This is a genomic window from Pseudomonas grandcourensis (assembly GCF_039909015.1).
Taxonomy (GTDB): Bacteria; Pseudomonadota; Gammaproteobacteria; order Pseudomonadales; family Pseudomonadaceae; genus Aquipseudomonas; species Aquipseudomonas grandcourensis.
On the sequence record NZ_CP150919.1, the window covers coordinates 4113004 to 4574376 of the forward strand.

Sequence of the window (461373 nt, forward strand, 5' to 3'; positions counted from 1 at the left end):
CGTCGGTGACCGTGGTCGATACCCAGGCCAAGGCCGTTGCCACGGAAATCGCCATCCCCGGTTGCGTGCTCAACTACCCGGTCGGCAACCGCCGCTTCGCCTCGCTGTGCGGCGACGGCAGCCTGCAGGTGGTGACCCTTAACGATCAGGGCCAGGAAACCGCGCGCAGCCGCACGCCGTTCTTTGATCCGAACGCGGAAAAACTGGTAGAGCGCGCCGTCAACGTCGGCGATACCTACTACTTCACCACCACGACCGGCACCGTACGCCCGGTGGATTTCGCCGGTGATGCGCCGAAGGTCCTGCCGTCCTGGTCGCTGGTTTCCGACGAGGAAAAGAAAGCCGGTTGGGCGCCGGGTGGCTGGCAGTTGATGGCCGTGGCACCGAAGCTGGACCGCCTGTACGTGCTGATGCACGACGCCCACGAAGCCATGAAGTGGGAAGACCCGAGCCCGCTGATCTGGGCGTTTGACCTCAAGACCCACAAGAAGGTGGCGACCCTGGAAGCCTCGGCTCCGGTGTGGAGCATGCAGGCCACCGGCGACGACAAGCCGCTGTTGCTCGGCGCCGACGTGGAAGGCGGTTTGCAGATTTTCGATCTGAAGACCAACAAGCTCACCGGCAGCATGCCGAAAGTCGCCAAGACCGCGACTCAGGTCCTGAGCTACTAAGAGGTTCGGCCATGCACACAGATCCGATCTTCATCATTGCCAGCGCCGTCGCCATCGCGGTGTTGCTGGCCAGCGCCGCGACCCACAAGTTGCGCGCGCCGGCCCGTTTCGCCCGGCAACTGGCGGACTATCAACTGCTGCCAGAGGCGCTGGTACGCCCGATGGCACGGTTGGTGCCGTTGCTGGAACTGGCCATCGCCTTTGCCTTGCTGGTGCCGGTTTGCCGTGGTTACGCCGCGTTGAGCGCCGCCAGCCTGTTGGCACTGTACGCCGCCGCCATCGGCATCAACCTGTGGCGCGGTCGCGCGGACATCGACTGCGGTTGCGCCGGCCCCGACCAGGCACAGCCGCTGCGCCCGGTGCTGCTGCTGCGCAACAGCGCACTGGTGACTCTGGCGCTGGTGGCCAGCGTGGCGCCGGTTGTCCGCGACCTCAACCTGTTCGATGGCTTCGTGACCCTGGCCGCCGCCGCAGTCGCGCTGCTCATCTACGCCGCGGCCGATGGCTTGCTGGCGAACTCCCCTCTTCTGCTCAAATTGATTGGTAGGTAATCGAAATGGAAGGCTTGATTGTTTCCAACGTTCTGCTCTGGGTGCTGCTGGTAGCCGTGGCGTTTGTCGTCATGGGCCTGGTGCGGCAGATTGGCGTGCTGCACGGTCGCCTGGCGCCGGCCGGCGCGTTGATGGTGGACAAAGGCGTGGCGGTCAATGAACCCGCGCCGCAAGTCACCGCCTCCGACCGTCACGGTCGCCCAGTGAACTTCGGTTATGCCGGCGAGAAATCGCAACTGCTGTTCTTCCTCTCGCCGACCTGCCCGATCTGCAAGTCGCTGCTGCCGGCGATCAAATCCATCGCCAAGGAACAGGCCGGTAACCTCGACGTGGTGTTCGTCAGCGACGGCGACATGGACGCCCAGCAAGCACTGATCCGCGAACACAAACTCGAAGACGCCACCTACGTGGTCGGCCCGGAAGTGGGCATGACCTACCAGATCGGCAAACTGCCCTACGCCGCCCTGATCGACAAGGCCGGTACCCTGCGCGCCAAAGGCCTGGTCAACTCCCGCGAGCACCTGGACAGCCTGTTCGAAGTCGAGCATTTGAAGCACGCCACGCTGCAGCAGTACCTCAATGCCCAACCGCACACCCACGATCACGACCACGACCACAGCCACGGCCATAGCCACTGATAAGGCAGGGAGACCTTTATGAAACTGCTGGATCTGTTGTTTGAGCGTTCGTCCCGCCGTGTCGCCGACACCACTTCGCGCCGTAAATTGCTGTCGCGCATGGGTTCGTTGATGGTGGCCGGTGCCGCCCTGCCCCTGCTGTTGCCGCTGGACCGCACCAGCAAGGCCCTGGCCGCGGAACCTGCGCAGGCTGGCGACCCGGGTGATCCGAACAGCTGCGACTACTGGCGCTACTGCTCCATCGACGGCTTTCTGTGCAGCTGCTGCGGCGGGTCGGTGACGTCCTGCCCTCCGGGCACCGAAGCCTCGCAAGTGACCTGGATCGGCACCTGCCGCAACCCGGCCGATGGCAAGGACTACATCATTTCCTATAACGACTGCTGCGGTAAGCAAAGCTGCGCCCAGTGCGCCTGCACCCGTAACGACAGTGAAGAACCGGCCTACCGCCCGTTCAACAACAACGATGTGAACTGGTGCCTGGCCGCCAAATCGCACATCTACCACTGCACCGTTTCGGTCATCCGCGGCGTCGCCGTTTAAAAAACGCGCTTTCCGCCGGTTGTTCGCACAATCGGCGGCTTTTTTATTTTGTCCCGCTGTTTTTTTAACTTTCGCCCGCAACAAGCAAAAGGTGCTCAGTCATGCGCAAGTTGCTACTCCTCGGTCTCGTTTGCGCCCTTGGCGCCCCGCTCGCCCATGCCCGGGCCATTCCCGACCCGAACCAGCATCACGCGCCGGGCAATGAATCGCTGCAAACCCCGATTGCCCAGGCCGGTTACAGCGTCGGCGTGAACTACCAGCTGCAATGCGCCGGTTGCCACCTGGGCGATGGCACGGGTTCCGCCGCCAACGACACGCCACGGATGAAAGGCTTTGTCGGCAATTTCCTGAAAGTCCCCGGTGGCCGCGAATTCCTCGTGCGGGTGCCGGGCATGTCGCAGTCGGCGTTGAACAACGCGCAACTGGCGGACTTGCTCAACTGGTTGATGCGCAAAGACGGCATGGCGGGCAACAGCCTGCCCGCCGACTATCAGCCCTACACCGCCGAAGAAGTCACGGCGTTGCGCGCCAAGACCATGCTCAACCTGCCCGGCACCCGTAGCGAGTTGATCAAGGCCATGCGTGCCCAGGGCATCGCGATCGATGACGGGATGAATGACTGAGAACAACTTGCCCCGTGCATGACGCCCCGCTTCAACATCAACCGCCCGGACGATGGACGCGTTGACGGCAAATAAGTAACGTAACGGTGCTGTTTTCGAACCTGGAAAATCGAAAAGGGAGTTTGCATCGTGACCGAAGAGACAAAAACCAAAGGACCGGCTTCGTATTTCCCGTCCATTGAAAAAAAGTATGGGCAGCCGATCAGCCATTGGCTGGACCTGCTCAAGACCGTCAGCGACAAGAAACACATGGAACTGGTGGCCTGGCTCAAAACCGAACACGGCATGGGTCATGGTCACGCCAATGCGCTGGTTGCCTATCATCTGGCAGCCACTAAAAGCGCCTAGCCATGCGCAGTCGGCGGAGTCGGGTAAAACCGGCTTCACCGTAAATCTTCCGTTGCCCTATCCTTTCATCCAAACCATTACGCCGGACATCGACCATGTCAGCCCCCGAATCCACCCTCCTCGACAGCTGGCACCACAACGCCCGGGCCTGGATCGACGCCATCCGCAGCGGCTCCATCGAAAGCCGCCAAAAGGTCACCGACCAGGCCATCCTGCTGGCCGTGCTGGGTCGCCAGCCCGAGCGTGTGCTCGACATGGGTTGCGGTGAAGGCTGGTTGTTGCGTGCGCTGGCAGACCGGGGTATCGAGGCGGTCGGCGTAGATGGCGACGTGACGCTGGTGGAGGCGGCGCGGGCGGCGGGCCCCGCGCCGGTGCATTTGGCGAGCTATGAACAACTGGCTGAAGCGAAAGTCGACATCGGCCGCGACTACAACCTGATCTGCGCCAACTTCGCCCTGCTGCACCAGGACATCATCCCCCTGCTCGCCGCCATGAACACCCTGCTCGCCCCTGGCGGCGCGCTGGTGATCCAGACGCTGCACCCCTGGGCGGCTGCGGCGGGCGATTATCAGGATGGCTGGCGGGAAGAGACCTTCGCCGGCTTCAAGGGGCAGTGGCAGCCCATGCCGTGGTATTTGCGCACTCTGTCCAGCTGGTTCAATGCGCTGGACATGGCGGGTTTTATGCTGGCCGGCCTGCAGGAGCCACAGCACCCGCAAAGCCCCGTACCACAGTCATTGCTGTTGGTGGCCGTGCCGCGACGCTGAGTGAGGCAAATCCTTTGGAAGCTTGCTCGCGATAGCCGGCTGTCAGGCACATCAATGTTGAATGTGCCGCCCTCATCGCGAGCAAGCTCGCTCCCACAGGTTCTGCATTTCAACTGAACGCATCACGGCCGTCAGTCATTCCGTCCAGCAACGCTACTGGCCGAGCGCCGCTTTGGCATATGATCCCGAGCCTTCGTGCGAGCAGGAGTCAACATGCAGCTCAAACACAAAATCGTCGCCCTCGGGATCCTGCCGCTGGTGCTGGCCATTGCCGTCATCTGCGCGCTGGTGATTTCCCTCAACCGCCAATTGGGCGATCAACAGGCGCAACTGATCGAAGACAGCATTCTGGCGAGCAAGCGCGCGGAGCTGAAGAACTATGTGGAAATGGCGAAAAGCCTGATCGAGCCCCTGTACGACGACGGCCACGGCGATGCCCACGCCCAGCAACAAGTGCTGGAAGAACTGCGCAAGCTCAGCTTCGGCATCAACGGCTACTTCTTCGTCTACGACCACGAAGGCCGCAGCCTGATGCATGCGCGCCAGTCAGAACTGGTGGGCCAATACCTGTGGGACATGAAAGACCCCCACGGCCTGCCGGTGATCCAGGCGCTGCTCAAAAGCGCGCAATCGGGCGAAGGTTTTCAACGCTACGCCTGGAACAAACCCTCCTCCGGCCAGGTGACCGACAAGCTCGCCTACGTGGTGATGCTCGATCGCTGGGGCTGGATGCTCGGCACCGGTATCTACCTCGAAGACGTCGAACGCGCCACCCAGCAGGCTCGCGCCGAAGTGGCCATGGGCATCCGCAAGACCATGATGGCGATTGCAGTGGTTGCCCTGGTCGCGGTGCTGTTCGTGTTCGCCACCGGCATGACCCTCAACGTCAGCGAACATCGGCTGGCGGACAAGAAACTGCAGCGCCTGACCCAGCGCATCGTCAGCCTGCAGGAAGAGGAACGATCCCGGGTGTCCCGCGAGTTGCACGACGGCATCAGCCAGGTGCTGGTCTCGATCAAGTTCCAGTTCGAACTGGCCTGCCATCTGCTGGAACGCGGACAAGCCCACGACAAGGGCTTGAGCACCCTGAAGGACGCCACCGAACGTCTGGGCGATGCCATCGGCGAAGTCCGCAGCCTCTCCCACGACCTGCGCTCATCCTTGCTCGACACCCTCGGCCTGCCGGCGGCCATCGGCCAACTGGCTGCCGAATTCGAGCAGCGCAGCGGGCTGACCGTGACCTATGACGAAAATGAGTTCGACTGCCAACTGGTCGACGGCGCGGCGGTTTCGCTGTTCCGCATCGTCCAGGAAGGCCTGACCAATATCGAACGCCATGCGCAGGCGAAGAACGTGTCCATTACACTGCGTGGCTGCAACGAGTCCGTGCGGCTGACGGTGGTCGATGACGGAATCGGTTTCAATGTCGCCCAGGTCGAACGTCGTCAGGCCGGAATTGGTTTGCGTAACATCCGCGAACGCGTCGAACATTTTGGCGGGCGCTTCGATCTGATCTCGATGCCGGGCAGAAGTGAGCTGGACGTACGGCTGCCGATGAAACCTGGCGCAAAACTACAAGAGTGAAACCTCCCATGAACCTGCCCTCTCCGATCCGCGTCGCCTTGGTCGACGATCACTCCCTGGTCCGCGACGGCATCAAGGCGCTGCTGGCCGTGATGTCGCCCCTGGAAATGGTCGGCGAAGCGGAAAACGGCGCCGAGGCCATCGAAATGGTCGGACGCTGCCAGCCCGACCTGCTGCTGGTCGACATCAGCCTGCCGGACATGAACGGCCTGGAACTGACCCGCGTGCTGCGCAGCCAGTACCCGTTGCTCAAGGTGCTGGTGCTGAGCATGTACGACAACTACGAATACGTCAGTGAATCGGTGCGCTCCGGCGCCAGCGGCTACGTGCTGAAGAACGCCCCGTCACGGGAAATCATCGCTGCCATCGAAGCCATCAGCAGCGGCGGAACCTTCTACAGCGCGGAAATCGCCCAACGGCTGATCGCCGACAGGAACACCGACAACGAACTGACCCCGAGGGAAAGCCAGGTCTTGTCGAAAATGGCGCAAGGCTTGAACAACAAGGAAATGGCCCGGGAACTGGACATCAGCGTGCGCACGGTGGAGACACACCGCTTGAGCATCCGGCGCAAGCTCAACATCGACAAGCCGGCGGCGTTGGTCAAGTACGCCCTTGATCATGGGCTCATCTCCCGCTAACACCTCACCCTCCCACAAGGGGGCAGCGAATCATCCATTGACTGCGTCGATAGTCACCATTGATTCAATGAAGTTCTCTTAAAAAATCCACGGCGTAACATCTGCTCCATACCAATCCATAAGCACCCCGGAGCACACGATCATGAAACGCCAGACCCTCCTCAGCATCGCTTTCTCGGTTTTCGCAGTTAACGCATTCGCCGCAAACTCCGTTCAACCTGTGGTCGCTGAAGGCGGCTCGGATCGTCTGATTGAAAGCCGTGTGGCCGAGGGTGGTTCCGATCGCCTGATCGAAAACCGCGTTGCCGCCGATGGTTCTGACAAGTTGATGGGGAGCCGCGTTGCTGAAGGTGGTTCAGACAAACTGCTGCAGAACCGCGTCGCTGAAGGCGGTTCCGACAAACTGCTGCAGAACCGCGTCGCTGAAGGCGGTTCGGATCGTCTGATCGAGAATCGCACTGCCTAAATAAGTTGCTCTGCCACCGCCCCACAAAAAAACCGGCCTGATCAGCCGGTTTTTTTGTGTTGGTCAGCCTGACGGTGCCCTGAGATCCTCAGGCCAGGCTCTCGACAGTCTCACCGCTGCTTGCTCGTTGGGCATCCAGCAGCACATCCAGAGTGATGAGGAACAGGTCATGACTCATGATGCCGGTGCACACCGTTGATAGAATCTGATTCCCCGCCTCGTCTTTTAGAGTGACCTTCTCACTCCAGGCATTTAAATCGACTGAAGAAAGGGCCGATACCGGGACTTTACGTCCGTCAACTTCCAGAAACTCGCGTGTCACCATAATTGTTTGTGTGACGACATTCAGGAAGTCCCCCGCGATTCGTTTGCGCCAGACCTGCCCGGTCGGCACATACTTGAAAGTCACTGAGGCGCCAGACTCAAGCTTGTTCATCACAACCGGCAAACGCTCGCGGACGTGCAACTCACGCACCAACTGCTGAAAGTCCTGAAAGCCTTTCAGCGACTCGATAATGCGATGAAATGGCTCACTTTCATTTCGCCGATACGCCAGGTTGGTGATCAGCCCGGTGAATGCCGTCTGCCCCGAGCCGAACAGATACAGGTCTTCCATTTCAGCAAACGCCGTAAATTGTTGCTGCTTTCCGCTGACAGCAACAATGCCGTGTTCGTAAACCTCATAATGGGTTCCGCGCAACTTCTTCTGCCACGTATAAAGTCCGAACAGGACTGCCGAAATGACGACCAGCAAGCCACTAACGGAATAGATCAGCAACTGCGGGCTGGAACCACGGCTGGTGTTCGACCCGGAGCTGGCCACCGGCAGTATGGTACCCAGGTACAGCACAAATCCCGCCAGGCACAACAAGACGATTGCGAACAACAGCATGAAGACCAGAAAGCCTTTGCCGTGGCGGAAGGTGGAGATCAGTTGACCTGTCACCGTTGGAGCGGGTGTGGGTGATTGCTGCATGAGATGGTTACTTCCCTAGTAGTTGATTGTAAAAAACACCGTAATCCAGACGACTATGTCTCATTGAGAGGCGTTGCCTGCGAATACACTGTCGACTCCATTGCAAACCTTCAGATACAGGTTGTAAGGTTCAGCCCGTTGATCACAGAGTCAAAGGACTGCCCAAAAGATTTAGCATCGCGCTCGATGGGATTATTCATTCTCCATATCATTTGTCGTTGCTCATCAGGCTTGTAGCCACCGTTTCTTGCCGTGTTGACGCTCACGCCCTACACCGACAAAACGGTTCAAATCACGGAGTAAGCCACTACCTCTCAGAGCAGGCGTCTGGCCCCTGCTCTTCTTGTCCAAGCCCTCCATAATTTTGGCGATTTTACTCAAGCTGTCTTCAAAAGGTTGGCAGTTTCTTGCGCCTCAAACGACCTTTCAATACAACCTCTTCCCCATACGCACTCAACAACTTTGTGTAACTTCCTTAAAAGCGACCCCTCTTAGGCCCTGCGACTCTACAGCGTCTTTGAATACTTGACTGACATATAGCACTTGCGGATTCTCAGGAATGCGAAAAATCTCACCCTTGTAATTTTCCGGAATTTTTAACACCGCCTTGTAAACTACGTAGCCACCCTCCCCCTTATCATAATCAGATTGATCAACATCAAATGCATCTGATAGAAGCTCGGTAACAAATACTGCGACATCCCCCGCACGCGGCCCGAGCAGCTTAACCCTAGGAAAAACCTGCAAAAAACCAAGCGCATCATATGCTTTTTCAGAGACAACCAAGATAGGCCTGAAAAAGGTAAAAAAATCAGAAAATGCCGATTTATTTTTATCATCACTATTATATATGACACGATAGCTCTGTTTTTCAGACTCCAAAATTGCATCACCATATGCTAGCTTTGTAGCGAATTCCTGCAGACTTTCCACTTGGCCTGCATCGACCAATGTTTTATATTTGTCATTTTGCGTTATTGAATAAATTTTCATAAATCACCCAAATAATCCGGACCACTGAGCATCCCGTGGACTCGTAAGTAATGTATTGCGAATTCTATCGATCGTCTTCAAAACCATCGGCTTGCCACCAGCCTTATCTGCACTAATTATAAGCTGGTTAACACTTTCAAAATAAGAATTTGGATGCTTACCATTATGCAGGATCCCCGGCACGCTCGAGTCAAAGTTATTACGATTAGGCAAAAACACTCCATTGACTGCATCATCCACATGAATATCATGCTTTGCCAGGACCGCTCTCGCAGGAGCTGCAAGCTTGGCAGTATCACCAACGATGTGATGTGCAGCGGAGTTTGCGGGGCGGGGAGTTCCACCTTTTGTCATATTGTTGCTTAGCGCTTTGGAGCAAAGCCCCAATGGATCGATCCAACCAATAGCGCTAGTAGCATATTGGTACAGATTGACTCCGCCGGATAATCCAATCGGATCCTGCGTAACAAACCGCCCCACCTCCGGATCGTAATACCGAAACGTGTTGTAGTGCAGCGCCGTCTCATCGTCAAAATACTGCCCCTGAAACCGCAGGTTCTGCTCGACGTCATTGACCACCAGCTTTTCAACCGAACCCCACGCCTTGTACGTCGCCTGCCAGACAATCTGCCCCTCTCGGTCCGTCATCTCCAGCGGCGTACCAATCTGGTCGGTATGGAAGTAGTAAAGCTGCTGCTCCTCACCTTCCGCCTGGTCAACCCGCGCCAACGGCGCATAACTCCCCGGTTCATACAGGTACAGACTGCTCTGCCCTGGACGCTCCTCACGCAGCATCCGCAAGCCTTGCCAGAGGAAACGCTTCTGCTCGGATCTGCCGTTGACCTCTGAAACCTTGGCAACCCGCCGCCCGAGGCTGTCGTACTGATACGAGCCAGTACTTTCCAGCTTGCCATTGACCAACATCTCGGCCCGCACCAAGCGATTTTCACAGTCATAACGAAACGTCTGCAGCTTGCCCATGCCGCTGCGTTTTTCAATCAGGTTGCCCCACGCGTCGTAGGCATATTCCTGATCCCGCCAGCGCTTGAGGCGGTTGTCTTTGACGTGGTCAAACTGGCTGGTGTTGAAATTCAGCCGGTTCGCCGCGGCGTCGTAGCGGAATTCTTCGCTGTCGAGCAACTGGCCGGTGTCGCGGCTGTGCAACTGGCCGTTGGCTTCGTATTCGTACTTGATCTCGCCGCGCAGTTTGTCGAGGGTGCGGGTCAGTTCGCCAGCGGGGTCGTACTGGTGACGGCGGTGGATCGGGTTGTAGGCGTGCTCCACCAGCAGGTCGGGCTGGATGCCGGGGTTGTGCAGGCGCGAGAGTTTTTCCGCCGGCAGGCGCGAGGCGAACTGCCAGCTCTTGCGGCCCATGGCGTCGTAGCCGAAGCAGCTGGTGAGGGTGCCCTGGGTACGCAGGACTTCGCGGTGCAGGTCGTCGCGCTCGATGTCGCTGATGAGCTGGCCGTCGAGGTTGAGTTGGTGCAGGTGGCCGCTGCCGTAATACAGGTGATTGAGGTGTTGGCCGGTGGGCAACGTCAGGGTGGTGAGGTTGCTCAGCGGGTCGTATTCGTAGGACAAGGCGCCCTGAGCCGTCGTCTCCTGGATCAGCCTGCCGAGCAGGTCGTAGGAGAATTCGAGCGTTTCCTCGCTGACACCGATTTGCTTGCCCTGCGTGGTCGGCAGGCGCTGGATCGACAGCAGGCGATCAGCGTCGTCATACACATAATCCTGACGAGCATCGGCATTGAGTTTGGCCAGTAGTCGGCCAATGCTGTCGCGCTCGAACTCGGTGCGGCGTTGTGGCCGCTCGCCGCGTTCGCCGTAGCCGGTTTCATCGACCTGGGTCAGATGCCCGCCGAGGTTGTAGCTGAAGCGCCGGGTCAGGTTGTCGATGCGTTTTTCTTCGATCAACCGGTCGGACGCATCGTAGGCGAACTGGTACGCAGCGTTGTTTTCGTTGATCAGCGCGGTCAGGCGAATCGCCGGATCGTATTCGTAGCGGATGCGCTGGCCCTTGGCGTCCTGGCGGCTGCTTGGCAATCCCCGGGCGGTACGTAGCAGGCGCGTAGTGTGGCCTTTGCCGTCGGTGTGCGTCAGTACCTGGCCGAGGGCGTTGTAGGTAAACGACTCGGCGCTGCCGTCCGGGTGTTTGATGCGCAGCACTTCGCCGTCGGGTTTGCGTTCCAGCGTGGTGGTCTGGCCCAGCGCGTCGATGACGGCGACCAGGTGCTGGCGCTCGTCGAAGCGGTAGGTGGTGTTTTTACCCGAGCAATCCTGGAAGCGTTCGACCTGGGCCAGGGTGTTCCACCACAGGTATTTGGACTTGCGCGTCGCATCGATGATGGTGTGCGGCAGGCCATCGTCGCCGTTGAGGTATTCGGTGGTGTGGCTGAGGGCATCGACTTCGGCGATGAGGTTGCCCTTGTCGTCGTAGCGGGCTTGCCAGGTGCTTCCGTCGGGGTAGTCCACCTGCGTGACCAGCGGGGTCAGGTGGTGATAGCGGTATTTGATCGCGCGCCCGAGCGGGTCGGTCTCTTCGAGCAGGCGCGAGTACTCGTCGTACTTGAACTGGAGCCTGTTGCCGTCGGGCAATGTCAGGCCGGTCATGTTGCCGGTGTCATCAATGTCGATGACGTAGTGCTCGCCACCGAAGTCGCGGCTGGCGGTGACGCGATGATCGGCGTTGTAATGAAGCTCGGCTTCACGTCCGAGCACGTCGGTGACCCGCGTGGTGCGCGCCTTGATGTCGTAGCGGAACTGGAAACGTTCGCCATCGCTGGTCCAGTGCTCAACTACCCGTTGCTGGCCGTCGATGTGCTCCCAGCGGTAGTTGCAGGTCAGGCCCAGGGCGTTGCTGTGGCTGGCCATCACGCCGTCGATGTAGTTGAAACGGCGCACTGAATCGCCGTTGCGGTTGATGACTTCAGCGAGCTGGCCGTTGTCGTCGTAACGGTACTGCACCAGGGTTTCAACGGCCTCGTTATCGACCACGCGTCTGACGTCGGTCAGGCGGCCCAGCGGGTTGTCGTAATGCAGGTGTACCCGCACGCCACCGGTGGCGCTGATGTCGGTGAGCATGCCTTCGGCGGTGTGGGTGAAATGCAGGAAGTGGCCCAGGGCGTTTTCGATGCGTTGCAGCGGTACCGGGATGTTGTCGTCCGCGACTTCGCCGAAGTAGAAAAACGTATTGTCGAGGGTTTGCAGCAGGTAGTGGCCGCCCTCGGTGCAGACCAGATGCACCTGTTCATGGGGGTTGTAGATGCGCTCCCCCGGCTGCACGTCCACGAACGGAACGCTGCGCCCCTGATTGTCGGTGAGGTAAACGAACGCGCCACTGCGACGCAGGCTTTGCTCCCAGGGCAAGACCCAGCCCTTGCCGAGCACGCTGTCGACGCTCAGGTCGCTGGCATAGAAGCGGGACCATTGAATCGGCATCAGGCCCGGCAGACTGAAGTCGGTTTCGTCGGTAATGAGCTTGCGGCCCGTAGTGGCATCGACCGGGTTGCCGATCAAGCCTCCCACCGCGCGCTCGATGGCCGGCCCCACGACATAACGCGAGGCGACCTCACCGGCGACGAACCCGGCGGTGAATTTCAGTGCGCAGGGCATGACGGCTTTCATGCCGGCCTGGGTCCCGGCCTTGATCAATTGGGCGATACCACCGGCCGCACCGGCGACCGCCATGAGGATGTCGACTGTGGTCCGCAACCAACCGGGGATCTCGTCGTCCACTGGCAGATAGCGGTGGGTCCCGCCACCGATGAAGACATTGTCCGAACCGCTGGAGAGTGTCGCGCCGCAGGTCATCTTGTCGCCCTTGCGGGCGGCCGCCGTGCCGTTGATGAAGACGTTGGTCGAGCCTTCGGCGACCTTTACCGGGCCGGGATGCTTGTCGCAGGCGCCCGTGCTTTTTTCGACATGGGCAGCCTTGCGGCTGTTGATGAAGACGTTGGGCGACGCGGTGACGATGGTCCCCGCGGGTGAAGAAAACATACTGCCTATCTTCTCCCCGGCCGCGGTGAGCAGGCTACCTCCGACGCCTGCGGCCAAGCCCGCCAACAAAGCCACGCCAAACCCACAGGTGAACGTCGCGATCGCCACCGTAGCGATTAACGCTATACCGAGCGCCGCGCCGATGAGAAATCCGCCCAGGGCGCTGGTGTGCGACAGTTCATCGCCAAACCTTGCGGCTTCGAACATGGCCGTTACTCCTGCGCGCTGGAGTCGGTCTTGGTGCCGCCGGGCTGGCGAGGCTGAAAGCTCGCCAGCAGGTCAATCCAGTTCTGATTCTGCTCGCTGCTGAAGTCAGCCTGGGCTGTGGTGGAAAAAATGATCGCGCGTCCAGGCTCGATCAGAAACGCCGCCTGGCGCTGATAGAAAGGTCGGCCATCGGTCATGTAATACGCATCGATCTGCACGCCCTCGATCGGCGCGGTGGTCGACAATGCAACGGCCTTCTTGCCCAGCAGCGTGTAGCCGCGAAGCTTGGACGCGAGCATCTTGATCTGACGCTCGACGTAGGCTTTGAGCACTTCGCCGGGCAGCAATGTGTCCCGGGAAATGGTGATGCTCAACGGCGCTGGAATACTCGCCCCCAACACAAACATGTTCACCGTGCGGTCCTGAAAACCTTGCGGCAACGCGATGCTGCCTTCCTGCAACTCATAATCCATTTTGGGTAACTTCCTTGAATCAAAAAAATTAGGCGTTCAGCGCACGGCAAGGCCGTCGAGCATGCCGTCAAAATCAACCAGCCACAGACTGAGCGCGGGCCGGGCCGGATCAATCTCGCAAGCAATGCTCAGCCATTGCGCATCGTCACGCCCGGCGACAGGCACCAGGGCACCGACAAGGCGCGCGTGACGTTCGGCATGACCGGACTTGAAATGCAGGTCCACGGACTTCGCCGCACTGCCGGCCACACTGACATCGCGCTGGCGGATGATGCGCACGTCCGGGTGGTCCTTGCGAAAGCCCTGCACCGACGTTTCGAAAAGCTGCGCCAGGGTCAGCCCCTGTTGCACATCACGACGCTTGATGGTCAGGTTGACCGGCTCGCCCTGGTGTTCGAGGGTGGTCTGGATCTCACGGAAATTGAACCCCGCCGGGAATGCCAGGCTGAAGCCACCGAAGCTGAAACTGCTGGGCGTGTCTTGCAGCGCCACCACAGGTTCGGGCTCGGGTTCCGGATCGGGTTCAATGACCGGCGCGTTCTGTAGCTCGACGCGAGCAGCTTCCTCCTGCGCGATACGCTTTTCGGAAATCCGATCGTAGAGGCTGGTTCTGATCATGGCGCCACTACCTCAGTCATTGACCCTGACCTCGGAACCGGTGATCTGGGTCGTGCCGGTACTCGTAGTAGTGATCGCCTTGCCCTTGATCTCGATGCCGTCCGGCGTGAGGGTGATGCTGCTGTCCCCCACCTGAAGAATGATGTGCTGTTTGGCACTGACCTGAATGAACTGGTTGTCGACCTGAATCGTCAGCGAGCCTTCCTGGACATTCATCACCGTGTCTTTCTTGATGGTTTCGGTGTGCGCGCCACCGACGGTGATGGTGCGGTTGCTGCCGACACTGTGGGTCTCGTCGACCTCGATCTCGGTGTCCATGTTGCGCTCGGCATGCATGATGATCTGCTCGGCGCCGGACTTGTCTTCGAAGCGGAAGAAGTTCGCCGTACCGCCGTCGCCCTTCATCGACCGCGTCAGGAACCCGCTCTGCGTCTTGTTCGCCGGCAGCGACCACGGTGGGGTGTTCTGGCTGTTGTAGAGGCTGCCCATGACCAGTGGGCGGTCGGGGTTGCCGTCGAGGAACACCACCACGACTTCATCGCCCACACGGGGAATCTGGATGCTGCCGAAACCGCCGCTGGCACCCGCCTGGGCGACGCGGACCCAGCAGGAGCTCTTGTCGTTGTGCTCGCCCTTGCGATCCCAGTGAAACTGCACCTTCACCCGGCCGAGTTCGTCGGTGAAGATTTCCTCCCCCGGCGGGCCGACGATGATCGCGGTTTGCGGGCCGGAGATGGTCGGGCGCGGGGTGGTGAGCTGAGGGCGAAAGACGATCTTTTTGCGCACGCAGGCGAAGGTGTTGTAGTAGCTCGCCTGGTGCCCGCTGAGGTAGTTGTTGTGACCTTCGCTTTCGACGCTCATCAGCAGGAACTGACGATCATCGGCGGGGCCTTGATCGTGATCGTAATGCTGCAGCAGTTCGAAGGTATAACCGGGTTTCATTGCGCGGCAGTTACTGGCGCCATGAAAGTTCTTGCCCTTGAGTTCAAGCGCTTCGACCCGCAACCGCAGCAGCGCTTCACCTTCGTCGTAGGTGCCGTGGGTGTATTGGCCGGGGAAGTCATAGATTTCGAATTCGTCGACATCGCCCTGCTTGTTCAGGCTCTTCATGGCGACCGGCAAGCGGTTGGACGGCTGGCGATAATCGAAGGTCTGGACCGCGATTTTCCCGGACTGCAACTGGCGGTTGCCGCTCCATTGGGTAATGGAGTCGGCAGTCTCGGTGACCGATGCCGTGTGGAAGCGGATCTGCGGTTGTTCAGGCAACGGCACCAACGTGCTGGAGTCGTCGCAGATGATCATGGTGTGGCCTTCGGCGGTGTGCTCGAAGTAGTAGAACATCCCCTCTTCTTCGAGCAGGCGCTGGACAAAGTTGAAGTCCGATTCACGGTACTGGGTGATGTAGGTGTAATGCTTGAGCGGCTTACTCAGGCGGAACTCATGGCGGGAAAACGCGGTGCACAAGGCAAACACCTGGGTGACGACATCTTCCACCGTGCAACCCTGGAAAATGCGCGTGTCGAAGCGGTTTTTCAGCATCGAGAACCAGGGGTTCAGCGTCGCCGTATAACGCGCCATGCCGCCGTCACTGCCGATACTGGCAAACCGCGTGAGGTAGCCTGCCAGGTAACGAGGCGAGGCGTCTGCCAGCTCGATTTCCAGAACCACGTGCTGGCCCATCATCGACTTCAACTCGACGTCGGAGTCCTGGCACACCAGCAACAACTCGAAGTTGTACGCACGAGACAGACCTTCAGTCCCCTTGAAGGACTCAAGCAACAATTGCTGTTCGGGGTTGGCGAGGTTCTTGAACTTGAACAGGCGCCGATTTTGCGGGGAAAGAATTGCGGCAAGGTCCATCAACATGTGTATCTCCTTGAAAACAGTGGAAAGCTACCGCCCTCTCTCAACCACTGTGCATAACGAATCAGATAAGAGGGTTAAACCCTGTTTGCCGCAACATTGAATCAGGCGAACACTTCGCCACCCGATGTTTTCGGTCTGAGGCACGAATCATCTGCAAGTTCTGCCAGAGTCCACCTGCAAGAAATCCTTCATTTTCATCGATTTTTTTAAACACCGAATGAAATCCCTTACACGCGATTGTGCGTCAGGAACTGCGACCACAAGGCAGTATGAAAGTGCCATTACCCGGCAAATATTTGAGAAATTTGTCACACTTCTACAGGTATCACGGGTTCTTGAACGCGGGAAGGAGACACCCATGTCATGCACTGTGTCAACCCGCACGCAGTGCATGCGGGCACTTCCACGCACTTCGAACTCAGCTCGGGATAATCCCTGAAAAATAATTATCGCCACGCTGGCCGCCCAGAAACGCCGATATATCAAGGATGAACGGGAAGTTAGGTGCCACTGATTGGCAACTAATGCCTTATTGCCATCATTGCCGAATGTAACGCGAATAACAAAAAATGGGATCCATGTTGAAATTTTCAACTCGCCCCGCAGTCTGAAGCAGGGCTGATAGCCATCACTTTGGCAATGGTGTGAAGTCGGATATTCGACAGCTCGACCGCAGCAACAAGGAAGCGCCTTTTCCCCAAGGACAGTGACGAGTAAATGGATCTTTTAGCCAACGTGCCCAGCTGGGCCGATGTCGAACGCAACCTCGACCAGAAATTCAACGAGCTGAACCAGGGCGTCAACGACGGCTTGCGCAGCGCTCACGACAACTGGAACGGCTTCACCCGGCGTGTCAGCAATGGCGCAAGCCAGGCCTATGGCTACATGGGCGGTCATCGCATCGATGCGGTGCATCAGGCGATGACCCTCTCCTACCCGATCATCCAGATGGACCTCAAGCGCAAGTGGGCCTCGATTGAAATCGAGCAGATCCTGCCGGTGCTGCTGCAACTGGTCAAAGAAGTCTCGATGATTCTCGGCGGCAGCGTGGCGATCGGCACCGTGGCCGGCGGCGCAGCGGGGGCCTTTGCATTCGGAATCGGCGCTGCCCCCGGAGCCGCTGCCGGGGCCGGTATCGGCCTGCAGGTCGGCAACCTGATTCTCATGGGCCTGGGCCTGTCCGCCATCGCCGAATACTTTTACCAGGGCCTGCCCGCCTGCCTCTCGACCTTGCAGGAAGGCATCGCCACGGCCTGGCACGCCGAAGAAGGCGTCAAACCGTCCGGCCTGGACCCCAGCGGCGGCTCCGCCGCACTGGTACAGGAACGCGTCGAACGCGCGGCACGACAACTGGCCCGCGGCCAGGAGCAGCTCGTATTGCTGCTGCTCACAGCCATCGTCACCTACCTGACACGGGGTCAGATGAAAGCGGGTGTGATGAACAGCATGGAAAGCATCGCGACCCGCAGCGCGAAGCTTCAGGCAGAGATTTCGAACAAGCAGTTGGCGGGTTGGTTGGCAAGGAATGAGCAGAAGTTGCTGGCTCGAGATGAGTTACGGGTGAGGGAACCGGCGCCTCTTCAGAAGGCCGAGCCGGAGACAATGCGTGAGTATTACGCCAAGCAGGACCCTGACTTCGTTTCGGTGGAGGATCAGGTCAAGAAGGTCAAAACCTTCCAGACCAAGGGCTTGTCGAACGAGCAAATCGAAGGCTTCCTGAATACGCCTGACGGGGAAAAACTGCTGGGCAAACTGCAAGCGGCTGCCCCTGACGCTGATGCAACAACCATCTACTCACGGGCGTTCGACCAGGTAGCTTCCGGCTCCACCATCCCCGAAGTAAGGTTAATGGATTCGCCCCTTGTGAAAATCGTACCCGAAGGCCAAGGCGTTTCACCTTACTCGCCGTTCTTTACCACTCATGAGGAGCTACAGGCTGCCGCGAACTCCGGGAGGACACTGGCTGATTCGTTCGGATTGCCGTTGAGCAGCGAATCAACCACCTATTCGATCTACGAGATGGCACCATTGAAGCCAACCGAGGTTTTTGTCAGTAAAGTCGCCCCTACATCAGAATTGAGCGGTGCAATCCAGAGAACCGGTGAATCATTCCAATATCTGACACCTAACCGTGGCGAGTGGGGAACACCAAAATTGATCGGAACCACAGCTAACTAGAGCCTCCTATGGATATCGAAAAACTGAAAGAAAAGACCCTGAAGCTACGAGCAGCCATCGATGCATTAAAGGCAAAAGACCCTGCTGCAGCTAAATTGGATCTAGAACTGGCCCCTCTGATGGATTTGGCCGAGCGTGGTCAAATCCGCACACCTATGGAATGGCGGGATATCCCTGGACGCTATCTGTTCACTGAGGAGGGGTTGCAGCAATATGCAGAGCTTGAGCACGCTTTTGCGGAGTTTAAAATCGAACTGATCGGAGGAGAATCCCCGACGCTACGTCGACTGAAAGCCCAGATGGGAGAAAAGAAGAACAGTAATCCAAAACCTACATAAGCACATAAAATGCTGTAGCTTTTCAATGTCATAGACCTTGAAAAACAAGCCTCTGCAAGCAATGAAACTCACGGCGCTATCGAATGGATTGTCAAAGCTCCGGCTACTCAAAACTCAATATCATTCAAGGAGAATGTAGTTGAAGCCCTACTATTTCAGCTTCCGCCCTTTAGCCCTTGTAACTGCACTTCTTGTTACAACCCCTCTCCATGCACAGGATGCCGACACCGTCCTTGCAGAAGTCGTCAAGCAACAGCAGAAAAGCCTGCCCATCATGCTGGACACAGCAACACGCATTGACGACATAACCTTTGCCGACCGTACGATCCTTTATAAAATTACGCTTGCCGGGTACGAAGGTCGTCCGGGCGAACAAATCTATTATCAGAACTACCTGACCCAGCAAATCAACAACAGCTTATGCAGCCAAACTGCTTATCTATTGGTGTTGGCACTCGGCAACAAAATCACCTATCAGTACGCCAGTTCGAACGCACATCCGATTACTGAAATCACACTAAAGCCGGGTGACTGTAAAAGCTAAAACACCCTATACGCTTCAGAACCGTCAAGCAGGAAACAGCCCTGGCGTTTGCCATGAGGTGTCGCCGCAGAGCGCTGGATGATTTGCTGATTGTGCAGCCGGGGCGCTGATCGCTGGCAACTGGAATGGCGTCAGTTACTCGGTCGATTGGCACAATGGCTCCATCAGCGTTGTGAGCTTTGAAAAGTGACCCACCGAAAACACAACGGCTCAGGGCTGTCACCATGAAAGACATCCACAAGATCTCCTCGAACATCGCCCGAACGGCAGAACTGCTGAGGACATTCGGCCACCCGCAATGGGCAGACAGACTTGAGGAGTGCAGCCTTGCGCTGCCCCAGGATACGGCGTACGCGTTGTCTCGATTGATGTCGCTGTACGGCGGCATGGGCTCGATCAACGACGTTGTTCTGTATGAGAACGCAAAACCCTTGCTGGACGAAAACAACCAACTGCAAGGGCTGCTATCAGATCTTCATCAGCTTTGCGCAGGGAGCCATTGAACCCGGCGCCCCACGCTTGCCAATGCTGAAAGCCTTCAGGCCTGCTCGAATCGCTGCTGCAGCAAGTGCCGCGCAGTGCCTGCATTGAGGTAGGTGCCTATCAGTTCCGCCAATTGCTCATTCTTGAGCTTTTTGTCGTCCCGGCAGAACTGAATCAACTGCAAGCGGACCCAGCGCTTTTTCTTGTCGAGCTTCGCATCAGGCGAAAAGAACGAGCGCGAGGCCAACTCAGGCATGGGGGCATCGTCTTCCAGCAGCAAGTTCAAGTGCAGTCCCTGCCCCATTTGCAGACCAAAATCAGCGACGTGCCGGATCGGCAGTGGGGCCTTGAGGTTGGCGAAAACGAAGTGCTCGGGTGTCAGCAACAACGCAGTCTTGTTCGCCCGCTTGAGCAAGCGCAACGAGAACGGCAGCAGGCATGCCATCAATACGACGAGCCCCCCACCAGCGGCCAGTATCATCGATTTGTTACTCCCTGAAGCCTGTGGAAACAGCCACGGCAAGACCAGCAGGCCCAAGCCCAGCAACATGAAACACGAGAAACAAATCAGGGTAATCCACCCGCGCAATCGTGCGCCTTCATGTAGCCGGACTTCCTCCGTGGCATTGCCGGCATGGCTGCGCAACTCCTGCACAACCGCCGCATCCTGCTCTACATAGTGGCCGAGAAAGTCCTCGGTAATGCGGGCACGCAATGCCTGGGGGTCGGCGAAATAGTGATCCATCGCGGCGCAGGCTTGTGCCGCGATGATCGGGCGGGTGCCGCGACTGACGGCCTCTTCGACCGTGACTTGCAGGGACGCCAGCCGCTCGAGATTGGAGGGATGGGTGTCCGACGGATGAGGCAGGCTGGCTGCCATTTCCTCCTCGGGCAGGGTCAGAGGCTGCGCGGCCAGTTCCTGCACCAAGCTGCCTGGCAAGTCGCCGGTCCGCACGTGTTCGGCACTGGGGTTGGTCGCGCGGGCCACATGGGTCGATACACCCTGCTGCAACAAAGGGTCGATGGCAGAGATGCGCACCAACGCCGAAGCGATGGCGATATTCCCCGTCAGCTTCGCGCCCGCCGCGTCCGCCGCCAGCTCCCGAACGCGGCTCCAATGGTTCACCGCGTGATCGAAACGCTCCATGAAATACTCACCGAGCATGAACGCCGGCCACAGCGTCGTGCGTTGCAGCACATCGCTTTGCAGCATGGTTTCGGCAATCACGCCGAGACTGCGGCCGATACCCTCGTAGATCGGTACGAAGCGCAGGCTGTATTCGGTATCGGCACCGGCGAAGTGCGCCAGTTCGTGACCGATGACCGCGCCGGTTTCTGCCGAATCGAGCAGGCCCAGGTACATCATCGGCACGTGCAGGGTGCGGCCCTTGAGCGCGGTGCCTGACGGGAGCAGGTTGACGTCGCTGGAGGTGACGTAAAAGCCTTCGGTCATGCCCAGTACGATGTGCTCGGGTGCCAGCGCGCCGAGCTGGTCTGCCAGCTCGCGAACATAGGCCCACAACGCCGGCGCCTGCTCCGGTGTGACCACCTGGCCCAGAACGTTCATCGGCGTGGACTGGAACATGCGCAGCATGACCGGCAGCTGCTTGCCCATCTGCCAGATCGAATACAGGAAACCGAGCATCAGCATCAACACGATGAGCATCAGCTTGAATTCACCGGTGGCCATTTTCCCCATGTGCCACAGCCCCAGGCCTTCGAAACCGAGGATGGCCGCCACCGCCGCACCCATGGCGACGATGTGCATTACCAGCAGGTACGGCAACAGGCGGCTCACCCGGTTGAAGGTGTGCAGCAATCGTTCACGGGAATGACTCGCGCGGGCACCGGCCCATCGCAACCCCGACAGACCCAGTACGCCGACCAGCGAGGCCAGCAGGCCGAGGACGATGACGCCTTTGGACAGGTTGCTCATCACGACAGCCACCGGTTGCAGGATGGTCAGTTCGTGCTCTGCCTGGGTAACGCGCGACAAAGCCATGTGAACACCCATGCGCTCACCGTTGATATCGACCGTGGCCGAACGGGAGAACGGTTTGGCAACCATCGCTTCGAGTTCGACATGCATCTCGCTCAGTTCGGCGTTGATATCCGCGAACTCCGTGATGCTCTCGGTACTGCGTTGTAACTCCCAGACACCAAACAAACCAAGGCAAAGCGGCAGGAGAATTAATACGGCAATGAGTTTCATCGTTCTCATGAGACAGGGCCTCAATAGTCGCGTCGCCTAACATCCGTGGCGAGCATAAATTCCATTTAACGAAGGCCTGAAAGCCCTCGAGCTATTGCACGGCCAGACATGAAAGTTATGGGCTGTAGTCGTACGTGGCGCGTTATACAGAAATATCCGCGATATGTAACGCCATATTGCCCGAACACTCGTTCAGCAATGGAAAGGACGCCTTGTATATCCCGGGCATCGTGAGATGCCATCACTTCCTTGCCGGTTATATGACACTTATCCTTCAACCTTTTCCTCAGCGGATCATCAAGCGGGCATTGGGTGAACCGGTTCACCTTTTTTCAATTTTTTTCAATTAAAAATTGGATCCATTACCTGCCTGAAACCATTGAATTGATTGGGTTTCAGACACTTGTGCCATTCAGATCCGGCAAATGATGGCAACAAGACATCATTGCGGCATGTATCAAAAAAAAGAAAAAATCCGCGCCGCGTAGGAACTTTCCTACAGATCTTGTTGCCATACACGACGTTACTGGCAACTCGACATCCATATGCCAGCATCGCACTCCCAATGATTCCTGGCAGTGTGATTTTTTGATGTCAAACATCAGCGATCACAACTCGTGAACAGGTGTTCAATCGAGAAATTAGTCGCTGCGCACGCACTCCCGTGTATATCCGGGTAGTCGTCGCGTAGTGTTCAAGGACGATGTACCGATGACTCAGACGTTTTTTGATGTTGAAGCATTGATCAAGCTGCGAAGCCAGACCCGGGCCATTTCCGATGCGCTCAAGGCGCAGGCTTCGGACTATCTGGCGACCCTGGCTCTGCTGATCCGTCCGCAAGCGTTTTTCGGTGAATACCTGCAGGGCGCGCAACGCAGCAGCGGGCGCGAGACCCAGCACCATTTCAAGGAACTCAAGGAGCTCTACGACCGCATCGGCTCGGGCGCTCCGTTCCAGCTGGTCAACGAACTCGAAGTGCCCCTCAACCTGCTCAGTACGACACCGCAACTGTTTGCGCTGGAGTACGACAAGGTGCTGTCCCAAAGCGGCCAATCCATTCGCATCACCAGCCCCGTGCGCTGGGTGGTGGGCTTCAGTTCGTTCGACCTGGCGCGTTTTCGCACCGTCATCAAAGACCCCAATCGCAGCAGCGCCGAGCTGTACCGCTTCGTGGTGCATTACCTGGTGCTGTTCTACTGCCTGAGCAAGTCGCCCGGCATCAGCCGCCTGCTCGAAGGCCTGCGTTTTCCCGTCAGTTTCGAACGCTTGAAGGACTTCGGCGACCTGCCCTTTTGCGTCATCAGCTCGCCGGTTCGCTCGCAGTTGCCCGACGAGGCCGTGATCCGCAGCAGCACCCAGATTGCCGGCAACACCAGCTTCGAAGAGTTGGTGGGCTTTGAAAACATCATGGAAATGAACGATGAAATCCGTCAGCGCCTGCTGCTGACGATCGAAGGAATGTAACGCGCTCGGCCACCCATTGAACCGACACGCAAACGACTTGCAGCGAATTGTTCGCACAGGAGATCACGATGGCGAAGAAGGAAAGTACCCAGCACAAACTCGACCGCGTTCGCGCGCCTCGGGTCCACATCACCTACGACGTGGATATCGGTGACGCTCAGGAAAAGAAAGAGCTGCCCTTTGTCGTCGGTGTGCTGGGCGATTTCTCCGGCAACCCGCTGGAGCCGCTGCCGAAGCTCAAGGACCGCAAGTTCATTTTCATCGACCGCGACAACTTCAACGGCGTGCTCAAGGGCATCAAGCCGCGCCTGACCTACCGCGTCGACAACACCCTGGCCAAGAACGGCACGCAGCTGGGTGTCGAGCTCAACTTCAACGCCCTCGAAGACTTCGAACCACAGAACGTGGTCAAGCAGGTCGAGCCGCTGCGCAAGCTGCTGGAAGTGCGCAACAAGCTGGCGGACCTGCGCAACAAGATGGGCGGCAACGACAAGCTCGAAGAGCTGCTGATGGACGTGTTGCAGAACACCGAGAAGTTGAAAACCCTGGGCAAGGAATTCGGCCGCGAAGCCGCTGTTCCAGCCACCGACGGCAAAGCGTAGGAGCCTGACGATGAACGACAAGCAAACCGTGACTCAACAGGACAGCACGCTGGTTGAAGTGGACAGCTTCACCGCGCAATCCTCGTTGCTCGACAGCATCATTTCGCAAAGCCGCGTGGCCCGCTCCGAGACCGAGCGCACCCGTACCCGCGACCTGATCGGTGAATTGGTCAACCAGATCCTGGAAGGCGAAATGACGCCGAGCAAGGACCTGATCGCCGTACTCGATGCGCGCATCGCCGAGATCGACGCGATGCTCTCCGAGCAGATGAACGAGATCATGCACGCCAGTGAGTTCCAGCAGCTGGAAGCCTCCTGGCGTGGCCTGAAGTATCAGGTCGACCAGACCGAGACCAGCACCACGCTGAAGATCCACCTGCTCAACGCGTCGAAGAAAGACCTGGTGCGCGACCTCAAGGCCGCTTCCGAATTCGACCAGAGTGCGCTGTTCAAGAAGATCTACGAAGAAGAATACGGCACCTTCGGTGGTGCACCGTTCGGCATGCTGCTGGGTGACTACGAGTTCAACCGCAGCCCGGAAGACATGTACCTGCTCGAAGAGATTTCCCACGTCGCCGCGGCCGCCCACGCGCCGTTCATCTCGGCGGCTTCGCCTGAATTGTTTGGCTGGGATTCGTTCACCGACATGTCCGGCCCACGGGATCTGGCGAAGATTTTCGACACCGTCGAATACGCCAAGTGGAAGTCGTTCCGCGCTTCCGAAGACTCGCGTTATGTCGGCCTGACCCTGCCCCACGTGCTCGGTCGCCTGCCTTACGGCCCGGATACCACGCCGGTCGAGGAATTCAACTTCGTCGAAAGCGTCGATGGCCGCGACCACAACAAGTACCTGTGGATGAACGCCGCCTACGCGCTGGGCACTCGGGTCACCGATGCGTTTTCCCGCTACGGCTGGTGCGTGGCGATCCGTGGTGTCGAGGGTGGTGGCCTGGTGGAAGGTCTGCCGACCCACACGTTCAAGACCGATGACGGCGAAATCGCCCTCAAGTGCCCGACCGAAATCGCCATCACCGACCGTCGTGAAAAAGAGCTGTCGGACCTCGGTTTCATTCCGCTGGTGCACTGCAAAGGCACCGACTACGCCGCGTTCTTCGGCACCCAGTCGGCGCAGAAGCAGAAGCAGTACAACACCGACATCGCCAACGCCAACGCCCGGCTTTCCGCGCAGTTGCAATACATCTTCGCCACCTCGCGCATCGCCCACTACATGAAGGCGATCATGCGCGACAAGATCGGCAGCTTCGCTTCGCGCAAGGACGTCGAGCTGTTTCTCAACAAGTGGCTGTCGAGCTACGTGCTGCTGGACGACACCGCGAGCCAGGAAGCCAAGGCCAAGTTCCCGCTGCGTGAAGCGCGTGCCGAGGTGTTTGAAGTACCGGGCAAACCGGGCGTCTACAAGGCTGTGACGTACCTGCGCCCGCACTACCAACTGGACGAGCTGACCGCTTCGTTGCGCCTGGTCGCTGAATTGCCGCAATCGACCCGCGGCTGATCGAGCACATTGCCAGGGAGGCACCATGACCAGTCAACACAAGCTGTTGCCATCACTGCTGGACCGATTGCTGGACGATCGTCCGCATCAGTCCATCGAAGCGTCTTCGCAACGCTTGTGTTCGCTGGCCGATTACAAGGCCAGCATCGTTCGCGACCTGGAGATCCTGGTCAACACCCGCCAGTCCCTGGTCGCCAACGAGCTGGAGGGTTTCGTCAACCTCAGCGGCAGCATCCTCGACTACGGCATGCCGGACTTCACCAGCCGCAGCGTGCTTGATCCCAAGGATCGCCTGCTGATCCAGCGGCAACTGGAGAAAGCGATCTCGGTCGGCGACCGGCGCTTTCGCAGCGTCAAGGTGCAACTGCTCGCCCAACAGACCGGCCAACGCATGCTGACCTTTCGTGTGGACGCGGTCCTGCGCCTGCAAGACGTCACCCGTCAGGTGTCCTTCGACGCGGTGCTGCAGGTCAACACCCAGGAATACAAAGTGCAGAACCTCAACTGATGCTCGACGATCTGCTGCCCTACTACGAAAAGGAACTGTCGCACCTGCGCTTTTTGGGCCAGGAGTTTGCGAGCCAGTACCCGAAAATCGCTTCGCGGTTGCTCATCGAGGGCGATAACTGCGAAGACCCGCATACCGAGCGCTTGATCGAAGCGTTCTCGTTCCTGTCGGCGCGGGTGCACAAAAAACTCGATGACGAGCTGCCGGAAATCGTCGAGTCGTTTCTCGAGGTCCTGTACCCGCACTACCTGCGCCCTACCCCGTCGATGTCGATCGTCGAGTTCAACCTGGGCAAGCAGGAAAAAGTCACCGAAGCCTTCCGTGTGCCCCGGCATACCGAACTCAGCGCCAACCCGATCGATGGCGTGGTGTGTAAATTCCGCACCTGCTACCCGGTCGAACTGTGGCCGGTGGCGGTGCAGCAGGCGTCGTTCATCGAGATGGAGCGCTCAGCGTTCAACGGCCACAGCGCCGACCTGGTCGCGCGCTTGCGCATCGGCCTGGCGGCGACCTCCGACGTGCTGTTCGGCAAGCTGGAACTCGACCGCCTGCGGTTCTTCCTCGACGGCGAAAGCACCTTGATGCTGCAGCTGTACGAACTGCTGTTCAACAACCTGGCCAAGGCCACGCTGAGCTTCGAAGATCAGGGGCGTACGCGCGAAGTCGTCTTGCCGGCCAACGCCTTGAAAGCCGTCGGCTACGGCCTGGACGAAGGCCTGGTGGACTACTCCGAGCGCTCGTTCCTCGGCTACCGCCTGCTGCACGAGTACTTCACCTTCCCCGACAAGTTCATGTTCTTCGACCTGTCGGGCTTTGCACGGATTCTGGCGGGCAAGGACGTCGAGAAAGTCGAGGTCAATTTCTATTTTTCCGACTACGACCTGAGCGATCGCCTGGCGCGCCTGACGCAAAACATCGGGCGCAATAACTTCAAGCTCAATTGCACGCCGATCATCAACCTGTTCCGCCAGCAGGCCGAACCGATCAAGTTGACCCACGCCCAGCACGAGTACGCGGTGACGCCGGATGTGCGCCTGCAAGGCTCGGCCGAAGTGGTGTCCATCGATCGCGTTCGGCGCGTGCGCAAGGTCGGCGGTATCGATCAGGTCGGCACCTGCCATCCGTTTTTCGAACCCCGAGGCGATCAGGGTCCCGGCCAAAGCTTCTGGATTGCCCGGCGCCGTGCGGTACAGAGCGGCCAGCGCGATGGCTCGAACGTGTTTATCCGGGTGGTGGATCGCGAACTGGGGCTGATGGAGGCCAACAACGATGCGCTGAGCATCCGCCTGACCTGCAGCAACCGTGACCTGCCCCTGATGCTGCCGTTCGGTGGTGAGCGTGGCGATTTCAATATCCCCGGCAACTCGGTGATCAAGGACATCCGCTGCCTGCGCAAGCCCACCGCCACCGCGCGTGTGCCGCTGGGCAACGGCGTGATCTGGCGGCTGATTTCGCACCTGTCGCTGAACCACATGTCGCTGGTGTCCCGTGGTCGCGAAGTGCTGCTGGAGCTGTTGTCGCTCTACAACTACCGCAACGTCTCGGCGATCCGTAAACAGATCAACGGCATCGTCTCGGTCAGCAGCGAACCTGTGGTTGCACGCATCGGCCACCCACGGCCGAACTTCGTGCGCGGCGTCGGCATCACCCTCAATTTCGATGAAAGCCAGTACACCGGCAGCGGTGTGTTTTTGTTCGGCATGGTGCTCGATCACTTCTTCGGTCAGTACTGCTCCATGAACAGCTTTACCCAATTAACCCTTCGCACCTTGCAGCGCGAAAAGAGAGTCGTCCAATGGCCACCGCGAACCGGCGATCAACCCCTGGTCTGATCGACCAGGCACGGGCTGAGCCGCACCGATTCGAGTTTTTCCAGTTGGTGCGCTTGCTTCGCCTGCATTACAGCAGAACCGGGCGCATGGACCTGGAAACCCGACCGCACGAGGACCCTTTGCGTTTTCGCTCGCAGCTGTCGCTCAACTTCCCGGCCAGTGAAGTCAGCGATCTGCAGTTCGAGCGTGAAGGCAAGGTGTCCGTGGCCGGCCTGCCGCTGTCCGAGATGCAAGTCACCTTCATGGGGCTGGTCGGGCCGTCGGGCGTGTTGCCGCGCCCGTACACCGAGCTGTTGATCGAGCGGCACATCCAGTACCGGGATGACGCGGCCCATGCGTTCCTCGACATCTTTTCGCACCGCATGACCACGCTGTTCTACGAGGCTTGGCAGAAGTACAAGTTCTACATCGAGTACGAACGCAACGGCACCTCGGATTTCGACCGCTACCTGCTCAATCTGGTGGGTTTCGGCCCCGAGGCACAGAAGCAGAAATTCGACAGGCAAGGCTCGCCCCTGCGCCGCGAACTGTTCAGCTATTTCTCCGGCCTGTTCGCCCAGAAACCACGCAACGCGTTGAACCTGGAAGTGATGCTCAGCTTTTATTTTTCGCTGCCATTCAAGGTCAAGCCGTTTGCCGGTCGCTGGCTGAAACTCGACGCCAGCCAATGCACGCAGTTGGGGCGCAAGAACGCCGTGCTCGGGCAAAGCGCCGTCGCCGGCAATCGGGTCTGGGACTACCAGTCGTGCGTGCGCATCGAGATGGGCCCGCTGGAACTGGCCGACTATCAACGCTTCCAGACAGGCACCGAGGACTACCAGAAGCTGGTTGAGCTGGTGCGCTTCTACGTCGGCGCGGAACTCGACTTCCAGTTGGCGCCAAAGCTCAAACCGCAGTCCGTACCCGTCGCCCGCCTGGGTCGCCTGGGCAACCTTTCGCTGGGCCGGCTCGGCTGGCTCAAACGACCAGGCGTCGACGTGGAGCCTTCCCGTTGCGCGCTCTTTCACATTCCTTTTGATGGGGTCTCCCTGTGAACCTGAAGTCCCTGTTCGCCAAGCTGAACGACACCAGCCGTACCGCCACCGAAAGCGCCGCGGCGCTGTGCCTGTCGGAACACCACTACGATGTCGAAATCGAGCACCTGCTGTTGCAGTTACTCGACAGCCACGACAACGACCTGCCGGCCATCCTGCGTCATTACGACGTAGTGCCTGAACGCTTGCAGGCGCAATTGGTGACAGCACTGGGGACATTCAAAAAAGGCAATACACGCACCCCGGCGCTGTCGCCGCACCTGACCCGCATGATCGAACAGGCGTGGGTCCTGGCCTCCATCGAGTTCGGCCAGGCACAGATCCGCACCGGCCATCTGTTGCAGGCCTTGCTCGATGACGACGAACTGCGCCGGGTGGTCATCGCTGGCGCCGCCGAGCTGGAGAAAATCAACGCCGACGACTTGCGCGTGAACCTCAACGCCTTGGTGGAAGGCAGCGCCGAATCGGCCCTGACCAAACCGCTGGGCACTGCCGACGTCGCCAGCGCCAGCACGGTCAAAGGCAACGGCAAGACCCCGGCCCTCGATCAATACACCATCAACCTCACGCAAAGCGCGCGCGAAGGCCGGATCGATCCGGTGCTCGGTCGCGAGTTCGAAGTGCGGCAGATGGTCGATATCCTGACCCGCCGCCGCCAGAACAACCCGATCCTCACCGGTGAAGCCGGTGTCGGCAAAACCGCCGTGGTTGAAGGCCTGGCCCTGCGCATCGTTCAAGGTGACGTGCCGTCAGTGCTCAAGGGCGTTGCCATCCACACTCTGGACCTGGGCCTGTTGCAGGCCGGAGCCGGGGTGAAAGGCGAATTCGAAAACCGCCTCAAGTCGGTCATCGAAGAAACCAAACGCAGCCTGCACCCGATCATTCTGTTCATCGACGAAGCGCACACCCTGATCGGTTCCGGCGGCCAGGCCGGGCAGAACGATGCCGCCAACCTGCTCAAGCCAGCCTTGGCTCGCGGCGAACTGCGCACCATCGCGGCGACCACCTGGGCCGAGTACAAGAAGTACTTCGAGAAAGATGCCGCCCTGGCCCGCCGCTTCCAGGTGGTGAAGGTCGAAGAGCCGGACGAAGACAAGGCGATCCACATGCTGCGCGGCCTGCTGGCCAAGATGCAGGAACACCACAAGGTCACCGTGATGGACGAAGCGCTGGTGCAGGCCGTGCGCCTGTCCAATCGCTACATCACCGGACGCCAACTGCCGGACAAGGCCGTCAGTGTGCTGGACACCGCCTGCGCCCGGGTCGCCTTGGGGCAATCGGCACAGCCGGGGCCGCTGGAAGACTGCAAACGCCAGATCGACAACCTGCAGGCGGAGATCTCGGTACTGCAACAGGAAGCCGCCAAAGGCAGCGACCATGCCCGCCGCTTGACCGCCCTCAATACCGAACTCCTGAGCGAACAGCAGACCCGCGATGCCCTCGAACAACAGTGGCAACGCGAGCTGCAACTGGTGGAACAACTCGGCGCCCTCAGCCACCCGGAGAATCAGGTACCGGATACCCAGGAGATTGCCGCGGTGCGCGCCGAACTGGCCAGCGTCCAGGGTGAACAACCGCTGGTGCATGCCCTGGTGGATGGCGGCACCATCGGCGAAGTGATCTCCGGCTGGACCGGCATCCCGCTGGGCAAGATGCTGCGCGACGAAATCGAAACCGTGCAGCGTCTGCCGGCATTGCTGGGCGAGCGAGTGCTCGGCCAGGACCACGCACTGCACGAAATCGGCAAGCGCATCAAGATTTCCCGCGCACGCATGGAAGACCCGAACAAACCGATCGGCGTGTTCCTGTTGCTCGGCCCGAGCGGCGTCGGCAAGACCGAAACCGCACTGGCGCTGGCCGACACCCTGTACGGCGGCGAGCGTAACGTCATCACCATCAACATGTCCGAGTACCAGGAAGCCCACACCGTCTCCAGCCTCAAGGGTTCGCCTCCGGGTTACGTCGGCTATGGCGAGGGCGGTGTGCTGACCGAAGCCGTGCGGCGCAAGCCGTACAGCGTGGTGCTGCTCGATGAGGTGGAAAAAGCCCACCCGGACGTGCTCGAACTGTTCTTCCAGGTGTTCGACAAAGGCGTGCTGGATGACGGCGAAGGTCGCGAGATCAACTTCCGCAACACCGTGATCATCCTCACCTCCAACACCGGCACCGACCGCATCATGCAGTGGTGCCTGAACACCGAGCAGCAACCGACGCCGGAAGACATCGTCGAAGGGCTGCGTGACGAGTTGAACCAGGTGTTCAAGCCGGCCTTCCTCGGCCGCCTGACCATCGTCCCCTACTACCCGGTCAAGGACGCGATCCTTGAGCGCATCGTCGCGCTCAAGCTTGCGCGCATTCGCCAGCGTTTCGAGCGCAATCACCAGGCCGTCCTGAGCTATGACGAGGCACTGGTCAAGGCCATTGCCTCGCGCTGCACGGAAGTCGACAGCGGCGCCCGCAACATCGACAACATTCTGTCCAAGACCCTGATGCCGGAACTGGCCCAGCGGGTCCTGGAGCGCATGGCGCAGGACAAACCGATTCAGAGTTTGAACATCGAGTTGGGCAGCGACGGCGATTTCGCCTATCGCCTGAACTGATCGGGCATTTACAGGTAGTGGTCATGGACAAGAGATATTCAGGGAAGCGTCCCGCGAAAACGGCATTGGCTAAATGCCTGACGGCGGTGGCGATGATGGCGGTACTGAGCGCCTGTGGCGTCACCGACCGGGTCGGCAAGCGAGTCGACGACACGTGGGCCGGCGACATGCTGTTCGACGACAACGAGAAAGTCATCCTGACGTCCGACGGCGGTAACCAGCTCAATCCCGACGCGTCCGGCAAGCCGCTTTCGGTGGTGCTGCGCGTGTACCAGCTGACGTCGCTGGAGCGCTTTGCGTCGGTGGATGCCGACTCGCTGTGGGACGACCCGCAAAAAGCCCTCGGCAATACCCTGATCGAAAACCGCGAAATCACCTTGTTGCCGGGTATGGGGCAAGTCGACAAGTGGCCGCTGAACAAGGCGGCGGGGTACGTCGGCGTCGCGGCTTTTTTCCGCACCGACGAGAACAGCCGCTGGAAGGTCGCATTCGATGCCAACTCCCTGCGCAAGGACGGCATCTGGTTCTCCTCCAACGGCCTGCGGGTGCTGGTGGACAACAACACGGTGTCTGCCGTCAGCGGCGTCGACGTGCTGGACAAACCCAAGACCCAGGAACAACTGGCTAAAGCCGCTGCCCAGCCCGACCCGTCTGCCGAACCGACACTGAACGAACGTGTTCAGGACGCCGTGGTGCAAAAGGTCCAGGACAAAGCCGTTGGTTCTACGCAAAAAGCCGTCGACTCGAAATTGAATTCATTATTGGAAGGCGCTCAATGAGTAAGCACAGCCGGGTGATGTGGTCCGAAGGCATGTTCCTTTTGCCACAGCATTTCCAGTATCAGGATGAGTTCCACCAGCATCAGCTGGCGCAGGCGACCCTGCGCAACACGCCTTTTCACTGGGGCGTGCAGTTGCTGGAAGTGGACGAGGAAGCCCTCGCCACCGGCTCCCTGCTGCTCAAGCGGCTGAAGCTGGTGTTTCCCGACGGCAGCCTGTTCGATGCGCCGCAGCACGATCCGCTGCCGGCAGCCCGGGACTTGAAGGACCTGCTCAAGGGTAACGACCTGAAGGTCTACGCCGCGCTGAAACTGCCAGAGCCCTTCGGCCTGAACTATGTCGAAGACGGCCAGGAGCAGAAGACCGGGCGGCGCTTTCGCAAGCAGTTCGACACCCTGCCGGACCTCAACGAAGGCGACCTGGAAAACGAAATCACCAGCCTGCGCCTGAACGTGGTGATGCTGATCGACGGCGACAACCTCGATGGCTACACCTGGTGCCCGATTGCCCGGCTGTCGCGCAACAACATTGGCGGCTTCAACCTCGACGGGCATTTCGTGCACCCGACGCTGCACCTGGGCACCCACGACACCCTGATCGGCCTGGGCAAGCGTTTGCTCGGCGCCCTGCAATCCAAGAGCAAGGCGCTGTCGGGCCGTCGTCGCGAGCGCGCGGACCAGATTGCCGAGTTCGGCTCCAGTGACGTGACCCTGTTCTGGCTGTTGAACACGGTGAACCGCGCCCACCCGGCCCTGGCGCACCTGCTTGCGCATCCGCGCTTGCACCCCGAGCGCTTGTATCTGTTCCTGGCCGAACTCGCCGGCGGCTTGCTGACGTTTTCGCTGGACACCCAGCTCAACGACATCCCCGAGTACGACCACCACGACCCGGCGGCCTCGCTGGTCAAGCTCGACGAAATGATTCGCGTGCTGCTCGACAACGTGGTGCCGAACCAGTGTGTGGTGATCAACCTGACCCAGACCAAACCCTCCTACTGGCAAGGGCAGTTGCACGACCCACGGCTGGCGGAGGCGGACTTCTACATCTCCGTGCACGCCGACATGCCGGGCGCGAGCCTGCTGGAACTGGTGCCACGGGCGTTCAAGGTCGGCTCGCCGGAAGACATCGAAGTGGTGGTCAACAGCGCCATGCCGGGGGTCACCCTCAATCATTCGACCCGCCTGCCCAATGCGATTCCGGTGCGACTGGACAATCACTACTTCTCCATCGAGCCCCATGGCCGGGTGTATGAGCGAATGATGAGTGCCCAGGCCATCTCTTTCTATGCGCCCAGCGCGTTCACCAACCTCAAGCTTGAACTGATGGCGGTACTCAAATGACCGAAGCCGTACTGCAAGGCGCCGTTGCGGCCGCCCGTGAAAAACCGACCCTCAAAGACCTGGTGCAAGACTTCATCAGCATGGCGCTGATCGTGCGCAAGGGTCGCCAGGTGACTTCGGTCAGCGCCTTCGAGGCGAGTGTCGACACCTTCTTCAAGGCGCTGGAACGCGACGCCCGTGGCGCCAACTACAGCGTTGAACAGGTGAAAGACACCCAGTACGCCCTGTGTGCGTTCCTCGATGAAAGCGTGTTGCGCTCCGGGGACAACGAGTTGCGTCGCCACTTTGAATTGCAGCCGTTGCAGTTCCGCTATTTCGGCGTGCACCTGGCCGGCGAAGGCTTCTTCGAAAAAATCGATGCGCTGCGTGGCGACGTCAAACAGAACCTCGACGTGCTCGAGGTTTACCACCTGTGCCTGGCCCTGGGTTTCGAAGGCAAGTTCAGCCTCGGGCAAAAGGACCAACTGCGTTACCTGGCCAATACCCTGGGCCAGGACATCGCGCGTTTTCGCAAGACACCCAAGGCTCTCTCGCCTGACTGGGCCTTGCCCGACCAGGTCTCGCAGATGCTGCGCCATGAGGTTCCCCTCTGGCTCTACCTGGCGCTGATTGCGCTGGTCTGCGCGGGTGTCTACCTGACACTGGACTGGTTGCTGGCCAAAGACCTGGCCGCATTGTCCGAACAAATCAGCCAGCTGTTCAGTGCCTGAAAACAGGTCAGGTAATCGAGTCAGGAAGACATGAAGACATTATTGCGCTCGTTAAAAAGTTTTTGGTTCCTCGTCCCCGTCCTGTGGCTGGCGAGCCTGGCGGTTTGCTGGTTCGTGGCCCCACACGTGAGTTGGCTGCGCGGTTATGCACTGGAGGCGATGGCGATCGTCAGCGCCTTCTACCTGCTGATCATTGTGCTGCGTCAGTACAAGCGGATCCGCGCCGAGCACAACCTTGAAAACCTGGTGCAGATCGAAGTCGATCGTTCACTCAAATCCACCGGCGAGTTCCGCGATCAGCAAGTGCTGCGCGAACGCCTCAAGCACGCCATCGCGATGCTGCGCGCCGACCGCTCGGCCGGTGGCGGCGGTTCGTCGGCGCTTTACGATTTGCCGTGGTACCTGGTGATCGGCATGTCGGCAGCGGGCAAGACCTCGTTGCTGACCCGCTCGGGCCTGTCCGCGAGCATTGCCAGCAGCGCCAACGACACCGAAAGCGGCACCCAGCATTGCGATTGGTATTTCAGCCCCGAGGCCGTGATGATCGATACGGCCGGCCGTTACCTGCGGGACGACCCGTCGGCCAGCGAATTCGCCGCCTTCCTGCGCATGCTGAAAAAACAGCGCAGCAAGGCCGCGGTCAACGGTCTGGTGTTGGTGGTGAGCCTGCCGGAACTGCTGGCGTGCAGCGCCGCCGAACGTAACGAACTGGCCGCCCAACTGGTGTCGCGCATCGAGGAATACAACGATTGCCTGGACGCCAGCCCGCCGATCTACCTGATGCTGAGCAAGACCGATCAACTGCCGGGCTTCAGCCAGGCGTTTGAAGGCCTGGACCTGAACGAGCGCCAGCAACCGCTGGGCATGACCTTCGGTTTATCCGAGATCCGCAACCAGGGCCTGCGCCCGGTGCTGGATGCCAAGCTGGCCAACCTGCACGGTCATATTCGCCGTCACGTCGACGCCCAGATGATTGCCTTGGGTGCCGATGCCAACAGCGCCCTGTTGAACTTCCCGAACTACTTCGCCGAGCTGTCGGGGGTACTCGAGCAGTTTCTCCAGCACTTCGCCGAGACCGGTCGCAGCGGTGCGCCGCTGTTGCTGCGCGGGCTGTATTTCACCAGCGCCTTGCAGACCGACCAGCAGTTGAGCCAGGTGTATGAAGACGACCTGGCCGAGTCGTTCGCATTGCAACCGGAACAAGAGCAAGCGGAACATGAGCAACCTGAGCCAAGCAGCGGCAGGAAAATCAGCGACCGCAGCTACTTCATCACCGATACGTTCCGTCGGGTGATCTTCCCGGACCGTGACCTGACCCTCTATCAGTCGCGCCTGGGCAAGAACACCTCCGCCAGCCCTGCCCTGCTGGGCCTGGCTGTGCTGGCCGGGGTTGCGTTCATTGGCTGGCAAGCCCTGTCGTTCCAGAACAACCGTCAGTGGCTGGCCACACTGCGCGAGCAACTGACCGAGCTGCAACAGTCCCCGGACCGTGCCGGGTTGCTCGCCTCGGGCCAGGGCCTGGAACTGCTGCGCGACCAACTCTCGGCCATCGAGAAGCACCGTGCCAAGGGTGTGCCGCTGCAACTCGGCGCTGGCCTCTATCGTGGTGACGATATCTACCGCGTCGCGCAGGCCGCTTACTTGCAGCAACTGCGCACCCAGGCGCTGGAACCGGTCACCTTGCAACTGCAATTGCAGATGCGCACCTTCAATGAGTTCGCCAAAACCATGGATGCGCAAAACAGCTTTGCGCCTGCGCCAAACAAAGCCGACTCGGTCAAAGCCCGCGTGCGAGGCCAGAAACTGCCGGTCCGCTTCAACAACCTGCCGCGCAACAGCGGTGATGTCGCCAGCCGCCTGACCGGTGCCGCCAAGGGTGCCGCGAACAAGGCTCGCGGCGAAGCGCTGACGGCACTGCGCAACCCTGCCACCGCAAGCGATGCCGCGGATTTGTCGGCGACCACCGGCGGGCTTTCGTTGTCCGAAGAAATGCTCGGCCGGCTGGATGAGCGGCAAGTCGCGTCCATCATCGAGTCCTATAACGCACTGAAGCTCTACCTGATGCTCACGCAACCCGGCACCCATCCAGACCCGGAGTTCGTCGGCGCCGCATTGCCGATGGCCTGGGCCAATACCGCCAGTGCCGACAATCCTGTCAGCACCGCGGTGATTCAGGACAACTCGCCGGTCTACGTGCAATTGCTCAAGAACGGCCAGGCACCGACTTTGTCGCGTAACGAGCAGCTGATCAGCGATACCCGCAACAGCCTGAAGTCCTTCATGATTTCCAGCTCGCTGGTGGACCGTGAATACCTGCGTCTGCAACTGGAATCCAGCCGACAGTTCCCGGCCGTTGGCTTGAGCGACCTGGTGCCACTGCCAGGCCGTCAGTTGCTGTACGGCACCGAGGCGGTCCCGGCGATTTTCACCCGCCAGGGCTGGGAACAGTTCGTCAAGCCTGAGCTGATCAAGCTGGTGTCGGGCAATCTGCAGAACGAATCGGACTGGGTGCTCGACGGCGAAGGCGGCGACAGCATCGTGCAGAAAGCCAACTTCATCCGCGAGTTCATGACGCGCTACAAGCGCGACTACACACAGGCCTGGTACACCTTCATCGACAGCGTCGGCGTTCGTCATTTCACCGACATGGCCAATGCGACCCAGCAACTGTCGCTGCTCAGCGACGTGCAGAACTCGCCGGTGAAAACCCTCCTGGCGGCGGTCAACGACAACACCCAATGGGACGTCCCTGCCCCTCGCGAAACCCTGCCGGCGGGCATCAAGCCCGATGATGGATTCTGGAGCAGCGTCACCGGGATCTTCGACGGGAAAAACACCTCGCCAAGTGCGCTGATTTCGCCTTTGCCGGCGGTCGACGACGGCAGCCTGGCGAAACGCTTCGAGCCTGTGTCGCGGGTGTTCGCCGTGCAAAACGCCGAAGGCGCCGACAGCACGATCATGGACCGCTACCTCGCGGCCTTGCGCAAACTCAAGGTGCGGATGAACAACATCCAGCGCTCCCAGGATGTTGGCAAAAGCAGCAAGCAGCTGATCAGTGAAACCCTCGAAGGGCTGCCAAGTGAAGTGACCAGCGTGCGCAACTATGTCGAGACCACCGTCGACACCAGCCAGGGAGGCCTGTCCGATTCGTTGCAGGGCCTGTTCAGCCTGCCGATCCAGTTTGCCTGGGAAACCCTGCGCGACCCGGCCGGCCAACAGATTGCCAAGGCCTGGGCGCAACAGATTGCCAAGCCCTGGGAACAGGTCATGGCGCACCGTTACCCGATTGCACCCGGCAGCCGCAATGAAGCGTCGGTCAAGGATCTGCAGCGTTTCGTCGACCCGGAATCCGGGCTGCTGCCGAACTTCAAGCGCAACGAAATCGGCAATCTGTCCGGTGGCGAAGGCCTGGGGATGAGCAGCAACAGCAAGGCTACGCCACTGGTCAACCCGAACATGGTCAACAGCATCGATAAGGCCAGCTCGTTGGGCCAGGTGATCGCCAGCCTGTCGGACCGCGACAACGGCTTCGAGATCATGCTCGAACCTTCCGCCAACCTCACCGACATCATCTTCACCCTCGACGGCCAGGTGCAGCACTACCGCAACGGCAAGACCAGCTGGAGCCGCTTCTCGTGGCCGGGCACGACCACCACGCCGGGCGCACGCCTGGATGTGGTCACCCTGACCGGCGAGCGCATCACAGTGTTCGATTACCCGGGCCGTTGGGGCTTGCTGCGCATGAACGACAGCGCACGGGTCAGCGATCTTGACGGTATCCAGCAACGCTTCAGCTGGAACACCAGCAGTGGCCCGGTCAGCCTCGCCGTGCGCAACTACGGCGGCGTCAAGCTGACGGACCTGGCGAACGTCAAGGCATTGAGCGCGCTCAACAGCAAAGAAGGTCAAGCGCTGTGAGCCGCCGAACCTTGATGCAGGGTTGCGGCCAATGATCGGTTGCTTCGGCAAGGTGCCCGCGAGCCCGGACTTCGTCAGCCTGCAAGGTGCGGGCGACGACGTCTGCGAGTTCGATAGCTGGCTGCAAGGGGCGCTGGCCGCCCTGCAGCATCGCGAAGACTGGCGCGAGTTGTTCGACGGGTTGCCGCTGTGCTTTTTCAGCTACCGCGCACGCAGCGGCAACTGGTTGCTGGGCGGGCTGATAAGCTCGAGGGATTCGAGTGGACGGCGCTATCCGTTTTTCATTTTCCAGACCCTCAAGGCCAGCGAAGCCGAGCCCCTGGTCAATCCGTTCACTCTGGGCGAACTGTTCAGCGGGCAGATCAGGCCCTTGCTGCACATGGCCGTCCAGGGCGAAAGCACTTCAGTGCTGTTCGACCGCATCAAGGCCCTGCGCCCGTTGCAAGGGCAGGACTTCGAGTTGTTCCGGCGCGTGCATGACAAGTTCCTGGTGAACTTCAACTTGCGCGATATCAGCACCGCGCTCGAAGGCGCCTACCCGGAATTCGTCACCAACGCCGTGCTGACCCGGCTTCAGGCCCTCAGAAGGCACCTGGCTCACGCGACGCCGATCGGCATCGCCCTGCCCTTGCCGGCAGAACGGGGCTTGAAAAACCCGACCGCCGATCTGTGGGTCACCTGGCTGACACAAATGACACCGGAACGCACCGTGCCGCAGATCAGCCTGCTGGCGGACGACTTCATGCGACCCCGGCTGATCTGTTTTGCATCGCGTCAGACCAGCGACGCCTACCGCGTGCTGACGGGCATCAGTGACCGCTCGCAAAGCTACGACGTGCTGGCGTCCTTCGATGACTTTGACGAACACCACCGCACACACACCTTTCCCGAAATCGACCGCCCGCTGGGTGACGTTATCGACCGTTTTGTCGATGCCCTGGATTCGAAGCCTGTATGAACAAGATCAAGTATTACTTCTTGCGCTATCAACCCTACATCCTAGGGGTGTGCTTTTTCCTCACGATCTTCGTGGTGTGGGGCATCGGGCGGGCGTTCGGCTTCAGTTCGCTAAACAGCCTGTTGACCGGCATCGCGGTGTTCCTGGTGCTGTCCGCCGGTTATGTGTTGCTGCTCTATCGGGGCGTGTCCCGGCATCACAACCTCGAAGGACTGCTGCGCGAGGATGCCGATCAGGCGGTGTTGAACGCGAGCCCGGCGGATCGCGAGGAAGTCAGCCTTTTGCGCGAGCGTCTGCTGCAGAGCATCGAACGCCTGCACAGCAACAAGCCACGGGGCAGTAATCCCAAGGATGCGCTGTATGCCCTGCCCTGGTATCTGGTGGTCGGTCAGCCCGCGGCAGGCAAGAGCACCATGCTCTACCAGTCGGGTCTCAATTTCCCCTACGCCGAGCGCGAAGGCGTGCGGGTCGCAGGTCTGGGTGGCACGCGCAATTGCGACTGGTTCTTCAGCTCCGAGGCCGTGCTGCTGGACACCGCCGGCCGCTACATGAACAACCAGGAAGAGGCCGGCAAATGGCGCGCGTTCCTGCAACTGCTACGCCAGCATCGCCAGCGCCGGCCGCTCAACGGCCTGATCGTCACCGTCAGCATCCACGACATCCTGCAAGCCTCACTCGAAGATCAGGAACGCATCGCCAAGCGCCTGCGCGAACGCATCCAGGAAACCCATGCCCTGCTGGAAGTGCGCCTGCCGGTCTACCTGGTGTTCACCAAGTGCGACCTGGTACCCGGTTTCGCGCCCTTCTATCGCCAACTCGATGAAACCGCACGCGGCGAAGTCATGGGCAAGACCTTCTCCCACAAAGGCTATGAGCAGGCCGACTGGGGGCAGCGCTTCGGCGTCGCGATGGACGAGCTGGTCAGCTATTGGCAACAAGTGGCGAGCCAGCAACTGGTCACCCAGGACATCCAGATCACCCGGCAGGATTCGGCGGTGTATCGGTTCCCGCTGGAACTGGCAGCCCTCAAGCCACGGCTTCAACTGTTCGTCGATGCCCTGTTGCGCGCCAACCCTTATCAAAGTGCGGAACTGCTGCGCGGCTTCTATTTCACCAGTGCACTGGACGCAGACCAGCCGGAACTGGGTGGACACGCACGGCAAGTGACCGAGCGTTTTTCGCTGGAAGGTGATCGGGAGATCGCCAACGGTCACGCGCAACCGCGCCCGTTGTTCATCAACAGTCTGTTCCGCAAAGTCATCATTCCCGACCAGCACCTGGTGGCGCTGTACACCACCAATCACCGCGAGCGTCGGCGCCGGGCGACCTGGATCGGCGGTGCCGCAGTGATCGCGGTGCTGCTGTGCAGCCTGTTGGGCTGGTCGTATGTGAACAACAGGAACACCTTGCAGAGTCTCTCGGCAGAACTGACCCAGGCTGGCGTCGACGACCGTTCAGTACCCGCTCAGTACACCGATTGGCAAACCCTGGATCGCCTGCGTTTCTGGACTGCGCACTACTACGCGCAGCATCACGACGAAGGCGTGCCGCTGCGCATGCGCCTGGGGCTCTATCAAGGCTACAAGGTAGAACCACTGGTGCGCAGCCACTATTTCGACCGACTGGAAAGCGTGATGCTCAAGCCCACGGCCGACAACCTGACCCGCTCGTTGTATTTGCTGACCACCCTCAAGGTCTATCAGCGCAATGCCAAAGAGTTGATGCCCGTGACCGGCGTGGACAGCGTTGAACCCAAGGCGCTGCCCAATGACAACCGGGCGCAATCCATCGCAGGTTTCGGCAAGGCGACGCTGGACACCTACGTCATGCTGTCCCGTGCCCAGCGTGAAAAGGCCGACCCTGGGTTCCTGAAAGCGAAAATCCCGGATTACTGGTACCCGGCGATTGCCCGTCAGGTCGGCAACGCCAGTGTCGCCGCCTCGGACTATGAATTCGCCAGCCGCCAGATCAATTTTTACAGCGACCAGATTCACGAGCCGGACGTGCCGCGAATCCTCGACAACGCGTTCCTGATCTCCAGCTCGCGCAACTACATCAACAGCCTGCTGACCCAATCGCTGCGCTCGATCGAAACCATCACGCTGGAGTCGGACACCCTGTTCGCTTTCGCCCGTGCCGACTTCCAGAGCCTGAAGACTGAAGGCCAAAGCCAGCTCAGCGCGATTGCCGGCAAGCTGCTCAGCACTCCCAACATCGGAAAAATCATCATCGCCGGGCACGCCGATCAGCTCGGCGATCCCCAAGGCAACCTGCAGGTTTCCAAACAGCGGGCGCAAACCATCAAGACCTACCTGGTGGGCAAAGGCGTACCCGGCGAGCTGGTCGAAGCCGTCGGCGAAGGCAGCAACAAGCCCTTGGTCAAGTGCGATATGCAGCAGCCAAGGGCCCTGCTGATCCGCTGCCTTGAGCCTAACCGGCGGGTAGAAATCGAAGTGCGGGCACTCAACTGAGCATGCGCGCCTTGTGAAGAAATACCGGTACCCGGGTCATCTCGACGAGAGACCCGGGCCGGCATAAGACACCTCTGTTGATCGATTCAAAGAGGTTAAAACGAAGGGTTGCGACCTGCTTGCAGGTGACAGCCCTTTAAATGAAGGTAAGGAGAAAATAGAAATGGCATTTGACGCATACATCCAGATCGACGGCATTCCAGGTGAAGTTCTGGACGACAAACACAAGGATTGGATCGAAGTGCTGGGCTACGAGTACGGCGCAACCCAGGCGACTTCCGCGACGGCCAGCTCTTCGGGCGGTGCTTCGTCGGAGCGTGTTGCGTTGAGCGACTTCAGCATCCGCAAAGCCGTGGACAAGGCTTCTGCCAAGCTGTTCGAAGCCTGCTGCAAAGGCACGCACATCGCCAAGATCCAGCTGAACGTGAACCGTGCCGGTGGCGACAAGGTGACCTACCTGACCATCAACCTGGAAGAAGTCGTGGTGTCGTCCGTGAAAGCGGTCGCCGGCGGCAGCCAGAACGGTGAAGACAAAGCGGTTGGCGATCTGCCGATCGAAGAAATCAGCTTCAACTTCGCCCGCATCAAGACCACCTACACCCAGCAGAGCCGTGCAGATGGCCAGGGCGGCGGCAACGTCACCGGTGGTTGGGATCGCACCGCGAACAAGGTTTTCGCATAACACCGTGGTAATGACGGGCCGCGCACGCGGCTCGTTTTCGGCACCGTGCCTGCCCGGCGGGCGCGGTGTTCTTTTAGTCTGATCAGAGTTTCCCATGTCTGAATTTCTCAACGACCTTTCGCTGGCCGAACTGACCGCGCCCATCAATGAGGGGAGCGGCGAAGACCTGAGCTTTTCCACCTTGTTCGATCAGGTGAAAGAAGCACGGCGAGCAGACCCCGATTACCTGACCCAGGGTGACTGGCAAACCGATCTGAAGTCATCCGACTGGGATCTGACCCTCACCCTGGCTGCCCAGGGCCTTGCTCGACAGAGCAAGGACCTGATGCTCGTCGCCTGGCTCAGCGAAGCCCTGGCGCACAAATATCATTTCACCGGTATCACCTTCGGCCTGACCCTGGCCGAACGCCTGCTGGACAATTTCTGGACCGGCCTCTTCCCTTCCCTCGAAGATGGGGTCGATGAACGCGCTGCCCGCCTGGCGTGGATGAAAACGTCGCTGGCGGATGTGGTGGGCGGACTGCCCATCACCCAAGGCCAACAGTACGGCCTGCTGCGATATGACGAGTCCCGGCACGTCGAAAACCTGGCGTTGCAGAACCCCCAGGCCATGCGCGCCGCCCTCGACGAAGGCAAGATCAACGCCGAGGTGTTCCAGCGCTCGGTGGTGCTGACCGACTCCGATCACCTGCGCCAGAAGGCCGCCGAAATCGCCGCCAGCGTGAACGCCTGCCAGCAACTGCAGAGCACTGCCGACAGGCTGTTCGGCCACGACGCGCCGAGTTTTGCCGGGCTCCATGACGTGTTGTCCCGCGCAGGCCAACTGGCCGAGAAACTGCTCAAGGATCGCGGTATCGAACTGCACCCGGCCCCTGTCGCGCCCACCCCGACCGTCTCCGAAAACGCTGGCGCACAACCTGCAGGTGCCGCAATGACCCAGACCCAGCAAGACATCCCAGTCACACCGCTGCGCACCACACCGCAAACCCGCGACGAGGCATTCACCCTGCTGGCGGGCATCGCGCAGTTCTTCAAGCAGACCGAACCCCAGAGCCCCGTCCCCTACCTGATCGAACGGGCGATCAAATGGGGCAACATGCCGCTCGAGGGTTGGCTGAATGATGTGATCAAGGACAGCAATGTGGTGGACAACATCCGCGATGTGCTGGGGACCAAGGAAGCGAAGTCCTGATTGTTCAAACGCCGAGAAACCTGTGGCGAGGGGGCTTGCCCCCGTTGGGCTGCGCAGCAGCCCCAAAAAAGAGACCGCCGCGCATCACCGTGAGCAACCCACTCTCTCAAGCGAACCGCACCTACTCAGGCGGATCAATCTGATCAAGCACCCGGTTCGCCGTGATCTCCGCCAACATCACACTGTTGGAAATCCCCAGCAGCGCATTGCGCGATCCACCGTCCAAGTGATCCACCAACTGGTGAACCATCACATCCACCGAGGCCAGCGTCTCAACCAGATAAACCACCAAGGTTTCGGTATCAACCTGCGGGTCGACGGTAAACAAGGTACTGACCGTACGCGGCGTGGCTTTGATATCGGCAGTCGAGGGGAAGTGGAAATCGAGGGTGCGCTTGGCGGCTTCGGTGAGTTTGTTTGAATCGGGTTCGTACGGGGATGCCGGATCGGTGTCCGGCGGGTTGGGGGTGACCTTGAACATTGGCTCTATCCTCATAAGAGTGAGGCTACAACCCGTTCGCTGCTAAACGATATGGGAGGCAGCTGTGCGCAGGTTAGCAGACCGATGAGCCAAGAAATCGGCGCGCCGAAGCGCCCTGCGCACAACCACCATCAAGTGCAGGTATGGGATACCTGTTTGATAGAGACATCATGCGTCTTGACATCAACGGGCTGCTAAACCCGATCACTGATGGGCAGTGATGCGAATCAAGTTACCGAGCGGACCCCAGGCGCACAAGCCGGCGGATTCTGGCGTAACCGTAGGCAACGGCGCAAGGTCTTGTAGCTTTCGGGGCGTAACCTACAACGCATTTAAACAAGAGTTCTTTGGCGATTTGATTGATCTGATGTGCACCTCTTATACGAAGTGAAATCCAGGTGCAGGCTAGTCGCGAGTTCACCGACGAAGAGCAGCTCGGTGCACTAATGACCTCAGGCGATGAGCTGTCCAGACGCGCACGGCAACTGGTAAAACTCATCGTGGGCCACATGATTCACATTGAATCCATCTACGCTCAAATTTACATATGTGCCGCCGAGCGATACATTCTGAAAAGCAATTCTCACTACGGCGTCGATTTGAATCAACGCGACGACAAGCAGCAAGTTAAATTTATGCCAGACGCTATATAAAATATACTAGCGTCCATTGAACATTCTCAATGTGCTCTCCAACGGTAGAAAAACAGCTGATAACATCTGAATACTACACGGACTGCAGCACCACAATTTTTATTGGCTCGCATGAATAATGAAGTACTTTGAAGCCTTTCAAGTTCTTTAGAACTCATCCTCTGAAAGCCCGTAAGTCGCAGTGTTGCCATTCGCCACTTTGTAGAGAGTAAGCGTGATAACACTGTACTGGGTCCCTTTGTATGTGGTGGATTCAGTTAGCTCCATAGATTCCGAGCGCGAAAGACCGCCGGAAGTCAGATCGCGATACCGTACATCAAAGTTGCCAGCAGTGAGATTTTTCATGGTAAAGCTACTGTGTGCAGGAATAAAAATCTGCCTTGCCGGCCGGGCTAGCTTACCTTCCAACGCAACGAGTTTCAGCAGAACGTCCGAGTTGTTCTGCCCATTGTCGATCGTCACCTCCGAGTGGCCAGTCTTGTGCGTTTGTGGTTCACCAACCAAGTACCCCGCGGTTTTAGGCCATGGCCGGCCATTTGGGGCCATCTTCGAACGCACATAGGCCGGTTTTTTTGCCACCACCGTCTGTGGGGTGTTGGTAGCCGACGCAGGCTGAACAACCATACCACCCGACACATTTGTGGAAGTTGCTAATGGGGCAGGTTGCGCGGAATACGGCATTGGCCCACGAGGCGGAGAATAGTGTGATTGGGGATAATTAATTATCGCGATGGCGATCACTCCAGCCGCCGCAGCAATCGCACCAAGATGGACAAAAAAACGACCGTGTATGGGGCCCCAGCTGTTTTTCAATCGATTGGCTTTGTTGTTGCTACCCAATTCGGCCATGAATGCTTCAAGGTTGCTGAGCAGACTGTCTCGCTCAGTTTCTTCCGCACTTTTACGGCTAGGTGTATTCGGCACTTTCCTGCAGTACTTTATCGCGTTTTCGGCGAGTGACTGTGCCAGGTCAGGGCGTCCAGTCGCATAGAAATAGTAAGCTTGGTAACCCAGCAATCTAGCATTTTCAAGCGGTGGATGCGTGCCACCGAACATGTTGCTCACCAATGCGTGCGCAGTGTAAAGCGGCCCCCATGGAAAGCCCCACCAACCAAGCAACCAACTGGTTGCTGATGCTTTCAGAGACTGTTTCTGAGCACACTCACTGCAGTACACACCAGCGATAGGTTTGCGAATTGTTGCCACAAGGAAGCTTTTTACAGATCGGAATACCACGACTCTTGGTTGAGCCGAAACTTTTGTGCAGAGAGAACAGACGATAGGGTCTGGCACTTGAGATGTCGCGGGATCAGTGCCAGCAGTTTGAGTACCCACGCTGTCATATTCGGTCCTGGAGACGGGGTTCGATAGCACCGCATAAGCTTCATTTAAGAATTGAAATTGCCGGGTGGTATCGTTTCCAGGGTTGCGATCAGGGTGTAGCTCCATGGCGCGCCTTCGATAGGCGGCCTTGATCTGATCATCCCCGACGGTCGAGGTTAACCCCATGACTAAGTAATATCCCTTAGGATCATCTTTGTCGTGTCGCATTTAACGATCCTTGTCACGCCGGCGAGGTACCAGGCACATTGTTTTTATATTAGGAAAGGGTGTCATCCATCCCTCAGCCTCAACATTAGCCGCTGAAAGTACTCCATCGAACAATCACGAGAGATGGTGATTTCCTAGGGACACATCATAGTAGCCATATGCTACTTTTTTCGTCCATCGTAATTGCTCGTCGGCGGCATATCTTTGGCGGTTTGGGCATCCTTACTACCAGTACTGGTCGGTCGTCGTCCTAACGCCCACCTCCCTAAACTTTGCGCACCATTTCCATAGCAGCACACCTCCCAACCTCGCCGCCCCCAGCAAGTCGACGCCACCTCGCCGAGCAAGTGGCAAAGGACAGCTATAAAAATATTTGCGCCCTACTATCACCTAATCACCGCCAACAACCCGGTACTGGGCGTGTACTACCAGCACCACGTCGGTTTCCTTGACGCACAACCACCCGCAGTGAAAGGTCCGCTCCCCATTGAGTTGGCCAAGGGCGAAGCTGGTGTCATCAGTCCGGCGACTCGGTAAGCGAACTTTTACCTGCCATCCAGCCAGAAACTCCGTTCGGGGACTTGTGCTATCGGTATTATGGTATACCATCAGACGCACAGACACCCAAACCTCTACGGAGCAGCTCATGAGTTTCGAAATCCGCAAGATCGTCAGCTATGTCGAAGAAACCTTTATTGAAGGCGGCAAAGCCACCGATAAGCCCGTGACCATGGTCGGTCTGGCCGTGGTGATGAAGAACCCCTGGCTGGGCAACGGTTTCGTCGAAGACCTGAAACCACAGATCCGCGCCAACTGCTCCGACCTCGGCGCGCTGATGGTCGAGCGTCTGGTGGGCATCATTGGCGGCGCCGAGAAAATCGAAGCTTACGGCAAGGCTGCGGTGGTCGGCGCCGACGGCGAGATCGAGCACGCTTCGGCGGTGATCCACACCCTGCGCTTCGGCAACCATTACCGCGAAGCGGTCAAGGCCAAGAGCTACCTGAGCTTCACCAACAAGCGCGGCGGCCCGGGCACCTCGATCCAGATCCCGATGATGCACAAGGACGACGAAGGCCTGCGTTCGCACTACATCACCCTGGAAATGCAGATCGAAGACGCCCCGCGTGCCGACGAGATCGTCGTGGTCCTGGGTTGCGCCGACGGCGGCCGCCTGCACCCGCGCATCGGCAACCGCTACATCGACCTGGAAGAACTGGCAGCCGAAAAAGCCCAGTAACCGGCCAGCAGAACGACAACAAGAAGGCATTGCAGGAGCGCTCCATGATTCGGCTCACCGCTGAACTCACCCCGGCTGGCACCAGTTACCTGGCGACCGGCCAAGGCCAGCCCGTGGTCTTGATCCACGGCGTGGGCCTGAACAAAGAAATGTGGGGCGGCCAGATCGTTGGCCTGGCCACGAAGTACCGCGTCATCGCCTACGACATGCTCGGCCATGGCGCCAGCCCGCGCCCGGAAAGCGGCACGCCGCTGCTCGGCTATGCCGACCAGTTGCTGGAGCTGCTCGACCACCTGCAATTGCCCAAGGCAACGGTGATCGGTTTTTCCATGGGCGGGCTGGTGGCGCGGGCTTTTGCCCTGCACTACCCGCAACGCCTGGAAGGCCTGGTGGTGCTCAACAGCGTGTTCAACCGCAGCGCCGAACAGCGTGCCGGGGTCATCGCCCGCACCAGCCAGGCCGCCGAACACGGGCCGGACGCCAATGCCGAAGCGGCGCTGTCGCGCTGGTTCAGCCGCGAATACCAGGCCGCGAACCCGGCGCAGATCGCCGCGATTCGCCAGACCCTGGCCGGCAATGACCCCCAGGGTTACCTGACCACTTATGAACTGTTCGCCACCCAGGACATGTACCGCGCCGACGACCTGGCCAGCATCCAGGTGCCGACGCTGATCGCCACCGGCGAGCTGGACCCCGGTTCGACCCCGGAAATGGCCAGGCAACTGGCCGAACGCATTCCCGGTGCGACCGTTGCCGTGCTCGCCGAGCAACGGCATATGATGCCGGTAGAGTCGCCGCGCCTGGTCAACCAGCTGTTGCTGGAGTTTCTGCAGACCGCGCACTCCCAACAAAACCAGATCAAGGGGATCGTTGCATGACACTCGCACGCTTCCAGATGTGCATCGGCGGTGAATGGGTCGATGCCCTGTCCGGCAAGACCTTCGAAAGCCTCAACCCGGCGCTGGCCGAGCCTTGGGCTGAACTGCCCGACGCCGACGAAGCCGATGTCGAGCGCGCCGTACAAGCCGCGCAAACCGCTTTCGACAGCCCGGCATGGCGCGGTTTGACCGCCACCGCTCGCGGCAAACTGCTGCGTCGCCTGGGCGACCTGATCGCCGAGAACAAGGAACAACTGGCGCAGCTGGAAAGCCGCGACAACGGCAAGCTGATCCGTGAAACCCGTGGTCAGGTTGGCTATCTGCCGGAGTTCTTCCACTACACCGCAGGCTTGGCGGACAAGCTCGAAGGCGGCACCCTGCCGCTGGACAAGCCGGACCTGTTTGCCTACACCGTGCACGAAGCCATGGGCGTGGTCGCCGCGATCATTCCGTGGAACAGCCCGCTGTACCTGACCGCGATCAAACTCGCCCCGGCCCTCGCCGCGGGCAACACCATCGTGATCAAGCCGTCGGAACACGCCTCGGCGACCATCCTCGAACTGGCACGCCTGGCGCTGGAAGCCGGGATTCCGCCGGGGGTGGTCAACGTTGTCACCGGTTATGGCCCGAGCACCGGCGCCGCCCTCACCCGCCATCCGCTGATCCGCAAGATCGCCTTCACCGGCGGCGCGGCCACAGCACGGCATGTGGTGCGCAGCAGCGCGGAGAACTTCGCCAAACTGTCGCTGGAACTGGGGGGAAAATCGCCGAACATCATCTTCGCCGACGCCGACCTCGACAGCGCGATCAACGGCGCCATCGCCGGGATCTACGCGGCCTCCGGGCAGAGCTGCGTGTCCGGTTCGCGCTTGCTGGTGCAGGACGAGATCTACGACGAGTTCGTCGGCCGTTTGGTGGAACGCGCCCAGCGCATCCGCATCGGCAACCCCCAGGACGACAGCAGCGAAATGGGCCCGATGGCCACCGCCCAGCAACTGGCCGTGGTCGAAGGCCTGGTGGCCGATGCCATCGCCGAAGGTGCGCGCCTGCGCCTGGGCGGCAAGCGTCCGGAGAATCTGGGCGACGGCTGGTTCTACGAGCCAACGCTGTTCGAGTGCGACCGCAATTCGATGAAGATCATGCAGGAAGAAGTCTTTGGCCCGGTGGCTTCGGTCATCCGTTTCAAGGACGAAGCCGAAGCGCTGGCGATTGCCAACGACTCGCAGTTCGGCCTCGCCGCCGGCATCTGGACCCGCGACCTGGGCCGCGCCCATCGCCTGGCCCGGGACGTGCGTTCGGGGATCATCTGGGTCAACACCTACCGCGCGGTCTCGGCCATGGCGCCGATCGGCGGCTTCAAGAACAGTGGCTATGGACGCGAAAGCGGCATCGATTCGGTGCTGGCCTACACCGAGCTGAAAACGGTGTGGATCAACCTGTCCCAGGCACCGATGCCTGATCCCTTCGTGATGCGCTAGGAGTCCTGGAAAATGATCGAACCCGGCATTTACAAAGACGTGATGAGTTCGTTCCCGTCCGGGGTCACGGTGGTCACCACCCTGGACCCGGACGGCGGCATCGTAGGCATTACCGCCAGCGCGTTCAGTGCGCTGTCGATCGACCCGGCGCTGGTGCTGTTCTGCCCCAACTACGGCTCCGACACCTACCCGGTGCTGCGCGACAGCAAGCAGTTCGCGATTCATTTGCTGTCCGCCGAGCAGACCGCCGAAGCCTACGCCTTCGCCGGTAAAGGCAAGGACAAGGCCAAAGGCATCGAGTGGCACCTGAGCGATCTGGGTAACCCGATCCTGGCCAAGGCCACGGCGATCATCGAGTGCGAACTGTGGCGCGAATACGACGGCGGCGATCACGCGATCATCGTCGGCGCGGTGAAGAACCTGATCCTGCCCGCGCAACCGGTCACGCCGATGATCTACCACAAAGGCAAGCTGGGTCCGCTGCCCACCCTGGCCTGATGGATCAACACAATCCCCCTGTGGGAACGCCGCCCGGAGCAAGCCCGCTCCCACAGGGTCCACCACTTTACTCAGGAGCCGGCATGAGCCCAGCAGCCTCGTTACTGTTCCGCCAACAGGCCTACATCAATGGCCAATGGCTGGACGCGCCGGATGGCGCCTGTCAGGACATCTTCAACCCGGCGACCGGTGAACTCATCGGCCGGGTGCCGAACCTCGGCGCCGAACATGCACGCCTGGCCATCGACGCCGCCAACAAAGCCTGGCCAGCCTGGCGCGTACTGACCGCCAAGGAGCGCAGCAATACGCTCAAGCGCTGGCATGCCTTGATGCTGGAAAACGCCGACGCCCTGGCACACATCCTCACCCTCGAACAAGGCAAGCCACTGGCTGAAGCCAAGGGTGAAATCCTCTACGCCGCGAGCTTCATCGAGTGGTTCGCCGAAGAGGCCAAGCGCATCTACGGCGACACCATTCCCAGCCACAAGGGCGATGCACGCATCGTGGTCAGCAAGGAGCCGATTGGCGTCGTCGCGGCCATTACGCCGTGGAACTTCCCGGCGGCAATGATCACCCGCAAGGCCGGCCCGGCGCTGGCGGCTGGTTGCCCGTGCATCGTCAAGCCTGCACCGGAAACGCCGTTCTCGGCACTGGCCATGGCCGCACTGGCGGAACAGGCCGGCATTCCAGCGGGCATCTTCAACGTGATTACCGGCGACGCCATCGCCATCGGTGGCGAGCTGACTTCAAGCCCACTCGTGCGCAAATTGTCGTTCACCGGCTCCACCGCCATCGGCAAGCTGCTGATGGCCCAGTGCGCGCCGACCCTGAAAAAAGTCTCGCTGGAACTGGGCGGCAACGCGCCGTTCATTGTCTTCGACGACGCCGATCTGGAACGTGCCGTCGATGGCGCGCTGATCGCCAAATTCCGCAACGCCGGGCAGACCTGCGTCTGCGTCAACCGCTTCCTGGTGCAGGACGGCATCCACGACGCCTTTGTCGCGCGCCTGGCCGAGCGGGTTTCGCAACTCAAGGTCGGCAGCGGTTTCGATGATGGTGTCACCCAAGGGCCGCTGATCAACGAGCGTGCCGTGGCCAAGGTCGAAGACCACGTGCAAGACGCGCTGGAACACGGCGCACAACTGCTGTGCGGCGGAGAACGCCATGCATTGGGCAACGGCTTCTTCCAGCCGACCGTGCTCAGCGGCGTCACCACGCAGATGAAAGTCGCCCGGGATGAAACCTTCGGTCCGTTGGCCGCCGTGTTCCGTTTCGACACCGAGGCCCAAGCCGTCGAGATGGCCAACGACACCGAATTCGGCCTGGCCGCCTACTGCTACACCCGCGACCTGGGCCGCGCCTGGCGCATGAGCGAGGCGCTGGAATACGGCATGGTCGGGATCAACGAAGGGCTGATTTCCACCGAAGTCGCGCCGTTCGGCGGCATCAAGTCCTCGGGGCTGGGCCGTGAAGGGTCGAAGTACGGCATCGAGGATTACCTGGAACTCAAATACACCTTGATGGGCGGCCTCTGAGCCCACGGGAGCTACGCAAATGAGCAACGAAAAATACGAAAAAGGCCTGAAGATCCGCACCCAGGTGCTGGGCGAAGCCTACGTCAATCGTTCCATCGAGAACGCCGACGACTTCACCCGACCGTTGCAGGAAATGGTCACCGAGTATTGTTGGGGTCATGTCTGGGGTCGTGAGGGTTTGTCGCTCAAGGAGCGCAGCATGATCAACCTGGCGATGATCTCGGCGCTCAACCGGCCCCATGAACTCAAGCTGCATGTGCGCGGCGCCTTGCGTAACGGCCTGAGTCGTGAGCAAATACGCGAAATACTGCTTCAGGTCGGCATTTATTGCGGTGTCCCCGCTGCCGTAGACAGTTTCCGGCTCGCCCGTGAAGCCTTCGCCGAAGCCGATGCCGAGGCCTCCAGTTAACCCTTGGCTGTTTGATCTGACCGGGCACCCAGATTCCCGTAATCGAAGTGCTCTTTTTGCATGGACAGCCACAATCAGAGCGGACCCCATGAAACGCCTGCCACTCGACGACAGCTTCAAGGTCAATCGCAACCCCGTTACCCTGCGCGAAATCGTGCTGGATAAACTGCGAAGCGCCATCATGAACTTCCAGCTCCTGCCGGGAGACCGTCTGGTCGAACGCGATCTGTGCGATCGCCTGGGCGTCAGCCGTACCTCCGTGCGCGAAGCCTTGCGTCACCTGGAATCCGAAGGCCTGGTGGAATTCGCCGACGCCAAGGGCCCGCGTGTCGCAATCATTACCCTGGCCGACGCCGTGGACATCTACGAGCTGCGCTGCGTACTCGAAGGGCTGATCGTGCAACTGTTCACCCTGCGCGCCAAGGCCAAGGACATCAAGGCCCTGGAAAAAGCCCTCGAAGAAAACCGCAAGGCGCTGAAAGACGGCGAGCTGCAGCAGGTCATCGACTCGGTGCAGGGTTTCTACGATGTGCTGCTCGAAGGCTCGGGCAACCATGTCGCGGCCACTCAACTGCGCCAGTTGCAGGCACGCATCAGCTACCTGCGCGCGACCTCGGTGTCCCAGGAAAACCGTCGCGGCGCCAGCAACCAGGAAATGGAACGCATGGTCGAGGCGATCAAGGGCGGTGACCCGCTGGTCGCCCACCAGGCGTGCGTCGACCACGTGCGTGCGGCCGCTGCCGTGGCCCTGGACTACCTCAAGCGCAAGCAGGAAGAAACCGGCGACATCCCGGCGATCACCCAGCCCATCGCGCTGAAAGAACCGCGCATAGGTCGCTGACATGTTCAGCCCGAGCTTTTGCCCAAAGTGCGGCAGCGCTGACCTAGGTCAGCAGGTGCCGCCGGGCGATACGCACGAGCGCCTGATGTGCCGCGGTTGCGGCTACATCCACTACATCAATCCGAAGATCATTGCCGGCTGCATCATCGAGCAGGACGGCAAGTACCTGTTGTGCCAACGCGCGATTCCGCCGCGTCCGGGCACCTGGACGCTGCCGGCGGGCTTCATGGAAAGCGGCGAGACCACCGAGCAGGCGGCCTTGCGCGAGGTCTGGGAAGAAAGCGGCGTGCGTGCGGAAATCGTCTCGCCCTATTCGATCTTCAGCGTGCCGCAGATCAGCGAGGTGTACATCATCTTCCGCGCCATCGCGCTGGAGATTACCGGGCAGTACGGGCCGGAAACCCTCGACTACAAGTTCTTCGCGCCTGAGGATATTCCTTGGGACAGCATCTACTACCCGGCGATTCGGCAGATCCTTGAGCGCTATATCGAGGAGCGTCAGGCTGGGGTGTATGGCATTTATATGGGCAATGATGACAGCGGGAAGATTCACTTTATTCGGTGATTAGCTGCGGATTTTGATCGACCACCTTCCACCTTCCACCTTCCACCTTCCACCTGCGAGCTTGCTCGCGATGGCTTTGTGTCAGGCGATGAGTGTTTTGTAGGTGTACATATCCGTTGCTGCGGTAACGGCAGCTATTGGTTCCGCTTTTACAGCGGGTCACTTGGAAAAGCCCCAAGTAACCAAGGGCTCTTGCCCCTGACATTCGGTGCCTCGCCGTGGCTCGGCATGCCCTCGCTCCGGTCCTGCTCCGTGGGCCCGTCGCCATCGGCCATCCATGGCCGGGGGCGACTAACCCGGCATCCATGCCGGGTTGCCCACTGCGCAGAACCTGCGCTCGGCCTCACGAGGGGGCGTGTACCGCAACAGCGCCCGAGGCGGCCTACCGGCCGGCCTGGTTGTTGGGGTCGTTCGTCTGTGGGGCACCTGGTGACTGGCAGATCGTCATCGCGAGCAAGCTCGCTCCCACAGGTACTCAGTACATCTGCAAGATTTCGGTCGGCTGGCAGGCCGTCTTCGCGAGCAAGCTCGCTCCCACAGAAAAGCAAAAGCAGAGCAGCCCACACCACCGCGTCGATCCTCACCACTCATCAGGCCGAGCGTTAGCTCGCCTGCAGCTTTTGATCTTGATCCACCCGCCCCCTCGGAAGGCTGAGTGGAGGTGTTCATCCGGGGACTGGCGCGCAGCGCCGTTCGACGCAGTCGAACTCATTGCATGTAGGTCGAAGCGAAGCCGACCGGAGGGCAATGCCCCCGGATGAATACCGGAGCGAAGGAACGCCGAGCCTCAGCGAGGGGCCGTACGTAAGGGGCGAGACTTTTTGGTTCCTTTTGTGTCGTTTGACAAAAGGGACTCGCCGTAAGGGCGAAACCATAAGCCGCCGTTACCGCAGCAACGGATATGTACTCAGTCCCTTTTTAGAGCGGCCCCACACCCTCGACAATAATCACCTCAGCCAAAGCCACCCCTTCACGATACCCCCTAGCCTCCTGATACAACGCCGAGTGATAGCAAGCCACCGCCTGCTCATAGGAATCAAACTCGATCACCACACTGCGCTGCGGCGTAGACCGGCCTTCCATCGCCTCGCTACGCCCACCCCGCGCCAGAATCCGACCGCCATACAGAGCAAACGCCTTGGGCGCCCGCTGAGTGTATTGGCTGTATTGATCAGGGTCGGTGACATCCACATGAGCAATCCAGTACGCCTTCATAGTGACATCTCGGTTTATTTTGTATTATGGTATACCACAGAACCCATCCAACAAACACTGAGACTCCAGCATGGCCTTCAACAGCATCGAAGAAATCATCGAAGATTACCGCCTCGGCAAAATGGTCCTGCTGGTCGACGATGAAGACCGGGAAAACGAAGGCGACCTGTTGCTGGCCGCCGACTGCTGCACACCCGAGGCGATCAGCTTCATGGCCCGTGAAGCCCGGGGCCTGATATGCCTGACCTTGACCGACGAGCACTGCAAACGCCTGGGCCTGGAGCAGATGGTGCCGAGCAACGGCAGCGTGTTCAGCACCGCGTTCACCGTGTCCATCGAGGCCGCCGTCGGCGTGACCACCGGCATCTCCGCAGCGGATCGCGCTTGCACCGTGGCCGCTGCCGTCGCCGCCCATGCCGGCCCCGCCGACATCGTGCAACCCGGCCACATCTTTCCGTTGCGCGCCCGGGAAGGCGGCGTGCTGACCCGCGCCGGCCATACCGAAGCCGGCTGCGACCTGGCACGCCTGGCCGGCCACACGCCCGCATCGGTGATCGTCGAAGTGATGAACGACGACGGCACCATGGCCCGGCGCCCGGACCTGGAAGTATTCGCGCGCAAGCACGGGATCAAGATCGGCACCATCGCCGACCTGATTCACTATCGCCTGAGCACCGAGCACACCATCGTGCGCATCGGTGAACGTGACCTGCCGACCGTGCACGGCACCTTTCGTCTGATCACCTTTGAGGATCGCATCGAAGGCGGTGTCCACATGGCCATGGTCATGGGCGATTTGCGCCGCGAGCAACCGACACTGGTGCGGGTGCATGTGATTGACCCGTTGCGCGACCTGGTCGGCGCCGAATACAGCGGGCCGACCAACTGGACGTTGTGGGCCGCCTTGCAGCGTGTCGCCGCCGAAGGCCACGGCGTGGTGGTGGTGCTGGCCAATCACGAATCCTCCCAGGCGTTGCTCGAGCGGGTGCCGCAATTGACCCAGCCGCCCCGGCAGTTCAGCCGTTCGCAGTCACGGATTTATTCGGAAGTGGGCACCGGTGCGCAGATCCTGCAGAACCTGGGTGTCGGCAAGCTGCGTCATCTCGGCCCGCCGCTGAAGTATGCGGGCTTGACCGGGTATGACCTGGAGGTGGTGGAGAGTATTCCATTCACCGAGTGACTCTTGGCTTAGCACATTTCCCTGTGGGAGCGAGCTTGCTCGCGATAGCGGTATGACAGTCAACACTTGTATCGACTGACACGCCCTCATCGCGAGCAGGCTCGCTCCCACAAGGATTGCGTCGCCGGGCAATCTTCAGAACCATTGAAAAATCCACTCTCGGCTGATAGCCGGTACGGCAAAGTGCTTGCACAAAGCTTGGAATACCATAATATGATATTCCATAGACCGGACAGTCAGCACTGACTCGACGGACCTACTGCTCCCGATAGGCGGGCACTCCAAAGCCCCGCTCATAAACACAACAATGAGGGCGTGAAAATGGTGTTGAACAAACGTGCGACCGCGGTTCTTTTTGCGGGACTGCTGAGCGTGACCAGCCAGGCATTGCTGGCAGCTGAAAGCGTCAACTTCGTGAGTTGGGGTGGCAGCACCCAGGATGCGCAGAAGCAGGCCTGGGCCGACCCGTTCAGCAAGGCCAGCGGCATCACCGTGGTGCAGGATGGTCCGACCGACTACGGCAAGCTCAAGGCCATGGTCGAGAGCGGCAACGTGCAGTGGGACGTGGTCGACGTCGAAGCCGACTTCGCCCTGCGCGCCGCCTCCGAAGGCTTGCTCGAACCCCTCGATTTCAAAGTCATTGACCGCGACAAGATCGACCCGCGCTTCGTCAGCGACCACGGCGTCGGCTCGTTCTTCTTCTCCTTCGTCCTCGGCTACAACGAAGGCAAGCTCGGCGCCAACAAGCCTCAGGACTGGTCCGCGCTGTTCGACACCAAGACCTACCCCGGCAAACGTGCCCTCTACAAATGGCCAAGCCCTGGCGTGCTGGAACTGGCGCTGCTGGCCGACGGTGTAGCGGCGGACAAGCTCTACCCGCTGGATCTGGATCGCGCCTTCAAAAAACTCGACACCATCAAGAAAGACATCGTCTGGTGGGGCGGCGGCGCGCAGTCGCAGCAGTTGCTGGCCTCCGGTGAAGCGAGCATGGGCCAGTTCTGGAACGGCCGGATTCACGCCCTGCAAGAAGACGGCGCCCCGGTCGGCGTAAGCTGGAAGCAGAACCTGGTCATGGCCGACATCCTGGTCATTCCCAAGGGTTCGAAAAACAAGGACGCGGCGATGAAGTTCCTGGCCAACGCCAGCAGTGCCAAGGGCCAGGCGGACTTCTCCAACCTGACCGCCTACGCCCCGGTCAACGTCGACAGCGTGCAGCGCCTGGACTCGGTGCTGGCCCCTAACCTGCCGACCGCTTACGCAAAGGATCAGATCACTCTTGATTTCGCGTACTGGGCCAAGAACGGTCCGGCCATCGCGACACGGTGGAACGAATGGCTGGTCAAATGAAAATGACGGCAACCGCGTCTCGTCCATCCACTGCCACCGGGAGCGCCACTGGCGCTGCCGGTTCGGCGCCCACCAAGGCAGCTGTGATGACGCAATCCCCTTCCCTGGCGCAGCGCTGGCGTGGCGCGAGCAACCTGGTCCCCGCCCTGCTGTTCCTCGGCCTGTTCTTTCTGGCGCCGTTGATTGGCCTGCTGCTGCGCGGCGTGCTGGAACCGGTGCCGGGCCTGGGCAACTACGAACAACTGTTCGCCAACTCGGCCTATGCCCGGGTGTTGCTCAACACCTTCTCGGTGGCCGGTCTTGTGACCCTGTTCAGCCTGTTGCTGGGCTTCCCGCTGGCCTGGGCGATCACCCTGGTGCCCCGTGGCTGGGGTCGCTGGATCCTCAGCATCGTGCTGCTGTCGATGTGGACCAGCCTGCTCGCCCGCACCTACTCCTGGCTGGTGTTGCTGCAAGCCTCCGGGGTGATCAACAAGGCGTTGATGGCCATGGGCATCATCGATCAGCCGCTGGAGATGGTGCATAACCTCACCGGCGTGGTGATCGGCATGAGCTACATCATGATCCCGTTCATCGTGCTGCCGTTGCAGGCGACCATGCAGGCCATCGACCCGATGATCTTGCAGGCCGGTTCCATCTGCGGCGCCAGCCCCTGGACCAACTTCTTCCGGGTGTTCCTGCCGCTGTGCCGGCCGGGGCTGTTTTCCGGCGGCCTGATGGTGTTCGTGATGTCCCTCGGTTACTACGTGACCCCGGCGCTGCTGGGCGGTGCGCAGAACATGATGCTGCCCGAGTTCATCATTCAGCAGGTGCAGTCGTTCCTCAACTGGGGCCTGGCCAGTGCCGGTGCCGCGTTGTTGATCGTGATCACGCTGGTGCTGTTCTACTTCTACCTGAAGCTCCAGCCGGAATCCCCGGTTGGCGCCAGCAACGCGAGGTAAGCCGTCATGCTCCTGACCCCCAATGCCATGAGCCGGCGCATGCGCTTCGGCCTGTATGCCACCACCGGGCTGATCGGTCTGTTCCTGCTGCTGCCGATCGTGTTCATCGTGCTGCTGTCGTTCGGCTCGTCCCAGTGGCTGGTGTTCCCGCCGCCGGGCTGGACGCTGAAATGGTACGGCCAGTTCTTCTCCAATGCCGACTGGATGAACGCGGCGATGGCCAGCCTGAAAGTCGCGGTGCTGACCACGTTCTTCGCCGTCGCTTTGGGCCTGCCCACTGCGTTCGCCCTGGTGCGTGGCCGCTTCCCCGGCCGGGAAATGCTCTACGGCCTGTTCACCCTGCCGATGATCGTGCCCCTGGTGATCATCGCCGTGGCGGTGTACGCGCTGTTCCTGAAACTGGGTTACACCGGGACCATGTTCGCCTTTGTGGTCAGCCATGTGATCGTCGCGTTGCCGTTCACCATCATCTCGATCATCAACTCACTGAAGCTGTTCGATCAGTCGATCGAGGATGCGGCGGTGATCTGCGGCGCCTCGCGCCTGCAAGCGGTGTTCAAGGTGACCTTCCCGGCGATCCGTCCGGGCATGGTGGCCGGCGCCCTCTTCGCCTTCCTCGTTTCGTGGGATGAAGTGGTGCTGAGCGTGATGATGGCCAGCCCGACCCTGCAAACCCTTCCCGTGAAAATGTGGACCACCCTGCGCCAGGACCTGACGCCCGTGATCGCCGTCGCTTCGACGCTGCTGATCGGCCTCTCGGTGTTGGTCATGGTCATCGCCGCTGCCCTGCGCCGGCGCAACGAAATCAGCGCTTGAGCGCCAGGAGTACGACATGAGTGCAGTGATCAAAGATTCCGCGCAGCAAAATGACAAACCCCTGGTCAGCCTGCGTAACCTGAACAAGCACTACGGCGACTTTGCCGCTGTGGACAACATCTCGCTGGACATCAAGGACGGCGAATTCCTCACCTTCCTCGGCTCCAGCGGCTCGGGCAAAAGCACCACGCTGTCGATGCTGGCCGGCTTCGAAACCCCGAGCAGCGGCGAGATCCTGGTCAACGGCCAGTCGCTGGTGAACGTGCCGCCGCACAAGCGCGACATCGGCATGGTGTTCCAGCGCTATTCGTTGTTCCCGCATCTGTCGGTACGCGACAACATCGCCTTCCCGTTGGCCATCCGCAAACTGGCTACCGCCGAGCGCGAGCGCCGGGTCGATGCGATGCTCAAACTGGTGCAGCTCGAGCAATTCGCCCATCGCCGCCCTTCGCAACTCTCCGGTGGCCAGCAGCAACGGGTCGCCATTGCCCGGGCGCTGGTCTATGAGCCGCGCATCCTGCTGATGGACGAACCCCTCGGTGCCCTGGACAAGAAACTGCGTGAAGACTTGCAGGATGAACTGCGTCAGCTGCATCGGCGCCTGGGCATCACCATCGTCTACGTGACCCACGATCAGGAAGAAGCCATGCGTTTGTCCCAGCGCATCGCGATTTTTAGCCACGGCAAGATCGTCGGCCTGGGCAGTGGTTATGACCTGTACCAGAATCCGCCGAACGCCTTTGTCGCCTCGTTCCTCGGCAACTCGAACTTCCTCAAGCTCAAGGCCCAGGGTAATGCGGTGGCGACCTTCGAGGGGCAGCCGCTGTCGATCCGACTCACCGCCGGCCTGCAAACCGATCAGGACGTGCTGTTGATGGTGCGTCCGGAAAAAGCCCTGGCCCTGAGCAATGAACAAGCCCTTGCCGAACCCCTGGCCGCCGGCTGGAACGAAGTCTCGGCCAAAGTCATGGAAGTACTGTTTCTCGGCGAAAGCCAGACCTGCAGCGTGGTCACTGCTGGCGGCACCTCGATGACGGTCAAGGCGCTGTCCGCCGCCGGCATGCCGCTCAAGGCCGGCGACCCGGTGCGGGTGCGCTGGGCCACGGCAGATGCCTGCGTGTACACCGAATGGGCCGAAAGCGACCTGAACAAGGCCGCCGGCGCTCACTGATCCATTGGCCTGCGCGCGCGGGCCACTATAATGAGTCACCCTCGGGCCATCACAACGTCGGGTTGTGGTGGCCTTTTTTCTGTCGCCTGTAAGATAAATTGGACAACGGATTCCTAAAATCCCGGTTTAATGCTAAATAGTGCTCAGTATTTTTAACACCCGACCCTGTCGTGCCACACAGTGCAACGAGAATAACGATATGAAAGTCCATTTCGAGAAAAGTGAAGTGTTTGGGACCCTCCACCTGCAAGCGGCGGTGGCAGCATGATCGAAGTTACCGAAGTTTCCATTGCCGAGTTGCGCGCCGCGCTCGAATCCGGCCAGACCACCTCGGTTGAACTGGTCCAGGCTTATCTCGCGCGGATCGACGCCTATGACGGCCCCGAAACCCCTACTGCGCTGAACGCGGTCGTGGTTCGCAACCCCGAGGCACTCGCCGAAGCCCAGGCGTCCGACGCCCGTCGCGCCAAGGGCCAGACCCTGGGAGCGCTGGACGGTATCCCTTACACCGCCAAGGACAGCTATCTGGTCAAGGGCCTGACCGCCGCTTCCGGCAGCCCGGCCTTCAAGGACCTGGTCGCCTATCGCGATGCGTTCACCATCGAACGCCTGCGCGCCGCCGGGGCGATCTGCCTGGGCAAGACCAACATGCCGCCGATGGCCAACGGCGGGATGCAGCGCGGCGTCTACGGCCGCGCCGAGAGCCCGTACAACGCTGACTACCTCACCGCTCCTTTCGCCTCCGGTTCGTCGAACGGCGCGGGTACTGCCACTGCCGCCAGTTTCGCGGCCTTCGGCCTGGCGGAAGAAACCTGGTCGAGCGGTCGTGGCCCGGCCTCGAACAATGGCTTGTGCGCCTACACCCCTTCGCGCGGGGTGATCTCGGTGCGCGGCAACTGGCCGTTGACGCCGACCATGGACGTGGTCGTGCCGTTTGCCCGGACCATGGCCGACCTGCTGGAAGTGCTCGACGTGGTGGTGGCCGATGACCCGGACACCCGTGGCGACCTGTGGCGCCTGCAACCCTGGGTGCCGATCCCGAGTTCGTCCTTGGTACGCCCCAAATCCTACGCGGCGCTGGCCGCCAACAGCGAGGCGCTCAAAGGCAAGAAGTTCGGCATTCCACGCATGTACATCAACGCCGACCCTGAAGCCGGCACGTCCGAAGCACCGGGCATCGGTGGCCCGACCGGCCAACGCATCAACACCCGTCCTTCGGTGATCGGGCTCTGGGAACAAGCGCGCAAGGCCCTCGAAGACGCGGGTGCGCAAGTACTCGAAGTGGACTTCCCGCTGGTCTCCAATTGCGAAGGTGATCGCCCTGGTGCGCCGACCGTGTTCAATCGCGGCATCGTCTCCAAGGAATTTTTACACCATGAACTGTGGGACCTGACCGCCTGGGCCTTCGATGATTTCCTGCAAGCCAACGGCGATCCGAAACTGAATCGCCTCGTCGATGTCGACGGCCCGCAGATTTTCCCTCACGACCCTGGCACCCTGCCCAACCGCGAGGGCGACCTGGTCGCCGGCATGGACGAATACGTGCGCATGGCCGAGCGCGGCATCACCCCGTGGGACCAGATCAGCACAGTGCCGGACGGCCTGCGCGGGCTGGAAAAGACCCGCAAGATCGATCTGGAAGACTGGATGGATCGCCTGGGCCTCGACGCGGTGCTGTTCCCGACGGTCGCCGATGTAGGCCCGGCGAATGCCGATGTCGATCCACAATCGGCGGACATCGCCTGGAGCAACGGTGTGTGGGTCGCCAACGGCAACCTCGCCATCCGTCACCTGGGCGTGCCAACGGTCACCGTGCCGATGGGCGTGATGCCGGACATCGGCATGCCGGTCGGCCTGACGTTTGCCGGGCGCGCCTATGACGACTCGTCGCTGCTGCACCTGGCGTCGGCGTTCGAGTCGACCGGCAACAAACGCATGATCCCACCGCGTACCCCGCCATTGGTCGCTGACAAGCGCTGACCGGTAAAACCGTGGCGGCTCACTCGAGCCGCCACGGCTGGCGAATCAGGGATCTACCTGGGCCATCAGTTCCGGAATCGATTCCGGTCGATTGGCATAACGCTGCGCCAACATCGCACAGACCATCAGTTGAATCTGGTGGAACAGCATCAGCGGCAGGATCAGCAAGCCAATGGTGCTACCGGCAAACAGCACCTGTGCCATCGGCACGCCGGTCGCCAGGCTTTTCTTCGAACCGCAGAAGAGAATGGTGATGCGGTCTTCCTGGTTGAAACCGAATGCCTTGCCCAGCACGGTCGCGGCCACCAGCACCAGCGCCAGAACGATACCGCAGACCAGCACCAGCCCAACCAGATCCAGCAACGGAATCTGGTGCCAGAGGCCCTCGATCACCGCCTCGCTGAACGCGCCGTAGACCACCAGCAGAATCGAACCCTGGTCGACGAACTTCAACCAGCTCTTGTTGCGCGCCACCCAGTCGCCGATCCAGCGCCGCGCGATCTGCCCGGCAATGAACGGCAGCAGCAACTGCACGCTGATCTTGAGGATGGCGTCGAGGGTCGAGGAGCCTTCGCCGTGCACGTTCAGCAGCAGGGTCACCAGCAACGGCGTGAGAAAAATCCCGAATAGGCTGGACGCCGCCGCGCTGCAAATCGCCGCCGGGATGTTGCCCCGCGCCAGCGAAGTAAAGGCAATCGCCGACTGCACCGTGGCGGGCAACGCGCAGAGGTAGAGCATGCCCATGTACAGGTCGTTGCCGATCAGCGGCGACAGCAGCGGCTTGAGCGCCAGGCCGAGCAGCGGAAACAGTACGAAGGTCAGGCTGAACACCAGCAGATGCAGGCGCCAGTGCCCGGCACCGGCGATGATCGATTCGCGGGACAGCTTGGCGCCATGCAGGAAAAACAGCAGCGCGATGGCGATGTTGGTCAGCCAGCCAAAACCGACCGCGACCTGGCCGCTGGCAGGCAGCAGGCTGGCGAGCGTCACTACGCCGATCAGGGTCAGGGTGAAGTTGTCGGGTAACAGACGGGGGCGAGTCATGGGGTTGATCATCCGGGGGTTGCCAGTACGTGAAAGCGACTCTAACGTGACTGGGAGTTACCGACTAACGCCGATGAGCCAGCTGATGCCGCCTAAAGGACATGACAAGAGTGTTCGACGCAGTATTCCCGGGCTGTCCAGCCTGCCACGACCGCTCTATGGCCGTACCGAATCGCTGCCCAATCGCGCCCTGACCCGGCGCCACAGCCATCCGTGGGTGCAGCTTTCCTACGCGATTGCGGGCGTGCTCGAAATACAGACCGGCGCCGGGCGTTTCGTCGCCCCGCCGGAGCGCGCGGTGTGGATTCCGGCGGGCATGCCGCACCGGGTGTTCAGCTCGCCGCGCACGGAAATGCGCAGCCTGTACATCGATTGCAGCGTCTCGACATGGGCGCCGCCGGGCTGTCATGTGTTGGGGGTCAGCGATTTGTTGCGCGAGTTGATCCGTGCCTTCAGTCAGATTCCGGTGGAATACGATCAGAAGGGCCCCCACGGTCGGTTGGCCCAGGTGATTCTGGATCAGTTGGCGCAAGCACCGCAGATCGACTTGATGCTGCCCCTGCCCCAGGACAGCCGATTGCGGCAAATCGCCCAAAGCCTGGAGTCGCACCCGGAGCAACAGACCACCCTCAGTCACTGGAGCGACCAATTCGGCGTCACCGAGAAAACCCTCAGCCGCCTGTTCCTGCGCGACACCGGCCTGACCTTTCGCGCCTGGCGCCAGCGCTTGCGCCTGCTCGGCGCCCTGACGCCACTGGAACAGGGCGAGCGCGTGACCGACGTCGCGTTGGCCTGTGGCTACGACTCGACGTCGGCGTTTATCGCAGCGTTTCGTCAGCAATTCGGCGAAACACCAGGGGAATTTTTTCGCTGAGCCCCACACCGTACAACCTGCGGAAACGAGCCTATGTGGCGAGGGGGCTTGCCCCCGTTGGGTCGCGGAGCGGCCCCAAAACCAAACAATGAGGCCTGTCTGGAAAAACGCATTGGCAGGTTTTACGACTGCTTCGCAGTCGAACGGGGGCAAGCCCCCTCGCCACAGAGGCTCGCTCCTACAAGGTTTTTTGGTTACTGATCGGACTTGATGCTGGTCCAGACCCGGGTGCGCACCCGCTCGAGCTTTTGCGGCAATGGCTGCACGACGTACAGCGTCTTCAAGGCCTCGCTGGTCGGTGTCAGGTTCGGGTTGCCGGTGATGTCCTTGTCGATCAGCGCCAGCGAGTCCTTGTTGGCATTCGGGTAACCGAGGAAGTCGCTGATCGGCGCGATGACTTTCGGGTCCAGCAGGTTGTTGAGGAATTCGTGGGCCTCGGCGACGTTCTTCGCGCTTTTCGGGATGGCGAAAGTGTCGAACCAGATCGGCGCGCCCTCTTTCGGCAGGCGCCAGTCGACGACCACGCCGTTGCCCGCCTCTTTGGCGCGATTGCCGAATTGATAGAAGCTGCCGGAGTAACCGATGGCCACGCAAATATCGCCGTTGGCGATGTCGGTCATGTACTTGGCGGAGTTGAAGTAGGTGACGTAAGGGCGAACCTTGAGCATCAATGCCTTGGCTTTTTCGTAGTCATCGGGGTTCTGGCTATTCGGGTCCAGCCCCAGGTAATGCAGGGCCAGCGGCAGGATCTCCGACGGCGAGTCGAGCATGGCGACGCCACAGGCCTTGAGCTTCTCCATGTTCTCGGGCTTGAACACCAGGTCCCAGCTGTCCACCGGCGCATTCTCGCCCAGCGCCGCCTTGACCTTGGCCGGGTTGAAGCCGATCAGCACGGTGCCATACATGTAGGGCACGCCGTACTGGTTGCCCGGGTCGTTCTTGTCCAGCAGCTTGAGCAAGGCCGGGTCCTGGTGCGACCAGTTCGGCAGTTTGGACTTGTCGAGTTTCTGGAACACCCCCGCCTTGATCTGGGTTTCGATGAACTGGTTCGACGGCACCACCAGGTCGTAACCCGAGTTGCCGGTCAGCAGCTTGGCTTCCAGGGACTCGTTGGTGTCGAAGGTGTCCCAGGTCACCTTGATCCCGGTGTCCTTGGCGAAATCCTTGGGCACGGACGGCAGGATGTAGTCCGCCCAGTTGTACACCCGCAATTCGCCCTGTTCGGCGTGCACCGCACCGGCCAGCAGCGACAGTCCGCAAACGGTGGCGCCCAGTATGCGTTTCATTGAGTCCATGGATCGTTTCCCCAAGTGTGGCGTGAGTTCGATGGTTTTTATGTTCTGTACACGGCAGCGGTCTTGAAAATAGCCAAGGGCAAGGAAGTGAAGTTTCTGGTTGTGGTTTCAACGCGGGTTGCCGACTCAGCCACCCGCGTCTGATTCTTGCTGACGGCGTGGCCGGTTCACAGCGTGAGGCAGGCCAAAAGGAGATTGAAATGGCCAAAATAGGTGTCCGCATTGATCAGCGGCGCGAGGCCTGTCACCGAGGGTTAGTCCAAACAGCCAGACTTCAAGGCACGCTATGACGCTCTTCGGGAGCGAGGCAAGAGCGCGAAAGTCGCGCTCTTGCCTGCATGCGGGTCTTACTGATTAGGCTGAATGCCATGTTACGCGATGGCACCGGTTTAAAACGTAAAGGATGTCCCCGGTTTCTACCCGAGCAAGCTCGCTCCCACAGGGGTTGTGGCGTGATTACAACAACGACAAGGTGTAATTGATGATGAACCGGTTCTGATCCACATTGCGCCCGGCATCGGTATTGGACTTGGCGTTACGCAGTGTGAAACCCACCCCCTTGAACGTGCCCGACTGCAGCACATAGTCCAGGGTCATGTCGCGCTCCCACTCGGACTGGTCGCTGGCGTTTTGCGCCTTGATGTCCGTGCCCTTCAGATACACGATCGAGGCTTTCAGGCCCGGCACGCCCAAGGGCGCGAAGTCGTAGGTGTATTGGCCGAAATTGGTCTGCTCGCCGGCCCGGGCAAAGTTCTGGATCATCTTGTCGGTGGGCAGGTAGACACTGCCGCCGCCCGCCCCCTTGTCCACCAGGCTGCCCTGGTTGGGCTGGACGAAGTTGCTGCCATCGCCCACCCGTTGATGCCCCACCGACACCGCGTGCCCGCCATGGGTGTAGGTGACCATCGCGGCCCAGGTGCTGTTGTCGATTTCACCGTCGTTGTCGTCGGTGTAGCCCGACACCCGATAACCTTGCGCACGGCCCGAGGCAGAGCTGTTGGCACCGCTCGACGTGGTGCGGAAGTAGCGCAGGTCGGTGGTCAGTGAGCTTGCGCTGTCGATGGACAGGATGTGCGTCAGGCCGAGGAAGTTCTGGTTGTAGAAGTCTTCCAGCTGCGCGAAGTAGTACTGGGTCTTAAGCGTTTTGGTGAGGTTGTAGTCACCGCCGGCGTAGTAAAACTTGTTGCTGTCCTGGGTGCTGCCGGCGACCGACAGGCCTGTGCGGTCCGTCGAGGCGCGCCCCACCGCGTGCTCCAGCACACCGCCGGTCAACGTCAGGCCATCGATGTCGATCGAGGTGACCTGCGCGCCGGTGAACGATTGCGGCAACACACGGGCATCGTTCGCCAGAAGGATCGGCAATTTCGGCAGCAAGGTGCCGTAGCGAAATTCCGTCCGGGCCAGGCGCATCTTCGCCGTAGGGCCAAAGCTGCTCCAGGCGTCGGCCGCGCCGTCACCGTCCGAAGGAATCATGCCACTACCGACGTGACGCCCCGCTCCGCTGTCCAGCGTGATGCCGAGCAACGCCTGGGCATCGAGCCCGAATCCCACCGCGCCTTGGGTAAACCCGGACTCATAACGCAACACGAAACCCTGGGCTGCTTCTTCGGTTTTCGAAGGGGCCGCGCTGCCATCGCGATTGTCGCTGTTGAAGTACAGGGTACGCATCGAGAGGCTGGCCTTGCTGTCTTCGAGAAAACCATGGCCTGCGGTGTCAGCCGCCTGTGCGCACACCGAACTGGTGGCCAGCAAGACTGCGGTGGGAATCGCTCGTTTGAACATAGGGTGCTCCTGGGTGTTTCTTATCGTTATTTGGAGGTATCACCGCCAGACAGGACCCGATTGCCACCCACGCAACAGCGCTCAACACGGGCGCGAAAACAGGCGCGCTCGCTGAGTGACATAAGCGTCGGACGTTCGAGGTAAGGGTTGACTGACTGGTTTGTGAAACTCTTAAAACATTTCGAAAGGCTATTATCAAACGCCGTGAAAGTAGTTTTCGTGGAGGGATAAGGCTTGTCGCGCAGAGGTATGGACGATCACTGTTTTTGAATATCGGTGCGGCGGATTTTCATCATACTGACATCACCGGCGGTGTTCGGTGGCTGCTGGTATCTCCCAACCAGAGCAATGACCCATGAACCATCAAATCGAACTGTACGGCGCGAACACCGGCAACACGCTACGGGCCGCCATTGCGCTTGAAGAGGCCGGTATTGCCTACACGGCACGCTGGTTGGACCTTCATGCGCGCGAGCAACTGGATCCGGCCTTCCTGGCACTCAACCCGGCCGGGAAAGTGCCGACCCTGATCGTTCACGGGTCAACGCCGATGCTGGTCATCAACCAGTCCAACGCCATCATCCAGTACGCCGACTCCATTGCCCCCGGAACGCTGGCACCGGCGCAACCGGGACCTGAGCGTATCCGGGTGATCGACCGCTACTTCTTTTTCGTCACCGATGTCATCGCCCCCAGCCATGCCGCCTTTTTTCTGCACCAGGCAGGGCAGGACAAGGCGGCGGCGATCATCGACCTGCGCGTGATTGAACAGCTCACCTACTCGGAAAGCTTTTTGACGGACGACTTCATGGCCGGACAGCAGTTCTCCATGGCCGACATTTCGGCATTCACCATTGCCACAGCGTTCCGTGATCGACTGGACTGGAAACAGCTACCAGAGCTATCGCACTGGTACGACAGCGTTGAAGCCAGGCCGTCGGTACAGCGTGCCCGGGCAGCTTTCCAGAACCGCTGAACAATCACCGCAGACAAAAATGCCCGGCAAAGCGCCGGGCATTTTCAGACGAACACGAAAGGTTTTTGCCTCAGTCGCTGTAGCCGAGCGCTGCCGAACGGCTTTCCTGCGACTGGCTTCGCGTCGCCAGGCAGTAATACAACGGGCACGTCACCACCAGCCCCACCAGCCACGACAGGTCCGCGCCGTCTACCAGATTGGCGTAGGGCCCGACATACAGCGACGTATTGGCGAACGGCAACTGCACGATGATGCCGATGAAGTAGGCGATGATCGCGTGCAGGTTGAAGAGACCGTAGATGCCGCCGTCAGCCTGGAAAATCGAGGCGATGTCGTAGCGGCCGCGCTTGATCAGGTAGAAGTCGATCAGGTTGATCGAGGCCCACGGCACCAACACCAGCAACAGCGCCAGGATCAGGCCGATGAACTGCGAAATGAAATTCGCCGAGGCACCCAGCGCCACCACGCAGCAACCCGCCAGCACGATGCTCGACAGCACCACGCGCACCTTGATGCTGGGCGTCCACTGGCTGGCGAAGGTCTGGATCGAAGTGATGATCGACAGCACCGCGCCATACAGATTCAAGGCGTTGTGGCTGATGATGTTGAGCAGGAACAACACCATCAGGATCGGCCCCAGCCAACCGGTGGACTGCTTGACCGCCGCCATCGCCTCGGTGCCTTCCGGGGTTGCCAGTACCGCCACGGCGCCGAACGTGAACGACAGGATCGTGCCCAGGGTCGCGCCCAGGTAGGTGGCGAAGAACGGCCGGGTGATGCCGATATCCGCCGGCAGGTAGCGCGAGTAGTCCGACACGTACGGCGAGAAGCTGATCTGCCAGATGATGCCCAGCGACACCGTGGCCAGCCAGCCGGAGAGGTTGAATCCGCCGCGGGTGAAGAAGTCCGCCGGCAGATCATGGGCGAAGATATAGAGAAAGCCGGCGAGCAACGCGCTACCCATCACCCAGGTGCCGATGCGGTTCAGGGTATGGATGAAGCGGTAGCCAATCACGCCGATAGCCGTGGCGCTGAGGGCGCCGATGAGAATGCTGGCCGGCACCGGAACCGACGGCGCAATGCCGACAATCGATCTGCCTGCCAGCACGATGTTGGAAATGAAGAAACCAACGTAGATCAACGCCGCGAAGAACACGATCAGCAGCGCGCCATAGCGGCCGAACTGACCACGGCTCTGCACCATCTGCGGAATGCCCATGCACGGCCCCTGGGCCGACGCCAGCGCGATCACCACGCCACCGACCATGTGCCCGAGGGCAATCGCCAGCAGACCCCAGAACAGATTGAGGTGGAACACCTGGACCACCATGGCGCCGGTGACGATGGGCAGTGGCGCGATGTTGGTGCTGAACCACAGAGTGAAAAGATCGCGGGCCTTCCCGTGGCGCTCTGCGAGTGGAACGTAGTCGACCGTATGGTTCTCGATCAACGGATCTTGCCGGGACATCTGGGACATGTGCATGAACTCGAGTTTGTCTGTTCTTATCTTTGTATGAAGCCAAACCGGGGGGACTCTCTGGCCGCCCCTCAGATGCGAACCATATTATGGTATTCCAAACTTTAAACAAGACTGATCCGGTCTTTGAACAAGCATCTGAGCCGGCATCCTGCCCGATTCACGCCAGCGCTGGCTAGCTGAAAGCCCCGTAATCATTGAGTTCCCGACGGAAGCCATACGTTTATCGGCTCACCTAAAAAGACCTTGCAATCGATGTATTACGGTATACCATCAGACCTACAAATACATAAGAACCGCGTCACACCACCCGAGGACCGTCCAATGATCGATGCCGCCATCTACAAACAAGTCATGGGTTCGTTCCCGTCCGGAGTGACCGTGATCACCACCCTGGATGACGACGGGCAAATCGTCGGCCTGACCGCCAGCGCCTTCAGCTCGCTGTCGATGGACCCGGCCCTGGTGCTGTTCTGCCCCAACTACAGCTCCGATTCCTACCCGGTCCTGATCAAGAACAAACGTTTTGCCATCCACGTGCTGTCCGGCGGCCAGCAGAACGAAGCCTATGCCTTCGCGCGCAAAGGCAAGGACAAGGCCCAGGGGATCGAGTGGACGTTGAGCGAGCTGGGCAACCCGATTCTGGCCAACGCCACGGCGGTCATCGAATGTGAACTGTGGCGCGAATATGAAGGCGGTGACCACGCCATCATGGTCGGCGCGGTGAAAAACCTGATCGTGCCCCGGCAGACCAGCGGGCCGCTGGTGTATTGCCACGGCAAGATGGGCGCCCTGCCCGTTCTGGCCTGAAGCGATCACATGACTGACATAAAACCTGTGGCGCTTGATCTACCTTTTACTGACTGAGATCCGGACTGTTCGTCAGAATATATTTTTCTACAATTTAGTATTATGGTATACCAACAACCAACAGGCCCGTAGTCGACAGGCCAACAACAAAAGATCCGAGGTAAGCGTCATGAAGTTTTCCCTGTTCGTACACATGGAACGTTGGGACGAAAGCGTCAGCCACCGCCAGTTGTTCGAAGACCTGACCGAACTGACGCTGATGGCCGAGGCCGGTGGTTTCAGCACCGTGTGGATCGGCGAACACCACTCCATGGAGTACACCATCTCGCCAAGCCCGATGCCGCTGCTGGCTTATCTGGCGGGCAAGACCACCACCATTCACCTGGGTGCCGGCACCATCATCGCGCCGTTCTGGCATCCGCTGCGGGTGGCCGGTGAATGCGCGTTACTCGACGTGATCAGCAACGGACGCATGGAAGTCGGTCTGGCCCGTGGTGCCTACCAGATCGAGTTCGACCGCATGGCCGGCGGCATGCCGGCGTCCTCCGGCGGCCAGGCGTTGCGGGAAATGGTTCCGGTGGTGCGGGCATTGTGGAACGGCGACTACGCCCATGACGGCGACATCTGGAAATTCCCGACCTCCACCAGCGTGCCCAAGCCGATCCAGCAGCCGAACCCGCCGATGTGGATCGCTGCCCGCGACCCGGACTCGCACAACTTCGCCGTGGCCAACGGCTGCAACGTCATGGTCACGCCGCTGATGAAAGGCGACGAGGAAGTCCTCGACCTGAAGAACAAGTTCCAGGCCGCCCTCGACAACAATCCTGGCGTGCCGCGCCCGCAACTGATGGTGCTGCGTCACACCCACGTGCACACCGCCGACGATCCGCAAGGCTGGGAAGTCGGGGCCAAGGCGATCTCGAAGTTCTACCGCACCTTCGATGCCTGGTTCGGCAACAAGACCACCCCGGTCAACGGCTTCCTCGCGCCGAGCCCGGAAGAGAAATTCGCCGGTCGCCCGGAGTTCGAACTGGAAAGCCTGCACAAGACCGCCATGATCGGCACCCCGGAAGAAATCATTCCGCGCATCAAGTACTACCAGGAACTGGGGGTCGACGAATTCAGCTTCTGGTGCGATAACAGCCTGCCCCACGCGGAGAAGAAAAAATCCCTGGAGCTGTTCATCAAGCATGTAGTGCCAGCGTTCCGCTGAATGCGCCGCCCTGCGACATCAACTGTAGGAGCGAGCCTGATGTGGCGAGGGGGCTTGTCGGATCGCCGCATCGCCCCGTTGGGCTGCGGAGCGGCCCTCCAGCCTGTGACCACGGTGTGTCTGACGTACCGCAAGCAATGGGTTTTACGACTGCTTCGCAGTCGAACGGGGGCAAGCCCCCTCGCCACAGGTTCGCTCCTACAGGGGTCGATTCCAATGATGACTGGTCGTCTCCCATCACTCGCCCTTCCCTCCAGCGCCGCGCGGGCTTACCTGCGCGGCGGATGGACCGCTTCGCACCTGCATTTCAAGCGCCTGCGCGCCAGCGTTTCGGCCAAGCAGAACGGCTTCTGGCAAACAGTTCACTGAGCCCACCCGAACAGCCAATCACGCACCCAGCGTCTCGCCATTGCATGGCGCGTACGGTGCATCGTGTTTCGCCTTGATCAGGTTTGCCCAATGAACAATAACAACGCGCTGTTGATCATCGACATGCAGCAGGAGGACGGCTTCGTCCTGGAAAATTTCGACAGGGTGGTCGCCCATAGCGCCGCCCTGCTCGATACCGCCCGCCATCAGCGGATGCCTGTCATCTATACCCGCCACATCAATCAGGCCGACGGCAGTGACCTGCCCCACGGCGAACCGCTGGCCGCCGACGGTGGCCCCGGCAGTTATCGCGCCGGCACCCGGCAAGTGGAAATCATCGAATCGCTGACGCCGCGGCCCGGTGAATTGATCATCGACAAGGGCCGGTACAGTGCCTTTCACCGCACCGACCTCGATGCCCGACTCAAGGCAATGGAGGTTGACACGCTGATCGTCTGCGGCGTGCTGACTGACGTCTGCGTGCTCACCAGCGTGTTCGATGCCTTCGCCCTGGGTTATCGCGTGCGCCTGGTCAGCGATGCCTGCACCACGACCACCGAGGCCGGGCATTACTCGGCCCTGCTGATCATGGCCAACTGGGTCTACGCGCTGGAAATACTCACAAGTGAACAGTGCCTGCGCGCCCTGCAACAACTCGATTACATCAGCCTGATCCCCGAGCAGCCGGACCTGTTCGCCCACCAGCCCCATGAGCTGCAAAGCACCATCGCCCGTCTGCAATCCCGCCTCGTCCGGACTCAGGAGTGATCGCCATGCAAGTCGAAAAAAGAAGCATCGATTTCATCCCCGAGACCGAACGCCACGGCAAGCCGGGTTCGCTGTTCTATATCTGGTTCGGCGCCAACATGAACATCACCACCATCGCCTCCGGCGTGTTGCCGGTGGTGATGGGGCTCAACCTGTTCTGGAGTGCGCTGGCGATCATCATCGGCTCGTTGCTGGGGGCGATTTTCATGGCCTCCCACTCGGCCCAGGGACCGAAGCTGGGCATTCCGCAAATGATCCAGAGCCGGGCGCAATTCGGCGTGTTGGGGGCGGTGTTGCCGCTGCTGTTCGTGATGCTGATCTACCTGGGTTTCTTCGTCAGCAACACCTTGCTCGCGGCCCAGGCGCTGGAGTCCGTCAGCCCGCTGCCGATGTCCGGCAACATCTACCTGATCGGCGCGTTGTGCTTCGTCGTCGCACTTTATGGCTATCGGTTGATTCACCGCTTGCAGAAGCTGCTGTCGATTCTGTCGCTGGTGGTGTTCGTGGCCGCCACGGTGCTCGCCTTGCAGTTGCCGATCCCGGCCGAACAATGGCTGCCAACCGGCTTCTCGCTGTCGAAGTTCCTGGTGGCGGTGAGCATTGCCGTGACCTGGCAACTGTCCTACGCGCCTTACGTCGCCGACTATTCGCGCTATCTGCCGAGCAACACCCCGACCGCCCAGGTGTTCTGGTACAGCTACGCCGGCACGGTCAGCGGTGGCGCATGGATGATGATTCTCGGGGCGATCCTGAGCGTCGGCATCGGCGATTTTTCCAGCAACGTCGGCGGGCACGTCGCCGGTCTGTTCGGCGCTGGCGCGGTGCTGCTGTTCGCCTTCATCGTCTATGGTCAGGTGTCGATCAACGTGTTCAACCTGTACGGCGCGTTCATGTCGACCATCACCGTGATCGAGCCGTTTGCCCGCCTGAAGGTGACGCCGCGAGTACGCGGTGTGTTCATGCTGCTGATCAGCCTGGTGGCCACGGCCCTGTGCACCATCAGTCAGGACGACTTCATCAACTTCTTCCTGAACTTCATCTTCTTCATGAGCTACTTCCTGATCCCGTGGACGGCGATCAATCTGGTGGACTACTACTGCCTGCGCAAAGGCCAGTACCGGATTGACGACATCTTCGACCTGAACGGGATCTACGGGCGGGTCAACCGGATTGCCTGCGGCAGTTTCCTGCTGGCGATTGCCCTGGAAATTCCGTTCATGAACACCACGCTGTACGTCGGCCCGGTGGCCACGGCGCTGGACGGAGTGGATCTGGCGTGGATCGTCGGGTTGCTGGTGCCGGCGTTGAGTTATTACTGGCTGATGAAGCTCGGCAAGCGTGCGCCGATGCTGGAATCAGCGGCCGATTAAATCTCAGGCAAAAAAAATCCCAGGCAGCTGATGGACGCCTGGGATTTAAAAATGCATAAACCGTGGTGGTGAACGCGGCGCGGATATTACGGAATATTTCGGCCTGTAACAAGATATTTTTATTCACTATCCAGTTACTAATCCTTCTAACTCCTTCAATATCCACATGTTTTCTAGGGGCGACTACAGGAACCAGCGATACTCCCGCGCGCTGATGTCATGTAGAAATGCCAGATGGTCCTGACGCTTATTTTCGCAATAGACGTCCACAAACTCCGCCCCCAAGCCTTCGCGCAGCGATGCATGACTTTGCATGGACTGCACGGCTTCGAGCATTTCCAGCGGAAAATCGATGCCACTGCTGCGGTCTTCGTTGAGCGGTGCAATCGGCTCGCGCTCCCCTTCCAGGCCTTGCTCCAACCCCACCAGAATCGCCGCCAACGCCAGATAAGGGTTGGCATCGGCGCCCGCCAGGCGATGTTCGATGCGCAGGTTCTTGATGTCCGACTCCGGAATACGCAAGCAGGCATCGCGATCCTCGAAGCCCCAACTGGCGCGGGACGCGACGTTCACGGTGCCGCTCAAGCGGCGCATGGCGTTGTGGTTCGGGGCAAAGATCGGCATGCAGTGCGGCAACACCTCCAGGCAACCGGCCACCGCATGGCGCAGCGCCCGCTGGCCGTTCGCCGCCAACAGGTTGTTGCCGGCCTGGTCATACAGGCTGACATGCACGTGCATGCCGCTGCCCGGGTGCTGCAAGTAAGGTTTGGCCATGAAGCTGGCGCGGTAGTTGTGCTTGAGCGCCACGCCCCGGGTACTGCGGCAGAACAGGGCGGCCCAGTCGGCGGCGCGCAGGCCGTCATCGCAATGGCCGAAGTTGATTTCGAACTGGCCCGGGCCGAGTTCGGCGGTGATCACCGTGGCATCGACGCCTTGGGCCCGTGCGGTCTCGACCATTTCATCGAGCACCGGGGCGAAGCGCGACAAGCGTTCGATGTGCATGTTCGGCTGATCGTCGGCATCGCCGGTCAGCTCATCACGGGGGAACTGCGGCAGGCCGTCCTTCAAGCGGCTGTCGAACAGGTAGAACTCCAGTTCGAAGGCCACCACCGGGAAAATGCCTTTACGATGCAGCCGGTTCAACACCTGGGCCAGCACTTCACGAGGTTCGAATTCGATGGGTTTTTCGGTGCCGTCGGAGGTGATCAACATCTGGCCCAAGGGCTGCTTTTCCCAGCTCACCAGCTTCAAGGTGCCTGGCACCAAACGGCGCAGCGCGTCCGGGTCGCCATCGTTGAAGCAGTAATCACCGATCTTGAACAGCCCGCCCTGGGTGCCGAGCAGCACGCAGTTCTGCGGCAGTTTCAGCGCGCTGCCGGCAGCGACTTTTTCCAGCATCTCGATCGGGTAGCGCTTGCCGTAGAAATGCCCGGGAATGTCCAGGGAGATCAGATCGACGTAACGCACTTCGGGGTTGCAGTGGCGGAAGTTGCGAACCTCGGCCAGCAGTTCAGAGCACACAGCATCCATCGTTTTGTTCCTTGTTGTTATCAGGTGTAAACCCAAAGCACACGGGTCAGTTGGTCGGACAGGTTGCCGTAGCGGCAGTGCGCATGGCTGGCCAGTTGAAAGCTGTCGCCGGGATGCAGGATCACCGGTTCGTTATCGTCAAGCCAAAGGGTCAGCTCCCCTTCCAGGACATAACCGCCCTGCTCGGAGCTGTCCTTCATGTGCCGGTCGCCGCTGCTGGCGCCGGGTTCGAGCTGGCTTTCGAGCATCGAAAAGGACGCGCGCATTTTTGGCGACACGAGGATGTCGGTGATGCCGTCGGCGTAGTACAGCGTGCGGCGCTCGTCGGGGCGGGTGACCCAGGACAAGGCCATGGGTTTGGGCAGGCTGTAGAAATAGGTGGTCGGCACGCCCAGGGTTTCGCTGATGGCGGTCAAGTCCGCCACGGTCGGGCGCGACAGGCCGCGCTCAACCTGGGACAGAAAACCCACGGAGCGACCGATTTTGTCCGCCAGTTCCTTGAGGGTGTACTTTTTGTGTTTGCGCAGGTCCTGGATCAGGATCGCCAGCGCCGAGATTTCTTCTTGCATGTCCATCAAGAGGCTTCCAGAAAGTGTCGCTTCAAATGCTGTCGCGCAGTCGATACCAGGCCTTGCCGATGGCTTCCAGCGGCGCGGCCAGGTATTTGCCGCCGGGAAAACTGCCGTTGTTCAGGCCCTGGTACAGGGACAATTCGTCGGGCTGGCCGAGTACCGCGTCGGACACCGCCCGCGCCGCGGCGAGTGTCGGCAGTACGCCATGCCCGGAATACCCCTGCATCCAGTAAAGATCACCACGGCGGCCGATATCCGGCGTGCGCTTGAGGGTCAGGTCGATGTGGCCGCCCCAGGCGAACTCCAGATCGACGCCGGTGAGTTGCGGGAACACGCGTTCCAGGAACGGCCGGGTCGCGGCGGCGATGTCCTTGGGCATGCCGCCCAGGTAAGTGCAACCGCCGCCGAACAGCAGGCGGTTATCCGGGGTGCGACGGAAATAATCGAGTACGAACTGGTTGTCGGTCACGCACACATTGCTCGGCAGCAGCGCAGTGGCCTGCTCCTTCGTCAGCGGCGCAGTCGCGACCTGATAGGTCCCGACCGGCAATACGCAACTGGCCAGTTGCGGGTCGAGTCGATCGAGGTAAGCGTTGCACGCCAGCACCAGCACATCGGCGCGAATACGGCCGCGCTCGGTGGTCACCACAAACCCGTCGCCCTCCTCGCCATAGCTCAGCGCCTTGCTTTGCTCGTGGATGCGCCCACCGGCCCGCTCGATCGCATCGGCAAGGCCCAGGGCCAGTTTCAGCGGATTCAAATGCCCGCCCTCGGGATCGAACAGGCCAGCCTGATAACGCTCGCTGGCAACCCACTGGGGCAAATCGCTGCGCTCGATAAATTGCAGTTTGTCGTGGCCCCACTTGTGGCTGGCCTCGTGTTGCCATTCGGTCAGCAGGCCTACCCGACGGGGCATCACCGAGGTCCAGAGATGGCCGGCGCGGTAGTCGCAATCGAACTCATGGCGGCCGGGCAAGTCACGCAGTTCACGCGCGGCCCAGCGCATGCTGTCCCACAGGCGCCGCGCCCGCTCGTAACCCAGCGCCGCTTCCAGCGGTGGCATGTCGCAGGACCAGCCGAGAATCGCCTGCCCACCATTACGCCCGGACGCGGCCCAGGCCACCCGGCTGGCTTCGAGCAAGGTCACGCGCTTGCCGGCCAGCGCCAGGCGCAAAGCCGTGTGCAGTCCACTGAAACCGGCCCCGATGATCAGCACTTCAGTGTCTTGCTCACCTTCCAGTGCGGCTCGATTGACCAGGCGATCGGCGCAGGTATGGGCGTAGTAACTGTCAACATGCCGGGTGGATTGCTGAAACATACGGCCTCGTGAAATTTTGTATTTTTAATTTCATGAAAAAATACACGGTAAATTTCACGCAGGCAATCAACACGTAAAAAATCCCGCTCAGGCGAACCCGAGCGGGATTTTTTTATTCAGACGTGATGTTCGAATCAATCAGGCCACAGGAATCATCGGATCCGCCGAAGCCAATGCAGCGACACGATCAGCTGCTGGCGGATAGATCCACTGGGTGTTGATCTGAGTCTTCAATGCCTTGGCTTCATGCTTGACTAACTTGACCTGACGGTCCCAACCCTCGGTGTACACCGCGCCCCAGGCCCCCAGGTCCAGGCAGGTCACGTACTTCGGCTGGCTGTAGGGCGTCGGGTCGACACCGAGAAGCTGCGCGGCGACGTTGTTGCCGGCATGGCGGCCCAGCGAAATAGCGTGCTGACAGGTCATCAAGGCGTAGTTGCCGATCTTGTCACTGGCTGCATAGGCGACGTCGCCGGTGGCGAAGATGTCGTCCTGGCCAATGACTTTCAGGTGCGCGTCGACATGCAGACGCCCCAGGTGATCGCGTTCGGCCGGAATCTGTTCGGTCAGGGAGCTGGCGCGAACGCCGGTGGTCCAGACCACGGTGTTGGCGTCGATGCGAGCACCGTCGGACAGGGTCACGCCGTTGGCATCGACCGACACCACCGAGGCTTTCAAGTGCCATTTCACGCCGGTGGCCAGGCTGGCCTCGACGATCGATTCGGCGATTTGCTCACCCATCGAGCCGCCAATCTTGTCGCCGCGGTCGACGATGATCACATTGATGTCGGCACGATCGCCGAGGATGGCCCGCAGGCGGCTCGGCATTTCAGTCGCCGTTTCGATCCCGGTGAAACCGCCACCAGCCACCACCACCGTGTTGCGCGCCTTGCTTTCGGGCTGATTGGCCAGCGCCTTGAGGTGGTTTTCCAGACGCACGGCCTGTTCGATCTGATCGACGTCGAAGGCATGTTCGGCCACACCCGGAGTGTTCGGCGAAGCCAGACGGCTACCGGTGGCCAGAACGAGTTTGTCGTAGCTGCAGACTTGTTGGGCACCCGCCGCATCGACATAGCCGACCTGTTTCTGTTCGACGTTGATGGTCTGCGCCGCGCCCTTGATGAACCTCACCCCTACCGCATCAAGCAGTTCGCCAATCGGTGCGGCCAGTTGGTGGGCGTTCGGCTCGTAGAAGCGCGGACGCACACGCAGCTCGGCCTGTGGAGCCAGCACGGTCACTTCAACGTCGTTGTGGCCGTGAATGTCGAACAGGCGCGTGGCACTCAAAGCGGTCCACATGCCACCGAAACCTGCGCCGATTACCAGAATGTGCTGCTTCATCTTTAACTCCAGGGGGATAGCCAAGTGTTGAAAATCGTTGAGGGGTTCAAGGACCGACGCCGGGTGGTACCCGGATTAGCGCCTGCCACTGCGACCGAACAACTACGACTGTATTGATCCAAGTTAAATCCTGCAACAGGTTTTTATCGAGGGCTGCCATCGAAAACCCCGCCCCATGACCTGAACGCCACGTATTCAGCGCACCACAGGAGCGTTTGCTGCCATGAAAAAAGATTGAATGAGGAGGGATTCGTTGCCTGGCTTGCTTTCGGCTGCTAGAATTTGCGACTAAATAAGTCGGAGATCTGCATGTCTCTTTACAGCGCGGGTGTCGAATACGGCATCCACTGCCTGCTTTTCCTGGTGGGCAACGGCGGCGACTCGCGCGAAGCGAGCGTGCGTGACCTTGCCGATCTGCAAGGTGTTCCCCAGGACTATCTGGCGAAAATCTTCACCAAGCTGGCCAAGGCCAATCTGGTGGTCGCCACCGAAGGCATGCGCGGTGGCTTCAAGCTGGCCCGGCCCGCTGACGAAATCACCTTGCTGGATATCGTCAACGCCATCGACGGCCGCAAGTCGATTTTCGATTGTCGGGAGATCCGTGGCCGTTGCGCAGTGTTTGACGGTGCCCCGCCCGAATGGGCATTGGAAGGTCTGTGCGCGGTCCATGGCGCGATGATGGTTGCGCAAAAACGCATGGAAGAGGCACTCGCCCAACAAACCATCCTCGACATCGCCAGGAAGTTCGGGCGCAAGGCCCCGCCAGAATTCGGCGTCAAAGTGGAAAGCTGGATGACCGAGCGTCGGGAGCGCAAAAGTGCCGCCCAGGCGAACGAGCAAATCATCCCGACGACCAACCTTTCAGACTGATCCACACAAAAAAAAACCGGATGCGCGCCAGGCATCCGGTTTTTTCTCAATTGAGTCGAAAAACGGTCGCTGACCGATTTTCACCCTCCCGCGCTTACAGACAGTCGCGCACGATTTTGCGCAGGTCGCCGGACTTGGCCCAAGGTGGCCCCTGATACAGCGAAACCCGGCTGCCGTCCTTGTACTTCACGATATCCAGCACTTCGTCGGCCGTGATCACGCTGGGCGCGGTAATGCGGTATCCGTTCGATATCGAAACCTGAGTCGTATTCGATACTTCCTTTTGCCAGGCAGGCAACACGCACGCCGCATACTCTTTTGGCGTCTTCTCGCTGTGCTTGCTGACATTCGGCTCACCCGGAACCAGCGACGCCGGCAACGAACAGCCCCCCAGCAATGCCAGCACGACTCCCCCCATCAACATCCGCATGCTGCTTCCTTTAATTTGAAATAAGAAAATGTAGCTCGCCGTCGTCCCTACAGCCATCCCCAACGATTCAGCGACTCTCATTGATATCACTTTGCCCTGTTAGTTCCTTGGTTTCAGTAAAGTAGAACAGCGTACTTTCATGTTCGCATTTATTTTCACGACCAAAGGAAACCCCGCTGATTCAGACAAATACAACATCCGGTGCGGTAAACAGGTCTAAAATTCCTGAGTGAGGCGTTCAGGAGGTCATTATGTGGCTTAACGAATCGGAACAGGAACTTCGGCGTGATCTGCAAGGGCTTGCGTCGGATTTGCGCTGGTCGGCCGTGGAGCTTTTGCGCATCGAGCAGCAATTGCGCCTGCTCGGCAACGAAGCCGACGCGCAAGCCGTTCAGAAACTCTGTGCCTTGTTTCAGGGTGATGAAGCAAAACTGTCCGGCTACGCCGAGGAAGTGAAAGCCAAGGTCATTAGCCGCAACAAGGTTCAATAGCGGGAGCGCTGCCATGAACAGGCCTCTATTCACGCTGGTCGTCGCACTGACCGCGTTGGCAGGCTGCAGCACCAACTCGATCTATCAGGACCAGCCGCTGGTCGCGAAAGTCGACACCGGCATGACCCAGGAGCAAGTCCGGCAAATCGGCGGCCAGCCCCTGGCGATCAGCGACCGGACTGTCGAACCCGGCACCTGCTTTGACTACAAGCTGACTCAGGCCGGCCATCAACAAACGTTCAATGTCAGTTTTGACGGCCGGGGCATGGTCGACCACAAAAGCTTCATGACCTGCGCGGAATGGAGCCACTCGCAACAAAAGGCCCGGGAACCCTCCCGCCCCAGCGGAGGCGGTGGCTATTAGCGTCGCGCCATCATGAAAAAGCCCCGGAGTACCGGGGCTTCTGGCGGGGCTTCATTTTGCTTGATGGCTGCCCGCAGGCCTGCCGGCACGTGCCCTGTAGCCGGGCAGCGAAGCGGCAAATGCCAGTGCTTCTTCCCGACTGGCAAACGAGCCCAGCCGGTCGCCCTGGGTGCACACCCGCCAGGGGCCGTGGTTCACGCTGAGTACGTCGTAACCGTTCATGTGCATTTTGTTCAGCATCGGAACGCTCATAGTCACCTCCTCTTGGGCAGTGATATCAGGTTGACTTGCTTACCTTACACCCACCCTTGTTCAAAATACCGACCAGACATCGCCATGGAAATTCCCCATTCGAGTTGCACTTGGACCCTAGCCCTTGGCCAACGCCGTCGCGGCCCTGTCGATCAAACCCGCCACTTCGGCGGGCATCGACGCCAATGACGCATGGCTGGCGTTCAAGGTCAGAATCTCCCGGGCGTTGAGCCGCGCGGCCATCCATTGCTGGTTCTGTGGCGCGATCATCCGGTCTGCGGTCGAAATCTGATACCACGATGGCTTGTTCTTCCAGGCCACCGTGCCAATGGTGTCACCGAAAGTGCTGGCCAGCGGCGCCTTCTGGGTGAGGCCCATGACCAACCCTTCGGTCGCCGGCAGATCCTGGCAGAAGCTTTCGTGATAGAGCTCTGGCTTGACCCACAGGTAACCGTCGCTGTCGGGAGCCAGGTTGGCCGCCGCCGCTGGCAAATGCCGTTGCGTGATGCCGCCGGGGCTTTCACCGGCGTCCGGGGCGAACGCGGCGATGTACACCAGCCCGACCACATTCGGCAGGTCGCCGGCTTCGGTGATCACCGCGCCGCCATAGGAGTGCCCCACCAGCAGCACCGGGCCGGGCACCTGGGCGACCATCTTGCGCGTGCGCTCGGCATCCTCGGCCAGCGAAGTCAGCGGCAACTCAACGGCACGAATGTGCGTGTCGCCCCGACTGAGCAATTTGACGATGACCTTGTTCCAGTGGGCGGCACCGCCCCAGAAACCATGGACCAGCACGATCGTGGGTTTGTCACTCATCACCATGACTCCGTTTGCCGATGGGGTAGTTCGCCGCTCGCTTCAGCCCTGATCACCACCGCCCACGGGCATGACCATGCCGGTGATATAGGACGCATCGTCGCTGGCCAGAAACAGAATAGCCCCCACCTGCTCATCCAGGGTGCCGTAGCGTTTCATCAGACTGCTGTCGAGGGTCTGGTCGACGATCTGCTGGTACCAGAGTTTTTCCTGCTCACTCTGCTCGGCACCGTTGCGGGGTATGCGTCGCGGCGGTGCTTCGGTGCCACCGGGCGCCGTGGCGTTGACCCGCACGCCGCGACCGGCGGTTTCGAATGCCAGACAAGCGGTCAAGGCATTGACCCCACCCTTTGCCGCACCGTAGGGCACGCGGTTGAGGCTGCGGGTGGCGATGGAGGAGACGTTGACGATCGCACCACTGCCCTGCTCGAGCATGAACGGTAGTGCGGCATGGCAACACCACAAGGTCGGGAACAGCGAACGGCGAACCTCGGCCTCGATCTGCGACGCTTCATAGTGCTCGAACGGCTTGGCCCAGATCGTCCCGCCGACGTTATTGACCAGCACATCGAGGCGACCGAAGCGCTCGACGGCGGTTTGCATCACCCGACTGCATTCCTCGTACTGCTCAAGGTCGGCGGTCAGGGCCAATACCTGGGTGGTTGACGCCAACTGTTGCTGGACTTCGAACACCAGGTCGGAGCGATCCACCAGGATCAGCTTCGCCCCTTCTGCGGCCATACGCTCGGCCACCCGCCGACCGATGCCTTGGGCAGCGCCGGTGATCAGTGCGACTTTTTCTTGAAATCTGTTCATCTGTCTCTCCCACAAAACGCGACTCACGCCGCGCTGGCGGCGAATTTCTCGAAGTAGAAATTGGCCGGTGCGATGCCTTGCTCACGGATGAACTGGCTGACCGCCTCGACCATCGGCGGCGGGCCGCACAGGTAGACGTCGACGTCGCCATCGTTCAAATGCTTCGGCTCGATGTGCTGGGTCACATAGCCCTTGAGCGGGTGCTGGCTCTCGGGGCTGGCGACGCAGGCGCTGAAGGTGAAGTTGGGGATGCGCGCGGCAAAGGCTTCGAGGCGGTCGATTTCCACCAGGTCAAAATCGTGGGTCACGCCGTAGATCAGATGCAGCGGATGATCGCTGCCCTGCTCGGCGATCTTCTCCAGCATCGCGGTGAACGGCGCAAGCCCCGTGCCCCCGGCCAGCAGCAACAGCGGCCGACGAATGTCCCGCAGGTAGAAGCTGCCCAAGGGACCGGCCAGGCTCATGCAATCGCCGGCCTTGGCCATGCCGGTGAGGAAGCTGCTCATCAGGCCGCCAGGCACGTTGCGAATCAGGAAGCTGACCTCGCCATCGCGCTGCAACGAGCTGAAGGAATAGGCACGGGTCTGCTCGCTGCCGGGAATCCCCAGGTTCACGTACTGCCCCGGCAGGAACGCCAGTTTGCTCAGGGCTTCGCCCTTGATCGCCAGCGCGATGGTGCTGTCGGACAACTGGCGCACGGCGCTGATGGTGGCGTCGTAGCTGGCCTGACGGGTACGGCAGACCTCGGAGGACGTCGGTACGCGTACCACGCAATCGCTTTGGGCGCGCATCTGGCAGGTCAGGACAAAGCCTTGCGCGGCCTCTTCAGGGCTGAGGGCGTCTTCGATGTATTCCTCACCCAAATCGTATTGACCGGCTTCGGCGAAACACTTGCAGGTGCCGCAAGCGCCGTCGCGGCAGTCCAGCGGGATGTTGATGCCCTGGCGGTACGCGGCATCGGCCACGGTTTCGCCGGCATTGGCGTCGATGAATCGAGTGACGCCGTCTTCAAAATTGAACGCAATGGAATGGGTCATGACGGCAGTCTCACAAGTGATAAACATCGATGACCTGGCGAACGTAGTCGTTCTTCAGGATCACTTTCTTGGCCTTGATCAACGGGTTTTCACCGCGCACGTCGAGGGTGTAGAAACTGCTGCCGAAATAGCTGTCGACGGTCTTGTAGCGAAAACTCAGGGTGTGCCAGTTGAAGCGCACCTTGCACAGTCCGTCGCTCTGTTCGAGCAGCTCGATGTTGCTGATGTTGTGGGAGGTGCGGGTGTCCGGCACGCTGGCGCTGGAGCGCTCGGTCTTGATACGGAAGATGCGATCTTCCAGGCCCGTGCGGTTGCCATACCAGATCAGCGAGATTTCCCGCTGCGGGTCTTCGGTCAATTCGTCGTTGTCGTCCCAGGACGGCATCCAGTACGTCGCGTCCGGGGCGTACAGTTCCAGCCATTCGTCCCACTGGCGGTCATCGAGGTAGCGTGCTTCGCGATAGAGGAAATCGCGCACCGCTTCATAGGAAATGCTCATTGCACGTCCTCCACGGCGATCAGCTTCGACTGCTCGGCCGCCAGGGCCTTGAGCATGGTCTGCTGCCAGTACTTGTGTTGCAGCACGAACAGGCCCTCGTCTTCGGTGCGCACGCCACTGAGCAGAGGATGCAGGTCGATTTCCTTGGCTGCCTCGTCAGCGCCTTCGATCCAGTGCTCGGCGCCACGGGACATGTCGTTCCAGGTGGTGACGCTGCCCTGGTAGCTGGTCTGGCAGGAGCGGAACTCTTCCAGATCGTCCGGCGTGGCCATGCCGCTGACGTTGAAGAAATCTTCGTACTGACGAATCCGGCTGGAACGGGCGTGGTCGCTTTCGCCTTTGGGGGCGATGCAGTAGATGGTGATTTCCGTGCGGTTGACCGAGATCGGCCGGGCGATACGGATCTGCGAGCTGAACTGGTCCATCAGGTACACGTTCGGGTACAGGCACAGGTTGCGCGAGTTCTCGATCATCCAGTCGGCGCGGGCCTTGCCGAAGTCTTGCGCCAGCTCATCGCGACGCTCGTACAGCGGACGGTCCTCCGGGTTGGCCCAACGGGTCCAGAGCAGCATGTGGCCCTTGTCGAAGGAATAGAAACCTCCGCCCTGCTTGGCCCAGCTGCCGGCACTCATGGTCGGATTGGCGTCACCCGCCTCGCGCTGCTTGCGCTGGTTCTGGGTGGCCGCGTAGTTCCAGTGCACGGAGCTGACGTGGTAGCCGTCGGCGCCGTTCTCGGCGGTGAGCTTCCAGTTGCCTTCGTAGATGTAGCTGGAGGAGCCGCGCAGCACTTCGAGGCCATCGGCGGACTGGTCGACGATCATGTCGATGATCTTCGCCGACTCACCCAGGTGTTCGACCAGCGGCAAAACATCGGCTTTCAGGCTGCCGAACAGGAAGCCGCGATAGGACTCGAAACGCGCAACGCGGGTCAGGTCGTGGGAGCCTTCGCAGTTGAAGCTCGACGGGTAACCGGCGTTGGCCGGATCCTTGACTTTGAGCAGCTTGCCGGAGTTGTTGAAGGTCCAGCCGTGGAACGGGCAGGTGTAGGAGCTCTTGTTGCCGGACTTGTGCCGGCACAGGGTCGCGCCGCGATGGCTGCAGGCATTGATGAAAGCGTTGAGCACACCGTCCTTGTTGCGCGCGATGAAGATCGACTGGCGCCCCATGGTGGTGGTGTAGAAATCGTTGATGTTGGGGATCTGGCTTTCGTGGGCCAGGTAGAGCCAGTTGCCCTCGAAGATGTGTTCCATCTCCAGATCGAACAACCGGGGGTCGGTGAACATCTCGCGTTTGCAGCGATAGAGGCCCTGCTCGGGATCGTCTTCAAGCAGGGAATGCACATACTCGGGTCGCAGGGTCATGGCCGCCGCCTCCATTGTTATTGTTCAGGCAGGGGTCATGCTAGGACGGGGCGTTGGGGCGGACTATCCGCGGGGTGCAGACCTTTATCCGTTTTGTGCAGGGTGATTTCGAGAGGACAACGCTAAACCTGTGGCGAGGGGGCTTGCCCCCGTTCGGCTGCGAAGCAGTCGTTGGTCCTGTGAATTCGGTGTTGACTGACATTCAGTCGGGGGCCGCTTCGCGCCCCAACGGGGGCAAGCCCCCTCGCCACAGGTTACTCAGTGAACTCAATGCCGACGTTTGAGGGTATCGGACGGCAATTCGCCGAACTGCTTGCGGTAGCTGTCGGAGAACCGTCCCAGGTGCAGGAAGCCGTAATCCATCGCCACTTCCGTGACGTTGCGCACGTTGCAGGTCGGGTCGCTGAGGCAGGCGTTGATGCGTTCCAGGCGTTTCTGGCGCTGGTAGTTTTTCGGCGTAAGGCCGGCATTGCGCTCGAACAGGCCATACAACGAACGCAGGCTCATGTGGGCCTGGCGCGCCAGTGCTTCGCTGTCGATGTCCTGCTTGAGGTTATTGGCGATGTAATCGGCAATCGCCTCGAACGTAGCCGTCTGCGAGCCCAGTTCGAGGCGGCTGACGTTGGTCTTCATCAGGCTGAGCATCTTGCTGACGATGATCTGCGTGTAATGCTCCTGCACCCTGGGGATCTGCTCGGTGGATTCGGCCTCCTGGCAGATCATCGCCAGCAGGTTGACGAAACCTTCCAGTTCATTGAGCTGATAACGGTTTTCCAGAAACCGCACGCCCTGCCCCGGATAGCGCCAGCGCTGCTCATCGCAGACCGATTCAAACAAGCGGGTCGGGACTTTGAGGATGAATTTTTCGCAATCGTCGGAGTACGTCAGGTCCACCGGATCGTCGGGATTGATCAACAGCAGTTCGCCGGGGGCGAAGTAATGCTCCTGGCCGTGGCCACGCCAAAGGCAATTGCCGCGCAGCAGCACTTGCAGGTGATAGATGCTGTCCAGCGCACCGGACGTCACGCGCACACTGGCGCCGTAGCTGATGCGGCACAGGTCGAGGCTGGCGAACTTGCGATGGTCGAGACTGGCCAGCGGACTGCCGGCACGGGGCATGAGGATGCAGTGGTTACCGACGTGCTGATTGACGTAGCCCGACACCGCATAAGGGTCGGCATGGTCGAATACTCTGCTGCGCTGACTCAACAGTTGAGCTTGCATCATCGGGTCACTCTCATTGTTGTTATAGGTTGCGTCGGGCCATTCTAGAACAGTGCGTCAGTCCCTTGAGATATTTCCGGCCAGTTGCACAAACACCTTGTAGGAACGAGCCTGCTCGCGATGACGGAGTGCCAAACAACATGGATGTTGAATGTTAAACCGCTATCGCGAGCAGGCTCGCTCCTACAGGATTGTGCGATCAGTCTTCCAGTGCGCGAACCCGCTCGTGGCGCTGCTGTTCTTCTGGCTGGGCCGACGACTGCAGGGTGAAATCGAATTCGATTTCGGCAAAGCGACCGCTCACACCATGGGCCGCCGCGCGCTGCTGATCATCGCTGAAGGTGATCTTGGCGATCAGTTCGTCGCGGGTGGCGTAGGCGAAATCGTCGTGCAGGTACTTTTCGCCATCCAGATTGATCTGGGTAGTCAGGTGACGATGGTCCGGTGCGGAAATGAAGAAGTGCACGTGCGCCGGGCGCTGGCCGTGACGGCCCAGTTGATCGAGCAGTTGCTGGGTCGGACCGTCCGGTGGGCAGCCGTAGCCCGACGGCACGATGCTGCGGAAACGGTAGCGGCCTTCGGCGTCGGTAACGATACGGCGACGCAGGTTGAACTCAGACTGCGTGGTATCGAAGTACGAGTAGGTACCGCCAGTGTTGGCGTGCCAGACGTCCACCACGGCACCCGCCAAAGGTTCGCCAGCGGTGTTGAACACGCGGCCTTGCATGAACAGGGTCACACCCGGATCGATGCCATCGTCGAGGCGCGCTTCGCCTTGCGACAGCGGCGCGCCCGCCACGTACAGTGGGCCTTCGATGGTGCGCGGGGTGCCGCCGGACTTGCCGGCCTGCTCGTCTTCGGCGTCCATCAGCAGGTCGAGGTAGTGTTCCAGACCGAGACCGGCCACCACCAGCCCGGCTTCCTGGCGCGCGCCCAGCACGTTGAGGTAGTTGACGGCTTTCCAGAACTCTTCCGGGGTCACGGCCAGGTCTTCGATGATGTTCACCGAATCACGCAGGATGCGGTACACCAGCGCCTTGGTCCGTGGGTCGCCGGCGTCGTTGAGCAGGCCGCTGGCCTCTTCGAGAAATTTCTGGACTTCGGCAGTGTGGGAAATCTTGACGTTCATTTTGAAGGGTTCCTCATCTTGTAATTATTAGGGTAGCGCGCTGAACAGGCTGGGCTCAGCGGTCATCGTCACGGATGGAAGAAGGATGCCGGCACATCGCGTCGATTTCGATGGCCATGTACGGAAACAGTGGCAATTGCATCAACAGGTCATGCAGTTCCTGAACGCTGTCGACATCGAACACGCTGTAGTTGGCGTAGTGTCCGGCGATGCGCCACAGGTGGCGCCACTTACCCTGCTCTTGCAGACGCTGGGCCAGGGCTTTTTCGTCAGCCTTGAGTTTGGCTGCCGCTTCCGGGTTCATGTCGACCGGCAGGTTCACGGTCATTTTTACGTGGAACAGCATAATGCTCTCCTCAGGCTTGATGAATGGCGGTGGATGTCTTGTCGCGACGGAAGAACGCCAGGCGCTCTTCATCCAGGCTCAGGCCCAGACCCGGGGTGTTCGGCACGTGCAGTTCAAAATCGCGGTACACCAGCGGCTCGCTGAGAACGTCTTCGGTCAGCAGCAACGGGCCGAACAGTTCAGTGTCCCACGCCAGTTTGTTCAGGGTGACGAAGGCATGGGCCGAGGCCATGGTGCCCAGGCCACCTTCAAGCATGGTGCCGCCGTACAGGGCGATACCGGCCGCTTCGGCGATCGAGGCGGTGCGCAATACGGCACGTGGGCCGCCGTTTTTGGCGATCTTCAGGGCGAACACCGAAGCCGCGCCTTCGCGAGCCAGGTTGAACGCATCTTCCACGCACTCGATGGATTCGTCGGCCATGATCGGCGCCGGGCTCATGGCGTTGAGGCGGGCCATGCCGGCGCGGTTGTTGCGCGAGATCGGCTGTTCGATCAGGTCGATGCCATTGGTGCCGAGGATCCGGCAGGCACGTATCGCAACGGCTTCGTCCCATGCCTGGTTGACGTCGACGCGCACGCTGGCGCGGTCACCCAGGGCTTTCTTGATCGCAATCACGTGGGCCAGGTCGCGGTTGACCTCACCGGCACCGATCTTCAGTTTGAAGATGCGGTGACGGCGCAGGTCGAGCATTTTTTCCGCTTCGGCGATGTCCTTCTCGGTGTCGCCGCTGGCCAGGGTCCAGGCCACCGGCAGCGCATCGCGAACACGACCGCCGAGCAATTCACTGACCGGCAGGCCGAGGCGTTTGCCCAAGGCATCGAGCAGTGCGGTTTCGATACCGGATTTGGCGAAGGTGTTGCCGCGAATGCTGCGCTCCAGGCGCAACATGGCAGCGTTGACGTTGTTGCTGTCCTGGCCGATCAACAGCGGTGCGAAGTGCGTGTCGATGTTGGTCTTGATGCTGTCCGGGCTTTCATTGCCGTAGGCCAGGCCACCGATGGTGGTGGATTCGCCGATGCCTTCGATGCCGTCGGCGCAACGCACGCGAATGATCACCAGGGTCTGGTTCTGCATGGTGTGCATCGCCAGCTTGTGCGGGCGGATGGTCGGCAGATCGACGATGATCGTCTCGATCGACTCAATGGCTGTTGCAAGCATTTCGATACCCGTCAGGTTCTTGAAGTTCTGGAATCGATTCTCGTACGGCTTTTTTCCCGAAGCCAATATAGAATTGGTCTGACTTGATACCTTAAAGGTATGCAACTGATTGACTGGAGGCCCCATGGAACTGCGGCACCTGCGTTACTTCCAGGTATTGGCTCAAACCCTCAACTTCACCCGCGCGGCTGAGTTGCTGCACATCGCCCAGCCGCCCTTGAGCCGGCAGATCCAGCAACTGGAGGACGAACTGGGGGTGATGCTGCTCGAACGCGGGCGACCGCTGAAGCTGACCGACGCCGGGCGCTTTTTCCATGAGCACTCCACCGCCCTGCTCGAGCAACTGAACAAGGTTTGCGACAACACTCGGCGTATCGGGTTGGGTGAGAAAACCTGGCTGGGTATCGGTTTTGCGCCGTCGACACTGTATGGCGTGTTGCCGGAACTGATCCGCCGGTTACGCAGTGGCGAGCCACTGGAGTTGGAGCTGGGGCTTTCGGAAATGACCACCCTGCAACAGGTGCAGGCGTTGAAGGCCGGGCGCATCGACATCGGTTTCGGCCGAATCCGTATCGACGACCCGGCCATTATCCAGACCGTGCTCACCGAAGACCGCTTGGTCGCCGCCCTGCCCGCCGGGCACCCGTTGCTTGCAGGTCCCATCAGCCTGCGGGATCTGGCCAAGGAACCCTTTGTGCTGTACCCCGGCAATCCACGGCCGAGTTACGCCGACCATGTGATTGCCCTGTTCGAGTCCTACGGCGTGAGCATCCACGTCGCGCAATGGACCAACGAGCTGCAAACGGCGATCGGTCTGGTGGGGGCAGGAATCGGGATCACCCTGGTACCGGCCTCGGTGCAGTTGCTGCACCGCGACGACATTGGCTTCACCCCGCTGCTGGAAGACAACGCCACCTCGCCGATCATTCTCAGTCGACGGGTGGGCGATGTGTCGCCGGGGTTGAACCATTGTTTGCGGATGATTGATGAGCTGTTGCCGCGAGGCTGACAACGATCAGCCGGCAAACGCCCGGCGCCCTGCTCTCATCTCGGTACGCAACTCGCCGACAAAATCGGAAATGGCGCGCACGTTGGTCAGTTCCGCTGTCGAAACACCGCTGATCAACAACTCCACTCGCTTGGTGACGGAGTCGTAGACTTCGATGCGCAGCAGTCCGAGACTCTCCGTGCACTCGCACGACAGCGGCTCAAAACCGGACTCTACGATGCTGCAAAGAACTGAAATCGGAAGCATGGCCGGTCCCTCGGACGATATTCAGCTGGATTTGATCCGTATCAGCATAGTTACACTTTGCCGATTTTGCGCCAGTAAATTGCCGTCAATTTTGTTATGTCCATCGCATTTCCGGCCATTCAGTGGGAATTACCACCCCAGATCCAGTTCCAGAACCCCGGCAACTCGACCGGCTGCGAATCGTCACGCACGGTTCGCGCCATGGCCGCCCGCTGTAGCGCAGCCTGGTCGTCGTAAAACGGCTTGTCGGCGGTTTTCACCCCGGTCTCCCGGGCGCTGTCGAGCAGAATCTGCAGGTATTCGCGGGCATGCCGGGCGGTATAGCGGTTGAGGTCGTGGAAGGTCACCACCACCGGAATCACGCCATCGACCACCGGCAACTCGCCACGGGCAATGCGTTCGCGAACTTCGGACATCGAGCGCAGCATGTGCGACCGGCGCCGGGGGCTGGCGTTGAAGCCCCAGATCTTGCCGTCATTGGCGCTCAAGTCGGTGAGCAGCACGTGCAGGCCATGCTGCTGATAAGCGGCGAAAGTGCGTTTGTCGTAGTTCCAGAATGGCGGGCGCAGCAGGGTTGGCGGGGCGCCGGTGATCGCGGCGATGTCGGCGCTGCCATCGGTGAGGGCCTGCTCCAACGCTGGCGGATCAAGGGAGCGATGGTTGGTGTGCCAGGGTGTCGCCGTGTGAAAGCCCAGGATATGACCTTCGGCATGTTCACGACGCATGATGTCCCGGCCCAACTCGCTGCCACCGGCTCGCGGAGCGCGGGTTTGCACGAAGAACACGGCCTTGATGTCCGGTTGCAGCGGGTTTTGCGCCAGGCTCTCCAATACCGTGACGGTCGGATTCCACCAGCTCGATGCGCTGGGGCCGTCATCGAACGTCAGCAGAAACCGGATGGGAGGTTGCGCCTGCAAACGCTGTTCGGTCCGCGGAGTCATTTCGATCGGTGCGGCGATACAACCCAGCAGCCCCACTGCCAGGGTGCACACCGTCAAACACTTGAGCAATCGTTTCATCTTTTGCCTTGGGCCAGACCATCACGGTCGGTTGGATAAGGTACACAGGGTTTGGTTCCGGTGCTTGCCAGGCCCGTTTCGCCACGAGCAACTAAACTCAAGGCTTCGGTCGGAGCGTCTTAACCGGAGTGTCAGGCCATGTGCGGACGACTGTCGCAATACCGTGGAATCCACGACTTCGTAGCGGTGCTGAGCATCCCCGACGCGCTGATCAATCACGTCGGCAACGAACCCCTGGGGCACTATAACGCCGCCCCCACCACGCAACTCGCCCTGCTGCATCTGGAGAATGAGCGGCTGCACGCCGACGCCGTGCGCTGGGGTTGGCGACCGCACTGGGCGACGGACCGCACGGAGCCGGTCAATGCCCGGGTCGAGAAAGTCGCCCACGGCCCGTACTTCCGGGCGATTTGGCCCCATCGCGCGATCTGCCCGATTGATAACTGGTTCGAATGGGTCGACGCCGGTGACGGCAACAAACAACCGTGGTTGATCCGGCGACGGAATCGGGCCCCGGCTTTCTGCGCGGCCATCGGCCAGTACCCCATCGGCGGAGCGCCTCACAGGGAGCACGACGGTTTCGTGATCCTGACGGCCGACAGCGCGGGCGGCATGCTTGACGTGCATGACCGCCGACCGGTGGTGTTCTCGCCAGAACTGGCGAGGGAATGGCTAGACCCGACCACGCCCAAGGAGCGAGCCGAAGAAATGGCCTTATCCCAAGGTGAGGTCAGCGATGTATTCGAGTGGTACAAGGTCGACAGGGCCGTCGGCAATGTCAGGAACCAGGGGCCCGCGCTGATCAAGGAAGTTCCATGAACCTGTCGATAACGACAAAGCCCCGCTCAATGGCGGGGCTCTATTGTATTCCCGTGCCGGTCAGAACTTGCGGTCAGGCTCTGACAGTTCCTTACCGTCGTCAGGATGCTTCCAGTCCGGTACCGAACGTTTCTGCTGCTCCATCTCTTCTTCCGTGGGTTCGTCCTCGTCTTCTTCCAGGTCCGGTTGCTTGGGTTCATTGGCCATGTTCACCTCTCTTCCTGAAGGGATCGGTCATCAACTTAAGCTTAGATCAGTTCCCCTGCCCCGCTCAAAGCCACCAGCGCAACAAAAAGAAGAAGCCCATGCTCAACAGCATGCTGAGCAACGTATTGCGCGTGTAGAGCACCAACCCGACCGCCACCAGCGAGCTGATCAGGTAGGGGTTGTCCCAGTGCAGATTCAGCTGTTTTTCCGGCATGAACACAATCGGCCCACAGATGGCGGTCAGCATGCCCGGTACGGCAAACCCCAGGAACTGCCGGGCATTGCTGCTCAAGCGTAGCGGTAGTCGCGGTTCCAGAAAAACATAGCGATTGAGGAACACCAACACACCCATTCCGATAATCACTGCCCAGACCATCATGTGCGGCCACCGTAGAATTTATTGCAGACAAACCCGGCGGTCATGCCCGCCAGCCCCGACAGCACCAGCGCCGAGCCCCATTGCCAGTAGCTGAACAACACCGAGCAGAACAGCGACACCGCCACGCACACCACGGTCGGCACGTTGCGCACCACCGGGGTGATCAGGGCGATGAAGGTCGCCGCGATGGAGAAATCCAGGCCCAGGTGTTCAAGGCCGGGAATGCTGCTGCCAAGCACAATGCCCGCCAGGGTGAACAGGTTCCAGGCGATGTAGAACGTCAGACCCACGCCCAGGGCGTACCAACGGTTGAACTGCTGTTTGTCGTGCTGGCTGGTCAGGGCGAACAGCTCATCGGTGAGCAAAAACCCCAGCCCTGCACGCCAGCGCCCCGGCAAGGGCGAAATCACCGAGCGCATGCTCATCCCGTAGAGCAAATGCTGGGAGGTCAGCAGCAGCGTGGTCAGCAGGATCGAAAAGATCCCGGCACCGCCCTTGAGCATGCCGATGGCCACCAGTTGCGCCGCACCGGCAAACACAATGCTCGACAGGCCCTGGCCTTGCAGGGGCGTGAGGTTGGCTTCGATGGCCATGGAACCGGCCAGCAAGCCCCAGGGCGCGGTGGCCAGGGACAACGGCATGATCGCCGCTGCGCCGCGCAAAAAGGCACTGCGCGGCATGATTGAGTTGGACATAACGTTCTACAGACAGGGAAAGACCCCAGACTGTGCCAGCAGTCGCGACCGAAGGCTTGAACAATCTTGCTCACTGATACAACGGCGTGCCATTCATCGGCTGCCCGCTTGATTCGCCAAAGTGCTAGCAACATGATGGCGCTGCATTTTCATCGAGGCAGGCCCTTCATGAGTTCAGTGGAAACCGACAGCGACGTTTATAAAACCCTGCTTGAGTCGACCCGGGCGATTCCCTGGCGCATCGACTGGAAAACCATGACGTTCAGCTACATCGGGCCACAGATCGAAGAACTGCTGGGCTGGAAGCAGGACAGTTGGGCGTCGGTCAACGACTGGGTCGAGCGCATGCACCCGGATGACCGCGACTATGTGATGGACTTCTGCGTCTCGCAATCGCGCGCCGGTATCGATCACGAAGCCGACTATCGCGCGCTCACCGAAAGCGGCGAGTACGTCTGGATCCGCGATGTGGTGCATGTGGTGCGCAAGGACGGCGAAGTCGAGGCGCTGGTGGGTTTCATGTTCGATATCAGCGAACGCAAGAAAACCGAAGAGCACCTGATCCGCCTGCAAAAGCAGCTCGAAGAGTATTCCTTCCAGGACGGCCTGACCGGCATCGCCAACCGGCGCATGTTCGACACCGTGCTGGAACGGGAGTGGAACAATGCCCAGCGCACCGCCTTGCCGTTGTCGGTGATCGTGCTGGATATCGATTACTTCAAGCAGTACAACGACCATTACGGCCATATCAAGGGCGACGAATGCCTGCGCCGCGTCGCGCAAACCTTGTCCCTGGCGGCCAACCGGCCACGGGATTTCATCGCGCGGATCGGCGGTGAAGAGTTTGTCTGGCTGCTGCCGGAAACCGATGCCGAGTCCGCCCGGCTGGTGGCGCACAAATGCCTGCACCTGATGCGCCAGCAGCAAATCCCCCATGAATTCTCGAACGTGTCGAAGCTGCTGAGTATCAGCCTCGGCGTCGGCACCAGCCTGGCGTCGATGCATGCGACGGCCCTGGAATTCGTCGAGCAGGTCGATCATTTGCTCTACCAGGCCAAGCACAATGGCCGGATGCGTGCCGAGTATGCTGATTTTCGTGATTGACAAAAGGCGCCCCGGCTTTTAAAACTGGGCGCCTCACTCAGGGTGTAAGCAAGTATGTCCGCAACCTTCAATCTCGACTCTTCCGTCATTGGCTTGATTGCCAAGGCGCAAGGTTGCGTTGCGCACGCCCTCAAATCGAAGAAACAGTCGCTCATGTGACCGGGGCGCGCTGTCCCGTCAGATGAGCTGACAGGACATTGAGCGCGACGGACCACCCTCCCCTTGCTTACTCTCCTTCCATGCCCCTGACGGTGACGAATTCGGTCAACCATCAGGAGAAAGTGCATGTCAGCGTTTCAAGGTATCTGGGTTCCACTGGTTACACCCTTCCATAACGGCGCCATCGATTACGTCGGCTTGCGCCGATTGGTCAGCCATCTGCTGGAAAAGGGTGTCGACGGCCTCATCGTTTGCGGCACCACTGGCGAACCGGCGGCGATGGGCAAGCATGAGCAACTGGCGGTGCTCGATGCCGTGCTGGAGTTGGTGCCGGCACATAGGGTGGTCATGGGCCTGGCCGGTAACAACCTGAGCGAGTTGTTGCAGTTCCAGAGTGAGATCCTCAAGCGCCCGGTGGCTGGCCTGCTGGTGCCAGCGCCGTACTACATCCGCCCTTCCCAGGCCGGCCTCGAAGCGTTTTTCCGCACGGTCGCCGATGCCTCCAGCGTTCCGTTGATTCTCTACGACATCCCCTACCGTACCGGCGTGGCCTTCGAACAGGCGACCTTGCTCAACATCGTCGCCCACGAACGGATCGTCGCCATCAAGGATTGCGGCGGCAATTTTTCGAACACCCTTGCCTTGCTCGACAGCGGCCTTGTCGACGTGCTGTGTGGCGAAGACAACCAGATCTTCAATGCCCTGTGCCTGGGCGCCAAAGGCGCGATTGCCGCGTCGGCGCATGTCCATCCCGAACTGTTCGTGCAATTGCATCGGCAGATCCGCGACAACCAATTGGCTGAGGGCCGCGCCACGTTTTTCCGTTTGCTGCCGCTGATCAACAGCCTGTTCCTGGAGCCCAACCCGGCCCCGGTGAAAACCGCGCTGGCCCTGGAAGGCTTGATCGGTGACGAACTGCGCGCGCCCATGCAACGCAGCAGTGAATCGATGACCGAGCGTTTGAAAGGTGTGCTCAGGGCATTGGATCGCGACAATCGATAGAGCACCGGCCTGCGGCCCGAGTACCATGGAGCGATTCGTTCAGCCTTCAGGGGCACCGACATGCTGTACCGAATCGCCGCCGACGGGTTGATGCTGTTTCACTTGCTGTTCATTGTGTTCGTGTTGTTCGGCGGGTTGCTGGTGCTCAAATGGCGTCACCTGATCTGGTGGCATCCGCCCGCTGCGCTGTGGGGTATGGCGGTGGAATTCTTCCACCTGCCCTGCCCGCTGACCGACTGGGAAAACCGCATGCGCCATGAAGCCGGGCAAACCGGTTATGGCGGTGGGTTCATCGAGCACTACATTTGGCCGGTGATTTACCCGGCGGGTCTGACGCCGACCATTCAACTGGGTTTGGGCAGCGTGGTGTTGTTGATCAATCTGGTGGTCTATCTTCGATTGATCAAGCGATGGGCCGCCTGAACCGGCAATCACCCGCTAAGGATTGAACACATGCTGTCGACCGAAGACCTGGCGCTGCTCGAAGCCATCCGCGAAACCGGCAGCCTGTCGCGGGCGGCGGCACACCTGGGCAAGGCGCCGTCGACCGTGTCCTATGCGGCGCGGCAGCTGGAGGAGCGTTTCGATGCGTTGCTGTTCGACCGCCGCCGCTACCGTTTGCAACTGACCCCGGCGGGCGAGTTGCTGGTCAACGAAGCGGCACGGCTGATGCAGGACGTCTCGCGCCTGACCCAACGGGTCCGGCAAGTCGCCAGCGGTTGGGAGAGTCGCTTGTGGATCGTCACCGACGAACTGCTGGAGTTCGAGACCTTGATCCCGGTAATCGACGAATTCGATGCGCTGCAGTCCGGCGTACCGCTGCGTATCACCCAGGAAGTGCTCAAAGGGGTCTGGGAAGCCCTGCGCGAAGGCCGCGCGGACCTGGTCATCGGCGCCACCAATGAACCGCCGGCCATTGCCAACCTGCGCTGGATGCAACTGGGGGAAATGGAATGGGTGTTTGCGGTGTCGCCCAAACACCCGTTGGCCAAGGCCAAAGGGCCGATTACCCGGGCCATGGTCGCGCAGCACCGGGCGATTGTGGTGGCCGATTCGTCCCGAGTCGCCGAGGGCAGCACCTACGGCGTCACCGGGGGGCAACCGGTACTGGCCGTGCCGACCATGCGCGCAAAAATCCTCGCCCAGTGCAATGCGCTGGGGGTGGGCTGGCTGCCAAGGAACCGGGTTGATTCGCTGCTGAAAAACGGCACGCTGGTTGAAAAGCCGATGGCCGACCCGCGCGAGCCGAACATCCTGTACGCCGGCTGGCGTGGCGACCATGACGGTCGCGCCCTGGGCTGGTGGCTGGAGCAGCTGAAGAAATCGTATCTGGCCACCCGACTGGTCCAGGGAACGGACCGGTTTGTCTGACGCCTGCTCCTCAGTTGGCAATTACGCTCATGTTGCGCCCGCTGGCCTTGGCCACGTACAGCGCCTTGTCTGCCGCACCGATCAGGTCGTCGGGGCGCACCTGGGACGCGGCATTGCTGGCACACACACCGACGCTGACCGTCACGGTGCCTTCCGGGCTGTCACTGTGGGCAATGTCGGCCTGCAGTACCGCGCGACGGATTTTCTCCGCCACCAGAAATGCCCCCACGTAGTCGGTGCCGGGCAGCACCACGGCAAACTCTTCGCCACCATAGCGGGCGGCCAAGTCACCGGGGCGCTTGATGTTGTCCGTGATGATCGCACTGACCTTGCGCAAACACTCATCACCGGCCAGGTGGCCGTAGCGGTCGTTGAAGGGTTTGAAATGGTCGACATCAATCATCAGCAGCGCCAATTCGGACTGGCTGCGTCGGGCACGGCCCATTTCGGCATCGATGAAAGCGTCGAGCTGACGCCGGTTGGCCAGCCCCGTCAGTGCGTCCTTGAGGGCCAGGCCTTCGAGGTTGCGATTGACCTCCAGCAGCTTGTCCTGGGTGTCCAGCAACTCGACCTGCACCAGGTTCTGCTGCTTCATCAGCTTGATAAGCCGCCCCCCCAATACCCCGAGAAAACCCAGCAACAGCGTGACGATGCCGGTGCTGAGCAGCGTCTCCTTGCGCCAGCTGCCGAGCACTTCATCCTTGTTCAGCGCGGTAAAAACGATCAGCGGATAACCCTCGACCCGGCGATACCCTATCACCCGCTCGACACCGTCGATGATCGACCTGATCGTGGCCGTACCCGCGTCGCCCTTGGGCAACAACTGGGTGAACAACGGGCTCTTGGCGAGGCTGGTGCCGATGTCGGCCTCCTTGAAGGGCCTGCGAATGACAATGGTGGCATTGTCGGCGATCAGGTTGATCACGCCGTTACTGCCCATGTCGATGCTGTCGTAGAGCTGCAGGAAATGACTGAGGTAAATCGACGCCAGCGCCACCCCGGCAAAGCTGCCGTCGGGATGATTGACCCGGCGCGAAACCGTCATGACCCATTCACCGCTCGAACGGCTCTTGATCGACGGCCCGATGTGCGGCCCACGGCTGGGGTTATCGCGATGGAAGATGAAGTATTCGCGGTCGGAATTGTTGACGCCGGTCTGGCCGGCGCCATTGGAGTTGGCGATCCACTGCCCTTTTTCGTCGAAAACAAATACACCGTGGAGCTGGCTCAACTCACTGCGCTGGGCGTTGAGCAAGAGCGGCAGCCGGGATTTATCCACGCCGTCGTGCTCCAGACGATCGACCAGGGTGAACAGCAGCGTGTCGGCCTGCTTGATCGAGGCCTGCGCTTGCGATGCCAGGGTCTGCGCAAGGTTGGACATCGCCACTTCCTTGTCATGCAAGCGGTACTGGCGTGAGCTCCAGGCTTCCCAGATCACGATAACCACCATCGACAGGCACACCGCCACCAGCAGGATCACCGCCGAGCGGACCTTGAGCCGGGGCACGGCTGGCCGGAGCATTTCAATATGATCGTGGATCGACGGTTGTCCCATGATGCTCCCTGAGGGTCTATGACGGGCGAGCCTTCCTGATCGCCGCGTTTGCTTACTATGCCTGATCCAGGCTCGCAATGATGTTAGCCCCTGGCCTGCTTTACCGCCTCCAGCCACGTCGGATCCAGCCGCGTCTGTTCGATATCGATGCCCAGCGCTTGCATTCGTTCCTTGTGCTGATCCATTTCGCGGAGCAACTGGCCGTGGTCGCTGGAGTTGCCATCGAGCTGATGCATCTGGTTCAACCCCAAATGGTAGAAACGCAACAGCTTCATCGCAACCGGATCGCCTTTGTCCACGGCCGCCGTTACATGATGCATGACATTGGTAACGCGCATCAGGCTGCGCTTGAGTTGCCAACTGTAGACCGCTGGCGCCATCCATTCCTGGCGCCAGAACACCTTGCGCATCAGCGCCGCCATCGCCAGCACCGCAACAAACACGCCACCGACGTTGAAGCGCAGATTGTCGCCCCCCGGCGTGCCGAACAAAGCCACCGCCGCCGTGGACAGCACCATCGCCAGTGCCAGAAAGATCAGGGCAATGATGAGCGTACTGCGCCGTGTCTGTTGCCGGTAGGTGTCGGCGTTCATCGGCTGGATTTCAAACATTGCGTCGGGTTTCCTTGGGTCCGGGACAAAAAGACAGCGGGGCATTATCGCCTCTGCGGGGGATTTAGCTATGCTGGGGCTCCTTTTCATCTTTTCATCGTCAAGCGAGGGACATGGCAAGACCGCGCAGTTCGTGCCATCTTCTTTCATGAATACACATTATTCGGATGCCATTCGTAGTTGCTGTGTGAATGACATCGTTTTAAGGATCATTGAATGACCCAACGCCAAGTTATCAACGCCTCCGTCAGTCCCAAAGGCAGCCTGGAAACGCTCTCGCAACGGGAAGTCCAGCAATTGAGCGAAGCCGGTTCCGGCAGCACCTACACCCTCTTCCGCCAGTGCGCCCTGGCCATCCTCAACACCGGCGCCCATGTCGACAACGCCAAGACCATTCTTGAAGCCTACAAGGATTTTGAAATCCGCATTCACCAGCAGGACCGCGGCGTGCGCCTGGAACTGCTGAACGCCCCGGCCGACGCCTTCGTCGACGGCGAAATGATCGCCAGCACCCGGGAAATGCTGTTCAGCGCCCTGCGCGACATCGTCTACACCGAAAACGAACTCGACAGCCAGCGCATCGACCTGAGCACCTCCCAGGGCATCAGCGACTACGTCTTCCACCTGCTGCGCAATGCCCGCACCCTGCGTCCCGGGGTCGAGCCGAAGATCGTGGTGTGCTGGGGCGGGCACTCGATCAACACCGAAGAATACAAATACACCAAGAAAGTCGGCCACGAACTGGGCCTGCGCAGCCTGGACATCTGCACCGGTTGCGGCCCCGGCGTGATGAAAGGCCCGATGAAAGGCGCGACCATCGCCCACGCCAAGCAACGCATCCACGGCGGCCGTTACCTGGGCCTGACCGAACCCGGGATCATCGCCGCCGAAGCGCCGAACCCGATCGTCAACGAACTGGTGATCCTGCCGGACATCGAAAAACGCCTGGAAGCCTTTGTCCGCGTCGGCCACGGCATCATCATCTTCCCGGGCGGCGCCGGTACGGCCGAAGAGTTCCTGTACCTGCTGGGCATCCTGATGCACCCGGACAACGAAGGCCTGCCCTTCCCGGTCATCCTCACCGGGCCGAAACACGCCGCGCCGTACCTGGAACAACTGGACGCATTCGTCGGCGCCACCCTGGGCGACGCCGCCAAGCAGCACTACCAGATCATCATCGATAACCCGGCCGAAGTGGCGCGGCAGATGACCCAGGGCCTCAAGGCGGTCAAGCAATTCCGCCGCGAGCGCAACGATGCGTTCCACTTCAACTGGCTGCTGAAAATCGATGAAGGCTTCCAGCGCCCGTTCGACCCGACCCACGAAAACATGGCCAACCTGAAGCTGAGCCTCGACCTGCCCGCCCACGAACTGGCGGCCAACCTGCGCCGCGCGTTCTCCGGCATCGTCGCCGGCAATGTCAAGGACAAGGGCATCCGCCTGATCGAAGAACACGGGCCCTACCAGATCCGTGGCGACGCGGCGATCATGCAACCGCTGGACCTGCTGCTCAAAGCCTTCGTCGCCCAGCACCGTATGAAACTGCCGGGTGGCGCGGCGTATGTGCCGTGTTATCGAGTCGTTGCTTAACAAAATCGGTATAAAAACGCCGACATGAGCTTTACCGTCGCGAACCGCAGTGAAAGCTGCGGTTCGCGGCACTCTATGGAAAGAAAAAAATGCGCCAACGTAATTCCGCCAGACTGCTGGTGATCAATCCCTCGCAACAGGTTCTGCTGTTTCACTTCCAGCACAAAAACGATGCCCTCGCTGGCCAAAGCCACTGGGCGACACCCGGTGGAGGTCTTGAGCAAGGTGAATCCTTCGAGGCGGCGGCGGTTCGTGAACTGTTTGAAGAAACCGGACTGAATGTCGCTGCCGTGGGAGCCAGCGTTGCAGAGCGGCGTGTTCCGATGATGTTGCCCAGTGGCGAAACCGTGCTGTCGGTTGAACGGTATTTTGTGGTTCATACCGACAGTGAACGCCTGACCCGCGAGGGGTGGACGGCTAACGAAGTGCGAGTCATGGCGGACCATAAATGGTGGTCCGTCGCCGAGCTGCGAGAGACCCGGGAAACGGTGTGGCCGGAGCAGTTGATCACGATGCTGGAAAACGCCTGACGGGCGTACAGACACACACAAATTCTGACACTCTCCGGATATGTACTCAGTCAACAACACTCAGGTCGGCTGTCAGGCCGCCAAGGTCAAAGCAGATCAATCAACCCCAACAACCCCCTCCCCATGCATCTGCCGCAACAACGCCAACCCACCCTCCAGAAACTCCGAATCCCCCACCATCCTCGCCTCCACCGCCAACCCCTGCAACTGCGCAAGTCCGTTCAACTCCGGAAACTCACCAATTCGCAGCAACAACCGCCACGCCAACGGACTCAGTTCAGAAAACTTCACACTCCAGCCCTCAGTGCGCCGCACCAGCAACAAGGTCGGCTGAGCAGGTAAAACGTCCGGCTGATAATCCGGCCCCACCAGTTGCACCGGCCAGGCATACGCCAACGGCCAGGCCAGCGGCGACACCTGTAACGGCCGATCCAGCAGCAACGCGGCATCACCACCAACCAGAGGCTCGGCGTCAGACTGTTGCAACGCCATCTCCACCCACTCGTAATGCGCCAGCTCCACCATGAACGACGGCCACGACCCATCGCTCAACGCCTGAGGCCCGGCCGCGAGAAACTCGACAAACTCCTGGGCGATCTCACCGAATTTCGGCGTGCGGGCGCGGTAGTCCCGCAGAAAGATCCGCACCAGCGACCGCCAGCGTTCATTGCCCAGAATCTTCACCAGCACAGGAAAAGTGCCACTGAGCAACGAAGACAGGTTGGCAAACACCAGGTCCCGGTAAACCTGTGCCCGCGCCGGGTCCATTTCGGTGGGTGGCACGTTGCGTTCAGGATCGCGCAGGTACAGGCCCATGGCGGTTTGTTGATGCAAAAGACTCGACTTCTCCACGGTTCAAACCTCCTGTTGCAAGCGGCGAATAATCTGCAATTCCGCCACCAGTTCAGCGAATGCCGGAAAGTTGAAATCCCGCTCCAGCAAGGTCGGTTGTGCACCGAACCGGGCATAAGCCTGAGCCAGCAACGACCACACCGCCGGTTTGACCGAAGCACCATGGGTGTCGATTTTCAAGGTATCGGATTCGTCGAAATGCCCGGCAATGTGCATCGCCACCACCCGGCCCGAATCGATGCCCGCCAGAAACGCCTGCGGATCGAAACCGTGGTTGATCGAATTGACGTACACGTTGTTGACGTCCAGCAACAAGTCGCAATCGGCCTCGCGCAGCACGGCATTGGTGAAGGTCACCTCGTCCATGTCCTGTTGAGGCGCGGCGTAGTAAGAGACGTTTTCCACCGCCAGGCGCCGACCGAGAATGTCCTGGGCCTGACGGATTCGCGCCGCGACGTGGTGCACCGTTTCCTCGGTAAACGGCAGCGGCAACAGGTCATACAGGTGGCCGTCATCGCTGCAATAGCTCAGGTGCTCGCTGTACAGCGGCACGTTGTAGTGATCGAGAAAACCCCGGACTTCCTGCAAAAAACCGACGTCCAGCGGCGACGGCCCGCCGAGGGACAGGGACAAGCCGTGACAGGACAACGGATAGCGTTCCGCCAGGGCGCGCAATGCCGCGCCGTGGGCACCGCCGATGCCGATCCAGTTTTCCGGTGCGACTTCCAGAAAGTCGAAATCGCCTGCCGGTGCGGCCTGGAGGTCTTTGAGTAAACCGCGTCGCAGGCCAAGGCCTGCGCTGGCCTTGGCTACGGGGGGAATGGAGGTCTGCATGGTGTCGATCTCACAAGATATTCAACGACGCGAGCCGGCGCCCGCCATGAGACAGAGTTAATCGAAAGGGTGTATCTGGACTGTGTTCGGCTGGGGCCTGAAGTTGCGCGGGACTGTATCGAAAGGCCGGTGAGATACAGTGAGATACATCGCCCCACAGGGTTGTGTAGCAGCAGAAAAAACGTTGCTTTCGTCGCGCCAGGCCGCGCAGTACAAGGCCCGGACTAAACTTACTGCACACAGGACCCGCTTGGTGCCCTGTACATTCCCACGACCACCGCCCAGCGGCGAACGCCTCGCCAGACAAAGCCCCTGGACCGTGATCCTGCCAAAGGAGCACACGTGATGGACGAGGCCAGACTCAACGATTTCATGGGCAAACTGGTGAATGACATGGGCGGCGCGGCGATGCTCGCCAACGTCATCCTCGGCGAAGAGCTCGGCCTGTACCGGGCGATGGCCGACAGTCAGCCCATCACCCCCGAAACCCTTGCCGAGAAAACCGGCTGCAACACCCGCCTGCTGCGCGAATGGCTCAGTGCCCATGCCGCCTCCGGCTACATGGAACACCGCGACGGCCAGTTCCGCCTGCCCGAAGAGCAAGCCATGGCTTTGGCAAACGAAGACTCACCGGTTTATGTGGCGGGCGGAATCAGCGTGGTCGCGTCGTTTTTCCATGACAAGGACAAACTGGTCAACGCCATGCGCGGCAACGGCGCCCTTCCCTGGGGCGATCACCATCCGTGCATGTTCAGCGGGACCGAACGCTTCTTCCGTCCCGGCTACAAAGCCCATCTGGTCGCCGAATGGTTGCCGACCCTCGATGGCGTGGTGGCCAAACTGGAAGCCGGGGCCAAAGTGGCGGACATCGGCTGCGGCCATGGTGCCTCGACGGTGATCATGGCCCAGGCGTTTCCGGATTCGCGCTTCGTCGGTTTCGACTACCACGCGCCGTCCGTTACCGTTGCCACCCAACGGGCCGAAGAAGGAGGTGTATCCAGCCGGGCCAGGTTCTTCCAGGGCAACGCAAAAAGCTACCCCGGCAGCGACTACGACCTGATTTGCTACTTCGACTGCCTGCACGACATGGGCGACCCGGTGGGTGCGGCCAAACATGCCTATGAGTCGTTGAAGGACGACGGCACCGTGTTGCTGGTCGAGCCCTACGCCAACGATTTGCTCGACGACAACATCAACCCGGTCGGACGCCTGTTCTACGCGGCGTCGACCTTCATCTGCACACCCAACTCGCTGTCCCAGGAAGTCGGTCTCGGACTCGGTGCCCAGGCCGGTGAAGCGCGGTTGCGTAAGGTGTTCAGCGAGGCCGGATTCACCCGTTTCCGTCGGGCCACGGAAACGCCGTTCAACCTGATCCTGGAGGCGCGTAAATAATCCCCGCGGCCATCTCTGTAGGAGCGAGCTTGCTCCGGGCGGCGTTCCGACGATGGTGTATCAGCTATATTGATGTCGACTGACACGCCATCGCGAGCAGGCTCGCTCCTACAGGTTTCCCGGCATGCTCGACCGCAAGACCCGTGACCAACTCGATCGCCTCCATCAGCTCATGGCGGTTCAGCCGTTTGCCGTGCTGACCGGTGCCGGTATCAGCACGCCCTCGGGCATCCCGGATTATCGCGACAACCAGGGCGTGCGGCGTGGCCGGCAGCCGATGATGTACCAGGAATTTCTCTCGGCGCCGGAGTCCCGGCGACGCTATTGGGCGCGGGCGATGCTCGGCTGGCCGAGGGTGCGTCTGGCGCAGCCGAACGAGGCCCACGACACCCTGGCCCGTTTGCAAGACACGCGGCAGATCAGCGGCTTGATCACCCAGAACGTCGACACCCTGCACGACCAGGCCGGCAGTCGTGACGTGATCGAACTCCACGGCAGCTTGCACCGGGTGTTGTGCCTGGATTGCGGCCAGCGTAGCGAACGCGATTCGATCCAGCACTTGATGGAAACACAGAACCCGTACCTGGCCGGCATCGATGCGGTGCAGGCGCCGGACGGCGACACCTTGCTCGACCCGGCTTTCGAGGCGCGCTTCCAGGTCCCGCACTGCCCGCATTGCGCAGGGGAACGGATGAAGCCGGACGTGGTGTTTTTTGGCGAGAACGTCGCACAGGCCACGGCGGCCAGGGCGATGGCGACCGTCGAACAGGCTGCCGGGCTGTTGGTGGTCGGCTCGTCGCTGATGGCCTATTCGGCGTTTCGCTTGTGCCGGGCGGTGGTGGATCAGGGCAAGCCGTTGATTGCGATCAATCTGGGCAAGACCCGGGCCGATGAAATGCTGGATTTGAAGATCGAGGGGGCGTGTGAGCGGTTGTTGCCGTTATTGGCGAAGCTACTTGGCAACTGACGAAACCCGATCCATGTGGGAGCGAGCTTGCTCGCGATGAGGCCAGCACATTCAGAAAATTTACTGGCTGATCCACCGCCATCGCGAGCAAGCTCGCTCCCACAGGGTCCAGCATTAATTTAAGAGGAGTTTTTCCCCAAATTTTTCCTCTTTCAGCACATCAAACAACGCCTGCGCCGCCGCCGACAACTCTCCCCCCGGCAACGTCAACACCCCCAGCGCCCGCTCTACAACCGGGTCGCGCAAGGTAATGCAACGCGCACCCAGTTCACGCATCTGCCCGGCGCACAAGGCCGGCACCGCGCTCACCCCCAGGCCACTGGCGACCATGCGCCCGACCGTCGCCAGTTGATGGCTTTCAAACTCCACCGGCAGCTTCATGCCGCGGGCCTGCAAATGTTCTTCCAGCATCACCCGCACCGTCGACGGACGCTGCAAGGTAATGAACGGCTCCTTGAGCAGGGTCTGCCAGTCGATGTCATCGAGTTCGGCCAGCGCCGAATCCAGGGGCACCACCGCAACGAATCGGTCGATGTACAACGGCGTGAATTGCAGCGACGAGCTCTGGGTCGGCTCGAACGCCACCCCCAGTTCCACCTGGCGGTCACGGACCATTTCCAGCACTTGCTCGTTGATCACGTCATTGACCGTCACGTTGACATTCGGATAACGGGCGCGGAAGGTCTTGAGGATCGGCGGCAGCAGGTTGCCGGCGAACGACGGCATCGCCGCCAGGGTCACGCGACCGCGCTGCAGGGTGAAGCGCTGGCGCAACTCATCCTCGGCATTGTCCCAGTCGGCGATCAACCGGCGCGCCAGCGGCACCAGGGATTCGCCTTCGGCCGTGAGCGCCACGTTGCGCGTGGTGCGGGTGAACAAGCGCCCGCCCAGGCCCTCCTCCAGCGCCTTGATGGTCAGGCTCAGGGCCGATTGCGACAGGTGCAGGCGCTCGCAGGCCACGGCAAAGCTCAGGCTCTGGGCCACGGCCAGAAAGGCGCGGATCTGCTTGACTGTCATAGTCATTGTCTCCAAAGCGGTACATTGTTGAGTTTTATCTATCAATCAACATTAAAAATCAACTTAACAAATGAATCTTGCGGCGAGACACTCAACCCATTCGGCTAGCCAGCCGCCCACAAAGAATAAAAGAGGTGCATATGGCAGGTTTCGACAAGCGCGTGAGTTCCTACGAGGAAGCTCTGGCAGGTCTTGAAGACGGCATGACCGTGATCGCCGGCGGCTTCGGCCTGTGCGGGATCCCGGAAAACCTGATCAACGAGATCAAGCGCAAGGGCACCCGCGATCTCACCGTGGTTTCCAACAACTGCGGCGTCGACGGTTTCGGCCTGGGCGTACTGTTGACCGACCGCCAGATCAGCAAAGTGGTGGCGTCCTACGTCGGCGAAAACAAGCTGTTCGAAGAGCAACTGCTCAAGGGCGAAATCGAAGTCACCCTGACCCCGCAAGGCACTCTCGCTGAAAAAATGCGCGCAGGCGGCGCCGGCATCCCGGCCTTCTTCACCGCCACCGGCGTTGGCACTCCAGTCGCCGACGGCAAGGAAGTCCGCGAATTCCATGGCCGCAAGTACCTGATGGAAGAATCCATCACTGGCGACTTCGCCATCGTCAAAGGCTGGAAAGCCGACCATTTCGGTAACGTGATCTATCGCCACACCGCGCAGAACTTCAACCCGCTGGCCGCTACTGCCGGCAAGATCACCGTGGTCGAAGTCGAAGAAATCGTCGAACCCGGCGAGCTGGACCCGGCGCAGATCCACACCCCTGGCATCTACGTCGACCGGATCATCTGCGGCACGTTCGAGAAGCGCATCGAACAGCGCACCGTGCGTAAGTGATCCCCTGCCCCCGGACCGAATGAAGGAATAACGACAATGGCACTTTCCCGCGAACAAATGGCTCAACGCGTCGCCCGCGAAATGCAGGACGGCTTCTATGTGAACCTGGGCATCGGCATTCCGACCCTGGTCGCCAACTACATCCCCGAAGGCATGGAAGTCATGCTGCAGTCGGAAAACGGCCTGCTGGGCATGGGTCCGTTTCCTACCGAAGAAACCATCGATGCCGACATGATCAACGCTGGCAAGCAAACCGTGACCGCACGGACCGGCGCGTCGATTTTCTCCTCCGCCGAGTCCTTCGCGATGATCCGCGGTGGTCATGTCGACCTGACCGTGCTGGGCGCCTTTGAGGTGGACGTGCAAGGCAACATCGCCTCGTGGATGATCCCCGGCAAACTGGTCAAGGGCATGGGCGGCGCGATGGATCTGGTGGCCGGCGCCGACAACATCATCGTCATCATGACCCACGCGTCCAAGGACGGTGAATCCAAGCTGCTGTCCCAATGCAGCCTGCCGCTGACCGGCGCCGGTTGCATCAAGCGCGTGCTGACCGACCTGGCCTACCTGGAAATCGAAAACGGCGCGTTCATTCTCAAAGAACGTGCACCGGGTGTCAGCGTCGAAGAGATCGTCGCCAAGACTGCCGGTAAACTGATCGTGCCGGACCACGTGCCAGAAATGCAGTTCGCTGCCCAGTGAGGAATCATTCCATGCAAGAAGTCGTCATTGTTGCCGCCACGCGCACCGCGATCGGCAGCTTCCAGGGATCCCTGGCCAATGTGTCCGCGGTTGACCTGGGCGCTGCGGTGATCCGCCAGCTGCTGGCACAAACCGGCCTGGACCCTGCGCAAGTCGATGAAGTGATCATGGGCCAGGTACTGACCGCCGGCGCCGGGCAAAACCCTGCGCGCCAGGCTGCGATCAAGGCCGGCCTGCCCTTCGCCGTGCCGGCCATGACCCTGAACAAGGTCTGCGGCTCCGGTCTCAAGGCCCTGCACCTGGGCGCCCAGGCGATTCGCTGCGGCGATGCCGAGGTGATCATCGCCGGTGGTCAGGAAAACATGAGCCTGGCCAACTACGTCATGCCTGGTGCCCGCACCGGTCTGCGCATGGGTCACGCACAAATCGTCGACACCATGATCAGCGATGGCCTGTGGGACGCGTTCAACGATTACCACATGGGCATCACCGCCGAGAACCTGGCCGAGAAGTACAGCCTGACTCGTGAGCAACAGGACGCGTTCGCCGCCGCCTCGCAGCAGAAAGCCGTGGCCGCCATCGAAGCCGGGCGCTTCGTCGATGAAATCACCCCGATCCTGATCCCGCAGCGCAAGGGCGATCCGTTGTCCTTTGCCACCGACGAACAGCCACGGGCCGGCACCACCGCCGAATCCCTGGGCAAACTCAAAGCCGCCTTCAAGAAGGACGGTTCGGTGACCGCCGGCAACGCTTCGTCGCTGAACGACGGTGCCGCCGCCGTGATCCTGATGAGCGCTGAAAAGGCCAAGGCCCTCGGTCTGCCAGTACTGGCGAAAATCGCTGCCTACGCCAACGCAGGCGTCGATCCGGCGATCATGGGCATCGGCCCGGTGTCGGCCACTCGCCGCTGCCTGGACAAGGCCGGCTGGAACATCGACCAGCTTGAGCTGGTTGAAGCCAACGAAGCTTTCGCCGCGCAATCCCTGGCGGTGGCCAAGGACCTGGAATGGGACTTGAACAAGGTCAACGTCAACGGCGGCGCCATTGCCCTGGGTCACCCAATCGGTGCCTCGGGTTGCCGCGTGCTGGTGACCCTGCTGCATGAAATGCTCAAGCGTGACGCCAAGAAAGGCCTCGCCACCCTGTGTATCGGTGGTGGTCAGGGCGTGGCGCTGGCGCTCGAACGGGCGTAAGCCAACAGCGTTCAACAGACGGCGCGGGGACCCACGAAGATCCGTGACCGTCTGGAAAAACACCCGGTGCGATGCAAGTCGCACCGGGTTCTTTTTGCCTGCGTTTTTTCGGGAGAACAGCGTTATCGTTCATCGCGGGCTGCCCAAAAAACGTATGCGCAAAGGCCTTTCGCACAAATCCCAAAGGGCCTGAATTTTGTATACAAGATTCTCATACACATAAAGCAATCCAATCGATGCAATGTTACCGTTGCCACCTCAAACAGGTCGGAGACGTGCGCGTGTTGATCCTCAAACTGCTGGTGATCCCAGGCTTCCTGCTACTGATTTCCCTGGCTGGCAAACGCTGGGGGCCGAGCGTGGCCGGTTGGTTGTCGGGGTTGCCGGTGGTAGTCGGGCCGATCCTGTTGTTCCTCGCCCTCGAACAAGGCCAGGGGTTTGCCGCGCAATCGGCCACCGCCGCGTTGTCGGCCATGTTCGCGATGATTGCCTTCTGCGTGACCTACGCCCAGGTCGCACAACGGGCCGGATGGCCACTGGCGCTGGTGATCTCGCTGTCGGTCTGGGCGCTGGTGGCGGTTGTCCTGTCACTGATCCCGACCTCCCTGGTGTTTTCGGTGTGTGCCGCCGCCACCGCGCTGCTCGCCGCACCGTACCTGTTCCCCACCGTGCAACCGGTGCTCAGCGGCCCGACGCCGAAATCCGACAAGCTCTTGCTGCGCATGGTGGCCGGTGCATTGCTCACCCTGGTCGTCACTTTGCTGGCCAGCACCGTCGGCGACCGTTGGAGCGGCCTGTTGGCAGTGTTCCCGGTATTGGGCAGCGTGATGGCGGTGTTCTCCCAGCAAACCCGTGGCCCGGCTTTTACCGCCGCGCTGCTGCGCGCCACCGCCACCGGCATGTACTCGTTCGCCGCCTTCTGCCTGGTGCTTGCCCTGACCCTGCCGACGCTGGGGATGAACGCATTTGTGCTGGGCGTCGCGGTGTCAGTGGCCATGCTGGGCGTGACCAAACGCTTGCTGGCACGGCCGGTCGGCCCGACGACGGACACTGGAGGAACCGTCAAAGCACCGAAACACGTTCGATAATTTCGCACGACTAGAACAACAACCTCGCACGTCAATCGAACGGGTTTGCTTCAACATCGACCTCAGTTCCAACCCCTACCCGACTGAGGCCTGCACCATGAAATTCTTTTTCCACCCGTCACCGAACCCGATGAAAGTTGCCCTGCTGCTCGAAGAGCTGCAAACACCCTACGAACTGATCGGCGTCGATACCTTCAAGGGTGAGCAGCACCAGCCAGATTTCCTGGCGATCAACCCGAACGCCAAGGTACCCGCGCTGGTGGATGGCGATGCCAGCGTGTTCGACTCCCAGGCGATCCTGCTGCACCTGGCGCAGAAACATCAGCGCTTCCTGCCGACCTCCGTTGCCGGCCAGGCCGAGATGCTGTCGTGGTTGATGTTCATCGGCACCGGCCTGTCGCCGTTCTCCGGCCAGGCGGTGCACTTCCTGCATCACGCACCGGAAGATCTGCCCTACGCGAAAAACCGCTATTTCAAGGAAGTCGAACGTCACTACCGCATTCTCGACGAGCGCCTGGCCCAGCATCAGTACCTGGCGGGCGACACCTACAGCATCGCCGACATCGCGTTGTGGGGCTGGGCCAACTACGCGCCCTACATCCTTGGCGAAAACGGCCTGGCGGCCTACCCGAACGTCAAGCGCCTGTACGATGAGATCAGCGCCCGCCCGGCCGCCCTGCGTGCCCACGGCCTGAAAGAGCAATTGGTGCTCAAGGCCGAATTCGACGAAGAAACCCGTCGCAACCTGTTCCGGCAAAACCAGGCGTAATCCGCCGGTTCCAGCCTTCGAGGGTGATGAAATGAGTGATCAATGTGGCGAGGGGGCTTGCCCCCGTTGGGTTGCGTAGCAACCCCAAAATCTCGGCAACGGTCGAAGACTTTGGGAGCGCTTCGCACTCCAACGGGGGCAAGCCCCCTCGCCACAGGAAAGCGACCTCACCCAAATGACCGCTCGGTAGAGCACACTGGAACGCATCACAACCTCCGTGGGATGATCGCGCCCCACCGCGCGCCCATCCCTGGAGATTCCGATGTCTTTGTTGAGTAAAAAAGCCCTTGTCCTGCTGCTGGCAGCCGCTACCGGCCTTGGGGCTTTGAGTGCGCAGGCCGCCAAGGCCACTTCCAGCGATGCGCCCGCCCAGAAAGTCTCGATGCTCGGCAGCAAGTTCACCTTCAACCTGCCCAAAGGTTTCATCGCCAACCCGCTGCCGGCCAGCCCGGACGGTGCCAGCGGCACCCTGTACAGCAACGAGACCACCAAGACCGTGGTGATCGCCGCTGAAAACACCCTGCCCAACGGTATCAGCGTCAAGGACAACGACGGCGTGTTCCTCGACGGCACCGTGGCCGACTTCGAAGCGGCGCAACACAAATCCCTGCCCGACTACAACAAACTCAGCGAGAAAAACCTGACCCAGAAAGCCGGGCTGGGCCTGCGCCAGGTCGACGGCACTGCCACGCAGGGCGGTGGCATGACTCTCACCACCACGCTGATGGCGGCATCCGGCACCCGCATGGCGGTGATCCAGGTGATTTCCCGTCCCGGCGACATGGCGGCCCACGAAACTCTGATCAAACAGATCGTCAGCGGAAAATGAGTCTCAGGGGTTGAGGCGCTGCAACCAGGCGCTCAAATCCTGTATCTCGTTGGCGCTGATGTTATGACCGACACCGGGGTAGGCGTGAAACTCGGGTTCGAGTGACACGCTCTGCAGCAGGCTGTTGGCTTCGGTGCCGTCGCTCAATGGCAAGCGTTTGTCCTGTTCGCCATGACCGATGAAAATCGCCAGCGACTGGCGTTTTTCATCCGGTTGGAGCTCGGACTTGAGCACCGGCAGAATCCGTCCGCTCAACGCAGCGATCCCACCGAGCGCCTCGGGATGCCGCAGGCCTGTTTCGTAGGACATGATCGCGCCCTGGCTGAAGCCGACCAGGAACACCTTCTCGGGTTCGGTGTGATACTTCTTCGTGGCCTGTGCGACGAATTCCAGCAGCAACTGGCCGCTGGACTTCAGATCATCGGTCTCGCCGTTGTAGGCCCCTTCGCCCTTCTTGCGGAACCACTGATAGCTGCCCGCCTCCATCACCAAGGGTGCCCGCACCGACAGGTAGGTGTAGGACACAGGCAAGTCATCCTTGATGCCGAACAGGTCCTGCTCGTTGCTGCCGTAACCATGCAGGAAAATCACCAGGGGTTGATGGTTCGAATCGGCGTTGGCCTGCTCCAGGTACTTGAGCGGCAAGTCGGATTGCAGCGGGGCTTGGGCGTGGACGGCAGTGGATAGCAGGAGCGTGAGCAGCGCGAGAATCTTCAACATGGGTCTTCCTTCACGGAATGCAGGATTCGCGCACGAGCCTATCACTGTGAAGCAGGCAGGGACATCTCAGGCGTGACCGATGCCGCCTTCGCGAGCAGGCTCGCTCCCACATTTGAAATGCATTCCACTGTGGGAGCGAGCCTGTTCGCGAAGAGGCCAGTACAGACAAAGAAATTCCGGGATCAGTCGTTGATCAACTTGCCCACCCGAATCGGCTCGCGCCCGGCGACCTTCGCCTGCCAGCTGCCTGGCTGTGTGTAGCGCCCACGGTCGATGGCGAAAAGCACGCCACTGGTGCCGGCCTGCACGGTGGTGACCTTGTCGTTCAACGGGTCGACCACCTCGAACAGCGCATCGCCCTTCTCCACCCACTCCCCGGCCTCACGCAGGAAGCTGACCACGCCGTGATGCGGGGCGAACAGGTATTCGGTACCTTCGAGCGGCATGCCTTCACAGCATTCGGCCGGTGCTGCAGGCCAGGTGCCGGAAATGAATCCCTGTTCGGCGAGGAACCCGAGGATGGCTTCGCAATTGGCCTGGGCCTGGTCGACCCGGGTGTCGCCCATGCTGCCCAGCTCCAGGGTGGTCGCCAGGTTGGCCGGTGGAATCGCCGCCGCCGGGAACGCCCTGGCCAGGCGCAGCCATGGCGAAGAACAGGACTCATCGAACGAGCTGCCGCCGGAGTCTTCACACAACAACGCCACGCCGGCCTTCAAGCGCGCCGCCAGGGATTGCCATTGCGGCCAGTGCTGCGGCAATGCGTAGATGTGGATGGCTGCGTCAAAGTCGCAATGCAGGTCGAGGGTGATGTCGGCGTCGCAGGCATGGCGCAGCAACAGGCGGTGCATGGCTTCCAGCTGCGATGGCGCTGCCGGCAAGCCGTCGAGGACCTGGCCCATGGTCTGGCGAATCAGCGCGATGTTGGCCTGGGCATCGCTGCCGAGACGATCACCGATCAACGCGGCCACCGGCGCACTGAGTTCGACGAACGAGCGGTTGAAGTTCTTGCCGCTGCCCAGCTCGAAACGCCCCAAGTGGCTGCCTTGCAAGTGCTGGTCGAGGCCAATGGGATTGGCCACCGGCACCAGCTCGATCACACCCTTCAATTGTCCCTGTTGTTCAAGTTCGGCCAGGCGTTTCTTCAGTTCCCAGGCGGTGCGCATGCCCGGCAATTCGTCGGCGTGCAGGCTGGCCTGGATGTACACCTTGCGCGTACCCGCGCCATAACGAAAAACGCTGAGGGTGCGCTCGCTGCCCAGGTGGCTCCAGGGCAGTTTGTGATCGATGCGTTGCATGGGGGGACTCCTGATGTCTGTACGGTGAGACCTGTGCTGAAAATGATTGCACAAAAAAAATGGCAACCGCGTCTGACGGTTGCCACTTTTCCAAACGGCTGGATTACTCGCCGTAAACGTCAAACTTGAAGTACTTGTCCTGCACTTGCTTGTACTTGCCGTTGGCGCGGATTTCGGTGATAGCGGTGTTGAATTTCTCGGCCAGGGCGGTATCGCCCTTGCGCACGGCAATGCCGGCGCCGCCACCGAAGTATTTCGGATCGTTGTACTCAGGGCCGACGAAGGCAAAACCTTTACCGGCGTCGGTTTTCAGGAAACCGTCATCCAGGTTGACCGAGTCGGCCAGCAGCGCGTCAATGCGGCCGGACACCATGTCCAGGTTGGCTTCCTGCTGGGAGCCGTAGCGCACCAGGACAATCCCTGCCGGTTGCAGCACTTCAGTGGCGAAGCGGTCGTGGGTACTGGCGCGCAACACACCGACTTTCTTGCCCTTGAGTTCGGTCAGCGGGTCCTTGACGTCGCTGCCTTCCTTCATCACGAAGCGCGCCGGGGTGTGGTAGTACTTGATGGTGAAATCGACGTTCTTCTTACGATCGTCAGTGATGGTCATGGACGACAGGATGGCGTCGATTTTCTTGACCTTCAGCGCAGGGATCAGGCCGTCGAACTCTTGCTCGACCCAGGTGCACTTGACTTTCATCTGCTCGCACAGCGCGTCGCCGATATCCACGTCGAAACCGGTGAGTTTGCCGTCAGGGGTTTTCATCGAGAATGGCGGGTAGCCGGCTTCGATACCGATGCGGATCGGCTTGGCGTCTTCGGCCACGGCGGTCAGGGACAACATCGACAGTGCCAGGGCACCGAACATCACTAGCTTCTTCATTTATAACTCCTGTGTGCGGAGGCTTTTATTGGCAGCTTCGATTGGCAGCGTTCGGTCATCGCTTCGTGAGCGGGAACCGAAGTGGCCGGCAGTCTAGAGCGGCTACAGGAGGGTAAATTACGCCGAAGCGACAATTATTTACAGAAAAGTAGCACCTGGAGGGAGGCGTCGAGGTGAGTGCGCCATGACAGTGCAATGTCTGTCAGATATATCGCAATTTCAGACCAGACTTACAGGTTTTACGGCTGCATCCGACAGAACAGGACGACTGGCGATGCCCGGTGTTTTGCGGCACATTGAGCGCCCTTGCGTCCCATCGAGAGTAGCGTGATGCCCACGTTGAACCTGATCCAGCACCACCCCGCCGAAGGTCCGGGCGCCATCGCCATCTGGGCCGAATCCCGAGGGCTGACGCTGAAGGTGTTTCGCGCCGACCTCGGCCAATTGCCGTCCGTCAGCGCCGATCCCGTGATCCTGTTGGGCGGGCCTTATGAATCCAATGCCGGCCCGGCCTGGCTGGAAGCCGAGCGGCAATGGCTCAGAGGCGCTCTCGATCAGGACGCGGCTGTGTTCGCCATTTGCCTGGGGGCACAGTTGCTGGCGTTGAGCCTGGGCGGGAATGTACGGCGGATGGACCAGAGCGAAACCGGATGGACCACCGTGAGCTTTATCGATGGGCAAACGCTGAAGGTGCTGGAGTGGCACGAAGACGCCATCGACCTGCCGCCTGCCGCGCAGCTGTTGGCCGGCAGCGAACACTGCGCGCAGCAGATGTACCGCGCCGGGTCGACGCGGCTGGGGTTGCAGTTTCATCCGGAGTGGAACGCCGAGTCGGTGGCCATGCTCAATGCGCATTTTGGCGATGAGTCGCCGTTGCCACGGGGGCCGCAAGAGACTGAGGCTTACGCAGCAGTGGCCAAGTGGTTAGAGGCGACGCTGGATAAGTGGTGGGCGGCCACTTCCTTTCGCTGAAATACATACCTGTGGCGAGGGGGCTTGCCCCCGTTGGGTTGCGCAGCAACCCCAGAATATCGGTAATAGTCGAGAGTTTTGGGAGCGCTGCGCACTCCAACGGGGGCAAGCCCCCTCGCCACAGGGATCAATGGTGTTTGAAGATCAGCATTCACAACCAAACACTGCACGGGCAGGCCGATGCTCAGTGACACTCAACTCAAACCCTTCATCCAACCACCCGGTCACGCCGCCGATCATCTCCTTGACCGGATACCCCAGGGCCGCCAGTTTCACCGCCGCCTTGTTGGCGCCGTTGCAGTGTGGTCCGGCGCAATACACCACGAACAAGCTGTTCTTCGGATACCCCGCCAAACCTTCGGCGCTCAGCAGGCGCCCGGGAATGTTGATCGCTCCCGGTACGTGCCCGCGTTCGAACGCCAGCGGGCCACGAACATCCACCAGAATGAAATCGACTTCGCCAGCCTGCTGGCTGCCGTGGACGTCGGAACAATCGGTTTCGAAGGTCAGACGGTTGCTGAAATGCATCAGGGCGATGGCCGAGGGGGCGGCGGGAATTTCGCGAACCAGGCTGGTCATGGGCTGTACTCCAAAGAAGCGGTGGGTGTGGGAAGACTTTATCCGCCAGACACAAGCGGCTACAGTGGCGCACAAGACACTCACCGGGAACTTTCCGCCAAATGCAGCCCACCCCAGGAACGGTCGCGATTCTGGCCTACGATGGCCTCTGCACCTTCGAGTTCGGTATTGCCGTGGAGATCTTCGGCCTGCCACGGCCTGAATTCGATTTTCCGTGGTACGAGCATCGTATCGTCGCGGTCGATCAAGGCCCGATGCGTGCCATGGGCGGCATCCAGGTACTGGCCGATGGCGGCATGGAATTGCTCGCCGATGCCCGCACCATCATCATTCCCGGCTGGCGCGACCGCAGCGCCGCAGTGCCGGCGGAACTGATCGCCGCCCTGCGCCAGGCCCATGCCCGGGGGGCGCGGTTGCTGTCGATCTGCTCCGGCGTTTTCGTCCTCGCCGCCACCGGGTTGCTCGACGGCCACGGCGCGACCACGCACTGGCGCTATACCTCGGAACTGGCCGAGCGCTTTCCCGGCATCCTCGTGGACCCGGACGTGCTGTATGTCGATTCCGGCCAATTGATCACCTCCGCTGGCAGCGCGGCAGGTATCGATGCCTGCCTGCATCTGGTGGCGCGGGATTTCGGCACCCAGGTGGCCAATTCAGTGGCGCGACGCCTGGTCATGTCGCCGCAACGCAGCGGTGGCCAGGCGCAATTCATACCGACGCCGGTCAGCCCTACACCGCGCAGCGATCTTTCCCGCGTCATGCAGTGGGCTCGTGAGCGTTTGCACGAACCACTGGAGGTGCGCGACCTGGCCAGCGAAGCCGCCATGAGCGAACGCACCTTCCTGCGTCGCTTCACCGAAGCCAGCGGCCAGTCACCGAAAACCTGGTTGCAGCACGAACGACTGGGCCGCGCCCGCGAACTGCTGGAAAGCAGCGACCAGAACACCGAGCAGATTGCCGAGCGTTGTGGTTATCGCTCGGTGGAAAGCTTTCGGGTGGCCTTTCGAACGGTGGTGGGCGTGCCGCCTTCGGTGTATCGGGAGCGGTTTGGGCGTGGGGGCAATGCTGGTTTTTGAGGTGTTCTCAAGGCTTGCGCAACAAATAAGTATCCATGATCCAGCCATTGGCCAGCCGCGCCGCCTTGCGCACCCGTTCGATTTCATCCGCCACATCCTTGAGTTTGCCGCGGATCAGGATTTCATCCGGCGTCCCCAGATAGGCCCCCCAGTAAATCTCGGTGTCCTGATCCACCACCTGCTGGTAAGCATCCTGGGCATCGAGCATCACCACCAGGCTGTCGGCATCGCTCACCTGCCCTGCCGCAAGGCGCCGGCCGGTGGTGATCTCAACGGAGCGGCCAATCTGGTTGAGCGGCACCTTGTGTCGGGCCGCCAACGCCTGGACGCTGGTAATGCCGGGGATCACCTCGAACTCGAACCCACAGGCGCCCGAGGCCTGGATCGCCTGAAGGATACGGATGGTGCTGTCGTACAACGCAGGGTCGCCCCACACTAGGAAACCACCACACTGGCTGTCGGACAGTTCTTCATTGATCAGCCGTTCGAAGGTCTGTTGTTTGGCCAGGTTCAAGTCGTCGACACTGGTCTTGTAGTCCACCTCACCGCGCTCGCGCTCAGGGCTGTGGGCTTCGACAAAACGGTAATCGCGGCCGGTGATGTAGCGTTCGCAGATTTCACGGCGCAGATCGATGAGTTTGTCTTTGCTCTGGCCCTTGTCCATGAGAAAAAAAACATCGACCTGATTCAGCGCCTTCACCGCTTGCATCGTGATGTAGTCGGGGTTGCCGGCACCAATCCCGATGACCAGGAGTTTTTTCATCACAGCAAGTCCTCGGGGTCGGTGCCCGGCAAGCGCAGCCGCCAGCGGCCATGGAACCGCAACTCGACAGCCGACAGGGGCTCGACGTCGATCAGGCTGGACGATGCCCCCTGCAAAACCTGCGTCAACGCGGCGCGGATGACAAAGGGATGGGTAATGGCCACGATGTGCCCCGGCGTTGACTGCACCGCTGTCAACCACGCACTCACCCGCTCGCCCAGTTGCAGCAACGACTCACCACCGTGGGGCGCCGAAGCCGGGTTCTCCAGCCAATCCTGAAGCACCTGGGCTTGAGTCTTTTGCAAATCGCCGATGCGTTCACCGCCCCAACGCCCGAAGTCGCAGTCCCTCAAGGCGTCGACAATTTCCGGCGCGCTGCCGAACAGTTCAGCGGTTTGCCGGGTGCGCAACTCCGGGCCGCAGACAAGGCGTGGAGCGCCCTTGAACTGGTTGCAACGGGAAAGCCTGAGCGCTTGCCAATCCATCTCCAGAGGTTCATCCAGAGGAAAACGCGCCAATTTCTGTGCGACGGTTCGCGCATGGCACATCAGGGTTAAACGGGTTGCCTGCACCAGCAATGACTCCAGGGATGGAAAGGAACAACGGCGTCAGGTGACCGCCATCGCGCAATTGTGCCGCAAGAAAGCAGGCCCGGGTGTTGTTTAATTTTCCAGCTGGAAACGGATTCCTTCAGTCATTTCCTGCCAGATTTTCTGTCATGGCTGACCGCAACGCAGGCAATCACCTACAAGACTTTACGACATCGGCGTAGCCCCGTGGGGCAGGCACTTTGCCCCTTTTTCGGGCACGAGCAGACCACACGAAAATTCACTAGACAGGCAGTACGCGATAATTAAATACTCCTTTCAACGGACTGTTAAAACACTTGCCACGCTCATCCAGCAGGAGCCCGGATGCCTTTTGTCGAACACCCGATCAACGCGTCTGGCCAGGCATCGCCTGCGGCCGAACCACCCGCTCCTCGTTTAATGCGGTCCATCCCGGGAATCATCCGATAAGAAAAAGAGTGGCGCCTGACAACGTTCAGATGACCACCGATTTAATGTGCGGAAAAACCGACAGTGATAGTCAGATTCGGCTCCAATCGCCGAATCGTTTGATACAGGAGTGTCTCCATGCTGGTCTTGCGTCCAGTCGAGTTGGCCGACCTGCCCCAGTTGCAGAGGCTCGCCCGTGAAAGCCTCGTGGGCGTCACCTCCCTGCCCGACGACAGCGAACGGTTACGCGAAAAAATCCTCGATTCCTGTGCCTCGTTCGAAAAGGACGTGCAGGCTCATGGCCCGGAAAACTATTTCTTTGTGCTCGAAGACCTGACGACACGGCAACTGACCGGCTGCTCGGAAATCCTCGCCACGGCCGGGTACAACGAGCCGTTCTACAGCCTGCGCAACCGGCACTTCACCAGTGCCTCGCGGGAACTGAACATCGAGCACGGCGTACCGGCCTTGTCGTTGTGTCAGGACCTCAGTGGCCACACCTTGTTGCGGGGCTTCCATATCGACGCCGCGCGGGTACGTAGCGCGCATTCCGAACTGCTGTCGCGGGCGCGCCTGTTGTTCATCGCCGCCCACGCCCGGCGTTTTTCCGACACGGTGATCACCGAGATCGTCGGCTACAGCAGTGATGAAGGCCACTCGCCATTTTGGGACGCCGTGGGCAAGCATTTCTTCGACTTGCCCTACGTCGAGGCCGAACGGCTTTGCGGCCTGCAGAGCCGCACCTTTCTCGCCGAACTGATGCCGCAGTATCCGATCTACGTGCCCATGTTGCCCCAGGCGGCACAGGACTGCATCGGCAGCATCCACCCCGATGGCCAGGAAGCCTTCGATATCCTCGAACGGGAAGGCTTCGAAACCAACAGTTACATCGATCTGTTCGATGGCGGCCCGACCCTCTATGCGCGCACCTCGGGCATTCGCTCCATCGCCCACAGCCAGTGCGACGTAGCGCAGCCTGGACCGGTGATCGATGCCCGTGGCAGCTTTCTGGTGAGCAACGAGTCCTTGACGGATTATCGGGCCATCGTCGCTGATCTTGATTACATCCCCGGGCAACCCGTGACGCTGGACGCCGCCATGTGCGAGGCGCTGAAGGTGACCGAGGGCAGCACGATCAGGCTGGTTGCCCTGTGAACGCTCACCAGATTCAACGCCAGAGCACACGCGCACAAGGAACAGCCGCATGATTGTCCGTCCGGTTCAGATCACCGACCTGCCCGCCCTGTTCGCGCTGGTGCGCCAGGCCGTTCCGGGGCTTACCAGCCTGCCGGCCGATGAAGAACGCCTGGCCCACCGGATTCGCTGGGCCCAACGCACCTTCGCCGGGCAGGTCGACCGGGCCGATGCCGATTACCTGTTCGTGCTCGAGGACGACGAGCAGCAAGTGGTGGGCGTCAGCGCCCTGACGGGGGGCGTCGGTCTGCGCGAGCCCTGGTACAACTACCGGGTCGGACTGACAGTCAGCGCTTCGGCGGACCTGGGTATCCAGCGCCAGATCCCGACCCTGTTCCTGAGCAATGAATTGACCGGGCAATCGGAAGTCTGCTCGTTGTACCTGCGCCCCGATCAGCGCCAGGGCAGCAACGGCCGTTTGCTTTCCCTCGCACGCCTGTTGTTCGTGGCCGAGTTTACCCAGCTGTTCGGCAACCGGCTCATCGCCGAATTACGCGGCAGCGCTGACGAACGAGGTGGCTCGCCGTTCTGGGACAGCCTCGGCCGGCACTTTTTCAAGATGGATTTCAGCCACGCCGATCACTTGTCCGGGCTGGGCAACAAATCCTTCATCGCCGAACTGATGCCGCGCCAGCCGCTGTACACCTGCCTGCTCACCGAACAGGCCCAGGCGGTGATCGGCAAGGCCCACCCCAATACCGAACCGGCCCTGAAAATCCTCAGCGCCGAGGGTTTTGCCCACAAGGGCTACATCGATATCTTCGACGGCGGGCCGGTCATTGAAGCCCCGGTTTCCGGGATCCGTACCGTGCGCGACAGCCAACCCTTGTCACTGGCCATCGGCTCGCCGGACGAGAAAGCGCCCCTCTGGCTGATTCACAACCGCCGCCTGGAAAACTGTCGCATCACCTGCGCCCCGGCCCGACAGGTGGGCAACAGCCTGATGGTTGATCGCCTGACCGCCAAGCGCCTGCAGCTGCAACCCGGTGATTCGGTGCGCGCCGTGCCGCTGCTTGATCAGCGGCAACAGGCCGTGGCGGCGTGACCTATCAGTTCCATCGCTGCGACGTCAATCGGCCTAACCCAGCAAATTCGTCATCATTCTCCCCCGGCGCGCGTGATAGCCTTTTATTTCTTCGGCGTTGACACTTTTGCTCAAGCCCTTCCATTCCATTGGTGGAACTCATATGTCCAGGCTTTCCCATCAAGATTTGCGCCGCAATTTTCGCCAACTGTTCGCCTCCAACACCTGCTACCACACGGCCTCGGTGTTCGACCCGATGTCCGCCCGCATCGCCGCCGACCTGGGTTTCGAAGTCGGGATCCTTGGGGGTTCGGTCGCCTCGCTGCAAGTGTTGGGCGCCCCCGACTTTGCGCTGATCACCCTCAGCGAATTCGCTGAGCAGGCCACCCGCATCGGCCGAGTCGCCCAGCTGCCGGTGATCGCCGACGCCGACCACGGCTACGGCAACGCGCTCAATGTCATGCGTACGATTGTCGAACTCGAACGGGCCGGCGTCGCTGCGCTGACCATCGAAGACACCCTGCTGCCCGCGCAGTTCGGCCGCAAATCCACCGACCTGATCACGGTCGCCGAAGGCGTCGGCAAGATCCGCGCGGCGCTCGAAGCCCGCTGCGATTCGGAAATGGCAATCATCGCCCGCACCCACGCCGGGATTCTGCCGGTGCAGGAAATCATCAGCCGCACCCGGCAATACCAGAGCGCCGGGGCCGACGGGATCTGCATGGTGGGCATCAAGGACTTCGACCATCTGGAGCAGATCGCCGAGCACCTGAGCGTGCCGCTGATGTTGGTGACCTATGGCAACCCGCTGCTACGCGATGACAAGCGCCTGGCCGAACTGGGTGTGCGCGTGACCATCGACGGCCATGGCGCGTACTTCGCCGCGATCAAGGCGACCTACGACAGCCTGCGCGAGCAACGCCAGATCCTCACCCAGACCTCGGACCTGAGCGCCACCGAGCTGACGCACACCTACACGCAACCCGAGGAATACATCCGCTTTGCGGAAGAGTTCATGAGCGTGAAGGAGTGACGGTTTAACCGACACACCGCCTTCGCGAGCGCGTTCGCAGTTTAGCGGTGGACAGTCACACCGAGTCGAGCAGTTCGCGATAGGGTTTCCCGTTACCGCAGCAGATCACTCGATTGCGCCCGGTAGTCTTGGCTTCGTACAACGCATGATCGGCGTCATTGAGCCAGAGCGTCGCGTCGGTGTGGGCCGGGTTGAAGGACGCCATTCCAATGCTCAGGCTGACTTTCAGCGCCGGGTTCTGCTCGTAGCCCAAGGTGGCGAAGCGATCGCGCAGGGCATCCATGACGGCGACGGCACGGTTCAGGGGCAGGTCCGGAAGGATCACGCAGAACTCGTCACCGCCGTAGCGCCCTGCTACATCGGTCGCTCGCAGGTTCTGCTTGAGCATTTTGCTCAACTGACGCAAGACGATGTCGCCGGCAACATGGCCGTAGGTGTCGTTGATGGCTTTGAAATGGTCGATGTCGATCAGGGCGATCGCCCCACCTTTTTGCTGGCGTTTGCAGCGCTGGAACTCGATCTCCAACTGGTCCTTCCAGGTGCCATGGTTCAGCAGGCCTGTCAGGCTGTCGGTGCGGCTCAGTGCCAGCAGTTCACGCTTCTGACAGCCGAGGGTATGGGCCTGGCGGAAGCAGATCCAGCCCAGCGCCAGCGGATACAGGCACAGCAACGGCAAACAGGCATAGAGCTGCACCGCGCTGGTGGCAGGAATGAACGCCGGGGCGAAAATCTGCAGGCCAACGCCCACGCCCAGGATTTGCGCGGCTGTCCCGGCCAGCAGGAAGCGCAAGCCGCCTATGGCCACGTTGTTCATGGCCATCATGGAAATGGTGGTTGCGCTGGGCAGTGGATTGAATTGCATCGCGGCAATCCAGAAGCCGCCGAGAAAGGCATCGATCAGCAGATTGCGGTGTTCGGCATGATAGGGTGTCTTGGCCCGACGCGCCCATTGGTAAGCCAGATGCGGCCAGACCAGGCCATTGAACCACATGAAACCCCAGACCCAGGGCGCCGGATCGAGTGGATACATCGCCGCGCTCACGCACACCAACCCCAGGGCCAACCCCAGGGTCCGCGATGTATAGAGCCTCCTGGCCAATGAAAATCCTTTTCCTCCCGTTTTTGTCATAGGGCCTCTGTGCCACTCGACGGAATGCGATTACAGCCTGTGCCTGTGCGCTGGAGTCTATCAGGGTGAGATTAAATAGCCATCACCGGCTGACGGGCTGAATATCGCGACATCACACTCACATAAAAGCAAAAGCCTCGCCCCGGAAACGGCTATACATGAAAGAAGGGGTTGATCGATGACCATAAGAGGAGGCCCATGCAGACCTTTCAAGTATTGATCATCGGCAGCGGGTTTGGCGGCCAATGTGCAGCAATCAATTTGCTCAAGGCCGGCATCGATGATTTTCGCCTGCTGGAGCGGCGGGATTTCTTCGGCGGCACCTGGTGCCAGAACACCTATCCCGGCGCGGCAGTCGACGTGCCCTCGCCACTGTACTCCCTGTCTTTCGCCCCGTATCGCTGGACGCAAATGTTCGCCGAACAGGCCGAACTGCACCGCTACACCCGCCACGTGGTGGAACACTTCGGCCTGCGGGACAAGGTGGAACTGGACGCTAATGTCGAGCGCGTCGAATGGGACGACACCAACAAACGCTGGACGGTGTACACCGCCGATAAAGGCACCTTTTGCGCACAGTTCCTGATCAATGCGACCGGGCCGCTGAGTCAACCGGTGGTCCCTCGCTTCGACGGACAGGAACGCTTCCAGGGCAAGACGTTCCACACCAACAACTGGGATCACCACTACGACTACCGGCAAAAACGCGTGGCCATCGTCGGCAGCGGCGCCAGTGCGGCCCAGGTGATTCCGGCCATCGCCCCGGACGTCGGGCACTTGCATGTGTTCCAGCGCACGCCCCACTGGGTCTTGCCCCGGGCTGACCGCCGCTTTGGCCGTTTCCAGCGCTGGCTGCTGGGGTTCAAGCCGGCCTACAAGCTGCTGCGCTGGGGGATTTACTGGCAGTTCGAAACCCGCGTGATTGCCTTCAAGTATTCGAAACCGGCCGTGCACATGGTCCAGCGCCAGGCCCTGCGCTTTCTCAAACGCCAGGTGCCGGACGCCGAACTGCGGCGCAAGCTGACGCCGGACTACACCATCGGCTGCAAACGGGTAATCCTGTCCAGCACGCTGTACCCGGCACTGGCGCGCAGTAACGTGACCCTGCACAGCCGCGAGCAAGGCATCGCGTCCATCGATGAAACCGGCATCGTTACCCTGGACGGCCAGCACATCGACCTGGACCTGATCGTCTGGTCCACCGGCTACGATGCCACCGACGGGGTGATTTCCTACCCGGTAACGGGCAAGAACGGCACCCGTCTCAAGGAGGTCTGGGCGCAGTACCCACGGGCCTACCTCGGCACCGCCCTGCCCGACTTCCCCAACCTGTTCATCGTCACCGGGCCGAACACCGGCATCGGCCACACCTCGGCCCTGTTCATCATCGAATCCCAGATGAATTACATCCTCGATTGCATTCGCACCTTGAAGACTCAAGGTTTACGCAGCATCGAAGTTCGCCATGAGGCGGAACGTACCTACACTGAAATGATCCACCGGGAAATGGAACGCACCGTGTGGAAGTCCGGTGGTTGCCACAGTTGGTATCAAAGCAAGAGCGGTCATGTGATTGCCATGTTTCCGGGATTCAGCTTCAGCTTTCATCGCTTGACCCGAGCGCTGAAACCCGCCGATCACATTTTGTCCTGAGCAGATAGAAGGGAGACGCGTGATGCTTTTGTTGTTCGTCGTTCTCGCAGTGTTCGTTGCCTGGAGCTGGCTGACCTACCCGGCCATCGGCTACTGGCTCTATGACTTGAGCATGGCGGCCGAGGCCAAGTTGTACCGGCTGCACAAGATCGTCGTGCCCATCCCCGAGATGACCGTCTCGACCTGGCAAGGCGGGCCGTACGAGGCCACCAGCAGTGTGCTGATGCTCCATGGCTTCAGCGCCGACAAGAACCTCTGGCTGCGTTTCGCCCGGCACTTTGTCGGCAGCCATCGGGTGATCATCCCGGACATCGCCGGCCATGGCGAAACCGGCTTCAAGGCGGGCGGCGGCTACGACATCCCGCTGCAGGCCAAGCGCATGATCCAGCTGCTGGACGTGTGCGGGGTCGAGAAAGTCCATGTCATCGGCAACTCCATGGGCGGCTACATGGCGGCCTGGCTCGCGGCCACGTATCCGGAGCGCATTGTGTCCGTGGCCCTGATCGACCCGGCCGGGGTCACCGCGCCCGAACCCAGTGACCTTGAGCGGCATCTGGCCAAGGGCCACAACCCGTTCCTGATTCATTCGCGGGAAGAATTCCAGCGTTTCTACGCCATGACCATGGCTTCGCCGCCCTGGGTACCGAAGCTGATACTCGATGCCGTCGCCCAGCGCTATGAACAGTCCCGGGAGGAGCTGGAAGAAATCTTCCGCGAATTTCGCGCCAGCCCGCCGATGGAACCGCACCTGCCCGACATCACCGCCCCGGCGCTGTTGCTGTGGGGGCGCAAGGACCGGCTGATCGATGTCAGCAGCGTGGCAGTCTGGAGCAAGGGCATCGCCGACCTGCGCGTGTATATCTGGGACGCCATCGGGCACATGCCCATGGTGGAAGCGCCATACGGTTCGGCGCGCCTGTATCGCGAGTTTTTGGCATCGCTGCGCTCGGAGAGCCCACAGGATCAACGACTTCACTAGACATTCAGTCTTTTGCAGAATGAAGTTCGTCAGAAACTTCGTTTGTCGGCGTCGCTGAAGGCTGCGATCTTTTGTCCATCCTTTACGTCACCGCGCCAGGAATCCTGTTCATGAACCACCCGAACTTCGTCAGCCCTGACCTGATCCGCCAACGCTTCTCCAAAGCGATGTCCGACATGTACCGCGAGGAAGTGCCGTTGTACGGCGCATTGATGGAGCTAGTGGAACAGACCAACCGTCACGTGCTGGACAGCGATGGGCAAATCCTGCGGCAGCTCACCAGCACCGGCGAAATCGAACGCCTGGACCTGGAACGCCATGGAGCGATCCGCGTCGGTACGGCCGATGAACTGGCGACCCTCGCCCGCCTGTTCGCGGTGATGGGTATGCAACCGGTGGGTTACTACGACCTGACTCCAGCCGGCGTGCCGGTGCATTCCACGGCGTTTCGCGCGGTGCATGAAGCGTCGCTGCAGGTCAGCCCGTTCCGGGTATTCACCTCACTGTTGCGTCTGGAACTGATCGAAGACCTGGAGCTGCGCGCGTTCGCCCAGTCGATGCTCGACCAGCGTTCGATCTTCACCCCAACGGCCCTGACGCTCATCGAACGTGCCGAATCCCGGGGTGGCCTGACCGAACAGGAAGCCCAGGCGTTCGTCGAACAGGCACTGGAAACGTTCCGCTGGCACCACAGCGCCACCGTCACCGCCGAACAGTATCAACAGCTCAGCGCCCAGCATCGCCTGATCGCCGACGTGGTGGCATTCAAGGGCCCACACATCAACCACCTGACACCGCGGACCCTGGACATCGACATCGTCCAGGCGCAGATGCCGGCCCATGGCATCACCCCCAAAGCGGTGATCGAAGGCCCGCCTCGCCGCCAGTGCCCGATCCTGCTGCGCCAGACCAGCTTCAAGGCCCTGGACGAGCCGATTGCCTTCACCGATCAAAGCGAGGCGCGCGGCAGCCACAGTGCCCGTTTCGGCGAGATCGAACAGCGCGGTGCCGCCCTCACGCCCAAAGGCCGCGCACTCTACGACCGCTTGCTCAATGCCGCACGGGACGAACTCAAGGACTTCCCCAACGAAGCCAACGCCGCGCGCTACAACGCCCTGATGGCGCAGCATTTCAGCGAGTTCCCTGACAACTGGGAAGGCATGCGCCAACAGGGCCTGGCTTACTTCCGCTACTTCGTGACGGAACAAGGCCTGGCGGCGGGCGACCTGAAAAACGCCTCTCTGGAGGAACTGATCAGCAGCGATTGCCTACGGGTTGAACCACTGGTGTACGAAGACTTCCTGCCCGTCAGTGCGGCGGGGATTTTTCAGTCAAACCTGGGGGACGCGGCGCAAACCCGTTACGGCGCCCATGCCAACCAGCAGGCCTTCGAACAAGCTCTGGGGCGTTCGACGATCGATGAGCTGGAACTGTACGCCGAGAGCCAGCGGCGTTCGATCGAACAGTGTTTCGCCGCACTGACCGATTAAAAAGAATGACTGAATGACTTGTTACAACTCAATAAAAAAGGGCGACCTGCAGGTCGCCCTTTTTTATATCCAAAACTTTCAATGCAGCAAACAAAGTGTTCGCCCAGTGCAATGGCCTCGGCAATCCATGCACTGGTAAAGAGCCCTGACACTGGGCGAACGGAAAGTATTTTAGTAGAAGCGGATTAATATGTCCGTGCCGCAAAGATGAAATTTATCGACACAATGTTTAACAAGATGTCGATTTAAATACTATGCAACACGGCAGCTCAAACTCACCAGTTCGACCATTATGGGCTGATTATTCCTATACAAAACTTGCACAAAAACAATCAGCCCATATAGAGCTATTACTCGGTATCAGTGCTTGCTGGTCACCGTCAATATGTCGGTATAAACCACGTTGACGCTTTGTCCGACTTTCAAGTCCTTGAGTTTGGCCTGGACTTCAGGTCGCTTGACGTCGACGGTCTTGGACTTGCCTTCCGGGTTTTCGAAGGTCACCTGGTGTTTCTTCAGGTCGATGTGGGTGATTTTCAGCTGCACTTTCACCTGGCGATAAGCTTCGCCGCCCGGGTTGGCGCTACCTGGCGCTGCGCGCACTTCGCCGGTGGCTTCCGCGGTGCCGGGCAGGCCTTTGTCGACATCAGTGTCGAGGTAGGCTGCAACGGCGCTGGTAACCCTGATGTCGACCGAGTCGCCGGCCTTCAGATTTTTGAGGTTTTTCGCCTTTTCGGTCAGTTGCACAGGGAATTCATTACCCTGCGGGCCTTTCAGGACCACTATATGGTTCGCGGTATCTACCGAAACGACTTTGGTGGCGACCTGATCAACCACCACAACTTCGGACAACGGTAGTTCGGCGGCAACCGCGCCGAAACTGGCGGCAGACAGCAAGGTTGCGAGGGCGATGGCTTTGGTCAGTGCGTGGCGTTTCATAGGCAGAACATTCCCTGTGATAGATGGCAACAGACGGCGTTGAAACCGGGCTCAACGCCATGTGTGCGAGTGAGCATAGACGCTGTTCTGCGAGTGGTCGCGCCGCAGCGGTGATTTTCCTTGCACGAGCGCCTAGTACCCGGTCATTTCCAGATAGCCCTGCCCTGCATGGCTGCCACTGAGGCGCACCGGGCCTTCCCAGTACGGAATGCGCAAGTCCATCCAGGCCTGGGGATTGAGTGCGGTAATGGTTATATCGAGGTGTCTGGCGGGGATCTTGATCGACCAGCGAATGGGCATCGCGCGCCCGGCAACACGGGCGGTGTCTTGCGGTGTGAGGCTGATGTCGCCAGCGTGCAGCAATTGTGTCTGCCCCCCGGCGTCGATCCAGGTGCCGGTGAGATAAGGCTCACCGTCCTTTTGCCGCATGCGATACAGCATCACCTGCTCGCCGCTGTCCAGGTGCAGGGAGAACCAGTCCCATCCGGTCTGGTTGCTCGTCAAAGGCTGGCTGCTCCATTCCCGGTCGAGCCAGGCCGGGCCTCTGACCTGAAAGGTCTTGCCGTCGATTTCCAGGGTGCCGCTGGCCTGGAAAAACGGCTGGCTGTAGTAGTAGGAGGCCTGGCCCTGTTCGGATTTCTGGCTGAAGCCCCGGTCCCCCTGAAGCACCAGCGGCCCTGTCGAGGTCAACCGCAGCCGGTAGCCGAAACGCCGGTCGCGGGCACTGAGTAGTACGTCGGCCAACGGATCGTCGGCAGTCGCCTGGCTGCGCAATTGCCAGTCGTCGATCCATGCATTGAACGGCGCGACGCTGACACCGGCCTGACCGACGCCGCCACGGGCATAACGTTCGGCCGCATGATGCGCCGTCGCCGACGTCACCGCCGCGTGACCGAGCCAGATCGTCTGATTCTGCCAACCCGCCACCTCGGGGCTGGCTTTCAACGCGCTGCGGAACAAGGTCCATTGCGCGCCAAACTCATTGCCCTGATCGTCCTTCAGGTTGGCCGTGACGTACCACCATTCGATGCGAAAGCCGTCGTGAGGGCCATGATCCGCCGGGAAGCTGAACACCCGACCGGGTACCACCGGGGTGAACGCGGCGGCCTGGTTGCCCAGTCCGGCAAAGCCCTTTTGCTCCGGTGCCGGTTGATCGCAACCGCTCGCCAGCAGCGCCAGGAGCAACACGCCGACTTTAATCTTCATGGGCAAATGTCCGCAGCAGGTCCGCCGGTTGCGTGCGGTACAAACGGTACAACGGCCAGGCCGAAGCCAGTAACGTCGCCACCAGCGCCAGCCCCATCAATTGCAACAGTTGCCATGGAAACACCCGCAACGGCAGGCGCCAGCCAAAGGCCTGCACGTTGATCACCGTGTCCAGGCACCACGCCAGGGCGATGCCCAGCGGCAACGCCAGCACCAGGGTCAAGATCGCCAGCAGCCAGGTTTGCCCGAGGTTGAGCAACATCAGGTGCCGACGGGTCACGCCCAGCGCCCACAGCGGCGCCAGTTGCCCCAGACGGCTCTGGCTTTGGGTCAACAGGCTGATGAACAGCGCCACCCCGGCCACGCACAACGTCAGGCTGTTGAGGGCGGCGGTGGCGGCGAAGGTGCGTTCGAAGACTTGCGTGGACCAACCCTTGAGCCGCGCCTGATCGACGATGCGGCTGTCGTCCAGGGCAAAACGCGCCTGCAGCGCCGTGACGAACGCCGGGATCGCCCCCGGCTCGATACGCAGGTTGAAGCGGCTCGGTGCCAGATGCGGCCAACCGCGCAGCAGGTGGTTGATGTTCACCAGAATGTGGCCCTTGGGATTGCCGTAGTCGGCGTAGATGCCGACGATCCGCGGCGACCACGGGCCGGTGGGGGTCGGCAGTGTCAGGTGATCGCCCAGTTGCACGTGCAGGCGCCGGGCCAGTTGTTCGCTGAGCATCACCGCATCGTCCTTGGCCAGTCGCTCCCAAGGGGTATCGCCCAAGGCTTCGAGCAGCGGCCAGTGCTGGCTATAGGTCGGGTGGTCAATGATCCCCGACAGGTCCGTCGGCCAACCCTGCAACTGGATCGAAACCTGCCAGTTGGGCAGTACCGCCGCCAGTTGCGGCTGCTGGTCGAGCCAGCTGTGCAGCTCCCGGGCCTGGGCCGGGTTCTGTGGATTGAGGTAAAGCTCGGCCGTCAGCCGTTGTTCGAGCCAGTCGCTGAAGGTCTGGCGAAAGCCCGCGGTCATGCTGCCGGCACCGATGTTCGCCGCCATGGCCAACAGCAGCGCCATCAACGCCAGGCTGAGGGCCGGCAGTTGCTGGCGACAATCGGCGACAAACCACTGGCCGAGCACCGAGCGACTGCGCAGCGAAACGAGACTGAGCAGCGCACTGAGCAGCACCGGCAAGGCCAGCGCGGCACCGATCAACAGCGCCGCTGTCAACACGAAGCCACTGACCAGGCTGTCGCCGAAGATCAACGCCAGCAGCGCGATTACCCCGGTCAATGCCGCCACCCAACCCTGGCGCCGCAACCAGCGTGCATGGGCCTGATGCCAGGCCTGCGGGTCAGCCAGCGCCAGCAATGGCAGACGCGCCGCCCGCAGCAGGCTGTTGGTCCCGGCCAGCAACGCGCCGATCAGACTCAGGCCGATACCACTGAACCACCACGACAGACTGAGGCTCAACTGCCCCGCCACTTCGGCGCCGTACAAGCCACGCAGGCTGGCGGCGACATCGGGCAACAGCACGCCGGCCAGCAGGTAGCCGCTGACCAACCCTGCCACACCGCCGATCAGGGCCAACCCACCCAATTCGACGGCGAGACAAGCGATCAGCATCCGCGCACTCACTCCGCAGGCACGCAGGGTTCGCAGCAGGCCTCGCCGTTGCTCCAGCGCCAGCCCGATGGCGGCGTGCACGATAAACAGCCCGACCACGAACGACAGCACCCCCAGGGCATCGAGGTTCAGGTGGAAGCTTTCGGTCAGGCGCGTCAGGTTGTTTTCTTCGCTGGCGCGTTTGAGTTGCAGTTGCCCCTTGTACGGCTCCGGCAACGGCGCGGTGAAATCCTTCGGCAACAGCAGCCGCGACAGTTGCTCCGGCAATCCCAGAATCTGCTGGGCAAAACCGATGTCCACCAGCAGCACGCCGGGCGCCATGTCGTCCTGCACCTGCAGCGGCGGCAGTGCCACGCCCGCCAGGTTCTGTGGCCGGTCTCCCTCGTGCAAACTCAGTGCCTGCAAGGTCTGGGGCGATATCCAGGTACTGCCCGGCGGACTGAAGAAGCCGACCACCTGTTCAATCGCCTGGGCCTGCCCGGCCACCGCCGCGCCCGCCGGCAGCGACACCGGCTCGATGCCCATCAACTGCAAGCGCTGCTCTTCGTGCCCCTTGAGCGTGACCCGGCCTTGCAGCACCGGTGACACCGGCCACCCCGCGCGGCGCAGATCGATAAACCACTGCTGGGGGAACGTACCGCCACCGGGCGCACCAAGGCTGGCCTGGGGTTCGCCGCCGATCAACTGACTGGCGCGGGCATAGCTGTCGCGGGCCTGGCTGTTGAGTGCCTGGACGCCGGTCAACAGACCGGTGGCCAGCCATAACCCGGTCAGCACACTGAAAAACTGCACCGGGTGCCGCCGCCAGTGGCTGAGCAGCGCGCGCAGGGTTTCGCCAAAGATGCGCATGTCAGCGGTCGCCCGCACCGGCCAGACGACCGCCGCACAGCATGGCTTTTTCCGCCAGCCGTGCCGCCACGCCGGGACTGTGGGTGACCATCAACAGGCTGGTGGGACTGTCGTCGAGCAATTCCAGCAGCAGCTGCAACACCTCGGCGCCGGTGGTTTCATCGAGGCTGCCGGTGGGCTCGTCGGCCAGCAGCAATTGGGGGCGCGATGCCAGCGCCCGGCCCAGCGCAACCCGTTGCTGCTGGCCGCCGGACAGTTGCTCCGGGTAACGCCGCAGCAACTCCCCCAGGCCCAGGCGTTGCACCAGATGCGCCTGCCAGCGTGGGTCATGGCGCCCCGCCAGGCGTGCCTGAATCGCCAGGTTGTCTTCGATCCGCAGACTGCCGATCAGGTTGAATTGCTGGAACACCAGGCCGATTTCCGTACGGCGCCAGTTCGCCAGTTGCCCTTCATTCATCTGTTCCAGGCGATGCTCGCCACTGCGGATGCTGCCGCGATCGACCTTGTCCAGCCCGGCGATCAGGTGCAGCAAGGTGCTTTTGCCACTGCCCGATTCACCCATCAGCGCCAGGCTGCTACCGGGCCTGAGTGTCAGGTCGACGCCTTGCAACACCGGCAGCGGTCCCTGCGGGGTGGGGTAGCTTTTGAAAACGCCATGGACTTCAAGCATGGGTCAACCTGCTGGATATGCCTGGCCCAAGGATAGCGGCCCTGAATGGTTTTTGTCCGCTGACGATCATGGCCCCGACCGGCCATCGCCCTACCCTCGAAGCTGATCTGACCATAACGATAAAAAGCGGAGACGCCATGCCTCGTTTCACCTTGAGCCCTCGTGGGCTGCTCGCTTGCCTGATCACTGCCTGCCTTGCGCAATCGGTGGTTGCCGCCGATGCACCGGTCGCGGCCAGCCCGCAAACCACGGCCAGTAACGCCGCGGTGCTGCAACAGCTGCCCTTCACCGACCGCACCGACTACGAGTCGGTCACCAAGGGCCTGATCGCGCCGTTCAAGGGCCAGGTCAAGGACGCCTCGGGCAAGGTCATCTGGGATATCCAGGCCTATGACTTCCTCGCCAAGGATAAGGCTCCGGAGTCGGTCAACCCGAGCCTCTGGCGCCTGGCCCAGCTCAACGCCCATGCCGGGTTGTTCGAAGTCAGCCCTCGGTTGTATCAGGTGCGCGGCCTTGACCTGGCGAACATGACCATCATCGAAGGCGACGACGGGCTGATCATCATCGACCCGCTGACCATGGCCGAAACCGCCAAGGCAGCGCTGGACCTGTACTACCAGAACCGTCCGCACAAACCGGTGGTGGCGGTGATCTACAGCCACACCCACGTCGACCACTTCGGTGGCGTGCGCGGGGTCATCGACGAAGCCGACGTCAAGGCCGGCAAGGTCAGGGTGTTCGCCCCCGCCGGGTTCATGGAACACGTGATGAGCGAGAACGTCTATGCCGGCACCGCCATGAGCCGCCGCGCGCAGTTCCAGTTCGGCAGCCTGCTGCCCCGTGGTGATCACGGCCAGGTAGACGCGGGACTGGGCAAAAGCTCGCCAAGCGGCGGCACCGTCACCCTGATCCCGCCCACCGACCTGATCGACAAGGAACTGGAAACCCGCACCATCGCCGGCCTCGACGTGGAATTCCAGTTGACCCCGGGCACCGAGGCGCCGGCGGAGATGAACCTGTACCTGCCGCAGTTGCGCGCCTTGTGCATGGCGGAAAACGCCACGCAAATGATGCACAACATCCTCACCCCCCGCGGCGCCCAAGTGCGTGACGCCAAGGCCTGGGCCGAGTACCTGGACGGCAGCCTGGCGCGTTACGGCGACAAGAGTGACGTGTTATTCGCCCAGCACAACTGGCCGACCTGGGGTGGCGAACGCATCCGCACCTTCCTCGCCGACCAGCGCGACATGTACGCCTTCCTCAATGACCGCACCCTGCACCTGCTGAACCAGGGCCTGACACCGCTGGAAATCGCCGACGAGATCAAGAAACTGCCCGGCAGCCTCGACCAGAAGTGGTACACCCGTGGCTACTACGGCTCACTGAGTTTCAACACCCGGGCGGTGTATCAGCGCTACATGGGGTTCTATGACGGTAACCCGGCCAACCTCAATCCGCTGCCACCCGTGGAAACGGCCAAGCGTTCGGTCGAAGCCATGGGCGGCGAAGCGGCGGTGCTGGGAAAAATGCAGGCGGCAATGGCCAAGGGTGAATACCGCTGGGCCGCGCAACTGGGCAATCAGGTGCTGTTCGCCAACCCGGACAACGGCGACGCCCGCAAAGCCCAGGCCCAGGCGCTGGAGCAAATGGGTTATCAAAGTGAAAACGCCACCTGGCGCAACATGTACCTGACCGGTGCCATGGAACTGCGCAACGGTGTGCCACCCAACGCGGGCACGTCGGTATCCGTGGACATGGTGCGGGCGATGAGCCCGCAGATGTTCTTCGACTTCCTGGCGGTGCGCCTGGACAGTGAAAAGGCCGTAGGCCATGACCTGACCCTGAACTGGACCTTCGATGACCTGAACAAGGACTTCAACCTGACCCTGCGCAATGGCGTGCTGACCCACCGTGCTGGGCTCAACGCTCAGGCAGATGCCAGCGTGACCATGAGCAAGGCCACCCTGGAACAGATCAGCCTCAAGCAACTGGATATCCCGACGGCGATGCAGAAAGGCCTGATCAAGTTGCAGGGCAATGGCAAGAAGCTCGGGGAGTTGATGAGCAGCCTCGATACGTTTGCGCCGCAGTTCAATATCGTCACCCCTTGACCGGATGACGCGGGAAACCGCGTCGCCTTCTTCGCGAGCAGGCTCGCTCCTACACTGGATTTGTGTCGTTCACACATGCTGTGAACAGCCTGGTTCCCTGTGGGAGCGAGCTTGCTCGCGATGGCTTTGTGTCGGGCGATGATTTTTTTGTGGGTGTACATATCCGTTGCTGCGGTAACGGCCGCTATTGGTTCCGCCCTTACGGCCAGCCCTTTCAAGGTCTTCGTTTAAACTCCCCCCAAAACTCCAGTCAGGGTGACGAAAACGATGTGGGCAGAAGTTCTAGCGCGGTTTGAAAAAAAGACACCGGCCAGTGTCATGACTAAATTGATACTGGAGCAGGCTGTTCCTGCCGAATGGGTTGATCAGGTGTTTGAAGAACACCGTCAACGCCAATACCCGCGTGAGCTTTTGTTTTCGACCATCGTTGAGCTGATGTCCCTTGTTTCATTGGGTTTGCGCCCTTCTTTGCATGCCGCTGCCCGGCAAATGGAGGGGCTACCGGTTACCTTGGCGGCGCTCTATGACAAGGTCAGCCGCACAGAGCCCGCGTTGCTGCGGGCGTTGGTTACAGGAAGCGCCGAGCGCTTGGCTCCGACGATAAAAGAGTTGGGCTGTTCAGCCATTTTGCCCGGCTGGCAGCTGCGCATCGTTGACGGCAATCACCTGCCATCTACCGAAAAACGCTTGGGGGCCTTGCGGCGTGAGCGAGGTGCGGCGCGACCAGGGTTTTCAGTAGTGGTCTACGACCCGGACCGGGATCAGATTGTCGACTTGCAGCCATGCGAGGATGCCTACGCGAGTGAGCGCGTCAGCGTGCTGCCGTTGTTGGCCTGCGCCACTAAGGGCCAGCTGTGGATGGCTGATCGGTTGTACTGCACGCTGCCCGTCATGCAAGCCTGCGAGGAAGCGGGCGCTTCTTTCATTATTCGCCAGCAAAGCAAGCATCCACGGTTGATTGAGGAAGGCGGCTGGCAAGAATCTGTGGCCATCGAATCCGGAACGGTGCGCGAGCAAATCATCGAACTCAAAGGTGGTCACCGCTGGCGCCGAGTTGAACTGAACCTACAGGCACCTACTGACTCAGGCGACACTGTGATGTGGTTCTGGAGCAACTTGCCAGACACCGTCAGCGCCGGGCAGATCGCCGAGTTATACCGTCGTCGCTGGAGTATCGAAGGGATGTTCCAGCGCCTGGAATCGGTGCTGGACAGTGAAATCGAAAGCCTTGGCGCTCCGCGGGCGGCGTTGCTGGGTTTTGCTTCAGCGATCTTGGCCTACAACGTCCTGGCAGTGCTCAAACGCAGCGTGGAGCAGGCTCATCGCGAGACATTGCCCGAAGGCTGGGAAGCTTCGATCTTCCATCTGACGGTACAAGTACGCAGCGGTTATGAGGGCATGCAGATCGCGTTGCCCTCGGACTATCTATCACTCCAAACGACCTCGGAAACGCTGGCGGAGCGTCTGTTGGCGCTGGCCAGGAACATCAAGCCCAAACAGGTCGCCAAAAGCATACGTGGTCCCAAAATCGCCAAACCCAAGGAGTGGCTGGACGGCAAAGCTGCGCATGCTCATGTGTCGACCGACCGGGTGCTCAAAGCCCATAAAGGGAAAACACCTTGAAAGGGCTGGCCCTTACGGCGGGTCACTTTGGAAAAGCCCCAAAGTAACCAAAGGGCTCTTGCCCCTGACATTCGGTGCCTCGCCGTGGCTCGGCATGCCCTCGCTCCGGTCCTGCTCCGTGGGCCCGTCGCCATCGGCCATCCATGGCCGGGGGCGACTAACCCGGCATCCATGCCGGGTTGCCCACTGCGCAGAACCTGCGCTCGGCCTCACGAGGGGGCGTGTACCGCAACAGCGCCCGAGGCGGCCTACCGGCCGGCCTGGTTCTCTAGTCCGTACACATTTCAAAACTGTGGGAGCGGGCTTGCTCGCGAAGGGGGCGTCAGACTCGACATCATCATTGACTGACATACCGCTTTCGCGGGCAAGCCCGCTCCCACAGGATCCCGGTCGAGCACAAGTACTTTGACCGATACAAATCCCCTGCTCGCGATGCGGTCAGGCAGACACCAGTTCAACCACCGGCATTTGCCAACGTTGATTAACCACCTGTTGCCCGGGCCCATATAGGCGCAGGACCAGGCTGAACGCCCCGCTCGCCGGTGTCGGCAACCAGTTGCTCTGTTCTGTCGGAGCTATGTTTTGCAGGATCAACGTCAACCCGCCGTCCGAATCTTTTTGCAACTGATCCCGGCTGCTCAGACAGTAGCGATTGATCGGGTTGGCCACCAGTTGCCGGTCTGGCAAGTCATACAAGGTCAGCGACCAGAACTCGCTGGCCGGCGGCCATTGACCCGGTGCGAAATGCAGGCGATAGCTCCGCCCACCCTGCAAGGGTTGCCCCTGATTATCCAGGCGAGTGCCGGTGTAGAACGCCTCCTCCACGCTGTTGCCGTAGATGCCGACATTCGCCGCGACGGCGCGGTTGAGGTAATTGCCGTTCAGCGCTTCGCGAGTGCCGAACAGGCCGAGGGTGGTGCGTACTTGGCTCACCGCGGTTTGCAGTTGCGCCTGGGCGTCTTGAATCCCGGCGAGCAGTGCCTGGTGCGTTGCAGGCGGCAACTTCGCCGGGTCGAAAGCCTGGCCGGGCACGATGCCGATCCGTGCAAAGCGTGCGCGCAAGGCTTGTTCGGACGGTTGCGTGGGGCACAGGCTGAGGATCTGATTCAGCGCCGGGATAAACTCCAGCCCCAACCCGGTCTTGCTGTCCCAGGGTCGCCAGTCAATCGCCGGCGCAGCCACGGGCGGCGCACTGCCGATGAATTCATGCAACGAGCGCAAACCGTATTGCTGCTGCAAGGCCCGCACCGCCGGCAGGTCCTTGGCGTTTTTCAGGCCCGTTCTTCCAAGCACCATGACGATTTCGGTTTCACTGCGCAGCACCGCCTTGACGCCGTCGGGTGTCGGGCCTTGCCAGTCGGGCCCGACGATCAGGTAATTGCCCGCATCGCGACCGGTGCTGAGCACGCCGACATAGGCAAAGTTGTGGGTGTACTGGTCGACCAGTTGAAACACGTAATAGCGCTCGTCATCGACCGCCGGCACGCTCAACACCTGGGGTTCGCTGCGCAGGTCAAGCCAGGCCCAGGAGTACGGCGTGTCGTTGTTCGGCGTGACAATGTCGCGGTTGTTCGGGGTGAACAACTCGCTGTAATGACGAAAGCGGTTGAAGCCGCCGACGTACTCCGGCGCGGCCGGTTTGAGTGCCTGTTTTTCCATGGTCTGGTAATGCATGAGCATGGGGTAGGCGTAAATCCATGCCTCTTTGGCAATCTGCCGCGGGTCATCGGAATCAGCGGCCAGCAACCAGCGTGGAAACATCAGGCTGCCGCCCATTACCCCCATGCTGCCCAGCACCCGGCGGCGACTGAAAATCAGGTTCATGATTCGATCCTCGTTATCGTCGGCAACTGATAACTCCCGTCCAATGCCCCGCCCTTGGGCAGGTACAGGCGCAACAGCAGGTTGAACGGACCCTGCGGCGTCGGCAGCCAGTTGCCCTGCGGTGCAGCCTTGGGCGCATCGGCTTGCAGGATCAGGGTCAAGCCGCCGTCGGCATCGTATTGTAGACCAGGGCTGCGATCGCCCAGGGCGTAACGCTGGATCGGGTTGGCCACCAGCAACTGGGTTTTGCCGTCATACAGGGTCAGCGACCAGAACGCATTCACCGGCGGCAATTGCCCGGCGGGAAAATGCAGGCGATAGGCGTGTTGGCCATCAAGCGCCTGCCCATGGGCGTCGTGCAATGCCATCGGGTACAGCGCTTCCACCGCATCGTTGGCGTAGATGTAGCGCCAGGCGACCGCGGCACGAGTCAGGTCATCGTCGCCAAACTTGCCGACGTTAGACGGCGACGGCAACCAGCCCTGCCGTTCCACCGACAGCTGGCTGGAGGCTGCGCGGACCTGTTCGCGACCGGCTTCGGCACCTTGGGCGACGGCTTCGCTCAAGTCCGCCGGGGCCTGGAATTCGGTCCCCGGTTTCACGCCGATGGCGGCGAAACGGGCCAGCTTCTTTTGTTCGCTGGCGGTCCATTGGTGCAAGGGGGCCAGCGCGTTGAAGGTGTTGAACAGTGCCTGTGCCGGCCCTTGTTTCGTGTCCGTGTAGGCTGGCAGTTGCAGCGGTACCTGCGGTTCAGGCGCCGCGCCGCCATTCACTTTGGACAGCGGTTGCAAGGCGTAGCCCTTCAGCACTTGCGCGGCGTCTTTCTGATCCGCGTCGCCCTTGACCTCGGTCCGTCCCAACAGAAAGACTAGCCGGCTCGGTGAGCGAATCACCGCGTTGAAACCCGATGGCACCTGCCCCTTCCAGTCCGGCCCGACGATCAGGTAGCGCCCCGCTTGATCGCCCGTGGCGCGGGTGCCGATGTAGTCGAGGTTGTCGGTGCGCATGTCGACCAGTTGGAAGCTGTAGTAGCGACCTTGCACGGGCGGCACGTCCAGCACCATCGGTTCACTGCGCAGATCGAGCAACGCGCGGGAATAGAAGGTGTCGTTGTTGGGCGATACCACTTTGTTGTCTTGCGGGCCGAGCAGGCGCGGTTCGCTGTAGAGGCGGTTGAACGGCAGTTTCGCGGCGATGGCGCTGAGCACCTTGTCGTGTTCGACGGTGGCGTAGGCGAACACGTAGGCCTCCTGCGCCAGGGCTTTCGCTTGCTGTTGATCCAGGGTTGCGGCGTGAACAGTGCCCAGGCTCGCGCCCAGGGCCAGAGCGGATATCCAGTAGCGCATGGCAGATCTCCTGTAGCAAAACATCGGCACACATAGATCCCTGTGGGAGCGAGCTTGCTCGCGATGAAGCCGGAACAGCCAACATCAATGTCGTCTGATACGCCGCCATCGCGAGCAAGCTCGCTCCCACAGGGGGATTACGGTACCTCCCGGTTTACTTGGCCCAGCGCCGCAGGTCCGACGGGGTATAGTCGTCGGTCTTGGCGGCGAAGCCCACGCGCATCGGTTCGGTCTCTTCGTTGGCCAGGCCGCCGGCGTAGTAGCGTCCGGAGATCAGGTCATAGGAGGTTTCCAGCACGTTGTAGGTGAAGCCGTGATCGTACTGCTGGATCGCGTGCAGTTCACCGCTGCGCCACAGTTCGCCGCGGCTGTCGTACTGGTCCGACTGGGCGATCTGCCAGCTGTCTTCATCCACATAGAAGCGGCGCTTGGCATAGATATGCCGCGCATCAGGCTTGAGGGTCGCTTCGACCACCCACACGCGGTGCTTCTCGTAACGAGCCAGGTCCTGGTTGACGTGGTTGGGCTTGATCACGGCGTCGTACTTGAGGTCGCGGCTGCCGATCTTGTAGCTGTTGTAAGGGATGAACAGCTCTTGCTTGCCCACCAGTTTCCAGTCGAAACGGTCCGGCGCGCCGTTGTAGCCGTCGATGTTGTCGGCGGTGATCAGGCCGTTGCTGTAACGGGCGCTGTTGTCGTAGGCGATCATCGGCGCACGACGCACGCGACGTTGTCCCGGCAGGTATTGCCAGGCCGAACGCGGTTCGGCGACCTGGTCGATCGGCTCGTGCACCAGCACCGCCTCGCCGGACAGACGCGCCGGTTCCAGCACCCGGCTCTTGAACATGAACAGGATGTTCGAGCCCGGTTCCAGTCCACCCACGGTGTCGGCAAAGTTGATCAACGACTGGTTGCGCACGTAGCTGGTGGCGCCGTTTTCGCGCACCAGCGCCGAGCTGCTGATGCGCTCGTAGCTGCCGCCACGGTAACGGGTCATGTGGTTCCACATCACCTCCAGGCCTTCGGTGGGCAACGGAAACGGAATGCCCCTGGCGTAGTCATGCAGGCCGTTGCCGCCGTCGGCCATGCTGGTTTTGGCGACGTTCTCACGACTGGCCGCCAGCACATCCTTGGGCAGGTTGGCGCTGCGATGGCTCGGGTAGATGTTCATCTTGTAGGTGTCGGGAAACCGCTTGAACAACGCGATTTGCCCAGGGCTGAGAAACTTTTCGTACTGCGCCACGTTCTTTGCCGTGACCGTGAACAAGGGTTTCTCGGCGGCAAACGGATCGCTGTAGCCACCCTTGCTGTCGACGGTACCGGCGTTGGCGGCAAGCCCTCCGGTCCAGGCCGGAATGCTGCCGTCGGCATTGGCTGCCATTTCCGAGCCCATGGGGGTCAGGGTCTTGCCCAGTGCCGCCGAATCGGTGCCTTTGGCCTGAGCCAGGCCGACGGTGCAGGCCAGGGCCAGCACGCACAATTGCATACGCATAACGGTTCTCCTTAGAAGTCTGCCTTGAAGCTGACGGATGCGAAGTCGCGGTCGTCGAGGGTGCTGTAGTCGTTGGAACCGAAGAACGCGTTGTAGGCCAGTTCAACGCTGTAATCGTTCATGTAGACGCCGGTCAGGCTCACGCCGAGGGCTTGCTGGCCTTCCTGGAACGGCCCTTGCGGATCGTAGGAATAGCCCTCGACGTCATGCCGCCAGTTGACGGCCGGAATCAGGTTGATGCCCGGCAACACATCGCTGTATTCGAGGCTGGCGCGCAGGCGATAACCCCACGACCAATCGGTGGCAAAGCCCTTGTCGGTGCAGTACTGGTTGGTCACACCTGAAGCCACGGTGTTGCACAGCGTGCCGTTGCGCGGGGCGCTGCGGCCGAACGCGGCGTTACGGCCCAGGCGCTCATCCCCGAGGTCTTCGATGTGCACGACCCCGGCTTCACCGAACAGGCTCAGGCGCGTGGCACCCAGCACGTTATCGATGGCCTGGGTGGCCGAACCGGTCAGTTGCCAGACACCCTTGCGCTCCCACGCATCGAACTGGCTGCCATTGGTGGTGCTGAAACCAGGCGGCAACTGCACCCAGGAACTGCCCCCGGGCCCGGAAATCACGGCGACGTTGACGTCGGGCGCGTTGATCGCGATCGGCATGTTCGGCCGATAGCTCAATTCACTGGCCAGGGAAATCCCGGTGACCGGCTCGACGCCGTTGAGGCTGATGCCGTACAGGTGAATGTTTTCCGGGAAAGCCGCCGCATAGCTCGGCCCCTGGATGCCACCGGGGAAGGTGCCGGGCAAGGCTGTGTTCCTGGCGTTAATGGTGAAATACGGCAACCGCGAGTGATAGTTGATGTAGTAGATCGCCGCTTCCGCATCGTTAAGTGCGGGGATCATCTGGCGCAGGGCGAAGCCGAACTGGCCATTGTCCGACGGCGACTCGTTGCCCCGGGACGTGGCGAACAATCCAGCGGCCTGCATCTGTTGATCGGTCTGTACCTGGCTCAGAAACAGCGGCCCGCAACCCGGCTGGATCACATCGCTGCTGGCGAAGAAAGTGCCACAACCGTCGAGTACGCTGGGGCGCCAGTTGTACTGGTAGAAACCTTCGAGGTTGGTGGTGTCGCTCAGGCCGAAGCTGAAGGAGACCATCTCCACCGGCAACTGGCCTTCCTTGATTTCCACGCCGGGACGGTTGAACGCCGAGATGTCCAGCGGGTTGATCACGTTGATGCCGTTCTGGATCAGCAGCGCCTCGCCCCAGGACAACACCTGGTTGCCGACCTTCACGCTCAACGGATGCTCGGCCACCTGGAAGTCTTTCCAGACGTAGGCATCGAGCACCTCGAAGCCCTTGAATTTGGCCAGGTCGTCCCAGCCCGAATCATCGAAATCCTTGAAGCGACCATTGCCGGTTTCATAGGCGTGGTCGTACCAGTATTTGAAGCGAATGAACGCGCCCTGGCCCTGGCCATCGAGACTGACATCGGTGAGGCCCTTGAAGAGTTGCGAGATGGGGTCGCCCTTCTCGAAGTTCAGCCGGTTGTCGTCGGCGCTGATGCTGGTGCCATTGGCGTTCACGCCCTGGGCCTGCAAGGCGTTGGCGCGGGTCATCAGGCTTTTGTCAGGGTTTTGCGTCGACCAGCTGCTGCCCAGGCTCAGGCTGGTCTTGGTCGACAGGCTCCAGTCTTCGTTGATGTCAAAAGTGGTGGCATAGGTCGGCCCCGTCAATACGGCAAGAATCGCCAGCGCAAGGGGTTGCGGGCGGGTATGGCCAAGCCGGTGAAGTCGTTGGCGGACTCCGGCTGTGGCCGAGCGTTTTTTTATCATTATTGGGCTCCGGTCAGGTTTGCTCAGCCCGGACACGGTGCCCAACTATCGGGCGCGACACGCAAGCGATGGCCGACAAAAAATAATCATCGGGGTGGCTGCGTGGCAGGCGATGAGTGTTTTGTGGGTGTACATATCCGTTGCTGCGGTAACGGCCACTTAGGGTTCCGCCCTTACGGCGGGTCACTTGGAAAAGCCCCAAGTAACCAAGGGCTCTTGCCCCTGACATTCGGCCTCACGAGGGGGCGTGTACCGCAACAGCATCCGAGGCGGCCTACCGGCCGGCCTGGTTTTTGGGGTCGTTCGTCTGTGAGGTACATGGTGGCTGGCAGGCCGTCATCGCGAGCAGGCTCGCTCCCACAATTGATCCGGGTATGTCTGCAAGAAACTGGTCGGCTGGCAGGTCGCCATCGCGAGCAAGTTCGCTCACACAGAAAAGCAAAGGCAGAGCAGCCCACACCACCGCGTCGCTCCTCACCACTCATCAGGCCGAGCGTTAGCTCGCCTGCAGCTCTTGATCTTGATCCACCCGCCCCCTCGGAAGGCTGAGTGGAGGTGTTCATCCGGGGATGGGCGCGCAGCGCCGTTCGACGCAGTCGAACACATTGCATGTAGGTCGAAGCGAAGCCGACCGGAGGGCAATGCCCCCGGATGAATACCGGAGCGAAGGAACGCCGAGCCTCAGCGAGGGGCCGGACGCAAGGGGCGAGACCTTTGGTTCCTTTGGGGCGTTTGCCAAAGGGACTCGCCGTAAGGGCGAAACCGCCAGCCGCCGTTACCGCAGCAACGGATATGTACACGGTCAACCAAAGACAGGTCAGCTACCAGGCCGCCTTCGCGAGCAGGCTCGCTCCCACAATTGGACCGGGTACATCTGGCGGAAATGTGTTAGCTGTCCAAACCCGCCCCCAAGGTTCAAGGCTGCAATGCCTGGGGCCCGGTGGACTGTTCTTTCGGCGGTCCCCCGGCGCCATCGAAGACGACTTTCTCGGCCACGAACTGCCAATCCTTATAGCTGGCCAGACCCTTGAAGTCCGACCACTGGCTGGGAAAGTTCTCTTGCTTGAGCGGCTTCTGTTCGGACGGGCAGTACACACCGCTGATCCGCCCGTTCAAATCGCGCATCAGTTCCCACTCGCCCCCCGTCATCGGCTCCGGGTACAACTGCCGCAGATGGTGCCTGGCCGTCGGGAAACGCTCGTCCTGCAACAGGTCCGTGAGTTCTTTCGGGTACTGGGCCATACCGGGCGAACTGCGGTAATAGCTGCGCAACGCCTGGGCATATTGCGTACCGGCCCAGAGCAACTGGATTTCGCGATCCCGGCGCGAAGCGGTGGCCCACAACTCGCCGGCACTGGCCAGGCCCATGCCCAGCACGACGATCAGAAACAGCACCCCAAGGTAAGTGAAGCCATCCTGGTTCGAAGGTTTACCACTCGGAATAAAGGCTGCCATCTCGCGCCCTCCCGCTGGCTCCACTCTTGATATCGGCGACCCCGCCCGCCACGCCATCCGGCGGCGCGACCATGACCCAGGTGTCCTTGCGCTCGGCAATCGGGTCCAGCGGCTGGTTGCGCAGGTAACGCAGTTCGACCAGTTGCTCGAGGGAGTCGGGATAACGCCCTGTGTCCCCGTAGTAGTGATCCAGTGCCTCGCGCATGGACGACAGGCTCTGGTGCAAGGTGGTCTCTTTGGAAGCTTCCAGGCTGCTGAAGTAGCGTGGCAAGGCGATCGTCATCAGGGTCGCGATGATCGCCATGACCACCATCAGTTCAATCAGGGTAAAACCCTTTTGCCGACGCATATGCTCACCACTCCCGGTAGGTGATGCCGTTGAGACCCTTGCCCCGGGCCTTGGAGTAGACGTCAAAGACGTCCTGGCCCTCGCGCGGGTTCTCGGCCGAACTGTCATAGGAGCGCAGGCCCCAGCCGCCCTCGTCGTCACGCTTGACGATGGCCAGCGGATCACGGGGGATGCGCCGCAGGAAGTAGAACTTGGCGCCCTTGGGGCTGCGCACGTCACGCACACCCTCGACCAGCACTTTCAGGTTTGGCGGGTAGCCGCTGCTGTCGAGCGTCTTCTCGATGTAGCCGGCGTCGAATGCTTGTTTGTAGGCGTCGATGGCATCGCGGATCTGGTACAGCGCGGTCCTCAGGTCCTGCTCCTTGCCCCGCCGCACCACCGTCTCGGTCAGCGGTGCGGCCATGCCGGCCAGCAGGCCGACCAGGGCCAGCGTCACCACGACTTCGATCAGGGTAAAACCGCGTTGCGGGGCGTTCATGATCAAGGCTTCCCGACAGTAACGGTGGTAGCGATCGGTGCGCTCATGGGATCGCTCACGGGAGCGGCCTGAACCGTCGTGCTCATTGAACGATCCGGTGACTGGATGTGCATGCTGGTTTCGGTGCCGGTCGAGAATTCCATGTCCGACGGGCTCTGGTACGGCAGGTTGCGCACGATCCGCGGGGTGATCGACAGCACCAGTTCGGATTTGCTGACGTCATCCTTGTTGCTGCCGAACAGGCGGCCCAGGCCGGGAATGTCGCCAAGGCCAGGGATCTTGTTACCGCTGGCGCCGTGGTCGTTACGCACCAGACCGGCGAGGATCTGGGTTTCGCCATCATGCAGACGCAATGTGGTCTGGGCGTTGCGGGTATCGACCTGGACCGGAATGGTGCCCTGAGCGGTCGGCGACAGCGGCGTGGCGTTACTGACTTCCAGCGCGATCTTGATCGCCACTTCGTTGTTCAGGTGCACGATGGGCTGCACTTCAAGCTTCAGACCGACGTCGAGGTAGGTCACGCTTTCGGTGATCACCGGGCCCTGAGTCGAAGGCACCGAAGTGGCGCTGATGATCGGCACGCGCTGACCGATGTGGATGCGCGCCTGTTCGCGGTTGCTCACCCGGATCACCGGGCTGGCCAGGGTGTTGATGTCTTTGTCCTGGGCATTGATCTTGGCCTGTGGCGATGGCGTGATGGAAATCCGGCTGGAATCGATGCCTTTGAGCTGGTCAAGAATCGACACCGCCGAGCCATCGCTGTTGATTACACCGAAGGTATTGGGCCATTGCAGGCCAAGGTCGAGAATGCGTTGGCGGGCGACTTCCATCACTTCCACTTCCAGCACCACTTCCGGATTGGACTGGTCCTGCGATTGCAGGAGCTTTTCCGCCATGCGCACTGCGTCACCGGTATCGCGCATGGTCAAGGTGTTGAGGCGTTCATCGACAAACACGTCGCGGGTCTTGAGCATGGTCTTGATCATGTTCAGCGCGGTGTTGGCATCGATGCTGGTCAGGTAGAAGGTGCGCATCACCAGCTCCTGGTAATCCTTGAGCTTCTGCGGCGAGTCGGGGTAGATCAGCACGGTGTTTTCATTCACCACTTTCTGATGCAACTGGTTCTGTTGCAGCAGCAGTTCCACGGCGTCTTCGATACGCACGTCACGCACGAAGATGGTGGCTTTCATGTCCGGACGCAGGTCCTTGTCGAAGATGAAGTTCAGGCCGGCGACCTGGGACAGCACTTCGAAAATGGTTTTGAGGTTGGCATCGCGAAATTCCAGGGTCACCGGCCGGTCCAGGCGTGTGCGCAATTGTGGGTACGGCACCACGTTGCGGCTCTGTACCAGGCGGATGTTGTCCTGCAGCTCCAGCGCCCCCTCGTTCTTCGGGTCCAGTTCGAGGATCTGTTTGACCTGGCGGTCGGCACCGTAGATGTCACCGCGACGCAGGTCGCCACGGGCCAGTTCGAGTTTCTCGTCCATAGTGCGCAGGTAGTCCAGCTGGTGCAGGGAGTCCTGGGCACGACGGTTGTTCGGCTCGATGGTCAAGACCCGGCCGTACGTCATGCGGGCCCCGGCGAAATTACGCTGGGCCCGGTCCATGTCGGCCTGGGCCAGCAGCGCCTTCACGGCAAGGGCCCGTCCGCTGTTGAGAGCCATGTGCAGTTCGGTATCGCGAGGATTTTCCCGCAATCCCTCTTCGATTCGCGCCAGACCGGCTTCGTACTGGCCCGATTCGATCAGGGCCGAAGCTTCATCCCTGGCGACCTGCGCGGTACTGCATGCGGCCAGCCCTGCGCAGAGACAAAGGCTCATCAACAAACGGGATTTGTTCATTCCGTACTCCCCACAGACAAGGTCTGCGCTAAATGCAGAGGCAGGTAGACCAGGCTCAGTTCCTTATCGGAAATCCGCACGATCCGCCAGGTTTCGTCGATGACATCCCCTTTGCGCACGACGTATATTTTTTCGCCGCTCTGCAGGAACACCTGCAGATCGGAACGGTCATCCAGTCTGCCGACAAACTGGAATGGCAACGGTGGTGCAGTGGGGACTTGCACCACAGGAGTAACGACTGCCTGTTGTTCAGCGACGGTGCCAGGGGCCGGCGCCGCTATCCAGCTGCGGGCGGCGAACAGGTCGCCTGCCGGGCTCAGGTCCTTGATCGGCGTTAGCGCCACGGCGCTCGATGCAGCCGTCGATGCGCCTGGGGTCTTGCCCTTGGCTGGCATAGCCACGGTGGCCACCGCAGGGTTGCTGTCGTCGGCCTGATTGAAGAGTTCGGGAAGCCAGGCGAGCGCTGCCGCTACACCGAAGAACGCCACCCAACCCACCACTCGTTTGGTATTCATCATGACCTCGACAGGTAAAGGGTCATGCGGATCCGCCCGGTCAGGTCGGTTTCGGCGATATTCTTGCGCGAAAGCTCCACATCCTCGAGCACCACCGCCGGCAACTGGCCGAGCAAGGCGTGCAGGAAACGCCGCAGTTGCGGGTAGCTGCCACGTACCGGCAGCAGAATCTGATAACGGGCCAGGTGGGTCTTGGGGTCCACACCCAGGGAGTATTCACCCCGGGACAAGGTGATGTGTTCCTGGGCGGCCAGGGCGTAGATCTTGTCGATGGCCACGGTGGCCTGGGGCTGGGACGGCAACTTGCTGCGGAAATCGTCGAGCTGGCGCTGCGGCACCACCGGCGCCGCCACTGTGCCGTCTTCGACCTTGGCCAGGTACTCGGTGGCTTCGCGGGTCTGCTGGCTGAGGCTTTGCAGTGATTCCCAGTCCGGCAGCAACCCCACCAGGCCATAGCTCAGCGCCAGCACCAGCATGGTCATCCCTGCCAGCCCCGGAACGCCCAGGCCTTGCAGGTATTCGTGGACGATCAGTTTATGGATTTGCATCGCCGATCTCCCAGGTAGCCGACAGGTTGAACTGCACCGGGTGTTCCGGCACGTTGGCGACAATTTCGTGGCTCAGCAGCGACACGTCGGACAGCTCGTCGCTGGCCTCGAGGCGGCGGTGGAAATCGAGCATGGCTTCCAGGTCCAGCGCCTCGGCGCTGATCCGCAGCTGGCCCTTGCGGGCGTCCGGGGTCAGGGTCAGCAGGGCGATGTTGTCCCGCGGCATGGCTTCGAGGGTGGCGAACAGACGCTCCCAAGGGCGGCGCAACTGTTGGGAGACCTTGCGCATTTCCGCCAGGTTCTGCGCCTGCTCGCGAATTTGCGCCGGGGTCAGGCTGAGCTTGCTGCCGGTATCGCCGGTGAGCACCCGCTGTGTGGTTTGCAGATGACCTTGCTGTTGGTCGGCCTCATTGCTCAGGTGCTGTTGCACCATGAGGCAAGTCAATGTCAGCACCACGCCACCGGCCAGCAGGCTCCAGCCCAAAGGGCCTGCACGGCGGCGCGGCTGAAAGTCGAGCATCAGGGGGCGCATGTCAGGCCACCGCCCGAGACATGACGTACAGGCTATCGCGTACGGCGGTCCGGTCTTCTTCGAGGGTGCGCAGATGCACACCGGGCACGTCAGGGTGCGAATCGATACGCGCCGGTGCATGCAGGTAGACATTCAACGGCCGTTCGCTGGTGCAAGCCTGCAACTGGTGTTCACGACCGATCAGCGCGGTCAGCGCGGCATCGCTGTCGCTGCTGCCCACCGAACGCACCGAGGTCCAGCGCCCTTCCCGGGCCAGCAGCAACACGCTGCGTACCGGTTCGGCGACCACGAACAGGAAGTCCCCGGCCTCAAAGCTTTTATCAAAATGGTTGAACGCCGCCATCAGGTACGGCTGCACCGAACGCAGGCGCAAACCGCGAGCACTGACCAGGGCGCGCAGGCGTTCGAGCAAGTCCTGTGGCAGCGCGGTGGCGATGCGGTCGTAACCGGCGGGTTCAGCCGAGAGCACCAGGCTCCAGGGCTGCGTCGGGGCACCGTAGAGGTCTTCGAAACACAGTTGGGCAAAGCCCTGCAATTCAGCCGGGCTGCTGATCTGCTCACTCCAGGGCACCAGGCAATAACGGCTGAAGTGCCCGGAGATCACCACGGTCAGTTCCGCCCTGGCAACGCTGTGTTCGGCGAGCAAACGGTCGAGGGTATCGAGGGCCACCGTCCAGGCCTGGAAGCCTTCGTCGATGTAGCCGACGCTGCCCAGCCAACGGGTTGCATTGCCTTGGCGTTGCCCCAGGCCAACACCGCTGGCGCCGAGCACGGCGACAAATTGCTCACGAGATAAAAGTGACACGATTGATCTCCTCGAGAGTCGTCCGGCCCTGTTCCACCATCTCCAGCGCCGACTCGCGCAACAGGCGCAAGCCACGCTTGCAGGCGTGCGCCTTGATTTTCGAAATGGGTTGGCGCTCGACGATCATTTGTCGCAATTCGTCGTCCAGGTGCAACAGCTCGGCAATCGCGCTACGCCCGCGATAACCGGTGCCCCGGCAATGCCCGCAGCCCTTGCCGTGGACGAACTGGTAGTGAGCGACATTTTGCGGATCCAGCCCCGAGACCTCCAGCTCTTCTTGCGTCGGGCTGTAAGGGCTGCTGCAACTGGTACAGACCAGGCGGATCAAACGCTGGGCCAGCACCGCATTGAGTGCCGAGACCAGGCTGTAGGGATCGATTTCCATCTGGGTAAAACGACCGATGACGTCGAACACGTTGTTGGCGTGAATGGTGGTGAACACCAGGTGACCGGTGAGCGCCGATTGCACGGCGATCTGTGCGGTGTCCGGGTCACGGATTTCACCGACCATGATCTTGTCCGGGTCATGGCGCAGGATCGAGCGCAGGCCCCGGGCGAAGGTCAGGCCTTTCTTCTCGTTGACGGGGATCTGCAGCACGCCCGGTAACTGGTACTCCACCGGGTCTTCAATGGTGATGATCTTGTCCACGCCGTGGTTGATCTCGGTGATCATCGCGTACAGGGTGGTGGTCTTGCCGCTACCGGTCGGCCCGGTCACCAGCACCATGCCGTAGGGTTCGGCAGCCAGCCGGCGCAGCTGGCGCAGGGTTTCTTCCTCAAAGCCCAGGGCCTGCAGTTGCACGCCGCAGACCTTGTCGGCCAGGTCCTGTTTGTCGAGGACCCGCAGCACCGCGTCTTCCCCGAAAATGCTCGGCATGATCGACACCCGGAAGTCGATCTGCCGGCCGCTGATACCGATCTTGAAGCGACCATCCTGAGGCACGCGTTTTTCGCCGATATCCAGTTCGGCCATGACCTTGACCCGGGAAATCACTTGCTCGGCGAATTCGTTGCCCTGGATCTTGCTGATGTTGTTGAGCACACCGTCGATCCGGTACTTGATCACCAGGCCGCTGCCGGTGGTGCCGAGGTGGATGTCACTGGCGTGCATTTTCAGCGCGTCGTACAGGGTCGAGTTGACCAGTTTGACCACGACGCTGGAGTCTTCGCTGATGCTGGTCAGGGACAGGCTTTGCAGGTTATCGATTTCGGCACCGGCGTCGCTCTGGGCGTTTAGCGACTCCACTGCATGGAAGCTTTCTTCGTGACGCGCCAGGTAGGCCTTCAGGTCATCGGCATGCACCAGGTACAGCGGCGCGCCTTGCAGGCATTCATCGATCCAGGCCAGGCGCGCACTGTCAAAGGGGTCGGCGAACACACCGATGACCGCATCGTTATGACGCAGCAGGATGAATTCGCGCTTGAGGCATTGGGCCAGGGTCACCCGGTCGAACACCGGGGTGGAATTGAACAGGCTGTCGGTGTCGAGCACCGGGTAGTGCAGGGTTACACCGAGGCATTGAATGAAAGGCATGGGAGCCAGTTCGCACAGCCCCCCGAGGGCGTCCAGCATCCGCTCGCCGGAACTGGTGGCCAGGGCTCGGGCCTGGGCCAGTTGTTCACTGCTGAAACGAGTCGGTGCACGTTCCGGTTGCGCCGGTTCTACGGCAAGGGATAGACGGTCCATGGCTTACTCTCCAACGCCCGGGGCTTTGGGCCCTGTCGGCGCGGCGAGCCATTTCGGCGGAAGCCGAAACGTCTTGTCGCGCCACTACTCCCCGGTAAGCAATTGTTCGTCGTCTGGCGCCTTGGAGGCCGATGTACTTTTTCGGCGATCTGCCAGCACCCAACTACCGTCGTACAACTGCAGCGGGAAACTCTCGGTCCTGCTCTGGCGTCGTTCGACGAAGCCTTCGGAAGTGCTCACTCCCGCTTTGGGTTCGCGTTGCCTGCCCAGAAGATCAAGCACTGCACGGGCCAATTCCGCCAATGGAAACGGTTTGAACAGGATATGGCTGACGCCCAGTTGCCGGGCCCGCTCGCAAACCTCTGCGGTTGGATGCCCTGTGATCAGCACGAAATGACACTTCCTGTTCTGGCGGACGGTATCGAGCAGCTGAAAGCCTTCCATATCGGGCAAGCGGTAATCGAACACCATCACATCGGGCGCGAAATCGTCAGCTTCAGCGATTCCTTGCGCACCGTCGTGGGCAATCCGGACTTCCAGTGCTTGCGCCTGCAGGTACCCCTGGAGGTTCTCCGCCAGCAACTGTTCGTCATCAACAACCAGTACTTTGTTTAACAAGGTGGACTCCTTGAAACCGCAGGTCCGGGTTTTGAACCTGACGGAGTGCGCGCCCTGACAGGGGTAACGCACACTTCATGCCAGGCTGGGCGCCGGTAATTTTAGGTCTTCATGTCCTTGAATTTAAAAAACAATGCCTTTTCGTACCGCAATTCCATCCCCCAAAAACGGGGAAAGCGACCGGATTGACATTGAATTTCTCCCCCCACTGTTGGGGAACCCCTATTGATCGTAAATCCCCTCGACTCGTTGCGCGAGCGCAATGGCGCCGATGCCCTCATTGCGGTTAAGCGTAGCCCCGCGGTTTCGCCAGTGGAAGCGTCTGCACCGGGCGCTACCTTGATCAGGATATGCCGGGTGGCATCGAGTTTCATGATCGACCTCCGGTCAGGGCGTTGCAGCAATGGGTTTATAGGGCGCGACCAGGTAGAAACGCTGGTCCGGCAGATCCACCGTGACGATATGGGCACCGCTCAAGCCCAGGCGCCGGCCCGGACCAAAGCTCATCAGTGGCGTCAGCCCGGTATCGAAGTCATGCAGGCCTTCCAGGGCACTGACCAACTTCTCGCGACTGGCATCGCGCCCGGCCTGCTTCATGCCTTCGCCGAGCAGCATCATCGAACTGAACGCGCCCACTTGCAGCACCGCGTGCTGGCCGCCGAGGCCCTGGTGTTCGCGCAACTGGGTCAAAGCCAGGCGCCCGGCCAGGGTCCAGTCACTGGGCACGAACGGAAAGGCCAGGAACACCCGCCGGGAAAATCCGCTGGGCACCTGCGTCAGATTGCCCGCCACCTGGTTCGAGGCGGCGAACAGGTAAGGCACCTGCCCCGCCGTTTGCAAGCGCTCGGCCAGATGACTGAAGCCGCTGCTGCTGCCCAGGTAGAACACCGAGCGCGACCCCAAGGGAAACTCATCACCGGCCGGGTCGTAGGTTTGCAGGCGCACCTTTTGCCAGGCGTGCCCCTGCAGGTACTTGCCGAGTTCCTGCGCCGCCAGCCGTTGACCGGGTTCGTCCGGGTAGGCGATCAGCGTCGGCCCCTGAAGCACCCGCAGGCTGGCCCTGGCGTAGTCGGCCAGGGCGATCAATTGCTCGCGAAGGCCCGGCAGCGGTTCGAATATCTGCGGGCTGGCGTGGGGCGCCCCCTGCAGGGACAGCGGCCCGATCAGGGGAATTCCGGCCTGTTCCAGACGCTCGGCGAAGCCCACGTCCAATGCCGGCGCCAGCGGTGCGATCAGGGCAAACACCTGCTCTTCATCGATCAACCGGTCCAGCGCCTTTTCGGCACTGGCGCGGTCGGCGCCGGGGTCGAGGATGGTCAGGCGCAACTGCCGGCCATGAATTCCGCCCGCCTCGTTGATGCGCGCCACGCAGCCGTTGAGCACCGCCGCCACCGTGACGCCCTCCTCGCCCAAGGGTCCGGAACCCGGCAACAACGTGCCCAGGTGCAGACTGTCGGGGGCCAGTCCCGGAACGCGGTCTTCGGCCAGGTGCTTGAGGTACGCCATGAGGTTGCGTTGATCGGTCATCGACAACACGAACCGTGGCATCGTCGGATCGAGCCGATTGTTGCCCGGGTCGCGACCCTCCTGTACCGCCCGTGCCAGGCTGCTTTCGCTGTAGGCCGGATAACTTCGCCCGTTGATGTGCTGCTGGCCCTGGCTGCTGGCCAGTCGCGACCAGCGCAGGTCCGGCGGTCGCACCTCGCCTTCGGCGCGCCCGAGGCCACCTTCGCCATGACAACTGGCGCACGGCAGGCGGGTGGCCGGCACCGGCATGCCCGCTGCGCCGACCCGGACCATGACCGGTTCGCCGCTGGCCGACACGCCTTCGTGATACAGCCGTTTACCGGCACTTTCGCTGAAGCTCAGCGGCTGTGCATGGGCGGTGAGCGCGATGCCGCCGAAGAGCAGCAGGCCAAGAACGAGGGCAATATTCATGGCCGTGGCTCAGCGACAGGCCGAGGGCATTGTCAGCAACTGCAAGCGCTGGGCAATGGCGGCGGCCGGGGCGGCGGGACGGATTTTGCTCCAGCACTTGTTCGCCACGTCACTGACTATCAACCGGGTGGAGTGTTGCGCGGGGGTCGGCACGATCTGGTCGATGTGGCCCCATACAAGGTCCATTTGCACCTTGTCGTCGATAAGAAAAAACCAGTGGGGCCCATCGATGCCCTGTTTCAAGGTGCAAGCCTTGAGTACCGCCGGCGTGTTGCGCAGCGGATCACTGGTAAGGGAGATTAAGGTGCTGCCGCTCTGGTCCTGCAAGGGTGTGTTGGTGAAGCAGGTTTTCCCGTCGATGGCGCTCATGGCTGATGCTCCATGGCGATGGCGGTGTGTTTGGCGTGGGCATTGCGTTCGCCCCTGAGCCTCTCGACGGCCCGGGCCAGTTCCGTCGGGTCGGTGAGACCGTAGTAGCGGGTCCAGGAACGGTTGTTGCCGTCCCCCACCAGAATCATCGGCGGGTGGTTCTCGAAGCCACCGCTATAGGCGCCCAGGCCCTTGAGGGTGGCATCGACCGACTGCGGCGAACCGGTCAGCCAGCTCCAGCCCGGCCCCTTCTGGAAGGTGCGGGCGTAGTCGCTCAGGCGTTGGGGATCATCACGCTGCGGGTCGATGCTGATCGACACCAGTTGCACCTCGGTGCCGACCCGCGCGCCCAACTGTTTTTGCACCCTGCCCATTATTGAGGACACCACCGGGCAGACCGTGGTGCAGTTGGTGTAGATGAACCCCATGACCACGATCTTGTTGCTCACCAGGTCTTTTTCCAGGCTGACGACCTTGCCGTCCTGGTCCAGCAGGGCCACGTCGGCAAACCTGATCCGGGCGGTCTCCGGGCTGGCGGTGCTGGCCGTCATGTCATGCCCTGTGTGCTCGTCCGCCGAGTGAGCCAGCGTCTGGTCGATACCGAAGGCCAACAGGCAGAACGTCAGCAGGCCGCGATGCGCGAATCGGTCCATGTCAGTTTCCTCTTGGTGGTGTATCGCCACTTCTCGACAAATCGACCGGAGCAATCCGCGTGCCACAAAAAAATACGTTATTAATCAGTTGGTTATAATCAAGACTTGATAGGTCGGGGGATATTCCCCACCCAATCCCCCCCCTTTCTCGCCGGGGCCACCATTCCCCACTATTGGGGAAAATTTCCCCGGGGGGTTCGATCACAGCGGCGAATCCGCGGGCAACCCCTGTAAACGCCGATACTGGTTCAGCACATTGGGCACATAACGCTGGGTCTCGGCGAACGGCGGGACCACGTTGCCCCGGCTGAGCACCGCTTGCGGGCCGGCGTTATAGGCCGCCACGGCGAGGCGGATATCGTTGTCGAACATCGTCATCAGGCGCTTGAGATAGCGGGCGCCGCCCTGGATGTTGGCCTTGGGGTCGTAGACATTGGTCACACCCATTTCGCGGGCGGTGGCGGGCATCAACTGCATCAGTCCGCGAGCGCCCTTGGGTGAGGTGGCGCGGGCGTTGTATCTCGATTCGGTCTTGATCACTGCGTGAATCAGCGCCGCCGGCAGTTCGTTGGCCATGGCCGCCGCCGCCACCAGATCGGCATAGGGTTGCGCGGCGATCATCTGTGGTTGCTGATCGAGGCTGACCACCGCCGCATCGGGCTCACGAATCACCCGTTCATAGTGGCGTCCGGGCCGGTGGACATTGGACAGGACGTAGCTGCCATTGGCGTCCACGGAAACAAAAACATCGGCCTGCGCGGTGCCGGCCAGCACAAGCAGACCCAGCAACCCGGTGGTGAGTGTTTTCATTGTTATACCTCCCCTTCCGGCCCCGAAAATTGGGGGTATTGCCCCAATGGCCAGTCGTGCAGCAGCCATACGCAAGCACTGTGCCGTAAGCGAGAAGGCCCGTAGTACAGGGGGTGCGCAAGGGTCGGCAATCGTGAGCATGGCAATTGCATGCTGCTACATAGCAACGACATAGCAACTACATGGCAACTCTGCTGCCGACTCTTATGAGGTCATCATGAATCAGCGACTGTGTTATGCCCGGCGACCCCAAAGCGGGTTCACCTTGCTCGAACTGTTGGTGGTGCTGGTGGTACTGGGGCTGCTGGCCGGCATCGTGGCGCCGAAGTATTTCGCCCAACTGGGCCGTTCCGAAGTGAAAGTGGCCAAGGCGCAAATAGAAGGCTTGAGCAAAGCCCTGGACCTTTACCGCCTGGAGGTCGGCCATTACCCGTCCACCGAACAAGGCTTGCAGGCGCTGGTCACCGCCCCTGCCGACGAACCGCGCTGGACCGGCCCGTACTTGCAGAAAAAACTCCCGCAAGACCCCTGGGGCCACAACTACGCCTATCGCTATCCCGGTGAAAACAGCGAGTACGACCTGTTGTCCATGGGCAAGGACGGGCAGCCCGGTGGCGAAGGCGAGAACGCCGAAGTCACCAACTGGAACTGACGGAAATGGCGACCATACGTTTTCATCTCAAGGCCGTTGGCAAGGCCGGTGTCGTCTCGATGACCGTCGAGGCACCGGGGCACAGCGAAGCCAGGCGCATCGCCGAAGACCAGGGCCTGCGGGTAGTCAGCCTGCATGCCGAGCGCCATTGGCGCGCGTTGCGCCTGCACAGGCGCGAGACGTTCAACCTGGTGTTGTTCAGCCAGGAACTGACCACCCTGCTCAACGCCGGCCTGCCGTTGATCGATGCGCTGGAAAGCCTGGCGGAAAAGGAAAGCGCGCCACAGGCCCGCAAAACCTTGAACGAGCTGGTCCGCCTGCTTTACGAGGGCAAATCGTTTTCCCAGGCCTTGAGCCAGCTGTCAGCCGTGTTCCCCCCGCTGTACGTGGCGCTGGTCCAGTCCAGTGAAAAGACCGGCGCCGTGGGCGAAGCCCTGGGCCGCTATGTCAGCTATCGCCAGCGCATGGATGAGGTTCGCCAGAAGATCATCAGCGCGTCGATCTACCCCTTGCTGTTGCTGGTGGTGGGCGGTGGTGTGGTGTTGTTTCTGATGGGGTATGTCGTACCGCGCTTCAGCCTGGTGTTTGAAGGGCTGGGGTCGAACCTGCCGTGGATGTCGCAGATCCTGATGAGCAGCGGCATGTTCCTGCACACCCACCAGGGCGAATTCTTCGGGGGATTGCTGGCCATCATCGTCACCCTCACCCTGCTCCAGCGCCAGCCGGCCTTTCGTCGGGGGCTGGACCGCCTGATCGAAAAACTCCCTGCGGTGCACCAGCGCATCTTCATGTATGAACTGGCGCGCTTCTACCGTTCGCTGGGGATTCTGCTGCAAGGCGGCATCCCCCTGGTCACCGCCATGGGCATGGTCCGTGGCCTGCTCACCGTCGCCTCCCGCACGCGCCTGGACCTGGCCTGCGACCGGGTGCGCGAGGGGCAATCACTCTCTGCCGCGCTGGAACTCAATCATCTGGTGACCCCCGTGTCCCTGCGCCTGCTGCGTGCCGGCGAACAGTCCGGCAACCTCGGGCAGATGATGGAGCGCAGCGCCGACTTCTACGACGAAGAAATCAGCCGCTGGATCGAATGGTTCGTGCGGCTGTTCGAACCCTTGCTCATGACCTTCATCGGCCTGTTGATCGGGGTGATCGTGATCCTGATGTACATCCCGATTTTCGAGTTGGCCTCAAGCATTCACTGACCCTTTGGAGCTGCCCCTTTAGAAGCGAGCCCGACTGTACGTCGCTTTTTCAACGTTCCAGCCGAATAAATCGGTTCGCTGAACTGTTCATCAAGTTCCCACGGGAAAAAAAAGCAGCACATTGCAAAGTTCATCAACGTTCCAATCTGAATAAAAAGACGGAGAACGACATGCTCATCAATAAGCTTTTACTGGCAGTAGCTATTGGCGCGGTTCTGTCGGCGTCTACCGTATTGATTCCGGACAGCCTGTCCGGAGTTTCCAGTGCTCAGGCCAAGGATGGGGGTAGTGGCGGCGGCGGTGGTGGTGGCGGAAGTGGCGGTGGTGGCGGCGGCGGCAGCGGCGGAGGTGGTGGCAGCGGCGGTGGCGGCGGCGGTGGTAGCGGTGGTGGCGGCGGCAGTGGAGGCGGCAGTGGAGGCGGCAGCGGCGGTGGCGGCAGTGGTGGCAACAGCGGCAGCGGCCATAGTGGCGACCATGGCAGCAACAGCGGCCATGGCAGTGCCAACAGCGGCTCGAGTCATTCCGGAACGGCCTCGTCCTCAGGACGCAGCGGCACCCATGATGAACCCGGGGATGATCGTGGCGTCCACGCCAATGGAGAGCCCGGCGATGACCGTGGCGTCCATGCCAATGGCGAACCCGGCGATGACCGTGGCGTCCATGCCAATGGCGAGCCGGGCGATGACCGCGGTGTCCATGCCAATGGCGAGCCCGGGGATGACCGTGGTGTCCATGCCGAGCCCGGTGATGACAAAAGGAGCTGATTTACGCTGATTCCCATACAACACAAAACCCTGTGGGAGCGGGCTTGCTCGCTCCCACAGGTTCGTTTGAGTCGGGCACTCCGCGTTTCTACAAGCCACCTTCAACCCGATCCAGCCGCTCGCGCAAGAACTCAACCAGCGCCTGCACCGGCCGCGAACTTTGCCGGTGTTGCGGATAGACCGCCGACAACGTCAGCGGCTCGGGGCGCAAATCCTCCAGCACCTCCACCAGCCGCCCATCCTTCAACGCCGAGCCGACGATGAACGTCGGTAAATACGTAATCCCCAGCCCGGCGATCGCCGCATCCTTGAGTAACTCACCGTTGTTGACCCGCATCCGCCCGCTGACATTGACGCTCAATGGCTTGCCCTGCCCCGCAAACCGCCATTGCACCTGTCGACCATGGCCGTACGGCAGGCAGTCGTGACCGTGCAAGTCTTCAGGCTTGAGCGGCGTGCCGCGTTCGTTGAGGTACGCGGGGCTTGCGCAGTACACCCGTTCAATGGAGGCAATGCGTCGGGCGATCAGTGTCGAGTCTTCCAGTGTGCCGATGCGCAGCGCCAGGTCGTAGCCCTCACCGAGCAAATCCACGGGCCGATCGCTCAAATCCATCTCCACCGTCACGTCGCGATAGCGCTGCAAAAACACCGGCAACAGGCAACCCAGATGCGCCAGTGCGAACGACAGCGGCGCACTCACACGAATGGTCCCCCGTGGCTCGGTGGTCTGGCCGGCGATGCCCTGCTCCACTTGTTCGACTTCGCTGAGCAGGCGCAAGGCTGACTCGTAATAGCTCTGCCCCAGCGGTGTGACGTCCAGGCGCCGGGTCGAGCGATTGAGCAAGCGCACGCCCAGGCGCTCTTCGAGTTGCATCAAGCGGCGGCTGACAAACTGCTTGGACAGCCCCAGTTGATCGGCGGCCGCCGTGAAGCTGCCGGAGTCCATGACCTGGCAAAAAATACGCATATCTTCGAAGGGGTTCATTGTCACTTCCAGGTTGACAGTTAAACACTTTATAGCCGCTTTTTCCCTTTCAGGCATCCTATTAATCTGTGTTCACGGTGTTGCTCAAGCCTGAATCACAGGGCCGGCAGCGACCTCATCTCAAAAATCTCAATGCCATCGGTTAAAAAGGATTTACCCATGAACCTCGTCCAGAAAACCCTGACTGCATCCCTCCTCGCCCTTTCCGTAGGCAACGCTTTTGCCGCGGGCAGCCCGGGTGTCGAACACAACACCCAGGCCTTCCTCGAAGCCCTTGCCGCCGGTGGTGGCAAACCGCTTGAACAGCTGAGCCCGACAGACGCCCGCGGGGTGCTGACCGGTGCCCAGGCGTCGGTGAAGGTTGACCTGTCCGGCGTGGAAGTCAGCGACAAGGCAATCAAGGTTGACGGTCAGACGATCAACCTCAAAGTGGTGTGCCCGGCCAAGGTCAAAGGCGAGTTGCCGGTGTTCATGTTCTTCCACGGTGGTGGTTGGGTACTGGGCGACTTCCCGACTCACCAACGCCTGATTCGTGACCTGGTGGTGGGTTCCGGCGCGGTCGCGGTGTACGTCGATTACACGCCGTCGCCGGAAGCGCATTACCCGACCGCGATCAACCAGGCCTATGCCGCGACCCGCTGGGTGGCCGAACACGGCCAGCAGATCGGCGTCGATGGTCAGCGCCTGGCCGTGGCCGGCAACAGTGTCGGCGGCAACATGGCGGCGGTCGTGGCCTTGATGGCCAAGGAGCAGAAAGCCCCGGCCCTGCGTTTTCAACTGCTGATGTGGCCGGTGACCAACGCGCAGTTCGATAACGCGTCGTACCAGCAATTTGCCGACGGCCACTTCCTGACGCAAAACATGATGAAGTGGTTCTGGGACAACTACACCACCGACGCCGGCGAGCGTGCGCAGATTCATGCCTCACCGCTCAACGCCAGCACCGAACAGCTCAAAGGCTTGCCGGCCGCTCTGGTGCAGACCGCTGAATTCGACGTGCTGCGTGACGAAGGCGAAGGTTATGCCCGCCACCTCGACGCGGCGGGCGTGCCGGTGACCTCGGTACGCTACAACGGTATGATCCACGACTTCGGCTTGCTCAACCCGCTGAGCCAGATTCCTGAAGTCAAGGCGGCGGTGCGCCAGGCTGCGCTCGAACTCAAGACTCACTTGAAATAAGCCCTGCAGAAAGCCTGCCTCCCCGGCAGGCTTTTTTCTGTCTGCCTTTTTGAAAACGGAGTTTCCCCATGTCCTTTCTCCTCGGTCACCTGCTCTCCCTGAGCACCCTGCTGCTGGCCATCGACGCCCTGCTCTGGCACCTCGCGCCATTCAAGCATCGCGTCAGCCGGGTCGGTGTGCGCCTGGCGCTGTTTGTGCTGTTCAGCGCGGTGCTCATCAACGCCGGCGTCAGCCCGTTGCAGGCGCCGTTGTTTGCCGATGATCCCGTGGCGCAATTGGGGGCCACGGCGCTGGGGATTCTCTGGTGGCTGTACGCCGCGCGGGTGCTCACCGAAGTGATCGGCCTGGCCCTGATGCGGCGCATCGGCCACAGCGGCCGGCTGTTGCAGGATGTCATCGGCGCACTGGTGTTCCTGATTGCCGTGGTGGCCGCCGCCGGCTACGTGCTGGAGCTGCCGGTGAAAGGTTTGCTGGCGACCTCCGGCGTCGTCGCCATCGTGGTGGGCCTGGCATTGCAGAGCACCTTGAGCGACGTGTTCTCCGGCATCGTGCTCAACACCACCAAGCCGTACCAGGTCGATGACCGGGTTTCCATCGACGGCATTGAAGGCAAGGTGCTGGACATCAACTGGCGTGCCACCCACCTGCTGACCAGCGCCGGCAGCACGGCGGTGGTGCCGAACTCGGTGGCGGCCAAGGCAAAGATCGTCAACCTCAGCCGTCCGTTCAACGTGCACGGCGTGTCGATCAGCATTCAGGTGCCCAACCACATCCGCCCGCGTCGGGTACTCGATGCCCTGGACCGCACCCTTCAGGGCAGCAGCAGCCTGCTGCTCGATCCGGCGCCGAAAGCCGTGCTCAAGGAAGCCGGCGAAACCATGTCCGAATACGTGGCCAGCGGCTTCATCGCCGAACTGGGCAAAAAGGGTGAAGTGCGCAATCAACTGTTCGACCTGGCCCATCGGCACCTCGAAGCGGCAGGCATTTCCCGGCAACCCGATGGCGTGATCGAACCGTCGACCCGCGCACGGGCCTTGCTCGATGAAGTGAAAATCTTCCGCTCCCTGAGCGCCGAGGAACGTGATCGCCTGGCCCAGAACATGGTGGCGCAGCAATACGCGGCCGGTGATGTGGTGCTGGATCTGGATGAAGTGCCGGACAGCCTGTTCGTCATCGCAACCGGCGTGGTCAGCGCCACCGTCCCCGACGGCAGCACTCAGATCGAAGCCGGGCGCATGGGGCCGAGCGAAGTCATGGGCGAACAGAGCATCCTCGCCGATACGCCATCCCAGGCACGGTTCACCGCCATGACCTCAAGCATCATCTACCGGCTCGACAAATCCCTGACCCGCAGTTGCATGACGCAACGACGGGAAGTCGACCGGGCCTTGAACAAGCTGCAAGCGGTGCGCCAGCAGAACAGCCGGATGGCGTTGATGGCCAAGCCGGTGGCGGTCAGGAAAGGTGGGTTTTTGAGTTGGTTGCAAAAGCGTTGAAAGAAAAAGATCGCAGCCTTCGGCAGCTCCTACAGGGAAACACATTCCGAAGTAGGAGCTGCCGAAGGCTGCGATCTTTTAAAGGCTGCTGGCCAAAGCCAGCAGCCACAACCATTACTTCGCAGTAAATTTCATGTAGCTGTTGATCAGGTTGCGATAGTTCGGCAGACGCTCGGACAGCAGGTTGGCCAGGCCTTCCATGTCGTTGCGCCAGTCGCCTTGCAGCTCGCAGGCCACGGAGAACCAGTTCAGCAGGTGCGCACCGGCGGCCGACATGCGTGCCCAGGCCGCTTGTTGCACGGTGGTGTTGAAGGTGCCGGAAGCGTCGGTCACCACAAACACCTCAAAGCCTTCGGCAATGGCCGACAGGGTCGGGAATGCCACGCACACGTCGGTCACCACACCGGCGATGATCAGTTGCTTGCGACCGGTAGCCTTGATCGCCTTGACGAAGTCTTCGTTGTCCCAGGCGTTGATCTGGCCCGGGCGTGCAATGAACGGCGCGTCCGGGAACTGCGCCTTGAGTTCCGGCACGATCGGGCCGTTAGGACCGCTGTCGAAACTGGTGGTGAGGATGGTCGGCAGCTTGAAGAACTTGGCGATGTCGCCCAGCGCCAGCACGTTGTTCTTGAACTCGTTGGGCGAGAAATCCTGTACCAGCGAGATCAGACCGGTCTGATGGTCGACCAGCAATACCACGGCATCGTCTTTGTTCAGGCGTTTGTACGGAACGTTGCTCATTGGAAACTCCTTGGTGGATGGTTGTCGCAGTCAACGCCGACCTGATGGGCCGGCGTTTTTTTAAATGGGTCAGAAGGCAAAACACGAGCAGCCAAAGGCGCCCCAGAAACCGGCGAAATCGCTGACCGGCGCGTTCGACAGGCGCGCCCGTTCATGACTGTGGGAATGCACCGCACATGGGCCGCTGCAATGGTGAACCTGGACCTGCATCGGCGACGTCGGGCGCCAGTGGCCCGGCACCTTCACCACCGGCGACCAGTCCGGCAGCACCGGCACGCTGGCCGGCCCGAGCTTCTGGAAGTCACCGGCGCCGTACACCACTTTGCCGCCGACCACGGTCAGCACCGACTCGATCCACTTGATCGCCTCTTCATCGACGCTGAAGAAATCCGCGCTGAGGGCGGCGACGTCGGCCAATTGCCCGACCTTGATCTGGCCCTTCTTGCCTTGCTCCGACGAGAACCAGGCGCTGCCGTGGGTGAACAGTTCCAGCGCCGTCAGGCGTGAAAGGCCTTCGGCGTGCAACTCCATGCCGCCGACGGTGCGGCCGCTGACCATCCAGTACAGCGAGGTCCATGGGTTGTAGCTCGACACCCGCGTCGCGTCGGTACCGGCGCCCACCGGCACACCTTCGGCCAGCATGCGCTTGATCGGCGGCGTGGCTTCGGCCGCTTTCGCGCCGTAACGCTCGACGAAATATTCACCCTGGAACGCCATGCGATCCTGAATCGCAATGCCGCCACCCAGCGCCCTCACCCGCTCGATGTTCTGTGGGGTGATGGTTTCGGCATGGTCGAAGAACCACGGCAAGCCGTTGAACGGAATGTCGCGGTTGACCTTCTCGAACACGTCGAGCATGCGGCTGATGGATTCGTTGTAGGTGGCGTGCAAACGGAACGGCCAGCGTTGCTCGACGAGGTGGCGCACCACCGGCTCCAGTTCGGCTTCCATGGTTTGCGGCAGGTCCGGGCGCGGTTCGAGGAAGTCTTCGAAGTCCGCCGCCGAGAACACCAGCATTTCCCCGGCGCCGTTGTGCCGCAGGTAATCGTCGCCCTGGTGCAGCTTCACGCTGCTGGTCCAGTTCTTGAAGTCGGTCAACTCGTCCTTGGGCTTCTGGGTGAACAGGTTGTAGGCGATGCGCACGGTGAGTTGCCCGTCCTTCGCCAACTGCTCGATCACCTGGTAATCATCCGGGTAATTCTGGAAACCGCCGCCGGCATCGATGGCGCTGGTCAGGCCCAGGCGATTGAGTTCGCGCATGAACTGACGGGTCGAGTTGACCTGATACTCCAGCGGCAGCTTCGGCCCCTTGGCCAGGGTCGAGTACAGAATCATCGCGTTGGGCCGCGCCACCAGCATGCCGGTCGGCTCGCCATTGGCGTCACGCACGATCTCGCCACCCGGCGGGTTCGGCGTGTCGCGGGTGTAACCGGCGACGCGCAACGCGGCGCGGTTGAGCAAGGCGCGGTCGTACAGGTGCAGCACGAACACTGGCGTGTCCGGTGCCGCCTGGTTGAGCTCTGCCAGGGTCGGCATGCGCTTTTCGGCGAACTGGAATTCGTTCCAGCCACCGACCACCCGCACCCACTGTGGCGTCGGCGTGCGGTCGGCCTGATCCTTGAGCATGCGCAAGGCATCGGCCAGGGACGGCACGCCTTCCCAGCGCAGTTCCAGGTTGTAGTTCAAGCCACCACGGATCAGGTGCAGGTGCGAGTCGTTGAGCCCGGGGATCACGCAGCGACCCTTGAGGTCGATCACTTGCGTGCCTGAACCGCGCAGGGCCATGGCCTCGGCATCGCTGCCGACCGCGACAAAACGCCCATCGCTGATCGCCACGGCGCTGGCGTGCGGGTTTTCGCGGTCGACGGTATGGAATTGACCATTGAACAGAATCAGATCGGCGTTCATCACGGTTCCTCGTGCAAAGTAGCGGGAGACAGCCAGGGCGCGAACAGGCGCGTCGCCATGGGCATGAAGATGTAAACCACCGACAGCACGATGGTCAGGGTGATCAGGAACGTGGCCACCACGTAATTGGAGAGCAAGGCGTTGAGCCGTAGCAGTGGCCCCCAGAGCAGCGGCACCAGCAAGGTGTGCGGCAGGATCACCAGCAGCGTCACCACCGCCTGCTTCCAGCGCGGCGGTGGCGTACCAGCCTCGGCCTGGGGCGAGAACCAGAACTCGTTGACCGGATTGACCTCGGTCTGGTCGCCATCGGCCAGCATCGGCGCGGCTTCGTCGACCAATTCCTGGCGTTTCGGAGAATCGAGCCAGCGCTGCATCGCCTCGGTCGAGCAAAAGCGCAGCACACTGGTGTAGGTGTCGAGGCCGGCGCTCTTGCCACGCACCACATCCACGCCTAAATGCCCGACGTTCTGCGAGGCCACCTTGACGATGTTGCGCAGCCAGGCTTCATAAGGCACTTCGAAACCGGCCTTGACCCGGTGCTTGACGATCAGGGTCACCACCTCATCAGGCCCGGGACTTACCGGCTCACGGCGATTGAGATCAGACATAACGCAAGGCTCCGGCAAAACGGACATTGAGCGCCAGCCGTCCCGGCCCGGCGATGAGAATGCTGGTGAACACGATCAACAACAGCCAGCCGAACTGGCCTTCGAAGAGCGTCCACTGCGGGTGCACGATCAACATCGACACCCACAGCAGAAACAGAATAGGCAAACATGCCAGACGCGCCAGCAACCCGGCGACGATCAGCAGCGGACACACCACCTCGGCGAAAATCGCCAGCAGCAGCGTCAGGTTTGCGCCCAGGTGGAATGGGTCTTCGATGTTTTGCAGTTCGGCACTGTAGTGAAGCAGCTTGGGCAAACCGTGCACCCACAACAGGAACAACCCGCCGCTGACCCGCAGGAACAGCAACCCCCAGTCTTGCGCCCGATCATCGCGTCGCAAAGCGTCCATGGCCTACCCGCACAAATGAAAAACCACCGGCGTCGATGCGCCGGGACTGGATTCGATAGTGCCGGGACGGGGGGAGGAAAAATTGAATGTACGTGCTCTGTTTTCGAGTGCGACAAAGACGCGCAACTCGCCTGCAAAGCGCAGTCCCCTGTGGCGAGGGGGCTTGCCCCCGCTCGGCTGCGCAGCAGTCGTAAACCGGTTAACACGGTATGCCTGAAGCATCACGGTTGCTGGTTTTGGGGCCGCTTCGCTGCCCAACGGGGGCAAGCCCCCTCGCCACAGGGATCAGTGGTTAGCCTTGCGGGTCGAGATTATCCAGCGCCCGGTTCACCGCCAGCTCACCAAGCATGATGATCTGCGCAATGCCCAGCAGTGAATTGCGATGAGGACTTTCCAGAAATCCCGCAAGGTCACTGGCCATGATGCTGGCCGAGGCCAGGGATTCGCAGGCGTGGGCCAAAAGCGTTTCAGTGTTGATGCCGGGGGCGATGACAAACATCGTGCTGGGATTGTGCGATGGAGCCGGATCTTTTGCGGGGTTCAGGTAGTGATCCAGTGCGCGGTCGGCGGCCTCGTGGAGCTTTTTGGAGTCGAGCGAATCGTAGGGGGAAACGTCTTCGGATTGCGGGGGATTGGGGGTTGGTTTGAACATGGTCAAGCTCCTTGATCAATGGAGCCGCCACAGGTCGCTGCTAAACGAATCGGGTGGCGGCTGTACGCGGGTTAGCAGACCAGGGATCAAGGAACCCGGCGCACCGAAGTGCCCCACGCACAGCCACCAAATTGCAGACCGAAATGATCTTGAGGTGACACTGGCGAGCCTTGAAATTTACCGAGCTGCTAAACCCGATCGCTGAATGGGCAGCGACGCGGAGAACGTTAGAGATCAGGGTCAAGACGCACAAGCCGGCGGATTCTGGCGTAGTTGTAGGCAACGACGCAAGGCAGTGTGGCTTTCAGGAATAGAGGCTGACGGCTTTTAAACAGGGCTGCCAGAACACTGCATATTCCCTGTGTGCGAGCTTGCTCGCGAAGGCGGCATCACATACGGCACTGGTGTTGACTGATACACCGCTATCGCGAGCAGGCTCGCTCCTACAGTTGGGCTGGGTACATTCGAAAGAAACTGGTCGGCTGGCAGGCCGCCATCGCGAGCAAGCTCGCTCCCACAGAAAAGCAAAAGCACAGCAGAACAGACCACCCCGTCGCTTCTCACCACTCATCAGGCCGAGCGTTAGCTCGCCTGCAGCTCTTGATCTTGATCCACCCGCCCCCTCGGCAGGCTGAGTGGAGGTGTTCATCCGGGGATTGGCGCGCAGCGCCGTTCGACGCAGTCGAACTCATTGCATGTAGGTCGAAGCGAAGCCGACCGGAGGGCAATGCCCCCGGATGAATGCCGCAGCGAAGGAACGCCGAGCCTAAGCGAGGGGCCGTACGTAAGGGGCGAGACCTTTGGTTCCTTTGGGGCGTTTGCCAAAGGGACTCGCCGTAAGGGCCAGCCCTTTCAAGGTGTTTTCCCTTTATGGGCTTTGAGCACCCGGTCGGTCGACACATGAGCATGCGCAGCTTTGCCGTCCAGCCACTCCTTGGGTTTGGCGATTTTGGGACCACGTATGCTTTTGGCGACCTGTTTGGGCTTGATGTTCCTGGCCAGCGCCAACAGACGCTCCGCCAGCGTTTCCGAGGTCGTTTGGAGTGATAGATAGTCCGAGGGCAACGCGATCTGCATGCCCTCATAACCGCTGCGTACTTGTACCGTCAGATGGAAGATCGAAGCTTCCCAGCCTTCGGGCAATGTCTCGCGATGAGCCTGCTCCACGCTGCGTTTGAGCACTGCCAGGACGTTGTAGGCCAAGATCGCTGAAGCAAAACCCAGCAACGCCGCCCGCGGAGCGCCAAGGCTTTCGATTTCACTGTCCAGCACCGATTCCAGGCGCTGGAACATCCCTTCGATACTCCAGCGACGACGGTATAACTCGGCGATCTGCCCGGCGCTGACGGTGTCTGGCAAGTTGCTCCAGAACCACATCACAGTGTCGCCTGAGTCAGTAGGTGTCTGTAGGTTCAGTTCAACTCGGCGCCAGCGGTGACCACCTTTGAGTTCGATGATTTGCTCGCGCACCGTTCCGGATTCGATGGCCACAGATTCTTGCCAGCCGCCTTCCTCAATCAACCGTGGATGCTTGCTTTGCTGGCGAATAATGAAAGAAGCGCCCGCTTCCTCGCAGGCTTGCATGACGGGCAGCGTGCAGTACAACCGATCAGCCATCCACAGCTGGCCCTTAGTGGCGCAGGCCAACAACGGCAGCACGCTGACGCGCTCACTCGCGTAGGCATCCTCGCATGGCTGCAAGTCGACAATCTGATCCCGGTCCGGGTCGTAGACCACTACTGAAAACCCTGGTCGCGCCGCACCTCGCTCACGCCGCAAGGCCCCCAAGCGTTTTTCGGTAGATGGCAGGTGATTGCCGTCAACGATGCGCAGCTGCCAGCCGGGCAAAATGGCTGAACAGCCCAACTCTTTTATCGTCGGAGCCAAGCGCTCGGCGCTTCCTGTAACCAACGCCCGCAGCAACGCGGGCTCTGTGCGGCTGACCTTGTCATAGAGCGCCGCCAAGGTAACCGGTAGCCCCTCCATTTGCCGGGCAGCGGCATGCAAAGAAGGGCGCAAACCTAATGAAACAAGGGACATCAGCTCAACGATGGTCGAAAACAAAAGCTCACGCGGGTATTGGCGTTGACGGTGTTCTTCAAACACCTGATCAACCCATTCGGCAGGAACAGCCTGCTCCAGTATCAATTTAGTCATGACACTGGCCGGTGTCTTTTTTTCAAACCGCGCTAGAACTTCTGCCCACATCGTTTTCGTCACCCTGACTGGAGTTTTGGGGGGAGTTTAAACGAAGACCTTGAAAGGGCTGGCCGTAAGGGCGAAACCATAAGTCGCCGTTACCGAAGAAATGGATATGTACTCAGTCAGGAGGAAACATCCAAAGCCAAAGACATGAACTGACCGATCCGCGACCGCAACCACCGCTCCGCCGGATCATTGTCATGCACCCCGCTCCAGGCCATCGACAACTGCGCCGCCTCAATCTCGAACGGCGGATCCTCAGCCCGCAACCCACACCCCTCGACCAACGCACACGCCGCATAATCCGGCACAGTGGCAATCATCTCGGTACCAGCGAGCAACGCCCGCAACCCACTGAACTGCGGCACCCCCAGCACCACACGACGACAACGCCCGACCTTCGCCAGATCCAGATCGATATTGCCGCTCAAGTCCCCCGAGAACGACACCATCGCATGGGGCCGCTCGCAGTACTCATCCAGGGTCAACGTCCCCGGCCGGGTGTCGCCGCGCAGCACCTTGCAGGGAATATCGCGCAGCTTCTTGCGCTTGGCATTGGCCGGCAGATCCGTGGTGTAACTCACGCCCACCGAGATTTCCCCCGAGGCCAGCAGCGTCGGCATCAACAGGTAATTGGCCCGCCGCACGACCACGACGATGCCCGGCGCTTCCTCTTGCAACTGACGCAGCAACGGCGGAAACAAACCGAACTCGGCATCGTCCGACAGCCCGATACGGAACACATCGCAACTGGTCGCCGGATCGAATTCCTTGGCCCGGCTGACCGCGCCGGAAATGGTGTCCATCGCCGGTTGCAGTTCCTTGAGAATCGCCAGCGCCCGCGCCGTCGGTTCCATGCCGCGACCGTTGCGCAACAGCAACGGGTCGTCGAACAGATCGCGCAGACGCCCCAGCGCGGCGCTCACCGCCGGTTGGCCCATGAACAGTTTTTCCGCGACGCGGGTCAGGTTCTTTTCGAACATCAGGGCTTCGAAAATCACCAGCAGGTTCATGTCGACGCGACGCAGATCGTTACGGTTCATAGGCTCGGGTTCCTTGTGTGGTCGGCCAGGCGCGAGAGCTGCCGACTTTACTCGATCAACGGCACGTTTGCCGCTCGTTTGTACGGCCCGTACTCCACCGGCACCCACTGGAAATGCTTGCCTTCGGCGGTGATGTGACCGATGCCGGGGAATGGCAGGTGCGCCGCCGTCACCCAGGTCTTGCTGGCGGCAGCGGCACTGAACACCTGGTTGCGGCTTTTGATCGCATGCTGGCTGTCGACGTCGAAACCGATCGACACCTCAGGGTGCAAGAACTGCACGGCGAGGTTGTGCACCAGGTCGCCCATGAACAGGATGCTTTGCCCTTGAGACGTGAAACGGTACGTGGTGCTCCCCGGCGTGTGCCCGGCTTCCAGTTGCGCCTCGACCACACCCGGCAACGGTGACTGGCCGGGGGTGAAGGTCTTGAAACGGCCAGCGGCAACGTAAGGCGCGGTGGAGTCCTGGGCCACCTTGAAGAAGCCCTTGGCCGCTTCCGGCGCCTTGGCCAATGCCTGCGGATCGAGCCAGTAGTCGGCCTCGGCCTTGGCGGCATACACCGTGGCGTTGGCGAACAGCGGTTGCTGTTGGCCGTCCACCAGACCGCAGACGTGATCCAGGTGCAGGTGGGTGATCAGGATGGCGTCCACCTGCTCCGGTTTGTAGCCGGCCGCCTGCAGGTTGGCCGGCAACTGGCCGGCGGTAGGACCGATGCACTGCCCTGCCCCGGTGTCGATCAGGATCAGCTGTTTACCGGTGTTGACCAGAAAAGCGTTGAAGGCGGTCTGCACACCTGGGGTTTCAATCGAACGACGGGCCAGCAGAGCGCGGATCTGCCCCTGGTTCATGCCTTGCAGCAGCTTGGGCGACAGATCGTTGTAGCCGTCGAACAGCGCCGTCACTTCGTAATCCCCCAGCGCCAGGCGGAAGTATCCGGGTACTTGCGTGCCCACCTGCGCGGGCGCCTGGGCCTGTGCGCCAGCGGAGATCAGAACCAGGCCGATGGCGCCGAGCGTTCCCTGCAATGTCCATTTCATCTAATTACCTTTCCAGGCCACGCGGCGGTCCGTTATAGCCCGCTCCATTGTGCGCATCTTGTGCCAATCGACGCTGCCCGCACTTGCAGCGATGTGCTGTGTTAACACCCTCGGGCATGGAATTAACAACGTTTAACTCGTCAGCCGCAGCGGGCGCCTCCAACAATGAAGCCCTCAGCGCAGAACTGTTTTTTCCAGAGTAACGGTGCTGATCGCTCGAACCGGGCGCCAGCGCTTTTCCTCCCCGACCGGACAATGGCCATGGCTTACCCACAGCACACCACTGCCAGCGAACCTCGCAAGGCCCACACCGGCGGCCTCAGCCCGCAACGCGAAAAACTGGTTAAACAACTGATCCTCGAGCGTCTGGGCGACAGCCTGGAAGTCACTGAACTGGCACAGGCTTGCGCCCTCTCGCGCAGTCATTTCTCTCGTGCGTTCAAGTGCAGCACCGGCCTCTCGCCACAGGACTGGATTCGCCAGCAGCGCATTGCCCTGGCCAAGCAATTGATCCAGTACACCGGCCTGAGCCTCACGCAGATCAGCCTCGAATGCGGCTTCTGCGATCAGGCGCACTTCTGCCATATCTTCACCCGCAGCGAAGGCATCAATCCGTTTGCCTGGCGCTGCCAAGTGGTGCATGGCCTTAAAAGCAAAAGATCGCAGCCTTCGCCAGCGCCTGCGGGCATGCACGCTAGCGTGTAGGAGCTGGCGAAGCCTGCGATCTTTTGATCCGGCTTTTTAACCTTTCAAGAACGCCAGCAGGTCGGCGTTGAGCTGGTCCTTGTGGGTGTCCGTCAAACCGTGAGGGGCGCCCGGGTAAATCTTCAGCGTCGAACCCTTCACCAGTTTGGCGGAGGAGACGCCCGCCGCTTCGTATGGCACGACCTGATCCGCGTCGCCATGCACCACCAGGGTCGGCACGTCGAACTTCTTCAGGTCTTCGGTGAAGTCGGTTTCCGAGAATGCCTTGATGCAGTCATAGGCGTTCTTGTGACCGGCCATCATGCCCTGCATCCAGAACCAGTCGATCATGCCCTGGGACGGTTTCGCATCGGGTTTGTTGAAGCCGAAGAACTGGCCGCTGGCGAGGTCGATGTACAGCTGCGAACGGTCGGCCAGCGAGGCCTGGCGGATGCCGTCGAACACTTCCAGCGGCAGGCCGCCGGGGTTGGCTTCGGTCTTGAGCATCTGCGGCGGCACTGCGGAAATCAGCCCGGCCTTGGCCACGCGCCCGGTGCCGTGACGACCGATGTAACGCGCCACTTCGCCACCGCCGGTGGAGAAGCCGAACAGCACGGCGTTTTGCAGATCGAGCAGTTCGATCAACTGCGCCAGATCGTCGGCGTAATGGTCCATGTCATTGCCCGACCACGGCTGGCTGGAGCGCCCATGACCGCGACGGTCGTGGGCGATGACCCGGTAGCCCTTGGAGGCCAGGAAGATCATCTGCGATTCCCAGCTGTCGGCGTTCAGCGGCCAGCCGTGGCTGAAGACAACCGGCTGACCGGTGCCCCAGTCCTTGTAGTAGATCTCGACGCCGTCGCGGGTAGTGAAGGTGCTCATGGGTGATGTCTCCTTAACGAGGGTTGGGGGTGAATCAATTCGGTAATGGCTTCAGGCGATCGGCCAGGCGCGCCACCCGCTCGCCCAGGTGGGCGGCGGTGCAGCGATCCTCGGGGGGTGGTGCATCGTCGGGGGATTGCTCGACATTCGACTGGGCCATGGCGCCCAGTGAGCTGCCCAGGCGATTGAGTTGGCCGTTGAACGCGCCGGTGCTGGAGCGTGCCGGCAGCAGATCGAGGCCGACCCAGATCATCGAGTGCTGGGCGGCGAACACCGCGATCTGCAGCAAGGTGTTGAGCTTGTCGCCGCACAGGCAGCCGGAATTGGTGAAGCCCGCCGCGAGTTTGTCGCGCCAGGGTTGGGCCAGGTAGAACGCCGCCGTGGCCTCCATGAACGCCTTGAAGGCCGCCGAGGCACTGCCCATGTAGGTCGGCGCGCCGAAGATGATGGCGTCGGCGTTGTGCAGCCGCTCCCAGTGCTCGTCCACTTCCTCGACCGGGATCAACTGGCAGGTGCTGCCCAGGTGCCGTTCCACGCCCGTAGCCACGGCTTCGGCCATGACCCGGGTGTGCCCGTAGCCACTGTGATAGACCACCACCACGTTGCTCATTGCTCTGTCCTTGCGATGAGTTGAGTCCTCTTGTAGGAGCGAGTTTTGGCGTAGACCGGACGCGCGACGAGTTAAACGTTGTTAATTTTCCCTGGCGCGCAAAAAGCCCCGGCATGTCCTGTCCATCTGTCGCACCCAATGTTTTCGGGACCGACAGCCGCTGGCCGATACGCTAGAGTCAATGCCTGCCCCTTCAGTCACCCAGGCGGCGCATTGCGCTACGTAGAAAACCTGAGGAATATGCTCGGAAACCGCGTACTAGACGGATGCAGCAGGAGCGACTCGTTGACCCTTTCCCCCGAACAGGCTGTGCATTTCGGCCCCTACCGGGTCTACCCCGGACAACGCCTGGTGATGGAGGCCGACCAGCCTTTGCGCTTGGGTCGGCGCGCCATGGACATCCTGTTGATCCTGCTTGAGCACGCCGGCAACGTGGTCAGCAAGCAACAACTGATCGCCCGGGTCTGGCCCGACAGCGTGGTCGAAGACATCAACCTGCGGGTGCACATGGCCGCATTGCGCAAGGCGCTCGGCGACGGCCAGGCCGGCCAGCGCTACATCGTCACCGTGGCCCAGCGCGGGTACAGCTTCGTCGCACCGCACTCACTGGAGCAGGCCGAGCAACCGCCAGCGCCCGTGGCTTGCACGCCGAGCCGGCATAACCTGCCGGTGCGCCATACACGCATGATCGGCCGGCGGACGCTGGTCGACAATCTGGTGGTGCAACTGCCACGCCAGCGCTTCATCACCCTCGTCGGCCCCGGCGGCATCGGCAAGACCACCGTGGCTTTGCGGGTCGCCGAACAAATGATCGGTCTCTACCGGGACGGCATTCGCCTGCTGGACCTGGCCCCGATCAACTGCCCGCTGATGATCGACGGTCACCTGGCGACCTTGCTCGAACTGGCCCTGCACGACGACCAGCCCCTGAGCGGTCTTGCCGACTGTCTGCGCGACAGGCAAATGCTGTTGGTCATCGACAACTGCGAACACCTGGTCGATGCCATCGCCCAGCTCTGCGAAAACATTCTGCGCAGTGCGCCGCACGTGCACATTCTCGCCACCAGCCGCGAGAGCCTGCGGGCCGAAGGGGAATTCGTCCAGCGCCTGGAATCACTCGACTGCCCGCCGCCCATCGCCGTCCTCGACCGCGCCCAGGCCATGACCTTTTCCGCCCTGCAACTGTTCGTCGAACGGGCCATGGCCAGCCATGACAGTTTTGAACTGACGGACGATGAGCTGCCGCTGTTGATCGACATCTGCCACCGACTGGACGGCATTCCACTGGCCATCGAACTGGCGGCGGCGCAAGTGGGCAACTTCGGGTTGCCCGGCTTGCTGGCGCACCTGCAAAGCAGCTTCCGGGTGTTGACCCAGCCCTGCCAGACACCCCTGGCACGCCATCAGACCCTGCGCGCGACACTGGACTGGAGCTTCGAGCTGCTCAACGCCTGCGAAAAGACCTGCCTGCGCCGACTGAGTGTGTTTCGCGGCGGCTTCACCCTGGCGTCGGCAGCGGCGGTGATTGTCGGCGAACACATCGAACCCCGCGGGGTGTTCGGCTCGATCACGCAACTGGTTGCCAAGTCCCTGTTGAACGTGGAGGTGGGCGACGAGGATGTTTACTACCGCCTGCTCGATACCACCCGCAGCTATGCCCTGGAAAAACTCGCGCAAACCACCGACCTGCCCGGCACTCGGGAGCGGCATGCCGAGCGTTGCCTGGCGCTGATGCAACAAGCGCAGGACGACTGGGAGAAAACCCCGACCGGCTTGTGGCTCGAGCGCTATGGCCGGGCCCTGGAGGACATCCGCGCGGCCCTCGATTGGGGGTTGCACGCGCAAGGGCCACAGGCACTGGCGATACGCCTGGCCGCGACGTCCACGCCCCTGTGGCAGGAGCTGTCACTGCTCAAGGAACACGGCGGTTATGTGCGCAAGGCTCTGGCCTTGCTCGAGCAGTCTGCCGAACCTTGCCCGCGCTTGCAGATGGCCCTCAAGCTGGCCCTGGGCAGTGCCTGTTACCACGCTCAAGGCGCCAGCACTGAAACCATTGGCGCTTTTGTCAGCGCCAGAGCCCTGGCCAGCCAACTCAACGATGTGGCCGGTCAGTTGCGGGCGATTTCCGGGCACCTGGCAGTCAATCTCAGCTGCGGCCATTACCAGATGGCCTTGGAACAGAGCCGGCAATTCGATCGACTGGGGCTGCATGACGACGCCCTGATGTCCCTGAGCATGCATCGATTGCGGGTGCTCGCCCTGCATTTCTGCGGCGACCAGCGACAGGCTGGGGAGCATGCCGAACAGGTGCTGCAACGCATGGCCCACAGTGGTCATCTCAACCGTTTCACCCATGGCTTTGGTGTGCAGTACGACCAGAGCGTCGCGGCGCTAACCATCCACGCGCGCATCCTCTGGCTGCAAGGCCAACCGGAACAGGCCTGGCGCGCAGCCCGGCAGGCGCTGGACATCGCGCTGCAAATCAACCACGGCACGTCGATCTGCTACACCCTGGCGCTCGCCGGCTGCCTGATCGCCCACTACAACGGCGACACCCGCAGCGCCCGCGAACTCCTGCGCTTGCTGCTGGAACAGTCGCAGAAACACTCGGTTCCACTGTTCTATCACTGGGCGCAACACTACGCGCAGGTGATCGGCGGCACCGATGTTCGGCCAACCGACCGCCAATGTGTCGGTTTGATCAAGGACATCATGGTCACGCTGGATTCAACCTGTGTCGATGATGAACTGCTCGAGCGTGCGCAAAGCGACGTTTCGGACTGGAGCACGGCTGAGATTCTGCGGGCCAGGGCCGAGACGTTGCTGGCAACCGATTGCCCGTTAAAAGCCGCGACGGCCGAAACGGTATTGCTCAAGGCACTCAACGTGGCAAAGGCCCAGGGTGCCCTGGCCTGGGAACTGCGTAGCGCCACCTCGCTGGCGCAACTGTGGAAGCGTCAGGGCCACAGCCAAAGGGCGTATGACCTGCTGGCCCCGATCTACCAGCGCTACACCGAAGGTTTCGCCACGCCCGACTTGATGACCGTTCGCCGGCTACTCGACGAGTTGCAATGTCACCTGCCCACCTGAAGGCCGGCACGTTTGACTGACGTAACCGGCATAACGGGTTTCAAGGGTGCGCAATTCGCCACTGAGTTCGAGTTTCTCCAGCGCATAGGTGCGGGTGGTGTTGAGGAAGCGGTAACGGGTCACACCACCGCCCTGCTCCTGGGACAGCAGTGATTTGAGTGTGAGGTTGTCCAGCACCTCGATCAGCTCGGCGACCGGCAACGCGTCGCAACTGATCACGCCTATCGCGGCGTCTTGGGTGAAGGCCATCTTGAACACCGCCAGTTGCTGCAACACGGATTGTTCCAGCGGATTCAACCGTTCGTAGCTCCAGTCCAGCGCAGCCTTGAGCGTCTGGTGCCGGGGCACGGCCGTGCGGCGGCCCTGGGACAGCAACTGAAAACAGTTATCGAGTTGCGCTTGCAACCCCACCAGCGCCAGCGCATCGATTTGCGCCGCCGCCAATTCAATCGCCAGGGGCAGGCCGTCGAGGCGCCGGCAGATTTCCCGTACGGTCTTGAGGTCTTGCTCGCGCAGGGTGAACCCTTGTTGACGAGTTCGGGCACGGCTGACGAACAATTGCACAGCGGAATAGCCCATGACCTCGGCAACACTGCGCAGCGCTGACGCCGGCGGCACCGCCAGCGGTGGCAGACGCAATACGGTTTCGCCCGATGCCTTGAGCGGCTCGCGGCTGGTGGCGAGGATCGACAGCCGCGGCAGCGAAGCCAGCAGCGTTTCGATCAACGTCCGGCAGCGTTCGAGCAGGTGTTCGCAGTTGTCCAGGACCACCAAGGCATGCCGCTGCGCCAGCGTCTCCAGCGTGGTGCCGACCTCCAGCCCAAGGGTTCGTGTGAGGTGATCGGTCACTTGCGCCGGGTCATCGATCGCCGCCAGGTCCACCAGCCACACGCCATGCCGATAGTGCTGCAACAACAGCTCGGCCACGCGCAGCGCCACGGTGGTCTTGCCGATACCGCAAGGCCCGACCAGGGTCATGAATCGGCGCACCGGCAACTGCCGCACCAGGCTGCCGACAATTGCATCGCGCCCGGTGATCGGCGTGAGCCGCGCCGGCAGGTTGTGCAGAGGCTTTTTTACGGTCTCGCCCGGGAACGCTACGGGTTGCGGCGAATGCTGTACCGGGGCGACAAAACTGTAGCCGCGCTGGGGAATGTTGACGATGTAGCACTGGCCGTTCTGCCCGTCGCCCAAGGCTCGGCGCAAGGCGGCAATGTGCACGCGCAGGTTGATCTCTTCGACCACGGAGCGCGGCCAGACCTGCGCAATCAACTCTTCCTTGCTGACCACCGAGCCTGCGTGCTCGACCAGCACCTGCAACACGTCAAGAGCGCGGCCGCCCAGGCGCAGCGGGCGATCGCCCTCCAGCACCAGTCGCTGACTGAGGTGGAAAGCGTAGGGTCCGAATTGCAGCACCGCTTCGCTGTTCAAATCTCTGAGGCTGTTCATGCGCTGTCACCCTCTGGAAACCTGATCTGGCACGTGAGTCCATCCAGGCTCCGCACCTTCCTTGCAATGCGTTCAGCGGTATCTTGGCAGGCCTCGGTGACGGTACAACTGCCACGGGGGGAGCGTCACGGCCATTGCGGTGCGCATGACGGACATGCGCGCTAGCTGAACTGCTCGCGGTATTGGGTCGGGGTCAGGCCAAGCTTTTCACCGAACAGAAAACGCATGTGTCGCACACTGCCAAAGCCGCTTTTGAAGGCCACGGTCTTGAGTGGCAACTCGGTGGTTTCCAGCAGATTCCTGGCGCAATCGATGCGTGCGCTTTGCAGAAACTCCATCGGCGTCATGTTCACCTCCCGGGCGAACACCCTGGCGAAATGCCGCGGGCTCATGTTGGCCAGGCCGGCCATGCGCTCGATGCTGTAGGTTTCATCGAGGTGATCAAGCACATGGTTCTGCACCCGGGTAATCGCCGTTTCGTGGGGGGCCACCGCCGCCATCAACGGGCTGAACTGCGCCTGCCCGCCCTGGCGCTTCATGACCACCAGCAACACCTTGGCCACGTCCTGGGCGACTTTCTTGCCATGGTCCTGGGCCACCACCGACAAAGCCAGGTCGATCCCGGCGGTGACGCCACCAGACGTGATCAGGTTGCGGTCCTGGACGAAGATCTGATCGGTCTCGACGGTCGCCTTCGGAAAGCCCTTGATCAGCCGCTCGGTGTAGTGCCAGTGGGTGGTGACGCGATAGCCGTCGAGCAAACCCGCATGGCCCAACACGAACGCCCCGGTGCAGATCGAGCCATAAGCGGCGGACCGGCCGACGTTGTGCCTGAGCCAGTCGAGCAATGGCGGATGCCTTTCGTTGTAGGCGCCGGGGCCGCCGGGCACCAATAGCAAGTCAAAACCTTCGCAGGCCTGGTCGATGTGCCGGTCAGCGTGCACGCTCACCCCGTTGGACGCCCGCAGTGCGCCGGGCTCGGTGCCGATGGTCGACAGCACATAGTGATCGACGGGTTTCAGATATCGATTGGCGATGGAAAACACTTCCATAGGGCCGGCCATGTCGAGCAGGAGAAAGTCGGGAAACAGCACCATTGCCACGGTTTTCATGGATTGGAATTCACTGGGATCAATAGGGTCGGCACACCAATCCCTGTGGGAGCGGGCTTGCTCGCGAAGGCAGTGTGTCATTCACCATTATGTGGCCTGACACGACGCCTTCACGCTCCCACAGGATTCTTGCTATGCATTATGGCCAAGTACGACGCAAAGGTCGGAAAAGAATAGTTGAATCGCCCCTGCAAACTGTCAACCTGATAGAGACAGTATTTCAATTTTCATCTACTTATTGAACCATTCAGTAACCATTAACCTTCTCCTCACTCGGACGAATTCACGTCCCCACAGGAGATTTCATCATGCTGACTCTTCGCAAAGCCTCGGATCGTGGCCTGGCCAATCACGGCTGGTTGAAGTCGTTCCATACCTTTTCCTTCGCCAACTATCGCAACCCGAAAGAGCAGGGTTTTTCCGACCTGTTGGTGATCAACGACGACCGCGTCGCCGCTGGCAAGGGCTTCGGCCAACACCCGCACCGCGACATGGAGATTTTCTCCTATGTGCTTGAAGGTGCCCTGGAACACAAGGACACCCTGGGCACCGGTTCGGTGATCCGCCCCGGCGACGTGCAACTGATGAGCGCAGGCAGCGGCGTGGCCCACAGTGAGTTCAACCACTCCAGCACGCGGGCGGTGCACTTCCTGCAAATCTGGATCGTGCCCGACGTCAGCGGCGCCAAACCGCGTTATCAGCAAGAGCATTTCAGCACCCAGAAGAAACGCGGGCGCCTGCAACTGATCATCTCGCCGGACGGCGCCAAGGGTTCGCTGAAGGTGCGTCAGGATGCACGGGTATATGCCGGCTTGATCGACGGCAAGGAAAGCGCCACGCTGGAGCTGGCCGCCAACCGCTACGCCTATGTGCACGTGGCCCGGGGCAGCGTCGAACTCAACGGTGTGTTGTTGCAGGAAGGCGACGGTGTACGGGTTCGTGATGAACAGGCGCTGACCTTGAGCAACGGCGTGGATGCTGAAGTATTGGTCTTTGACCTGCGCCCACAGGAACTACCGGAAATGCCATGACAAAACCCTGTAGGAGCGAGCTTGCTCGCGATGTGTTGTGTCATTCAACAGTGATGTCGTCTGACACTCCGCCATCGCGAGCAAGCTCGCTCCCACAGGATTTGTGCCACCTGGGATTACTCGCCAGTCCCGGCGAACCCCGCGACAATTTCATCGATCACCGCCCGGACCCTGGCCGTATGCCGCAGGTCCGCGTGGGTCACCAGCCAGATGTCATAGGGCAGCGGCCGCGAGCGTTCCGGCCACAGCCTGACCAGCCCCTCTTTCTCCCCGATGTACACCGGAATCTCCCCGACCCCGATCCCCGCCGCAATCGAGCGACGCACCAGCAGGCTGGAACTGAGGCTCGCGACAATCCGCCCGCGCGCCACCGGTTCCGAGACCAGCGTCATGTCCTTGTTGCCCTGCAAGTACGGTTGATACACCACCAGGTCATGCCCGGAGAACGCCGAGCCCGGCTCCGGCACGCCGTGGGCATCGACATAGGCATGCGAGGCAAACAGCCCCACCGGCCAGCGGGCGATGCGCCGGGCGATCAGGTCAGGGTTTTCCGGCCGGGTGTTGCGTACGGCGATGTCCGCTTCGCGTTTTGCCAGGCTGAGGATCTGCGTGGTGGCGTCCAGTTGCACCCGTACATCCGGGTGTTGCCGATGCAGACGGGCAATCGCCGGGATCAGGAAATCAATCGCCAGGGAGTCGGTGGTGCTGACGCGAACCGTGCCGGTCAAGCGATCGTCCAGGCCCTGGATCTGGCGTTCCAGTTCCAGCGCCGAATGCTCCATTTTCTCCACCGCCTTGAGTGCCGCTTCGCCGACAGCCGTCAGCGCATAACCTTCGGAGGTGCGCAGGAACAAGGTTGCACTCAATGACTTTTCCAGTGCCGTGATGCGCCGACCGACCGTGGCCTGGTCGACTCCCAACACCCGCGCCGCCCCGCGCAACGTGGATTCCCGGCAAACCGCGAGAAATACCCGGGCGTCATCCCAATTCATCACGCTCTCCTGGCGATGCATTTACGCATCAGCATAGCGCGTAATCGCTGCATTAATGCTTCGTAAAACCTCGATATGCTGAAGGCCTGAGTGACTTTACAGGACAATGCACATGCACAGTTCATCGCCTCACCCTACCCCGGCGCCCGGTGCGATCTGGCTGCCGATCTTCGCCGGCCTCTGCGCCAGCCTGGTCAGCATCGGCCTGGCGCGCTTCGCCTACACGCCGTTGATTCCCTCGCTGATCCAGGCCCACTGGTTTTCCGCAAGCGACGTGGTGTACCTCGGCGCCGCCAATCTGGTTGGGTACCTGATCGGTGCACTGATCGGCCATCCGCTGGCACGCCGGACCTCGAACAAGACCGCCCTGCGCCTGATGATGCTGGCGGTGACCCTGGCGTTCTTCGCCTGCGGCTTTCCGTTGTCGGTGAGCTGGTTCTTCGGCTGGCGCCTGCTGTCGGGGATTGCCGGTGGCGCGATCATGGTGCTGGTGGCGGCCACCGTATTGCCCCAGGTTCCGGCGGCCCGCAAAGGCCTGGCCAGCGGCGCGATATTCCTGGGTATCGGCCTCGGTATTGCCGGGTCGGGGACGATCGTGCCGCCGCTGCTGAGTCTCGGCTTGCAGCAAACCTGGTTCGGCCTGGGCTTGCTGGCCCTGATCCTCACCGCTGCCAGTTGGTTTGGCTGGCCAACCACTGCGCACCCGGCCGCCGCAGCGCCGTCGAATGCATCGTCGCCCACCCCCACCGACCCGAACGTTTACCTGTTGTTCGCCCAATACGCGTTCATGGCGGCCGGGCTGGTGCCGGCCATGGTGTTCCTGGTGGATTACGTCGCCCGCGGGCTCAATGCCGGGGGACATGTCGGCGCACTGATCTGGGTGATGTATGGCCTGGGCGCGATTGTCGGGCCGGTGAGCTACGGCTTCCTGGCCGACCGGCTGGGCGCGAAAACGGGGATCCGCATCGTGCTGGTGCTGCAAGCGCTGGCGGTCGGCCTTCTATCGATCAGCAGTTCGTTCGCGGCGCTGGCTTTACTGGCGGTGATCCTCGGCTCCTTCCCGCCAGGCATCGTGCCGCTTGCCTTGGCGCGGGTGCATGAGCTGATCCCCGGGCATCATCAGCAACAGGTTGCCTGGAGCCGCGCCACGGTGTCGTTCGCTACTTTCCAGGCGCTCTCGGGGTTCGCTTATTCGGCGCTGTTCAACGCCAATGGCGGCCATCATGCCTTGATGTTCGTGATTGCCACCGGCGCCATCGTTGTAGCGCTGTTGCTGGAACTGGGCAGTCGACTGCTCAGTCGTTCGACCGAATCCTTAACACTCAATACAGGTAACTGAAATGACACTCCCGCAGACCATGACCCTGATCGAAATCACCGAACCCGGTGGTCCTGAAGTCCTGCAACCGCGCCAAGTGCCCGTGCCCGTTGCAGGGGCCGGCGAGATTCTGATCCGCGTGCACGCCGCCGGGGTCAATCGCCCGGACGCGCTGCAACGGGCCGGCCAGTACCCGATGAAGCCCGGCATGAACCCGAACCCGGGGCTGGAAGTGGCCGGGGAAGTGGTGGCGATTGGCGCGGGCGTCAGCGAGTTTGCACCGGGCGACAAGGTCTGCGCCCTGACCAATGGCGGCGGGTACGCGCAATACTGCGTGGTCCCGGCCAGTCAGGCCCTGCCGATCCCCGAAGGCATGGACTGGGTGCAGGCGGCGGCCCTCCCGGAAACCTTCTTCACGGTGTGGGCCAACCTGTTCGGCCTTGGCGCTGCCCGACAGGGTCAGCGCGCCTTGATCCACGGCGGCACCAGCGGCATCGGCACCACTGCGCTGATGTTATGCCGCGAACTTGGCATCGAAGCGTTCGCCACCGCCGGCAGCGAAGAAAAATGCGCGGCGATCCGCGAATTGGGCGCCGAGGCGATCAACTATCGCGACCAGGATTTTGTGCAGGTCATCGCGGAAAAAACCGCGGGCCAGGGCGTCAACGTGATTCTCGACATCATGGGCGGCTCGTACCTCAACAACAATGTGGCCGCCCTGGCCATGGAAGGTCGCCTGGTGATGCTCGGTTTCCTCGGTGGCGCCCATGCCAGGGATGTCGACTTGCTGACGATCATGGCCAAACGCGCCGTCATCACCGGCTCCCTGTTGCGTTCGAGGACCCGGGAAGAAAAAGCCGCCATCGCCCGACAATTGCACGAGCACGTATGGCCAGTGCTGAGCGCCGGACGCTGCCTGCCGATGATCGACCGGGTTTATTCGCTCACGGAAGCGGCACAGGCCCATGCCCGGATGGAAGCGGGGGATCACATCGGCAAGATTGTTCTGCGGGTGGATAGTTGATGGCTCAGGGCTCGCACGATGCCTCAAGGTTGGCGACCTCTGCGCCCTGCTCTCCCTGATAACGGGCCCGATAACGCCCGGGGCTTTCCCCGGTCCACTTCTTGAATGCCCGGTGGAAGGCGCTGGGCTCCTGGAATCCCAGTTGCTCGGCGATATCGCTGATGCTCGCGTCGCTCTGACGCAGTTGCTCAAAGGCCACGCCACGGCGTACTTCGTCCTTGATCTCCTGATAGGAACAGCCTTCACGCTCCAGTTTGCGGCGGAAGGTGCTGGGGCTCAGGTGCTGTTCCAGGGCGAAGGCCTGCAACGTCGGCCACTCGCTGTAATGACTGCCGCGCAAGCGCTGGTGAACCTGGGATGCCAAACCGTGCTGGTTACGGAAGCGAATCACCAGCCATTGCGGCGCGGTACGCAGAAACACTTTCAGCGACGCCAGGTCCTGAGCCACGGGCAGGCGCAAGTAGTGACTGGCAAATTCGATTTCGGTGCGCTCGGCACCAAAGGTCAGGTTGGGGCCCCAAAGCAGGCGGTCGTCACCCAGCGACAGGCGCGAATGGCGGAAGTCCGCGCGGTCGATGGGAATGCGCCGCCCGCCCAGCCAGCACAGCAGACTGATCATCAACACCAGAAAGGTTTCTTCACCGAACCGACTGGCATCGTTGTCCGTCGAACGGGTTTCCAGGCTGATCACCGCACGCTTGCCACGCACCGCCAGCGAGCCGCGAAAGTCGCGCAGGAACAAGCCGAAGTTGGCCAGGCACTGACGCATGGCCTTGTGCAGATCGGGCTCCTGAATCAGGGCGCGGCAAATCAGGGCGAAACTGCCCGGCGGCATGCCGTGGGAGTCGAGCCCGAAAAATTCATCATCGAGCTCGCGGATCTGGATCAGCCACAACGCCGCAAACGCGTTGGCCGGCACCCGCGCCGTGGGTTGGTGGATGACCGCCGGATCAATGCCCGCCTGTTCGAGCACAGCCATCACACGCTGCGGATCATCCCTCAGCCCATGGATCATTGCCTGCACGAAATAGGCGGCAACCGAGTCCTTTTCCCGCATTGGTTCGTTTCTCTCTCATCACCCGAATGGCAAAAAACATCAGTGCCGTTGAACAGTTTTGGCATAGGACAACCGCCCTGCCGGCTCTAGACTCGCGGCAATAGTACGCCTTCGGCCGCCGTCGCGGCCAAGGTATCGCAGGGTTTGATCGAAGGATGGGAAGATGAATCTGCAAAACATCGGGGTGATCGGTGCGGGCACCATGGGCAACGGCATCGCACAAGTCTGTGCCATGGCCGGTTTCAACGTGACCTTGCTCGACATTTCCGAAAGCGCTTTGCAAAAAGCCGTCGCAACGGTCGGCAAGAACCTGGACCGGCAGATCGCCAAGCAAACCCTGACGGTGGAGCAGAAACAGGCCACCCTCGACAAAATTCGCATCAGCACCGATTACAGCGTCCTGGGTGACGCGCAACTGGTCATCGAAGCGGCCACAGAAAATCTCGACCTGAAACTGCGTGTGCTGCAACAGATCGCCGCGCAGGTCAGCAACGAATGCGTGATTGCCTCCAATACCTCGTCGCTGTCGATCACCCAACTCGCCGCCAGTGTCAGCCAGCCTGAGCGCTTCATCGGCCTGCATTTCTTCAACCCGGTGCCGGTGATGGGCCTGATCGAAGTGATCCGTGGCCTGCAAACCAGTGACGCGACCCACCAACTGGCGCTGGACATGGCAACCACCCTCGGCAAAACCGCGATTACCGCGGGTAACCGTCCGGGGTTCGTGGTCAACCGGATCCTGGTGCCGATGATCAACGAAGCGATCCTGGTGTTCCAGGAAGGCCTGGCCAGCGCACAAGACATCGACGCGGGCATGCGCCTGGGCTGCAATCAGCCTATCGGCCCGTTGGCCCTGGCGGACCTGATTGGCCTGGACACCCTGTTGTCGATTCTCGAAGCCTTCTATGACGGTTTCAACGACAGCAAATATCGCCCGGCGCCGTTGCTCAAGGAAATGGTTGCCGCCGGTTACCTGGGACGCAAAACGGGGCGCGGCTTCCATGCCTATGCCTGAGCGTTGCTCGCGCTTTGCCGAGTACCGGGACAAGGTTCTGGAGCTGTTTGCCTGCAAGGGGTTCGGCCAGGTCGGCATGCGTGAGCTCGCGACGTGCCTGGGGCTCTCCCCAGGCTCGCTGTATCACCATTACCCCAGCAAACAGCATTTGCTGCTCGATCTGATCGAGGAGTTCTACGAGGAGTTGCTGGCCACGCTGGGGCGTATCCAGCAAAAAGCTCCGGGCAAGCGCGACAAGCTCAACAGCCTGATCCGCGCCCATCTGAACCTGCATCGGGAGATGCCCTGGCATTTCCGCCTGGTGGAGCGCGACAGCGGTTGCCTGAACGAAGAGCAACAGGCTCGGGTCAGGCAATTGCGCGAGCAGTACGAGCGCACGTTGCTGAGGATGCTGGGCGCAAAGTCGCGTTTCAGCGAACAAGGCCTGCTGGCGGCCGGGCATGCCATTGGCGCCCTGCTCAACAGCGCTCCCAGCTGGTTGACGCCACATGTGTTGGACGAGCAGGAACGTGATGAGCTTCTCGAGAGCATGGTCAGCGGCGCCATCGAACGGGTGCTGGCACCACGGCGTGTGCCGGAGGCGATAAGCCTCGCGCGTCCTATCGAAAAAACATCTAAAGAAACACAAGCACCAACAAAGATTTAGCGCTTTGCTTGTCGGCTCGACACAATCGGAATTCGCCGAAAAAACCGGCGTCCAAACCGATGTATGTACTCGAGCACCTGGAGCCGACCATGAAAATCAATCCCTACCTTATCTTCAACGGCGACTGCAAAGACGCCTTCACGTTCTATGCGCAGTGCCTGCAAGGCAAGATCGAAGCCATGTTGACCTTCGGCGAAACCCCTGCAGGTGAGCATGTCCCCAAGGATCTGCACAACCTGATCATTCATACCCGCCTGATCGTGGGCGATCAGGCGATCATGGGGTCGGACACCACACCGGATCGCGTCGTGGATAAAATGAGTGCCTGTTCGATTTCACTCAACGTCGACAGCATTGCCGAGGCCGAGCGGGTCTTCAATGCACTGGCGGACGGTGGCTCTGTGCAGATGCCACTGGAGACCACGTTCTGGGCGGCGCGATTTGGCATGCTGGTGGACCGTTTTGGTGTGTCGTGGATGGTCAACTGCGAAAAGGATCAGTGAAAACCCTTGGTTGATCGACAGTATTGAAGGCACAAAAAAGCCCAACCTGAAAAGGTTGGGCTTTCTGGCAACTCCCGGCCTGTCTGCTACCGTCAACTAGCCACATGGGTAGCAGCGAACCAGAGGAGCAAACCCCCTATGCCGGCCCACGACCTGTCCTGGCCCTCCCGTTTCAAATGCTTGCTACTGGCCGGTGGTCTGATCACCAGCCTGCTGACCCTCAATGGCTGCGCCACTGTCGATGCGCAGACCACCGCCTATGTCGGCGTAGAACATCCGGCACCGACATCGCCGGACCAGGTTGTCGTGCTGCGTTCGGAGCCTGCGCGTCCGCATGTTCGCCTGGGTGAAGTGCTGATCGACGCCAGCGTCGACCCTGCCCCGCCGATTACCGAAGTCGAACAGAAGCTGCGGGAAGAATCCGCCAAACTCGGTGGCGACGCCGTGGTGGTCGTCTATGACCACATTCAGGCGGTGGGTGCCTATGCCAGCGGGCCGCTGTGGGCTCGCGACGTGACGACCATCGAGGGACGCAAACTCAAGGGCATCGTGATCAAGTACCAGTAGATTTCTCCCCCCACGGAAGACAGCGTCAACGGAGGTTGAATTTGAATGACGTGGTGATCGCCCTCATCGTTTTCGCCTGCCTGTCCGCCAGCGCACTACTGGGCTCGTACGTAAGGGAGCGATTACCGAGCCATCACCTGAGCGACGACTCCGTGACCGTGGTGAAACTGGCCACCGGCCTCATCGCAACGATGTCGGCGCTGGTCCTCGGCCTGCTGGTTTCCTCTGCCAAAGGCACATTCGATACGGCCAATGCCGAACTGGAGGGCGCGGCAGCGAAAGTGGTTCAATTCGACCGCTTGCTGGCCCGCTACGGCACCGACACCCAGGGTATCCGCACCGAACTCAAGCACAACTACGCCGAAGTCACGAAAGTACTCGCCTCTCGCGATCGCCGTCAGATTGCAACGCTCGATAGCCCCGAAGTCATCCATCGTTCTGAAGGCCTGCAACGCCAGGTCGAGTCACTGACGCCCGGCAATGATGATCAACGCTCGCTCAAAGCCAAGGCATTGCAAGACATGGACACCGTGTTTGCCGCCCGCTGGCTGACCCTGCTGCAGGCCAATCAATCGATTCCACCGGTGATGCTGGTGATCCTGGTTACGTGGCTGGGGATTATCTTCGGTTCGTTCGGCCTGTTTGCACCCTGCAACGGCACCATTGTCGCCGTATTGCTGATGTGTGCCCTGTCGACGGGGGCAACCATCCTGCTGGTAGAGGAGCTCAATCGACCGCTTGATGGTTTTATCTGTGTGTCGCTGGAACCCCTGGAGCACACGCTGGAGCGGTTGGGGCTGTAATTTCGCGTTCCTGCGGACAAAAACAAAACCCCTACCTGCATACGCAGATAGGGGTTTCGGAATTTAATCTTGACGATGACCTACTCTCACATGGGGAAACCCCACACTACCATCGGCGATGCATCGTTTCACTGCTGAGTTCGGGATGGGATCAGGTGGTTCCAACGCTCTATGGTCGTCAAGAAATTCGGGTACTGAGTCGTGACCGGCTGGCCTCGCTTCAGCAAATTGGGGATGTGATAGCTTTCGGTGTTTTGTGCTGCTTTTGTGAGTACAGCCGAACTTTCGGTTCGTTTCGTCTTCACACACCGCAATCTGGCCTTTCGACGCAAATTGCTTGGGTGTTATATGGTCAAGCCTCACGGGCAATTAGTATTGGTTAGCTCAACGCCTCACAGCGCTTACACACCCAACCTATCAACGTCGTAGTCTTCGACGGCCCTTCAGGGGACTCAAGGTCCCAGTGAGATCTCATCTTGAGGCAAGTTTCCCGCTTAGATGCTTTCAGCGGTTATCTTTTCCGAACATAGCTACCCGGCAATGCCACTGGCGTGACAACCGGAACACCAGAGGTTCGTCCACTCCGGTCCTCTCGTACTAGGAGCAGCCCCTCTCAAATCTCAAACGTCCACGGCAGATAGGGACCGAACTGTCTCACGACGTTCTAAACCCAGCTCGCGTACCACTTTAAATGGCGAACAGCCATACCCTTGGGACCGGCTTCAGCCCCAGGATGTGATGAGCCGACATCGAGGTGCCAAACACCGCCGTCGATATGAACTCTTGGGCGGTATCAGCCTGTTATCCCCGGAGTACCTTTTATCCGTTGAGCGATGGCCCTTCCATACAGAACCACCGGATCACTAAGACCTACTTTCGTACCTGCTCGACGTGTCTGTCTCGCAGTCAAGCGCGCTTTTGCCTTTATACTCTACGACCGATTTCCGACCGGTCTGAGCGCACCTTCGTACTCCTCCGTTACTCTTTAGGAGGAGACCGCCCCAGTCAAACTACCCACCATACACTGTCCTCGATCCGGATAACGGACCTGAGTTAGAACCTCAAAGTTGCCAGGGTGGTATTTCAAGGTTGGCTCCACGCGAACTGGCGTCCACGCTTCAAAGCCTCCCACCTATCCTACACAAGCAAATTCAAAGTCCAGTGCAAAGCTATAGTAAAGGTTCACGGGGTCTTTCCGTCTAGCCGCGGATACACTGCATCTTCACAGCGATTTCAATTTCACTGAGTCTCGGGTGGAGACAGCGCCGCCATCGTTACGCCATTCGTGCAGGTCGGAACTTACCCGACAAGGAATTTCGCTACCTTAGGACCGTTATAGTTACGGCCGCCGTTTACCGGGGCTTCGATCAAGAGCTTCGCGTTAGCTAACCCCATCAATTAACCTTCCGGCACCGGGCAGGCGTCACACCCTATACGTCCACTTTCGTGTTTGCAGAGTGCTGTGTTTTTAATAAACAGTCGCAGCGGCCTGGTATCTTCGACCGGCGTGGGCTTACGGAGCAAGTCCTTCACCCTCACCGGCGCACCTTCTCCCGAAGTTACGGTGCCATTTTGCCTAGTTCCTTCACCCGAGTTCTCTCAAGCGCCTTGGTATTCTCTACCCAACCACCTGTGTCGGTTTGGGGTACGGTTTCTGGTTACCTGAAGCTTAGAAGCTTTTCTTGGAAGCATGGCATCAACCACTTCGTGTTCTAAAAGAACACTCGTCATCAGCTCTCGGCCTTAGAATCCCGGATTTACCTAAGATTCCAGCCTACCACCTTAAACTTGGACAACCAACGCCAAGCTGGCCTAGCCTTCTCCGTCCCTCCATCGCAATAACCAGAAGTACAGGAATATTAACCTGTTTTCCATCGACTACGCTTTTCAGCCTCGCCTTAGGGACCGACTAACCCTGCGTCGATTAACGTTGCGCAGGAAACCTTGGTCTTTCGGCGTGGGTGTTTTTCACACCCATTGTCGTTACTCATGTCAGCATTCGCACTTCTGATACCTCCAGCAAGCTTCTCAACTCACCTTCACAGGCTTACAGAACGCTCCTCTACCGCATCATCCGAAGATGATACCCGTAGCTTCGGTGTATGGTTTGAGCCCCGTTACATCTTCCGCGCAGGCCGACTCGACTAGTGAGCTATTACGCTTTCTTTAAAGGGTGGCTGCTTCTAAGCCAACCTCCTAGCTGTCTAAGCCTTCCCACATCGTTTCCCACTTAACCATAACTTTGGGACCTTAGCTGACGGTCTGGGTTGTTTCCCTTTTCACGACGGACGTTAGCACCCGCCGTGTGTCTCCCATGCTCGGCACTTGTAGGTATTCGGAGTTTGCATCGGTTTGGTAAGTCGGGATGACCCCCTAGCCGAAACAGTGCTCTACCCCCTACAGTGATACATGAGGCGCTACCTAAATAGCTTTCGAGGAGAACCAGCTATCTCCGAGCTTGATTAGCCTTTCACTCCGATCCACAGGTCATCCGCTAACTTTTCAACGGTAGTCGGTTCGGTCCTCCAGTTAGTGTTACCCAACCTTCAACCTGCCCATGGATAGATCGCCCGGTTTCGGGTCTATTCCCAGCGACTAGACGCCCTATTAAGACTCGCTTTCGCTACGCCTCCCCTATTCGGTTAAGCTCGCCACTGAAAATAAGTCGCTGACCCATTATACAAAAGGTACGCAGTCACCCAACAAAGTGGGCTCCCACTGCTTGTACGCATACGGTTTCAGGATCTATTTCACTCCCCTCTCCGGGGTTCTTTTCGCCTTTCCCTCACGGTACTAGTTCACTATCGGTCAGTCAGTAGTATTTAGCCTTGGAGGATGGTCCCCCCATATTCAGACAAAGTTTCTCGTGCTCCGTCCTACTCGATTTCATGACTAAGAGATTTTCGCGTACAGGGCTATCACCCACTATGGCCGCACTTTCCAGAGCGTTCCGCTAATCTCAAAGCCACTTAAGGGCTGGTCCCCGTTCGCTCGCCACTACTAAGGGAATCTCGGTTGATTTCTTTTCCTCAGGGTACTTAGATGTTTCAGTTCCCCTGGTTCGCCTCTTGCACCTATGTATTCAGTACAAGATAACCATCTTATGATGGCTGGGTTCCCCCATTCAGACATCTCCGGATCAAAGTCTGTTTGCCGACTCCCCGAAGCTTTTCGCAGGCTACCACGTCTTTCATCGCCTCTGACTGCCAAGGCATCCACCGTATGCGCTTCTTCACTTGACCATATAACCCCAAGCAATCTGGTTATACTGTGAAGACGACATTCGCCGAAAATTCGATTGAGCTCCTAAGAGCAACTCACAAATTTTACCTTAGCCTGATCCGTCACCAGTGAAAGTAACGTTCAGTCTATCTTTCTATCACATACCCAAATTTTTAAAGAACGAACTAGTCAAAGACTAGAAATCAACATTCACCATCGTCTCGATGGAATGCTCATTTCTAAGCTTTATACAATCAGAAGCAGTTAGTGGTGGAGCCAAACGGGATCGAACCGTTGACCTCCTGCGTGCAAGGCAGGCGCTCTCCCAGCTGAGCTATGGCCCCGTATTTCTACAGGCGTTTCCCACACAAAATTGGTGGGTCTGGGCAGATTCGAACTGCCGACCTCACCCTTATCAGGGGTGCGCTCTAACCAACTGAGCTACAGACCCAATTTCGGGCTGCTTCTATATCGTCTTCTTCAATGAATCAAGCAATTCGTGTGGGAACTTATGGAGCAGCTGAGTCGTCGATTAAGGAGGTGATCCAGCCGCAGGTTCCCCTACGGCTACCTTGTTACGACTTCACCCCAGTCATGAATCACACCGTGGTAACCGTCCTCCCGAAGGTTAGACTAGCTACTTCTGGTGCAACCCACTCCCATGGTGTGACGGGCGGTGTGTACAAGGCCCGGGAACGTATTCACCGCGACATTCTGATTCGCGATTACTAGCGATTCCGACTTCACGCAGTCGAGTTGCAGACTGCGATCCGGACTACGATCGGTTTTGTGGGATTAGCTCCACCTCGCGGCTTGGCAACCCTCTGTACCGACCATTGTAGCACGTGTGTAGCCCAGGCCGTAAGGGCCATGATGACTTGACGTCATCCCCACCTTCCTCCGGTTTGTCACCGGCAGTCTCCTTAGAGTGCCCACCATTACGTGCTGGTAACTAAGGACAAGGGTTGCGCTCGTTACGGGACTTAACCCAACATCTCACGACACGAGCTGACGACAGCCATGCAGCACCTGTCTCAATGTTCCCGAAGGCACCAATCCATCTCTGGAAAGTTCATTGGATGTCAAGGCCTGGTAAGGTTCTTCGCGTTGCTTCGAATTAAACCACATGCTCCACCGCTTGTGCGGGCCCCCGTCAATTCATTTGAGTTTTAACCTTGCGGCCGTACTCCCCAGGCGGTCAACTTAATGCGTTAGCTGCGCCACTAAGAGCTCAAGGCTCCCAACGGCTAGTTGACATCGTTTACGGCGTGGACTACCAGGGTATCTAATCCTGTTTGCTCCCCACGCTTTCGCACCTCAGTGTCAGTATCAGTCCAGGTGGTCGCCTTCGCCACTGGTGTTCCTTCCTATATCTACGCATTTCACCGCTACACAGGAAATTCCACCACCCTCTACCATACTCTAGCTCGTCAGTTTTGAATGCAGTTCCCAGGTTGAGCCCGGGGCTTTCACATCCAACTTAACGAACCACCTACGCGCGCTTTACGCCCAGTAATTCCGATTAACGCTTGCACCCTCTGTATTACCGCGGCTGCTGGCACAGAGTTAGCCGGTGCTTATTCTGTCGGTAACGTCAAAACACTAACGTATTAGGTTAATGCCCTTCCTCCCAACTTAAAGTGCTTTACAATCCGAAGACCTTCTTCACACACGCGGCATGGCTGGATCAGGCTTTCGCCCATTGTCCAATATTCCCCACTGCTGCCTCCCGTAGGAGTCTGGACCGTGTCTCAGTTCCAGTGTGACTGATCATCCTCTCAGACCAGTTACGGATCGTCGCCTTGGTGAGCCATTACCTCACCAACTAGCTAATCCGACCTAGGCTCATCTGATAGCGCAAGGCCCGAAGGTCCCCTGCTTTCTCCCGTAGGACGTATGCGGTATTAGCGTTCCTTTCGAAACGTTGTCCCCCACTACCAGGCAGATTCCTAGGCATTACTCACCCGTCCGCCGCTGAATTCAGGAGCAAGCTCCTGTCATCCGCTCGACTTGCATGTGTTAGGCCTGCCGCCAGCGTTCAATCTGAGCCATGATCAAACTCTTCAGTTCAAACATCTTTGGGTTTTGAGAAAACCCTAAACTTGGCTCAGCAATCGTTGGTTACATCTTTGATTTCTCGCAGAGTAACTTGTGATGCTGATAATCTGTTGACTAGCAGTCTGACTCCACAAGCACCCACACGAATTGCTTGATTCAGTTGTTAAAGAGCGGTTGGTTAAGATCTTTCATCTCAACCGAGGCGCGCATTCTACAGCAGCCTCATTTGCTGTCAAGTGATTATTTTCAGAAGTTTTCAAAGTTTCGCTTGGAAATCCTTAACAACTTCAACCACTTGCGCTTCAGATCTCTCGTCAGCGGGAGGCGAATTCTACAGCGTTACACGCTGCTGTCAACACCTCTTTTTCAACCCCTTTCGGCTTCGATGAACTGAAGCAACCTGCTGCCGAAAACTGCGTAACTCTTTGTTTACCAAGGAGTTTTCCGTTTCGACTGCGCCGGAAGTGGGCGAATTATAGACATCTATAATCTGCCGTCAAGCACTGATTCGAGTTTTCTATCAACAACCTGCAAATCGCCCAAAGGATGCCTATATGGAAGGATCAAAACGCCCCTCTATATAGAAGAGCGTCCTCATAGGCAGCCACACCTCATGCCATAACCAAAAAACAAAAAAGCACCCAAGGTGCTTTTTTTGTTATCGCTATCAGCTGAACAAGGCCGCCACCCTCGCCCGCGCCGTGTGCAGCTTTTTATAGCTGTCGATCAGGCGAAGGTGCCTGTCGAGCCCTTCCAGCTTCATGCTCGTCGGCGTCAGACCGTAGAAACGTACGCTGCCATCCACGGACCCTATCGCCGCGTCCATCCGCTCGTTGCCGAACATCCGGCGGAAGTTGACCTCGTAGTCGCTCAGTTCCAGATCATCGTCCAACTGCATTTCCAGCACGACGTTCACGGCTTGATAAAACAAACCGCGCTCGACGGTGTTGTCGTTGTATTGCAAGAAGGCTTCCACCAGATCCTTGGCCTGGTCAAACTTCTGCAAGGCGAGATAAATCAGCAGCCTCAGCTCCAGGATCGTCAACTTGCCCCAAGGCGTGTTGTCGTCGAACTCGATGCCGATCAAGGTGGTGATGTCGGTGTAATCATCCAGCTCGCTGTTTTCCAGCCCCTTGGCCAGCGTTCTCAGGCCGACTTTGCTCAGGCTGTGCAGATTCAGGATGTCAGCGCGGAACTGCAGTGCTTTGTTGGTGTTATCCCAGATCAAATCTTCTACCGGATAAATTTCCGAGTAATCCGGCACCAGAATGCGGCAGGCCTTGGCGCCGATGTGCTCATAGACCGCCATGTACACTTCTTTGCCCATGTCTTCGAGAATGCCGAACAAGGTCGCGGCCTCGTCGACATTGGAGTTTTCGCCTTGACCGGAGAAATCCCACTCGACGAATTCGAAATCCGGCTTGGCACTGAAGAAACGCCACGAGACCACACCGCTGGAGTCGATAAAGTGCTCGACGAAGTTGTTCGGTTCAGTCACCGCCTGACCTTCGAAGGTCGGCTGTGGCAGATCGTTCAGGCCTTCGAAACTGCGGCCTTGAAGCAGTTCCGTCAGGCTGCGCTCCAGCGCCACTTCCAGGCTTGGATGTGCGCCGAACGAGGCAAACACGCCACCGGTACGCGGGTTCATCAAGGTGACGCACATCACCGGGAACTCCCCGCCCAGCGATGCATCCTTGACCAGCACCGGGAAGCCCTGCTCTTCCAGGGCCTGGATACCGGCCAGGATGCCCGGGTATTTCGCCAGCACTTCCTGCGGCACATCCGGCAGAGCCATTTCGCCTTCGAGGATTTCGCGCTTGACCGCGCGCTCGAAGATCTCCGACAGGCACTGCACCTGGGCTTCGGCCAGCGTGTTGCCGGCACTCATGCCATTGCTCAGGAACAGGTTTTCGATCAGGTTGGAGGGGAAATACACCACCTCATTGTCCGACTGGCGCACAAACGGCAGTGAACAGATGCCGCGCTGGGTGTTGCCGGAGTTGGTGTCGTACAGGTGCGAGCCACGCAACTCGCCATCACGGTCGTAAACCTTCAGGCAGTATTCGTCGAGGATTTCAGTCGGCAGTTCGTCCTTCGGGCCAGGCTTGAACCAGCGCTCGTCCGGGTAATGCACAAACGCCGCGTTGGCGATGTCCTCGCCCCAGAACTGGTCGTTGTAGAAGAAGTTGCAGTTGAGCCGCTCGATAAACTCGCCCAGAGCCGATGCCAGCGCGCCTTCCTTGGTCGCGCCTTTGCCGTTGGTAAAACACATCGGCGAGTGCGCATCGCGGATGTGCAGCGACCACACATTGGGAACGATATTGCGCCACGAAGCGATTTCAATCTTCATGCCCAGGTCGGCCAGGATGCCTGACATGTTGGCGATGGTTTGTTCCAGCGGCAGGTCCTTGCCCACAATGTAGGTGCCCGCTTCGCCAGTCGAGTGCGGCATCAGCAACGCCTGGGCATCGGCGTCGAGGTTTTCGACCTCTTCAATCACAAACTCAGGCCCGGTTTGCACCACCTTCTTTACCGTGCAACGGTCGATGGAGCGCAAGATCCCCTGACGGTCCTTGGCGGAGATGTCCGCGGGCAATTCGACCTGAATCTTGAAAATCTGGTTGTAGCGGTTTTCCGGATCAACAATGTTGTTCTGCGACAGGCGGATATTTTCGGTGGGGATATTGCGGGTTTCGCAATACAACTTCACGAAGTACGCCGCACACAACGCCGACGAAGCCAGGAAGTAATCGAACGGCCCCGGTGCCGAGCCATCGCCCTTGTAGCGAATGGGTTGATCGGCAATCACCGTGAAGTCGTCGAACTTGGCCTCAAGTCGAAGGTTGTCGAGAAAGTTGACCTTGATTTCCATGTGCGATTACCAGAATAACGAGCTAAACGATTTGGCCGCCATTATCCGGTTTTTCGGCACTGACCGTTAACTTTCCACTATTTATCGATCAACGCCACACCGCGTTCCTCAAGCAAGCGCACGAACATCGTCAGGCTTCGCGACACCGTCCCCCTGCGCCACACCAGCCAGGTGCGCAGATAGCGGAACGATTCCGACAAAGGCCAGACGCTGACCGTCGTGCACCCTGGCATGCTTTCGAGCATGCTGCGGGGCATCAACGCCAGGCCGGCACCGGCGCTGACGCAGGCCAGCATGCCGTGGTAGGACTCCATTTCGAAAATCTTGCCGGGCACCGCCGCGCCATTGGCGAACCAGCTTTCGAAATGATGGCGATAGGAGCAGTTGGAGCGGAAGGCATAGATGTTTTCGCCATTCACATCCTTGGCCCGATGAATCGGCTCATGGTTGAGCGGTGCGATCAAGACCATTTCCTCCTCGAATGCAGGCACGCCCTCCAGTGCCGGATGCAACACCGGACCATCGACGAATGCAGCGGCCAGTCGCCCCGACAGCACCCCGTCGATCATGGTCCCGGAGGGCCCGGTGGACAGGTCCAGTTCGACCTTGGCGTGCTTCTGGTTATAGGCGGCCAATAGTTCTGGAATACGTACCGCGGCAGTACTTTCCAGCGAACCCAGAGCGAAGGCTCCCTGGGGTTCTTCACCCGCCACGGTGGCGCGTGCCTCCTGAACCAGGTCGAGAATACGTCGAGCGTAATCCAGAAAACTCCAGCCGGCCGGCGACAGGCGCAAGCGACTCTTCTCGCGTATAAACAGGTCCACCCCCAGGTCCAGTTCAAGCTGCTTGATTCTGGTGGTGAGATTCGATGGCACCCGGTGGATATGCTGGGCGGCCACACTGATGCTGCCGTGCTCGGCGACAGCCTTGAAGATTTCGAGCTGAACCAGATCCAAGCCATTCTCCAAACGTGAACGTTATGCTCAGTATTATTCAGTTTCCAGAAAACATATAGCCCCATAACCTGAGCACATTCCTACCTCGCAGGACGGTGCCATGACCAACGTATCCAGCCTTACCCATGCCATTTCGATCAACCCGACCACGGGCGAGCAAATCGGCCATTACCCTTTCGAATCCGATTCGGCACTGCAGGCCGCACTGACGCGGGCCGCTACCGGGTTTCGCGCCTGGCGCGGCAAACCGGTTGAGCAGCGCGCGCAACTGTTGATCAACCTCGGCCAGGCCTTGCGCAATAACGCAGAAACCATGGCGAACATGATCACCCAGGAGATGGGCAAGCCGATTGCCCAGGCCCGCGGCGAAATTGAAAAATGCGCGCAGCTCTGTGAGTGGTACGCCGAACACGGCCCCGCCATGCTGAGCCCGGAACCGACCCAGGTGGAAGGTGGCAAGGCACGCATTGAATATCGCCCCCTGGGCCCGATTCTCGCCGTGATGCCGTGGAACTTCCCCATCTGGCAAGTCCTGCGCGGCGCGGTCCCCACCCTGCTCGCCGGCAATACTTTCGTGCTCAAGCACGCGCCCAACGTCATGGGCAGCGCCTACCTGCTGCTGGAGGCCTTCAAGCAAGCGGACTTCCCCGAAGGTGTTTTCGAGGTCATCAACGTCACCCCGGAAGGTGTATCCAAAGCTATTGCCGATCCACGCATCGCGGCCGTCACCCTCACCGGTAGCGTGCGTGCGGGCATGGCCATCGGTGCTCAGGCGGGAGCGGCACTGAAGAAATGCGTATTGGAACTGGGTGGCTCCGACCCCTTTATCGTGCTCGACGATGCGGACCTCGATGAGGCGGTGAAAGCCGCCGTTATCGGGCGCTATCAAAACACCGGACAAGTCTGCGCCGCCGCCAAACGCCTGATTGTCGAGCAAGGCATTGTCGAGGAATTCACCCGCAAGTTCGTCGAAGCCACCCAAAAACTGGTTGTCGGTGATCCATTGGCTACCACCACCTATATCGGCCCGATGGCTCGCTTCGACCTGCGCGACGAACTGGACCAACAGGTGCGCGACACACTGGAAGAAGGCGCGACGCTGCTGCTGGGTGGAAACAAGGCTGAAGGCCACGGCAACTACTATGAGCCCACCGTACTCGGAGACGTGACCGATCAGATGACCGCCTTCAAACAGGAGCTGTTTGGTCCTGTGGCTTCAATCATCACGGCCCGTGACGCAGCCCATGCGCTGGAGCTGGCCAATGACAGCGAGTTCGGCCTCACCGCCACCCTCTACACGGGCAATACCGAACTTGCCCGGCAGATGGCAGGCGAACTTGAAACCGGCGGCGTGTTCATCAACGGCTATAGCGCCAGCGATCCGCGAGTCAGTTTTGGTGGTGTAAAGAAAAGCGGCTTTGGCCGGGAGCTCTCGCACTTCGGGGTGCGCGAATTCTGTAATGCGCAGACGGTTTGGCTAGATCGGCGTTGAGGGCAATGTAGTGCTCCGAACTGGCTCAACTTGCCAGCTGCTTCTCTGGAGCTCCGTTTGGTGATCTTTGCCTCGAGCGCACCGACCGCCCGCCTCAACTATGCGATCAACAAATCGTGTTGATCTCAATAAAGAACCCGGCTCGCTGGCCGGGTTCTGTTTTCACTCTTGAATGGGAGGGTCAGCTCGCAATTCCTGCATGGTGAGCAATCCCAGTTTTCTGGGATTGCCACACATCCAACAGGAACATACCTTCCCATGGTTTGCAAAAAGCCCGGCGTTTTTCTCGCTGGTTGACCAGCATTCATAAGCCTTTTGCTTTGAATAGAAGCGAGCCTTTATGCGGCGCGTATCGTGTCGTCGTTGAGCTCTAGACATGTTTTTCTCCTAAGCCGAATGCGACGAAGCCCCGGCAGATTTCTCTGGCGAGGCTTTGTTCGGCTCATTCCTAAACACATAGAAATGACAGGATTAAATTAATCTTGCTCATCCGCTCATTGATGTCAACAGGCATTCAAGCGGTCTCCAGAATCTCCCCACAGCATGCATTTGCGCATCGTAGTGCAACAAGCTGCGCACCCTGGGTGAAAAGCTGACGACACCACAGGCCCAGCAGATTGCCGCAAAGTACCAGATCGAGCTGCCAGAAGGCGGGAAGCTGAGAGAGCTACCGTGTTGTCATAATTATCTCTATAATTTAAAATAATGGCGGATTGCCGGTAGTGGTGAGGCCCACCAATAACCGCCGATTTGATCTTACAGGGAAGAAAAATGCACAAGTACAAATTGAGCTATGAGCACATCAACGCACCAAAAACCAAAACCGGCGAAGCTCCTGAGCGAATAGATGCCCATGAATTGCTGCTGGAAGTGCTGGGAGTGGGCGGTAAAGATGGCCCAGTAATCTTCGGGACAAAGTCGCTCAAGGAATCGCTCGAACTCATGAAATTCAAAAACGTCCGAGTTACCTGGCTGTAGCATAGTCGGCCACGAACAGTGTCCGAACCACGCCGCCAGTTGAAGTATCCCGCATCGAAGCCATCTCGACTGACTCAACCGCGGTGGCGCCCATATCCATCGCGGTCATTGCGTGATCCGAACCGCTACCTATGACGTACAGCCTTTCGAGCCAGATTGGCGTTTTGCAAAGGCCATCCTTCTCGCTGTACGCGGCATGGCAAGGTTTCTCGCCGTCGAACACTCAAAGCCGAACACTCAACCGTTCCAGAGACGGGCTCGCCGAACGGCGCAGATCGCACCGAGCGAACGTGTCGCGACACTTGCCACTCGGCGATGAACACCAGGAACGCGCCTACACTGAGATGTACAACGATTGAGAGGACATGGAGCTCCACTCATGCGGACTAGCGCCCTTGTGATACTCCTCATCAGCTATGCCGTGCTGATGGTGGTTTTTTTCAAGCTGAATGCTCGAAACAATCGACGCCGCAGAGAAGGTCTTTACGAAGCCTTTGAAACCACAATGCGAGAGCATGGGATCAAGACCTTCGAGATCCTCAAGGAAAGTATTTATATCGGTAACAACTTTCGGTCATCAGAACTGCACCGGATATTGTTAGACGATTCCGGGCACTACTTTCTTTATTTCCAGGCCAGTGGAACACAGCCAGTTTTCATGCCACTGACCGAAGAGCTCGCGTTAGAAGCTGCACAGGGTGACATAGGCATTCAGGCATAGATCATCGCATCCGCTGATGCTGACCTGTGCCAGGGACACATGCAGTCTGCCGATGAGCGGCGAGCAGTCACCGGCACCACTGTTTCTCACAAGGGACCCCGTCGTAGTCGCCATCCATTTCCATTCCTGGGCAATTTTGCAGAAAGTTTGTGGCCTCTGCACATGAGGTCATTTGCGAACAATATTTGCGCCCATCGCATTTCACTGGGGCCGAAACAGGCTTTGGCGCAATCAAGACCGCAGAGATTCTTTGGGGACTCGATGGCCGAACCTCAACCCAGGACTGTAATTCAGGGGAAAACTTCCAAGCCAACAGACCAACAACAAGCAAAACCAAAATCAGTTTCATCTTGATCCATCCGTGATGAGAGACCGCTTGTGTTCTCACGCTGCCTGCTTCCAGCATAATCCACCAATCCATATACTGCCTGCCACCTCCAGCAGCATGCACTGCTGCTTGTACATCTCCTACCGCGGGGGGCAGGCCGATAGAAAAGGCTCCGTCGTCGATGAGGTCGTTCATTTCCAGCGCTCGAAAGGTCGGCGCGGATGCCATTTGCTGTGGGACCAAGTCGCCCTGGATGAACAGGCGCTTTGCCATCAGCACGTATATGTGATAAAAACCACTGGGGCCAAAGCAGACAAGGATGTGTTAGTGAGTACGATAGTGAGTCAGCTATAACTTCTCTTTCTACGCGAAAGCATTGCGCGCGGACTGCAGTTAGATAGCCTACATAAAACAAACTATTTAAGCGAATAGCTTTGATGTAGCTTACGAACAGGCAATCATCAAGAAGGCAATATCACCAACCCCCACAGAACCATACAAATAATATCCACTATTTTCATATCTAAATTCGTGCAACCCCCGGTCACGAATAGAGACTCCATCCGCGCAAGCAAAACATAATCAAGCCAAACCTATATGCTTTCAGAAAAAAACAATGTTATTTTTGTGCACATACCAAAGTGCGGTGGAACATCAGTCGAATCGGCAATATGGGAAGATCATGAAAAGACTGAAGAAAACCTCTGGATGGGCTTTCTAGACAAATACCACAACAAATACCAAACCGGCGGCTTGCAGCACCTCAAAGCAATTCAAATCAGGCAACACATTGGGCGTTCAAAGTTTGATAAGTTCTTCAAATTTTCCATCGTAAGAAACCCATTTGCCAGAATCGTGTCGCAATACCTGTACATGGAGTCCAGACCTGACCTCAGAGACTACATAGACATGAGCGCCGATGACAACCTCATAACATACCTTCATAAAATTCAAAAAAGAAGCCATGTCCAATGGGAGCAGCAAGTCTCATTTCTCTATGATTACAAAGGCAACCTACTAGTTGACAAGGTTATCCAACTGGAACAAATAAACAACTTGCCAGAAATACTAAAAAATAACACCTCAATCAGCATTGAAGGAATACCCAGAACCAACACTCACAAACTTAAGTATAACTACAAAGACTACCTGTGCACTGATTCAATCAGCATAATCAGCGATCTTTACTTCGAAGATTTTGAGGCTTTTGGATATTCAATTTCTCCTTAAAATTTCGATAAATCAAACCTGACGACATATGGCTTTCCCACGGCAGGGACGCCAGCGAGGAAATGACGAAAAACTACTGGCGCGACCACCCAGAGGTGGTCTGGTCCGACGCTGTTCTGGACCTCGATTCAGCCAATTCGCGGGATAGTTTAGCGCAAGCCAGAAACGACAAAGGGGACCAGCACCGTAAGTGACTGATCCCCTTATCAAAATATGGTCGGGACGGAGTGATTCGAACACTCGACCCCTAGCACCCCATCTCCTTTTTCATACTTCTTGAAAGCTTCCAAAATTTTACTCTGGATTTTTCCAAGCTAGCATTTACTTGAGCTCCAGCGATGTTCTGCTCTACGAGAGTCCAGTAACGTCCATCAAGAGCCGACGTTTTTGTGGGGGTAAAAGTAGGGGGAGCCCATTTCATGGCCAAAATTACCATCAAAGAACTCGAGTCGCTGACTCCCAACGATGCCGGCCGAATCCTCCGAGAGGATGGCAATCTGGCCGGTCGAATCTCTGTCCGCAAGGACGATGTGTCGGTCAGTTTTTTCTATTGTTATCGCTGGGGCGACCAGAACAAAGAGCACGCCTGCGGAACCTGGCCGCGCAAATCCCTAACGGACATCCGCAAGGCGCGTAATCAGGCCAGGGCGCTCATTGATGAGCAGATCAATCCCAACGAGCAAAAGAAAACCGCCAAGGCAAAAGCATACGCCGCTGCTAACGTAGAGGCCGAACAAGTAAACACGACGAAGGTGAAAACGCTGACTGTCCAAGATCTAGCCAAGGCGTGGCTGTTGGATGGCGTGGCGCGGAAAGATGGCAATGCTGAATTGCAGCGCCGTTTTAACAAAGACCTTTTTCCGGCACTCGGCAAGACCGCGGTGAGCAGCGTCTCCGAACACGATGTTCGGGCGCTGATCCGCACCGTGGTCAACCGCGGCGCTCACCGGCAAGCCATCAGCTTCTTCGCCGACCTCAATCAGATGTTCAGCTGGGCCAGAAAGCGTCAGCCCTGGCGGGCCTTATTGATCGAGAGCGATCCGACTGAACTGGTCGACATCTCCCCCCTGATCTCTGCCGACTACGAGGCCGAAAGAAGCCGCATCCTTTCCCCGGCTGAGCTGTTGGAACTGCACAACCGCTTCCAGCAAATGACCGCCGATTACAACGCCCTGCCCGCCGGGTAAAAATACGACGGCATACGGCCGCTAAAGAAAGAAACCCAACTCGCACTCTGGATCAGCCTGGGTACGCTGTGCCGGATTGGCGAGTTGCTCCAGGCCGAATGGAAGAATGTCGATCTGGACCGGCAGACCTGGTTCCTCCCCAGTGAAAACGTGTATGGACCGGAGAGATGGTGGACGCATGTGCGGGGACATGGTGGACGCATTATGAACCGTAATCAGGTCTATTTACGTCGATGGTCCGCAATAGGTGATGGCAAAAATAGACATTGAACAAGTCCTCGCCGACGGCCAGAACGGTGACTGGACGCCGCATGACCTGCGCCGCACCGGCGCGACCATGATGCAGGCCTTAGGCGTTAGCTTGGATGTTATCGATCGCTGTCAAAACCATGTGCTGGCTGGCTCCCGGGTGAGACGCCACTACCTGCATCACGATTATGCCGAAGAGAAGAAGCTCGCCTGGAACCTGTTGGGCGATCGACTCAGTGCTGTCTTGTCCTCAACCTACGAGCATTCTCCGGCCGAATCGATGATGTCTTTTCCTGCGTATACCGCGACTGGCTCTTTACCGCCTTCTTAAGTCGCCGTCTTTAGCGTGGAGTCCTCATAGTTGCCCAAACATCGCCAAGCACGTTCTTCAGCTTGATTTCGGCTTCATCACCGGCAGAGATCGGCCAATAGCAGCCCTTGATGATTGGCTGCTATTGGCAAAAAGGCAGCACAAGCCGACACCGACCTACGGCGAGTGTCAGCAATGGGCCGCAAGATTTACTTCGTGACCACCAGTGCCGGTGGCTGCCAGCTGCCGTCGCCAGCGGGAAGAATCGAAGGCGGTGCGGTCTTTGGCCAGTAGAGGCGCATTACCAGAAAGACCGTGTCGTCGGGCGCGGGCAACCAGTTGGCTTCCTTAGCCTTGCCGGGGGAATCTTTCTGAATGTACAGCGTCAGTGAACCATCCGTGTTTTTCTTCATCGCCGACAGCATCGGCGAGTTGATCAGGTAACGGTTGAGCGGATTCTTGATCAGCAGCTGGCTCTTGCCGTCGTACATGGTCACCGACCAGAAGGCATTAACTGGCGGCAGTTTTCCGGCCGGGAAAGTCAGCGTGTACTTGCGCTTGCTGGTATCCAGCGTCTGGCCGGTGCCGTCGGTGCGCGTGTTGGGATACATCGCCTCGACGGCGTCGTTACCGTAGAGGCCGCCTTTCGCGGCACCGGCACGCTTCAGCCAGTCGGCCTTGTAGAACGTTTGGTCGCCGAAGTACGCGCCTACGTTCCAGCCGTTGATTATCTTCGTCCCGCTCGCGAGGAACTTGTCGACCTTCTCGTCACCGGCCTTCATCCCGAGCAAGACCACGGCCTTGTGCTCGAGCGAGAGGTCCTTAAATTCGAAGGTGCGACCGGGTCCCACCCCAATGCTCGCCAGCTTGGCCCGGATCTCCTGGTCGTCAGCCGATGGCGGCACATACTCCATCGCGGCCGACAGGTACTCGAAGAAGTTGGCCTTGATGCCTTCCGTCGTAGCCGGCACGAAATCAATCTTCGGCGCAGTGGGCGGCGCGGGTTGATGGAGGAAGGCGGACAGCGGCTGGACCTTGTAGCCCGCTTGCACCTTCTCGACATTCGGCATGTCCTTGGCATTGTAGAGCTGAGTCCGAATGGCGCTCACGGCGAAGGGAGTGGTCGAGGTGAAGACTTTTTTGATACCGGGAGGGGGCGCGCCTTTCCAATCGGGACCGACCACCATGTATTGGCCTGGCTCGTTGCCGGTGGCACGGCTGCCGATGTAACCGTAGTTGTAAGTGTTGCCGTCGATCATCTGCACCGAGTAATAACGCCGCTTGTCCACTGCCGGCACCGAGATCACCATCGGTTCCGCGCGCAGGTCCAGCCAGACAAACGAGTACGGGGTGTCGCTGTTCGGAGTGATGATGGCCGTGTCTTGGTAGGTGTAGACGCGAGGCTCGTTCTTGATCTGGTTGAACGGCGCCTTGTATTGCGGGCCGCCCTTGTCCACAGCATATTCGTGCATTACGGCGTAGTTCATGACCAGCGGTAAGCCGTAAATAAAGCCTTCCTCGGCGATCGCCTTGGTCTGCTCGAGACTCGGCGCGGGTACGCCCTTGGTCACATCCGTCTTGTCTGCCTGCGTGATCGGATCGTTCTTGCTCGCACACCCCGCAAAAAGCGTTGAACCTACGACGACGAGTGCCGCAGCCATTGTCCAGCCCCGGTTTGACTTCCTGTTCATTTCCACCTCGTTAGTTTTGAGCAAGCTGGCACCGTGGGCGTTCATGGCCACGGTGAAATAATTTGAATGCTTGAAACCCTCCCGACTTTTTCAGTAGTGCCAGGTCGTGTGGGCGATCAGGGCTTCAATCCTGGTGTTGTCGAACTAGCCTGATACACGATTGCCAGACAAGGTTTTTTGCTGATCGACAGGCATGCCCCCACCCAGACCGCGACTCACTGAAACTCAGGTCTATCTCTTTACTTAGCGACTGAGTAAATCTTGTGGCGAAGCGTCTACTCACAGCTCAGGGAGTGTAGATCACAATAGGCCAGCATCCCCTTGCGCAGCTGAGCAGCTCAGATTCAGTTCCGTAATATTTACGCGCCGCCGTTACGGACCATTTGGCTTCGAGAACAGCCAATCGTGATCAGCAGCCAAAAAGCGGATAGTCAGAGATTAACTCTTGAGGTCCGCCAAAGACCGCTATGGGTCGCCCCCCCCTTCGTGACAGCCATTAGCAGCCCTTCACAAATGGCTGTAAAAACGAAGGTTCAATGTTCAGCTAATCCGTACTGGCGCCCGCCTCTTATGCCGATTTCTTTCTCAATCCGTAGTCAGCGACTCGGGTCGATTTCAGTCTGACGTGGCAGATAGCATTTGGCCGGTAGCGAGAGAAGCAACGAAAGGTAAAGTGGAGCGCATAGCTGAACCTCTGCTGCGCGGCAATCAACCGCTTGTAAAACTAAAGAGCTGAGATGTTGGCTATGACGGCGAACGAGGATCTGACTGATTGGAATGGCCGCTGGCGTATCTCTAACAGCGTGGTGTCTTGCAGAACGCTTCCAACTTGCAAGCCAACGTAGGGAGAGGAGCCTGAGGGAGTGCCCAGAGGCTAACCTCAAAAGCCCACGCCTTTTAAGCAGGAGCAATGCGCCGCCTGGCTCTGTAAACTGAAAATCAGCAAGCCTTTGAAACGCATCAAGTCGACAAGGCAACCCGTCCTATCCCGGCAAACTCAACTTCCACTTGCACCCCGGCCGACGCCCAGTAGATACCGGTCCAGCTACCACAAGCCACTAGGTCACCGGCTCGCAAGGGGCTGCCCAGTGCTGCAGCGTGACGCGCCAGCCACGGCAGCGAACTCAGCGGTTCACCGAATGGATGGCTGCCAACGCCGACGAATTCAGGCACCCCGGCCACCCGCAACGCCACCTGTTGTCTTGACCAAACCGGCATTTCCCCCAGCGTTTGCGGTGCCCCGAGTACCAGCGCGCGGTTGAGTTGCTGGTCGGCCAGCCGAAGCAGTGGCGCGGCCTGATCGCCCTGCAGCCAGCGCGTGCCACACAGTTCGATGCCCGGCATCCACACATCGACCGCCGCACAGGCCATGGCCAGGTCAGTGTGCTGGTCGAGGTCGCGCGACAGGCGCACGATCAGTTCTCCCTCGATCCCGAAACCGAAGGCATCGCCCGGCGGAACCTGCCAACCCGATGGGTGTACCGCCATTGCCGGTACCCCGGCGGCGCTGATCAGCCCTCCCGGAGCGCCGCCCAGTTTCCAGGCCACTGGCGGCCCGGAGGCGAACCAGCCGAGGGCATCCGCTACCTGGTGCTGCACGGCATAGGCTTCGGCTTCGCTAGCCAGTTCCAGGGTTGGCAACGGTTGTTGGCGCCCCTCACGCCAACCCCGAATCAGGATGGCGGCCACCTGCGCGACCGCACTCACAATGCCAACTCAGTCTTACGTCGGCGCAGTTGCGCGGGCGCCGGGCGCTCGCACGGCAGAAACCGGCCGCGACCAGCCTCAGCGCGCGGCTCGCCGTCCCAGACCACCTCACCGCGAGACAGGGTCATGGCCGGCCAGGCGCTCAGCGTCATGCCGGTGTAAGGCGTGTAATCGACGTTGTGGTGCAGCATTTCGTTGCACAGGTGCACCGCCTCACCTTCGTTCCAGATCACCAGGTCGGCATCAGCACCAATAGCGATGCTGCCCTTGCGCGGATACAACCCATACATCTTGGCGGCATTAGTTGAGGTCAGCGCAACAAAGCTTTGCGCGGTGATGCGCCCACTGCGCACGCCTTCGGACCAGAGCAGTGCCATGCGGGTTTCGACACCGGGAATGCCGTTGGCGATCTGGTCGAACGACACCTCTTCACCGTGGGCCTTCTTGCCATTCGGGCCATCGAAGCGAAAGGGTGCGTGGTCTGACGAGAAAATCTCGAACGAGCCGTTCTCCAGGCCATCCCAGATCACCTGCTGGTTTGCGGCATCGCGCGGCGGCGGGCTGCAGATGCACTTGGCACCTTCGAAGCTGTCGTCACACCCCAGCGAGTCGGCGGTCAGGAACAGGTACTGCGGGCAGGTTTCGGCGTACACCTTCAACCCCTGGCTCTGGGCCCAACGAATCTGCTCCACGGCCTCGCGACCCGACACATGCACGATCAGGATCGGCACGTCCACCAGCTCGGCAAGGGCGATGGCACGATGGGTCGCTTCGCGCTCCACCAGCATCGGCCGCGACGCGGTGTGGTAGCGCGGCGCAGTCAGCCCGGCCGCCAGTAGTCGCTCGGTAAGCCAGGCGATGCAATCGCTGTTCTCGGCGTGGAGCATCACCATGGCGCCCTCACGGCGCGCGACCGACAACGTCTCGAGAATCTCCCGGTCGCCCAGCTTCAGCGCATCGTAGGTCATGTAGATCTTGAACGATGTATAGCCTTCAGCAATCAAGGCCGGCAGTTCTTCACGCAGCACCTGCGGGGTGGGGTCGGTGACGATCAGGTGGAAGGCATAATCGATCACCGGCTTGTTACCTGCCCGACGATGGTAGTCATCGACGGCAGAGCGCAGGCTTTCGCCCTTCTGCTGGCAGGCGAACGGGATGACGGTGGTGGTGCCGCCGCAGGCCGCCGAGACCGTGCCGCTGAAGAAGTCATCGGCCATCACCGAGCCGTCGCCAGTCGGCTGGTCGAGGTGCACGTGGCTGTCGATGCCACCGGGGGTGACATGCCGGCCTGCCGCGTCGATTTCCTGGTGACCTTGCGTCAGGTCCAGGCCAAGGGAGACGATGCGCCCATCACGAATACCGATATCGCTGGTGAACGTGTCCGCGGCGGTTACCACGCGGGCGTTGCGAATCACCGTATCAAAAGGTTGCATATCAGGCCTCTTCCAGAAGTAACCGGCCCCAGCCGGTCAGGCGGCGCGTGTCTACGCTCGTGGTTTTCAACATGTCCCAGACCACTGTGGTAACGGTGTCGAATACCGGCTTAGTTAACCATCACCTCGTCCAGTGCCTGCTCGAGGGTGCTGACCGTGCGCTCGATATTGTGCAGCTTTTCGAGTCCGAACAGACCGATGCGGAAGGTCTGGAAGTCGGCCGGCTCGTCGCATTGCAACGGCACTCCGGCGGCGATCTGTAGGCCGTGGCTGGCAAATTTCTTACCGCTCTTGATGTCAGCATCATCGGTGTAGCTCACCACTACGCCAGGGGCCTGAAAGCCGGCTGCGGCCACGCTTTTGATGCCTTTGCCGGTCAACATTGCGCGCACCCGATCGCCCAGAGCCTGTTGTTCGCCGCGGACCTTGTCGAAACCGTAGGCTTGCGTCTCTTTCATCACTTCGTTAAACCGCGCGAGGGAATCGCTGGGCATGGTCGCATGGTAGGCATGTCCGCCCTGTTCGTAGGCCTGCATGATCTGAAGCCACTTTTTCAGGTCGCAGGCGAAGCTGCTGCTATGCGTCTGCTCGATGCGCTCGAGGGCCAAAGCACTGAACATCACCAGGGCGCAGCACGGGGAGGCGCTCCAGCCTTTCTGCGGTGCGCTGATCAGCAGGTCGACTGCGCATTTGTGCATATCGACCCAAATCGTGCCTGAGGCGATGCAGTCCAGCACCAACAGGCCACCGACCGCATGCACGGCGTCGCCGACGGCCCGCAGGTAGTCGTCGGGCAGGATAATTCCTGATGAGGTTTCAACGTGGGGGGAGAAGACAATCTGCGGCCTCGAAGCCGCAATGGCTGCCAGCACTTCGTCCAGAGGGGGTGGGGCGTAGGCAGCCTGGCGACCGGTGTCGACCGGTCGGGCTTTCAGCACCGTGGTGGCCGCCGGGATGTTGCCCATCTCAAGGATCTGGCTCCAGCGATAACTGAACCAGCCGTTGCGTATCACCAGGCATTGCTGGTCGGTGGCAAACTGTCGCGCCACCGCTTCCATGCCGAATGTGCCACTGCCCGGGACCACCGCAACAGCCTGGGCGTTGTAGACCTGTTTCAGCGTCCTGGAAATGTTCTTCATCACGCCTTGAAATGACTGCGACATGTGGTTGAGCGAGCGGTCGGTGTAGACCACTGAGTACTCAACCAGCCCCTCAGGATCGATACTGGGATATAGCTTTGACATGGGGTGACTCCTTTGGCAGAGATGTCAGTGGTATCGACTTAACCCTAAGCCTTGGCCAATGATTGCCACGCAATCAAGTTCGTTCAAGCCAGGCACGGGCGATTTCTTCGCGCGTAGCAAACCAGACACCGCCTTGTTGCTTGGCATACTCGATGAATTGCTTGATCGCCCTGACCCGCCCGGGACGGCCCACCATACGTGGGTGCAGTCCAATCGACATCATGCGGGGTCCTTCAGCCGACTCCTCATAAAGGACCTCAAAGCTTTCTTTCATGTACTCGAAAAAGTCAGATGCCTGGGATAACCCCGGCGAGTTCCAGTAGCGAAAATCGTTCACGTCGGCGGTATAAGGCACCACGAGGTGACGCTGCCCCTCAACCTCGACAAAGTAGGGAACATCGTCGTTGTAGGCATCGGAATCGTAGAGAAAGCCGCCCTCTTGCGCGACCAGTCGGCGGGTGTTGACGCTGGCGCCATACCGGCAATACCAGCCAACGGGACGCTTGCCACAGGTACGTTCGAATGATTCGATGGCCAAGCGCATGTGTTCACGCTCCTGCTCTTCAGTCAGGCGAAACACTTCCTCCCAGCGATACCCGTGACTGCAAATTTCATGACCACCTGCGACTGCAGCGCGTGCAACATCAGGGTTCTGCTCAAAGGCCACTGCGCAAGCATGAAACGTCGCCCGAACCGATTGCTGATCGAGAATATCCAGAATTCGCCAGATCCCCACGCGCGAGCCGTACTCGTACATCGATTCCATCGCGAGATTGCGTGTGCCGTCGGGTATTGAATAGCTGCCCCATTCGGTCATTGATTCCTGGTCCGGGTCGCCCATGGCGAGCGAGCGCTCGGAGCCTTCTTCGTAGTTGATCACCAGGCTGATGGCCAAACGTGCGCCATTCGGCCAGGTGCCTTGCGGGCGTTGTCTACCGTAACCCACTAAATCGCGTGCAGGTGAAACCATCGGGATATTCTCCTGAAGTGACTGGTTAAATAAGTACGTGGCGAAAGTAGAGACTTAGCAGTCGATATCTTTCAGCCGGTCATGGCTGAAGGTGCTGTCCGATTGCCACTCGCTGAAGGCCAGCCCCATGGCTAGGGTTTGTGCAATGCAGAACGAAGCCGTGAGCGAACGAAAGCCCAGTAACTCGGCGTCGTTGACCTCAATGACCGTATCGGCCATCTGCCCGATCGGGCTCAGAACGCTGTCAGTGATCGCAACCAGCGTCACCCCCGCTTCCCTCGCCTGACGGCAGGCCTCAACAGTGTCATGGGCGTACGGCGGAAAGCTGACGGCGATCAACAGATCATCATCGGCAATGGCACTGACCTGTTCGTGCAACGTGCCGCCTGCGCCGCTGATGTGCACGGTGCGCTGACCGACGCGGCTCAATGCATAACTGAGGTACGCCGCCACCGGAAAAGCGCGGCGCATGCCGATGACGAAGGTGGTCCGAGCGACTTGCAAGTGGGCGATAGCCGCTTCGATATTGGCCTGTTCACCGCCCTCCGCCAGATGCTCCAGAGAAACGATATTGGCCTGGCTGAACTCACGCAGAATCCCGCCGACGTCACTCGGGTCCTCCAGCAATGTCTCACCGCCATAGTGCCGAATACGTTCGCTGTGGGTGTCGGCAGCCTGTTGCAGCGGTGCTCGGAAAAGGCGCTGCAAATCCTTGAAACCTGCAAAGCCAAGGGCCTGAGCCAGCCGAATATAGGCTGAAGGCGCAATGCTTGAGCGCTTACCCAGTTCGGCCACCGTATTGAGTGCAATCTCATGCGGGTTGTCGATCAGGAATCGGGCAGCATCGCGCAGGCGACCTGTCAGTTTTTCGTGCTGGGCCGCGATACAGTCACGCAGCTCTGCAAGGGTTTCAGGTAAGGCCATAATGAAGGCTCGTAAAATTAGAAGTGTGTACGCCGGTCAACGCAACGCATTGATGGCTTGATCCAGCGCAGTGATGAGGCGGTCGACTTCTTCCAGCGTGTTGTAATGCGCCAACGACACCCGCACGACCCCGCCAAACTGATCAAGCCCAAGGGCTTCGATAAGTCGCCTTGCATAGAAGTCACCAAAACGAATGCCAATCCGGTGCTCATCGACCCTGCGCACAATAGCCTCTGACTGAACGCCATCCACCACGAAACTGATCGTTGGCACTCGATTTCGCGTATCCGCTTTGCCAATGATCCGAACGCCTTCGCGCTGCCGCAAAAATTCCAGCAGACGCTCGGCGAGCAAATCTTCCTGCACCTCGAAGGCATCGAACGCAGCCTGCATGCACTCGCGCTCGCTGCCTTGCGCTCCAAGCCGGGTGCTGATGTCGAGCAAATAGTCGGTAATGCCGATGCAACCGAATGACAACTCGTAGTTGACGTTGCCCGGCTGCAATTTGTAAGGCACCACATCCTGACCGATAAAGAAGTGGTTAAGGCTCGGCAATTCCAGCAACAGATAGCGACGTCCCCAGAGCACGGCAAAGTGCGGGCCGAACGTTTTATAGAAGCTATAGACGTAGAAGTCGGCGCCGCTCGCCTGCACATCCACCAAACGGTGTGGCGCATAAGCGACGGCGTCCACGCACAGTTTCGCACCCACCGCATGGACACGCCGCGCAACTTCGGCGACAGGATTGACCGAGCCGAGAATATTCGAGGTGTGGGTCATGGCCACATAACGGGTTTTGTCATTGAGCAAGACCTGCAGGTCATCCAGCTCCAGCTCACAACTGTCGAGATTGACCTGCCACACGCGCAAGGTCGCCCCACGGCTTTCGCAAAGCTTGACCCAGGGTCCGATGTTGGCCTCATGATCGCAATTGGTGACGATGATTTCATCGCCTGGAACGATTGACGGGGCGATGGCGCGACACAGTATTTGCAACAAGTGGGTGGTCGAGCCGCCCATGATCACTTCTTCGGGGTGCTCGGCGTTGATCAACTGCATGACCGAGTGGCGCGCCTGCATCACTCGCTCGCCAGCGACAACGGAAGGTTTGTAGGACGCCCCCAATTGCACACTGTTGTTCAGCAGGTAATCACAGACCCGCTCGGCCACGGTGTTCAGTACCATCGAACCTCCGGCGTTATCCATGTAGGCATAACCATCGGCCAGAGCTGGAAACTGCTTGCGAACAAAATCGATATCGAGAGGATTCACTCTACTTTCTCCAGCCTGAGTCAATGGTGCAAGATGGCCTGCAGGAACGCTTGTGTGCGAGGTTCCTTAGGTGCGGTAAAAAAGGGTTCAGGGATGTTCTGCTCAACAATGCGTCCGCTTTCCATGAAGATCACCCGGTCGGCGACCCGACGGGCAAAACCCATTTCGTGAGTCACCACGACCATCGTGACGCCGGAGCGAGCAAGGTTCTGCATGACATCGAGTACTTCGCCAACCATTTCCGGGTCCAGTGCCGAAGTCGGTTCGTCGAACAGAATTGCGCGAGGTTCCATGGCCATGGTGCGGGCAATAGCAACACGCTGCTGTTGGCCGCCAGACAATTGGCTCGGGTATTTATGAGCGTGATCGCCCATGCCGACCTTCACCAATAGTTCCTTGGCCCTGGCGTGAGCATCACGCCGACTCAGCCCGCGAACACGGATCGGCGCCAGCGACACGTTGTCGAGAACAGTGAGGTGTGGATAGAGGTTGAAGCTCTGAAACACCATACCTACTTCACTACGGATGGCGCTCAGTCGCGGACCGTTTTCAACCCGCTCCCCCCCCACGCGAATATCGCCCTGCTGGTAGTCTTCAAGCAGATTGATGCAGCGAATCAAGGTCGATTTTCCCGAACCGGACGGGCCAAGAATGACCACCACTTCACCCTCTTCAACCTGCAAATTGATATTGCTTAACGCCTTGAAGCTGCCGTAGTACTTGTCGAGCTTTTCGATGTCAATCAACGTACTCATGCGGTTTTTCCTCCAGAGGCGTTACGACGTTCAACCCAGCTGACCATTTGTACCAGCGGCAGCAATAACAACAGGTACAGCAAGGCTGCGCCCACCAGTGGCGTCGGATTGGCAGCCAGTGCCTGTGCCTGGGTTGCCTGCTTCAACAAGTCGGGCATGGCGACGACTGAAGCGAGCGCCGTGTCTTTCATGACGTTGATGCAGTTGCTGGTCATAGGGGGCATTACGATGCGGATGGCCTGGGGTAAAACGACGTCACGCATGGTATTGAAGAAACTCATGCCTTGAGAGGCCGATGCTTCGAACTGGCCACGGGGAATGGCCTCGATGCCCGAACGAAAAATCTCCGCACTGTAGGCGCAGGAGACAAGCGAGAGCGCACTGGCAGCGGCCGCAAAAGACGACAGTCGAATGCCGACAAAAGGCAGCGCGTAATAGATGAGTACCAGTAAAACCAGCAGTGGAATAGAGCGCATGATATCGATGTAGATACGCGCAAGCGCTCGAACAGGTGCGTAGGAGTACAACCGCAGCAATGCCAGCAACAGCCCGCCCACCAGGCCCAGGGCAATGCTCACCACCCCAAGCAAAATGGTCACGCCCAAACCGCGCATCATCAGCGGAAGCGAATCGACGAGCACGTTCCAGTTGAAGAATGTCTGCAAAAGATCCATGGGATACCTCGGTCAATACAAGTGGCGAACAGGCGTCGCCACTTAAATGCATCAGCAGCAGGGCTTACTTGAGGACGGCGGTCACTTTCAGGGTGCTCGAGTCTTTATCGGCTTCGGCGCCGAACCACTGTTTGTGGATTTTTCCGAGGGTGCCGTCTTCTTTCATCTTGCTGATGATGTCGTTGACCTGATCGCTCATCGCCCAGCCTTTGGCGTGCATCAGCGAGTAGCGTTCACCGGTGGGAATACGCGCCACGATGGAATATTGCGGCTTGTCCTTGATGTAGTAGAGCACCGCAGGAATGTCGCTGATGTAGCCATCGATTCGTCCGGAAGCCAGATCGAGCATGGCCGGCGATAGCCCTTCATAACGCGAGACATCGGCGAACTTGTACTCGTCCTTGTGTTGGCCGATCCACATGTCGCCGGTAGAGCCAGTGTCGACACCAACCACCTTGTCGTTCATGTCGGCCAGGCTTTTGACCTTGGAAGTGGTCAGTGTGGTGAGCGACTGGTCGCTGTCGAAGTAAGGCTGCGCAAAGGCTACCGACTCCAGACGTTTCGGAGTGATGGTGATGGATGAAATAGCGATGTCGACGCGTTTGGATTGCACGGCACTGAACAGGCCGTTGAAAGGAATGTTGACGAACTCGACGCTTTTTCCGGCGCGTTTGGCCACCTCATTTACAACATCGACTTCGAAGCCGACAAACTCACCTTTGGAATCCTGAAATTCCCAAGGCACGTTGCCAACGTTAGCACCTACGGTCCAGTCCGCGGCCCAGGCTGGCAGTGAAACTGCGGCCGTCATGAACAATCCCAACATCACTTTTGCTTTCATGTTTGCTCCCGATTGTTTGTTTTTTTAGGTGCTAACAGCGGTTGATCTCACACAACGTGGAATCGAGACTAAATCAACGGAGCATTTATTTCAACACCGCCTGTCTGTGAATTTTTTACTCCGCATCCATCTTCAGTTTTCCTTAAACGTCACGTCCAAAGGGCAAGTTACGGTCAGAACCGACCAAGGTGGCCGCGCGCAGCAGCCTTCGCGGCAGGCAGAAAACGGCCAACTGCTACCAGTCCTCTACAAAGCGCACGCGCTCAACGGTCAACCCAAACCTGCGACAATGCTGCCTCTTCGGGCTTCGTAACTTGCGTGGCAACCGTTCAGGTATTTGAATAACAAATTCACGGGGAGCAGCCACATTGGAATTGAGACAACTACGCTATTTCGTAAAAATCATCGAGCTTGGCAGCCTGGGGCGTGCGGCACTTGAACTGGACGTTGGTGTGTCAGCCCTCAGTCAGCAAATCTCCAAGCTGGAAAGCGAACTGTGCACCCGCCTCCTGAATCGAACCTCCACCGGCGTGACGCCCACTAGCGCCGGATTTGCGTTTCTACACCATGCCCAACTGACGCTACGCCAGGCGGAAAATGCCATCATGGCCGCCCATCGCGGGCGAATGAGCGGTTATGTCAGCGTCGGCTTACCACCGACTACCGCGACGGTACTCGCGTTGCCGTTGATCAACGCAATGCGTGCGCGTTATCCGGACATACAACTGCATTTGGTGGAAATGCTTTCCGGCCACTTGGCGGCGCAGCTCAACGCACGGCAAATTGATCTGGCCATCCTGTTCCAGCTCGAAGGGGGTAAACGCTGGAGCGTGACTCCGCTGCTGGATGAAAAGCTGTTTGTCATCGCCTCGCCCAGCCTGCCTCAAGCGCCTTCTGGTGATAGCGTGCAGTTAGCGGACCTCGGCGGCCTGCCGCTGGTGATGCCCAGTGCGCAACATGGACTGCGCTCGGCATTGATGAGCGCGTTCGAGCGGGTCGGGCTAACACCCAATGTCATTATGGAAGTCGACGGTCTCGCTGTTTTGATGAACGCCGTTCGGGCCGGTCATGCGGCAACGATACAACCGGGGGCGGCCGCAGCATTGAAAGACGGGTCCGGGCTTTCACTGATCAAGATTGCCGATCCCCATGTGGGCCGGCGTAATCTTCTGGCGACGCTGGCAGACGACGAACTCTCTCCGGCGGCGCTGGCAACGCGGTTGGTCATCGTCGATGTGGCGCGACAGTTGGTCGTCGACAAACAGTGGCCTGGAGCTACGTGGATAGAAGGGGTAGACGCGTAATCCTCCTTCAACCCCGGACACATAAGTCTCTCCTGACGACAAGGCCTTTAGAAAAACTAAACACCCCGCGTCAAAAGCAGCCTTTCGGCCACTCCTTCCCCACCTTATCGTTCTCCCCACTCGCAAGGAGCACTTCGTTCCCGCTTCCTTGCAAATCGAGGAGCGATAATGATCGATGTCTTAATCATAGGGGGTGGCAATGCTGCCTTGTGCGCCGCTCTGATGGCGCGAGAAGCGGGCGCCAGCGTGATGCTGCTGGAAGCCTCTCCGAAAATCTGGCGCGGTGGCAACTCCCAACACACCCGTAACCTGCGGTGCATGCACGACGAACCGCAGGACGTGCTGATCGATGCCTATCCGGAAGAAGAATACTGGCAAGACCTGTTGAAGGTTACCGGTGGCCTCACGGATGAAAAGCTTGCACGCATTGCCATTCGGGCATCGTCTTCTTGCCGCGATTGGATGCGTTCACACGGCGTGCATTTCCAGCCACCGCTGTCCGGCGCGCTGCACGTGGCGCGGACCAATGCATTTTTTATGGGCGGCGGCAAAGCGCTGGTCAATGCGTATTTCCGCAGCGCCGAGCGCCTGGGTGTAAAAGTTCGATACAACACGCAAGTGACCGACATCGAGTTGGATGAGGGGAAATTCGTTGCCGCCCATGTGGGCGAACATGAGGTCGATGGTCAGCGTTTCGCCGCCGAACGCATTGAAGCCCGAGCCTGCGTGTTGGCGGCCGGCGGCTTCGAATCCAACCGTGAATGGCTGCGCGAAGCCTGGGGTCAGAACGAACGCGGTGAATGGCCATCGGACAATTTCCTGATCCGGGGCACCCGATTCAACACCGGCATTTTGCTACGGCGCATGCTCGACCTTGGCGCAGATGTGATCGGCGATCCGACGCAAGCACACATGGTCGCGATTGATGCCCGTGCGCCACTCTACGACGGCGGCATCTGCACCCGAATCGACTGCGTATCGCTGGGTGTGGTGGTCAATCGTGATGGCGAACGCTTCTACGACGAAGGTGAGGATTTCTGGCCAAAACGTTATGCGATCTGGGGGCGTCTGGTGGCCGGACAACCCGGTCAGCAGGCGTATTCGATCATCGATCAACAAGCCATCGGCCGCTTCATGCCGCCGGTCTTTCCCGGAACCACCGCCAATACTCTGCAAGACCTTGCCCGCCAGTTGAAGCTGCCTCAAGAAAAATTCGTCAAGACTGTCGAGGACTACAACTGCGCCTGCCGCGTTGGCACGTTCGATCACACGGCGTTGGACGACTGCCACACCCAAGGACTGATGCCCGCCAAAACCCATTGGGCGCGGCCATTGGTGAAACCACCTTTCTACGCCTACCCGCTTAAACCGGGTGTCACGTTCACCTACCTCGGCCTCGCCACCGACGAAACCGCTGCCGTGCATTTCAACGGCAAAGCGAGCCCCAACCTGTTCGTCGCGGGAGAAATGATGGCCGGCAATGTTCTGGGCAAGGGCTACACCGCCGGCATCGGCATGGCCATCGGTACCGCGTTTGGCCGCATCGCCGGTGTGCAGGCGGCCGCTTCGGTGGGCTTTGGCGTTTCATCTGCAAGCACGGAGCCTCGACATGCAACTGTTTGATCCCCAAGCGTCGGGCGGGTTGATCCCGGTTTTGAATCTTGACGAAAGTGAAGTCCAGCGGCAGATGACCATCTGCAATTCCTGCCGTTATTGCGAAGGCTTTTGCGCGGTATTTCCGGCGATGACCCGGCGCTTGGAATTCACTCAGGCCGACATCCATTACCTGGCGAACTTGTGCCATAACTGCGGCGCGTGCCTGCACGCCTGTCAGTACGCCGCCCCACACGAATTCGACGTCAACATACCCAAAGCCATGGCCAAAGTGCGCCTGGATACTTACGCCGAATACGCCTGGCCGCAAGTGATGGGCAGGTTGTATCAGCGCAACGGCCTGACCCTGGCGCTGGCTTCCGGTGGGGGACTGGCCTTGTTTTTATGCCTGACCCTGATGCTCATGGGCAACCTGTTCACGGCCATTCCCGGGGGCAACTTCTACAAGATTTTCCCGCATAACACCCTGGCGCTGATGTTCGGCACAGTGTTCGGCTTTGCGGTACTTGCCCTGACCATGGGTGTACGGCGCTTCTGGCGCAACGTTTCACCGGTCGCAGCGCCACTGCCGTTGAAAACGTCCGCTGCATTGGAGGCTACGGCCAACGTCGCGAAGCTCAAATACCTGGACGGCGGCCATGGCAAGGGCTGCAACAACGCTGACGATCAATTCACCTTGTGGCGACGCCGATTCCACCACCTCACCTTCTACGGCTTCATGCTGTGCTTCGCCGCCACCGGCGTCGCCACGCTCTTTCACTATCTGCTGAAGTGGTCGGCGCCTTATCCGATCTTCAGCTTGCCGGTGATGTTGGGGATTGCCGGTGGCATCGGCCTGCTGATCGGCCCGGCCGGTCTTCTTTGGCTGAACCTGCGTCGCAACCCTGCACACGGCGATGAGAACCAAAAACCCATGGATCGCGGCTTCATCGCACTGCTGTTCCTGGTCAGCGCAAGCGGCCTGGCGCTTCTGGCTTTGCGTGAAACCAGCGCCCTGGGCTTGATGTTGGCTATCCATCTAGGCCTGGTCATGGCGTTTTTCCTGACCATGCCCTACAGCAAATTCGCCCATGGAATATTCCGCAGCGCAGCGCTGCTCAAACACGCCATCGAGAAGCGTCAACCCAACCCGATCAACGCCGGCAGCGACTGACGGTTAAAGCACTCATTCCAAAAACAATAGTGAGCATAACGGTAGCCATGATGAAAACGACAACGGCAACAACCCAAGCCAAGGGGTCCAAATTGGGCGCCATTTTGCGGGTCACCAGTGGTAATTTTCTCGAGCAGTTCGACTTCTTTCTGTTCGGGTTCTACGCGACCTACATCTCCCAGACCTTCTTTCCAGCCACCAGCGAGTTTGCCTCGCTAATGATGACCTTCGCGGTATTCGGCTCCGGATTCCTGATGCGTCCGTTAGGCGCTATTGTGCTGGGGGCATACATCGACAAGGTGGGCCGTCGCAAGGGACTGATCGTAACGCTGTCGATCATGGCCGCCGGTACCGTATTGATCGCCCTGGTGCCGGGCTATGCCGCCATCGGCCTGGCGGCACCGATTCTGGTGTTGTTGGGCAGGCTGCTACAGGGCTTCTCCGCCGGCGCGGAAATGGGCGGTGTTTCCGTGTACCTGGCGGAAATTTCCACCCCCGGTCACACCGGTTTCTACACCAGTTGGCAATCGGCCAGCCAACAGGTGGCAATCGTCGTCGCGGCCGCGTTGGGCTACACGATCAACGCCACGATGCAAGCCGCAGAAATCGCCGATTGGGGATGGCGTATTCCGTTCTTTATTGGCTGCGTGATCATCCCGTTCATTTTCATTATTCGCCGCTCACTGGAAGAAACTGCTGCCTTCACTGCTCGCAGCCATCGTCCAACAACTCGCGAAGTTTTTCGCTCGATGCGTGACAACTGGCGCACCGTACTGGCGGGCGGCTTGATGGCGTCCATGACCACGACCACGTTCTATCTTATTACGGTCTACACACCGACGTTTGGCAGGACAGTACTGAACCTGAGCACCACCGACAGCCTGGTGGTCACACTGCTGGTCGGCATCAGCAACTTTATCTGGCTACCTATCGGCGGCGCCCTCTCCGACCGCATTGGCCGGCGGCCACTCTTGCTGGCGATATCGTTGCTGTGCACCTTCACCGCCTATCCCGCCATGCACTGGCTGGCAGAGGCCGCGAGTTTCGAACGTCTGCTCGCCGTGCTGCTGTACTTCTCATTCTTCTTTGGCATTTACAACGGCGCCATGGTCGCGGCACTGACCGAAGTCATGCCACAGAACGTGCGGGTGGTCGGGTTTTCTCTGGCCTTCAGTTTGGCCACCGCGGTGTTTGGCGGTTTTACGCCGGCAATCTCGACGCTGCTTGTCCAGGCCACGGGGGACAAGGCATCACCTGCCTATTGGCTGATGTTCGCGGCGGTGTGCGGGTTCACGGCGACGACGATTCTGTATCGTCGGCAAAAAGGTTTGGCAGTCAGAACTGTTTAGTTTCTTGATCGCTGACACTTACCACGCGTCGATCCACGGCGGGACCGAATTAGAGTGGCATGAGGTCGATTACTGTCTTTCGTCAAGATAATACTCGGCCTAATGACCAATCTCCTCCGAAAGAGGTGGGGATTCCACCGAGAGCCAGTCATTTTGTAGGGGTAAAAAACTCTACAAATAAAAAGGGGTCGCGAGATAAAATCTCGCAACCCCTTGAATTATATGGTCGGGACGGAGTGATTCGAACACTCGACCCCTAGCACCCCATCTCCTTTTTCATACTTCTTGAAAGCCTCCAAAATTTTACTCTGGATTTTTCCAAGCGAGTATTTACTTGAGCTCCAGCGGTGTTCTCCTCTACGAGAGTCCATCAACGTCCAACAAGAGCCGAGGTTTTTGTGGGGGTAAAAGTAGGGGGAGTCCGTTTCAGGGCCAAAACATCACCATCAAAGAACTCGAGTCGCTGACCGCCAATGATGCCGGACGAATCCTCCGGGAGGATGGCAATCTCGCCGGTCGAATCTCCATCCGTAAGGACGGTGTGTCGGTCAGCTTTTCTATCGTTATCGGTGGGGCGAGCGGAACAAAGAGTACGCCTGCGGGTCTTGGCCGCGCAAATCCCTAACGGACATCCGCGAGGCCCGCAACCAGGCCCGAGCTCTCATCGATGAGAAGATTAATCCCAACGAGCACAAGAAAACCGCCAAGGCACAGGCACACGCCGCTGCTAACGTAGAGGCCAAACACGAAAAGACGCGCAAGGTCCAAACGCTGACCATCCAGGATCTGGCGAAGGCCTGGCTGTTGGATGGCGGGGCGCGCAATGACGGCAATGCCGAGCTGCTGCGCCGTTTTGACAAGGACCTGTATCCTGCACTCAGCAAGACGTCAATCAGTAGTGTGGACGCCGCATGACCTACGCCGCACCGGCGCGACCATGACGTAGGCTTTTCGCCGCTTCAGTTGACGCTTTTTTGACAGGACGGATCTTGAACCAGATGGAGTACATCGCTGGCAGGAACACCAGCGTCATGATGGTTCCGACGAACGTGCCTCCGATCAGCGTGTAAGCCAGCGTCCCCCAGAAGACGGAGTGTGTCAGCGGAATGAACGCCAGGATTGCTGCCAGCGCTGTCAGCAGTACTGGGCGGGCGCGTTGTACCGTGGCTTCGACCACTGCGTGAAATGGGTCCAGTCCTTCTTGTGCGTTGTGATGGATTTGCCCAATCAGAATCAGCGTATTGCGCATCAGAATGCCCGAAAGAGCGATTAGACCGACCAGAGCGTTGATACCAAACGGCTGCTGGAAAATAAGCAGTGTCGGCACCACACCAATCAACCCCAGTGGCGAGGTGAGGAACACCATGATCATCGCCGAGATAGAACGAACCTGCAGAATGATGACCAGCAGCGTCATGGCAATCATGATCGGGAACAGCGGCAACATCGCTTTGCCGGCCTTGCCCGACTCCTCGATTGCACCCGCCTGCTCAATCCGGTACCCGCCAGGCAGCTTGTCGATGACGGGCTGCAACTCCTTCATGATCACGCTCGAGACGTCCGGTGGCTGCAGACCTTCGGCAATGTCACCGCGCACGGTGATGGTCGGTGTGCGGTCACGACGCCGGAGGATCGGATCTTCCATACGCACATCGACCGCTCCCACCTGGGACAACGGAATCCGCTGACCCGCCGTACCTACCAACGTAAAGCCTTCTATCTTGGCGGGATCGAGCCGAATATCACCCGCTGCGCGACCCACCACCTGCACCGAACGAATGTCCTCACGAACCGCGGTGATCGGTACGCCCGCCAGCAGGAACTGCAGTTGTTGCGCGACTGAACTTGATGTCAACCCAACCGCCTCCAAGCGATCCTGATCCAGAGCGAAATGCAGCGTCGGCGTCAGAGGCCCCCAATCGATGTTGACAGTTCTCATCATCGAGCTCGACTGCAACACGTCCTGTACCTGGCCCGCAATCTCGCGCAACGTTGACGGATCAGGCCCCATTACCCGGTAGGCAACAGGGAATGGCGAATACGGACCAAACACAAGCTGAGTCACCCTGACACGCGCTTCGGGGGCAAGTCCCTCAGCAGCCGCCTCGCGGATACGGAACTTGAGGGCCTCGCGCTCCTCTTGGCTGTCCGTCAGCACCACAATCTTCGCGAAAGACGGATCGGGGAGTTCCGGCGCCATCGCCAGATAGAAGCGCGGCGCGCCTTGCCCGATATAAGCGGTGACGATTTTTGCCTCACCCTGCTTTTGCAGCCAGGCCTCTATCTTGGCGGTGGTGGCGCTGGTCTGCTCAATGGAGGTGCCATAAGGCATTTGCACTTCAATCAATACCTCTGGACGGTCCGAGGTCGGGAAGAACTGCTTCTTGACCAGGCTCATGCCGAGGATCGCCACCACAAACGAAGCGATGACAGTACCGGCCACCAGCCATTTGCGAGCGATGACCCGCGTCAAAACCTGGCGGAAGCGGTTGTAGTTAGGGGTGTTGTAGATGGCCGCGTGACCACCCTCGACCTTCTTGATGTTCGGCAACATCTTCACCCCCAGGTACGGGGTAAAAGCTACCGCGACCACCCAGGAGGCAATCAGGGCAATGCCCACGATCCAGAACATGTTGCTGGTGTACTCGCCGGCGGTCGATTGCGCGAAGCCGTTGGGCATAAAGCCGATAGCCGTCACTAGCGTACCGGAAAGCATCGGCGCGGCCGTATGACTCCAGGCGTACGCGGAAGCTTTGATGCGGTCGTAGCCCTCTTCCATTTTCACCACCATCATTTCGATAGCAATGATGGCGTCGTCCACCAGCAGTCCAAGCGCCAGAATCAACGAGCCAAGGGTGATGCGGTCAAAGTTCTTTCCAGTGGCCGCCATCACCACAAACACCACGGCCAACGTCAACGGCACAGCCGCAGCGACCACAACGCCTACACGCCAGCCCATGCTGAGAAAGCAGACAAGCATCACCACAAGCAGCGCGACGAAAAATTTGACCATGAACTCGCCGACGGCCGAACTGATATTTACAGATTGATCGGTGACCTTGGAGAGCGTCATGCCCAAAGGCATGCCTTCATTTATCTTGGTCGTCTCGGCGTCCAACGCCTTGCCCAGGTCGAGACCGTTCCAGCCCTCACGCATCACGATCCCAAGCAACAAAGCCTCTTCACCGTTATTGCGCACAAGAAAGGTTGCGGGATCTTCATAACCACGCTCGATCGTCGCCACGTCAGAGAGTTTGAGCGTGCGCCCCTGAATCGCAAGGGGCGTATCACGAATTTTCTCCAACTTATCGAAGGCGCCGTCTACCCGGAGGAAGACCTGCGGCCCGTCGGTTTCGATCGAACCGGCGGGCGTGAGCACGTTCTGGCTGTTCAGAGCGGCGAAGATATCCTGGGGGGATACGCCCAAGGTGGCCAGTCGATCATGGGAAAAGGAAACAAAGATACGCTCGGGCTGTTCCCCAATGATGTTGACCTTCTTCACGCCCGGCACGTGCAACAGGCGCTGGCGCAAAGATTCAGCATCACGCACCAACAGTCGCTGCGGCTCGCCTTTGGCTTTCAGGGCGAAAAGCGCAAATGTCACGTCCGAAAATTCGTCGTTAACCATTGGCCCGATGACTCCCGCTGGCAGCTTCCGGGCCTCATCGTCGAGCTTTTTACGCGCCTGATAGAACTCCTCCTGCACTTGTGAAGGCGGCGTGCTATCGAGCAGTGACACCATCGTGAAGGCCAGGCCAGGACGGGTGTAGGTTTCCGTGCGGTCGTACCATTTCAGTTCTTGCAGGCGTTTTTCAAGTGGCTCTGCTACCTGATCCTGCATCTCCTGCGCCGTGGCGCCCGGCCAAGCGGTAATGACCGTTAACTGCTTGACCGTAAACGGAGGATCTTCCGCGCGCCCCAGTTGAAAGAACGACAAGATGCCCGCAACGGCAATCAGGAAGATCAGAAACACCGTGATGGAGCGCTCACGAACGGCGATCGCGGAAAGATTGAAGCGACCCTCGCTCATGGACGACCTCCGGCAACTTTGGCGTCATCCTGTTGAGGCGATCTCACTTCTTCACCCTCTCGCAACAGATGTGCGCCTAACGCTACGATCTGCTCACCGACCTTGAGATCGCCCGCGACTCGGGCTGAGTCGTCGCTCAGACCCAAGACTTGAACAGGTCGCCAGGCCACCTTCGCAGGATTACCGACGATGACCCATACGCCAGTGCCTTTGCCTGGGTCATAAACGGCTGCGATCGGCACTTGCATCGCTTGCCCTTGCGCGGTGCCTTCAGCGATCCGAAGCGTGACGGTCGAACCTATCGGTGCATTGGCCAGCGCGCCCTCAAGCACATACCGCGCCTCAAAGGTGCGCGTCATACGGTCGGCCGAGTCAGAAAGCAATCTCAGCTTCGCTGTAACAGCACCCGTGGTATTGCCATAAAGCGTCGCCTGCGCGGTGGATCCTGCTGCGGGACGCAACGTCTCGGGCAGGTGCACGATCGCTTCGCGCTGGCCGGCCCGCGCCAGTCGAACCACGGGCTGTCCCGGGCTGACAACTTGTCCGGGCTCGGCGAGCGTCTCCACCACAACGCCGTCGGAATCGGCAAACAGCACCGCATAACCAGAAGCATTGCGGGCTACATCAGCCTGCGCTTCAGCGGCGCTAAGCTGCGCCTTTGCGGTATCCGCTGCGGCTTTGATCTGGTCGTAGGCCGATGCAGAAATAGCGCCTGCGGCGACCAGGTTGCGATATCGAGCCTCGTCATCCGCTGTCTGCTTGGCTCGGGCCCGAGCGGCTATGACCGACTCTTGCTGTGCACGCGCCTGCAACCCCAGGTCGATGGGATCGAGGCGCATAAGTGGCTGACCACGTTTAACGGTTTGACCGGTGTCGACCAGACGCTCAAGCACCTTGCCTGATACCCGAAAACCCAGGTCGCCCTGGACGCGGGCAGCCACTACACCTGTGAAGGAACGCGAGACGTCGGACGAAGCCTGAACCGCAGAGACCCTCACCAGTGGGGCAAGCGTACGCGGATCCTCAACGGTGGATGAGTCGCCACACGCCGTCAGGACGAGAGGCAACAAGCAAGCGGCAATGGGGAAAGGTCGAAGCCGGCGCATAGGTTCCCTTACTTAAAAATAGGACGAGCGCCATATTCTCAGCCTAGTGACCATATGTGTCAATGGTCACGACCCATGAAGCGTCCAGCTTCTCCCTGCGACAATAGAAACCGCACATAACATTGAAAATAGGCGAGCAAAGCTCAAATTACGTCAATTGACAGAATGTGACCATTACGTAATATGGTCACAAACACCCTCTATTGAAGGAATCTCAATGCCTCCCCTCCGTCCAATTACTCTTTTGGTCAGCGCCGGCTTAATGGCAGGCTGCGCGGTCGGTCCGGACTACCATCGTCCAGACGCTCCGCTTTCGGATCGTTACTTGGGTCAGCCTTCTGTCGAACAGCGGCGTGGAGCGACACCGACCAGCCTTGTAGCCTGGTGGGAAGGCTTTGGTGATCCAGTGCTGACCGACTTCATCTCCAAGGCGCTTGAGCAGAATCTGGACCTGGCGCAAGCGTCGGCGCGAGTCACGCAGGCGCGGGCCGGACTAGGTGCTGCAAATGCCGCTCTACTCCCCTCAGGGAACCTCAGCGGACAGGCCGCGCGCTCCTACCAGTCAATCGAGACGCCGCTTGGCCAGGTGTTGAACTCAACGCCTGGCTATGATCGGTACGCAAGCTCCTACGAGGCCAACCTCGATGCCAGCTGGGAGGTAGATGTCTTTGGCGGATTGCGCCGCGGACGCGAGGCTGCTTTGGCCGAGTACCAGGCTTCCCAGGCGGGCGTCGCTGCCACACGATTGGCCATCGCCGCGCAGACCGCTGACATCTACATCACTATCCGCGGACTGCAAACCCGGCTGGACATTGCGAATAGGCAAGTCAAGACGCAGCAGGATTTGTTAGAGAAAGTCCAATTGCTCTACAGCAAGGGGCTCGCCGCCAATTATCAGGTTCGCCAGACCGAGGGGGAGCTATCGCAGGTCCAAGCGACAGTGCCGGTCCTGCAGAGCGGTCTGGATGCTGCCATGAATGCGCTGGATGTAATGCTCGGCACGCCACCAGGCACTCACCGCACGCAACTGGCAAGTGCGGGGAGCATTCCTGTAGCGCCGCAGATAAAGGCGATGGGAACGCCGGCCGATTTGCTGCGCCGCCGGCCAGATCTCATTGTGGCTGAGCGCCGTCTTGCGGCTTCAAACGCACGCATCGGGGAAGCGATTGCCGAGTACTACCCGAAATTCTCCCTTAGCGCATTGCTGGGCAGTGCCACGGCTGTATCCGCAGGCAACCTTTTTACCGGCGGCGCCAGCCAGTCGGCGGGCGTATTGGGACTGCGCTGGAGACTCTTCGACTTCGGTCGCATAAACGCCGAAATCGACCAGGCCAAGGGACAGGAAGCCGAAACCCTGGCCGCTTACCGTCAGTCCGTGCTGCGCGCCACCGAGGATGTCGAGAACGCGTTGTCCTCACTGGTGAATCGGGAAGCTCAAGCAACCATCCTCACCGCCGGAGAGGCGTCTCTGACACAGGCGCGCCAATCGTCGTTCATTGCCTATGAGAAAGGCACGGCCAGCCTGATCGATGTCCTGCACGCTGACGAGACGATGCTGCAGGCTTCTGATGCCCGAGCGCAAGCACGAACGGAATCGGCACGAGCGGCGGTTGCGGCATTCAAGTCGCTAGGTGGTGGCTGGCAACCTCCTGAAGCCCAGGCTGTTGCGACACGATGAGCTGATAAGGTGACGTGCTCTTAAAGGTCGGGAGGTAACGCGTGCTCCCGACCGGACACTCATCGTGTAACGGCATTCAACTAGAAGCGGTAACTGACGGAAGCACCGAGCCCGCTCGCACTGTTCTTGTATTTGGCACCGTATGCACCTCTGGTCGGCGAGGTCTGGTTGACCTGCACGCTCTCCTCCCACAGGTAGGAATAAGCAACATCGATCGTGACGTTGTCCGCCGGAGTCCAGCCAGCACCGAAGCTGACAACCTTCCGGTCGCCTGTAGGAATGCGTGGCCCCCGGTTTGTGTTGTTGGTGGGCGACTGATCAACCGAAAAACCTGCGCGAAGTACCCATTGGTTGTTCAGTTGATACGCCGCACCGATAGCGTGAGCCCACGTATCGTGCCAATTCTGCTCTTCGGTAATGGTGCCCAGCGCGCCGCTCAACGCAGGGGGTAAACCCGTGTTCTCGATGGTTAACTCTTTGAAGCGACTCCAGCGAGTCCAGGTGCTCCCCAAGTAGACGGTCCAGTCGTTATTGAGCTGATGAGTCACCGAGAAATCCACTGACTCTGGGGTATCCACATCCAGCGAAGCGTCATAACTCTGGCCGCTGACCCCCAACACGCTAAAGATGCCGTCAGTGACCTTTGTCTTGGCATCCAATTTATAACTGACCTTGGAATGGTAGGTCATGCCCAAACGGGTTCGGTCTGTAGCCTGCACCAGGATACCGGCGTTGAAACCGAGGGCCGTGTCGTCACCCGTGCTTTTGAGTTTTCCGTCATTGCGACCAGGGCTAAGTGGATTGGGCACCATACCGGACAGCTCACCGCTGATTCGGTTGATGGTCGGACCGAACCCGATCGAAACTCTGTCGTTGAAGGCATAGCTGATAGTGGGCTGGAACGTAAGGGTCGTGACCTCGCTTTTGTTAGCGTAATAACGCCCGGCGAAACCGCTGCCATAGTCAGTCATCAGACCAAAAGGTACATAAAAACCTACACCGAACGCCCAATGCTCATCGATAGGTTTGACGTAGTAACCCATAGGCACGGTGGTGGTTGGCACCATGTCGCCATCTTCCTGGCCGCCGAATGTACTGCGGGTCTGGCTTATGTCGGACTTGGCAAACAGGGTCGCAGCCCCCACGCTGACCTGCTCTCTTTTCAAGCGAGACATTCCCGCGGGATTACCGAATACCGTACTCGCATCTTCAGCAGAAGAGGAACGACCGGCAAACCCCGATCCCATCCCACTGATGCTCTGTTCATTAAGAGCGAAGCCGCTTGCAAAAACGTTTGAGGATGCGAGCACGACAGCAAGGCCAAATGGGGTCTTGAGCACTATTTTTTTCATTGTTTGAACTCTATGGGTATCACTGAGATGAAACAGTAGAAGCGACGCATCACCATATTTGTTCATATGACCAATTCAGTCAATAGTCACTACGCAGATAAATAAAATGCCCTTCGACGGATGGAAGAAGGGCAAAGTGAGAGCCGTTTTGGTGATCTGTCGCTTACCCGGGTATGCCGTAAACCTTTAGCCGAAGGTCAAGGCATGAGGCTACGCAAGATGAGGTTGGAAGTGAGCATGGGCGCTTCCTCGACGAAATCGAGGTTGTACTGCAGCAGCAAAGGGTTGACGAATGGTCGCAGCGCGAGATGTATCGCTTCTACTGTCTCGTCCAGCGGAGTCTTGCGTTCAAATTCGCCAATCTCTCGCCCCTCTCGCACGATTTGCAACACGAAGCGTTTGATCTGTGCGTCATAAGCCTGCGTACTGGGCCAGCTTTCCGACGCCGCGAACGCTGCAATGTCATAGAGTTTTCGGTCGTTAAAGAACAGATTCACACCTGTGGCGATCACTGCTTTGACCAGACGTCGAAAGCGCTCCGTCGGCGACAGGTCTTCTACATTGATAGCCTGCTCCACAGCCGCGACGATTTCTGCCAGACAATTTGCGCAGATTGCTTCACCGATCGCCTGCTTGGAATCAAAAAATTTGTAGATGTAGGCCTTTGAAAACCCGATGGCCTTGGCCAGGTCGGAAACCGTGGTTTTGCCATAGCCGTATTGACTGAAGTGTTCGTTTGCCGCCGCGACAATCTGATCGCGAATGTCGTGATCAACTGGGCCACGTGAGCTGGGCGAAGATATTGATGGCTGATTCATGGAAATAGCTTACTCACCCTTTCGAGGACTTAAAAATTGTGACCAGTGATATATATAGTCACAAATCGAACGTTTGGAAACCACAGTTGATCAGATTTGAAACGGGCTGACGTTTTGAGTAATCGCACATGGCGGATTAGCGTTCCAAAAGTTCATTGTCGCTAACGCTAGACGGTTCCATCCCCTTCTCCTCGTGCTGGTGACGAAGCTCAGCCCAGTCTATCAGGGCAGTCATAGCCGGGCCCAGTGCATGACCCAGCACCGTCAGCGCGTACTCCACCCGCGGCGGCACCTCTGGGTATACGGTGCGTTGAACGATGTCATCCTGCTGAAGCCCTTTCAACTGCTGAATGAGCATCTTCTGCGTGACATCGGGAATGAGCTTTTCCAGTTCGGAGAACCGAAGCGGCCGGCCTTTAGCGGCCATCAGCTCATTGATGATCACAATTTTCCATTTGCCCTCCAAAACGCGAAGCGTAGCGTTTATAGCGGCTGACCAGGCCTGCCGTCGTAAAGGGTTCCCACATTCCCACTCGCGCTCCATTGATACTTACCTTTTGGTGGGTTACAGACTAAAACGTAGGTTCTTGCGGATATTGCAGTGCTGATACTAACGTATCTGGACTTTGAATCCCTGGAGGCACTATGAAAATTGCGATCGTTGGTATTGGATCTATCGGCGGAACCCTTACCCGAAAGCTTGTCACTGCTGGCCACGAAGTCAGTGTGGCCAACTCTCGGGGAAAAGAGGCGGTGAGCGCCTTTGCCAAGGAAGCAGGTGCCGTTCCTTGTGACTTGAAAGATGTCTTCGACAGCGCCGATGCTGTAATTATTTCCATTCCCCAACCGGCCATGGCGGCGCTTCCCAAGAACCTTTTGGCCGCATTGCCATCCTCGGTTCCAGTGGTCGACACGAGTAATTACTACCCGGGCCTGAGAGACGAGCGCATCGCCGCTTTGGAAAATGGTCAAACCGAGAGCGTCTGGGTCAGCGAGCAGCTTGGCCGACCGGTAATCAAGGCCTTCAACAATATTCTTGCTTATTCGCTGGAGAATCTTGGTAAGCCAAAAGACGCCGAAGGCCGCCTGGGCGTAGCCGTTGCGGGGGACGATGAAAGTCATAAGCGTCTCGTGATGCAACTTGTCGATGACGTTGGATTCGAGCCAGTCGACAGTGACAGCCTGGAGGATTCATGGCGTCAACAACCCTGTACGCCAGCGTACTGCTGCGATTACACCGCTGATGAGATGCGTCCGGCGCTGAATGCCGCAGTCAAGGGAGCCGCAGCACAGAAGCGCGAAGCGTTCAATACGCAACTCCCTGCCCTGTTCGCCAAAAATCCCTCTCATCATGACGTAGTTGAATTTAATCGGAGCTTCAACACGGCAAGCTGAATTCGTCGTCACCGATCTAACCAGAAGCCACGCTTGCCAGAGCTTGGCACGCTACTGACTTATTGGAAGACAGTATCTGATAGTGCTTCTGTGCTGAGTGCCGACTTAGCTCGCCGATATTGCCGCCTGCCCATAGGTATCCGCTTTGAGGTGATAGCTGCCTTTAATACCGGCGGCTCTCGGCCAGAGGTGGTCTGTTACGTATCCGCGCGGATCGCCCCGATACCGCAGCAGCCGATCATAAAAAAGAACCGAAAACGCGCAAATTGCGTCCTTGATATCCATCGAAGATTCCACCCAGAGCCAGTGGTTTTGTGGGGGTAAAAACGCCAAATAATAAAAAGGGGTCGCGAGATAAAATCTCGCAACCCCTTGAATTATATGGTCGGGACGGAGTGATTCGAACACTCTACCCCTAGCACCCCATGCGCTTACTGCGTGTAATTCCATGGATGCTAGTAGCTCCTAGCGGAAAGCCTAAACCTAGTAAATGCAAGGTATTCAGCCTATATTGACGTCTATCACGATCCATATACATCCACCGGTAGCCGGGCGATTCGGTGGGGCAAAAGTGGGGCAAAATTCCAAAGCAGTGGAATCAGGCATGGGGTAGACAGTGGCAAAACTAACGGCGAAGCAACTGGAGGTGCTCACCTCCGCGGATGACGGTAGGACGTTGCGCGAAGACGGTGGCCTGACAGCCAAAGTACGCGCGGGTGTACGCGGCGTTACTGTACTGTTTCGCTACGAGTTCAAACTGCACGGAATCAAACGCGATCACCGACTGGGCAGTTGGCCCAAAAAATCGCTGGCGCAGATCCGTGCCGAGCGTGACGAAATGAGAGTGAGCGTCACTAAAGGCGTAGACCCCAGCATCGCCCGCAAGGCCGCCAGGATCGAGGCCCAAGCAGCCATCATCGCCACCATTGCCAACGCCGAACGCGAGTCCGCCGAGAACAAGACAGTCACTGATCTTTTCGAGGAGTGGATGCGCGACGGCGTGTCCCGCCAGGACGGCAACACCGAACTGCGCCGCAGCTTTACCAAAGATGTGTTACCAATCATTGGCAATAAGCCGCTGCGTAACCTCACCGAGAAAGATCTGCTCACCGTCCTGCGCTCGGTCAAAGCCCGCGGCCTGAACCGCGCCGTTGTGATTCGTAGTAAGGACATCGGCCAGATGCTACGCTGGGCCGAGAAACGCAAGCCGTGGCGCGCCCTAATGGTCGATGGAAATCCGGCCGACTTGATAGACGTCAACAAACTGCTCGATCACGACTACCAAGAACAACGCGACCGCCTCCTTTCCATCGACGAAATCCGCGAACTGCGCGATATCTTCGCCCGCCTGGAGCGCGACTACGACGCCCTACCCGCCGGCCAGAAATATTCAGGCATCCGACCGGTGAATCCACGCGTGCAATGCGCCGTCTGGATCTGCCTCAGTACGCTCTGCCGCATTGGCGAACTGCTCAAGTCCGAGTGGCGCCATGTCGATCTGGAAAAAGGCACATGGCTCATCCCGGCCAACGCCACCAAAGGACACAAAGGCAAACGGCAGGATCATCATGTTTTCCTGTCATCATTCGCTGTGAAGCAGTTCAAGCGCCTGAAAGAAAAATCCGGGCACACCCCTTTTTGCTTTCCTAGCAAAGATGAAAGCAACCACGTCGATACGAAGACCGTAAGCAAGCTGATCGGCGACCGGCAGTGCTCTTTCAAGAACCGTAAAAACCCGCTATCCGGTCGCCATCATGATGACTCGCTAGTGCTAAGCCAAGGAAACAGCCGGGAATGGACACCGCATGACTTGCGTCGTACGGGAGCGACCATGATGCAGGAACTGGGTGTACCGCTGGACATCATCGACCGCTGCCAGAACCACTTGCTGGGTGGCTCAAAAGTCCGCCGGCATTATCTGCACTATGACTATGCCAAGGAGAAAAATGAGGCATGGAACATACTGGGGCAGCATCTCGAGACGATCTTCGCTTGCCCAAGCCATCGGCGCTGATTGAAAACTGATCCAGCCTTTACTGGGTTAGTTTTAGATCAGCGGCAACACCCCCATCAGCAGTCGCTGATTCAGAGCTGCCTTCTCCCACAGGAAACTCCAGGTCGCCTTCATCCGCGTTATGTCCTTCAGTTCCTATGCCATCAGAAGCTAGAAGGTGCGAGAGAACTCGATTTGCTCGCCAAGCACGCAACGAAATCGTGGATCCGAGTCGGCCGAAAAAGACGGCAATATCGCAATGCCCGCTTCTGTGGCTGTGGCCTGCTGCTGGGTAAGGATGCTGGTACTGCGTAGTGCAATATGTCGTGATTCACGTATGTAATTCAGGCGCATCAACTCCTTGCTATCAGGAGATCCTCGATATGGCTGACGAAACAGTAATGACGAAGGTCGTCGCGATGACGGATCGGTGGATGCCGCTCGAAGTAGTCAACCGATGTATACAGTTTGAGCACGTATTCGGTGAGCTTGGTGATGATAAAAGGCGGCAGAAAAGCCTGGATATGTTTCTCCGGCTCGTTATCGAAGATACCCATGAATTGATCAGAGCAAAAGTGATACTTATCACCTTTGTATTCCTCCTCCCGATGGCATATTAAAGCGGGGTCATCCGGCTCAGTAAATACCGTTGGCAACTAGCAGCACTGACAGAGTTTGGCCAGGCCGAAGTTCTTGAGGGTTCAACCTCGCACTTACTGCGTTTGAGCAGCGGCGCACTGAATCGTGTCTCGATGTCGGAACCCCGTTTACTGACGGCCGATGGCGCGATGAATGCCCGCTCTTTGGCGCGTGCAATGGTGCTCTCTTCGAAAATCCGAATGAACAGGTGCAAAGTCAAATGATCCAGGTGCTGCATCATGTCCATCCCTCAAGTCGCATCGTGCCACGAACCAAACGTTGCTCTTCGCTTCCAATTGATCGACGCGCGCTCAGGACCAACGCCTCCTCACTACCAGCCCCAGCAATTCTCGATGTCCGCTGACTCCCACCTTTCGATAAAGCCGCTTTATGTAGGTAGCGGCGCTTGAGCGCTGGATGCCCATCAGGGGCGCTATCTCTTCCGCCCCCAGGCCATTGAGCAAATGCCTTAGCAGCTCACGGTCCCGACGAGTCAGTTCAGGATAGAGCTGCTCGACGCGTTGACTTAGCACGGACGGCATCTGGTTGGCTTCGACATAAGCGCGATAGTGCAATCGCGTGACTTGAATCAGTAGCGGCGCAACCGACTCGATAAATTCAATGTCGCGCTGATTGAAGTTACCGTGCTCACGACCTCGATAGAAGTTGATCGACAGCCAAGCCCCGCCCTCTTCCTGATGATTGAGCAAGGCCATGCGCTGAGATATTTGCGGTTGCTCGTAGCAGACCCGCCGATAGTCACGATGGGTGATGTCTTCAACTGATTGAAGCTGAGCCAGGATTCGCGCGTCGCCGTATTTTGCCCGATGGCCGAGCATCGCTTGGCGGTTGCCGTCCAGGCTGTGAAAACGCTCGACGTAGTCCCGGGAGATGCGCGATATCTGCACGAGTCTTGCCTGATCGGAGCACGACAACACCTGCGGCTCCTGGCCTTGCGGATAAGCGAAAATTGTACATTGAGCCAGCGGCATTTCACCCCGTACCAGGGTCAGTAACTCTGCCGCCAACCAGGTTCGGCAGTCCTCGCCTACCCGAGCCAATAGATGAGCAATTTCCCCCGTCGTCAATGGGCTCTGATGGTAAACGTTGGTAAGCAGCCAGTGGTTCATTCAGGTATGAGTTCACGTGATGAAAATTGGCGTTCATGGGGTAGCGTGCGCACCAGCATTGCAGCCACCAGTAACAGCAGCGCAGCGTACAGACAACCGGCGGTATAGGTATGGGTAAGGTCTTTCAGCCAGCCGACCACTAAGGGGTTAAGGGCAGACCCCAGATTACCCACTGCATTGATCACCGCGATGCCCACCGCCCTGGCTTGAAAACTTAATGAGCGATCCGGCAGGGTCCAGAAAATCGACATGGCCGTATAGGAACCCGTCGCCGCCATGCAGACCCCGGCCAGCTGCACGATCGGCTCACTCGACAGGGCCGTGCAACACCAGCCTGTTGCAGCCAGCAGCATTGGAAGCGCCAGGTGCCAACGCCGCTCCTGGGTCAGGTCCGAGTGTCGGCCCCAGAGGATCATGCCAATGATGGTGCATATTTGCGGAATTGCCGACAACAATCCGATCAGCGTATTGCTCTGGCCAGTGCTGAAGCTCTTGACGATCAACGGCGTCCAGACTGCGATCATCGCTAAGGTGTTGACCAGGCAAAAGTACACCAGACAGAACAGAATCACCGATGGCGACAGCAACTCACGTCCCCAGTGAGCGTGAGGGGAAGGTGCCTGACGGTCACGCTCGATCAACTCGGCCAACTGCAGCTTCTCATCGTCGCTCAACCAGTGTGCCTTGCGCGGCTGATCATCCAGATAACCGTACACCGCCAGACCGAGTACGACGCTGGGTAGTCCTTCAAGAAGAAACAGCCATTGCCAGCCTGCCAGGCCCCAGTGGCCATCCAGCCCCAAAATGGCGCCGGACAAGACCGAGCCAAAGCCCGCGGTAAACGGCATGGCGATCATGAACAGCGCATTGGCACGAGCCCGGTACGCAGCTGGAAACCAGAACGTCATGTACAACAGCACCCCGGGCAGAAATCCTGCCTCGGTGATACCTACCAACGCACGCAACCAATACAGACTGGCTGCGTCATGCGCAAACAGGGTGGCTGTCGACGCGAGTCCCCAAGCAATCATCAGGCTGCCAATCCAGCGACGGGCGCCGAGTTTCGCCAGGACCATGTTGCTGGGGATGCCGCAGGCGATGTAGGCCAGGTAAAAAATCGTCGTTGCCATACCGAACTGGGTACTGCTCAAACCCAGATCGTCCATCATAGTCAGCCCGGCGAAGCCGATGTTGATACGGTCCAGAAATGAAAAAACGAAGCAGATGAAAAGAAACCACAGCAGGCGTTTCGAAACCTTGGCAATGACCGGCGGTTGAGCGCCGGTCTCCACGCCAGGGGTCACAGCAGGACGGGATGGCATAGGGATGATCCTGTTCTTGTAATTATTGGCTGGCGCGAAGCTTTACAGGTCTTGTCCGGCGCATTCGATCAGTGCGTCGAAGCGCTCGGCATCGTTCAGTGCCTCGGCCGCCAGTAGTGCCAGCTTGACCAGAAACAACTCGCTGTCGTTACCCGTACGATCAATCGCCTCGGCAAGTCGGTCATAGGCGCGTTCGAGGTCTGTTACGTTCATTGACTGGCTCATGGGTGGTCACTCCCGTTGTGGCCAAGGGCCTGGTTCAATCCATGGCGCAAACGCTCGCCATCCAAATGCAGCCAGCGGGCGCAGACGTGCTGGTCCGGGCGTGCCAGATAGGCGGCGCCTGCATGCTGCACGCCATAACGCGTGCTGAACAGATCGTCGCAATCGGCCAGGGTCAGGTCGGCGTGTTGCACCTGAAGGACTCCATTCATGGCGATCGCGATCACTTGAATCGGCACTCCCTGACGGCGTAGCGCCTGGACTTGGGCAACGACTTCGACATCGAGTGCCGCCGCGTCAGTGAAGCAAATCAAATGATAAGCGGGCGCCAACTCATCGAAGAGATAGTGCTGCTCTGCCAGACGTACATTCAGCAACGGTGCACCGTTGCGCGGCCCGCCGGTAAACAATTGATTATCGTCGTTCACCGCGTTGAGTTGCGAATCGGCATAATCGTGAGCCCTTGAAGTCCGCCAGTGATAGAGCGGGCGCACGAACTCGCGGGTCAATGACAGCGACAGCACCGCGTCGCGTAATAACCGATAGCCACGACTGGGTGGCGCCATGAACCGCGTGCTCTTACCAGCCTCTTCAATGATTTCCCGAGCGGCCTTCACCCGTTCGTCACTGTAGGATGCCAGCAGTCCGGCACCGGCCAGGCCTTTGATGTGCAGGGCCAGTTTCCAGCCAAGGTCGTGGCAGTCCTGGAAGCCGGTATTGGCCCCGCGCACGCCGAAAATCGGTAACAGGTGCGCCGCGTCTCCGGCGAAAATCACGCGGTGGTTGATGTACTCCGCCAGGGTCAGCGCCCGGGCCGAGTACACCGAACTCCAATCCAGTTCCCATACCGGGTTCTCGACGCCGAGCATCGCCAGTTGCGCATCGATGCGCTCACGCAAGGAGTCGGGGTGCAGCGCCTGCTCGGGCGTTTCGTCCACGGGCAACTGGTAATCGATGCGCCAGATATCCCCGGGCTCGCGGTGCATCAACACGGTATTGCCGGGATTCCAGGCGGGATCGAAAAATGCCAGGCGTTCGGTCGGCAGATCGAGCTTGATGCGGATGTCGGCAATCACGAACCGCCCTTCATAGGACGCCCCTTCAAGCTTGAGACCCAGCAACGAGCGAAGTCCGGAGCGGGCGCCATCAGCAGCCACCACCCAATCGGCCTGCAGGGTATAGGTATCGCCCGGGGTATCGACTTGCAACACCGCACCGTCGACGCCTTGCTCGATATCGATGACTTTGTTGCCCCAACGCAATTCGATCAGCGGTTGTGCTTGGGCGGCCTCTACCAGATGTTGCTCGAGGTACTGCTGTTGCAGGTTGGTCATCGGCGCAAAACGATCGTGCTCGTCGACCGGGGCTTCCATGCGAAAAACTCGCTGGCCGCGGTAGTACGAATTGCCGAAACGCCAGGGCAGACCCTGTTCGGACACCACCCCGGACACCCCCACTTGCTGGAAAATCTCCATGGAGCGACGGGTGAAAACAATTGCGCGACTACCTTCACAGACTTGCTGTTGAGCGGCTAGAACAGTGTTTCTGATACCGAAGCGCGCCAGTTCGAGCGCCAGCGTCAAGCCAATAGGTCCGGCCCCCACAATCGCCACAGACGATTGATTGTCGACGCCTGGGTACGGCACGAAAGCAGGATAAACCTGATAAGGGAAATAAAGAGATTGATGGGGTACGACTTGAGGCTGATGCATGGTTCCGGTAGCTCCCGGTTTATTGTTATCGGGGACAGGTTTTCTGGAGCCACTCTAAATCCAGGCGCTCAAGGGGATGTCCCCTGCAGAGGACATCTTGCTGACGCTCGCCAATCATATCCCTCTGGTGCGTCGCGTTATCGGCGCTCCACCGCTCTGATGCCCTCGCGACCCCCTCCTCCCGTCTTGCGTATGGCATCCCCGGCCGCGAGCGCTGGGCCTCGTCCTGGTCAGGATCGACGGTAATGCGCACCGGCACACGCTGTGCCAGCTTGACGAAGTTGTCGGTGGCATTGTCCGATTGCGGCAGGGCAAATTCGGGACCGGTGACGGCGAGATACGCTGCACATGACCGCGCAATTGCTGGTGGTCGAGGGCATCGACGGAAAAAGTCACCGGCTGGCCGATACGGACTTAATCCATTTGGGTACCTTTCATGTTTGCGATCACCCAAAGCGTATTGGGTACCAGTAGTTCAAGCGCCTGAAAGAAGAGACCGGCAATATCCCTTTTTGCTTTCCCAGTAAGGAGGAAAGCAACCACGTTGATACAAAGAAAGCTGATCGGCGACCGGCAGTGCTCTTTCAAGCACCGCCGAAACCCGCTATCCGGTCGCCATCACGATGACTCGCTAGCGCTAAGCCGCGGCAACAGCCGGGAATGGACACCGCATGACTTGCGTCGAACGGGAGCGACCATGATGAAGCAACTTAGTGTTCCGCTGGATATCATCGATCGCTGCCAGAACTATTGGTGGGTGGCTCAAAGGTCCGCCGGCATTATCTGACTATGCCAAAGAGAAAAATGAGGCATGGAACATGCTGGGGCAGTATCTCACGACGGTCTTCGCAAGCTAAATTCATGTGCGAAAGTGCCCAACCGCAGCATTCAACTCTCCATCCACCTGCTGGAGTTCGAGCGTCAACCGCTGCAATTTCACACTTTCTTGGGCGCTCTCCTCTGCCACTTCGCGCACTCGAACGATGTTCTGGCTAGCCTGTTCCGCCAAAAACCGCTGTTGCTCCGCGGCCCCGGAGATTTGTTTGTTCATCCGTTCAATGCTTGATACGGCGCGAGTAATTCGTGTCAATGCCTGAGATGCCTGACCAGCAAGGATCACTGTTTCACCTGTCAGCGCATGGCTAGCCTGTAGCCGCTCAGTTGCCTGCTGGGCGACGCCACGCAGGCGACTGATCAAGTCCTCGATTTCAGCGGTAGAACTCTGCGTGCGGCGTGCCAGACCACGAACTTCGTCAGCTACTACGGCGAATCCACGACCGTTTTCACCTGCTCGAGCTGCTTCTATAGCCGCATTTAATGCCAGTAAATTAGTTTGTTCTGCTACAGCTTTAATCACATCAAGAATGCCGCCAATAGCCGTACTTTCTGCCAGTAACGATTGCATTGCTTCATCGCAGCCTGTCATTTCCAAAGCCAGTTGGTTGATCTTGGAGCCCGCTTGGCGTGCCAAATCGTCACCTTCGCGCGCCTGGTCATCAGCAAGAGCTACTGCCGCGCTAGCGTCCTTGACGTTACGTGCGACTTCGCCGGCCATCATAGTCATCTGTTGCATTGCGGTAGCGGCGATTTCAGTCTCCTGTCGTTGTCTCTCAACTCCCTGGCTGCTGCGCTGAATGACTTCTGCCAGGCTTCCTGCCGTTCCATTGAGCAGGCCTACCCCGGTACCAATTCGACCAACCAATCCTCTCAGGCTACCCAGCATGCTATTGACAGTATCCAATAGTTGCCCAAGCTCATCGTGCCGAACGCTTACACCATCAGGCGCACAACTCAGGTCACCTGCAGCAACCTGTCGAGCCAAATGAACAGCCCGACGCAACGGCTGCAGTATCAAATGACGTATTAATAGACTCGCACCAATACCCAGCGCTAACGCCAGCAAGCTAATAAGGCCAAGCTGACTGTACGCGTTGCGACCATCGCGTTGAATCGCCTGGCTCTGAAATTGGTTGGCCTTATCCAACAACTCGCTGACTTGCTGGGTTTGCGCGTTCATCGCTTCGCTACTAAGAGCGCTTTGCTTGCGGCTGGCAACGAACTGTTCGAAGGCTTTTCGATAATCAGCCAGTGCATGACTTGCAGTCTGAAGCGAAACCTTTTCCTGATCATCGAGATTGAGCACCTGCATTGAAGACAGTAGGTCGCTCATGCGCATCTCCCAATCGCTACGGAAGCGCTCCTCAGCATCCAACGAATAATAAAGCTCGCTATCACGGAGCTTGGCCAGCTTGTCACGTAGAGCAGTGGTCTGCTCCAGTAACAACAGTTGCCCGCTGTCCGGAGAAGTACCTCGTTCCTGCTGTGCACTCATTGCATCAAGCTGATCGAGAAATACCAAGGTGAAGCTTTCTCCCGCTGTCTGCGCGAGTGTTTGCATGCGCAAGCGAGCCTCTCGTGCTTGCTGAAGAGACTCCGCATAACTTAGGAACTGCTTTAAATAGTCGCTGGACGCCTCCCGCATCGCGATGTCGGCGTTATTTTTTTGCGGGAGGCCATCAAAATGCCGAGTGAGCTGCTCAACTGCACCTCGCACTTGATCCTGTGCCTGAGGAGAAAGACTAAGTGCATATTCTTTTTCCGCGATACGAGCCTGCAGGACCAACGTTTGAATCCAGTCCTCGGTACGAAGTTGTTCACCACGACGCCCTAACAGACTCAAAGAATGGAAAGCGGTAATTCCCACCCCGAGAGTGAATAGCAACACCAACCCGAAACCGATCGACAGCTTGGCTCCTACCGAGAGATTACCCAGTAGTCGACTCACCAAAGACATACAAATATCCTCTTCACGCTAGTGGTGATGCAACCAGGAACAGGAAAACATGCCCACTGTCGGAGTCACTTATGCTTCGCCGACAAAGGCAGGGAGACTGACGGGATAATCCTGAACCAAGTCCAGGATTATCCGGGCGCTACATGCACCCACCGCAGGTGTGATGAAACCCTAATACGCCAATCAGGCGTTGGCACTGCACAGACGCAGTGAATGACCTGGAGTGGATTGTTCACTCAATGTCATCGGGTTGGCGACCTTGCTGCCAGAAGCATCACTGCGCAGTGTGGAAGGCAAGAGGAAGTAAGCCAGTGCCGGCAGTAATAGAAGCGCCCCCACCATGTTCCAGACAAACATGAACGCCAGGAGCACACCCATGTCGGCCTGGAACTTGATTGGGGAAAATATCCAGGTACCCACACCTATCGCCAAGGTTATCCCTGTGAGCATTACAACCTTGCCCGTGGAGACCAGGGCGCGGTAGTAAGCTTCGGAGAGGCTTTTACCTTCGCGCAAGAACCCCAGCATGATGGTCATTACATACAGCGCGTAATCAACGCCGATACCTACACCTAGAGCGATTACCGGCAGGGTCGCCACTTTCACACCGATACCTAAACCGACCATCAGTGCCTCACACAGAATCGACGTGAGCATGAGCGGAATCACTGCACACAGAGTGGCTCGCCAGGACCTGAAGGTGACGAGGCAGAGCAAAATGACTGCGCCATACACCCAGAACAGCATCTCGCGATTGGCCTCTTTGACCACAATGTTGGTCGCTGCCTCAATTCCCGCATTGCCGGCGGCAAGTTGGAATTTGACCTCATCAGTGTCATTTGCTGCTGCAAAAGCCTCGACGTGATTCACCAACCGCGTAAGGGTGTCGGCCTTATGGTCTTTGAGAAAAACGTACAGCGTCAGCAAGCTGCAGGACTCATTGTAAAGTCCCCGCGGTGCGCTGGCGGTAATCATGTTAAGCATGGCCTGGTTGTTTTGCAGCTCGTACCACTTGGAGTTGCCCTCAGACAGTCCTACCAACATACGACGATTTAACAACGCCATGGAGTTCGTTGAGTCTACCCCGGGTAAACTGCGCAACTGCCAATCCAGATCGTCGACCTTACGCAAGATGTCGTAGCTTGAGCAGGCACTCTTAGGTGTCTTCACCATTATGGCGAACAGGTCACTGCTGGCTCCGTAGCTGCGCGTCATGAAGGCATCATCGAGGTTGTAACGCGAATCCGGACGTAACTCTGGCGCACCAGCATCCAGATCGCCAATTGCCAGATGCAAGCTGACCATAAAGCCCAGCACAGCAGCCACCAGGCTGACAACTACGCTGATCAAGGCCCATGGTTTTCGAGTAAATAGATCAAGGAATCGCCAAAAAACGTGTCGCGCTTGACCACTCTGCTCGGCCCGTTCGCTCTTGAGGCTTAGCTCGGCTGCGCAGCGATTGACGCCGACATAGGAGAGCAGGACGGGTAGCAAAATGAGGTTGGTGAAAATCAGCACCGCAACGCCGATGCTAGCGATAATGGCCAAGTCTTGAATGACTTTGATCTGAATGATCATTAACACGGCGAATCCCACCGCATCACAAAGCAGTGCAGTCAGACCGGCGAGAAACAGGCGACGAAACGTGAAGCGCGCGGCAACCACTCGGTGCATGCCGCGACCAATATCCTGCATGATGCCGTTCATTTTCTGGGCGCCATGACTCATGCCAATGGCAAACACCAGAAAGGGCACCAGGACCGAATATGGGTCAAGCTCATACCCCAGCAACGGCAGCAAACCAAGCTGCCAGACAACCGCCACTACCGAGCAAAGCACGACCAGAAATGTGCTCCGCAGGCATCGGGTGTAGCCATAGAGCACTACTGTCGTGATAGCAATGGCGGCGGCAAAGAACAGCATGATTTGCCCCAGCCCATCTATCAGGTCCCCTACCTTCTTTGCGAACCCCGTGATGTGAATGTCAATGTTGTCGCTTTGAAACTCGGCGCGAAGCGCTTCCAACTGAACAGAAAGTTTGGCGTAGTCGAGGGGCTGGCCGTCCGGCGTGCGTGACAGCAAAGGAATGGAAATGATGCTGGACCGCTGGTCGAAGGCTACCAGTTGGCCTATCTCGTTGGACAACTGCACATTGCTTCGTAACTCAGCGAGGGATGCGGGGCTACCGTCGTACTTGTCAGGAATGACCGGCCCACCATCGAGCCCATCCTCCGTCACCGAAACCCAGCGTGTGGAAGGCGTCCATAGCGACTTCATGTACACGCGGTCCACGCCTGGCAGCAAAAAGATACGATCGTTCATGGACTGCAAAGTACGCAGGTAATCAGTGTCGTAGATATCCCCCTTCTTGTTGGCAACCGCGATACGCACCGTATTACCTAGTCCGGAGAGCTCCTTTTGATTGGCTAGATAATTGGCAATATAGGGATGACCAGTCGGGATCATCTTCTCGAAACTAGCGTTCAATCCCAGTCGAGTGGATTGCCAGCCGAGCAGGACCGTCGTCAGCAGACATAGCAGAAGCACCCAGTGGCGATGGTTGAATAGAGCACGCTCAACCAAGGTCCCTGACCTTGGATCAAATATGCCTGACTCAGGCAGGGAAGGATGACGAGCGGAATTCATATGCTCACTCCGAAACTTCAGTGGCGGGATGTGAAAAACGTGACAAACCAGCAAAACCGGAGGTAATCAGACTACCGTCGACCGCCTCAACAATGCTGCTCACGGGAATTCCCAGCGGATTGCCCACCGGGTTAAGTGCTAAACCATTTGAGGCGGAGCTACTGAACAAATCACCAGTTTGATTGGCTAGCAATACACTTCCATCTGGCAATCGAGCGGAACTACTGATTGAACTCGGCCTAGACACCTTCAATTGATTAAAGCTGGCACCATCATCAGATGACAAATAGGCATGGCCTTTAAGTCCCGCGATCAGCAGAGCTCCGTCACCACGTATATTCGCAGTGAAAAAGCTACCGTTATATGGGCTTGGCAAATGTGTGAAAGACTTTCCGTCATCTGTTGAGCGAGCTACATAACCTTGTTCACCGGCAAGGAACCAAAGGTGGTCTTTCCGAGCGATCGCGTAGATGTGCACAAGCGACGGATTTTCGATGCTGCCTATCAGCGATTGCCATGTTGCCCCACCATCCTGAGTAGAAAAAACCATTCCGTAGGAGCCGGCTACGAGGCCGTGGTTGGCATCAAGAAAATGCAGGGCCAGGAATGGTTTATCCGGCCCATCTGCTACCAGGCGTTCGGCATTGGAAATGCGCATATCAGCCGCGTCGGCATCGACTGCATTAGCTTTTATATCTTGAGCTGCCTTCAACTCAATCTCTGCAGCCTGTATACCCGTAAGCTGGAGGCTCCAGCGCTCACCACCGTCCGCAGTGGCCAACACTGTGCCACCGTGTCCGACTGCCCAGCCATGTTCGTCATCGATGAACTGAACCGCAACCAGACTGACTGAGACCGGTACCTGCACCTGTCTCCAGGACTGGCCATTGTCATCGGAAAGTACAATGACGCCTCTTTCACCAACCGCAATCAGTCGATCACCAGCACGTGCCAAATCAATCAGAACAGCATGAGCGGGTGTGGCGATTTGCATCGCCGATGAGCTCAGGACAGAGCCTACGGCTCCACCCTCAGCACAAGCAAGCGAAGCTAAAGCAGACAAAGCCAAAGCTAACGCCAAGGCACTTAAACGACTGTTTATTATCATTTTTATTATCTCTTGAACCGCGTGTCGCAAAAGCACCGACAACTGAGATTGTCGGTGCTTTTCAGAGAGTCTTAGCGTTAACGCACACCCTGCCCCGCCATTACTGTTGGCGAGAAGTCAGACTTCTTGAAACGCTCGACAATCCCCCATTGCGAGGACTGTCCAGTGAGCAGGTCAAGTACAAACCAAGTACCGGACATAAAGTCATAGAACCCCGACGAGACAGAAGCCTGGGCAGGAATATCTGGCATGACTGCCGGTAGCGCCCACAGCGTTTTGGCCAATTGACCACTTGCATCCCAACGATCGCCCAACAGCGCTTGCCAGGTATCTTCATCCAGGTAGTAACGGCTCTTAACCATTTGATGGCGCTCGCCAGGCTTCAGATTTGCCTCGACAACCCACACACGATGCAGTTCCCAGCGCAAGACGTCTGGATTAAGATGCCGCTTACCAAGTACGTCTTCCGGTTTGCCTGCGGTAAAGAATTTATTGGTGTTATAGGGAATATAAAGTTCCTTTTTACCTACCAACTTCCAATTGAACCGGTTGAGCCGCCCTTTATAAACGGACAGTTCGTCGTAGGCCATCACGCCTGCTGTTGAAGGCGCTGGCGTGTCGCAGCAGGAGTTAGGTACCTTGCGCACTCGCCGTTGGCCGGCAAGGTAGATATGCGTCTGTGATTTATCGGCATTGAGATTGGCCCGATCCATCGCCTGCTCACCAGCACGAATCGGTGGGCCAATATTAAGCAGGCGAATCATCCAGTAATCGCCATCGAAAGTCTGCGCCGAGCCATCCTGAAAGTAATACGGCATCTCTTGGATAGCCTTACCATCGGTAGTCATTACCTGTTGACCATCGGCAGTCATCAAATAAAAGCGAGCGTCCCGCGTAATGGAGGTACCGCTCCAACTCAGCAGATGGTTCCACATCGCCTCGTCACCATTTTTCGGAATCGGAAACGGGATACCGCCATAAGCCCCTTCGGGCATTGGACCCGCGCTACCCTCTACCAGCGTGGCATTAACCGCATTCTTGGCTGTATTGTCATATACCCACTGCGGAGCCGCTGCTGTTCGACGTGTTGGGTAGATATCCATTCGATAGGTGTCTGGATACCGTTTGAACATTTCTTTAACACCATCGCTCAACTTATCTGCGTATTGAGCCATGTTCTTCGAAGTAATGCTGAACAGTGGTTTATCCGCGGCGAAAGGATCGCCACGCTTACCACCCTTCTGATAAGACGGATCAACGGTGGTATATCCACCCTCCCATGCCGGGATAGTTTTATCCGCGTTACCAGCCCGCTCAGCGCCAAAGGGGGTCAGGCTTTTGCCTAAATCATCTACTCCGGTAGCCAACGCGGACGCGCTAAAAGCAATAGCACTCATTATAAAAAAATAAGCAGCACTGAATTTAATTCGAGAAATCATGTTCAAGTCCTCTTAGAAAGTGCTCTTGATAGAGAAGGCCAGGTAATCCCGATCTTTAAATGATTGCTTATAATTAAACTGGCTGGCCTCATTGAGCGTAGTGTCAGATGGACCGTAATAATGTGTGTACGTCAAACCACAAGTGACACGATCAAGGTAGGTGGCGGTTACACCGATATTGAAATCACCACCTTTATCAGGACCGAAAGCGCCAACTACAGCGGACTTACCCATAGGGAAGTAGCTGACACCTAGCGGAACACCAAGATCGATACCCGGGAATACCTGACGATAAGTTGGTGTATACACCAACTTGAGCCCTACCCCGTCATCTGTAGCATTCGGATCCAGTGCTGATCGGTTTTCAGTAACCTTCAACAAACGGTTCCAGGCAATCTCACCGATAAAGCTGGCCTCATTGGATATGAAAGTTGGCTCGAGAGATGCGAGCACGTTCAAATTCACGTGGGCAGTCCGCCCGACCGCGTAAAGTGGATGATTGTCATTGTCAGCGTCTACATCTGGCAGTACGACCTGACCATTCGATACCAGGGGCATATTCCAGCGCATAGACGCTTCCCCGGCAAAGTTATACTCACCCACTGACGTGGTAAAACTTGCGCCCAGTGCGCGTATATCCTCCGGATACACCCAGAAGAACTCACCTACTTGTCCGGTTGCAAAATTAGGGGCGCCTACGCCAGGACGGAGGTACAACTGCGGGGTTTTATCATGGTATTGGATAGCATAAAGCCCGTAATCGACAGTTTCAGCTGCATAGCGTAACTGCAGGCCACCCTGTCCAGAACTCCGGGCTTTTTTGTCCTTACCATGAAAAAAGGCCGCAGGGCTGATTGGATTACCACCGAGAAAATCGGGGAATGGCTCCCCGACAATCAGGCGCTCAGCCCCCTCTCCCATCATGTCGAGCGTGGAAAAATAGCTACCCGCCGCAGGTAATCGTGTTTCTTCCCACTCAAACTGATAGAACGCACCCAACGAAAGCGCATCAGTAAGTTGGTAGGAAGTAGACAACTGACTAACTGGTCTGGTGATTTCCTTGAACTGGGTGTTGGGTACTGAAATAGCCTTTACCACGTCCACCGGAGCCATTCCGCCAGCAATCCCATTGGCCCCGAAAAACAGACTTTCCCCCCAAATTAGGCCATGCCGACCCAAACGAAAGGACAAAGCTCGATCCGCAACTTCACCATTCCAATAGACGAATGCATCTAATAACTCACCATCACCGCCGTGCAGATGTCGAGTGTCATCAGTGAATTCGTCATAGGCAACCGACACCTGATTCGCGCGCGCGGGGTTGTTGTTATCGTTGTCCTTCTGGTATTCGGTGTCGAACCAGGCTGCTCCGCTTAGACGACCACCAAAATTACGGTAACCGATATCCATTTCCGAGAGCAGGTCAAAACGGTTAGAGATAAGGCCCTTATCAAAAGCACGGTCACCGTCATCCTGGTTCAGGCTGACTTCGCTTTTCGAAAGCTTGCTGCTTGGGTCCTTCAGACGCCATGCAGAACTGTACTTGAGGGTGTTATCCCAGCGTGCACTAAGATCATTGTCGCCCGTATCAATTTGAAATGCACTGGCACTCATCGATATCACACTCAGCGCACCTCCTGCTAGAACGCATGATAGGAACTTTGGCCGCCCTGAAGGCGACGGACATGAGTACGTAGTAGACTTTATTACACGCATATACGAACCTCTTTTGTTTTTGTATTAGGCTTCGCTAAACTTGAAATTTGACGCTACTTAACCGCTCCTTCCGAAAACGCATATACCTATCCGGGTCTCACCGAGCACCAGCGATATGACCATTCCCATTAAATTTAACAATACGGGACGTTTCGTATACTTACAGCTATCAACCAGGCCTGTCAAGCCCGGGGTGATGTGTTTTGCCTACGGATCCCTGTTGGGGGGCTGGCATACCGTGACCCTGGCAGCGTCTAAATCCGAGGATCCACCAACAGAAAGCCCTGTAAGACAGATAGTTGTGATTTTTTGACGTTTGAAAGTTGCAGCCGCTTTTCCTGCCGGGTGAACAGACAACGCGCAAGCGCAATCTCACCTTTCATCTGCTAAGCGGCAACAATCATAAGCAAAACGGAACGTACCGTTTATTACATTTCCATTTGTTATGTTCTGCAAGCTAAATGCGAGAAAAGTTAAGGTTTAGAGTTCAACCTGAAAGGCATAAAATAGCGCCATGTATCGCTTCTCTATGCCTAAGAATCGATACGCGCTGAATGGCAGATGGCGTCAAGGGCAGTAAAGCCAAATCGCCACAATGATTTTATTAAAAAAACGCTTGCACTAGAAGCCAAGCGTAAAATTGCAGCACCTAATTAAAATTTAAACATTCCATTGAGCATCACTGTGTCGCCTTCCGAAGTATTTCGAGCATAAACATCTTTTTGATAGCCGAGTACTACTCCAAAATCCCGACTTGCGTAGCCCACTTGCGGGCCGACCTTTATGGATCTTGTTCGATTACCTACATCATCCCCGTGGGACTGGTCATCATTCAACTGAGTCGACAAATATCCACCAATACCTGCCAGCCAGTTCTGGGTCAGCCGATAGTTAAATCCATAGTCTGCAACGACCTGCACTCCAGATTTATAGTCAGTCTTTGGATTTTCGTAACTATAGTTGACACTGATCTTCGAGCTGACCTCAACTTGCGGCATTGGAAACCACGTAAAGGCGTAAGCAGCATAAATTGCCTTACTATTGTTTCCTGGATTAATCAAGGCGTGTTCATCATATTTCCCCCAAGGCGCTACAAAATCCAACTCCAGGTTATGAAGATAGGTTGGAGACTGCCAGCTGACCAAGGCACCGAATAATGGGTCGCCCATTCCATTCGAGGAGTCTCTACCAAATGCTCCCAATGCAGGAATATCCAGGTGACCAGCAACGTAAGGAACTGCGAGCTGCAATGAAACGTTCCCGCCAAGTAGTGATGGCCCATCAAGCGTGTGTACTAATCTCAAAGCATGCGAGTGAACTCTTCCTTTAGCCTTTTGAAATACCTTATTTCCTTGCCCATCTCGAATTGAATCTATGGCAACGGTTTTATTGTATGTATAGGCATGGGTTTCACCTGGAGCACCTACTGCCCCACTCATGACAGTTACAATACCCAATGGATAACTGGAAGCACCTCCTTCAAGCGCCATCGATTTGGCGGCAAACAGCAATACACCAAAAAAAATCACCAGGCGAAAATCAGCTGGAGTCTTCATCACACGTTCCTTTCTTGTTTTTGTTTTTGGCAATGGAAATTGACGCAGTCAAATAACATAAGGATCTGCCAAAAATCCTCTGGATGCTACTCTTCCATTAAAAATATTTCTTTCATCTCAGTAATTTCCAAACTCACAGGTGTCAAACGCAAGCCAATACAGGGTCCTTTTATGCACAAACCCGAACTAATTTCAAACAACGCACCATGACCACTACAAACGATATGACTGGACTCGCTGTCGAGATAACGATTCTTGCGAACTGGCATAGTTGAACCGGGCCAATGGGGACAAGAATTTTTATAGCCATAGATATTTCCGCAGTCATTGACTAAAAAAATGTCGTCGGGACCTGTGCTTTCCTTCCTGAACCCCAAAGATTGGCCTGGCGCAATTTGCTCGAGATGGCAAAGCCTGCGGCGATCAGATTTTGCCATCTTCAACCTACCCCCCTTATTAATCAGGCTTGCCGCCAGGAGCCCATTTTTCACGCCATTGGAACAGGAACACCTGGGAGTTATCCATGATTGCAGGGGCTACGCGCGGCGACCAGTCATCGTCGTGCTGATCCATATCGGCGTCGTACTCGATGTGGCAGCCCAATGGGGTGTTGAAGTACCAGAACCAGTTAGACCCAAACTTATGTCGCCCCGGCCCCCAATATGACTCATAACCTTTAGCTGCAAACGCATAGCCGGCTTGCAGTACTTCCTGAGGCCCCCCCATATGGAAGGTAAAGTGCTCGCATCCCTGCAAATGCGGCGGGGTTTGAATGAAGAAAAGGGTGTGGTGGTCGAAAGTACCCGCAGGACGCAGAAATGGACCCATCCCGACAAATTTGTCGGTGAGTTTGAAACCCAAACGATCCGCATAGAAGCGCTCGGCCTTTTCGATATCTGGAACGAAATAAACAACGTGGGAGAGCGTTCGTGGCTTGGGAGCGAGCTCGGAACTTTCATCCACACCGGTTTTGTTCGCAGGACGGTGAATATCTCCCGGCGCGTTTACGCGCTCGGCGGGCAGTTTGTGCGGCTTTCTGATCGAAACTTGAAAGCCCAGAGCGAATCCGAGATCGTCCACTAACTCCAGTGAACCATCGGCCAGAACCTTGACTTCACGCTCGCCCTCGAACTCCTTCCGGATGCTCGCGAGAGTCGCGATGTCTTTTACGCCATACATTGTCTTGCGCAACATGTTTGCGGTCGGCAAATTCCAGGCAGGGAGCGACGGATCGTCACGATGCTTGATAACTACACCAGTTCCATCCAATGCTTCAAAGCGTCCACCCCCTACCGGCTCAAGGCCGTAATCTTCCAAGAAGCGCTCACTGAGCGCGACATCGTCAACACCAAAATACAAAGTGTCCGGTCCAAGGATGTTCATTTCAACACCTATCAAAGAATGCGTTTTTCTTATGTCAGGCCAGAACCATTGCCGGGCCTGAGATCTCTGATGCGCGCGTGAGTTTCAAATACACGTCACATGAATGGCTTGCGCTCTTCAGGCCACCATAGACCGGAAATAGGTTGTCCCATCTTGTTGCGCAGAGTTCCGACGCCATCAACGATAATTTCGACGACATCACCGGGCTGGAGCCTACGATCGAGCTCCAAAGCTGAACCACCGCCCATCGTACCCGAGCCGATTACATCGCCCGGCACGATGGCTTCACCAAGGCTAGCCCAGGCAATCAGCTCGCCAATTGTCCAAAGTTTATTGGAGCTGTCACCCTTACCCCAAGTCTCGCCATTGACGCGGACTTCCATGCCGATCCGGTCCAAATCTTTGAATTCATCGACGGTGGTAATCCAAGGCCCGATACCGTAGGCGAAGTCTTTACACTTGGTGGGACCCATCCCAATTGGCATTTCGACCGCCTGACAATCGCGGGCGCTAAAGTCATTGAAGATGGTGATACCGAACAGGTGATCAAGCGCGTTTTCAGGGCGCAGACTTTCTCCACGCTTTCCGATGACGTAACCAAGCTCCAGTTCGTAGTCCATGTGCTGGATGTATCCTGGCCACGGAACTTCCGCTTCATGCCCAATCACCGTATGCGGCGTACCTTTGAAATAGCCGGGCACCTTCAGAAGATTTGGAGTGGGCGGCTGGCCAATTTTTTCATGGAAGCCTTTGATGTGGCCCACGAATGTCAGTCCATCTCGCACCACAGAAGGATCCGAGGCTGGCAACCACTGCACGCTATCGAATGAGATTGAATGTGCATCTGGCCGCTTAGCATTGATCTTTTCTGCTGCCTCGATAAACGGCGTGCCCAATGCAATTGCCGCCGACATGCTGCCAGGGAAAACAGCATTTGCGTATTGCAGAGCGCTTTCCCGGGAAGAACCGCCCTTGACCAACTGCTCATGGAGCGCGCGCTTCAGGTCGATGACCCGATGCTCCTCTGGAACTACCAGCACCAAGCGGGCTTCCGCACCGTCGGGCCCGTTAACAGAAATTCGGCCTAGCTTCATGTGATTTCCCTCTTTTTATTGACTTGAACGAGCCTGAATCAGCTTTGCAAGACTCAAAGCTAAACGACACGCACCGTTTTGTAAAGGGCAAAAATCGGTACAATTTAGAAGATTTCGCTGATACGCCAAGCCGTGGCGTAGACAGATCAGCAGGAGCCGGGAACTGAAGCCGTCGGATTGATAATTTTGGCAGACAACAAATATACTAATCGTATCGTTTTGTTTCGTTTATAAGTTCGTGCAATGAATCATTGTCAGACCATCTCAAGACCGCAGCGCCAAGGAACACATCAATGCAGGTTAAGAAAACCTCAATGCCTACTGGACGCCCCCGTAGTGAAGCGACACGCCGACTGATCCTGGATGCTGCTATCAGCCTCCTCCAGGACAAATCGATTCAAGCAATCTCTATCGAAGCGATAGCACGAGAGGCAGGAGTGAGTAAGGCGACCATTTATCGATGGTGGGAATCCAAGGCTTCCGTCGTGATCGATGCGTTTATCGAGCAACACTTGGTTAAAACAACGCTTCCTCGAGGCATGCGCCCACGCGAGGCCATAACGCACCATTTCCGTTCTTTCGTAACGCAGTATTCAGGATGGCCCGGCCGGCTCGTCGCTCAAATTGTTGCTGAAGGTCAATCTGATCCAACCATCCATCGCGTCTTCCGTGAGCGATTTCATTACGGTCGAAGAGCAGTCGTCAGAGAGATGCTTGAAGAGTGGAAAAACAGCGGCGACATTTCAAAAGGTGCAGATGTCGAAGTACTCATGGATTTGATCTATGGGCCGGTTTATATGCGCCTGATGATAGGTCATGCCCCTCTGGACGAGTCCTTTGCTGAATCACATATCAATTACATATGCGAATTGCTGGGCTCTAGATCCTGAAAATCGCGATGATTACCATACTAAAAAGCCGGCCTTATGGCCGGCTTGTGTATTTCACAATACAGGGTGGGCCGTCTCTGGATGACCCTTATGAATACCGAATTAGAAAGCAGTATTTGTCTTTCCTTTCAACGCGAGTATTTCCCTTGCCTCTTGAGGTGTAGCAATTTCAAACCCCAACTGTTCCACGATACTTCGGATTTTCCGCACTTGTGCGGCATTAGAAACCGCCAACTCACCGCGCCCGATGTACAAGCTATCTTCAAGACCCACTCTGACGTTGCCGCCCATAATGGCCGCGAGAGTCGCTAGCGACATCTGGTCTTTACCTGCGCCCAATACTGACCAGTGATACTGATCACCAAATAGACGATCTGCGGTTCGCTTCTGATGCATCACATCTTCGATATGAGCCCCCATGGCACCACGCAATCCAAAAATTGTCTGGATGAACAATGGCGGCTTAACCAGTCCTTTATCCAGGAAATACTTCAGCGTGTACAAGTGGCTGACGTCGTAACACTCGAACTCAAAGCGGGTACCGGTATCACCAATGGTTCGCAGGATCCATTCGATATCGGAAAAAGTATTGCGGAAGACCAGATCCTTTGTGGCATTAAGATGCTCCACTTCCCAGCTGTAACGCCACTCTCGATCCTTGCTGGCCATTTCGGAAAGGTTGAGGTTTATAGACCCCATGTTCAGGGAGCACATTTCCGGCTGTAGCGCTACACCCGCCGCCGCACGCTCGCTAATTGCCATTCCCGGGCCACCACCGCCCGTAGAAATGTTCACGATGGCATCCGTTTCGGCCTTAATTCTCGAGACGAATTGACGAAAGATTTCAGGGTCGCCAGTGGGACGACCATCCTCAGGGTTTCGGGCGTGAAGATGAACGATCGCCGCTCCCGCTTTTACCGCTTCGATCGCCTGATCGCCAATCTCCTGAGGAGTAACCGGGAGATGAGGAGACATCGACGGCGTATGTGCCCCGCCCGTGATAGCGGCGGTTATTATAATTTTTCTCACAGTTCTTCTCCTTCTTTCAGCGCTAACAGGACGAACAGCATTCGACAGTTACGCCCGGAACGATTCGACCAACTGTGGTTGGTTGCGCGCTGTACCAGTACGTCTCCTGGCCGCATAACGGTCTCACCGTGATCCATCATCGCGACAATCTCGCCCTCGAGTACCACGGCGTAATCAAGGGATTGCGTTTTGTGGAACCAGAAATGTCGAGGCTTTTTCTTGTCGCGCACACCTTCACTATCAAGAAATTCGACCAACTTTTCCTGGTCATAAACTTCATCTGGCGGGAAGTCGACTATTCGAAGAAGCGAACCCTCATCAGAATGAAAACCAAATTTGTGTCCGGCTGGCGCTGGATCCAAACCGCCCGCACGCCCAACACCCGTTGCCCAGACGACCTGTGCAACCGGCTTACCAGCTTGTGCCAGAACATTTGGTGTATTGGCGTCACTGGTGATAATCGACTCACCAGCTTCGTTGTGACCAGTGACAATCCTCCGTACTGGCTTATAAGCCACTTCGGTAATGTTATTCATCATGCAACCTCAAAAACGGTTCGTTTAGTTTCGTTATTAATCAAATTTTTTGAGTCATACCGCCTTTAGGCGACTCACTGGCATAACCACAAATGTTGCTGACGAACTGGCGATCAGCACTTCTCGCTGAGGGTCATGAAGTTCGGCCCTGGCGAACGCAATTTGACGACCCACACGTTCAACTGTTGCCTTTGCTTTCAACAACGATGGCTTCGCAGCCGCCTGCATATTCACCGTAATGCTGGTAGTGGCACAGGTTTGCCCACAGGGCAGCGTGCTGAGTACTGCAAAAGCCATGGCATAGTCGAGCATGGTCATCAATGTGCCACCGGATACAACGCCATTTCCCTGAAGGGATGTTAATGGCGCTTCGAAACTAAGTTCGACAATGCCAAGGCCGCCATTAATCAACCTCGCGCCAAGTGCACTTAATCCAGCAGTCAATTCAAACGGGATGTCAAATTGGGCCTCTGAAATAGCACGCTCCAAAAAAGCTCGGTCTGGGTTGTCAATGATTTTTTGCACAAGACGTTACCTCAACCTGAATGACTGATGCAGTTCTGCCGTTGCGCACCCAGTCCGGCAATTGTGCCAACCATAATGTCGCCGTCGCGCAAGAAACGATTGTAATGAGTTCCATTACCTGCAGGGGAGCCTGTACAAATCACATCGCCGGGCAATAGCTTTGCGTACTTCGAGATGTATGCGATTTGTTGTTCAATCCCAAAAAGCATATCTGCCGTCGTCTCATCCTGCATTGTTTTGCCGGACACTGTCAGTTGCATCGAGAGGTTGTGGGGATCTTCAACGAACTGCTTGGGAACCAGATACGGACCAAGCGGAAGAAAGCCTGGCTGCCCTTTCGATCTGAGCCAGTCAGTACCGAGCATCTTGTAATCAGTGCGTGGAATGAGGTCGCGAGCCGAAATGTCATTGACGATTGTGTAACCGGCTACATAATCCATGGCATCTTCCACACGGATATTGTACCCCTCCTTGCCTATCACTACGGCCAACTCAAGCTCCCAGTCAGGCTTGCTGGTAGTGGGAGGAAGAACCAAGTCGTCATAGGCTCCCGAAATGGCAGAGACGGGCTTGGTGAATACATAGGGTTCTCCATTAGCGACCCTGTCATCCATCATGTCTTCAGCCCAAGTCCTCAATTCTTCCTTGCTTAGCCCTTCTGGACCGACATTTGAATCGACGGTCAAATCCACTACATGCTTTCGATAGTTTGCGCCTGTGCAGAACACTTGACGCGGCAGATCAACTGCAGGGCGAAACGTGAGTTGATTTTCATCATACCAGGACGACGTAATGACTTTATTGACAATCGATTCGAGCGCGGCGTAACTGGCATCCCAGTTTTCAAGTAGCGACAGCACACTTTTTTCTCGGAGAATATCAACTCCGAACTCCTCAGCCACGCGACTGACTGGGATAACCTTTGCGTCAATAACCAGGCCAGCAAAGCGTTGCTGTGGATTGGCTTTTAAAGAAAATGTACCGAGCGAGAACTTCTTCAAGTGTACCTCCGAATTATTGTAAGAATGAGCCGTCGACAATTTGCTCATAGGTAAAATCCGCGCCGGGCAACCCTAGCAAAGCCCTCTGCCCAATAAGAAGCTCAAGACCCTCGCGAGAAGGCATCAGCGTTTCAGGAAATGTATTCACCATTGCTTTTACTGCTTCGACAGGCATGCCAAGCAGCTCCAAAGCCTCTGTCAGCTTTACCGTGTCGCCAGGCATGGTCGTAAGTGTTGCGCTGAGGATGCGTACCCACGCTTTCAGTGCGTCATTCGCCTGACTCGCCGACTTCCTCACGACCAGTCCTTGACCAGGAAAATTGGTAAATACACCCTGAATCGTTGCAATAGTCTTGAGTCCCCGCTGAACCGCCATGGTGTCGAACGGAGGCCCGAGCAAGGTCGCATCACCCTCCCCCGCAACAAGAGCCGCAAACCGCTCACGCACCCCGCCAACGGGTGTCAGGCGATAATCGTCGGCGCGGAGCCCTGCTTCCTTGAGTAGCGCTCGAAGGGCAATGACAAAACCGTTCTCGGGGGCGTCCACCAGAATGTTGGCACCGCGCAAATCTGCAGGAGCGGATAGGGCCGAGGAACCGACCAGTTGTAACGGCGTGGTGGTTTCAATCTGAGCAATCACCACGAAGTCTTGTGGACCTTGCCGGCGGTTCCAGTGCAAAACGTTGTCGATTGACGTTACGACCGCGTCGACCTCTCCTGCACAGAGTGACGAGTACTGCTCATCAGACGATTGAGTCATCGAAGACTCGATACGCAAATCCGCCGGCGTTTGCCACGAGGCTGATACCGCAATAGCAGGAGGGACAAACCACATCACTCGAAGAGAGTCGTTGGACATTTTTTATTCTCGTTGAAATTACCCCATATATAAAACTATACGTACCGTATTGTCAACGAGGCGACCATCGCTTGATTAAGCCGTCAGAAGGGGGGTATTACAGGTCTAACACCATACGAGGTGTCTTGCTTCCCGAGCAGCAGACAAAGAGCGTCTTGCCTGCCTGCTTTTCCGCCTCGCTCAGAATTGAATCGCGATGGTCTGGCGTGCCCTCCAGCACCCGCACTTCACAAGCACCACAGATGCCTTCGCGACAGGAATGCATCATCTCAACACCGTTTTCAATCAGCGCATCGAGTATGCTTTTGCCCTGCTCCATCCTGAGAGTCTTCCCGGTCCTCGCCAGTACGATCTCATACCCACCCGACGTCGCGGCTTCCTGCAGCGGTATAAAGCTCTCGAAGTGAACCCTGCCATCAGAGATGGACAGCGCCTTTGCTTGCTCGGAATAGACCTGAATCATCCCAGCCGGCCCACAACAATAGTAATGTCGGGTTCCATCATCACCACGGAAAACCTCCTGAATGTGAGCGACGGTAGCCTCCACGTCGTACCCCAACAGCAACTGGACCTTGTCCTGGGTGATGTGGCCTTGCATCGCGTCGATCAACGCGGCGTGGTTAACACTACGAGCGAAGTAATGCAGCTCCCAGTCCATTTTTTTGCTATTCAAGTACTGCGCCATACACCAAAGCGGCGTAACCCCTATCCCACCCGCGATCAGCACAGAACGGTGCTCGCCTTCAGCAAGGGGGAACAGGTTTCTTGGCTCACTGACCTGCAACCTGTCCCCAGGACGCAAGCGTTCGTGAATCATGATCGATCCACCACGACTTTTAGGGTCTTTGGCTACCGCTATGACGTAACGATTTCTCTCGGAAGGATCGTTCAGCAAGGAGTAACTACGCAGAGGAATACCCTCTGCAATGACGTCAATGTGCGCCCCTGGAGTAAATGCAGGAAGCGTCACACCCTCCAGCCCTTTTAACTCATACGCCAGTACCCCATCTGCCTCATGGGTGACTGATTTGATGTACACCTGGAATGTGTTTGGCATTTCGCAACCTAGCCCGAACCATGGATTGTTAGTGGAGCGTTCGGCCGCCAGCTCATCGAGCTGACGGCCTGACGGGCTCAGAGATAAGTCATTCTGCGTTCTTGACGCTTCTGCTCCGTGTAGTCCTGAATGACGGTCCCAACAGGAATCATGTCAGCCAACGCTCTCAATGAACGGTAGTCGCTCGCCTGCGCCTGGACGCTGTCTTCATTGGCTTCCGATTGACGAATCCGCTCCATCAATTCACGCCGTAAACGGACAATTGCGAGATCCCCGCTACCCAGGAACTCTCGCGTCCGATCGACAATGGGAATGCTCTCGGCAACGGCGTAATCCTCAAAAATAACGCCCGGAACGCCTGTCCAGCTCCGACCGGCACGCATTGCTTCGCGATCTTGCCCATAGTTGAGAAGACCTTGGCGGGACGCTGCGAAGTTGTCGTCGGATTCATCAGTACCATCCAGCGCGAAATCCGGGAGGTTTTCATCGATAGGTTGGCGCGAATCCCAATAGACATACCACTGAAGACTGCGCGTATTGTTAACCGGCACTACGATGATCAGAAATCCCGCTTCTTGTTCGGTGGTACCAATGAACGCGCTCGCCGGTGCTACAAACTCGGTCACCCGAAGGTAGTCCTGCTCCTGACCCGTGGTGCGCAACGAATACGACCGTAAGCCATACGGCTTGCTCTCGAGCGTGTACTTGGGGGTGTCGTTGCCAGTGACGAGCTGGAGCCCGGCCTGGGGAAGCTCCGGGTTCGCCGTGGTGTCATGGTGCAGCAGTCCGATATGGGCCGAGTCCATTAACGTTTCGACGTTTTGCAACCAGTTCGCTTCGTTATAGGAAGCCCGCGGTCTGGCGTGCTTACGATCAAAATAGGTGAATGCATAATCAGTGAAGGCCGGCGCTTCGCCCTCACCCAAGTACACCCAGACAATACCGCCACCCTCTCGCACCTCGAACCCTTGCCCCTTTACCTTTTTGCAAAAAGCCTGGTCCTTCTCGGTTGGCATTTTGGTGCAGTTGCCCTGCGTGTCAAAACTCCAGCCGTGGAAGATGCAAGTCAGGCGGTTTCCTTCATTTCTACCGAGCGCGAGCGAAACGCCGCGATGGGGGCATGCCTCATGGAGGAATCCGACATGACCATCATCCGCGCGAAAGGCGACATATTTTTCGCATAGCAATTCGACACGTTGTGGCGTTCCTCCCGGCTCAAGCGCCTCACTGCGCAGCGCAGGAATCCATTGTCTTTTCCAATACCTGTGCAGAGGTGTGCCAGGGGAAACGTCCGTCAGCAGGCGGTTCTGTTCAGCGGTCAGCATAGCGAGCCCCGTTCTTGTTTTTTAGAAGAGCCGCAGCTAGGCGGCCAAAACTATCTTAATAACAAAGTATCTCAGTCTTTAAGATAGTTTTAGGCTATTCTCGCTTTTAGAGCTCGTCAAGAAAATTCGTTAGCATGTTAACGCTTTGCCGTGAGCGCTCCGTCGACTCCCGTGCACTGAGGTTCATCGCCTCAATGACAGCCCTGGCAGCGCCATAGCTGCAGGGCACACCCGGTTCACACTGAGGTATGATCACCTCAAAGCCACCTGATGGATTTTGCATGAGCGATTTATTGTTTCCTGCCGCCAGCCCTGAGGCCGTTGCGCAAGCATGGCGTAACGAACGTCCGGATCTGGATCACCATGGATTGGCGATTACACTCCGAATCCGAAGCCTCGCCATGTTGATCGATCACCACATAGAGGTAATCGCGGACGACCTTGAACTGGGGATGAAGGATCTCATGCTGCTGTTCGCTTTACGGCGAAGCGGCCCGCCTTACTGCATGCGCCCTACCGATGTCTTTCGTCTGCTGAAGGTGACGTCGGGCGCCGCCACCTATCGAGCGGACAAATTGGTAGAACGCGGCGTCGCCAACCGTATTCCCGATCCACGTGATCGCCGAGGCCAATTGATTCAATTGAGTGAGGAAGGAATGCGTTTGGTAGATGTCGCTATCACCCGTCTGGCGGAATCGAGTTCAAAATGCCTCGATTCGCTCGATAGCAAAGAAGGTGAGCTTGATCAGATTGGCCATCTGTTGCATTCGTTGGAGGCCGGGTGGATGGAGATTACCCCCCTTAGTGAAAACCCGCTCGCACGCTCTGACGATTCTGGTCTGTGATGAGCAGTCCAAAACGGTGGATGAGTGGATGTCGCCGATTGGAAAAGCAGACACCCCTTTCAGGGCTTGATCTTTTTAAGATCTTCGAGTAATTCGAGCAGTTTCTGCAATTTTTTCTCACCAAACTGCCGCTGGATCTCGAGGTAATTGCGCTCCATCCCTTCGCTCATCGACAAAAAGCATTCATACCCTTGCTCGGTCAGATTGAGGAAAATGCGGCGCTGATCTTCAGCCGATTTCCTGCGAATGACCAGTCCATCGCGCTCCAGGCGCTTGAGCACACCACTCATGCTGGGCTTTAGAATACAAGCCTGATGTGCCAACTGATGACTTTCCAGTTCGCCCTGTTGGCGAAGAATTCGAATGACTCGCCACTGCTGCTCGGTCAAGTCATGATCGTTCAGGCCAGGACGGAAAAACGTCATAACCGCTTCGCGAGCCTGGAGCAAAGTGAGTGTCAGGGAAGGTCTGGGATTGGGCATATTGAGTGGACTATGTGAACCAGCCAACAGCTTACGGTTGGTGCTTCAGTAGCGCAACCGGCTGGAGGTCGCCGCGCACCTGTCCCCAGAAACAACCCCGCTGCAGTCACCCGAAATACAGGTCATTAGCGAAACCCCGAATGTCGCAGGCGATACTCTCCTGGCGTTATTTGTGCGTTGCGTTGGAAAAAACGATTGAAATACGCCGGATCCCTGAAACCCAGCAGGTAGCAGATTTCATTTGCCGAGCTGCCCGTGAACAACAGCAAACGCTTGGCTTCCTGCATGACCCTTTCGAACACCAGGCGTTTGGACGGCAAATCGGCAATACGCCTACAGACATCGTTAAGCCGAGCTTCGGTAACGCCAATGGCCTGCGCATAACGGCCAAGCGCCCAGTGCTCCAGATAATGCTCTTCAATCAGTGCATTGAATCGATGAAAGATCTGCAAGTCTTCACGTCGCGTAGGCGTCGCTTCGAGAGGGTTTGCGCACAGCCTTAATACGCTGACCATGATCAGTCGAGTCAGGCTTAGCACCGCTGCGCTGTGACCGGCGGCCCCACTGTTCATCTCCCCTCGCAGCTCTTCGAATAAAAATGCCAGACGCCGCGATTCGCTTTGCTGCTCAGGCTTGAGGTGATCAAGCGCCACACAGGCTGCGGGAAGTTGCGGCCCCAATGCCAGCCCAGGATCGCTTTCGATCAATTGCCAGATCAACTGCTGGCGAACGGTGAGCACGTGGCCATCGCTGTCCGCCTCCGTCACGAAGGAATGGGGAATCGTCGGTGGGGTGAGAAAAAACATGGGGCCAGACTCGACGTACTGCTGATCATCGAGATAAACCCTCACCGTTCCGCTCTTGACGTAATGCACCTGAAAAAATCGATCGTGGCGGTGCACTGGCATGTTGCGACCAAAGAAACCCGCCAGGTTGCCGAGCTTGTCGTAATGCACTTCGCTATCGCTGTAACGCTGATCGTAGACCTGGCCGATGTTGATGTTAGGAATTGGATACCGATCGTTCATCACACATTTCTCATTTTTCTTGTCCCGACATCCCCCGCCCCCATGGTGCACTCGTTGCGAGTAAATCGCCATGAACGATAAGGCGCTTGACGATCATTAACATATTAATTATAACGATAACATGTTAACAATAATTAGGCCGGACACCTCCCGTCCCGCCACTGCCAGGAGAGAAGCATGAGCCATGCCTTGCATGACATCGCGACCGGCACCTTGCTCGGTGTAGCGCTGAACTACCAGGGATTGCTGCTGAAGCGCCTTTCTGAATTCGAGCAATCGCCGTACCAAAAGCTGCCCGTCAAACCGGTTCTGTTCATCAAGACGCCCAATACGCGCAACGTACATGGCGGCGCCGTGGTGCATCCTGGTGCAGGAATTTCATTGCAGCCTGGGCCGGCTCTGGGGGTGGTGATTGGCAAAGATGCGAGTCGAGTCAGCGCTGACGAGGCTCTGGATCATGTTGCTGGCTATACCATCGTCAACGAATTCAGCCTTCCGGAACAGAGTTACTACCGCCCTGCCGTGAAAGCAAAATGTCGCGATGGTTTCTGTGCCATCGGCCCGGAGTTCGTACCGCGTGAACAGCTTGCCAATCCGCACGACTTGTCCCTGCAACTACGAGTCAATGGCGAGCTTCGACAAGAAGACTCCACCGCAAACTTCGTACGCAAGATTCCTCAGTTAATCGCCGAAATCAGCGAGTTCATGACCTTGTATGCCGGAGATGTGTTGATCACCGGCACACCTTTGGGTCGTGTCGATGTCCTGCCTGGTGACCGCGTAGACGTAGAAATCCAAGGTCTGGGATGCCTGACCAATGTCATCGTTGCCGAGCAGGAGGGCACCGTATGAAACACGCTCGTATCCGATTCGAAAGTCAAATACATTCCGTCACGGTCGATGCAGACAACATCGTGCATCTGAGCGACGGCCGCTCCCTCGGCGAAGACCAGGTCGAGTGGCTGCCACCGGCCAATGGCACCATGTTTGCCCTCGGCCTGAACTATGCCGATCACGCTGCCGAACTCGCCTTCGCGCCGCCAACCGAACCGTTGGTGTTCGTTAAATCTACGGGCACCTATACCGGCCACAATCAGATCACCTGGAGACCTGACAACGTTGCCTACATGCACTACGAGTGCGAACTGGTTGCGGTCATCGGCAAGCCTGCGCGCAACGTCAAGCGTGAAGATGCGCTGAGCTATCTGGCGGGTTACACCGTATGCAACGACTACGCGATCCGCGATTTCCTGGAAAACTACTACCGCCCTAATTTGCGGGTAAAAAACCGTGACGCCACGACCCCGGTCGGTCCATGGATTGTCGATGTTGCAGATGTCCCCGAACCAGGCAATCTGAAACTGCGCACTTGGATCAATGGTGAGCTTCGCCAGGAAGGCTCGACCAAAGACATGATCTTCGATATCCCTTACCTGATCGAATACCTGTCCAGTTTCATGACCCTGCAGCCAGGCGACATGATCGCCACCGGTACGCCCGAAGGCCTTGCAGATGTAGTTCCGGGTGATGAGGTGATCGTGGAAGTCGAAGGCGTTGGACGCCTCGTCAATCGAATTGTCAGCGAAGCGGATTTTTTCTCCGCGCGTAAAGAGGCTTGAACATTATGATCAAACATTGGATCAATGGCCGTGAGGTCGAAAGCAAAGACACCTTCACCAACTACAATCCGGCCACCGGCGAAGCGATTGGTGAAGTGGCCAGTGGCGGTGCCGAAGAAGTCGCACAAGCGGTGGCGGCGGCCAAGGAAGCCTTTCCTAAATGGGCCAATACCCCAGCCAAAGAGCGTGCACGACTCATGCGCAAACTTGGCGAGCTGATTGAGCAAAACGTTCCTCATCTGGCCGAGCTGGAGACCTTGGACACGGGCCTGCCGATCCATCAGACCAAAAACGTGTTGATCCCCCGAGCTTCGCACAACTTCGATTTTTTCGCCGAAGTCTGCACCCGCATGGACGGCCACAGCTACCCGGTCGACGACCAGATGCTCAACTATACCTTGTACCAGCCGGTGGGCGTTTGCGGCCTGGTGTCCCCCTGGAACGTGCCGTTCATGACGGCGACCTGGAAGACCGCGCCGTGCCTGGCACTGGGCAACACTGCCGTGCTTAAAATGTCCGAGCTGTCGCCGCTGACGGCCAACGAGCTGGGTCGTCTGGCTGTCGAAGCCGGTATTCCGAACGGTGTGCTCAACGTCATACAGGGCTATGGTGCGACTGCCGGTGACGCGCTGGTTAGGCACCCGGACGTACGAGCGATCTCCTTCACCGGCGGCACCGCCACCGGCAAGAAAATCATGCAATCCGCCGGCCTGAAAAAGTATTCCATGGAGCTGGGCGGCAAGTCCCCGGTGCTGATCTTCGAAGATGCCGATCTAGAGCGTGCCCTCGACGCGGCGCTGTTCACCATCTTCTCGCTCAATGGCGAGCGCTGCACCGCCGGTAGCCGTATCTTCATTCAGGAAAGTGTTTACCCGCAGTTCGTGGCTGAGTTCGCGGCACGTGCCAAACGCTTGATCGTCGGGGATCCGCAAGACCCGAAAACCCAGGTCGGCTCGATGATCACCCAGGCCCACTACGACAAGGTCACCGGCTACATCAAGATCGGCATCGAAGAAGGCGCCACCCTCCTCGCCGGCGGCCTGGAGCGTCCAGCCAACCTGCCAGCCCACTTGAGCAAAGGTCAGTTTATCCAGCCGACTGTGTTCGCCGACGTGAACAATAAAATGCGAATTGCCCAGGAAGAAATCTTCGGTCCGGTGGTGTGCCTGATTCCGTTCAAGGATGAAGCCGAGGCCCTGCAATTGGCTAACGACACTGAATACGGACTAGCGTCCTACATCTGGACCCAGGACATCGGTAAGGCGCACCGAATAGCCTACGGCATCGAAGCCGGCATGGTATTCATCAACAGCCAGAATGTGCGCGATCTACGTCAGCCGTTCGGTGGAGTGAAAGGTTCCGGTACTGGGCGCGAAGGTGGCCAATACAGCTTCGAAGTGTTCGCCGAAATCAAGAACGTCTGCATTTCCATGGGCAATCATCACATCCCTCGCTGGGGACTCTGAGCAGCCGATAGCCGCTGCTGAAGACCGCGATGAGGCGCGCATCGGCTCATCGCAGTTTTCACTGGCCGCGTAATTGAACCGACAAAAATACTTTCAGGAGAATCATCATGGGCGAAGTCGTCCTGGCAGCAAAAGTCTGCCATGTGCCGTCGATGTACTTGTCCGAACTACCGGGCAAACACCACGGTTGTCGTGCTGCAGCTATCGAAGGCCATAAGGAAATAGGTCGGCGCGCGCGTGAGTTAGGTGCTGATACCGCCGTCGTCTTCGACGTGCACTGGCTGGTGAACAGCGGCTACCACGTGAACAACGGTGAGCATTTCAGCGGCGTTTACACAAGCAATGAACTTCCGCACTTCATCAAGGACATGGTTTACCACTACCCAGGCTGCCCGGAGCTCGGACAACTGATCGCCGAAGAAGCCAACGCGGCCGGTGTGCGCACGCTGTCGCATAACATCCCGAGTCTGGAACTGGAATACGGCACCCTGGTGCCCATGCGCTATATGCACATGGATGTACCTGCAGCCGAAAAACTCAAGGTGATTTCCATCGCGGCCTGGTGTGCCTGGCATCGTCTCGAAGACAGCTTCGCTTTCGGCGCCGCCGTACGCCGCGCAATCGAGAAGAGTGACCGCAAAGTCCTGGTGCTGGCCTCCGGCTCTCTTTCACACCGTTTCTCTGACGATCGCGAAGCGGAAGCCAATATCCACAACTGGACGCGCGAATTCGACAAGCAGGTCGACATGCACGTGGTCAAGCTGTGGCGCGAAGGTCGATTCAGAGAGTTCTGCGCGATGCTTCCTGACTACGCCGAGCACTGCTTCGGCGAGGGCAAAATGCACGACACTGCAATGCTCTTGGGCCTGCTGGGTGGGCCGGATTACAACAAGCCGGTCGAAGTTCTCACGGAGCCCTTTGGCAGCTCCGGGACCGGCCAGATCAACGCCATTTTCCCGCTCTGAATTTCGCTCAAGCGGCAGGGGCTCGCCCGCCGCTCGGCACAACGACCTACCAGGAGGGCACGATGCCGCATTTTATTGCCGAGTACACCGACAACATCGAGCAACAGGCCGACCTGCCGGGCCTTTTTGAAAAAGTCCACACGACACTGGGGGCCAGCGGTGTGTTTCCGCTGGGAGGTATCCGTAGCCGCGGCGTTCGACTGGATACGTGGCGTATGGCCGACGGCAAACACAATTACGCCTTTGTCCACATGACGCTGAAGGTTGGCCACGGCCGCGACCTGGCGACACGTCGACGGGTCGCTGAAAAACTGTTCGAAGTCATCACCGCCCACTTTGCACCGCTGCAGGCAGAACGTTTGCTGGCTCTGTCGTTTGAGATGATCGAGCTCCACCCCGAGCTTAATTTCAAGCTCAACAACGTGCATGCCTTCCTCAATCAGCAGGCGAACTAGAACCTTCCTCTTCCCTCGGCCACTCTCACAAAAAGTACAAAATCATGAGCATAGCCACTTCCGCTGCACAGCCTTTGAGCGATGCCGCAACATCGACCCACCGTACAGTGACCTTGCGGCTGATGCCACTGCTGCTGGTGTGCTACCTGTTTGCCCATCTTGATCGGATAAACATCGGTTTCGCGAAGATGCAGATGGGCGCCGACCTGCAATTCAGCGATACCGTCTACGGTTTCGGTGCAGGCTTGTTCTTTGTTGCCTACGCGATGTTCGGAGTACCCAGCAACATCGCCCTGGATCGCATTGGGCCACGACGCTGGATCGCTTTGTTGATGGTTGTCTGGGGGACTCTGTCGACCAGCATGCTATTGATCGAAAACGCTGAAGGTTTCTACGCGTTGCGCTTCTTGCTCGGCGTCGCCGAGGCCGGATTTTTCCCGGGCATTCTGGTCTATCTGAACCGCTGGTATCCGGCCAGCAGGCGCGCCCAGGTTACCGCGTTGTTTGCCATTGCCGTGCCGCTGGCCGGGGTTGTCGGTGGCCCTCTATCGGGCGGTATCCTGCAAGGCTTTCATGATGTTGGGGGCCTGCGTGGGTGGCAGTGGATGTTCCTGATTGAAGGCGCGCCAGTCGTACTACTCGGTTTGCTGGTACTCAAGGTGTTGCCTGACAACTTCGAGTCAGTCAGTTGGCTGAGCAGTGAGCAGAAAGAGCAACTGCGCAAGCAACTGGCTAGCGAAGAACAACGCAAACCCATCATTTCGTTTGGCGGAATACTGCGAGATCCTCAGGTCTGGCTGCTGGTGGGCATCTATTGCGCAGTCATGCTGGCGGTCAATACGCTTGCTTTCTGGATGCCTACCCTGATTCACAGCTCCGGGATTGGCAGCGATGGCAAGGTCGGCCTGCTCAGTGCCCTGCCCTACCTGGCCGGCTGCGGCTTCATGATCGCCTGCGGACGGTCATCGGATCGTCGCCGTGAACGTCGGTGGCACTTGAGTGTGCCATTGCTCATGTCGGCCCTCGGTATCGCCGTAGCCGGCCTTTTGCCTGACGACCCCTTCATGGTAATCGGCGGATTGGTGATTGCGGGTATGGGCGCGAGCGCCGCACTGCCGATGTTTTGGCAGCTACCACCCGCATTCCTGTCAAACAGCACCCAGGCGGCGGGCATCGCCCTGATCAGTTCTCTGGGAAGCATTGCCTCGTTTCTGACACCCAATCTGATTGGCTGGATGCGTGACACGACCCACAGCGCCAGTCTTGCCCTCTACGTCCTCGCGGCATTGATCGTCGCAGGCGCCTTCCTGGTGCTGCGCACGCCCGCCGCCATCGTCAATCCTCATTAAGAGATCCAAGTCATGCTCGATCAAGAATTCATCCAGCAAGCCGCTGCACAACTGGACAACGCCGAACGCTCCCGTAAGCAAGTCGGGCAGTTCTCCCTCGCGCATCCACAGATCACCATCGAAGATGCCTATGCCATTCAGCGAGCCTGGGTGGCACAGAAAATAAAGAACGGTCGTAAGCTGGTGGGGCACAAGATTGGCCTGACCTCTCGGGCCATGCAGGTCTCATCTAACATTACAGAACCGGATTACGGGGCGTTGCTTGACGACATGCTGTTCGACGAAGGCACCGACATCCCCTTCAACCGTTTTATCGTGCCGCGCGTCGAAGTGGAGTTGGCATTCATCCTCGGCAAGCCGCTCAAAGGCCCGAATGTCACTATTTTCGATGTGCTGGAGGCTACCGAATGGGTGATCCCGGCCCTGGAAATCATTGACGCGCGTATCCAGCAGATCGATCCGGAGACCAAAGCCACGCGCAAGGTCTTCGACACCATTTCCGACAATGCGGCGAACGCAGGGGTGGTAATGGGCGGCCGTGCTGTGCGCCCTCACGAGGTCGACCTGCGCAAGGTGCCCGCTGTCTTGTACCGCAATGGCGTGATCGAGGAATCAGGGGTCTCTGCCGCCGTGCTCAATCACCCGGCGAAAGGTGTCGCCTGGCTGGCGAACAAGCTCGCCCCATACGATGTCACGTTGCAACCGGGGCAAATTATTCTGGGCGGGTCGTTTACCCGTCCGGTGGCTGCGAACCCAGGCGATACCTTCCATGTCGACTACGACATGCTGGGTTCCATCTCCTGCCGCTTCGTCTGATTTCTTGAGGACCGTTTCATGGATATGCCAATCAACACATTCAAACAACGCCTGAAAAGTGGCAAGGCTCAAATCGGCCTTTGGCTCGGTCTGGCCAACCCTTACTGCGCAGAGCTGGCAGCCAATGCCGACTTTGATTGGCTATTGATCGACGGCGAGCATGCGCCCAATGATATACGCAGCATGCTTGGCCAATTGCAGGCGATAGCGCCCTACACCAGTCATCCAGTGATCCGCCCTGTCGCTGGCGACACAACGTTGATCAAACAGATTTTGGACATCGGCACCCAGACCTTACTGGTGCCGATGGTCGAAAGCGCCGAACAAGCGCGAGAGCTGGTGCGTGCCGTGCACTATCCGCCCAGTGGCGTGCGCGGTGTAGGCAGCGCGTTGGCGCGGGCGTCGCGCTGGAACAGCGTGCCCGGCTACCTGGACAAGGCTGACGAGCAAATATGCCTGCTGGTGCAGATTGAAAGCCTGAAAGGCCTGGAGAATCTGGATGCCATCGTCAACGTCGAAGGCGTTGACGGGGTGTTTATCGGCCCTGCCGACCTCAGCGCTGCGATGGGCCATCGCGGTAACCCGGGCCATCCCGAAGTTCAAGCAGTAATTGAAGACACCATCATACGAATCCGCGATGCCGGCAAAGCGCCCGGCATTCTCAGCGCCGACGAAAGATTGGCCAGACGCTACATCGAGCTCGGCGCGGCATTCGTAGCGGTCGGCGTCGACACCTCCGTACTGATGCAAGGCCTGCAAGCACTGACAAGCAAGTTCAGAAATACCCCGGCCACGATCAGTACCGGCGGTGTTTACTGATTTCAGGTTAATTGCAAATGCTCGCCGCTGGCAGACATCAATGCCAGCGGTGACCATTCCGCCTCAACGCTTCAGTGTCTTCAACTCATTGAGCAACACCAACAACGTCTGCAACTTCTCCGCGCCGTAGCGCTCCTGCAAGCGCTCATAGTTCTCTTCCATGCGCCCGCTCATACTTTCAAAGCAACGCTCTCCGGCAGCGGTCAGTTTCACCAGCACTCGGCGCTGGTCGTGTTCTGAGCGCCGTCGTTCGACCAACTCTGCGGTCTCCATCCGCGCCAGTACGCCAGTCATGCTGGGCTTGAGAATACATGCCAAGTCCGCCAAGCGATTGATCTCCAGTTCGCCCTGCTGACTGAGAATCCGCACTACCCGCCATTGTTGCTCAGTGAGGCCTATATCTTTCAGAGAAGGCCGGAAAAAGCTCATGGCCACTTCCCGGGCCTGGAGCAGGTTGAGTGTCAGAGACTGTCGGTGCTTGGGCATTTAGAAACGGCTCAAAAATCAGTTAGCATGTTAATTATCTTATCACGCCGAAATAGCGATGACGTTTCTAGCGTCCATAAAAAAACGGCGCATTTAGGCGCCGTCCATTTAATCGCTAACCAGAGCACGTCAGAGCCTGATAACCGCTTTCAACACAGTCTTGAAGGTTTCCAATTGATCGTCACTGAATTGACTGAAGACTTTTTCCTGCTGTTCTCGGGCTATTGTCCATAATCCTTCTGTTTCATCGATACCTTTAACGGTCAGACGCAAGCGCTTATCTTCTTCACAGACCAGCCCCTTACGAGTGAGATTGGCGACGGCCTCTTCGATTTCCCGCTCGGGCATCGCCACCTCCCGTTGCAGATCCGTGAGGCTCAACCCTGCATCGTTCTCCAGCACCATCAACATACGCGCCTCACTTGTCCGCAAACCTGTCGACAATTGCCGCGGCTGATAGCTTGCCTGATACGCGCGCAATGCTTGGGTCATGAGGTAGTACAAATTGTGGCTCAGCCTTCCTTGGAAGTGGCTGCTAGGCGGCTGACCTTCAGCACTTTTTGTCATGCGCGTGTGGGGCAACACCATGGAGTATGCGCCCTGGTGGTACAGCAACGGCGAACGACCAAAATCATCGAAAGCCACTACCTTACCGATCATGATCCAATGATCACCACCGTCCACCTGCTGATATTTTTCGCACTGAAAACGCGCGGAGCAATCAGCAAGAATGGGCGCCCCTCCGTGACCTGACTCGTATTCGATGCCAGCAAAACGATCGTCTTTCGGACGAGCGAAATTGTTCGACAAATCAATTTGATCTGCAGCAAGCACATTCACGGCAAAGTGGGTAGCGGCAGCAAATACATCATGACTGGTTGATCGCTTATCGATACTCCAGAGAATCAACGGCGGATCGAGCGACACCGAGTTGAAGCTATTGGCCGTCACCCCCACTTTTCGGCCATCGTGATCGGCGGCTGTCACCACTGTCACACCGGTGGCGAAGTTACCTAAGGCGCGGCGAAATGCACGCGAATCGAAGGCAGAAGAAGCTGCAATTTCATTAATATCGGACATGCAAGACTCCCGAGCACGCCCCCTGGGCGCGCTCTGATTATTTTTATGAGGGGCTTGTGGCTTGAGGGCGAACGGCCTTAGGCCATTGAGGGATCGGGCTCAAGACCCATCAGTTCGCGACCAAGTATCTGTGCACAAACGTCATAGTCGGTATAGGCGTGCGCCCCCGTAAGATGTGCGTCGCGGAAAAGGCGTTGCAACTCGTTGGTTTCAAACCAGGCGCCGCCGCCGGCCGCTTCCATCAGACGGTCCACAGCCTGGATACACATTTTCGTGGCATAGCCTTGATTGGTACGCCAGAACGTGAGCGTGGTGCGGCTAGGGTACTCGTGGCGCTCGCTGTATTCGGCAATCTCCTCCCAGCTTTTTTCCAGCAACGCTCGGGCAGCCGCAACTTGATGCGTGGATTCGGCCAGGCGCATCAATGCCGGGGTGGCTGCGCCGACAGCGGCACCGGTGTAGGCACGGACGCGGTTGCGGGTTTTCTCGCGAAAGACATCCAGCATGCGCTCGGCAATACCCAGGCTGACAGTCGAAAAACCGCTGGCGAAATAAGGCCGATAAGGGGCGAAGAAAATCTTGCTGTCCGGATACAAACCAAAGCCCGCCGACTTGCCTTCGATCATGTCCTTGGCTTTCTGGATTCGGTGCTCGGGCACGAAAGCATTCTTGACGATCAGGGTTTTGCTACCGCTGCCACGCATACCAACGGCAAACCAGTCATCACGAATTTCGTAGTCACTGCTTGGCAGCACCGCGAAACAATAATCCCGAGTGCCTTCGGCATTCTCACGAAAGAACCCCATGATGGCCCATTCGGCATGATCACAGCCTGAACTCCATCCCATCTCACCACTGAAAGTGACGCCTCCCTCCACCTCCTCGGTGCGCCCAAAAGGCGCGATGCTGCTACTGGCAGTAGCATCGGGGTCATTTCCCCACATCTCATCCTGCAGCTTGCTGGAAAACATTGCGATTTGATGACTGTGAGTACATAGAAGGCTCATGGCCCAGGCCGTGCTGGCACAGGAACCGGCCAACAATGCGATGCAGTCGGCAAACTGAGGCAGAGAGATCTCCATGCCGCCGTACTTTTTCGGCTGCAACGCATGGTGCATACCAATACCTTTGAGCAAAGCGATATTTTCGGCGGGAACACAACGCGCGCGTTCGGCCTCGAAGGCATTAGCCGCGATAGTAGGCAGAACACCTTTCAGGTCTTCCAGCAGCGGGTTTGGAGTTTTCATGGGCGGTCTCTTTATTATTGGATAGTGGCGCTCCGCTTGGCAGACGCTTGCGAACATCGCCAGAAGGCACCGTACGCTAGATGGCAAGCGGGTAAGCGCGTCAGCACCCGGTCAGTATGAGGTGCTGGGGCACTACGAAAAATGCACGTTACAAATAGAAGATTGCACTTTTCATAGAGTCTTTAAGCAACGAACAAAACGCGAAGAAGAATGGACCTGAAAGTGATGTTCATCGCTGACTGTTTAAAGATGGCCGCTGCCCTTCCCTCCTGACTTGCCCCCCGCGCCGCCGACTTACCGACAACAGATCCGAGCGAAAAACCTCATATAAACGAAACGCAATGACTTGTAGAGTGTCGACCAAGCGAAGCAATTTTCACTGCAACAAAGCCTTCTGCTTGAGCACCCTAGCCCGCGCTAAAAACAACAAAACAAGCTTATTACGAGCGAACATTTTCCTGCTGGATTGAGCACAGCCAAGGTAGAATTTTTCACGCACAGGCAATATACTGAACACTGCGTATACTAATTATTTCCTTGACGAGAGCCATCCTGGGCTTTTGTTTTTTAGAAACAAATGCACCTGGGTAAGGGATCTTGAAAATGTCGACTAACAAACCTGTATCGACCACCAAATCGATAGTGGGTCGCCCACGAAGCGAAGCTACACGCCGTCAGATCCTGGATGCCACCATCAGGCTGCTGCAGGAAAAATCCATTCAAGCCATCTCAATCGAGGCGATAGCACGAGAAGCTGGCGTTAGTAAATCAACCATATACCGGTGGTGGGACTCCAAAGCGTTAGTCGTTATCGACGCGTTCATAGAGAACCAAATGTTGAAGACAGCCTTGCCACGAGAACTGGGTCCGAGAGAGGCAATTGCTCAGCACTTCCGCTCCCTCGTAGACCAATACTCTGGTTGGGCCGGTCGACTGGTCGCACAAATACTCGCGGAAGGTCAGTCAGATCCCTCTACTTTGAGAGATTTTCGAGAGCGGTTTCATTATGGAAGGCGCGCGATAATTCGAGAAACGCTAGAGGAATGGAGGGTGAGCGGCGAGATATCTCCCGATACGGATATCGAGATACTGATGGACTTGATTTACGGGGCCGTTTACATGCGACTCATGATTGGACACGCCCCACTTAACCAAGCGTTTGCCGAGTCGCACATAAACTTTGTGTACCACTTACTGGGTGTCAAGAGCACTGACCCCGAGGCCTAGTCGTTATTGGTCAAGTTCAGTGCGCAGGCGTTGAGTTGATCGGATACCGACGTCGAGCCATTGGAAACGAACACCCCGCTCATCTCGCTATAAGACTGATCGAAATGCTCGCCCCAATTGGGTCATTTCTTTTGCGTAGCGCGGACGAGCTTATCGGCAACGCCCATCAGCACATTGTTACCGGCTACCCAGACGCCCAGGTTCTGAACCGGACTGGAACGTTTGGCTTTCGGATCCTCGCGTCCCATCTCCGGGTTTTTATGACAGGCAACCGGCGCGTTGAGTACCAGCCTGCGTAAACAGGAATTGGCATGGTCGCACCACACGATCTCAGCCTCACGACCTTCGATTACCTTCAACGCATAATCAGGGTCGGCCAGCATCTGTCGTGCCAGCATGCTTGCATCGACATCGCCGTCCCAAATAGCCGCCGCCGCTTGCCGGGGATCTGGAGTACTGGAAAGGAACAGGAGCACCCCGCTACCCAGTGCCTTGCGGAAGGCCTGCGGCTCCCCGTGGTTCAGCATGTTGCCGGAAGTACTCGGCACATTGTCACGCATCGACTCGTAGTTGCCCTCGCTTAGCGAGATGAAGTCTAGGCCGACCTCGGCGATGTGCACTGCGACCTCAGCGTAACCCTCCGGCCCCTGGCCGTCGGGCATATGGTCATTCACACTCATACGCACCCCCACCGGATAATCCGGGCCGACTTCGGCGCGCACTGCTGCAACCACATCGCGCAAGGCTCTAGCGCGATTCGCAACCGAACCACCGTATTCATCGGTGCGTTGATTGGCCAGCGGGGACAAAAAGGACGAGTAGAAGTAGCACATGTGTGCGCCAATCTCGACGCCATCGAAACCACTAGCCTTGGCCCGGCGTGCACCGGCGACGACGCTCGCCTCGATGTCCTTGATCTCCTGGATGCTGGCCTCGTGTGGCACTGGTGTTATTCGGCCACCGGGGATAAAGAGATGGTTGGGCAAGCCGCCAGCCCCCAGGTTCACCGGCTTCGGGCTGGCCGCCAAAATCCACTGACCGTTGCGCGGCACGCCCATGCGGCCGAAGCTCGGAAACAGCTGCGCGAACACTGCTGCACCACATTCATGTACAGCATCGGACACACGCTTGAGGTCATCGACGAAAGCGTCTTTGTCAAAGCGAAGGTTTGGCGAAAACGGCGACTCATTCCAGGCTCGTTCGCTGCATACCGATCCACCAACGATGACCAGGCCCACCCCGCCCTGCGCACGACGCTTGAGGAACGCGATGGTCTGCTCACTTGGGCGGCCGTCCTCGGTCGGGCGAAGTACCGCCATCGGCCCAAGGATAATGCGGTTTTTAATCTGCAATCCATTGATCTGCAGCGGGCTTGCCAGCACCTTGGCTGCATTGCTTGTATTCATCGAAATGTTGGTCATGGTCAAAACTACTCTTGCCTGTATAGGGTCGGCTTGCCGGGTTCAATCAACTGAATCCGAATCGACTTACATGATTGAGCTGGCGCCACCGTCCACGGGAATATTGATCCCAGTGACCCATTTAGACTCATCAGAGGTCAGGTAAAGGCCTGCCCAAGCGACAGCGATCGGCTCGCCCGGCTTACCCGTCAGGGTGCGCTCCACGATCGGGGCCACGGGTGCCTTGTCGCCAAACTCCCGATACATCGCCTGAACCGGCGGGGTGTTCATTACACCAGGGCTGACCGAGTTAACCCGTACACCAACAGCGACGCCTTCTGCGGCCAGTTGGCGCGTCAAGGCAAGGACCGCCCCCTTCGCCGCGGCATGCGCAGCCTGCGGCAACGTTCTCGCTCCCTGCATGCCAGCACCGGAGCCGATGTTGACGATGGCACCTTTGGACTTCACCAGATATGGCCAGGCAAGCTGGCAAGCACGCCAGACGAGATCGAGCTCATTCTGAATAGTGAAGACATAATCGGCGTCGCTCTGCATCGCAAAAGGCGCAAAACGCGGCAGGCTGGCATTATTGTAAAGCGCGTCAATGCGGCCATGCCGAGCAGCAGCACCATCGATCCAACGCGCTACATCGTCGCGGTCGCTGAGGTCAACAGGAGCAACCACATCGATGGAATGACCATCGCTTTCTACCAGTTTTGCGGTTTCTGCGGCCGTCTGCGGATTGATGTCACAGCCGACAACGATTGCGCCTTCACTGGCGAACAGTCGAGCTGTCTCGCGCCCCATCCCACTGCCAATGCCGGTCAGTAAAACCACCTTGTCCTGCAATCGCTTGCTCATACCAACCCTCTCGTAAGGGACTTCATATTTTTGTTGTTTTACATCACGCCTTACGGGTACCTAGACGAAAGCAGAGGGCGGACAAAAGCCCCAACGCCAATGCCGCCCAGCCCAAGCTGCCATAGCCAACATGCAGGGCGAGCACGCCCCCCAGGAGTGGGCCAGTAGCCGAACCCGCCATGACCATCACCGGAGTGGCTGCGACCACGCGACCGGACGGATCCAGTCGCGCAAGTACCCCGAATGCGAACACATGGGTGAATGTGACGACGGCGATGAGAACTGAGGTCGCTACGATGTAAACCCCGTAACCACTAAACTGGGTCACAGCAACTGCTGCAGTGGCTTGTATCAGAGGTCCCGCCATGACTACGCCCGAGGCCGGCAAGCGGCGTTCAAGGAGATTGGAAAGGGCGACAGGTACGAGATTCACGACGCCACTGATGACAAGCACCGTGGTGATCTGCGCCGCGCTGAATCCGTGCCAGCCTCCTACACGCTCGATGAATCCGAAGACCATCGAATGGCTCACCATCAATAGACTCACGCCAGTGATGCCGAACCATACTCGCGTAGGCAACTTGGCGAGCTTGGATCGATCGTGCTGGATCGCACGGGCGACCTTCGGAAAAGCCAGCAGTGCGGCGAGTGCGGCAGCAAACATGATGCCCGACATTGTGTAGAAGAATATGTTCGGGCCGTTCTTGCCCACTAGCGGAGGCAGCGTCGCCATCACCAGGATGGACAGTAGGCTCAGCGAGCTAAATGCCATTGCCGCTGTGCGGTGCGGATTAGCAGTGCCACCCATCGTCCCGTGAACGATCGACAGGCCGCAGCCGACCGCCAGACCTGCCACGACATGCGCCGAAGCCAAAAGGGTATAGCTACCACTTACGCTTGGCATGCTGGCGAAGGCCATACCCGCCACGGCATAAGCCGCCGACGTTATGCGCTTGCGGTTGAGTCGGGATAGTTTTGGTGCAATACACAGGCTGCTGAGCACGACCGACCCGAGGAACAGAGTCAGAAGGAACCCGGCACGCTGCGGATCAAGTGCCAGTTGCCCGATCAGGACGATTCCAACCCAGATCGGCAAAGTGGTGATATCCATCAGGCCAGCGCAATGCCCGATGACGAGCGCCGCGGTACCGTAGCGGGCTTCCTTCCGGTTGCCAGCAGCCTTCGTCAGAGAGTCAGAAACAGAATGTGAGCTCATTGGTCTTTAGCCTTTAGGTAGTCGACAAGCAATTCAAGGTCGGCGTCGGTTATTTCGGTTTTACGAAATGCCGGCATGATCAGTACGCCGTTGCGAACGAAATACTTGATGAAGGCCGGGGGCATGTCAGTGCGCTCTTCCAATGCAGCCGGTAAGCTGCGGCCATACTTGGCCGCCAGCGAAGCTGTGCCAGGCATGCGTGAAGCTGCGGCGTGACAGATCGCACACCACTGATCGAAAACCTGCTTGCCACGCTGACCCGGTTCGACGTCCCTGGCCGGTTCGGAGGCGACTGCCAGACCTGCCAGCATCATCAGCACGATGAAACTGTTCGTTTTCATTTGGTGCCCTTCCTCAAATGCTTGGGCCAGATGCCGTAGCGGCCCGGCGAAAGAGTTCCGTTAGGATCGATGGCGTCCTTGATGACCTCGTTCAAGCGCAGCAGGCTGTTGTTGTTGTACGAATACAGGCCCATGGCCTGGTCCTGGAATTCCGGGTGGCAACGATATTCGCCCCAGCCATGCTGTGCGCCAATATCGAGCAGCGTCCGATACGCCTTGATGGAGGCTTTGTTCATCGCCGTATCATCGGTAATCGGGAAGCCCACGATGAAAAGGAAAGCGCGCTCGAAAAACGGCGCAGGCAACGCAAAAGGCCTGAGGTTCCAGATCGGCACATTCTGCAGCGCAGGCATGGTGCGGTGCGCTTCTTCGAAGACACGGTTGGCTTCGAGGATGCCTTGCGCAGTCTGTGGAATGACTGGAGAGAACCACATATGGCCGCGCATTGGGTGCGGGTTGCCTCCGGCACGCGTGCCCATACCGAAGAAGTCCATGTTTGGTACACCCACATCCTGTGGGTAAACCGTCCACTCAGCGGAAGCCTTGCGCGGATCGGTCTGAATCTGGCCAGCCTGAAAGCGCACTCCCTTGATCGACTTTGCGGCCAGCTCCTGTACCGCCTCCCACTGGGCCTGGATCACCTTCGGTGGTCCGTAGAACTTCAGGTTAAGCACCCAGTAAGGAATGTTGTTGTCCTGTCCATACTTCTGCAACTCTGCCGAAAAGCCGACGCTGGCTTTCGCAACCAGCTCGGCATGCGGCTTCTGCAACTGCGGCGGGCCATCATAAAATGCGTCGACAAGGTGTTTCGTGTAATTGCTGACACCCAGCAGCGGGCTACCCATTTCCGGAGCACCAGGGGCTAACCCAGTGTTCTCGACGTACTTGAGCAATTCCACTACCGCGTGCAGGTCGTCATAACGCGCGGCCATCACCATGCCATGCATGAAGGCTTCTGGTGCCGGCATCAACCAAATGCCCATCTTGGTGACAACGCCGAAATTGGACTGGGAAAAAATGCCATCCAGGATCGGCCCCATGCCCATCTTGAATTGCCCCCACGTCTGGGAACCGGGAAGCGCTCCCATTCCTGTTCGAACCACCTCCCCATTTGCCAGCACCACCTCCATTCCGCAGTGCGAATCGAAATGGTTGCGAAAGCGCGACAGCGTGTGACCTACTCCATGGTCAAGCGCATTGCCAACCACACTGCCCCAGCCGGGGTCGGCGACATCCAACCACACTTTCAGGCCACGTTCCTGGATGTAGTTATACAGATCGAAATAGCTGACGCCGGGCTCCACGATTGCGTAGCCATTGCTTTCGTTGACCTCAATGATGCGGTTCATCCGCTTCAGATCCAGCACAACACTGCCGCCATGATTGGGCGCTGAACCGCCGTAGCCGAGGTTTTTGCCGGTGGAAATCGTATAAAGCGGTATGCGGTGCTTATCGGCAATGCGCACGACCGCCTGCACCTCTTCAACCGAACCGGGCGCCACGGCAGCTGATGCGCTTCGATCCTCGGGCGTGTCGCGCAGCGGGGAATAAGAATCACGGTAGGGAAACAGATCCTCGTCCTCAACGAAGACCCATTCTTTTCCGACTACACCAGCAAACGCCTGTAGCGCGACGGAAAAAACTTCGGGGGAAACATTCGGGGGTGTTCTCATAATTCACGCGATGATCCATGAAACCAAAGGATTGGGTTGGCTCGCCGGTACGTCGTACTGATGCAGCACAACAGTACGGCGCGACTGGCTGCGTGCTTGTTCTGCAAGGCAATGCCAAACCTCGCGCGTGGTGAGTCCGGCGACAGCGCCACCTTGCTCACGCCAAAACGGTACGAGCGATTCCTGCCAAAGCCTCGTGAGTCCATTCGTGACTTCAAGCCGCGCACTGCCTTTTTTGGCATGCTCAATGGCGAAAGCCAGGCTTTGCGGCAATCGGCGGTCCGTCACGACAAAGCGAACGTCAAACTGACTGGGGTCGAATGGTTCTCGAGCGATCTCTCCGGATGGCTTCGCGAGCACCGGTAGCGCCCCCAGCATGGCGAGCGTCGCGGCACTTGCGGTGGACACGAGAAACTGGCGCCGCCCAAATCCGAGATTGGAAATATTGGGGATCGACATGCTCACTCCCCGAAAATGTTGAGGAATGTAGCGGAGCTCTGAACCCCGATTAAGAGACTGAGATCGGCGTCGAGGATCGAGCCGTTGGTATCGCGCGTCGAAGCAGCGTTGACGGGGAAGTTTTGGAAATCAGCGGACGCGAATTGCTTGTCGCGTTCAGCCACCTGTTCACTGGTCGAGTGCCAGATGCGGCCCACAATGGTAACGGTCGCAACATCGCCTTTCAGGCTCGAACCCTGATGCATGTTTGTTTCCTCCGCGCGTTCTTGTTGTTGTGCCCGTGACAGGCTTCATATGCGCGAAACAAAAATATACGATCCGTACCGTTTTGTGCAAGCTTACTTTTTTCGGTTTCGTCAGCTGGCAGCCTTCACCTGCCTACGGAGTCAGCCCTCATGGGCCTTCCACACTCGCCAAGCCAAGCCCAAAGCGTTTTTTTACATTGCTTCTTGAGTGGTCTGTTGGCTACGATCAGAAACGCCTCAGCTTGATTTCAGCAGGCAGCCGCCCACGCCGCAGAGTGAGCACATGCAGCTTTACGCTCCTGTTAAAATTAGTCATTTATTAAGGAATACTTTATGCAGGAGAAGTCTTTAGGACGACCACGCAGCGAAGCTACTCGACTGCAAATACTGAATTCGACCATCAAGTTGCTACACGAGAACTCTATTCAGGCCATCTCGATTGAGGCAATTGCAAAGGAAGCCGGTGTCAGCAAAGCAACGATCTACAGATGGTGGGACTCTAAAGCATTGCTCGTGATTGACGCATTCATTGAAAACCATCTTCTCAAGACCCCACTGCCAATTGAACTCGGTCCCAAAAAGGCCATCGCTGCTCATTTCCGCACACTGGTAGAGCAGTTTTCTGGTTGGCCAGGCCGAATACTTGCTCAAATCATAGCCGAGGGACAATCTGACCCTTCAGTATTACGAGCCTTTCGAGAGAGATTCCACTATGGGCGACGCGCGATAGTTAAAGAAACACTTGAAGAATGGAAACGCAGCGGCGAGATCCCAAGCGACACCGATGTCGAGTCGCTTATGGACATCATCTACTCAGCAGTCTACATGCGCTTGTTGGTTGGCCACGCCCCATTGAACGAGGAGTTTGCCAAGTCGCATATCGACTACATATACCACTTGCTGGGAGTAACGAACTCAGAAAACTGAACAGCACTGTTTGGCTGCTGATCGTTATAAAGTATGAGTTGACTCAGTCCCGATTCACCCTGAGAGGTGAATCGGGACTTTTTGACAGATAACGTCAACCTGGTGCTTTAGATAGGCTGCCCCAAGTATTGATAGGTTTTCAGCAATAGAGCCGCCGACTGCTCTCTATTTTTCAGTGGGTCTTCCTGCTCATAGCGACAAAGTTGTAATGAAGCTTCGCAAATGATTTTGCACCGTTCAAATCGGCGCTCGCTATACATCGCCAATGCCTCGTTAACAGATTGGGTCTTGGATATGCAGTCTGCAAGCACGACGGCATCTTCGATGGCCATGCCACCTCCAGACGTCATATGCGGTGTTGGTGAATGTGCAGCATCGCCGATGAGCACTACGCGGCCGCGGTACCAAGGTGCCGGCACCAGCGTGATATCCAGCGGACGGAAGATAACCTGCCTGGCATCGGTCACCTGCTCAAGAGCTTCCAATACAGCGGGCGCGGTATATTCGGCAAGGCGTTCGCGAATCATCGCGCTCGCTTGATCCTCTGGTACCCGCAGAGGCTCCACACTGTTCTCGAGATAAAACAGGTAGCAGCTGTTCTCCGATGTCGGGAAAGAACCCACCGTTTTCCCTGTCGGGCTGCGGTACAGACAGAACCCATCAATCTGAGCCGGACGCGGCGCGTTGAAACGCCAGACACTCTGACCTGCAAAATGCGGCCTGCACTCAGTACCGAAAACCTGATCGCGGAGCTTGGAGTAGGCTCCATCCGCAGCCACTACCAAGTCATAGGTAGCCTCGCGACCATCCGAGAATTTAACTTCGACGCAGTCCCCACGGTCGTCGAGATGTTCGATCGTCAACCCTTTATCCAGAACCGCCCCAGCCCCTTGCGCTGCCGACTCCAGGATTCGAGCAAGTTCTGGCCGACGGATGCCACAGCTGGGGGGTGCAGGGTCCGATCGCAGGAGTTGACCTGAGGAATCGAATTGCCGAAACGCGTCGAATCGCATACCACTGTCGAGACAAGGCTCCGCCAATCCGATCATGTCCAATGCTCGGACCGTGTTGTGTAACAGGCAAATGCCAGACCCTGCCGAGGGAATCCCCGGCTTGATATCAATACAGTGGACGTCCACTCCCGCCCTGCGCAGTGCATAAGCTGCGGTGGCACCGCCGATTCCGCTGCCTACAATCAAAACGCGTTTAACTTGACTCATTCTTGTCTCCTCTCCGCTTCTATGGCGGGTGGTAGCTGCTACTCAATTACACAGCTTGTTTGCCAATTCCGGTACATCGAAGTACGCCTCGGCAAGAGACATCCGCGACCGGGTATAGCCCTCGTATAGTCATCTGCGGCAAGCCTTCAGGCGTCGCGCAGTACTGCTTCAATTGCAGCGACGAGCAAATCCACTGGGCAGGACTGTCCAAGCCTTCAACTACCCTCGCATCCCGCGCTTCATGCCGCTCACCAGACATCGGCGTTGCTAAGAACAAACCAAATCTATACGTTCCGTTTTGTTTCCGCAACCATGCCGAGTAAAACCTAGATTTACGCAATAGAGCCATTGACAACGCCAATCTCAGACAACAATACTTTGTATACGCATCGTTTTGTTAGTGCTACCTTCAATTAGATAGCTATTCATAGCCGGAGCGCGGCTTACGTAGGCCGCCTCGCGTTTACTTCAACTCTCTCTGCCGTTTCGGAGCTCGACGCATGACCGCTAATTCCCAGTCTCCCGTGTTCGTTTCAAGCGCTGCCGCGCAGGCCGTTTTCCGTTGGAAAGATGCGATTGCCGCGCTTCAGGCCGCTTATGGGCAACATTTGCCAGCCAGGGCTACCCCGCCTCGTACCGTTGCAAGTCTTGAAAAAACCTGGCTTCGCACCTTGCCGGCAATTCCGGCAAGTGGACGCTACTTCGGCGCCAAGCTGATGGGGTCGAACATGGGCGATGCGCCACCGGGGATCGAATACGTCATCGTTCTGTTTGACCGAACGACCAATCGCATTGCCGCTTTCATTGACGCAAATCTGATGACTGGATTCCGGACTGCTGCTACGTCGGCAGCAGCCCTTGACCGCCTCGCCCCACAGAAACCTGTTCGTCTAGCCGTCATTGGAAGTGGGTTGGAAGCCTCGATGCACACCCGTGCCTTCGCAAGTGTCCGCGAACTGACCGAAATAACCGTCTACAGCCCGACGCCTGAACGGCGCGAAGCGTTTGCCACAGCGGCGACGCGAGATCTCGGTGTACCCGCTCGCGGAGTTGGTTCGGCACAAGAGGCCGTGGAAGGCGCCGACATCGTGCTGACTGCCGCACGCTCACGCGATGAAAAGCCGATTTTGTTCGGCGAGTGGTTGAAGCCGGACGCCATTGTCGTTTCGATCGGTTCGACCATCCCGGAGCAGCGTGAAATAGACATTTCCGTCGTAGAGCGCAGTGACTTGATCATCTGCGACACCCTGGAAGAAGTGCTGGAAGAGACAGGAGACATGCTTGCTGCCCATACCGCCGGGATCGAATTTCGACACAAAGCCTTCAGCCTGTCTGACCTGATGAGTGGCGCCTGCAGTGAACAGTTGAAGCAAGCCAAGGCCCCGATGTTTAAGTCAGTCGGCGGTGGTCTTCAAGACATTGTGGTAGCGGAACTCATCCTGACCAAGGCACTTGAAGCAGGGCTCGCAACACCACTGCCAATCGATTTTGAAACAAAGCGCTGAGCGAACAGCGACGACTATCACCAACCCTGACTAACAGGAGCCTTACATGGCCAATTACAATAAGAAAGACGCTCGAGACTGGGCACGCGAAAAACTCGTTGGGGTCGCCAACGTTACGATTCCAACAATGACCTCCGACTTCAAACGCATCAATGAGAAAGCCGTTCGCCACGACGTAGAACTGGCAATCAAGCATGGCTTCGTCGGTTCGCTGTCCTGCTCGGAGGTAGCCATCACCCAAGAGCAGTACGGTGAGTTCTGTCAAATCATGGCCGATCAAGCAGCCGGCCGTCTCGTGATCGTTCACCACGCGGTGTTCAACACGCTGGAAGATAACATTGAGGCCGTGAAGCGAGCCGAAGCTGCCGGCGCCGACCTTGTACTGCTTGGCTATCCTCCGTTCTTCTATCCGAAGTCCTATGACGAAGTATTCGAGTACACCAAGGCGATCTGCGACGCGACGAACCTGGGCGTAATCATCTTCCCGCTGCCCGCCTGGGGTTTCAGCCGCTTGCACCCTGCCGATATTCCGCTGGCGGTGCTGCGTCGCATGGTCGACGAGATCCCCAACGTCGTTGCAATCAAAGCCGAAGGCGGACTGCCTTACATCATGTCGGCGATCGAAGTTCACCGCGAATTCCATGAAGAAGTCGTTATCTCATCTCCGCTTGAGTATGAGTACGTGCCTTTGGCACAAGTGATGGACATCCCATTCTGCGGAACCAACTACTCCTCTTACTACGGCCCATTGCTACCACAGATCCACAAGTTGATCCGTGCGGGCAACTACGATGAGGCAACTCAGCTCTGGTACAAAATGGATCCGGCACGTAAAGCGTTTGCAAGCCTCCCAATGGCGGCAAACGGGCTTCTCAATCGCATGATGTGGAAATACCAAGGCTGGTTGCAGGGTTACAACGGTGGTCCTATGCCGCACCCGACCCAACGTGTGTACCAGCGCGACATGGCTGTGCTACGTAAAGGGCTGGAAGCTGCTGGACTGAACCCGACCACCGACCTCGATGAAGCCTTCTTCATCGGTCGTAACTCCATTTGAGGTCTGCCCGATGAATAGCACCGCAACCTTGAATCTGAAAGACCCCGACCTGCTGCGTCAGGCAATGTTGATCGACGGCGAATGGGTCCAGGCAGACAGTGGCCAGACAATCGAGATCCGCAATCCAGCCACTGGTGAATGGGTAGCGCGCGTACCAAACGGTGGAGAGTCCGAGACTCGCCGCGCAATCGCAGCGGCCGAACGCGCCATGCAGGGATGGCGCAAGACGCTGCCAAAGGAGCGTGCAAAGGTCCTGCGCAAGCTCTATGAGCTAATGCTTGAAAACATCGAGGACCTGGCGGTCATCCTGACGGCCGAACAGGGTAAGCCCTTGGTGGAATCCCGTGGCGAAATCCTTTACGCCGCAAGCTTCATCGAATGGTTCGGGGAAGAGGCGAAGCGCGTGAATGGCGACATCATTCCGCAGAATGTAGACGGTCGGCGCATTCTCGTGCAGAAAGCCCCTATCGGTGTTTTTGCAGCCATCACACCGTGGAACTTCCCCTCCGCGATGATTACACGCAAAGCCGGTCCGGGCTGGGCGGTTGGTTGCGCTGGAGTTATCAAGCCGGCCAGTCAGACCCCCCTTTCGGCACTGGCTTTGGCCGTACTCGCCGAGCGCGCCGGTCTGCCGCCTGGTGTGTGCAACGTCGTCACGGGCTCGGCCCGCGCAATCGGCGGGGAGCTCACCGCAAACCCGGTCGTTCGGAAGTTGTCTTTCACAGGTTCGACCGAAGTTGGATCGCTGCTGCTGGCCCAGTGCGCTCCGACCATCAAAAAGGCGAGTATGGAACTGGGCGGCAACGCGCCGTTCATCGTCTTTGACGATGCTGATATCGATGCCGCAGTGAAAGGTGCAATTGCCGCCAAGTACCGCAACACAGGTCAAGCCTGCGTTGCCGCCAACCGCATGCTCGTTCAATCGGGTGTTTACGATCAGTTTGCGAAGAAGCTCGCGGATGCAGCCGCTGCGCTCAGGGTTGGTAATGGCATGGATGACGGTGTGGTACTGGGTCCGCTCATCAATGGGGATGCAGTGCAAAAGGTCGAAGAGCACATTGCCGATGCGGTGAAAAAAGGTGCACGCATTGCTACCGGAGGCAAGCGTCACCCCTTGGGCGGTAGTTACTTCGAGCCAACAGTGCTCACCGATGTGTCACGCGATGCACTGATCTTCAATGATGAAACCTTCGGCCCTGTCGCTCCCCTCTTCCGTTTCGAGACTGAGGACGAGGCAATTGCGATGGCCAACGACACACCTTTTGGCTTGGCAGCCTATGTGTACGCACGTGACGTCGGTCTGATCTTCCGTGTCGTCGACAATCTTGAGTTCGGCATGGTGGGCGTCAACGAGGGGATGATCTCCACAGAAGTTGCACCCTTCGGCGGCGTGAAGACCTCCGGACTTGGCCGGGAAGGCTCAAAATACGGGATCGACGACTACCTGGAAATCAAGTACGTCGCACTGGGCGGCTTGTAAGCCGGCGATAGTGGGTGAGGTGGTGTATGTCTATAAAACATGCGCCCTCACCTACACGCATTCATCACGGCGCTGTAAATTTTGCTCAATGGCCTCACTGATAAGACGTATCAGTGGGGCTCCAAACCCTCGTCTCGCTCTACGAGATCGACACAAGTTACGCATCTGATACCACGGCCAAAAGCAGACACTCACTAGGCAATCTGATGAGATGCGGCGTGTAATGACATCCAGTTCAATAATTGAAGTCATGCCCCAACTCCGCCTGCATCCACTCCAGAAATCTTCTGACCCTTGGGAAGTTGGAATGCGCTTTCGGGAAAACCAGGTGGTGTGCAGTGATTGCCGCACTCAACTGCGGCACTACCTCGACCAACGTTCCACGCGCTAGATAATCCTGCGCAAGCAGTGTGCTTTCCAGGGCAAATCCAAGCCCGTGGCTGGCTGCCTCCAGCGTCATGTAGGAACGGTCAAAACTCAGTGTGTAAGGCTTTTCAGGGCGCGATAAACCATGTTGTGCAAACAACTGTGGCCACTTGATCAGCGTCGCCTCCGACAGAATCAGGTTGCAGTCCAGCAAATCCGCAATGGCATGAATGGGTCGTTTTTCCAGGAGTTTGGGAGAAGCCATGACCGCGATTTTTTCATTGCGCACCGTGCGCACTTCGAAACTGGGCCAGTTGGGCATTCCGTGGCGGATGTCCACGTCGATCTTGTCCCGGCTGAAGTGCAGTGACTCATAGGAACACGAAAGGTTGAGCTGGATGTCAGGATGACTCTGGCGGAATTGCTCCAGACGCGGCATCAGCCACAGCAGTCCGAAACTGGGCGATGAGTGCAAGCGCAGGCAATCGAGGCTGAAGTCACTGGTCGCGCGCTCGGTCGCCACGGCAAGGCTGTGCAGGATGCCGGACACCTCGGTCAGGTACTGCTCGCCCACCGGCGTCAGGGTCACGCCTCTGGTGGTTCGGAAAAACAGCTGTCGCCCGATCATCGCCTCAAGCTTGGCCAATTGGTGGCTGACCGCCGAAGGCGTTAAGTCCAGCAATTCGGCAGCGCGGGCGACATTGCCAAAGCGCGCTGTCTGCTCAAAGGCCTGAATGGCTTTCAGGGGTGGCAGTGTCGGGGGTACTTCGCCGGTTGAACGCATGGTGATGGTTTTTCCGCTGTAAACAGCCTGAGCCGGGCATCGAGCCATTCAACCATCCAACTGCAAAAATGACGAGTGCTGAATTTTTTTCAGTACCCAGTGAAGTTCGCGTTATTGCTCAGGAACGGGGTGGAGCACAAGCTGAGTCATCGATTCGCTACGGATCGACCCAATAGCACTCTCCAATAAGAACAATGAGGTACTCCCATGCTTCTCCAAGGCAAAGTCGCGATCATCACCGGTGCAGCCTCCGCACGTGGCATTGGCCGCGCGACAGCGACCACCTTCGCGCAACAGGGCGCACAGGTTGTGATCCTCGACTTGGATGAATCCACCGCCCGCGATGCCGCCGCCTCCCTGGGCGAAGGCCATCTGGGTCTGGCCGCCAACGTCGCTGATGAATCACAGGTTCAGCAGGCCGTCGCGAAAATCATCGAGCATTTCGGTCGCATCGACATTCTGGTCAACAATGCTGGCATCACCCAGCCTCTCAAAACCCTGGATATTCGCCCTTCGGACTACGACAAGGTGCTGGACGTAAGCCTGCGCGGCACCCTGCTCATGTCCCAGGCAGTGATTCCGCTGATGCGCCAGCAGTCCGGCGGCAGCATCGTCTGCATGTCGTCGGTCTCCGCTCAACGCGGCGGCGGCATTTTCGGTGGCCCGCATTACAGCGCCGCCAAGGCCGGCGTGCTGGGCCTGGCCAAGGCCATGGCGCGGGAACTGGGGCCGGACAAGGTTCGCGTCAACTCCATCGCCCCCGGTTTGATCCACACCGACATCACCGGTGGCCTGATGCAGGACGAACGCCGTCACGCGATCATCGACGGCATCCCGTTGGGACGCCTGGGCGAGGCGCAGGATGTGGCCAATGCGGCGCTATTTCTGGCCAGCGACCTATCCTCCTACCTGACCGGCATCACCCTGGATGTGAACGGCGGCATGCTGATTCACTGAATACACCTGGGCGGGCCTGCCCGGCCCGTGCGGTTCTGGATCGACGATGCAGCCGGGCCTCGGGCCCTGGCGGTCAATAAAAACAAGAGATCGAACCATCATGACAACCCTGTCGCTCGAAGCGGTTTCGACCGTGCGCTCCTCCGCCTACCGTAAAACGGCCTGGCGCCTGATGCCGTTCCTGATGCTGTGCTATCTGTGCGCGTATCTGGACCGGGTCAACGTCGGCTTCGCCAAGCTGCAAATGATGAACGACCTGGCCCTCAGCGAAACAGTCTATGGACTGGGCGCGGGCATGTTCTTCATCGGTTACTTCCTCTGCGAGGTGCCGAGCAACATCATCCTGCACAAGGTCGGCGCTCGGGTCTGGATCGCCCGCATCATGATCACCTGGGGCATCGTCTCGGCCCTGTTCGCCTTCGTCGAAACTGCCTGGCAATTCTATGCCTTGCGCTTTTTGCTTGGCATTGCCGAAGCGGGTCTTGCGCCGGGTCTGCTGCTGTACCTGACCTACTGGTTTCCGTCCTATCGGCGTGCGCGCATGACCGTGTTGTGGTTTATCGCCATTCCGCTGTCGGGCATGGTCGGTGGCCCGATCTCCGGCTGGATCATGAATCACTTCGCCGGCATGCATGGCTGGGCCGGCTGGCAGTGGATGTTCGTGCTCGAAGCTGTGCCCACCGTTCTTATCGGCTTGCTGGTACTGAGCTATCTCAAGGATGGCGTACACCAGGCCAATTGGCTGGATGACGACGAAAAAGCACTGATCCGCCGCGAGCTGGCCGAGGATGACCAGCAGAAAATCACCCATGCGTCGGTGGGCGAGTTTATTCGCGACCGTCGTCTGTGGTTGCTCGCAGGCATCTACTTCTGCGTTGTAATGGGCCAGTACGCGATCACCTTCTGGCTACCGACACTGGTACGCAACGCCGGGGTTTCCGATCCGCTGCACATCGGCTTTCTGACCAGCCTGCCCTACCTCTGCGCCATCGTGGCAATGCTGCTGGTCGGTCGCAGTGGCGACAAACACCGCGAGCGACGCTGGCACCTGATCGCCCCGATGATTGCCGGCGCACTCGGCCTGACCCTCGCCGCATTGCTGGGCGGCAATATCGTCCTGTCCATCCTGAGCCTGTGCCTGGCGGCGTCCGGCATTCTGTCGGCGACGTCGCTGTTCTGGATGCTGCCCACCACATTGCTCGGGGGCGTTTCCGCCGCCGCGGGCATTGCGGCAATCAACAGCTTCGCCAACCTCGCCGGGTTCTGCTCGCCTTACCTGATCGGCTGGATCACCACACAGACCGGCTCCAGCGCCATCGGCATGTACCTGATCACCGGTGTGCTGGTGAGCGGCGCCCTGCTGGTCCTGCGCATTCCCGCCGCCCTGGTCAATCGTTGAGTTAACGGAGTTTCATCATGACAACCCAGTCTTCACACGCTTCAAGCAAGAGTCTGGCGCAGCGCGCCCACAATATTCGTCGTCACTCGCTGCGCATGGGGCAAGTCCAGGGCCAGGGTTATGTCGGCCAGGCCCTCGGGGCGGCCGACCTGCTGGCCGTGTCCTACTTCCATGCGTTGAATCTTAAGCCTGAGGACCCGGAATGGGAGGAACGTGATCGCTTCTACCTCTCCATCGGTCACTACGCCATTGCGCTGTATGCCGCCCTGATCGAAGCCAAAATCATCCCGCTCGATGAACTGGAAACCTACGGTTCGGACGACAGCCGCCTGCCGATGTCGGGCATGGCCGCCTACACCCCGGGCATGGAAATCACCGGGGGCTCGCTGGGTCAGGGCCTGGGCATCGCTGTCGGTGCCTGCCTGGGTCTCAAGCGCAAAGGCTCGGCCTCCTTCGTCTACAACCTGCTGTCGGACGGCGAGCTGAATGAAGGCTCGACCTGGGAAGCCGTGATGTCGGCGGCGCACTGGAAGCTCGACAACCTGATCGCCATCGTCGACGTCAACAATCAGCAAGCCGATGGCTATTCGAGCGAAATCCTGTCGTTCGAACCCATTGTCGATCGCTGGCAAGCGTTCGGCTGGTTCACCCAGCGCGTCGATGGCAACGACATCGATGCACTGGTCGCGGCATTCGATGCCGCTCGCCATCATCCCGGCGCCCAGCCACGAGTGATCATCTGCGACACCAAAATGGGCAAGGGCGTGCCCTTCCTGGAAACCCGCGAGAAGACGCACTTCATTCGCGTGGAAGAGCACGAATGGGATCTGGCACTGAACAATCTTGAAGAAGGAAAAAACCAATGAGCAATGCCGCAAACACTCCGACTTCGACTGCCGAGCCGATCAAGAAGCGTCTGACTACCTCGGCGATGATCGCCTCCATTGCTTCGGAAGGCCAAGCCACCAAGTCGGCGCCTTTCGGACATGCATTAGCCGCGCTTGCCGATCAGCGTCAGGACATCGTCGGGCTGTCCGCCGATCTGTCCAAGTACACCGACCTGCACATCTTCGCCAAGGCCCATCCCGACCGTTTCTATCAAATGGGCATGGCCGAGCAATTGCTGATGAGCGCGGCCGCCGGCATGGCCCGAGAAGGCTTCGTGCCGTTTGCCACCACCTACGCGGTGTTCGCTTCGCGCCGTGCCTATGACTTCATCTGCATGGCCATCGCCGAGGAAAACCTCAACGTCAAGATCGTCTGCGGCCTGCCCGGCCTAACCACCGGTTACGGCCCAAGCCACCAGGCTACGGACGACCTGGCGATCTTCCGCGCCATGCCTAACTTGATGATCGTCGATCCGTGCGATGCACTCGAAATCGAACAGGCCGTGCCCGCCATCGCCGCGCATCAGGGGCCGGTGTACATGCGTTTGCTGCGCGGCAATGTGCCGCTGGTGCTGGACGAGTACGGCTACAAGTTCGAGATCGGCAAAGCCAAGACCCTGCGCACCGGTAACGACGTTCTGATCATCTCCACCGGCCTGATGACCATGCGCGCACTGGAAGCCGCCAAGGCACTGCAAACCGACGGCGTCGATGTCGCCGTGCTGCACGTACCGACGATCAAACCCCTGGATGTGCAAACCATTCTTGCCGAGGCAAGGAAGCCAGGTCGGCTGGTGGTCACAGCAGAAAACAGTTCGATCATTGGCGGTCTTGGCGAGGCCGTTGCAGGGGTGCTGCTGCGTAACGGAGTGACGCCAACTTTCAGGCAGATTGCTTTGCCCGACGCGTTCCTTGACGCAGGTGCCCTGCCGACGTTGCATGATCGTTACGGAATCTCAACTCAAGCCGTTTGCGCACAGATTAAAGGTTGGCTGTAACCGCACTCCAAAGGCACCTGCCCCCAGGTGCCGTTCAACTCGATGCAAGTTAGTAAACTTCCTCAGCCTCTAACGTCATGACTATGAAACCAGACGGGCTTCCTGATTCGGTAGCTCAAAGCAATCACCTGCAACGAGAGTCAACCGCCAACGCCCCTTGCCGTACCAGCACCCCGTTTATGAAATTGACGGCAGCGGCGAGCGCCTCACGCCCCTCGGAGAGCACCGGCGCATATGCCTGCCAGACATGAAACATACCGGGCCATACCTCCAGCCTGGTGTCCACGCCCGCTGATCCAGCGTTTCTCGCCAGACGTACTGCATCATCAAGAAGGATTTCACACTCCCCCACTTGAATCATCATTGGCGGCACCCCCTGCAGGTCAGCCTCCAAGATAGCAGTCTCGACCTGATCTCCCAGGTAGGCGTCAGCACTGGCTTGCAACTTCTGAGGTGTAAGAAAGCAGTCCACTGCAATCTTGGTATGGATGCTTTCTCCGGTAAGAGCCAGATCCAGCCAAGGAGAAAACAGCACCACGCAACCTGGCATTTCCATTCCCATGGTCCTGGCGTGAATCAGGGCGGCCATGATCAAATGGCCTCCCGCCGAATCCCCCACCAATGCAATATCGTTTGCTCCTTCGCAATTAGCGAGTAACGCCGCATACGCAGTCAGAACATCTTGCTGTGCAGCAGGGTATGCATGTTCAGGTGTCAGTCGATAATCAACCACGTAAGCCGTGGAAGATGTACCGGCAGCAAGCGTGCCGGCGATTCCCTCAAAACCTTCAGCGCTGCCCACCATGAAACCACCACCGTGGACATAGAGCAAAGAGCGCTGGGAATCCACACAGGTTAACTTCCGCACAGGAACTCCACCGAGTGTCGACGCCGTGGAGCTGCAATCAGGCGGAGGCGAAAAACGCTTGCACAAGTGGTCAAAACCTATACGAGCCTGCTGCAGCGACCCAGGAGGATTTTCTCTTCGAGAGAGCAGTTCATTACGAATAGCATTCAGTTCACAACTACTCATTCTTGCCTACCAATCAAAGAGTGACGTGGAGTGTCAGTCAGATATCAAGCACCAGCCTTGATGACTTGGCACGTGAAACACACTGCAGAATGACCGCATTGGAAGCACGCTCCTCATCGCTGAGGACATAGTCCCTATGATCAACTTCACCCGCTAGCACCCGGCACTCACAGGTACGGCAAAGGCCCTCCCGGCAGGAATAAGGCACCATTATCCCCACCTCTTCGAGTGCATCTAGAAGGCTGGTATCAGCTGGCACGGTTAACTCCATGCCACTGCGAGCAAGTTCCACTACGAAGCTTTTGTTCTGTTCCTTTTCAGGTGCATTCGACTCAGGTGCACTAAACAACTCGAAATGCACCTGGCCGGAAGGCAGGTAAGCCTGTGCGGCATCCCGTACCGCATTCATGAGCGGTGACGGCCCACAGCAATAGAGGTGGTCCGTTGCCTTTGCTTGTCGAGTAAACGCCTGCAGATCGGGACGACCGGCCATTTCGTCATCCGAGTGAAATACTAATTTTCCGCCACGAGGAAGATGCTCGATGTAAGCAGCCCGGGACCGGGATCGGACGCAATAGAGAAGTTGCCATGGTTTGTCATTCGCATCGCACCAACGAATCATGCTAAGAATCGGCGTAATGCCGATACCGCCGGCGATAAATAAATAGGTGCTTGCGTCGTGTGCCAGCGGAAAGTTATTGCGAACCGCGCTAATTTCGAGCAGGTCGCCAACTCGCAGATGTGCATGAATGAACGCTGAGCCACCCCGTGACGGCTCAGACAATCCGACCCCAATTGAGTAGCTTCCGTCCGAAGGATCGTACCGGTGAACGGAGTACTGCCTGATCAGACCATTTGGCAGGCGAACATCAATGTGCGAGCCCGCGTCGGCCACAGGAAGAGGTTGACAGTCCAAGGCCAGCAAGCGGATATCCATAATGGCGTCAGCAGCTTTCACGATCGCCATCACTCGAACGCGGTTCCAGTCGCTCATCTCAGACCTCCTGGATCTTGACGGGATTGCTTATCGCCTGCTCAGCCTTATAAGCATTCGCCACCAGCCACCTGAAATACGAAAGAGCAGCATCAGCTCCGATCGGAATCATTTTGAAATCGGAAGTCAACTTCAACATGCGATCTTGCGCATGAATCATATCGCTGTCCTCCTGGAACGCTGTGACGACCTGGTTGTGGATTGCCAGCGTCACCTCGGGGTCATCAATGGCGAAATTATGAGGCTGCGAAAAGAAGTAGTGCGTGGATTCGTCCGTTTCCGGAGTCAGTGCCTGAGTGCTACGGAACTCTGCCGCATTGACGCGATTTCCCGCCTTGGCATTTTGCCCACTGGGCTGCATTCCCGAATCCATCAGGAAGATGCTCGGCAGCAGGAAGTCATAGATATTCCAACGATCGACAGACCCCGGATAATTTTTGACTTTCTGCACAAAAGGTGCGGGCTTGATTCCTTCACCCCAACGCGTTACTCGCACGCCGTTTTCCAGCTTTTCGACCGTAGGTATGCAGGCCGCATACGCCTCGTCACCGCCCAGCGTGTTCGGATGAACGTAGGGCAAATGTGCGAGGTCAAGCAGGTTGTCAGCGATCAGCAGGTAGTTGGTGGTGTAATAGGTGTAACCCTCCAGGCTTCGCCACTCGGGGTCATCCAGCCAATGTGTATCAGGGATCAGGGACGGATCCGCCAGGCTGGCATCACCCACCCAGATCCAGATCCACTTGTGCTTCTCTACAATTGGGAATGTGCGCACCTTAGCCTGCGGAGGAATGCGCTCTTGTCCGGGTATTTCGACGCAGCGCCCCACCGTATCAAATAGGAGACCATGGTACATGCACCGAAGCTGATCGCCTTCTAGGCGCCCTTTCGACAGTGGAGCGCCTCGGTGACAGCAACGGTCTTCGAAAGCCACCACTTTTCCGTTGGTATCACGCCATAGCACCACTGGCACGTTGAGAATCGTTCTTGCGAGAAGTTTATCGACCGGGATCTCACTCGACCAAGCAGCTACATACCAAGCGTTACGAAGGAGCATGACGTCGACCTCATTTCTTGTTTTTGGTGTTGAAATTATCTTGCTGACGCCATGCTAGCGGTGGATCATCTATGCGCATAGATCATGGAGCTAATACAGAATATGCGCAGTACTCATGGTAAAAAATTCGATTTGAATCTCTTGCTAGCGTTCGATGCGCTTCTGAAAGAGCGCAATGTATCTCGAGCAGGAGAGCATCTTGGTTTGACGCAGAGCGCCATGAGCCATGCACTACGACGTCTCCGGGAGTTTTATGAAGACCCCCTCTTCGTCCGTATTGGCGATGCGATGAAGCCGACGCCTTTCGCAGAGGAGATGGGGGATTCAGTTCTGGAGATCGTATCCGCCGTACAGCACAGGCTGTTGGCGCAGGCCAGTTTCAGCCCTATGTCTTCCACCAGGGTCTTCAGCCTTTGTATGACGGATATGGGCGAGTTGGTATTTTTGCCCCGGCTGATTTCAGAACTTCAGAAGGTGGCCCCTCATTGCCGAATACGAACATCGCAACTACCCACCGAGCATATAGCTAACTCACTGGAGAGAGGTGATACAGACCTGGCTATAGGGTCACACTACATCCAGGACCCTAACCTTTTTCAACAAGAACTGTTTAAACACTCTTTTTGCTCTATCGTCAGTACCATGTACCCTGGTAACGAAGTAGACCTTGAACAATTCCTGAGCATGAAACATGTTTCCGTCGTTCTGTCAGACAGTAGTACACGCTACGACCAGTTTATCGACGAATTGGGGCATCAACGAGAAATTTACCTTACAACCCCACACTTTATAACGGTCCCGATGATACTGGAGAAAAACCCGAATCTAATCGCAACCGTGCCCGGTGACCTGGGGCAAACATTCCGACGCTACAATGCGGTCAAGGTAATTAAAACCCCGATCAAGTCCCCCAGCTTGCACCTGCGACAGTATTGGCACCCGCGCCATCATCATGACCCCGGAAATATATGGCTTCGCCAGTTGGTCAAGCTTCTTTTCGACAAGTATATGAGTTGATGGGCGTGATATTGGCGCAACCTAATCATTCCCTCACTTCAATGATTGCGGCAATTTACGAGGATAAACCTACGCTTATTGAATAAGGGAAATGATGAAATTTCACCGCTATGATATTAGAATTTATCGCTATCCAAATATGTGAATAGCGATCGTAAACGCTTCCCCTTAGCTAGAAACAGAGCGTCCACTCAGCTTTTTGGTGGTGTGTGCTTTCTTTAGGATTCGGCGTGCAGAGGAAGCATAAGACATTAAATATGCCGCCGGCCGTTGCGTGGGAACGCGCGATGAAAAATCGCTTGCCCCCCGAAAAAATTTCCGAAGAATATCTGGATATATTATGCCGAGGCGTTACCGAAGCATGTACAAGTTCAGCGGATTGATCGGTCGCACGCGATCGCCCTTAGCATAGACCTAACGAGACTTGATTCTGTCTTTTCCAGCGTACGTGGCGACAGCGACGTCGCCACCTTCATGGGATCAACCAACTCGTGCAATTCCACAGCATCTCGGACGTCAGAGTTGTGCGGCTCCCCTTAAAGATCAGATCACTCCTCTAGCTTTGAATGCCGAGATCTGTCCATCTGAATAGCCCAGTTCCTGCAAAACACTGACACTGTGCTCCCCCAAACCCGGCGAGGGTTTTTCTTCGACCATTTCGGTGTAGGGCATATGCACCGGATGCTTGACGTAGCAGTTTCCCGATTGGGCCGGCACCTCGACAATCATGCCGCGATGTTGCACCTGCGGATCGGCGATTGCCTCGGCGACCGTGTTGATCGGGCTGCAGGGTACGTCGGCCTCCTGAAGCGACTTCATCCAGTACTCACGGCCGCGCTCTTGTAATCTCGAAGTCATCAAGGACTCCAGATGAGCGTGATTCTGCGCGCGCAGCGGACCGTCACGCAGCAGCTGATCATCTATCCACTCAGGTCGCTGCATCGCGATGCACATCCGTTGCCACTGCTCTTCGGTATCAACACAGATGGCAATCGGTTCGTCGGCGGTAGCGAAAGCCTGGAACGGCGCGATCAGCGCGTGGCGACTGCCCAGACGGCGCGGAAGATCACCCACCTGCAGGAAGCGTGCAACAGCGTTTTCCATCATTGCCAGCTGGCAATCGAGCATCGAAATATCGATAAACGCCCCCTTTCCGCCCTCCTGCCCCCTGCCCACCAGCGCTGCCAGCACACCGACGGTGGTGAATAAGCCAGACCCGATATCGCCTAGCGAAATGCCCACGCGTGCAGGTGGTCCGAACTCTTCACCGGTAATGCTCATCATGCCGGACATCGCCTGTGCGACCACGTCAAAAGATGGCAAATGTTTATAAGGGCCATCCTGCCCAAAACCTGAAATTGCGGCGTAAACCAATTGCGGGTTCAACTCACTCACGGCTTCATAACCGAACCCCAATCGTTCCATCGCCCCCGCCCGGTTGTTTTCAATGAACACGTCAGCCGTCGTCAGTAACTGGCGAAGAACAGCTTTGCCCTCCTCCTCTTTCAAGTTCAGCGCGACGCTGCGTTTGTTCCGGTTGACGCTATTGAAGTAGATACTTTCCTCGTCTTTGAACGGCGCAACGCTGCGGGTGTAGTCCCCGCCTTGCGGCCGCTCAATCTTGATGACATCAGCCCCGAGCATCGCGAGCAGCCAAGTTGAATAAGGCCCTGCCAACATATGAGTCGCATCAATTACACGTATACCGCTTAGAGGCCCTTTGTTGGGTATTTCAGATTTAATCGACATGACTTCACCCTGCCCGGCAACTGAGGTTGCCAGCGAACAAATAATATTTAAATTCGAGAAAGCGTCTGTTCATCCAAGCGTCAGAGCTTTCTATTCTCGGAAACGCGACAACATCAGTGTTTCATTACACCGCAAAGTTGTTCTAAAGCCCTTTCCACGCTGGTGGACGTTTTTGCTGAAACGCTGCAACGCCTTCACGAAAATCAGCAGAGTGATAGCAACGCAACAACACATCCTCATCCTCGACACTTGCTACTTGCGCGTCTCGAAGTCGCCGCAACGTAGTTTTGGTGGCCCATAGCGTCAGTGGCGCAAGCTGCACCAAATGCTCCGATACGCGCTCGGCCGCAGCTTCCAACGCGTCTTCGTCCACCAACTCCCTGAACGCCCCGCTTGCCATAAGCGCCGAGGCGTCCAGCAGACGTGCGCTGAACACCATTTCTTTTGTCATTGCTGTGCCGAACAAATCGACAAGACGCTGATAGTTCAGGGCGCTGAGGCAGTTGCCAACCGTTCGTGCAATGGGAAATCCAAATCTGGCTGAACGGCTGATGATGCGCACGTCACAAGCTGCCGCGATAAGTGCCCCCCCACCCACACACGGACCCGCGATGGCGGCAACGGTTGGAAATGTCAGCGCTTCAAGAGAATGGATGAGCGTTTCACTGTGACCTTCGAGTTCAAGAAACTCAGCTGTCGTTTTCGCATCCTCCAGAGCGCCGAAATCTGCCCCCGCCATGAAGGAGGGGCGCGCGCCCGTTGCGCCGGTCAGAACCAGCGCCTTGACTGATGCATCGAGTGTCAGCTCTTGAAAAATCCCGGTCAACGCCTCTTCCATTCCAGGCGACATCGCGTTCAAGGCGTGAGGTCGATTGAAGATGACCCATTCAACACTCCCTCGTCGTAACCGAAAAATTTCGGCGCTCTCTTCGATTTTCATAGTTGAATCCTGTCTGGCCATTTAATAAGTGCTCACAGTTCGACGACCGCTGCCGCCATGCTGGTTTAACTGTTAACCCGTTCCCCGGATTGCAGCAGGTGGCAATCCTGTTCTGGCAGATGCAGCAGTACGACCTGCCCCACCCGATAGTCGACCGTGGGGGGCGTAAAGGCGCGCATCGAAAGGCCAGCGCCGATGTCTACCAATACGTCGCAGTACTCTCCGAGGTACGCGGTGCGCAGCACCGTACCGGGCAGCACATTGGTCACGCCTGAATTTGGCCCAACGATCCGCACTTTGGACGGACGGATACACAGGGTGATCTCTGCACCAGGACCAGCACCACTGCGGTCCATCCCCACCAGTGATTGCTCTCCAAAGCGCAATGTGCCGGCCCCCGTTAACACGCCCTTGATCACGTTATTGCTGCCAATGAACGCAGCGACGAACGCGTTGGCCGGCAGCTCGAAAATCTCTCTCGGCGAACCCAGTTGTTGCACACTGCCTCCATTCATGACCGCCACCTGATTGGCCGTCACCAATGCCTCTCCCTGATCGTGAGTGACGTAGACAGTCGTCAGTCCAAGCAAGTCATGCACTCGACGGATTTCGAAGCGCATTTCTTCCCGAAGGTGGGCATCAAGGTTCGACAGCGGTTCGTCGAGCAATAGAATGCTCGGCTCGACAATAAGAGCTCGCGCCAGCGCCACCCGTTGCTGTTGCCCACCCGACAACTCGGAGGGATAGCGGTCAGCCAAGTGGTCAAGGTGCACAGTCTTCAGGGTTTTAGTGAGCTTTTCTTCCAGCAAAGCACGCGGCACCTTGCGTATCTGCAAGCCAAACGCCACGTTCTCCGCCACGGTTTTGTGCGGCCACACCGCATAGTTTTGAAAGACCAGCGATATATCCCGGCGCTCCGGAGGCACCACGCCCTGCGAGCTGGAAATGACCCGGTCATTGACGCGGATTTCGCCTGCGGTCGGTGCTTCGAAACCGGCTAGCAACTGCAGTGTGGTTGACTTGCCACATCCGGATGGACCAAGCAACGCCAGCAATGTTCCATCCTCCACAGTCAGGTCAATACCTTTTAGCGCCTGGAACTGGCCGAAGCTTTTTTGCAAATTACGGATCTGGATCTGGCTCATTGGGCGACTCCGAGTTCAACACTGGCACGTTTATGTTTCGCCAACTTCACGCTGAGCGTCTGAGCGATCGCCACCACCACCATGGTGACAACCAAAAGTAATACGCTAGCGGCAGCCACCGCCTCGTAATTTCCGCCATCCTTGTAGTTGTAAATCAACGTCGTCATGACGTTAGTGCTGGGTGTTATCAAGAACACCGCAGCTGATAGTTCGCGCATCACTGGGATAAACACCAACAGCCATCCTGAAATCAGTCCGGATCTCATCAGCGGAGCTGTGATACTGATGAATGTCTTCGACTCACTGGCACCCAGGATCCGGGCGACCCGCTCCAGGTCCGGACTGATACCCTTGAGCATTGCCCCGCCATGCGAATAGGCGATAGGCAGGAACGTCGCGACGAACGCCGCAATGATGATCGCCGAGGTCCCGTAAAGACTTAGGGGTGGCTGGGTATAGGCTGCGAAGAAGCCCACCGACAATACAATTCCGGGAATGATGATCGGTAGATTGGTCAACGCCGCAATGATGGTCGTTCCCGCAACCAAGCGGCGCTCGACGATGTAAGCGATCAAAGTGCCGAGCAGTACGCAAAGACTGGCGCCGATGGCGCCATAGGCCAATGAGTTGATAATCGCCGCCTGAGTTTCAGCGTTCTCCAGGACTGCCCATCGATACCAGTGAAACGTCAGATTGCTCAGCGATGGCCCCTGACCCCAGGCTTTGCAGAGAGAAACGACGATCAAGGCGAAGTAAGGCAGGATCACCGCCGTCACCGGGACAATCAGCGCGAACAACAACCCGGCCCAGCGCCACCCTTTCAGATCAATGCTGCGGCCCGCCCGGCTCTTGCCACCGATCATTACAAAACGTCTGCGGCCAAGAATTTTTTTGCGTACCCAGAACAACCCACCGGTGAGCAAAAGGAGCGGCATGCAATACGCTGCCGCCATGTACAACTCGGGCGGGAACAACTGATAGAACTCGGCCAGTTTGGTGGTGACAACCGATGTTCCTGAGGGCGTGAGCAGAAAGGCGGGAACGCCGAACAGGGTCATCCCCTGAATGAAGGACAAAATGAAACCCACGATGACCGAAGGCATCACCATCGGAATGGTCACGCTGAACATTGTGCGTAGTACGCTGGCGCCGAGCGTCGTCGCCGCGTCTTCAAGCTCGACCGCCATTTCATCGAGGGCGCTGGCGACAATGGTGAAGGTATACGGGACGGTATAGATGGCGCAGACAAAGATCGCGCCACCCATCGAGTAGATGTTGAACAGAGCCAAATCGCTGCCCGACATTTGTCGATAGAACGTATTCAGCCAGCCGGCATTAGGTGCCGCAAGTAGAATCCAGCCCAGTGCACCGATGAACGACGGGGTCACGAAAGCCCCCAACGTGAGCATCCTGATGAGTCCCCGGCCGGGCATGTTGGTACGCGCCACCAACCAGGCCAGCGGAACACCCAGCAGCGTTGAGATCGCTGCGGTTGAAAACGCCAGAATAATCGAATTGATAATCGGCTGGAGCATGCCTTTGGCAGTCACCAGACGCACGTAATTGTTCAGCGTCCATTGTTGCGTGGTGTCATCGTGCATGCTGTTGAACAGAATCCAGCCGACCGGTTGCGCAACCAACAAGAACAGCGCCGCCAGAACCACGCTCACTACGGTCCAACGCACCCAAGGTCGGTGTCGTCGAATCTCGGCGCCAACGGTCGCCGAGGAAGTGCCTATCGCAAAAACGCCCATAAAGGGGTCACTCCTGAGTCTGCCGTCGCCAGGCCGCCAGGGCCTGGCGGGTATTGTTTCAACCAATGATGTCCTTCCACTTGGCGATACCTTCAGCGACTTCGGCCGCCAGGTCTTCAGGTGGATTGCGGTACCAGGTTATCTGGGACAGGCTGCGGTCCTCGGCCCATGGAACATCAGTGCGCAATGTCGGCCAGAAATTGGCCGCCAGGATTTGCGAGACTTCAGGGTCATACAAAAAGTCGGAGAACAGCTTCGCCGCGTTCGGGTGCGGAGCTTTCAGTGGAATGGCACTCAAGCCCAGGTTGAGGATGGTGCCGTCGGTTGGGGTAACCACGTTTATCGGGTTGCCAGCCGCTTTCTGCGTCAGCGAATAACTGAATGGCGCACCCAGACCCACGAGGCGCTCGCCTGAAAGAATGTCGGTAACAGTATCCACGTTCGATTGGCCGACCTTGGGGTTCAGCTTTGCCAGTTCTTTGAGGTAATGGTCGCCGTACTTTTTACGGATCGCCACCACCCAGGAAGCAACATCACCGGAGAAGGACGGGCTGCCGACCGTCAGCTTGTTGGCCCATTGAGCGTCCAGTGCAGCCTCCCATGAAGCAGGTGCTGTGGTGACTTTGTCTGACTGATAATTTAGGCTGGTCAGGCTAATGGCGCCGACCTGGAAGGTGTCGTCCTTGTCCAGCCCCTGGAATTCCTGCGGCAGAAACGCCGTACCCGCCGGTTTGTAGGGCATTAATGCGCCGATCTTTTTCAGCTCCAGGTAGTGAAGTATGTTGGTACTGCCCAGCGAGTCGCAGTTGGGCGCATTATTCTGCAGCTCGAGACGTAATCGGGTGTAGATGGTTTGCGATGCCTGACGCAGCAGGTTGACCTTGATCCCAGGGTAGCGACGGGTGAACGCGTCGCGGATGGCTTCGATGGTCCTTTGTTCATAGGACCCCCAGTAAAGGTTGAGTGCACCTTCTTTCTGCGCAGCTGCGTACAGCGATTCGTCGGCAGCGAACGAGGGACGAATCAATCCCGCTGCTAAACCTGCACCCGCGATGCCACTCGCTTGCAAAAATCTGCGCCGTGTAAATTCGACCATATCGCTGCCCCTTCGCCTGTTGCTGCTTGATTATTGTGAGTGGAAAGCAGTGTTTCAGTGGTTCAGTAATCGCCTGTCGTTGCGCCGCCATCGACAATGAGAACTTGCCCGCTCATGTAACTGGCGTCGTCGGAGGCGAGGAACGCCACCACGGAGGCAATTTCTGCAGGTTGTGCGGGCCGGCCCAGTGGCATTCTTGCGATCCAGCGCGCCCTGATCTCCTCTGGAACACTCGCGAGAATAGATGTCTCTACGATCCCGGGGGCTACGGCGTTGACCAATACACCGTGGCGCGCCGCTTCCAGGGCGACGGTGTGAGTCAATCCCACCACGCCCGCCTTCGCCGATGAATAATTCGATTGACCGTAGGTGCCCAGGATCGCAGTGGAAGCGATATTGATGATCCTGCCCCAACCGCGCCCAACCATGGCCGCCAACCCGAATTGACACCCCATCCAGGAGCCACGCAGGTTGACGTCAATCACGGTTTCCCAGTCTTCATCAGTCATCTTCATCAAGGTTCTATCACGCACGATGCCTGCCACGTTCACCAGAATGTCGACGGCTTTGAAGGCTGGCGGCAGATCAACCATGACCGCGGTCCAACTAGCGCGGCTCGAAACGTCGAGAGTGACCGCTGCCGCCTGATAACCCTGGGAGGTCAGTGAGCAAGCCAGTTCGACTGCACCGGGGCCGAGGTCGGCAATGATGACCGCTGCGCCCTCTTGCGCCAGGCGCTGACAGATAGCCGAGCCAATGCCGCCCGCACCGCCCGTGATCAACGCGACATGCCCGTCCAAGCGAGTGTTCATGATTCGCTCCCTGTGCGGCATGCGACCGCAAATACGTCTTCGCCTTCCTGCACCACTTCACCGCTCTGATTGAGCAGGCGCAGCCTGACTCTGACAATGCCCCGCGAAGGGTTTGAATTGCTTTTGCGCAAGTCTTCGATTTCAGCCACGTAATGCAGCGTGTCACCCGCGAAAACCGGTGCGACGAATCGGCGATGGGTCTCAAGAAAGGCAATGATTGCCCAGTCATCAACACTCGAGCGCAGCCCGGTACTCATGGAGTGAGCCAACATGCCATGGGCGATTCGCCGCCCGAAGGGGCCTCGACGCGCAGATTCCTCATCCATATGAATCGGGTTGAAATCCCCAGACAATCCTGCAAACAGGACGATGTGCGCTTCTGTCAGTGTGATGCGCGACGACACCAACGACTGTGTGGCTACCAGGTCGTCAAAGTATTGAGTGGAACTCATGGGTGGCTCCTTGGGCGGAAAACCGGCAACGAGGTGGATGAATCCGTTTCGATGAACGCAACCGAAACGTCCATACCGATGGTGATCTCGTCGAACGCAATGCCGTGAAGTTGCGACAGCATCAGCGGACCTTCTGCTAGCTCGACGAGGGCGCACACATAAGGTGTCTCCAGCCGTGAGTGCCCACGATGGATAACCGAATAGGTAAACAGCGTGCCGCGCCCGCTGACTTGCACCCATTCGGGCTTTATCGCCAGATCGTCCAGGCAATGGTCCCGTGGGTACCACTGCCATGCACCGGACACAGGGTTGCGTTGAACGAGCAAGCGTCCTTCCCGAAGAGCGGCCCACCAGGGTGCCGACATGGCGTCGGTGACAACAGGACTCAAAGTGGTCATATCGCTGGCTCCTCAGACGGTCAAAATGACAGTGGCTGCGGCACAGAACGTTCCGCCCAACCCATGAACCAACGCGACCTCCGCGTCTTTCACCTGCACCCCTGGCCCTTCACCGCGCAACTGCCGGACGCCCTCAATCAAAGCCAGCAGACCGCGCTTGCCCGGATGGTTCGACGCCAGTCCACCACCGTCGGTGTTGCAGGGCAGAGAGCCACTGATGCTCAAATGGCCGTCCGCCACGAACCGCCCGCTTTCGCCCCGAGGACAGAATCCAAGGTCCTCAAGCGCCAACATCGGCGTGATCGTAAAGGCATCGTAGAGCTGCACCACGTCGACATCACCAGGCGTCAACCCGGCCATTTCAAATGCTCGGGGACCAGTACGAGCAGCAGGCGTGATGAGTTCGCGGGACATCTGGCTGATTTGAGTGCGCTGTGTGGCCATGCCAAAGCCGCTCACGCAGACCGGCCGGGCTCGGCAATCAAGGGCTCGTTCCCGGCTGGTCATCACGATAGCGCCGCCGCCGTCCGTCACGACGCAGCAATCGAGCCGGTGCAAAGGTGAAGCGATCATCGAGGAATTGAGCACGTCTTCGACGGTAATCGATTTTCGGCCCAGAAAGGCATCCGGATTTTCAGCCGCGTGTTGCCGGAATGTCACCGCCACCTGAGCTAGCTGCTCTACCGTGGTGCCATAGAGGTGCATATGACGCTGGGCGTACATCGCATACGTAGAAATGAGCGTCGGTGCGAAGGGCAACTCGAATTGACCAGGCCCCGCCGGAAGGACGAAAGGGTCGAATGACGGAGTCTTCAACGGCCACCAGCGCGGTGAGGCGGCGTAACTGATAACCACGACATCCGCCAGCCCGGCAGCAATCGCCACCGCCGCCTGTGCGGTATGCACCAGATAGGAACAACCCCCCACGTCGGTGCTGTCGAACCAGCGCGGCTCAATGCCCAGGTACTCGGCCATTTCGGTAACGCTGTTGACACCGCCCCCCTCGGCCCAGTCGCCGGAAGCCACACATAAGCCGTCTACGTCTCCGAGCGTCAGCCCGGCCTGGGCCAGCGCTGCCTGGATGCATTCCACCTGGATCGCGAAAGGATGGACATTGGGCGCATCCCTTCGTGGTGACTCATAGGCGCCGACAATGGCGGCGCGTTCGGAAACGTTCAAGGCATACTCCTGAAAAGATCGAAAGCCGTGGCCCACAAATTCCATCATCGGGAGGCATGCGAACAAGCAGTTAGAAAACGCCAAATTGGTGCATTTAATGCACCCATTCTTTGGCATAAGACTTGCGTTTGTCGTTAACTCTCGACGCCTGGAGTACCTATGAATAGACGACTGCCGCCGCTACTCGCTGTACGCGCCTTCGAAGGATTCAGTCGTTGTGGAAGCGTGCGGCAGTGCGCCGAAGAACTATCGGTTTCGCATACCGTTATCTCCCGACATATACAGAATCTGGAAGTCGCCGTTGGTACAAAACTGGTCAAGAAATCAGGTCGCGGACTTGAGATGACGCGTGAAGGCCAGCGCTACGCGGCACAGCTTCGACGGGCGCTGGACATCATCGCTGACGCCAGCAGCGATCTGCGTCAAGGCGAAGACGCGCTGCACGTCTGCTGTATGGCTGGCCTCGCGTCCAGGCGGTTGCTGGGAAGACTGGGCGAATTGGAAGAAGCACTCAATGGTCGTGAGCTGACACTTGAACCGACCAGTACACGCCCCGACTTCAGTCGCAATGAAGCGGATGCCGAGATTGTCTATCTGGAGGAGCTCAATCTCGGCGAGGAACTGTGCGCAGAGCTTTTCGCCCGGCCCTTGATTCGTGCAGTGGCCAGCCCCGCGTTTTGCAACCGCTTCGCCGAAGTGACCTGTGCCGAAGATTTGCTGGGTTTGCCATTGATCCATGAGCGTAACACCCAGCGCTGGTCGCAATGGTTCAGCATTGCCGGTGTTACAGATATTCCCAGGTTGCGCGGGCCTCGACTGTGGCACGGTCACCTCACGCTCGAAGCGGCCTGTATGGGCCAGGGTGTGGCACTGGTCAGCGAGCTGCTGGCCGACGAAAAAATTGCCGCTGGCGAGCTCATCGATGTGATGCCGATGACGATTCGTCTAGGCGGGTATTACTTCATCGCCCCCACTCGAAAATGGAACGATCAAGCCATTGTCCGGCTGCGGCAATGGCTGCATTCCGTGTTCCCCGGCGAACTGGAAAAAGGCGACATTTATGCACCAGTCAGGATCCCAACTTCCGCTTCTGCACCGTAATAGTACTTTTCATAAATGAGGAGCCAGGCAATGAACATCCCCCTACCGAATGGCAGACCTTACGAGAAAGCGCTGGTCAAAAGCGAATGGATTGACCTCTATGGCCATATGAATATGGCGTATTACGTCATGCTTCTCGATGATCTGGGCCATCGCATTCTGGAACAGTTCGGGCTGGGTAAAGGGTACACACTTGAGCTTAATTGCGGGCTCTTTACCGTTGAGGCCAATCTGAAATACCTCAGGGAGGTCTGCGCGGGAGATCCACTGCGCGTGGAACTGACGCCCCTGAGCTTCGACGAAAAACGCTTGGTCACTCAGGTGGAGCTTTACCATGACGAACAAAACTATCTCAGTGCGACCATGCGGCAGACGGCGGTGCATGTGAATCTCGACACCCGTAAAGTATGCCCATTTGGCGACGAAGGTCGGCAACGACTGCAAAGGATGATGGACGCATACACCTCCAAAGACTTCGACCTGTCGAGCCGGGTGTCTTCGGATTAGATACCCTGCACGTCTTAGCAAACCAGTGGAATGCATGTATCTTTAACACTGATATTTTACGACAAACCAGCCTGCTCAAGTCAGGCGTAACTGTTCGTTGAAATCAGCTTCAGTTGCATCATCCAGGGAGTCGTGAAACGCATCATGACGCACCCAATCTCGGAAAAGTCGGCGAGTTTTTGGCGTGCTATGGCGAATACGCCACTTAGCTTCGAAAAAACGCGAGATAGGTTTTTTCGTTCCCGCCCAGGCCAGCGAGGAACATTGCTTGAAAGCGAATTTCTCGGCGGCGTAAGGGAACTGGCTTCCTAAGGAGAAGCCTCGACCACTTCGTCAAAATGGCTGTTGGAACATCATCTCCAACAGGAATAAGCAGATCGTGCCGTAAACTCTGTGAATCATCAGATGAACATGGTCAAACTCCCCATGCATCGTGCATCTGGTATAAATCGCGCCACTAAATACAAGTACGGATCGCTAGCATCGAACAGCACCCTGCCCAGGGTGACCTCACTGCGTAATCAGGCCTCCCCTGGTACTGCAAATTGTAATAAGCCGTTACCAGCCCAGTTGCTTGTTAAAACCAAGGGCATCGTAGTAGTCATGCTGCGTGAGAATTTTGCCGTTCTTGAGGTGTATGAAACTAACACCCTTAAAGCTGAGGGGGCGCTGAGTAGCTGGGGTCTCGGCACTCCAGGGGCCGGTATTGGTGCCCTTGAACTCCCATTCAAAGGCAATGCTCTCGCCATTGACAATCGGCTCGCCGAACATTTTCCATTCCAAATCCGGCACCGCCTGCATGAACACCTGAATTACTTGGGACTTGGCGTTTTCGCGGCCAACTTGAGGGGTGCCCACCGAGGCATCGAGAAACTCAACGTTATCAGAAAAGTACTCGGCCGCCGCATCCGCATTGTGGGCATTCCAAGCCTTCATATAGTCATGGATCACGCCGAGGGTATCGTTTTGGCCTGCCGCAAAACTTGCATGACTGGCCAGAACCAGAAACAGCCCGAACAGTAGTGAGTGGATTCGAGACGTCATAGCCTTCAACCTTATTGTCAGAAGATCGGTTTGCCTGCCGCGCTTAGTGGCAGGCATTGATGTCAATTAACGGTTTTTCCAGGCATCCGAAGCTGGGGCCTTGCCCTTTTCATAGGGACGAAACAGGGTCATGTATAGGACACCGACAAGGATGACGATGGCACCGACAAGTGCGATGCCGTAGTTCAAATACCAAGGCGCATCCGGGGTACGCGGCCAGGACATATTGATGATCGCGAACATGCCGTAGCAGAGGGCAGCAATGTTCACGATCCAACCCCAACGTCCCATGGTGAACTGGCCCTTGGGTTTCCACCCACGGATACGGGCATACAGCGCACCGCCAACAATCATCTGGAACGCCAGGTAGATACCGATGGCGGCAAAGCTCACCACCAGAGCAATAGCGTTCTGAAGGTAGAAGCCCACACACACAATGATCGCAGGCAGCACGCCACACACCACCAGAGCTGCGGTCGGGACGTGTGTCGTAGGCGAGAGTTTTTTCAGCATATTACTGCCCATGAGCATTTCGTCTCGAGCATAGGCATAGAGCAGACGACTGGCGGATGCCTGCAAACTCAGCACGCAGGAAACGAACGAAACCGTAATGACCGCCATAACTACCCGAGAGCCCACAGGACCGAACGCGCTGCCGAATATGGTCGACATCGGGTCTTTGTCTTGCCCGGAAATGACCGCAGCCATATCTGGAACTGCAAGGATCAACGCCAGGGCCGCAAAGATCGAGGCGGCGCCGCCGATCCAGATAGTCATCCGCATCGCCTTTGGAACCTGGCGGCTAGGATTTGGGGTTTCCTCGGCAACATCGCCGCAAGCTTCAAAGCCGTAGTAGAGAAACATCCCCGCCAATGAGGCCGTGAGAAACGCAGGCCAATAGGCCCCATCAATGGAAATATCAAAAGTATTGAACAATACGCTCAAAGGCTGGTGGCGCTCGAAGATCAGCAGGTATCCACCGATAAACAAAGCCCCGACTAGTTCGCAGAGAAAACCGAACATCGCCACCCGCGCCAATAGTTTGGTACCACTGAGATTCAAGACCGTCGCCACCGCCGTCAAAAATAGCGCGACCAACGTGTTAGTTACCGGCGACGACTCGAAACCTAGAAGGTTTGCGATGTAGGGGCCAGCCCCCAGCGCGACGGCGGCAATGGTGACACATAGGGAGATGGCATAAATCCACCCGACCATCCATGCCCACTTCTTGCCAACCAGACGACGGGCCCAAGGATAGACGCCGCCGGAAATCGGGTACTGAGATACCACTTCGCAAAAAATCAGACACACCAGCATCTGGCCGAACCCCACCAGCAGGTAGGACCAGAACATCGGTGGCCCGCCGGCGGCCAAGCACAGGCCGAACAAGGTGTAGACCCCTACTACCGGGGACAGATAGGTGAATCCAAGGGCAAAGTTCTGCCACAGACTCATACTACGTTCGAAATTTGAGGTGTACCCAAGGGCACGGAGTTGCTCCGCGTCTTGATCTACAGCTACCTTGGAGCTAATTGAGCTGTTCATTGCAACATCCTTCAAAAAGGAATTTGTTTTAATAGGCGTTGATCGGACGGTGCCATCCCATCCGTTGCGCGATTAACCATAGTTGACTCAGAGTTGTATCCAGGTGGCCTTAATCTCCGTGTACTTATCAAAGGCATGCAGAGATTTGTCACGACCATTACCGGACTGTTTAAAGCCGCCGAACGGCGCCATCATGTCACCGCCGTCATAAAGATTGACCCAAACACTGCCTGCACGAAGTGCGCGGGAAATGTTGTGGGCTCGAGACAGGTCAGACGTCCAGACAGCTGCGGCCAGACCGTAAGGGGTGTCATTGGCGATGCGTACAGCATCTTCTGCTTCGTCGAATTCGATGACTGACAGTACGGGACCGAATATTTCTTCCCGGGCGATTTTCATCGAGTTGCTGACGTTGTCGAACAGGGTTGGCTCTACATAACTGCCACCGGCCTCTACCCGTGCAACGCGCCCCCCGAGCAAGAGCCGCGCACCTTGCGCTTGACCTTCTTCGATGTACTGCATCACCCCATCCAGATGACGGCCATCAACCATTGCGCCGACGTTGGTATCAGGGTCGAGAGGATGCCCCGGCTTCCAGCCCTTCATGGCCTCGACAACCATCGGTACAAAACGCTCTTTGATCGATGCCTGCACCAGCAAACGTGAACCGGCAGTGCAAACCTCACCTTGGTTGAAGGCGATGGCTGCCGCTGCTGCTTCGGCCGCCACCTGCAGATCGGGAGCATCAGCAAATACTATGTTGGGACTTTTGCCGCCGGCCTCGAGCCAGACCCGCTTCATATTCGACTCACCCGCATAAACCAGTAGTTGCTTGGCCACTTGGGTCGACCCGGTAAACGCCAAAGTATCAACATCACCGTGCAGGGCCAACGCCTTGCCCACGGTGTGGCCATAGCCCGGCAGAACATTGAGCACACCCGCTGGAAGACCCGCCTCCAGAGCAAGCTGTGCGATGCGGATAGCCGTCAGCGGAGAACGCTCCGAGGGTTTGAGGACAACTGAGTTACCGGCAGCCAGCGCCGGCCCCAACTTCCAAGACGCCATCATCAGTGGGAAATTCCACGGCACGATAGTCGCAACCACCCCAACCGGCTCCCGGGTAACCAGCCCGAGCTGATCAACCGAGGTCGCTGCCACCTCATCGTAGATTTTGTCTATTGCCTCACCGCACCAACGGATACTGTCAATGCTCCCCGGAAGGTCGACCGAAAGCGAATCGGAAATCGGCTTGCCCATGTCCAATGTTTCCAGCAGAGCCAGCTCTTCGGAATGGGCCTGCAACAATTCGGAAAAACGCACCATCACTGCCTTGCGCATTGCAGGTGCTTGGCGTGACCAGACACCAGACTCGAACGCAGACCGGGCACTGGCTACCGCCAAATTCGCATCCGCCGCATCGCAACTGGCGACCAAGGCAAGCACACGCCCGTCGATAGGACTAATGCACTCAAAGGTTGCACCTGAGCTGGCCGACACATATTTGCCATTGATGAAGGCTCGCCCCTCGATGCTCAGCGCCTTGGCTCTGGCTTCCCACTCTGATCGGGTCAACTGACTCATGGTTAAAACTGCTCCTGGGTTCGGATGGATGCGATCTCAAATCGCCTTAAACATATGGAACCATATCTTTTAACCCTTGAGAACCCCGGAAAAGCTAATGCGATGTGATTTTTTTGACTTTTTATGCGTTAAAACTCTAGAATCCCCCCACAAACACGTACAAAAATAATATTAAATATGAAATAGAATTTTAAAAGAAACACACATCCGGACGCGCTTGACGCTATATCGGACTATTGCCACAGGCGTAAAACGGCGCCGCCCATGAATGAATCAACCATGAGCCCTACTTCAAGCCTCATACGCCTTAACCAAGAAGGTAAAACGGAGTCTGTTACCCGTCGCCTGATAGAAATGATCGATCTGGGGTTGTTCACAGAAGGCGAACAGCTCCCCAATGAAAGTGCCCTGGCCACCCAACTCGGCGTTGCCACGGTTACGCTGAGGGACGCGCTGGCGGGCTTGCGAGAGCGCGGGGTTATCGAAACCCGGCGTGGACGCAGCGGAGGGAGCTTCATCTGCGCCGCGCCGCAAACCTCAGATCAGTCACTGTTCGATCAACTACGTGAATTCAGCACGCTTGAACTCCGTGACCTCGCCGATGAACACGCTGCCATTTCAGGCGCCGCCGCCCGACTGGCGGCTCAGCGCACTGGACCTGAGCAACATGCAAGACTGAGCAGCCTTGTCGACGCCCTAGCCAACGCTCAAGAGCGGCGAGAGCGACGCCGAGCAGACGCCAGATTCCATATCGAAATAGCCGTGGCAGCACAGTCTGTGCGCCTGACTCACAGCGAAGCGCGTCTGCAGGCGGAGCTTGGGGAACTGCTATGGCTGCCGTTTGCCGGCCAACCAGACCCTCAGGCCATCGAGCGGGAGCATAGAGCTATCCTGGAAGCCATCGTAGCGAACGATGCCAATCTGGCCGGCGCACTGGCAGAAGCACATGTAACACGAGGCGTTCGCCGCCTAAGCACCTTACGACTACAACAAATGGCAGAAGGCGACTAATGAATGGAACGAAACTTGCTGAATTATTCGCTCGCTATGCAGCTCGGTGTCGCATACCCCGTCGACTGCAGGCACCGAATTGTCTTCTCTGAGTCATGAGGTAGAGCCATGGCTAACGAAATGTCAGCAAACGAGCTGTCCCAATGTGCCACGTTAATCAATGCTTCCGTAAGTAACGTATTCAAGGGGCTCAACGATATGAGCGCCGCGGCATTGAGCATTTGGGAGCATACGTGTAGCAAAAAGGAGCGCCCCTGCCAAGGCGACCTGAAGCCATTGCTGCCGATTATTCGACAAATCCTGAACTCGGAAAACCTCAAGTTTCATGGTGCCGGCGTGGTATTCGCTCCTGGTGAGCTGGAAGGCCGCGAAATGCATCTGGAATGGTGGTGCCGAACCCAAAAAGAAGAAATTAAGCCTCTGACGCTGAACTTTAATAGCCGTAGCGAACGTTTTTACGATTACCTGCACATGCCTTGGTACACCCTCCCCCAGCAAACCCGGCAGCCCTCCATAGACGGCCCGTTTGTGGATTTGTACGGCACGGAGCAGTACATCATTGCGTTCTCGGTTCCTATTTTTTTCGCAGATCGCTTCATTGGTGTAGCTGCTGCCGATATTTCTCTGCACTCCTTGGAGCCCTTGCTCGTGCGCAGCCTTATGCGAGTCAGTAATGAGGCGTTGTTACTCAACGCCGAAGGTAGGGTGCTGGCGGCTAACACACCGAGTTGGCTGGCCGGTGATTTGATCCGAGGCACCCTGAGTCTGGACAAAGAACAGGGTCGCGTCCTGAGCCTTATCGACACATCGTCATATTGGAGAGTCGTAGAGCGGCCTGTCCCAAGGTTTTGATCAAGACTCCATCTTGGTTTGAGAAACCAAATCTAAACCCAGGCGCATCAGGAAAAGTCCTATCGAATGAAAGCTCCTGCCATGGATGGCTGGAGGTCGCCATGCACTCCGCTACCGAAAGTGGCCCCCATTCTAGCCGCCTATTCCATCAGGCAATTGCACAAAAATCATCTCAACCGAGTTGACGAAGCTGTGCACTCTCACCGCGACACTGGAAGATCACAACCTTTAGAAGGAGCCGCAGTGGGTCGCACAGCCACTGGGTTCTTCACGAAGTCCGTGAACGACTGAAACAAGTACTTTGACGCCTCATTCCACACGTTTCCTGCCTGTCGAGCCCGACTAAAACCCGCGTTGCGGTCAGATCACTTTTCGAAATTTGGAGCTAGAGGGGACGCACTCAAATAGAGGCGGCTGTAGTGGAAATGAATACAGCTTTTGACCTGGAGGTTAGCCAGCACCCGGAACAACAGGCCGACCTAGAGACATTGTGAGCCGGATTCGTTGGTCAACTCAAACCGATTAATTAAAAAGATATAAATCATGGTTATCAAACAGAGGGTGTACGGCTACCGGGACAGCGAGCTCTTTTTCATGAAGATCAAGCGCGCCTTTCCCGGTAATCCGTGAAGAATCATTTTTACTCACGAAACTAAAATGGTGGCGCGACCAGTACTCGGGCCGCGCCGATGATCGATACACCTTCATGACACCGAGACGCGCTATCAGGAGTTGTGTGTGTAGCCCTCCCACTGATGCCACATGCTTTGGTTGACACCCAGACCAAACCAACGGTCAGTGTCGTCGAGTGCACGGCTGAATGTATCAACCACAAACTGTATTTCTTCTGTCGTGGATATCAGTGGTGGACAGAATGCGATCGAGTCTCCCATCGCCCTTGTGATCATGCCGTACTCCTGCGCACGTCCCGCCAGGTAGCGCCCCAGCTTCCCAACCGTATCCAGCGGCTCCTTTGTCCGACGATCCGCAACGAGCTCCACAGCGGCGATCAGTCCACAGCCCCTGACCTCCCCTACCAACGGATGATCAGCAAATTGAGCCAGTCCGGCCTGAAGTTGTTCGCCCAACTCGCAGGCGCGCTCGATAAGCCGATCTTCCTGGATGATTTTTATGTTTTCCAGCGCAACTGCAGTCGCAACCGGGTGGCCGCTGCCGGTGAAGCCATGGCCCAGAGTACCGAAGGTGTGGCTCTGATCGGCGATCCCCTCGAAGACCTTATCGTTGATCAGGACTGCCGCGATCGGTTGATACGAAGAAGATAGTTGCTTGGAAACCACCATGACATCCGGCTTGATGCCGAAGGTTTCGCAGCCAAACATTTTACCGGTACGACCAAAGCCGCAAATCACTTCATCCGCAACGACCAGCACGTCATATTTGCGGCACACCGCTTGAACCTTGTCCCAATACGTGCGCGGAGGCACGATCACGCCGCCCGCCCCCATCAGCGGTTCGCCGTAAAAAGCGGCTACGGTTTCCGGGCCCTCCCGGAGAATGACATCTTCGAGTTCGGTTGCCAGGCGATCAGCAAATTGTTCCTCGGTCTCGCCAGGTTTGGCATTGCGATAGTGGTGCGGACAGGCAACGTGAAAGAAGCCCGGCAGCGGCACGTCAAAACCACGTTGGTTCACCTGCAGCCCGGTTAAACTGGCGCTGACAGCAGTAATGCCGTGATACGCATTATGACGGCTGATGAACTTCTTTTTGCCAGGCTTGCCGATGGCATTGTTGCGATACCAGATCATCTTGACGACGGTGTCGTTGGCTTCAGAGCCTGAGTTAGTGAAGAAGACTTTGCTCATCGGCACCGGGGCGAGTTCGATCAGCTTCTCGGCCAATTCGATACTGGGTGTGTGAGCCTTGTGGCTGAAGAGGTGATAAAAGGGCAGTTTGCGTAGCTGTTGCTCTGCCGCCTTGATCAGACGCTCATTACTGAAACCCAGCGCCACACTCCAAAGACCCGACATCGCTTCAAGATAACGCTTGCCCTGATTGTCATAGACGTAAACGCCTTCGCCACGCTCGATAATCAGCGGGCCTACTTCCTGGTGCAGTCGCGCATCCGTGTAGGGGTGCAGTTGATGCTGAACATCCTTTTCGGCGAGCGAAAGATTCGAGCGATTCATGTTAAGGAACTCCGGGGAATGACAGCCATATGGCATTGTTACAGGCTTTGGTGGGTGTTCATTTCCACCACACTTGACGCTTGATGAATGTCCGCCGTAATTACACGCCGATACAGAGGTATTTGATTTCCAAGTAGTCCTCAATGCCGTACTTGGAGCCTTCACGGCCCAGCCCCGAAGCCTTGATGCCACCGAACGGCGCGACTTCGTTGGAGATGATCCCGGTGTTGACGCCGACAATGCCGTATTCCAGTGCTTCGCCCACACGGAACACCCGGCTCAAGTCGCGAGCATAGAAGTAGGACGCCAGACCGAATTCGGTATCGTTGGCCATGGCGATCACATCGGCTTCATCCTTGAAGCGGAACAGCGGTGCCAGCGGACCGAAAGTTTCTTCCTTGGCAACGGCGGCGTTGCGCGGAACATCAACCAGCACGGTCGGCTCGAAGAAGGTCCCGCCCAGGGCATGCGGCTTGCCGCCGGCAACCACGCGAGCGCCTTTGCTCACAGCGTCTTCAATTTGCTCCTGAACCTTGGCCATGGCTTTGGCATCGATCAGGGGGCCAGTGGTGATGCCGCTTTCCAGGCCATTACCGATGTTCAGCTTGGCCACCGCCGCGGTGAGTTTTTCGACGAAGGCGTCGTAGATGCCGTCCTGGATATACAGACGGTTGGCGCAGACGCAGGTCTGGCCGTTGTTGCGGTACTTCGAGATCAACGCCCCCTCGATAGCGGCGTCCAGGTCGGCGTCATCGAAGACGATGAAGGGTGCATTGCCGCCCAGTTCCAGCGACACCTTCTTGATGTCCTTGGCGCACTCGATCATCAGCTGGCGACCGATTTCGGTGGAGCCGGTGAAGGTCAGCTTGCGCACGAGCGGGTTACCGGTCAGCTCGCTGCCGACTTCGCCGGCACTGCCGGTGACCACGCTGAACACGCCTTTCGGAATGCCGGCGCGCTCGGCCAGCTCGGCCAAGGCCAGGGCCGAGTAAGGCGTTTGCGAGGCCGGCTTGAGGACCATGGTGCAGCCGGCGGCCAGGGCCGGACCGGCCTTGCGGGTGATCATCGCCGAAGGGAAGTTCCACGGAGTGATGGCGGCGGTGACACCGATCGGCTGCTTGAGCACCATCAGGCGCTTGTCGACCTGGTGACCGGGGATCATGTCGCCATATACGCGCTTGGCCTCTTCGCCGAACCACTCCAGAAAGGAAGCGGCATAAGCGATTTCGCCACGGGACTCGGTTAGTGGCTTGCCTTGCTCCAGGGTCATCAGGCGGGCCAGGTCTTCCTGGTTGGCCATCATCAGGTCGAACCACTTGCGAAGCTTGTTGGCGCGCTCCTTGGCGGTCAGGGCGCGCCAGGCCGGTAGCGCCTTGTCAGCGGCTTCAATGGCACGACAGGTTTCGGTCGCCCCCATCTTCGGCACGCTGCCAATGATTTCACCAGTGGCCGGGTTGTTGACCATGAGGGTCTGGCCATTGTCAGCATCTGCCCAGGCACCGTCGATATAGGCTTGCTGGCGAAACAGTTTCTGATCGTTGAGTTGCACGCGAAATTCCTCATTAGCGGGTTGCGCCGGAAGCCGCCATCGGGGCGGTCCGAGTGGAGTTGGCGGGTTTGACAAAACTGACACCGGCACTTGCTAGTTGCTCACGGACCTTGTCGACGATGTATGCGCCGATCGGGATGGCGGAGGTCGCTGCAGGCGACGGGGCGTTGCAGACGCTGACGCTACGGGCAGTGTTGACGAACAGGAAATCGTCGATCAACTTGCCGTCAAGCGAGACCGCCTGTGCGCGCACACCGGCCGGGTAGGCGGTGAGGTCGCTCTTGTTGATGCTCGGGCAGTACTTCTGCACTTCCTTCAGGTAGCCGCCCTTGAACAGTGAGTTTTTCATCTCGATCAGACCGGGACGCAGGTTCTTCATCAGCACCTTCAGAATGCCCGGGGTGGTCAGGGTTTCGAACATGTCCGACAGCGAAAAGTCGGTCTTGCGATAGCCTTCGCGCTTCATCGCCAGCACTGCGTTGGGGCCGACAGTGACGGTGCCGTCGATCATGCGGGTCAGGTGCACGCCGAGAAATGGCATGGACGGATCCGGGATCGGATAGATCAGGTGGTTGACGATCTGATTATGCTGTTTGGGCAGCAGGTAATACTCGCCGCGGAACGGGCAGATGATGAAGTTGGGCTTGATCCCGAGCATGCGCACCACGCGGTCAGCCATCAGGCCCGAGCAGGTGATCAGGAAGCGCCCGTGGTGCTCCAGCGTGTCGGTGCGAACCACGACTTCATCGGGACGCTCGTCGATGGCGACGACTTCGCTGTTGTAGCGGATCTCACCACCGGCGGCTTCGAATTCTCGGCCCATGGCCGCGGTGACTTCGGCGTAGTTCACAATGCCGCTCGACGGCACAAAGATACCGCCCAGGCCGACGATGTTCGGCTCGCGCTCGCGCAGCTCGGCGGCCGACAGCCATCCACGCCTCAGCCCATTGGCTTCGGTACGGTCCCACAACGCGCTCATGCGCTGCATTTCCAGCTCATTGGTGGCCACCAGCAGCTTGCCGCACTCGTCGTAACGGATGCCGTGCTTGTCGCAGAAGGCCTTGGTGGCCTTGTTGCCCTCCAGGCAGAAGCGCGCCTTCAGGCTGCCCGGGGTGTAGTAGACGCCGGCATGGATTACGCCACTGTTGTGGCCGGTCTGGTGCTTGGCCGGGCCGGACTCTTTCTCCAGCAGGAGGATTTTTGCGTCCGGGTAAACCTGGGCCAGTTGCATGGCCGTGGACATACCCACAATGCCGCCACCGATGATGATGAAGTCGTACACAGCCATTAGCTTGCACCCACCTGTATTACGTTTTTGTTAGAAGCGCGATAAGGGCCACATGAGGTGGCCCTCGTCACTTCAGCGTTTGCCAAACCTTACTGGCCGCGCTGGTACATGGTTTTTTGGTAGCTGATGTAGCCGCGCTGACGCATCAGCTCACGACGCAGGCCCGGGTGGGCGGTGAAGCGGTCACGGCCGTGCAGCCAGAACATGTTGTTGACGAGCACGAAGCTTCCGACCGGCACCGGTACCGAAACCTTCTCCTGACTGCCTTCCAGGGATTCGCTCATGGCGGTCAGCCAAATGCCTTCCTCGAAGTCCTTGGGCTGCACGAACTGGTCGATGTAGCGCATTGTCGGGCGGCCTTCGGCGTCGTTGTCGAACACCGCATGGAACACGTCTTCACGCACGTTCTTGCTCGGTGGCGCGGTGAAGCGCATTTCACGGCGGGCCAGCGGATGCGTGTAGTAGTGGTTCAGGTCTCCCCAATCGTCCAGGTGCAGCAGCAGGGTGTTGCCACCCTCCATGTTCTGCTCGTCGATCTTCATCATCAGCACATAGTCAGTGCGCTCCTGAACAAATGTGCCGTCGTTGTGCAGTTCCATGACCCGGTGTGGCTGGCGCAGGTAGCTGTCGGAGTTGTCGGTGTTGACCACTGCAAAGCGCGCGTAGAACTGGCCGCTCATGGCATCGAAGTTGGAGCGACCGATCAAGTGCGCGACGGCCGAGGAAAACTTGACCATGTCATCGGCCTGGGACACTTCGTTCAACCCCTCCGGCGTGATCAGCATGCCGCCGGTGGCGCGGTCGAGAATGGTGTTGATCAACACCGGGCGCAGGGTGCCTTCGCACAGCTCGTCAAGTATCTGGCCAACCCGGAAGCGCAGGAACGATTTGTACTCCAGAGCCTGGACCGGCCATTGCGTCACCGCCTTTATGAACGCGTCGACGGTTTGCTTGGCAAATTTCAGCTCAAGCAGGCGCGGTGACTGGCTGGAAGGGGTGAGAGTGAAACCCTTGCACTCCGATGGCAGTGGCATCACAAGGTCCTGAATTTGCGTAAAGGCGTTCATGGCAGTTCCTGGGCAGAAGGTAGGGATTGGCCCCTCCAGCATTGATGCGGATCAGGCTCAGAGCAAAAATATCGCCATAAATTTAAAATGTCTACATTTTTATTTATAGTCGATAAAACACCGTTTCGTCTTATGTTTTTCGTATGACAGATGTTTAGGTATGATTGGACCTTGTCGTTTTCAGGAGCAGTACCTTTGGATAGCCTCACCCCCAAGCAGAACTCTGCATTCAGCGGGTATGAGCGACTCAAACAGGACATCATTCGCGGGGTCTTCAAGCCCGGAGAGAAGCTCCTCATGAGCGGGCTCAAGGAGCGTTATGACTTGGGGGTTGGCCCGCTGCGAGAGGCGCTTTCGCAATTGGTGGCCGAACATCTGGTGGTGGTGATCAGCCAGAAGGGCTACCGGGTCGCGCCCATGTCGTTGAAAGAAATGCAGGACATCTACGATGCCCGCGCCAACCTCGAGGCGATGATCGTAGGCTTGGCCATTGAGCGCGGTGACGACGCTTGGGAGGCGCAGATCCTTGCCCAGTCCCATACCCTCTCGAAAGTTATGGATGTCAAAACCCGAGAGCAGGTCTTGGATGTCTGGGACGAACGGCACAAGGCCTTCCACACGGCTATTGCCACCGGTTGTGGTTCAAAACACCTGTTACAGGCACGTGGCTATCTATTTGATCAGGCCGAACGCTACCGCCACCTTTGGCTGACCCAGACGGTTTTCTCCGAAGAAGCCCTGGCGTTGAAGCGCAAGGAACATGCTGCGCTGGTTGAAGCTATTCTGGCGCGCGATGCGCCACGGGCCAGCACCATGATGCGCACTCACCTGATGACGCCGGTACCGATCATCGCCGAGATTATGTTGGTGCAAGGAATGGGCAGTGCCGCGTGAGTTTGGGGTTGAACGGGGCGGCTAAAGCGAGCATATCCGCCCACTCTAGTGTCCTGAGCAGTTAATTCATTGATCTACCGGTAACGATATACTGTGCGTTTAAGTACATAAGGCGAAGCCGAGCGTTATTAACATTGAATTAATTGATTAACAGCTCAGCTCACTAACTAAGCTGTGCGCTTATAAGCATATTCGCGAATCTGTATCAGGCACTTGGCAAAAAACAATGGAGGCAGACACTCACAAAGAAGCCATAGAGTTCGCCCAGCTACAGATTGATTATCTCTATCACTGAGCCAGCAAATGTACTAGATTGAGACAGAAATCGGCGACTTTCACTTATGCTGAGGCAGGAGTAACCCTGCCCCAGCATAAACGACTATTTGATCACTACCGGATTGACCGGTGATCCGGCAGCGCGATGTACTTTTAGCGGGGCTGCCACATAAAGGAAAGTATACTGCCTGTCTTTAGCGCAACTTTCGGCTAGTTTTTCCAGGTCGCAGATCTCCGTAAAGGCGATACCAAGATTACGCATCAAAGCGCAGTGTAGTGGCAGAGCCACACCTGATACTGGATCTGTCGTGACCTCATTGGCGATGGTATCGGTGACAAGGTTTGGAATTTCCTTGTCATGGAACCATCGAACAAGCTCCTCCGAATATGTAAGGCCTGGCTCGCAGAATCCGTCGTAAAACGCCTCGCCCTGCTCATAGAAAGCTTGAAGGAAGTTAGTCCTGATAATCAGGATATCGTGGGGCTCGATCGTATGGCCCTGAGCCTCTGCGCACGCCATAAGATCCATGTGAGTGAATGTCTCACCTTTATCCAGCATACGCTTGCCACGATGCCGTGCCATATCCAGTAATACGCCGCGCCCGACCACTCCTCGCTCGCCGATAGGTGCGACACTGGCCTTGTCGAGGCCACCCACAGTTGTTCGCGCGTCGTAGCCGTTCCATATTTTCCCGCCGTACCAGAGGTGGCCAAGCGCATCATATTGCGTGGAGCCTTGCAGGAACGCGTCGATCTTGTCATCAGCGTAGTGCAACCCGCCGGGATAACATGGGCCATGATCATTGTCCCAGCTTGACTCATCGAGAACCATAGTACGTTCCGCCGGGGTACGGCCTGGCCAAACCGGATCGCCTGCGGGATCACCGATCATACGCTGTAAAGTAAATACGCTTCCCGTCTTAATATGCGCAACCCCGCGCATGACTTCTTGCGTGGTCAGGTAATTCAGAGAGCCAACTTCATCTTCCGCGCCCCACTTGCCCCAGTTAGAAGGAGCGTCCTTCAAAAAATCATCCATCTTAGGAACTGCAGCAGTCATGATGTTTTCCTTTTCAGTCACGGTGGTTATTGAAGCGCACGACTAATGCGCCTTGCGTCCTTACCGCTCAGGACATACAAAATATTGAAATGAAAGTGCTCGCTTAATGACAAACGAGCGGCGGCTACAAAAGTCTGTAGCCGCTGGCGTAGCGTGCGATCTGTTTAGCGGTATTAAAGTGCCGAGAAGGGGTAGTTGATAATCAGACGGTTCTCGTCGAACTCCAGGCTGCTGTAATCGCGACGCAGGGTGCTGTTGCGCCATTTCAGCGACAGGTTTTTCAGGCTGCCACTCTGGATCACATAGGCCAACTCACTCTCCCGGCCCCACTCCTTGCCGTCACTCACAGTCGCGGTGTGTACGTCTTCACCGCTGATGTAGCGGTTCATCAGGGTCAACCCGGGAATGCCCACACCAACGAAGTTGAAGTCGTGACGCAACTGCCAGGACCGCTCCTTGGCATTGTCATAACTGGAGTTGTAGCTGTCGTTGGCCAGGGTGCCGCCGCTGGTGCCATTGACCCGCATCCAGGCGTTGTCGCCGCTGATTTTCTGCAAGCCCAGGTAAAAGGTGCTGCTGCCATACTTGGCCGAGAACATGGCGGAGGCGGTTTTGTTGTCCAGCTCCCCTGCCCGCTCGCTGCCGCTCTCCTTGCCGATGAAGTAGCCAAGATTGGCGCCCAATACCCAGCTACCCACTGTTTGGCTGTGCACCAGGTTGATGAACTGCTGGTTGTAGATGTCCTTGAGCTCGGCATTCCACAGGCCAATCATGGTTTGCTTGCTGTTGAAGCTGTACTCGCCCCCGGCAAAGTTGAAGCGATCGGAGGTAACCCCGCCCCTCCCGGTCATCGACATATCGTCCATGCTCGCGTCGTTGCGTGGACTGTTGCCGCGGAACTGCCCACCGTACAGGGTCAAACCGTCGATATCCTGGGAAGTCACCTGGCCCCCGCGGAAGGTTTGCGGCAGGGCGCGGCCGTCATCGGAACGCAGGATCGGCAGTACCGGCATCCATTCGCCGACCTTCAGCTCAGTTTTTGCCAGCCGAGCCTTCAACGCCACGCCCAGTCGCCCGAAATCATCGGCTGGACGGCCATTGTCATGCACTGGCAGCAACTGGGTGTTGGCGGTACCGCGACCACCATCGAGTTTGAGCGCATACAGCCCCAGCACGTCCACACCAAAACCCACGGTGCCCTGGGTGAAGCCGGACTTGGCGTCGAGGATAAAACTCTGAGTCCACTCCTCGGCCTTGCTCTGCGGGTAAGCCGGGTTGGTAAAGTTGCGGTTGATGTAGAAGTTGCGCGAGGTAAGGTTCGCCTTGGCGTTTTCGAGAAAGCCCTCGGCAACGGCCGGAAAGGCAGACGCGGCCAGCGCCAGCCCTAAGACATAGGTACCGACGACAGGTGCCAACATGCGGCTGTTTTTATTGCAGCAGTTCATTATTTTTATACTCATTGTTAAAAAAGCACACAAAACCCTCCCCTCCGCGTTGGCAGACGAGGTGAATAAAGGGAGGGACAAATGGATACACACTGTCGAATCAGAGCGCGTATCCCTTCGGCGCACCGCACGCTAATGGGCGATGCGCGTCAGTCGGTTAGAAGATGCTGCGGTAGAGGGCTTCTACGTCCTGCTCGGTCATGTCCCTGGGATTGCTGTCGATCAGGCGACGCAGGTTCACCACCACCGAGTTGGCCATTTCGGTGAGGGCGGGTTCGTCCACTCCCAGTTTCGACAGCCGGGTTTCCAGGCCACTGTCGGCCACCAGCACTTCAATTGCCTGAACAAAGGCTTCGGCGGCCTCGGCTTCGTGCTCGAAATGGCGGCCCGGCAACAGGTACGTCGCGAGCTCCGCATATTGGCTTTGCGCCGCGCTTAGGTTGAAACGCAGTACCGGCGCCATCACCAGGGCATTGGCGTGGCCGTGGGGAATGTGAAAGCGTGCCCCTAGCGGATAGGCCAACCCATGAATCGCCGCCACCGAGGCGTTGACGAAGGCCATGCCCGCCATCAGCGAGCCTTGCAGCATCGCCGTACGCGCCACCACGTCCTGACCGTTGGCCAATACTTTGCGCAGGTTGGCGCTCAGCAATCCCAAGGCGGTGGTGGCCAAGCCATCGGCAATCGGGTTCTTGCGTGTGCGACTGGTGTAGGCCTCGACTGCATGCACCATGGCATCCAAACCGGTGGCGGCGGTGACCCTGGCCGGCAGTCCGAGTGTCAGTTGCGGGTCGAGCACCGCCACGTCCGGCATCAGTTGCGACGAATACACCGCTTGCTTGCGCTGTTGCTCGTCAGTGATGACGGAGACCCAAGTCACTTCAGAGCCGGTGCCTGCCGTGGTCGGCACCAACACCAGCGGCACCCGCTGCCCCAGGGCTTTGTCGGTTCCATACAACTCCTCCAAAGGCTGTTCGCTGTTGATCAGCAACGCCACCAGTTTGGCGGCGTCCAAGGAACTGCCGCCGCCGAGGCCCAGCACGCCATCGGCCTTGAATTGTCGGGCCTGCTCGGCGGCCTCTTTGACCACGGCGGACGAAGGGTCGGGAACCACTTGGTCGAACACTGTGACTGCGCAGCCAGCCACCTCAAGCGAGGCCTGGGCCTTAACTGCAAAACCCAGGCTGACAATGCCAGGATCGCACACCAGCATCACCCGTTGCGCACCGAGATCCTTGAACACCTTACCCACGCTGTGCAACGCGCCCGCTTCGCAGACTATGCGCGGCACGCTTCTGAATTCATAATTCATCGGTCAGTCCTTTTTGTTTACAGCACCGAGGCATAGATGGCGCGGGCATCTTGGCGTGTTACCGGGCGCGGATTATTGATAAGCAGGCGCTCGACCTTCATCGCGTCATCGGTCAGGCGATCCAGGTCGTCGGCAGTCACGCCCACATCCCGTAGCCGCTGGGCAAACGGCATGCGTCCCACCAACCGGGTCATGAACTCAACAAAGGCATCGCAGGCCAACGCCTCGCTGGCAAAGCGCTGCCCTGGCAGCACTGCCGCCGCCAGTTGCGCATACAGCGCCTCGGCTGCCGGACGATTGAAGTTCAGCACCGGCACTAGCACCAAGGCGTTGCTCAAGCCGTGGGGCACATGGAAGTGGCCGCCCAATGGGTACGCCAGGGCATGCACCGCCGCCACCGGCGAGTTGGCAAAGGCCATGCCCGCTAGCATCGAGCCGAGAAGCATGTCGGAGCGAGCCGGTAAATCCCCAGGCGTCGCCAGGACCCGATCCAGATTACCCGCCAGCAGGCGCAACGCCTGCATTGCCAGGCCATCGGACAGCACATTCTTCTTGTGCACGCTGGTGTAAGCCTCGATGGCATGGACCATGGCATCGATACCGGTCATGGCACTGACAGCTGCAGGCAGGCCGACGGTCAGTCGGGCGTCCAGCAGCGCGATATCCGGATACAGCAATGGGCTGACAACGCCCTTTTTCTCATGGCTGGGAGTGGTGACAATTGCTACCGCCGTCACTTCCGAGCCCGTCCCTGCCGTGGTCGGCACCTGGATCAATGGCAAACGCGGGCCTTGGGCCAGGTTGATACCGTAGATCGACTCCAGCGCCTGCTCGCGACCACAGAGCAAGGCTACCAACTTCGCGGTGTCCAGGGAGCTGCCACCGCCCAGGCCGATCACTGCTTGGGCACGGCAGTTACGGGCGGCATCCACCGCGTGCTGTACCGATTCCGACGGTGGATCGGCCTGAACATCGCTGTACAGTGTCGCTTCGACCCCGGCTTCGTGCAGGGCTCGCAAGGGTGCATCGAGCAAACCGGCGCGCAACAACCCCGGATCGCTGACCAGCAATACCCGCTCGGCCTTTAGCTCGCGGCATAAGCTGCCCAGGCGCAACGCGCCATCGATCTCACAGATCACACGTGGCGTGGTTTCAAAGTTAAATGTCGACATACATCTGCCCTACCCTGCTGTCACGCTGCCGCGCTCGATGCGAAACAACGCATCGACCAGGTCGGCAGAATGTGTGTCATCGGATTCAGAGATCAACACGCACAGGCCTTCCTGGCCCAGCTTGGCAATCACCTCGCTTAAACGCCGGGACAGGACCGGCGCTACGCCCTCGAAAGGTTCGTCCAGAATCAACAGTTGATTGCCCGGCATCAGTGCCCGGGCCATGGCCACCAGCTTCTGCTGACCACCGGACAACTGCATCGCCTTGCGGTCACGGAACTGGGCGATCTCTGGAATCAGGCTATAGACCCAGTCCAAACGCTGTTTGCTGTCGGCCAGTTTGTTGGCCCACACTGGCAGCATGATGTTCTCTTCCACGGTCAGGGACGGAATCAGGCGTCTGTCTTCGGGCAAGTAGCTGATACCCGCTGCTGCGCGAGTAAAAGCCGGCTGCGCGCGCAGGTCCTGTCCGCCAAAAAACATCTCGCCGCGGTCCGTGGGCAACAAACCCATGATGGCGCGAATCAAGGTGGTCTTACCGGCACCGTTGTGGCCGATCAGACCGACCATTTGCCCGGGGGCGATGGACAGCGAGACGTCATTGAGGATCGGTATACCTTCAATCGATACATTGAGATTGCGAATTTCCAGGCTCATTTCACGGCACTCCTTTGCGCCTTGTCGTGGGCTTTGGCGCCGCCAGTGACGAACTCCTGCACCCGGGCATTGGCCAAGACGTCTTCCGGGGCGCCGTCGGCCAGGACTTCACCGCTGTAGAACGCGAGAATGCGCGACACATAGCGACGTACCACGTCCATGTCATGCTCGACGAACAGCACGGTTACTTGATGCTCGGCAACGACGCGCATCACGGTGTCCATCAGCGCGGTTTTCTCTTCGGCGCTAACGCCGCTGGTGGGTTCGTCGAGCAGCAACATCTGCGGATCACCAATCAACGCCATGGCAATATCGATGAGTTTGCGCACCCCCTGCGGTACCGCGGTGACCAGAGTGTCACGCCATTGCGGTATGCCGAACTCGACAAGAATGGCGTCGGCACGGGCAATCCGTGAGGCGCTGCGCATAGGCACAAGCAGCGCTGGAAACGGGCTTTCGGCCGCCGCCACCGCAATCAGCAGGTTGTCTAGCACGCTCAATTGCGGAAACAGTTGGGCGACCTGGAACGAGCGGGCCATGCCCGAGCGGGTAATCGCTCGAGGCGTGCGACCAATGATCGACTGGTTATTGAACAGGATCTCGCCCCGACTCGGCTTCAAGTAACCTGTGACCATATTGATAAAAGTGGTCTTGCCGGCACCATTGGAGCCGATCACACCGACCACTTCCCCTTTGTTGATCCGCACATTGACGTCCTTGGCTGCAGTGACGGCGCCGAACTCCTTGCACAGACCCTGGGTTTCGAGAATGCAGGTCATGCTTTAGCCCTCCTAGCGTTACCGGTAAACAGGCTCCACAAGCCCTTGGGTAGGAACACGATGATCGCCAGTAAGGTGAAGCCCAGAATCATCTGCCAGCTATGGGGCACCAGTTCGATGGCGTAAGTGCGCACCACGGCAAACACGATGGCGGCGATAAAGGGTGCCGCCACGTGGGCGGTGCCGCCGAGTAAGGCGATGAACACGAACTCACCGGAGGTGATCCAGTAGGCCATTTCCGGATCGATATGCCCGGCGGACAAGGCCATGAAACCACCGCCCAATGCCGAAACGGCTGCGGCGGCTACGTAGTTCATGTACAGCACCCAGCGTGGGGACTGCCCGAGGTATTCGACACGCACTTCGTTTTCACGAATTGCTTCACACATCATCCCGGCATTGCTGCGGCTATAGCGATGCAGCAACACAGCCAGCACCGTCGAACTGGCAACAATGATCATGAACAAAACCAGCGGTCCTTGCCCTGCGGCTGGCGACCAGCCAAACAGGGTCCAGGCCTTGACGTTGAAGCCGTCAGTACTGCCCAGGGCCGAGCTTTTCACCAGCACGCCATAGAGGATCATCGAGAACGCCAACGACAGCATGGCGAAGAAAATCTCCCGATAGCGGGTCATCAGCAGGCCTAGAATCATCGCCAATAAAACCGCGACGCCAACGCCGATCACTAGCAACACGACTAGGTCGGTGATATTTAGGAAATGCCCACTCATGCCCACGGCATAGCCGCCAACGCAGAAGAACAAGCCCTGGCCAAAGGTCACCAGACCGGCGCGCATCTGCATCACCACGCCTTGCACTACCATGGCCTTGGCCAACGCCATGGTCAGCAAAAACACCAGCCATTGCGGAGCAATCCAGCCACCGGCGGCCAGCAGCGCTGCAACCGCCAGCAGAATCAGTTCTGTTTTATCCATGCGCATCAGATTTTCCTCGCTAACACGCGGCCGAACAGGCCTTGCGGACGTACCGCCAGAACCAGCGCCATGACGCCGTAAATCACAAAGAGTTCGAATTCCGGCGCATAGTGCACCGCCGCCGCACGGCTCAGCCCTACTAGCAAGGCGCCTACCGCTGCTCCTTCGATACTGCCCATGCCACCAATCACCACCACGGCGAAGGCCAGGACGATAATTTCCACGCCGATACCCGGCGCTACGGAAATAGCCGGAGCGGTCAAGGCACCGGCCAAGGTGCCGAGCATGGTGCCCAACACAAAGACCAGGGTGAACATGCGCTTGACGTTGACGCCCATGGCCATAGCCACTTCACGGTCGTGGATCACAGCCCGCAGGACCTTGCCCTGGTTGGTGCGTTCCAGCCACAGGTACAAGCCGAGTCCAAGCACCAGCGAAACGCCTACCAGCATCAGGTCGTAATTGGAAACCTTCAGCCCGGCCAAGGCGCTACGGCCCATTTCGGCATAGGGTTGATAGGCGAAATAGGGGTTCACGCCCCAGATCATTTTCATGGTGTCTTCCAACACCAGCAGCAGCGCGTAGGTGATGATCACCATCAGCACTTCGTCTCGGCCGTACATAAACTTGAGCAGCCCGCGCTCGATAATCAGGCCAACGATCAGCCCAGCAACCAGGGCACAGCCAAGCATCAGTAGGTAACCGGCCCAGACCGGGCCAATACCGTTATTGAAATACCAGCCCACCAGCGAAGCTGCGGTGTAGGCGCCAATGGCATAAAAACTGCCATGGGCCATGTTCAGGATCCGCATGACCCCGTAGATCACCGTCAACCCTGCCGCGACCAAAAACAGCCACGAGGCATAGATGGTGCCGTCAATCAGCACCGCGAAAAGACTCATCATAGAGGTCCTACCTTGGCATAAAGGTGGCGACGCCGAACGGGCCGCCACTTCGGAACAATCAAGCGAGATTGATCAGTTGCACTGGGCACCGGGGAAGCCAGCCTTGATCCATTCCAGGGCGGGAGTGCCGTCTGGTGGAGTCACGCATTCGCCGGAGAAGGCGATGACGTTTTGCACGCTGCCTGTCTTGCTCGCCTTGTCGAATTGGTACTCGCCATAGGAAATGCCCTGCATCGCCTGATGCCCCCCGGCGCGAGCCATTTGCACCGTGCCGGACACCGACTCAAAGGTCGCGCCCTTGAACGCCTTGGCGATCTCCTGCGGCGCGGGGATCTTGCCCTGTTCAACCTTGGCGCTTTCCGCTGCGTGCTTGAGGCCGAGAATGGCTTGGGCCATTTTGCTCGCCGGGTAAGTTGGCGCGGAGTTGTACGCGGTTTGGTACTTGTCCTTGAACCAGCGATTGAGTTCGTTATCTGGCGCGAACGCACCAAACGGGCCACGGCCACCTATGACCATGCCGTTGGGAGCCTGGTCCTTGTAGCGGTCCAGGGCGGACTCGCCGCAGGTCAGGACCGCGGTGGCGTCTTCCAACAATCCACGGGCATTGGCTTGCAACACAAGCGCTTCCATGTCGCCGCCCCAGAAGCTGGAGTGGATGATGTCTGGGCGCTTGACCGACAGAGCGGAAATCTCGGCGCCGTATTGACCCTGGAAGACCTTGGGCATCTGCGACTCGACCACCTTGGCCTTGGGCATCAACTGCTCCATGGAGTGGGTGAAGTCTTTCCAGCTGTCTTGTCCAAAGGCGTAGTTCTGCTGGATGCCGGCAACTTTCTGCGCGTCGGGGCGGGTCTTGGTCAGGTAACGGGCGGCACCGATATTGTCCACGACCGCATCAAGGCCGGTGCGGAACACAAACTGCGGTGTCTTGTCTTCATTGAACAGCTGAGAAGTGCCGCAATCGTAAAACACGGTCATGGCCCCCAGCTCTTCGGCCACAGGCGCAATGGCCAGGCAGTCACCGGAGGAAATGTAGCCCACCACTGCATCGACCTTCTGGCGCTGCACCAGGTTACGGAACTCTTCGACCTGTTTAGCCGCGCCTCCCGCTTCGTCGATGATCACCACCTCGATTTCGGCACCGTTGATACCAATGGTGTTGTAAGGCGCCGGGAGCTTGCCTTGGTTTAGCCCTTCCACCAGCAATTTGGCGGCGTTCGCGGACGGCTCACCGAACGGCCCGGCTGCTGGGCCCGATAGGAAAGTCACCACGCCGATACGAAACTTACCGTTCTCGGCAGCCATGGCCGAGGAGCCCATGGACAGGGCCACGCCAGCGGTAATAGCGAGGGTCAAACGGTGCTTCAGTATGTTTTTCTTATAATTGTTCATCTGTGCTTCCACTTTCGATTGATGAATTGACTAGGGACTCTCGGGACGACTCTTTTTCGAGTTAGGGCTTTCAGCGTTCATTCGACGCTTGATGGTTGCGCTGTTCTGCTGCAGTTCCTGGGCGGAATACACCACCCAATTACCCAGCATCACCTTGGCGGGCGGGTAATCGTTGTTGAGCACCGGAGTGCCAATTGCCTGGGTCTGCTGGATTTGGTGGGTTAGCGGATCGATCCTTGAGACGAACCCGGGCGGATCTTCTGGCAAGGCAATTTCCAAGCCTTCCAAGGCATGTATCAACTCCTGGGAGTCGACACTGCCCAGCGCTTTTTCATAGGCTTTGGCTAACACCATGACACCGGTGTAGGCACCTTCGGCAGCGTAGGTCGGGTAGCGACCGTTGATGGCCTGGAAGCGCTCGACAAAGGAACGATTGCGCGGCGTATCCGGCCAGTTGTTATGGTGCCGTGCCGAGAGGATCAGCCCCGGAAGCGCCTGGTCGCCCAGGGACACCAGGAAATCGTAGTTACCACCGGTGTCGAAATTGGCGAGGCGCGAGGTGGCGAACAACCGGGTGCTTGCTGCCTGCTTGACGAAGGCCTGGAAGTCACCGCCCCACAGGGCCGAGACAATGATGTCGGGTTTAGCTTGTTCCAGAGCAGCGATATAGGCGGAGTAGTCAGGCTCATACAGGCGTGGCCAGAGTTCGGTGACGTCCTCGAACTTGACACCCAGTTGGGCAAAGGCCTCGTGCAAGTCATCGCGGGACACGTGGCCGTATTCGTAATCCGGGCCTATGAACGCCAGGCGTTTCCATCCGGTTTGTTGTTGCAGGGCTTGCAGGTAGCGGGCACCGGCGGCCATCGAGGTCCAAGTGTCATTGGTGACTCGGAAATAGTACGGGTGGCCGTTTTCCAGGGTCATGCGCGAGGACGCATGGTCGGTGCCGATCATCAGTACTTTCTCGCGCTTGGCCAACTGACTGACCGCCAGCCCCACGCCGGACGAGACCATACCGCACAGCACTTGCACACCGTCCTGATGAATGAAGTTTTTCGCCAGGCCTACGCCATAGGAAGCCTTGGACTGATCGTCATCGATGATCACGCGCAGACGTGGCACTTGCTGGCCAGCCTCGCGCTGCGCCTGCAACTCACCTAGGGCAATCTGGATCCCGGCGATGCTGTCCTGGCCGTAGATCGCTGCGCGCTCGGTCATCGGGTAAAGGCAGCCCATCGTCAGGTCCGCCTGAGAGGCGGCAGCGCCCAACTCCACGCGGCCGACCTGAGCTGAAGCAACAACGCTCAGCAAAAGACTGCACACTGTGAACGAGCAATAAAACCATGGACGTGGCAGTGACATAAGTATCCTTTAGGGCGTTGGCAACGCCTCTTGTTAGTTCGCCAGAGGGATAGAGCAAAGGGTGTGCCAGAAAGGCTGAAAAGCTTGTAGGAGTTGCCTAGGCAAGTGGCTGCGATCGGACGCATAGCGGCCGCCAGCTTGGAAATGCAGTCTGCCAGGCATACCTGGGCGCCCGGGGTGAGCGCACTTGAAATTGATCGCAGCCACGTGCCTCGGCAGCGGCTACTGAGATTTGCGACGATTGCATTGAGCGCTTAGCGCTCAACCTGCGCGCATTGTTGAGCGGTTACCGCTCGGTCGAGCGATCCAGTCCCAGGCGATGCAGACGGCGCTTGAGCGCGTGCCGGGAAATCCCCAACAGGCTTGCTGCCAGGCCCTTATGGCCCGATGCGCGGCTCAGAGCATCGGTGACCAGATCACGCTCGGCGAGTTCGAGCTGCTCGCCCAGTACCAGTGGCTCGATCTGCAGGCCTTGCAACGCTGAAGGCAACATCGCCACGCTAATCGCCTGCCCTGGTGACAGTATGGTCAAGCGCTCTACCAGGTTTTTAAGCTCGCGTACATTCCCCGGCCAGCGGTGACGGGCCAATGCCTGGGCACTGTCCGGCGGGAAGCGGATCGGTTCGACCCCTTCCTCCACAGCCTGGCGCCGGGCGAAATGCTCGGCCAGCAACAGCACGTCTTCACCGCGCTCGCGCAGTGAAGGAATATCCAGTGTGATCACGTTCAGGCGATAGAACAGGTCCTCACGAAACCGTCCCGATTGCACGTCATCGGCCAGATCCCGATTGGTCGCCGCCACCACCCGCACATCCGCGCTACTCGCGGCATTGGCGCCCACGGCTCGGTAGCTGCCGTTCTCAAGAAAATGCAAGAGCTTGGCTTGAAGTGCCAGCGGCAATTCGCCGATCTCATCGAGAAACAGCGTGCCGCCATTTGCCTGACTGACCAGCCCGGCACGCTTTTGGTGAGCGCCGGTATACGCGCCTTTTTCCGAACCAAACAACTCTGCCTCGATCAACTGCTCCGGCAATGCCGCACAGTTGACCTCGATAAACGGTTGCCCGCCCCGCCCGCTATGGTTGTGCAGGGCTTGGGCGACCAAAGTCTTCCCTGTGCCGGATTCTCCAAGCAACAAAATCCGCGTTGCGGAACTACGGGCAATGCGCCCCACCGCTGCGTGCAAGGTGCTCATCGCCGGGCTATGGCCAAGCAGGCCAGCGGCCAGTTCATCACTCACCGCCACTGCGGGTTCTTCGCATCTGGCCAATGGCAAGGTGCTGGTGATGGTCGCCAGCAGGTCGTCGAGTTCAAAAGGTTTTGTAAGGTAGTCAGTGGCGCCGCTTTTCACTGCCTGTACGGCGGCGCGGGTATCACCGTGAGCGGAAATCATGATCACCGGCAGTCGTGCGTGAAGCTGGCGTATACCGTCCAACGTGGCTAGGCCATCGATGCCCGGTAAACCGAGGTCGAGCAGCACGATATCGATGCCGGTGGTCTCCTCCGCCAACAGCTCCAGTGCTGCCTCACCACTGCCGGCCGTGCTGATGCGCATTCCTTCACCGCGCAGGGCATAGCTGAGGGAGCGCACCAGCGCCTCTTCGTCATCTACTATCAAAACGTGAATGTCAGACATCGGTGGTTTACTTCGCCTCGTTCCCTGGGGGCGCGGGAAAGTCCAGGATCACCTGAGTCCCTACGCCAAGCGTACTGATAATGTCCATGCGCGCACCGTTGGCATCCAGCAGTTGCTGACTGATGCTCAGCCCCAGCCCGGTACCCCGCGCCTTGGAGGTAAAAAACGGTTGGCGGATGCGCTGCAAGTCCGCCTCGGAGATACCGCATCCCTGGTCAATGACCATGACTCGCACCTGCCCGCCCCATACTTGGGCGCACAGGCGCACAGGGTTCTGGTTGTCGCAGGCCTGGAAGGCATTCAAACAAAGGTTGACCAGGATCTGCCGGATCTGGTCCGGGTCGACGTAAAGCTGCAAGCCTGGTTCTGTTTCGCACAGCAATTGCGGGTCGTCCGGCCCTGCCAGCCGGACGATCTGCTCGAACAACGACGCGACGGCAACCACCTCGGGTTGAGCCGGGTGAGGCCTCCCATATTCCAACAGATCGCTGGTGACATGGGATAAGCGGTCGATTTCCTTGCCCAGGTCGGTCAGCAAGTGGCGTCGCTCGGGTTCTTCTTCTCGGCGCAGCAAGGCTTGCACTGTAGTTTTCATGGTTGTTAGGGGATTGCGCACCTCATGGGCCACGCCCGTGGCAAAGGCCCCCAGTACCGCGAGATTTTCTGTCCGCACAGTGTTTTCCAACATGTCCGCCAAGCGCGCGGCCATTACATTGAACGCCCGCGCTACATGGTTGATTTCGTCGTCACGGGGCTGTTCAGCCAGGCGATAACTGAGGTCGCCCATGGACAACTGATGAGCGCCCTGTAACAAGGTGCTGACCCGCGAGCGCAACTGTCGCGACAGAGTAAAAAAAACTATGAGGATAAACACGATAAAACCAGCAGCTATCCAGTACAACCACCAGCGTGCATCGTTCAACGGCTTAAGGATGGCCCCAGGCTGCACTCTGAACACCAGTTGCCAACCGGGAATTATCTGGGGGCCGTCACGCCACTGATTCGGCGCCTCGACCGCGCGCCCGGTGGGGTCGATAAAGGCACCGCCTGGCACCCGCAGCAACGGCGCAACCACCCCGCTCATCCCGGCACTGACGAGCAACTCGGTGAGTGATGCAAGGCGCAGGTGCAAGGCGATGCGCACACGGTGATCGGTGCGACCATTGCGGATGGTCTTGCGGATCAAGAAGCCACCCGAGCGCCCGGGTTCAGCCAGCAATGGCCCGATCACTTCGATATCACCTACCCACTGGATCGGCAGTCCGGCGATAGACCAATGAGTGTTGGTCCAATAGGGCTCACCAGAGGCGGCTTGCCCCGGCAGCACGTTGACCAAATGATCCTGTTCATCGAAAAACAGCACGCCATACAGGAACGGAAAATCCGCTTCGATCTTGAGCAAAGACTCCACGTCACTGCCGGGCGCGGACTGATCGGCAATAAACCCCGGCATGTTCGGGTGATTGGACAATGCCGAGACCTGGTAAAAGCGATCATCGAGAAATGAAGACAAGCGGTTCGCCGTGGACAAGGCCTGGGCGTCCAGACGTTCACCAGTCAAGCGATTGAGCAAATCTTTGGCCAATTGCTCATAGAGCACTGCCAGCATAATGAGGGCGATGCTCATCACAAAGACGGACAGCAAGGTATAGCGTGCCACCAGGCTGCCGTGCGGCCGGGCGAGCCACTTGCGCAGCAAGCAGAAGTAAGCAGTACGGTTCATGGCTTTTTTTGATTGTTTTTATAAAGTCGCTGCCAGCATAGAGACGACAGCTTGTATCTGTCTATTCGTCTCGGTGGAAGTACGACTGCGAATTGTCGGAGATACCCTCCTCCCCGCATATTCTGCGACACACTTGACGCTAACAGCTTCACGATCGCAGAAACCCGACCACCATCGCTAACCTGGAAGGTATCGCTCGCATGGCGAAGGCAAGGCGAACTTTCTTTCGTGGGGCATGGCTGGAGTTAGCCCGTGGCTCCTCCCACAAATGGATGAGTGTTGATCACAGATGACGTGATCAATACAAAACCTGTGGGAGGAAGCTCACCGCAATAGTGTCAGATTGAGCGACTCAGGCCTGTCAGTCAGCCATAGCCTCTTCTGCTACCTTCTTAGTAGTCTTGGGCGACTCAGCACCTTTGGCCGGCTTGGTATCCGCCGCCTTCAGATCCTTGGCAAATGTCCCATCCACCTCGCCTTTGAAGAAGTTTTTGCCGTAGATCAGCAAACACAACACAACGCCAATCCCGAATGCCCAGCTCGCACCCTTGATCGCCAGTACCGCGCCGATCACGCCCGCGATACCCAAGTCGCGCTGGCTACGAGCTTCAAGGATGCCCAGACGCACACTCACATAACCCTGGATCAGCAACGTCAGCGACAGGGCAACACCGAGAATAGGCTGTACCAGAGTCACTACCGGCAACAACAGCAGACCGGTGTTGGTCCCCCAACGGAACGACCCGACACCGCCGATGATCGATTTCATCGCCTTCGGCCCACCTTTAAAACGCTCGATCACCACCACCAGCATCGCCGCCCATTTTGGGCCGCACATGGCGACATCCGGGCCAAAGATACTCATGAACGCATTACGCGCGCCGAAGATCAGGTGAGAGCGATCGGCGTTGTAGTCGACGACTTCATCAGTGCGGACAGTTTCTGCCTCATCGAGGAGCGATTTCGCACTGAGCACATCGCCGAAGACAATGATGTACACCGCCAGCATGGTCGGCAGCGCGGAGATGAACATCGACAGTGGCGGCATGCCCAGACCGAACACAGTGTAGTTGCTCCACAGCCCGGCGAAATCCGGTTTGCTGATGCCCCACTGAATGGTTGGCCATGGCGCCTCACCGAACAGCGGCGCAATCACCACTGCCAACAGAATGATCGGCAAGATGCCGAGCTTGGCGAAGTTCCACCAGAAGCGGTTGCGCTGTTTCAGTTCGTTGAAGTGCTGGGAGAAGATCAGATAGAAGGCGATGCCGACCGCAATGGAAATGGTCCAGGGCAGCACATTGAATTTACCGCCAACCTGGAACACCGCGATCACCGCACTCAAGCCGGCACCGACGATAATCCCGGATTTGATCGCCGAGGGCACATATTCCACAACCTTCTTCGCCATCCCGGTCGCCCCTAGGGCAATTGAAAAAACCCCCAACATCAACTGGAAGGCAATCAAGGCGTGGACACGCTCCGGGCCCACTGGAAATTGAGCACAGTAAGCCATCAACAGGGGTACCGCCGGGGTGATCCAGCCAGGTACGGTCGGGTCACCGAGCAAATGGTGCACGAGGTAAAGCAAGCCGTTGAGCATCACGACGGCCAGTGCGACCTCAAATGGCATGCCGAGCAGTTCGGTCATCAGCGGAATGGCGGCCAGATCCACGGCACACATCAGCAAGCCTTGAAGGTAGTCCGGAAGCTCGATTTTGTAGTGAACAAACGGCAACCGAACCTTGAAAGGACCCAGCGGGATGTACGGGCTTTCGCTCCGTTGCGCAGTAGTGTTGGACATTGAGTGCACCTGTTTTATTGGTCTTGTAATGGCAGACGCCCGAACCGGCAGGCTGGGGCGTCGCGGCTTTTCGGGATCAGTAGGCTGCGCGGTAGATTTTCTCAATATCGGTGGCGGTCAACTTGCGCGGGTTGTTGCGCATCAAGCGGTCGATCTTACTGGCCTCTTCGGCCATCGCCGGGATGGCATCCTCAGGCACGTTGAAACTGCGCATACCGATTGGGATATCCACCGCGGCACATAGATCCGCCATGGCTTTGACAGCCTGATCCGCCGCATCCTTGTCGTTCAGGTCGGCGACACGCACGCCCATGGCTTCGGCAATGTCACGGAAGCGCTCGACGCAGGCCATCTTGTTCCACTCCATCACGTACGGCAGCAGCAGGGCATTGCTGACACCATGGGCGATGTTGAACCGGCCGCCCAACGGGTACGCCAGCGCATGCACTGCGCCTACCCCTGCGTTACCGAAGGCCATGCCGGCCATCAGGCTGGCGGTGGCCATGTCTTCCCGGGCTTGGAGGTTGGACGGATTGGCATAAGTCTTGGGCAGCGCCTTGGCGATCAGCTTGATCGCACCCAGCGCAATGGCATCAGTGATGGGCGAAGCATTCACCGAAAGATAGGACTCGACCGCATGCACCAGCGCGTCGACACCGCTGGCCGCCGTCACACTGCGTGGACAAGTCAGGGTCATGATCGGGCTGACCAACGCTACGTCAGGCAGCAGGTAGTCGCTGACAATGCCTTTCTTCAGCTTCGCTTGCTTATCAGAAAAGATGGCCACGTTGGTCACTTCCGAACCGGTGCCAGCGGTCGTCGGAATGGCAATCAGCACGGGGCCTTTGCGTTTCACCTGATCGACACCGAACAGTTCGGCCAGCGGGCCTTCATGTCCGGCAAACGCCGCGACGCCTTTGGCGATGTCGATTGCACTGCCGCCACCCACAGCAATCAACCCGTCGTGACTGCCCTCGCGATAGGTGCGGGTACAGTCCTCAACAATGGCAATTTCAGGTTCCGGTTTGACCTGATCGAAAATGCCGTAACAGCGCCCCCCCAACTGTGCCAGCGCCAAGTCCACAGTGCCGGACTGGACCAGAACGGCGTCTGTCACGATCAGCGGGTTTTTGACATTGAGGCGATTCAGTTCAGTGGCAAGCTGCTCGATAGCAGCCGGTCCAGTGATCAGTTTGTTGGCGATTTTGAAAGCAGAGATGTTCATAGTGCTCGTCCAGTGGATGTTGTTTTATTGGAAGACGTGCCATATGAGATAGCGAAAGACGTGCCAATACCCGCAAAGCCCTGTGGCGTGGGCCTTTGCGCGATTCACACGAAAAAAGAGGGTTTTTTACCGGTCAGTCCCGATTAGTTTTCTGATCGATTAATTCGGGGCTGATTAAAATCCTAATCAGAATGTTCCCAGCGTTTCATTTTCTGCACCACAGTCGCCTGACTCACGCCCAACGCCTTGGCCGCCAGGCGCGTGGTCTTGTGCACACGCAGCGCGGCACGAATCGCACTGCGCTCGGCGTTTTCCAACACCTTGCGCAGCGGTAAGCGGCTGTCATCGGTATTCAGCGGGTTGAGGTTGAGGATCTCCTCAGGCATGTCCAGCGCCTCAATAGTCCCGGTTTGATTGGTCACCACCAACCGTTCGACGATGTTGATCAACTCACGGATGTTGCCAGGCCAGGTGTAGTCGCACATCAGGTCGAGGGTTTCGAGACTCCATTGAACCTGGCGTTCATAACGGACATTGAATCTATCGAGGTAGTAGTTTAGAAGCGGCAGAATCTCCTCACGACGCTCGCGCAGTGCTGGAATGTTGATCGGCACCACGTTGAGCCGGTAATACAGATCAGCCCGAAAACGACCGTCTGCCACCAGACGCTTGAGGTCGTGGTGGGTGGCACTAATGATGCGCACATCGACCTCCTTCAACTCCAGGCCGCCGACAGGAATGAAGCGATTTTCTTCGATAACCTTGAGTAACTTGACCTGCACCGGCAGTGGCAAATCACCAATTTCGTCGAGAAACAATGTTCCGTGATGCGCCAATTCCAACAGGCCGCGCTTGCCTTTGGGGCCTGCGCCTGTGAACGCTCCAGGCGCATAACCAAACAGCTCGGCTTCAATCAGATTCTCGGGCAGTGCACCGCAGTTGAGCGCGAGAAATGGTTCACTGGCCCGTGGACTGGCGTTGTGGATGAATTGCGCTACAAGGGTCTTTCCGACGCCGGTTTCTCCCTGAAGCAGAACCTTCACCGAGCTACTGGCAACCTGCCGGGCCAGCGAGAAGACGCGGCCTGAAACCTCCTGATCGGCCATAAGCGGAGAACGCAAAAGATTGTCTCGTTGGCCAGCATGAAGTTTGGCGGTGCTGTTGCGCAGTTGTTTAAGCTGTTGCAACTCATCGCGCTCGTGTTTCATGCGCAGCAGTTCGGTCATGTCGCGTACGGTACTGACAACATATGAAATCCGGTTATCAGCGTCGAGAATCGGCGTGGCGCTGACTAGCAATTTCTTGCCCTGACTCAGGCTCTGCATCACCGACACCGGCCGACCTTCATGCAATACACGCAGTGTGGCCGATTGCGAGAGGACGCCCTCCTTCACCAGCTCCTGCATGGATCGGCCGATGAGATCAGCACCACTGAGCCCGGTCTGGCGCTCATAGGCTTGATTGACCTTCAGCGTCTTGCCGTCGCCATCAGTGATGTAGACGCCGTCATGCAAAGCGTTGAGCAGTTCTTCGAAACTGGCGTCGTTGACGTTCACCGGGGAGATTCCTTCGAGAGTACGGAGCCGTTAAGTGTAAACGTTGTGTTGAGGGATGGAGAGTGACGGGAAGACAAGAGAGCAATTGAAGCCTTGAAGTGGTCCCATGCAGCCAAGGGCATGGGGCCTAATCCAATAGAAGCGTGTGACGCCGGCGTTGACTCAAGGGCTGGCTGGAACAGGTCACCGTCCGACAAGTGAAAAGAGTCATCACTTACCTCCCCTCTCACGAACTGCTCCCACACCACCCGCCCACCTGGAAGAACAGCAAAGACACTAACTTCAGAACAACCCGCACGAGCAGTTAGCTTGCTACAACAAGCAAAACGCTCAATGCAACAAGCCATTTGCCAACTGGCACCTGTGCATTGAAGGTGTAGCATTGAGCGAATAACACGAAACCAACTTCCCCTGCAAAAAAGCATTCAAAGGATGAAATAATGAAAACAACATTTTCTCACTTTGCCGCAGTAGGTTTCATTGCACTTGGCACTCAGGCTGTCGCTGCACCGCTGCTACAGGAGTACAACTTCAAGCAGGACGTAAATGCAACAATATCCCAAACAAACGCCTGGTTAGAGATCAGTAAATCTGCTTTCAAGCAAAATATAGAATTCGTAAAAAGCAGATTATCGAAAGGCAGTAGCTTGTGCGCCGTGATGAAAGCAGATGCTTATGGCCACGGCATCGCATTATTGATTCCGACGATCATGGAAGCGGGCATTAATTGCATCGGCATTGCGAGTAATGAAGAAGCGCGAATTGCCAGAAAAGAGGGCTACACAGGAAAAATAATTCGCGTTCGGCAAGCCACGGAGGGAGAAATCGTCAGCGCATTGCCTTATGACATTGAAGAGCTTATCGGCAATGCACAGGTAGCCCAAGCCATCAGCACGCTGGCAGAACACAATGGCAAGCCCATCAAAATTCATCTCGTTACCAATGCGGGCGCCATGAGTAGGAATGGCTTGGAGCTTGCCACCGAGCAGGGCAAAAAAGACGTGCTGGAAATCACCTCAATGAAGGGACTGAAGGTCACCGGGATCATGACGCACTTCGCCGTCGAGGATAAGGCCTTCGTCATGGAGGCCTATGACAAGTTCATGTCGGAGCAGGACTGGATCATCAAGACAGCACACTTGAACCGTGACGAAATTACCGTTCATTGTGCCAACTCGTTCGCAACGCTTGACGTCCCGGCAACCCACTTGGACATGGTGCGCGTGGGCGGAGCACTTTACGGCGATTTGATCGGCCGCGCCGAGCTGAAACGCGTCATGTCACTTAAAAGCAAGGTTGCTGCGGTCAACACCTATCCTGCCGGAAACACAGTGGGTTATGACCGCACGCTCACACTGACTCGAGACTCCAGGCTCGCCAACATCCCAGTAGGTTACTCAGATGGCTACCGCCGAGTGTTTACCAACAAGTCTTTTGTCGTTATCAATGGCGTGAAAGTGCCCACGGTCGGAAAAATCTCGATGAACACAGTTATGGTAGATGTGACCGACATAAAAAACGTCAAGCCCGGCGATACCGTAACGCTCTATGGCAAACAAGGCGATGCCGAGATTACACAAGCTGAATTGGAAGACATCAATAACGGTGCACTGCTCGCCGATGTTTACACCATGTGGGGCACCTCAAACATTCGAATACTGGTCGACTAAAGCAAGAGGCCCATAGCATGTGATGAAAAGCCACCTCATCAGGGTGGCTTTTCATTGCGCAGTTGCACTGATCCGCCAGTTGGCCAAAAACCGCACCAGAGTTCAGTTGGCAACGGAGCTTCGGCCTGGGCAGCGGTCATGGTTTTTTCAGGACGTCTGTTCCGTCTTTCAGCTGGCGGCATTTTTATCCGATGCACGCTGCGGCGTTAGGGCATAAGCACCATCGCCACACAGCGCGATAGCAATCAGCACCGCCGTCCAGAATGCCGGGTACTCCCAGCCCCCGCCGGTACTGCTGAACAGCCAGCCATTACCCGAGTGCGCCCAGGTGGCACCCAATAAAACAGGAATGGCCGCCAAGGCCGCATAGCGAGTTTTAAAGCCCAGCACCAGCATTGCACCCGTGGTGACCTCAACTCCGAGAACCAGCCACGCCAACACACCCGGCAAGCCAATCGACTCAAAAAAACTTGAAGTACCTGACATTGTAAAAACGAAAACCTTTAAATACAGAGAGTGCGCAAGCAACGCAATACCAGCTGTCAGGCGAAGCAATAAAACACCATAGGATATACCTTTAAAATCGTCCATACAACTTCCAAAATAACACTGACAGCGCACGTTGCGCTGCCTTCCGAATATATTGTTGCGAGTAATCAGCAACCCTACAATCTGCAATTTAGCTATTACGGACTGCATATATGCACACTTGGGACTGGGACGATCTGCGCCTGATACTTGCCGTTGCCGAACACAAGTCTTTTGCCGCCGCCGGACGCGCACTTCATCTTAATCACACCACCGTGCTGAGGCGTATCAATGCCTTCGAAAAACTTCATGCATTTCGACTATTTGATCGCCTCTCGACCGGCTACACAATGACTGACGCCGGAGAAGAATTACTGCAGACAGCACAAATCATGAATATCGCCGTCAGCGAACTGTCCCGCAAACTCGAAGGCAAGGATCTGCGATTGGAGGGCATACTCCGCATTACCACCTGCGATACTTTAATGGCATCCATTTTACCGGAGGCACTTGGAGGATTCAGTGAACTCCATCCCGAGATATCACTTGAAGTCACCACCGGCAATTTCATCAGCGATCTGGCCCAACGGCATGCAGATGTAGCAATACGAACCAGTGACAGTCCTCCCGACGCATTGATCGGTAGGCGTATCGCCGATGTCGGGTTTGCCGTTTACGCTGCCAGGGGATTTTCTCAGCGTCATGGGAGCGTTGATCCAGCGCACTTCAATCGATGGCTTGCCCCGGATCTCGCACTTGGTCAAATGGATATTGCAAAATGGCTGCGTGCCAGCGTTCCTGCAACGTCCATTGTTTTCAAGGCCGACTCTTTGGTCACCCTTAGGCAAGCAGCGCTGGGGGGCTTGGGAATAGCCGCACTTCCCTGCTATTTGGGCGATTCAACCCCCGGGCTAGAGCGGGTCCCGTTCGTAGGACTCAACGCCCTCAAAACGGGACTGTGGGTCCTCACCCATCAGGACCTGAGACATACCGCTCGGGTGCAAGCCTTCACCCGCTTTTTGAATGAAGCACTTCAACGTTCCTGGCCTGGACCGACAACCACATGACCGTTGAGCAGAGTGACGTATTTCAGATGGAACGTAACCTTGCGTACCGTTCAATTGCGATTTTTTCCGGACAGTTACTTTCTTTATTCATGGGGGGCTTGCCGGGGAGGCAATCCCTGGTTTTCACCAGTGCCGCGATCATTGCGCTGGTGACTGTGCTGCTCCTGTCTCTCACTCACAAATGCTACTGGATCGGGTAAGTACTGCACCTGATCTCAACCAGCTCAAACCAGAAATTGTTCAACTAACCGAACCCAGTAACTAGCCCCCGTCCCCAGGCAGTCATCGTTGAAGTCGTACCCAGGGTTATGCACCATGCACCCCCCTTCCCCATCACCATTACCGATAAAGAGATAGCTGCCAGGACAATGCTCAAGCATCACTGCAAAATCTTCACTGGCAGCAATAGGTGCCATGTCTTGAATCACCCCCTCTTCACCCAACCAATCAACAGCGACCTGTCGGGCAAACGCAGTAAGCTGAGGATCATTGATCAAGGGTGGCAATGATTCTTCCCTATCAACCTCCACACTGACACTGGCACCGAAGCTAAGCGCTTGAGCTTGGGCAACCTGGACAATCCGCTTGAGAAGGTCGGCACGAACGTTAGGCTTCAAGGCGCGCACACATAGTTGGAGTACTGCATGCCCCGGAATGACATTGGGCGCCTCACCAGAATGAAAGGAGCCCACAGTGATCACCGCCGTCTCCAGAGGATCCGTATTGCGCGACACAATACTCTGCAGTGCCATGACAATTGCCCCTCCAGTAAGTATGGGGTCAATGGCTTTATGTGGCATTCCGCCATGCCCGCCCGTACCATCAATTCGAATTTCAACCGTATCGGTGGAGGCCATGAACGGTCCGGCCCGAAAACCCAACTTCCCTACTGGCAACCCAGGCATGTTGTGCATACCGAACAACGCATTACAGGGAAATCGCTCCAGGAGACCATCATCCAGCATTTTCTGCGCGCCCCCATCGCTTTCTTCGGCGGGCTGAAAGATGACCACCAGCGTACCGTCGAACTGCCGGCTGTTGGCTAGGTGCTGCGCGGCAGCCAGCAGCATTGCAGTATGGCCGTCATGACCACAGGCATGCATGGCGCCTGGATGCTGGCTCGCATAAGGCAATCCGGTCTGCTCCTGAATCGGCAGTGCATCCATATCTGCCCGAATACCAATGACCTTACTTCCACAACCTTGCTGAAAACGCCCTACAACACCAGTCCCCCCAAAACCACGATGCACCTCAAACCCCCACGACTCGAGCTTGGCAGCAACCAGATCTGAGGTTTTGAACTCCTTAAGGCTGAGCTCCGGATAAGCATGAAGCTGACGGCGCAACTCAATCATTTCAGCTTCAATGGCACGGATACCCGGCAGCATGGGTCGAACGGTCATGGACTTCACCTGTTTCATGTAAGGGAGGCTCGCCTGCAAAGTGCGAGGATATAAAGCTCATCAACGTTAAGTGCTGCAAACTCTGCTCAATCACTGGCAGGCAGCTGTATTGTCTAGCGAGTCGTGAAACGCATCATGACGCGCCCACCTCGAGCGAGTTTGTAGCGCACAATGGCAAATACCTGAGCCGTCGCTGGTTGATCTGGGAGGTACGTTTCGCGCCTGCTATACACGGCCAAGAATGTTTCTTGTAGCAAGTCCTCGATATCACTTGGTTGACACTGAAGTCTATTACGCAGAAATTCACGCGCATGAACACTTAGCTCCGACAAAAACGTGAGATAGGCTTTTCGTTTCCGCCCAGGCCTGCGAGGAACGATGCTTGTAGGTGAATCACCCGATTGAGAAAGGCAGCATTATGTGTAGTTCGTTCCATCGTTAACCCGGGTCACGTAAAGGTCGGATATTGTTGATCGAGTGATTGAATTTTAATGCCTCGAAGTAGTTCGATTTGCTCATAGCTTTTTGAGTTGGCCTCGTTTAAGGCAAGGAGATACATCCGAAACGCGATGCGATTCAGTTTGCTCAATGGGCCCTCAGTATCAAGAACTCGGGGTTCCCACTGAGCAGGAAAAACTATTAATAATCAACAGCGTTCGATGTATTCAACTTAAGTACGGAAGCTATCCACCAGATGTTTGAGTCGGCTGGCTTGTTGCTCAAGGTCATCACAGGCGAGCAAGGTGGCCTGGAGATTCTCCACGCCTTCTTGGTTGAGGGATTTGATCTCGGTGATGTCCATATTCAACGAGTCGATTACAGCGGTCTGCTCTTCAGTAGCAGTGGCTACAGACTGATTTATGCCATCAATTTCGCCAATACGCTGAGTAACGCTCCCTAGTCGCTCGCCAGCCTGGTTGGCGATAACCACACCTTCATGGCTATAGCGCTCGCTTTCGCTCATGGTGCAAACCGCCTCACGAGCGCCGACCTGAAGCTCCTCAATCATCGTATGAATTTCTTGTGCCGATATCTGAGTGCGGTAGGCAAGACTGCGTACTTCATCCGCCACCACAGCGAAACCGCGACCTGCCTCGCCCGCCCGCGCAGCCTCGATAGCGGCGTTGAGCGCTAGTAGGTTGGTCTGTTCGGAAATGCCCTTGATCACTTCAAGGATCCGACCAATGCTCACCGTCTTACCATTAAGCGTCTCTATGTTGCTGCAGGATGCACGAATTTTTCCTGACAACTCGTTCATGGCGTTGATCGTCTGAGCTACCACTTGCCGGCCACCCTCAGCCTGAAGGCGTGCATCTGACGCCTGAAGTGAGGCATCACCGGCATTACACGCGATTTCCTGAGCGGCTGCACCCAGCTCGTTGATCGCTGCTGCAATGCTGTTGGTGCGATTGGCCTGTTCGTCGGAATTTGCTATGGATGAGCTGGAGGCAAACATCACTCGCTTTGCCACTTCGTTGACTTGTTCGGTCGCTGATGAGACTTCGCGTATTGAATGTTGGATTCGCTCCACGAAAAGGTTGAAGTCGCTGGCCAATTCTCCAAACTCATCTTGAGAATGCACGGCCAAACGTCGGGTCAGGTCCCCCTCCCCCTGGGCTATATCGCGCATGGCTTTGCCCATTAACCTCAGAGGTTGCATCAGTACGCGGATTAGCATGCCCAGTAGAAGCAACGTGATTAGCACGGCAATCAGAGTGGCGAAAATAGCTGAAGCACGGAAATCGCCTAACGCCTGGTAGGCTTTTTTCTTGTCGATGGACAAACCGATATACCAGTTGACCGAGGGCAGCCCCTTGATCGGCGAGAACATCAGAATATAAGGAACACCCGCCTGCTCAGTCTCACTGAAATGGGTGCTGATAGCGGGTGTGTCTTGCGGATAGATATCGATAAGATTTTTCATCACCAAGTCTTTATCCGGGTGAGCAAGTATCTTGCCGTCGGCACTGACCAGGAAGGCATAACCGATGCCGCCCAGATCGAGCGAACTGACAATTTTCGCCAGGGTATCCAAAGTCAGGTCACCACCGACCACACCGAGAGGTTGGTTTCCATGGTGAACCGGAGTAGCGATGGTCATCATCAACTGGCCAGTGGATGCATCCAGGTACGGCTCAGTCAAAGTCGTACCACCAGCTGCCATCGCATCCTTGTACCAAGGCCGGGTACGCGGGTCATAATCGGCGGGCAATTCGTCTTTTGGTCGCATCGCAAAGCTGCCGTCGATACCCCCAAGATAGGTGAAGTTAAATGTTGAAAGCAGCGTCTTCTGTTCCAGCAGGCGCACCACACTGTCCGGCGTATTGTCGCTGGCAACAGTCTGAGCGACGGTGTCTATCAGCAAAACACGTCCAGACAGCCAAGCTTGGACATTGCTTGCAGCAATTTTGCTCATCCCCTCAAGGTGGCTTTCGAGGTTTGTATGTATAGCGTCACGCTGAAAATAATCGTTGTACAGTGTGAATAATGAGAATGCTGCAATGACTACGAGCGATGCGGCGAGCAGAACTTTGTGGCTGAACCTTAAGTGGACAGTCATTGGAAATTTACCCGAGATTAAAAATTTCTGTTTTTATTATTTAACTCCAACCGCAGGCCATTAAGACCTGCGCCAGTTCATCTCATGCGTAGCCCGTATCTTTTACACTACACCGCTAGTCGTGGTGTGTGGACGAATGTTTAACAACAGCCAATTCAGGGTAGGCAACCAGTTTGTCGATACACAGGTCCTCATTCTCCAACCAAACTTCCGTAAGCGCACGATAGTGCTTCATATCTGTACAGTGCATACGCAGGCTGTAGTCGAACGGACCACTGATAAGATGGCATTCCAAGACCTGAGAACAGCTATCTACACATGCTTCGAAGGCTTTTTGTGCAGTGCGCCGATTCTGGCTCGATATAGCGACCAATACCTGTAGTGACAATCCCGGTGAGACCTTTTGCACATCGATGAACGCACCATAACCGCGAATCACCCCTAGCCTCTCCAACTTGCGTACGCGTTCCTGGCAAGGGCTTGCGGTCAGGTGCACAAGTGTTGCTAGTTTCTGGTACGTGATGCGCCCGTCATGGCGTAATACGTCAATGATAGCCTCATCAATACGCCCCAATGTTCGTGAAAAATCGGGATTTTTTTCCTTCCTTTTCATTGTTAACTCTATTCACTTCAGTCCATTAGACAGAAATTGTTGAAGGCGCTCGCTGCGCGGGTTATCCAGAATCTCTGCCCCACCCTGCTCCTCGACTCGGCCTTGATGCAGAAACAGTAACTGGCTCGACACCTTGCGGGCAAAGCTCATTTCGTGGGTCACCATGATCATGGTCCGGCCTTCTTCGGCCAGGCCCTGAATCACCTTTAGTACTTCGCCCACCAGTTCAGGATCCAGCGCCGACGTCGGTTCGTCGAACAGCAGAACTTCCGGCTCCATCGCTAATGCTCGTGCAATCGCCACTCGCTGTTGCTGACCGCCAGAGAGAAATGCTGGAAACTGCTCCGCAACGCGCGCTGGCAGCCCCACCTTGTCCAGATAACGTCGGGCACGATCTTCGGCATCTTTTTTGCTGACACCCAGCACCCGGCGCGGGGCCATCGTGATGTTTTCCAGAACGGTCATGTGGCCCCACAGATTGAAGTGCTGGAAGACCATGGCTAGACGGGTGCGCAGCCTTTGCAACTCAGCGGCATCGGCCACCTGCATGCCATGATGGTTTTTGACCATGCGAATCTGCTTGCCGTCCAGGCTCATGGCTCCGTCATTGGGTGTTTCGAGAAAGTTGATGCAGCGCAGGAAGGTACTTTTGCCTGACCCACTGGCGCCGATCAAACTGATCACATCACCAGTTTTGGCTTTCAGAGATACGCCCTTGAGTACTTCGTGGTTACCGTAACTCTTGTGCAGTTCTTCAACAGTCAATTTGTACATGTGCGCAATCATCCTCTAAGGGAAAATGTGGCGTCGCTGTGCAGCTGTGACAGCCGGCGACAAAGCCCGAGGCCTAATGAGCGGCCATATGGAGTACCAAGCCCTAATGAGCCGGACCAAGGAAAGCCAACCAACGGCGCTCGGCGATGCGGAATAGTCCGACAAGCGCGAAGGTAACCACCAAGTAAATCAGCGCAGTAATACCGAACGAATGAAAGGTCAGAAAGGTCGCCGAGTTGGCGTCGCGAGCAACTTTCAGAATGTCCGGGACGGTTGCAGTGAAGGCCACGGTGGTCGAATGCAGCATCAGAATTACTTCGTTGCTGTAGTACGGCAACGAGCGACGTAGCGCCGATGGCATGATCACGTAGGCATAGAGCTTCCAACCTGTCAGGCCATAGGCCTTCGCAGCTTCGACTTCGCCATGGGCCATGTTGCGAATTGCTCCGGCGAAAATCTCCGTGGTGTAAGCGCAGGTGTTCAGCGCAAACGCAAGGATGGTGCAGTTCATCGCGTCGCGAAAAAATGCATCGAGCACCGGTTGTGCACGAACTGCAGCCAGGCTGTAGATCCCGGTGTAGCAAATCAGCAACTGGATATAGAGCGGCGTTCCCCGAAACAGGTAGGTGTAGAACTGTACGGGCCAGCGTAGGTAACACTTGGATGAAACCCGGGCAATGGATAACGGGACCGACACCAAAAATCCGATGAAGATTGAGGCACTGAGCAACCACAAAGTCATGGCTAGCCCCGTGATCTGGTGGCCGTCGCTATAGAGAAAAGGCTTCCAGTAATCCTGCAAGAGTTCGATCATCGTACAGCCTCCCGGGAACCTGCCGCATAACGCCGTTCCAACCAACGCAAGACATAGTTTGAAGTACTGGTAATCACCAAATAAATAAGCGCTGCCAAGACCAGAAAATAGAACAATTGATAGGTGCTTTTACCAGCGTCCTGGGCTGCCTTTACCAAGTCAGCAAGGCCTATGATCGACACCAGTGCAGTGGCTTTGAGGATGACCATCCAGTTATTACCAATACCCGGTAAAGCAAAACGCATCATTTGCGGGAAGACCACAAAGCGAAAGCGCTGAGTGCGACTTAAGCCATAGGCGGTGGCCGCTTCCACCTGTCCACGGGGCACGGCTAGCATCGCCCCGCGAAAAGTCTCAGTGAAATAGGCCCCGTAGATAAACCCCAGCGTGATGATCCCGGCAACAAACGGATTGATCTCTATGTATTCCCAATCCAGTGCCTGCGTGATCCCGGTCAACCAGGTTTGCAGGCTGTAAAAGATCAGTAGCATCAGCACTAGGTCCGGCACCCCGCGAATCAGGGTAGTGTAGAGCTGTGCTGGGATTCGCAGGAGTTTGACACTGGAAAGTTTGGCACTGGCCCCGATAAGACCAAGCAGCACGCTCAACAGCAGCGAGAGTATTGACAACTTGACGGTCATCCAGGCGCCCTCCAGCAACAGAGGACCGAACCCTTTCATGCTGTATATGGAGAGCCCGAGGGCCTGCAACAGTATTTCGAACATAATTCAGGAACCTATCGCGATAATAAAGCGCCCGCCCCAAGGACGGGCACCCGGGCCTTACTTGCCGCTATAGAGATTCAGATCACCGAAGTGTTTTTTCTGGATTAAGTCATAGGTACCGTCATCGTGTAACGCTTGGATGCCCTTATCCAAAAAGGCCTTGAGGTCTTTGTTACCTTTAGAGATACCAATAGCTGTTTTGGCTGGCAGTAACTCGCTGTCAACGGGCTTGCTGACTTCATAACCAGTGCCTTGGGGGGAATTCAAAAAACCCAGCTGAGCTTGCAGCATGTCCTGGATCGCCGCATCGAGGCGACCGGAAACCAGGTCGTAGTAAACCTGATCCTGGTTCTGATAGGCCTGAGTTTTGACACCAGCCTTATCCAGAACCGCTTTGGCATAGGCTTCCTGGATACTTCCTTGCAAATAGCCTACGGTCTTGCCCTTAAGGGAAGTAACCTCTTCGCTCAGACCAGAGTTTTTCTTGAACACATAAGAGGTTGCGCCGGAGAACAGCTCATTTGAGAAGTCAATGACTTTCTCGCGGGCTGGGGTCACCGTCATGGAAGAGAGAATGCCATCGAATTTGTTGGCCTTCAGGCCAGGAATCGTGCCGTCGAAATCGCTCTCGACCCACGTACATTTGACCTTCAATTTGGCACAGATTGCATTACCCAGATCGATATCAAACCCCGTAAGACTACCATCTGCGGCTTTAGATTCGAATGGTGCGTAAGAAGCATCAACGCCAAAACGCAGTTCTTTGTACTCCTTGGCCAGAGCGACATTTGCGCAAAGTGGGAAAAGTGCTAACACGAAGAGCTTTCGAAGCGAAATCATATGAGAATCCCTAGATGTTGTAGTTTGATTAAGGGCAGTGAACGATTTGACGACTTTAACGATTCTTCTTTCGGCAACTACATTTCGGATATAAACCCCCGCAATAGTTGCATTACTGCACACCCATTTAAGAGCTGTGGCAAGCGTTACGCAATCAACGGCAATAGAAATTTAGCTATACACCTCCTAAGCAATTTTATATTCACTCATAATCAAGACCTCATGTCCTGGTACTGGACACTGATAGTACGCCGATGGCTCGCTCATCCAAATATGGCAAACAGATCAATGTTATGAGCAAACCGCTCGTAACAGAGAGCAATCTGCTTGACTGAAAACCTGCTTTGCAAAGGTAAACAAAAAATCAGCGCATGAACCCCCTCAGGAAATGCTGAGGCGTCACTCCAACTCTTATCATTTATTTTCTAACCGAAACAGAAAAAATCAAGCTGAAGCCAGCTTCATCATTAGAAGACCGCTGACAATTAAGACAGCTGCGACAACTCGCATAAGGCTGGCAGGTTCCCCTAGAAAGATGATACCCACTGCAAACGCGCCAACAGCACCAATGCCAGTCCAAATTGTATAAGCAGTACCAAGCGGTAGACTTCTCATGGAAAATGATAGGAGCGCAAAACTTGCCATTAGCATGACCAAGGTAACAACAGACGGCCCAAGCTTGGTCATACCTTCAGATTGCTTCATGGAGAAAGCCCAAACAACTTCAAGTACCCCTGCAAATATTAAACATATCCAAGCCATGATAAGCCTCCATTGAAAGATCCGTCACGACCAAGACGAATACAACCTACAAGTATTGGGGCCGCGCCCCTGAAAATAAAAACAATGGATCGGGCTCTTAAAAAAGCCCCCGCTGGTACGGGGGCAAAGGAGGGTTACCGACCAGACCATATTTTGAGCAATGCCGTACATCCAACGCTAAAGGTGCCACCAATTTTTTTGCGTTCAGATCATTTGAATGTCTCGTCCAAGGCCAGGGAAATATCTTTGATCAAATCGTCCGGATCTTCGAGCCCCACCGAAAACCGAAGGTGACCGTAGGTACGGAACTCTTCAGGGTACTTGTCAAAGCCGCCTCGGCCTTCCGCACCCACATGAACGATGAGGGACTCATCGTGCCCGAGGGATACTGCAGAAGTGATGATGCGCAGATTCGAAACGAACCGATTCTGAGTATCCGGATCGCCCTTTACTGCAAAAGCCATCATCGCCCCATATCCCTTGCCTGCAAATTGCCGACGGGCTAGTTCATGCTGCGGGTGGGACGGAAGCCCCGGATAGTAGATATAGGCTATACGATCATCCGAATTGAGAAACTCAGCCAATTTTTCAGCCGTATTTAGAAGTTGTTTCAGTCGCAGAGGCAGCGTGACTGAACCGCGCATTATCATCCAGGCGTTAAATGGAGAGATGGTCGCGCCGAGGTCAACAAGAGCGTCATTCTTGATCTTGGTAATCATCTGAGTGGAACCGATAACCACCCCGCCCATGGCATCACCATGGCCATTGATATACTTCGTCAGAGAGTGGACGACCAGGTCGACCCCGTGCTGACTGGCACGGAAAAACGGAGGTGGAGTGAAAGTAGCATCGACGGAAATCAGTGCCCCGTGTGCATGGGCAATTTCAGCCAGCGCAGCGATATCTGCAACCTTAGTGGTTGGATTAGCAATCGTCTCGGTATGGATCAGTTTGGTATTAGGGCGGATCGCTTGGCGAACAGCCTCTAGGTCACCTACGTCGACAAATGTGGCTTCAATGCCATAACGCTCAGGCAAAAGCTCCGCGAAAAGACGCCATACAGCCTGATACGTAATATCACTGACAATGACGTGGTCACCGCTTTTCAAGAAAGAGAAAAACACTGAATGCAAAGCGGCTACGCCGGTAGCAAATACAACCGCAGCCTCGCAGCCTTCGAGTGCAGCAAGTTTCTTTTCAAGGCATACCTGGTTATGCCCCTGGTTCCGCGTGTACACAAGGCCGTCTGGGCTAGACCAGTCCATCGTGGCCGGATCTTCAGGCAAGAGATAAGAGTTAGCCATTACCAGCGGAGTGCGAACAGCACCAGTAGTGGTGTCGGTTACGTTACCACCATGAACTGCGAGTGTAGCCGCCGAAAGTGTGGACAGATTCTTTTTGTCAGGACGCATGTCTATTTCCTCCAAAGTTATTTTTTGTTGGGTGTCATTGATTCTGAAGGTGAGTGAAAGAAGGACGGTTGGTCTGATCTGCTCGGACCAATTCTTGATTTTCGTCAAAGACTAATTCACCACTCTCAATTGCACGAACACGGCCACGAACCATGTACCAACCAACAACAAGGGCGGTGGCATAAAACGGCAGCGAAGCAATCGAGTACGTACCTACGGGATAATCGAATGCGATAAGAACCAGAACCAAACCGAAGAACCCCAAAGTCGCGTAACCACTGTAAGGCGCAAACGGCATTCGAAACCCCGGACGCTCCAGATCACCTTGCTGGGAGTATTTGAAGAGCTTGATCTGACACAGGACGATTGTTGACCACGAACCGATCAACATAACGGCAGTGAGTGTCAGCGCGATTTCAAAGGCTTCCCCCGGAACAATGGCGTTAAGTACGACACCAATTAGTGAAGCAACGGTCGTCAGCATGATGCCAGCGAACGGAACACCTTGACGGTTCATCTTGGCCAGGAAGCTAGGGGCTGATCCGTTGATTGCCAGCGAGCGAAGCACCCGGCCAGTGGAGTAAATGCCAGCGTTCAGAGAAGACACGGCCGCGGTAATCAAGACCATGTTCATAATCGCGTCTGCACCCTTGATCCCCAGCGAGCCGAAGAAAGTCACAAACGGGCTTACCCCCGCCGAGTACGCTGTGTGGGGGAGCAGCATTGCCAACAGCAATACAGAACCAACGTAAAAAACAATAATGCGGAAAACAACTGCCCGAATGGCTTTCGGCATGACTGTAGCGACGTCTTGGGCTTCGCCAGCTGCAGTACCAACCAACTCCACACTGCCATACGCAAATATCACCCCCTGGATCATGATTACGGCGGGCAAGAGGCCTGATGGGAACCAACCGCCATTGTCAGAAATCAGTTTGAATCCGACCTCATGGCCTGGCAGCGGAGTGCCGAACAGCACCATGTAAATGCCGATCCCAAGGAAGGTCGTTAATGCAGCCACCTTGATCAGGGCAAACCAGAATTCGAGTTCACCAAAAATTTTTACCGAGACAAGGTTAATCGCAGTAACAAAACCCAATGCTCCCAGTGCCAAGGACCATTGAGGGATGTCGCCCATGAAAGGGACATAGGCTTTGAAGAAATTCAGGTAGAGCGCTGTCGCTGTGAGATCTGCAATGGCAACCATTACCCAGTCAGTCCAGTACATCCATCCCACGGCAAAAGCCCATTTCTCACCGTAGAACTCTCGAGCATAGGAGACGAACGAGCCCGAGGATGGGCGATACATCACCAGTTCGCCCATAGCCCGAATGATGAACCACGCAAAAAAGCCACAGATTGCATAGACAAACACAAGCGAGGGTCCGGCTTCGGCGAGTCGTGCGCCTGCGCCCATGAATAGACCACTTCCGATTGCCCCCCCTATGGCAATCATCTGAACCTGGCGAGGCTTGAGCACCTTTTGATAGCCCGCATCTTCTGCGCTGAAGTCTCTCTTTCGAGTTACACCAGACGATGGCACGCGTGTGGGATTAAGATCATTCACACTCATTTTGTTACCTTTTATTGTTGTATTGGGCAAGGCTCTACCGACCAGAAGAGCCTTGCCGAGGACCCGATTTAATCCTAGGGATTCACATCGATCCTTTAATCAACTTCCGCCAACACCGTTTAAGCAGATCACTTTTGGTTGCGTCATATCTTCATACGCGAAACGCACACCTTCACGCCCCATGCTGCCGTATTTTGAACCACCAAATGGCATTGCATCAAAACGATAGTCAGATGAGTCATTAATCATGACGCCGCCGGCTTCGAGTCGTTTAGCTGCTTTCATGGCGACATTCAAATTGCTGGTGAAAATACCCGCATGCAAACTGTATTCTGGTTCATTAGCCAGTGTCAGCGCCTCATCAAGCGAGGCCACGCGTTGAAGAATGACAACCGGACTAAATACTTCCTCACACCAAACTTTACAGCTTTGGCTAACATTCTCCAGGACCGTCGGAGAGTAAAGCGAGCCTTGGCGTATATTACCAAATAACAGGTTAGCCCCTTTATCCATTGCCTCGATAACTACTTCTTCAGTGCGTTTTGCAGCAGCTTCAGTAATCATTGGCCCAACATCCGTGCTTTCGTCAGCAGGATTTCCCACGACTAAAGCACTTGTCTTCACAACGAATTTCTTTTTGAACTCCTCATATATTGTCTCTTCAACAAGAATTCGTTGGGTACCGATACAATTTTGCCCGGCCGCCCAAAAAGCGCCTGATACACAGGACTCAACGGCTTCATTCAGATCACAATCGCCCATGACGATAACCGGGGCATTGCCCCCCAAATCCATCGCCAGTTTTTTAAGGCCTGCATTGCGAGAGATCTGCTCACCGGTAACAAAACCGCCCGTGAAGGAAACCATACGTACCGCTCGATGAGCGACCAGTGCCTTGCCCAGCGCAGCCCCCCCAGTTGCAATGGACACGACCGCAGGAGGGAGACCCGCAGCGTTCAGGCAAGCCACCAGCTTAATGGCAGATAACGGAGAGAGCTCAGAGGGTTTGAGTACAACAGCATTACCGCCAGCGATCGCAGGCCCCAACTTGTGAGCGACCAAGTTGAGTGGGTCGTTGTATGGGGTAATTGCAACAATTACCCCCAAAGGCTCCCGAGTAAACCATCCCTGACGGGACTCAGATCCTACATAGGAGTCAAACGGAATCACTTCGCCAGCATTACGCTTGGCCTCCTCAGCGGACAGTTTCAGCGTATTGACGCAGCGTAAAACCTCCTTTCTCGCCTGCTTGATCGTTTTTCCCGACTCGGCAACAATCAGACTGGCAAACGCCTCCTTGTCGCTCTCAACCAAAGCAGCGGTTTTTTCCAGTATGCGAGCACGTTCGTGCCTTGGAAGTTCTTTGGCAATCAGCGCACCAAGCTTCGCCGTATCAATGATCGCAGTGGCAAATGAAGCGGGTATGTCCGTCACCTCTCCAACTGCAGCGCCATCATACGGACTCAAAACTGTTATGGTTTTATAATCAACAGCGAGCGAAAGACTCAAGCTATTCATGATCACTTACCTATCTTAGTTTTGTTCTTGTGAATGCTGACGATATCCGAGAGTAAGGCGAATGCTGTTTCAAACCGACCTGCACCCGCTCCGACAACCGTTACCGGGCCCAGAACATTTGTATTAAATGTAATTGCATTCGTTGCACCACTCACACCGGCCAGTGCGTCCCCCTGAGGCAACAATTGAGGACTAACAGATGCAGTGATGGAGCCATTGCTCATTTTTTCCGCGCTGCCAATTAGTTTCCACCGGGCATTGGCTTTCGTTGCTTCGGCGATATCTTTTGACGTGATCCCCGAGATGCCTTTGCAAAGGACATCGCTCGGAGTCAACTTCGCCCCCAGAAGCTCATTCGCCAAAATGACTACTTTAAGACGAACATCATGCCCTTCCACGTCTGCAGTGGGGTCAGCTTCTGCGTAACCGAGTTCCTGAGCCTTGGCGACTGCATCAGAGAAGTCGAGACCTTCTTCCATGCTAGAAAGTACGAAATTGGACGTACCATTCAAGATGCCCTTAAACCCGCTGATTTCCGAGCCGGCCAGCGACTCTTTAGCCAGACGAATGACGGGGGTGCCGCTCATTACCGAGCCTTCAAACTCGAATTGGGCACCGGTGCTTCTGGCCAATGCTTTCAGGCTTTCAGCGTGCAACGCCACCGGCCCTTTGTTGGTGGTGACCACACTGATACCTTTTTCCAGAGCCCAGCGACAGAAAGTCGTAGCTGGCTCTCCGTCTACAGGGTTGGTGAACGTCGCCTCGGCGATAAGATCGGCCCCCGAGAAACGGATAACCGTCTCATTTGCAGGCTCAGCACTGCCCGCTGGCAATGTTCTAAACCCCCCTTTTACAGCAGGAACTGCGGCCAATTCGTGGGCATCCAACCCGTTCTTGTTGATGATGGAGCCAAAGTAAAGATCACTGACACCAACAATTTTTAGCTTAAAACCAAATTCATTAGCCCAGTGCTCGTTCTTATCTGCAATGAGCTGCGTCAACGCACGGTTTACACCACCAAAACCAAGCAAAGCAATTTTATATTCAGTCACGACATGGGCCTCATTGTTATGTTTTCGGTACTGAAATACTAAACTGCAGCAGTGCTCATACGAATATGGCAAACCGATCATTGTTGCGAGCAAAATGCTCGCAGGAGAGAGCGTTTTGATTTCCTAGCAACCTACTTCGTGCAAGACAATACAAAAGACGTAACCGTATTCAGAACTCCTGGCAACGTGGATATGTCGCTCCAGACCCGATGAATACAATCCGAACTTGCCGCTTCAACTGTCACTACGATATCCAGGTCACCACTCATTACATTGCAGGACACGACCTCAGGCATTGAGACAATTGAACGCACTACTTCAGCACCACGCATTCGGTCTTTTCGATACACAAAAATAAGGGCATTAATTGGCGCAACCTCGGAAGGTGGCCCACCTTTGATTATGGTATAACCCCTGATATATCCGTCCCGCTCCAACCGTTCAATCCTGAGCCTGACAGCATTCCTAGACAAATTAACTTTCATGGCAATGTCGTTATGCGCAAGTCGAGCATTACGAGTAAGCTCTTCCAGTATTTTTTCATCCGTCTTATCTAAAACGCGCTTCATCTCTAACTCCAGGATTATAGCGAGCGAGACTTCGTGTCTTGGGATATCGTCTTGATGAGTTCCGTAAGGATGCCAACATCATTGGAAATTGAAATGCATTCGTCATTAGAGAAGGGGTGAGCACTCACCACACTCATTGGAGATTGAACATCGGCTTCAGCCAGAACTGAGGCAGAGCTTGAAGGATGCGTCGTGGCCAAGCAGATCATTGGTGTCAGTAAGCTACGCCTGTTAATTCGCGCAGCTCGTAATCCAATCGCGGTATTAGGACTGATCAAGTAACCACTTTTAACAAAGACTTCATGAATACAGGAAAATGCCTCTGCATCCTCTACCGCCAAAGAATCAAATAGCTTTCGCGCCTCTAACCACTCATCCTGTTCCAGTTGAATTTGGCCATCCGTCTCTAGTAGCTCCATATTTCTAGCCACTTTATCACTGCACCTATTGAGAATGCTCCATTGCAGCCGCTCGAAATTAGAGGCTAACGACACATTCATGCAAGGCGTGTTGGTAATACGAATCTCATTACGCCTATAGAGGTTAGACTGAAGAAAGTCATGCAAACCCGCATTGGTATTCGTTGCTACAATTAGCTGCCTGATGGGCAACCCCATTTCCCTTGCAATATAGCCTGCATAGAGAGCACCAAAATTTCCGGTAGGCACACTGAACGCCACCTCTCTTTTAGGCGCACCTAATTGAAGCGACGAGTAGAAGTAGAAGGACAGATGCGCCAGCACCCTCACCCAACTCACCGAATTGAAAGATATTAATTGTTGACCTGTTTCGTTAATGCCTCTGTGAAATTTTTCGCACAGCTGATGACAATCGGCGTAATCACCCTCAACCAAGATATTTACAACATTTTCTTCGGCAGCGCCTAATAAGCGACGCCGATGTTCATCTGTTATTCCTCTGGAAGGATGCAGAACAATCACAGTCACACCTTCCATGCCATTGAAGGCTTTGATGGCCGCGACACCGGTGTCTCCACCAGTGCAGCCAACGACAAGCGCTTTCTTTCCGGACTTTAGTAAAGAGTATTCAACCAGACGAGACATCAATTGGAGACCGAAGTCTTGATAGACCCCTGCCGGACCATGGAATAGTTCTAATACCCACTCATTGGTAGCCGTCTGATAGAGCGGCGCAACGGCGTTACTTTTAAAACGGTCAAATGTCTCCTCAAGAATTCGAGACAGTTCATTTTGAGGGATATAGTCACCTAGGAACGGCTCGATCACATGACGTGCCAGTTCGTGAAATGGTAGCCATTCAAGCTTCAGGAGATCATCGCTTTTGAAGCGAGGAACCTTGCTAGGAACGAAAAGCCCACCATCCGGTGCGTACGCCCCCATGAGGACCTCGCTGAACTCGAATTCTTTACCAGGCGTCCGTGTGCTGACGTACTTCATGATTTGAGACACCCTCTCGCCTTTTCTGAGCCTTCCACCCGTAAGGCGGCGCCCTGCTGAAATTCAGTGCTGCAGTGAGCCTTTCCTGTGAAATGTGAGGCCTTCTTCTGAAGCGTTGAGCGAGATCATCGTCATCTGCAAACGCAGATGGTGAGGGGTCGCACATCACCCGCGCCAGGCCAATCACCCATCACTCAGCTACCACACGGCCACTTTCGTCGCTTGCCGTTCAAGCTACCAACTATTGACTAAAAAAGTCAATATAGTGACTATCCCATCTATCCGACCGTGCACGGCTATCCCCCCTGCGGGAAGGAGCCCTATCCGCATTCCCATCAGAAGGTCCAGGGCAGCCAGAAAATTAGAAATCCAGGAGAACGCCATGAGTGCCACGAACCTTCTTCATTCGCTTTACAAATACAAGGCATGGTCTGAGGAGGAACTGTTCAAGTGCTTGAAAGCCCCCGCGGCAAAAAAATTTCCAACCGAAATGGAGGAAGCACTCTACTGGCTAGCCCATATCAATATTGTTGACCAACTGTTCATTGCCAGACTGCAGGGAAAACCGGATGAATTTGACTCCATCCTGACCGAACAGAAACAAGACCTAGGTCGACTGGAAGAGTGCTTTTCTTCAGCGAATCAATGGTTTGTGAACTACACCCAGTCGATCACTGCAATCGAACTGTCTGATCCGGTTGCGTTTATTTTCAAGGATGGAAAACCAGGCAACATGACGAAAGAGCAGGTTCTTGCACACGTGCTATCACACGGATTGCAGCATCGAGGAAGTGTGGCGACTATCTTGCCTCGTGAGCTCCTGCTGGATCACAAGGACCATTTCACAACGTTTTTGAAGCTCTAGGCACTGATGGGCCGGCCCATGTATGGCGATGATACGTAATAGGAAATCTTTCGATGTTCTGCATACCCGATCAAGCACCAGTTGCCCCCAATATGACGAGCGCTGGATGCATAAAAGGAACCTGAGACAATTCCGCTCAAATGTCGAACGAGGCTTCGGTGTGATTCAAACTGAGTAAGCCGGCCTGCCGGCCCGAAGCAGCGATCTCAAAAAAATGCCTCAGCAAGCCACCTTCTGCTGAGGCGTCCTCACTGCAAAGAAAATTCATAAGTGCCTACGATTTTTATGAGGAGCGTGTCACGAATAGAAATGCTCCTTTATTTCAGTAGGCGCCTTTTTGTAAGTGGGAAGGAAGATGCTAAATGTCTTTATTATCAGCGCACTCAAGCATGGCTAATCCAATTCCTCGCTCATTACGCGAGACCAAAGCATCGCCAGCACCTCGGATATCACGGGCTTCCTCATCCTGACCGAGCTTGAATTTCCCCACCAGCCTCGTGATTTCGATCTCGACCCCTACAATTTTTTTCAGCATGGCATCTATGTACTCCTTGGGACTATCGGTCATTTTCCAAGGTGTGGGCTGAGTTGCTTCATGAGACTTGGTCAGCTTTGCTACGACACGACGCACGTACTGTGCATCATCGTGAAACGTCACACGACCAAATGCGTGCACGACCCGGTAGTTCCAAGTGGGGACTTGCTGATGGAAATCCTGTTTGCTCGGATACCATTGCGGCGATATATACGCATCTTGAGCTCGAAATATCACCAACACCTCACTGCCCTGGGCGACTTCATGCCATAGGGGGTTATTCCGCGCCACATGCGCCTGCAGCACCCCAAGCGCTCCGCTGCGGAGTACAAGTTCAAAAGGTAGGTGATTGGCGTCAATCCCATCACCCGAACAAGTGACAAGTGACCCAAGCGGATTTCGCATAATGACTTCTTGCAAAACGCCAACACGAGACTCTTCAAACTGAGGGGGGATGTACATTTACTTTGCTCCTATAACTGATCTGCTCGCTCAACATTAGGGCCACTGCGCCGGTCAAAGCCGACTAAACATCGGCCCTACCGCGCCTGCTGAGCTGTATCATTGTAAAGATGCAGCTTGGCGTTTCGGATGCATTCGCAGCACTTACTGCTCAGCTCAGTTCGAGCTCGTCGATCACCGCAGCAATTTGCTGACGCCCTGCTCCACTGATGGTTCTGAGTGGCAATGGCAAGCTCGGAGAGTGGGTGAATCCACGAAGCTCGGCCGCCGTTGCAACAACGCGCAAGCTTCCCCCAAATTGTGTAAAGAGGGCCCATAGAGGCTTCAAAGATTCGGAAAGGCGAGTCGCTTCTTTGGCGTTACCCGACAACGCAGCACGCGTGATTGCCAGGGCTGTTTTCGGGAACAAGCCCCCAATGACGGAGTACCAGACCTGACAGCCTGCGTTCAATCCAGTAGCAGCAAATACATCCCCGCTTACCCCGATCGTTACGTGCTCCGGAATCAGTGCCCGAAGGCGATCGACTCGTGCCTTGGCCTGATCTGGTGCTTCAGGAACGCCAGGGATCTTGATCGAGTGCACATTCGGCAGGTGGGCAATGCGCCCGTGAAGCTCATCAGTAAATTCGAAATGGGTGGTGCCGGGGTTGTCATAGACGCATAGCGGGACGGAGATATTGGCGGTGACCGTTTCGTACAGGGAAAAAACATCTTCAGCTGTTAGCTTCTGATAGGAAACGGGTGGCAGCAACAATGCCTTGACTCCCACCTTCTGCGCATCCTCTGCCAGCAACAGCACATCACGCGTCCGCAGCGACCCAATACTTACCATGACGGGAACATTCCCGGCTGCCTCTACTGCCAACTGCGTAACTCGTGAGCGTTCAATCCGAGAAAGGTACGCATAGCTTCCTGTAGATCCGAGCGCACCGATAGAATCCACTTTTGCAGCCACCAGTTGCTCCACAAGGCGAGCAAATGCTCCTTCATCCACACCCTGCTCATTCATTGGCGTCAAAGGAAATGCACTAAGACCGGTAAACATAGTTCAGGACTCCATTGTGCGATTCTGCAATTAGATCACCACAGGACGGACGGACTCCGAAGCATACATCGCTCAATAATCGACACCATGCGCCATGGAGATTTCTTCGATTCAGCTGCAGGCTTTTTCAAGGTGATGTGGGGGGGCATGAATGCCACCGATAAAAAGGCTGCGTGCGAGGCGAAATTGGACATAACCCCGTATGCATCCACACAAGCAGCCCGTACCCTCTCGCTTATGTACTAATTGGCACCTGGACCGATAAGCACACTCTCAATCTGAGCGCCTGGCATCATCAGTTGCAGGCCTTCTATCAGCTTGTCACCCGCTTCAGTCAATGCCTCGAGCGGCATTGTCGGCAGACTTTCCAGAATGAACCACATGTGCTTCGCGTCTGCACTGAGCCGTGTTCTGACACCCTGTCGCCAATTCCAACGACGGCAAGTCACCCCTTTATCGTCCCGCCAAACAACCTCGCCAGAATCAGGATATTCGTGGGCTGGAGCGCCTTCTTTCATGGTGTCGAAAGGTTCCGATCCATCAGCAACAGCGAGTCGCGGCGAGCCCACATAGGCTTCGACGTTCTCACCGCCGACCGGAACTGCGTATTCAATGCTGATGGCGTTATAGAGATCAACCACTGGATCGATACTCGGCAGACTGCCGTCACGCAGGACCCGTTTGCGAAGAGCTTCAGCTGAGCAAGGGGTGCGCTGCGGCTTGGCACCGAATTTTCGGAAGAGATCCGCCCAAGCGGTCAGGTGAGCGTCTGCCCACAGTGCACCACCCGCCGTGACTGATTGACAGGCTCGAGCCAAAGCGTCCTTGCCAATATCTGGATTGGCGATTGGTGCAGCTTCGACCACAATGCTGAGCGCTCTGAACTCAGGTGCCAAATTGATTACGTCTTGGTCGATTGACGGCAGTACGGACAGCATCAGAGAATCCCTTTAATCCTAAATTTCACTTCATACTAGCGATCAATGACCAAAATAGTCAATATACCGACCAACACCGGGGCCGACGTTCAAACCGTTAGCGAGGCAGTTTCCCGTAGGCTCAAACAGGAACGGAAGAAGCGGAAAATCACTCTCGACGAGCTTTCCCGTCGCTCCGGTGTCAGCAAGGGCATGGTGGTCGAGATAGAGAAATGCACGGCTAACCCAAGCATCGCGATCCTGTGCAAAATCGCTGCTGCTTTGGGCCTTTCAGTTGCTGATGTCGTAAACGTGTCCGACGCCCCATCTGCCCACCTCATCGAGAGCAAGGATATTCCCACACTCTGGACAGGAAACATGGGAGGGACGGCTCGGCTCCTGGCTGGAACCAGTGGTCCGAACATGATTGAGCTTTGGCGCTGGGAAATGTTTCCCGGCGAAAACTTTGCCTCCTCAGGGCACCCTCACGGCACAACTGAGCTACTTCACGTGGAGAAAGGGACACTCCACTTCATAGTAGGAGATACCGAACTGAGCGTTTCTGCGGGTTGCTCAGCCGTAGCAAAAACAGATGTACCTCATGTCTACTCGAATAAAGGCAAATCAAAACTGATATTCACCATGTCTGTAACGGAGATCCACCAATCCGGGCGTGAAATTTAACGTTCAGACAGCATCGCGCTGAAGCTTACAGAGGAGTCCGCCGGGTTGGCTCTTATGGTCGGCCATCATCGCCCCGTCATAGGGCTCCTAATAACGGAGCCGCTGACTGGCATAGAACTTCGTTAAGGGGCTTTTAATGTCATTTGATTACCACCATCTCTTCCTCGTATTCACGGCCTATATTGTTGGAGCGGCGAGTCCTGGACCGAGCAACATGCGAATAATGGGCGTCGCGATGCACCAAGGCAGGCAGCCTGCGCTCCTGCTAGCGGCAGGTGTGATCAGTGGTTCGATTTTCTGGGGATCGATGGCAGCCACGGGCGTCTCAGCCGTCCTGGCGCAGTATGCGCAGGCGCTGGGTGTCTTAAAAACGGTTGGCGGTGCTTACCTGCTCTTCCTTGCCATCAAAGCAGGCCGCTCTGCTCTAACGTCCAATGAGCGACTCGTGAAAGAGATAGCTGCCGCGCCAAAAGTCTCGGGCTTCAGTCTTTATCAGCGCGGCTTGTTCATGCATCTCACAAACCCTAAGGCGCTGCTCGGCTGGATCGCTACCATGACCCTTGGCTTGGGTCCGCACGCTTCGCCAAAAACGGTCGGGATTATTCTGGCCGGTTGCGCCGTGCTTAGCGTCACTATCTTCTGTGGCTATGCGATCATCTTCTCCACCGCGCCCATGATTCGGGGATATCGCCGAGCACGCCGATGGATCGAAGGTACCCTTGCGCTAGTTTTCGGAGCGGCTGGAGTAAAGCTGATGTTCTCCCACTCCTAGCCCGGATCTGGGCTGTTTATGCATGTAGAGTCTATTGATTGTGTAAGCCACTTGACCGCGCCTTGGGTAACGTTCAGACCCAGCGCCGACTGGCTGAAACTGCGATTCCGTGCGACTTCTTCAAAGACTCGCAGCATGTTGAGCGAGGGCATTTGACGCATGAAAGGATGACTCCGCACCAGCCTCAGTTGTTACGTGGGGCAGGTTTATTGTTTTTCTTGGGGTAGTGATTGTTCTGTAGGGCCTATCTGACTATCAGTGGATGGGCTGATGCACGTGTTGTTTGGACTGACGAATTAGCGAGCGGGCTCGCTCCCACAGATTATGCGCTAAACCTGTGGGAGCGAGCCCGCTCGCGAAAAGGACATTAGGGCTGTTGCCAAAAAATCCGGATCAGAAGTAATACCCGATGTTCATGTACAACTGGTTTTCCCACTGGTTACTACCACCAGCCCCCAGACTCTGGGTGAGGCTGCCGCCACCGATGACCGGATCATTCTTGCCGTACAACCATTCCGTGGCGATCCATAGTTTGCTGAGGGAGAACGAGGTGCCGAAAATCATCCGTTGCGAGGTCTTGAAATCGTCCGCAGATTTATCGAAGGCGCTGTAGTTGGCGTACAGCTTCACACCGCTGATCTGATCGAACAGATACTTGCCGCTGACGTCATAGCTTACATCCGCCACGTACAAGTTGCCGCGACTGGCGACGTTGAAGGTGGCGTCGTAACTGCCGAAAGTCACCAGTTCATCGGTGCCGGGGTTGCGCGGGGACATCTGCTGTCGCGCGGCTTGCAGTTGCACGCCCCATGGGCCGTTCTTGCCGATGTAGTGCACCGCCATGGCATTGCGCCGGCCATCGTTGTTGGTGTCGCGGTTCTCCAGGGACGAGGTCAGGCCGGAGATCCCGACTTCGGACTTCCACGGTCCCAGGTCCAGCGCCTTGGCCACCCGAAGGACCACTGTGTTGCGTTCCTGGTTGTTGCTACCGTCGATGACATAGCTGTCCGCTTCGGAGACCACGGTGGAGTAGGTTTCACCATTGCTAGTGCCTTTACCCTGCCAAGCGGGGCGCAGGTAGTAACCGGCCTGAATATTCCAGTCGCCGCTTTGCTGGATGTACTTGGCGCCGACTTCTTCCACGTCTTCCAGTCCTATGACGCTGCCCAGGGTTTGGTAGAACGTGCTGCCGAAGTACGGCTGCAAACCGAACGGCAGCTGGTTCAGGCCGACTTGAACCTGCTGGTCGGGGTTGAACTTGTAGCCGATCCACGCCAATTCGGCGAACTGGACGTCACCGACATTCTCTGTGTACTCGTAAGGGTAGGCTCGACCGTAGAAACGGTATTGGGCCTCGCCGATCCAGGTATCTGAGTTGTACTTGGCGCTGAGGATCGCGGTGTCGAAGTTGAACTTCTGGATGTCGCGATCCGGGTCATAGTCCCAACGCGCCCGGACGGCACCGCCGAGATCGAGGTTGTCGGTGACCTGGATCGCCATCGCAGGGGTGGAAAGGGCCCCCAACAGCGCCAGCGGGGTCAATGAGCGCAAGGCCCGGGTGGTGTTCAAGTTCATGGTCGCTCCGTCTCTTGTTTATTTTATTGTTGGCAACACTCATCCCGGCCACGGCAAAAGCGCGGTCTGGATGAAAGGGGTAGGGCCCACCAGAACGAAGGCTGCAAACAGCGTCCAAGTGAGGGCCGGGGGGGTCAGCCGCCGGCGGCCAGCCGGGTCTGGGTGTAGCTATGCCGAGCCTGCACACCGCACCTCTTCACCAAGGCTGGGAGGTGCCTGACAAGCCGCGGTCATTCACACTCCCGCGTCAGCTGCGTTGCAGTTCTTCAACCACAGCGGCACAAGCACGGAAGGTATTCAACGTCCACTCTGCATTGATAAAGTCCGGCCAACTGGAAAGCTTTACGATTGTCACTTCAGAAGCCGGATCCCAATAGATACTCTGCCCAAATACTCCGCGCGCCGAATAGGTACCCTGTTCACTGTCCAGCACCCAGCACTGATTGCTATAGGCGGCGTCAGGAAAGTGTTTGACATAGAAGCCATAGAGGACTTCAAAAGCCGGTGTGGAACCACGGCCGCATGCACGCACAAACTCCTCTGGAACAATCTGTTGGCCGTTGAAATGTCCACCCTGCAGATACATCTGGGCAAAGCGCCCCAGATCACGCAGCGTGGCGCTCATCCCGCCATCGGCCAATGCAGTTCCAACGCAATCGAGGGTGATATTCGCGTCTTGTTCTGCCCCCAGTCTTGACCAGATTTCCCGGCTCAGTAAAACGGGAAGCCGTTCGCCGCAGGCCCGCTCACAGACCCAGGCCAACATATCGGTATCCACTGAGCGATACTCAAAGAACTGGCCATGTTCACGGTCTTTACTCAGCGACTTCAACAAACCATAAATGCTGTCAGGTGACTCTCGCTCTCCCCGTTCACGCCAACCCGAGGCGATATCCAACTGGATGAATTCAGCATCCGGATCGGTGTAGTCCTCCCTGAATCTCACTCCCGTGCGCATATCCAGAAGATCCTGTACCCGGGCGTCGCCATAACCGCTTGCCGAAAGCTCGGGCACATAGTCGCTGACACGCGCTTGGGGATCGATTCTGCCCTGGCCGATCAATCTGCCGACCAGGCTACCGACGACGGTCTTGGATACCGATTGCAACAGATGCAACGTGTGCGGTTGCATACCGTTGAAATACTGCTCCGAAACCACCTTGCCTTGATGAAGCACCAAAAAACCATCGGTGTAACTATCGGTCAAGAAGGTCGCCAGATCGGTTTGTCCGCCGTCGACCCGCTGGAAACGCACGTCGTCCAGTGAGCGTTCGTTGCGCTCAAGTTCGGTGACCGGCCCGGGACTGCGATGAATAGCGGCCACCGGAAACAACTGGCTCATGTGCTGGAACGACCAGCGGTTATAGGGCGGACTGTCCCAATTATGCAGGCCAACTTGCTTTTCCCGGGACGGCGGATAGCCCTGCATCAGCCTTAAGTCCTGATAACCAATGCCGGGAGCGGTCATGTCTTTTTTATTGTACATAGGGGTTCAGTTCTCATCGTTTAGAGGGTGGTGGCAAGAAAAGCGGTGGCCGTGATCCTGGGTCTCGGCTGGCACCTCTCGGCGACAACGCTCACTGGCCCGCGGACAACGGGGCGCGAAGTGGCACCCGGCAGGCCGGTTCAAGGGGCTGGGGATCTCGCCACTCAGGATTTGCAACTGGTCACGGCGTTCCGGGTCGATGGAGGGCACTGAATTGAGCAGCGCACGAGTGTAGGGATGACGCGGTCGGCCAAACACCTGCTCCACAGGCCCGGCCTCGACGATGCGCCCCAAGTACATCACCAGCACCTGCTGCGCCAGATACTCGACCGTCGCAAGGTCGTGGCTGATAAACAGGTAGCTCAGGCCATTGTCGGTCTGCAGCGTCTTGAGCAGTTGCAGCACCTGGGCCTGGACCGACACGTCGAGCGCCGCCGTAGGCTCATCGAGGATCAGCAGTTTTGACTCCAGCGCCAGCGCCCGGGCGATAGCGATACGCTGCAACTGGCCACCGGAGAATTCATGGGGATAGCGTTCCATGTGCTCCTCGCCCATCCCCACATTTCCCAACAGCGTGAGAATGCGCGCATGCAAGGCGCTACCGCGCAAACCAAAGGCAACCTTCAGCGGCTCGGCAACAATCGCCTTGATCGTCATTTTCGGGTTCAGCGAGGCGTACGGGTTCTGGAACACCATACTCAAGCTCCTGCCCCGCTCCCTGGCATCCGTGGGCAGCGGCCGACCTTCAACCAGAATTTGCCCACTATCGGCTGGCAGCAGACCGAGTAAGGTCGCGGCCACCGTACTTTTGCCACAACCGGATTCCCCCACCAGCGCGACCGTCTCACCGACCTGCACCTCCAGGCTGATGTGGTCAATGGCCGTCACCAGGCCATCGCGGCTGGCGTAGGTCTTGTGCAGCTGATTGACGCTCAGCAGTGCGGGCTGTTTGTTGTTATTCATAGCCGTTTACCTTTCAAAGAAGCCTCACACCTTGACCAATATGTTGTGGCAAGCTGCCCAGTGCTCCTTGCCGATGACAACCCTAGGCGCAGCGTGATTGCAGCGTCCGGTGGCGCGTTCACAACGTGGGTTGAAGGCACAGCCAGCCGGGGGAGCCGCCATGTTCGGCACCTGCCCCGGGATGAAGCCCAGAGCTTGGGGTCCCTGCCCCAACTTGGGCACGGTGCCCATCAACTTCAGGGTGTAGGGGTGTGCAGGTCGCTTGAACACCTCGCCCACCGGACCGCTCTCCACCACTTCGCCGGCATACATCACCGCCACCCGGTCACAGAGCGAAGCCACTACCCCCAGGTTGTGGGTGATAAACAGAATCGCCAGGTCCTGCTCCCGTGCCAGCTTGCGCAGCAGCGCGATGATCTGCGCCTGCACGGTGACGTCCAGCGCCGTGGTCGGCTCATCGGCGATCAGCAGTTTCGGCCGACAGGCCAGCGCCATGGCAATCACCACTCGCTGCAACTGACCGCCAGACATCTGGTGCGGGTACTTGGCTAGCGCCAGAGGGGGGTCGGGCATGCTCACCGCTTCCAGCGAGCTCAGCGCCTCGGCGCGGATTTGTGCCTTACTCAGTTGCCGATGGCAGCCGATGACGTCGAACATCTGCCGCCCGATGGTGAAGAACGGGTTGAGCGCCTTCATCGGATTCTGGAAGATCATCGCCGCGCCACCGCCACGCAAAGCCGCCAGCTGCGATGCCGAGGCGCCGTTGACCTGTTGTCCGGCGACCCTGACACTGCCTTCCAGCCGAGCGGCTTCAGGCATCAATCCAAGGCAAGACATGGCCGTCATAGACTTGCCCGAGCCCGACTCCCCCACCAACCCGAGGATCTCACCGCGCCTTACCTTAAGGTCGATGCCGCGTACGGCCTTTACGGTCTTGAACAAACCAGGGAAAGACACCGTCAGCCCTTCCACTTCCAGCACCAGGTCTTGAGCTGCGTCGTTATTCGAAGCGGCGAGACGCTCGAAAGCAGAATATTGCAAGGATTCGTCGATCATCAGCGCGTCCCCTTCTTTGGATCGAGCACATCGCGCAGCCCGTCACCTACCAGGTTGACGGCCAGCACCAGGACAAAAATCGCCACTCCGGGAAACAGCACCGTCCAGGGATTCTCGAGTAACTGCGAGCGCGACGCTGCGGCCATCAGCCCCCATTCGATCATGGGCGGCTTGGCCCCCAGCCCGATAAAGCTCAGCGAGGCAGCGGCGAGAATGGTGTAACCAAAGTCCATGGAGCCCTGCACGATCACAGGCGTGGTGGCATTGGGTAGTACATGGCGAAGCAAAATACGGCAGTGACTGACACCCATGGAACGGGCGGCATGGATATAGGTTTCTGACCGAACCCGTACTACCGCACCGCGCATGATCCTCGCGTACCAGGGAAACCAGGAGACAGCGAGCGCTAACATGGCGTTGGCCAATCCTGATCCCAGCGCAGCGGTGATAGCGATCGGCAACAACAGCGGCGGAAAGGCCAGAAACACATCTGATAAACGCATCAGCAGCGTATCAACTCGACCACCGAAGTAACCGGAAACAAGCCCAATCGGAATCCCGATCAGCATCGCAATCAGAGTCACGCTTACTCCGATGATCAGCGAGGTGCGTGCGCCATAAAGCACCCGTGAAAGAATGTCGCGACCAAACTCGTCGGTGCCCATCCAGTGTGCCCAGTTGGGTGCCAGCAATTTCTGGGAAAAGACAATCTTGTTCGGCTCATAAGGTGCAAGCCAGGGGGCGAAGACTGCCGCCAGGATGATCAGCAGCAATAACAGCGCGCCGAATACAAACAACTTGTTATCGCTGGCAAACGCCAGGGCCTTGATACGCCATGATGGGGCTCGCGAGGGCATGGACAGGGATACGTCTTGGATACTCATTGGACTCGCAACCTCGGATCAACAAGGTGATACAAGAGATCAACGATCAGGTTGATCGACAGATACGTCGTGGCCAGCACCAGGGTGGCGCCCATCACAGCGGGGAAATCATTCTGGGCAATCGAAAACACCACGAAGCCGCCCAGGCCAGGCCAATCGAAAATGAACTCAACGACTACCGCACCACCGAGCAGGTAACCGAAGGTCAGGCCCACCACTGTCAGGAGCGGAATCATTGTCGCCTTCAGGGCATAGGCGTAATGGATACGCCACTTGGGTACACCGTAAGAAACGGCCGTACGGATGTACTCCTCGGATAGCACCTCCACCATCATGTTTCGGGTGATCCGGGTGACAGTGGCCAAGGTCACGATGACCAGGGTGAGCACGGGTAGCGTCAGGTGTTTGATGGCGCTCCACAGTGCTACGAAATTACCGGCCAGCAGCGTGTCAATCAGGTAAAAGCCTGTTACACGCTCAAAAGGGCTATCGAGAAGAATGGAAGCATCGATACGTCCTTGTAGTGGCAGCCAGTTGAGCTTGCCGTAGAACAGTAACTGCAAGCCCATGGCCAGGATGAAAACTGGAAACGCCGTCCCGGCGATGGACCCAGCTCGTGCCGCATTGTCGACCACTGAGTTTTGCCGCGCCGCTGAGATGACACCGATCGGCACCCCTAGCACCACCACCCAGAACATCGCCAGGAATGTCAGTTCAAAAGTCGCACCAACCCGCCTGACCACTTCCTCCACCACCGGCCGCCCGGTGCGCAGACTAATGCCAAAATCACCTCGGAGAAGATCACCGATGTAATTGAAGTATTGGATCGGCAGAGGCTTATCCAACCCCAGTTTTTCCCGTGCGACGGCAATCTGCTCCACCGTGGGGTGGTTTCCCAGCATCATTTCTACCGGAGAACCCGGAAGAGCTCGGCTCAGAACGAAGGTGATGGTCAACACTCCCAAAAGAATGAAGAACATCACTATCAATCGCTGAGCTATATACTTCGCCATTTGGAATACCCCTTGTGGCTAAAAAACTTGACCCTGACTTCTTACGCCCTACTAAAAACCCCAAAAGCGGATTAACCCTTGAGGGAATGACCAGGCAAATTAACTAACTGCCTGGTTATCGATTTACATGGCAAATCAGGTATTACACGTACCACTTCATCAAAGACGACTCAGCATTCAGCGATTCAGGTTGTAATAGAGAATCGCCTCATAAGCAGGATTCAGGCTCTTTTCCATACCCTTGATGTCTTTGCGGGAGACACGTATCTGCTGCACGTCGGCGTACCAGATCGCAGGAGCGTCCTTGGCCAGTATCTGCTGGGCCTGCACGTACTTTTCAGTGGACTTGGCCCGATCACTGCCCTCTAACGCCGCCGCCTCTTCGATCAACTGATCAAAGTTTGGGTTGCTGTAGTGAGACAGATTGAATAGCGTGGTTTTTTCTGTATGGAACTCACTGAAAAGCCAATCACTGGGTGTCGGATACGTCGGCCACCAAGCCATAGATTGCATGTTGGGAGCGGTATCCAGCTTCTTTGCCTTATCCCAGATCACACCCCACTCGCCGGGGAGTAACTCCACCTCAACGCCAACCTGAGAAGCCGTGGCCTGGAATAGTTCAGCAGCGTTTGCATAGATGCCACTGATGTACTGCATCGAGACCTTCCAGTCCTGCTTAGGTATACCGGAGGCTTCCAACAATTGTCGGGCTTTATCCAGATCGTAAGAGGCCATAGGCACGCTGGCATGCCCCCATATACTGGTGGGCAAAGGCCCCTTGGAAACGCTGCCGTAGCCATGCAAAATATCTTTGGTGACACTTTCATAGTCCCAGAGGTACTGCAGCGCCTGACGAAATGCTAGGTTGTTCGTAGGGTACTTCTGGGTATTGATCAAAAATTGAAAGTTCTTCCACGAAGGCGCGGTGCTCACCTTGATGGAGGGGTTCTCTCCCAACACCTTGAGCTGATCAAGAGGGATATCCCAAGCGACACCGGCCTCGCCATTTTTGATCATCTGGGTACGAGTGGCGGCTTCGGACACGACCTTCACGATGACCCGATCAAATTGCCCTTCTTTCCAACCTCCCCAGTAGCCTTCGAATCGCTCAAGCACCACTTGCTGGCCCTGTTCGACCTGTCCAAGTTTGTAGGGACCGGTACCGATGGCGTTGGGAGCCATCATCCAGTCATGACCTTTCTCCACCGCCGCCGGGGCAATGATGTAAGCCGCATACTGACCTGCCGCGATCAGATTTGCCGGAGTGGGACTCTTAAACTTGAGCACTACCGTATCGTCAGCGAGGGCCTCGACGGCATCCAGACCGTTCCATACAAATGCAGCGCCCTGTTTCAGCTCCTTGACGTAATCAATGGACTTTTTGACCGCTGCGGCATTAAAGGCCGAACCGTCATGAAATTTAACGCCGTGCCGCAGCTTGAAGGTCCAGGTCTTGCCGTTGTCGCTGCTTTCCCAGGACGTGGCAAGCCCAGGGGAAAACTCCTCAGCACTGCCTGGCGCGTTATATACCACTAGTGTCTCGTAGATATTGCCCAGTACCCGCACTTCCTCCGAAAAGGCCGAGGCTGGATCCCAATCCTTGAAAGAGGCTCGATCAGCGACAACCAAGGTATTATTTGCCGCATACACCAGACCACTGATCAATGGCGCAGTAATGGACAGCGCCATCAACCCCGCCATCAATGTTCTTTTGAATTTCATCGGTGTTCCTCTTATTTTTATGGCGAGCGCAGCGGATCACTTATAGAAACAGGCACTCATTCAACTGGAATGGATGATGTGATTGGCCGTTAACGAAACTGACATTTGAGTGGTGTATGGCATTATCGATCTGCCGTACGGCCAGCTCAATTTCGCGAGCACGAATAAAAAAACGCCAAGTGACGCCCCAAAGCGTCACCTAGCGTCAATTTTAAAAAAAGATTAAAACAGCGGAGGGACGAGGTTGAACTCACCTTCTGATGGATGTACCAGCAGCCGCGACCTCACCTCGTCGGGAATCTCAGGGGCATCAATCGGAAAACAGCTGCAACTGGTGAGAGCGTTACGCAGGTCGATCGACTCGCCTAGGTGCTCAAATACAATATGGGCACCAAAAGGACGGCGAAAATTGTCACCCGAAACGCCGATTACCAAGCCGTTGAGAAAACGGAAACGACTGCGGTAGGAGGGATAAAGCGCTGACCAGATATAGCCCCGGGACGAGAGGTACTCGCGCTCCACGATGTAAATCAGATCCGATGAGGCAAAGCAGAACCCACGATATTTATTGATGCCGAAACTGTTCAACTGGTCATCGCCCAGCCTCATCCGCTCGTAGGTTTTACTCAGGATTTTTTCGCCGGAGCGGGTCAAGCGGGTAATCGACTTGATCACCTCCCCCGGCGCGGCAGGCGACATCAAATAGACAAAGTAGTAACCCTGGTACTTCGACAACTCCTGCGCGGAGCTCGGGAAAAAATCGGCTGGTACCGCACTGTCCGGCTCTCGCGCCGCGCGTTGCCTGTTGAGCAGAGCGCGGAAGGATTCATGCTCGGAGAATATTTCCTCCTCATCCACCCCAAAAAAAGTGCAGATCTTGCGCAGGGTAAAGGACGAGGGAGTCGCTTGCGCCCCCAAGTATTTGTTGAACTGCTGGCGGTTGATATCAAGGGAGCGGCACACCTTAGCCACCGACTTATAATATCCGCAGAGAAGGCGCAAGTTTTGACTGAAGTCTTGCATCGACTGGGATGAACTGGAACTGACCATAAAGAGTATTCCTAACGCCAGAATTGACAACATGCTGAACTGATCGTCGCTTGGGGTTACGGCTTCAAAAGCTCCGTGCAAGACAATGCCTGAAAGTGGCGCAGAAGCTCGGTATTGCCAACCCGTGATCGACGCGAGCATCGAGCCCGACCATAGCGTCTCAACAAATACACAAACTTATCCAGCGATTCCTGACGCCTCGGTAGAATTACCATCGGCTGCATATTTGTAATTCGCCCCTATTACTACCCAAGATGTCACCGCTGTGGTCTTCATTAGCACCACCGGTGCGGGCGAGGCCGGGGTTGGCACGTTGCTCCAGACACCTGCATTGGTGCGGCAGCAGCCGCGCATCATTGGCTAGGCATACGACGCGATCGAGCCCATGCCAGGATGCGGCAGCCGATGCGTGGATCACTGGCACGCGCTCATGTGTTGGCGTCGGTCAGCACGCTGCACTCAAGCCTTTAGAGGTCCAGAGATCCAGCGATTAAGGAACTGTCGGAAAAATTAGCCTTTGATCGCAAAGCGCTGAGGCAAACGGGGTATGGGCCAATGTATGGGCTGGTTTTTTTTCAGAAACGAAGAATCGAGTAGGAGGCGGATTTACATCCGCCGTCCTCTCACACCACCATACGTACGGTTCCGTATACGGCGGTTCAGGTTATGCGGCTAAGCCGGTTTATCGTATCCAGTATCGAAACCAGTCCCAAGTTGTCCCACAGCTTCTTTGGAAACGCCCGATTCATATGGGATGCTCCCGAGTTCCACCATGGGCCTCGACCATTGAACGCTGATTTGTAGGCGCGTGCTTCGCTAAGTCCCAAGCGCATCAGGTTGCGAGCCCTCGTGGAGGACTGCTTCCATTGGCGCCACGTGACGCAACGAAGTTTGCGCCTCACCCAGCCGTCCAGCTCTTCAAGGGGCTGCTTGCTCTGACTGAGCTTGAAGTAGCCGGCCCAGCCGCGCAGCACAGGGTTTATCCGCTTGATGACGGACGTCACCTTGCACCCCGCGCTCCGCGCAGCAGGTCTTTAAGCCGGTTGCGCAGGCGCCCTAGGCTCATTGCCGCCACTTTTAGCCTCGGCTGTTTACTCCAGCTCATCCCGTATCCCAAGTAATCACAGACCCAAGGCCGAGCAACACGGCTCTTTTCCCGGTTCAGCGTCAGCTTCAGGCGTTGAGTCAAGAAGCGCTCAACCTCGGCTAACACTCGTTCGCCAGCACGATGACTACCTGTGACGATATTGGAAGCCCTGCATGAGCTGACAAGTGATCGCTTGGAAGTACTAGAACGGTGCCCTCGACAGGCGCCAGCTCATCCAAAAGAGTGAGGATTCCATACAGAGCCAGTGGTTTTGTGGGGGTAAAAACGACAAAAAATAAAAAAGGGTCGCGAGATAAAATCTCGCAACCCTTTGAATTATATGGTCGGGACGGAGTGATTCGAACACTCGACCCCTAGCACCCCATCTCCTTTTTCATACTTCTTGAAAGACTCCGAAATTTCACTCTGGATTTTTCTAAGCTAGTATTTACTTGAGCTCCAGCGGTGTTCTGCTCTACGAGAGTCCAGTAACGTCCATCAAGAGCCGACGTTTTTGTGGGGGTAAAAGTAGGGGGAGTCCATTTCATGGCCAAAATCACCATCAAAGAACTCGAGTCGCTGACCGCCAATGATGCCGGCCGGATCCTCCGGGAGTTCTGCTCTACGAGAGTCCAGTAACGTCCATCAAGAGCCGACGTTTTTGTGGGGGTAAAAGTAGGGGGAGTCCATTTCATGGCCAAAATCACCATCAAAGAACTCGAGTCGCTGACCGCCAATGATGCCGGCCGGATCCTCCGGGAGGATGGCAATCTCGCGGGTCGAATTTCCCTGCGTAAGGACGGCGTGTCGGTCAGCTTTTTCTATCGGTATCGCTGGGGCGACCAGAACAAAGAGTACGCCTGCGGGTCTTGGCCACGCAAATCCCTGACCGACATCCGCAAGGCACGCAACCAGGCTAGGGCGCTCATCGATGAGCAGATCAATCCCAACGAGCAGAAGAAAACCACCAAGGCACAGGCCTACGCCGCAGCTAACGTAGAGGCCGAACAGGTAAAAACGACGAAGGTGCAAACGCTGACCGTCCAGAATCTGGCCAGCGCCTGGCTGTTGGATGGCGTGGCGCGCAAAGATGGCAATGCCGAGTTGCAGCGCCGTTTTAACAAGGACCTTTTGCCGGCACTTGGCAGGACCGCGGTGAACAATGTTTCCGAACACGATGTTCGGGCGCTGATCCGCACCGTGGTCAACCGCGGCGCTCACCGTCAAGCCATCAGCTTCTTCGCCGACCTCACCCAGATGTTCAGCTGGGCTAGAAAGCGCCAACCTTGGCGGGCGTTACTGGTTGAGGGTGATCCGACTGAGCTGGTCGACATCTCCCCCCTGATCCCTGCCGACTACGAAGCGGAAAGAAGCCGGATCCTTTCCCCGGCGGAGCTGTTGGAACTGCACAACCGCTTCCAGCAAATGACCGCCGATTACGACGCCCTCCCCGCGGGCCAAAAATACGACGGTATTCGGCCGCTAAAGAAGGAAACGCAGCTCGCGCTCTGGATCAGCCTGGGCACCTTGTGCCGGATTGGCGAGTTGCTGCAGGCCGAATGGAAAAATGTCGATCTGGACCAGCAGACCTGGTTCCTCCCCAGTGAAAACGTCAAGGGCACCCGGGGCAAGAAGCAGGACCACCATGTCTTCCTCTCCCCCTTTGCCCTTCATTTCTTTCAGGAGCTCAAAACCCTGACGGGAGACTCCCAATGGTGCTTTCCGAACAAGCAGGATGACGGGCATGTGGACGTAAAGGTGGTGAGTAAACAGGTCGGCGATCGCCAGGCCCGGTTCAAAAACCGCAAGGCCCTTTCAAGACGGCGTCACGACGACACCCTAGTTCTTGCCGACGGCCAGAACGGCGACTGGACGCCACACGACCTGCGCCGCACGGGCGCGACCATGATGCAGGCTTTGGGGGTCAGCCTGGACGTCATCGACCGCTGCCAAAACCATGTGCTGGCCGGCTCGCGGGTGAGACGCCACTACCTCCATCACGACTATGCCGAAGAGAAGAAGCACGCCTGGAACTTGTTGGGCGATCGACTGAGTGCCGTATTGTCGTCCACCTACGAGCATCCTCCGGTCGAGTCGATGCTGTCTTTTCCTGCGAATACCGCGACTGGCTCTTTACCACCTTCTTAAGTCGGCGTCTTTAGTGGTGAGCAGAGGCTTCCGGGCTCAGATTTTGCGTAGCAACGCACAAAAAAGGCGTTTTCAGCGGTTAGTATGTCGGCAGTCTGGAAGAACCGATTTTTGCAACAGAATCGGCCGAATTCGATCACTCGTGGCTGGCAGGAACCCACAGCGGAGTACCTCGACTCTCGATTATCCCTCATGATCTCTAAGCCAATCGAAAATCAGGATCTTGAGCCGTTCACCTGAGAAACTCGGGAAGTGCCCTCCGTGTACTGTGCGCACTGGCAGCCTATGTAGGCGCTCAAGGCTTTGACGATATTGGTTCAAGTTCGAGTGGTATGCATCTACTATGAGTGGTCCGTCATAGATCACATCACCGCTGAAAAGAGTCTGGGTGGAGTGCTCCCACAAGCTGATTCCGCCTGGGGAGTGCCCGGGGGTATGTATCACTTCGAGCACCCGGTCCCCGAGGTCTATGACATCCCCGTCTTCAACGATTCGACTCGCCGGTGCAGACTTCACTCGATACTCGGCATAGCAAATCTCGCAGTCTGGGTGGGCGTCAAACATCTCGTCTGAGACGAACATCGTGGCCAATGTATTATCCCCATCGGGGTGGGCCAGGATATGTGCTTCGTCGGAATGAACCACACGCTCGCTAAACTCATAGTGACCCGCCATGTGATCGAAATGAGTGTGACTGGCTATTGCACAGACAGGTTTTTCCGTGAGCAAGGGAATCTGCTCACGCAGACTGACAAGGCCCGAGCCTGTATCGATCAACGCCCCCTTGTCGCGTCCATGAACGTACCAAAGGTTGCAGCGATAAAAGGGCCGTATGTAGGGCTCATGGATCAGGCTGATATTGTCAGCTTGATGCTGGACATCAAACCATTTGTCTTTGGTCACAATCTTCATGGTGATTCCAGATGTTCTTTTCCTATGAAATTGTACTTGTACAGCTCTACTGCAACCCTAGCTCCAGACCCATCTCTCGCCCGCGTTCGGCAGCAGCATGAAGTGCGCGTATGAAAGCCGCTTGCACTCTGTCGGTGTCCATTGAGTTGATAGCTGCATGCGTCGTACCGCCCTTCGAAGTCACCCGTTCGCGCAGTGTGGCAAGAGACTCTGATGAATGGGCGACCAGCGCCGTTGCGCCGCGAAAGGTTTCCAGAGCTAGCGTTCGACCCTGCTCCGCGTTCAAGCCAAGCTCCAGGGCTGCGTACTCCATTGCCTCCATGAAATAAAAAATGTAGGCCGGGCCGCTGCCTGACAATGCCGTGACAGCGTCAATTTGGTCATCGCTCTCAACCCAAATGCACCGCCCCACAGCCTCCATCACGGCCGTTGCAATGTTTCGGTCCTGTTCACAGATCTCGGGGGTTGCTGCCAACCCCGTCATTCCCGATCGAACGAGTGCTGGCGTATTGGGCATGGCACGTACCAGAAGCATTTGCCCTAGCCAGCGTTGCAAGTCATGCAGACGCGCTCCTGCCACTACGCTGATGACCAGACTCTCAAGACCAGCACTGTTCAGAAAAGGTTTCAGCGAGGCGATTGCGTCGCGAAGCTGTTGGGGTTTAACGGCCAATACAATGACATCGCAGTTGGCAAATGTTGCGTCCGGAGTTTCGGTCGCATGTACACCCAGACGTGTTGCCAGGCGATTACGTGAGTTTTCAGACGGTACCGCGACACAAATAGATGTTGCCGGCACACCGCGTGAGATCAGGCCTTCCATCAAGGCGGAAGCCATGTTGCCTCCCCCAAGGAATCCAAAGGTAAGCGAGTCAAGAATGTTCTCGTTGTACGCCATCTACGTGAAACCTCTTTCGTGAACTTGATGCAGAAAGTCGAAGCGTTAGCGCTCAGGAGGAATCGGTTGCGCGCCTGATCTCATAGTTCCAATGCCGACCCATCGACAGACGAAGTCGTTCCACCACGTCGTTTCGCGATCAGCGTGTCCAACCAATCGCTGCGCATTTGCGGTACGGATTCGAGTAATTTTGAGGTGTATGGATGGCGCGTATTTGAGTCGAAAACCTCAGCGATAGGTCCACTGTCAACAGCTTTGCCTTTCTGCATCACGACAACCCTGTCACCCAATCGGCGGGCGGCATCAATATCGTGGGTAATAAATAGAATGGCGATCCCGGTTTCCCGTTGTACCTCACGCAGAAGCTCCAGCGTATGGGCCGCGACTATAGGATCTAGTGCAGCCGTCACCTCGTCGCAAATCAAAAGGTCAGGCTGGGCTGCAAGCGCGCGGGCAATGCAAACACGCTGTTTTTGCCCCCCCGACAATTGTGCTGGGAGTCGGTCTGCGCAATCGGCTGGCAAATACACGCGCTCCAGAAGCTGCATTACTTGCAGGCATGCTTGCTGATGAGAAACACCAAAATAGAAGCTCAGTGGCCGAGCAAGAATATCGCGTATTTTTTGCTGCGGATTGAGAGCCGTATCGGGAATCTGATGCACCATCTGGATGCGACGCAATTCATCACGGCTGCGCCGCAAGGCAAAGGGTGCAAGCGGTTCGTTACACAGATGGATAGAGCCCGCTGTCGGTGCCAGTTGGCCAACAATTGACTTGGCCAGTGTACTTTTACCACTGCCAGACTCGCCCACGACCACCAGGGTTTCTCCCGGCGCGATCGATAGGCTGACGTTATCCAACACTCGCATACGACCGTAGCTCACACTCAGATCGTTCACCACCAGCGTCACGTCATCCGCTCTGGGCGTACCGATAGTCGTCATGTGAGGTCTCATCTGTACGCTGACCAATTCGCGTGTGTACGGTGCCTGCGGTGCATGGAGGATTTTTTCCGCTGCTCCCGTCTCTTCTACGCGCCCCTTTCTCATGACCATGATGCGATCTGCGGTCTGCGCGACCACGGACAAGTCATGAGTAATGTGAAGCGCCGCAGTACCACGCTCACGGATCAACTTGCGCAACGTTTCCAGAACTTCTACCTGAGTAGTAACGTCCAGTGCCGTTGTCGGTTCGTCCAGAACCAGGATATCCGGCTCTCCTGCCATCGTCATCGCTGCCATTGCTCGTTGAAGTTGGCCGCCAGACACCTCATGGGGATATCGGTCGCCGAATGTGTTCGGAGAAGGAAGATCAATGGTCCGGAACAGCTCAATGGCTCGGCGCCGTGCCTCTTGGCGGGAGCATAGCCCGTGCCGAACCGGTACATCGCACACTTGATCCATGATTGGCCGTGATGGATTGAAAGCGGCCGTCGCACTCTGCGCGTAATAGGCAATCCGACGACCACGCAACTTCTGTCTTTGCTCGAGCGACAAGGCAAACAGATCCATGCCGTCGAAAAAAACATGTCCGCCAGCGATGTGACATCCGGGGCGCACGTAGCCCAAAGCGGTCAAGCCGAGCGTCGACTTACCAGCTCCGGACTCGCCAATAAGTCCGAGAACCTCACCAGGTCGTAGTTCCAGATTAATACCGTCGAGCAGCGTTACCTCTTCACCGCTATCTCGACGGGCAACGATGGACAGCTGTTCTATCCGCAGGATCGCGGGCTCTGAAAAACGGGAGCTCATTGTTCTTCTCCTACGGCAGGGCTGTTGCGAGAGATCAGCCAATCAGCAATCAAGTTGACGCCAATCGTCAGAAGCGCGATGGCAATTGCGGGAATTAACGGAGCTATCACGCCATAGGTAATGGCCTGCGCATTGTCACGCACCATACTGCCCCAATCCGCATTGGGTGGACGGATACCCAGCCCCAGGAAGCTCAATGCCGCGATGAACTGAAAGGCAAAACAAAAGCGCAGACCGAACTCCGCGATAATCGGCGGTAAAGAGTTGACCAACACTTCGCGCCGGATAATCCACCAAAGTCCCTCGCCTCGCAGCCTCGCTACCTGAACGAAATCCAGCGCGGCTACACCCATCGCGACAGAGCGTGTGATGCGAAACACGCGGGTTGATTCAAGAATGGCGATAGTGCCAATCAAAACCGGTATCGATGTGCCGAGCGCCGTCAGAATAATCAATGCGAGAACGAGTTGCGGCAACGACATGAGCAGATCAACCAAACGCGACAGAACCGCGTCGAGCCAGCCACCGGCAACGGCTGCCGCGATGCCAGAGGAAACACCAATCAGAAAGGAAATTGCAGTGATGGCAAGCGCTAATCCGATGGTTGTCCGTCCGCCATCGAGAAGGCGGGCCAACATATCTCGCCCAAGGTTATCGAGTCCGAGTGGATAAAACAGGCTGGGCGCATCCCACGTATCACCAACGATCTCATTGGGGCCATGACTCATGAACACTGGACCGAATGCGACGGCAAGGATGATGAATAGGGTGATGCCCATTCCCGCAAACGCGCGCGTTGGCACATATTGATTGGCAATGATCATTTGAGCGCTCCGCGCAAACGAGGGTTAGTGATAATGACAAGTAGGTCGGCTAACAAATTGATGAGCACGTAGGTCGCGCCGAAGATAAGCCCGCAGGCCTGGACGGTGGGGATGTCGCGCTTGCCGACTGCATCCACCATGTACTGGCCGATACCCGGATAGACGAAGATGGTTTCTACAACGATCACCCCTACGATCAGATAAGCCAGGTTAAGCGCCACAACGCTGATGAGCGGCGCCATCGCGTTGGGTAGTGCCTGTCGCAGCACAATGCTGCTGCGCGGTTCGCCCTTGAGAATGGCCATTTCTATATAGGGTTGCGACATGACGGACAGCACGGCGGTGCGGGTCATGCGCATCGTATAAGCCCAGACCATGGGTGCGAGCGTGAACGCCGGCAAGATGACGACCGACAACCGCTGCGTCAGATCCATGTCGGGCAAAACCATGGATATTGCGGAAAACCATCCCAGTTGCGTCGAGAAGACCAGAATCAGCAGATAACCGAACAGGAACTCTGGAATAGAGATCGCCGCAAGAGCGCCGATGTTGAGGAATGATCCGACACGCCCCTGGCTTTTTATCGCCGAAACGATGCCCAGAACAACCGCTAGGGGGATGGAAATAATCGCCGCCACCGCCGCCAATAGCAGTGTGTTCTCTAACCGGAAACGGATCTGGTCAATGATTGGCGCGCCGTTGGCCAGTGACAGGCCAAAGTCCCCATGCAACGCGTTGGACAGCCAGCTGAAATAGCGCAGTAACGCAGGTTGGTCGAGCCCTAATGTTTGCCGAAAGGCTCTGAGCGCCTCTTCGGTTGCGTCACGGCCCAACACTGCCGAGGCAACATCGCCGGGCAGGATCTGCGTGCTGGCAAAAACGACGGCCGAAAGAGCCAGCAGCGTGAGCAGACCGAGGCAGAACCTGCGTCCCAGCAAAGAGAGAAGCTGCGAATGAGCTCTTGGCTGTTTACCGTTCTCGAAAGGCTTGTTCGTGCTGTGACACGCAGGCGGCAACGGGGCTTCGTCGGATCTTGTTTTTTTCACACCCGTGTTCCTCATTTGAAGATATTATTGGACTTGTAAACTTTAACGATATAAACATTGTTTCATTGCTCACGCAAGAACCTGATCGACCCAAGAACATCGGCCCATATGAAATCCAAGAACAAGAGGAACTGACGATGAACGACAAACGGCGTGTGGATGAGTATTTGGAAGGGATGACCCGGCGAGGCGTACTCAAAGGCGCCGCAGTGCTTGGCCTGGGCCTTGGCCTTAATCTCTCCCTGCCATTCGCCCGGGCTGCGGAGCCGAAAAAGGGCGGGACCTTCCGGCTAGGCATGATTGAAGGTGAAACCACCGATACCCTCGACCCGCGGCTGACAGGCACGACCTATGCTGCCCATGTGAGCCTGCAGCTTCGCAACTGTCTGGTGGAAATTGGGCCCGATATGACACTGGTGCCCGAGTTGGCCGAGAGTTTCGAGCCGCAGGACAAGGGCGCAAAATGGGCCTTCAAGCTGCGCAGTGGCGTGACGTTCCACAATGGCAAGGCGATGTCGCCTGTAGATGTTATCTATTCGATGAACCTGCACCGGGGGGAGACCTCAACGTCGGGTGCGAAATCGCTGTTAGCGCAAGTCAAAGAAATCGCCTCCGATGGCGATACCGTGACCTTCACATTGTTCGAGCCCAACGCCGATTTCCCATTCGTTCTGGCCGACTATCACCTCGTGATCGTTCCCGACGGTACGACCAACTTCAAGGACGGCATGGGTACCGGCGGCTATGTTCTGGAATCGTTCCAGCCCGGTGTGTTGACCCGCGTACGGCGCAATCCCGATTACTGGAAACCCAACCGGGCGCATTTCGAATTTGTGGAAACGATCTCTATTCCCGATTCGGTCGGTCGCAACAATGCCCTTCTGGGCGGAGCCGTGGATGCCATCATCCAGACCGATCCCAAGACGGCCAATCTGCTGGCCAGCCGACGCGGCTACCAACTCATCGAAACCAAAGGCACCCAGCATGTCACGCTGGCCATGCGAACGGATCTGGCGCCCTTTGACAATGTTGACCTACGTCTGGCACTCAAACACGGCATTGACCGCGAACAACTGGTCAAGACCCTGCTCAAGGGGCACGGTGTGGTTGGCAATGATCATCCGATAGCCTCAGTCAATCGCTACCATGCCGATCATCTGACCCAACGTAGCTACGACCCAGACAAGGCAAAGTTTCATCTCAAGCGCTCAGGCCTAAGCGATCTGAAACTGACACTCGACGCCTCCGATGCAATTTTGGCTTTTGGTGTCGACATGGCGGCCATCTTCCAGCAAAGCGCGGCAAAAGCGGGTATCAATTTCGACATCCACCGCAACCCCACCGATGGCTACTGGGACAGCGTCTGGCTCGCCAAACCTTGGTTCGAAGGCTTCTGGGCCGGGCGACCAACTGCTGACTGGATGTTCACGCAAGGCTACGCCGCCGATGCGCGCTGGAACGAAGCGAAATGGAAAAATCCACGCTTCAACCAATTGCTTGTGGCCGCACGTGGAGAACTGGATGAAGGCACGCGCGCGCAAATGTACGGGGAAATGCAGGCGCTCTGTTCCGATGACGGAGGTTCGATCATCCCATTTTTTACCAACACCCTTGATGCTGCCACCGACAAGGTGCAGTTCGGGCAATTGTCATCAAACCTCGCTGGCGACGGCGCTCGTTGCGCCGAACGCTGGTGGTTTGCCTGAAGAAACACTTGGCTCGCGCCAATGGCTGGAAAAAATAACAACAGTGAGGACGTAAAAAAATGACACACGCAACTCCGTTAGGGACTGCCATGCTGATCGATCTTGAACAATATCCGATCACTGACCTGAAAAGCCCTGCGGCCCAGGCGCTGATCGCTCGCTGTCGCGAAAGCCTGGCCGCCCGTGGTGCCGTTCGCCTGGACGGATTCGTTCGTGCGGAGGCGATTCAGGTAATGGCCGAAGAGGCCCGAAATTTAGCCGCGAACGCTCATCAGCAGAACGATGATTTCACAGCCTACATCGGCCAAACTCTTCCCGACAGTTTGCCGCCCCATCACCCCTGCCGTAATTTGCAGCGTACAGCTCAGGCTGCCGTTGCCTATGATTTGATCGGCGACAGCACCGCCGTTCGCAGCTTTTATGAATCAGAAGATCTCACGACCTTCATCGGTGCAGTGCTGAGCAAGGAACGTTTTTATCGCAGCGCAGATCCCCTGGCGGCCTGCAATCTGGCTTACATCGGCGAAGGGCAGGAGCTTGGATGGCATTTCGATAGTTCTGAGTCTTCCGTAACACTGCAGATCCAGGCACCTCGTGAAGGCGGCGTATTCGAGTTCGTTCCGAATATTCGCACCGACACACAGGAGAATTTCGATGAGGTCGGTGCTGTTCTCATCGGCGGCGACAAGAATGTCGTGCGCTCTCCTTGCCAAGCTGGCACGCTTTCAATTTTTCGTGGGCATCACGCATTGCATCGTGTCACACCGGTTTTTGGAGAAACCCCAAGGGTTACCGCCGTTCTCACCTATGCAGAAGTACCGGATTTTCGGGTGAGTGACTATTCGCGAAAACTTTTCTACGGTCGTCTTGCTTGACCGAGAAGTGCCGAGCAATTATTTCCAGCAACAGTAAGGGCACCGCTTTGACTGAAAACCCGAGATCTCCCCCAACGTTGAACGATGTAGCGGCCCTGGCGGGGGTTTCCGCTCAGACAGTTTCCAATTATCTGACTGGACGTAACAAGCCGCGTAGCGCAAATCTTCAGCGCTTGGAGGCTGCGATCAAGGAGTTGGGTTACCGACCAAGCGCGGCTGCCCGTGCTTTGCGCCTCAAGCGATCCAATACGATCGCGTTGCTTTTGGAGGACGGCGCCGACAGCGCCGTCGAAAAGGCTCGGCAAAACTGGGAGCCTCTGCACGCCATGTTCCTTTACGGCGCGACGATGAAGGCCCGCGAGTTGGGCTATCGCATCACCATTGTTCTGACAGAGCAAGGGACGACCGAAGCCGAGGCGCAGCGATTGGTGCGTGAAGGCATGACAGATGCCTTGATCTGCAGTACCGAGGCCATGCCGGATGCACAACTGCGTCGACTGCAGAAGCTTGCCAGGACCGAAAACGTTCCCATCGCCATGCTGCAGGAATACCGTGTACATCCCGATATCTGTACCGTGGCTGCGGAAGATGAACATGGTGCGACGATGGTAGCAGAGCATTTTGCCGCCCTCGGTCACAAACGTGTTGCAGTCATGATCGTGCTCCCACTCTGGCCTGGCCCGATCCGGCGCCGCGACGGGTTCGAAATCGCAGCTCGCCGTCTAGGGCTTGAAGTGCAGGTATGGGAGTGTGAGCGCTACGATGCCGAGACGATCCGCACGTACGCGGCTAACCGCCTACAGCGTGAAGACAGCCCCACCGCGGTATTTGCAGTCAACGACATCATTGCGATCAACGTGATGAAGCAAGCAATCGATATGGGGCTAGAGGTCGGTCGGGATATCTCTGTTGTGGGCTTTAACGATCTTGATATCGCCTCGCAGGTCACGCCGCCTCTAACAACAATACGCACCCCGGCAGCCACAATGGGAGCGCGCGCTGTAGAGGTGCTGACCAATGCTCTTGGCGGACAACCACTTCCTCAAAGCACTACCTTGCCTGTCGAGTTCATCATTCGTGGTAGCTCCGGTCCCCCAATTAGACTTCAAGATTAAAAGCCGCTCCCCATCCCCGGAGGGGCATACCCTAGCCGCTGACTTCAAAAAATTAGGCTTCTGAGCGTGGGCTACGGCATTCGCTCAGAGTGGGCCGTTGGTGGTTGCGCCTAAATTCAGGCGAGTTGAAAACCCGACTTTTTCAACAGAATCGGCCGTTAACTGCCTCTCGCGAAAGACGACTTTGGCTCGTTTTCTTGACTATTGGGCTGGCAGCAGCGTCAGCGTGCCTTTGGTATTGGCCGCAACTTCCGACTCTTCGAAGTGCTGCGGCAGGTAGCCACCCTGGATATAGGTTTGCGCCTGATCTGCATAATGTCGATCGAACAGTACACCGCTCTGACCGACCGGATTGATGCCGAGGCTATGCGCCGGGTCGGCAAAGTCGATCAGGCGGCGGGTCGACGGGCCATAGACTACTTGCCAGGGTGCCGGGCCTACACGGGCTGAGAGGTTGTTCGGCGTCTCGTGACCACCAGGGGCGGCGAAGGGGCCAACGTTGAACAGCTTACCCAGCAGCTTTTGCTGGCCGAGCGGGTGACCATGGGTGAGAGTATGGGCCTTACCCCAACTCCAACTGGCCGGGTCATTACCCAGAGTTTGTTTGAGATGTGCGATGCTGGCCTGCCAGGCCTCTTTGACGATATCGGCGCGGCTTTCTATTGTCGGCGTGCTGAGGTTATCCCACCAGAGCGAGTCTGCCTCTGCTGCCAACCGTGGCAAGGCGACGTCAAGCACGCGGGTCGACAGCAGGTTGTCGAAGAAGGCATCACCGAGTTCGTCGTGCATGGCGCAAAAGGTCAGTTGGTACACTAGTTGGTTGAACAACGTGGCGCTGGTCGAGTCGAGTGAGTGGTCGCCTTTCCAGGCCGCCAACTGTTCGAGCAGCGCGCGCTCTTCCGGTGCCGTCACTACCTCACGCAACAACGTCAGCAGCGGCGCGAGCAAGCGTGGACCGTAGCCAGTGGCGGTGTCGAGTTGCAGCGCCTGACTGTTGTCCAGATTCCACTTCACCGAGTTGTCGGCCAACTGTTGGTCGAGACGCTGGCCTCGGTCCGGCAAATTGTAGTAGCCGGGAATTTCCATAGCCGTCGGCGAAACTGGCTGGAAATTGGCGGAGACAATATAGCCACGTGCCGGGTTCTCTTCCTGCGGGTTGTCACTGAATGGATAGAAGCCGTTCTTGTTCGCCTCGGCGGTGCTGCCGTCGAGAATGAAATTCGGGTTCGCCCCGGCCGGGCGTTTGGGCAGTTGCGCGGCCGCCCACCAGCCGATATCCCCTTTGGCATTCGCCCAGACTAAGTTGAGGCCAGGGGCCTGGATTTTCGCTGCGGCGCTGCGCATCTTCGCCAGACTATCGGCGCGATTGATTTGGTAAAAACCGTCGAGCAGCGGGTTCTGGGTTTCGAGGAAGGCCCACCACATAGCAATCGGGGTATTGCCGCCGCTGACGCCAAGGGCGTCGTTGATGATCGGACCGTGGGGCGACTGGCGTAGGGTTAGTTTGACTGGGGCCTCGCCTTTAACGCGGATTTCCTGCTCGGTGGTTTTCAGGTCGACCCACTGGCCATTAAACCAGACCTGATTGGCGTTGGCGGGGTTGACTTTCTCGGCGATCAGATCGAGGTCATCGTTCTGGAACATAGTCATGCTCCAGCCGAAATCCAGGTTATGCCCGAGCGAGGCAAAGGGATTGAGCGCCTGATGGTGACCGTACAGCTCGAAGCCCGGCGCAGACAACTGCGCCTCGTACCAAACCGCTGGGACGGCGAAACGAATATGCGGGTCGCCAGCCAGCAGAGGCTTGCCGCTTTGGCTGCGATTTCCGGCGATGACCCAGGCATTGCTGCCCTCGAACTGCGGGAGGCCAGCCTCGACCAACGCCTGCTGGCTGATCCGGGCGATAGCGTTGAGGTCCTTCCAGTCGCTGGTCGCCAGGTTGACTTGACCGACGACGCCTTGTGGGTGCCAGTCGAGATCAAACACTTTCAGATAGTTGGCGCCCAGTTTATCGCGCACATAGGTCAATACCGGTTCGGTGCGAAAAGCCGCGGCAAAGCTGTAGGCCATGTAACCCACTACGCTGACGCTGTCTTCCGCGGTGAAGGGACGCGACTCAATCCCCAACAGGTCAAACTCTACAGGTTTGGCGTGACTGGCCTGGTATTGGTTGATGCCATCCAGATAGGCCTCCAGGGCTCGCCAGGAAGATGACTGCTTGTCGATCCCGGTTACGTATGCGTCGGCATGCTCGCGGATGCGCAAAGTGCGGAACAGCCGATCAGTCTCGAGCAACTTGGGCCCGAGCACTTCCGCCAGTTCGCCACGCGCCAGACGGCGGAGCATTTCCATCTGGAACAGGCGATCTTGAGCATGTACATAGCCCTGCGCACGGTACATATCGGTTTCGTTCTGAGCCTTGATATGTGGTACGCCGCGTTCGTCGTAACGCACGTTGACCGCCTTCTGAAGATTCGCGATCTGCGCTTGACCGTCTCGGACCGGCTGCTTGCTGTGGACATACCAGGTCCCGCCGGCAGCCACAGCAGTAATCACCACTGCGAGTACAGTTAGGGTGCGTTTCATCGAGTTTTCCTTATTCTTATTGAGCGTGGGCATGCGCAGCAATTGAAAGCGCCCTGCATTCTGCGCAGCCTGGCGCACTGCAACATTGACCGGACACTCGAATCTTGGAAGTATTCGGTCAATAACGGAGTAATCAATGAACTTAGAACAGGCCAGTCACAGCCCTGCGGCGCTGACCCACTCCCCGACCTTGCGACGCTTGTTGTACGAGGCACTGGCCAGCTTGCAACTGGACCCCACCGTCACCTACCGCCGCGCTTACCAAGGTGTGCCGCTGCCTCCTCTCTTGTTAAGCGAGCGGCAGGAGCACGACAACGCGCCATTGTTCTGGCAGGCACTGGCCGGACTGACGGGGGATGTGGACATTGGCCTGCACTTGGGCGAAGTGATGAAGCCACGGCCGCTGGATGTAGTGGGCTACCTTCTGCTCGCCAGTCGAGACATGCGTGAGGCGGTACTGTGCTTTGTGCGCTATCAGCACATTCTCTCTGGCGGTTTTGCTGCGCGCCTGGAGGACGATGGCGAATCTGTACGCCTAGTGCTGGACCTGAACTATCGCGGATATGGCTCGCTACGCCAGCAGATGGAATGCCTGGCGCTGGTACTGATCAAGATGCTCGGCAGCGTCAGCGACGGTGAGTTTGCGCTGCTGGGCATCGACTTCCGCCATCCGGCGCCCAGACGGCTCAGTGAGCATCAGCGCTTGTTCGGTCTGACTCCACGCTTCGGGCAAGCACATGACGCGTTGATCTTCCCGCGCGTGCTGCTCGCGCGGCCGTCGCGTAGTGCCAATCCTCGAATGTTTACCTTGCTCAGTCAGCAGGCGGAACTGGAGTTGGCGGAGTTATCGGAGAACCAACTGTTCAACCGGGTACGCTATTGGCTGACAGGTAATCTTGGGCAACAGGGCTGTAATTTGAAAGCCTGCGCCGTGGCGCTGGATTTGAGCGGCAGCGCCTTGCAGCGTAGCTTGGCAACCCAGGGCAGCAGCTTCCGCGCCTTGCATGAGGAAGTGCGTCGACTGCGCGCGCTGGAACTACTGGATACGGGCCAGGCGATCCGCGAAGTGGCTCGCGCCTGCGGCTTTGCCGAGCTGTCACCGTTCTATCGGGCATTCCGTCGTTGGTTTGGTTGTACCCCACAGGCCTATCGGGTCCGTTGCACAATAGTTGAAGGCTGAAGAACCAAGTTGATGCTGGGCTTGACCGCTAGTGTAAGTGTACGGGGAAGGTTCTTATCTGTAATTGTTCATGAGTAGCGCCAACTTTAGTCGGCACCACCCAATGCTCTTCCTGGCGCTGATGAGGCGATGAACTCTTCCATACTCATAAGAACAATATCCATGCTCTCAACCCGCCTCCGCCCATGCCTGCTGTGCTTAATACTGAAATTTTTGTCGCCTCGTGTGCTGATCCCCTTCAGTTGGACCTCCCACCGGTGCTGTCCTGCTTGAATACCAAACTGATGGAGGCTGCGAATTTTCGACCGCATCCGAACTGTTTGCCATCGCCTATTTCGACAGCTAGCAGGCCGGCAGTGATCTGGCTGACGCCGGGCATACTCAGAGGATGACTGCCCATATCATCGTCAACCAGTTGGCCAGCCATCTCTTTAGCCAACTGCGTGATTTACTTATCCAGATAAGCAAACAGCCAGGTGCTCATGCTTGTAAACGAGCGACAGTTCAGCGCCTGGAAATCCCGAATGTATTGAATCGGGAGTTCGTTGTCCCAGCGTCGACACGTTGGCCAGTTGCATGCGCATGTTTGGCACCAGACTGATTTGCTCCTGACCGACGCCAATCGTGACCTGCAAGCCGTCAAATATGTCTTGCTTGGCAGCGATGGCAATGGCCATCAGGCCCGACGCGCACTGGCGGTTGATCGTCTGCCCGCTTACCGACGTGGGCAAGCCTGACGCCAAGGCCGACAGACGCGCCGGGTTGATTGCCGCAGTGCCGCTCTGCATGGCCGTACCCAGCACCAGATCTTCGATCTAGACCCGGCTCAATGCCAGCACGCTCGACTGCTGCTCGAATAGCAATGGCCGTCATACTGGGCGTCTTGAGGTCATTGAATGCGCCACGCATTGCCTTGGCGATCGGCGTGCGCGCGGTGGAAACAATCACAGCGTCTTTCACGGTTCAAGTTCCTTGTTTTTAGAAGGCAAGCACTCGCTGACCAGCTCACTCAGTGCCAGGCGCAGACGTTCGGGAATCGGCGCCGGGCGACGTTGAAGACGGTCAACAAACACATGCACGAAACGCCCGGTCGCACAGGCCAATGCCTGGCCTTCACGGAATACCGCGAGCTGATAATGCACTGAGCTGTTACCCAATCTGCTCACCGCCAGCGCCACCTCGATGAGCTCCGGGAACGCGATCGGCATGTGGTAATCGCAACCGGAGCTCACCACCAGGCCGATAACCGGACCATCATGAATATCCAGTCCGCCGTGCTCGATCAGCACGCGGTTCACGGCGCTGTCGAAGAAACCGTAAAAGACCACATTGTTGACGTGTCCATACACGTCGTTGTCGTGCCAACGGGTGGTGATTATAGTGAAGTGCCGATAGCTGACGCGCTGCCTGAGGTCGGTCATCAGTAAGCCGCTTCATAGATGGCCAACGCGTCGCCCTCAGTGAGTGCGCGCGGGTTGTTTACGAGCAGGCGCTGCTGTTGCATCGCGTCGCTGGCCAATTGAGCAAGGCTTTCCCCGGGAACCTCGACATCACGCAGCCTTGTCGGCAAGTCGCAACGAGATCCCAATTGCGCCAACTCATGGACGAACTGTTCGGCGTGACTCTGCTGATCACCTGCCTGCAACCTTTCTCCCAGCAACGGCTGCGCGAGTTCGGCGTAGTCCGCCATCGCTACCGGCAGGTTGAAGCGCAGCACATGAGGCAGCACCAGCGAATTCGCCAGCCCATGAGGAATGTGAAAATGCCCGCCCAGCGGGTACGCCAGCGCATGCACCGCCGCCACCGGTGCGTTGGCAAATGCCTGGCCGGCCAGGCAGGCACCCAGCAACATCGCCTGGCGCGCGGCCAGGTTACTGCCGTTGTACACGGCCTGGTCGAGGTTGGCGGCCAAAAGCCGTAACGCCTCTCGCGCCAAGAGGCTGGACAGCGGATTGCGCTTGAGCTTGCTGGTGTAGGCCTCGATCGCGTGCACTATGGCATCAATACCCGTCGCCGCCGTCACGGCTGGCGGCAGGCCTAACGTACAGACGGCGTCGAGTACGGCGAGATCCGGCAGCAACAACGGCGAGACGACGCCCATCTTGGTGGTGTCACCGGTGGTGACGATCGCGATCGGTGTCACCTCCGAGCCGGTCCCGGCAGTCGTCGGCACCTGAATCAGCGGCAAGCGCTGGCCCTTTGCTTTGTCGACGCCATACAACTCGGTGATCGGTTGGTCGCACTGCGGATGCGCCAGCAGCGCGACCAGTTTGGCCACGTCCATCGAACTGCCACCACCGAAGCCGACGATCAGGTCGGCACCGATATGCCGTGCCCGTTCCACGGCGGCGAGCACGCAGGCCTCGCTCGGATCCACCGTCACGTCACTGAAGATCGCCACGGCAACTTTTGCGAGGGTGAAACCAGGCAACACATCGTCGAGCATGCCCAGGCGAGCAATACCCGGGTCGGTGACTATCAATACACGGCGCGCACCGCGTTCACTGCACAGATTGGCAAGGCGCGGCGCGGCGCCGGTTTCGCAGAGAATCTGCGCGGTAGTGGCAAAGCTGAAAGACTGCATGTCAGCGACTCCTGATTTTTGTAATACGTCTGCAATCAGCAACTGAAGTCGCTCGCGGGCATCGCCATCAAACAGTTCGCGCCACCCAACAATGCTTCCCGGTGTGCGCTTGCACGGGGTAATACGCGCCGCCAGTAGAAGTCAGCGGTCTGCAGCTTGGCTTGATAGAAAGCGCTTTCACCGGTGCCGTTAGTCAGGGTTTCACCCGCTCGAACCGCTGCCTGCAGCCAGAGCCCGGCCAGCAGGACGTAAGCCGAATACGCGAGGAACTCCACAGAGACCGCGCCGATTTCCTGCGGGTCCCGCTGGCAGGCCTCGATGATGGTCTTACCCAATGCGCGCCATTCCTCGAGGCGCTGACTGACTGCACCCGCCATTACCTGCAGCCGGGGTTGATGGCCAGCAGCTTCGACGTGCTGAGCCAGCTCATCGACCAACGCGTGCAATTCGGCACCGCCATCGCCCATCAGCTTGCGCCGGACCAAGTCCAGCGCCTGGATACCGTTGGTACCTTCATAGAGCTGGGTGATGCGACTGTCACGCATCAACTGTTCCATACCCCAATCGCGGATGTAGCCATGCCCGCCATAGAGTTGCACGCCCAGGCTGGCGACCTCCTGGCCGACATCGGTGAAGAACCCTTTGACGATCGGGATCAGTAACGCAGCGCGGCGCATGGCTGTGCGACGGTCCTCGGGATCTGGAGCACCGTGCTCGAGATCGAGTTGCCGTGCGATGTAGGTGCCCAGCATCCGGCAGCCTTCGGTGAGGGATTTCTGCGTCAGCAGCATGCGGCGCACATCCGGATGGACAATGATGGGGTCGGCGACTTTTTCCGGCGCCACGGCACCGGCCAGCGAGCGTGACTGCAGGCGTTCACGGGCGTACGCCAGGCCGCCCTGGAAAGCGGCTTCAGCGATCCCCAATCCCTGCAACCCGACCTGGAATCGCGCATCGTTCATCATGGTGAACATGCAGGACAGGCCCTGGTTTGGCTCACCGACCAGCCAGCCCTGGGCACCGTCGAAATTCATGACGCAGGTCGATGCGCCCTTGATGCCCATCTTGTGTTCCAGCGCGCCACAGCTGAGCTCGTTGCGTCGGCCATCGCTGAGGATTTTGGGCACCAGGAACAGGCTGATGCCTTTCACGCCGGCCGGGGCATCGGGCAAGCGTGCCAGCACCAGATGAATGATGTTGTCGGTCAGGTCGTGCTCGCCGCCGCTGATGAAAATCTTGCTGCCGGTGATGAGATAGCTGCCGTCGGCGTGAGGCTGCGCGCGGGTGCGCAGCAACGCCAGGTCGGTGCCGGCCTGAGGCTCGGTAAGGCACATGGTGCCGGTCCATTCGCCACTGACCATCTTGCCCAGCCAGGTTTGCCTGAGCGCTTCGCTGCCATGGCGGTGCACCGCCAGGACCGCGCCTTCGGTCAGCCCTGAATAGATTCGAAACGACAATGACGCCGCCATCAACATCTCGTGGACACAGGCCGACGCCATTTGCGGCAACCCTTGCCCCCCGTAGGCCATCGGCCCGGTCATGCTCGCCCAACCGTTGTCGACGTATTGACGATAGGCCTGGCGAAAGCCATCCGGCGTGCTGACTTCAGTGCCGAGCAATTGGCAGCCTTGCTCGTCGCTGTTGCGGTTGAGCGGGGCTATCACCTCTGCGGTGAAGCGCCCCGCCTCTTCCAGGATGCCGTCAAGGGTGTCGCGGTCCAGGTCCAGACCCAGGTGTTGGCAGTGCCCGGCGACATCGAACATTTCATGCAATACGAAGCGCATATCGCGCAGCGGTGCCTGGTAGTTCATACGCGGCCCTCCACGACATCGGCAAAACGTTTGCCGCTGGCCATCAATCGGGGGATCAGTCGGGCGGGATGCCAATGCTCGCCGAAAAGACCTTGCAGACGTTCCAGTCGAGTTAGCAGGGAATACATGCCCTGCTCATCCGCCCAGCGCATCGGTCCTCCGCTTTCAACCGGAAAGCCATAACCGTTGAGCCAAACCTGATCGATGTCATGGCTGTTGGCCGCAATGCCTTCTTCGAGGATTTTCGCGCCCTCATTGACCAGTGCCAAAAGGCAGCGATCCAGGATTTCCAATGGGTCGATCTCGCGGCGGCGGTAGCCCAGCCCCTGAGACACCTTGAGCACCAATTCGTCCACCAGTGGGTCATGCTCGGCCTGCCGACTGCCGGGAGCATAGCGGTAGTATCCCGCACCGGTTTTCTGACCCAAGCGCCCGAGCTCGCACAAGGCGTTGTCGACTTGCACCAAGGGGGCGTCCATGCCCTCCCCGGCCAGTTGACGCGCGCGCCACTCCAGATCGATGCCGACCACGTCATACATGCGGAACGGGCCCATGGCGAAACCAAATTGCTGCAGCACCTCGTCCACCTGTTGGGGCAATGCGCCCTCCAGGAGTAATTTTCGCGCCTCGGCCACATAGCTGCGCAGCATGCGATTGCCGATGAAACCGGGGCAGTTGCCCGCCACCACCGCTACTTTGCCGGTTCGCCGGGCGAGGCTGCGAGCCACTTCGAGCACTTGGCTGTCGGTGTCCTTGCCACGAACGATCTCCAACAGCTTCATGATGTGGGCAGGGCTGAAGTAATGCAGACCCAACACCTGTCGTGGACGCCCGGTGACTGTCGCAATGGCGTCGATATCCAGCGCCGAGGTGTTGCTGGCCAGAATCGCCGTTGGCTTGAGGTGCACGTCCAGCGCGCGGAAGATTTCCTGCTTGAGCTCCAGGCTTTCGTACACCGCTTCGATCACCAGGTCCGCCTCGGCCAGCGCCGCGTAACTTTGCACCGGGCGTACTCGCTGGAGATTGGCGTCCGCCTCCAACTGAATGATGCGGTGTTTACCCACCTGCTGCGACCAGGTTTGCTCAATCATGGCCAGGCCCGCGTTTTGTGTCTGGGTATTGCTCTCCAGCCACAGCACTGGCAACCCGGCGCTCGCCAGACTGATGACGATGCCCCGGCCCATGGTACCTGCGCCGATCACGGCGACCTGCTGGATATCGAAAGGGGTGCTCACGCGCGGTACTCCTGCATTGGGAAAAATGAACAGCCGTCACCCTAAGCAGGCTTCAAGTATTTTTGAAATTTCATTTTCATATGCCATATATTCTGATCATGAATATTTCAAACTTTGATCTGAACCTGCTGCGCGTGTTCGACATGTTGCTGCGTGAGCAGAATGTCTCGCGCGCGGCGCAACGCCTGGCGTTGACCCAACCCACGGTGAGCAACGCCTTGGCGCGCTTGCGCGATACGTTGGACGACCCCCTGCTTGTGCGCGTCGGTCGGCGCATGTGTCCGACCCCTCGAGCCCTAGCGCTGGAAGGGCCTATTCGCGCTGCCTTGCAACAAATCGAGCAAACACTGTCCACCGATGACGCGTTCGACCCACAGCGCAGCCGTCGTCAATTGAAGATTGCCCTGACCGACTTCGTTGAACAATTGTGCATGCCGTCCTTGCTGGCGAGCCTGAAAACTCAAGCGCCGCACCTACGCATTGATGTTGCTCACCTGACTCCCAACCTGCCCACCGAGGCGCTGGATAGGGGCGAACTGGACATGGTGCTGGGCCGTTTCGATCACGTACCGGCACGTTTCACCCGCCAGCTCTGGCGCAGTGAAACACTGCGAGTCGCAGTCTGTCAGGACCATCCGCGACTGAATGACGGCCTGGACCTGCAGCGCTTCCTGCAATTGCGCCACGTCTGGGTCCATGGTGGCCAGACCCGAGGCATGGTCGACCAATGGCTGGCGGAGCAGAACCTCGTGCGAGAGATCGTCTACACCACGCCCAATTATCTGCAAGCCGCGCATCTGGTGGCTGCGACCGAACTCTGTGTCGTGTTGCCGACGCAACTGGCACTGCAGTTCGCCCGGCTGCTGCCCCTGAAGCTGTATGAACTGCCATTCGCGCTGCCGCCCTTTGATCTGGAGCTGGTACGCCTGACGCATCGCCAGCACGACCCGGCGCTGACCTGGCTTGAGGCGCAGGTCCTGGCGATTCAACCGGGCTGAGCCACCCAATGCGGTGGCTGGCATTCCGCTATGGTATTGGCTACGGACCGAAGTGCTCCCTGCAGTGGATCGCCCAAACAATAACAAGGACTGCCCGGCAGCCATGTAGATCAAACAGGTACGTGCCAAGCTCCTTTTCCAACAATCGAATTTTCCGGCTAAAGGAAGGGCTTTTTCAGTCCACTCTCGCCCTTAGTTCAAGCCGGGCCTCTTGGCCTGGTGCCAGCACTAGACTGTCCTCCAAACATCTCGCAGCCTCGACGCAAAGGAATTCCCTTCCTTCGACCCTACTTACATCACTGAGCGGCATGCTCCCCGGATGCCAAACTACAGTATTCATATTGCTGGCCCCATCAATACGCAAGCGACGTTGCCAAACCGGGTCGCTGAGGTGCATCACTGCGCCTTGTCGGTAAGCTCGATGATGCTCATTCACTATTCTGATGGTTCCCTTCTGGGTAAACGCGTCCTGTGTGAACAGGTCATGCACCTGAGCACCATCAAGGCCATCCAGGGTGACTTCCAGAACATCCGCTACACGCCAGTACGCATGCAAGGCATGGCTCAGAAGACAGGGCTCCGAGTCACGGTGGCTAGTGATGAGTTGCAGATGGAGTTCATCACCCAATACTGCCTTCAGTTCCACTCGCCAATCGTGCAGTTCCAGACACCAATGCAGCTGGACCCCCTGACTGTCTGCTTGTTTTTTGATTAATTGCCAGTCGGTGAGCCGGGCCCAACCATGATGGGGCAAACCACGTTCTACAGGGTGGCGACCAAACCAAGGCCAACAGACTGGTACGCCCCCCCGAATTGCCCCAACTTTAGGCCAGCGTGTGGCACACCATAGCAGCGACCGTTCTCCACGCGGACGGAAATGCAAAAGCTGCCCACCCGTTCGGCTGAACACTGCTTCGCAACGCGGATGCTGAATCAGAAGAAGCTCGCGCCCCTGGTGCTCTGTCCAGCGAAAAAGTTGATGGTTGTTTGATCGCAGTAGTCGGATCAAAGCGTTTTCCCAATCGCACTCAAGCGATGGACCTGTAGGATGAGCGAGACTCACGATAAACTTCCCGCCACATTCACAATGGATACAACCCGCTCATTAAGCACGACTTCTCCCCGTAATTTCTTGCCAAAGCAGCCGCCAAACCTGCATTACTGGATATGACGTGTTGGCGCTGATCGACAATACGCCCATACATTTAAGTAGCTCGATAACACTGCTGAATCACGTCTTTTAAACGACAACCGCACGCTTGCCATGCTTCTTTGAGACAAAAAGACGCTGATTGAACAAAACCACATAGACTTGCACATCATTGTTCTTAATCAGTAACAGCGCGCAGTTCCACGTCAGTTTCGATAGTTTCGGATGATTAAGCGCATCGCCAGACAGATCAGGATCTACCTTTTCAAGCCCCAAAATGGGCACCGTAGGCTACACGCTTGGTATCAGCGATTACCGCTGGTTCGCAGTGCACTCGGCGTGAACTGCTTGCGGTTGAAATCAAGATCAAACTGGTAGGCGTTCTTCTGTTCATTGTAGAGAGCGTTTACCGCATAACGTCCGGACTGCACGTCGTAATGGGTCTCAGCATTAAACAATGGCATCTGCTGGTCATAGAAGAAGCTGGTATGCCCCTCGGAAACGCGCCACAAATTGCCACGACTGTCATACGCATCCGCTTCAGCGGCCTGCCAGCTGTCCTCATCGATGTACAGATCGCGCCGCGAGTAGACATGTCGCTGCCCCGGCTTGAGCGTGGCGGTTACGTGCCAGACTCGGTGCAACTCGTAACGGGTGTGTTCGGGGTTCAAATGACCCGGCTTAATGATGTCGTCATAGCGCAGCTTGGGTGAGCCCAACTGATAGGCATTGTAGGGAATGTACAATTCCTTTTTACCCATCAGCTTCCAGTCGAAGCGGTCAGGGGCGCCGTTGAACATGTCGAAATCATCCGTGGTCCGCATACCTTCGGCACCTGGGCTGTCGTAGGCAACCTGAGGGGCACGCCGTACGCGACGCTGATCAGCGTAATACTGCCAGGCCATTCGCGGCTCCTCGACCTGATTGATCGTCTCATGCACCAATCCTACATTGCCGGCCAGACGCACCGGGGACAGGACCTCCTGACGAAAGAAGTAGAGAATGTTTGCCATCTCACCCGGACTGTAATCGGACAACCCTTGCGGATAGGCCAGTTGCTGCTCGATCAGGCTCGGTGTAAAGCTGCCGTCGACCTGCGGCGATGCTTGCACCACCAGACGCTGAAAGGACTGCCCACGGTAGCGGCCAATATGGTTCCAGACAACCTCCAGACCGTTCTGCGGAATAACGAAGGGCAGTCCGCTGCTGCGATAATTCTGCAAGGCATCGCCATTGTTCTCCAAGTGGGTATCGACTGCATTCAGGCGGGTGCTGTCCAGGTACTTCTGCGGCAGGCTGACCGAACGGCGGCTTGGGTAAACCGGGATGCGATAGCTGTTTGGGTAGCGCTTGAACAAAGCCAACTGCCCAGGAGTCAGCCTGTCTTTATACTGCTCGACGTTCTGCGCTGTGATGATGAGCAGTGGCTTGTCGGCGGCATAGGGATCCGGAAGAAAACCATTGGCGTCGCGCCGACTGACATCCTTGGGTAAACCGCCGGTCCAGGGCGGAATAGTGCCATCGGCATTACCGGTACGCTCGGCGCCGATGGGCGTAAGGTCCTTGTCGAGCCGGCTGATCTGATCGGCCGGCACCGCTGCCAGCGTCTGGGTGACGAGCAGGCTCAAGCCCAGGCCAATGGCCTGAGTCAGTTGGGTACAACTGATCATCAGGGGCTCCTTATCAGGTGTTTAGACGCTGGCACCACGGTTTGAGATTTGATTCACAGCATTGAGATACAGTTCGAACTTCCGAAGCCATTGCTGAATGTGCACCTGGCGCATCGGAATACTGATGAGAACAGAGTTCAAAGTACTAAACCTACACAGCAACTAAGGGACTAAACGGCACCTATTAGTTCCCTTCATTATCTCTGATGGCAAACCACATTATTGAGTACCAATTACTACTTCAAAACCGAATTCAACCATATAAAAAACAGCTGAATTCGGTAGACCCCTCACTTGCTATCGCTGCGAACGTGTGTCATCTGCATCTGGAAAATAAATCCGCCCCTCTTGCTCCGCCTTTAGCTTGGCCGGGGTATCTGCAAGTTGGTCGTTGAATCGGTCCAAGCGGTTAGGTTCAACCAGCCACTGATCGGGAAACGGTGCCGCACCCGGGCCTTCACGATGACGCCGCACCGCACCTCTTGAGTATCTCTCAGTGAACGGCACTACGTGCTTGCCATCGGCATTGGCCATTTGTTCGAACAATGCCTTGCGTAGAGCAGTCTTGGTTTCCAGATAACGTGGTTCATCGATCAGATTGTGCATCTCACGCGGATCACTTTCCAAATCGTAGAGTTCCTCGATATCCCATACACCCTGGTACTGGATGTACTTCATTTGATCGCGCTGGATCGCAAAAGTGGTTGGTGTCATCGGATAGGTCCATTCCCAGTAGTACTCGTAGACAAAGTCCGGGACTTTCCAGTCCCCAACCGGTAGCCGGCCACTAGCTACCTCCAGTACACTTTGTCCTTCAAACTGAGGAGGCGCCTCAATACCAGCGACATCCAGGAGCGTCGGGGCAATATCCAGGTTACGCACCCTGACGGGATTGGTAACTCCCGCAGGAATCAGCCCCGGCGCATACACCACCAGTGGTACCTTTATCGAACCCTCATAAGCATTACGTTTGTCAATCAAACCATGGTCACCGATCAAGTAACCGTTATCACTATAGAACACCACCATAGTGTTCTTTTCGAGGTTATTCTTCCTTAAGTACTCCATAATCCGACCTACACTATCATCCACGGGGGATAACGTGGCGTAGTAATCTTTCAAGTAATCCGTCATCTTCACATTCGAGTGATAGAAAAAGTCCAGACCGTGCCAACTGTTACGCTGGTTCTGCACCCACATCGGTTTGCCGATCTTATTCTCCGGTGTATCGGCTGCGCTATCCGGCAGTTTAAAAGTGGCATTTTTATATTGCCCCTTATAACGCTCCGGCGGCTTCGGAAAGTTATGCACTGCTTTATGGCTAAGATAGAGAAAGAACGGCTTTGAAGTATCGCGCTCTTTCTCCAACCAATTCATCGCATAGTCGGTAAGTTCGTCCGTGATATAGCCCTTCTGAGGAACCAGCTTGCCATCGACATTGAGCGTGTGCACGACCCCACTCTTCATCGCTGCAGGCGACAGGAAGTCAGTCGGGAAATAGTTCCCCTGCCCCTTGAAACTCACCCACTTATCAAAACCTGGGCGCGGCTCGTCGGTTTCCGCCCCCATGTGCCACTTACCGATTAAGGCCGTCTGATATCCCGCCTGCTGCAAGTAACGTGGAAAGAAGGTCAGACCTTCCTCTGATGAATTATTGTTGTCGATCACTCCATGAGTCCGCGCCGTTTGCCCTGTCAAAATCGTCGCGCGGCTCGGAGAGCAAAGCGCCGAAGTGACCACAGCATTGGGAAAATAAGCCCCTCCCTTGGCTAGTTGATCGATGTTGGGAGTCTGCAACTCTGACTGCAAGAAACCCATACCATCAAAACGCAAATCGTCGACCAGAATAAAGACCATATTGCGCGGTGGAGATTTTTTATCTGTTTCCCTTGCCAAGGTCATTGGACTGACACTAAGCATCGTAGCGAAAGCAGCGATAGCTACCCCCAGCAAATGTTTCCGCGGTTTCATGTTTTTTCCTTCTTCCGCCGTAACAACGTATTAGCAATCGAATGGGTTGCGATGCTGACCCAGATAACTACTTGTGTTCGTGCCTCCAGCCGACTCACCGTGAGCCGGCGGAGGGATCAATCGACGAAACGCTGTTCGACCAGGTCTGTCGTTGCCGTCAAAAGTAGCGCCTGCGCAGATTCGCCCAGCGCCACACGATATTCACCCGCATTAACGTGCCACTGATTAGACGCTGTATCGAAACGTGCTAGCAAACGTGGATCTGCCTTGACCGACACCCGACGAGCCTCACCTGGCTCTAGCTCCAATCGCTCGAAACCTAATAGACGAACTCGTTTGTCACCTGCCGCGTCGGTGAGGTAGAGCTGTGGAACATCGATACCCTTACGCTTGCCGGTATTCGTCACGGTGAAACTCGCCGTGATCGTCTCTCCCCCACTGACTTTAAGATCATCGAAAGCGAAACTGGTGTAGCTCAGACCATGACCAAAAGCGAACAGGGGTTTCTCATCCTTCTTTGCAAACCATCGATAGCCCACTTCGGCCCCTTCGGAATAGTTGACCGTCAGCGGGGTGCCGAACGGCGTACCGAAGCCTGGAAGTTCAGGTCGTGGTGTTTGTCCGATATCAGCTGGAAACGTCATCGGGAGATGGCCGGATGGATTGACCTGGCCGGTTAGAACTTCGGCGATCGCCTGCCCTCCCGCCTGCCCTGGGTACCAAGCCTCGACAATTGCTTTAACCTTGGTGTGCCATGGCATGGCCACTGGATTGCCAGTCTGCAGAACAACGATGGTATTGGGATTGGCGCTTGCAACGGCGTCAATCAACGCATCCTGACCAAAAGGCAGGGACAAATCAGGACTATCAAACCCTTCAGCCTCGTGGCGCGTTGCGAACAAGACGACTACATCAGACTGCTTGGCGAGTATGGCGGCCTCCACGGGGAAAGCGCCTGAATCATAGGTGATGCTAGCCTTCGGCATCAGCTTCTGCAGCTCCGACTTTGGTGCCGAAGGGAGGAAGCTCTGTTTGCGTTGGTTCGCCATCAACCCTTGTCCGCCCACAGGTATGACCGTGGCAAAGCCACCCCGCGGGATCACTTGACTCGAACCAGCGCCGGACAGGACTCCGGTGTCTGCCAAACCACCGATCACCGCGATACGCATCGTCTTTTCGCTTTGAAGGGGCAATATTGCTTCGTTTTTCAGCAAAACGATCCCCTGTCTCGCCACCTCAAGTGCAATCTGGTTATGCTGATCCAGATCGATAGGGGTTTCTTTGACCGGCTTATCGACCCCCACTGCGTAAATCGAGCGAAGGATCCTTTGCACCATATCCGAAAGACGCTTATCGGGTAGTTTGCCCTCGGCATGGGCTGCCTGAAGCGGTTCGTTGAACCACTCCTTACCCCAGGCAAGCTTGTCCAACTGGGCCCCGGACTCCTGATCTAGCCCCTTAAGTGCATAGGACCAGTCCTGAACCGCGCCCCAGTCGGACATGACCCAACCCTTATACGCCCAGCTCTTTTTCAACACATCATTCAACAGATGTTCATTACCACAGGAATATTCGCCGTTTACCTTGTTGTAGGCACACATGATCGATCCGGGCTGGGCCAGTTCTATCGCCATCTGGAAAGCCAAAAGATCCGACTCTCGATGTTCAGCCGCATCGATCACGGCATTGAGCCAATGCCGGTTGGTTTCGTTGCCGTTCAGAGAGAGGTGCTTGACCATAGAGATCACCCCTTCGCTCTGGGTACCATTGATCGCACCGGCGGCAATACGCGCACTGAGCAGAGGATCCTCCGAGATGTATTCGAAGTTTCGACCATTGCGCGGATCGCGCGCCAAATTCATGCCTCCACCGAGCAGTACATTAAAACCTTTGGAGCGAGCCTCTCTACCCAGCATGGCTCCTGCTTCTTTAGCAAGTTGCGGATTGAAGGTCGCCCCTAAAGCGAGTCCCGCCGGCAATGCCGTCGCTGAGTCACCGGTTCTGAAGTTGTGGGGATTGGTCACTCCCAAACTGGCATCAGTCATGGATAACGCAGGGACACCCAAGCGCGGCACGCCTGGTACATGGCCCGCACCGACCGGCACCTCATCTGAAACCCGCTTATCCCTCCCTCCGAACACAAGATGGACAGGCATAAGGCTATAGAGGAGCGAATATCGCTCTGCATTGGTCATTTTCTGCTCGGTTTTACGGGCTCGCTCATCCGCTGACGAATCTTGTTGGGCTGAAGCGGCAAGCCCAGCCTGGGTGAACGACAGCAATAGGCTTGCACTGACTGCAAGGCCGGTCTTCTTATTATTTTTCTTCAACATGAACGCTCCCATACTTGATGTATCGATGCGATGAACGCTTTCGATAAGCGAACACCCGACCGTCACCCCCATCCAGGGATGTTCGACCATTTATGAAATGGCCACGCAGCGACCATCCCTTTTTCTCTTCTATTTCTTCAGGCTAGGACGGCGCACGCCAGACACAGCGAAAACCAACATGACAAGTTGAAGTGTCATCGGCTTGCGGAATACGCGCGGCGGGGCGATATCGCTGGCAATAGTTCGGTGCGCAAAGATGCGATCCGCCTTTGACCACCTTGCGACCTATGCGTAGGTTGGGAGTATCGGGGTCGTAGCTGTCCTCTTCCCGACCACCACGCGGATTGCTTGGTACGCAACAATGCGCAGTCGGCGGCAATCCTGCCGAGGGCGATGCAAACCAGTCGGCTGTCCACTCCCATACGTTACCGATCATGTCGAACAGACCGTAGCCGTTGGCCGGGAAGGTCCCTACCGGCGAGGTCCTTTCCCAACCATCTAACAGTTGGTTCTCAACGGGGAAGCGGCCTTGCCAATAGTTTGCAAGCATCCGTCCATCCGGGGCGAGACAGTCACCCCAGGCGAAGTCAAATCCATCGTTGCCACCGCGAGCCGCATATTCCCATTCGGCTTCGGTCGGCAACGCTTTACCAGCCCAGGAAGCGTAAGCTTCAGCATCCACATAGACGATATGTACGACCGGATGGTCTTCCAGTCCTTCAATCGAGCTTCCCGGACCCAGTGGTTCTCGCCACCAGGCGCCGAAACGGAAGATCCACCATTGCGCCGGGCTCACCAGGTTCACGGAAGGCTTCGGCGGCACAAAAACCAGCGAACCAGCTTTAGCCATCTCCAGTGGCATACCGGGATAATCCTCAGGATCCGGCGCGCGCTCGGCGAAGGTCTTGTATCCAGTGGCCTCCACGAAGATGGAGAACTGTCGATTGGTGACCGGTGTAGCATCGATCCAGAATTCATCGACATGCACTTTGCGGACAGGTCGCTCTTCAGGATAGAAGCGATCAGAACCCATTCTGAAAATGCCACCGGACAGAAAAACCATGCCTTCCGGGGGACTGGTGTGCATTACCATGTACTGCCTCTCCTATCTTCATTACGCAATGTCAGGTCCCATTTTTTCAGCGGTTCTTTGCGCTGAGCGAACTCAATGAACTCGTCCGTTTAGATACAGACCTGATGAGCACGTGTCGATGGCTTCGCCAGAGCCTGGCGCATGCCCTGGTCGCTCAGCGAACACCATCTTGGCGCAGCTTCCCAGGCGAGAAATCCGCCGGAGACAAAGATGCATTGAAGTCAAACGGCACCTCCTCGTTAGCCAAGCCGCCGATGTTGTAACGCCCGGAAATCAGGTCATACGTCGCCCCGCCCGTCACCCATACCAAAGGCTGGTCGTAGTAATTGATGGTGTTAGCTTCAGCGACCCGCCAAATTTCGCCGCGATTGTCGTAGTGGTCGGCTACTACGATCTGGTATGTGTCTTCGTCAAGGAACAGATCGCGTTGTTTGTAAATGTGCCGCTGGCCTTCCTTCAGCACACCACGCACATGCCATACCCGGTGTAACTCGTAGCGCAAGAGCTCTGGATTTACATGACCAGGTTTAATGATGTCGCTGTACTTACTCGTCTTGGAAGCAAGGCGGAAACTGTTGTACGGAACATACATTTCCTTTTTGCCAATCAGTTGCCAGTCATAGCGATCAGGCGCCCCGCTGAACATGTCGTTATTATCGATAGTCGTCAGTCCGTCATTCGACGGGTTGTCATACGCAATCTGCGGTGCGCGCCGAACTCGGCGCTGACCTACTGCATAGTTCCATGCCAGGCGTGGCGTATTCACTTGGTTGACGGTGTCATGCACCAGTGTTATTTCACCAGCCTGACGTGCCGGCGCAAGAGTCGACTGCAACGTGTACACCAGAATGTTGCCGTTACTCTTGCTGTTGTCGGTGACATCCTGATTGAACAGAATAATGTCCGACAGTTTTTTCATAACATAGTCGCCGTTGATCTGTGGTTGTGCGCTGGCGAAGTTGCGCTTAATACCCACACCCCGGTAGCGCATCAGATGATTCCAGAGCACCTCCAACCCCGAATGCGGGATAGGAAACGGTACGACATTCTTGGCATCGGCAACACCATTGCCGTCCTCCACAAGTCTGGCGTTGAGTGCATTGAGTTTGACCGCTTCGTACACACTCTCTGGATAGGAAGCCGAACGACGCGTCGGATACACCAACAATTTCCAGGTTTTCGGATAGCGTTTTAGCATTGCCATCTGACCGGGACTGAGCTTGTCGGCGTACCTGTCGGCATTGGCTGCGCTGATCGTAAGCAACGGCTTGTCGGCGACAAAAGGATCCTTGTAGCCCACCACAGAATCGTACGCGTCGACACGCTTGGCCAGACCACCGTCCCATGCAGGGATAGTTCCTTCAGTATTGCCCGCCCTCTCTCCCCCTATCGGGGTGAGATCCTTGCCGAGTCGAGCAGCCTGAACTGCATCTACTTGGGCATATGCCATCGAAGATGCCAGCAAAGCGGAAATCAACACGCCGGTAGACAGAAATTCCAATCTGAACATGATAGGCCCTCAAAAACTATATTTAACATTGAAGGAAAGGTAATCACGATCACCAGTAGCACCGCCGGTGTAGTCGACATACCGAACACCGAAAGAGAGCGCGTCCAGGTAACTCGCGTCGACCGCTACCGAAGTACTCCACGCTCGCTCGCTGAGACCGTTGGTTAAGGTGGGCGCAACACCATTGAATGCTCGAGCATGGCTCAACGACGGAATGACGTTGATCCCCCTGAACACGTCGTTGTAAGTCATTGAGGCACTGGCGGTCGCTCCATAAGCGCTGCTTGTAACATCCCCGTAGGCCAAATCGGTTTCGATTCCCATCACCCGGTTAGCCACCAGTTCGGCGATGTAAGTCGTCGAGTTGGAACCCAGCACTCCACGTCCGGTTCGGATAGTCCCAAGCGAAGCCTGATACATATCCTTCTTTCGGTAGTTCTCGACCCTGGTCCCGAAGGGGGGACCTGCCGGATCAAGCAGCGCCGCCGCTAAAATAGTGCCGGTTGTCAGGCTGATGGGTGCATCGGGCTGATAGCTCACCTCGCCAAAAAGCGATTGCCCACTGAAAATGTTTTCGCCCCCAATGGTGGTATTGAAACTGAGGCCATACAGCTCGCGATTTTCCAGATACTCGGCATAGTAGGTCCCAGTACTAGGAACAGGCTGGCCGCCTAACCTGCGGGAAACGGTCGCGCCAAGCCGCGGTAATTGATCGCTGAAACGCAGGTAATACAGTCCAAACTCAGTGTCATTAAGCTCTGGTGCAAACCATCGCAAGGCGACACCAAACTGCGCAGCCGAGTCCGCTTTAATATCCGGCGCTCGCGGGACGAACAAAAAGGGAGAAGCGCCGGGAACAGAGGGGTTATCGAATGCGCCAACCGCTAGATAATCACAGCCTTCGTCGAAAACATCTGTTGTCGAAAAATAGGAGCCACAGGGGTCAAGCTTGGTTTTATCGTTAGCCCAAGCTGGCTGATAGTAACTTTCAAATGTGAGACTTTCGCTTAACTGATAAGAGGTATAGATCTTGAAGGTCGGCATCAACGACTCTTTTACCTCCGACCCTGGAGCGCGCAGCGCATTGAGGTCGAGGGGATTGCTCGCATTAATACCGTTGCGATAATACAGCCCCTCGCCCCAGTTAATGACTTGACGCCCAACTCGAGCATTGAGACTACGTTCACCGAACATCCAGCTACCGTACACAAACGCATCTAATAACTCTACGTTGGATCCGGCTTCATCTAATCCACCCGCTGTTATTTGCCGATGCCGACGATTGTCGTCCATCAATTCGAAATCGTAGAAAGCACGTCCACGCAAAAAGAGTCCGTACTGATCCTGCCACTTCAATCCTAGCTCTGAGACGACCTTTGCTACTTCAGAAAATAACTCTCCCTTCTTGAAGTTTAAGTCACCATCATCGGAATTGATTCGCTTAGCGTTCGTTCCAGTGCCGCCGTTAGCGGCAGCAATCAACTTCTTGTCCTGTCCCTCGGCGCGGTAGTTGACGCCATAAGAAATGGTTGTATCGAGAGATCCCCCCCAGTCCCCAGAACTGAATTGATAAGCGTGTACAACTGAGAGCGGCAGCGCGACAAGTATCGCCACAACAGCTGTGGCCCAATTTTGGCAATTACCGCTTCGCCGATTTGGAATCGCTCGTATGGAGCCAGAGGACGGCCTGCATCCAATTGCATTCATATTCAAACCTTTTTTCTTGTTGTTGTAATTCCGGCGATTCAGGCACGAACCTGACCCGGTGGCCTCTTGATTGCTCTGCTAGTCCTCGAAGGGACTAAATCAATTACTTGGACGCTTTTAGAATCCGATCGAAACCTGGCTCTGCCTTGGCGACCGACTGCTCGAAATCCGAGGCACTACGCAGGAGACGTTCGACGATGGCTGGCTCATTGGCCGCCTGATCATATTTTTCACCTGGGTCGCGACCCAAGTGGTAAAGGGTCGGTTGGGGAAGCTTTCCATTTCGTCCACCGAAATGTGCACTCGCCTCATAGATATTGAGTTTCCAATCACCGTCTCGCCAGGCCATCAGCTTGCCGCCCAAGTAATAAGGCATCGTGTGGCGCGGACTATCCTTCCCACCTTTGAGAGTCACGGAGAGATCAACACCGTCGAGTTCGGCGACGGGTAACTTGGCGCCGGCCATCGCCACGAATGTGGGGAGCAGATCGTAGGTAGAACCAATGCCATGCACTACAGAAGGCTTGATGGTACCCGGCTGCCAGAACAAAGCCGGTACCCGTACGCCCCCTTCATAAGTGGACTTCTTGCCCTCACGCAGAACACCTGCCGAGCCAGACAGTGCCTCGAACCATAACCAAGGGCCGTTGTCGCTCACGAACACGACCAGCGTATCCTTGTCGTTTCCACCACTTCGCAATGCCTCGAGTACTCGACCGACACTGTGATCAAGTTCCGCGATGGCATCCCCAATACGTCCGCCCTTGCTCTTGCCCTCGAACTCGGGCCCGGCGAAGTGCGGTAAATGCGGCTTTTCGTATCCGACCCAGACGAAAAAGGGCTGATCGTGTTTCTTGCCCACGTAATCGACGACTTGATCTGTCAATCGACGGTTGTAGGTTTTCTGGTCGATAGGACGCTCCAGTTCCTGGTCTTCGTAGCGAGCGTCAGTACCCGTCCCTACCCGCTTGCTGCTGATGAGCGGGGTATTCCACAACTCACTCTTAGGCTGGCTGAAACTCGCAGTTGCCTGGGCAAGGTATTCGCCAAAGATTTTCTTGAGCGGCTCACCGCTCATTGCTCGCTTCCGTAGTTGTTCATTAGTCACGCCGCCAACGAAATAAGCATCGTTGGACATAGGCGTTCCCCACCATTCATCGAATCCAACCCTGGTCGGATAGGCCGCTGCGGCATCTCCCAGATGCCACTTTCCAAACAAGGCAGTGCTATAGCCATTACCCTTCAGCACTTGGGCGATCGTGGCCTCCTTGTCCAGGAAGCTGTTCGGGTCATTCTCGACCACCACCGAATTGCTCACACCATAAAGCCCTGTTCTGGTTTCGACCCGCCCCGTGAGCATGGCACCACGGCTCGGCGAGCAGATCGGCGAACTCACATAGAAGTCGGTCCAGCGCTGGCCCTCTTGCGCCATGCGATCGATATTCGGAGTTTCGAACACTGGGTTGCCGTAGCTGGAGAGATCACCCCAGCCCATGTCGTCGGCAATCAACAGGACAATGTTTTGTCGCGCGGAGCTCGGCGCAGCCGGGGAAGCCTGGGCTTGCATCACCGCACTCAGGGCGCAGAAACCCAATGTTGCGACCACGCAACACCTTTTGCGAAATGGCAGAAGCTCACCTGAGACAGGACGCGAGGGAAATGTGATGTCTTTCATCGCTGGAACCTTTTAATTATGGCGCTAAGCCGCTCAACTGATGCATCACCTGATTGCTCCCTGCAACAGCGTTCAAGCTCTGAAGCAATCGGAACAGATCACGCCTTTTTTGTTGTTATGGTCACTTTCCAGGTCTGCCCTGGCCGTCTACCACGTGCTCCGCTAAGGAACCATGGCTGTCTTGCAAGAATAATTTATCCGACTGGATAAATATGTCGATTGTCGTGTACATTGTCAACATCTGGAATGGCGAGTAAAAACGCTTAGCCAAGGTGAACGACCATCAGAAGGAAAGTCGCAATGCACGTGCCTCGGGTTACAAAACAGGACCGAAGCGAGCAGACTCGCGCACACATCCTGGAAATAGCGCTCGAAGAGTTCTCCTCCCATGGCTTTGAAGCGGTCAGCCTCAGGGACATTGCTGACCAGGCGGGAGTAAATCACGCGATGATTCGCTACTACTTCGGCAGCAAGGATGCGCTCTGGAAGGAAAGCGCTACTTACCTGTTCCAACGTCTTCGTGAAGAGTTGCCTCCGCTCGATCTATCCTCCGGGGATAAAAATCTCGACGACCTCAAGGAATACGTGCGCAACTATGTTCGATACTGCGCACGCCATCCCGAGCACGCGCGGCTGATGGTCCAGGAATCCATCACTGGATCCGAGCGTTTGAAGTGGGTCGCGCAAACCTTCATCCGACCAGCCCATGAAAGCACGCTGCAAATGATTACCGATGCCCAGCAAGGGAACGGTATTGGCAATATCGATCCCTTGATGCTTCTGTACATGATCGTCTCGGTTGTGCAGATGCCTTATCTGCTGACGGCAGAATTGAAGTACACCCACGGTCGCGATGCACTGGCACCAGAAGCCATCGAAGCCCACGCCGATGCTGTGATATGGCTCTTTTTTCGGACCTGAACAGACCCCAAAGTGCCGCTCTGTTTGTAACCATGCCGTGACGCTTCCAAGGCAATTTTTTACAAGCCGAAAGGTAAGCTGTGATTACGGTCAGTGCGACGCTAGCGCTCGTTTTTAGTGTCGACAGAGCAAGCGCGCCAATCTACAGGCTGCTGGAGGCCACCGAATGTTAGCAGTAGAGTTTTTCAATAGTGGTAGTAGCTACCACTTCAACTGTGTTTCAACTATCAAACAACCATAAGAGGGAAGGATCATGAATATTTCCAAAATTACCGGGGCGATGTTGCTTGTTATGGGACTTTCGCTTCAGTCGATGGCGTTCGCCGAAAACACGCCAACGTACAGCACAACGACAACGCCAATAAGCGAATTGCTGGATAATCCCAAGACACGTGTGGTGATGGACCGCTATTTCCCTTCCCTGGCAGATCATCCGCAAGCGAGTATGTTTCGTGGAATGACTTTAAAAGATATTCAGCCGTTTTCCGACGGACGTATCCAGGATAAGCAGCTCGAAGCGGTTGATCATGACTTGGCTAAATTGAAGTAATGGATGAGTTTATCCTCATTGCGCCGTCAACTTTGATGCGTGTGTAAACATCCCACTTTCGATGATGTCCCGATTATGTGGTGCGCCACATAATCGGTGGACGGCACTGACCCAGATGACAACATTGATGCAATGTGCGACGGTAACGGAGCGCCGCGCCTTTATACAAATCAAACTCACCGCGCTCAGCTTCGGACTGGTACGACCCTCGACCACAAGCAGTCACCATCCATCTCTCACCTTCACCGCCACCCTTTAAAACGGACTCACGCAGACTACAAAATCGGGAGACTCCGAACTATGTTTCCCTTGTGATGTGGGCAGTCACGAGCAGACAAGCAGGTTTGAACCTGGATAACAGAGATTTTCGCTACATAACCGACCAAATGCAGGATTTCAACTTATTGAATTTTCTGTTTAAAGAAAGCTGCATGGCTCATAGCCATAGCCATAGCCAATACGCAACAGATTTTTGTACTGTCGTTTCGCTTTCTACAACAATAATAAAACGGACTTGCTTATGATCAAAAAGACGTTGTTCGTACCGCTCACCAGCGGTCTTTTGTCTCTGGCTTGTGTTCAAGCGATCGCAGATCCTTCTCCCTATTCCAATTTTGTCGTGTTCGGTGACAGCCTCAGCAGTTCCGGGCAGATCGTCGATCCCGGCGGTTCCGCAGGAGCGACTTATCGCGCTACCAACCGCACGGGCCCGGTCTACCTGGATGGTAGTGGGGAAGAGTACTCCGCCGTCGCCCCGCAAATATTGGGAGCCAAACTGGGGTTCTCGGACGATCAGCTCGCTGGCTCGACTTCGGCCACCCGCGGCAGCGAAGGTCTGCCTGATGGTAACAACTGGGCGGTCGGCGGTTATCGCACCGACCAGATTCTCGATTCGATTACCACTACCTCGACCGCCGGCGACCGTAGCCGCCCCGGTTATCTGGCGTCCAACAACTTTCGCGCCGACCCGCACGCCCTCTACTATCTGACGGGGGGCGCCAACGACTTCTATCAGGGCGGTGCCACCAGTCTCGATCAAGCCGACGCAGCGGCCGACCGCCTGGTCGACAGCGTGCAAGCTCTGCAACAGGTAGGTGCACGCTACATCATTGTCTGGCTGCTACCGGATCTCAGCCTGACTCCGTTGATCAACGGCAGTCCGCTGCAGGCGTTCACCTCGCAGCTCAGCAACCGATTCAACACCGAGCTGGTTCGGCAGTTGCGGACGGTCGATGCCGAAGTCATCCCGCTCAACATTCCGGCGCTCTTGAAGGAGGGCTTTTCCAATCCGGCACAATTCGGCCTGGCGACCGACCAGAACCTCATGGCCACCTGTTTCAGCGGCAAAGGCTGCATGGAAAACGCCCGCTATGGCATTCACAGCGCCACGCCGGACCCGACCAAGCTGATCTACAACGACTCCGTGCATCCCACCGAAGCCGGGCAGCGCCTGATTGCCGATTACGCGTATTCCCTGCTGGCTGCGCCGTGGGAGCTGACCCTGCTGCCGGAAATGGCCCAGGGCACCGTGCGCGCGCACCAGGATGAATTGCGCAATCAGTGGCTGGCCGATTGGGAAAACTGGCAAGGTGTCGGCCAATGGCGAGCCATTGTTTCCGGCGGCGGACAGCATCAGGACTTTGACGGTCAGGACAGCGTGGCAAGCGCCGATGGCAACGGAGCCAACGTGAACATCGGTGGCAGCTATCGTCTTGACGATGCCTGGCGTGTTGGTCTGGTGGCGGGTTTCTATAACCAGAAACTCGAAGCCGGCAACAATGACTCCGACTACAAGCTCAACACTTACCTGGGCACGGCATTCGCCCAGTATCAGCAAAACCGGGTGTGGGCCGATGCGGCGTTGACGGCCGGGCATCTGGATTACGACAGCCTCAAGCGTAAATTCCAGCTGGGCGTCAACGAACGCGGCGAAAAAGGCGATACCAGCGGCTACGTCGAAGCCTTCAGCGCACGCGTGGGTTACGACATTGCGCAACAAGCCAGCAGCCCCTGGCACCTGTCGCCGTTTGTCAGCGCCGACTTCTCCAAGGTACAAGTCGATGGCTACTCGGAGGACGGAAACAATTCCACGGCGCTGACCTTTGCCGATCAGGAGCGTATTTCCCGGCGCCTGGGCGCTGGCCTGCAGGGCAAATACCAGATCACCCCGCAAACCCAGGTGTTCGGCGAAGCGGCAATCGAGCGCGAGTACAACGACGACACCCAGGATGTAGACATCAACCTCAACAGCCTGCCGAACAACCAGTTCACGCTGGAAGGCTACACCCCGCAAAGTCACTTGCAACGTGTCAACCTGGGGGTGAGCCACAACCTCACCAAGGACCTGGCACTGCGCGCCAGCTACAACATCCGCAAGGACGACGACTTCACCCAACAAGGTATCAATGTCGGAGTCAGCCTCGACTTCTAAACCGCAAAATCGAGGAGGAGGCGGATTTACATCCGCCGTCCTCTCACATATATGGACGCCCCCCGTTTGCCGAGCTTTCAATTCGTGACAACACAGACGGGGTTGAGATTGCAGCCATACATCCGGACTTTGAATGAGGCTCTGCCTCTGTCCCTGATGGAATTCGCTGATCGGGCTCTTATCACCACCACGCGCTCGAAGCGCCTGTGAGAGGGCAGAGTTACCCGATCCCGGTCCGACCTGTCTTGCCATCACGTCATGATTGCCTGGGCAACCTTGGAAGTACTCCTTTCTAACGCATCATCGCTTGACTCCACCGGTCTGGTTACGCGCCTGCGACAGCAGGGGTGTAACCAGACCGGAATCTGCGGTCGTGGGCCAGCAGCGCCCAAGCAATCCGGGCATTCTTGTTGGCCTGCGCAATGACTGCCACATTCGTGTTACGACGCGTCAATAAACCCTTCAGCCAATCCGATGAGGGGTCGGCTTTACCTTCGGCGTAACGAACCACCGCTCGCGCACCGTGAACCAGCAATGTGCGCAAATAGCTATCGCCTCACTTGCTGATACCTAACAGCATGGACTTGCCTCCGCTCGAATGCTGTCGCGGCGGTGAAGCTATCGAGTCGGCCCTGGATCAGCCACAAGCAACTTCGGCCCAGGAAACGCCAGAGCCCTTACCTCCGAACCATGACTTCGACTATCTCGATGACTTGATGGATATGTTGCAAGAGACGGTTGAGCACGAGGATGAGTCGAGCGCTCAAGGACTGAAATCCTCAACTGCGTCACCCCGCGAGGCACCAGGGCTGGCCTTTGTCGACTGGCTACGCGAGGGGATTCAAAGCCATCGCCTGCTCGTCAACGACTGTAAGGCAAAGATTCACACAGTCGACGGCACGTTCTACCTGGTCACACCCGGCATTTTCCAGCGCTACGCTTCGGAGCACCCTGAGCTATCTGCAGGTGACGACAAGACCGATGCATGGCGGCGCACTCAACGTCACTTTGAGCACTTAGGCGTACATCTCAAACGACCAAACGGGCAGAACATATGGACTTGCACAGTGCAGGGCCCCCGCCGGAGGGCTTCCCTCAATGGCTACATGTTGCAAAATGCTGAAACTCTTCTGAGCCCTGTCCCTACTGACAATCCTTTCCTCAATCTTACTTCTTAGCATCGCAAGGGCAGCCCCATGCGCGCGTGGAGTGCCAGCGAAATAGTTCGCTGCCCCGAAAACGACCGTGTCGTTTTTTGGAAAACGGCGAGTGGTTAGGGACTTCATCTTCCAGGCTTAACCGGCAGAACCAGCGATACGCCAGGCTCAAATGGACCTCTTCGCACGACCGACGCTCTGAGCGAATGCCGTAGCAATAGCCCACGATTAGCATGCGGATCATCAGCTCAGGATCAATCGACGGACGCCCAATCGGGCTGTAAAAATCGGCGAAGGAATGGCGCAAGTCGCTCAGATCGAGACACCGATCAATGCTGCGCAGAAGGTGATTGGCGGGGATGTGCTCTTCAAGGTTGAACGAGTAAAACAGCCGTTCCTGCCCACTCGATAACTGTCCCATCATGCTGCGTGCTTCCCTGCTGGCCAATGTAGAGATTTTGCCGCTAGCCAGACAGGGGAGCTACTTTTTCAACAGAATCGGTCGATTGCAGTCCTTCGCGACAGGCAAAAAACGGCCCAGAGTGTGTAAAAACGCCTCCGCGAACCCTTGCTATGATTTCTGAGGATTTCATCGCAGGGATCGCCCATGAAGCGCTTTAGGCGGATCCGCCCGCAACGTCTTACGGTCAGCGGCGTTTTGCAGATGACAATCCTTACACACGGCTTGTAGCGTCGCGCTCTGATGCGCCTGTAGCGTGTAGGCGAGAGCGGAGTTGTCTACAGGTAATGTGAAAGGTTGGTCGCTCCACCAATCGAAACCACGAAATGCGTTGCGAAACTCAGACGTCGTCATAAACTGCATCGCCTGACGGGCTATCGATTGGAATTCGGGATTCACATGATCCACTTCGGTAGAGGGAAGAACGCCACAACGCTCACAGATCGGAAATGCAAGCCTTCGAGCGGATAAAAAGGGCGCTGATGCCAGGCGCAGTGCAGATTGAATCCAGTCGTTTTGATCCCTTGGATCTAAGCACTGAGACCAAGACACCTTATGCCATCTACTTGGATCAAACAGACCATAAAAGTCATAGCCGCCACCAGGTCGATACAGCATGCGGAATTGGCTCGGCCGCAGATCGTGGACAGAGCAGTAGTAGTGTTTTTCGGCGATAAGGTCTGAGATCAAGTCGTCTTGAAAGACCTCCTCAAGCTCCCGCTCTTTCAGTCGTAACCGGATACAGGCTCGTAACTGAGCCTTGGTCATCCCTGCAAAAAAAGCTGCGCCTCGTGGCATGCTCTTGTCTCCTTACCATGATGGCCCACTGTACTTTGACGCACTTGTGACGGCTTAGTAAAGACCGTTTCCGGTTAGCTGCTTGCGGTCTCGATATGTCGGGCGGTAGCGGAAACGCAAGTGTGTTGGCGCGGTCGAGCCAGAGCCAGTATTGTGACGCCCATCTCATTGTCATTTTTTGGATTGCTCTCGATACCGATTTCACGGGGTTTCGAGCAGCGAAGTCCAGTGTTCGTTTTTAGGGGAATCTAATGGAAGCTCTGGGGCAGCAACTTCGGCCGGTCGCCACGCGGATCAGTCAGTACTTCCGCGACTTTTTAGACTCGGATTTCAAGCGTCAACAAGCTCCGCGCCGCCGAATCGTGCTGACCACCGACACCGGATTCAGATCGGGGATGCGTACCTCGCCCTACCCCTCCTTGGATCGCGACCTATGGAATCTATTGGGGCGTCCATCTAGCGAGGACCTGTCACTGACGATCGACCCACGGCGTTATACGCGTCCGATCAGTGATGTGCTTCGCAAAGTGATCCACGAGCAAGTAAACGCCATCCCTGCTTCATCCCTACAAACTGTACATACTTCGGTGGAGGAACTAGCCGCAGAGTCCTACGCAAAAGCGATAGAAGACCCGGAGTTGTGGGTGGAGTCAGTCCAAAACCACTTGGGCAGCAAAGTCGCCGAGCACATCATCAAGCCCCTGATTGCTCACCTGGATGGTCCACTGCGCAATCAGGCGTACTGGGTAATGGACTCATTATTCGCCGCGGAGAAGGACCTCGTTGATCGTGTCTGCGGTGACCTATCCCGAGTCCTCCCAGAGCTGCTGGCCAAGCTGCTCGCCACCCAGGACTCAGCCCCGCTCAAGGAGGCGATCCCACAGTTCCTGACTCTTGAAGGAACTCGTCAGGCGCTGATGGTGTTCTTTGAAGGGTTTGTGGCGGCTGACGCCTACCACGAATTCCGCGATCTTGAGACCTATGTTGCCACCAGCGACGGGATGCAGCTCTACCTATACATCGGTGCAGTGAAGTACGGTGGAAACCAATACCCACTCTTCTTTCTTCCCATTGAGGTACAGAGGGAGGAAAAGGGGGCCGGCTTTAAGTTAAAGCTGCTTAACCAGCTTTATACCAACCGCAAGGCTATCGACTTTATTCTGCAGGAGCTGGCTGCTGGGCTTGAACGCGCATGGGTTTCTCCGATCCCCGAACGAATCCATTACATCAAACCCGAGCAGTCCATATACGAAGAGGCCCGCGTCCTGTTCCAGCGCGTAGCCAATGCCTTGGACCTCGGTGGCAAGATCAGCCTCTCCTCCTCTGCTACCGATACCTCGACAATTGCGGTTGGGCTGTCCAGCTCTCTGTCCCTGGCTGCGTATGAACGTTCGGACGAGGCATTGCTCAACGACTACGAAGAGATCCTCGAAGCACTTAAGCATGGCGGATCGGCCGTGGTTGAACTGTTCGAGGGCATCGTTGGTGGTGTACTGCGCGAGAACCCCAAGTCCATCGCTGCTGCTGTGGAGACCACCTGGGATGCGCTTCCGATGGTGGATCGAATGGTCTTCGACTCACCGATCCCCCTGAACGAAGAGCAACGCAAAGTATTGATTGCCGTGCGACAGCCTGAAGGAAAGATCGTTGTTGTCTCCGGCCCTCCAGGTACCGGCAAGAGCCATACGATCACAGCAATCGCCGCCGATTGCGCCTTTAATCAGCGCTCCTGTCTGGTGTTATCGGATAAGACCGAAGCGCTGGATGTGGTCTACGACAAACTGTCGGAAGCCATGTCACGCGTACGCCACGATCGTGATTTCCCGAATCCGATACTGCGGCTCGGCCAGCAAGCCCATAACTTCCGCAAACTGACCTCGAATCAGGCTGTGACCCAGATCGGGGCCTACGCCAAGGCAATGAAGGCGAATCAGCCCCGGCTCGAAGAGGAGCGAAAAAGTCGGTCGGAGAACCTGAAGGAACAGATCAAGCTGACTGTGGCGACATTAGGCGCCATCGAAATGACCAGCGTACAAGCAATGCTCAAAGACGAAACCGAGCTCGCTGAGCTTGCCCCGTCAGTACTGGAAGTGTTGAAACGCGCAAGTGGAGCCGGTCTGATTTCAGAGCTCGAGAGCATCACCGAGCACCTAACGGGGGTGGAACAGTATCTTCTTGAGGTCTTCTCGGAGGGAGACTTTAACCCACAAAGCCTTTGGAACAGAACGCGAAGGGATGCATTACTGGCAGCCTTCACTCAGGAACATTCTGACGCCCCATGGGATCTGTTCGAGTCGATGTCGTCCTCCCAACTGCGCACGCTTGGCGGACTTCTAGTCAGCTATGGTCAACTGAAGATGCCTCTGTTCGGTTACCTGTTCCGTGGCGCACAGGTGCGCGAAGTTGAACGTCAGCTTAATGCCCTACCCGTCAGCAGCCCCTTGCAGCTCAAGCAACGGCAAGCAATGTTATCCAACCTCGTTGAGGCGGCAAATAAGCTCCGATTGAAGCTTCAGAGCGAAGATCTAGAAGACGAATTCGAGGGTTGTTATCGGCTGCTTACCCGAGGAAAAACGCCAAAACTCAACGCAGGCAATGCGGCAAAAGCCATGGCCATTCTGCGTCGTGTCGATACCAAAATAGTGGATGTACTGCTTGAGCAACCAAAGGATGATGCCCGTCTCTGGCCCCTGTCCGTTCGGTTCCTGCACGGCTGGCTGCGCACTCGGGAGGCCTTCGCATCGGCGCCCCAGTATGATTATGCCGGCACCAAGACCCAGCTCGAGCGCCTCAACACCTCGGTCATGAACGCACACGTAGACACTCGCCTACTGAGTTTCATGGAGAATTACCGCTCAGACGCACGGGCGCTAGCTGGCGTAATCGCTAACCGACAAAAATTTCCAGAAGACAAGTTCACGCACGTACGCGAGAGCTTCCCGGTCATCATCGCCAGTATTCGCGAGTTTGGTGAATACATGCCATTGGCCCCTGACATGTTCGACGTGGTGGTCATCGACGAGGCCTCACAGGTCTCAGTCGCCCAAGCATTACCGGCGCTACTACGCGCGAAGAAGGTCGTCGTGCTGGGCGATGACAAACAATTTTCAAACGTGAAATCGGCGAATGCCAGCATTGAGCAGAATGATAAGTACCGCAATGAGCTGAAAAACTATTTCACGACCCACGTCAGCGGCGCAGCCGACGCCCTACAGCGGCTGTCCATGTTCGACGTTAAACGTTCCATTCTGGAATTCTGCAATCACGCGGCCTCATACTCAGTCATGCTGCGCAAGCACTTCCGCTCTTACCAGGAGCTAATCGGATACTCCTCGGGCACGTTTTATGGGCACCAATTGCAGGCCATCAAAATCCGCGGCATCCCGGTCGACGAAGTCATCCGATTCGACATAGTCGATACGACAGACAAGAGAGTGACACGAGGTACCAATGAAGCGGAGGCGGAGTTCATTCTTGACCGCCTTCTTGAGCTGATCGAGGAGGAATCGCCACCGACCGTAGGCATTATCTCGCCCTTTCGTGAACAGCAGACCCTACTGTCGAAGAAGCTGTTTAATCACCCCCGCGGGGCAGACTTCGAACGTCTGTTGCGGTTGAAGGTTATGACCTTCGACAGCTGCCAGGGAGAGGAACGGCACATCATTTTCTACTCGATGGTAGCGACGGCTGATGAGGATGCGCTCAACTATATCTTCCCGGTTGAACTGAGTGACGCAGAACAGGCAGTGGAGCAAAAACTCAAGGTACAGCGTCTTAACGTCGGCTTTAGCCGCGCTCAGGAAATGATTTGGTTTGTTCACTCCAAGCCACTCAATGAGTTTCGCGGCGCCATCGGACAAGCGCTTAACCACTATGCGAACATTCTTGAGAACGCCAATAGAATACCTTCTGCCGAACACACCGATCAGTCCAGCCCTATGGAAGCCAAGGTTCTGGAGTGGTTTCGCCAGACCAAGTTCTATCAGTCCAATATCGACGCCATCGATGTCTTTGCTCAGTTCGAGATCGGAACTTATCTCAAGCAACTTGACCCGACCTACGAGCATCCAAAATGGCGCGTTGACTTTCTGGTGACGTACCAGTCGAGCAAGGGCCCCATCCAGATCGTGATCGAGTACGACGGCTTCGATTACCATTTTGCCAAGGGCAAACACGTTCACGTGGGCAATCACGAACGCTACCTGAATGAGGCCGACGTGGAACGCCAGCTAACGCTGGAGAGCTACGGTTATCGGTTCCTACGCATCAATCGTTTCAACTTGGGTGACGACCCTGTCGCTACTATTTCAGATCGTCTTTACCAGTTAGTGGAAATTGCCGTGGGTGAGCAGATTTCAGAAGCGGTCAACCATATTCAGTCTCAGGCTCAAGGCCTGGCAAACAAAGAGCTCAAACCGTGCTCGAAATGCGGCCAAATTAGGGAAAAGACGGATTATTACGATCCGGCACTAGGCGGCGGTGCTGGCGGTTTCGGCCGCGTGTGCATGATCTGCAAGGGCAGCAAGGCCAGTTCCCAGACTGGGAAAACAACACAAACCGGTTTTCGCAAAAGCCGTCGCTGGGGATAACGTCTACAGGGCGGCCACAAACGGCTGCCCTGCATTTACGTTGATCGCTGGATGTTCCTTCTGATCGATAGAAATAGGTCGATTGCAACCCTTCTCAGCAGGCAGCAATCGGCCGATTCTGTTGAGAAAGTCGGTCTTGGTTTCTATGGCCAAAAAGTAAGCGTTTGAGATTGAAATATTGAATTGTCGCGAAGACATTCGGACTCGGATTTCACATAGCAGCGTACTAAAAAGGTGCGTTCACCGATCAGTCTCTGGCAATTTGAGAAAACCGACTTTTTCAACAGAAACGTGTCTGAGACCACCGATATCGTTAGCGCAGTTGGTAGTGCAATCTCGGCACTTGCGGCCGGCGTAGCTGCGGCCGGCGTCTGGTACGCACGACACTAGCTAAAGACCAGTCGTGAGATCGCGCAGCTGCAATTCGAAGACGCCTTGGGGAAGGAATATCGCGAATTGGCCGGTGAACTGTCGAAGAAAGCTTTAATGGGCGAGTGCTTAAACGACGACGAATATGAAGAGGCCTTCGACGAACTGTATCGATATGTTGATCTGATCAACGAGCAAGTTTCGCTCCGAGCACGTGGACGCATTGTTTCGGATGTATGGCAAAGTTGGTTGGAGGAAATTGAAGCGAACTTGAATCTACTGGTATTCGCGCAGGCGTGGACCGAGATCAAGAGTAGATCCAAGGGTTTGGAGGAGCTTCGCCGCCTTGAGCGAGAAAAGTTAAAGAGCGACCCAAAGTATTGGCGGTAAGCTCTGAACCGGGCATTTGAGTTACATCGGTACGACCGCCAGGCCGCTACAACATCTCGCCGTCATACCACGCGCCTACTCCGCCTTCCCCCGCACAATCCTTCTCGCCTTCATAACCCGCCAGCTAATTTGTGCCGTTCAATGGAGAACCCTGCGACTCTCTCCAGTCCTGATCCGATCAAGCGCCCGGTTTAACGCGTCCAAGGCATCGAGGAGAGCTTTCGCCTCGGCTTCCCGGCCATCCCCCCATAGGCGTTCAGCCATTTTGTTCAGAGCTTGGATAGAACGCTCAATTTCAGCAGCAGTCACTGCTGCTTTACTGTCCGTCAGCTTCTTCTTCATTGAGTAACCGTTTGCAGGGCATTGCTTGTATTTCAGGATCTAGCGCGAATACGCCCGCCAGAACGCATGGCTATTCAGCCTTCCGGACAATCCTTCCCGCCTTCACCTCATCTGTGTAAGCAGTCAGCCGATCAGCTTGCTCATGCAGCTTTTCGATCGTCTCCATTGCCTCCAGAAGCTCTGTATCCCCGCGCTGTTTTGCAAGCCTGAACATTTCCAGGGCAGCTTCTTCGAGGGAATATGCAGCGGCTTTCAAGTCGCGGCGTAACTCTTGATTGGGTTTGTTAAGTGCCATGACAACCTCCTGCCAATCCCTTCCGCGATCATTGGCAGTGGTCAGCCTTCGCCGGCGGGACTACCTGGCCTGCACCGATTTCTTTAATCCAGCCATCTAACCGATTCTCACCTTGCTGGAAGATTGTGATCATCCTTCGAAGCGCCTCAGCGTCTGGTCCATTACCTGCGTGGCTTAGCCGCTCGGCAATCCGAACTAACTCCACGGCCGACCACTTCAGATCAGAGGCGACACCCTGCAGATCGCGCTTCAGGTCCTGCACTGGTTTGTTGAGCCCCATCATCACCCCTTACAAGTCCCCACAACACTAATCCGATATTCAGCTGCGAAATTGCACTCTACTTGATCACCCGCTTGCATTCGACCTGACCAGTCATTTGCATTCGTTCTGACCACCGATTGCATCGGATTTGACCAGCACGCTTTGTAACCATGATCGGCAGAGAACGGCCAGAAGGTCAGTAGCTCAAAACACTTAAAAACCACTGGTTGCTAAAGTAATCAGGATCCGAAAATAGCTCACTCGGTCGAAGGTACGGATGCTTTGCTGCCCAAGCGGATTAGTTCATTGGAGAAACACAGGCCGACGATGATCAGTGCCGCTCCCGCGTACAGGCTTTCGCGCGGTACTTCATTGAGCGCCACAAACGCCAGCAGGGCGGCGAACAGCGGCTCGGTCAGTTCCAGCGCCTGCACTTGGGATGGCTTGAGATACTCGATGGCCTTGGTGGTGCAGAAGAAGCCCAGGATTGTCGGCAGCGCGGCCAGCGCCAGCAGCGCGGCGATCGCCAGCGGCGACAGCTCGCCGATCACGAAATCATCGGCCGCGGCCGGCATCAGCAGGTACAGGCTGCCAAAGAACAACAATTGTCGGGTGAAGTGCAGTCCCCCCGACACGCCCATCCGCTTCATGGCAACCGAAAACGCCCCATAGCCGCAGCCGGCCATGGAGGCTAGCGCAGCACCTTGCAGGGTAAAGCCCTGCTGCAGGTCGGCGCCGAAGATCACCGCGATCCCGGCGATAGCCAGTGCGGCGCCCACGGTCGCGTTCGCGGTGATGGCATCTTTGAGAAAAATGCGCCCCAGAATGATCGAGGAAATTGAGGCACTGGCCATCAGCACCACCACCACACCTGCCGCAGCGTAGTGTCGATAGGCGGACGTTTCGAAATGGAACAGCACAAAGATGCCAAGGAATGCGCAGATAGCCGCCTGAGTCCATTTGGTCGACGCCGCCGGGCGCTTGAGGACAAATAATAAGATCGAGAGCAGCACGCATCCCAGTACGGTCTTGATGACAGCGACACTGCTAGCGGTGAAACCATTACTCATGAGTACTTTGCTGAGTACACCGATCGTAGCGTTCAGTGCCGCAGCGGAGAGTGCAAATATGACGCCTTTGCTGAAAGTAGATTGCATTGATGACGATCCCTGTCGCTGAATTGTCGTTCGATAGAATGCCGCCCTACATCGACGGCGCAAAGTTTGAGGATACGAAGATCCCATCGACCCCAGTATTTATTGTGGCATAAGCTGGATCGTCCAGTAGGATGCCATTCGCCTTCTTGTCGCCGCCAAGGGAGAAGTCAGAGGGCCTGGCCCTTGGCTATGCAATTTGAGTTGACGAACATTGCAGTGTGCTGCAAAGACTGACGTATATCCGGTTTGGATATTCCATGCATATTGGCAAATTGCTCGACCGCCGCTGTATCAAAACGAGTGGTCTGGATAAAGTCCAAGGCTTCGGGTTTTGTATTCAAAAACCGCGCGACGGGAGGAATACTCAGTAGCAACTTCAACAATCGGAGTGAAATGTAATGCTTGGGAGACTTTAAGCCCAAAGGTTGTGCCACCTGTACCAGGAGTTCTCGCAAGTTCGGTGTTTGGTCATCAAGCGCCAGCAGTTCCTGGCCCACCATGGCAGGATCAAAAGCACAAACCGCCACCAGCTCAACCAGGTAATCCACGGTGACCAGTGGCAGCCAGTGCTCGGCGGTACCGGGCACTGCAGTCAGCTTTCTCTGCACAAGGTTTCGTATCAGCTCCACCAGCGGCTGACCGTCAAGGATATGCCCAGTGCGGCTGTGGCCACAAACCGTCGCGGGGTGGACAACGGTAATCTCCCCGCCCTTGGTGGACATGACCTCCAGGGTCGCAAAATGCGCCTCCAGCTTGCTCCCCTCGTAACCACCGACATGTCGGTAGACGGCAGGCCAATTCGTCAGCTCCGGATAACGAGGATCAATTCCGATGCGTTGCAGATGTTCATGATTTTTCAGCATGTAGCCGCCGATCATCACTAGCCGGCTTTTTTGCTCAGCCGCCAACAGCGCCACGCGCTTTGCCCCTTCCACATTTACCGCACGAGAATGCTCCACTGAAAGCCCCCATGCGAAGTGGGCGCCCAGGTGGAATACGACGCTGGCGTGCCTTAGTACTTCTCGGTCAGCAAGACTCAGCCCGAGGTTGTCCCGTTCCAGATCGCCAGCTACGGCAAATACCCGGGTTGCACACCCTCCCAAATTGTCGACTTGCTCACGCAGTGCAGCTAGTCGCTCCGGGCGACGCATCAACACCCGAATGGTGTGACCTTTTGCACTCAGGTTCGCCACCAAATGTTGACCGATGAAACCGGTACCCCCCGTGACAAAGCACTCCACGCTCATTTCCCTGTTCCTTGTTTAAGGTGAGGAACCAAGCGTAAACTATCAACCCAACTCTATGGTCAAGCGGTGTTTTCATGAAAATCGGCGAACTCGAGGCCCGCAGCGGTGCCAGCCGCCATACGCTACGTTACTACGAACAAATCGGCCTGATCTCACCACAGCGGCGAACTAACAACTATCGCGATTACACAGCGCAAACTCTGCAGGATCTGGACTTTATCCAGCGCGCGCAAAGCATGGGGTTTTCCCTGGGGGAAATAGGCGAGATTCTGGATGCGCAACGGAACAAGCTGATCGATTGTGCTGACGGCGCCAAGCTAATTGAAAAGAAGATGGCGGAAATCAAACAGAAAATCGCCAACCTCCAAAGTATTTATCGGTATCTGGATGAAGAGCGTGCAAACCTCGAAGCCAGTGCTGCCAAACAACTTGAGCTTCAGCAGTTGAACAACTCTTCCAACTGAACGGTCAGCATCTAGAGAGCGGAAGCTGCAGCCTGCTTCAAGTTTCAAGTTTCAAGTTTCAAGTTTCAAGTTTCAAGTCCCCTTATGCATTTTCTAAAGCCTTCTGGCCAGGCCCTGGACAGCAAACGTCCGCCCAACAGACCTTGCGTGGTTAAACGGGCGCCCATCTATGCGGCAGCAACTCGGTAATCTGTATCCGTCCGGCGGTGTCCTCTAGCCCGCCCTGAAAAGCTATGGTATCCGTCCTTTGGGCGAGTCGGCGAAACAGAGTGACTCGTCTTCTCACCTGCTACACCGGAGCACGCTAAACCTAGGTCAGATTCAACCCGCCGTCTGAGAGGAGTATCTCGCCGGTTAAGTAGTCCGACTCGACCAGCATTACAACAGCTTTTGCGATGTCGTCTGGGCTAGCGGCCCTGCGCATAGGTGCACGAGTTCGCCACAACTCTTGAGCACCTGTCCACTCTGCGGTCAGAGGCGTGTCGACCAAGCCAGGCGCCACAGCGTTTACGCGAATTTCTGGCCCCAGCGATACCGCGAGCAAGCGGGTCATGTGATTAAGCGCAGCTTTGCTTACCGCATAGGGAATCGATGCACCCTTAGGACGGATACCGGCATGCGAACTGATGTTTACGACGCAACCTGCTCGACGGTCACGGGCGGCATCGCGTAATGCCGACTCGGCCAATGCGACTAGGTGGAACGGCGCCACGACATTAACCTCGTTAAGTTCGTGCCACACCGTCGAGTTGGCCGAGGCAAGGTCGCAGTGCGGAATGACTCTGCTAATACCGGCGTTATTGACCAATACGTCGAGCTGCCCCCACGCGGCGATCGCCTCGTTAATAAGCCTGACCCTGTCAGCTTCGAAAGCAAGATCAGCTTGCACGTAAATAGCCTGCTTCATTTCGGCAACCATTGCGCGTCCCGCATCCGCAGAATTTCGCGAATGGAGCACCACCGCATAGCCTGCACGGCTTAGTACACGTGCAATGGCTGCGCCGATACCGGAAGTGGATCCTGTAACCAACGCGACGCGTAATACGTTATCGATTGTCGGATTGGGTTTCATATGGATATCTCGAATTGGTTGCTAAAAAGCCATCACCGTAGCACCAAGCGGGCAACGTCGGCGTCTGGCGGTCACGATAGGCAGGTATCCATTTTCAAATCAGGTTGGCGCTTATTCTGCGGCGCAAAGCTACGCTTTTCATTGAGACGTCCGGCTGTACGTATTCTTGGACGACTTGGGCTTTAAAAGGTTTGGGGCAAGAAGTTCTCTGACGCATGGAAATCCTGGCGATAATGGCGAAGGTGTCCACGTACTTTTAAGTGAAAAACACCGCCTTTGTCACAGCTATCGGCTAGGTTTATGCGTCCGACACCACGCCTTGCGTGATGAAACCGGTTGCCACTTATGCGGCAACAATTGATCGACTTCACTCACCCGCTGCGTCGGCAGGCGCGTGAGCACGCCCTTTAAATACGCATACGGTTCATGGATGTTAAGCCGTGCCGACTGGTTCAAACTGATAATCGCAGCCGCACCTTTGCCGCTACGTAAGGAGCCCGGGAATAGCCAGTTTGAAAGCCCAAAAAGCCCATGGCCGGATTTGATTTCCCCATCAGTGAATTGCTCCGGATTTGCTAGACACATAATGTCTGCTTTGGGTTGATTCTGTTGAAAAAGTCGGATTTTCAGCTGGCCTGAACTAAGGCACGACCACCATCGGAGAACCTACTCACCACATCGAGTGGTTTCTCGGCTCTTCGTTGACCTTTGCTGCTCTGTTATTGGGTTAATTTGAGGTTTTTTGCTTCGTGCAGGCGCACCTATCCCGTGGCAGGTGGCCCTTGAGATGTAAATTTGGCCAGCCGTCGCAGGTTCTGCACCGCAGCGGCCAGCGTGAATTCATCAGTCGCGCCACTCATGCCACGTAGTCGCAGGCGATCCAATTTCAGGATGCGCTTGAGGTGGGCAAACAACATTTCGACCTTCTTACGTTCGTGGCGAGAGCGCACGTACCCAGGTGTCGCTGCGATTCGCCGAGCCACATCGCGCGCGGCTTCATGGACGCTGCGGGCGATCTTGCGGCACGCAGTGTTCGGGCAGCACTTGGCTTTCATCAGACAGGCAACGCAGTCGGTCTGCCGGGATCGGAAGATAATGGTGTTGGCTTTGGTGACGTGTGAACGCTCATTTTTGAAGGCTCGCCATTCGCTGCGCAATGGGTTTCCGGCCGGGCAGCGGTATTCCTCAGCCTCTTCATTCCAGTGGAAATCGTTGCTCGAAAAACTGTTGTTCTTGCGCTCGGTTTTGTCCCACACCGGCACATGCGGCTCGATGTCTTTTTCCTCCACCATCCAGGCCAGCATCGGCGCGGTGCCGTAAGCGGTGTCGCCAATAAGGCGCTCCGGCTTGATGTCGAACTGCGCTTCGACCCGTTCGATCATCGTCTTGGTGCTCTCGACTTCTGCGGTTCGATGAGCCGGTGTGGGTTCCACGTCCATGATCACGCCGTGCTCGGTATCGATCAGATAATTCGTGGAATAAGCGTAGAACGCTGGGCCACCTGGAGCTGCGGTCCAGCGGGCTTGAGGATCAGTCAGCGATAGGCGCTTCGGTAGCGTTTCGGCCAGAGCCTCTTCATCGAGTGCCTCAAGATACTCACGCACGGCGCGGGTGCTCAGGGCCGGATCGTTCCAGTTGACCGGTTCATCACCCGGTACACCGCGCTGCCGGCTGGCATCCGCTTTGATGATGCTGGCGTCCACGGCAAAGCCTTCGCCCTTGACCAGGCCGGCGTCCATGCAACGACGCAGCACTTCGTTGAACAGCCAGCGAAACAAATCGCTGTCCCGAAAACGGCCGTGCCTATTTTTGGAAAAGGTCGAGTGATTGGGGACTTCATCTTCAAGGCTTAACCGGCAGAACCAGCGATACGCCAGGTTCAAATGGGCTTCTTCGCACAGCCGACGCTCTGAGCGAATGCCGTAGCAATAGCCCACGATCAGCATGCGGATCATCAACTCAGGGTCAATCGACGGACGCCCAATTGGGCTGTAAAAATCGGCGAGGTAATGGCGCAAGTCGCTCAGATCGAGACACCGATCAATGCTACGCAGAAGGTGATTGGCGGGGATGTGGTCTTCAAGGTTGAACGAGTAAAACAGCCGTTCCTGCCCACTCGATAACTGTCCCATCATGCTGCGTGCTTCCCTGCTGGCCAATGCAGAGATTTTGCCGCAGGCCAGACAGGGGAGCTACTTTTTCAACAGAATCGGCCGATTTCTGCCTGTCGCCACAGTCAACTTTAGGTCGCCCTCTACCGGTCAAAAATTAGGAGCGTGAGCAAGCGCAATTCAGGTGAATGTTGAATGCAAACAGCTAGATAGAACTAGGTAATTAGCCACCAGTCTCAGCCAGCGTGAGATGAGCTAGGCTTCCGGCAACATTTCTCAAGGATGACCGTCATGCTAGATAGCTCAGACTGCAAGATCGCGACGGCTGACGCTCTGACATTGCTACTCCACAATCAACACGCCCTAGGTGCAGCAATAGAAGAAATAACCAAGTGGCTTTTAGAAAATGGGGTTGGCAGTGTTGCCGCTAATGCGATATCGGCCATGGAAACGCTGGACACAAATGCTCAAGCCATCACAGATTCCATAATGAGGATACGCCAGTCTTAGGATCACTCAGTGCAGTCTAAGGCTGCCCTCTGATCTGAATCGGTCCCTGATTTTATAGGCACATTTGACCGATAGTGGAACGAGTAGCGACGGCCTAGCACGACCGTCACAATGAATGGTCAGACTTCCGTCTGCTCCGCCATTTCCAAGGCATCATCGACCTCGACTCCCAGGTACCTAACAGTGCTTTCAAGCTTCGTATGACCTAGTAAGAGTTGGACGGACCTCAGGTTCTTTGCCCTGCGATAGATCAAAGAAGCCTTGGTTCTCCGAAGCGTGTGAGTACCGTACATGGTTGGATCAAGGCCAATGGCTGCCACCCAATCTTTGACTATTCGAGCGTATTGTCTGGTGGAAAGATGGTCTGAGGCGTGCAACCAGCTCGGGCACAAGAAATCCTCGCCGCGAAGGCACTTTTGAGCAGGAAATCAGCGCAGGGGCAATCGTGCCGTTCCCCGCCTATGACCCTGCCCTGCGTACCCGTTATGCCTTCAGCCACCTGAAAGAGCGCTCACTGCCACCCGCGGTAGAGATTTAGAGCCAGTCTCTTACGGGCTCTGCTTGGAGATATGTGGCGGATACGTGGAGGTTCATACCCGAAGAGGAAAACGTTCCTCCCTATTAACGATGCAATCGTGCACGCCTCGCACCCGATGCTCTTGAACACCCCGCGTTGGAGCACTCTACGTTAATTCCCCTCCCTCTCGACCAGCGGATAATCGAAATCCTCAGTGGGGCAAAAAGTGGGGCAAAAATCAGCTCCGCGCAAAAACAATAAATCATAAAAAAATCCAGTCACCGCTAAGTGACTGGATTTCTTTAAGAATAAATGGTCGGGACGGAGTGATTCGAACACTCGACCCCTAGCACCCCATGCTAGTGCGCTACCGGACTGCGCTACGCCCCGACTAGGCGTTAAACTCATCCCTCACCTCGAGGAACGCTCAAGAATATATCGCAAGCTTTTGAAAACTGAAAGTATTTAAAAGCGAAAATTTATTTCTTGAGTACCACCAGAACATCTTCGAGCTCGGCGATCATCTGGCGGATCATTTGCTTGTATTGGGTGGTGTCGTCTTTGGCTTCATCACCGGACAAACGCAGGCGCGCACCGCCGATGGTGAACCCCTGATCATAAAGAAGCGCCCGGATCTGCCGGATCATCAGCACGTCCTGGCGCTGATAATACCGGCGGTTTCCGCGGCGTTTGACAGGGTTGAGTTGAGGAAACTCCTGCTCCCAGTAGCGCAGCACGTGCGGTTTTACCGCACACAGCTCGCTGACTTCACCAATGGTGAAGTAGCGTTTGCCCGGGATGACGGGGAGCTCGTCGTTATGACTTGGTTCCAGCATAAGCCTCAACTCGGGCCTTCAACTTCTGCCCTGGACGAAAGGTGACCACACGGCGAGCCGTGATCGGGATTTCTTCCCCCGTTTTCGGATTGCGGCCAGGCCGCTGGCGTTTGTCCCGAAGGTCGAAATTGCCGAAACCGGACAATTTGACTTGTTCGTTGTCTTCAAGAGCGTGCCTGATTTCTTCAAAAAACAGTTCGACCAATTCCTTGGCCTCCCGTTTGTTCAGGCCCAGCTCTTCATACAGACGTTCCGCCATCTCAGCTTTCGTCAGAGCCCCCATACGTCACTTCCTTAACGTGGCGTTCAACCTTTGTTCGAGCGAGGTGAGGATGTTTTGCGTTGCAGTATTCACCTCATCGTCATTAAGAGTGCGCGATGGATGCTGCCAGGTCAAGCCGACTGCGAGGCTTTTTCTATCAGGATCAATGCCTTTACCCTGATACACGTCAAATAGCCTGAGGTCTGTCAGCCATTCGCCTGCATTTTCACGGATTACGTCCAGTACAGCCGTGGCTGCAACGTCTTTATGCGCAATCAGTGCAAGGTCACGACGCACTTCAGGAAAGCGCGATAACTCGTGGAATTTAGGCATTTTGCCCGACGCCACTTCCGCCAGAACCAGCTCGAAGACGAACACCGGACGGTCGAGACCGAGAGTTTTCGACAATTCAGGGTGGATCGCGCCAATGAAGCCGACCAGACGACCGTCACGTTCGATGCGCGCGGTTTGACCCGGGTGCAGCGCTGGGTGCTTGCCGGGCACGAAAGTGAACGCATCCAGGGCACCGGCGAAGCCCAGCACCGCTTCCACGTCAGCCTTGACGTCGAAGAAGTCGACGGTATCGCGACCCTGCGCCCAGCCTTCCGGCAGACGGCTACCGCAAACAACACCCGCCAACATCGGTTCTTGCTTCAGACCTTCAAGCTGGCCAACGAAACGCAGGCCGCTTTCGAACAGACGCACGCGATCCTGCTGACGGTTCAGGTTGTGCTGAAGCGCCTTGACCAGACCCGGCCACAGCGACGAACGCATGGCGGCCATGTCATTGGAGATCGGATTGGCCAGCAGCAACGGCTCCACACCCGGATTAAACAGCTCGAACTGTTTCGGATCGATGAAGCTGTAGGTAATAGCTTCCTGATATCCACGGGCAACCAGCAGGCGGCGCAGTTCAGGCAGGTCGCTACGGGCTTCTGCCTTGGCTTGCGGCGCCAGACGCGCTTGCGGGTAACGAACCGGCAAACGGTTGTAGCCGTACAGGCGTGCCAGCTCTTCGATCAGGTCGACTTCCAGGCTGATATCGAAGCGATGGCTCGGCACTTCTACACGCCACTGCCCTGCCCCGTCGGCAGTAATGGTCAGGCCCAGGGCATTAAGCAGACGCTCCACTTCAGCCGAGTCCATTTCCATACCCAGCATCTGGGTAATGCGCTGGGCGCGCAGGGTGATCGGAGCAATTTTCGGCAGGTGCTGTTCGCTGACGGTCTCGATGATCGGACCCGCTTCACCACCGGTGATTTCCAGCAGCAAGCCAGTTGCGCGCTCCATGGCTTCGCGGGCCAGCTGCCAGTCCACACCACGCTCATAGCGATGGGATGCATCGGTGTGCAGGCCATAGGAACGGGCCTTGCCCGCTACGGCGATCTGGTCGAAGAAGGCGCTTTCCAGGAACACATCACGGGTGGTCGCGGAAACACCGCTGTGCTCGCCACCCATGACGCCGGCGATTGCCAGTGCGCGGGAGTGGTCGGCAATTACCAGCGTATCGCTACGCAGGGTAACTTCCTGACCGTCGAGCAGCACCAGCTTCTCGCCCTCTTCGGCCATGCGCACACGGATGCCACCGTTGATTTCGGCGAGATCGAAGGCGTGCAGCGGCTGACCCAGTTCGAGCATCACGTAGTTGGTGATGTCGACGGCAGCATCGATGCTGCGCACATCAGCACGACGCAAGCGCTCAACCATCCACAGCGGCGTAGGCCTGGACAGGTCGACGTTACGAATCACACGACCGAGGTAGCGCGGGCACGCGGCGGGCGCCAGCACTTCTACCGAGCGCACTTCGTCGTGGGCGGCAGGAACCGAAGCCACCACCGGACGGACCACAGGAGCGGCGTACAGGGCACCGACTTCACGGGCCAGACCGGCCAGGGACAGGCAGTCGCCGCGGTTCGGGGTCAGATCGACCTCGATGCTGGCGTCTTCCAGGTCCAGATAAACGCGGAAATCCTTGCCTACCGGCGCATCGGCCGGCAGTTCCATCAGGCCGTCATTACCTTCACCGACCTGCAGCTCGGATTGCGAGCACAGCATGCCGTTGGACTCAACGCCACGCAGCTTGGCCTTCTTGATCTTGAAGTCGCCTGGCAGCTCGGCACCGATCATGGCGAAAGGAATCTTCAGGCCCGGGCGCACGTTTGGCGCACCGCAAACAACCTGGAAGGTTTCCGAACCGTTGCTGACCTGGCACACGCGCAGTTTGTCGGCATCCGGGTGCTGCTCGGTGCTCAGCACCTCGCCAACGACCACGCCACTGAAAACACCGGCGGCCGGCGTAACGCTATCGACCTCAAGACCGGCCATCGACAGACGGGCAACCAGCTCGTCGCGACTTACCTGCGGGCTAACCCAGCCACGCAGCCATTGTTCACTGAATTTCATCCTGCTCTCCTAAGAATTCGTTACGACTAGCGAAATTGCGCGAGGAACCGCAAGTCGTTGTCGAAGAACAGACGCAAGTCGTTCACGCCGTAACGCAGCATGGCCAGACGCTCTACGCCCATGCCGAAGGCAAAGCCCGAGAACTCTTCCGGGTCGATCCCGGACATGCGCAGCACGTTCGGGTGAACCATGCCGCAGCCCATCACTTCCAGCCAGCCGGTCTGCTTGCAGACGCGGCAGCCTTTACCGCTGCACATCACGCATTCCATGTCGACTTCAGCGGATGGCTCGGTGAACGGGAAGTAAGAAGGACGGAAACGCACCGCCAGTTCCTTTTCGAAGAACACCCGCAGGAACTCTTCGATGGTGCCTTTGAGGTCGGCGAAATTGATGTCGCGATCGATCAGCAGGCCTTCGACCTGGTGGAACATCGGCGAGTGGGTGATATCGGAGTCGCTGCGGTATACACGGCCTGGGCAGACGATGCGGATCGGCGGCTGTTTCGACTCCATGGTGCGGACCTGTACCGGCGAGGTATGGGTGCGCAACAGCATGTTCGCATTGAAATAGAAGGTGTCATGCATCGACCGGGCCGGGTGGTGGCCTGGGATGTTGAGCGCTTCGAAGTTGTGATAGTCGTCTTCGACCTCAGGGCCTTCGGCGATGCCATAGCCAATGCGGGTGAAGAACTGTTCGACGCGTTCCAGAGTACGGGTAACCGGATGCAGACCACCGGAGGTCTGACCACGGCCAGGCAGGGTCACGTCAATGGACTCGGCGGAGAGTTTGGCAGCCAGATCGGCTTCTTCAAACAATGCCTTGCGCGCATTAAGGACCTCTGTGACACGCTCCTTGGCAACGTTGATCAGCGCACCGACCTGCGGACGCTCTTCTGCCGGCAAATTCCCCAGGGTCTTCATCACCTGAGTCAATTCACCCTTCTTGCCAAGGTAGTGAACCCGGATTTGCTCCAGGGCATTGATATCTTCAGCGCTTTGCACAGCCTCTAGAGCTTGAGAGACGAGCGCATCCAGGTTTTCCATGTACAGACTCCAGATACAAAATAGGGGAAGAGCTTGAAGGCTCTTCCCCTATTTATGACGTTTAACACCTGGCCCCACAGATGCGAGGCCGGGTGACTGTCGGGGGTACTTAAGCCAAGGTGGCTTTAGCTTTCTCGACAATCGCAGCAAACGCCGCTTTTTCGTTCACTGCCAGATCAGCCAGAACCTTACGGTCGATCTCGATGGACGCTTTTTTCAGGCCGGCGATGAAACGGCTGTAGGACAGACCGTTGATACGAGCACCAGCGTTGATACGAGCGATCCACAGAGCGCGGAACTGACGTTTTTTCTGACGACGGTCACGGTAGGCGTATTGGCCTGCCTTGATTACCGCTTGCTTGGCAACACGGAATACGCGGGAGCGTGCGCCGTAGTAGCCTTTAGCAAGTTTCAGAATTTTTTTGTGACGCTTACGGGCAATGACGCCACGCTTTACACGAGCCATGAGTTACTTCCTCTATTCTTGACTAAAATTAACGAAGGCGCAGCATGCGCTCGACTTTTGCCACGTCAGACGGATGCAGCAAGCTGCTACCGCGCAGTTGACGCTTACGCTTGGTCGACATTTTAGTCAGGATGTGGCTCTTGAAAGCGTGCTTGTGCTTGATACCGTTAGCAGTTTTCAGAAACCGCTTAGCAGCACCACTTTTGGTCTTCATTTTTGGCATGTTCGGATACTCCGCATTCAGTTGATAAACATAATCAGAAGGCCTGCCGTGCCCTGTTGATTACTTCTTCTTTTTCGGGGCGATGACCATGATCAGCTGGCGTCCTTCCATCTTAGGATGCTGTTCGACCGAACCGTACTCGAGCAAGTCACCTTCAACTCGCTTGAGGAGTTCCATCCCCAGCTCCTGGTGGGCCATCTCACGGCCGCGGAATCGCAAGGATACCTTGGCCCTGTCCCCATCACTCAGGAAACGTACCAGGTTGCGCAGTTTTACCTGGTAATCCCCTTCCTCCGTCCCTGGACGAAACTTGATTTCTTTAACCTGAATCTGCTTCTGGTTTTTCTTGGCCGCGGCAACCTGTTTCTTCTTCTCGAAGATCGATTTGCCGTAGTCCATCAGTTTGCAAACAGGGGGTACTGCATCGGCGGAAATCTCCACCAGATCCAGCTTGGCCTCTTCAGCCTTAAGAAGCGCGTCTTCAATTGACACAATCCCAAGCTGTTCACCTTCAGCCCCAATTAACCGAACCTCGCGTGCCGAGATATTCTCGTTGATCGGGGCTTTCGGTGCAGCTCGTTTATCTTGTCTCATTTCACGCTTAATAATAATTACTCCGAATCTGGGCGACCACGCCGGGAAACCGCTTGCGCGAGAAACTCAGCGAACTGGGCGACGGGCATCGAGCCCAGGTCAGCACCTTCACGAGTACGCACAGCGACAGTCTGCATCTCGACTTCCCGATCTCCGATAACCAAGAGATAAGGAACCTTGAGCAAAGTATGCTCGCGGATTTTAAAGCCGATCTTTTCATTTCTCAAGTCAGACTTGGCACGAAATCCGCTTTCGTTGAGGGTTTTTTCAACTTCAGCGGCAAAATCGGCCTGTTTATCAGTGATATTCATCACCACTGCCTGGGTCGGCGCCAGCCACGCAGGGAATGCACCCTCGTAGTGCTCGATCAGGATTCCGACGAAACGTTCGAAGGACCCCAGGATCGCCCGGTGCAACATGACCGGGTGCTTGCGGCTGTTGTCTTCGGAGACGTATTCGGCTCCCAGACGGACAGGCAGGTTAAAATCGAGCTGCAGGGTACCACATTGCCAGACCCGACCAAGGCAATCTTTCAGCGAGAACTCGATCTTCGGACCGTAGAACGCACCCTCGCCCGGCTGCAGATCGTACGGCAGGCCCGCGCTATCAAGGGCTGCGGCCAGTGCAGCTTCGGCGCGATCCCAAAGCTCGTCGGAACCAACGCGTTTTTCCGGACGAGTGGACAGCTTCATCTCGACATCTTTAAAGCCGAAATCGGCGTAGACGTCCATGGTCAGCTTGATGAACGCAGCGGACTCGGCCTGCATCTGCTCTTCGGTGCAGAAGATGTGGGCGTCGTCCTGAGTGAACGCGCGCACACGCATGATGCCGTGCAAGGCACCTGATGGCTCGTTACGGTGGCATGCACCGAATTCGGCCAGGCGCATCGGCAACTCGCGGTAGCTTTTCAGGCCCTGGTTGAACACCTGCACGTGGCAAGGGCAGTTCATTGGCTTGATCGCGTAGTCGCGGTTTTCCGACTGGGTGGTGAACATGTTGTCGGCGTAGTTGGCCCAGTGCCCGGATTTCTCCCACAGGCTGCGGTCAACGACTTGCGGTGTCTTGATTTCCAGGTAGCCGTTGTCGCGCTGAACCTTGCGCATGTACTGCTCGAGCACCTGGTACAAAGTCCAGCCGTTCGGGTGCCAGAACACCATGCCCGGCGACTCTTCCTGGGTGTGGAACAGGCCCAGGCGCTTGCCGATCTTGCGGTGGTCGCGCTTTTCGGCTTCTTCAATGCGCTGGATGTAAGCCGCCAGTTGCTTCTTGTCCGCCCATGCGGTGCCGTAGACGCGCTGCAATTGCTCGTTCTTGGCATCGCCGCGCCAGTAGGCGCCGGACAGCTTGGTCAGCTTGAAGGATTTCAGGAAGCGGGTGTTCGGCACGTGCGGACCGCGGCACATGTCGACGTATTCTTCGTGATAGTACAGGCCCATGGCCTGCTCGTTCGGCATGTCTTCGACCAGGCGCAACTTGTAGTCTTCGCCACGGGCCTTGAACACTTCGATCACTTCGGCGCGCGGAGTGACTTTCTTGATCACGTCGTAATCTTTCTCGATCAGCTGCTGCATGCGCTGTTCGATGGCCGCCAGGTCGTCCGGAGTGAAAGGACGCTCGAAGGCGATGTCGTAATAGAAACCCTCATCGATGACCGGACCGATGACCATCTTGGCGGTCGGGTACAGCTGCTTGACCGCGTGGCCAACCAGGTGGGCGCAAGAGTGGCGAATGATCTCCAGCCCCTCTTCATCCTTTGGCGTGATGATTTGCAGCGACGCGTCGCTGTCGATGATGTCACTGGCGTCGACCAGCTTGCCATCGACCTTGCCGGCAACGGTGGCCTTGGCCAGGCCTGCACCGATGGATGCGGCGACCTCGGCTACGGAAACCGGGTGATCGAATGAACGTTGACTGCCGTCGGGAAGAGTAATAGTTGGCATGGCGCCTCCTCTCCTAGTGGTGACCCCTACCAAAGGTCACGTGGGTTGGGATGAGCCAGTACAAGATCCGGTCCAGGCCATTCAATGACGAACGCCTGCCTTACAGCGGCAGGAGCCTTGCGGCCAACCGGAAAACCGAACCAGAGTGACTGGGATTCAAATCAGGGTTAATCGTGCATCTGCCGCCACCGGGACTGAAGGTCCGTCGGAGCCTGCAAACGCCCGAGCGGGGCATGCTAGCACAGATGAACGGTTGTCGACTTGCACGCATTCAGGCCGTGAAGATTTCCTCACTTTTCAGGCGCAGAGTGAACTTGAGATATACGAGCCGCCTCAAATTGACTGAGAATCGCCCCAGATATCGACCCCCAAGGAGTTCCTGTCATGCGCCTTACCCGTCTTTTTGCCATTGCCGCCCCGCTTGCCCTGCTGCTGCCACTGAGCGCCCACGCCGCCTGGCCAGCGGGCTTGAAAGCCAAATACATGACAGATTGCTCAGCGGCTGCCAGCAAAAGCATCAATCCGTCCGAAGCACAGAAGCACTGCGCTTGCGGCGCCGACGTCCTGGACAAGAAATTCACCACGCAAGAGATCTCGCAACTGATGGACCCGAAAACACCGCCGTCAAACGAATTGGCGCAGCGCGCACTGACCGAAATCTCCGTGTGCAAAGCCAAGAAATAACGCGCTCAAGTAGAGATTTTGAAGGTTTCGAAGGCCAAAATCAGCCCGAAAACCGCTGATTCACATAATTTATGCAGCTTTTATGGCTTTTTTTAATCGCCCCTTTTCAGGCGCAAAGCCGCTTAAACCGGGGCCTTCAGCCATTCAGCGCAACGAAAAGTGTGCGATAGCAGAGCAAACAGCTCGCCCGGGGGGCTCCCAAAGCGAACATTTCGACTATGATACCCGGGTGTGCCCAGTTGGCCTGAGCAGCACAGTACTACTGAAAATATATGTTTCTTGGAGATACACCATGTCTAATCGCCAAACCGGCACCGTTAAATGGTTCAACGATGAAAAAGGCTTCGGCTTCATCACTCCTCAAGGTGGCGGTGACGACCTGTTCGTACACTTCAAAGCTATCGAAAGCGACGGTTTCAAAAGCCTGAAAGAAGGCCAGACTGTTTCCTTCGTGGCTGAGAAAGGCCAAAAGGGTATGCAAGCTGCTCAAGTTCGCCCAGAGTAATTTCCAGGCGCACTAAAAAAACCCCGTCCATGTGACGGGGTTTTTTATGGGTGAAACAAAAGCCGAACGATCAGCCGCAGTTGACGCGGGTCACTACCCGGCTGGCATCGGTGTTCAGGTTCAGGCGATCGGAACGGTACTCCAGCGTCACCATATCGGTTGGCAGCAGGAACCGTGCACTTTGCGCCCCTGCGCGGGTACGCGCCTGCTCAAGCAGTTGCGGCGATGCCTGCTTGCCGATGGTGAACTCGGCAGCCTTTGCCTCACAGCGACTGTGACCCGTGTCAGTCGTCGCAACATCCGTTGTTGCCGACTCCGTAGAGGGAGTGCTGCAACCGGCCAGCGTGGCAACGGCCAACAAAGTACCCAATGACGCGAGCTTCCAAGGCATGAAGCCTCCTTATTCAATGATTAAGCTGAGATCGTGCGACAACCAGACTGGCGTTTGGTTTCACAGGGAGCACTAGGGGAGCGTTCTCAATTAGTTTCCCTACCGCACCGGGTCTTAAAGCTGGCCATGCTGCGTTGCAGGCCTTGGAAAGGGAACAACCATTCCCAGCGGCCTACGCCTTGCCTGGCCAGCTTTAAGGCGACAACGCGGTGGGGAAACTAATTGAGAACGCCCCCTAGCACCCTGCCCATGATCCGGACGAGCCGCGATTCTGCCTGAGCGCAGCCCTGCCCTTAATCACTGAATCGTGACTGAATATGAACGACGCTCAATAGACGTCGATGTAGTCGAAAGGCGGATTGGGCCAGTTCTCTTTCAAGGCATTGAAGATTTGCATGACCCAGACTTCATCGCTGGCCGCGACCCGCCCAACATAACCGGAGCCCTTGGCCCAGGTTTCGAGCCGGAACAACAACCCGTCGATATCGGTACCGCCCACGACGCCCGAGGAGATGTAGGCAATGCCGCCTTTGGTGACCCGCAACTGGGTGTGCTCATCGTCACTGGCGCCGGCCAGCAACTGACGCACCGCCTCGAGAGTCAGGCCATCCGGGGAGTTCAAATCGATCTGCACAGCGCGTTCCTTGAGTATTCGTCAGAGACCAAGTGTCGCACAGCCCTCCTTTCATGCCTAAGTCGACGTGTCAAAAGCCCCGCAAAATGGTTAACTCGGCACTCAGACTTCCCCGACCTCACGAGCGCCATCATGACCACCGTAAGCATCGACGCTGACATCAAGGCCAAGTGGCAAGACGGCCACAGCTCCTACAGCCCAAGCAGCACGGAAGAGCTCGCCATTATCGGTATCGACCTTCTGGTCAGGGACCTTGGAACCGAAGCCGCCCAATCGTTCATCGAACAGATTTTCGAAAAACATCTGTCGGACCAGAAGACCTAAGCGGTTAGCGCGAGGGAGTGAAACCCGCAGGCGAGCACCTGCGGGAGATGACGCTTACTTCAGACGGGCCAGGCGCTCGGCCAGCAGATCGAAGAAACCCTGGGCGTCGCCGCTTTCTACCCAGAAGGCGTTCTTTGGCGCATTCATGCCGTCATACCAGTCGACGATGGTCTGTCCAAAGGTCGGTCCTTCGCGGCTGTCGACCACCACGTTGACCGAACGACCGCTGAACAATTGCGGCTTGAGCAGGTAAGCGACAACCGTGGCGTCATGCACCGGGCCGCCTGGAAGGCCGTAGTGTTCCATGTCGCCCTTGATGTACTCATTGAGAATATCGCCCACCAGACGGCTGGCGTTGTTGTTCAGCGCGGCAATCTGGTTCAGGCGCGCTTCGCTGGTAAGGATCTTGTGGGTCACATCCAGCGGCAGATAGGTCAGCTTCACACCACTCTTGAGCACCACTTCGGCCGCGTGCGGATCGGCGAACAGGTTGAACTCGGCCACCGGCGTGATGTTGCCGCCGTTGAAGTGCGCACCACCCATGACCACCACTTCCTTGATGCCCCGAACGATACCCGGCTCCTGGATCAACGCCAGGGCCAGGTTGGTCTGCGGGCCCAGCATGGCGATGGTAATGCTGTGGGGCTCGGCGGATTTCAGGGTATCGATCAGATAGGTGATGGCGCTGCCCTTGGCCAGCCCCTTCTTTGGCTCATGCACGGCAATGCCCGACAACCCTTCCTTGCCATGAATGTCCTCGGCGTAGATGGGTGTGCGCATCAGGGGCCTGGGCGCCCCCGCATAGACCGGAACCTCTTCGCGCCCCGCCCACTCTCGGGCCAGTCGCGCATTGCGCGAGGTCTTGTCCAGGCGAACGTTGCCGGCAACGGTGGTCAATGCCCGAATATTCAGTTCGTCCGGCGACGCCAGGGCGAACAGCAGGGCAACAACGTCGTCAGCCCCCGGGTCGGTGTCGATGATCAGGTCGATCCTTTGCGCCGCATGGGCGTTCGTTACAGTCATCAGGGACAAAAGCAGCAGGCTCCGAAGCAGTGGATGCAGTTTCTGAACATAGCGATACATGGCGCACTCCTTGTGCATGGAAAATCAAAAAACAGACAGCCCGTCAAAACGTAACGCCGGCGACCAGCACAATGTTGCAGTACGGCTGGCATTCGCCTGTACGAACAATCGCCTTCGCTTGTCGGCTCAAGACCTTGAATTGTTCATGGGTGAGCACCTCGCGCCGCCCCAACGCACCCTCGCCGTCCAGCTCTTGCAGCGCGACCAGGGCCGACGGCTGTTTATCGAATACTTCCTGAGCCAGCACATGGCTTTCGACCTGCATCTCACTGAGCACCACCTTCAAGGTGCTGACAAAATCCGGAATGCCATGGGTCAAGGCCAGGTCGATCAATTCAACGCCCGGTGGAACCGGCAACCCCGCATCCCCGATGACGACCAAGTCGCCATGTCCCATTGAAGCGATCAGCCGCGACAGCGCAATGTTGAGCAGGGGTGTCTTTTTCATAGGGTTTTAAACGCCTGTACATCGCCCAAGGCGGGAATCGAAGGTTGCGCGCCAGCACGGGTGACCGACAGCGCCGCAGCCACCTGCCCGAAGCGGATCGCCTGCGCCTCATCCTTCCCCGCGGCCAGTGCCGCAGCGAAACCGCCGACGAATGTATCGCCGGCCGCCGTGGTATCGACAGCCTTCACCACGGGCGCGGGGAAATGTTCGAAGCGTTGGCCATCGGCAAACAGCGAACCTTGCGCACCGAGGGTGATGATCACCTTGCCGGCGCCCAGGGCAATCAGGCGGGTCGCCGCCGCTTGCGCGGTTTCGAGGGAGTCCACCGACACACCGCTCAGGGCCGATGCCTCGCTCTCGTTCGGAATCAGGTAATCGATGGAGGCGTACCAGTCCGATGGCAGCGGACGGCTGACCGGTGCCGGGTTAAGGATGACCGTCTTACCCAGCTCGCGGCCGCGCTTGAGCGCATGGCCAACAGAAGCATCGGGCACTTCCAGCTGACAGATGAGCACGTCCGCCGCGCGTATCACCGAATCAAAACGGTCAATGGCTTCAGCGGTCAACGCCCCGTTGGCGCCGGGGACGATCACGATGGTGTTCTGACTGCTGTCGTCGACCACAATCAACGCCACGCCGCTGGAACCGTCAATGGTGCTGACTGCCTGGCAATCGATCTGTTCGGCCAACAGCGCCCCGCGCAGCGCGTCACCATAAGCGTCATTGCCCACGCAGCCGATCATCGACACTTGGGCTCCCAGCCGCGCCGCAGCCACGGCCTGGTTGGCGCCCTTGCCGCCAGAGACGGTGGTAAACGACTGACCGATCAGTGTTTCACCGCCCTTGGGCAAGCGTGGTGCCCGGGTCACCAGGTCCATGTTCAAACTGCCTATTACCACTACTTTTGCTGGCATACATTGCTACTCATCGATTCTGTTTCGGCGGCGCTTTTGATACAGCGGCTTTCTGTTTTCAACGGCTTTTTGTTTCAACGGCTTTCTGTTTTCAACGGAAGTGGGCAAACACGCCGGCCAGCGGCGCCGTTGACTCACGCATGACGATACTCGGCGTCACGATCCGCTGATCGGTCGCCAGGCCCGGCGTGGCGATTCGCCGTAAAAGCACTTCGGCGGCCATTTCGCCGAGTTGCAGGATCGATTGCCCGACCGTGGTCAACGACGGGTAGACATACCGACTCATCTGGATATCGTCGAAGCCGATCACCGATAACTCGCTTGGTACGCGAATATTGCGCTCGGCGGCGGCCCGCAGCACGCCGATGCCGATCATGTCGTTGGCCGCGAAAATGGCGCTAGGCGGATTGCTTTCCAGCAGAATCGCGGCGGCGCCGTAACCGCCGGTGCTGGTGAAATCGCTTTCCAGCATGCGCCCGGGAGAGACTTCGACGCCCGACTCCTTCAAGGCCCGGCGATAACCCGCCAGACGCATCTGCGCCACGCTGGTGTTTTCCGGCCCGCTGATGGTGGCGATATCCCGGTGCCCCAACTCCAGCAGATGCCGGGTCGCCAGATAGGCGCCGTATTCATGGTCGATGCGTACCAGGTCCGCATCGACACCGTCCAGTCCCCGATCGACGATCACCATGGGTGTACGGACGCCTTTCAGACCTTGTACCAGGCCACTGTCGCCACCGGCCGAGGCGACAATCAGGCCGTCGATGCGTTTTTCCAGCAGCACGCGCAGGTAACTGCGCTGCTTGTCCGGGTTGTCGTCGGAGTTGCACAGGATGACGCAGTAACCGTTTCGTTCGCAGTAATCCTCGATACCCCGGGCCAGTTCGGCGAAGTACGGGTTGAGGCTATTGGGGACCAACAGGCCGATGGTCGCCGTGGTCTTGGCCTTGAGCGAACGGGCCACGGCACTGGGGACGTAGTCGAGGGTCTGGATTGCCGCCTCGACCTTGATCCGGACTTCTTCACTGACCGGACGGGTCTTGTTCACCACATGGGAAACCGTGGTGTAGGAAATGCCGGCAAGGGCTGCCACATCTTTGATAGTCGCCATGACTCAGGTCCGCCGGCTTGCGCGTTGACTGCGATAAGTATCCAGCACCACCGCCACCACGATCACCGCGCCGGTAATGATGCGTTTGGTCGGCTCGGTTGCCCCGATCTGCGCCAGCCCCGCGGCCAGCACGGAAATGATCAGGACGCCAAAAAACGTGCTGATCACCGAACCGCGCCCGCCCATCAGGCTGGTCCCGCCGATCACGACGGCCGCGATCACCTGCAACTCAAGACCGGAGCCGGCATTCGGGTCGGCAGCTTCCAGGCGAGAAATCTGGAACAGCGCGGCAATACCGGCCAGCAACCCCATCAGACTGAAGACCAGGATCTTGTAAGGCTTCGGATTGATCCCCGCCAGCCGCACGGCCTCTTCGTTGGTGCCGATCCCGATCAGGTAGCGACCGAACACCGTGCGGGTCAACACGGCCTGGGCGACGAAAATGATCAGCAACGCAATGATGAACGACGGCGAAATGCCGAAGGCAATCGGATTGGACAACCAGGCGAATGCATCACCGATGTAGGCCGTACGCGAACCGGTCATCTGGTACGCCACCCCACGAGCCATTTCCAGCACGCCCAGGGACACAATGAACGACGGAATCCGCCACGCCACCGTGATCGAGCCGGTGACGGTACCGGCGAGCGCCGCGACGGCCATGCCCAGCAGCGCCGCCGGCAGCACGCCCCAACCCCAGCCAAGAATCGCCACGCTCACGGTCGAGGCCGCCAGCGCCAGCACCGAGCCTACCGACAGGTCGATGCCACCGATGATCAGCACAAAGGTCATGCCGACCGCCAGTACCATCAGGTCCGGAATCTGGTTGGCCAGGGTGCTGAACGTGTCGTAAGACAGGAAATGACTGCTCAGCACCGAGAACAGCACGATCATCGCCAGCAAGGCACCCGCCAGCCCCAGATAGGTGCCCAGGCCGTAGAAGTTGCCACTGCGGTTGCCGGCGAAAGAAGCGGTTTTCATGGAAGATCCCTAGGCGCGGCTTCAAAGAGCTGCGCATCACGTTTTTGGTAGCCGGCGAAAGCAGCGGCGAGCAACTCATCCTGGGTCCAGCTGTCGCGATCGAACGTATCGATCAGGCGCCCGGCCGACAGCACACCGATCCGGTCGCAGATCAGCATCAGCTCGCGCAAATCGCTGGAGACCACCACCAGCGCCTTGCCCTGGCGGGTCAATTCACCCAGCAGGTTGTAGATATCGAACTTGGCGCCGACGTCGATGCCACGGGTCGGCTCGTCGAACAGCAACACCGAGCAATCGCGCTCCAGCCAACGGCCGATGACGACCTTCTGCTGATTGCCGCCGGACAACTCGGACACCAGCTGTGCCGGACCGGAACTGCGAATGCGCATGGCGTCGATCTGACGCTGGGCCAGGGCGTTTTCGCCATCGTTGTCGACAAAGCCCGCGCTGGAGATGCCGGGCATGTTGCCCAAGGCGATATTGGCGCCGATCGACTGCGTCAACAAAAGGCCTTCGCCCTTGCGATCTTCAGTGATCAACGCGATGCCATGCCCGACCGCATCCACCGGCGAGCGCACATTGATGACCTTCGCCGGCGCCCCCAGGGCAATCGTGCCGCTGTCGGCGATATCGGCACCGAAGATCAAACGCAGCAACTCGGTGCGCCCCGCGCCGATCAATCCGGAAATCCCGAAGATCTCTCCGGCACGGACTTCGAACGACACGTCACGAACCTTGTCGGCACGGCTCAGGCCCTTGACCGTCAACACCGGAGCGCCGATCTTGCGCACCCCCATATCGATGTGTTCGCCGAGCTCGCGACCGACCATCAAGGTCACCAGTTGCTCGCTGTTGTAGTTGGCCATCGGCTCGACACAGACCAGGTTGCCATCGCGCAGCACGGCAATGCGCTGCGCGACCCGCGCCAGCTCTTCCAGGCGATGGGAGATGTAGATGATCGATACGCCGCGCGCCTGCAGGCGGGTGATCTGCTCGAACAGCATTTCGACTTCGCGGGCAGTGAGCATCGCAGTCGGCTCGTCGAGAATCAGCACATGACAATCGCCGATCAGGTTGCGGGCGATCTCGACCATTTGCTGGTGGCCGATGCCCAGTTCGCCGACCAGTGTATCCGGGTCAATGGCGTCGAGCCCGACTTGAGCCATGGCCTCGATGGCAGCCTTGCGCAATTGCTTGCGACTGATCCAGCCGCCTTTGCTGGGCAGATTGTCGAGAAACAGGTTTTCCGCCACCGACAAGGTCGGCAGCAGATTGAGTTCCTGCATGACCATGCGGATACCTAGCGCTTCAGCCTGAGCCCGGCTACCTGGGCGATAGTCCTGCCCCTGAAACTGCATCTGGCCGGTGGTCGGTGTGACCAGCCCGCCAATAATCTTCGAAAGCGTGCTTTTGCCTGCACCGTTCTCGCCGGTCAACGCCAGCACTTCCCCACGCATGAGCGTCAGGTCGATGCCGGCCAGGACCGGTTGGGCGTAGGTCTTGCCGATACCGCTGACCGAAAGGACAGCGTCCGGAGCGCAAACTGACATAAAACTCTCCATGCGCCCGTCCGGCTGGACGAGCGCCGTTGCGTCGCCAGAAGGTTACTGTGTGACCGGCTCTTTGGTGACCAACTCTACCGGCGTTTCGATCACGCCATTGGCGCCGCCATCAACCTTCTCGCCCTTGAGAATCTTCAATGCAGTCTCGATGCCGAACACCGCCTGCCTGGCCGCAAACTGGTCCGCGGTGGCCAGCACGCGACCGTCCTTGAGCATTGGCTGGATGGCATTGATGTTGTCGTAGCCGACCACTTGCACCTTGCCGGCCTTGCCCGCGGCGCGCACCGCAGATACCGCACCGACCGCCATGCTGTCGTTGCCGGCCAACAGGGCCTTGGTTTGCGGGTATTCGCTGAGAATCGACGCGGCGACCTTGTTGCCCTTGTCGATCTCCCAGTCACCGGATTGCAGGGACACGACCTTGATCTGCGCCGCCTCCATCGCATCCTTGAAACCTGCGGTCCGCTGCTGGGCATTGGTGGTGGTGGACACACCTTCGATAATGCCGACTTCGTCACCAGCCTTCAGCTGCCTGGCCAGGTAATCCCCCACCAGCCGTGCGCCCTTGCGGTTGTCCGGACCTACGAACGGAACATTGATGTTTTTGCTTTTGACGACGGCGGGGTCCAGCTGGTTGTCGATGTTGATCACGGTGATACCGGCATCGATGGCTTTCTTGATCACCGGGACCATGGCCTTGGAGTCTGCCGGTGCAATCACCAGTGCATTGACCTTCGCCAGGATCATCTGCTCGACGATGCGCGTCTGGCCTGCGGTGTCGGTTTCATCCTTGATGCCGTTGGAGATGAGCTCGAATTCGCCGGAGTGATCTTTCTGGTAAGCCTTGGCGCCGTCCTCCATGGTCAGGAAGAACTCATTGGCCAGGGATTTCATGACCAGTGCGACTTTCGGTTTTTCAGTGGCTTCAGCAAAGGCCGAAGAGACAGGCAGTGCAGCGGATGCGGCAGCCAGCATAGCGACAGCGAGAAGACGTCCAGCGAATGGCAGCTTCATGGGTTCACTCCGATCTTATGATTATTGTGAGCAACGCTTGCGCTGGCGTAAGCTTCACGGCCCACCGCGATGAAAAGCCATCATTGGAGCCGCGCAAACGTTTGCGCGAACCAAACTATGCGAACCCTGCCGAATTTTGTCAACGACCTGAAAAGTGCTTTCACAGATGCGTGGCGAAAAAACGGCATTCAACTCATGCCGTGGTGTTGACCACCGATCCCGTGCCGGAACCCTTGGCCAGTTCCTTGATCAGGCTCGCACCCACTTGCAGGATGGCGCCGTTGGTGTCGGCCACCTGCCCCTGAATGACCGCTACCGCGGTGGTCTTGGCTTCCGGCGTCGGATAGGAAGCCGCCTGGGCTTGCGCCAGTTGCTGCTGTTGCTCGCGCAATTGCTGCTGCAACTCCTTCAGACGCTTGAGCAAGACCTTCACCGCCACGCTGGTGTTATCGCTGGTTTCAGATTCGGCCTGTGCGCCGGCACTCTCCCCCAGACCTACCGGGCCCGTCTTGACCTGGGTGCCGTCGCTTTTCTTTGCACCCAGCGCTTGAGCTGCCGCATCAGCTGCTGCGTCGCTCAAGGCACGAAGGGTAGTGGCCGATTTGCCACCGATGGTGATGCTCGCGGCATTGGGAATGCCAACAGATAACGACATGTGAACTCCTGAAGAAAAAAATCCCTTGAAGGAACATCGACCGGCGCAGGCGTTTCTTTAATCGTTAGTGATGATTTGACCCGTTGAAATCTTAAACAAGACCGCGATCCGTTTCGGAGAGCCGAACACGAAAGCTAAACATGTTCGGCATTCCGGACACCCCTGCCCCGAAACCGTTCCGGACACAAACAGCAATACCGTTACAAATCATTAAGTTAGGCGTGTTTTTCGATTCAGGGTATTACTGGTACAGATCCTGCTTTTCCCTCTTACCCCCGGTGTTCAGATTCGCCCGGGGCGTATCTAGATGAACCTGCATCTGCACCGTCTCACAACTAGAAGAGAAAAATAATGACATCTGCTCTCAAGACCTTTGTTCCGGGCGCCTTGGCCCTGCTGCTGCTTCTGCCTACCGCCCTTCAGGCCAAAGAAGCCGAAACCCAACAGAAACTGGCCAACGTGGTAATCCTGGCCACCGGCGGCACCATTGCCGGCGCAGGGGCCAGCGCCGCCAACAGCGCGACCTATCAAGCGGCGAAAGTCGGCATTGAACAGTTGATCGCCGGCGTTCCTGAACTGAGCCAATTGGCTAACGTTCGCGGCGAACAGGTCATGCAAATCGCCTCCGAAAGCATCACCAACGAAAACCTGCTGCAACTGGGTCGCCGCGTAGCCGAACTGGCCGACAGCAAAGACGTCGATGGCATCGTAATCACCCACGGCACCGACACCCTGGAAGAAACAGCGTACTTCCTGAACCTGGTGGAAAAAACCGAGAAGCCGATCATCGTCGTGGGCTCCATGCGCCCAGGCACCGCGATGTCCGCCGATGGCATGTTGAACCTGTACAACGCCGTAGCTGTGGCCAGCAGCAAAGACGCGCGGGGCAAAGGCGTGCTGGTGACCATGAACGATGAAATCCAGTCGGGTCGCGACGTCAGCAAAATGATCAACATCAAGACCGAAGCGTTTAAAAGCGCCTGGGGTCCGCTGGGCATGGTAGTAGAAGGCAAATCCTACTGGTTCCGTTTGCCAGCCAAGCGCCACACCATGGATTCCGAGTTCGACATCAAGAACATCAAGAGCCTGCCTGACGTCGAGATCGCCTACTCCTACGGCAACGTCAGCGATACCGCCTACAAGGCCCTGGCTCAATCGGGCGCCAAAGCCATCATCCACGCCGGCACCGGCAATGGCTCGGTATCCTCGCGAGTGGTCCCTGCCCTGCAAGCCCTGCGCAAGGACGGCGTGCAGATCATTCGCTCCTCCCATGTCAACGCAGGCGGCTTTGTATTGCGCAACGCCGAACAGCCTGACGACAAATACGACTGGGTCGTGGCCCACGACCTGAACCCGCAGAAGGCCCGGATCCTGGCGATGGTCGCGCTGACCAAGACCAACGACAGCAAAGAGCTGCAACGGATGTTCTGGGAATACTGATTCACCCTCGCCCGACCGGACCCGGTCGGGCACCCCGTGCGCCATTCGCCAGCCTTGGCGAGTGGTTGCCGTTGGATCTTACAAAAAAACTCCCTTCGCCTTACGCCAAACGGAACAAATCGCTGTCAGAGGATTTTCTTGGTTTTTAAGCAGTTGCGAAATGGCCTACAGTTAAATACTGTATGCACGTACAGCTTAATAAGGATAATCCCGTGGACACCACCTCTGCCTCTCCTGACACCTATGTACGCATGGGCCTGCGCGTTCAGAAAATCATCAACTCTCCCACCGCACAAAAGGCCAGGGCAGCGTTGATCTTCCGCCTGCCTGATGAACAAGTGGATGAATGGGAACGCTTGCTGGAAGAAATCGACGAGAACGACAACGTCACCCTCGCCTATCGCGATGATGGCGGCGTGCAGATTTTCTGGGTTGTGCCGAAGGAAGATTGAGTCGATGAGTGTCCGCTGGTTTGCTTTGCTGTTTCTGTTTGTTGTCGTGGGCGCGCAAGCCGACGCGCCGCGCACCTTCACCGAAGCGAAAAAGGTGGCCTGGAAGCTCTATGCGCCCCAGTCCACCGAGTTTTACTGTGGCTGCAAGTACACCGGCAACCGGGTGAACCTTGCCGCCTGCGGTTATGTTCCCCGTAAAAATGCCAAACGCGCATCCCGCATCGAGTGGGAGCATATCGTCCCAGCCTGGCAAATCGGTCACCAACGCCAGTGCTGGCAAGAGGGCGGTCGCAAGAACTGCACCCGCTACGACCCGGTTTACCAGAAGGCCGAAGCAGATTTGCACAACCTGGTGCCCAGCATTGGCGAGGTCAATGGCGATCGCAGCAACTTCAGCTTTGGCTGGCTGCCCGAGCAGTCGGGGCAATATGGTTCCTGCCTGACCCAGGTCGACTTCAAGGCCAAGAAAGTCATGCCCCGCCCTTCCATTCGCGGCATGATCGCCCGGACCTACTTCTACATGAGCAAGCAGTATGGCTTGCGCCTGTCGAAACAGGATCGGCAACTGTACGAAGCCTGGGACAAGACCTATCCGGTGCAGGCCTGGGAGCGCCAACGCAACCAGAGCGTGGGCTGCGTCATGGGGCGCGGCAACGAGTTCGTCGGCCCGGTAGACATGAAGGCCTGCGGCTGAATCCAGAACGGGACACCTGAAACGACAAAGGCCTCGAGGTTAAACACCCGAGGCCTTTTTTGTTTCTTCAACGCCTGCGCTACGCTATTGAGCGGCTGGACGCTCAAGCACCAACAATTCGATGTTCTGTTTCTTCGAGCGAGTGAGCGCGGCGCGAACTTCATCCTGCTTGGCTTCGGCTTCGGCCTTCGAATTGAACGGCCCCATCAGGATTCGGGTATTGCCATTCTCCTTGACCACGCTGGACATGAAACTGTGCTCGATCAGCCAGCCACTCAGATCGCTGACTGCCTGAGGGGTTTCACCTCGCACTTCAAGATCCCATTGCGGGCCGGACACTGGCGCGGGTACGGCAGCCATGGCCGGCTTGGGCTTCGGCGCATCCACAGTGCTGCCCTCGCCACATCCCGCCAGTGCCAATATCGCGATGACCAAAACCATTTTGCGCACGACGCTTCCCTCTAAATGCATAAAGCGGGGATTTTAACACCCATGAATACTTCGCGAGTGCCGTAAAATGGGCTCAAAACAACGAGAATGATGGTTGCGGCCTCTGTATAGTTACGCCTTGGGAATTAATGCCGCATCTGCGCGTCAGAAAGAGGCACCCAAACCGCGAGACTTCGCACTAATCTATACATAACACCGACCTCTGCACTGTCCGAATCAGGTGCCCCACAAAGCAATCAAGGAGAAGACCATGCTGATACTCACCCGCAAAGTCGGTGAAAGCATAAACATAGGTGATGACATTACGATCACCATCCTGGGCGTAAGCGGCCAGCAAGTCAGGATCGGCATCAACGCTCCGAAGGACGTTGCAGTGCATCGTGAAGAAATTTACCAGCGCATTCAGGCCGGCCTGACCGCCCCGGAAAAGCCGCAACCCTGAATCCTGTTGCAGTCAGTAGCCAGCCCGTTCAGTCCGGAATCACGGCTGGCTAAAGATTCAGCATCCCATCGCCCTGCGCTATTGCCCCCACCCAAACCCCAAGGGCCGATACTAGCGGCAAGCTTTACTCTATTGCTGTCAGACTTTTCTGGTTTACCCTAGGGAAGGATGCGTTCACTCTGCGGTCAACCCGGCATCACGCCTCGCGCCATGCCCGTCGCCGCCACCACCATCAGCAGCACCAGCAGCGCCTCTATATGACTGATCCGTGCAAACAGCTTCGCACGGCCGGTATCGATCGCCACTTTACGGGCAAGCGCAATCCGCCACTTGATCAGCGTCACCATAGGTGCGATTTCCAGCAGCACGATCAGGACGAACAGCGTCATCTTCAGATGAAACAACGGCTGATGCAGGTAATAGTCCGTGCCTTTCTCGTACCCGCCAAAGGCTCGCATCCCGCCACTGACCAATAAAACGACAGCTGAAATACCCCAGATATTGTCCGCCATCAGAACACTGCGCACCTCTGCGGCTCCATCAGCCAAACGCCGAAAAGCCGTGCCTCGAACCAACACTGCCCAAAATCCCAAGGCAAATGCCAGAAGATGAACCGCCGCCAGAAACCAGTGAGTCAGCATCGAGAAACTCCTGCCAGGTCGAAGTTGTTTGAGCCTGTCAGTAGTAGCCCATGAAATGGCTGCGTGCACGGTATCCGCGGACAATGCCCGGTACACAATATGACAGACCAACTAGACTCCACTGCGTTGGTACTGAGCGACCATGGCAGTACCCGCCCCAACAGCAACTCACTCCCACCGCATTGAACTGAGTAAACAAAATCATGTGTGAATCATGTGATTCAAGCTCTGCTTCAAACACAACAGGCCGTCGTCGTTTTCTTCAATATGCCGGATTGAGCGCAGGCGCCCTGCTGCTGACCGGCACACTGCCCGGCAAGATCATCCAGGCAGCCGAAAAAGCGACAGCCCCACCCAAACCACAAAACGTAATCAGTCCCGACATGGCGTTGAAAAGGCTGATGGAGGGCAATGCACGATATGTAGGCGGTACTTCCACAACGCACGATTTCAAGGCAGAGCGAGAGGCCCTGGTGTCCGGGCAGAATCCGTTCGTGGCGGTGCTGAGCTGCTCCGACTCGAGGATCGCCCCGGAATATGCGTTCGACACCGCGCGCGGCGATCTTTTCTCCATCCGTGTCGCAGGCAACTTCGTTACGCCGGAAGGCTTGGCCAGTATTGAATATGGGGTTGCCGTGCTGGGCGCCCCGCTGATTCTCGTACTGGGGCATGAGAGCTGCGGCGCCATCGAGGCCGGTATCAAGGCTGTCAAGGATAAGACGATTTTCCCCGGCCACATCCCGAAACTGACTGACGCACTCAAGTCGGCAGTCGAGGCAGTACTCAAGCAGCCCGGGAACTTGATGGAAAACGCCACCGTGCAAAACGTCAAGAATTCGGTCAACAGCCTGAAACAGGCCTCGCCATTGCTGACCGATGCGCAGAGCAAGGGCGCACTCAAGATCGTGGGCGGCATCTATCGCCTGGCGAGCGGCAAGGTAGAGTTGATCGCTTGATCCGCAACGCGCAAGCCCCCCCCAGCATCGGTGCATGACCCCCGCATGCAAAGAGCCCAGCGCGACGGCTGGGCTCTGGTTATCTTCGGTTTTGCATCATTTTATCCGCGAGGGCTCTGGCCCTCTCGATCAGCAGGTTCTGCCTGTCCTCGTGGGTAGCCCCACCCACAATCGGGGCAGTCAGATTGCTTTCGGCAATCAATGCAGCGCAGAAGTATCGATCCCAGACAGCCGTGTCCACAGGTGCCTGCTTGCTCATTTGATCGGCGTTCATAGGCGGCTCCTTTTGATGAGGTCGCATCGCTAGTTTACGCCTGAATAACAGAAAATCCGGGCGATCATTCACAGCGGCTCACCATTCGTCGCCTGCCAGAACACAACGAGGAATTCGCCCATATCCGTGGCTTGAGGCTTGCTAAGATCGCCCGTAGCAGCGCCGGAATGACAGGATTCTGACGCCGCAGCCATTCAATCAATGCTTAAGGACGCCAGCGATACGCTTGGTCAGTCACCGGGAGATGCAACGTGTCAACGCTCAACGAAATCGCAATGAACCACGCGAGAATGGCCAAGGAAAAAGCAGGAACGTCGACCGAACTGAGCGAGCGCCACCTCCAGATCGTAGGGAGCTTCGAAGTACCGTCCATTGAAGTACAACAGAACATCCCATTGCACCTGATCGCGGGAGCACAGGAAGGCCACCATGGCCTTGCAGCGACCTTTGCCCTCTGACATCTATTGAGGCTGGCGACGATCTGAACGATTTACCCGGTAATCATCCGGTATCCGTTCAGCAATCGTCGCGCCTTGATGACTCGGCACTACTTTATTGATCCGGGTATCTCATCTTTCAAATACCGCGAAGTGATTGCCAGCTGGATGCAAGGTTCAGCAAATAACACGCAATGACTTGTGGATTGAAAATCCATGAACTAGACATAACTCCACAGTCAGCTTCCCCAAAGATAGGTAATGATTCCAGGTGCCTACTCACTTGTCAGGCTTGACGGGCCGGGCTCTGTCTCTGTGGTAGATCAGGTACAGCGGATGTAGAATCGATTTCTTTTTGACACCGAGAACCAATGCTCAACTCAATCCAGATACTGAGGGCCTTGGCAGCATGGCTGGTTGTCGGCCATCACTACATGCAACTTTTTTATAACCATAAGCTAGACGGGATCGCACCTCATCTGCTCCGAGACTTCGGCGCCATCGGTGTTGACTTGTTCTTTGTGATCAGCGGCTTTGTTATTTACGGATCCACACTTTCAAAACCAACAACACCAAAATCGTTCGCAGCCAACAGATTAGCCAGGGTTGCTCCGGCCTACTGGCTATTCTCCTCAATTACTGCCATCACGCTAATGTATGCCCCAGACTCAATCCCTCTTACTGCATTCGAGCCAGTATTTTTCCTGAAAAGCCTTTTGTTCATTCCAGCACAAAACCCTTCAGGCGTGGGACTGTACCCTCTAATGACAGTAGGCTGGACATTGAACTATGAGGCATCCTTTTACTTAGTGTTTTTTTCTGCACTATTTCTTCCTGCCGCATATCGAGTGATCGGATTATTTCTAGGCATCATTGCCTTACAGCTAGCAGCGAAGAAAACGAATGGAGCGATTTCCTTCTACGGGAACACGATGGTTTGGGAGTTTTTGTTTGGCGTTGCACTGTCGATTGCCTACAAGCGCGGACTGGTAACTCGGATCCCTCCAATCGCAGGGCTACTCATGATGCTCGGGGCGCTTTTCGCAATCGTCCATTTTGGGCCGGTGACACACAACCCCCTGCGCAGTGGCCTGCCGTGTGCCGCCATACTGTGTGCTTGCTTGTCTCAAGAAAGGTTTTTCCCAAAACACAACTTTATCGCCCGGCTTGGTGATTGGTCTTACTCAACGTATTTGTGCCACGTACTGATCATCTGCGCCGCAATCAAGGTCAACGAGCACTTCGCAACTAATCATGTACTGCTTGCCTTCGGAGTCATCGCTGCAATTACCTTAACGTCCTATGCAAGCTTCACGCTGGTAGAAATGCCAATTTCCCGTGCAGTGAAGAGAATGCAAGCGAGGACGGCAAATGCCAAAGCGGTACCTCAGGCCAATCAATAACTTGAGGAAACCCAGGCTGCTCAACGACTTAATTGAGTTTCAACTGATACTCGGTGAAGGCTTTGAATTGATCAACGTCATCTGGACTCAGCAGCTCCACCAAGAACGCCGCGCAGGGCATCGAGAAGTTCACGGTTTAGGTGGCCGGAGTGTTCAAGCCTGACCGCAAGCAGGTGATGAAAGAGCACGACATCAACAACCATCGGGTCATTCACCAGCGGCTGATGGGGCACACAGACGTGAAGTTGACCAAACACAGACAACAAAAAAGGGCCCACCTTTCGGTGAGCCCTTCTAGACCGCCCAGCAGAGCGGATTTTGTTTGGTAGGCGCGATTGGACTCGAACCAACGACCCCCACCATGTCAAGGTGGTGCTCTAACCAACTGAGCTACGTGCCTGCTGTGAGGCGGCATTCTACGGAATTCCGGAGGGGTGTCAACACCTTTTTTCGCGCTAACCCTATGAATATGCAAAATATTTAATTTTGCCGGTACAAAGAAGATTTTCCGGGTGGCTGGCGGGCGATTTTCAACTCGGGTAGGATCAACGCACTCGTAAAATATATTAAACAGAGGCTGCCGGATGGCTAACACTCCCTACCCCGAGTCCTACTACGCCGCATCGGCCAATGCGGTTCCGCCGCGCCCGGCGTTACAGGATGACGTGGAGACCGATGTCTGTGTGATCGGCGCCGGTTATACGGGGCTGTCCTCTGCCTTGTTTCTGCTGGAGAACGGCTTCAAGGTCACGGTGCTCGAAGCCGCCGGGGTAGGTTTCGGGGCGTCCGGGCGCAATGGCGGCCAGATCGTTAACAGCTATAGCCGCGATATCGATGTCATCGAGCGCACGGTCGGTCCCAAGCAGGCCCAGCTGCTGGGGCAGATGGCGTTCGAGGGTGGACGAATCATTCGTGAGCGGGTCGCCAGGTACGACATTCAGTGCGACTTGAAGGACGGTGGCGTGTTCGCCGCGATGACTGCCAAGCAGATGGGGCATCTCGAGTCCCAGAAGCGCCTGTGGGAGCGTTTCGGTCACACCCAGCTTGAGTTGATGGATCAACGTCGCATTCGCGAAGTAGTGGCTTGTGATCAATACGTCGGCGGGATGCTCGACATGAGTGGCGGCCACATCCATCCGCTTAACCTGGCACTGGGTGAAGCGGCGGCGGTCGAGTCCCTGGGCGGGACGATTTACGAGCAGTCGCCAGCCGTACGCATCGTGCGTGGCGCGAATCCGGTGGTGCACACGCCGCAGGGTAAGGTCCGGGCCAAATTCATCATCGTCGCCGGCAACGCTTATCTGGGCAACCTGGTGCCGGAACTGGCCGCCAAGTCGATGCCCTGCGGCACACAGGTGATTACCACCGAGCCATTGGGTGAAGAACTGGCGAAGACCCTGCTGCCTCAGGATTACTGTGTCGAAGACTGCAATTACTTGCTCGACTACTACCGCCTCAGCGGCGACAAGCGTCTGATCTTCGGTGGTGGCGTGGTGTACGGCGCGCGGGATCCGGCGAACATCGAAGCGATCATCCGGCCGAAGATGCTCAAGGCGTTCCCGCAGCTCAAGGACGTGAAGATCGATTACGCGTGGACCGGTAATTTCCTGCTGACGTTGTCGCGTCTGCCCCAAGTCGGCCGGCTGGGCGACAACATCTACTATTCCCAGGGCTGTAGCGGCCATGGGGTGACCTATACGCATTTGGCGGGTAAGGTCCTGGCCGAGGCATTACGCGGTCAGGCAGAACGTTTTGATGCGTTTGCCGACCTGCCTCACTACCCGTTCCCGGGTGGACAAATGCTGCGTACACCGTTTGCGGCATTGGGTGCGTGGTATTACGGATTGCGGGACAAGTTCGGGTACTGACTTGCTAAAACAAAAGGCCCGCATTGATGCGGGCCTTTTGTTTAGATCAACATCGAAAGATCGCAGCCTGCGGCAGCTCCTACATGGGAATGCGTTCAGCGTAGGAGCTGCCGCAGGCTGCGATCTTTTGATCTTAAAGACGATCCCGTGGGATACCACTGCGAATCCGCAGGATGTCCGCCAGCACCGCCAACGCAATCTCCGCCGGCGTCTTGCTGCCCAGGTTCAATCCGATTGGCGCGTGAATCCGCCCCAACTCGACATCCCCCAGCCCGCCGATGCGCCGTAAGCGTTCGAAGCGCTTTTGCGAGGTCTGCATGGAGCCCATCACACCGATGTAGAACGCCTCGGTGCGCACTGCCTCCATCATCGCCAGGTCATCGATACGTGGGTCGTGGGTCAACGCCACCACCGCCGTGTCGCTGTGGCAACCGCCGTCGGCGATGAACACCGACGGCAGTTGGCGACGAATCTCCACGTTTTCCAGCACGACGCCTTCCAGCACTTCGTCCCGCGGGTCACACAGAATCACCTCGAAGCCCAGACCCACGGCAAACTCCGCACAGGCCTGGGCGACACTGGAATACCCCGCCAGCAACAAACGCTGGGCCGCGCCAACCCGCACGCGCACCCGGTCGATCTCGCGTTCGATACGCACACCCTGCTCACGATCATCGAACAGGCTGCGCGCACCGCTTTGCAGGTCGACTTCGCGGATCAACCGACGTCGGCCCAACAGCGCCGACTCCAGCTCCCGCAGATGCGCTTGCACCTCGCAATCGGCATCAAGCTTCTCGACCAGCACATCCAGCACCCCGCCACACGGCAAGCTGACGCGGGAGCGTGGGTCGTCGCCTTCGCCGTAACGAACAACGCTGACCGGCTCCAGAAACGCGCCCTCGGCGACTCGCTCGAGAAAGTCTTCCTCGACACAGCCACCGGACAGCGAGCCGATCCAGTGCCCATCCGAGTTCACCGCCAGCAGCGAACCCGGCGCGCGCGGCGCCGAACCGTAGGTAGCGAGCACCGTACACAGCCAGATGCGCTGACCGGCCGCCGACCACTCCAGCGCCCGGCGTACGACTTGCAGATCCAGATGCTGCATATCAGTGGGCCTTGTGCTCGAGCGGCGGCGCATCGGCCCGCAGCTTCTGCACGTCGTTCACTGCCAGATCATTCGGCTGACCGCCCCAACCCTGACGCAGGTAGTTCAGCAGATCCGTGAGTTGCTCGTCGCCCAATTTCGCGGCGAACCCTGGCATCGGTTGCATGTGTTCGAAACCGGAGAACTTCTGTTCACCGATACCGTCGTCGATCACCCGTACCAGGTTGCGCGGATCTTCCAGGCGCAGCGTGGTGTTGCCGCGCATGGCCACGGCGATGTGCGGCTTGCCCTCACCTCCCGGCGCATGACAACCGGCGCAGACATTCAAATATTCCTGACGGCCGCGCTGGGCACTTGGGCTCAGCTTGTCCAACGGCATTTCGGTGAGCACCTTCGCCGCAGGCGGCTGATCGCCGAGCAGGAAAGTCGCCATCGCCGCCAGATCCGGATCGCTGAGGCCCTGGGTGCTGTTGTGGAACACCGGGAACATCTCGTTGAACATCGTGCCCTGGGCGCTCATGCCGTGCTTGAGGAACGAGCTCAGGTCCTGGTGATTCCAGCCACGGGCCGCCAGGTCAGTGGCCAGCAGGCTCGGCGCCAGATAGCCATTGAGAATGCCGCCGGTCATGCGCTTGTCCTGCTGCATCGCACCCGGCAAGCCGCGTGGGGTGTGGCACTCGCCACAGTGACCCAGCACGTCGACCATGTACTGGCCGCGCTTCCAGGCTTCGCTCTTGCCCTCGGCAGGCTCCAGCTTCACGTCCTTGCCGTACATCATGTTCCAGCCCATCAGGCCCAGGCGCACATTGAACGGGAAGCTCAGGCTGGTGACCGGTGCTGCGCGTTCGATCGGCTCGACGGTTTTCAGGTAGGCATGAATCGCGTCGGAATCCGCTCGCGGCATCAGGTGATACGAGGTGTAGGGCATCGCCGGATACAGGTTCGCGCCATCACGGCGCTTGCCTTCGGTCAGTGCGGCAAAGAACTCGTCATCGTTATACAGACCGATGCCGTGCTCTTTGCTCGGGGTGATGTTGGTGCCGTAGATCGTGCCGAACGGCGAGACGATCGGCAGACCGCCCGCGTACGGCGCGCCACCCGGTGCGGTGTGGCACGCCATGCAGTCGGCGGCACGGGCGAGGTATTCGCCTTGCTTGACTTGCACATCATCCGCGTGAGCTGCCACCACAGGCGCAGCCAGACCAACCGCCAACGCCAGGCGGCTAAGTAGAAGCTTCATGCTTAACCCTCCTTGACCAGGCCGAGATCGGTCAGCACGTTACGGGTGGCGCTGTAGTAACGCACGTACCCGGTGCAACGGCAGATGTGATGACCGAGGCTGTCCTCGATGACTTTTTCCAGCTGGCTTTTGACGATCGGCTGACGCTGCAGCTTTTCCACCAGCACGGTCGCGGCATTGACGAAGCCCGGCGCGCAGTAGCTGCACTGGAAGGCAAATTCATCAACAAAGCGCTGCTGGATCGGGTTCAGCTCGGTGACCTTGCCCTGCTCGTCGCGGGTCGCATGGCCTTCGATGGTCCGAACCTTCTTGCCCTCGAAATAGTGTGCGCCGGTGATGCAGGTGCGCACTTCTTCGCTGGTGCCGTCCGGGTTGTCGACGATCACCACGCAGGCGTGGCAGATGCCCTGGCCACAGCCCAGGCGCGAACCGGTGAGGTTCTTGTACTCGTGCAGGTAGTCGATCATCGGCAGGTCATCAGGGATGTCCACCGGGCCGACGGATTGACCGTTGAGAGTCAGTTGAAGCGGACGGTTAGCCATTGAGGGCCTCCTTGATGCGTGCAGAAGTGATAGGCAGGTCGCGGACACGTTTACCGATGGCATGGGCCACGGCGTTACCGATGGCACCGACCACCGGGATCATCACCACCTCGGCGATGCCCTTGGACGGGTCGCTCGGCGACAGTGGTGGCAGGATGTCCGCCGTCTGTTTCCACACCGCAACGTGACGCGCCATCGGCAGGCGGTAACGGTTGAAGTTCCAGTCACCCTCCCCCGGACCGCCTTCGTACAGCGGCATTTCTTCCATCAGCGCATGGCCGATGCCCATGGCGATCCCGCCTTCGAGCTGGCCCCTGACCAGTTCTTCCACCAGCACCCGACCGCACTCGACCCACGAGTGATGGTTGAGTACCGACACTTCGTTCGAACCCTTGTTGACCTTCACCTCCACCAGCGTCGCGACCGGGCTGTAGTAAGTCACCGCCGCGTTGTTCAGCTGGGTCGCCGGGTAGGCGATGCCCTGCCGATCCAGCAGATGGAAACCGGCGCTGTTCATCTGCGCCTTCTTCGCCTTCGGTGCACCGTCGCCGTACTTCACGGCCAGGCCGTCGAGCGGCAAGCGCTCACGCACGCCGTCGATGCTGAACTCGGCCTCGGCCCAGCTCCAGCGGTTGAAACCGTGCACGGTCGCGCCGCTCACCAGGCCACGCTCATGAACGCGTTTGGCCAGCATGGCGAATGGCAGTGGCTCCATCCCGTTGGCCGTGAGCTTGCCGTCGACCCAATGGGCGTCTTCGCGGCGCACCACATAAGGGTTGGCCTGACCGCCGTAAGGGCCTTGGTGCCAGATCTCCAGCGCCGCCGGCCACAGGCCGTGGTTGAACAGCACGCGCGCCGCTTCACGGGTGGCGTGGCTGAAGTAGTACGCCGAGTTGGTGGCCGACGAAGCCGAAGCCACCTTGCCGACCCAGCGTGGGTTGCGCAGGAAATTGTCCTGCTCGGCCTGGCTCATGATGTACGGGTTGCCGCCACTGATCAGCTGCAACTCTTTCCACTCGGTTTCGCCGGTCTTCACTTCGTGCGCCGGGATACCGAGGAAATCCGCCACAACCATAGCCTGGGAGGTGGACATGCCAGTGCCGATTTCGATACCGATGTGGCGCAAGCTGATGCGACCTTCGGCAGTGAATTCAATGCTGGCCATCGGCGCTTCGGAACCGGTACCGAAGTCCTTCTGGCAGATGGCGAAACCGATGCCGTACCAGTTGTCGGGATCGGCGGCTTCGCGTTGCTTCTTGATCGCCTCGCGGTTTTTCCAGGTGTCGTGGACCGCCGCCTTGTCGAGAATCTCGTGCAGGCGCAAGGCACCGGCCGGAATAGCACCCTGGGTGTTTTTCATGCCCGAGCGCAGTGCGTTCTTGCGGCGCAGCTCGATGGCATCGACACCCAGGCGGCCGGCGATTTCGTCGACCATCATCTCGGTCGCCGCCATGCTCTGCAGGGTGCCGTAGCCACGCATCGACCCGGCTTCAACGGCGCGGGAGTGATAGGCCGTGACCTGCAGATCGTTCTGCGGCATGTAGTAGATCGACTGTGCCGCCGTGGCGCCCACCGCAGCCACCGACGGGCTGTAGTTGATCCGCCCGCCACCGTCGACGCTCATCTCGGAGCGGAAAATCTTGAAGCTGTGATCGTTCTTGTCCACCGCCAATTGGTAGTGAATGTCGAACGGGTGACGCTTGATGCCGCTCTGGAACTGCTCGTAGCGGTCGTTGGCCAGACGCACCGGCACACCGGCGCCGTACAACGCGGCCAGCGCTGCGTAGTAGACGAAAATGTTGTGGTCTTTGGAGCCGTAACCCACGGTGTAACCCGGGTGCATGTTCAGGTTGGCCAGGCCGAAACGCGACGGCGCGATCATCTTCGCCGTTTCGGTCGCCGCTTCCAGCGGGCACTGAGTGGCGACGACGAAATGCAGAGTCTTGGTGGCCGGGTCGTACCAGCCGTTGCCGTTGTCCGGCTCCAGGGCGGCCGGCTCGATCGACGGGGTCTTGTAGCGCTCGTCGAACACCAGCCAGTTGTCCGGGGGCGTATCGATCTGCTGCTTCATGCGATCGGCGTAGAACAACCCGCGCTCGGTCAGGTTGCCGTGCAGGTTCGGTTGGGAGTTCCACACCGGACGACGGTTTTTCAGCATCGGGAACAGGATCGAATCCTTGAGGCTGGCGAACTCATCTTCGTCCGCCGAGGTCGCGCCGCCGACGCGCACGTAGCGGAAGCTGCCGTACGGATCGCCTTCGTAGAACGGCGCTTTATCGCCGTAGCGGATTGCCTTGTCATTGAATTTGAGCTGGTTCTTGGCCTGACGGAAACGCTCGAAATCGTTCCAGATCAGGATCGCCACCGGGTGGCCGATGAACATCGGCACCTTGCCGGCCGGCAACAGCGGATCCGGGGCGTGCTCCTCAGGGAACACGATACCGTCCTTGATCAGGTCTTCGGCGGTGACGATGCGGTCCGGTTGCAGTTCGGCACCGAGCCACGACAGGTCGATGCCTGCAAAAATGTGGTCGGCCTTGATGGTTTTGAGCAGCATGGCGTGGCCCTGCTGCTGTGGCCAGCCCGGCATGTCCTTGGCGCGGATGTCGCGGGCAAAGACCTTGCTGCCGCAGACCTTGGACAAGGCATCGTTACGGGCGCGCGCCTTGCCGTTATTGCCGAGCCACTGCTCGGACGGCACGGTCACGCTGTTCTCCATCAAGGCGGCCAGCGCCTGGCTGCTCAATGGTGTGAGCGTCACGCTCACGCCCGCTACCAGCCCGCCCTGAAGGAACGAGCGCCGGGATATATCACGGTTGGACATGGATCATCCTCTGGGCGGTTATGGAGTCCACCCTTCTGGTTATGTACTGGAAAATCTCGAGTCTTGCAGAAGCCCCTTTTGACGATACAAAGGGCTGTTGTTGACAGTGCAAAGCTGACCGAAAGGTTAAGTTTATAGGCTTATGGCCTTACGGAAAACCAAAAACTGACCAGCAAATCAAAAAAACGCGACTATTCGACGCAGCACAATAATAGTAGCCGTGAATCTCGGTAGCGCGAGGTCAGGGGGGCCGCTGAACGACGGCGTCGTCAGCACCCAATCGGCCAATCCTGCAAAGAGGTGTGCAGAAAGGTCAGACAGGAAAAAGGCGAGAGAAGAAAAAGCTGAATTCCACAAACAAAAAACCCCGGTCTTTCGACCAGGGTCTTTGCTATCGACTCGAAGTAAACCAGTGGTTTTCTTCGTAGCTCCAAGGCGTTCAGTGGCCTCGGTGCAGATATGGCGCAGCGGACGGGACTCGAACCCGCGACCCCCGGCGTGACAGGCCGGTATTCTAACCGACTGAACTACCGCTGCGTATCGCTTTGGACTTGCGTCCAAGTAACTCGTCTGATTGAAAACTCAGTAGCTTTTCAATCTCGAGCCAGGCATGCCTGACTCGGAAAATATGGCGCAGCGGACGGGACTCGAACCCGCGACCCCCGGCGTGACAGGCCGGTATTCTAACCGACTGAACTACCGCTGCGCGTCGGTGGAGGCATTTCAGCCTACCTCTTGCTTT

Annotated in this window: 410 protein-coding genes, 6 tRNA genes, 3 rRNA genes and 16 pseudogenes (1 of these 435 only partly in view); 165 read left to right on the plus strand and 270 right to left on the minus strand. The window is 57.9% G+C overall.

The features are described from left to right. From AABM52_RS18290 to AABM52_RS18335, 10 genes are all read left to right on the plus strand, one after another. On the plus strand, positions 1-671 hold the 3' portion of the coding sequence (locus AABM52_RS18290; protein WP_347907321.1) for an amine dehydrogenase large subunit. 478 nt of this gene lie to the left of the window's left edge; 671 of the gene's 1149 nt are visible here — the last part of the coding sequence; the start codon falls outside the window, past its left edge; the stop codon is at positions 669-671. Positions 672-682: 11 nt separating this feature from the next. After that, positions 683-1222: a MauE/DoxX family redox-associated membrane protein gene (locus AABM52_RS18295; RefSeq protein ID WP_347907322.1), complete on the plus strand. Its 540-nt coding sequence runs from the start codon at positions 683-685 to the stop codon at positions 1220-1222. A gap of 5 nt (positions 1223-1227) precedes the next feature. Next, positions 1228-1860 (plus strand): methylamine dehydrogenase accessory protein MauD, encoded by a 633-nt coding sequence (gene mauD / locus AABM52_RS18300; protein WP_347907323.1) that lies wholly within the window; start codon positions 1228-1230, stop codon positions 1858-1860. Positions 1861-1878: 18 nt separating this feature from the next. Further along, positions 1879-2400: a methylamine dehydrogenase light chain gene (locus AABM52_RS18305; RefSeq protein ID WP_347907324.1), complete on the plus strand. Its 522-nt coding sequence runs from the start codon at positions 1879-1881 to the stop codon at positions 2398-2400. Positions 2401-2501: 101 nt separating this feature from the next. Further along, positions 2502-3023 carry a cytochrome C gene (locus tag AABM52_RS18310; RefSeq protein ID WP_347907325.1) on the plus strand — a complete coding sequence of 174 codons (522 nt, stop codon included), beginning with the start codon at positions 2502-2504 and terminating at the stop codon, positions 3021-3023. A gap of 129 nt (positions 3024-3152) precedes the next feature. Continuing rightward, positions 3153-3371 carry a DUF4287 domain-containing protein gene (locus AABM52_RS18315; protein WP_347907326.1) on the plus strand — a complete coding sequence of 73 codons (219 nt, stop codon included), beginning with the start codon at positions 3153-3155 and terminating at the stop codon, positions 3369-3371. A 95-nt stretch (positions 3372-3466) separates the two neighbouring features. After that, positions 3467-4138: a class I SAM-dependent methyltransferase gene (locus AABM52_RS18320; RefSeq protein ID WP_347907327.1), complete on the plus strand. Its 672-nt coding sequence runs from the start codon at positions 3467-3469 to the stop codon at positions 4136-4138. A gap of 213 nt (positions 4139-4351) precedes the next feature. After that, positions 4352-5722 carry a cache domain-containing protein gene (locus AABM52_RS18325; protein ID WP_347907328.1) on the plus strand — a complete coding sequence of 457 codons (1371 nt, stop codon included), beginning with the start codon at positions 4352-4354 and terminating at the stop codon, positions 5720-5722. A gap of 8 nt (positions 5723-5730) precedes the next feature. Next, positions 5731-6363 carry a response regulator transcription factor gene (locus AABM52_RS18330; protein ID WP_347907329.1) on the plus strand — a complete coding sequence of 211 codons (633 nt, stop codon included), beginning with the start codon at positions 5731-5733 and terminating at the stop codon, positions 6361-6363. A gap of 142 nt (positions 6364-6505) precedes the next feature. Beyond that, the gene (locus tag AABM52_RS18335; RefSeq protein ID WP_347907330.1) at positions 6506-6829 is read left to right on the plus strand and encodes a hypothetical protein; all 324 of its coding nucleotides are present in this window, start codon (positions 6506-6508) and stop codon (positions 6827-6829) included. An 88-nt stretch (positions 6830-6917) separates the two neighbouring features. Here the strand turns inward: AABM52_RS18335 and AABM52_RS18340 are convergent, their stop codons facing one another. The 6 genes from AABM52_RS18340 to tssI all read right to left on the minus strand — a co-directional run bounded on the left by AABM52_RS18340 (position 6918) and on the right by tssI (position 15958). Further along, positions 6918-7805 carry a hypothetical protein gene (locus tag AABM52_RS18340; RefSeq protein ID WP_347907331.1) on the minus strand — a complete coding sequence of 296 codons (888 nt, stop codon included), beginning with the start codon at positions 7803-7805 and terminating at the stop codon, positions 6918-6920. Between the two features lie 453 nt (positions 7806-8258). Further along, a complete protein-coding gene (locus AABM52_RS18345) occupies positions 8259-8798 on the minus strand; it encodes a DUF1629 domain-containing protein (RefSeq protein ID WP_347907332.1) in 540 nt (179 codons plus the stop codon). A 3-nt stretch (positions 8799-8801) separates the two neighbouring features. Continuing rightward, positions 8802-13001 carry an RHS repeat-associated core domain-containing protein gene (locus AABM52_RS18350; protein ID WP_347907333.1) on the minus strand — a complete coding sequence of 1400 codons (4200 nt, stop codon included), beginning with the start codon at positions 12999-13001 and terminating at the stop codon, positions 8802-8804. 5 nt (positions 13002-13006) lie between these two features. Beyond that, positions 13007-13474, minus strand: a complete 468-nt coding sequence (locus AABM52_RS18355; RefSeq protein WP_347907334.1) for a DUF1795 domain-containing protein — start codon at positions 13472-13474, stop codon at positions 13007-13009. 36 nt (positions 13475-13510) lie between these two features. Next, a complete protein-coding gene (locus AABM52_RS18360; RefSeq protein ID WP_347907335.1) occupies positions 13511-14092 on the minus strand; it encodes a hypothetical protein in 582 nt (193 codons plus the stop codon). Positions 14093-14104: 12 nt separating this feature from the next. Continuing rightward, entirely contained in the window at positions 14105-15958 is a 1854-nt protein-coding gene (gene tssI / locus AABM52_RS18365; protein WP_347907336.1) for a type VI secretion system tip protein TssI/VgrG, read from the minus strand. Positions 15959-16675: 717 nt separating this feature from the next. Between tssI and AABM52_RS18370 the strand changes: the two genes are divergently transcribed. The 4 genes from AABM52_RS18370 to AABM52_RS18385 all read left to right on the plus strand — a co-directional run bounded on the left by AABM52_RS18370 (position 16676) and on the right by AABM52_RS18385 (position 19521). Beyond that, a complete protein-coding gene (locus tag AABM52_RS18370; RefSeq protein ID WP_347907337.1) occupies positions 16676-18136 on the plus strand; it encodes a DUF6861 domain-containing protein in 1461 nt (486 codons plus the stop codon). 8 nt (positions 18137-18144) lie between these two features. After that, the gene (locus tag AABM52_RS18375) at positions 18145-18474 is read left to right on the plus strand and encodes a hypothetical protein (protein WP_347907338.1); all 330 of its coding nucleotides are present in this window, start codon (positions 18145-18147) and stop codon (positions 18472-18474) included. A gap of 139 nt (positions 18475-18613) precedes the next feature. Further along, a complete protein-coding gene (locus AABM52_RS18380) occupies positions 18614-19018 on the plus strand; it encodes a hypothetical protein (RefSeq protein ID WP_347907339.1) in 405 nt (134 codons plus the stop codon). A 224-nt stretch (positions 19019-19242) separates the two neighbouring features. Continuing rightward, positions 19243-19521, plus strand: coding sequence for a hypothetical protein (locus AABM52_RS18385; protein ID WP_347907340.1), 279 nt, complete (start codon positions 19243-19245; stop codon positions 19519-19521). A 35-nt stretch (positions 19522-19556) separates the two neighbouring features. Here AABM52_RS18385 and AABM52_RS18390 read toward each other — a convergent pair whose 3' ends face one another. Beyond that, positions 19557-21722 carry a M48 family metallopeptidase gene (locus AABM52_RS18390; protein ID WP_347907341.1) on the minus strand — a complete coding sequence of 722 codons (2166 nt, stop codon included), beginning with the start codon at positions 21720-21722 and terminating at the stop codon, positions 19557-19559. A gap of 702 nt (positions 21723-22424) precedes the next feature. Here AABM52_RS18390 and AABM52_RS18395 point away from each other — a divergent pair. The 15 genes from AABM52_RS18395 to tssA all read left to right on the plus strand — a co-directional run bounded on the left by AABM52_RS18395 (position 22425) and on the right by tssA (position 43316). Beyond that, positions 22425-23177 (plus strand): hypothetical protein, encoded by a 753-nt coding sequence (locus AABM52_RS18395; protein ID WP_046042535.1) that lies wholly within the window; start codon positions 22425-22427, stop codon positions 23175-23177. A 68-nt stretch (positions 23178-23245) separates the two neighbouring features. Beyond that, complete coding sequence (gene tssB / locus AABM52_RS18400) at positions 23246-23779, plus strand: type VI secretion system contractile sheath small subunit (RefSeq protein ID WP_007978739.1); 534 nt, start codon at positions 23246-23248, stop codon at positions 23777-23779. Positions 23780-23789: 10 nt separating this feature from the next. Then, positions 23790-25292: a type VI secretion system contractile sheath large subunit gene (gene tssC, locus AABM52_RS18405; protein WP_056723981.1), complete on the plus strand. Its 1503-nt coding sequence runs from the start codon at positions 23790-23792 to the stop codon at positions 25290-25292. A 25-nt stretch (positions 25293-25317) separates the two neighbouring features. Then, positions 25318-25800, plus strand: coding sequence for a type VI secretion system baseplate subunit TssE (gene tssE / locus AABM52_RS18410; protein ID WP_160389451.1), 483 nt, complete (start codon positions 25318-25320; stop codon positions 25798-25800). Continuing rightward, on the plus strand, positions 25800-27632 hold the full coding sequence (tssF, locus tag AABM52_RS18415) for a type VI secretion system baseplate subunit TssF (RefSeq protein WP_347907342.1): 1833 nt from the start codon (positions 25800-25802) through the stop codon (positions 27630-27632). The genes tssE and tssF overlap by 1 nt, the downstream gene beginning before the upstream one ends. Then, the gene (gene tssG, locus AABM52_RS18420) at positions 27596-28666 is read left to right on the plus strand and encodes a type VI secretion system baseplate subunit TssG (protein WP_347907343.1); all 1071 of its coding nucleotides are present in this window, start codon (positions 27596-27598) and stop codon (positions 28664-28666) included. The genes tssF and tssG overlap by 37 nt, the downstream gene beginning before the upstream one ends. After that, positions 28663-31266 (plus strand): type VI secretion system ATPase TssH, encoded by a 2604-nt coding sequence (tssH, locus tag AABM52_RS18425; protein WP_347907344.1) that lies wholly within the window; start codon positions 28663-28665, stop codon positions 31264-31266. The genes tssG and tssH overlap by 4 nt, the downstream gene beginning before the upstream one ends. 23 nt (positions 31267-31289) lie before the next feature. Further along, complete coding sequence (tssJ, locus tag AABM52_RS18430; protein ID WP_347907345.1) at positions 31290-32045, plus strand: type VI secretion system lipoprotein TssJ; 756 nt, start codon at positions 31290-31292, stop codon at positions 32043-32045. Continuing rightward, positions 32042-33385 (plus strand): type VI secretion system baseplate subunit TssK, encoded by a 1344-nt coding sequence (gene tssK / locus AABM52_RS18435; protein ID WP_347907346.1) that lies wholly within the window; start codon positions 32042-32044, stop codon positions 33383-33385. The genes tssJ and tssK overlap by 4 nt, the downstream gene beginning before the upstream one ends. After that, complete coding sequence (gene icmH, locus AABM52_RS18440) at positions 33382-34095, plus strand: type IVB secretion system protein IcmH/DotU (protein WP_046042544.1); 714 nt, start codon at positions 33382-33384, stop codon at positions 34093-34095. The genes tssK and icmH overlap by 4 nt, the downstream gene beginning before the upstream one ends. Positions 34096-34125: 30 nt before the next feature. Beyond that, on the plus strand, positions 34126-38013 hold the full coding sequence (locus AABM52_RS18445; protein WP_347907347.1) for a type VI secretion protein IcmF/TssM N-terminal domain-containing protein: 3888 nt from the start codon (positions 34126-34128) through the stop codon (positions 38011-38013). A 31-nt stretch (positions 38014-38044) separates the two neighbouring features. Beyond that, a complete protein-coding gene (gene tagF, locus AABM52_RS18450) occupies positions 38045-38971 on the plus strand; it encodes a type VI secretion system-associated protein TagF (protein ID WP_347907348.1) in 927 nt (308 codons plus the stop codon). After that, the gene (gene tssM / locus AABM52_RS18455; protein ID WP_347907349.1) at positions 38968-41442 is read left to right on the plus strand and encodes a type VI secretion system membrane subunit TssM; all 2475 of its coding nucleotides are present in this window, start codon (positions 38968-38970) and stop codon (positions 41440-41442) included. Before tagF ends, tssM begins: the two co-directional genes overlap by 4 nt. A 163-nt stretch (positions 41443-41605) precedes the next feature. Continuing rightward, positions 41606-42124, plus strand: a complete 519-nt coding sequence (locus tag AABM52_RS18460) for a type VI secretion system tube protein Hcp (RefSeq protein WP_007978712.1) — start codon at positions 41606-41608, stop codon at positions 42122-42124. 94 nt (positions 42125-42218) lie between these two features. Continuing rightward, the gene (tssA, locus tag AABM52_RS18465; protein WP_347907350.1) at positions 42219-43316 is read left to right on the plus strand and encodes a type VI secretion system protein TssA; all 1098 of its coding nucleotides are present in this window, start codon (positions 42219-42221) and stop codon (positions 43314-43316) included. Between the two features lie 121 nt (positions 43317-43437). Here tssA and AABM52_RS18470 read toward each other — a convergent pair whose 3' ends face one another. Then, positions 43438-43797, minus strand: coding sequence for a hypothetical protein (locus tag AABM52_RS18470; RefSeq protein ID WP_347907351.1), 360 nt, complete (start codon positions 43795-43797; stop codon positions 43438-43440). A gap of 800 nt (positions 43798-44597) precedes the next feature. Next, positions 44598-46001, minus strand: a complete 1404-nt coding sequence (locus AABM52_RS18475) for a J domain-containing protein (protein ID WP_347907352.1) — start codon at positions 45999-46001, stop codon at positions 44598-44600. Positions 46002-46647: 646 nt separating this feature from the next. Here AABM52_RS18475 and AABM52_RS18480 point away from each other — a divergent pair. From AABM52_RS18480 to AABM52_RS18515, 8 genes are all read left to right on the plus strand, one after another. Beyond that, positions 46648-47238, plus strand: a complete 591-nt coding sequence (locus AABM52_RS18480) for an amino acid synthesis family protein (protein WP_007978708.1) — start codon at positions 46648-46650, stop codon at positions 47236-47238. Between the two features lie 44 nt (positions 47239-47282). Beyond that, complete coding sequence (locus AABM52_RS18485) at positions 47283-48116, plus strand: alpha/beta fold hydrolase (RefSeq protein WP_347907353.1); 834 nt, start codon at positions 47283-47285, stop codon at positions 48114-48116. Beyond that, positions 48113-49594: an aldehyde dehydrogenase gene (locus tag AABM52_RS18490; RefSeq protein WP_056723954.1), complete on the plus strand. Its 1482-nt coding sequence runs from the start codon at positions 48113-48115 to the stop codon at positions 49592-49594. The genes AABM52_RS18485 and AABM52_RS18490 overlap by 4 nt, the downstream gene beginning before the upstream one ends. A 12-nt stretch (positions 49595-49606) precedes the next feature. Next, positions 49607-50092 carry a flavin reductase family protein gene (locus AABM52_RS18495; protein WP_110662724.1) on the plus strand — a complete coding sequence of 162 codons (486 nt, stop codon included), beginning with the start codon at positions 49607-49609 and terminating at the stop codon, positions 50090-50092. 83 nt (positions 50093-50175) lie between these two features. Then, complete coding sequence (locus tag AABM52_RS18500; RefSeq protein WP_347907355.1) at positions 50176-51627, plus strand: NAD-dependent succinate-semialdehyde dehydrogenase; 1452 nt, start codon at positions 50176-50178, stop codon at positions 51625-51627. 19 nt (positions 51628-51646) lie between these two features. Then, positions 51647-52036 carry a carboxymuconolactone decarboxylase family protein gene (locus tag AABM52_RS18505; RefSeq protein WP_008059553.1) on the plus strand — a complete coding sequence of 130 codons (390 nt, stop codon included), beginning with the start codon at positions 51647-51649 and terminating at the stop codon, positions 52034-52036. An 88-nt stretch (positions 52037-52124) separates the two neighbouring features. Then, a complete protein-coding gene (locus tag AABM52_RS18510) occupies positions 52125-52877 on the plus strand; it encodes a GntR family transcriptional regulator (protein ID WP_347907356.1) in 753 nt (250 codons plus the stop codon). A gap of 1 nt (position 52878) precedes the next feature. After that, entirely contained in the window at positions 52879-53442 is a 564-nt protein-coding gene (locus tag AABM52_RS18515) for an NUDIX hydrolase (RefSeq protein WP_046042559.1), read from the plus strand. Positions 53443-54360: 918 nt separating this feature from the next. Here the strand turns inward: AABM52_RS18515 and AABM52_RS18520 are convergent. Next, a complete protein-coding gene (locus AABM52_RS18520) occupies positions 54361-54657 on the minus strand; it encodes a DUF1330 domain-containing protein (RefSeq protein WP_347907357.1) in 297 nt (98 codons plus the stop codon). Positions 54658-54727: 70 nt separating this feature from the next. On the opposite strand from AABM52_RS18520, the gene ribBA reads away from it, so the two are divergent. From ribBA to AABM52_RS18550, 6 genes are all read left to right on the plus strand, one after another. Continuing rightward, a complete protein-coding gene (gene ribBA / locus AABM52_RS18525) occupies positions 54728-55837 on the plus strand; it encodes a bifunctional 3,4-dihydroxy-2-butanone-4-phosphate synthase/GTP cyclohydrolase II (protein ID WP_046043525.1) in 1110 nt (369 codons plus the stop codon). A gap of 321 nt (positions 55838-56158) precedes the next feature. Beyond that, entirely contained in the window at positions 56159-57184 is a 1026-nt protein-coding gene (locus AABM52_RS18530) for an ABC transporter substrate-binding protein (protein ID WP_223515093.1), read from the plus strand. Beyond that, positions 57181-58125, plus strand: coding sequence for an ABC transporter permease (locus AABM52_RS18535; protein ID WP_347907358.1), 945 nt, complete (start codon positions 57181-57183; stop codon positions 58123-58125). Before AABM52_RS18530 ends, AABM52_RS18535 begins: the two co-directional genes overlap by 4 nt. Before the next feature lie 6 nt (positions 58126-58131). Further along, positions 58132-58941, plus strand: a complete 810-nt coding sequence (locus tag AABM52_RS18540; RefSeq protein WP_007976227.1) for an ABC transporter permease — start codon at positions 58132-58134, stop codon at positions 58939-58941. Between the two features lie 16 nt (positions 58942-58957). Then, on the plus strand, positions 58958-60112 hold the full coding sequence (locus tag AABM52_RS18545; RefSeq protein ID WP_347907359.1) for an ABC transporter ATP-binding protein: 1155 nt from the start codon (positions 58958-58960) through the stop codon (positions 60110-60112). Positions 60113-60376: 264 nt separating this feature from the next. Next, positions 60377-62092, plus strand: coding sequence for an amidase (locus AABM52_RS18550; protein WP_347907360.1), 1716 nt, complete (start codon positions 60377-60379; stop codon positions 62090-62092). Between the two features lie 45 nt (positions 62093-62137). Here the strand turns inward: AABM52_RS18550 and AABM52_RS18555 are convergent, their stop codons facing one another. Further along, a complete protein-coding gene (locus tag AABM52_RS18555; protein WP_347907361.1) occupies positions 62138-63136 on the minus strand; it encodes a bile acid:sodium symporter family protein in 999 nt (332 codons plus the stop codon). Between the two features lie 85 nt (positions 63137-63221). Here AABM52_RS18555 and AABM52_RS18560 point away from each other — a divergent pair, with 85 nt between their 5' ends. Further along, positions 63222-64010, plus strand: a complete 789-nt coding sequence (locus AABM52_RS18560) for a helix-turn-helix transcriptional regulator (protein ID WP_347907362.1) — start codon at positions 63222-63224, stop codon at positions 64008-64010. A gap of 194 nt (positions 64011-64204) precedes the next feature. Here the strand turns inward: AABM52_RS18560 and AABM52_RS18565 are convergent, their stop codons facing one another. Together AABM52_RS18565 and AABM52_RS18570 are read right to left on the minus strand one after the other, a co-directional pair. Continuing rightward, positions 64205-65305, minus strand: coding sequence for a polyamine ABC transporter substrate-binding protein (locus AABM52_RS18565; protein ID WP_347907363.1), 1101 nt, complete (start codon positions 65303-65305; stop codon positions 64205-64207). Between the two features lie 456 nt (positions 65306-65761). Then, positions 65762-67087, minus strand: coding sequence for an OprD family porin (locus tag AABM52_RS18570; RefSeq protein ID WP_347907364.1), 1326 nt, complete (start codon positions 67085-67087; stop codon positions 65762-65764). Between the two features lie 355 nt (positions 67088-67442). Here AABM52_RS18570 and AABM52_RS18575 point away from each other — a divergent pair, with 355 nt between their 5' ends. After that, positions 67443-68063, plus strand: coding sequence for a glutathione S-transferase family protein (locus tag AABM52_RS18575; protein WP_347907365.1), 621 nt, complete (start codon positions 67443-67445; stop codon positions 68061-68063). A gap of 70 nt (positions 68064-68133) precedes the next feature. On the opposite strand, the gene AABM52_RS18580 is transcribed toward AABM52_RS18575, so the two are convergent. Beyond that, entirely contained in the window at positions 68134-69540 is a 1407-nt protein-coding gene (locus AABM52_RS18580) for a cytosine permease (protein WP_347907366.1), read from the minus strand. Positions 69541-69864: 324 nt separating this feature from the next. On the opposite strand from AABM52_RS18580, the gene AABM52_RS18585 reads away from it, so the two are divergent. From AABM52_RS18585 to AABM52_RS18605, 5 genes are all read left to right on the plus strand, one after another. Then, entirely contained in the window at positions 69865-70350 is a 486-nt protein-coding gene (locus AABM52_RS18585; protein ID WP_223533798.1) for a flavin reductase family protein, read from the plus strand. 169 nt (positions 70351-70519) lie between these two features. Beyond that, positions 70520-71563 (plus strand): LLM class flavin-dependent oxidoreductase, encoded by a 1044-nt coding sequence (locus AABM52_RS18590; protein ID WP_007982502.1) that lies wholly within the window; start codon positions 70520-70522, stop codon positions 71561-71563. Between the two features lie 219 nt (positions 71564-71782). Continuing rightward, a complete protein-coding gene (locus AABM52_RS18595) occupies positions 71783-71932 on the plus strand; it encodes a hypothetical protein (RefSeq protein ID WP_347912714.1) in 150 nt (49 codons plus the stop codon). A 90-nt stretch (positions 71933-72022) separates the two neighbouring features. Continuing rightward, entirely contained in the window at positions 72023-72700 is a 678-nt protein-coding gene (locus tag AABM52_RS18600; RefSeq protein ID WP_347907367.1) for an isochorismatase family cysteine hydrolase, read from the plus strand. 5 nt (positions 72701-72705) lie between these two features. Continuing rightward, positions 72706-74070, plus strand: a complete 1365-nt coding sequence (locus AABM52_RS18605; RefSeq protein ID WP_347907368.1) for a cytosine permease — start codon at positions 72706-72708, stop codon at positions 74068-74070. Between the two features lie 183 nt (positions 74071-74253). Here AABM52_RS18605 and AABM52_RS18610 read toward each other — a convergent pair whose 3' ends face one another. The 4 genes from AABM52_RS18610 to AABM52_RS18625 form a co-directional block, all read right to left on the minus strand. Then, entirely contained in the window at positions 74254-75600 is a 1347-nt protein-coding gene (locus AABM52_RS18610) for a glutamine synthetase family protein (protein ID WP_347907369.1), read from the minus strand. 20 nt (positions 75601-75620) lie between these two features. After that, entirely contained in the window at positions 75621-76175 is a 555-nt protein-coding gene (locus AABM52_RS18615; protein ID WP_347907370.1) for an XRE family transcriptional regulator, read from the minus strand. A gap of 25 nt (positions 76176-76200) precedes the next feature. Beyond that, positions 76201-77490: an FAD-binding oxidoreductase gene (locus AABM52_RS18620; RefSeq protein WP_347907371.1), complete on the minus strand. Its 1290-nt coding sequence runs from the start codon at positions 77488-77490 to the stop codon at positions 76201-76203. 138 nt (positions 77491-77628) lie between these two features. Next, positions 77629-78831 carry an NAD(P)/FAD-dependent oxidoreductase gene (locus tag AABM52_RS18625; protein WP_347907372.1) on the minus strand — a complete coding sequence of 401 codons (1203 nt, stop codon included), beginning with the start codon at positions 78829-78831 and terminating at the stop codon, positions 77629-77631. A 309-nt stretch (positions 78832-79140) separates the two neighbouring features. On the opposite strand from AABM52_RS18625, the gene AABM52_RS18630 reads away from it, so the two are divergent. Then, positions 79141-79701, plus strand: a complete 561-nt coding sequence (locus AABM52_RS18630) for an Rrf2 family transcriptional regulator (RefSeq protein WP_347907373.1) — start codon at positions 79141-79143, stop codon at positions 79699-79701. A 94-nt stretch (positions 79702-79795) separates the two neighbouring features. Here the strand turns inward: AABM52_RS18630 and AABM52_RS18635 are convergent, their stop codons facing one another. Continuing rightward, entirely contained in the window at positions 79796-80131 is a 336-nt protein-coding gene (locus AABM52_RS18635) for a hypothetical protein (protein WP_347907374.1), read from the minus strand. Positions 80132-80382: 251 nt separating this feature from the next. Between AABM52_RS18635 and AABM52_RS18640 the strand changes: the two genes are divergently transcribed. Next, positions 80383-80622 carry a hypothetical protein gene (locus AABM52_RS18640; RefSeq protein WP_347907375.1) on the plus strand — a complete coding sequence of 80 codons (240 nt, stop codon included), beginning with the start codon at positions 80383-80385 and terminating at the stop codon, positions 80620-80622. Between the two features lie 13 nt (positions 80623-80635). Then, positions 80636-80986, plus strand: coding sequence for an osmotically-inducible lipoprotein OsmE (gene osmE, locus AABM52_RS18645; protein ID WP_347907376.1), 351 nt, complete (start codon positions 80636-80638; stop codon positions 80984-80986). Between the two features lie 51 nt (positions 80987-81037). On the opposite strand, the gene AABM52_RS18650 is transcribed toward osmE, so the two are convergent. The 10 genes from AABM52_RS18650 to AABM52_RS18695 form a co-directional block, all read right to left on the minus strand. After that, complete coding sequence (locus AABM52_RS18650) at positions 81038-81238, minus strand: DUF2188 domain-containing protein (RefSeq protein WP_347907377.1); 201 nt, start codon at positions 81236-81238, stop codon at positions 81038-81040. A gap of 117 nt (positions 81239-81355) precedes the next feature. Continuing rightward, positions 81356-82054, minus strand: coding sequence for an alpha/beta hydrolase (locus tag AABM52_RS18655; protein ID WP_347907378.1), 699 nt, complete (start codon positions 82052-82054; stop codon positions 81356-81358). A gap of 42 nt (positions 82055-82096) precedes the next feature. After that, positions 82097-82870 (minus strand): 1,6-dihydroxycyclohexa-2,4-diene-1-carboxylate dehydrogenase, encoded by a 774-nt coding sequence (locus AABM52_RS18660; protein ID WP_347907379.1) that lies wholly within the window; start codon positions 82868-82870, stop codon positions 82097-82099. Positions 82871-82893: 23 nt separating this feature from the next. Then, positions 82894-83907, minus strand: coding sequence for a benzoate 1,2-dioxygenase electron transfer component BenC (gene benC / locus AABM52_RS18665; protein ID WP_347907380.1), 1014 nt, complete (start codon positions 83905-83907; stop codon positions 82894-82896). Positions 83908-83917: 10 nt separating this feature from the next. After that, positions 83918-84406, minus strand: coding sequence for a benzoate 1,2-dioxygenase small subunit (gene benB, locus AABM52_RS18670; protein WP_347907381.1), 489 nt, complete (start codon positions 84404-84406; stop codon positions 83918-83920). Continuing rightward, the gene (gene benA, locus AABM52_RS18675) at positions 84403-85767 is read right to left on the minus strand and encodes a benzoate 1,2-dioxygenase large subunit (RefSeq protein WP_347907382.1); all 1365 of its coding nucleotides are present in this window, start codon (positions 85765-85767) and stop codon (positions 84403-84405) included. The genes benB and benA overlap by 4 nt, the downstream gene beginning before the upstream one ends. Positions 85768-86034: 267 nt before the next feature. Beyond that, positions 86035-86994 carry an AraC family transcriptional regulator gene (locus tag AABM52_RS18680; RefSeq protein ID WP_347907383.1) on the minus strand — a complete coding sequence of 320 codons (960 nt, stop codon included), beginning with the start codon at positions 86992-86994 and terminating at the stop codon, positions 86035-86037. 196 nt (positions 86995-87190) lie between these two features. Beyond that, entirely contained in the window at positions 87191-88120 is a 930-nt protein-coding gene (catA, locus tag AABM52_RS18685) for a catechol 1,2-dioxygenase (RefSeq protein WP_347907385.1), read from the minus strand. A 55-nt stretch (positions 88121-88175) separates the two neighbouring features. Further along, on the minus strand, positions 88176-88466 hold the full coding sequence (catC, locus tag AABM52_RS18690) for a muconolactone Delta-isomerase (protein ID WP_008053771.1): 291 nt from the start codon (positions 88464-88466) through the stop codon (positions 88176-88178). Between the two features lie 10 nt (positions 88467-88476). Next, complete coding sequence (locus AABM52_RS18695; protein ID WP_347907386.1) at positions 88477-89625, minus strand: muconate cycloisomerase family protein; 1149 nt, start codon at positions 89623-89625, stop codon at positions 88477-88479. A gap of 124 nt (positions 89626-89749) precedes the next feature. Here AABM52_RS18695 and AABM52_RS18700 point away from each other — a divergent pair, with 124 nt between their 5' ends. Next, positions 89750-90634: a LysR family transcriptional regulator gene (locus AABM52_RS18700; protein WP_347907387.1), complete on the plus strand. Its 885-nt coding sequence runs from the start codon at positions 89750-89752 to the stop codon at positions 90632-90634. A gap of 6 nt (positions 90635-90640) precedes the next feature. On the opposite strand, the gene AABM52_RS18705 is transcribed toward AABM52_RS18700, so the two are convergent. Both AABM52_RS18705 and AABM52_RS18710 read right to left on the minus strand, forming a co-directional pair. Further along, positions 90641-90880 (minus strand): DUF1652 domain-containing protein, encoded by a 240-nt coding sequence (locus tag AABM52_RS18705; RefSeq protein ID WP_347907389.1) that lies wholly within the window; start codon positions 90878-90880, stop codon positions 90641-90643. A gap of 119 nt (positions 90881-90999) precedes the next feature. Beyond that, complete coding sequence (locus AABM52_RS18710; protein WP_347907391.1) at positions 91000-91899, minus strand: polysaccharide deacetylase family protein; 900 nt, start codon at positions 91897-91899, stop codon at positions 91000-91002. 138 nt (positions 91900-92037) lie between these two features. Between AABM52_RS18710 and AABM52_RS18715 the strand changes: the two genes are divergently transcribed. Further along, entirely contained in the window at positions 92038-92718 is a 681-nt protein-coding gene (locus tag AABM52_RS18715; RefSeq protein WP_347907393.1) for an SOS response-associated peptidase family protein, read from the plus strand. Positions 92719-92778: 60 nt separating this feature from the next. Here AABM52_RS18715 and AABM52_RS18720 read toward each other — a convergent pair whose 3' ends face one another. The 3 genes from AABM52_RS18720 to AABM52_RS18730 form a co-directional block, all read right to left on the minus strand. Next, positions 92779-92925 carry a hypothetical protein gene (locus AABM52_RS18720; protein ID WP_347907395.1) on the minus strand — a complete coding sequence of 49 codons (147 nt, stop codon included), beginning with the start codon at positions 92923-92925 and terminating at the stop codon, positions 92779-92781. A 64-nt stretch (positions 92926-92989) separates the two neighbouring features. Next, positions 92990-93301 (minus strand): AzlD domain-containing protein, encoded by a 312-nt coding sequence (locus tag AABM52_RS18725; RefSeq protein ID WP_167362889.1) that lies wholly within the window; start codon positions 93299-93301, stop codon positions 92990-92992. After that, entirely contained in the window at positions 93301-93999 is a 699-nt protein-coding gene (locus tag AABM52_RS18730) for an AzlC family ABC transporter permease (RefSeq protein ID WP_007978998.1), read from the minus strand. The genes AABM52_RS18725 and AABM52_RS18730 overlap by 1 nt, the downstream gene beginning before the upstream one ends. 168 nt (positions 94000-94167) lie before the next feature. Between AABM52_RS18730 and AABM52_RS18735 the strand changes: the two genes are divergently transcribed. The 4 genes from AABM52_RS18735 (at position 94168) to AABM52_RS18750 (ending at position 97635) form a co-directional block, all read left to right on the plus strand. Continuing rightward, positions 94168-95103 (plus strand): sensor domain-containing diguanylate cyclase, encoded by a 936-nt coding sequence (locus tag AABM52_RS18735; protein ID WP_347907397.1) that lies wholly within the window; start codon positions 94168-94170, stop codon positions 95101-95103. 285 nt (positions 95104-95388) lie between these two features. Continuing rightward, the gene (gene dapA / locus AABM52_RS18740) at positions 95389-96264 is read left to right on the plus strand and encodes a 4-hydroxy-tetrahydrodipicolinate synthase (RefSeq protein WP_347907399.1); all 876 of its coding nucleotides are present in this window, start codon (positions 95389-95391) and stop codon (positions 96262-96264) included. Positions 96265-96324: 60 nt separating this feature from the next. Next, on the plus strand, positions 96325-96687 hold the full coding sequence (locus AABM52_RS18745; protein WP_347907401.1) for a DUF2784 domain-containing protein: 363 nt from the start codon (positions 96325-96327) through the stop codon (positions 96685-96687). 30 nt (positions 96688-96717) lie between these two features. Continuing rightward, positions 96718-97635 carry a LysR family transcriptional regulator gene (locus tag AABM52_RS18750; RefSeq protein ID WP_347907403.1) on the plus strand — a complete coding sequence of 306 codons (918 nt, stop codon included), beginning with the start codon at positions 96718-96720 and terminating at the stop codon, positions 97633-97635. 10 nt (positions 97636-97645) lie between these two features. On the opposite strand, the gene AABM52_RS18755 is transcribed toward AABM52_RS18750, so the two are convergent. Further along, positions 97646-99190, minus strand: coding sequence for a sensor domain-containing diguanylate cyclase (locus tag AABM52_RS18755; RefSeq protein ID WP_347907404.1), 1545 nt, complete (start codon positions 99188-99190; stop codon positions 97646-97648). Positions 99191-99273: 83 nt separating this feature from the next. Further along, positions 99274-99801 carry a DUF3087 domain-containing protein gene (locus AABM52_RS18760; protein WP_347907406.1) on the minus strand — a complete coding sequence of 176 codons (528 nt, stop codon included), beginning with the start codon at positions 99799-99801 and terminating at the stop codon, positions 99274-99276. A gap of 216 nt (positions 99802-100017) precedes the next feature. Between AABM52_RS18760 and ppnN the strand changes: the two genes are divergently transcribed. After that, on the plus strand, positions 100018-101391 hold the full coding sequence (gene ppnN / locus AABM52_RS18765) for a nucleotide 5'-monophosphate nucleosidase PpnN (RefSeq protein ID WP_347907407.1): 1374 nt from the start codon (positions 100018-100020) through the stop codon (positions 101389-101391). 89 nt (positions 101392-101480) lie between these two features. Continuing rightward, positions 101481-101921 (plus strand): NUDIX domain-containing protein, encoded by a 441-nt coding sequence (locus tag AABM52_RS18770; protein WP_347907409.1) that lies wholly within the window; start codon positions 101481-101483, stop codon positions 101919-101921. Positions 101922-102017: 96 nt separating this feature from the next. Here AABM52_RS18770 and AABM52_RS18775 read toward each other — a convergent pair whose 3' ends face one another. Both AABM52_RS18775 and AABM52_RS18780 read right to left on the minus strand, forming a co-directional pair. Further along, positions 102018-102773 carry a putative DNA-binding domain-containing protein gene (locus AABM52_RS18775; RefSeq protein WP_347907411.1) on the minus strand — a complete coding sequence of 252 codons (756 nt, stop codon included), beginning with the start codon at positions 102771-102773 and terminating at the stop codon, positions 102018-102020. Between the two features lie 3 nt (positions 102774-102776). Further along, positions 102777-103607 (minus strand): DUF692 domain-containing protein, encoded by an 831-nt coding sequence (locus AABM52_RS18780; RefSeq protein ID WP_347907413.1) that lies wholly within the window; start codon positions 103605-103607, stop codon positions 102777-102779. A gap of 345 nt (positions 103608-103952) precedes the next feature. Between AABM52_RS18780 and AABM52_RS18785 the strand changes: the two genes are divergently transcribed. Continuing rightward, positions 103953-104999 carry a class I SAM-dependent methyltransferase gene (locus tag AABM52_RS18785; protein WP_347907415.1) on the plus strand — a complete coding sequence of 349 codons (1047 nt, stop codon included), beginning with the start codon at positions 103953-103955 and terminating at the stop codon, positions 104997-104999. Positions 105000-105123: 124 nt separating this feature from the next. Next, positions 105124-105966 carry an NAD-dependent protein deacetylase gene (locus tag AABM52_RS18790; protein ID WP_347907417.1) on the plus strand — a complete coding sequence of 281 codons (843 nt, stop codon included), beginning with the start codon at positions 105124-105126 and terminating at the stop codon, positions 105964-105966. A 114-nt stretch (positions 105967-106080) separates the two neighbouring features. On the opposite strand, the gene AABM52_RS18795 is transcribed toward AABM52_RS18790, so the two are convergent. Further along, positions 106081-106983, minus strand: coding sequence for a LysR substrate-binding domain-containing protein (locus AABM52_RS18795; protein ID WP_347907419.1), 903 nt, complete (start codon positions 106981-106983; stop codon positions 106081-106083). Positions 106984-107123: 140 nt separating this feature from the next. Between AABM52_RS18795 and AABM52_RS18800 the strand changes: the two genes are divergently transcribed. The 6 genes from AABM52_RS18800 (at position 107124) to AABM52_RS18825 (ending at position 112403) form a co-directional block, all read left to right on the plus strand. Further along, positions 107124-107822, plus strand: a complete 699-nt coding sequence (locus tag AABM52_RS18800) for a CoA transferase subunit A (protein WP_034150336.1) — start codon at positions 107124-107126, stop codon at positions 107820-107822. A 36-nt stretch (positions 107823-107858) separates the two neighbouring features. Then, positions 107859-108524, plus strand: a complete 666-nt coding sequence (locus tag AABM52_RS18805; protein ID WP_008026717.1) for a CoA transferase subunit B — start codon at positions 107859-107861, stop codon at positions 108522-108524. An 11-nt stretch (positions 108525-108535) separates the two neighbouring features. Next, positions 108536-109717 (plus strand): acetyl-CoA C-acetyltransferase, encoded by a 1182-nt coding sequence (locus tag AABM52_RS18810; RefSeq protein ID WP_347907422.1) that lies wholly within the window; start codon positions 108536-108538, stop codon positions 109715-109717. A 281-nt stretch (positions 109718-109998) separates the two neighbouring features. Beyond that, complete coding sequence (locus tag AABM52_RS18815) at positions 109999-110805, plus strand: hypothetical protein (protein WP_347912654.1); 807 nt, start codon at positions 109999-110001, stop codon at positions 110803-110805. A 97-nt stretch (positions 110806-110902) separates the two neighbouring features. Further along, positions 110903-111574, plus strand: a complete 672-nt coding sequence (locus AABM52_RS18820) for a glutathione S-transferase N-terminal domain-containing protein (protein ID WP_347907423.1) — start codon at positions 110903-110905, stop codon at positions 111572-111574. Positions 111575-111836: 262 nt separating this feature from the next. Beyond that, positions 111837-112403: a hypothetical protein gene (locus AABM52_RS18825; protein ID WP_347907425.1), complete on the plus strand. Its 567-nt coding sequence runs from the start codon at positions 111837-111839 to the stop codon at positions 112401-112403. Between the two features lie 3 nt (positions 112404-112406). On the opposite strand, the gene AABM52_RS18830 is transcribed toward AABM52_RS18825, so the two are convergent. The 3 genes from AABM52_RS18830 to AABM52_RS18840 form a co-directional block, all read right to left on the minus strand. Then, entirely contained in the window at positions 112407-113123 is a 717-nt protein-coding gene (locus AABM52_RS18830; RefSeq protein WP_347907427.1) for a dienelactone hydrolase family protein, read from the minus strand. A gap of 182 nt (positions 113124-113305) precedes the next feature. After that, positions 113306-114418, minus strand: a complete 1113-nt coding sequence (locus tag AABM52_RS18835; RefSeq protein WP_347907429.1) for a succinylglutamate desuccinylase/aspartoacylase family protein — start codon at positions 114416-114418, stop codon at positions 113306-113308. A gap of 103 nt (positions 114419-114521) precedes the next feature. Continuing rightward, positions 114522-115301: an ABC transporter substrate-binding protein gene (locus AABM52_RS18840; RefSeq protein WP_150752940.1), complete on the minus strand. Its 780-nt coding sequence runs from the start codon at positions 115299-115301 to the stop codon at positions 114522-114524. A 330-nt stretch (positions 115302-115631) separates the two neighbouring features. Between AABM52_RS18840 and AABM52_RS18845 the strand changes: the two genes are divergently transcribed. Continuing rightward, entirely contained in the window at positions 115632-116273 is a 642-nt protein-coding gene (locus tag AABM52_RS18845; RefSeq protein ID WP_347907431.1) for a type 1 glutamine amidotransferase, read from the plus strand. Positions 116274-116417: 144 nt separating this feature from the next. Here the strand turns inward: AABM52_RS18845 and AABM52_RS18850 are convergent, their stop codons facing one another. Beyond that, complete coding sequence (locus tag AABM52_RS18850) at positions 116418-116852, minus strand: rhodanese-like domain-containing protein (RefSeq protein WP_347907432.1); 435 nt, start codon at positions 116850-116852, stop codon at positions 116418-116420. 101 nt (positions 116853-116953) lie between these two features. Between AABM52_RS18850 and ftrA the strand changes: the two genes are divergently transcribed. After that, entirely contained in the window at positions 116954-117928 is a 975-nt protein-coding gene (ftrA, locus tag AABM52_RS18855; RefSeq protein ID WP_347907433.1) for a transcriptional regulator FtrA, read from the plus strand. Positions 117929-117935: 7 nt separating this feature from the next. Here ftrA and cobF read toward each other — a convergent pair whose 3' ends face one another. Beyond that, a complete protein-coding gene (cobF, locus tag AABM52_RS18860; protein WP_347907434.1) occupies positions 117936-118691 on the minus strand; it encodes a precorrin-6A synthase (deacetylating) in 756 nt (251 codons plus the stop codon). Continuing rightward, complete coding sequence (locus AABM52_RS18865; RefSeq protein WP_347907435.1) at positions 118691-119263, minus strand: histidine phosphatase family protein; 573 nt, start codon at positions 119261-119263, stop codon at positions 118691-118693. The genes cobF and AABM52_RS18865 overlap by 1 nt, the downstream gene beginning before the upstream one ends. A 564-nt stretch (positions 119264-119827) precedes the next feature. Here AABM52_RS18865 and AABM52_RS18870 point away from each other — a divergent pair. The 3 genes from AABM52_RS18870 (at position 119828) to AABM52_RS18880 (ending at position 122940) form a co-directional block, all read left to right on the plus strand. After that, positions 119828-120844 (plus strand): arginine N-succinyltransferase, encoded by a 1017-nt coding sequence (locus tag AABM52_RS18870; RefSeq protein WP_347907436.1) that lies wholly within the window; start codon positions 119828-119830, stop codon positions 120842-120844. 49 nt (positions 120845-120893) lie between these two features. Then, positions 120894-121928: an arginine N-succinyltransferase gene (gene astA / locus AABM52_RS18875; protein ID WP_347907437.1), complete on the plus strand. Its 1035-nt coding sequence runs from the start codon at positions 120894-120896 to the stop codon at positions 121926-121928. Between the two features lie 142 nt (positions 121929-122070). After that, complete coding sequence (locus AABM52_RS18880) at positions 122071-122940, plus strand: oxaloacetate decarboxylase (protein WP_046043248.1); 870 nt, start codon at positions 122071-122073, stop codon at positions 122938-122940. A 55-nt stretch (positions 122941-122995) separates the two neighbouring features. On the opposite strand, the gene AABM52_RS18885 is transcribed toward AABM52_RS18880, so the two are convergent. Beyond that, positions 122996-124069: a diguanylate cyclase gene (locus AABM52_RS18885; protein WP_347907438.1), complete on the minus strand. Its 1074-nt coding sequence runs from the start codon at positions 124067-124069 to the stop codon at positions 122996-122998. A 198-nt stretch (positions 124070-124267) separates the two neighbouring features. On the opposite strand from AABM52_RS18885, the gene AABM52_RS18890 reads away from it, so the two are divergent. The 3 genes from AABM52_RS18890 to AABM52_RS18900 all read left to right on the plus strand — a co-directional run bounded on the left by AABM52_RS18890 (position 124268) and on the right by AABM52_RS18900 (position 128191). Then, the gene (locus AABM52_RS18890; protein ID WP_347907439.1) at positions 124268-125722 is read left to right on the plus strand and encodes an NAD(P)/FAD-dependent oxidoreductase; all 1455 of its coding nucleotides are present in this window, start codon (positions 124268-124270) and stop codon (positions 125720-125722) included. 22 nt (positions 125723-125744) lie between these two features. Then, complete coding sequence (locus AABM52_RS18895) at positions 125745-126701, plus strand: alpha/beta fold hydrolase (protein WP_347907440.1); 957 nt, start codon at positions 125745-125747, stop codon at positions 126699-126701. 110 nt (positions 126702-126811) lie between these two features. After that, positions 126812-128191 carry a VOC family protein gene (locus AABM52_RS18900; protein WP_347907441.1) on the plus strand — a complete coding sequence of 460 codons (1380 nt, stop codon included), beginning with the start codon at positions 126812-126814 and terminating at the stop codon, positions 128189-128191. 360 nt (positions 128192-128551) lie between these two features. Here AABM52_RS18900 and AABM52_RS18905 read toward each other — a convergent pair whose 3' ends face one another. The 4 genes from AABM52_RS18905 to AABM52_RS18920 all read right to left on the minus strand — a co-directional run bounded on the left by AABM52_RS18905 (position 128552) and on the right by AABM52_RS18920 (position 133467). Beyond that, the gene (locus AABM52_RS18905; protein ID WP_347907442.1) at positions 128552-129130 is read right to left on the minus strand and encodes a hypothetical protein; all 579 of its coding nucleotides are present in this window, start codon (positions 129128-129130) and stop codon (positions 128552-128554) included. Between the two features lie 132 nt (positions 129131-129262). Then, the gene (locus AABM52_RS18910) at positions 129263-130336 is read right to left on the minus strand and encodes a lipocalin-like domain-containing protein (protein WP_347907443.1); all 1074 of its coding nucleotides are present in this window, start codon (positions 130334-130336) and stop codon (positions 129263-129265) included. Then, complete coding sequence (locus AABM52_RS18915; RefSeq protein WP_347907444.1) at positions 130326-132797, minus strand: FtsX-like permease family protein; 2472 nt, start codon at positions 132795-132797, stop codon at positions 130326-130328. Before AABM52_RS18915 ends, AABM52_RS18910 begins: the two co-directional genes overlap by 11 nt. A 1-nt stretch (position 132798) precedes the next feature. Beyond that, positions 132799-133467, minus strand: a complete 669-nt coding sequence (locus AABM52_RS18920; protein WP_347907445.1) for an ABC transporter ATP-binding protein — start codon at positions 133465-133467, stop codon at positions 132799-132801. A 137-nt stretch (positions 133468-133604) separates the two neighbouring features. Between AABM52_RS18920 and AABM52_RS18925 the strand changes: the two genes are divergently transcribed. Beyond that, positions 133605-135578 carry an alkyl sulfatase dimerization domain-containing protein gene (locus AABM52_RS18925; RefSeq protein WP_347907446.1) on the plus strand — a complete coding sequence of 658 codons (1974 nt, stop codon included), beginning with the start codon at positions 133605-133607 and terminating at the stop codon, positions 135576-135578. A 318-nt stretch (positions 135579-135896) separates the two neighbouring features. Next, a complete protein-coding gene (locus tag AABM52_RS18930; protein WP_347907447.1) occupies positions 135897-137201 on the plus strand; it encodes an IS4 family transposase in 1305 nt (434 codons plus the stop codon). 438 nt (positions 137202-137639) lie between these two features. On the opposite strand, the gene AABM52_RS18935 is transcribed toward AABM52_RS18930, so the two are convergent. The 19 genes and pseudogenes from AABM52_RS18935 to AABM52_RS19025 all read right to left on the minus strand — a co-directional run bounded on the left by AABM52_RS18935 (position 137640) and on the right by AABM52_RS19025 (position 156299). Further along, a complete protein-coding gene (locus AABM52_RS18935; protein ID WP_347907448.1) occupies positions 137640-139025 on the minus strand; it encodes a DUF1254 domain-containing protein in 1386 nt (461 codons plus the stop codon). Then, positions 139022-140371: a DUF1254 domain-containing protein gene (locus AABM52_RS18940; RefSeq protein ID WP_347907449.1), complete on the minus strand. Its 1350-nt coding sequence runs from the start codon at positions 140369-140371 to the stop codon at positions 139022-139024. The genes AABM52_RS18935 and AABM52_RS18940 overlap by 4 nt, the downstream gene beginning before the upstream one ends. A gap of 154 nt (positions 140372-140525) precedes the next feature. Next, on the minus strand, positions 140526-141863 hold the full coding sequence (locus tag AABM52_RS18945; RefSeq protein WP_347907450.1) for a DUF1329 domain-containing protein: 1338 nt from the start codon (positions 141861-141863) through the stop codon (positions 140526-140528). 11 nt (positions 141864-141874) lie between these two features. Next, positions 141875-143701, minus strand: coding sequence for a DUF1302 domain-containing protein (locus AABM52_RS18950; RefSeq protein ID WP_347907451.1), 1827 nt, complete (start codon positions 143699-143701; stop codon positions 141875-141877). 915 nt (positions 143702-144616) lie between these two features. Continuing rightward, a complete protein-coding gene (locus AABM52_RS18955) occupies positions 144617-145156 on the minus strand; it encodes a type II secretion system protein (RefSeq protein WP_347907452.1) in 540 nt (179 codons plus the stop codon). Next, entirely contained in the window at positions 145131-145505 is a 375-nt protein-coding gene (locus tag AABM52_RS18960; protein WP_347907453.1) for a type II secretion system protein, read from the minus strand. Before AABM52_RS18960 ends, AABM52_RS18955 begins: the two co-directional genes overlap by 26 nt. A 4-nt stretch (positions 145506-145509) precedes the next feature. Next, on the minus strand, positions 145510-145983 hold the full coding sequence (locus tag AABM52_RS18965; RefSeq protein ID WP_347907454.1) for a type II secretion system protein: 474 nt from the start codon (positions 145981-145983) through the stop codon (positions 145510-145512). Positions 145984-145985: 2 nt separating this feature from the next. Beyond that, on the minus strand, positions 145986-147824 hold the full coding sequence (locus AABM52_RS18970; protein ID WP_347907455.1) for a secretin N-terminal domain-containing protein: 1839 nt from the start codon (positions 147822-147824) through the stop codon (positions 145986-145988). Continuing rightward, entirely contained in the window at positions 147821-148339 is a 519-nt protein-coding gene (locus AABM52_RS18975; RefSeq protein WP_347907456.1) for a hypothetical protein, read from the minus strand. The genes AABM52_RS18970 and AABM52_RS18975 overlap by 4 nt, the downstream gene beginning before the upstream one ends. Beyond that, positions 148339-148887, minus strand: coding sequence for a pilus assembly protein PilO (locus AABM52_RS18980; protein ID WP_347907457.1), 549 nt, complete (start codon positions 148885-148887; stop codon positions 148339-148341). The genes AABM52_RS18975 and AABM52_RS18980 overlap by 1 nt, the downstream gene beginning before the upstream one ends. Then, complete coding sequence (locus AABM52_RS18985) at positions 148874-149419, minus strand: PilN domain-containing protein (protein WP_347907458.1); 546 nt, start codon at positions 149417-149419, stop codon at positions 148874-148876. The genes AABM52_RS18980 and AABM52_RS18985 overlap by 14 nt, the downstream gene beginning before the upstream one ends. Before the next feature lies 1 nt (position 149420). Further along, positions 149421-150224 carry a hypothetical protein gene (locus AABM52_RS18990; RefSeq protein ID WP_347907459.1) on the minus strand — a complete coding sequence of 268 codons (804 nt, stop codon included), beginning with the start codon at positions 150222-150224 and terminating at the stop codon, positions 149421-149423. Continuing rightward, positions 150205-151911: a GspE/PulE family protein gene (locus tag AABM52_RS18995; protein WP_347907460.1), complete on the minus strand. Its 1707-nt coding sequence runs from the start codon at positions 151909-151911 to the stop codon at positions 150205-150207. The genes AABM52_RS18990 and AABM52_RS18995 overlap by 20 nt, the downstream gene beginning before the upstream one ends. A gap of 84 nt (positions 151912-151995) precedes the next feature. Next, a complete protein-coding gene (locus tag AABM52_RS19000) occupies positions 151996-152529 on the minus strand; it encodes a response regulator (protein WP_347907461.1) in 534 nt (177 codons plus the stop codon). A 101-nt stretch (positions 152530-152630) separates the two neighbouring features. Continuing rightward, positions 152631-152903 carry a hypothetical protein gene (locus AABM52_RS19005; protein WP_347907462.1) on the minus strand — a complete coding sequence of 91 codons (273 nt, stop codon included), beginning with the start codon at positions 152901-152903 and terminating at the stop codon, positions 152631-152633. Between the two features lie 13 nt (positions 152904-152916). Beyond that, the gene (locus tag AABM52_RS19010; RefSeq protein WP_347907463.1) at positions 152917-154467 is read right to left on the minus strand and encodes an ABC transporter substrate-binding protein; all 1551 of its coding nucleotides are present in this window, start codon (positions 154465-154467) and stop codon (positions 152917-152919) included. Between the two features lie 9 nt (positions 154468-154476). Further along, positions 154477-154824, minus strand: a pseudogene (locus tag AABM52_RS19015) (hypothetical protein); the annotation flags it as partial. A gap of 8 nt (positions 154825-154832) precedes the next feature. Next, the gene (locus AABM52_RS19020) at positions 154833-155489 is read right to left on the minus strand and encodes an SCO family protein (protein ID WP_347907464.1); all 657 of its coding nucleotides are present in this window, start codon (positions 155487-155489) and stop codon (positions 154833-154835) included. 201 nt (positions 155490-155690) lie between these two features. Further along, the gene (locus AABM52_RS19025; protein ID WP_347907465.1) at positions 155691-156299 is read right to left on the minus strand and encodes a lytic transglycosylase domain-containing protein; all 609 of its coding nucleotides are present in this window, start codon (positions 156297-156299) and stop codon (positions 155691-155693) included. A gap of 217 nt (positions 156300-156516) precedes the next feature. Between AABM52_RS19025 and gspG the strand changes: the two genes are divergently transcribed. From gspG to AABM52_RS19040, 3 genes are all read left to right on the plus strand, one after another. Then, entirely contained in the window at positions 156517-156951 is a 435-nt protein-coding gene (gene gspG / locus AABM52_RS19030; RefSeq protein ID WP_347907467.1) for a type II secretion system major pseudopilin GspG, read from the plus strand. Between the two features lie 14 nt (positions 156952-156965). Next, positions 156966-158153, plus strand: a complete 1188-nt coding sequence (locus AABM52_RS19035; RefSeq protein ID WP_347912655.1) for a type II secretion system F family protein — start codon at positions 156966-156968, stop codon at positions 158151-158153. Positions 158154-158323: 170 nt separating this feature from the next. After that, positions 158324-158917, plus strand: a complete 594-nt coding sequence (locus tag AABM52_RS19040) for a hypothetical protein (RefSeq protein WP_347907469.1) — start codon at positions 158324-158326, stop codon at positions 158915-158917. Between the two features lie 88 nt (positions 158918-159005). Here AABM52_RS19040 and AABM52_RS19045 read toward each other — a convergent pair whose 3' ends face one another. After that, positions 159006-159902, minus strand: a complete 897-nt coding sequence (locus AABM52_RS19045; protein ID WP_347907471.1) for a LysR family transcriptional regulator — start codon at positions 159900-159902, stop codon at positions 159006-159008. 159 nt (positions 159903-160061) lie between these two features. Between AABM52_RS19045 and AABM52_RS19050 the strand changes: the two genes are divergently transcribed. Together AABM52_RS19050 and AABM52_RS19055 are read left to right on the plus strand one after the other, a co-directional pair. Beyond that, positions 160062-161081, plus strand: coding sequence for an alpha/beta hydrolase (locus tag AABM52_RS19050; RefSeq protein WP_347907473.1), 1020 nt, complete (start codon positions 160062-160064; stop codon positions 161079-161081). 68 nt (positions 161082-161149) lie between these two features. Further along, positions 161150-162577 (plus strand): mechanosensitive ion channel family protein, encoded by a 1428-nt coding sequence (locus tag AABM52_RS19055; protein WP_347907475.1) that lies wholly within the window; start codon positions 161150-161152, stop codon positions 162575-162577. A gap of 114 nt (positions 162578-162691) precedes the next feature. Here the strand turns inward: AABM52_RS19055 and ycaC are convergent, their stop codons facing one another. From ycaC to AABM52_RS19095, 8 genes are all read right to left on the minus strand, one after another. Further along, entirely contained in the window at positions 162692-163318 is a 627-nt protein-coding gene (gene ycaC / locus AABM52_RS19060) for an isochorismate family cysteine hydrolase YcaC (protein WP_007977200.1), read from the minus strand. A gap of 69 nt (positions 163319-163387) precedes the next feature. Then, positions 163388-165226: an amidohydrolase gene (locus AABM52_RS19065; RefSeq protein ID WP_347907477.1), complete on the minus strand. Its 1839-nt coding sequence runs from the start codon at positions 165224-165226 to the stop codon at positions 163388-163390. Next, positions 165226-165834, minus strand: a complete 609-nt coding sequence (locus tag AABM52_RS19070; protein WP_347907479.1) for an antibiotic biosynthesis monooxygenase — start codon at positions 165832-165834, stop codon at positions 165226-165228. The genes AABM52_RS19065 and AABM52_RS19070 overlap by 1 nt, the downstream gene beginning before the upstream one ends. Then, positions 165827-166243, minus strand: a complete 417-nt coding sequence (locus tag AABM52_RS19075; RefSeq protein WP_347907480.1) for a DoxX family protein — start codon at positions 166241-166243, stop codon at positions 165827-165829. The genes AABM52_RS19070 and AABM52_RS19075 overlap by 8 nt, the downstream gene beginning before the upstream one ends. A 292-nt stretch (positions 166244-166535) precedes the next feature. Then, the gene (locus AABM52_RS19080; RefSeq protein ID WP_347907481.1) at positions 166536-166895 is read right to left on the minus strand and encodes a DUF6124 family protein; all 360 of its coding nucleotides are present in this window, start codon (positions 166893-166895) and stop codon (positions 166536-166538) included. A gap of 852 nt (positions 166896-167747) precedes the next feature. Beyond that, entirely contained in the window at positions 167748-169052 is a 1305-nt protein-coding gene (locus AABM52_RS19085) for an IS4 family transposase (protein WP_347907482.1), read from the minus strand. 167 nt (positions 169053-169219) lie between these two features. Next, the gene (locus AABM52_RS19090; RefSeq protein ID WP_347907483.1) at positions 169220-170140 is read right to left on the minus strand and encodes a LysR substrate-binding domain-containing protein; all 921 of its coding nucleotides are present in this window, start codon (positions 170138-170140) and stop codon (positions 169220-169222) included. Between the two features lie 47 nt (positions 170141-170187). Then, the gene (locus AABM52_RS19095; protein ID WP_347907484.1) at positions 170188-171177 is read right to left on the minus strand and encodes an MBL fold metallo-hydrolase; all 990 of its coding nucleotides are present in this window, start codon (positions 171175-171177) and stop codon (positions 170188-170190) included. A 261-nt stretch (positions 171178-171438) separates the two neighbouring features. On the opposite strand from AABM52_RS19095, the gene AABM52_RS19100 reads away from it, so the two are divergent. After that, positions 171439-171882 (plus strand): AraC family transcriptional regulator, encoded by a 444-nt coding sequence (locus AABM52_RS19100; protein ID WP_347907485.1) that lies wholly within the window; start codon positions 171439-171441, stop codon positions 171880-171882. A 36-nt stretch (positions 171883-171918) separates the two neighbouring features. Here the strand turns inward: AABM52_RS19100 and AABM52_RS19105 are convergent, their stop codons facing one another. Together AABM52_RS19105 and AABM52_RS19110 are read right to left on the minus strand one after the other, a co-directional pair. Further along, on the minus strand, positions 171919-172743 hold the full coding sequence (locus AABM52_RS19105; RefSeq protein ID WP_347907486.1) for an alpha/beta hydrolase: 825 nt from the start codon (positions 172741-172743) through the stop codon (positions 171919-171921). 34 nt (positions 172744-172777) lie between these two features. Next, positions 172778-173353 (minus strand): flavodoxin family protein, encoded by a 576-nt coding sequence (locus AABM52_RS19110; protein WP_347907487.1) that lies wholly within the window; start codon positions 173351-173353, stop codon positions 172778-172780. Between the two features lie 285 nt (positions 173354-173638). Between AABM52_RS19110 and AABM52_RS19115 the strand changes: the two genes are divergently transcribed. Then, positions 173639-176443 carry a winged helix-turn-helix domain-containing protein gene (locus tag AABM52_RS19115; protein WP_347907488.1) on the plus strand — a complete coding sequence of 935 codons (2805 nt, stop codon included), beginning with the start codon at positions 173639-173641 and terminating at the stop codon, positions 176441-176443. Here the strand turns inward: AABM52_RS19115 and AABM52_RS19120 are convergent. Then, positions 176408-177892, minus strand: coding sequence for a winged helix-turn-helix domain-containing protein (locus AABM52_RS19120; RefSeq protein WP_347907489.1), 1485 nt, complete (start codon positions 177890-177892; stop codon positions 176408-176410). The genes AABM52_RS19115 and AABM52_RS19120 overlap by 36 nt on opposite strands. Before the next feature lie 161 nt (positions 177893-178053). Beyond that, the gene (locus AABM52_RS19125) at positions 178054-179004 is read right to left on the minus strand and encodes a GlxA family transcriptional regulator (protein ID WP_347907490.1); all 951 of its coding nucleotides are present in this window, start codon (positions 179002-179004) and stop codon (positions 178054-178056) included. Positions 179005-179312: 308 nt separating this feature from the next. On the opposite strand from AABM52_RS19125, the gene AABM52_RS19130 reads away from it, so the two are divergent. Further along, positions 179313-180035 carry a pirin family protein gene (locus AABM52_RS19130; protein WP_347907491.1) on the plus strand — a complete coding sequence of 241 codons (723 nt, stop codon included), beginning with the start codon at positions 179313-179315 and terminating at the stop codon, positions 180033-180035. Positions 180036-180151: 116 nt separating this feature from the next. Here AABM52_RS19130 and AABM52_RS19135 read toward each other — a convergent pair whose 3' ends face one another. Then, entirely contained in the window at positions 180152-181027 is an 876-nt protein-coding gene (locus AABM52_RS19135) for a LysR family transcriptional regulator (RefSeq protein WP_347907492.1), read from the minus strand. A gap of 112 nt (positions 181028-181139) precedes the next feature. Here AABM52_RS19135 and AABM52_RS19140 point away from each other — a divergent pair, with 112 nt between their 5' ends. Together AABM52_RS19140 and AABM52_RS19145 are read left to right on the plus strand one after the other, a co-directional pair. Then, positions 181140-182366, plus strand: a complete 1227-nt coding sequence (locus AABM52_RS19140; RefSeq protein WP_347907493.1) for a YbfB/YjiJ family MFS transporter — start codon at positions 181140-181142, stop codon at positions 182364-182366. Position 182367: 1 nt separating this feature from the next. Continuing rightward, the gene (locus AABM52_RS19145) at positions 182368-183369 is read left to right on the plus strand and encodes an NAD(P)H-quinone oxidoreductase (protein WP_347907494.1); all 1002 of its coding nucleotides are present in this window, start codon (positions 182368-182370) and stop codon (positions 183367-183369) included. Between the two features lie 4 nt (positions 183370-183373). Here AABM52_RS19145 and AABM52_RS19150 read toward each other — a convergent pair whose 3' ends face one another. After that, complete coding sequence (locus tag AABM52_RS19150) at positions 183374-184426, minus strand: AraC family transcriptional regulator (protein WP_347907495.1); 1053 nt, start codon at positions 184424-184426, stop codon at positions 183374-183376. A 163-nt stretch (positions 184427-184589) separates the two neighbouring features. On the opposite strand from AABM52_RS19150, the gene AABM52_RS19155 reads away from it, so the two are divergent. The 5 genes from AABM52_RS19155 (at position 184590) to AABM52_RS19175 (ending at position 187960) form a co-directional block, all read left to right on the plus strand. Continuing rightward, a complete protein-coding gene (locus AABM52_RS19155; RefSeq protein WP_347907496.1) occupies positions 184590-185441 on the plus strand; it encodes a 3-hydroxybutyryl-CoA dehydrogenase in 852 nt (283 codons plus the stop codon). Beyond that, entirely contained in the window at positions 185428-186087 is a 660-nt protein-coding gene (locus AABM52_RS19160) for a TetR/AcrR family transcriptional regulator (protein WP_347907497.1), read from the plus strand. Before AABM52_RS19155 ends, AABM52_RS19160 begins: the two co-directional genes overlap by 14 nt. 89 nt (positions 186088-186176) lie before the next feature. Then, positions 186177-186590 (plus strand): VOC family protein, encoded by a 414-nt coding sequence (locus tag AABM52_RS19165; protein ID WP_347907498.1) that lies wholly within the window; start codon positions 186177-186179, stop codon positions 186588-186590. 138 nt (positions 186591-186728) lie between these two features. Further along, positions 186729-187157, plus strand: a complete 429-nt coding sequence (locus AABM52_RS19170; RefSeq protein ID WP_347907499.1) for a hypothetical protein — start codon at positions 186729-186731, stop codon at positions 187155-187157. 50 nt (positions 187158-187207) lie between these two features. Then, positions 187208-187960, plus strand: a complete 753-nt coding sequence (locus AABM52_RS19175) for a hypothetical protein (protein ID WP_347912656.1) — start codon at positions 187208-187210, stop codon at positions 187958-187960. 67 nt (positions 187961-188027) lie between these two features. Here AABM52_RS19175 and rrf read toward each other — a convergent pair. From rrf to AABM52_RS19210, 7 genes are all read right to left on the minus strand, one after another. Beyond that, positions 188028-188143: ribosomal RNA gene (gene rrf / locus AABM52_RS19180) — 5S ribosomal RNA — on the minus strand. A gap of 165 nt (positions 188144-188308) precedes the next feature. After that, positions 188309-191202: ribosomal RNA gene (locus AABM52_RS19185) — 23S ribosomal RNA — on the minus strand. A gap of 248 nt (positions 191203-191450) precedes the next feature. Beyond that, positions 191451-191526, minus strand: a tRNA-Ala gene (locus AABM52_RS19190). A gap of 30 nt (positions 191527-191556) precedes the next feature. Further along, positions 191557-191633: transfer RNA gene (locus AABM52_RS19195), tRNA-Ile, on the minus strand. An 82-nt stretch (positions 191634-191715) separates the two neighbouring features. Beyond that, positions 191716-193252, minus strand: a 16S ribosomal RNA gene (locus AABM52_RS19200). Together the 16S, 23S and 5S rRNA genes with 2 tRNA genes alongside form the textbook arrangement of a ribosomal RNA operon. Positions 193253-193907: 655 nt before the next feature. Then, a complete protein-coding gene (locus tag AABM52_RS19205; RefSeq protein ID WP_347907500.1) occupies positions 193908-196112 on the minus strand; it encodes an OsmC domain/YcaO domain-containing protein in 2205 nt (734 codons plus the stop codon). A 77-nt stretch (positions 196113-196189) separates the two neighbouring features. After that, the gene (locus AABM52_RS19210; RefSeq protein WP_046042975.1) at positions 196190-197068 is read right to left on the minus strand and encodes a LysR family transcriptional regulator; all 879 of its coding nucleotides are present in this window, start codon (positions 197066-197068) and stop codon (positions 196190-196192) included. A gap of 100 nt (positions 197069-197168) precedes the next feature. Here AABM52_RS19210 and AABM52_RS19215 point away from each other — a divergent pair, with 100 nt between their 5' ends. The 3 genes from AABM52_RS19215 (at position 197169) to AABM52_RS19225 (ending at position 200259) form a co-directional block, all read left to right on the plus strand. Continuing rightward, positions 197169-198560, plus strand: coding sequence for an aldehyde dehydrogenase family protein (locus tag AABM52_RS19215; RefSeq protein WP_347907501.1), 1392 nt, complete (start codon positions 197169-197171; stop codon positions 198558-198560). A 771-nt stretch (positions 198561-199331) separates the two neighbouring features. Beyond that, on the plus strand, positions 199332-199538 hold the full coding sequence (locus AABM52_RS19220) for a hypothetical protein (protein WP_347907502.1): 207 nt from the start codon (positions 199332-199334) through the stop codon (positions 199536-199538). Positions 199539-199917: 379 nt separating this feature from the next. Next, positions 199918-200259 (plus strand): hypothetical protein, encoded by a 342-nt coding sequence (locus tag AABM52_RS19225; protein WP_347907503.1) that lies wholly within the window; start codon positions 199918-199920, stop codon positions 200257-200259. Positions 200260-200326: 67 nt separating this feature from the next. Here AABM52_RS19225 and AABM52_RS19230 read toward each other — a convergent pair whose 3' ends face one another. Next, on the minus strand, positions 200327-200782 hold the full coding sequence (locus AABM52_RS19230) for an excalibur calcium-binding domain-containing protein (protein WP_347907504.1): 456 nt from the start codon (positions 200780-200782) through the stop codon (positions 200327-200329). A gap of 402 nt (positions 200783-201184) precedes the next feature. Between AABM52_RS19230 and AABM52_RS19235 the strand changes: the two genes are divergently transcribed. The 3 genes and pseudogenes from AABM52_RS19235 to AABM52_RS19245 form a co-directional block, all read left to right on the plus strand. Next, positions 201185-201817 (plus strand): sulfotransferase family 2 domain-containing protein, encoded by a 633-nt coding sequence (locus tag AABM52_RS19235; protein ID WP_347907505.1) that lies wholly within the window; start codon positions 201185-201187, stop codon positions 201815-201817. Between the two features lie 419 nt (positions 201818-202236). Next, positions 202237-203154, plus strand: a pseudogene (locus AABM52_RS19240) (tyrosine-type recombinase/integrase); the annotation flags it as partial. 124 nt (positions 203155-203278) lie between these two features. Further along, positions 203279-203584, plus strand: a pseudogene (locus AABM52_RS19245) (site-specific integrase); the annotation flags it as partial. Between the two features lie 188 nt (positions 203585-203772). Here AABM52_RS19245 and AABM52_RS19250 read toward each other — a convergent pair. The 10 genes from AABM52_RS19250 to AABM52_RS19295 all read right to left on the minus strand — a co-directional run bounded on the left by AABM52_RS19250 (position 203773) and on the right by AABM52_RS19295 (position 215074). Then, entirely contained in the window at positions 203773-205224 is a 1452-nt protein-coding gene (locus AABM52_RS19250; RefSeq protein WP_347912657.1) for a DUF1254 domain-containing protein, read from the minus strand. Positions 205225-206214: 990 nt separating this feature from the next. Further along, positions 206215-206961, minus strand: a complete 747-nt coding sequence (locus AABM52_RS19255) for a fumarylacetoacetate hydrolase family protein (RefSeq protein ID WP_347907506.1) — start codon at positions 206959-206961, stop codon at positions 206215-206217. After that, positions 206958-208394, minus strand: coding sequence for a dihydropyrimidinase (hydA, locus tag AABM52_RS19260; RefSeq protein ID WP_347907507.1), 1437 nt, complete (start codon positions 208392-208394; stop codon positions 206958-206960). The genes AABM52_RS19255 and hydA overlap by 4 nt, the downstream gene beginning before the upstream one ends. Positions 208395-208504: 110 nt before the next feature. Beyond that, on the minus strand, positions 208505-209638 hold the full coding sequence (locus AABM52_RS19265) for an alanine--glyoxylate aminotransferase family protein (RefSeq protein ID WP_347907508.1): 1134 nt from the start codon (positions 209636-209638) through the stop codon (positions 208505-208507). A gap of 73 nt (positions 209639-209711) precedes the next feature. After that, positions 209712-210608 (minus strand): allantoinase PuuE, encoded by an 897-nt coding sequence (locus tag AABM52_RS19270; protein ID WP_347907509.1) that lies wholly within the window; start codon positions 210606-210608, stop codon positions 209712-209714. Between the two features lie 54 nt (positions 210609-210662). Then, positions 210663-211532 (minus strand): MurR/RpiR family transcriptional regulator, encoded by an 870-nt coding sequence (locus AABM52_RS19275; RefSeq protein ID WP_347907510.1) that lies wholly within the window; start codon positions 211530-211532, stop codon positions 210663-210665. A gap of 36 nt (positions 211533-211568) precedes the next feature. Further along, positions 211569-212804, minus strand: a complete 1236-nt coding sequence (locus AABM52_RS19280) for a cysteine desulfurase-like protein (RefSeq protein WP_347907511.1) — start codon at positions 212802-212804, stop codon at positions 211569-211571. Positions 212805-212824: 20 nt separating this feature from the next. Next, positions 212825-213559, minus strand: a complete 735-nt coding sequence (locus AABM52_RS19285; RefSeq protein ID WP_347907512.1) for an amino acid ABC transporter ATP-binding protein — start codon at positions 213557-213559, stop codon at positions 212825-212827. Then, positions 213556-214233, minus strand: a complete 678-nt coding sequence (locus AABM52_RS19290; RefSeq protein WP_027923846.1) for an amino acid ABC transporter permease — start codon at positions 214231-214233, stop codon at positions 213556-213558. Before AABM52_RS19290 ends, AABM52_RS19285 begins: the two co-directional genes overlap by 4 nt. A gap of 64 nt (positions 214234-214297) precedes the next feature. Continuing rightward, positions 214298-215074, minus strand: a complete 777-nt coding sequence (locus AABM52_RS19295) for a transporter substrate-binding domain-containing protein (protein WP_347907514.1) — start codon at positions 215072-215074, stop codon at positions 214298-214300. A 368-nt stretch (positions 215075-215442) separates the two neighbouring features. Between AABM52_RS19295 and AABM52_RS19300 the strand changes: the two genes are divergently transcribed. From AABM52_RS19300 to AABM52_RS19320, 5 genes and pseudogenes are all read left to right on the plus strand, one after another. Then, positions 215443-216378: a LysR substrate-binding domain-containing protein gene (locus tag AABM52_RS19300; protein ID WP_218497890.1), complete on the plus strand. Its 936-nt coding sequence runs from the start codon at positions 215443-215445 to the stop codon at positions 216376-216378. A gap of 168 nt (positions 216379-216546) precedes the next feature. Continuing rightward, positions 216547-218001 carry an FAD-dependent tricarballylate dehydrogenase TcuA gene (gene tcuA, locus AABM52_RS19305; protein WP_347907515.1) on the plus strand — a complete coding sequence of 485 codons (1455 nt, stop codon included), beginning with the start codon at positions 216547-216549 and terminating at the stop codon, positions 217999-218001. Beyond that, complete coding sequence (gene tcuB, locus AABM52_RS19310; protein WP_347907516.1) at positions 217988-219145, plus strand: tricarballylate utilization 4Fe-4S protein TcuB; 1158 nt, start codon at positions 217988-217990, stop codon at positions 219143-219145. Before tcuA ends, tcuB begins: the two co-directional genes overlap by 14 nt. 47 nt (positions 219146-219192) lie before the next feature. After that, positions 219193-220494 carry an MFS transporter gene (locus AABM52_RS19315; RefSeq protein ID WP_347907517.1) on the plus strand — a complete coding sequence of 434 codons (1302 nt, stop codon included), beginning with the start codon at positions 219193-219195 and terminating at the stop codon, positions 220492-220494. A gap of 439 nt (positions 220495-220933) precedes the next feature. Continuing rightward, positions 220934-221397, plus strand: a pseudogene (locus AABM52_RS19320) (integrase arm-type DNA-binding domain-containing protein); the annotation flags it as partial. A gap of 13 nt (positions 221398-221410) precedes the next feature. On the opposite strand, the gene AABM52_RS19325 reads toward AABM52_RS19320, so the two are convergent. Both AABM52_RS19325 and AABM52_RS19330 read right to left on the minus strand, forming a co-directional pair. Then, positions 221411-224524, minus strand: coding sequence for an efflux RND transporter permease subunit (locus AABM52_RS19325; RefSeq protein ID WP_347907518.1), 3114 nt, complete (start codon positions 224522-224524; stop codon positions 221411-221413). Then, positions 224521-225630, minus strand: coding sequence for an efflux RND transporter periplasmic adaptor subunit (locus tag AABM52_RS19330; protein ID WP_347907519.1), 1110 nt, complete (start codon positions 225628-225630; stop codon positions 224521-224523). Before AABM52_RS19330 ends, AABM52_RS19325 begins: the two co-directional genes overlap by 4 nt. Positions 225631-225847: 217 nt before the next feature. Between AABM52_RS19330 and AABM52_RS19335 the strand changes: the two genes are divergently transcribed. Then, on the plus strand, positions 225848-227308 hold the full coding sequence (locus tag AABM52_RS19335) for an efflux transporter outer membrane subunit (protein ID WP_347907520.1): 1461 nt from the start codon (positions 225848-225850) through the stop codon (positions 227306-227308). 80 nt (positions 227309-227388) lie between these two features. On the opposite strand, the gene AABM52_RS19340 is transcribed toward AABM52_RS19335, so the two are convergent. From AABM52_RS19340 to AABM52_RS19350, 3 genes are all read right to left on the minus strand, one after another. Next, positions 227389-228660, minus strand: coding sequence for an outer membrane protein transport protein (locus AABM52_RS19340; protein WP_347912658.1), 1272 nt, complete (start codon positions 228658-228660; stop codon positions 227389-227391). A gap of 197 nt (positions 228661-228857) precedes the next feature. After that, complete coding sequence (locus AABM52_RS19345; RefSeq protein ID WP_347907521.1) at positions 228858-229478, minus strand: TetR/AcrR family transcriptional regulator; 621 nt, start codon at positions 229476-229478, stop codon at positions 228858-228860. Between the two features lie 136 nt (positions 229479-229614). After that, positions 229615-230022: a helix-turn-helix domain-containing protein gene (locus AABM52_RS19350; RefSeq protein ID WP_347907522.1), complete on the minus strand. Its 408-nt coding sequence runs from the start codon at positions 230020-230022 to the stop codon at positions 229615-229617. Between the two features lie 101 nt (positions 230023-230123). Between AABM52_RS19350 and AABM52_RS19355 the strand changes: the two genes are divergently transcribed. Next, complete coding sequence (locus AABM52_RS19355; protein WP_347907523.1) at positions 230124-230873, plus strand: NAD(P)-binding domain-containing protein; 750 nt, start codon at positions 230124-230126, stop codon at positions 230871-230873. A gap of 105 nt (positions 230874-230978) precedes the next feature. On the opposite strand, the gene AABM52_RS19360 is transcribed toward AABM52_RS19355, so the two are convergent. Then, positions 230979-231158, minus strand: coding sequence for a hypothetical protein (locus tag AABM52_RS19360; protein ID WP_223509289.1), 180 nt, complete (start codon positions 231156-231158; stop codon positions 230979-230981). 331 nt (positions 231159-231489) lie between these two features. Between AABM52_RS19360 and AABM52_RS19365 the strand changes: the two genes are divergently transcribed. Beyond that, a complete protein-coding gene (locus tag AABM52_RS19365; RefSeq protein WP_218497886.1) occupies positions 231490-232887 on the plus strand; it encodes a site-specific integrase in 1398 nt (465 codons plus the stop codon). A 332-nt stretch (positions 232888-233219) separates the two neighbouring features. Here the strand turns inward: AABM52_RS19365 and AABM52_RS19370 are convergent, their stop codons facing one another. From AABM52_RS19370 to AABM52_RS19400, 7 genes and pseudogenes are all read right to left on the minus strand, one after another. After that, complete coding sequence (locus tag AABM52_RS19370; protein WP_156385738.1) at positions 233220-233522, minus strand: YHS domain-containing protein; 303 nt, start codon at positions 233520-233522, stop codon at positions 233220-233222. Continuing rightward, positions 233483-233752, minus strand: coding sequence for a LysR family transcriptional regulator (locus tag AABM52_RS19375; protein ID WP_330219618.1), 270 nt, complete (start codon positions 233750-233752; stop codon positions 233483-233485). Before AABM52_RS19375 ends, AABM52_RS19370 begins: the two co-directional genes overlap by 40 nt. A 64-nt stretch (positions 233753-233816) precedes the next feature. Further along, on the minus strand, positions 233817-234635 hold the full coding sequence (locus AABM52_RS19380; RefSeq protein WP_056723220.1) for a LuxR C-terminal-related transcriptional regulator: 819 nt from the start codon (positions 234633-234635) through the stop codon (positions 233817-233819). Next, positions 234632-235957, minus strand: a complete 1326-nt coding sequence (locus tag AABM52_RS19385) for an MFS transporter (protein ID WP_056723222.1) — start codon at positions 235955-235957, stop codon at positions 234632-234634. Before AABM52_RS19385 ends, AABM52_RS19380 begins: the two co-directional genes overlap by 4 nt. Positions 235958-235999: 42 nt before the next feature. Beyond that, positions 236000-236170, minus strand: a complete 171-nt coding sequence (locus tag AABM52_RS19390; protein WP_256353575.1) for a DUF2783 domain-containing protein — start codon at positions 236168-236170, stop codon at positions 236000-236002. Positions 236171-236178: 8 nt separating this feature from the next. After that, positions 236179-237891: an FAD-dependent monooxygenase gene (locus tag AABM52_RS19395; protein ID WP_218497885.1), complete on the minus strand. Its 1713-nt coding sequence runs from the start codon at positions 237889-237891 to the stop codon at positions 236179-236181. Between the two features lie 196 nt (positions 237892-238087). After that, positions 238088-238362, minus strand: a pseudogene (locus AABM52_RS19400) (HlyD family efflux transporter periplasmic adaptor subunit); the annotation flags it as partial. Positions 238363-238365: 3 nt separating this feature from the next. Between AABM52_RS19400 and AABM52_RS19405 the strand changes: the two are divergent. Beyond that, positions 238366-238748, plus strand: a pseudogene (locus tag AABM52_RS19405) (integrase); the annotation flags it as partial. A gap of 2 nt (positions 238749-238750) precedes the next feature. Here AABM52_RS19405 and AABM52_RS19410 read toward each other — a convergent pair. The 9 genes from AABM52_RS19410 to AABM52_RS19450 all read right to left on the minus strand — a co-directional run bounded on the left by AABM52_RS19410 (position 238751) and on the right by AABM52_RS19450 (position 251627). Beyond that, on the minus strand, positions 238751-240685 hold the full coding sequence (locus tag AABM52_RS19410; RefSeq protein ID WP_218497884.1) for a methyl-accepting chemotaxis protein: 1935 nt from the start codon (positions 240683-240685) through the stop codon (positions 238751-238753). A gap of 183 nt (positions 240686-240868) precedes the next feature. Continuing rightward, the gene (locus tag AABM52_RS19415) at positions 240869-243331 is read right to left on the minus strand and encodes an RND family transporter (RefSeq protein WP_056723230.1); all 2463 of its coding nucleotides are present in this window, start codon (positions 243329-243331) and stop codon (positions 240869-240871) included. 4 nt (positions 243332-243335) lie between these two features. Continuing rightward, positions 243336-244439 carry a YCF48-related protein gene (locus AABM52_RS19420; RefSeq protein WP_218497883.1) on the minus strand — a complete coding sequence of 368 codons (1104 nt, stop codon included), beginning with the start codon at positions 244437-244439 and terminating at the stop codon, positions 243336-243338. Positions 244440-244516: 77 nt separating this feature from the next. After that, on the minus strand, positions 244517-245836 hold the full coding sequence (locus tag AABM52_RS19425) for a DUF1329 domain-containing protein (protein ID WP_256353591.1): 1320 nt from the start codon (positions 245834-245836) through the stop codon (positions 244517-244519). Between the two features lie 54 nt (positions 245837-245890). Beyond that, on the minus strand, positions 245891-247594 hold the full coding sequence (locus AABM52_RS19430; RefSeq protein WP_218497881.1) for a DUF1302 domain-containing protein: 1704 nt from the start codon (positions 247592-247594) through the stop codon (positions 245891-245893). A 653-nt stretch (positions 247595-248247) separates the two neighbouring features. After that, complete coding sequence (locus tag AABM52_RS19435; RefSeq protein WP_082562917.1) at positions 248248-249150, minus strand: transporter; 903 nt, start codon at positions 249148-249150, stop codon at positions 248248-248250. An 86-nt stretch (positions 249151-249236) separates the two neighbouring features. Next, positions 249237-249587, minus strand: coding sequence for a Rieske 2Fe-2S domain-containing protein (locus AABM52_RS19440; protein ID WP_082562918.1), 351 nt, complete (start codon positions 249585-249587; stop codon positions 249237-249239). A 19-nt stretch (positions 249588-249606) separates the two neighbouring features. Further along, on the minus strand, positions 249607-250533 hold the full coding sequence (locus AABM52_RS19445; RefSeq protein WP_056723238.1) for a VOC family protein: 927 nt from the start codon (positions 250531-250533) through the stop codon (positions 249607-249609). 95 nt (positions 250534-250628) lie between these two features. Next, positions 250629-251627: a fumarylacetoacetate hydrolase family protein gene (locus tag AABM52_RS19450; RefSeq protein WP_056723240.1), complete on the minus strand. Its 999-nt coding sequence runs from the start codon at positions 251625-251627 to the stop codon at positions 250629-250631. 293 nt (positions 251628-251920) lie between these two features. Between AABM52_RS19450 and AABM52_RS19455 the strand changes: the two genes are divergently transcribed. Next, the gene (locus AABM52_RS19455; protein WP_077431821.1) at positions 251921-252517 is read left to right on the plus strand and encodes a TetR/AcrR family transcriptional regulator; all 597 of its coding nucleotides are present in this window, start codon (positions 251921-251923) and stop codon (positions 252515-252517) included. 102 nt (positions 252518-252619) lie between these two features. Here AABM52_RS19455 and AABM52_RS19460 read toward each other — a convergent pair whose 3' ends face one another. The 7 genes from AABM52_RS19460 to AABM52_RS19490 all read right to left on the minus strand — a co-directional run bounded on the left by AABM52_RS19460 (position 252620) and on the right by AABM52_RS19490 (position 258849). Next, positions 252620-253546: a 3-keto-5-aminohexanoate cleavage protein gene (locus AABM52_RS19460; RefSeq protein WP_077431820.1), complete on the minus strand. Its 927-nt coding sequence runs from the start codon at positions 253544-253546 to the stop codon at positions 252620-252622. Continuing rightward, the gene (locus tag AABM52_RS19465; RefSeq protein WP_056723418.1) at positions 253543-254082 is read right to left on the minus strand and encodes a cupin domain-containing protein; all 540 of its coding nucleotides are present in this window, start codon (positions 254080-254082) and stop codon (positions 253543-253545) included. The genes AABM52_RS19460 and AABM52_RS19465 overlap by 4 nt, the downstream gene beginning before the upstream one ends. Before the next feature lie 54 nt (positions 254083-254136). Beyond that, positions 254137-254607, minus strand: coding sequence for a PaaI family thioesterase (locus tag AABM52_RS19470; protein WP_056723243.1), 471 nt, complete (start codon positions 254605-254607; stop codon positions 254137-254139). Positions 254608-254618: 11 nt separating this feature from the next. Further along, entirely contained in the window at positions 254619-255608 is a 990-nt protein-coding gene (locus tag AABM52_RS19475) for a fumarylacetoacetate hydrolase family protein (RefSeq protein ID WP_056723245.1), read from the minus strand. A 13-nt stretch (positions 255609-255621) separates the two neighbouring features. Then, positions 255622-256467: an ABC transporter substrate-binding protein gene (locus AABM52_RS19480; protein WP_056723247.1), complete on the minus strand. Its 846-nt coding sequence runs from the start codon at positions 256465-256467 to the stop codon at positions 255622-255624. Positions 256468-256564: 97 nt separating this feature from the next. Next, positions 256565-257524, minus strand: coding sequence for a PDR/VanB family oxidoreductase (locus AABM52_RS19485; protein ID WP_056723249.1), 960 nt, complete (start codon positions 257522-257524; stop codon positions 256565-256567). A 77-nt stretch (positions 257525-257601) separates the two neighbouring features. Next, the gene (locus AABM52_RS19490; protein ID WP_090454420.1) at positions 257602-258849 is read right to left on the minus strand and encodes a Rieske 2Fe-2S domain-containing protein; all 1248 of its coding nucleotides are present in this window, start codon (positions 258847-258849) and stop codon (positions 257602-257604) included. Between the two features lie 281 nt (positions 258850-259130). On the opposite strand from AABM52_RS19490, the gene AABM52_RS19495 reads away from it, so the two are divergent. Continuing rightward, entirely contained in the window at positions 259131-259694 is a 564-nt protein-coding gene (locus AABM52_RS19495) for a MarR family winged helix-turn-helix transcriptional regulator (RefSeq protein ID WP_056723253.1), read from the plus strand. A gap of 59 nt (positions 259695-259753) precedes the next feature. Here AABM52_RS19495 and hpaR (AABM52_RS19500) read toward each other — a convergent pair whose 3' ends face one another. Together hpaR (AABM52_RS19500) and hpaA are read right to left on the minus strand one after the other, a co-directional pair. Further along, on the minus strand, positions 259754-260176 hold the full coding sequence (hpaR, locus tag AABM52_RS19500) for a homoprotocatechuate degradation operon regulator HpaR (protein ID WP_056723258.1): 423 nt from the start codon (positions 260174-260176) through the stop codon (positions 259754-259756). Between the two features lie 125 nt (positions 260177-260301). Continuing rightward, entirely contained in the window at positions 260302-261204 is a 903-nt protein-coding gene (gene hpaA / locus AABM52_RS19505; RefSeq protein WP_056723260.1) for a 4-hydroxyphenylacetate catabolism regulatory protein HpaA, read from the minus strand. A gap of 177 nt (positions 261205-261381) precedes the next feature. Here hpaA and AABM52_RS19510 point away from each other — a divergent pair, with 177 nt between their 5' ends. The 8 genes from AABM52_RS19510 to hpaI all read left to right on the plus strand — a co-directional run bounded on the left by AABM52_RS19510 (position 261382) and on the right by hpaI (position 268693). Further along, positions 261382-262056 carry a fumarylacetoacetate hydrolase family protein gene (locus AABM52_RS19510; protein ID WP_218497880.1) on the plus strand — a complete coding sequence of 225 codons (675 nt, stop codon included), beginning with the start codon at positions 261382-261384 and terminating at the stop codon, positions 262054-262056. Further along, positions 262053-262823 carry a fumarylacetoacetate hydrolase family protein gene (locus AABM52_RS19515; RefSeq protein ID WP_056723264.1) on the plus strand — a complete coding sequence of 257 codons (771 nt, stop codon included), beginning with the start codon at positions 262053-262055 and terminating at the stop codon, positions 262821-262823. The genes AABM52_RS19510 and AABM52_RS19515 overlap by 4 nt, the downstream gene beginning before the upstream one ends. Positions 262824-262828: 5 nt before the next feature. Then, entirely contained in the window at positions 262829-264289 is a 1461-nt protein-coding gene (gene hpaE, locus AABM52_RS19520; protein WP_056723266.1) for a 5-carboxymethyl-2-hydroxymuconate semialdehyde dehydrogenase, read from the plus strand. 107 nt (positions 264290-264396) lie between these two features. After that, positions 264397-265254: a 3,4-dihydroxyphenylacetate 2,3-dioxygenase gene (gene hpaD / locus AABM52_RS19525; RefSeq protein ID WP_056723268.1), complete on the plus strand. Its 858-nt coding sequence runs from the start codon at positions 264397-264399 to the stop codon at positions 265252-265254. A 62-nt stretch (positions 265255-265316) separates the two neighbouring features. Then, positions 265317-265709: a 5-carboxymethyl-2-hydroxymuconate Delta-isomerase gene (locus AABM52_RS19530; RefSeq protein WP_218497879.1), complete on the plus strand. Its 393-nt coding sequence runs from the start codon at positions 265317-265319 to the stop codon at positions 265707-265709. A 44-nt stretch (positions 265710-265753) separates the two neighbouring features. Then, a complete protein-coding gene (locus AABM52_RS19535) occupies positions 265754-267058 on the plus strand; it encodes an MFS transporter (protein ID WP_056723273.1) in 1305 nt (434 codons plus the stop codon). 12 nt (positions 267059-267070) lie between these two features. Next, complete coding sequence (hpaH, locus tag AABM52_RS19540; protein ID WP_056723274.1) at positions 267071-267874, plus strand: 2-oxo-hept-4-ene-1,7-dioate hydratase; 804 nt, start codon at positions 267071-267073, stop codon at positions 267872-267874. 18 nt (positions 267875-267892) lie between these two features. After that, entirely contained in the window at positions 267893-268693 is an 801-nt protein-coding gene (gene hpaI / locus AABM52_RS19545) for a 4-hydroxy-2-oxoheptanedioate aldolase (RefSeq protein ID WP_218497878.1), read from the plus strand. Between the two features lie 63 nt (positions 268694-268756). Here hpaI and hpaR (AABM52_RS19550) read toward each other — a convergent pair whose 3' ends face one another. The 3 genes from hpaR (AABM52_RS19550) to AABM52_RS19560 form a co-directional block, all read right to left on the minus strand. Beyond that, on the minus strand, positions 268757-269179 hold the full coding sequence (gene hpaR / locus AABM52_RS19550; RefSeq protein WP_056723279.1) for a homoprotocatechuate degradation operon regulator HpaR: 423 nt from the start codon (positions 269177-269179) through the stop codon (positions 268757-268759). Positions 269180-269308: 129 nt separating this feature from the next. After that, a complete protein-coding gene (locus AABM52_RS19555; protein ID WP_090454399.1) occupies positions 269309-270259 on the minus strand; it encodes a p-hydroxyphenylacetate 3-hydroxylase reductase component in 951 nt (316 codons plus the stop codon). Between the two features lie 77 nt (positions 270260-270336). Next, a complete protein-coding gene (locus tag AABM52_RS19560; protein ID WP_056723282.1) occupies positions 270337-271506 on the minus strand; it encodes a p-hydroxyphenylacetate 3-hydroxylase oxygenase component in 1170 nt (389 codons plus the stop codon). 603 nt (positions 271507-272109) lie between these two features. Here AABM52_RS19560 and AABM52_RS30565 point away from each other — a divergent pair. Beyond that, positions 272110-272733 carry a TetR/AcrR family transcriptional regulator gene (locus tag AABM52_RS30565; protein ID WP_056723284.1) on the plus strand — a complete coding sequence of 208 codons (624 nt, stop codon included), beginning with the start codon at positions 272110-272112 and terminating at the stop codon, positions 272731-272733. A 122-nt stretch (positions 272734-272855) separates the two neighbouring features. Here AABM52_RS30565 and AABM52_RS19565 read toward each other — a convergent pair whose 3' ends face one another. The 7 genes from AABM52_RS19565 to AABM52_RS19595 all read right to left on the minus strand — a co-directional run bounded on the left by AABM52_RS19565 (position 272856) and on the right by AABM52_RS19595 (position 278928). Further along, positions 272856-274154: an NADH:flavin oxidoreductase gene (locus AABM52_RS19565; protein WP_218497877.1), complete on the minus strand. Its 1299-nt coding sequence runs from the start codon at positions 274152-274154 to the stop codon at positions 272856-272858. A 66-nt stretch (positions 274155-274220) separates the two neighbouring features. Next, positions 274221-274994: an SDR family NAD(P)-dependent oxidoreductase gene (locus AABM52_RS19570; RefSeq protein WP_056723287.1), complete on the minus strand. Its 774-nt coding sequence runs from the start codon at positions 274992-274994 to the stop codon at positions 274221-274223. A gap of 43 nt (positions 274995-275037) precedes the next feature. Next, positions 275038-276210: an MFS transporter gene (locus AABM52_RS19575; protein ID WP_056723289.1), complete on the minus strand. Its 1173-nt coding sequence runs from the start codon at positions 276208-276210 to the stop codon at positions 275038-275040. Continuing rightward, a complete protein-coding gene (locus tag AABM52_RS19580) occupies positions 276207-276551 on the minus strand; it encodes a cytochrome c (protein ID WP_082562920.1) in 345 nt (114 codons plus the stop codon). Before AABM52_RS19580 ends, AABM52_RS19575 begins: the two co-directional genes overlap by 4 nt. Then, the gene (locus tag AABM52_RS19585) at positions 276548-278224 is read right to left on the minus strand and encodes an FAD-binding oxidoreductase (RefSeq protein ID WP_218497876.1); all 1677 of its coding nucleotides are present in this window, start codon (positions 278222-278224) and stop codon (positions 276548-276550) included. Before AABM52_RS19585 ends, AABM52_RS19580 begins: the two co-directional genes overlap by 4 nt. 3 nt (positions 278225-278227) lie before the next feature. Next, on the minus strand, positions 278228-278683 hold the full coding sequence (locus tag AABM52_RS19590; RefSeq protein WP_218497875.1) for a hypothetical protein: 456 nt from the start codon (positions 278681-278683) through the stop codon (positions 278228-278230). Positions 278684-278685: 2 nt separating this feature from the next. Beyond that, positions 278686-278928 carry a hypothetical protein gene (locus AABM52_RS19595; RefSeq protein ID WP_218497874.1) on the minus strand — a complete coding sequence of 81 codons (243 nt, stop codon included), beginning with the start codon at positions 278926-278928 and terminating at the stop codon, positions 278686-278688. A 333-nt stretch (positions 278929-279261) separates the two neighbouring features. Between AABM52_RS19595 and AABM52_RS19600 the strand changes: the two genes are divergently transcribed. Next, positions 279262-279855, plus strand: a complete 594-nt coding sequence (locus tag AABM52_RS19600) for a TetR/AcrR family transcriptional regulator (protein WP_056723297.1) — start codon at positions 279262-279264, stop codon at positions 279853-279855. Between the two features lie 107 nt (positions 279856-279962). On the opposite strand, the gene AABM52_RS19605 is transcribed toward AABM52_RS19600, so the two are convergent. Further along, complete coding sequence (locus AABM52_RS19605) at positions 279963-281075, minus strand: FAD-dependent oxidoreductase (RefSeq protein WP_056723300.1); 1113 nt, start codon at positions 281073-281075, stop codon at positions 279963-279965. A 500-nt stretch (positions 281076-281575) separates the two neighbouring features. On the opposite strand from AABM52_RS19605, the gene AABM52_RS19610 reads away from it, so the two are divergent. Genes AABM52_RS19610 through AABM52_RS19620 form a run of 3 tightly spaced genes read left to right on the plus strand, consistent with a single transcriptional unit; the run spans position 281576 to position 285117 of the window. Further along, on the plus strand, positions 281576-282580 hold the full coding sequence (locus AABM52_RS19610; protein WP_056723302.1) for an ornithine cyclodeaminase family protein: 1005 nt from the start codon (positions 281576-281578) through the stop codon (positions 282578-282580). A 46-nt stretch (positions 282581-282626) separates the two neighbouring features. Further along, entirely contained in the window at positions 282627-283637 is a 1011-nt protein-coding gene (locus tag AABM52_RS19615; protein ID WP_056723304.1) for a dihydrodipicolinate synthase family protein, read from the plus strand. A gap of 28 nt (positions 283638-283665) precedes the next feature. Then, complete coding sequence (locus tag AABM52_RS19620; protein ID WP_201783882.1) at positions 283666-285117, plus strand: NAD-dependent succinate-semialdehyde dehydrogenase; 1452 nt, start codon at positions 283666-283668, stop codon at positions 285115-285117. Positions 285118-285352: 235 nt separating this feature from the next. Here AABM52_RS19620 and AABM52_RS19625 read toward each other — a convergent pair whose 3' ends face one another. After that, the gene (locus AABM52_RS19625) at positions 285353-286267 is read right to left on the minus strand and encodes a LysR substrate-binding domain-containing protein (RefSeq protein ID WP_218497873.1); all 915 of its coding nucleotides are present in this window, start codon (positions 286265-286267) and stop codon (positions 285353-285355) included. 207 nt (positions 286268-286474) lie between these two features. Here AABM52_RS19625 and AABM52_RS19630 point away from each other — a divergent pair, with 207 nt between their 5' ends. From AABM52_RS19630 to AABM52_RS19645, 4 genes are all read left to right on the plus strand, one after another. Continuing rightward, positions 286475-287224 (plus strand): SDR family NAD(P)-dependent oxidoreductase, encoded by a 750-nt coding sequence (locus AABM52_RS19630; RefSeq protein ID WP_218497872.1) that lies wholly within the window; start codon positions 286475-286477, stop codon positions 287222-287224. A gap of 100 nt (positions 287225-287324) precedes the next feature. Next, positions 287325-288623: an MFS transporter gene (locus AABM52_RS19635; RefSeq protein ID WP_218497871.1), complete on the plus strand. Its 1299-nt coding sequence runs from the start codon at positions 287325-287327 to the stop codon at positions 288621-288623. 17 nt (positions 288624-288640) lie between these two features. After that, positions 288641-289489: a transketolase gene (locus AABM52_RS19640; protein WP_056723310.1), complete on the plus strand. Its 849-nt coding sequence runs from the start codon at positions 288641-288643 to the stop codon at positions 289487-289489. Further along, positions 289486-290508 carry a transketolase family protein gene (locus AABM52_RS19645; RefSeq protein WP_056723312.1) on the plus strand — a complete coding sequence of 341 codons (1023 nt, stop codon included), beginning with the start codon at positions 289486-289488 and terminating at the stop codon, positions 290506-290508. Before AABM52_RS19640 ends, AABM52_RS19645 begins: the two co-directional genes overlap by 4 nt. Positions 290509-290632: 124 nt before the next feature. Here the strand turns inward: AABM52_RS19645 and AABM52_RS19650 are convergent, their stop codons facing one another. The 3 genes from AABM52_RS19650 to AABM52_RS19660 all read right to left on the minus strand — a co-directional run bounded on the left by AABM52_RS19650 (position 290633) and on the right by AABM52_RS19660 (position 293589). Then, positions 290633-291376 carry an alpha/beta hydrolase gene (locus AABM52_RS19650; protein ID WP_218497870.1) on the minus strand — a complete coding sequence of 248 codons (744 nt, stop codon included), beginning with the start codon at positions 291374-291376 and terminating at the stop codon, positions 290633-290635. A gap of 202 nt (positions 291377-291578) precedes the next feature. After that, a complete protein-coding gene (locus tag AABM52_RS19655; protein ID WP_056723315.1) occupies positions 291579-292535 on the minus strand; it encodes a PDR/VanB family oxidoreductase in 957 nt (318 codons plus the stop codon). A 1-nt stretch (position 292536) separates the two neighbouring features. Next, positions 292537-293589 (minus strand): aromatic ring-hydroxylating dioxygenase subunit alpha, encoded by a 1053-nt coding sequence (locus AABM52_RS19660; RefSeq protein ID WP_218497869.1) that lies wholly within the window; start codon positions 293587-293589, stop codon positions 292537-292539. Positions 293590-293691: 102 nt separating this feature from the next. On the opposite strand from AABM52_RS19660, the gene AABM52_RS19665 reads away from it, so the two are divergent. Next, a complete protein-coding gene (locus tag AABM52_RS19665; protein WP_218497868.1) occupies positions 293692-294606 on the plus strand; it encodes a LysR family transcriptional regulator in 915 nt (304 codons plus the stop codon). A gap of 543 nt (positions 294607-295149) precedes the next feature. On the opposite strand, the gene AABM52_RS19670 is transcribed toward AABM52_RS19665, so the two are convergent. The 9 genes from AABM52_RS19670 to AABM52_RS19710 all read right to left on the minus strand — a co-directional run bounded on the left by AABM52_RS19670 (position 295150) and on the right by AABM52_RS19710 (position 304131). Next, positions 295150-296355, minus strand: a complete 1206-nt coding sequence (locus AABM52_RS19670) for a CaiB/BaiF CoA-transferase family protein (protein WP_218497867.1) — start codon at positions 296353-296355, stop codon at positions 295150-295152. 142 nt (positions 296356-296497) lie between these two features. Continuing rightward, positions 296498-297295: an enoyl-CoA hydratase gene (locus AABM52_RS19675; protein ID WP_218497866.1), complete on the minus strand. Its 798-nt coding sequence runs from the start codon at positions 297293-297295 to the stop codon at positions 296498-296500. A 65-nt stretch (positions 297296-297360) separates the two neighbouring features. After that, complete coding sequence (locus AABM52_RS19680; protein ID WP_218497865.1) at positions 297361-298440, minus strand: ABC transporter ATP-binding protein; 1080 nt, start codon at positions 298438-298440, stop codon at positions 297361-297363. Further along, complete coding sequence (locus tag AABM52_RS19685) at positions 298437-300194, minus strand: iron ABC transporter permease (RefSeq protein WP_056723326.1); 1758 nt, start codon at positions 300192-300194, stop codon at positions 298437-298439. The genes AABM52_RS19680 and AABM52_RS19685 overlap by 4 nt, the downstream gene beginning before the upstream one ends. A 58-nt stretch (positions 300195-300252) precedes the next feature. Further along, the gene (locus AABM52_RS19690) at positions 300253-301290 is read right to left on the minus strand and encodes an extracellular solute-binding protein (RefSeq protein ID WP_218497864.1); all 1038 of its coding nucleotides are present in this window, start codon (positions 301288-301290) and stop codon (positions 300253-300255) included. A 62-nt stretch (positions 301291-301352) separates the two neighbouring features. After that, the gene (locus AABM52_RS19695) at positions 301353-302102 is read right to left on the minus strand and encodes an SDR family oxidoreductase (RefSeq protein ID WP_201783879.1); all 750 of its coding nucleotides are present in this window, start codon (positions 302100-302102) and stop codon (positions 301353-301355) included. Beyond that, a complete protein-coding gene (locus AABM52_RS19700; RefSeq protein WP_056723330.1) occupies positions 302099-302554 on the minus strand; it encodes a MaoC/PaaZ C-terminal domain-containing protein in 456 nt (151 codons plus the stop codon). Before AABM52_RS19700 ends, AABM52_RS19695 begins: the two co-directional genes overlap by 4 nt. Beyond that, positions 302551-302952 (minus strand): Zn-ribbon domain-containing OB-fold protein, encoded by a 402-nt coding sequence (locus AABM52_RS19705; RefSeq protein WP_056723331.1) that lies wholly within the window; start codon positions 302950-302952, stop codon positions 302551-302553. Before AABM52_RS19705 ends, AABM52_RS19700 begins: the two co-directional genes overlap by 4 nt. 12 nt (positions 302953-302964) lie before the next feature. Next, entirely contained in the window at positions 302965-304131 is a 1167-nt protein-coding gene (locus AABM52_RS19710) for a hypothetical protein (RefSeq protein ID WP_056723426.1), read from the minus strand. 159 nt (positions 304132-304290) lie between these two features. Between AABM52_RS19710 and AABM52_RS19715 the strand changes: the two genes are divergently transcribed. The 3 genes and pseudogenes from AABM52_RS19715 to AABM52_RS19725 all read left to right on the plus strand — a co-directional run. Beyond that, entirely contained in the window at positions 304291-305232 is a 942-nt protein-coding gene (locus tag AABM52_RS19715; protein ID WP_082562923.1) for a LysR family transcriptional regulator, read from the plus strand. Between the two features lie 30 nt (positions 305233-305262). After that, positions 305263-305739, plus strand: coding sequence for a thioesterase family protein (locus AABM52_RS19720; protein ID WP_056723333.1), 477 nt, complete (start codon positions 305263-305265; stop codon positions 305737-305739). 264 nt (positions 305740-306003) lie between these two features. Further along, positions 306004-306174: pseudogene (locus tag AABM52_RS19725) on the plus strand (ATP-binding protein); the annotation flags it as partial. A gap of 123 nt (positions 306175-306297) precedes the next feature. On the opposite strand, the gene AABM52_RS19730 reads toward AABM52_RS19725, so the two are convergent. From AABM52_RS19730 to AABM52_RS19740, 3 genes are all read right to left on the minus strand, one after another. Next, positions 306298-306783, minus strand: coding sequence for an ester cyclase (locus tag AABM52_RS19730; RefSeq protein ID WP_056723429.1), 486 nt, complete (start codon positions 306781-306783; stop codon positions 306298-306300). Positions 306784-306849: 66 nt separating this feature from the next. Beyond that, positions 306850-308328, minus strand: coding sequence for an APC family permease (locus AABM52_RS19735; protein ID WP_056723338.1), 1479 nt, complete (start codon positions 308326-308328; stop codon positions 306850-306852). A gap of 87 nt (positions 308329-308415) precedes the next feature. Further along, on the minus strand, positions 308416-309909 hold the full coding sequence (locus AABM52_RS19740; RefSeq protein ID WP_056723341.1) for an aldehyde dehydrogenase: 1494 nt from the start codon (positions 309907-309909) through the stop codon (positions 308416-308418). A gap of 279 nt (positions 309910-310188) precedes the next feature. Here AABM52_RS19740 and AABM52_RS19745 point away from each other — a divergent pair, with 279 nt between their 5' ends. Both AABM52_RS19745 and AABM52_RS19750 read left to right on the plus strand, forming a co-directional pair. Further along, on the plus strand, positions 310189-310920 hold the full coding sequence (locus tag AABM52_RS19745) for a FadR/GntR family transcriptional regulator (protein WP_056723343.1): 732 nt from the start codon (positions 310189-310191) through the stop codon (positions 310918-310920). 108 nt (positions 310921-311028) lie between these two features. Next, positions 311029-311772 carry a histidine kinase gene (locus tag AABM52_RS19750; protein ID WP_347907525.1) on the plus strand — a complete coding sequence of 248 codons (744 nt, stop codon included), beginning with the start codon at positions 311029-311031 and terminating at the stop codon, positions 311770-311772. 725 nt (positions 311773-312497) lie between these two features. Here the strand turns inward: AABM52_RS19750 and AABM52_RS19755 are convergent. The 4 genes from AABM52_RS19755 to glaH all read right to left on the minus strand — a co-directional run bounded on the left by AABM52_RS19755 (position 312498) and on the right by glaH (position 317823). Further along, positions 312498-313919: an aspartate aminotransferase family protein gene (locus AABM52_RS19755; protein WP_056723346.1), complete on the minus strand. Its 1422-nt coding sequence runs from the start codon at positions 313917-313919 to the stop codon at positions 312498-312500. A gap of 100 nt (positions 313920-314019) precedes the next feature. Next, positions 314020-315468, minus strand: coding sequence for an NADP-dependent succinate-semialdehyde dehydrogenase (gene gabD, locus AABM52_RS19760; protein ID WP_056723348.1), 1449 nt, complete (start codon positions 315466-315468; stop codon positions 314020-314022). Positions 315469-315481: 13 nt separating this feature from the next. Next, on the minus strand, positions 315482-316750 hold the full coding sequence (gene lhgO / locus AABM52_RS19765) for an L-2-hydroxyglutarate oxidase (RefSeq protein WP_218497927.1): 1269 nt from the start codon (positions 316748-316750) through the stop codon (positions 315482-315484). Positions 316751-316845: 95 nt separating this feature from the next. Continuing rightward, the gene (gene glaH / locus AABM52_RS19770) at positions 316846-317823 is read right to left on the minus strand and encodes a glutarate dioxygenase GlaH (protein ID WP_056723351.1); all 978 of its coding nucleotides are present in this window, start codon (positions 317821-317823) and stop codon (positions 316846-316848) included. 195 nt (positions 317824-318018) lie between these two features. Between glaH and csiR the strand changes: the two genes are divergently transcribed. Continuing rightward, positions 318019-318717: a DNA-binding transcriptional regulator CsiR gene (gene csiR, locus AABM52_RS19775; RefSeq protein WP_223531903.1), complete on the plus strand. Its 699-nt coding sequence runs from the start codon at positions 318019-318021 to the stop codon at positions 318715-318717. Positions 318718-319096: 379 nt separating this feature from the next. Here the strand turns inward: csiR and AABM52_RS19780 are convergent, their stop codons facing one another. The 15 genes from AABM52_RS19780 to AABM52_RS19850 all read right to left on the minus strand — a co-directional run bounded on the left by AABM52_RS19780 (position 319097) and on the right by AABM52_RS19850 (position 337956). Next, positions 319097-320053, minus strand: coding sequence for a cyclase family protein (locus tag AABM52_RS19780; protein WP_347907526.1), 957 nt, complete (start codon positions 320051-320053; stop codon positions 319097-319099). Between the two features lie 173 nt (positions 320054-320226). Next, on the minus strand, positions 320227-321471 hold the full coding sequence (locus AABM52_RS19785; protein ID WP_218497861.1) for an OprD family porin: 1245 nt from the start codon (positions 321469-321471) through the stop codon (positions 320227-320229). 184 nt (positions 321472-321655) lie between these two features. Beyond that, positions 321656-322810, minus strand: a complete 1155-nt coding sequence (locus AABM52_RS19790) for an iron-containing alcohol dehydrogenase (RefSeq protein ID WP_218497860.1) — start codon at positions 322808-322810, stop codon at positions 321656-321658. 17 nt (positions 322811-322827) lie between these two features. Beyond that, a complete protein-coding gene (locus AABM52_RS19795; RefSeq protein ID WP_218497859.1) occupies positions 322828-323982 on the minus strand; it encodes an iron-containing alcohol dehydrogenase in 1155 nt (384 codons plus the stop codon). Between the two features lie 9 nt (positions 323983-323991). After that, complete coding sequence (locus AABM52_RS19800; protein WP_056723361.1) at positions 323992-324639, minus strand: ATP-binding cassette domain-containing protein; 648 nt, start codon at positions 324637-324639, stop codon at positions 323992-323994. After that, entirely contained in the window at positions 324636-325418 is a 783-nt protein-coding gene (locus AABM52_RS19805; RefSeq protein ID WP_218497858.1) for an ABC transporter ATP-binding protein, read from the minus strand. The genes AABM52_RS19800 and AABM52_RS19805 overlap by 4 nt, the downstream gene beginning before the upstream one ends. Further along, positions 325415-326359, minus strand: coding sequence for a branched-chain amino acid ABC transporter permease (locus tag AABM52_RS19810; protein WP_056723368.1), 945 nt, complete (start codon positions 326357-326359; stop codon positions 325415-325417). Before AABM52_RS19810 ends, AABM52_RS19805 begins: the two co-directional genes overlap by 4 nt. Then, positions 326359-327258 (minus strand): branched-chain amino acid ABC transporter permease, encoded by a 900-nt coding sequence (locus AABM52_RS19815; RefSeq protein WP_123722561.1) that lies wholly within the window; start codon positions 327256-327258, stop codon positions 326359-326361. Before AABM52_RS19815 ends, AABM52_RS19810 begins: the two co-directional genes overlap by 1 nt. A gap of 72 nt (positions 327259-327330) precedes the next feature. After that, on the minus strand, positions 327331-328650 hold the full coding sequence (locus tag AABM52_RS19820; protein ID WP_218497857.1) for an ABC transporter substrate-binding protein: 1320 nt from the start codon (positions 328648-328650) through the stop codon (positions 327331-327333). Positions 328651-328680: 30 nt separating this feature from the next. After that, complete coding sequence (locus AABM52_RS19825) at positions 328681-330012, minus strand: ABC transporter substrate-binding protein (RefSeq protein ID WP_218497856.1); 1332 nt, start codon at positions 330010-330012, stop codon at positions 328681-328683. A 286-nt stretch (positions 330013-330298) separates the two neighbouring features. Continuing rightward, positions 330299-331648 (minus strand): sigma-54 dependent transcriptional regulator, encoded by a 1350-nt coding sequence (locus tag AABM52_RS19830; protein WP_218497855.1) that lies wholly within the window; start codon positions 331646-331648, stop codon positions 330299-330301. 7 nt (positions 331649-331655) lie between these two features. Continuing rightward, positions 331656-333371: a PAS domain-containing sensor histidine kinase gene (locus tag AABM52_RS19835; RefSeq protein ID WP_218497854.1), complete on the minus strand. Its 1716-nt coding sequence runs from the start codon at positions 333369-333371 to the stop codon at positions 331656-331658. Between the two features lie 361 nt (positions 333372-333732). Next, positions 333733-335175 (minus strand): hypothetical protein, encoded by a 1443-nt coding sequence (locus tag AABM52_RS19840; protein WP_218497853.1) that lies wholly within the window; start codon positions 335173-335175, stop codon positions 333733-333735. Positions 335176-335251: 76 nt separating this feature from the next. Then, positions 335252-336400: an iron-containing alcohol dehydrogenase gene (locus AABM52_RS19845; protein WP_218497852.1), complete on the minus strand. Its 1149-nt coding sequence runs from the start codon at positions 336398-336400 to the stop codon at positions 335252-335254. Positions 336401-336582: 182 nt separating this feature from the next. Next, positions 336583-337956: a sigma-54-dependent Fis family transcriptional regulator gene (locus AABM52_RS19850; RefSeq protein ID WP_218497851.1), complete on the minus strand. Its 1374-nt coding sequence runs from the start codon at positions 337954-337956 to the stop codon at positions 336583-336585. 440 nt (positions 337957-338396) lie between these two features. Between AABM52_RS19850 and alr the strand changes: the two genes are divergently transcribed. Next, positions 338397-339626, plus strand: a complete 1230-nt coding sequence (alr, locus tag AABM52_RS19855) for an alanine racemase (RefSeq protein ID WP_218497850.1) — start codon at positions 338397-338399, stop codon at positions 339624-339626. A 168-nt stretch (positions 339627-339794) separates the two neighbouring features. On the opposite strand, the gene AABM52_RS19860 is transcribed toward alr, so the two are convergent. Beyond that, a complete protein-coding gene (locus AABM52_RS19860; protein WP_024777155.1) occupies positions 339795-340217 on the minus strand; it encodes a DoxX family protein in 423 nt (140 codons plus the stop codon). Between the two features lie 110 nt (positions 340218-340327). On the opposite strand from AABM52_RS19860, the gene AABM52_RS19865 reads away from it, so the two are divergent. Next, complete coding sequence (locus AABM52_RS19865) at positions 340328-341221, plus strand: LysR family transcriptional regulator (RefSeq protein ID WP_218497849.1); 894 nt, start codon at positions 340328-340330, stop codon at positions 341219-341221. Positions 341222-341445: 224 nt separating this feature from the next. Here the strand turns inward: AABM52_RS19865 and AABM52_RS19870 are convergent, their stop codons facing one another. The 15 genes from AABM52_RS19870 to AABM52_RS19935 form a co-directional block, all read right to left on the minus strand. Beyond that, positions 341446-342624: a M20 aminoacylase family protein gene (locus AABM52_RS19870; protein ID WP_218497848.1), complete on the minus strand. Its 1179-nt coding sequence runs from the start codon at positions 342622-342624 to the stop codon at positions 341446-341448. Positions 342625-342737: 113 nt separating this feature from the next. Continuing rightward, a complete protein-coding gene (locus AABM52_RS30570) occupies positions 342738-342956 on the minus strand; it encodes a sigma factor (RefSeq protein WP_218497847.1) in 219 nt (72 codons plus the stop codon). Positions 342957-343294: 338 nt separating this feature from the next. Further along, positions 343295-345184 carry a methyl-accepting chemotaxis protein gene (locus AABM52_RS19875; RefSeq protein WP_218497846.1) on the minus strand — a complete coding sequence of 630 codons (1890 nt, stop codon included), beginning with the start codon at positions 345182-345184 and terminating at the stop codon, positions 343295-343297. 115 nt (positions 345185-345299) lie between these two features. Continuing rightward, positions 345300-345797 (minus strand): Lrp/AsnC family transcriptional regulator, encoded by a 498-nt coding sequence (locus tag AABM52_RS19880; RefSeq protein WP_064676935.1) that lies wholly within the window; start codon positions 345795-345797, stop codon positions 345300-345302. A gap of 12 nt (positions 345798-345809) precedes the next feature. Then, positions 345810-346571 carry an ABC transporter ATP-binding protein gene (locus tag AABM52_RS19885; RefSeq protein WP_024777150.1) on the minus strand — a complete coding sequence of 254 codons (762 nt, stop codon included), beginning with the start codon at positions 346569-346571 and terminating at the stop codon, positions 345810-345812. A 103-nt stretch (positions 346572-346674) separates the two neighbouring features. Beyond that, positions 346675-347385 (minus strand): ABC transporter permease, encoded by a 711-nt coding sequence (locus tag AABM52_RS19890; protein ID WP_218497844.1) that lies wholly within the window; start codon positions 347383-347385, stop codon positions 346675-346677. Continuing rightward, positions 347382-348110 carry an ABC transporter permease gene (locus AABM52_RS19895; protein ID WP_218497843.1) on the minus strand — a complete coding sequence of 243 codons (729 nt, stop codon included), beginning with the start codon at positions 348108-348110 and terminating at the stop codon, positions 347382-347384. The genes AABM52_RS19890 and AABM52_RS19895 overlap by 4 nt, the downstream gene beginning before the upstream one ends. Positions 348111-348167: 57 nt before the next feature. After that, a complete protein-coding gene (locus tag AABM52_RS19900) occupies positions 348168-348950 on the minus strand; it encodes a transporter substrate-binding domain-containing protein (protein ID WP_218497842.1) in 783 nt (260 codons plus the stop codon). 444 nt (positions 348951-349394) lie between these two features. Then, positions 349395-349712, minus strand: a complete 318-nt coding sequence (locus AABM52_RS19905) for a multidrug efflux SMR transporter (RefSeq protein ID WP_218497841.1) — start codon at positions 349710-349712, stop codon at positions 349395-349397. 209 nt (positions 349713-349921) lie between these two features. Beyond that, entirely contained in the window at positions 349922-351124 is a 1203-nt protein-coding gene (locus tag AABM52_RS19910; RefSeq protein WP_024777145.1) for a PLP-dependent aspartate aminotransferase family protein, read from the minus strand. A 34-nt stretch (positions 351125-351158) separates the two neighbouring features. Further along, on the minus strand, positions 351159-352697 hold the full coding sequence (locus AABM52_RS19915) for an amino acid permease (RefSeq protein WP_218497840.1): 1539 nt from the start codon (positions 352695-352697) through the stop codon (positions 351159-351161). A 99-nt stretch (positions 352698-352796) separates the two neighbouring features. Beyond that, the gene (locus AABM52_RS19920) at positions 352797-354215 is read right to left on the minus strand and encodes an aldehyde dehydrogenase family protein (RefSeq protein ID WP_218497839.1); all 1419 of its coding nucleotides are present in this window, start codon (positions 354213-354215) and stop codon (positions 352797-352799) included. Between the two features lie 2 nt (positions 354216-354217). Beyond that, positions 354218-355267: a homoserine dehydrogenase gene (locus AABM52_RS19925; RefSeq protein ID WP_123722605.1), complete on the minus strand. Its 1050-nt coding sequence runs from the start codon at positions 355265-355267 to the stop codon at positions 354218-354220. A 131-nt stretch (positions 355268-355398) separates the two neighbouring features. Then, a complete protein-coding gene (locus AABM52_RS19930) occupies positions 355399-355836 on the minus strand; it encodes an Lrp/AsnC family transcriptional regulator (RefSeq protein ID WP_218497838.1) in 438 nt (145 codons plus the stop codon). Between the two features lie 14 nt (positions 355837-355850). Further along, on the minus strand, positions 355851-357254 hold the full coding sequence (locus tag AABM52_RS19935; protein WP_218497837.1) for a pyridoxal-phosphate dependent enzyme: 1404 nt from the start codon (positions 357252-357254) through the stop codon (positions 355851-355853). Between the two features lie 382 nt (positions 357255-357636). Here AABM52_RS19935 and AABM52_RS19940 point away from each other — a divergent pair, with 382 nt between their 5' ends. Further along, a complete protein-coding gene (locus AABM52_RS19940) occupies positions 357637-358119 on the plus strand; it encodes a DinB family protein (RefSeq protein ID WP_024777140.1) in 483 nt (160 codons plus the stop codon). A 358-nt stretch (positions 358120-358477) separates the two neighbouring features. On the opposite strand, the gene AABM52_RS19945 is transcribed toward AABM52_RS19940, so the two are convergent. The 3 genes from AABM52_RS19945 to AABM52_RS19955 form a co-directional block, all read right to left on the minus strand. Further along, the gene (locus AABM52_RS19945; RefSeq protein ID WP_090454472.1) at positions 358478-359116 is read right to left on the minus strand and encodes an FMN-binding negative transcriptional regulator; all 639 of its coding nucleotides are present in this window, start codon (positions 359114-359116) and stop codon (positions 358478-358480) included. Between the two features lie 151 nt (positions 359117-359267). Continuing rightward, entirely contained in the window at positions 359268-360161 is an 894-nt protein-coding gene (locus AABM52_RS19950) for a dihydrodipicolinate synthase family protein (protein ID WP_095153003.1), read from the minus strand. 242 nt (positions 360162-360403) lie between these two features. Then, complete coding sequence (locus AABM52_RS19955; protein WP_218497836.1) at positions 360404-361099, minus strand: B3/4 domain-containing protein; 696 nt, start codon at positions 361097-361099, stop codon at positions 360404-360406. A gap of 45 nt (positions 361100-361144) precedes the next feature. Between AABM52_RS19955 and AABM52_RS19960 the strand changes: the two genes are divergently transcribed. Beyond that, positions 361145-361762: a helix-turn-helix domain-containing protein gene (locus AABM52_RS19960; protein WP_090454468.1), complete on the plus strand. Its 618-nt coding sequence runs from the start codon at positions 361145-361147 to the stop codon at positions 361760-361762. Positions 361763-361898: 136 nt separating this feature from the next. Continuing rightward, positions 361899-362534, plus strand: a complete 636-nt coding sequence (locus AABM52_RS19965; RefSeq protein ID WP_218497835.1) for a LysE family translocator — start codon at positions 361899-361901, stop codon at positions 362532-362534. A 53-nt stretch (positions 362535-362587) separates the two neighbouring features. On the opposite strand, the pseudogene AABM52_RS19970 reads toward AABM52_RS19965, so the two are convergent. From AABM52_RS19970 to AABM52_RS20020, 11 genes and pseudogenes are all read right to left on the minus strand, one after another. After that, positions 362588-362695: pseudogene (locus AABM52_RS19970) on the minus strand (LysR family transcriptional regulator); the annotation flags it as partial. Between the two features lie 232 nt (positions 362696-362927). Beyond that, complete coding sequence (locus AABM52_RS19975; protein ID WP_095152368.1) at positions 362928-364109, minus strand: hypothetical protein; 1182 nt, start codon at positions 364107-364109, stop codon at positions 362928-362930. A 247-nt stretch (positions 364110-364356) separates the two neighbouring features. After that, positions 364357-365595: a serine hydrolase gene (locus tag AABM52_RS19980; protein WP_218497834.1), complete on the minus strand. Its 1239-nt coding sequence runs from the start codon at positions 365593-365595 to the stop codon at positions 364357-364359. Positions 365596-365601: 6 nt separating this feature from the next. Next, a complete protein-coding gene (locus tag AABM52_RS19985) occupies positions 365602-366558 on the minus strand; it encodes an oligopeptide/dipeptide ABC transporter ATP-binding protein (protein ID WP_347907528.1) in 957 nt (318 codons plus the stop codon). 24 nt (positions 366559-366582) lie between these two features. Further along, positions 366583-367614: an ABC transporter ATP-binding protein gene (locus AABM52_RS19990; protein WP_095152371.1), complete on the minus strand. Its 1032-nt coding sequence runs from the start codon at positions 367612-367614 to the stop codon at positions 366583-366585. Continuing rightward, a complete protein-coding gene (locus AABM52_RS19995; protein WP_095152372.1) occupies positions 367614-368498 on the minus strand; it encodes an ABC transporter permease in 885 nt (294 codons plus the stop codon). Before AABM52_RS19995 ends, AABM52_RS19990 begins: the two co-directional genes overlap by 1 nt. After that, positions 368495-369511 carry an ABC transporter permease gene (locus tag AABM52_RS20000; RefSeq protein WP_347907529.1) on the minus strand — a complete coding sequence of 339 codons (1017 nt, stop codon included), beginning with the start codon at positions 369509-369511 and terminating at the stop codon, positions 368495-368497. The genes AABM52_RS19995 and AABM52_RS20000 overlap by 4 nt, the downstream gene beginning before the upstream one ends. A 177-nt stretch (positions 369512-369688) precedes the next feature. Then, a complete protein-coding gene (locus AABM52_RS20005) occupies positions 369689-371233 on the minus strand; it encodes an ABC transporter substrate-binding protein (protein WP_347907530.1) in 1545 nt (514 codons plus the stop codon). 222 nt (positions 371234-371455) lie between these two features. Further along, complete coding sequence (locus AABM52_RS20010) at positions 371456-372424, minus strand: helix-turn-helix transcriptional regulator (protein WP_223502607.1); 969 nt, start codon at positions 372422-372424, stop codon at positions 371456-371458. A gap of 112 nt (positions 372425-372536) precedes the next feature. After that, positions 372537-372685 (minus strand): annotated as a pseudogene (locus tag AABM52_RS20015) (P1 family peptidase); the annotation flags it as partial. A 257-nt stretch (positions 372686-372942) separates the two neighbouring features. Next, positions 372943-373535, minus strand: a pseudogene (locus tag AABM52_RS20020) (group II intron maturase-specific domain-containing protein); the annotation flags it as partial. Between the two features lie 528 nt (positions 373536-374063). Here AABM52_RS20020 and AABM52_RS20025 point away from each other — a divergent pair. Beyond that, positions 374064-375518 (plus strand): tyrosine-type recombinase/integrase, encoded by a 1455-nt coding sequence (locus tag AABM52_RS20025; protein WP_347907531.1) that lies wholly within the window; start codon positions 374064-374066, stop codon positions 375516-375518. 183 nt (positions 375519-375701) lie between these two features. On the opposite strand, the gene AABM52_RS20030 is transcribed toward AABM52_RS20025, so the two are convergent. The 5 genes from AABM52_RS20030 to AABM52_RS20050 form a co-directional block, all read right to left on the minus strand. Then, positions 375702-376430 (minus strand): MBL fold metallo-hydrolase, encoded by a 729-nt coding sequence (locus tag AABM52_RS20030; protein WP_347907532.1) that lies wholly within the window; start codon positions 376428-376430, stop codon positions 375702-375704. Between the two features lie 46 nt (positions 376431-376476). After that, positions 376477-377328: a pyrroline-5-carboxylate reductase gene (proC, locus tag AABM52_RS20035; protein WP_347907533.1), complete on the minus strand. Its 852-nt coding sequence runs from the start codon at positions 377326-377328 to the stop codon at positions 376477-376479. Between the two features lie 80 nt (positions 377329-377408). Further along, on the minus strand, positions 377409-379079 hold the full coding sequence (locus AABM52_RS20040) for an ABC transporter ATP-binding protein (RefSeq protein WP_347907534.1): 1671 nt from the start codon (positions 379077-379079) through the stop codon (positions 377409-377411). Then, the gene (locus AABM52_RS20045) at positions 379076-379903 is read right to left on the minus strand and encodes an ABC transporter permease (protein WP_347907536.1); all 828 of its coding nucleotides are present in this window, start codon (positions 379901-379903) and stop codon (positions 379076-379078) included. Before AABM52_RS20045 ends, AABM52_RS20040 begins: the two co-directional genes overlap by 4 nt. Next, entirely contained in the window at positions 379900-380949 is a 1050-nt protein-coding gene (locus AABM52_RS20050) for an ABC transporter permease (protein WP_347907537.1), read from the minus strand. Before AABM52_RS20050 ends, AABM52_RS20045 begins: the two co-directional genes overlap by 4 nt. A 137-nt stretch (positions 380950-381086) precedes the next feature. Between AABM52_RS20050 and AABM52_RS20055 the strand changes: the two genes are divergently transcribed. The 3 genes from AABM52_RS20055 to AABM52_RS20065 all read left to right on the plus strand — a co-directional run bounded on the left by AABM52_RS20055 (position 381087) and on the right by AABM52_RS20065 (position 384645). After that, positions 381087-382655 (plus strand): ABC transporter substrate-binding protein, encoded by a 1569-nt coding sequence (locus AABM52_RS20055; RefSeq protein ID WP_347907538.1) that lies wholly within the window; start codon positions 381087-381089, stop codon positions 382653-382655. 89 nt (positions 382656-382744) lie between these two features. Beyond that, on the plus strand, positions 382745-383530 hold the full coding sequence (locus AABM52_RS20060; protein WP_347907539.1) for a hypothetical protein: 786 nt from the start codon (positions 382745-382747) through the stop codon (positions 383528-383530). After that, positions 383527-384645 carry a LacI family DNA-binding transcriptional regulator gene (locus AABM52_RS20065; protein WP_347907540.1) on the plus strand — a complete coding sequence of 373 codons (1119 nt, stop codon included), beginning with the start codon at positions 383527-383529 and terminating at the stop codon, positions 384643-384645. Before AABM52_RS20060 ends, AABM52_RS20065 begins: the two co-directional genes overlap by 4 nt. 201 nt (positions 384646-384846) lie before the next feature. On the opposite strand, the gene AABM52_RS20070 is transcribed toward AABM52_RS20065, so the two are convergent. Beyond that, positions 384847-387231 (minus strand): penicillin acylase family protein, encoded by a 2385-nt coding sequence (locus AABM52_RS20070; protein WP_347907541.1) that lies wholly within the window; start codon positions 387229-387231, stop codon positions 384847-384849. 136 nt (positions 387232-387367) lie between these two features. Here AABM52_RS20070 and AABM52_RS20075 point away from each other — a divergent pair, with 136 nt between their 5' ends. Continuing rightward, the gene (locus tag AABM52_RS20075; RefSeq protein ID WP_347907542.1) at positions 387368-388411 is read left to right on the plus strand and encodes an AraC family transcriptional regulator; all 1044 of its coding nucleotides are present in this window, start codon (positions 387368-387370) and stop codon (positions 388409-388411) included. A gap of 212 nt (positions 388412-388623) precedes the next feature. Here the strand turns inward: AABM52_RS20075 and AABM52_RS20080 are convergent. The 6 genes and pseudogenes from AABM52_RS20080 to AABM52_RS20105 form a co-directional block, all read right to left on the minus strand. Then, positions 388624-388880, minus strand: a pseudogene (locus AABM52_RS20080) (transposase); the annotation flags it as partial. Between the two features lie 94 nt (positions 388881-388974). Beyond that, positions 388975-389371, minus strand: a pseudogene (locus AABM52_RS20085) (acetyl-CoA C-acyltransferase); the annotation flags it as partial. Continuing rightward, positions 389368-389832, minus strand: coding sequence for a thioesterase family protein (locus AABM52_RS20090; protein ID WP_347907543.1), 465 nt, complete (start codon positions 389830-389832; stop codon positions 389368-389370). The gene AABM52_RS20090 and the pseudogene AABM52_RS20085, both read right to left, overlap by 4 nt. Continuing rightward, on the minus strand, positions 389832-390995 hold the full coding sequence (locus AABM52_RS20095; protein WP_347907544.1) for an iron-containing alcohol dehydrogenase: 1164 nt from the start codon (positions 390993-390995) through the stop codon (positions 389832-389834). Before AABM52_RS20095 ends, AABM52_RS20090 begins: the two co-directional genes overlap by 1 nt. Positions 390996-391030: 35 nt before the next feature. After that, on the minus strand, positions 391031-392806 hold the full coding sequence (locus tag AABM52_RS20100) for an acyl-CoA dehydrogenase C-terminal domain-containing protein (protein WP_347907545.1): 1776 nt from the start codon (positions 392804-392806) through the stop codon (positions 391031-391033). Continuing rightward, positions 392803-394041 (minus strand): 3-hydroxyacyl-CoA dehydrogenase NAD-binding domain-containing protein, encoded by a 1239-nt coding sequence (locus tag AABM52_RS20105; RefSeq protein WP_347907546.1) that lies wholly within the window; start codon positions 394039-394041, stop codon positions 392803-392805. Before AABM52_RS20105 ends, AABM52_RS20100 begins: the two co-directional genes overlap by 4 nt. Positions 394042-394121: 80 nt before the next feature. On the opposite strand from AABM52_RS20105, the gene AABM52_RS20110 reads away from it, so the two are divergent. Next, positions 394122-395039, plus strand: coding sequence for a LysR family transcriptional regulator (locus AABM52_RS20110; RefSeq protein WP_347907548.1), 918 nt, complete (start codon positions 394122-394124; stop codon positions 395037-395039). Between the two features lie 175 nt (positions 395040-395214). On the opposite strand, the gene AABM52_RS20115 is transcribed toward AABM52_RS20110, so the two are convergent. The 8 genes from AABM52_RS20115 to AABM52_RS20150 form a co-directional block, all read right to left on the minus strand. Further along, positions 395215-396102, minus strand: coding sequence for a D-hexose-6-phosphate mutarotase (locus tag AABM52_RS20115; protein ID WP_347907550.1), 888 nt, complete (start codon positions 396100-396102; stop codon positions 395215-395217). Between the two features lie 392 nt (positions 396103-396494). Further along, on the minus strand, positions 396495-397859 hold the full coding sequence (locus AABM52_RS20120; RefSeq protein WP_347907552.1) for a DUF1329 domain-containing protein: 1365 nt from the start codon (positions 397857-397859) through the stop codon (positions 396495-396497). Between the two features lie 297 nt (positions 397860-398156). Continuing rightward, positions 398157-399830 carry a sulfatase gene (locus AABM52_RS20125; protein WP_347907554.1) on the minus strand — a complete coding sequence of 558 codons (1674 nt, stop codon included), beginning with the start codon at positions 399828-399830 and terminating at the stop codon, positions 398157-398159. Between the two features lie 116 nt (positions 399831-399946). Beyond that, entirely contained in the window at positions 399947-402163 is a 2217-nt protein-coding gene (locus tag AABM52_RS20130; RefSeq protein ID WP_347907555.1) for a glycoside hydrolase family 3 C-terminal domain-containing protein, read from the minus strand. Between the two features lie 142 nt (positions 402164-402305). Then, positions 402306-403256: a formylglycine-generating enzyme family protein gene (locus tag AABM52_RS20135; protein WP_347907556.1), complete on the minus strand. Its 951-nt coding sequence runs from the start codon at positions 403254-403256 to the stop codon at positions 402306-402308. Between the two features lie 154 nt (positions 403257-403410). Further along, positions 403411-404766, minus strand: a complete 1356-nt coding sequence (locus AABM52_RS20140; RefSeq protein ID WP_347907557.1) for a DUF1329 domain-containing protein — start codon at positions 404764-404766, stop codon at positions 403411-403413. Positions 404767-404775: 9 nt separating this feature from the next. Further along, positions 404776-406473: a DUF1302 domain-containing protein gene (locus AABM52_RS20145; protein WP_347907558.1), complete on the minus strand. Its 1698-nt coding sequence runs from the start codon at positions 406471-406473 to the stop codon at positions 404776-404778. A gap of 103 nt (positions 406474-406576) precedes the next feature. Further along, a complete protein-coding gene (locus tag AABM52_RS20150) occupies positions 406577-408148 on the minus strand; it encodes a sulfatase-like hydrolase/transferase (protein WP_347907559.1) in 1572 nt (523 codons plus the stop codon). A gap of 300 nt (positions 408149-408448) precedes the next feature. Between AABM52_RS20150 and AABM52_RS20155 the strand changes: the two genes are divergently transcribed. From AABM52_RS20155 to estP, 3 genes are all read left to right on the plus strand, one after another. Beyond that, the gene (locus tag AABM52_RS20155) at positions 408449-409069 is read left to right on the plus strand and encodes a TetR/AcrR family transcriptional regulator (RefSeq protein ID WP_320402485.1); all 621 of its coding nucleotides are present in this window, start codon (positions 408449-408451) and stop codon (positions 409067-409069) included. A gap of 253 nt (positions 409070-409322) precedes the next feature. Next, positions 409323-409619: a hypothetical protein gene (locus AABM52_RS20160; protein WP_320402484.1), complete on the plus strand. Its 297-nt coding sequence runs from the start codon at positions 409323-409325 to the stop codon at positions 409617-409619. Positions 409620-410139: 520 nt separating this feature from the next. Then, a complete protein-coding gene (gene estP, locus AABM52_RS20165; protein WP_347907560.1) occupies positions 410140-412050 on the plus strand; it encodes an esterase EstP in 1911 nt (636 codons plus the stop codon). Between the two features lie 325 nt (positions 412051-412375). On the opposite strand, the pseudogene AABM52_RS20170 reads toward estP, so the two are convergent. Further along, positions 412376-412660 (minus strand): annotated as a pseudogene (locus tag AABM52_RS20170) (transposase); the annotation flags it as partial. A 112-nt stretch (positions 412661-412772) separates the two neighbouring features. On the opposite strand from AABM52_RS20170, the gene AABM52_RS20175 reads away from it, so the two are divergent. After that, entirely contained in the window at positions 412773-413228 is a 456-nt protein-coding gene (locus AABM52_RS20175) for a DNA-binding domain-containing protein (RefSeq protein ID WP_347912659.1), read from the plus strand. Positions 413229-413265: 37 nt separating this feature from the next. Here the strand turns inward: AABM52_RS20175 and AABM52_RS20180 are convergent. Together AABM52_RS20180 and AABM52_RS20185 are read right to left on the minus strand one after the other, a co-directional pair. Continuing rightward, positions 413266-413631, minus strand: a pseudogene (locus AABM52_RS20180) (transposase); the annotation flags it as partial. 165 nt (positions 413632-413796) lie between these two features. Then, positions 413797-414465, minus strand: coding sequence for a hypothetical protein (locus AABM52_RS20185; RefSeq protein ID WP_218497791.1), 669 nt, complete (start codon positions 414463-414465; stop codon positions 413797-413799). 251 nt (positions 414466-414716) lie between these two features. Here AABM52_RS20185 and AABM52_RS20190 point away from each other — a divergent pair, with 251 nt between their 5' ends. Then, positions 414717-419054 (plus strand): AAA domain-containing protein, encoded by a 4338-nt coding sequence (locus AABM52_RS20190; RefSeq protein WP_218497790.1) that lies wholly within the window; start codon positions 414717-414719, stop codon positions 419052-419054. A gap of 456 nt (positions 419055-419510) precedes the next feature. Beyond that, a complete protein-coding gene (locus AABM52_RS20195; RefSeq protein WP_218497789.1) occupies positions 419511-419813 on the plus strand; it encodes a hypothetical protein in 303 nt (100 codons plus the stop codon). A 138-nt stretch (positions 419814-419951) separates the two neighbouring features. Here the strand turns inward: AABM52_RS20195 and AABM52_RS20200 are convergent, their stop codons facing one another. The 5 genes from AABM52_RS20200 to AABM52_RS20220 all read right to left on the minus strand — a co-directional run bounded on the left by AABM52_RS20200 (position 419952) and on the right by AABM52_RS20220 (position 423116). After that, positions 419952-420155, minus strand: a complete 204-nt coding sequence (locus tag AABM52_RS20200; RefSeq protein ID WP_218497788.1) for a hypothetical protein — start codon at positions 420153-420155, stop codon at positions 419952-419954. A gap of 70 nt (positions 420156-420225) precedes the next feature. Further along, positions 420226-420450: a hypothetical protein gene (locus AABM52_RS20205; RefSeq protein WP_008019294.1), complete on the minus strand. Its 225-nt coding sequence runs from the start codon at positions 420448-420450 to the stop codon at positions 420226-420228. Between the two features lie 28 nt (positions 420451-420478). Next, the gene (locus tag AABM52_RS20210) at positions 420479-420730 is read right to left on the minus strand and encodes a hypothetical protein (RefSeq protein ID WP_223510980.1); all 252 of its coding nucleotides are present in this window, start codon (positions 420728-420730) and stop codon (positions 420479-420481) included. A 239-nt stretch (positions 420731-420969) separates the two neighbouring features. Further along, positions 420970-421869: a DMT family transporter gene (locus AABM52_RS20215; RefSeq protein WP_223510981.1), complete on the minus strand. Its 900-nt coding sequence runs from the start codon at positions 421867-421869 to the stop codon at positions 420970-420972. Between the two features lie 167 nt (positions 421870-422036). After that, positions 422037-423116, minus strand: a complete 1080-nt coding sequence (locus AABM52_RS20220; protein WP_218497786.1) for an SDR family oxidoreductase — start codon at positions 423114-423116, stop codon at positions 422037-422039. Between the two features lie 74 nt (positions 423117-423190). Here AABM52_RS20220 and AABM52_RS20225 point away from each other — a divergent pair, with 74 nt between their 5' ends. Beyond that, positions 423191-423580, plus strand: coding sequence for a MerR family transcriptional regulator (locus AABM52_RS20225; protein ID WP_218497785.1), 390 nt, complete (start codon positions 423191-423193; stop codon positions 423578-423580). Between the two features lie 310 nt (positions 423581-423890). Here the strand turns inward: AABM52_RS20225 and AABM52_RS20230 are convergent, their stop codons facing one another. The 3 genes and pseudogenes from AABM52_RS20230 to AABM52_RS20240 form a co-directional block, all read right to left on the minus strand. After that, complete coding sequence (locus AABM52_RS20230) at positions 423891-424652, minus strand: SDR family NAD(P)-dependent oxidoreductase (RefSeq protein ID WP_110625626.1); 762 nt, start codon at positions 424650-424652, stop codon at positions 423891-423893. Between the two features lie 285 nt (positions 424653-424937). Then, positions 424938-425199, minus strand: a pseudogene (locus AABM52_RS20235) (transposase domain-containing protein); the annotation flags it as partial. Between the two features lie 214 nt (positions 425200-425413). Beyond that, positions 425414-426787: a transposase gene (locus AABM52_RS20240; RefSeq protein WP_218498467.1), complete on the minus strand. Its 1374-nt coding sequence runs from the start codon at positions 426785-426787 to the stop codon at positions 425414-425416. A gap of 267 nt (positions 426788-427054) precedes the next feature. On the opposite strand from AABM52_RS20240, the gene AABM52_RS20245 reads away from it, so the two are divergent. Next, complete coding sequence (locus tag AABM52_RS20245) at positions 427055-427273, plus strand: hypothetical protein (RefSeq protein WP_223510931.1); 219 nt, start codon at positions 427055-427057, stop codon at positions 427271-427273. A 119-nt stretch (positions 427274-427392) separates the two neighbouring features. On the opposite strand, the pseudogene AABM52_RS20250 reads toward AABM52_RS20245, so the two are convergent. The 10 genes and pseudogenes from AABM52_RS20250 to thrS all read right to left on the minus strand — a co-directional run. After that, positions 427393-427683: pseudogene (locus AABM52_RS20250) on the minus strand (tyrosine-type recombinase/integrase); the annotation flags it as partial. 420 nt (positions 427684-428103) lie between these two features. Further along, positions 428104-428180 (minus strand) — tRNA-Pro (locus tag AABM52_RS20255). Positions 428181-428269: 89 nt separating this feature from the next. Further along, positions 428270-428626 (minus strand): MerR family transcriptional regulator, encoded by a 357-nt coding sequence (locus AABM52_RS20260; RefSeq protein ID WP_003179985.1) that lies wholly within the window; start codon positions 428624-428626, stop codon positions 428270-428272. Then, positions 428607-428909, minus strand: a complete 303-nt coding sequence (gene ihfA, locus AABM52_RS20265) for an integration host factor subunit alpha (protein WP_002553164.1) — start codon at positions 428907-428909, stop codon at positions 428607-428609. The genes AABM52_RS20260 and ihfA overlap by 20 nt, the downstream gene beginning before the upstream one ends. 3 nt (positions 428910-428912) lie before the next feature. Beyond that, positions 428913-431291, minus strand: coding sequence for a phenylalanine--tRNA ligase subunit beta (pheT, locus tag AABM52_RS20270; protein WP_347907561.1), 2379 nt, complete (start codon positions 431289-431291; stop codon positions 428913-428915). Between the two features lie 26 nt (positions 431292-431317). Then, entirely contained in the window at positions 431318-432334 is a 1017-nt protein-coding gene (gene pheS, locus AABM52_RS20275) for a phenylalanine--tRNA ligase subunit alpha (RefSeq protein WP_007975711.1), read from the minus strand. A gap of 109 nt (positions 432335-432443) precedes the next feature. Next, the gene (rplT, locus tag AABM52_RS20280; RefSeq protein WP_007905879.1) at positions 432444-432800 is read right to left on the minus strand and encodes a 50S ribosomal protein L20; all 357 of its coding nucleotides are present in this window, start codon (positions 432798-432800) and stop codon (positions 432444-432446) included. A gap of 28 nt (positions 432801-432828) precedes the next feature. Beyond that, entirely contained in the window at positions 432829-433023 is a 195-nt protein-coding gene (gene rpmI / locus AABM52_RS20285; protein WP_002553160.1) for a 50S ribosomal protein L35, read from the minus strand. Between the two features lie 60 nt (positions 433024-433083). Further along, positions 433084-433635 carry a translation initiation factor IF-3 gene (gene infC, locus AABM52_RS20290; RefSeq protein ID WP_172668659.1) on the minus strand — a complete coding sequence of 184 codons (552 nt, stop codon included), beginning with the start codon at positions 433633-433635 and terminating at the stop codon, positions 433084-433086. Continuing rightward, positions 433635-435557 carry a threonine--tRNA ligase gene (thrS, locus tag AABM52_RS20295; protein WP_046041582.1) on the minus strand — a complete coding sequence of 641 codons (1923 nt, stop codon included), beginning with the start codon at positions 435555-435557 and terminating at the stop codon, positions 433635-433637. Before thrS ends, infC begins: the two co-directional genes overlap by 1 nt. A gap of 384 nt (positions 435558-435941) precedes the next feature. Between thrS and AABM52_RS20300 the strand changes: the two genes are divergently transcribed. Beyond that, entirely contained in the window at positions 435942-436241 is a 300-nt protein-coding gene (locus AABM52_RS20300) for a hypothetical protein (protein WP_347907562.1), read from the plus strand. A gap of 292 nt (positions 436242-436533) precedes the next feature. Further along, a complete protein-coding gene (locus AABM52_RS20305) occupies positions 436534-436746 on the plus strand; it encodes a cold-shock protein (RefSeq protein ID WP_003179963.1) in 213 nt (70 codons plus the stop codon). A 70-nt stretch (positions 436747-436816) separates the two neighbouring features. Here the strand turns inward: AABM52_RS20305 and AABM52_RS20310 are convergent, their stop codons facing one another. Together AABM52_RS20310 and AABM52_RS20315 are read right to left on the minus strand one after the other, a co-directional pair. Continuing rightward, positions 436817-437137, minus strand: a complete 321-nt coding sequence (locus AABM52_RS20310) for an I78 family peptidase inhibitor (protein ID WP_008047240.1) — start codon at positions 437135-437137, stop codon at positions 436817-436819. 328 nt (positions 437138-437465) lie between these two features. Next, positions 437466-437771 carry a hypothetical protein gene (locus AABM52_RS20315; RefSeq protein ID WP_347907563.1) on the minus strand — a complete coding sequence of 102 codons (306 nt, stop codon included), beginning with the start codon at positions 437769-437771 and terminating at the stop codon, positions 437466-437468. A 132-nt stretch (positions 437772-437903) separates the two neighbouring features. Between AABM52_RS20315 and AABM52_RS20320 the strand changes: the two genes are divergently transcribed. Beyond that, positions 437904-438095 carry a hypothetical protein gene (locus AABM52_RS20320; protein WP_046041585.1) on the plus strand — a complete coding sequence of 64 codons (192 nt, stop codon included), beginning with the start codon at positions 437904-437906 and terminating at the stop codon, positions 438093-438095. A 54-nt stretch (positions 438096-438149) separates the two neighbouring features. Here AABM52_RS20320 and AABM52_RS20325 read toward each other — a convergent pair whose 3' ends face one another. From AABM52_RS20325 to AABM52_RS20360, 8 genes are all read right to left on the minus strand, one after another. Further along, the gene (locus AABM52_RS20325; RefSeq protein ID WP_347907564.1) at positions 438150-439178 is read right to left on the minus strand and encodes a nucleoside hydrolase; all 1029 of its coding nucleotides are present in this window, start codon (positions 439176-439178) and stop codon (positions 438150-438152) included. Positions 439179-439221: 43 nt separating this feature from the next. Next, positions 439222-439626 (minus strand): D-ribose pyranase, encoded by a 405-nt coding sequence (rbsD, locus tag AABM52_RS20330; protein ID WP_347907565.1) that lies wholly within the window; start codon positions 439624-439626, stop codon positions 439222-439224. Next, positions 439623-440540: a ribokinase gene (gene rbsK, locus AABM52_RS20335; protein WP_347907566.1), complete on the minus strand. Its 918-nt coding sequence runs from the start codon at positions 440538-440540 to the stop codon at positions 439623-439625. The genes rbsD and rbsK overlap by 4 nt, the downstream gene beginning before the upstream one ends. Before the next feature lie 91 nt (positions 440541-440631). Further along, positions 440632-441651 carry a LacI family DNA-binding transcriptional regulator gene (locus tag AABM52_RS20340; protein WP_347907567.1) on the minus strand — a complete coding sequence of 340 codons (1020 nt, stop codon included), beginning with the start codon at positions 441649-441651 and terminating at the stop codon, positions 440632-440634. Positions 441652-441654: 3 nt separating this feature from the next. Further along, entirely contained in the window at positions 441655-442632 is a 978-nt protein-coding gene (locus AABM52_RS20345; RefSeq protein ID WP_347907568.1) for an ABC transporter permease, read from the minus strand. Continuing rightward, entirely contained in the window at positions 442629-444182 is a 1554-nt protein-coding gene (locus tag AABM52_RS20350) for a sugar ABC transporter ATP-binding protein (protein WP_347907569.1), read from the minus strand. Before AABM52_RS20350 ends, AABM52_RS20345 begins: the two co-directional genes overlap by 4 nt. Before the next feature lie 54 nt (positions 444183-444236). After that, positions 444237-445208, minus strand: a complete 972-nt coding sequence (locus AABM52_RS20355; protein ID WP_347907570.1) for a sugar ABC transporter substrate-binding protein — start codon at positions 445206-445208, stop codon at positions 444237-444239. Positions 445209-445401: 193 nt separating this feature from the next. Beyond that, the gene (locus AABM52_RS20360) at positions 445402-445863 is read right to left on the minus strand and encodes a hypothetical protein (RefSeq protein WP_347907571.1); all 462 of its coding nucleotides are present in this window, start codon (positions 445861-445863) and stop codon (positions 445402-445404) included. Between the two features lie 351 nt (positions 445864-446214). On the opposite strand from AABM52_RS20360, the gene AABM52_RS20365 reads away from it, so the two are divergent. The 3 genes from AABM52_RS20365 (at position 446215) to AABM52_RS20375 (ending at position 448449) form a co-directional block, all read left to right on the plus strand. Further along, positions 446215-447303 carry an asparaginase gene (locus AABM52_RS20365; RefSeq protein ID WP_347907572.1) on the plus strand — a complete coding sequence of 363 codons (1089 nt, stop codon included), beginning with the start codon at positions 446215-446217 and terminating at the stop codon, positions 447301-447303. A gap of 182 nt (positions 447304-447485) precedes the next feature. Then, positions 447486-447755, plus strand: coding sequence for a DUF1654 domain-containing protein (locus AABM52_RS20370; RefSeq protein WP_347907573.1), 270 nt, complete (start codon positions 447486-447488; stop codon positions 447753-447755). 4 nt (positions 447756-447759) lie between these two features. Further along, positions 447760-448449: an endonuclease I family protein gene (locus tag AABM52_RS20375; protein WP_347907574.1), complete on the plus strand. Its 690-nt coding sequence runs from the start codon at positions 447760-447762 to the stop codon at positions 448447-448449. 84 nt (positions 448450-448533) lie between these two features. On the opposite strand, the gene AABM52_RS20380 is transcribed toward AABM52_RS20375, so the two are convergent. Continuing rightward, positions 448534-448899 (minus strand): SPOR domain-containing protein, encoded by a 366-nt coding sequence (locus AABM52_RS20380; RefSeq protein WP_347907575.1) that lies wholly within the window; start codon positions 448897-448899, stop codon positions 448534-448536. Positions 448900-449149: 250 nt separating this feature from the next. Here AABM52_RS20380 and csrA point away from each other — a divergent pair, with 250 nt between their 5' ends. Next, positions 449150-449341, plus strand: coding sequence for a carbon storage regulator CsrA (gene csrA, locus AABM52_RS20385; protein ID WP_053161267.1), 192 nt, complete (start codon positions 449150-449152; stop codon positions 449339-449341). Positions 449342-449526: 185 nt separating this feature from the next. On the opposite strand, the gene AABM52_RS20390 is transcribed toward csrA, so the two are convergent. After that, entirely contained in the window at positions 449527-449982 is a 456-nt protein-coding gene (locus tag AABM52_RS20390; protein ID WP_347907576.1) for a DUF2214 family protein, read from the minus strand. A gap of 203 nt (positions 449983-450185) precedes the next feature. Here AABM52_RS20390 and AABM52_RS20395 point away from each other — a divergent pair, with 203 nt between their 5' ends. Further along, positions 450186-450938, plus strand: a complete 753-nt coding sequence (locus tag AABM52_RS20395; protein WP_347907577.1) for a carbonic anhydrase — start codon at positions 450186-450188, stop codon at positions 450936-450938. 79 nt (positions 450939-451017) lie between these two features. Here the strand turns inward: AABM52_RS20395 and AABM52_RS20400 are convergent, their stop codons facing one another. Then, on the minus strand, positions 451018-451212 hold the full coding sequence (locus AABM52_RS20400) for a hypothetical protein (protein ID WP_347907578.1): 195 nt from the start codon (positions 451210-451212) through the stop codon (positions 451018-451020). A gap of 251 nt (positions 451213-451463) precedes the next feature. Between AABM52_RS20400 and AABM52_RS20405 the strand changes: the two genes are divergently transcribed. Both AABM52_RS20405 and AABM52_RS20410 read left to right on the plus strand, forming a co-directional pair. Beyond that, positions 451464-451670: a hypothetical protein gene (locus AABM52_RS20405; protein WP_347907579.1), complete on the plus strand. Its 207-nt coding sequence runs from the start codon at positions 451464-451466 to the stop codon at positions 451668-451670. A 350-nt stretch (positions 451671-452020) separates the two neighbouring features. Continuing rightward, the gene (locus AABM52_RS20410; protein WP_347907580.1) at positions 452021-453052 is read left to right on the plus strand and encodes an acyltransferase; all 1032 of its coding nucleotides are present in this window, start codon (positions 452021-452023) and stop codon (positions 453050-453052) included. 323 nt (positions 453053-453375) lie between these two features. Here AABM52_RS20410 and AABM52_RS20415 read toward each other — a convergent pair. Then, a tRNA-Val gene (locus tag AABM52_RS20415) sits at positions 453376-453452 on the minus strand. A gap of 184 nt (positions 453453-453636) precedes the next feature. On the opposite strand from AABM52_RS20415, the gene AABM52_RS20420 reads away from it, so the two are divergent. Then, positions 453637-454920, plus strand: coding sequence for an FAD-binding oxidoreductase (locus AABM52_RS20420; protein ID WP_347907581.1), 1284 nt, complete (start codon positions 453637-453639; stop codon positions 454918-454920). Between the two features lie 133 nt (positions 454921-455053). Here AABM52_RS20420 and AABM52_RS20425 read toward each other — a convergent pair whose 3' ends face one another. The 6 genes from AABM52_RS20425 to AABM52_RS20450 form a co-directional block, all read right to left on the minus strand. After that, entirely contained in the window at positions 455054-456025 is a 972-nt protein-coding gene (locus AABM52_RS20425; RefSeq protein WP_347907582.1) for an XdhC family protein, read from the minus strand. A 1-nt stretch (position 456026) separates the two neighbouring features. Next, entirely contained in the window at positions 456027-457265 is a 1239-nt protein-coding gene (locus tag AABM52_RS20430; protein ID WP_347907583.1) for a cytochrome c, read from the minus strand. Positions 457266-457267: 2 nt separating this feature from the next. After that, positions 457268-457807: a (2Fe-2S)-binding protein gene (locus tag AABM52_RS20435; protein WP_007982256.1), complete on the minus strand. Its 540-nt coding sequence runs from the start codon at positions 457805-457807 to the stop codon at positions 457268-457270. Then, on the minus strand, positions 457800-460631 hold the full coding sequence (locus tag AABM52_RS20440; RefSeq protein ID WP_347907584.1) for a xanthine dehydrogenase family protein molybdopterin-binding subunit: 2832 nt from the start codon (positions 460629-460631) through the stop codon (positions 457800-457802). The genes AABM52_RS20435 and AABM52_RS20440 overlap by 8 nt, the downstream gene beginning before the upstream one ends. A gap of 460 nt (positions 460632-461091) precedes the next feature. Next, a tRNA-Asp gene (locus tag AABM52_RS20445) sits at positions 461092-461168 on the minus strand. 92 nt (positions 461169-461260) lie between these two features. After that, positions 461261-461337: transfer RNA gene (locus AABM52_RS20450), tRNA-Asp, on the minus strand. Positions 461338-461373: the final 36 nt, after the last annotated feature.

Bases quoted from the DNA above. Each gene is read 5' to 3' on its own strand.
- AABM52_RS18295 (WP_347907322.1), top strand. From the start codon at position 683: ATGCACACAGATCCGATCTTCATCATTGCCAGCGCCGTCGCCATCGCG.
- mauD (WP_347907323.1), top strand. From the start codon at position 1,228: ATGGAAGGCTTGATTGTTTCCAACGTTCTGCTCTGGGTGCTGCTGGTA.
- AABM52_RS18305 (WP_347907324.1), top strand. From the start codon at position 1,879: ATGAAACTGCTGGATCTGTTGTTTGAGCGTTCGTCCCGCCGTGTCGCC.
- AABM52_RS18310 (WP_347907325.1), top strand. From the start codon at position 2,502: ATGCGCAAGTTGCTACTCCTCGGTCTCGTTTGCGCCCTTGGCGCCCCG.
- AABM52_RS18320 (WP_347907327.1), top strand. From the start codon at position 3,467: ATGTCAGCCCCCGAATCCACCCTCCTCGACAGCTGGCACCACAACGCC.
- AABM52_RS18325 (WP_347907328.1), top strand. From the start codon at position 4,352: ATGCAGCTCAAACACAAAATCGTCGCCCTCGGGATCCTGCCGCTGGTG.
- AABM52_RS18330 (WP_347907329.1), top strand. From the start codon at position 5,731: ATGAACCTGCCCTCTCCGATCCGCGTCGCCTTGGTCGACGATCACTCC.
- AABM52_RS18335 (WP_347907330.1), top strand. From the start codon at position 6,506: ATGAAACGCCAGACCCTCCTCAGCATCGCTTTCTCGGTTTTCGCAGTT.
- AABM52_RS18340 (WP_347907331.1), bottom strand. From the start codon at position 7,805: ATGCAGCAATCACCCACACCCGCTCCAACGGTGACAGGTCAACTGATC.
- AABM52_RS18345 (WP_347907332.1), bottom strand. From the start codon at position 8,798: ATGAAAATTTATTCAATAACGCAAAATGACAAATATAAAACATTGGTC.
- AABM52_RS18350 (WP_347907333.1), bottom strand. From the start codon at position 13,001: ATGTTCGAAGCCGCAAGGTTTGGCGATGAACTGTCGCACACCAGCGCC.
- AABM52_RS18355 (WP_347907334.1), bottom strand. From the start codon at position 13,474: ATGGATTATGAGTTGCAGGAAGGCAGCATCGCGTTGCCGCAAGGTTTT.
- AABM52_RS18360 (WP_347907335.1), bottom strand. From the start codon at position 14,092: ATGATCAGAACCAGCCTCTACGATCGGATTTCCGAAAAGCGTATCGCG.
- tssI (WP_347907336.1), bottom strand. From the start codon at position 15,958: ATGTTGATGGACCTTGCCGCAATTCTTTCCCCGCAAAATCGGCGCCTG.
- AABM52_RS18370 (WP_347907337.1), top strand. From the start codon at position 16,676: ATGGATCTTTTAGCCAACGTGCCCAGCTGGGCCGATGTCGAACGCAAC.
- AABM52_RS18375 (WP_347907338.1), top strand. From the start codon at position 18,145: ATGGATATCGAAAAACTGAAAGAAAAGACCCTGAAGCTACGAGCAGCC.
- AABM52_RS18385 (WP_347907340.1), top strand. From the start codon at position 19,243: ATGAAAGACATCCACAAGATCTCCTCGAACATCGCCCGAACGGCAGAA.
- AABM52_RS18390 (WP_347907341.1), bottom strand. From the start codon at position 21,722: ATGAGAACGATGAAACTCATTGCCGTATTAATTCTCCTGCCGCTTTGC.
- AABM52_RS18395 (WP_046042535.1), top strand. From the start codon at position 22,425: ATGACTCAGACGTTTTTTGATGTTGAAGCATTGATCAAGCTGCGAAGC.
- tssB (WP_007978739.1), top strand. From the start codon at position 23,246: ATGGCGAAGAAGGAAAGTACCCAGCACAAACTCGACCGCGTTCGCGCG.
- tssC (WP_056723981.1), top strand. From the start codon at position 23,790: ATGAACGACAAGCAAACCGTGACTCAACAGGACAGCACGCTGGTTGAA.
- tssE (WP_160389451.1), top strand. From the start codon at position 25,318: ATGACCAGTCAACACAAGCTGTTGCCATCACTGCTGGACCGATTGCTG.
- tssF (WP_347907342.1), top strand. From the start codon at position 25,800: ATGCTCGACGATCTGCTGCCCTACTACGAAAAGGAACTGTCGCACCTG.
- tssG (WP_347907343.1), top strand. From the start codon at position 27,596: ATGGCCACCGCGAACCGGCGATCAACCCCTGGTCTGATCGACCAGGCA.
- tssJ (WP_347907345.1), top strand. From the start codon at position 31,290: ATGGACAAGAGATATTCAGGGAAGCGTCCCGCGAAAACGGCATTGGCT.
- tssK (WP_347907346.1), top strand. From the start codon at position 32,042: ATGAGTAAGCACAGCCGGGTGATGTGGTCCGAAGGCATGTTCCTTTTG.
- icmH (WP_046042544.1), top strand. From the start codon at position 33,382: ATGACCGAAGCCGTACTGCAAGGCGCCGTTGCGGCCGCCCGTGAAAAA.
- AABM52_RS18445 (WP_347907347.1), top strand. From the start codon at position 34,126: ATGAAGACATTATTGCGCTCGTTAAAAAGTTTTTGGTTCCTCGTCCCC.
- tagF (WP_347907348.1), top strand. From the start codon at position 38,045: ATGATCGGTTGCTTCGGCAAGGTGCCCGCGAGCCCGGACTTCGTCAGC.
- tssM (WP_347907349.1), top strand. From the start codon at position 38,968: ATGAACAAGATCAAGTATTACTTCTTGCGCTATCAACCCTACATCCTA.
- AABM52_RS18460 (WP_007978712.1), top strand. From the start codon at position 41,606: ATGGCATTTGACGCATACATCCAGATCGACGGCATTCCAGGTGAAGTT.
- tssA (WP_347907350.1), top strand. From the start codon at position 42,219: ATGTCTGAATTTCTCAACGACCTTTCGCTGGCCGAACTGACCGCGCCC.
- AABM52_RS18470 (WP_347907351.1), bottom strand. From the start codon at position 43,797: ATGTTCAAGGTCACCCCCAACCCGCCGGACACCGATCCGGCATCCCCG.
- AABM52_RS18475 (WP_347907352.1), bottom strand. From the start codon at position 46,001: ATGCGACACGACAAAGATGATCCTAAGGGATATTACTTAGTCATGGGG.
- AABM52_RS18480 (WP_007978708.1), top strand. From the start codon at position 46,648: ATGAGTTTCGAAATCCGCAAGATCGTCAGCTATGTCGAAGAAACCTTT.
- AABM52_RS18485 (WP_347907353.1), top strand. From the start codon at position 47,283: ATGATTCGGCTCACCGCTGAACTCACCCCGGCTGGCACCAGTTACCTG.
- AABM52_RS18490 (WP_056723954.1), top strand. From the start codon at position 48,113: ATGACACTCGCACGCTTCCAGATGTGCATCGGCGGTGAATGGGTCGAT.
- AABM52_RS18495 (WP_110662724.1), top strand. From the start codon at position 49,607: ATGATCGAACCCGGCATTTACAAAGACGTGATGAGTTCGTTCCCGTCC.
- AABM52_RS18500 (WP_347907355.1), top strand. From the start codon at position 50,176: ATGAGCCCAGCAGCCTCGTTACTGTTCCGCCAACAGGCCTACATCAAT.
- AABM52_RS18505 (WP_008059553.1), top strand. From the start codon at position 51,647: ATGAGCAACGAAAAATACGAAAAAGGCCTGAAGATCCGCACCCAGGTG.
- AABM52_RS18510 (WP_347907356.1), top strand. From the start codon at position 52,125: ATGAAACGCCTGCCACTCGACGACAGCTTCAAGGTCAATCGCAACCCC.
- AABM52_RS18515 (WP_046042559.1), top strand. From the start codon at position 52,879: ATGTTCAGCCCGAGCTTTTGCCCAAAGTGCGGCAGCGCTGACCTAGGT.
- AABM52_RS18520 (WP_347907357.1), bottom strand. From the start codon at position 54,657: ATGAAGGCGTACTGGATTGCTCATGTGGATGTCACCGACCCTGATCAA.
- ribBA (WP_046043525.1), top strand. From the start codon at position 54,728: ATGGCCTTCAACAGCATCGAAGAAATCATCGAAGATTACCGCCTCGGC.
- AABM52_RS18530 (WP_223515093.1), top strand. From the start codon at position 56,159: ATGGTGTTGAACAAACGTGCGACCGCGGTTCTTTTTGCGGGACTGCTG.
- AABM52_RS18535 (WP_347907358.1), top strand. From the start codon at position 57,181: ATGAAAATGACGGCAACCGCGTCTCGTCCATCCACTGCCACCGGGAGC.
- AABM52_RS18540 (WP_007976227.1), top strand. From the start codon at position 58,132: ATGCTCCTGACCCCCAATGCCATGAGCCGGCGCATGCGCTTCGGCCTG.
- AABM52_RS18545 (WP_347907359.1), top strand. From the start codon at position 58,958: ATGAGTGCAGTGATCAAAGATTCCGCGCAGCAAAATGACAAACCCCTG.
- AABM52_RS18550 (WP_347907360.1), top strand. From the start codon at position 60,377: ATGATCGAAGTTACCGAAGTTTCCATTGCCGAGTTGCGCGCCGCGCTC.
- AABM52_RS18555 (WP_347907361.1), bottom strand. From the start codon at position 63,136: ATGACTCGCCCCCGTCTGTTACCCGACAACTTCACCCTGACCCTGATC.
- AABM52_RS18560 (WP_347907362.1), top strand. From the start codon at position 63,222: ATGCCGCCTAAAGGACATGACAAGAGTGTTCGACGCAGTATTCCCGGG.
- AABM52_RS18565 (WP_347907363.1), bottom strand. From the start codon at position 65,305: ATGGACTCAATGAAACGCATACTGGGCGCCACCGTTTGCGGACTGTCG.
- AABM52_RS18570 (WP_347907364.1), bottom strand. From the start codon at position 67,087: ATGTTCAAACGAGCGATTCCCACCGCAGTCTTGCTGGCCACCAGTTCG.
- AABM52_RS18575 (WP_347907365.1), top strand. From the start codon at position 67,443: ATGAACCATCAAATCGAACTGTACGGCGCGAACACCGGCAACACGCTA.
- AABM52_RS18580 (WP_347907366.1), bottom strand. From the start codon at position 69,540: ATGTCCCAGATGTCCCGGCAAGATCCGTTGATCGAGAACCATACGGTC.
- AABM52_RS18585 (WP_223533798.1), top strand. From the start codon at position 69,865: ATGATCGATGCCGCCATCTACAAACAAGTCATGGGTTCGTTCCCGTCC.
- AABM52_RS18590 (WP_007982502.1), top strand. From the start codon at position 70,520: ATGAAGTTTTCCCTGTTCGTACACATGGAACGTTGGGACGAAAGCGTC.
- AABM52_RS18595 (WP_347912714.1), top strand. From the start codon at position 71,783: ATGACTGGTCGTCTCCCATCACTCGCCCTTCCCTCCAGCGCCGCGCGG.
- AABM52_RS18600 (WP_347907367.1), top strand. From the start codon at position 72,023: ATGAACAATAACAACGCGCTGTTGATCATCGACATGCAGCAGGAGGAC.
- AABM52_RS18605 (WP_347907368.1), top strand. From the start codon at position 72,706: ATGCAAGTCGAAAAAAGAAGCATCGATTTCATCCCCGAGACCGAACGC.
- AABM52_RS18610 (WP_347907369.1), bottom strand. From the start codon at position 75,600: ATGGATGCTGTGTGCTCTGAACTGCTGGCCGAGGTTCGCAACTTCCGC.
- AABM52_RS18615 (WP_347907370.1), bottom strand. From the start codon at position 76,175: ATGGACATGCAAGAAGAAATCTCGGCGCTGGCGATCCTGATCCAGGAC.
- AABM52_RS18620 (WP_347907371.1), bottom strand. From the start codon at position 77,490: ATGTTTCAGCAATCCACCCGGCATGTTGACAGTTACTACGCCCATACC.
- AABM52_RS18625 (WP_347907372.1), bottom strand. From the start codon at position 78,831: ATGAAGCAGCACATTCTGGTAATCGGCGCAGGTTTCGGTGGCATGTGG.
- AABM52_RS18630 (WP_347907373.1), top strand. From the start codon at position 79,141: ATGTCTCTTTACAGCGCGGGTGTCGAATACGGCATCCACTGCCTGCTT.
- AABM52_RS18635 (WP_347907374.1), bottom strand. From the start codon at position 80,131: ATGCGGATGTTGATGGGGGGAGTCGTGCTGGCATTGCTGGGGGGCTGT.
- AABM52_RS18640 (WP_347907375.1), top strand. From the start codon at position 80,383: ATGTGGCTTAACGAATCGGAACAGGAACTTCGGCGTGATCTGCAAGGG.
- osmE (WP_347907376.1), top strand. From the start codon at position 80,636: ATGAACAGGCCTCTATTCACGCTGGTCGTCGCACTGACCGCGTTGGCA.
- AABM52_RS18650 (WP_347907377.1), bottom strand. From the start codon at position 81,238: ATGAGCGTTCCGATGCTGAACAAAATGCACATGAACGGTTACGACGTA.
- AABM52_RS18655 (WP_347907378.1), bottom strand. From the start codon at position 82,054: ATGAGTGACAAACCCACGATCGTGCTGGTCCATGGTTTCTGGGGCGGT.
- AABM52_RS18660 (WP_347907379.1), bottom strand. From the start codon at position 82,870: ATGAACAGATTTCAAGAAAAAGTCGCACTGATCACCGGCGCTGCCCAA.
- benC (WP_347907380.1), bottom strand. From the start codon at position 83,907: ATGACCCATTCCATTGCGTTCAATTTTGAAGACGGCGTCACTCGATTC.
- benB (WP_347907381.1), bottom strand. From the start codon at position 84,406: ATGAGCATTTCCTATGAAGCGGTGCGCGATTTCCTCTATCGCGAAGCA.
- benA (WP_347907382.1), bottom strand. From the start codon at position 85,767: ATGACCCTGCGACCCGAGTATGTGCATTCCCTGCTTGAAGACGATCCC.
- AABM52_RS18680 (WP_347907383.1), bottom strand. From the start codon at position 86,994: ATGATGCAAGCTCAACTGTTGAGTCAGCGCAGCAGAGTATTCGACCAT.
- catA (WP_347907385.1), bottom strand. From the start codon at position 88,120: ATGAACGTCAAGATTTCCCACACTGCCGAAGTCCAGAAATTTCTCGAA.
- catC (WP_008053771.1), bottom strand. From the start codon at position 88,466: ATGCTGTTCCACGTAAAAATGACCGTGAACCTGCCGGTCGACATGAAC.
- AABM52_RS18695 (WP_347907386.1), bottom strand. From the start codon at position 89,625: ATGCTTGCAACAGCCATTGAGTCGATCGAGACGATCATCGTCGATCTG.
- AABM52_RS18700 (WP_347907387.1), top strand. From the start codon at position 89,750: ATGGAACTGCGGCACCTGCGTTACTTCCAGGTATTGGCTCAAACCCTC.
- AABM52_RS18705 (WP_347907389.1), bottom strand. From the start codon at position 90,880: ATGCTTCCGATTTCAGTTCTTTGCAGCATCGTAGAGTCCGGTTTTGAG.
- AABM52_RS18710 (WP_347907391.1), bottom strand. From the start codon at position 91,899: ATGAAACGATTGCTCAAGTGTTTGACGGTGTGCACCCTGGCAGTGGGG.
- AABM52_RS18715 (WP_347907393.1), top strand. From the start codon at position 92,038: ATGTGCGGACGACTGTCGCAATACCGTGGAATCCACGACTTCGTAGCG.
- AABM52_RS18720 (WP_347907395.1), bottom strand. From the start codon at position 92,925: ATGGCCAATGAACCCAAGCAACCGGACCTGGAAGAAGACGAGGACGAA.
- AABM52_RS18725 (WP_167362889.1), bottom strand. From the start codon at position 93,301: ATGGTCTGGGCAGTGATTATCGGAATGGGTGTGTTGGTGTTCCTCAAT.
- AABM52_RS18730 (WP_007978998.1), bottom strand. From the start codon at position 93,999: ATGTCCAACTCAATCATGCCGCGCAGTGCCTTTTTGCGCGGCGCAGCG.
- AABM52_RS18735 (WP_347907397.1), top strand. From the start codon at position 94,168: ATGAGTTCAGTGGAAACCGACAGCGACGTTTATAAAACCCTGCTTGAG.
- dapA (WP_347907399.1), top strand. From the start codon at position 95,389: ATGTCAGCGTTTCAAGGTATCTGGGTTCCACTGGTTACACCCTTCCAT.
- AABM52_RS18745 (WP_347907401.1), top strand. From the start codon at position 96,325: ATGCTGTACCGAATCGCCGCCGACGGGTTGATGCTGTTTCACTTGCTG.
- AABM52_RS18750 (WP_347907403.1), top strand. From the start codon at position 96,718: ATGCTGTCGACCGAAGACCTGGCGCTGCTCGAAGCCATCCGCGAAACC.
- AABM52_RS18755 (WP_347907404.1), bottom strand. From the start codon at position 99,190: ATGGGACAACCGTCGATCCACGATCATATTGAAATGCTCCGGCCAGCC.
- AABM52_RS18760 (WP_347907406.1), bottom strand. From the start codon at position 99,801: ATGTTTGAAATCCAGCCGATGAACGCCGACACCTACCGGCAACAGACA.
- ppnN (WP_347907407.1), top strand. From the start codon at position 100,018: ATGACCCAACGCCAAGTTATCAACGCCTCCGTCAGTCCCAAAGGCAGC.
- AABM52_RS18770 (WP_347907409.1), top strand. From the start codon at position 101,481: ATGCGCCAACGTAATTCCGCCAGACTGCTGGTGATCAATCCCTCGCAA.
- AABM52_RS18780 (WP_347907413.1), bottom strand. From the start codon at position 103,607: ATGCAGACCTCCATTCCCCCCGTAGCCAAGGCCAGCGCAGGCCTTGGC.
- AABM52_RS18785 (WP_347907415.1), top strand. From the start codon at position 103,953: ATGGACGAGGCCAGACTCAACGATTTCATGGGCAAACTGGTGAATGAC.
- AABM52_RS18790 (WP_347907417.1), top strand. From the start codon at position 105,124: ATGCTCGACCGCAAGACCCGTGACCAACTCGATCGCCTCCATCAGCTC.
- AABM52_RS18795 (WP_347907419.1), bottom strand. From the start codon at position 106,983: ATGACAGTCAAGCAGATCCGCGCCTTTCTGGCCGTGGCCCAGAGCCTG.
- AABM52_RS18800 (WP_034150336.1), top strand. From the start codon at position 107,124: ATGGCAGGTTTCGACAAGCGCGTGAGTTCCTACGAGGAAGCTCTGGCA.
- AABM52_RS18805 (WP_008026717.1), top strand. From the start codon at position 107,859: ATGGCACTTTCCCGCGAACAAATGGCTCAACGCGTCGCCCGCGAAATG.
- AABM52_RS18810 (WP_347907422.1), top strand. From the start codon at position 108,536: ATGCAAGAAGTCGTCATTGTTGCCGCCACGCGCACCGCGATCGGCAGC.
- AABM52_RS18820 (WP_347907423.1), top strand. From the start codon at position 110,903: ATGAAATTCTTTTTCCACCCGTCACCGAACCCGATGAAAGTTGCCCTG.
- AABM52_RS18825 (WP_347907425.1), top strand. From the start codon at position 111,837: ATGTCTTTGTTGAGTAAAAAAGCCCTTGTCCTGCTGCTGGCAGCCGCT.
- AABM52_RS18830 (WP_347907427.1), bottom strand. From the start codon at position 113,123: ATGTTGAAGATTCTCGCGCTGCTCACGCTCCTGCTATCCACTGCCGTC.
- AABM52_RS18835 (WP_347907429.1), bottom strand. From the start codon at position 114,418: ATGCAACGCATCGATCACAAACTGCCCTGGAGCCACCTGGGCAGCGAG.
- AABM52_RS18840 (WP_150752940.1), bottom strand. From the start codon at position 115,301: ATGAAGAAGCTAGTGATGTTCGGTGCCCTGGCACTGTCGATGTTGTCC.
- AABM52_RS18845 (WP_347907431.1), top strand. From the start codon at position 115,632: ATGCCCACGTTGAACCTGATCCAGCACCACCCCGCCGAAGGTCCGGGC.
- AABM52_RS18850 (WP_347907432.1), bottom strand. From the start codon at position 116,852: ATGACCAGCCTGGTTCGCGAAATTCCCGCCGCCCCCTCGGCCATCGCC.
- ftrA (WP_347907433.1), top strand. From the start codon at position 116,954: ATGCAGCCCACCCCAGGAACGGTCGCGATTCTGGCCTACGATGGCCTC.
- cobF (WP_347907434.1), bottom strand. From the start codon at position 118,691: ATGAAAAAACTCCTGGTCATCGGGATTGGTGCCGGCAACCCCGACTAC.
- AABM52_RS18870 (WP_347907436.1), top strand. From the start codon at position 119,828: ATGCTGGTCTTGCGTCCAGTCGAGTTGGCCGACCTGCCCCAGTTGCAG.
- astA (WP_347907437.1), top strand. From the start codon at position 120,894: ATGATTGTCCGTCCGGTTCAGATCACCGACCTGCCCGCCCTGTTCGCG.
- AABM52_RS18880 (WP_046043248.1), top strand. From the start codon at position 122,071: ATGTCCAGGCTTTCCCATCAAGATTTGCGCCGCAATTTTCGCCAACTG.
- AABM52_RS18885 (WP_347907438.1), bottom strand. From the start codon at position 124,069: ATGACAAAAACGGGAGGAAAAGGATTTTCATTGGCCAGGAGGCTCTAT.
- AABM52_RS18890 (WP_347907439.1), top strand. From the start codon at position 124,268: ATGCAGACCTTTCAAGTATTGATCATCGGCAGCGGGTTTGGCGGCCAA.
- AABM52_RS18895 (WP_347907440.1), top strand. From the start codon at position 125,745: ATGCTTTTGTTGTTCGTCGTTCTCGCAGTGTTCGTTGCCTGGAGCTGG.
- AABM52_RS18900 (WP_347907441.1), top strand. From the start codon at position 126,812: ATGAACCACCCGAACTTCGTCAGCCCTGACCTGATCCGCCAACGCTTC.
- AABM52_RS18905 (WP_347907442.1), bottom strand. From the start codon at position 129,130: ATGAAACGCCACGCACTGACCAAAGCCATCGCCCTCGCAACCTTGCTG.
- AABM52_RS18910 (WP_347907443.1), bottom strand. From the start codon at position 130,336: ATGAAGATTAAAGTCGGCGTGTTGCTCCTGGCGCTGCTGGCGAGCGGT.
- AABM52_RS18915 (WP_347907444.1), bottom strand. From the start codon at position 132,797: ATGCGCATCTTTGGCGAAACCCTGCGCGCGCTGCTCAGCCACTGGCGG.
- AABM52_RS18920 (WP_347907445.1), bottom strand. From the start codon at position 133,467: ATGCTTGAAGTCCATGGCGTTTTCAAAAGCTACCCCACCCCGCAGGGA.
- AABM52_RS18925 (WP_347907446.1), top strand. From the start codon at position 133,605: ATGCCTCGTTTCACCTTGAGCCCTCGTGGGCTGCTCGCTTGCCTGATC.
- AABM52_RS18930 (WP_347907447.1), top strand. From the start codon at position 135,897: ATGACTAAATTGATACTGGAGCAGGCTGTTCCTGCCGAATGGGTTGAT.
- AABM52_RS18935 (WP_347907448.1), bottom strand. From the start codon at position 139,025: ATGAACCTGATTTTCAGTCGCCGCCGGGTGCTGGGCAGCATGGGGGTA.
- AABM52_RS18940 (WP_347907449.1), bottom strand. From the start codon at position 140,371: ATGCGCTACTGGATATCCGCTCTGGCCCTGGGCGCGAGCCTGGGCACT.
- AABM52_RS18945 (WP_347907450.1), bottom strand. From the start codon at position 141,863: ATGCGTATGCAATTGTGCGTGCTGGCCCTGGCCTGCACCGTCGGCCTG.
- AABM52_RS18950 (WP_347907451.1), bottom strand. From the start codon at position 143,701: ATGATAAAAAAACGCTCGGCCACAGCCGGAGTCCGCCAACGACTTCAC.
- AABM52_RS18955 (WP_347907452.1), bottom strand. From the start codon at position 145,156: ATGGCAGCCTTTATTCCGAGTGGTAAACCTTCGAACCAGGATGGCTTC.
- AABM52_RS18960 (WP_347907453.1), bottom strand. From the start codon at position 145,505: ATGCGTCGGCAAAAGGGTTTTACCCTGATTGAACTGATGGTGGTCATG.
- AABM52_RS18965 (WP_347907454.1), bottom strand. From the start codon at position 145,983: ATGAACGCCCCGCAACGCGGTTTTACCCTGATCGAAGTCGTGGTGACG.
- AABM52_RS18970 (WP_347907455.1), bottom strand. From the start codon at position 147,824: ATGAACAAATCCCGTTTGTTGATGAGCCTTTGTCTCTGCGCAGGGCTG.
- AABM52_RS18975 (WP_347907456.1), bottom strand. From the start codon at position 148,339: ATGAATACCAAACGAGTGGTGGGTTGGGTGGCGTTCTTCGGTGTAGCG.
- AABM52_RS18980 (WP_347907457.1), bottom strand. From the start codon at position 148,887: ATGCAAATCCATAAACTGATCGTCCACGAATACCTGCAAGGCCTGGGC.
- AABM52_RS18985 (WP_347907458.1), bottom strand. From the start codon at position 149,419: ATGCGCCCCCTGATGCTCGACTTTCAGCCGCGCCGCCGTGCAGGCCCT.
- AABM52_RS18995 (WP_347907460.1), bottom strand. From the start codon at position 151,911: ATGGACCGTCTATCCCTTGCCGTAGAACCGGCGCAACCGGAACGTGCA.
- AABM52_RS19005 (WP_347907462.1), bottom strand. From the start codon at position 152,903: ATGAAACTCGATGCCACCCGGCATATCCTGATCAAGGTAGCGCCCGGT.
- AABM52_RS19010 (WP_347907463.1), bottom strand. From the start codon at position 154,467: ATGAATATTGCCCTCGTTCTTGGCCTGCTGCTCTTCGGCGGCATCGCG.
- AABM52_RS19020 (WP_347907464.1), bottom strand. From the start codon at position 155,489: ATGGACCGATTCGCGCATCGCGGCCTGCTGACGTTCTGCCTGTTGGCC.
- AABM52_RS19025 (WP_347907465.1), bottom strand. From the start codon at position 156,299: ATGAAAACACTCACCACCGGGTTGCTGGGTCTGCTTGTGCTGGCCGGC.
- gspG (WP_347907467.1), top strand. From the start codon at position 156,517: ATGAATCAGCGACTGTGTTATGCCCGGCGACCCCAAAGCGGGTTCACC.
- AABM52_RS19040 (WP_347907469.1), top strand. From the start codon at position 158,324: ATGCTCATCAATAAGCTTTTACTGGCAGTAGCTATTGGCGCGGTTCTG.
- AABM52_RS19045 (WP_347907471.1), bottom strand. From the start codon at position 159,902: ATGAACCCCTTCGAAGATATGCGTATTTTTTGCCAGGTCATGGACTCC.
- AABM52_RS19050 (WP_347907473.1), top strand. From the start codon at position 160,062: ATGAACCTCGTCCAGAAAACCCTGACTGCATCCCTCCTCGCCCTTTCC.
- AABM52_RS19055 (WP_347907475.1), top strand. From the start codon at position 161,150: ATGTCCTTTCTCCTCGGTCACCTGCTCTCCCTGAGCACCCTGCTGCTG.
- ycaC (WP_007977200.1), bottom strand. From the start codon at position 163,318: ATGAGCAACGTTCCGTACAAACGCCTGAACAAAGACGATGCCGTGGTA.
- AABM52_RS19065 (WP_347907477.1), bottom strand. From the start codon at position 165,226: ATGAACGCCGATCTGATTCTGTTCAATGGTCAATTCCATACCGTCGAC.
- AABM52_RS19070 (WP_347907479.1), bottom strand. From the start codon at position 165,834: ATGTCTGATCTCAATCGCCGTGAGCCGGTAAGTCCCGGGCCTGATGAG.
- AABM52_RS19075 (WP_347907480.1), bottom strand. From the start codon at position 166,243: ATGGACGCTTTGCGACGCGATGATCGGGCGCAAGACTGGGGGTTGCTG.
- AABM52_RS19080 (WP_347907481.1), bottom strand. From the start codon at position 166,895: ATGTTCAAACCAACCCCCAATCCCCCGCAATCCGAAGACGTTTCCCCC.
- AABM52_RS19085 (WP_347907482.1), bottom strand. From the start codon at position 169,052: ATGACTAAATTGATACTGGAGCAGGCTGTTCCTGCCGAATGGGTTGAT.
- AABM52_RS19090 (WP_347907483.1), bottom strand. From the start codon at position 170,140: ATGAACCGTAACGATCTGCGTCGCGTCGACATGAACCTGCTGGTGATT.
- AABM52_RS19095 (WP_347907484.1), bottom strand. From the start codon at position 171,177: ATGAAATGGACATTGCAGGGAACGCTCGGCGCCATCGGCCTGGTTCTG.
- AABM52_RS19100 (WP_347907485.1), top strand. From the start codon at position 171,439: ATGGCTTACCCACAGCACACCACTGCCAGCGAACCTCGCAAGGCCCAC.
- AABM52_RS19105 (WP_347907486.1), bottom strand. From the start codon at position 172,743: ATGAGCACCTTCACTACCCGCGACGGCGTCGAGATCTACTACAAGGAC.
- AABM52_RS19110 (WP_347907487.1), bottom strand. From the start codon at position 173,353: ATGAGCAACGTGGTGGTGGTCTATCACAGTGGCTACGGGCACACCCGG.
- AABM52_RS19120 (WP_347907489.1), bottom strand. From the start codon at position 177,892: ATGAACAGCCTCAGAGATTTGAACAGCGAAGCGGTGCTGCAATTCGGA.
- AABM52_RS19125 (WP_347907490.1), bottom strand. From the start codon at position 179,004: ATGAAAACCGTGGCAATGGTGCTGTTTCCCGACTTTCTCCTGCTCGAC.
- AABM52_RS19130 (WP_347907491.1), top strand. From the start codon at position 179,313: ATGCTGACTCTTCGCAAAGCCTCGGATCGTGGCCTGGCCAATCACGGC.
- AABM52_RS19135 (WP_347907492.1), bottom strand. From the start codon at position 181,027: ATGAATTGGGATGACGCCCGGGTATTTCTCGCGGTTTGCCGGGAATCC.
- AABM52_RS19140 (WP_347907493.1), top strand. From the start codon at position 181,140: ATGCACAGTTCATCGCCTCACCCTACCCCGGCGCCCGGTGCGATCTGG.
- AABM52_RS19145 (WP_347907494.1), top strand. From the start codon at position 182,368: ATGACACTCCCGCAGACCATGACCCTGATCGAAATCACCGAACCCGGT.
- AABM52_RS19150 (WP_347907495.1), bottom strand. From the start codon at position 184,426: ATGCGGGAAAAGGACTCGGTTGCCGCCTATTTCGTGCAGGCAATGATC.
- AABM52_RS19155 (WP_347907496.1), top strand. From the start codon at position 184,590: ATGAATCTGCAAAACATCGGGGTGATCGGTGCGGGCACCATGGGCAAC.
- AABM52_RS19160 (WP_347907497.1), top strand. From the start codon at position 185,428: ATGCCTATGCCTGAGCGTTGCTCGCGCTTTGCCGAGTACCGGGACAAG.
- AABM52_RS19165 (WP_347907498.1), top strand. From the start codon at position 186,177: ATGAAAATCAATCCCTACCTTATCTTCAACGGCGACTGCAAAGACGCC.
- AABM52_RS19170 (WP_347907499.1), top strand. From the start codon at position 186,729: ATGCCGGCCCACGACCTGTCCTGGCCCTCCCGTTTCAAATGCTTGCTA.
- AABM52_RS19205 (WP_347907500.1), bottom strand. From the start codon at position 196,112: ATGGAAATCAAGGTCAACTTTCTCGACAACCTTCGACTTGAGGCCAAG.
- AABM52_RS19215 (WP_347907501.1), top strand. From the start codon at position 197,169: ATGACCAACGTATCCAGCCTTACCCATGCCATTTCGATCAACCCGACC.
- AABM52_RS19220 (WP_347907502.1), top strand. From the start codon at position 199,332: ATGCACAAGTACAAATTGAGCTATGAGCACATCAACGCACCAAAAACC.
- AABM52_RS19225 (WP_347907503.1), top strand. From the start codon at position 199,918: ATGCGGACTAGCGCCCTTGTGATACTCCTCATCAGCTATGCCGTGCTG.
- AABM52_RS19230 (WP_347907504.1), bottom strand. From the start codon at position 200,782: ATGAACGACCTCATCGACGACGGAGCCTTTTCTATCGGCCTGCCCCCC.
- AABM52_RS19235 (WP_347907505.1), top strand. From the start codon at position 201,185: ATGCTTTCAGAAAAAAACAATGTTATTTTTGTGCACATACCAAAGTGC.
- AABM52_RS19250 (WP_347912657.1), bottom strand. From the start codon at position 205,224: ATGGCTGCGGCACTCGTCGTCGTAGGTTCAACGCTTTTTGCGGGGTGT.
- hydA (WP_347907507.1), bottom strand. From the start codon at position 208,394: ATGCAACCTTTTGATACGGTGATTCGCAACGCCCGCGTGGTAACCGCC.
- AABM52_RS19265 (WP_347907508.1), bottom strand. From the start codon at position 209,638: ATGTCAAAGCTATATCCCAGTATCGATCCTGAGGGGCTGGTTGAGTAC.
- AABM52_RS19270 (WP_347907509.1), bottom strand. From the start codon at position 210,608: ATGGTTTCACCTGCACGCGATTTAGTGGGTTACGGTAGACAACGCCCG.
- AABM52_RS19275 (WP_347907510.1), bottom strand. From the start codon at position 211,532: ATGGCCTTACCTGAAACCCTTGCAGAGCTGCGTGACTGTATCGCGGCC.
- AABM52_RS19285 (WP_347907512.1), bottom strand. From the start codon at position 213,559: ATGAGTACGTTGATTGACATCGAAAAGCTCGACAAGTACTACGGCAGC.
- AABM52_RS19290 (WP_027923846.1), bottom strand. From the start codon at position 214,233: ATGGATCTTTTGCAGACATTCTTCAACTGGAACGTGCTCGTCGATTCG.
- AABM52_RS19295 (WP_347907514.1), bottom strand. From the start codon at position 215,074: ATGAAAGCAAAAGTGATGTTGGGATTGTTCATGACGGCCGCAGTTTCA.
- tcuA (WP_347907515.1), top strand. From the start codon at position 216,547: ATGATCGATGTCTTAATCATAGGGGGTGGCAATGCTGCCTTGTGCGCC.
- tcuB (WP_347907516.1), top strand. From the start codon at position 217,988: ATGCAACTGTTTGATCCCCAAGCGTCGGGCGGGTTGATCCCGGTTTTG.
- AABM52_RS19315 (WP_347907517.1), top strand. From the start codon at position 219,193: ATGATGAAAACGACAACGGCAACAACCCAAGCCAAGGGGTCCAAATTG.
- AABM52_RS19325 (WP_347907518.1), bottom strand. From the start codon at position 224,524: ATGAGCGAGGGTCGCTTCAATCTTTCCGCGATCGCCGTTCGTGAGCGC.
- AABM52_RS19330 (WP_347907519.1), bottom strand. From the start codon at position 225,630: ATGCGCCGGCTTCGACCTTTCCCCATTGCCGCTTGCTTGTTGCCTCTC.
- AABM52_RS19335 (WP_347907520.1), top strand. From the start codon at position 225,848: ATGCCTCCCCTCCGTCCAATTACTCTTTTGGTCAGCGCCGGCTTAATG.
- AABM52_RS19340 (WP_347912658.1), bottom strand. From the start codon at position 228,660: ATGAAAAAAATAGTGCTCAAGACCCCATTTGGCCTTGCTGTCGTGCTC.
- AABM52_RS19345 (WP_347907521.1), bottom strand. From the start codon at position 229,478: ATGAATCAGCCATCAATATCTTCGCCCAGCTCACGTGGCCCAGTTGAT.
- AABM52_RS19350 (WP_347907522.1), bottom strand. From the start codon at position 230,022: ATGGAGCGCGAGTGGGAATGTGGGAACCCTTTACGACGGCAGGCCTGG.
- AABM52_RS19355 (WP_347907523.1), top strand. From the start codon at position 230,124: ATGAAAATTGCGATCGTTGGTATTGGATCTATCGGCGGAACCCTTACC.
- AABM52_RS19360 (WP_223509289.1), bottom strand. From the start codon at position 231,158: ATGGATATCAAGGACGCAATTTGCGCGTTTTCGGTTCTTTTTTATGAT.
- AABM52_RS19375 (WP_330219618.1), bottom strand. From the start codon at position 233,752: ATGGACATGATGCAGCACCTGGATCATTTGACTTTGCACCTGTTCATT.
- AABM52_RS19380 (WP_056723220.1), bottom strand. From the start codon at position 234,635: ATGAACCACTGGCTGCTTACCAACGTTTACCATCAGAGCCCATTGACG.
- AABM52_RS19385 (WP_056723222.1), bottom strand. From the start codon at position 235,957: ATGCCATCCCGTCCTGCTGTGACCCCTGGCGTGGAGACCGGCGCTCAA.
- AABM52_RS19390 (WP_256353575.1), bottom strand. From the start codon at position 236,170: ATGAACGTAACAGACCTCGAACGCGCCTATGACCGACTTGCCGAGGCG.
- AABM52_RS19395 (WP_218497885.1), bottom strand. From the start codon at position 237,891: ATGCATCAGCCTCAAGTCGTACCCCATCAATCTCTTTATTTCCCTTAT.
- AABM52_RS19410 (WP_218497884.1), bottom strand. From the start codon at position 240,685: ATGTCTTTGGTGAGTCGACTACTGGGTAATCTCTCGGTAGGAGCCAAG.
- AABM52_RS19415 (WP_056723230.1), bottom strand. From the start codon at position 243,331: ATGAATTCCGCTCGTCATCCTTCCCTGCCTGAGTCAGGCATATTTGAT.
- AABM52_RS19420 (WP_218497883.1), bottom strand. From the start codon at position 244,439: ATGATAATAAACAGTCGTTTAAGTGCCTTGGCGTTAGCTTTGGCTTTG.
- AABM52_RS19425 (WP_256353591.1), bottom strand. From the start codon at position 245,836: ATGAGTGCTATTGCTTTTAGCGCGTCCGCGTTGGCTACCGGAGTAGAT.
- AABM52_RS19430 (WP_218497881.1), bottom strand. From the start codon at position 247,594: ATGCGTGTAATAAAGTCTACTACGTACTCATGTCCGTCGCCTTCAGGG.
- AABM52_RS19435 (WP_082562917.1), bottom strand. From the start codon at position 249,150: ATGAAGACTCCAGCTGATTTTCGCCTGGTGATTTTTTTTGGTGTATTG.
- AABM52_RS19440 (WP_082562918.1), bottom strand. From the start codon at position 249,587: ATGGCAAAATCTGATCGCCGCAGGCTTTGCCATCTCGAGCAAATTGCG.
- AABM52_RS19445 (WP_056723238.1), bottom strand. From the start codon at position 250,533: ATGAACATCCTTGGACCGGACACTTTGTATTTTGGTGTTGACGATGTC.
- AABM52_RS19450 (WP_056723240.1), bottom strand. From the start codon at position 251,627: ATGAAGCTAGGCCGAATTTCTGTTAACGGGCCCGACGGTGCGGAAGCC.
- AABM52_RS19455 (WP_077431821.1), top strand. From the start codon at position 251,921: ATGCAGGTTAAGAAAACCTCAATGCCTACTGGACGCCCCCGTAGTGAA.
- AABM52_RS19465 (WP_056723418.1), bottom strand. From the start codon at position 254,082: ATGAATAACATTACCGAAGTGGCTTATAAGCCAGTACGGAGGATTGTC.
- AABM52_RS19480 (WP_056723247.1), bottom strand. From the start codon at position 256,467: ATGTCCAACGACTCTCTTCGAGTGATGTGGTTTGTCCCTCCTGCTATT.
- AABM52_RS19485 (WP_056723249.1), bottom strand. From the start codon at position 257,524: ATGCCAAACACATTCCAGGTGTACATCAAATCAGTCACCCATGAGGCA.
- AABM52_RS19490 (WP_090454420.1), bottom strand. From the start codon at position 258,849: ATGCTGACCGCTGAACAGAACCGCCTGCTGACGGACGTTTCCCCTGGC.
- AABM52_RS19495 (WP_056723253.1), top strand. From the start codon at position 259,131: ATGAGCGATTTATTGTTTCCTGCCGCCAGCCCTGAGGCCGTTGCGCAA.
- hpaR (WP_056723258.1), bottom strand. From the start codon at position 260,176: ATGCCCAATCCCAGACCTTCCCTGACACTCACTTTGCTCCAGGCTCGC.
- hpaA (WP_056723260.1), bottom strand. From the start codon at position 261,204: ATGAACGATCGGTATCCAATTCCTAACATCAACATCGGCCAGGTCTAC.
- AABM52_RS19510 (WP_218497880.1), top strand. From the start codon at position 261,382: ATGAGCCATGCCTTGCATGACATCGCGACCGGCACCTTGCTCGGTGTA.
- AABM52_RS19515 (WP_056723264.1), top strand. From the start codon at position 262,053: ATGAAACACGCTCGTATCCGATTCGAAAGTCAAATACATTCCGTCACG.
- hpaE (WP_056723266.1), top strand. From the start codon at position 262,829: ATGATCAAACATTGGATCAATGGCCGTGAGGTCGAAAGCAAAGACACC.
- hpaD (WP_056723268.1), top strand. From the start codon at position 264,397: ATGGGCGAAGTCGTCCTGGCAGCAAAAGTCTGCCATGTGCCGTCGATG.
- AABM52_RS19530 (WP_218497879.1), top strand. From the start codon at position 265,317: ATGCCGCATTTTATTGCCGAGTACACCGACAACATCGAGCAACAGGCC.
- AABM52_RS19535 (WP_056723273.1), top strand. From the start codon at position 265,754: ATGAGCATAGCCACTTCCGCTGCACAGCCTTTGAGCGATGCCGCAACA.
- hpaH (WP_056723274.1), top strand. From the start codon at position 267,071: ATGCTCGATCAAGAATTCATCCAGCAAGCCGCTGCACAACTGGACAAC.
- hpaI (WP_218497878.1), top strand. From the start codon at position 267,893: ATGGATATGCCAATCAACACATTCAAACAACGCCTGAAAAGTGGCAAG.
- hpaR (WP_056723279.1), bottom strand. From the start codon at position 269,179: ATGCCCAAGCACCGACAGTCTCTGACACTCAACCTGCTCCAGGCCCGG.
- AABM52_RS19555 (WP_090454399.1), bottom strand. From the start codon at position 270,259: ATGTCCGATATTAATGAAATTGCAGCTTCTTCTGCCTTCGATTCGCGT.
- AABM52_RS19560 (WP_056723282.1), bottom strand. From the start codon at position 271,506: ATGAAAACTCCAAACCCGCTGCTGGAAGACCTGAAAGGTGTTCTGCCT.
- AABM52_RS30565 (WP_056723284.1), top strand. From the start codon at position 272,110: ATGTCGACTAACAAACCTGTATCGACCACCAAATCGATAGTGGGTCGC.
- AABM52_RS19565 (WP_218497877.1), bottom strand. From the start codon at position 274,154: ATGACCAACATTTCGATGAATACAAGCAATGCAGCCAAGGTGCTGGCA.
- AABM52_RS19570 (WP_056723287.1), bottom strand. From the start codon at position 274,994: ATGAGCAAGCGATTGCAGGACAAGGTGGTTTTACTGACCGGCATTGGC.
- AABM52_RS19575 (WP_056723289.1), bottom strand. From the start codon at position 276,210: ATGAGCTCACATTCTGTTTCTGACTCTCTGACGAAGGCTGCTGGCAAC.
- AABM52_RS19580 (WP_082562920.1), bottom strand. From the start codon at position 276,551: ATGAAAACGAACAGTTTCATCGTGCTGATGATGCTGGCAGGTCTGGCA.
- AABM52_RS19585 (WP_218497876.1), bottom strand. From the start codon at position 278,224: ATGAGAACACCCCCGAATGTTTCCCCCGAAGTTTTTTCCGTCGCGCTA.
- AABM52_RS19590 (WP_218497875.1), bottom strand. From the start codon at position 278,683: ATGTCGATCCCCAATATTTCCAATCTCGGATTTGGGCGGCGCCAGTTT.
- AABM52_RS19595 (WP_218497874.1), bottom strand. From the start codon at position 278,928: ATGCATCAGGGTTCGAGCCTGAAAGGCGATGTTGCGACCGTTACCATT.
- AABM52_RS19600 (WP_056723297.1), top strand. From the start codon at position 279,262: ATGCAGGAGAAGTCTTTAGGACGACCACGCAGCGAAGCTACTCGACTG.
- AABM52_RS19605 (WP_056723300.1), bottom strand. From the start codon at position 281,075: ATGAGTCAAGTTAAACGCGTTTTGATTGTAGGCAGCGGAATCGGCGGT.
- AABM52_RS19610 (WP_056723302.1), top strand. From the start codon at position 281,576: ATGACCGCTAATTCCCAGTCTCCCGTGTTCGTTTCAAGCGCTGCCGCG.
- AABM52_RS19615 (WP_056723304.1), top strand. From the start codon at position 282,627: ATGGCCAATTACAATAAGAAAGACGCTCGAGACTGGGCACGCGAAAAA.
- AABM52_RS19625 (WP_218497873.1), bottom strand. From the start codon at position 286,267: ATGCGTTCAACCGGCGAAGTACCCCCGACACTGCCACCCCTGAAAGCC.
- AABM52_RS19630 (WP_218497872.1), top strand. From the start codon at position 286,475: ATGCTTCTCCAAGGCAAAGTCGCGATCATCACCGGTGCAGCCTCCGCA.
- AABM52_RS19635 (WP_218497871.1), top strand. From the start codon at position 287,325: ATGACAACCCTGTCGCTCGAAGCGGTTTCGACCGTGCGCTCCTCCGCC.
- AABM52_RS19640 (WP_056723310.1), top strand. From the start codon at position 288,641: ATGACAACCCAGTCTTCACACGCTTCAAGCAAGAGTCTGGCGCAGCGC.
- AABM52_RS19645 (WP_056723312.1), top strand. From the start codon at position 289,486: ATGAGCAATGCCGCAAACACTCCGACTTCGACTGCCGAGCCGATCAAG.
- AABM52_RS19655 (WP_056723315.1), bottom strand. From the start codon at position 292,535: ATGAGCGACTGGAACCGCGTTCGAGTGATGGCGATCGTGAAAGCTGCT.
- AABM52_RS19660 (WP_218497869.1), bottom strand. From the start codon at position 293,589: ATGCTCCTTCGTAACGCTTGGTATGTAGCTGCTTGGTCGAGTGAGATC.
- AABM52_RS19665 (WP_218497868.1), top strand. From the start codon at position 293,692: ATGCGCAGTACTCATGGTAAAAAATTCGATTTGAATCTCTTGCTAGCG.
- AABM52_RS19670 (WP_218497867.1), bottom strand. From the start codon at position 296,355: ATGTCGATTAAATCTGAAATACCCAACAAAGGGCCTCTAAGCGGTATA.
- AABM52_RS19675 (WP_218497866.1), bottom strand. From the start codon at position 297,295: ATGAAAATCGAAGAGAGCGCCGAAATTTTTCGGTTACGACGAGGGAGT.
- AABM52_RS19680 (WP_218497865.1), bottom strand. From the start codon at position 298,440: ATGAGCCAGATCCAGATCCGTAATTTGCAAAAAAGCTTCGGCCAGTTC.
- AABM52_RS19685 (WP_056723326.1), bottom strand. From the start codon at position 300,194: ATGGGCGTTTTTGCGATAGGCACTTCCTCGGCGACCGTTGGCGCCGAG.
- AABM52_RS19690 (WP_218497864.1), bottom strand. From the start codon at position 301,290: ATGGTCGAATTTACACGGCGCAGATTTTTGCAAGCGAGTGGCATCGCG.
- AABM52_RS19695 (WP_201783879.1), bottom strand. From the start codon at position 302,102: ATGAACACTCGCTTGGACGGGCATGTCGCGTTGATCACGGGCGGTGCG.
- AABM52_RS19700 (WP_056723330.1), bottom strand. From the start codon at position 302,554: ATGAGTTCCACTCAATACTTTGACGACCTGGTAGCCACACAGTCGTTG.
- AABM52_RS19705 (WP_056723331.1), bottom strand. From the start codon at position 302,952: ATGACCACTTTGAGTCCTGTTGTCACCGACGCCATGTCGGCACCCTGG.
- AABM52_RS19715 (WP_082562923.1), top strand. From the start codon at position 304,291: ATGAATAGACGACTGCCGCCGCTACTCGCTGTACGCGCCTTCGAAGGA.
- AABM52_RS19720 (WP_056723333.1), top strand. From the start codon at position 305,263: ATGAACATCCCCCTACCGAATGGCAGACCTTACGAGAAAGCGCTGGTC.
- AABM52_RS19730 (WP_056723429.1), bottom strand. From the start codon at position 306,783: ATGACGTCTCGAATCCACTCACTACTGTTCGGGCTGTTTCTGGTTCTG.
- AABM52_RS19735 (WP_056723338.1), bottom strand. From the start codon at position 308,328: ATGAACAGCTCAATTAGCTCCAAGGTAGCTGTAGATCAAGACGCGGAG.
- AABM52_RS19740 (WP_056723341.1), bottom strand. From the start codon at position 309,909: ATGAGTCAGTTGACCCGATCAGAGTGGGAAGCCAGAGCCAAGGCGCTG.
- AABM52_RS19745 (WP_056723343.1), top strand. From the start codon at position 310,189: ATGAGCCCTACTTCAAGCCTCATACGCCTTAACCAAGAAGGTAAAACG.
- AABM52_RS19750 (WP_347907525.1), top strand. From the start codon at position 311,029: ATGGCTAACGAAATGTCAGCAAACGAGCTGTCCCAATGTGCCACGTTA.
- AABM52_RS19755 (WP_056723346.1), bottom strand. From the start codon at position 313,919: ATGAATCGCTCGAATCTTTCGCTCGCCGAAAAGGATGTTCAGCATCAA.
- glaH (WP_056723351.1), bottom strand. From the start codon at position 317,823: ATGAACGCCTTTACGCAAATTCAGGACCTTGTGATGCCACTGCCATCG.
- AABM52_RS19780 (WP_347907526.1), bottom strand. From the start codon at position 320,053: ATGACTGCTGCAGTTCCTAAGATGGATGATTTTTTGAAGGACGCTCCT.
- AABM52_RS19785 (WP_218497861.1), bottom strand. From the start codon at position 321,471: ATGTTGGCACCTGTCGTCGGTACCTATGTCTTAGGGCTGGCGCTGGCC.
- AABM52_RS19790 (WP_218497860.1), bottom strand. From the start codon at position 322,810: ATGAATTATGAATTCAGAAGCGTGCCGCGCATAGTCTGCGAAGCGGGC.
- AABM52_RS19795 (WP_218497859.1), bottom strand. From the start codon at position 323,982: ATGTCGACATTTAACTTTGAAACCACGCCACGTGTGATCTGTGAGATC.
- AABM52_RS19800 (WP_056723361.1), bottom strand. From the start codon at position 324,639: ATGAGCCTGGAAATTCGCAATCTCAATGTATCGATTGAAGGTATACCG.
- AABM52_RS19805 (WP_218497858.1), bottom strand. From the start codon at position 325,418: ATGACCTGCATTCTCGAAACCCAGGGTCTGTGCAAGGAGTTCGGCGCC.
- AABM52_RS19810 (WP_056723368.1), bottom strand. From the start codon at position 326,359: ATGCGCATGGATAAAACAGAACTGATTCTGCTGGCGGTTGCAGCGCTG.
- AABM52_RS19815 (WP_123722561.1), bottom strand. From the start codon at position 327,258: ATGATGAGTCTTTTCGCGGTGCTGATTGACGGCACCATCTATGCCTCG.
- AABM52_RS19820 (WP_218497857.1), bottom strand. From the start codon at position 328,650: ATGAACAATTATAAGAAAAACATACTGAAGCACCGTTTGACCCTCGCT.
- AABM52_RS19825 (WP_218497856.1), bottom strand. From the start codon at position 330,012: ATGTCACTGCCACGTCCATGGTTTTATTGCTCGTTCACAGTGTGCAGT.
- AABM52_RS19830 (WP_218497855.1), bottom strand. From the start codon at position 331,648: ATGTCTGACATTCACGTTTTGATAGTAGATGACGAAGAGGCGCTGGTG.
- AABM52_RS19835 (WP_218497854.1), bottom strand. From the start codon at position 333,371: ATGAACCGTACTGCTTACTTCTGCTTGCTGCGCAAGTGGCTCGCCCGG.
- AABM52_RS19840 (WP_218497853.1), bottom strand. From the start codon at position 335,175: ATGTCCAACACTACTGCGCAACGGAGCGAAAGCCCGTACATCCCGCTG.
- AABM52_RS19845 (WP_218497852.1), bottom strand. From the start codon at position 336,400: ATGAACATCTCTGCTTTCAAAATCGCCAACAAACTGATCACTGGACCG.
- alr (WP_218497850.1), top strand. From the start codon at position 338,397: ATGAAAACAACATTTTCTCACTTTGCCGCAGTAGGTTTCATTGCACTT.
- AABM52_RS19860 (WP_024777155.1), bottom strand. From the start codon at position 340,217: ATGGACGATTTTAAAGGTATATCCTATGGTGTTTTATTGCTTCGCCTG.
- AABM52_RS19865 (WP_218497849.1), top strand. From the start codon at position 340,328: ATGCACACTTGGGACTGGGACGATCTGCGCCTGATACTTGCCGTTGCC.
- AABM52_RS19870 (WP_218497848.1), bottom strand. From the start codon at position 342,624: ATGACCGTTCGACCCATGCTGCCGGGTATCCGTGCCATTGAAGCTGAA.
- AABM52_RS19875 (WP_218497846.1), bottom strand. From the start codon at position 345,184: ATGACTGTCCACTTAAGGTTCAGCCACAAAGTTCTGCTCGCCGCATCG.
- AABM52_RS19880 (WP_064676935.1), bottom strand. From the start codon at position 345,797: ATGAAAAGGAAGGAAAAAAATCCCGATTTTTCACGAACATTGGGGCGT.
- AABM52_RS19885 (WP_024777150.1), bottom strand. From the start codon at position 346,571: ATGTACAAATTGACTGTTGAAGAACTGCACAAGAGTTACGGTAACCAC.
- AABM52_RS19890 (WP_218497844.1), bottom strand. From the start codon at position 347,385: ATGATCGAACTCTTGCAGGATTACTGGAAGCCTTTTCTCTATAGCGAC.
- AABM52_RS19895 (WP_218497843.1), bottom strand. From the start codon at position 348,110: ATGTTCGAAATACTGTTGCAGGCCCTCGGGCTCTCCATATACAGCATG.
- AABM52_RS19900 (WP_218497842.1), bottom strand. From the start codon at position 348,950: ATGATTTCGCTTCGAAAGCTCTTCGTGTTAGCACTTTTCCCACTTTGC.
- AABM52_RS19905 (WP_218497841.1), bottom strand. From the start codon at position 349,712: ATGGCTTGGATATGTTTAATATTTGCAGGGGTACTTGAAGTTGTTTGG.
- AABM52_RS19910 (WP_024777145.1), bottom strand. From the start codon at position 351,124: ATGCGTCCTGACAAAAAGAATCTGTCCACACTTTCGGCGGCTACACTC.
- AABM52_RS19915 (WP_218497840.1), bottom strand. From the start codon at position 352,697: ATGAGTGTGAATGATCTTAATCCCACACGCGTGCCATCGTCTGGTGTA.
- AABM52_RS19920 (WP_218497839.1), bottom strand. From the start codon at position 354,215: ATGAATAGCTTGAGTCTTTCGCTCGCTGTTGATTATAAAACCATAACA.
- AABM52_RS19930 (WP_218497838.1), bottom strand. From the start codon at position 355,836: ATGAAGCGCGTTTTAGATAAGACGGATGAAAAAATACTGGAAGAGCTT.
- AABM52_RS19935 (WP_218497837.1), bottom strand. From the start codon at position 357,254: ATGAAGTACGTCAGCACACGGACGCCTGGTAAAGAATTCGAGTTCAGC.
- AABM52_RS19940 (WP_024777140.1), top strand. From the start codon at position 357,637: ATGAGTGCCACGAACCTTCTTCATTCGCTTTACAAATACAAGGCATGG.
- AABM52_RS19945 (WP_090454472.1), bottom strand. From the start codon at position 359,116: ATGTACATCCCCCCTCAGTTTGAAGAGTCTCGTGTTGGCGTTTTGCAA.
- AABM52_RS19950 (WP_095153003.1), bottom strand. From the start codon at position 360,161: ATGTTTACCGGTCTTAGTGCATTTCCTTTGACGCCAATGAATGAGCAG.
- AABM52_RS19955 (WP_218497836.1), bottom strand. From the start codon at position 361,099: ATGCTGTCCGTACTGCCGTCAATCGACCAAGACGTAATCAATTTGGCA.
- AABM52_RS19960 (WP_090454468.1), top strand. From the start codon at position 361,145: ATGACCAAAATAGTCAATATACCGACCAACACCGGGGCCGACGTTCAA.
- AABM52_RS19965 (WP_218497835.1), top strand. From the start codon at position 361,899: ATGTCATTTGATTACCACCATCTCTTCCTCGTATTCACGGCCTATATT.
- AABM52_RS19975 (WP_095152368.1), bottom strand. From the start codon at position 364,109: ATGAACTTGAACACCACCCGGGCCTTGCGCTCATTGACCCCGCTGGCG.
- AABM52_RS19980 (WP_218497834.1), bottom strand. From the start codon at position 365,595: ATGTACAATAAAAAAGACATGACCGCTCCCGGCATTGGTTATCAGGAC.
- AABM52_RS19985 (WP_347907528.1), bottom strand. From the start codon at position 366,558: ATGAATAACAACAAACAGCCCGCACTGCTGAGCGTCAATCAGCTGCAC.
- AABM52_RS19990 (WP_095152371.1), bottom strand. From the start codon at position 367,614: ATGATCGACGAATCCTTGCAATATTCTGCTTTCGAGCGTCTCGCCGCT.
- AABM52_RS19995 (WP_095152372.1), bottom strand. From the start codon at position 368,498: ATGAGTATCCAAGACGTATCCCTGTCCATGCCCTCGCGAGCCCCATCA.
- AABM52_RS20000 (WP_347907529.1), bottom strand. From the start codon at position 369,511: ATGGCGAAGTATATAGCTCAGCGATTGATAGTGATGTTCTTCATTCTT.
- AABM52_RS20005 (WP_347907530.1), bottom strand. From the start codon at position 371,233: ATGAAATTCAAAAGAACATTGATGGCGGGGTTGATGGCGCTGTCCATT.
- AABM52_RS20010 (WP_223502607.1), bottom strand. From the start codon at position 372,424: ATGCTCGCGTCGATCACGGGTTGGCAATACCGAGCTTCTGCGCCACTT.
- AABM52_RS20025 (WP_347907531.1), top strand. From the start codon at position 374,064: ATGGCCAAAATCACCATCAAAGAACTCGAGTCGCTGACCGCCAATGAT.
- AABM52_RS20030 (WP_347907532.1), bottom strand. From the start codon at position 376,430: ATGAAGATTGTGACCAAAGACAAATGGTTTGATGTCCAGCATCAAGCT.
- proC (WP_347907533.1), bottom strand. From the start codon at position 377,328: ATGGCGTACAACGAGAACATTCTTGACTCGCTTACCTTTGGATTCCTT.
- AABM52_RS20040 (WP_347907534.1), bottom strand. From the start codon at position 379,079: ATGAGCTCCCGTTTTTCAGAGCCCGCGATCCTGCGGATAGAACAGCTG.
- AABM52_RS20045 (WP_347907536.1), bottom strand. From the start codon at position 379,903: ATGATCATTGCCAATCAATATGTGCCAACGCGCGCGTTTGCGGGAATG.
- AABM52_RS20055 (WP_347907538.1), top strand. From the start codon at position 381,087: ATGAACGACAAACGGCGTGTGGATGAGTATTTGGAAGGGATGACCCGG.
- AABM52_RS20060 (WP_347907539.1), top strand. From the start codon at position 382,745: ATGCTGATCGATCTTGAACAATATCCGATCACTGACCTGAAAAGCCCT.
- AABM52_RS20070 (WP_347907541.1), bottom strand. From the start codon at position 387,231: ATGAAACGCACCCTAACTGTACTCGCAGTGGTGATTACTGCTGTGGCT.
- AABM52_RS20075 (WP_347907542.1), top strand. From the start codon at position 387,368: ATGAACTTAGAACAGGCCAGTCACAGCCCTGCGGCGCTGACCCACTCC.
- AABM52_RS20090 (WP_347907543.1), bottom strand. From the start codon at position 389,832: ATGACCGACCTCAGGCAGCGCGTCAGCTATCGGCACTTCACTATAATC.
- AABM52_RS20095 (WP_347907544.1), bottom strand. From the start codon at position 390,995: ATGCAGTCTTTCAGCTTTGCCACTACCGCGCAGATTCTCTGCGAAACC.
- AABM52_RS20100 (WP_347907545.1), bottom strand. From the start codon at position 392,806: ATGAACTACCAGGCACCGCTGCGCGATATGCGCTTCGTATTGCATGAA.
- AABM52_RS20110 (WP_347907548.1), top strand. From the start codon at position 394,122: ATGCCATATATTCTGATCATGAATATTTCAAACTTTGATCTGAACCTG.
- AABM52_RS20120 (WP_347907552.1), bottom strand. From the start codon at position 397,859: ATGATCAGTTGTACCCAACTGACTCAGGCCATTGGCCTGGGCTTGAGC.
- AABM52_RS20125 (WP_347907554.1), bottom strand. From the start codon at position 399,830: ATGAAACCGCGGAAACATTTGCTGGGGGTAGCTATCGCTGCTTTCGCT.
- AABM52_RS20130 (WP_347907555.1), bottom strand. From the start codon at position 402,163: ATGTTGAAGAAAAATAATAAGAAGACCGGCCTTGCAGTCAGTGCAAGC.
- AABM52_RS20135 (WP_347907556.1), bottom strand. From the start codon at position 403,256: ATGGTAATGCACACCAGTCCCCCGGAAGGCATGGTTTTTCTGTCCGGT.
- AABM52_RS20140 (WP_347907557.1), bottom strand. From the start codon at position 404,766: ATGTTCAGATTGGAATTTCTGTCTACCGGCGTGTTGATTTCCGCTTTG.
- AABM52_RS20145 (WP_347907558.1), bottom strand. From the start codon at position 406,473: ATGAATGCAATTGGATGCAGGCCGTCCTCTGGCTCCATACGAGCGATT.
- AABM52_RS20150 (WP_347907559.1), bottom strand. From the start codon at position 408,148: ATGAAAGACATCACATTTCCCTCGCGTCCTGTCTCAGGTGAGCTTCTG.
- AABM52_RS20155 (WP_320402485.1), top strand. From the start codon at position 408,449: ATGCACGTGCCTCGGGTTACAAAACAGGACCGAAGCGAGCAGACTCGC.
- AABM52_RS20160 (WP_320402484.1), top strand. From the start codon at position 409,323: ATGAATATTTCCAAAATTACCGGGGCGATGTTGCTTGTTATGGGACTT.
- estP (WP_347907560.1), top strand. From the start codon at position 410,140: ATGATCAAAAAGACGTTGTTCGTACCGCTCACCAGCGGTCTTTTGTCT.
- AABM52_RS20175 (WP_347912659.1), top strand. From the start codon at position 412,773: ATGTTGCAAGAGACGGTTGAGCACGAGGATGAGTCGAGCGCTCAAGGA.
- AABM52_RS20185 (WP_218497791.1), bottom strand. From the start codon at position 414,465: ATGCCACGAGGCGCAGCTTTTTTTGCAGGGATGACCAAGGCTCAGTTA.
- AABM52_RS20190 (WP_218497790.1), top strand. From the start codon at position 414,717: ATGGAAGCTCTGGGGCAGCAACTTCGGCCGGTCGCCACGCGGATCAGT.
- AABM52_RS20200 (WP_218497788.1), bottom strand. From the start codon at position 420,155: ATGAAGAAGAAGCTGACGGACAGTAAAGCAGCAGTGACTGCTGCTGAA.
- AABM52_RS20205 (WP_008019294.1), bottom strand. From the start codon at position 420,450: ATGGCACTTAACAAACCCAATCAAGAGTTACGCCGCGACTTGAAAGCC.
- AABM52_RS20210 (WP_223510980.1), bottom strand. From the start codon at position 420,730: ATGGGGCTCAACAAACCAGTGCAGGACCTGAAGCGCGATCTGCAGGGT.
- AABM52_RS20215 (WP_223510981.1), bottom strand. From the start codon at position 421,869: ATGCAATCTACTTTCAGCAAAGGCGTCATATTTGCACTCTCCGCTGCG.
- AABM52_RS20220 (WP_218497786.1), bottom strand. From the start codon at position 423,116: ATGAGCGTGGAGTGCTTTGTCACGGGGGGTACCGGTTTCATCGGTCAA.
- AABM52_RS20225 (WP_218497785.1), top strand. From the start codon at position 423,191: ATGAAAATCGGCGAACTCGAGGCCCGCAGCGGTGCCAGCCGCCATACG.
- AABM52_RS20230 (WP_110625626.1), bottom strand. From the start codon at position 424,652: ATGAAACCCAATCCGACAATCGATAACGTATTACGCGTCGCGTTGGTT.
- AABM52_RS20240 (WP_218498467.1), bottom strand. From the start codon at position 426,787: ATGATGGGACAGTTATCGAGTGGGCAGGAACGGCTGTTTTACTCGTTC.
- AABM52_RS20245 (WP_223510931.1), top strand. From the start codon at position 427,055: ATGCTAGATAGCTCAGACTGCAAGATCGCGACGGCTGACGCTCTGACA.
- AABM52_RS20260 (WP_003179985.1), bottom strand. From the start codon at position 428,626: ATGCTGGAACCAAGTCATAACGACGAGCTCCCCGTCATCCCGGGCAAA.
- ihfA (WP_002553164.1), bottom strand. From the start codon at position 428,909: ATGGGGGCTCTGACGAAAGCTGAGATGGCGGAACGTCTGTATGAAGAG.
- pheT (WP_347907561.1), bottom strand. From the start codon at position 431,291: ATGAAATTCAGTGAACAATGGCTGCGTGGCTGGGTTAGCCCGCAGGTA.
- pheS (WP_007975711.1), bottom strand. From the start codon at position 432,334: ATGGAAAACCTGGATGCGCTCGTCTCTCAAGCTCTAGAGGCTGTGCAA.
- rplT (WP_007905879.1), bottom strand. From the start codon at position 432,800: ATGGCTCGTGTAAAGCGTGGCGTCATTGCCCGTAAGCGTCACAAAAAA.
- rpmI (WP_002553160.1), bottom strand. From the start codon at position 433,023: ATGCCAAAAATGAAGACCAAAAGTGGTGCTGCTAAGCGGTTTCTGAAA.
- thrS (WP_046041582.1), bottom strand. From the start codon at position 435,557: ATGCCAACTATTACTCTTCCCGACGGCAGTCAACGTTCATTCGATCAC.
- AABM52_RS20300 (WP_347907562.1), top strand. From the start codon at position 435,942: ATGCGCCTTACCCGTCTTTTTGCCATTGCCGCCCCGCTTGCCCTGCTG.
- AABM52_RS20305 (WP_003179963.1), top strand. From the start codon at position 436,534: ATGTCTAATCGCCAAACCGGCACCGTTAAATGGTTCAACGATGAAAAA.
- AABM52_RS20310 (WP_008047240.1), bottom strand. From the start codon at position 437,137: ATGCCTTGGAAGCTCGCGTCATTGGGTACTTTGTTGGCCGTTGCCACG.
- AABM52_RS20320 (WP_046041585.1), top strand. From the start codon at position 437,904: ATGACCACCGTAAGCATCGACGCTGACATCAAGGCCAAGTGGCAAGAC.
- AABM52_RS20325 (WP_347907564.1), bottom strand. From the start codon at position 439,178: ATGTATCGCTATGTTCAGAAACTGCATCCACTGCTTCGGAGCCTGCTG.
- rbsD (WP_347907565.1), bottom strand. From the start codon at position 439,626: ATGAAAAAGACACCCCTGCTCAACATTGCGCTGTCGCGGCTGATCGCT.
- rbsK (WP_347907566.1), bottom strand. From the start codon at position 440,540: ATGCCAGCAAAAGTAGTGGTAATAGGCAGTTTGAACATGGACCTGGTG.
- AABM52_RS20340 (WP_347907567.1), bottom strand. From the start codon at position 441,651: ATGGCGACTATCAAAGATGTGGCAGCCCTTGCCGGCATTTCCTACACC.
- AABM52_RS20345 (WP_347907568.1), bottom strand. From the start codon at position 442,632: ATGAAAACCGCTTCTTTCGCCGGCAACCGCAGTGGCAACTTCTACGGC.
- AABM52_RS20350 (WP_347907569.1), bottom strand. From the start codon at position 444,182: ATGTCAGTTTGCGCTCCGGACGCTGTCCTTTCGGTCAGCGGTATCGGC.
- AABM52_RS20355 (WP_347907570.1), bottom strand. From the start codon at position 445,208: ATGAAGCTGCCATTCGCTGGACGTCTTCTCGCTGTCGCTATGCTGGCT.
- AABM52_RS20360 (WP_347907571.1), bottom strand. From the start codon at position 445,863: ATGTCGTTATCTGTTGGCATTCCCAATGCCGCGAGCATCACCATCGGT.
- AABM52_RS20365 (WP_347907572.1), top strand. From the start codon at position 446,215: ATGACATCTGCTCTCAAGACCTTTGTTCCGGGCGCCTTGGCCCTGCTG.
- AABM52_RS20370 (WP_347907573.1), top strand. From the start codon at position 447,486: ATGCACGTACAGCTTAATAAGGATAATCCCGTGGACACCACCTCTGCC.
- AABM52_RS20375 (WP_347907574.1), top strand. From the start codon at position 447,760: ATGAGTGTCCGCTGGTTTGCTTTGCTGTTTCTGTTTGTTGTCGTGGGC.
- csrA (WP_053161267.1), top strand. From the start codon at position 449,150: ATGCTGATACTCACCCGCAAAGTCGGTGAAAGCATAAACATAGGTGAT.
- AABM52_RS20390 (WP_347907576.1), bottom strand. From the start codon at position 449,982: ATGCTGACTCACTGGTTTCTGGCGGCGGTTCATCTTCTGGCATTTGCC.
- AABM52_RS20395 (WP_347907577.1), top strand. From the start codon at position 450,186: ATGTGTGAATCATGTGATTCAAGCTCTGCTTCAAACACAACAGGCCGT.
- AABM52_RS20400 (WP_347907578.1), bottom strand. From the start codon at position 451,212: ATGAACGCCGATCAAATGAGCAAGCAGGCACCTGTGGACACGGCTGTC.
- AABM52_RS20410 (WP_347907580.1), top strand. From the start codon at position 452,021: ATGCTCAACTCAATCCAGATACTGAGGGCCTTGGCAGCATGGCTGGTT.
- AABM52_RS20420 (WP_347907581.1), top strand. From the start codon at position 453,637: ATGGCTAACACTCCCTACCCCGAGTCCTACTACGCCGCATCGGCCAAT.
- AABM52_RS20425 (WP_347907582.1), bottom strand. From the start codon at position 456,025: ATGCAGCATCTGGATCTGCAAGTCGTACGCCGGGCGCTGGAGTGGTCG.
- AABM52_RS20430 (WP_347907583.1), bottom strand. From the start codon at position 457,265: ATGAAGCTTCTACTTAGCCGCCTGGCGTTGGCGGTTGGTCTGGCTGCG.
- AABM52_RS20435 (WP_007982256.1), bottom strand. From the start codon at position 457,807: ATGGCTAACCGTCCGCTTCAACTGACTCTCAACGGTCAATCCGTCGGC.
- AABM52_RS20440 (WP_347907584.1), bottom strand. From the start codon at position 460,631: ATGTCCAACCGTGATATATCCCGGCGCTCGTTCCTTCAGGGCGGGCTG.